Raw genomic sequence first — 350,823 nt, forward strand, 5'->3', positions numbered from 1 at the left:
AATGGCCATCTGCCATTCACCCGCAAACCGCCGGCCTCTGCGACGGCTGTTCCGGTGGGCTGTCCTCCCCCTGCGCAAAGGCGATCAGGACCATTTCGATAGGTTTCCTCGTAGGTCTCGCGCGGCAGGAGTGGCAGCAACAGGGCTGTTGCGTTGGTAATGGTGACGACCCACCCCGTCGAGCCGTCGATCTTGAAGAGCTTCCGAAGGATGCGAGCGACTGTAGGCAAATCAAATTCCAAGCCGCCGTGAATTTGGGGCGCGGTCATCCGGAAGACTCCGACCGACTTGAGCATCTGAATCATATCGGTCGGAATGCGCCGCGCCTCTTCAGCTTCGGCAGCTCGCGCCGCGATTATCGGAGCCAGACGATCGAGCTCCGAGAGAATGCGATCCGCCGCCTCATTGTTGGTGCTCTGCATGACCAATTGTTTCTGTTCACTCGTCTGCACGTACGTGCGCTCCGCGATGTTGAACTGTTGTTCCGGGATGACAGATGATTTGCTGTTGGCCGTTTCGCCAGCATCGACAATCGCGGCAAAGGCTAACGACCGGAGATGGCGGCGTATTGCAGAAATCGGACTCGCGCCCCACGGAGTGGTAACCGTCGCGTGACCAAGACAGCATCGGAGGCGGCGTCTTGCGCGCCTGGCAAGTGCAATCCGAGGCAGACGTCGCATAAGGGGAGGAATTTGTCGATTTGGTCCGCGCCAATCAAGCGAGGCTCGCGGCAACTCCCAAAGATGCGCCTCACCCCTCGCCCGACTTTCGGGGCGAGTGAATGCTGTCGCGCTGATCCTCAATACGGACGCCATCCCGTTCCCTTGCGAGAGACCGCATTGCGGCATCAAGGAAGCGATCGTTGCCGTTGTAACTGTGCCGCGCGCTTTTGAAATACAACCGAAAAACGGGAAATGCATCCTTGTCCCCGCAACTATCACGGATCGGCAGAAGATGCGTTTCCGTAAATCTGCGCTTTGCCTTCATCGATTTGGCGCACCCGGCCGGATGCGGCTGTCCGCGGCTCTGCTAGCGCTTGTGGTCGCTGTGACTTGTGCCGGCGCGCAGCCTGCCGAGCCCTGGATCACGACATGGGCTGCAACCCCTGGACCGCGCTGGGCGGACGAATTGCCGGTCCCCTTTGGCGTGCCGGAGGTGCTGAGCAACAGGACGGTGCGGCAGACCACGCGCATCAGCGTAGGCGGCGAGAAACTGCGGATCGTGATCTCGAACGAGTTCGGCGTCCGTCCCATCACCATCGGCGCGGCGACAGTTGCTCTGCCGGCCGGCGGCAGCGCTGTCGATCTGGCGACGATCAAGCCCGTGACCTTCAGCGGTCACATCGACGCCGTGATACCGCCGGGCGCACCGCTGATCAGCGACCCGGTCGACTTTCCGGTTAAGCCGCTATCGAGGGTGGCCGTCAGCTTCTATCTGCCCAACCCCACCAAACTCGCCTCGGTTCATTGGGAGGCCATGCAGACCGGCTACATATCGGGCTCGGGTGACATGACGAAGGCAGCCGACTTCAAGCCCGAAAGCACCACCAAATCGCGTCTGCTGCTCAGCCGCATCCTCACGACCGCCAAGCCCGATTCCAGCGCCATCGTGGTCCTTGGTGATTCCATCACCGACGGGACCTGCTCTACTCCCGACAGCAACCATCGCTGGACGGATGAACTCGCCAGCCGTCTGCAGGCGGAGGGCCATCCCGATATCGCGGTCGTGAATGAGGCATTTTATGGCAATCGCGTGCTGGCCGATGGCTTCGGGACCAGTGGCCTCGCGCGGTTCAATATGTCCGTGTTGAGCCATGCTCGGGTGTCGACCGTCGTCGTGATGCTGGGCGGCAACGACATTGGCTTGCCGGGCGCCACCATACCGAACGATCCGGAGCCGACAGCCGACGACGTCATCGCCGGCCTCAAGCAGATCATCGAGCGCGCCCACGCGGGTGGCATCCGCGTGGTGTTGTCGACCCTGACGCCGGCCGCTAACGCTTTCGCCGGCACGCGCTTTTCAAAGTATTACACACCGCAGAAGGGGAAGATCGCGGAGGCCGTGAATGCCTGGGTCAGAACCGGCAACGCCGCCGACGGCGTGATCGACTTCGGCAAGATCCTGGAGGATCCGGCAAAGCCCGGCCATCTGGCGCCGGCCTATGATTGCGGGGATCATGTCCATCCCAACGATGCTGGGTATCTGGTCATGGCCAAGGCCGTCGACCTGAAGCTTCTGCTCCGCCAATAAACCATCGCGCCGGGGCGGCAGCGGCGGTGGCCGCAGAAGTGAAAGAATTCTGACAGAGGTAGGGAAGGAAGGATGTCTATTTCGAGGAACTCGCCGAAGGAAAGCACGCCCCTGTCGCCGCCGATGCGGCAACGGTTGACGGCCGAGAATCACGTGCATCTCAACCAACATGGCGTGCGGACCATGATGCATCCGGCCCGGTATGCTGGTCCGGTACTTGGTAAATCTTCCCTGCTGGCATATCTCGTCGACGAAATGGCGGATTGGGATATCCCTTGTCCCGATCAGGCGCGAGCGCTCAGCCTTAAGATCATTCCGGGCACCAGCCCGGTTCTTGTGATCAACTATCGCAAACCGCCGGTCTTGACCCGGCGTTTCGGACCTCAGGCCTTTCGCCAACCGGATCGCCGCAACTGTGCGACCAAACTGCACAGCGGTCTCGTCATCGTGCAGCCCGGCGGAGCGCTCGGCGTGATCGTGATACGCCTCAAGGCCGAGGCGGCCGCCAACCTTCTCGGTGAGCGCATGCTGGATTTCCTCGATGCTCAGATCGGGCTTGACGAGCTGTTCCCTGCGAGCCGGATGTCTCGGCTGGAGGAGATTCTAGCGTATGCAAGGACGAGCGCCGAGCGGTTTGCCTGCGTGGAGAAATTCCTTCATGCAAATCAGCGCACACGCCGGACTGAACCCGTTACCTCCCGGGCCGCAGCTCTGCTGCGACGGAATCCCCAATTGCGGGTCGGCCAGCTCGCCGCCCGAATCGATGTCAGCGAACGTCAATTGTTGCGCAACTTCTACACGATGTTCGGCATGGGGACCAAGCAGTTCGCCCGAATTGCTCGCATCGAAAGGGTGATGGCGGCGCGAGCGCGGGGAGCAACGTGGCGGGACGTCGCCTATAAGCTCGGATTCTCCGACCAGGCACACATGATCAATGAATTTACCGAGATTGTGGGCGTGTCGCCGGCAGAACTGGTCCGTCCTGGGACAGGTTGCGGCAAAGACTCGGGCACACCTCAAAGCTCGGCCAAATCACGTTAGTGCCTACGTCCAATTGCCGCTTCGGCGTGTTCGCTGCTGGCTTCCGCTATCCTCCGCCACTGGACGAACAACGGTCCGCCCTAAGCGCGCCTGGCGCGATCGGGCTCTCCGTGCCAGTCCTCGATCCGGCGATAAATCTCTAAAACCGACGAGCAGCTCCATGCAGGGTCACCGCTTTCATTTGCGAAATGATCCCAGTCGGCCTTGTGGCCGCGCGACCAGATCATGGCGTTGACGCTGGACCCGCCACCGAGAACCTTGCCCATCGCCTCGTGAAATGTGCGACCGCCGACGTGCGCACAGGGATTCGTCACGAAGCGCCAGTCCCGTTCGCTCCCTATATTGCTCGCCCAGAGACCGGCATCAGCGACACTCTCGACCTCGTCGCTCGCGCCTGCTTCCAACAACAGCACGCTCGCAGCGCCAGCCTCGGAAAGCCGCCGCGCCACCACCGAGCCGGACGATCTCGAATCGCAGACGATAAAGTCGTAAGACGCCTTCAGATTCGTTGCGAGCCTCGCTTGATTAGCGCGGATCGTCTCGGCAAGCTCCTCCGCCCGCGCGACATCTGTCTCGGCAGTTGCACCTGTCGGTCGTGTCACACGATCCGCCGCCTCGTTGTTGGTGCTCTGCATTACCGATTGTTTCTGTTCACTCGTCTGCACGTACGTGCGCTCCGCGATGTTGCACTGTTGTTCCGGGATGCCGGATCATTTGCTGTCGGCCGTTTTGCCAGCATCGACAATCGCGGCAAAGACTAACGACCGGAGATGGCGGCGTATTGCAGAAATCGGACTCGCGCCCCACGGAGTGGTAACCGCCGCCTGACCAAGACAACATCGGAGGCGGCGTCTTGCGCGCTTAGCCGCACATGCAGGTTGCGGCGCTGTTGCGTGGGCCGATTGCGTTAGGAATGGCTGAAGGCGCGCTCGACGGCATCGTCGCCATAGCGCAGAGCAGCAGCGCTGCCGCCGTATCGATGCGAGATTTCGAGATCTTCCGCTACGAGCGCGACCGAGCTCAAGCCGAGTTCCGCTCCGCTCTTCGGCTCGCCGGATTCAGCTCGTCGGCGACGATGACCCGCTTTCCGAACTCGGAGGACGCATCGAGGAGTGCTATGCCAGCTATCATCGCATCTCGCTCGTTCGATATCAGCACAAAAAAGTTCTATGCCCTTAGAGTTAAGAGCGCAGAACATCAAAAAACTGAGCCTAGGACAGATATCCCAGCCTCCTCCCCTCGCGCTCGACTGGCAGGTCCAGCACGTAACCGACACCACGGACGGTCCGAATCATTCCCGCTGCTTTCAGTTCGATTTTCAGCTTCCGTCGCAGTCGAAGAACGCCGACATCGATGCTGCGGTCGAATTTGTCTTCGTGCATGCTGGTCGCGTTCATCAGCTGCTCGCGTGTCAGCGGCCGCTGGGGCGCGTTGAGGAACGCCGCGAGCAAGTCATGCTCGCTTCTGGTCAGGACGGTCTCACATCCGTTAGGGGCAGTGAGGCGGCGCGTATGATGGTCGAGGATCCAGCCACCGAACCGGCAGCGACTTGGATCCCGATGGCCTCCAGGCGCGACCAATTGAGGCTTGCGCCTCCGCAGGATTGCGCGAGTCCTCGCCAGCAGCTCTCGCATACCGATCTTCTCGGAGACACAATCGTCCGCGCCAAGCTCCAGCACCCTCACACGCTCCGCCTCACAGCAGCCCTCTTGTCCCCGGAAAAGGACGATGATTCCGCAATTTACCGAACGCGATCGGATTGCACGCAGAACGTCGGACGCGTTGAGCCAACCCGGTCCGAGTACAAGGATCACAAGGCACGGTTGCAGCGCATCGAATTTCGATAACGCGCGCTTTAGATCGGAAGCCGCGGTAACGTGCATGTGGCCGCTCTCGAGGTAGTCGACCAATCGGTCTCGGATCGCGAACCGGTTATCGATGAGGAGCACCCGTCTCTGCGCGCTGCTGGCCGCAAGGGGCCTGGTGCGGTTTGGTTGTGGGCTCATGGAGGGCCGATCCTCGCCGGATCGGGGCGCAATCATGTTCGCATCCACAAGGAGAGCTCTGACAGATTGTGTTAAGGGCCGGCCGTCGTTGGGGCGATGGCCCAGCCTCAATACACAATAGGCCCGCCGGCGGCTTGGAGAAATCAGACACGCGAACCGTTTGTGCGCGACTGCCAGACGAATTCAGCGTCCGAGCAAGGGCTACGCGCCGTTGTTGCGCGCCGAAATCTGCTTTGGCATTCGGCCCGCACGATGCACCAGTCTCACAAGGTGAGCATCCAGCACCCACGTCGGCGCTGCCGACGCCACGCATCTGGAGACTGAAAGCAACGTTTTCGGTGACGGTTATCCGCCCAAAGCGACCTGACCGGGGGCCGTCGCCGGATGCGTACTCATGAACCGCATCCCAGCAAAGCGTATCGATCACGCTGGAAGAGACGCCGTACAAGCGCGGTGGCTCGAGTTCGGCTGAACGGATCGGAACGAGCGCCGCTACCGCCGTATTGACCGCGCCACTCCCCGCCGTGCACTCACCACGCGATTGCAGATCCAAGTGAGTGGAACGGCTCCTAGTCTTGGGCAGTGAGTTGCAGACCAGCGAGCAGCAGGTCGACCATCCGAACTGCTTGTCGCTTCCAGTTTTTATTGGGCCTAACGTGTGCCACGCCAGAGAGCGCGCGAAGCAAATCGTGCGGCTCGATGTCATCCCGAAAGGCGCCCGTCGCGACCCCGCGGGCGACCAGCGCCTTGATCGGAACGTCGAGGCGTTGCGGGGTTTTGCTGTAGATGGGTTCGGGCCCGCCGATGAGCGTGTCCATCGCCGCCGCCATATCGTGCTTGGCGTCGAGAAACTCCACGAACGACATCAGCCATTCGCGAAGCGCAGCCACCGGCTCGCGCTCGGTCATCAGTTGATCGGCTTCCTCGATCAGCGCTGTGACTTCCTGCTGGTACACCGCCGAGATCAGTTCGTCGCGCGTCGGAAAGTGACGATACAGCGTGGCGATACTGACGTCCGCTTCGCGTGCGATGTGCTCGAGGCTGACGGTCGCGCCTTTTTCGGCAAAGGCGCGCTTAGCCGCCACGATCAAACGCGCCCGGTTGCGCTCGCCGTCGGAACGCGGTCGGCGCGTCGAGGTACGAGAGGATTCTTCGTGCACGTCGGTCGATGCCCCTTGCTAAACGTAGGGACCCTACGGTATATTAAACGTAGGCCCCCTTCAGTTTAGCACAAGATGGGACGGCTCTGGAACCACCTTCCTGCAAACGGGAGGCAGCACGATTGCCGGAGCGCTGACGGGAACGAGGCGGGCGTGTTTGAGACGCTGCTGCGAGTATCGCAACGTCTCAAGTCGCCGATGCACGAGCGAGGAGCGGATATGACTGACCAAGTACTCTCCACATTACCGCGCGAGTCCAAAGGTCGAATTGCCGCGCCGCCTGCGCTGATTGGGAACTTGAAGGCGGTGACCGACGCCGTAGCCGCATGGCCGGAGGTCGAGGCCACGACGCACTGGCGTTTCGACCAGCCAAATCGCGTCGATGGAATCGACTTCCATGTCGGCTCGGACGAACTCGGCCACATCCACCTCAACGGCTCGATCCACTTGGCGACCTCGCACCGCCTCTGCTCTGAGCTGGTGGCTGAGGGCTTAGGACACCCGTTGGAGTGGGGGCATGGCTGGACGGTCGCCAGTATAGATCGGCTGGGCGTGGACGGTTCTGTGACGCTGTTTCGGCGCAATTACGATCGGCTTCGGCCATCAAACCGGTAGATCGCCGCGGCGAAACCCAGGCGGCGGCATCTGGCCGCATGAATTTTCCATACGAAGGGCGGGAGCGCTGACCGATTGCGCGACCGATCAGCGCGTCGGAGCTGCCTCGATCGGCAAGTTCAGGAATGATTCGATGACAACGTCAGAAACAATCGTGGGGCGTCCAAGCGAGGCGCTCACGATGACAGCTCGGCAGCGGCTGATCCTCATACTTCTTCTCGGCACCAATTTTATGTTGTCGGCAGATTTCTCGATCCTGAACGTCGCCCTGCCCATGGTCGGAAAAGCTGTAGGCCTTGGGGTTGACGACCTTCCCTGGGTGACCACGACCTTCGCACTTCCGTCCGCCGGGCTTTCGCTCCTGTTCGGGCGGCTTGGCGATCTCTACGGACGTCGACGCATCTTTCTCGCTGGCCTGTCGCTTCTCGCGGTGGCGTCGCTTCTCGGCGGCATTTCGACTGGTTCGACTCTCCTTCTCATCGCTCGAACGCTCCAGGGCGTTGCTACTGCGATGACGGCTCCCGCGGCGTTGGCGCTACTGATCACAACCTTCGCTGACGAAGGCCAACGCGCCCGCGTATTGGGGTGGAGCGGCGCGTTGCTTTCGGGTGGCTTCACGTTCGGAGCGATTGTCGGCGGGATGCTCGTTGGCGTGCTGAGCTGGCGCTGGGCATTCCTGATTAACGTCCCCGTCGCTCTCATAATCCTGGTGCTGACGCCGTTCGTGATTCCTGCTGGCTATCCGCGCGAGAGCGTGCGACTTGACGTTCCAGGCGCAGCATGCGTGACGCTGGCTCTCTCTGCCACTGTCTTCGGTATCACCGATCAATCCCTGCCCGTACTGTCCGTTGGACTGATCCTGTTCGTGGTGTTCTTCCAGATCGAGCGCCGAACAGCAGCGCCACTGGTCACGATCGCTATGTTGAAGCGCCCGTCGGTTCGGTGGGGAAACCTGGCCGCTTTGACCATCTTCTCGATGGAGGCCGCACTCGTCTTCCTCACGACGCTCTACCTCCAGGACGTGCTTGATCTCGGGCCGATGACGACCGGCCTGATATTCGGCGTTCCTGGCCTCTCCTCGATGGCCGCAGGCGTCGTCGCCGGCCGAACCATCGAGCGTCGCGGCGCACACACTGTCCTCCTCGCGGCAATGCTGGTCCAGGGCGGCCTCACCGCGCCCCTGATGCTGCTCGGCACTCAGTCGAACTCGCTCTGGCTGCTCATCCCTGCGCTCTTCGTCGGCTTCTTTGGTCACATCACCGCTGTTGTCGCCGCAACGGTCACCGCCACCGCAGACGTTCCGGACACCCATAAAGGGCTCGCCTCTGGCCTTGTGACCACGAGCCAACGGGTGGCGGTCACGATCGGCATCCCAGTCCTCGGTGCCGTGATGGTGATCCGGGCTGATCTACTGGATGGGATCCGCCTCGCGCTTGCAGCTGACGTCGTCCTGACATCGACGGCCGTGGTCATCATCTGGGCCGGTCTGAACAGTCTGCGACCTGCGGCTGAGCCTGCAGACGCTCCCCCCGACAACCAAAGCCGTCGCGCGTGTGCAAAGCTTTGGCCGTTCTTTCGCGCGTCAATGAGTCGGTGTTTTGATGGTGCTTCAACCAATGAACGACGAACAAATCCGCTCATCCAATTCTCTGAGGTGGCTACTCGGAGCACTGGTCTACCGGAGTGAAACGGGGCTTCGTCGCTCTCTGAAGCTGCATGTCCCCTCGGTTTGCCGATGGAGGCTGCAGCGATGAACGATCAGCGCGCCTTCATGATTGACGTTCAAAACACGAACCAGGACCGTCGCCCTGACCGAAAACGGGTTCGCGTAATCGCGCTCTTGGTTCTGGTGGTGGCACTTCTTCTTGCATGGCTGGCTATCCGGTATCTTGGACGTGGACCCCAGAGCGGGCCCGCGGCAACTGACCCGACGGTTGAAGTCGCGCAGCCTCTTCAGAAAGATGCCGTCGAATGGGATGCGTACATCGGCAGGTTCGAGGCCAGCCGAACGGTTCAGGTTCGTCCGCGGGTTTCGGGGCAACTAATCGGCGTCCACTTCCGCGATGGGACCATCGTACAGCCGGGACAGCTCCTCTTCACCATAGATCCACGCCCGTACGAGACAGCGCTGGCACAGGCGCGCGCGGAGTTGGCAAGCGCGCGCAGCGATCTGGAACTTGCCCGCATCAATGCGGAGAGGGCTGCACGCCTTAGACCTTCCGACGCCATAGCTCAAAGCGAGGCCGACAATCGGAATGCGAGGGTTGGGGCGACGGCGGCAGCCGTTGAAGCGGCTGAAGCGGTCGTCCGTGCGCGCGAACTCGACGTCGAGTTCACGGAGGTCCGCGCGCCGATCGGGGGGCTGATATCCGATCGGCGAGTCGATGCGGGCAACCAAGTGACGGCAGCGACAGGGAACGCCGGCACGCTGCTGACTACGATCAACGCGCTCGATCCGATCTATTTCTCATTCAACAGCTCCGAAGCGCTATACCTCAAGACCAAGCGCGCGCGAGATACCGGTGCCCAGCCGTCGCCGGTGGAGATCCGCCTGCAGGACGAAGCTGCATACCAGTGGCGCGGCGCGCTCGACTTTACAGATAATGGTCTCGATCCTCGTTCGGGAACGATCCGAGGACGAGTCACAGTCGCCAACCCTGATCTTTTCCTCACACCCGGCATGTTCGGCGACATGCGACTGGCGATTGCCGACACGCGGCGGGCCTTGCTCGTCCCCGACACCGCTGTTTCAAGCGACCTGACCCGTAAAATCGTGCTCGTTGTCGGTCCGAACAATGTCGTCGCGGCGCGCACCGTCGAGCTCGGCGCACTAGTCGACGGCCTGCGGATAACTCGAGCGGGACTGAAGCCGGACGACCGGATCGTTGTAAGCGGCGTCCAGCTTGTTCAGCCTGGACAGCGGGTCCAGGTACGCCCCGGAAGCATCACGCCGCAGCCGCAGGCGACCGGCGAGGCCATCGCCACGCCCCAGGCGCGGACCGCCACCATGGGGGAACCATGAGCCGCCACGCCGAGCGCACAAGCGCGCGTCGGGATCGCGCCGCGCGCAGCCAGCCGGAGCGCTAGTGCCATGCGATTCTCGCGCTTCTTCATCGACCGGCCGATCTTTGCGTTCGTGATCTCAGTGGTCACCACGATCATCGGTACGATCTGCTACACCGTGCTGCCGGTCGCCCAATACCCCGAAGTCGTACCGCCGACGGTCCAGGTGACTGCGACCTATCCTGGCGCCTCGGCCGAGACCGTCGCCGAGACGGTCGCTGCCCCGATCGAGCAGGAGATCAACGGCGTTGACGGGATGCTCTACCAGTCGTCGCAGTCGACCGGCGATGGCCGCCTCGTCATCACGGTGACGTTCAGACAGGGGACCAACCTCGACACTGCACAGACGCTGGTCCAGAACCGGGTAGCGATCGCCGTTCCCCGTCTTCCAGAGGAGGTGCAGAGGCTCGGCGTTGTCACCAAGAAGACCGCTCCGGACATCCTTCTCGCGATCAACCTGATCTCGCCTGATCACTCGCTGGATGAGGCCTACATCTCCAACTACGCCCTGACCCGGGTGCGCGACGAACTGCTCCGCGTTGAGGGGGTCGGGGATGCGGAGCTATTCGGGTCGCGCGAGCTCAACATGCGCGTCTGGCTCGATCCGCGCCGTGCCGCCGCGCTCGGCTTGACCGCCGGCGACATCGTCTCGGCGCTCAGGTCCCAGAACGTCCAGGTCGCGGCCGGCACGCTCGGCCAGCCGCCATCCGACGGCGACGCCTTCCAGCTCAACATCCAGACGCAGGGGCGCTTCACCGATCCTGCCCAGTTCGCCAACGTCGTGATCCGCACCGACGCCGATGGGCGGCAGGTACGCGTTTCCGACATCGCGACCGTCAGGTTCGGCGCCGAGGACTACGGCCTCTCGGCCTATCTCGGCGCGCAGAAGTCGGTGGTCATCCGCGTCGTCCAGTTACCCGGCTCGAACGCGCTTGCCGCTGCCAAAGGCGCCAGAGCGGTCATGGAGCACCTGTCGCAGCGTTTCCCGCCGGGCCTCACCTATAGGATCGCCTACGATCCGACCGAGTTCATCCAGCGGTCCATCGACGAGGTTGTGAAGACCCTGTTCGAGGCCGTACTGCTCGTCACCCTGGTTGTCATAGTGTTTCTGCAGAAGTGGCGGGCAGCGATCATCCCGATCCTCGCGATCCCCGTTTCGCTCATCGGCACCGCGATTGTGCTTGCGGGGGTGGGCTACTCGCTGAACAACCTGTCACTGTTCGGACTGGTGCTGGCTATCGGCATCGTCGTCGATGATGCGATTGTGGTGGTCGAGAACGTCGAGCGGCACGTGGAAGAGGGCAAGTCCGCCCTCGAGGCCGCTCGACTGTCCATGGACGAGGTGTCGAGCGCTCTGATTGGCATTGTCCTCGTACTATGCGCCGTGTTCCTGCCGACGCTGTTCATGAGCGGCCTTTCGGGGGCGTTCTATCAGCAGTTCGCGGTGACGATCTCGACCGCCACCGTCATCTCGCTGCTCGTGTCGCTGACGCTCTCGCCGGCGCTCGCGGCGATCCTGCTCGAGCCGCCCCCGGCGGCGCGGGAACCCGGCCGCTGGCGTCGGATGGTCGAGGCCGCTGGCGACCGCTTTAACGCGGCATTCGCGTGGGTGAGCGACCGCTACGGGCGGCTGACGATGCGCCTCGTGCGCAGGCCGCGCGCGATGCTGGTCGCTTATGGCGGTCTCATCGCGGCGACCGGCATGCTGTTCTGGATGACGCCGGTCGGTTTTATTCCGGCGCAGGATCAAGGCTATTTCATCGCCGCCATCCAGTTGCCGCCGGGGTCTTCGACGGCGCGTACGGAAGCGTTGCTGGAGGAGGTGTCGGAGCGCGTGCTCCCAATCCCCGGTATCCGGACGAGCATCGGCTTCTCAGGCGTCGATGGCCCGTCCGAGACGCGGGCGGCGAGTTCGTCCGCCGCGTTTTTCATGTTGGACGACTACGGCGAGCGAGCTAGGCACGGACAGACACTCGACAGGCTGATCGAGGAGGCGCGTAGAGCGACAGCCGACATCATTGGCGCCAGAATCATGATCGTCAAGCCGCCTCTGATCCGTGGCATCGGGTCGGCCGGCGGCTATCGACTGATGGTTCAAGACCAAGATGGAGTGGGCTACCGGCAACTCGAAACGGCGGCCAATAGCCTGATCGCCAGGGCGAACGCGACCGAAGGGCTCACTGGGGTCTACACATTCTTCGAGACGGCCACTCCGCGCGTTACAGCCAACATCGATCGCGCTAAGGCACAGATGCTCGGTGTGCCGCCCGAACGCGTGTTCGAGGCGCTGCAGGTCTATCTCGGTTCGGCGTTCATCAACGATTTCAACCTGCTCGGCCGGACTTTCCGCGTCACTGCGCAGGCCGACGCGCCGTTCAGGCGCGCCAAGGCCGACATCGCCAACCTGCAGACGCGCTCCGACTCCGGCGCGATGGTCCCGATCGGATCGGTCGCGACCTTCGGCGACGACACAGGCCCCTATCGGGTTGTGCGTTACAATCTACGTCCCGCTGTGGCGGTGGATGGCGACACCGCGCCCGGGACCTCCTCCAGCACGGCGCTCGCCACGATGGAGCGCGTCGCGGACCAGGCTCTGCCCAGGGGGTTCTCGCACGAGTGGACGGCGATCGCCTTCCAGCAGAAGGCGGCGGGCAATACGGCATTAGTCGTGCTCGCGCTCGCCGTGATGTTCGTTTTCTTGGTGCTCGCGGCCCAATATGAAAGCCTGACGCTGCCGCTGGCGATCATCCTCATCGTGCCGATGTGCCTGTTTGCGGCGATGATCGGCGTGAACCTGCGCGGTCAGGACAACAATGTGCTGACGCAGATCGGGCTGGTGGTCCTTGTCGCGCTGGCGGCCAAGAACGCGATCCTCATCGTCGAGTTCGCGCGTCAGGCCGAGGATCGCGACGGAGCGTCGCCGGCCCAGGCGGCCGTCATCGCTGCGAAGGAGCGGTTGCGACCGATCCTGATGACAAGTTTCGCTTTCGTGTTCGGCGCGCTGCCGCTCCTGCTCGCTAAAGGTGCGGGGGCCGAGCTTCGGCAGGCGCTCGGAACGGCGGTGTTTGCGGGCATGCTCGGCGTGACCGCGTTTGGGCTACTGTTTACGCCCACCTTCTACGTCGTCTGTCGCACTCTTCGGAGCGGTCCGGCAAGCGCACAAAGACCCGTGGGCGCGCGCCCGCGCCTGCCGAGCAGGAAAGAAGGATGAGGCGATCCTAGCGAGGCGCGCTGTCCGGTTTTTGGCGCGCGCCAGCACCGGGTCCGCGATTGACCATACAAGCCCGGACTGGACCGTTGCCCTTCAATAGATGCCGTTCTGGAATTGAGGTTTCGCGATCGGCTTACGTGAATTCCTCGTCGACATGAAGTGCTGCAAGGATCATGGGATTGATCAAGGCAAGCCCTGGCAAGCCGCGCAGAGCGTAACCAGCGGTGGCAATGATGACTGTGAGAGCTACTCCCGGAACGACATCGCTCGTCCGACCCAACCTGCGGCCGCTTGATGGCCCGGTACGGCCGGCCGATCCGATACGTGACGACACCAACGTCGCTTCCTTTTCGATATTTGAGCATGCCGAACAGGTGGACGCGGGCAGTCCGCCGCCTCCGTGAGAGCCCTCCGGCCGCGACGGCTAGCCGCTAGCCGCTTCTACATCCGACTTTTTCTCGTCGGACTCCCACCACATATGATGTTCGCAATAGGAATCCCCGCGCAGGATGTGCTTTTCCGGGTGGAACTTGAGCTTGGGATCGTATCCGGCTGCAAGTGCATGATCCGTGCTTCCGTCAGCATGGCCCGTCGTGCTGCCCTCGCAATTCTCGCACCAGATCTTGCCGACGTCTGTGCCGAGCTCCGAATGCAGAGCGGCCATTTGTCTGCCGAAGGCGCAATGGTGAAAGCGGACGACGGAATGCTTGTCCGTCACTTCGATTTTCTCGCCTTCCCGCGAAAACCAGATCGGAAAAGCAACCTCGAACGCCTCGTAGAATGTCTTTATCGAGTCGAGAGGCCAGCCCAGTTGCTCCGCGCGCTTGCGTATGCCCTGGCCGCGCGCCAGCCCCTGCTCTCGGACCACCTTTCCGAGGAGTTCGCGTCCTTCATCGCCGTATTTGTCTACAACGGCCTTAGACACGCGTACCCACATATGGGCGGTCAACCGTTCGCACGTACGCACCATGGCAAGGGCCTCTTCATTGGTTACGTAGCCCGGTATTGCTTGCTTGGTCATCGCGATCATCCTTTCGTCGTTCCGTCGCCGTCTGCCCTACGGCTTCTCGGCGACCTGGAATTTGGTTTCCTTGATGGCCTGTTCGAGCAAGCGCTCGTCGATCAGCTTGGCAGTCCAGGCATCGATAGCTGCATCGTCGAGCACAAGGGTCGATGAGATCTTTCCTGAGTCCTTCGCAGCCTTGATCAGTACCTTCACGCTCGCCATGTCGGTGCGCGGATTTTCGACCCAGAACTGGTCGGGTTCGAGATAAAGCGCTCTGAGAACGTCAACGTCGACACCTTCGCGCTTCGCTGCCCATTCCACGAATGCGTTCTTGTCCTTCCGGAACGCCTCGATGCCGCGAAGGTTGGCGCGCAGAAAGCGCAGGATCACCTCTCGATTGCCTTCGAGGAACCGTCGAGGGAACACCATGCCGGTGATCTGCGCGCCGGGCAGAATGGATTTGGTCACGTAGGTCGCGCCCAATTTCTTGCGGGCGATCTCCATGGTCGGCTGCCAGCCTACGACCCCGTCAATTTCCCCTTTCTCAAGATAGCCGAGGAGATCGTTCATGCGGCCGTAAACGTGCGTGGTCTTGATGCTGTTATTGCGTTCGAACAACTGAAACAGGGTGTCCTGTATCGTGCCGACCCCTGGCGACCCGAAACGTTTGCCGTTCAGCTGGGCAGGTTCCGTAGAGGACCCCTTGACCATGATGGGCGAAGTGTTCTGCAGCGTCGATGCGATCCACACCAGGTCGAGGTTCGCAGCAACCGCCTGGAAGAACGGCAAGGTGCCGACCGACACGCCGCCCTCGATCTCGCCGGCGATCATGCGCTGGATCGTCTCGGGCCCGCTGGCGATGTTCACAAACGAAACATCGAGCCCCTCCGATTCATATTGGCCGCTCATCAACGCAGCGAAGGGGCTCATGATACCCACTGCCGGCCCCGTCGCCGTCACCCCGAGCTTGAGCTTGGTCTGCTGCGCATCGGCCGGCGCGATCATGGAAAGCATGCCAACGATGAGCAGGCATGCGATACTTGTCGACCGGCGCGTCAATTTCAACATATCGCCCTCACTGCAGGTTTTCGCGGAGCTTCCGCTTGATATCCACAAATTCCCTCGCGGAAGAATCCCGCGGGAAATCGAACGGGATTGGATAGTCGGCAACGATCGTCAATGGCGGCCGGCCCAGTACGACGACCCGCGTACCGAGTAAAAGGGCTTCTTCCAGGCTGTGCGTCACGAACAGCACCGTGCGCTTCGACTGTTGCCAGTGCTGCGAGAGCTCGCCTTGTAACTTCTCGCGAGTCTGGGCATCCAGTGCCGCGAACGGCTCGTCCATCAGCAGCAGCGTTGGATTGATGATGTAGGCGCGTGCGATCGCTGCGCGGGCCTTCATGCCGCCGGAAACCATGTGAGGGTAATAATGTTCGAAGCCACCAAGACCGAAGGTGCGAAGCAGGGTCACCGCTTTAGCGCTTCTTTCGGCCTTGGAAACACCTTTGGTTTCCAGGCCGATGGCAACGTTGTCGGTGAGCGTGCGCCAAGGCAGTAGCGCAGCTTCCTGAAACACGTAACCGAGCCGCCCGGTGCCGTTCCGTGCCAGAATTTGACCGCTGTCAGGATGATCAAGGCCGGCTGTCAAACGGATCAGAGTCGACTTTCCGCAGCCCGACGGTCCGGCGATCGCCACGAATTCACTCTCGCCTATCGAGAGGCTCAGATTGTTCAGAACCGAATGCGTCTTGCCATCCGTCGTGAAAGACTTTGACAGGTTCCTGAATTCAAGCATGCTATATGCTCACTTTTCGCGCATAGCTGAACAGGTATCGCTCCGCGAGGATGAACATCTCATTCAGCGCGAAGCCGAGCAACCCGATGGAGATCATCGCCACGAACACGATATCCATGCGGAACAGGCTGGAGTAATTGTAGAGAAGCTGACCCAGGCCGAGCAGCTCGGTTGCCAGCATTTCGGCGGCGACGATGCACATCCAGGCGGGTCCGATCACCGCGCGCATGCCGCCGAATACTGCGGGCAACGCGGCAGGAATGATAATCTTACGGACGTTGAACCAGCGAGATCCGCCGTACACTTTCCCCACTTCCACGAAGATCGGCTCGACGCGTGACACAGCGTTCATCGTGAGGATGAAAAGGGGAAAGAATGTTCCGATCCAGATCAGGAAGACGTAGCGGCCCGTGCCCGTGAACAACAGAATCGCGAGTGGTATCCACGCGAGCGGAGGAATAAACCTCAAGGGTTCGGAAACAAGGCGCGTTCTCAGATAGAGCGGCTGCCAGAGCCCGAATGCGACACCTAACGGGATAGCGGTCACGCAAGCGACACCGAAGCCCAGTCCCACTCTCACTAGGCTCGCGAATGCATGCTCGTGAAGCAGATGGCCCTGCAGATCGCCGTTGGTACACAATTCATAGAACGCGGATGCGATCAACCTCGGACCGGGAAAGAAGGTGGACTCGAACGCGATGCTGGAAAACTGCCAGATCAGAAGGAAGACGACGAGCGATCCGACGTTCCACGCCACCGTTGACAGCCCCTTTCCCCAGCTCGGAAGAAAGGAAGCTCGCTGCTTCGATCGTGACTCAGCTAGAGAGGAGATCGTGTCGACTTCGTTCGATATCGCCAAGGTCTTTGCTCGCTCATCGTCGTCCGGCGCCATCAAACATTCTTTCGCTGAGGGCAGCCCTGCGTCCTCGGACTACCCCCCTCGGTCCTTCGATAACCGGACTTGGCTCTCGAAAATAGGAGCCATCGCCCCGCAACCTCCAATGCTTATCCTGCATGACCGATGATAAATCGGCATTTGAGACCTCCCCAAAAGTCCGACTAAGCCCAAGCGCAAAGGCTGCGGAAAGCTCCCATCACCGCCGGCCCCAGCATGCACCTCGAGCACCATAGATGGCACAGAACGAAAACCTGATCGTTGAACGGCCGACCTTTAAAGCATTTGGAATGTACGCTCGACGGCGACATATATCGAGCGGATCGGCTTCACGGACTTTCTGTTAGAGGCAAACCGCTTCTTGTCCGATATGATCTGGACGGGATACGAAAGGAGTTCTCAAAGGAAGGGTCGGCTCGACGGCCAGCCGATCTCTGGCGCTATCGAGAGATGCGTCCTGCCCGCAAATGCGCCGACCGGCGGAGGGACCGGCCTCATCGGCATGTGGAAGGCCTTCGACGAACTGGAGGCCATAGGCTTTATTGGTCCGAAACGGCCAAAAATGGTCGCGGTCCAGGCGTCGGGTTGTGCACCGATCGTCCGCGCCTTCGACGGTGGGGCCGAGTCGGCCCAGCGTTGGGAAAATGCGCAAACGATCGCCGCTGGGATCCGAGTGCCGCAAGCGATAGGTGATTTCCTCATCTTGCGTGCGTTGCGCGAAAGCAACGGATACGCGATTGCCATTGAGGACCGAGAGATCGAGGCAGCGTTGCTCGAGGTGGCCACGGAGGAAGGCTTATTGCTATGTCCGGAAGGCGCCGCGACCTACGCGGCCTACAAGCGCAGCCTTGCCGAAGCTCGGGTGTCGACCCCGATCGGGTCGTCCTCTTCAATTGCGCATCAGGACACAAGTACGCGCTGCCGCCTGCGCTGCGCACCCTCGATCGGCACAAGCACATCGATTACGCTGGTTTTGCAGCCTGAGCCGCAGCCGACGGATCGCTGTTGACGCCGACCGCGATGATCACCGCGACCGAGACGATGCGCCCGTTCTGGCGCACCTTCACGTAGGTCGCATCAATCCACAGATAGGGCCAGTCGCCCTCGATCGGGCGATTGAGGAAGGCCTTCACCTTGTCGTCGATCTCGCCGCACAGCCGCAACACCTGGCTCTTGGATATCCCCGTCGTGCCCATCGCCTGCACCAGATCATCGACCGAGCGGGTGGAGACGCCCTGCACGTAGGCTTCCTGCACTACGGCGGTGAGCGCCTTCTCGGCCATCCGCCGTGGCTCGAGGAAGCCCGGGAAGTAGGAGCCCTTGCGCAGCTTGGGAATGCGCAGCTCGACCGTGCCGGCGCGGGTCTCCCAGCTCCGATCGCGGTAGCCGTTGCGCTGGGCCTGGCGCTCCTGGCTCTTCTCGCCGTAAGCGGCCCCGGTCAGGCCCTCGACCTCCAGCTCCATCAGCCGGTGGGCGGCAAAGCCGATCATCTCTCGCAATAGATCGGCATCAGGGCCTTCTCCACGAGCGCGCGCAGGTTCATCATGTCGTCGGTCATCGGTGGTTCCTCGAATCAGGTTGGTGTCGCAACCCAAACCTTACCGACGAATCATCGGTGACCACCCGCAAAGCCGCTCGCTCGCTACGGCGCTATGTCGGGCGCGCGTCGCGAGCGGCTTCGCTAACCAGCTACACCATCACCTGGGACACGACCCTACTACAATACCGGCCACGGGCACCTAGGCTGGACGCTCTCGGCCGCCACTGCAAAGGTAGTGGCGGAGCTCCTGGAGCAGGATCTTCGGGCTCGAACCGCATTTTCCTAAGCTCTGGGAGCAGTTATCCGCTGGCATACTTCGTGCGTAGGTCCCAGCTGGCACACTTCGTGCCTTGATCTAAATTGACCAGGCTCGATGCTCCTGCCACGATTTCACAAGCTACCTATAGGGCTTTCACATGAAGCTTGAATGGATCAAAGACCTCCAAGCTCTGTTTGAGACCGGCAATTTCTCTCGCGCCGCGGACCGGCGCCATGTCACGCAACCGGCTTTCAGCCGAAGAATCCAGGCGCTCGAAACGTGGGTGGGAACGGCGCTGGTCGATCGCGACTCTTCTCCACTCGGCTTGACGGCAGCTGGGAAGCTTTTCCTGTCGCGCTCGGCCGATCTAATACGCCAGGCCGAATTACTGCGCGAGGACTTTCTGGTTCTCCAGCCGCAGGCGTCTCGGGTGATCCATGTCACGACCGCCGACTCCCTTTGTCATCACTGGCTTCCTTATCTGCACATGCATGCGAACCGTGAGGTCTCCGAGGTTACCTTTGCGGTGGTCAACAACAGCCGTCAAGATAGTATCGCGACGCTTTCCGATGGAAACGCGGAGTTCATGCTCTGCTATTCGCACAAGGACGCGCCGATCTTACTGCCTTCGAAGCGATTTTCGAAATTCCGTCTTGGTTCGGAAACCTTGCTACCGGTTTCCGCAGCAAATACGGAAGGCGACCCGTTGTTTCGTTTGCCCGGGGTCGAGAGCGAGCCTATCCCGCTCGCCTTCTTTGGCGAGGAGATGTTCCTCGGTCACATGGTTCAGCGCATGATCGCTGCTCAACCTGTGAAGGCTAACCTGACGGTGCGTTACGTCAATGCGCGAAGCGAAGCGCTCAAGAGCATGATCCTGCGAGGTCTGGGCATGGGGTGGATCCCGCAATCACTCGCGCGCGATGACCTAAAGAGCGGTCGATTGGTTCTTGCCGGCGGGCCTAAGTGGTTTACCCCGGTTGACATCATGATCTACAGAGACACTCAGAAGTCGACGCCGCTGACCGATTCACTTTGGCGCACCATCACAGGAAAGGCACTGAGACAACTCAAAGCTGTTGCGGGGTCGCCGAATTCAACAGCCGCCCGATCGTTGTTGCCGACCGGTCCTTCGTAATCGTGCCTTGCCAACGCTCTCGTTCCTCTTTGCATCTGGAGGGTTGCTTATCTGCTCTCAGCGTAAGAAATGGTGCCGCGTACAGAACTGATGATAACTGAGTTTCCCACGGCGATGCAGTTGGTGCTACGCTGTGGGGCTCCGCCCCATCTAGTCGCCCTAGTCCACACACTCAGGACCAAGCAAGACGAAAGCGCGTGGTGTGTGGCGCGCTTTCACTCAGTTTATCGACCTAAAGTTTGTGGCGCTAGAATGGGCACCGTACAATTTCCGCGTCAGTGTGCTCAGGTAGGTAAATGATGGCTTCGAGCCGGAAGCACCCAAAGTGAAACTCTAAAGTCCAGGCCACATTTCCCCATCAAGCCTTAGGTTGCTCCGGTGATGTAACTGGCTCGTGGACTGACGAGGACCGAGATTGCATCGGCGATCTCTTCAAGCATTCCGACCCCTCCATGGAACCTTGGGCAAACATCGGCAGCGCAACTTATTCGATTTCCGCCCGTTGCTTGGCGGGACGTGAGGATCGCGCGTGTGAGGCAATAGAAGGTCGAGAGTCGTGCCGCGCCGGAAGCGGGACACTGCACTTTCCGCTGGCGCAGCGATCCCTTCGGAGGTTAGGACCGGGCGGGGATCGAATTGAATCGCCGGGGATTCCCGAGCGAAGCGTGATTCATCCTCATAGCTGGGAGGCCGCCGAGGATGGCGCACGGGGCGGCGCGTGGACGACTGTCCTAGCCGTCGAGCGACTGATGGGGCTGCAAAGTCTGCGGGCGCAGTCACGAGGCCGGCGCTTGCCGTAGGATAGCCGTGATCGGTACCCGACGCCCGCTTCAGGTCGAAGCGGTAACGACTTCCCCCGAATAGCCGTTCGATGCGCGCATGCCTCAGACCTTCGTCATGCAGCCGCTACGGCGTACGACCACCAACATCACCATGTCGAACACCATGAAAGCCAACATGCGGCCTCGCCGCGCGCTCTCCCGCTCACGCCCATTTGAGCCTACTTCTCTTCGGGCCGCCTGCTGTGCTGGCGTGGGAAGGGAACTGATGGCTCAAGTTCTTCAATGAACGAGCTTCTTGAGACTGTCCACGATGCGATCGGCTCCGGCCACATCCGAGAAATGCGTGACGTAGCGCCCGTCGGGGTCAATCAGGTAGGTCAGAGCCGAGTGCGGCACAGCATACCCGTCCGGGTCGTCGGGGTCCTCACGGCGTCCGGCGAAGACTCGGAATGCACTCCGGGCAACTTCCGACTCTTCCACACTCCCGGTGAGACCGAGGAATCTGGGATAGTTCTGCTCGAGGAACACGCGCATAATGTCAGGCGTGTCGCGCCTTGGATCAACCGAGATGTACAGCGGCTGGATTCGTTCGCCGAGCTCGCCGATGGCGTCAAGGACAGCGGTGAGCTTGCTCAGGGCGCGAGGGCACACCATTCGGCAGTGGGTGAAGCCGAAAAAAACCAACTGGTACCGGCCCCGGAAATCCGCGTCGGTGACGTGTCGGCCGTGGTGGTCAGTGAGCGCCCACCGAGGCTCAGTTGGCGCTCCGCCAGCAGTCATGCTCGCCCCCACGTCATCTCAATATCCCGGGCGCCATGATCCAGAGGCAGCGAAAGGTCCAGCATATTGCCCTTCCGGCGCGGCGCGAGGTGTCGCCCCTCATCGGTCGCAACGACAGTCCCGTTGCGCCCCCGAGCCGCCACGACCCCGTCCACGACGAGCGACCAGTTGTCGGACCAAACCGACGAGATCGTGAGCTCCGCAGTCGTCCTCGCAAGTCCGCGCATGGGACTGACGGTAAGCTGCAGTTTCTGCTCGTCCTCGTGGTACCAAGCGCGACGCACGTCGACCTGCTGGCTCAGCTCCGTGAGGGCTGGGCGCGATCGCTCGCGATCAGTCCAGGGATGCTGGAAAAGCGCTCGCAGGCCGTTGGCGACATTGAGGCGCGCGTAGGGAAGCATCGCGTTGCTGACAATGGGCGTCATGCTGATGAATCGACCGTGATCGTCGTGGCTATTGTCGCAGCGAGGGTAGTAGAGTCCCCCGTTCTCCCATCGCGGGCTCATGAATCTGTCGGCGTGGCGAAACAACCCGGCGAGGACGTCCTCTTCACCCATCTCCGAGGCCCACCCGGCGAACCATCCGAACTCGCCGAGCGTGCCGGGCTGAACCAGATCTTGACTACCAGGCAGGCGCCCTAAATTCTTGACGGCGATAGTGCCGTCGGGCGTCCGGTCCAGCCACTCCTCAACCTTTTCGTTGTAGGTCGTCCGGACCAGCTCCGGCCGCCACATATTCAACAGAAGCCCGAGCCAAGCGTCCGCGAACGCGGAGTCCGCGTCCATAGGCAGGTCCTTCGGAAGGAGTTCGTTGCGCTGGACGATGAACTTGATGAAGTGGCCGCGCTCGTTCACTCCACCGCCAAAGTCGGTCCAGGCCTTGATGTAGCCATCCATCGCTTCCTGCGCCATGTCACCACCGTAGATGTGGTCGTGGAGTCGGTATCCGAGGATCGGAACCTGATTGCAAATCTGGAAGACGCAGTACGGCTCGCAGGCGACCCCCAGGTACCCATTCTGAACCAGGTTCCAGTAGATGCGGTCGATCAGTGTACGCTGGTCGTACCGAAACTCCTCTTGACGATCACCGCCCCATAGGAACGGTTGGACGCGGAAGGTCAGCGAGCCAGGCTCCTCATATTTGCGGTCGTCGAACAACATTGTGTAGAGCAATGTCATGTCCATCAGATAGGCGCTGTACATGATATTGTCGTCCGCAACCGGATCAGTCCGGCTCGGCAACTTCGGCAGCGGGATGCCCCCGAAGCCACCGGCCGTGCTGGTGTCGCGCCAATACCACCACACGTCGGGCTCAAGCATCCGCTGGATCAAGCGGTCCAAAGTGCCGCGGAACACGGCCGGAGCAGCCGGCAGACGATGATAGTGAGCCAGTGCTAGCGCCAGGCTCATGTAGCCGAGCTGGTAGCGATAGGCGTTGAAGTCCTCTTGCAGCGGCAGGGGCCCCGTCATGTGGTGCCAGTCCCCGCGAGGGAGGCGGGACAGGTTGTCGATGTGGCGGATAGACCCGACCTGCTCGTCCGACAGGACGGGCACCGCAGGCGTCTCCAGCCGCGTCGGCTTGGTCATCAGCAGCGTGGTCATCGTTGCGCTCCAAAGGTACGCCATTGTGTCGTTAGTGTCGCACGAGCCTATCCACCGGCAAACTGCGGACAATCGATCAAGAACTTCGACCAATTGATGGAAGCACTGCGGGCGGCCACAACCTTGTTCAAGCGGCGTGGCAGCGTCCTACACTGAGCTTGGTCTAGCTGGTCGCGATCGCGCCCACAGCCGCATCGTTCATCGCCGCCAGCCCCCTGCAACCACGTTGAGCTTCGTCATGGATGACTGTGCATCGCAGACAAACTTCGTCTCCCTCAAGCAAAACTCTTGTTGGGAGCCAAGCTACAGGCGGAGGCCCATAAATGACAATATTTTTATCCTATCTTTCAAATAACCATCATTTATGATGGATGCTTGGAAATCATGTCAATTATTGGCGATGGCCGACCGACAACCCCATGCCTCTGAACGACTGAACGTTTCCCAACCAGCTTGATCGGTTTGAATATCGAAGCCGGCAGAATGGCTTCGGTGGCGCGTCTCCGGCGACCGGCTGGCGCGCCAAGTGCCCGGGCCCGCCAGGCCAGCTCGGGTTTAACGGCAGGACAGCCGCCGCGCGCTTGCCCGGCAAACATGTTGAACGGTCCGGCGTCAAAGACGCCGACGCTCCTACGCTCGCGATCGGAGCTTTGCTTGAAGGTCCGACGGCAGCTTTGCGAACCACGCGTCTTCCTCGCCTGGCGAAGGAAGAATATGACCAAGTTCCGCTACGCTCTGACCCGGAATATCCGAGATGTAGACCCAGACATCCTCCTTCGAGGAGCCCGAGATACCGCTCACTTCGTCTACGATCCGCGCAAGCAATTTCGCCTTCTGCTGTTGCGTGCGCCCGGATCGGATGTCGGCGCGTATCCAGATCTGTCCTGGGCCGGCCTCGTCACCGCCAATGTAGTGAGAGTGGGGAGCGAGGTCGTTGAAGATCACTTGCACGAAATAGCGAGGAGCGACCGCCACCTCATGGTGAATCTCGGTCAGGCATCGCGAAATGCGCGCGCGTTGGTCAGGTGAGAGTGTCCCCGAACGACTGGTACACACGTAGGTGGGCATTACATCTTCCTTTCTTTCCTCGCCTGCATCCAATTTGCGGAGATGCATCGATATCGCCGAGCACCATGTTCAATTCTCTGATCATTACGCTGTTTACGGCATTGAGCGCGGCGGGTCGGCTCAGCGTGATGAGCGCGATCTTTCCGCGCCGCTCAAACAGCAATGTCTGGAATCTTGTATCGCTTGTCATCGTGATCGAACTCCGCTCGGTTGAAACTCGAAGCTGCGGTCGAGCTCACTCGGACGCTGATTTTGCGCTGGCATCTCCGAGCGCTTGTGATCTTGGATTCGATCCGGCTCAAACCGGATTCTCTTTACGAGACGGTCCCTGACGTGACCTGCGATATTCAACTGCAGGGCCCACTCGCCGTACATTTCCAACTCGAGGCGCACGCGATATATCTCTCCTGCCGGGTCCTCGGTCGCCTTGACGGGAGCTCGATGATGCATCCCGGGCATCGAGGGCATCTCGGTGCCAATGCTTAGGTTCACACCAGAGAGCGGCCGGCTAGTGCTCGGATCCTGAATTCGTATCTCACAGTCATATTGAAGGGTCTCTGCCGTCGGGCGACAGTTTACCTCGGCCGTAAGCCTCGCTTGCGCATGACCTGTCTGGGAGGACAATGCTGACAGGACCAGCAACGCAACAGGGCTCCATTTTTTCAGCGCCTTCATGACGAGCATCCCCCTCGTCTGACGGTCCGTAGCCTAACTTCCGCAGCAAATATTCGACGAAGCACACGCAGACGGATTTGCCGGAGTTGGTACACGGCTCGCTCGTCAAGCAATCCGCGTGGTCGCACGATGAGCAGCAACGCGACCAGGCTGCCGAAGATGATCATCCTGTAGCCAGCCAACGCCCTGATCGATTCTAGAAAACCGATGTCGGCCACGACGCCAAGCAGCGGCCCCAGAGGGGTCCCGAGCCCGCCAATCAGGCCGTACGCGAGACTGTGGATCCCGAGCATCATGTCCGACAAACGCGGCTCAATGTACGTCGTGAGATGCGCGTAGAGCCCCCCGCCTATCCCGGCGAGCATTCCAGCAATCGCCGCAGCGAGAATTTTGCATCGCGCAACTGCGATACCGTGCAGTTCCGCCAACAGTGCATCCTCGCCAATCATACGGAAGACTAGGCCAAGGCGCGAACGCTCGAGCAGGACCAGAGCCGCCACTGCTGCTCCCAGAAGCAAATAGATTACCAGCAGAAACTGGAATGCATCGATGTTGTTTTCAAAGACGTAACGGATGTCACGAAAGCCATTGGTGCCTTTTGGGCCAACAAGTGCGCCATCGATCAGGATCTGGTAATCGACGAGCTCGAGCGAGATCCTGACCATCTCGGCAAAAGCGAGCGTTGCCATGGAGAAGTATAGCCCGTGCAACCGCAGTGTCGGGACACCGACCAGGAGGGCGGCAACACCGGCGACTGCGCCTCCCAGAGCCAAAGCGAGCGAGAGGGGCCACCCCCAAAGAGCCGTCCCAATGCCTGCCGCATAGGCGCCAATGGCAAAGAAGGCCTGCTGACCGAACGAAATCTCGCCCGTCAGCAGCAGGAGATATGCTGACAACGCAATGAAGCAGATCACGCCGATATTCGACATTACGGCGATAAGATGATCATCCATCGGTCACGTCCTTCGCGGCGTCAGCGCGTCAACCACCGGTGGCGGGCCGAGCAGCCCGCCCGGATGCAACACCAGAAAGCCGAACAGCACGAGATAGGCCGCCAGATCACGGGCCTGCGGCCCAAAAAGCCACTGACTGTGGATTTCTATGACGCCCAGCAGCAAGCCGCCAAGCAGCGCACCCGGCACGGAGCCAAGGCCACCGATCATCATGGCAATAAGGCCCTTGATCGTGACCCACATCCCAAACATCGGCGTCATCTGCTGATCTGCCGCCAGCACCACGAACCCAGCAATGCCGCCAATTGCCGAAGCGCCCGCAAAGGACGTCAGTGTGGTTTTGGACACATTGATACCAGCAAGATGCGCCGCAATCGGACTTTCGATGATGGCACGCACCCCCAATCCGAACCAGGTCCTGTACAGTACAATCTGTACAGCGCACGCCACGCCAAGCGCGCAGACCAACATCATGAGTTGGTCGATGCGCAACAGAAGCGGTCCGATCTCCCGCGGAGCGCCTGCCGCTAGAGCAGGAAAGGCGTAGGTGTGGCGCGGCATGACGAGCAAGGCAGCCTGCTCAAGCTGCATCCATACTGCAAAGCTCGACACCATTGAAGCAATGCCAGCGCCCGCCTTCATCGGAGCGAAGCAAAGCCGTTCGACATAGAGGCCCGCGATAACCGCCCCCGCAATCACGGCGGCCGCAACAGTCACTGCGCCGGCTCCGAAGTTGAGATGCAGCAGCGTCCCCAGATAGGCGCCCATCATGATCGACGAGCCATAGGATAGATTGAACTTGCGCATCACGCCGAAAATCAGCGTGAAGCCGAGCGCGAAGAGCCCGTAGGAGGAGCCGACCATCACACCGTCGATCGCATTCTGCACGAAATCGATCATTGTCGTCGCGCCTCGATTGCTCAATGCTTGCTGCGGCGACTTCCGAGATAAGCGCGCTGGATGACCTCATCCTCCGCCAGTTGGCCGGGCGATCCCTTGAACGTAATGCGGCCCTGTTCCATCAAGTAGAACTGGTGCGCGACCTGAAGCGCCATATGCGCGTTCTGCTCGACCAGGAAGATCGTGGTGCCGTCACGATTGAGCTCGGCTACGATCTTGAAGATTTCCGCGACGATGAGCGGTGCAAGTCCCACCGATGCTTCGTCCATCAGGAGGATGCGGGGTCGCGACATCAGTGCGCGCGCGACTGCGACCATTTGCTGTTCACCACCCGACAACGTTGCGGCAAGTTGATCGCGCCTCTCCCGGAGACGCGGGAACCGGTCATACATGCGCTCGATATCCTCTGCGATCGCAGCCTTGTCGGTCCGCTGATACGCCCCGGCGAGCAGGTTCTCCCGAACGCTCATGCGCGGAAAGACGAGCCGGTTCTCCGGCACGAGAGCGATGCCTTGGGATACGATTCGGGCTGGCGACTGGCCGCCAAGCTCCGTGTCGGCCAATTTGATGGAGCCGCGACGCGGTTGCAAAATCCCCGCGATCGTCATCATCAGGGTCGTCTTGCCGGCACCGTTGGGTCCGAGCAGACACGTGATCTTGCCGGCTTGGACTTGGAGCGAGACGCCCTTGAGCGCCTCAATCTTGCCATAGGCGGTGGCGAGGTCAGAAACAACAAGCATCATGTCACCTCACGCAGCTGCACCGAGATAAGCCTCAAGCACGGCCCTGTCCGTCTGGACAGCGGCCGGCGTTCCCTCTGAGATCTTTTGTCCGAAATTGAGCACTGCGATGCGGTCGGTCACCGCCATGACCAACTCCATATGATGCTCAATCAGGAGAATGGTCACTCCATTGTCGCGCACTTTGCGGATGCGGGCGTCGAGCTGCTCGATTTCCTCCGCATTCATTCCAGCAGCCGGTTCATCGAGCAGCAGCATCGTAGGCTTAGCTGAAAGTGCTCGCGCAAACTCCAGGCGCCTCTGCTCGCCGAACGACAGGTTGCCGGCCAGTTCATCCTGCTTGCGGGCAAGCTCGAAGAACTCAAGGAGCCCTTCGATCTCCTCGCGGACCTTGCGAGAGCCGCCGAACCACCGGCCAACTAGATTATGTTCGCGCTGAGACTTGGAGTTCTGCGCCACCCATAGGTTCTGCCAAACAGTCAGTTGATTGAACAACCGGATGTTCTGAAACGTCCGCGCAATGCCCGTCGAGACGCGTGCATGCATCGGCCATTTTGAGATATCGCGCCCCTCGAAGAGGACCCGCCCCCTCGTCAGCGGGAACAAGCCGCAAATCAGGTTCACGGTCGTACTTTTACCAGAACCGTTCGGCCCGATCAGGCCCAGGATCTCTCCGCGTTGCACGGTCAGATCGATGCCATCCACCGCTCGGATGCCGCCGAAATGCTTCGTTAATTGCTTAAGTTCAAGCACGGGCAGCAGCCTCCTCCTTCTTGGAGATCAGATGCTCCTTGTCGGAGAACAGGCGGCGCAGGGCGAACATTGTGCGGGTATCCAGCAATCCGCGCGGGCGCAGATTCATCGCGACCACGATGAGCCCGCCGAACAGAAGATTGCGCCAGTCGCCCATGAAGCGCAGACCTTCGATCAGAATCCCCTGAATGAAGATGACCGCCAGCAACGTGCTGAACACGTTGGAAAGTCCCCCGAGGATCGGATAGGCGATTGCGAAGGTGGCAAGTGCGACGCCAAATTGGGCATGCTCAATGTGGGTCGTATAGTGCGCAAACAGTGCTCCACCGAGACCAGCGATCACTCCGCCAGCGGTCATGGCCGAGACCTTTACGGCCGTAATGTTGATGCCGGCACTCTGGGCCGCAAGTTCATCCTCTCCGACGGCGCGCAGAACGGCGCCTGCGCGTGAGCGGTCCATCCACCACAGCGCCAGCATCACCACTGCGACTACGAACCAGATGAAGAGCACGACATCCAGGGTCGACCATCCGCGCTGGAGGAAATAGCGAATCTGGCGAAAGCCTTCGGCACCGTCCGGCCCAATGTGCAGATTTCCTGCCTGGATCTGATAACTGAAGTTGAAGAAGAACAGCCGCACGGCTTCACCGAAGGCGATGGTCGCCACCACGAGCATCAGCCCCTTGACTCGTAAAAGCGGGAAAACCGACCGCGCATGCCATGGCGCCGCTGACCAGACCGGCCACCACGAGCGCAATGGTGAGCGGCCACTGCGCGAGCACTGTGAGCATGCCGGCGACGTAGGCGCCGACGGCGAAGAAGCCGGCTTGCGCGAGACTCACCTGTCCCGTCAGCAGCACACAATAGGCCGACAAGCCGAGCAGCGTGTGCACTCCGATGATTTGCAAGAGACCAAGATAGAAATCCATCAGGACACCCGTTAGTCGCGGCCCGCGGGCGGCGCGAAGAGGCCGCCCGGCCGAAGCACCAGGAAAACAAAGAGCAGCAGCATGATGTAGAGATCGCGCTCGGAGACGCCACGGAAGAATTGGAAGGTATTCTCGAGCCCGCCGACCATTAAGCCTGCAATGATCGCGCCAGGAATACTTCCGAGTCCGCCGATGACCGTGACGATCAGCCCCTTGATTGTGAGCGGCAGCGATAGCAATGGAGACAACATTCCAATTGCGGCACCAGTCATCGCACCCGCTATGCCCCCAATCACACCGGTGATGACGAAAGTCAGCATGTTTACGCGCGTGACGCCGATGCCGCAGAGCTTCGACGCAACGGCCTGCTGCGAAACCGCTCGCGTGGCCAGGCCCAGCTTTGTGCGATAGAGCAGTAACAGCAGCAACGCCATGCAAACGAAACCGAGAGCGAAGACGAACATCAGATCGCCGCGCAAGTTGAATGGGCCCACGGGAATGATGACGTCGGAGAAAAGCGCCGGATAAGTCATCGGCACACCTGAGGTCGCATGCACGATGATCTCATCAAACAAGAGCAAGAGACCGACCGTCGCCATCAGGGTTGCGAGCGGATTTGTGAGGGGGATAAACTTGAACCCGCAGAGATAGACAAGTCCGCCGATCGCACCACCAGCAACGGCCGCCATTGCGAACGTAGCTACGGGTGGCGCATGGATTCCGGGCAGAATTAGTAAGCTCGCATAGGCGGCGCCGATCGAGGCGCCCGCATGGGCCAGATTGATCTTGTGCATGACGCCGAAGATCATCGTAAAGCCAATGCCCAGCAACGCATAGGTCGCGCCAAACAGGACGCCATCGACGATAGATTGGACAGCATCAATGAGATCAATCAGGTCCACGGACATTCAACATGGTGCAGGGTGGATAGGGCAAAGGGGGCGACGGGCACGCTGCTCCGCCCGAAATCTCCGCTTATGCGGACGGCTTATGCAAGACGACCCACACTCCGCTCTTCGCATTCACAAAGAGGAACGGCTTGATCGCCTCGCGCTCCGGCGTGCGCCCAATCTTGCCGAGAAGGCCGTCAACCTCTTTCAGCCCAGCAAGACCCCGGCGCATCTTCTCCCGATCAGCTTGCACAGTGCCGGGCTTTGCCATGATCTTCTGCTGCTCGATCACATCTTTGAGCATGAACATGATCTCGTAAGCCGCGGCGCTGTGCAGGTCAGCACTGCCACCGAACTTCGCAATCTCATCGGCCGCCTTCTTGGCTTCCGGCGTCACCGGCGCATAGCTGGTCGGAATGACGATACCCTCCGCCTGCTTGGCACAGCCCTGAAGGGTTTCAATGCTTGAGGAGCTCGTGAGGCCAATCAGGAGCTTGGGCTTCACCCGCTGGCGCTCCATCTCTTTCAGCACGCCGCAAGTGGTGAACGGGTGCGCCGAGATAGCGACGACGTCTGGAGTGGTGTGCTTCATTTCGCGCACCTGGGTCGAGAACGTCGTATCGGCGAGCAACCACTCGCTCTGGCCGACGATCTGAAGTCCGTTGGCTTCAGCTTGCGACTTCATCACGCCGTAAGTGGCGTTGGAATGAGCGAAGTCTTTTTCGACGCCACCATAAATGGTCTTCAGATCCGGATGCTGTTGCTTGATCCAGGCAAACAGCGACTTGTACATCTCGAGTTCGCTTGGGACGTTTCGGAACGACCATTCAGAGATCTTAGCAAGGCCGCCTTTCGCGGCCACGTCGGCGACAATCGGGAACTGCAGGCCGCTATCGGACGCATCGCCGACCTTCTTTTGCAGAATGCCAAAGAGGGATTCGGCGACATTCGAACACGTGGGTCCTATGGCTACGAAAGCATCGGTCGAAGCGACGCGGCGGAGCGCCGAGATGCCCTCTTCGGCGTTGCATCGATCGTCCAGAAACTCGACTTGAACCTTGGCCTTCGTGCCGTCACCTAGCGTGACGCCGCCGGCCTTGTTGATGTCTTCAGCACCGGCCTTCATAGCCGCCTCGCTGTTGACACCGAAGACACGAACGACACCCGATTTGGCTCCGATGCCCACGATCTTGACGGTCCGCTCCTGAGCCAGCGCCGGCATCCCAAAGCCGAGCGCTGTGACGGCAAAAGCAGCCGAGCAAAACAAAAGCAGTCTGTTCATAGGTCCCCTCCCTTGCCCCTCGAAACGGGCTTTGATCAAGGGAAGCTAACGGCGGGGTCGCATAAATAGAAATCGTTTGATTCTATCTTTACAATAACTATTGTTTATGCAGGAGCGCGCCCCCATGGAAATCTATCAATTTCGCCAACTGCTTGCGGTTGCGGAGACGAACAGCTTCACCCGCGCCGCCGAGCGGCTGAACGTTTCGCAACCCGCCCTGTCAGCCGGGATTTCGAAACTCGAGGAAGAGCTTGGCGTGGTTCTGGTTCACCGCGACCGGCGCGCGGTTCATCTCACGAAACACGGGCAGCGCCTGGCTGTGCGGGCGAGGCAGGTCCTGGAGGTTTGCTCTAATGCACGGGCGGAAATGCGTGAGAATGACCGGCTCGAGACCATTGCCCTTGGCGTCATGCCATCCCTCCCAATAGCGAAGATATCGGCCATCGCCAAAGCCTGCGTTTCCGCCTTTCCCGAGATATCTTTCGACTTTCGAGAGGGCCACAGTGCAGAGCTTCACGAAATGCTGGGCAAAGGGAAACTCGATCTAGCATTTGCGTCGTCTCTGACGGAAGAGGACGGCCCGCTGCAGGCGCGGCTCCTCGACGAGCCGTATATGCTCGCCTGCCATATCGATCACCCGCTGGCACGGTGCGGCGCGATCTCATTGAGCGACATCGACGGCGAAAACTTCGTTCTGAGGACGTCATGCGAGGCCCGTCGTGCAACGCAAGATATCATGACCGAACGGGGGATCCGCACTAAAGTCGTCGCACGAACCGCACAAGACGACCGCGCGTTCAATCTTGTTGCAGCAGGAATCGGGCTCGCCTTGATGCCGGCTCTATTTTCCGGCGCCGGTGTGGCGCGCGTACCGATTTCGGATTTCTCGGTATCTCGAACTTTGGTGGTACGCATGAATCCAAAGTCGAAGGGGGCGGCTGAAGCGGTTTTCAATTTCCTGAAGGAAAAAGACGTTCGCTATCTATAGTCAACGGAAGATCCGGTATCGGACGCCGAAGACGCTGCCAACGTCGCCTTCTCTGCTGTGGGCCGCACTTCCGCCGCATCCTCCTGGCTGAGAGATCTTTGGCCCCTTATCCTGGCCACACTCATTGCAGCCTTCAGCCTCAGATCGGCATCTTAACGGGCGCCAGTATAGTAGCCGGAATTTCAATCGTTGGCCAAAGTTTCTGCTGACCTCTATCCCGTTCCTGAGAGTGTTCGATACCTGCGTTCAGCGCTTCAGGCGGCGCCTTGCTCTTCTGCTCCGCAAGCTCTATGAGCGCACCAGCGTCTTCGCCACCAATCTCAGCTTCGCTAAATGGGCTAGCGTCTTCGGCGACGCCCAAGATGATCATGGCCTTGCTCGACCGATTTACGCACCACTGCCATACGGGACTAGGACGACAGCTTCCGCTTCAAGACAGCTCGGACAAGCCACCCAGACGTACAAGGAGAAGCCGCGAAACTTCATCCCCGACCACGATCAGCCTGGCTCACCTCTCAGTCGAAATCCAGGTCACCGCTCGCGGGAACCAAAAGCTTGACGTTGGCTCGAGGACCGAGACGGGGTGCCTCCGGCGCCCGAGGGGAAAATCAATTGGCATTTATGGGGAGCATAACTCCGACATTAGTACGCGAGCGTGACGACCGGTCTTCCAGGCCTGCGGCCCTTCGGCCTAATAGCGCTCGACCCCCGTCGTCACCGTCTTGGTGGTTGTTCCGGAGGCCGCCGCTACCGCGCTCCGGCGGCTCACCTCGCAGAACCCAACGGGCCATCTCACCTCGGCCCTTCGGAGTCAATCGGGTATTTTTGTGAACGTCCACTCGCCCTCCTGCGAAACTGACACTTCGCAATCTCAGCTTCCTCGGACCAGACCGAGTGGACAATCTATTGAAAGCTTTCATCTAGAGTTTGCCGTGCAGGCGGCGAAGCCCCCTACTGAAGGCAGCGCCCATGATCGATTCATGACTTTCCTCAGGATAGATGTGCGCCTCGACTGAAAATAGGGCACCTTGCCATTTCTGGAGTATTTGTTCCATCAAAAACATGTCGCCCGGCAAGTCCGCGGCGGTCATTGCAGTCTGCACCACTGATCTGATGCTTTCGGGCAGCGGCACACCAAACTGGCGGCCGAATCGCGCACGGTTCTCGAGTTCGCCAGCACACATGTAAACGCTTGCTGGTGGGGCATGGTTTGCTTCAACAAACCGTTTGGCCACACCAAGCAGAGCATGATCGTTCCACCATAGCGATGGGCTGACTGCAAGATAGCGACGAAACGCATCAGGGCGGTGCAGCAGTGCGTAGAGAACGAAAAGACCGCCGAAGGACTGGCCGGTCAGCGTCGCCTCGTCGAGATCGATAGGAAAGGCTTCAGCGAGCGATGGTTTGAGTTCATCCGCCAGGAAGGCGAGGAAAGCGTCCGCCCCTCCCGTCGGCGCGACACCGGAAAGTCCGGCAAGCACGGGCGCCACAGGCTCGAAGGCGGGCCATGCCGTAGTCAGATCACGGTTTCGTTTGAGGACGAACGGCGGATCGGCATCAAGTGGGTAACCGATGCTGACTCCGTAGAGCAATGGCAAGTCCAGTCCAATGGCGCAGCTCTTGATCGTGCTGATGAGAGAACCCGCGCTTAGTTCGGCGTCCGTCGCTATCACCAGCGCACCACGCTCGTCCGCGGGAGGCGCCCGATTCGGCGTGATACACACACGCAGAACGTCATCGATATTGTCAGGTCTAACCAGCCATACCTCCATACCTGACAATAAATTATCCCTATGTCGCTCGATAATCTTCATCCATAACTCCGACACTTGCACCGTGACGACGTTAGAGACCGGAGAGTCCGGCGGATTGCAGAAATCGGACTTCATACGACTAAGCCGGTAACAAGATGTTGATGTCGCGTGGGCACATCCGCGAAGTCGTCGAACACTCAAAGCAACAATCTCGCGCACATAGGCGCCGCCGGCAAACGCAATCTCACACATGCCCGAAAGAGGGGGCGTGCATCCGTATGGCTGGCATGTCTCCCGCCAGCCCAAGCCGCCTTGTGCCGCGATAAACCTCAGGTCAGTAACCGTCCCAAAAGAAAGATCGCTGATTGGAGCTTCGGTCCGGGTAACAGGCTTGCGCGAGCGCATCCGAAGCATACGGACGCTTCTTCTCGAGACCCGCCGGCTCTCCGCGGTCTCGCGCAAATCGGAGTGCTGGCAGGCCATCGGGAGGACGATATGTGGTGGTGGCGGATAGCGGAAGATCGTGTCCCGTGGCGTGGTGGAACTAATGGTAGGTCACCGCCGATACTGTGGCGGGTCGGAAGGCATCAGCCTGCCACAGCGGGCAGACCGACGATGGGATCATCGCTCAAGGGCGCGATGGTTTCCAGGGCTATGTAGCGGGCGCGCTGGACCGCCCATTCGTCGTTCTGTTCGAGCGGGATCGTTCAGGACTTCGATCACTCGGCATTCGCAGACCTGTCCTTGACCACAGTCATGGACGGTGCGCTGTAGCTCCGCGCGAAGCATGGTCAAATGCTCGATGCGGCGATCGATCTCGGCGATGTGTCGCCGTGCGATTTCGTCGACCTCAGTGCAGGATTGGTTCGGCCTAGCGTTCGCGAGCGTGACGGACAAAGTTAAGCCGGGCAGCAAATACGTCCTTCGGACCGTCATCGTCATCAACGGCGCGATGTTTCTCACGGAGATCATCGCTGGCGAACTCGCGGGCTCGCAGGCACTGAAAGCCGACGCGCTCGATTTCCTCGGCGATACGATCACCTACGGCCTGAGCCTAGCCGTGATTGGGGCAACGCTGCGGACACGGGCCACCGCCGCCCTGTTCAAGGGACTGTCGCTGAGCCTCATGGGCCTATGGGTGTTCGGGTCCACAGTCTACCAGACGCTCATTCTGGGTGTCCCAAGCGCAGAGGTCATGGGCGTGATCGGGTTTGTCGCCCTTGCCGCCAATCGCGCGTCGGTCGGACTGCTGATGCCTTACAAGGATGGCGACGCAAACGTGCGGTCGGTCTGGCTCTGCTCACGCAACGACGCCATCGGCAACACGGCGCTGATGTTGGCTGCCCTGGGTGTCTGGGGCACCGCGACAGCATGGCCGGACTTGATCGTGGCAGCGATCATGGCGGGCAGCTTCGTAACGTCTTCCGCGCAAACCCTACGGCAAGCGTGGGGGAGTATCGGGATGAAAGAGCCAATCTGCCAGCGCGGCTGATAAAATTATATACGACAAACAATGATAGATGAGTGCCAGTTCAATCCTTACGGGCTCGCAATTTGGGAATGTTCGCTCCAAGGACGCTGTGTCTCGGCACTCGAGCACAGCAGCGTCTTGCGCTCGACGCTCGTCCATTGTCCCGCGATCTTTCTGCAATATCTGCCGCAGGACAGGTCAGATCGAACACTTTGCCACGACCTTGCAGGCGTCAGCAATCGATTAGCGCACTGTCAAACAATCGTGCGGCCTGATTCAGTTTCCGCGGAGTTATATTAGTTCGCCCCAGGAAAGTTGGCGAGTCATGCTATTTCGCTGCGGAAAGGAGTTCATCGCGCGCGTTGAACGACGTTACCGAGGACATTCGCACCGAAGCAGTTCGGTCACCCGGATGGATTCGGCGCAGCCTCCGCTTTCCTGCGCTCGACGCAAGCCGGAGATATTACCGGCCAGAATGTGTTGATTGACGGCGGCGGCTATCCCGGGACATTTTGATCAGGCTGCACGAATTTCGCCGCTGAAGCATTAGCGAAGCAGGAATCGCAGAAAATTGTAGTCTGGCGTGGAAAATCGCGAGGTGACGGAGAGGTGTCAGTCAATGCCCCTTGATGTGATGCAAGGCTTTTTTTCGCCGACGGGCGGCAACCGGCGATCCGAGCTACTAGTCTAGCACGTGTTGAAAAACTCAAATCAATGTCGCTAAACCAATAGGCAAACCGGCTCCCTCTCGACTGGTGGCTGGTTCTAATGCAAACTTCGCCCTTAACTGGGGCGATCGAGCGCTACCATCAATCGCGGGAAATCGTAGAAAATCGTAGTTTGGCGTGCAAAATCGTAGCACGTCGTAGCGGGGGAGCGACTCGAACCCCCGACACAAACGATCCGTTCTGGCTCTGCAACACGCGGTACCCTGCGGCGACGGGCAGAATACATTGTCCGTTTTGCTCGCCGCAATATCCTATTCTACGACGAGCAAGTAATCGCCCTGTACCATCGGATCAGCGCTCTGTATCGAATGGGGTGAAGATACATAGGAAAGGAGAAGATGCGGAAACAAAGGAAGGTCGCGCGGCCATCCAGCCGTGCGACGCCCGATTACAAAAAAAGTCGCACGAAGCTCGTTTTTCCCTCAATAGACATCTGGCGAAGCTATTGGAAACCAAAGATTTTCCTTTGGTGGGCGCACCAGGGCTCGAACCTGGGACCCGCTGATTAAGAGATAGCGACGCGTTGAGAACAATCAATGACTTACTGGTCGCACCCCAGGGCTTATCCGGCAGAAGATGGGGATTCGTCGCACGATCAAAATCTTTCGTTGCACTGGCTGTTATCCGAGCGATCTGAATACCGATTCCGTAGGAGGAACCTTGCCATCTAATGCTGAAAGGATTGCGCCCCTTGGCGAGACTACCCAGTTCCCGACTGCTAAGGACCTAGATCCAGTCCGGCACACGCCCAGACATCAGTACGCGCGTCCCTAACGCTTCCTGCGGAACACGCTGTTTCGAAGCAAACAAGGTGGTGACGAGCCCTCGCATGTTAGGTGGAAGCCAAGCAAGATCCTCATCCGTCGCCCGCTCGCTTGCCTCAAGTGGCGTGCGCGTCCCATGCTCAAGAAGCCATGCATAGAGTGACGCTGCGGGCTGAAGTGGAGGAGCGAGACGCAAGGCGCGCCGCTGCGCCGCCTGGCTGGCAATCCGCAAGCCGGCCGGGTCGATGTCGCCAAAGTAGTATAAGGCCTCCGCCTGAAACCGCCCTATTAGCTCGTCGATGAATGTCTCGTCGTAGGCGAGGCTCTTGGCGTGGCCGCCACCCGCATACGCCACCGCCGACAGGCGGGCCGCTGACCGATTCCACATCGAAAACGAGACCCAACTGTCGTTGTTCTCAACGATCAGAAGGTGTTTGCCGACAGCCGATGATAGTCCTGCCTCGAAAGGAAGCGGAATGGGACAGACAACTGCCAATTCGCGAAGCGCGAAACGGCGTAGTCCCGTCCCGCGGGGCATTGGCCAGTCGCGACCAGGAATCGGAGGAACGCGCGTGTCGAGGTCGCAATTGTTTTGGCCCGACCACGGCTGTGCGGCGCGCTCCAGAACAAAGGCCCGCACCGGGTGGGGGCCAATACATGCGGAGCATCAGAACGAACTTGCCGGCCGGTGCTGGAAGCCAATTGGATTCCTTGCCAGGTCCGGGTGAATCCTTCTGGATGTAGAGGTCGGTGGACCCATCGGGATTAGTCTTGAGATTCTGCCGAGGGCTGATCGAATAGCGGTTGAACGGATTGTTCACGAAGAAATACTTGTCATCATACATTGGAAGCGACCAGAAGCCGCTTACCGGCGGTAGCGCCCTTCTTGAAAATGCATGACGTACTTGTCCGCGCCATCATACGACCTGTCTTCGTCGTCCTTCAGCGAAGTCGGATAGACCGCATCTTGGGGTCGATGGGCTCCGAGACCAATGGCCGTCACCAGGGCCCGCATGAGGTAGTCGGTGCCGTAGATGCCGGTTTTTGTTGTAAATCCCCGACCGTTAATGTCTTTGATCTCACTGTTGAGCTTGAACTGAGCCATGATCCGGTCGAAGGCGATCTCAGGGATTCGTTTGACAAAATCCGCATTGAGCTTGGCTCTTCCATAAAGTGCTACATCTCGCCGGCCGCTACTTCGATTTCGTCCTATACGGTGGCACGGAAAGCATGCGACGGTCGCTTTAAGATTGGCTCACCGACGTGGAACTGAATCTTCGAGCGCGGCTGCATGTTCCCGTCGGGCGGCCAGATTCGTATCCCCGTTGAGCTCTAGCTAATTCGTCTGCTCGTCTCGCGTCAGAGCCAGCGCAAGCAATCTGATCGCTGGCGCGGCCAACAAGACCACCGGCAACATTGTCACCCAAGCGATCACCCAGGATGACAGCCAGTTCTGTAAGAAATTACCGCCCGCGAGCGAAGGAAGACTGGCGATGCCAGCAGCGATCAGGCAAGTCAATCCGGACTGAATGACGCCAAAAACGAAATGGGTGTAGCGACGCGGAATGCCGAGCATCGGATAACCTCGACGGCACAGATGCAAGCGCTATGCCGAAACCAAAAAGCGGTCCCCTCGGCTTCTCCGGACGCCTGTAAATCGTGTCGATGACTTATTCGAACAAATCGCAGCGGATCTCGTTCTTTGTTCATGAAACTGTCCTGATCTCGGGAGCGGGCATAGCTGGGCCCATGTTAGCTCGGTCATGTGCTCCCGAGGTTCCACGGTGGCAGACCCTGTTCCCCTTCCTTTGAAAACCTGGAACAGATCGTTGCGTTCGCGGCGTTTTGGGATTGCTTGATCGGCCTCATCCGTGTGAAATAACAGTAGGGTGTCGGCTGCATGGCGCAGCGAGGCAGGTCAGTGCGTTGGTCGGGCCGCCGCGCGGAATGCGTGCGTCTATGGTTGAAACACCACGACATCCGCCGCGGAGCCAAGTCTTGGCTGAACGCGTGTTTGACACGCTTCAGCGGTTTCTGCACATCGAGGCAATTAGCGGTATCGTGCTGTTGTTCGCAGCCATGGCTGCGATGATTTGGGCGAACTCGCCCTTCGCGCAAAGTTACGACGTTTTTTGGCACATGCCCGTCTCGGTAGGATTCGGGCCTTTCGTATTCTCCCGAACGCTACATTTCTGGATTAACGATGTCTTGATGACCGTGTTCTTCTTGGTGGCCGGCATGGAGATTAGACGTGAAATCCATGAAGGCGCTCTAAGCAATCTCAGGCAGGCGATACTTCCGATTGCGGCGGCGTTGGGCGGCGTCCTTGTCCCCGCCTTGATCTACGTGGCTATCAACAGCGATCCCATAAGCCGCAATGGCTGGGCGGTACCGACCGCTACAGATATAGCTTTTGCTGTCGGTGTCCTGGCCCTCCTAGGCCGGTCTATCGCCGTCAACGTTCGTGTTTTCCTGTTGGCCCTGGCAATTATCGATGATGTCGTCGCCGTCCTAATTATTGCGTTTTTCTACTCGGAAGGTATTTCCTACGGGGGGTTTGCCGTCGCTGGCTTAGGCGGGCTGGTGGTACTGGGCCTTCAACGGATTGGTGTAGGTTCAGCCTACGCTTACGTGCCCGCCGGCGCGGTGATCTGGGCTGGTCTGCTGATGATTGGCTCTCACCCGACTCTCGCCGGTGTCATGCTTGGTTTGATGACGCCTGTGAAGCCTCTTCCGATGCGGGAGCATCCGATAGACGTGGTGACCCGCATCGCAGACGAATTGCGTGGGCTTCGCGAGCTTGCGAGAGGAACTCGTTGGATGGAGCGCCCGCTACATCAGCTTCAGCTTGCCAATCGAGAGATGCTGCCTCCAGTTGTCCGTGTGCAAACAGCGTTGCACCCATGGGTCGCTTACGGCGTGATGCCTCTATTCGCGTTAGCAAACGCAGGCGTCAGCTTGAGCGGCATCGACCTATCTGTCGGAGGATCGCAACTGGTGATGGCCGGTGTGGCCATTGCGCTAGTGGCAGGTAAGCCGATGGGCGTGATGGGCGCGACCTGGCTTGTGGTGAGGATCGGATGGGGCAGACTGCCACCCGGAGTTTCATGGCCGGGTGTCTGCTTGATCGGCCTGCTGGCCGGTATCGGCTTTACGATGTCGATCTTCATCGCACTGCTCGCCTTCGATGACGAAAGCCTATTGGCTGCTGCGAAGCTCGGCGTGCTCGTAGCTTCGGTAGTCGCGGCTTGCCTTGGTTTGAGTTGGGGCATGCTGCAGGTCAAAAAGCAATAGAGCTACGGAGCGAGACCTTTGACTATCGTTACCGTCGACATCATTGTGATCAGCATAGTCATCGCCTTTATCAGCGGGGTTGCAGTTCTTGCAAGAAACTCAAACAATCAAAACGATTAGGCGACAATTTTTGAAGTTTTTCTGCGAAGAAGGTTTGAACAACGGCGCATGTTGAGCGCGGCGGACTACCAAACTGCCCGCACCCTTCAGTGATTTAGAGCAGACAGTTGGACTCCAAGCAACAACCTGATGCTTACGAAAAGTTCAAACTTGGACCAATGCGCGGGACGTCCCAAGCGTTGATTGGCTACGGGATGAGCCATCGGTGATGCCAGAAGGCCCATCGAACAGTCCACCGACCGTGCTGATACCCACCAGGAAGCCACCGAGAACGAGTGAACCCCAATGGGCCACCATACGATGTCCCGGAAGGGCAATCAGGCTCAGGCACAATCCACAGTAAGTAGAGGATGCCGAAGAACCAAAGAGCGGCATGAGTCGAATGCGCATGCGAGCATCCTACGCGGAGCCGTCAGTTCCCCGCCGCCGATTCTCAGTCCTCGTAGCTCTCGATCACGGCGTCGGCGACCGCGCGCTTGGTGATGATGCCGACCACGTCGTTGATGCGGGGGCGCGCCGTGCCGCGAAAGACGACCGCGGCTCCGGCGCGATGACGCTTCAGCCGCGCAAAGGCCAGGCTCAAAAGATCCTGGTCGCGGCAAATCACGAGCCGACTTTCGACAAACTTCTCGACGCGCACCTCCGGATTGGTGCGAGCTTCCAGCCACAACCCGGAGCGCGGCGGAATGAGGCCGACGATGCGTCCCTCCCGCTCGACCACGATGGGGCGCACGTCGTCGATGTCGTCGGGCAACATCGCGTCCTTCAGCGTCGTACCAGCTCTGGCCACAATGAAACCTATCTCCATGACGTCCTGCGCCTGCTTCACGAGATAGAGGTTGATGTGCCGCTCCTTGGGGATGCGGTGACCGCGGTGGCGTAATTTGATCGTATAGATCGTCTCGCCAATCAGCGAGCGGCGGACGCCGGCGGCCAACGCGACCGCAACGATCACAGGCACGATGATCGCGTAATCGCGCGTCATCTCGAATACCATAACAATCGCGGTCATGACGCCGCCGGTACCCGCGCCAACCATGGCTGCCATGCCCATGATCGCTGCAGATGGCAGGGTCAGACCGGAGTCCGGAAGGATGATGCCGATGGCTGAGGCAAAGGCTGCACCGAGGGTCGCGCCAAGATAAAGCGACGGCGAAAAAATGCCGCCCGAAGCGCCGCAGCCGAGACTAACGGTGGTCGCGAGCATCTTGAGAAGAACAGCAAAGCGAGCAGGCCCACCGCCGTCATGTTCTGGTCGAAGATCGACTGGATGACCGAATATCCGACACCGTCAATATAGGGATGCCCAAACACGCGGATCAGAACCACCATGATCAACCCGATGATGGCCATACCGATGATGTTCTGCGTGTATTCGTTTCCGGGCAGCTTCGGGAAGCCGTCCTCCATGATCACGAGCAGGCGGATGAAGGCCCAGGCCGCGGCCCCGCAGAGCAGTCCAAGCAGCACCAGGCTCAGGATTTCACCCGGCGCGAGCGAGTTCGCCGGCGAAAACTGCACGTCGGGGACTGTAAAGGCTGGATCGGGTCCGATCAGGATCCGGCCGATCGTGGTCGCGGCTCCCGTTGCCACGGCCACGGGAAGGAACGTGCGGTTGGAGACTTCCGGCAACAGGATCTCAAGGGCAAACAGCACGCCGCCGAGCGGCGTATTGAAGGTCGCCGCAATGCCGGCACCGGCACCGGCCGAGAGCAGCGTGATCTTCTGCCAGGTCGACAGTCCGAGAGATTGGGAAAAGGCCGAGCCCAGCGCCGAACCGATCTGGATGATCGGACCCTCGCGCCCGACGGCCGCGCCGCTGCCGATCGAGAGCGCCGAGGCCAGCGCCTTGACTAGCGCAACCTTGCCGCGGATGTTGCCGCGCTTGTAGAAGACCGCGTCCATCACCTCGGGAACGCCGTGTCCCTTGGCCTCCGGCGCAAACGTCTTCACAATGTAAACAACGAGGAGGCCGCCGATGATCGGTGAGAAAAAGACAAGGTCGCCGAAACGGCTTGGGCCCTCGCTCAGATTGGCGTCGAAAACGTAGCTCAGTTTGCCATTGTAGAAGAGATTGTGCACGATTGCGATCAAGGCCCGAAACGCAACCGCGCCGAAGCCCGTCATCACCCCGATCACCAGAGCAAGTCCGCAAAGCGTCAGCAGGCTCACCCGCCGCTCGTCACCGGCAGTTTTGACGCCGGGGCCAATGAGCACGGGTCCGCCTTCGGACGCAATTTCGGCTGGCATTCGGACTCACCATTTGAAAAATCATGAGTTCAGGTAATATACCAACGTGCCGTGCACAAAAGTGTTTCTTGCCGATAGCGCATGCATTCGCCGCAGACCTTGGCAGTGGTTGCGAAATGGTCAATTAATACGGTCGGATCCTCATGTAGCAAGGGCCAGCAATAATCGGGGACCGCCAGCGGTCGGCGATATCTCCGCCGATGGCGAGGACGGAAAATGCAACGGCCTTGATGACCAGGTTGCGGAAAAGCAGCCCAGCGTGTGTTTTGGGCGCCTATGCGCCGCAAAGCGCTCGGCGCCTTTCTGCTTTATGCTGATATGGTCGCGCAACAGCGCTCCACGCACTTCGGCGGCACGCGCAACGGCATGGCCCTGGCTTGGCCCGCGTGTATCAAGGATAGAGGCGGCATCCGCCACCAGGTCCACCACGTCATCGACGTCGTGCCGACGATCCTCGAAGCAGCCAGGCTGCCGGAGCAGGTGATGGTCAACGGCGTGGCGCAGCGGCCCATCGAGGGCGTCAGCATGGCGTACACGTGGGACGATGCCAAGGCGTCCGGCCGCCGGGTGACTCAGTACTTCGAGATGTTCGGCTCCCGCGCGATCTATCACGACGGGTAGATCGCCTCGGCGCCTCCCATCCAGGGACCCTGGGATGTGACGATGACGAACCGCCCCTCGGACGTCATGAACGGTTCAAGTGGGAACTCTACAACGTCGCGAAAAACTGGGACGCAAGCCGACCGTTTGCCACGAAAAGCTTGAGCAGCGGCGATGCTCCACCGATGCCTCGCATCAATGCAAGAGCGAGTAGATACTCTCGGCCGCACCCAAAGCGAGCAGTGCAAGGACAAGCGGAGGATAGACAACCGGAGCTGCTCTGAAACGGAGGAAGCGGGGGCTGTTGCCAGCCTTGTCCGGCATTCCTAGCCAAATCAGACTTGCGGCGACGATGACCAGTACAAATCCTACAGCCGAATTCATGATGTCCTGCTACGGTCCCATCGGTTGCGATCTTCCGAAATTACTGCGCGAGCCGGGCTTTTAGTTTCCTGGTCAAACTATCGTCTTGTCTCCCTGCATCCGAAGGCAATGGCTTCGGTCGCAGAACAGAACCAGCGATCGCCATGTCTGGCTTCCATCGAAATGCGCTTGTACCAGCGGCCAGTCGGCCGGTGAAAGATGCACTTGCCCTCAGTGTTGACGTTGCCTTTGATCGCACACTCTGGAGATGGTGGATCGCTCCCGAACGCCGACATAAGCAATCGAGATGAGAGTTGACCTGCCATCGCCGGCCTGCCGAGGATTTTCGCGTGCCCATTGTGCTGTCGCCAATCCAGGGGCGCGACGAATGCTCCCGCCCACAGCCCGGAGGCTGTCAGCCGCGCCTCCTTCTCGTTCTCCAGATAGATCGGAAGCCCCGTGGTTGACGCAATAGCCCACCCGCTTCGAACCATCTGTCGAGCGATATCCTGTCCATTCACCTCGCATTTGGCGAGCAAGCGGCCGTAAAGGTTCTTGCTAACTGTCCTGCATTCCCAGCGTTTATCCTGGACTTGCATTCCAAGTTGCTCGCGTGCTTCGAGTCCACATCTGCGCTCCGCCCCCCTCTCATCGAAGCACAGCTGGTCTATCTGAGGCGCATCTATACCTTCGAGCTGGACACTGGTGGTTCCGAACGCCACCGTATCTCCATCGATGATTCTGGGAACACCGCTAAACTCGTTGACCGCTCCGGCACCGGTACCATTGAGAGCCGCAACGAGATAAAGTGCTGTCTTGATCAATTGATATCTTCGCACGATCCGCCACTGCCGCGATCGGCCGGATGATCAGCCAATCATAAGGACGTTGGCCACTTTGATCATCGGGGCGGGATGCCGGCAACGCACCACCTCTTCTTCTTGGCCCGCTACCGTACCAATTATCGTGTCTCGGCCCGACGTGGGGATGGCCGCGTCGATTGCGTTCAAATTGTGGAAAGGTGAAATTCGGTCCAAAAGGGGGCTATCATGTTTGGACCGAACAAGAATGAATATCGCTATCCGAAGGGATTCTGTATTTTCTGCTCAGCTACGACGCCACACGTCCACGAACGCTTGGCGATCGATCGCCGCTTGGTGACGCGTTCCGTGTGCCTTGCCTGCAACAGAGAGCAACCAAAAGAGGCGAAGCAGGAAGTGCCGCCTCCATGAAGGAACCTCCATCAAAACGCCTGTCCATCTTGCGCCGAAGTGATGCATCGAGGCGGACTACATCGCGCCTCCTGTTGGTCGCGGAGATGGCAGCCTGATGCTACCGGGATCAGGCTGCATCATAGACCTCGCGGGCTAGAGATGGCCGACTCATACGTTCCCGATGACATTCGGGATTTCATCCTGAAGCACATCGATTCAGTGGCGCAGATCGAGGCGCTGCTATTGATCCAGTCGCATCCTCAGGAACGATGGACCATTCCGCAGATTGCTGCCCGTCTCTACATGGGCGACAGCGACACGAAAGAGGCGCTCGATCGCCTTCGCACAACCGGGTTGCTTGACTGCGAAAAGGAAGTCTATCGACTTGAGGGGGTTTCGGCTGGAAACATGCTCCTGATCGAGCGACTTCTTGCTGTTTACACTCGTCATCTTATTCCGGTGACCAACATCATTCACGCAAAGCCACGCCGGATTCGCTCGTTTGCTGACGCGTTCAAGCTGCGAAAGGATCCCTGAAATTGGCCGTGGTCGTCTTCAGCCTTTGCGCGCTAACGTGCGCCGTCTGCGCGGCTATGTTGCTGGACGGATACCGAAGGCAAAAATACCGGCTGTTGCTTTGGAGTGGACTTTGCTTTGCCGGTCTCACACTGAACAACTCGCTGCTCGTCATCGACAAGGTCATTTTTCCCGATGTCGATCTCTCGCCTTGGCGGCTGTCCGTCGCCTTGGTTGCCATGACCATCCTCTTGTACGGCCTTATCTGGGACGTCGAATAATGAGCAATCTTTCATCCGTTCTCTCTGGAGCCGTCGCCATGGCATCTCTCGCAGTCACATTGTTCTTTCTGAAGTTCTGGCGTCAAACGTGGGACACCTTTTTCCTGTTATTCGCCCTCGCGTTTGGAATTGACGCTCTGGCGCGGGTTGTGCTAGGCCTGACGAGTCTCTCCGGCGAGTTCGAACCGTTTCCCTATTGTACGAGATTAATCACCTTCGCTTTGATCATCTCTGCGATCGTGATCAAGAATCGCGTGCGCGGGAAGTGAATACGGGGAAGGCGCCGAATGGCGAACACAGAACGCAATGCGCTAGTCCGAGCCCGGAGATTCGGTCGGGCAGGATCGCCGGGATGGCCTTCCGTCTACCCTGACGGAAGGCCATCCGCAGGTGGCCGTCGCTTGCACTACGAACTGGTGTCGCCGTTCATCACCGGTCCGAACAACTCCCAGGACGTTCCGTTGAAGCGCATCAGTTGCAACTGCTGAATCGGCGAAAAATCCGAAGCGCTCGTATTGATCTTGATCCCAGGCAGAAGCAGTCCCGGATCAAAATTCTTCAGGTTCGCCGCCTGCTTCATGACGTTCTCACGAATCAGGTTGTCGCCGCACATCTTGAGGACATGGACAAGTGTCCGCGCTACGGAATAGCCGACCGCAACGCCTGCGTCGGATTTGTCGGCATCCGGCATATATTTGTCGAGAAATGCCGCCCACTCCTTTGAATCCGGCTCGCTCGTCCACTTGGGATCCGTTTCATCTTTCATGTATGCCGCCGAGACAATTCCTTTCGCATTTTCGAATCCGGCGGGCTTCAGAACCGCGCCGATAGATGCACTCACGTTGTTGAGAATGAAGAGCGGGTCCCAACCTAGCTGACGCACCTCGCGGATTGCCTGCGCCGCAAACTTGGGCGTCGCCACGGTGAACAGGACATCGGCTCCGCTAGCCTGCAAATTAACAATGTGAGATGATATCGTCGGCTCTGATACGTCGTAGCTGTCCTTGGCCACGATCATGTTCGCCTTGTCACCTAGCCCATCCACCAGGCCTTTCAGGTAATCCTTGCCGTAATCGTCGTTCTGGTACAGTACCGCGATTTTCGCGTTCGGCTTGTGTTCGAGGATATAGCGAGCGTAAATCCGTGCTTCAGTCTGATAGTTCGGCTGCCAGCCCATGGTCCATGGAAAATCCTTTGGATCCGCCCATTTTGTGGCCCCGGTCGCGACGAACAATTGCGGTACCTTCTTTTGGTTCATGTAACGTTGGATGGCGCTGTTGGTCGGCGTGCCAAGCGAGTTGAAGATCAGCAAGACGCCGTCGCTCTCGACCAGCTTGCGCGCCTGCTCGACCGTCTTCGGCGGACTGTACGAATCATCGTAGGAGATGAAGTTGATCTTGCGGCCGTTGATGCCGCCTTCATCGTTGACCATGTGGAAATAGGCCGCTTCGGTCCGACCGATGACGCTGTAGGCAGAAGCCGGCCCGCTATAGGGCATGATGTTTCCGATCTTGATATCCGTATCGGTTGCGCCGGTGTCGTATTTGGTTCCGGCAGCCGCGGCTCCGGTCGACATGACCAGCGCGATCGACGCAATCAGGGCAGCCGCTCTTTGCATGTTGGCTTTCATGTCATGCTCCTTGGTCGTAGTTTCCGACTGAAGAAGCCCCCGCTTGATATGACGAACCGATCTGCCGCTATGAATGCGCGATCCGAATCGCCGGTGACAAGGCGAGCGAACGATCATGGGCGGAGCGAATCACGCGATAACAATCGCAAGAAGCTGTTTCCAGCCGGATTTCGTCGACGATGACGATTCGCCCGCGGCTTCGCCGGATCATGCCGGCATTCTCCATCTCACCAACCGCCGTCGTGATTCCAGCACGGCGCACCCCCAGTGCCTGCGCCATGCAACGATGCGTGAGCGCAATCTCGTTTGAGCCCAACCTGTCTCTGGCAACCAGCAGCCATCTGGCCAGGCGCTGTGGCAGGTTATGCCGCGAGTTGCACGCGACCAGCTGCGAACTGTGGATCAGCGTCGCCTGCACGTATCCCAAGAGCAGCTTTTCAATTTCGACGTTCGTTTTGATCAGCTCGATGAGGTCCTCGGCTTCCAGCCGCAGTGCTTGACCTGAAACCTGGACCGTGCAGCGATGTGGCGACACCCGCATTCCCAGAATGAGGGGAAGGCCGACGAAATCCCTTTGGCCCAATGTATGAATCTCGACCGCCGGGCAGTCTCCCGCCCGCGTGGTAAGCGAGGCGGCGCCCGATTCGATGAAATAGGCGTGCCGCAGTTGCAATCCTCGCTCATGCAATACCTGTCGCCGAAGCAGGCGGACCGACTCGCAACGATCAAGAAGTTGGCGACGCGATTGTGGCGACAGACGGCTGACGAGATCGTTGGCGATGGTGCAACTGGACTTCCCAGCCCAAATGTGAGGCGCCTCTGGCGCTGCAGTATCCGTCCCATCCGGATGTCTGGTCTTTGCTTCCGCCGTTTGATCGGGCCCGAGCATAACTACCTCCTGGATGAATGATTCGAAGAGTGAGACAGAACACCTTCATCTGCAGTCGGGCTGAGCGTCAGCACCCGTCAGGAAAAACCTGACCCCTGCCCCCCAACTCTGCGGCATTCTTTGGAGACAAAAAAACCTAGTTCTTTCAAAGACTAGGGGGCAAGGTCGAGGGAAATTGCATTTGAGGCATCCGGGGCAAAGAATGACGAAAAGTGCGGCGCAGCGTCCCTTGATCCTGCTGGTGATGGCTGCGGCGATCCCGCTGGTGCTGTTTGCCGGGTGGGTCGTGTTCTTGAACGCCCGTCAGGAGCGGACCGGTTCCCGGCTTGCCGCGCTGGAAACACTGGATCGGGTGGTCACCCGCCTCTCCTCCGAACTTGATTTGCAGGTCCAAATTGCAGAAACGCTGGCTGCTTCGGTAGCGCTGGATGAGCCGGATCTGGCCTCGTTCTATCTTGAAGCTCTGCGCGTGAAGGAGACGCGGCCACTGTGGGAGACGATCGAACTTGTCGATCCTCAGGGGAATCAGGTGCTTAATCTACTGCGCCCGATCGGCGCCGATCTCGGAGCAACGGCGGATCGAGAAAACTTCGAGCAAATATTAAGGACGCGCAAAGCGGCCCTCGGCGGAATAGGTCCACTCGGCCCGATCTCGGGAAAGCGTCTTGTTGCCCTTCGCGCACCAGTCGAGCGCAATGGCGAGCTCAAATTTGTGCTAACGGTCGCCCTTGTCCCAGATGCCGTGAGTCAGATTCTGAAGGGGGCCGGTGCTCCGGCAGGCTGGTTCGGTGCGGTAGTCGACAGAAAGGGCAACATAGTCGCTCGAACGATCGGAGAGCAGTTTGAATTGGGACATCCCGCGAGCCAGTCGGTCCGTGACGCCATCGCACAGGGCCCCGAGGGAAGCTACATCGGCACGACGCTTGAGGGCGATCAGGTCGACTCGATTTACAAGGAGCTACCAGGCACGAGCGGCTGGTCGGTCCACCTCGGCATCCCCACCGATCAGCTGGATGCACCGGTTCGGCGATCGGCCGTGTTCCTCGCGGGCGGGGGCGCGGTCAGTTTGGCGTTGGCTCTGGCGCTCGTGTGGTTTACCGCGCGCGATATATCGCAGCGCCGCAAGGATCAGGAAGCCCAGGCGGCACTCGCACTGAAGGCCAGCGAAGAACGGCGTAGACTAACGGTAGATGCGGCCGATCTCGGGGTATTCAGCTGGAACTTCACCACTGGCGAGGTGGTCGCTTCAGCCCGAACATTAGAAATGCTCCGCCTTCGAGACTCCGCCGAAGAGGCCGACGCCAGTTTGCCATTCGAGCGGTTGCTTGCAAGCGTTGATCCAGCCGATCGCGCATCCTTTGAGACGTCATTGCTACAGTGTCGCGAGGGGAAAGCCGTGGTCGCCGATTTCCGTACGGCTTCGCCCAACGGACGCTGGTTGCGAGCAAGCGGGCGCACCTCGCGTCTCGATCCCTCGGCATCGGACGTCGTCTTTGCTGTTCTTCTCGATATAGACGAGACGAAGCGCGCCGAACTGGAACGGCAGCAACTGCTTCGGCGCCTTGGTCAAGCCGAGGAGAACGAACGCAGACGAATTGCGCGCGAGCTGCACGATCAGATTGGGCAGACCGTAACCGGTCTGCTGCTTGGACTGAAGAACCTCGAGCAATCTCTTGGGGACGCGCCAGCACGGGCGGCGCGCCTCGATAAGCTGCATTGGCTCCAGGGTCTCGCAAGAGGCATCGGGCGCGACATCCACCAGATCGCGGCCGATCTGCGCCCTACCGCCTTGGACGATTTAGGACTTCACAAGGCACTCGAAGCGTTTTGCTCCGAATGGAGCCGACGCTTCGGCGTGAATACCGATATTCAGGTGCTGGGGAGCACCGAAAGACCTCCGCCCGACGTTGAAATCGCCGTATATCGGGCGGTTCAGGAAGCGCTGACCAATGTCGTGAAACACGCTAATGCGCGAAATGTCAGCGTCGTGCTGGATCGACGGGACCGCGAGCTCCGTATCATTGTCGAGGACGACGGCGGCGGGTTCGATACCCAGGAACTGAGCCGCCTCGAATTTCGAAGTTCAAAACTTGGTCTGTCTGTCATAGAAGAACGTTTGGCCCTGCTGGGAGGATCGCTTGTGGTGGAATCGGAGCCCTCTCATGGCACGACGCTCTTCATGATGGTGCCGTTGGGTGGAAAGGAAACGGGCTCGTGATCCGCATTACCCTTGCCGATGATCATCCGCTCGTGCTGGCCGGTATGAAGGCGCTGCTCGAACCCGTTGAGGACATCACCATCGTGGGCGAAGCAACCGACGGGCAAGGCGTGATCCAGATGATCAACCAGGAGAGACCCGATATCGCTGTGCTCGATATCTCGTTGCCGGGTGTCGGTGGAATCGAGTTGACCCGACGAATCTCCGCCGAGTTTCCGAGCGTCCGTGTGCTGGCGCTGACAGTTCATGAAGACCGCGCCTATGTGCAACCGATGATGCAGGCCGGAGCGCGAGGCTATCTTCTCAAGCGCTCAGCCGCAGACGAACTGGTTCGGGCAATCCATGCAGTTGCCGGAGGCGGCCTCTACCTCGATCCAGCGATTGCCGAAAAAGCGCTGCCGTCCGCCTCCAGCGATCATCTGGCACCCAGAAAAGCAGCTCAACTCGAACTTACGCCTCGTGAGACCGACGTTCTTCGGTTCATCGCTCAGGGGTTCAGCAACAAGGAGATCGCCGCGCGTTTGGATGTCAGCGTCAAGACGATCGAGACGCACAAATCCCGCGCAGTCGAGAAGTTGGGGCTATTTACCCGCGCCGACATCGTGCGATATGGCGTTGCTCAAGGCTGGCTTGAACGTCTGGCAAAGGGATGATCACCGCTGCCGACTGCGGTCGGTGCCCTCGATGAAGCCGCTACCGGTCCTGGACGAGTGGGCGGTGATGCCCACGCGAGTACTTTCTGTCGTTTGCGGCTTCGGATTGCATCAATAATCATCCTTCCCGCCCAGCGATAAACGTTGTTTTCCCTTATTTGCTGCCGCATCAGCATCATGCGCTCGGCCTGCTCTTCCACAGGCATGGACAGGGCACGAGCGATCGTATCGGCAGTCCCCATGGTGTGGTATGGATTTACGATCAACGCCTCCGACATTTCGCGAGATGCGCCGGCGAAACTGGACAAGACCAGCACGCCGGTGTTGTCCTCGCGGGAAGCGACAAATTCCTTGGCCACGAGGTTCATTCCGTCGTGGAGGCTGGAGACGATGCATATGTCGGCGGCGCGAAACAGCTTGAATACCTCGTCAGGCTCATGATGCCGCGCGATCAGTCGGACGGGCCGATAACCGGCACTTCCATGACGCTGGTTGATCTCGGCGGCCAGCGCCTCGGCCTCAGCCTGCAAACTGGCGTAGGAAGCAAGCTTGCTTCTCGTCGGTGCGGCAACCTGTACGAAAACGAATCGCTCCTTCAGTGAGGGATCGAGACTCAAGAGCATGTCGATCGCCCTCATCCGGTCAAGAATACCTTTCGTATAGTCAAACCGCTCGACGCCGAGGGCAATTTTCGTCGTGGCGGAGACTCCAAGCGATTCCCGGATTTCGCTGCGACACCTCGCGGACGCAGGCACCGCTGCGAGCGCGGCCGGTGGCCATTCGATCGAGATCGGATAGGCCTGCACCTTGGTCTCGTGTCCCGCCAGCACGACTGTCAACGTTTCGCGGTCGATGCGGCTTTCAAGGAACCGATCGACGGATTCAACGAAATTGTTGCAATGGAATTGGGTGTGAAATCCCACGATCGTGCTGCCGAGAAGTCCCTCGATGATTTCCTCCTTCCATGGGCAGATGCTGAATGTCTCCGCATTCGGCCATGGAATATGCCAGAATAGGATGATCGTCGCTTTCGGCAGCCGCTCGCGTATCATCTTTGGCGCCAACGCGAAATGGTAGTCGTGAACTAATACGATCGGGTCCTCCGATCTGGATTCTGCGACGACAGCCTCGGCAAACCGTCGATTGATAGCGCGATAGGCTTGCCAGTCGCTCGCACGAAACACTGGCTTCACGAATGCGATATGGCAAAGCGGCCATAGTCCTTCATTGGCGAAACCGTAATAGTAGCCATCCTGCTCTTCGTCGGTGATCCAGACCCGGCGAAGCGAATATGACGGCGATATCTCCGGCACCCGGATCCGATCGTGTTCATCCACCGTCTCGCGGTCGGCGGTGCCGCTGCCGTGTGCTATCCAGACCCCGCCGCACGCGCGCATGATCGGCTCCAGCGCCGATACCAGGCCGCTCGCTGGCGTTTGCACAACTATTCTATTGCCAGAATGGTTGTGGATATACGGCTCTCGATTCGAAACCACCAAGACTTCGGCGTCCGGCAGTGCCTTGTGCAGCAGATCCTGCAGCGTCCTCGGCGACCATTCCACTCGATCCGCCGAGGCCCAGAAATGATCCGTTTCGCGTAGAAGCTTGTGAATCTCCGCCTCGATCGGCGAACGCGCGCCGGGCAAGCCGTAGTCGAGGTCACCGCGACGCACCTGCGCTACCGCCCGCTGTAGCGACCGCATCCATTTCCGCGCTGCGAGGAACATCAGGAGAGCCGCCACTCCCGCAAGGACAATCGATGCGATCGCAATGAGTGCAACCAGGTAAGCAAGCGCTTGTCCGGACCTGGCGTCGACGAAACTCAAGTCCGTCAGCAGGACCAGATATTCTCTTCGGCCCTGCCCGCTCACCGGAAACGCTGCCGCGAGGAGCCGTCTCCCATCGCTGGAGATGCTCGAAAAGCTTTCCGGCTCCGACCTTGCCACCTTCTCGCAGGAAAAGCTTTTCGGCATCGATTTTGTTGAGGCGATCAACGCGCCCGCCTCATCGCAGAGCCCGACCGCAAGAATCCGTTCATCGAGCGCCACGTTTTCAAATATGCCTTCCAGGCTTTTCCAGCCATGCGCCTTGACGGCCTGATCGAGTGAGCTGTGAATCGCATTGAACACCAGCCGCGAACGCGCTTCCACGTCGCGTCGCGACCACTGCTCGATGACATTTCTGGAAAACGGCGCAATCGCGAGACCTGCGAGCAAAACTGCAATCAGCCCGGCACCGCCGTAGCGAGCGAGGCTAGCAAACCGAAAAAACATTGAGGTCCCTTGACGCACCAACATCTCAACCTAGCAGCATAGCCAGCCAACAGGTGTCAACCTCGCCTCGCGATCCGATCAGGCGATCGGTGGCATTCACTGATCCGCGAGAAAGCGGGCACAGGCTTCTCCACTTGCCCTACGGCTCGCCCTTTGTACGGTTTCGTACCATCATAGCAGAAACTCCTGCCTTTCGCAGAAACCGCTGCCCTTCCGATGGATTGGTGCAGCGTGCGCCAAACAGACGGAGAGCAACATGAAGTTCAGCGGCATCGCGTGCGTGGGTGTCGTGACGATCTCGGCATTCCTGCCCTCAGCAGTCAGGCTTCGGCGACCCCGCTCATGGTAACAACACCCTGACGGCCGAGCGTTTCGGACACCTGGCTCAAATCATGGATGTTGAGAGGTGCCACTATGCCTCATGAAACAGCGGCACTGCTGTTGGGCAGCGTCACCGTGCTTATTGGGGTGATCCTCGCAATTGGCGGCGGGTGGTTTGTGGACCTCGAAGGGTCGCCTTACTATCTGCCGACCGGCTTTGGGTTGATCGCGTCTGGTTATCTGGTGGCGAAACGACCCGAAAGTGCGTGGGGTTATGTCATCGTGCTTCTTATCGCGCTCTTGTGGGCTTGGTGGGAGTTCCGTCTAAATGGCTGGATCTTCGTTCCACGCACGGCTGGGCCAATCGTTCTCCTTATCTGGATTGTCGCGGTGACACCTTGGCTACACAACCGTTGGCCCCGCCTCGCTGACGGCTTGGCCGGAATCGTAGCGGTGATCGCCGGCTTGCTGATCATTGCTGGGAGCTTGGTTGTGCTGATGGGCCCCCCGGCACATACTGCAATCGACATGGCTTTCGGTATTGCCTTGCCTGTAAGCTTGCCGGAGGCTTGATCATCGCCGAGACCGAAGTACTGAAGAGGCCCCTCGAGCCTACAAGCGCAGCGCATCTGCCGTTTGACATGGAAGCCAAGACCGTACTGATTTCTGGCGCCGGCATAGCAGGACCGGCTCTCGCGTTCTGGCTGAGACGAGCCGGATTGACGCCAACCGTGATTGAGCGATCGCCGCGATTGCGTACCGGCGGCTATGTGATCGATTTCTGGGGGCTGGGTTACGACATCGCCGAAGCGATGGGTCTCAAAGACGAGATCGAGCGCATTGGCTATCATGTTCGTGAATTGCGGGTAGTGGATGATGGCGGTCGGCGGGTCGCGGATTTTGGTACTCGCGTGTTTGAACAGCTGACTGCAGGACGCTACGTAACCCTGCCGCGCAGCGCACTTTCGTGCCTGATCTTCAACAGAATCAAGAACCACACAGAATTCATCTTCGGAGATGATATCTCTGCCCTCAGTGAGGAGGCCGACGGCGTCCACGTGCGCTTTCGGGAGGGACCCGAACGGCGCTTTGACCTGTTGATCGGCGCCGACGGCCTGCATTCGATGGTTCGCAGGCTCGCATTCGGTGGACAGGATGAATTTGAGAAGCCTCTCGGATACTCGGTCGCAGCCTTTGAGAGCGACGCTTACCGGCCGCGCGACGAAGACGTTTACATCATGCATGGAAAACCGGGACGCATGCTCGGGCGCTTCACGTTGCGGGACAACAGAACGCTATTCCTGCTTGTTTTCCTTGACAAGGAAGGTCTCGTTCCGCTGTCGCTCGATGCGCAGAAGGCATTGCTGCGCAGGCGGTTCGGAGCAGACGGCTGGGAAACCAATCATATCTTGAGCAATCTCGATCGAACTCAGGAGCTGTACTTCGATCGTGTCAGTCAGATCCGGATGAGCCGTTGGTCGCGCGGGCACATTGCCCTTGTCGGAGATGCAGCATTCTGCCCCTCCCTTTTGGCCGGTCAGGGTTCTGCGCTCGCCATGATTTCCGCATACGTACTGGCGGGCGAATTGCTGAGTGCAGGCGGCCGTCACCAGGAGGCCTTCACCCGGTACGAGGCCATCTTGCGCGACTACATCACGAAAAAGCAGCAGGCCGCTGAGAGCTTCGCCACCGCTTTCGCACCAAGGACGCATTGGGGCCTATGGTTCCGTAACTTGGTGATCAACGGCTTCTCTGTTCCCGGTGTCTCAAGACTAGCATTGGGCAGCTCAATCGTCGATCGCCTGCGGCTACCGGCCTACAACTGGCCATCAGGCGACAGCTGCGCACTGAATTAGCTTGCCACCGGTACGCTCTACCCGCTGGCTTCACCGATGGTTTCGAAGATGGACTCGACGCGCGCAGGCGCGAACCCAGGCGCCATCTCGCGGAAGAAGGAAGGCCTCAGCTCGGGGGCGGAGCTGTGGCAAGACCGTGCGACCTGTGCTCCATTGCGAGTCACACGGCTTTTTCGCGTCATCCTGAGATTGGGCCGCGGCAGTCGAACTGCAGATGCCGAGGCACGATAGCGTGAGACGAAGTCGCATGGGCAATTCCGTAAGTATGCGGGATCCGGGCGGCTCTCTTTTTCCATCCTTCCAACAAATCCCCTTCAGCGATAGTTCCAATCTCGTCGATGGTTCAGCCTGTTACCGCGAGAGAGCCGATGATTGTCGGGAGCCGCCAAGCCAGCAGTGACACAAGGAGTCATCGGCAGCGCCTCACCGGCGGAAAGCCTAAGCTGACGGGCAGAGTCGAAAAAAACTGTGTTCGCCGAAAGAGAGCGTGATGAAATCGCCTCAACTCAGATCCCGCGCACGGCCGGAGCGCGGGATCTGAGAGGACCTCGATTAGGCTGCTTCGGCATTCACGGCCGTCTCGGCGAGCTTGGTCAGGCTTTCATCGGTTTTCTTCTCTTCCGCGAGCGTCTGATCGAGCAGCCTTTCGGCTTTCGTCATATTGAGTTTGGACGCCCAGGCTTTGAGGGTGCCATAGCGCGAAATCTCATAATGTTCGACAGCCTGTGCGGCTGCGAGAAGGCCGGCATCGAGCGCAGGCATCCCGTCGTACTCTTCCATGATTTCCTTGCCCTCCTCGATTATCCCCTCGATTGCGTCGCACTTCTTGCCGCGCGCCTGTTTCCCCAGCAGTTCAAAGATCTGCTCTAGACGTTCGACTTGGCCTTCCGTTTCGGTATGGTGTTTCTCGAACGCCGCCCGCAGCTCATCGGCTTGGGCTGCCTTTGCCATCTTCGGAAGAGCCTTCAAAATCTGCTTTTCCGCATAATAGATGTCCTTCAGCGTATCGAGAAAGAGGGCGTTCAGATCCTTTTCAGACATAGGTCTCTCCCACAGGTGCCATTGCTGGCCAAAGAAACACGTGGCCGTGATCAAGGTTCCTCGCCTTCTCGCGAAAGGATTCGGGCGGCGCTCGATAGCGTTGAGCATTCTGCTTTCCGTCTGGAACAACTTGCTGGGCCGCGGCTTAAGAAGGCCCACTCTGTCGCAATGGAGCAACTTGTGAAAATCCAGGCCGGCTACGACATCGCCTTCCAGTGCTACCAGGAAACGCCGATCCTGCTGATGCTGAGCGTGCGACCGGAGCGCCAAGCCGATCTGCTAACGGACCACCGGATCCAACTATCCGGCAACATTCGCTCGCGCGATTATCTCGACGCCTTCGGAAACGTCTGCACGCGGCTCGTGGCGCCGCCAGGTCTTCTGGAAGTCCGCAACGACTTTGTTATTGCCGATAATGGCCTGCCGGACGAAACCTGCCCCCAAGGCAGAGCAATGGCCGATCGACGAACTGCCGGATGATGTGCTCGTTTACCTGCTGGGCAGCCGTTACTGCGATACGGAAAAGCTCAGTCAGCTCGCGTGGCAGCGATTCGGCCACGTCGCCGGCGGCTGGCAGCGCGTTCAAGCCATTTGCGATTATGTGCATGGCCAGCTCGAGTTCGGCTATCACCACGCGCGGTCGGATCGGACTGCCTCAGAAGGTCATGAGGAGGGACGTGGCGTCTGTCGGGACTTCGCCCATCTCGCCGTTACTCTATGCCGCTGCCTGAATATCCCAGCTCGCTACTGCACGGGATACCTGGGCGACATCGGCGTGCCGCGTGATCCTGCACCGATGGACTTCAGCGCGTGGTTCGAGGTCTTCCTTGATGGCCGCTGGTTTACGTTCGACGCGCGGCACAATCATCCGCGCGTGGGGCGGATTGTTATGGGCCGGGGACGGGATGCCGCCGACGTCGCGATTTCGACCTCCTTCGGTCCCACCCAACTGGCAAGGTTTCATGTTGTGACTGAAGAGGTCGTCGAAGCCTCCAGCCAGCCGCTTGAACCTGCGATCTGACCGGTCCGGCATCTTGACTTAGATGATGGTCCGCTTGGTCGCCTGCTCACAATCCGCCCGTGTCGGCTGAAGTTGTCCTCTACGACTGGTGAAAACCCATGATTGACCTACAGAAGCAGGAAATCCGCGATCGCGCTTATCGGCTTTGGCAAGCGGCGGGCGAACCGGAAAACCAGGCGGATAGTTTCTGGTAAGAGGCCGAAAAAGAACTCCTTGCCGAGCGAGAAAAGCAGGGCGAACTGCCGCCCGGCATGACTGACAATCTGCCTATTTGACGCTCGAATGCAGCACAAGAAAAGCCCCGCCATCGCGGGGCTCTCCTCTGCACGTCACCACGTCTGACGGCTGTACCAATCGTCGATCTCCCTTTTCGCCTGATCCTTCGCATAACCATAGCGCTGCTGCAAACGGCCTTCGAGTTGGTCCTGCTTGCCGGCGATGACGTCGAGATCATCGTCCGTCAGCTTTCCCCACTGCTCCTTGACCTTGCCCTTCATCTCCTTCCAGTTGCCCTCAACGCGATTCCAGTCCATTGCTCTCTCCTGTGGTTCACGTTCGGCCAACCGGGGGCGCAATCCTTCGTTCCAAAGCCGCGCTGCGGCATGGCGAGGCAGGGGCGTCCTTAATTGCCACGAACACGAAGTGAAGCGTCGGGAGGAACTTCAGACAGCAACCGCTGTTACGGGGAAAAGAGGAGCCCCTTATGCGCCGCCGCCAAAAGCCGTCGCCTATCCGTAACAAACTAGACTTGTCTGATCGCGTCCAAGTCCGTCTGCTGAGGAAGAGGCTCCATCTGTCCGAGCCGGAGCTGACCCAGATAGTCGGCCGCATCGGCAACTCGATCGCGGCCATCAGCAAAGAAGCAAGTTTGCAACGGACCAATCGCCTTCCAGAGGGGATGGGTGTGCCCTCCCCTGAGGTCATCGCATCGGTGACAGCAACCGAGAAGACCACGGCTGAACCGTTATCGAGCGAGCCAAACCGCTGATGTGATTGTGGAGGTTTCGAGGAACCGGAGACGCTGAGCTACGTTTCGCTCCTGTCAGCATACGGAGATCGTTATGCGCTCTGTTGTTCTAATTCTAGTTATTCTGCTCACTGAGACGTCGCTCTCTTTTGCACAGGGGCACATGGGCACGCCACAAGAGCAGCAGGCCTGCAGGCGAGATGCGCAGCGATTTTGCCGCAAGCAGTTGGCCGATGATTCGGCGGTCCAACGATGCCTGCAGCAGAACAGGACCAGACTGAGCAAAAGCTGTCAAAAAGTATTTGCAAGCCATGGCATGTGAGATCTCTGTTTCTGGCGCTGGTGCTTTATCGCCACGCGCAGCAGCAATCCCCAACTAATGCCGGCCTTACTCCTTATCGACTGCCGATTTCAGCTTTGCGGCCCACCCCAGCACCGACGCCTCGGATCGAAGAAGTCGTTGGGCAATGACGCGCCAAGTCAGGCCGCTGGCACGAAAGGGAACGCCTCAGAGATCGCCAGAGTGGCGCGCCAATGGCCTCGACGCGGACCGGGTCATGACCGGCCGGCGGTTCTGGCGCATGGGCGGACGGCGGAAGCCCGGCGGCACACCATGCGGTCGCGGTCATCTTCGCGCGCGATCTAGACGAGCCTGCAGAGCCTTTAGGTTCTATGTGCACTGCGTTCTGGCTTACGAAGTTTGCGAGCCCTGGATGTTCTCTACGAACAGCGCTCGCCATTCGGTCGGGGCGATTGACAGGGTTGCGGGTTTGCCGGTCATGCTGGCTGCTCCTCACTTGGAATTGAGGTATTGGCCGCCACGCCTGACCAGAGGTCTTCCGGGGCCCCACCGTCACTACCTGCCAGCCGGTGGGTCCTACGCCCAGTTTGCACTCGGCCGACGTACGCAAAAATTTTTTTCAGCCCCCTTGAACTTTTTCTTCCGTTACAAATTTTCTTGGACGCCGCAGATAGCGGTGTCGGGGCGCCAATCGGGCCCCGAACGAAGGCGGGCACCGGCAGGTGTCCGGTGCCGGCTCGTATCCATCTTGCTCTCAGGAGGATTTGGCTATGAGGTATGATTGGACTCCGCTCTGGAGGTCGACCATCGGCTTCGACCGCCTTTTTGACGCTCTCGATGAGGTCCAGCGGACCGCTGAAGAGAGCTACCCCCCTTACAACATCGAACGGCTCGACGAAAATCGCTTCCAGATCTCGGTGGCGCTGGCCGGATTCGCGCCAGATGAAGTCGCGCTCACAGTCGAGCAGAACGTTTTGACGCTCGAAGGCGCCAGGGGCGAGAAGGAAGACAAGACGTTCCTGCATCGCGGCATCTCGGCGCGCTCTTTCAAGCGGCAGTTCACCTTGGCCGACCATGTCGAGGTCAAGGGGGCCCGCTTCGAAAACGGCCTTCTGATCATCGATTTTGAGCGGGAGATCCCCGAGGCCATGAAGCCGCGCCGGATCCCGATCAATAATGTTACACAGATCGAGGCCAAGGCGGCCTGATCCATCCGATCTTCGCAGATCAACCTCGGCCGCGCGGTGATCCGCGCGGCCACGTCCCAACTCGTTTCAAAAACTGGAGGTAACCATGCGGCCGACCGCGCGTGACGGCAATGTATTCGAATTTGAAGCGCTTCTTCATCCTGGCAGGATCTACGCTCATCCGCGCGATGTCGTCTCAGACCCAGCGCTGACCCTTGGCGAGAAGCGAGCGATTCTCGCTTCCTGGGCCTCGGACGCATCAGCCATCGCATCCTGCCCCGCCTTGCGCGTGCCTGAGGGTCTTGAAGCGCCCGTCCACATCGATGACATCCTTGAAGCCTTGGGCGCGCTAGACGGAGGCCCGCGCAATCCACCTGGCGGAAAGCCTATGCGCCTGCGTTCAACTGAGCGCCGGGCTGCGGCCTAAGGAGGATAATGATGAGGGAAAGTCAAGCAATCCGTTGCGAGGCTGAGCCGACCGAGGGAGACCTTGAGCGTAGTCTCAGCGCAGGGATAGCGGCTTGGCGGTCAGCTCGTTCGCGCTACGGGGTGACCGCGGCCGGTATCCCGGTTATTCGGCGAGGCCGGCGGTCTCGCGATGCGCTCGATGACGCTCGGAGCTGAAGATGCCTTACCATGTTTATGCGCGGCATGGTTCGGGCGCGTTCGGCGTCATCGTCGAGACCGCCCGCCAGGCGCTTGAGAAGGCCGCCCAATTCGCCGAAGAAGGACATCCTGATGTGGCCTTCAAGGACCTGCTCGGGAATATTCTCGACCGTGCGGCGCTAATCGCATTGGCGGGCGATGAAGAGCCTTAGGCCGCGTCTCAGACGCTCTGCGCCGCGCAGGAAAGTCGATGATAGTAGTTCTTACATAGGGTAATAAAAATGGGACCTCGACAACTAGTCTCCAACGTCATGCAAGGCAAGCGCAAGCGCAACCGGGCTAAGCCGACCACTTCGCTCCAGGAGCGACTGATCGGTTTAGCCCAATACGCTCGCGATCGCGCCAGAGATATGTCGCCGGGCGAGGAGCGTGAGAAGCTACTCCGGCAAGCGCGGCAAGCCGAACGGGCTGCCGAACTCAATGAGGCCCTTAGCCCAGAGCCGCCGAAATGAAGCTCACGAATTTGGATGCACGAGGTCTCAGGCCCGAGCCCGGTTAATCACTGCCGATCGCTGCACTTTCAAATACGCCATGTCGAATCGCGTTAGGAAATGGCTGAAAATCAGCGCTGGGTCGTGACCCTGGCAAACTGCCCCCGCCGCTTGTTCGATAATCTCGTCAATACGGCACTGAAGATCATCGATACTTTCGGCGTTCTGGTCTCGGACCATAAGTTGCTCCTGGCGTTTCGCGGGAGTGGAATTGGTCTCTCAGCCGTCAGCGCCCGCGGAAAGATTACCCAGGCCGGGGAGCGGGACGATAACGCCAGCCGCCGCCGCATTCTGTTCAGAAGTGAACTTTGTTCTCGGTCGGAATACTACGGGCACGATAGGAACAGACCTTTCGTCACGTATGCACGCACACGCGATCGCCAACCGGGTGTGCACTGCTCCGGCAGCTCGGTCGCACTCCGGCCGGGCCACTTTTTACGGTGCTCGCAGCGTCGGCGACCTGAACGCCTCTTCTTCAGTGCGGCGCCACTTGAGCTTACGCGGTGGCGGTGCGTACTGGGCCGTCCCTCGGCCACTTGCTGCGCTGGAGACGAAAGCGCGGTCGAATGCCCAGCAGGTGTGGTAGTGCTACTGCCATAAATGGAACCAACAGGCAGCTATATGCCTTTCTGCCATTAAGACGCTCGTCAAGGGCGCGGTTCGAAATTACGGGGAGATTGCAATGAGCAGGCTCGACGAGCGCACCGTCGCAAAAATGGATCTAGTCCTAGAACAAGTTTGCAAAGGACTGTCTGCCTATGGTGGCAACCACAAAAGCCGAAAATTCGTCGCTTTAAAGATGATCGAAGCCGCGAGGCAAGGAAATACAACGCTCGGCGAGCTTGAAATTACCGCACGACAAGCGTTGCAGGAGTTGATAGAGCGCAAATCGGCTTAGGGCGACCCGCCTCACAGGCCCGCTAAACGTCGGCCTCGTTGCGCGCTCGGTCTGCTCGTGACATTGCTCTGCTCTCAGTTTGGGCCTCTCCGAACCATACTTGCAAAACGCGCAAGGTCAGCTTCGGCCGAAGATATAGGTTCAATCGCTCGGATCTACCGAGGAAGCCGCTATTGCTTGCTCCAGATCCTTGACCAACGCTCGGTGGTGTTCAGCAAGCTTGGCAAACAGCGCCTTCTTGGTCGCATTGGTCGCAAGCTTACTGATTAACTCGCACTCCTCGGCTTCATTCCGAAGCTTTTCTAAGTGCGCCTGCATGTCCTTCATTGGTCATTCTCCGTGCTCCACGAAGACTAGGCAACAGGGGAACCCGAGGGCAATAACCTAAGAGACTTATCTAGACAGTGCCCTCTGCCGCGGCCGATGCATTATCCGCTCGGACAGCTCGGCAGGCACTTCGTGTTGTGGGCGATCAGCCCATGCTTGCGCATCCAGGTGATGGCCTGGGTCGTCGAGCCGACCAAGTCCTTCAACTTGGATTTCGAGAAGGTCTCCGGCTGGGCGACGACTTTCTCGGGCCCACTCAGTGTCCGGCTCGTAGATCAGACCGGCAGCGAACGACGGCTCAGCCGCGTGTGCTCGGCGACCTTTTCCTTGGTCGGGTTGGGCAGCTTGATCGTCCAATTCTCGTCCTTGTACAGCCGACGCAACTCCTGGGCGCGGGCATTGCCGGTGGGCTTAGCCTCGATCAACAGCTTGTCGACGCGGAAGCGACGGCCCGAATAGGCAATACACTCGACTAATCCCCAAATGGGGCCTGCAGCGCTTGAACGTCTCATGCTCCAGCGTTTGTGGCGCACCAAGCCCCTCACCATTTGCATCTACATTCACCGGATTCGGAAGCTAGCCCTCGAGGCTTCTGTGGACCACAACAATTCCCAGATCGGGCGGTTCCCACCAAAGAGGTTTTCGAGACTGCGAAGAACGAAATGACGACCAGCACCGTGAGCCAAGCCCAGTATCATCCAGCAATACCAGCTCACGCCCAGGCAACTAGGTGGCTCGAACTCGTCCGAGAAAGGCCTGGACCTCGCGTCGCATATCTTCGAACCTGCCGCGCATAGCGGCCGAATGTTGCTCCACTTCACGAGCCGAACGATCTGTACCATTCACTGAACGGGCCACCTCCGCGATCGTTCGCGTGATCGCGACTGTCTGCTCGGCGGTTACAGTGGTGTTTCGACTGATTTCGGAGGTGGCCGCATTTTGCTCTTCGACGGCGGCAGCTATTGTGCCCGCCGACTCATCCAGACCATTGATGGAAGTGGAAATTGCACGAACCGCGTCCACGGCGGCAGTCGTGGCGGCACGGACCATTTCGATATTCCGACTGATGTCTTCGGTCGCCTTCGTTGTCTGACTTGCCAGTGCTTTCACTTCGGAGGCAACTACCGAGAAGCCCCGGCCTGCTTCTCCCGCGCGGGCGGCCTCGATGGTCGCGTTAAGTGCGAGAAGGTTGGTTTGCTCCGCGATTGAGTTAATGATCTCGATAATCGTCCCTATTGTTTCCACGCTGTCCGACAATGCTGCTACTCGTCGTTCCGTCTCGGAAGATCGAACTCGTGTTTCCTGTGCAATGTCACGGGTCAGGTGAATCTGGCGCCCGATTTCATTAATCGATGCCGCAAGTTCTTGGGAGGCCGCCGCTACTGTTTGTATGTTTTCCGAAACCGATGAAGCGGCGCTGTCCATGCGCTCTGTTCCGGCAGCCGAATCCTTTGCGTTCTTCGAGAGCCGCATCACAGTCTGAGACGTTTGTTCGATTTCTGCAAACAGGGCTTCGACGAGCGAGCCCACAGCAGCGTCAAACTCGTCGGCAAAGCGGAGCATTGCGCTACGACGCTCGACCTCTGCCAGCTTTTCTGCTTTCGCCCGGCTGGCTCTCAGCGCCTCGGTCTCCTTCATCTTCTCACGAAACTGAATAAAAGCGCGGCTGAGCCGCCCAATTTCCGTCCTGCTCTCGTCCTTCGGTACTTCGGTGTCGAACTTTCCAGCGCCGAGTTCCTCAAGGGCCGTCACGGTCCGATTCAAGGGGCGCGTTATGGAGCGGCCCAGCAGGATCGTTATGAGCAGGCTCAGCGACAGACCTACGCAAAGAGAGCCGACAACCCAAAGGGCGCGGCTGAGAAATATAGCGTTGACATCGTCGATGAAGATGCCGGTGGTGACGACCCAATCCCAATGCTTATCGACCGCGCTCAAGAAGAGCTTCGGAGTATCGTTCACCGCGGAGCCCGGCCGCCTTCCTGGGAACTGGGAGAATCCCTCCAGCGGCACGGATTTGTTGGCTGCTTCCAGGTAGCCAATGTAGTTCGCCCGGGCCGGATCGTCGTTCAGCTCGAGCATGTTCTGGCCGATGTTATCCTTTCGCGAAGGATGCATCTTCATGATGCCTTTGCGGTCGAACACAAAAAAGTAGTTCTTGCCGTCGAAATTCATACCCGCCAGGACAGTCAACGCGGTTTTCTGTGCTTCTTCCAAGGGAATCTTACCGGCGGCGGCGAGATCCCCGTAGCGGTTCACGGTATTGACTGCTGTCTCGACCAGCGCGCGTAACTTTGCCTTGCGGTCTTCAAACATTCCCGACCGCATGTCCAAAAGCATATAACTGGTTGCGCACACCAGCACAGTCGTAAAGATCAGAACAATGAGAAGGAGCTTCTTCCCGACGGTTAGCTTCTGCAGCATGATCAAACAAGAATCTTCCGTTGCAATTGACCATGAGTCTGTATGTTTGGACTTTAAGAAGCGTTAAGCTTGGTACTTTCGATCTTCAGCGCGATAAGTTTCTGCCAATATTCGCGAATAAGCCGTTCTCACCGAGCTATCCTTGGGACCCCATCGGGTGGGCTATCGTATGAATATTGGGGCTCCCGACGCTCCGGTGCGCGCTCCGACAACTGCCGCTGGGTCCGAGCGAACGACCCGACGGAACCGCGGCATGGCTAGCTGGCCTGTGATTGCGACGCCGCAGGCGCCCTACCCCTTTATCATCCGCGTGGTAAGGACTCTCCGTCGGAGTGCCAGACGCTCTTGAGCTCGTCATTATCCTCGAGAGAGCAACGCAACGGTGGCCCGCGAATGACCCATCAGTTTGCTCGCCAGGCGTCGAACGCGTGTGCGATGAATATTCCTATACTCAACGCGATCAGAATGGCGACTGAAACACCGATCATCGGCTTCGTCTCTTGCTGCGTGATGGCTCGGGATGCTCTAGCAGTGGCACCCCCAAGCAACGCTGCTAGCTCGGCATCGAATTCAGCAGCGCCGCGATTCCAAACCCGAGACAGATCAGCACCACGCGTCCATGAAGCGACTGCGCAGAGTTGACGCGGCGCCCATGTGGATATTCGTCGCCGTAGGTCGGTCCTACAACATAGAGGAGCGCCACAAGAAACACCAAAAGTGCCAACCCCACTGTAGCGATCATGATATTCTCATTCAGATCCCGTAACACTCTTCACAGACCGTTTAAGAGGACGCCAACACGCCGTCTTGTCAGGAAAGCCCTTACATGTCAGCGAGCCGGGGTTGGAGGCTTGCGTTCAATTCCCTTGTAACGCATCAACTTTCCTCCCAATCAGATCGACTGCACCTGCAACGGCACCACAGAGCTCTGTAAACGCAGCTTTCTTGGTCTCATCGAGACCTTTCCCTGCGTGATCCATCCCTATGCGGTCGTCACGGCGGCCACCTCCATCTATCGACGCTATTTTGCCTGACCTGTAGTGATCTTCTTTGCTGAAAGATGACTACTCCATCTTGCCCGTTACAACGATTCTTTCGTGGCCTCTGACAGGCTTTTCCTGACATTCCCAAGGTCGCTACCTCTTTATTATGACTAGAGCCAACATCGAACGGAACGGTCGAAATGGAATAAGGATATGCCGACGATCTGGCAGCCGAACTTAGCTATTCTCTATCGGAGCAAAATAACCTCGTGTTGGACCATCTTCAGCAAAGGACTTTGCTAGATTCGGCTGACCGACGTGCCGGAATCAAGACTTCCTTGTCTGTTGGATACTTTGCGCTTCGGCTCATGTTCTGCCTTCCACGCGAATGCTGCGCATCTCTCTGCACCGAAACCATTCAGGGCTTTCTGAGGCAAGTTCGGCCCAGCGACAGATTGTCACGAAATCTGATCGGCGCATTGATCGCACCAGGTAAGAGCACGTGAAAAAGCTCGCCGATCTCGCACTTACATTTGTGTTCGCCTCGTGCAGTGCGGCATTCGTTGCCTATTCCGTGGCGCACATCGCCCATTACGAGTTGGGAATACCGAGCGCCGCACTTAGGAGCCAGGCTTTGACGTCGGCGATCCTTATTCTAGGGTTGGTGGCCATTGAACTGCTTGTGACTAGGAAACAGTAGCACCGTTCGACATACATCGAATCATCTCAGCTGATTGACCGACGTGGCACTTGCGGTCACGACCGCAAACAATCTAAAGACCCAAGTGGACGCTACCGACAGTGACCGGTCGCTTCGTCCTGACGTTAAGCTGGGGGACATGAAAAATGGTTAGGGGCAAAAGGAACGAGAGTCGACCTACTGCGAGCCCTGTGCTGAAAGGACGCTGCATCGTTACGAACGGGTAGGTGTAAACGGCCATCTGACGTCGAAAGCAATCTGCCTGATCTGCAATAACGACTCTCGAGCCGAGGCCATTCGGCAGAAGTTGAACAGTTCGTCCTGCTAGGATCGTTGCGTTCAACAAGTCCACACGGACCCCTCCTCTGCCTGCTCAAAACGACACCTGAGCCACGTGGATCGCATTCGCATGAAAGTCGGTCCGCAGATTAACATGCGTTACTCAGTTGGGCGCAATAAGCCAGCCGCGTCTAACGCCGAAGCGGACGATATCCGCGCGGCTGCGGAGCCCCTTCTTTTCAGACGCACGCGCCTTGTAGGTCTCAACGCTTTTGATGCTTACCCCCAGGCGCCCGGCGATCTGCTTGTTGCTCAGTCCCTGAGCCACGAGCCTCAGTACGTCCTCTTCGCGCCGGCTGAGTTCGCCACCATCATTGCCGGTTACAGAGAGCGAATGAAGCACGGCCATAGATGCTTTTTCGGCTATTGCAGGATCAAGATAAGTCTCGCCCTTCCTTACGGTTCGAATTGCGCGTAGCAATTCGTCCCCAGCCGATCGCTTCAAAAGATAGCCCCTCGCTCCCGCTTCAAAGACGGGATGAACGTACGCACGATCTTCATGAACTGTGAGCACAACAATTTTCACTTCCGGACAGTCCTTGCTCACCCTGCGCGCAAGTTCCATACCGCTCATGTCTGGCAACGAAAGATCGATGACGGCGATATCAGGGGAACATTCGCAGATGACCTTCAGGCCTGCTGCAGCGGTATTCGCTTCGCCGACAAGTTCGACCTCGGGCGCCGCCTGCAAGAGCGCTCTGATCCCGGCGATCACAACAGGATGATCATCAACAAGGCTGATGCGAATGGGAGTCATCTGTTTCACCGTCTGGCTCCTCCAACGGTATGTTCACAAAGATCGTGCTCCCTTTCCCTGGAGCAGATTCCACAGCGATAGTGCCGGCTAGAAGCGCCACCCGTTCTCTCATACCAGAGAGACCCAGACCTGAAATCTCGCCTCCATCCAGGCGCCCTTGGTCGTCTGGATCAAAACCGACTCCGTCGTCCTCAAGGACGAGCACGAATACCCCCAACTTCCGCTCGAGTATGATACTGACCTTGTTCGCGTGCGCGTGCTTGAGAACATTGGTCAATCCTTCCTGAACGATCCGGTATAGGACCACTGCAACGTCGAGCGGCAATTGATTGTCTCGTCCGAACGTCTGCATATCGACATCAATGTCATAGCGCTCCTGCCATTCCGCGACGTAGGCTCCAATAGCCCTGAAAAGTCCCAGATCGTCGATGGCAGTCGGTCGCAGGTCCGAAGCAGAACGATGAATGTCACGACCGATCTGGGCGGCAAGCTCTTTAAGCCAACGCACTTGTTCGGCTATTACGTTTAAATCTATTCCTGAGGCCAATCCTTGTTCAAGCGCTTTCAGTCCAAGCGATAGACCAGTTGCGGTCTGGCCCACCTGATCGTGCAGTTCACGGGAGATCCGACGCTGTTCCTCTTCCTGGGCTGACGCCAGACGCCGAAGCAAATGGGATCTCTCCGTTTCTGCGCGCTTGAGGATGTCGATATCGGCCAATACCCCATGAATTATGCGACGGTGATTGGGTTGGCCCTCGGCTCTTCCCGCAGCCCGTAACCAATACTCGCCGCGATCCTGCGTTTGGACGAGAAACTCAACACTGCTTGATTTGCCGCTTTCAAGGCAGGTAGTGGCGAATGACGACAGGGCGGACCTATAGGATGACTCTACGAGTGCAAGAACTTCCTCTGCAGACCACTTCATTACACCGGACGCGCCGCCGGGCAGCCCAAGCAGCATACAAAAGCGTTTACAACCGTTGAATTCATTTGCAACCAGATCCCAGCGCCACGTACCGAGCTCGGCGGCATCAATGGCCAACGCGCCGCGCTTTTCACTATCCAGCAGCGCGGCAGCCGACCGTAGAGCCTCCAGATGGCGTCGCTGGGCGATTTCCCGTGCGATCACCAATCCAAGTGCAAGTGCCAATGCCAAGCTCGCCGTCGTTCCTCCGATCAACAGGCGTAGGGAGCGCGATACGGGCGCGTTAAGCTCCGATACGGGTACTCCCACATGCACCGACCACCCGTCAGCGCCAGCCAACGCACGATGGACGGTTTCAACGTCAAGGCCTTCACTCGTTTTGGTTCGCAACGAATTGGGTCTGCCGCGAGCAATCGCCTCCTGTACGGTAGGCGTCTTGGCATCTCCGCTCGCCAGTTCCTTGTCTGGAGTGCGGGCTACAATTCTTTCCTTTGCGTCAACGACCGTCCCCGCCCACCCGGCGGGTAATCCAGCTTCCCCCAAGATCGTGCTGATCTGATCAGGCAGGAGGCCGACAGTCAGCACGTAGCGAAGCTCGCCATCTCGAATAACCGGGACACGCAATGCCACCAGCCTCTTGCCAATTGCAGGCTGGTAAGCGCCGAGTCCTCCCAGGACAGGTTTGCGGGCGCGGAGGACAGCATTGAAGCTGTCCATATCGGTTACTGGGCCGAGAGATTCCCCAAGCGGCCGCAACACGTTAAGGACCTGCTCCAGATCCGGCTTCGTTAGCGATGCTGTTTCCCACAAGGGACGGTCAGCGACGAGCCGCGTCGCCTCTTGGTAAAAGTCATTTAGGTTACCACGGTCAAGCGCAGTCGAATTCGCAAGCGTCTTGGCAACCAGCATCTCTCTGGATATCTCTCCTTCAATCCGGTGCGCCACTTGCGTGAGAGCTTCTGTAGCCGCCTGACGTGCGTAGCTGCGCTCCTGGTCAGCCGTAATATACGCCATCCATCCCCCGAGCAGCAGGACCGGGATGGCCGCACTCAGGGCAAGCGCGATGAACAGCCAAACAGCCTGCGTGCTACCGACTTTAGCAAACCTCTCGACAACATTCATACGTCCGCGTGCATCCTCTCTCGCATTAGATTCAACAACGATGAGCACTCTTCTGCAAGCTTTCTGCCTGGCTCAGTCCAGGGTCTGTCAAGGATCATATGCGCAGCTACGCTGTCAGGAAAATCCTGACGTTGGAACGGCGGTCTCGTCGACAGGAACTGCAGCCAACGCAATGAGAGGGGTCGAGAGGTTTCCTGTTCTGTCCGATCGCAAGCGCCAAACTAGAGCTTCACAATGTGAGGTTGATTCGATTCGCTGCTTAAGACAGTGTTCATAAAATGGGACTGAGGTCGCGCTACAGATTCGAACTCCGTCCAAACATCTAAATCGGGCCCCTTTTGTCGCATTTAACGTCATTTCCGAAGCATCGCCTCTTCTGGCGCTTGATCATCTCAGCCATCGTTCTGGGTTTGCACACGGCCCTCGCATCCGCATCGGATGTCGGACGGACGACCGGCCTTCCGCTACCGCGCTTCGTTTCTGTAAAGGCCACACCTGCGAACGTGCGCCAGGGACCCGGCATCAACTATCCCCTTAAATGGACATTCGTCGGCCAACAGGTTCCGGTCGAGATAACTGCGGAGTTCGAACATTGGCGGCGAATCCGCGATTGGGAGGGGCAAGAGGGATGGATGTTGGGCCCGTTGCTTTCCGGCAGAAGGAGGGCGCTGGTCGCTCCATGGCATGGAGCCAAGCCGGTCTCGCTGCGCGCCAACGCGGCGGCAGACACCCCGATTGTCGCAATCGTGCAGCAAAACGTGCTGGTTCACATCAAGCGGTGCGACGGACGCTGGTGCCGCGTGCAAGTCAGGGGAAGGCGGGGATACATCCGTCAAACCAGATTGTGGGGCGCATACCCAGGCGAAAAATTCTAGTCCCCTCCACCATCGCACGGCCTTTATCGCAGCAGGGACTTTGACGGCCAGATGATTCATATCCGCCTTGCGCAAATTTCGCTCGTCATGGGCGCAGTGCTGTTCGGCTCTCACGCGATCGGTGCGCCGCGTTCTCAAACGGACCAAACGGCCGCTCCAACAACCTCTGACGCGATCGGCCGGTTCCTTTCGTCGCCGGCGCCGACATCCGACGCGGACGTCCACGCGATCAAGGATGCAATAGGTTTGGCTCGTCGAGGCAAAGTGACCGCGGCGACGGGTCGACGCGACCAGATTCACGACGCCATAGGCAGGAGGCTCGTAGAGTGGGTGATGCTGCGCTCCGGTGATATCGGCGACGAGGCGATGAGTTCGGCCCGCTACGCCGCGTTCGTGCGCGCCCACCCGTCCTGGCCGAGCCTCAATGTATTGCGGCGACGTGCAGAGCTCCGGCTTTGGATCGAGCGAAGCGATCCCGGCGTCGTGCTCGCATTCTTCGCCGGACAGAAGCCGCTCAGCACGCATGGCAAGCTCGCAATGGCGGGCGCGCACCTGGCCCGTGGCAATCGAGGCGCAGCACGAAAATGCGCCCGCTCCGCCTGGCGCGAGGGCAATTTCTCGGCTCGGCTCGAAGCGCAGGTGCTCGCGGCATTTGGACCGCTCCTGACAACGACCGATCACGAGGCGCGCATGCGTTCTCGGCTCTATGCAAATGATCTCGATGGCGCGATGCGCGCGGCAAGTCACCTCGGAGCGGCCGAGATGGCCATCGTGAAGGCGCGTGCCGCCGTCAACCACAACGCAGCCAATGCGCATGCGCTGCTCAACGCCGTGCCGATGGCCGCCCGCGCCAATCCTGCCTATGTGTTCGCTCGTATTCAATGGCTTCGTCGCGGCGACCATGTTGGCGAGGCCGCTCGACTGATGTTGTCGGCGCCTCGCCATCCCGGCGCTATCCGCAATCCCGATGCGTGGTGGATCGAGCGCCGCATCCTGGTGCGCAAGCTGCTTGACGCCGGCCAGGTCCGCCTCGCCTACCGGATCGCCAGCGAGGCCGTTTCCCCGTCGAAGGAATCCTTGCGCGTCGACCAACTGTTCACCGCAGGATGGATTGCACTGCGGTTTCTCAACGACCCGCATACGGCAGCGCAACACTTCGCTCGCCTGCCGCAGATCACGACGCATCCGACCTCGCTTGCGCGCGCCGGTTACTGGCTTGGAAGAGCGGCCGAAGCGGTCGGCTGCAGTCGCGAGGCACGCCGCCGCTACGCGAGGGCGGCGCGACACTCTGCGGCCTATTACGGACAGCTTGCAAGCGCCCGTCTCGGTCACCGCAAGATCGCGGTACGCCGACCACCGGAATTGAAGCACATGCAGCGCCCGACCCTGCGCAACATCGATCTAGTCCGAGCCGTCGAGCTTCTTTACGCAACCGGCAACCGGGACCTAGTCATTCCATTCGTCGCCGACCTCGATCGCGTCGTCGACAACGGCATTCTGACGCTGATCGCTGAAACAACCGCGAGGCACGGCGATGCACGTGCCACACTGACGCTGGGAAGGGGCGCGCTGGTGCGCGGTTTTGCTTTTGATCCGTATGCCTTTCCCCGGTTCGGCCTGCCTAGATATGTTGCGGTCGGGCCGAAGGCCCCCCTAAGTCTTGTCTACGCCGTCGCACGGGCGGAAAGCGCCTTCGACGCGAAGGTGGTTTCGTCCGCCAACGCCCATGGATTGATGCAAGTGACGCCCGAGACAGGGCACACCATCGCTCGCCGGGTGGGTATCAAATTCGAGCCCAAGCGGCTTCTGAACGACCCCGCCTATAACGTGCAACTAGTGTTTTGTTGCTGACGCACGATTCACAAATCGGCGCGAAGCTGCGATTCTGCGCGGATGAGAAAGATCGAGCAGATTTCGATCGGCGCAGCCGATCGTGAACGATTGGAGCGGTTGGTTCGCGACCGCAACACGGCGCAGAAGGTGGTCTGGAGAGCGCGGATCGTGCTGCTGGCGAGCGATGGACTGACGGCGGAGGCGATTGCTGCGGCGGTTGGCAAGAGCCTGCTGACCGTCCGCCGTTGGCGCCATCGCTTTGTGGCGAAAGGCGTGGACGGGCTGCTGAAGGACGCGACCCGACCGTCGCGCGTCAAGCCGCTGCCGCCCGAAAAGATCAAGCAGGTGGTGCACATGACGCTGCACGCGAAACCGCCGAACGCGACCCATTGGAGCGTGCGCAGCATGGCGCAGGCGGCAGGTATCTCCTACAGCAGCGTCCAGCGGATTTGGCATGCGCACGGGCTCAAGCCGCATCTCGTCGACACTTTCAAAGTCTCCCGCGACAAAAACTTTGCCACCAAGGTGGAGGACGTGGTCGGGCTGTACCTCAATCCCCCCGACAAGGCACTGGTGCTCTGTGTCGATGAAAAGAGCCAAATCCAGGCTCTCGACCGAACCCAGCCCGGCCTGCCAATGAAAAAGGGCCGCGCCGGCACCATGACCCACGACTACAAGCGCAATGGTACCACGACCCTGTTCGCAGCTCTCAACATGCTGGACGGCAAGGTGATCGGGACCTGCATGCCGCGCCACCGGCATCGAGAGTTCCTGCGCTTTCTCAAGCTGATCGATCACCGGACGCCGCCCGGTCTCGACCTCCACCTGATCGTCGACAACTATGCCACCCATAAGACGTCCGCCGTGAAGCGCTGGCTCAAGGCGCATCCGCGCTTCCATCTCCACTTCACGCCGACCTCGGCGTCCTGGCTCAACATGGTTGAGCGCTTCTTTGCCGAGATCACCCGAAAACGCATTCGCCGCGGCGCCTTCAAAAGCCTCGCTGAGCTCAAGAACGCCATCATGCAATACCTGGACAACCACAATGCCGCCCCCAAGCCCTTCGTCTGGACCAAGTCTGCAGGCGAAATCCTTGAAAAAGTGGCCCGGGCGAAACAAACGTTAGAGTCACAACACTAGGTTCGGCGGAGATCGCGGATCTCGTCAACACATACGATGGCAACCATGTCCTCGCTTTTGTCGGCTATAATGCCGGGCGCGGGCGAGTCAGGGAGTGGATCGCGCGCTATGGCGATCCGCGCGATCCGAATGTGGACGCGGTCGACTGGGTCGAGCGCATCCCATTTGCGGAGACACGAACCTACGTACAACGAGTGATGGAGAACCTCCAAGTGTATCGGTCCCGTTTCGACGAGTCGGCGCGCCTGATCATCGAAGCCGATATGCATCGGCGTCAGGGATAGCCTCGATACCCACTGCGTCCCGAACGCAATGAATGTTTTCTAAGTGATTGATTTTTCTTGCTGTGGCGTGCGCTTCCGTCACGTTTTGTTCACGCTCGTTTCACCCAATTCGTTGCGTCGTTCCTGTCGGACTATCCGGTGTGGTCCGCTACATCGCGAAACCGCGTATCGCGAAAGCTCTGTTTTCTTATCGGCGAGCGGCCTTATCGAGGATCCAAGGTAATCGCTGGGAAAGCTGTCCGGGCGCGCCGCACAGAGCTGCCCATCCTTCTTCCATTCGTTTGGCTGGGCAGTGGGGGTTGCTCGCGCTAAATCCTGCCATCTCGCCAATCCGCACCGTATTTAGCCAATCGACACTCTCGAACACGGCGTTGCGTGCCTCGGCGTACATTGGAGGATCACGTTTCAACACGATATCCGGAAAAGCCGATTTTTCGTGAGTGCTCCGGCGTTTGCGGCTGAGGCGTCTAGCCTCTGATGGCCCGTTTCTCCGCCTCGGTCAAACCGACCGTTTCCGTGTCGCTGAACGTCGAACAACCAAGAACCTGCATTGCCATCGGGATTATAGGAGTGCTGGCCTTGTATTCTGCGCCGCTGGTTGAACCCGCGCGACGAATTCACCGTCATGCTGCCGCCGATGAAGATCCGGATGTCACCGCCGCGCACGATGGTGGTCTCATCGGCGGTGAAGTGCTGACCGACGAAGTTCAGGTCGAGGATGTCGAGTCCGGCTTGAATGGAACCGGGCTTGGGCGCGAAGAAAGCCGGATCGAACAGGATGCTGCCGTCGCGAGCGTCGATGCGCATCGGGTCGGTATCTTCAGCGCGATAGCGCCTTCTTGGGACCTCGTGGCGCATTCGCCAACTGCGCTTTAGGCGCTTCTCGGCTGCAAGCTAATCTCAAAGAAATGGGGTTGGGATCGGTGACATTGCTGCAGCAAAACCTCCAGCTTACGGGTCCTAACCGTAGGGTTCAGCAGGAAATACTGCGCAACGATATTTGTGCCGCCTCTTTAATCTGTCAACTTTGAGCGCCGTCCCTTCACCGTCCTAGACTAGTACAACGGGTTTTCCCTCGGCCGATGCATCATCTGTTCGCGCAGATCCGCCGCTGCAACGGGCTTTGCTATCGCAAGACGAAACGTACCGGACCCGTTTTGGGCCCCCGACGAACAAGGAGACGGATTGGCGTCTGCGAGCGCTGGAGCAGGCACAACAGTGGACTCCAGGCGCACGGGCTCAGCAGATTCGGGCGCAGGCTGGGCGCATGCCGGCAGCGCATCATGCCGCAGCGATGATCTTGAGACGATCCAGGTGTGGATAAAGCGCCTTCAGGCTTTCCGGCATCAGCACCGCGTTTGCGACACGACGTTGCCGAGACGCTGGAGGTTCTCGATGAGCAGCACTCGATCGATAAGGTCGCGGGTTTGTCGGTCATGCGGCTTCTTCTTCAGTTGAATCCAAGCCGTGGTTGATGGTGACAGGATTACTACTCGCAACGAAAAGGGGCCTCGAGGCCCCTTTCGCAGATTCCTGGACCGCTATGCGTCAATGGAGGCATTTCCGCACAAATTCGATCCGCCCGATCGGATCGAGCTTTTGCGCATTAGCCTGCTTTCGGCAATCCTCTAACTTATCGACGCGCTGTTCTATCCTCTGGACCAAACCAAGGTCCTCCGTCGGGGGTCCGTCGGCGGCGGTCCGCATCGCCCCCTCGAGCTTCGTGATGTCCTCAGGCGACAGCTGCGGCCGGTCGAGCTTGATCGTCAGCTTGTTGAGCTTGGCCGTCAGCGGGAACGGAGGCTTGTAGTCCGCATCGTTCACGCCGGTGAGCGTGTCGGAACCGATGTCAAAGCTCTCGTCCCATTGGAGGATCATGGGCAGGGTTTTTTCCATCGTCTTGGTGGCGACCACCTTGCCGTCTACCTTCAGCGTGCCGGTGCCGGGTCGACCCACGCCGGAGAAATTGTTGAACGCGAGCGTGCCCGGGCCCAGTCCGTCGTACTTGAAATCGAACTCGACGGTGTGTCTGCCGGGTGTGAGCGCATCCGGGCCTTCCCACTTGATGCGCTCGAGATCGACCAGATTCCACAGGAATGCGGGCTTGCCCTTCAGCAGGTAGAGGCCGAAGCCCGCGAAACGTCCACCCGAGGTCAGGATCATGCCTTCCGCACCACCCTCGGGGACCGTGATGTCCGCCGTGATGGTATACGAACTATTGAGCAGGAACGGCGAATCGCCCTGCGGCAACCCGACCATCGGCCGAGCATAGACGAACTCCGTGCGCCCTGCCGTGATGTTCGGTCGCGGCGCAACGATGCGCGCTGCCACGGACGCGTCGAGCGGGAGGACCTGGTACTTCCTCGCCTCCGCCAGGAACTTCTCCCGCATTTCCTTGACCTTATCCGGGTGCTTCGTCGCGACGTCATCGTCCTGGGTGAAGTTGGTGTTCAGGTTGTAGAGCTGGAAGACTTGGTTGTTCAGCGGGTCGGGATTGGCCGCTCCGAAGGCCTCCCACGGTGCGCGATTGACCTTGGTGCTCAGGAACCAGCCGTCGTCATACAGGGCCCACTGGCCCATCATCTCGAAATACTGGGTCTTGTGGCGCGACGGTGCCTTGGCATTCTGCCCTTCGAAGGTGTAGGCAAAGCTCGTGCCTTCGATCGGCTTCTGCTTGATTCCGTCGACGATATCGGGCGCGCGAATGCCGGCAGCCTCAAGTATGGTTGGCACGACGTCGATCACATGCACAAACTGTTCACGCAAGCCGCCCTTGTCCTTGATGCGCGCCGGCCAGGACACCACCATGTTCTGGTTGATGCCGCCGAGCCTTGATGCGTTCTGCTTGAACCAGTCGAACGGCGCGTCGAAAGCCCACGACCATCCCGCCGACATGTGGTTGTAGGTTTGCTCCGTTCCCCAGACGTCGTACCACTTCATCTGCACGTCGACCGGCACTTGGACGCCATTGAAAAACGCGACCTCGTTCGGCGTGCCGAGTGGCCCGCCCTCGGCGCTCGTGCCGTTGTCGCCGTTGATATAGATGATGAGCGTGTTGTCGAGCTTGCCGAGGTCCTCGAAGGCCTGGATCACACGCCCGATCTCGTGGTCGTTGTAAGCCGCATACGCGGCGAAGACCTCGACCTGGCGGATGTAGAGCTTCTTTTCCTCCGCGGTGAGCTTGTCCCACGGCTTCAGGACGTCATCGGGCCAGGGCGTGAGCTTCGCATCCTTGGGAATCACGCCAAGCCGCTTCTGGTTCTCGAAGATGCGCTCGCGCAGCTTGTTGTAGCCGTCGTCAAAGAGGTGCATCGCGCCAATCTTGTCCACCCACTCCTTGGTCGGGTGGTGCGGCGCGTGCGTGGCGCCAGGAGCGTACTTGATGAAGATCGGCCTGCTCGGGTCGGTCTGGTGCATCCGCGTCATCCAGTCGATGGCTTCGTCGGCCATCCCGGTGATCAGGTTCCAGCCCGGTTTGCCTTGGAAGGGATATATCTGCGTGGTGTTGCGGAACAGGTTTGGCTGCCACTGGTTGGCGTCACCGCCGACGAAGCCGTAGAAATACTCGAAGCCCATGCCGGTCGGCCATTGGTCGAAGGGCCCGACCTGGCTGGCTGTGAACGCCGGGGTGTGTGTGGTCCTTGCCGAACCACGACGTCGAGTAACCATTGTCCAGCAGGATGCGACCGATGGTTGCCTTGTCACGATCGATGATGCTGTTGTAGCCGGGAAAGCCGGTCGACTGCTCCGAGATCACGCCGAACCCGGCCGAGTGGTGGTTGCGTCCGGTGATCAGCGCAGCGCGTGTCGGCGAGCACAGCGCCGTGGAGAACATCCGGTTGTAGCGCAGGCCCTCGTTGGCGATCCGGTCCATGGTTGGTGTAGGGATCACTCCGCCGAAGGTGCTCGGCACGCCGAAGCCGGCGTCGTCGGTGATGATGAGCAGCACGTTCGGCGCGTCTTTCGGCGGCACGACGCGGGGCGCCCACCATGGCTTCGACTGCAGCGCGTCATCCTTGATCACGCCGCCGAACTTCGGATCGGGCGGCGGAAGTTGCTCTCCGTCGATTGTGGTCGTGGCGCTGGGCGAACCCGGCGTGCCGGTGGTCTGTTGCGCGTAAGCAGTGCCCACCGTCCATGCCAGAAGCGCGCAGCCGACGAGCAACTTACGTGGAGCGACGCGTACCATCTGCCTCGCCAAGTTCATCATGACTGGTCTCCGACAAATGCACGGACGTCAACAATTGGAACCCGAAAGGCGCGTGTCAACTTGAATTGCCACTGCGCACTGCGACGCTATGGCACAGGCGCCTCCAGGCGTTTTGGCTGGAAGACGCCTCCACGCTGGCCGACCGAAGTCCCTCTCCGCGGTCCCGCAAGACTCTCCGCAGACCCTGATGTGTCTTCGCCAGCGCCGACAGACCCATCCACGTCACGCCAGTGCCGCCAGTGATGCTCGCAAGCGCGCGGGCGGCCCAGGCGCGCCGGCCGCACGGGGCAAGATGACGAACCTTTCTGATTTGGCGGCCAAGATCGTCGCAGAATCGCGTCGTGCCAGCGCTGCGGACTGCGCCGGACCAATTGCGCGAGGAGTGGAGCGCCTTCGTGGCCAGATCAGGGATGCGCGCCTTAGAACTTCAAGTAGGGCGGATGGTCAGAGGGGCGCACTACTCCTCGCCGGTTCGGTTATTAGCCGCGAGCTGACAAGGTGCCACCTCTCCATCCAGCCAGGCCTGTTCTCGAGCCGACGCATTCCAGGCCTGTGCTATCCGATGAAAACGCCTCTGAGCCGGAAGGCTGGTTGCCTCATCCGACAACAGTTTGCAATTCTCAGCGTTAATGCGGAATCGCTCCGATTTATTCATACAGACGCCGCCAAAGGCAGATGAAATTCGTACACTGCTCGTAACTCCTTCGAGCACCGAACATCAGAGACGTCCTCAGCAGAACCGATCGCGTCAAGGCAGAGCCGAAAAAACGCACTCAGCACAACCGAATCCCAGCAAAGCGAGAATGACAACAGGGCAAGTAAGCCGCGCTATTGCAGAACGCAGAAGACGCGGAGCGTTGCCGTCACTATCCGGCATCCCGAGATAGAAGACACCTAACGCTACAAGAATCAGTCCCAGTCCGATAGCCATATTCATCATCCTGAACGAACTACGACTGTTGTCATCACTCGCTGTCGAGATCGCCGCTACTGGCGCCGATCTTCCGAACGATTTGCGTGCAGGTACCACCTCCCGGAGACCAATACCCTCAAGGGCTTTATTTTCCTGTTGAGAGGTTGTCGGTACCTCCTTGAGGACCGCCAACCTTCGCAAAGGTAACTGCCTCAACAGGGTTTTGGGAGAGAGTATCAACGGGACCTTCACGAATCCCGGCGCGCTATCGTACGGAATACGGACGCCATTTAATCTCCTATATCTCCACGACAATGCACGACGCATTTGGCTTGAGATTGGCATCGGATTGAAATCCGCCGCGCGCGAAAAGGGTAGAGCGACAATGTGAGCAGAAAATCTTTGAAGTGTCAGACGGCCCTCGAGGTTCACGTCATACAGCGTGGCGTCGTGGTTGGCGACGATGGACCCGCAGGCAGCGCCTCACGCAACGCCATCGCACAAATCATAGTCTCGCGCACAAAAGCGTAGCCTGGCGCCCAAGGAAGAATCATACGCGACCAGCGACACAACGAACCATGCTTGTCCTTAGTATAGTGGCATGAGTGCTTGGCACGGTAGCGGAGGAGCGAGTCGCCCCCCAAGCAGAACAGATTGTCCGTTTTGTTCTCCCGAATATCCTATTCTACGACGAGCACGTAATCGACCTGTACCATCGGATCTGCGCGTTCCTCATGCAAAAGTTCTGTTGGGAAATCTGTTTTGACCTTGGCATCGAACATGCGGCCAGGATCATGACCGCACATAATTCCCCACGGCTATGACTTTGAAGGGATGTTTGTTCGGCTGGCTAGCGACGCCGGTCTGCCGATCTACCAGCGATTGTAGCAGGCCCCCAAAGTCGAAAGGTGAGGACTAAACGCCCCCTCCGGAGTGGCGGCGAGGCCGATATCTATCAGGTCATGTTGCTGGCATTGGCCGAGACTGGGCCGAAGCCGTCCATCTCTTACGAGGAGTTGCGAACCGTCCTCGCTGCTCTGCTGACCGAGATGATGCCACAAAAGCAATTAGGCAATTATAGCGAGGAAGTCTGGATCGGAGGCCGCAATCGATTTGGGACGACGACAAGCGCGAAGTTAATCTCAGCGATCCGTACTTGCGTTCTACGTGCGCTGGCAGGTCCGGTCGCGCCGCAAGCGCGAAATTCCACTGCTCTGTTCTGCTCTGGATCGAAAATTAGCGCGCCTCCTCCGCCCGCACACACTTGTGGGCAGGGTCGCTATAGCCTTCCATGCGTATGAACCACGCTTCACCTCTGCACAGTCTCGCGGTGCCTAGTACTTGAATTCCGGCATCGACTTGAGCTGATCCTTCGTGACGTTGAGAACGACGCGGTCGGGATACCATTCGCGCTTGGTCTCGGAGGTCATACCTTCGGTTGTTTTTCCTGCCTTGTTCGCAAACTTAAGGCTGTTCATGGCGACCAGCACGTAGTGGGTGCCGATACCCAAAAACCCGCCGACCTCGACGACGGCACCCTTCACGCGGCCATCGGAGGTGATGAAAATGTCCGAAATCTCCCCGATCTTGTCGTTTGCTTCGTTGTAAACGTTCACGCCCTTCATCTTGTCCGCACTCCAATCTCCAGCGGCGGCGATTGGCGCGGCGGCTTCCGACTGCGTGTGCGCCGGAGTTTGGGCGAATGCCGCCGTCGAGATCATCAGAAGGGCCGCACTGGCGGCGAGTTTTTTCAAGGTAGCCTCCGTATTGTTGGAGACTAGCAAACAGCGGCGCTTGGTATTCGTTCCTGTGGACTGCGGTCCTTCCTTCCATACCCACGACGCGCAGTGGCTCGCCGTCGTTCCGTGACCCCAACGCCTGAATAGTTTGCATCAGGATTCCCGCTGCAATGGCTTGATGCCCTAGCGCCGCAAACCCAACTCTCGCCTCCGCTACTGGTTAACCGGGCGGCCGGCGGACGTGAACGCAGGAGGACTTCAAAACGGTCCTGGTCTACTGCGGCGGCGGGCCACCCGATCGGGATCCTGGCCCCCGCTGCTGGCACTTCGCCGAAGCGCCGCTCGATAGACGTCGGCGTGGGGCTTTACCTGACTTCTCCCTACCCACGTACGCCCTGTAGCTTGATCGCGTTCCGACCCTCAAGGGATCGATCATTTGCCAACGGGATTTTGCGCGCCCGTAGGTCATGCCTTGGGGTCGCAAATGGCGGAAGTTCATCCCAAAGTAGTAGCAGTGGTTTCCCGGATATCTGGCTAATCCAGCTCAGCGTAAAAGGTATCCGGAGAATGCTCGCGTGCGTATAGGAGCTGCGGCAGTGGGAATTTCCAGGAACCGACGATTGCAGGTGGAACAATATTCATCGGATCTGCTCGAAAAGCTTGTCGAGTTGGAGTGGTTGAAAGAGCAGGTTCGGCAAGCAGAAACGTTGGATGCTGAGCAGCTCTTGGCCCAATTCAAAGCTTACCGGCTACAGCGAACGACCAAGGCCCGACAGCGCCGATGGCTAGCATCCTGACCAAGGACGTGCGGCTGCTGCACTCTGGTCTTGGTGTTCGCCGCTCCTCGTCCGGGTGCACCCATTGTAGGGCGTGATCCTCCGCGTCTCGGTCAACTTGATCATGTGGACCGGCGGCGCCTAACGGCCCTTCCCGGCACGACCGGCATTTGAGCGAAGCCTCGAGCTTCCACAGCGGCGCGTCCTGCGGCCGGCGGATGGAGTCGAGGGGAAGGCTCGCGCGGGTCTTGCAGCGATTGCATTCGACTTCAAGCCAGCCTAGCCCGCCGTTGATGCATCGGCCGATCGTCCGAGACGGCTGAGCGGGGCCGCCGTCGCCCTCCATGCGTATAGACCAAGCTTCCGCCTCTGCACGGTCGGCTTCACGAGCGCCCTCTCGGCAGCCTTCCGGGCACCCGGAGCGCGAATCTCCGCGCCCATGATCCGGCCGCCCCAAATTACCTCGCGCGATTTCGTTCCCATAGCCGAGCGATTACAGCGCCGGCGGCACCGTTTCGCAATCCGCTAGGTCTGGACGCGCCGCGCCGGCCGGTTACCAGTGCTCGGTCAAGTAGGAACGAAATCGATCGGCGATCGTCGAACCCTTGCTTCCGGCCTAACCCTCACAGCCCAGGCCGGTGGAAAACCTGTGCCCAATCAGGTTGGCGGCCCCGGCGGTTCTGGGGCCGTTTTCCGGAACGGACTAGAACGCCGCGCGTTGGGTGATTCTGAGAAAGACAGACACCTTCGGCCCTGACATCTTCCCGCCGCCGGGGCCGTTTCTTTTCGGTCAACCCTTCCAGAAAAGCTTGTCCCTGATGTAGCGCGAGGTCGGCGTTAGTCGGACGCCGCGTGGCTTGTGCCAGATCGCTCGACTGATTTCCCTTTTGTCGCCGATCGTCAGTCTTCCCTTTGCGCTTTTGGCTACAAAGATTGCATCGCTCATCTTGCGGCCTGAACGCTTGTTCTTGGCTTTCACTTCCCTCCAGAGCCGCAATCGGCCGAGTTTCAACTTCGGCAGCTCCTCCTTGATCTCGCGCCGAAGGCAAGCGAGATCAGTCTCGCGCGGTCGTTTGCGTCCGCCAGGGAACATCCACCGCCCGTCGGACCGTCGTCGCACCAAAAGGACCTTGCCCCGCTTGACGACGACGAGCTTGGCCGACTTCGCCATTCCCAATGAACCTCATGAAAAGAATGAACTAACCAGGAGGAATTATAGACGAACCGGTATTTCGGGTGAACGCCCCCCGAGTGATGGCTGCTTGCTGTGTTGCGCCGCCGGCTCACCTCCGGTTGGACGTCCGGGACCAACGGCAGAGCGCAATGCAGGCTGGAGCCGCAAGTTTGACGACTCGATCACACTGCCGGATGGTCGACGCTTGGTCGTTCTCCGCGACGCGGCGAACTACATCACCAGCCTACCGAAGACGGAAGCCGACGTCCCCGAAAGGCAGGCGGCGATGGAGGCGCTTATCTTGGTGGTCGAATTGAACGGCCCCACTATGTTCGCGCGCATCGGCGTCGCGATGTCACGGACAAACCGCACGGCCTCCTCCCACGCGGCTTCCGACCCCGGCAACTTCATGCCTTCCGGATCGTGGAATGGTTGGTCGCGCCAATATGGAAGTGAGAGATGCTCATTTCGCGCCAACGCCAGCAATCTACGCTCGTTCCAATGCGGCTCTATTGCTGGTATAGGTAGACGTCGTTAAATCCCCCGATCTTCACGAGCTTCTCGATGTCCCGCATCTTCACCGTGTTTTTGTGAATATCGAGCACGCCCTCCGCGCGAAAGGTCTGGAGCACCCGGTTGACATGAACCGCGCTTAGCCCCAGCGCCTCAGCCAGCTTCGATTGGGTGATCGGAAACTCGAACTCGTCATCTGCCGCAATTCCAATTGCAGTCAAGCGCTGGCGGAGTTCGGCAATGAGATGGGCCATGCGTCCCGCGGCCGTTCTCGTGCCCAGACTTGCGATCCACTCCCTGAAGACAGCCGCGTCCACGAGGGTTTCGCGCCAAAGTGCCTCCACAATCGACGGCCGTGTTTCGAGCAACTGATGGATGGACCGATGCTCGATAAAGCCGATACGGGCGCGCGAAAGCGTCACCAGGTCATGATCCCTCCGATCCAGGAAAAGACCCTGCAAGTCCGGCATATCCCCTGCGGGGTGGAACGAGAGGATCTGCCGCTTGCCGTTCTCCGCGACCTTGGCGCGATAAGCAAAACCACTCATGATCACGCAACAGCGCGTCGCACGTTCGCCGTCGCCAACGACAACCGTCTCCTCCTCGAATTCCTTGACGTGAGCAGACAGGGAGCGGAGTGCTGCTGCGTCATCGTCGCTCAATTTGGAATGGACCCGCAGCTTTCGGATCATCATTTCGCTAGGCATTTTGCTCAACCTTTGGGATACGCTTGCCCGCCGCCTTGGGGCCACAGAGCCTGCGACTTGCCGGCACGGCCGGCGAGTTATTCTCCGATCGAATGTTGCTCAGGTCTCGGTACCCCGACCGTGTCCGATCACCGTCGACCACTTGCGGCTTTTCGCGCCTAGTTGAATTGTCTCCTTCTCCTCTCACAGGTAGCGAAATTCAATCGTTTGGGTCTATCGCGGAAGCTGCGATGGCTTGCTCTACTTCCTTAACCAAAGCTCGGTGGTGTTCAGCAAGCTTGGCAAATAGTGCTTTCTTGGTCGTGTTGGTCGCGAGCCTGCTAATTAACTCGCACTCCTCGGCCTCATTACGAAGCTTCTCCAGCTGTGCCTGCATGTCTTTCATTCGTCATCCCTTGGGTGCCGCGGGAGGATTAGGCAACACGGAATCCGACGGCAGTAATTTTGGATAATTTCGAACCGGTGCGAAAACCGGCGCTTTACGAGGCTAGAGCGTTTCACGTTTTGATGGAAGCATATCCTGCGTTGGCGAAGTAGTTGCTGCATTCGGTCGGCTGGATCGAGGTGACGAGGTCGCCGATGTGTCGCCAAATGTCTTCGAGGGTGCGCTTCTGCGCGATGCGCATCCAGTGCTTGATCTTGGCGAAGGTCTGTTCGATCGGATTGAGGTCGGGTGAGTAAGGCGGCAGATACCAGAGTCTGGCGCCGGCGCCTTTGATGATGCGGCGCAGAGCAGCCGACTTGTGGCTGCCGAGATTATCCATGATCACGATGTCGCCCGGCTTAAGAACTGGAACAAGCTGCTGTTCGACATAAGCTCGGAAGCATTCGCCGTTGATCGGCCCGTCGAAGACGCAGGGAGCGACGAGGCTGTCGGAGCGCAAGGCGCCGAGAAAGGTCAACGTCCGCCAATGGCCGTGGGGTGCAAAACCTCGCACCCGTTCGCCCTTCGGTCCCCACCCGCGCAAGGGGGCCATATTGGTCTTGATCCAGGTCTCATCGATGAAGACCAGGCGCTGAGGATCGAGGCCCGCCTGCCACGATTGCCACGGCGGCGCCGGCGCGCGACGTCCGAGCGGGCCTGCTCAAGGGCGAACAGCGTTTTTTTTGAACCGCAGGCCTTCGCGCCGCAGGAACGTCCAGACCGCATTGTGCGAGACCTCGACCCCACGGGCCGCAAGTTCATTCAGCCTGTGCAGCGTCAGATGCGGTGTTTGGCTGATCCGCTCCTTGATGAAGGCGCGATGCGGTTCCAGCACCGGCTTGCGGTATCCACCTATCTTGCCGGGCGCCACTGAACCAGTCGCACGATAGCGCTGTGACCACTTCACCACCGAGGACACCACCACGCCAAATCGCGTCGCAACCACCCGGCAGCTCTCGCCCCCACTCACAGCTGCAACGACACGTTCACGCAGATCATTGGAAAGAGGTCGGCTCATCAGATGCTGGCCCCCAGACCCAGCCAACATCTTGAATCACAAACCGGCCCGCAGGGGAATCCCTACCGATTCAGCCTAACCATGAAGCGCTCTAGGCATTCATCCGGCTGCACGAATTTCGCCGCTGAAGCATTAGCGAAGCAGAAAATCGCAGAAATCGTAGCCTGGCGTGGAAAATCGCGAGGTGGCGGAGAGAGTGTCAGTCAATGCCCCTTGATGTGATGTTAGGCTTATTTTTTCGCCGACGGGCGGCAACCGGCGGTCCGAGCTACTAGTCTAGCACGTGTTGAAAAACTCAAATCAATGTCGCTAAATAATAGGCAAACCGGCTCCCTCTCGACTGGTGGCTAGTTCTAATGCAAACTTCCCCCTTAACCGGGGCGACCGAGCGCTACCATCAAGCGCAGGAAATCGTAGAAAATCGTAGTTTGGCGTGCAAAATCGTAGCACGTGGTAGCGAGGGAGGGACTCGAACGGTCCCCCACCCAATTCGAGCCTTTGTTTTCAAAGACTTACCGGGCGGCCTAACGGTTGCAACGTTTGTTCACGGTCACGCGCGCATCAACGATTTGAGCTTGAATTTTAGTACGGAACTCTTCTCGGAAGCGTCTAATCATCAGAGCGGAATATTGGGCGACGTCATCGTCCGAATAGTTGCCCTGCAATCGTCGTTTTGTCTCGAAACCTGCCCTAACCCTCCTTTCCTCTGAATCGCATTTTCCGAATACCGCGTCGACTAGCTCCGCTGGCGGACTGCAAGTTTCTAATCCGTACCTGAAGCCCTGCAATTCGTAACAGTGCATCATCGCGTTGACATCTTCCTGCAATTGCTGCGCAAGCACACTAGATGGGTCAAATAGAGAGAGCGCGAATACTATCGCCAGTATCTTTTTCATTACTTCCAAGTACCTCTCGGCGCTCGGCCTATTTCAAGGCTTTTAGAGAACAGCGTGGCGAACGGCTTTGCTGCTGAGGCGAACTAATCACCGTCAGCTCGCTTGAGGACGTCCCGCTTAAAACGTTACTCGGGACATTAGGCCCATGCCTGCGACAGGAAAGCCCCTTTTGTAGATCGCTTGATAAAGCGCATCCAGCGTCGATATGATGGCTTGGAGCGATAGTTCCACATCGTCACCGGATATCGGCTGAGCATCTTTCGGGTGCGTAAGCTTATTGCGCAACGTTATAGCCCCGCGCAGTTGCCCCCACCAAGGAGCTTGGGTGTCCAACTGCTTTCCTGAAAACCTTCGGTGTAAAAAAGCCAGCCGGTCTTCGAGCCTCGACATTCGAAGGCCACCAAGAACGAACTCGCCGTTTTCTAGCTTCACGTCGCGTTCGAGGAGAAATCCGGTTTCGTGTTGAGACAACTCCGGGCGTCCTGCGAACTCATCTGCTATGGCATTTACGTGCGCTTCTAGTGAACAAAAGCCCAGCATGAGAGCGGCATGCAGGTAAGCTAAGTGGGCGACGGGATCAGAGGCCGCCTCCTGCGCCTTCTCTAGAAAACGCTTCGCTTCTTCCAACAGTGAAGTTGCGAAATCGTCTATGTCAGCCACCACTTGATCCTTTTGCTTCGGCCTTCTCAACTTCTAGCATTGCCTGCTTCGCGTGAAATTTCGCAATGGCGACTTCGATGTTTTTCTTTGTTATCCCGTCGCCCTTCTCTGCCTGTAAGAAGAAGAGTTCGGTAAGCCTCCCGCGTTCCTTCGCATCGGTTCGATACCCAAGACCCCGATAGTTGGCGGGATCGGTTTTGTGTCTTCCGTTCGCCAGAGCGGTTGCGTTCAGCGGATCATGCGATGTCGCATGAACGAGACCATAGTGCCTTTTCAAACGCGTTTCGTTCCCATGCAAGACTCCCGCGATGTAGGCCCAGGAAGCAATGATTGCCGGATTTAAGGCTTTCTCCGGGAAGTCCGGGCGAGGCTTACTGCCTTTCTTCGCCTTAGCGAAGGCCTCGCGCTGCGCTACGATCAGCGCCGCGAACGACTCTCCCGCTCGCTTCAGCCCTATCTGCTGCCATATCGAAGGATTCGTTTTCCTTAAGGCTTCCCATTCATCGTCTCGTGAGCCCGTGACGCAAAGATCGGGCGTCGTTTCTGCCTTGTCGAATTTCTTAGAATCGACCTTCGTCCCCTCGAAATAGTTCATGATAAAAGTACGCGCTTGCTGAACGGAAATAACACCGCCACGCATTCGACGGTCAGCAAAATCATGACCTTCTGGCAGTAGACCTACCGATTGACACCAGTTGCGCAACTCTGGCCCCATGACCGTCTCGTGCATCCGATCAAATAGATCGCCCGAGATTGCAATGTTTGTATTCGAAATAAGTTGAACGTCTAGTCGCGCATCCATATTCAAATCAAAATACACTTTCACACCGTGAAGTTCGTCCACGCCGTCATCCAACGCCATTTTAATCGCCTGAAACCGATGTTGACCCCCGATAATCTTCATCGGGTGATCTTGGTCGAAATCCTTCGTATATTCCGCTACGATGTTGCTGAAGCTTCTCTTTAGCTTTGCATCCTCTATCATGCGCTCGTAAGCGGGAGCGTTTTCGACAATTTCCCGATTTGCTCGGTAATCCGGCTCGTCGGGATCGAGCGGCACATCGGTAGTCCCGAGACTCACGAGTTTTGACCCCCTAACGTGGCATTCGCAAAACAACGCCCCGGTACGATTATCAGTCATTAGCAGTATCTCGCTTTCCTCGGGCTCGAAAAGCTTGAGGAACTCAGAGTAAGAGACATTGCTCACGCCATCTTTATTCAAGGGGATGCTCCGCGCGGGTCGGTACAAGAGGTCGCTTAAGCCTAAATACGATCATAGTGGCTACTAGTTCAAGCTTAGATTGTGCGAGGTTTTATCTAACTCTTCGCCTGCACCGGCAAAGAACGCGCATGCGGTTCTTGTCTGTCAGACTCTAAGGCTGACAGGCGAGCAGCCCGCCTGCTCTACGTGCGAGATTTGCCACGTCGAGAGATTTCACCGCGTAGAAACTCAGCGGCCTTCGTGACCGCGCCGATTAAATCGGATTCGCTTTCGTTCCAAACTTCGACGCCGCCTATGGAATCTCCGACGCGAGACAAGCCACACTGCGCAACACCGGCCCCAGCGGGCGGCCGTTCGAACACCGAAGTAACTTTCAACGGCTTCTGGCCGTCCGTGACCGTATGCTTGAAGGCATGTGCCACACGGTCGACCGTGCCGAAGTCGGGGCATTCGTCTCTGAATTGCTTCCGCAGATTTCCCGGTGGGCGCTTGATGTAATCGATGCAGTGGTAGGTTGCGACGCACGCCAGGAAGGCGTGTCGCCGCGACGTTGGGTGCGCGTGAAAATCGGCAATGGTGGGGTCGACGATTTCTCTCATGTAGGCTTCGGCATCGGCAGTAATGCTTGCCATCGCGTCGACCTCTCCGCTTGACCGAATCAACGCACGATGGGAACAATCTTCGGTTTAGTCAAGATAGGACTGGCCATGCTCGTATCTGTCGTTCCTGTCCCTCGATAGGCGCAATTGTGAATCATGACCGAAAATTTCCCCATTGACACTGGCAGAATGATCCGCGCGATTGACACGCCCGATGATATCGGCGCAGTGGTCCGCTTGCACTTCGAGATTGATCGCGCGTTAGAGCACATCGTGAACGCAATGGTGCCAGCGCCCCAACATCTCCAACACCGCTTTACGGGTCAGCGCATTAAATTTCTTCAAGCTCTCGGGCTACCGTACGTTCGGATTGAACCAGCGATAGTAATAAACACCATTCGAAACGACTTCGCGCATAGAGAAAAAGAGGCACTGACGGCAAGCGACGTGGCGATTCTGGAAGAGCCGGTTAGTAGGTTGTTAGCTCCTCAACAGATATCGCCTCATCTCACAATTCAGCACGAGAAGAAGGACGGAAGCCGACGCGAATGGGTTTACGGAACGATGTCGCCCAAGGAAAAGTTCTGCATGCTTGGGATTTTCGCGGTGTCGGGCATCGCGACGATAGAGAGTCACTTTAGGAAAGTCTCGTTCGTCTGAGCCTCAACTAGACTAAAACTTCGAGCATCATGAGCCCAGAGTGACACCCCATCTCCACAACGCGATCTCCGTCCTTCTCACGCACGCCGATGCCGCTGCCGCCAGCGCCCTTGCCAGTGACGACGCGCAGCCTTCCACCCGCGATGTCGCCACCCTCTTGAGAGCGGTTGGTCTGGTGTCGCGAAACGATGAATCCTTGAATTCGTCGCTGATGCTATTGGATCATTTGATTGACGGTTCGTTTGAGAAAGCTTGCCAGGACTATCCAGAACGAATCCGCGAACACCTAGAGACGGTTCGTCGATCGATACCGACAGCGCAGAGGTGTGCAGCGCTTGCCAGTGTCTAGCCGGCTGGCAACCGTGTGCCACTGCCATTCAATGATGGCAGGCGTGGACGATTCAATACCTATTCCCGGTTGAACGGTCTTATGCTCCCTCCGCAGCAGGCGGCTGATCGCCTTGCCTCTTCTATCTGAAGAAGCCTCGCTTCGGTGGCGGTTCGGGTGGCTCTCTCTTCAGGGTCCTACTTCGCGAGAAATACATGTCTGCGGCGTCGATGATGAGCTTGCCGTTATTCTTTACGTCCCAATGCCACTCTATTCCGTGAAACGGCACTGGTTTAACTGTAAGGCTCAGCGTGCACGATGAATACGTATTCGCGGCTACCTGCGCCCAGGCCTCCTCGTACAGTTCGGGATCGAGATAGAACCAGCCCATGATTGCCGCATCGATTCCCGGATAGTCTATTCCGCCCGGCCGCGCCTCGTTGAACACGAACATACCGATGCCTTCGGTGAATGGCTTACCGTCCCCCATCTTTGGCTCGCCGGAATGAAGGCTCATATGCGCCGTCAGATGTTCCAGCTTTTCGTTGCTGTTTACGAGCACGACATGTTTCGCTGCCATCACATGCGCGGACAATCCCAAGTTACGGCCGTTGTAACGGCGCGCGTGCTCACCTCGTAGCGATTGCGTCCACTCGTACGGTTCCAGTTTTACGAATATCGACTGTTTCATAATTGTCAGTGCTTTCCGCCCTCGATCACTGCGCGCTTAATCTGAGAAGGGCAGTCCCGCAACCATTCGAAATATTCTGGTAGACTTAAAGCCTGTTCGGTCGAAGGATCGCCCGGCAGTTCGCCCGCAATCATCAGAACCAACGAGTCATCCGGCTTGCGGTACACACGGTCTTGCAAATCGAACTCTTCGCCCGTGCTAGGAATCCAGTCGAAGTAATGACGTGTTGCGATTAGCTGCATTGTACCTCTCCTATTCGTCAGACGCGCGGGCGAGCTTCCGCGCAGGCGCTAGTTCTATTATGCGCGTCAGGTAAGCAGCGAGTCGACGTGCTTTTTCCGTCTCCGTCAAAACAAACTCTTCGATGCCAGTCACAGCTATTGCGTCGATTATCGTTTCCATTTCCGTATTTGTGCTTGCTTCCGCAAATAGGTCTTTCTTCGTTGCATCCTTGAGAGGTTTTCCGCTCAAGAGCGGGTAGTCCAACATAGACAACTTTCGTTTGGGCATCTCTCTTCCCCTCTTGGTCCGATCAGTCGCCATTAACCGACCTTCGCGCGAAATGCGCGCGCTAGCAACGCGGCTATTTGCTAACTTGACTGAACGCGAGTTAAAACGATAATACGCTCGAAAGTTGTAAGGCTTGTAAGGTGACACGCCTTACAAACTGAGCGCCGTTGCGACGCTCAGTCTTAGTCGCTCAGCCTCGCAGGCCACTCGGGTCCTGCCAGCCAGGATAGCGCGACTTCAACACCCGTAAACGATACAGTCCAAGGGCGCGCTCCAAGAACAACTCACCGCAGCACTTCATCAGTATGCGTACCACGCGAGCCGGAATGTCCTGCCTGCGAGACGCCGCCCATGTCAGATAGGGCAAGATGACATCCGGCAGTTCGTCTGTCAGGCGAAGCACGTCGATTGCATCTTTGCACTTTCGAAGCCGCGCGAGCGCATAGACCAAAACGTCAGGTGTGTCAGTCTCAATTGGTGCGCCCCGCGGTTTGCCGTGTATTCTGTCGACGACATTCATCATCGCGACCCCGACTGCCTGCCGAGCTGAACGACGTGCGCGCAAATGCGCGCAACACTGTCCGGCTTAACGTCGGTAACCTCGAACAGTTCGCCCGTGCGACAAAGCTTGATGCGATAGCCTTGCCTGAGGGGCCAGGGCAGCACGTTGTAGCCGAACTCGAAGACAGGCTTGCTGGTCGAAACCAGCGGCGAAAGCGTGATCCCGCCGCTAATCTTGCCCTCGGTGCTCGAAAGCGCGGTGTGTGCTTTCGACATAAAGACAGCAATCACAGTGACGGCCTTGTCAGGCTGCGGCGTACCTGGGAAGTTAGGCTTGCTGGGTTGAACCGGTGTCACTGTCACCGGCTCGCCCATCGTGTCGTCAATCGCGGCGCTCACGTCCTGCATGCCCAAGCGCCAATCGCTTGTGGATGGAAATAACGTCATCAGTTGGCCCCTACGGATGCGTGGGCAGCCGTGCTAGCCTTGGTGCCGTTATCACCTGGGCCTTGCATGCTCGTGCCGAGATTGCCATTAATCGCCATGTTCGCGATGCTTTGCGCTTGCTTAATCAAGCCTTGGAAGTAGGTTGAGGGTTGCACTTCTATTTGAACGTTGTTGTGCAACTCGGCACTACCGCTCACGGTGCCGTTGACTTCGACTTGTGTCGACGTCTTGCCGGGGTCGCCAAAACCCTGCGAAGGTTTGGTGTCGCCGGCAACGATTGAGTCCTTCCAGCCGCCCGACGTTGGCAGATCGGTGTCCGCAAGGTTCCTGCTTGTCTCGGCGCCGAGCGTCACGCGACGTGCCGATTTGTACAGTTCGGGGTTGCGTCCCCATGTCATCGGCCCCATAGCGAAGCGTCGACGCCGCTCAATGTCCGCATCGCTGCCCGCCGTTACGTCATCCTTCGTTGCCCAGTCCTCGACGTAGGGCCACGCGATCTCGCCGGCTTGCCAAGCCGCAAGCGCGCCAACCGGTCCCAACGTAGCACCAAGCGCGGCGGCTCCGGTTTTGAATACCATTCCCTTACCCGAGCTGCCCAGCGTGCCGGGCTTCGGCTTACCTCCGAGCGCACCGGGTACCCCGCCCGCGAGTGCCAAGGCCTCCAAGGCAACCGCCGCATGGCTTGCGGACGCTGCCAGCGAATTGACGTTGAGCAGAAACTTCCCGAAGATAACCGCCGCGGAGCCGCCCGCCGCCACCGTCGCAACACCCGCGAAGATGCCAACCGCCTTCTGTACTTCGGGGCTCAGATTTGTAAATGCCGACGCAACGGCCGTCGCCCCGTTCGCCAAAGGCGTAAGCCATCCTTCGTTCGCCTGCACCATCGTGTTGCGCAGCGCGTCGAACGAAGCGCTAAGCCTTTCGGTTGCCGCCGCAAGGCCCTTGCTCATCTCGTCGGCGACTTTCTGCGCATACCCGTCGGCGTTGCCTAAGTCTGCCTTCGCTTCGTAATACCTATCGCCCTCTTGCATCAATGCCATACCGCGGGCGCCTTGCTTGTCACCAAGAAAGGACCGCATCAGCATTGGGTTGCGCGAATTGATAATGGCTTCGACCAAATCACCGCCGCGAAAGCCTGACTTCGTAGTGTCGTAGTATTCGTTAGCCGATTTGACCAAATGTTTTCGGTCGGTCTCCGATAGCTTTTCGCCATCAGCCGTTCGCGCTTTAACGACAGCTTCGGCGAACTTGCCGCGGTTGCCCAATATCTCGCCGCCGTTCTCCTCCAAGTCTTTGTTGAGCGATTCGATTGCGCCCTTGCTGAGGCTCTTGCCGAACTGTCGGGCGAATTTTTCGCTCAGCCCTTCGCCCGATATGGTCCCGTGGGTTGCATATTGGTCGACGTTGATTCCGTTCTGCGCAAGCACTTCCCGGCCTAGTCGCGTCGGCGCCATAACACGGGCGTAGAGCTGGCGAGCAAACACGCCGCCTTCGGACCCCACGATGCCGGCGCGTCGCAGCGCCATACCCAAAGCCGTATTCTGTTCAGGTGAAACGTTTACCGCAGTGGCACCCGCCGCGCTGTACTTCGTGAACTCCTTGACGTCTTCGAACGTCATGTTCGATTTCTTGGTCGCTACGGTCGAGAGGTCGTTAAGGCGCGTGACTTTTCGGGCCGCGTCCTCCGGGCTATTGAAGTGAGCGCCATATTGGCTAATCATCGACTCCATTAGCTCAGCGTTCTCTTCGTTCGAAACGCCCTTAGCCCTAGCGCCCATGACGGTCGGCACTGTAATCGCGACGTTGGTGTCGGCGTCGTACTTGAGGCGCCCGAAGATTTCGTGCGTTTTCTGCGTTGCCTCGGGGCTGGCGCCATAGGTTTTCGCCAGCTCGTTTTGCTGTTTGCGCAGCTTCACCATGTCTTGGTCACTGTAGCCGGTACGGGCCTTGATGTTCGTGTCTTGGCGCAGGTACGGCAGAGCCTCTTTAATCTGCTCGATAGCACCGTGCGCTATCCTCAAACTTGAATAGCCGAGTACAGTTGCACCGATGGCTTTGTGCGCAGCGTGGATTTGGTGCAGCACGCCAACATGTTTCTGCGCGGCTGATGTAGCTTGGTTGAGGCCCGCAGCGTACTTGCCGCCTATGCCACCATTGAGCGCTTCGTTTGCAAGCCTCTCGGCTTGCTTGAGAGTCTGCATGAGTTCGCGAACCTTCGGGCTCGCGAGGTCGACAGCCGAAATAGTAGCTACGACAGAAGGATTAGACATAGTTTACTTCTTTCTGTGCTGCTCTCGATATGCGTCGAGGTCAGCAAAAATGTCAGCGTATCTGATTAATTTCGGCAGCCGCATGCGCTCAACGTCAAAGACGCTGAGCCCACGGTCGCTAATCAACGCTGCGATCAGACGCCGGCCGCTGCGGAAGGGTCCTTGTCAGGCACCGACAGCAAGATGATGTTCGCCGCAACGCCGCGCAGCCGCATGAAGTCGGATGCCGACATATCAGCCAGGAGCAAATCGTCGACGCCCGTCATGTCGGACAAGAATTGCATCATCGACTTGTTGTGAAAGATGAACTCGAAGCCATTGGGCTCGCCGTTCTCGTCCTTGATCGGCTTGAGCGTAAACGGATCGTTGTACTTAATCAGCGCGCTTGCACGCGGCTCTTTGAGCTTCAGTTCGATGACATCGCCATCGTGGGTCTTGAGCGGGCGCGACAGTTTGAAGGTCTCGGGCATGGTGGGTGTATTCTTTCTGAGGGGACGGGGTTAGACGTTGGAAGAAAGGAACTTGGACGTGTCGACGCCAAGCTGTGCGAAGAGACGGCTCAACGGGGTGCCGACTGTTTCGTGAGTGTTCAGGGCTAGCCGCAGTGATCGGGCTTCCTGAGAAGTGCCACGCCCGCTTGCGTCCATCGCGCCGAGCCTGATCTCTGCAAGCCGCTTGAGCTTACCGGGCTCAACGTCGCTTGCCGACACTTGCGGCGCTTTGACGTTGTACCCATTGTTGCGGTTGTACGCAGCCATGCTGTTGCTAATTTCGGCGAGGCGCACGGCGCGCGGGTCGTTGGTGTTCATGGTGTTCTCTTCCGTGGTGTCGGATTGTTCTGTCTCGACGGGCAAGCCGCGCAGGAAGGCGCGAGCCTGATCGATCGTAAGGTTTTGATGATTCCGGTTGGCGATCAGCTCGGCCGCCGCGGCCTGTCGCTCCCGTGCTTCGGGTAGGCATGTGATGGCGGTACGCCACGAGCCATAGGCGTCAACAGATACGTTAGCTGCTTCGGCGCTCTGCACCGCCGCGGCGTCAACGATCTTGTAACCGGCCGCGATCGCTTTATCGCGCTTCATGCGGTCGCCGTTATCGAGTAAGACAATGCTCGGCGTGCCATCCAATGGAATGGCGGTCTTAATTTTCGTCATGGGGTGGTGTCCTCAATAGCGGCGGAAAGGGCTATGCAAGCGCGGATAGCGCGGCCCGACGCGAACAGCGCGGCCCGCGTTGCCTGACTCGCATACGATTTCGAGACGTCGGATTTCACGCTCAAGCGTCTTGGTGTCCGGCCGATGGAATTCGAGCCATTGATCGCCGTTACGAACCTGGGCTCGCGCCTGCCCCGCCAGCAACTGATAGTAAGCTGCACGCAGTGCGTTGAGCATGGCGCAGGGGTTGTCGACGACGATGGGTGTAGCCCCGCCGTTCGGTTTGCAGTCTGACATAGTAACCTCTTACTTCGTGTCGTCTTCTGACTTCCACGAATCTCTGTTTTTTGGAACGGGAACGTGCAGCTTCGCAGCCTCAAGCTGTTCGCGCTCGGCCTGCCTCTGCGAGATTACCTCTTCGAGGTCCATGCCCCGCTCGCCGAGCTTCTGCTCCATTGTTGCCAAACCGTTTTCCAGCTCAACGATATCTGCTTGTGCTTGCTTCAACGGGTCGGCAACCGGCTTGCCTTCGCCGCGCCAAACGGCATTACTGTATGCGTCCGATGCTTCCCAGAATGCGGGGGCGCCCTTCGGAAGCTTGATGCGGCCAGTCTCGCAGGCCTCTTCGAGCCACGCGGTAAACGCCGCACGGTAGAAGGGCTCGACGATTGCCGCCCGCCTGCGCTTGTTGATGCGCCATGGCAACTCTTGAGCGAGGCGCGAAGCGCTGAACGAAGTCTGACTGTAGTCCCCGCTCACGTCTTCGGCGCTGCTACCGGCTGCCTTCGCGGCTTCGCGGCTCAGCGACTTGTCGAACGCGTCATATGTGCTGTTCGGCGATTGCGTGCGATGCATGACGAGCTTGTCGCCCTTCATCATATGCGTGACGACGCCCGGCTGAAGGTTGATCTTTACGGCCTCATAGTACGCTGCGCGCGCCGCTGCCCAATCGTCCGGCTTCACACCCTCGGGCGCTTGCCCGCCGAGCGGATCATCAGTCGCGAGCGCCCTGAGCGCTGAGTTCCGGTCCAGGTCCGATTCCACTGTCGTGGCGGTCATGCTCTGCACTAAGGCTTGAGCCAGGGCGAATTCCCTGAGCGTATTCTTCGAATGCGCGGGCGTGAGCGCTGCGGCCAGCGGTGACAACCCTCGGATTTGTCCGGGCAAGATCAGGTCGAAGAGATGCACCGCACGGTTACGGCCCCATGACGTGCGAGCCTTAACGAATACGGCCTGCGGCGCTGTGCTGATATTGCCAAGCACGAACGGCCGAATCCAAAAGCCTTCAAGCCGCCCGCTCTTATCGAACTGAACGCCCTGAAGGATGCTGCCCCCGTTAGCGCCATCAGCGACGCGAGAGATGGATTGATCGAGTTGCCGGGAGTCGATCACGTTGACTTTCGTTCGCGTAGCCGTTCCGGCGTTGCGTTTCCAATCGAGAAGGACTACCGATTCACCCGATACAAGATAGCTCTTATAAGCAGCCGTTGCGAGCTGATGCAGATTGTGCCGGCCCGACGCGTCGCATTCGGCGGGGTTCTTCACCCACGCGGCCCATGCCGTTTCGATTTGATGCGACAACTCCCGCGCTGCATCTTTCGAGATGCCGAGCGCGGCGTAGTTCGGACACGACGACAATGTGAGGCCGTTACCGATCGCGTACGTAGCGAAACCTTCGACTAGCGCCGCGACAATGGGATTGCTTGTCAGCAACTCCAAGCTGATTGACGAAACAAGCGCGCGCTCCCGGCTTATCTCCGAGCCGGGCGTGCCCCAAAATGGTTGATAACCTCCGGTGTAGCCCGCAGTAAACGGGCGCGCGTCATAGCGAGCCCAGACGAGCGACGGCTTGCCGTCCGTTCCGTCCATAACTCCCGCTTGCGGCGATGCTACGTCGACGGGCGTGAGCGCTGTCGGCTCGATGCGCTCTGTTGGGCCGGAAGACTTAACGCCCCCGCCCCACAGCCCTTTGACTCTATCCATAAACGACATGTGCGTTTAGTCCTTCTTCGGCGACAAGCCCTGCGCGCGGCGGTTCTCTGCCCTCATGATCGCGCCCAATTCTTTGATCTCTTGAAGGCGCGCTGCCCTCGGGTCGTTGCTGACGTCAAGCGTTGCGGCGCTCAGTCCGACAGGCCCTTCGCGATCCATGGCTTGCAGGTAGGGGTTGGCGGCCGGAGCTTCAGCCAGGATGCTTTTGGCCGTGTCGACATCGAGCGTGCTGTACAGGGCGAGCTTCTGAGCCATCGCCGGATTGCGCTTGCCTTCCGCGCTTTCGAGAATGGCGGAGATGCGAAGTCGTTCGCTGGCAATCGCGGCGTTCGTGTCACCGCCCACAGCGGCGGGGATTTTCGGGGTCTTCCGTGCAGTCATGCTAATTACCTCGATGTTTGTTGCGAGAGCGCGGCCAATCGCTTTGCGCTCTCTTCGAACGTGGGTTTGGGTGTGGTTGGTGCAGGCGGCTTGTTCACCGTCTGCGGGTTTACGGCCCGTGCGATTGCCATCGCGTAGACCAGCGCATCGAGTGGCTCATTACGTTTGAACGTGCGATGATACTCGTATCGTGGCGCGCCCTTGATGTAGCGCACGCGCAGCTCTTCTGAGGCGAGGCCTGCAAAGTAATCGTCGTCGAGATGATCGGGCAGGCGAATGAAGCCGGGTAACGTTGTATCGCTACGAGCTAGCATCTTTTGGACTGACAGCTTGACGGTATCGACGCCAACGATCAGCAATCCCATCTGCCCCTTGAGACGGCCGCCACGCACAAGTGGCAAGCGATCGAAGCCGCCTCGGCCCTTCACGGCGTATACGGCTCGCGAATTGCGCCGCTGCGCGTTCACGTACTTCAAGACCATGTCAGCATTGAAACCCGAGTCGACGGCTTGAATGTGCACGGGCAGCCTTCGGCCGTCTGCGGTGTCGAACGTTGCGGCCATCGCTGCGTCGAGTTGCAGCCACACCGCATCGCCGCTTGTGTCTCCCATCAGCTTCAGATGGTTTAGCACCGTGAACGTCTGGTCGGTGTGGTGCGCGAGGTACGTGCATTCGATGCGATCACCTTGCACGTCGACGCCCGCGCTCACGAAGGCGATGCTAGCCGCGTAGGGCGCGGCGATCTTCTCGGCGCGTTGTTGCAACTCCGATGCGGATAACTCGACTTCTGTCCCAGCGTCATACGTTTGCGCAAGCGTGGTATTGTACCAAACTTGTTTTTGCTCGGGTGTCGTCGCGCCCTCGAAGCTTTGCGCGACTGATGCCATCGTGCTGAACAGCGAAGATAGTTCGGTGATATGATAGGAGCGAATGCCCGGCTCGCCGGTTGCTGTCGCTTCCCATCTCCCGTTGTCGATCATGGCGCGCCGTTTAGGCTCGTCGATCACAACGCCGCATTCCTCACAGACGAGGCGCGCAGTTTCGGGCTTGCCAAGCTCCCATTGCAGATTCGCGAAGTCGATTGGCGCACAGTGCCCGCAGTCGGGACACGGCGCGACGAAACGTCGCTGGTCGCCGCGCAAAAACCACGCGTTGATGCGCGAGCCAAGGCGACTCGTTGGCGTCGAGACGATGATTATTTTTCGTCCCTTGCCTTCGAACGTCTTCGTTCGCTTCAGCGCGAGCGAGATTGGGTCGCCCTCCGGCCCTGCGGACAGTGCGAAGCGATCCACTTCATCGAGAAACAGATACTTGATTGCGCGAGCCGCAAGCTCATCGGCTTTGTATGACGACGCGAAGCTTAGCTGTCCGCCCGGGAATGTCTTCGCTGAGATTGAGTTAGAACCTCCGCTACTGCCCTTCCGCGCATCTTGGCCTTTACCGACTAGTTCGCGCAGCGCGGGCGAGCTTGCGACTAGCGGGTCGAGTCGCTCGCGCACAAATTCAGCGGAGCGCCCGCCCGTTGGGCTGACGTGAAGCATTGGCCCTGGATCGCTAGCGATGCAGTGGCTCATTATCGCATTGACGATGGTTGACTTGCCAACTTGCGATGCGAGCATGAGAACGACGACTTCGACGTCGTCATTGGAAACGGCGTCAACCGGTTCGCGCTGATAGGCGGCCAGTCGCAGCGGTCCCGGCAATGCGTTGGCACTGGCGGGCAGGATGATTTGGGTTTCGGCGAACTCAGTCGGTGCAATGCGCGGTGGCGACCGCAGCGCGGCAAGCCAACCGCGCGCTAGCGTGTGGTCGATCATTGCATGTGTACCGTTTAGCTCAGCGTCTCGGCGTCCAGCGCGGCAAAAAATCTCTCTTCGTCTGCGAGCGCGCCGAGTACTTCCCTCACTTCAGCTTCGACGATGCGGGCTATCTCGCGCGTGTCTGATTTGCCCGCTACCTTGTTCGCGATGCGGTGACCAACGGCCAGGAGCGCGGTGCGAACCTCGGCGATGATGCGCGCGCCCGTCTCGGTGACCGCGGCGCGGTCGATCAAACGGCCTTCGAGCTGCGCGTTTTGTAATTCTAGCTTGCGTGCGCGGTGCAGTTCCGCTTGCGCTTTAGCCTCGGCATATGCGTTATTGCTAACCCCACCTCTGCCGCTCGCGGCGTGGCCTATTACTCGGTCGCTGTCTGCGATTGCCTTGACAGCCTCAACAGCGTGCGCGAAGTCGGCTTCGCATTGCTCTTCCGTCAGCTCGGCCGCCGCGCACGCGCGGCGCACGGTAGCTTGATCCAAGCCCGTTTCGTCCGCGAGCTTGCGTATGATTCCCTTGGGCCTGCCCATGGCTGCTCTCTGCTATCGAAAAGTTGGTTCGGTTTTGTTCAAGAACTGCGGCCGTGGGCCGCAGCGTGTGCGCGCGGGGGCTGGCAGGGGACCCAAGGCGAGTCTAGACGTGACGCGAGCGGTGCATGGTATGGTGCTATGGCACCTACTCCCGCAGCGCCCCGCGTGTGCTGTGCGTGGCCGGGCGCGGCCAAGGCGCAGACGCGCGGGGCGTGCTGGGTATAGGCATACACGCGCGAGCCATCTCATTGCGTGCTCGGTGTGCCGCCCTCTTGTGCGGGTGATTTGTCGCGCCGCGCTCGCACGGGGTTGGCCTCGCCCGAGACATCATCCCGTGCTGAGCGCGGCGCGCGAGCCGTCGCGCTGCGTTCGGTTAGGCAAGCGTCATGCCGCTATCCCGACCCTCGCGCGCTCACGGCCCTATGCGTGTACCGTGTGCTGCGCCCTATGTGCCCATGGAGAAAGACACAAGGGCGCAGCACTACGCCGCTGCGGCTATGCGTTGTCGACGGCCGCCCGCAGTGGCGTGTTGGTGTTAGTCGCCTTCGTCGGCAGGCGCGGTGTAGGGCAGCCCTTCAGCAATGAGCTGCTTTTGGATTTCGGCCGGCAGAAGCTCCGACAGCTTAGCCTCGGCGGCTTTCTGCCAAGCCTGACGCGCTGCGCCGGCATCCTGGGCCATCATAGTGTTGGGCATGGCCGCATAGATTCCTTTGATCGGCAGCCGCTCTTTGCCCTTGCGTATCGCAACGAATCGGCCGCCGTTGGCGCTTATTAGGAATGCTCGACGTACATCCAGCGAAGCAGAGCCGCCGCCCGTCGCACGGAAAGTGCTGGCATGCAATCCGCCCGGACGGCTTACCTTCGCGCCGGACGTTTGCATAATGCCAATCCGCAACTTGCTTGCTGTAAAGCTCGCCGAGAGGCTAAACTGCGTGGTGCGCTTCACTTTGCTGACGCCCGGCTTGATACGAGCGGCGGGCGCGCCACTATCTTGCACCATAGTCTTCAACGCGGCTTTGCGCGCAGCCCCTGCGGACTTGTCGATAGCTCTGCGGATGGCGTTGCGAAGTCCTCGCGCCGAGAGCGTTTCAGCCCACTTCTCGAATGCGCTTGCGTCAACTTTGACGTTCAACAGCATCTCGGCCCCTATCCACCATCGTCGTCGCTCGCGCTCAGCTTGTCACAGCCAAAGCTCTTGGTGCCGTCTCCCGTGCGTAGGTAGAGCACATCCGAGATACCCCATTGCCCCATCGAGTCCGATGGCGGGCAAGACGAGACGCCACGTCCGATGCAGCTCTCAAACAGGAGCGTGATGTTTTCGAGCGCGAGCGCTTGACGCTCGGCGGCTTCAGCGAGGCGCAGTTGCGCGGCGAGGCTTCGTTCGATCAGCTTGGCTTGCCACTCGGTCGCTTTCACAATGCGAAGGCGCTCGGATGCGCGCAGCGCTTCAATGTCAACGGTGATGGTATCGGTCATGGGCGATTATCCTATGCGGCGCTCGAAGCGCTAGGGCGATGGCAGAGCTTTAGGGCGATCTCGTCGAGTGCCCGCGCGGGTGGCTGCTACCAAGCCAGCCGCGCGGACCCTTCGAAAGGGCGAAGGGGGCTGCCTGCCAAAACAGCCCCCTCACCCATGGGTTCGATCTCAGCGCCTAGTTTGCGAAAAACTGGAATCCACGCGAGTGCTAGTCTAGCCAGGGAGGTCCGCGCGGCAGCCTTCGGAGGGGACAGCCGCGCGGAACCGGAAAGGACCGTGCATCCCGCTCATACACGACCCCTCACCCATAGGGGCGGTCTCAGCGCCTAGTTTGCAATTTTCTGGAATCAGTCCTCGCATGCGGCGCTCTGCCTTGCCGCTCCCGAGCCGTAGCCCGCTCCCGTGCGTCCGTAGCTGGGGTCAGTCCGTCGTTTCCCTTAATAGGGAAAACGACGACTAACCCCATGCGGGGTTGGGGTTAGTTAGTGGGGTCAGTCGCACGACTAACCCCATCAATTATTTCAATAGGTTAAGCCTCGTTGGGGTTAGTTGTGGGGTCAGTCGTGCATGCTTGTTTTTGCCCTCGAAAAAGTGGGGTCAGTCGAACAACTAACCACATTAATGATTTCAATGGGTTAGCCGAAATAGGGCCAGTGAGCGCTGCGGACTAACCCCACTCTTTTTCGTCTGCCTGAATCCGCCGTCACGTCTGAACGCCCATCGCCGGACTGCCGGACTGAACGCCCGAACGCCTGCCAGGATCGTCAGCGCGCCCCATCCATACCGCTTGCAACGGCTACCCGGTCTCAACTGCCTCCAGCGCAAAACCGCTCAGTCCTGCAAGCTCGGCTGCGCCCAGCGCTCGCCGGTCAGCCCCGTTTGTCCCGCGTCTGCCCGAGCGGTCAGGCCTGAACGTCTGAGCGACGCCCGACTTTTGCCTGTAGCTTTTTCACCCCTGCGTTTGCTTTCGGTAGTACCTGCCGCGCCCAAACGAAAAGAGCGACTCGGTTTCCCGAGCCGCCCCTTCTGCTAGTCACCGTATTGGCTGTCAGTCCTCGTCTACAACCGCGCCGAACTGATAGGCGCGCCGCTCGGGCCGGACTTCACCGCGCTTGTATATCCCAACCGGCCTTCGTCTGTCCGAGCCTCTGCCGTTCGCTTCCATAACTGCCGAGACGATCCAACGCCTGCGCGTCCAATCGGCGATCAGCTCTTTGATGGTCGCTCGGGTCGCCTTTACATCAATGTCCCACCCGGCTTCCTCTGCAATGATCTTGCCGAGCCAGTTCGCATGCCTGCTGTCCGACCCGACCGGCTCTCCGCCATCGAGTCTTGCGAGCACGCGTTCCGTAGCGTCCTCGCCGATGCCGACAGTGCGCGTGAACTTGTGCTGCGAGATAGCGGGCAAATTGTCCGCAGCATACTCGTCGGTCGCGTTGTCGACTGCGACGCTGTTCAAATAGTAAACGAGCACGTTGCGGTCTTTCGCCGAGTGATTGGCCTTCGAGCCAAGCCGCGCAGAGAAATAGCGCTCCGGTTTGTCAACAATCTGAAACTCGTCAGCCCGCGCGGGGCTAATGGTGTTGAGGATGACAGACATTCTTGCGGCGTTGATGAGCGCGCTCGCACCGCGGGAGTCTTCCGAGTCCAGTTCGGTCGCGCCTTTGCCGTGCGATAGTTTTCGCGTGTGGTGCACGACTGCAACTGCAACGTTAGCTTCCTTGGCGATGCGATCGAACACGGTAGCAACGAACGCCATGCCTGTATTATCGTTTTCGTTGACGTTGTGCAGGCGATTCACTGGGTCAAAGATAGCGACTTCGATGCCGTTGACCTTGAGATAGTCGACGATGGCCTGTAGCAGCTCTTCGTTTACGGTGATGCCGTTGCGATCAGCTGTCACGAGATGCTGCGACGCCAGGTTCTTGTCCGGGCCGCCTTTGACGTGCAGATTTTGCTTAACTAGCGCCAGCTCTTCGTCGGTGAAGTTGTGAAACTTCGCGTAGGCGCTAAGCCGCTTCTGCAAGATCAATTGGGAGTCTTCGACGTTGCGAAGTAGTGTTGCACGCGGGCGCTTGATCTCAGCGCCGAGATGGTCGACACCGCAAGAGATGTCAGCAAGCATGCTGAGCGTCAAAACGGATTTGCCCGTCGCGCCCGGTGCTAGGAACACGGTTAGTTCGCCTTTCGCCAGCCATTGCCGGTATACGAACGGCATGGGAGGCAAGGTTTCCAGGTCGACAACTTCAAGCTGCTCGGCCGAGAACAGCGCGGGTTTAGCTGCCTGCGCTTCGAGCTTGGCAAGCTCTTTGGCCGTGCGCTTGCGCGCCCGCTCTAGTGCTTGAGTAGACTCGCCCGAAGCGGTGGCTACTTTCAGCGCGGCGATGGCGGAGTCGAGCGCGGCGATCTCGGCCTGAAGCTTCGAGCGCTTATCCGCTTTGGCCTCAGCCTCTTCGTCGACAGCTCCGAACGCGTTGCCTTCTGACTGCGACACGTTAGCGGGTGTTGCGGCTGTGAAATCCTTTGCCAGATTTCGGACGGTGTAAGTCCCGCTGCCTTCGTGCTTGTCGACAAGCTCGCCGAATGTCTCGGGATACTCGCCGCAGAACGTCGCAAAGTCCCGCACGGTCGCATGCGAGGATGCGCCTTTCAGCGCTGATGCTAGCGAAAGTCGATTAGCCGAACGATCCGGGCGCGGATTGTCGATCAGCTCACGAAACTTATCTGAGCCTTTCTTTATCCGCTCAACGTCGAGCTTTTTGCCAGGGCCGAACACGTCCGCATACTCGGGCCACTCTTCGCCGTTCAGCTCGGCGATACCCGCTTGAATGCGCGGGTCGCTGTCGCTGAGGGACTGACCGGACTGTTCGCCGATAAGGTCCGCGAGGCATTGCGGCAACTCCGGCAACGTGTCCAATGTGATCGCGTCGATAAACCGGTGCAAATCGTCCATCGTCCCATAGCGTTTGCCGTCCGCGCGCCACGAACCGGGTGCAACGATTTGCCCCGAGACGCCGCGCACGTTGCAGCCAAGCACGCGCTTGATTTGGCCCTCGGCGTTGCTGTACTTCCCATCCGGGTCGGCAAACACATAGTGCTTCGCACCCGACTGAGACGTTAGAATTAGAGTGCCTTCGGGCACGCCGCCGTGCTCGTCGAGATAGGCGGCCAGGAGCGCAGGCCCATCCACTTTGTCTTCGCCCTTGTCGGCATCGATCACAACGATTTTCGCCAGCCCGCAGCAAATGCTCGCGGTGCCATCGCGGTGAACCAACCGCTGCATTCGCTCCCATGTCTTTGCGTCGAGCGTCGAGCCGATAATGGTCGGCGCGGGTTTGCCTTCGCGTTTCCGTTTTTGCCGCGCCTCTTCCCGCTCGACCTCAGTCAGTTCGCTGTCGAGCCTATTCCATTTCGGAATCATAGACGTCTTATCGTATGAAACGAACACGGGAATCCCGGCCTCAATCAGGCGCATACCCAATTGGAGATTGTACGACCGCCTGATGTCGTCCGGGTGAGGCGGCGGCTTCTTAACGCTTGCCGTCATCTCAGCAATCCGATTCCGCAAACTCAAACTGAAGCTCTTCAACGCCCGTCGCGCGCATGGCGAGCATGACCATGTGTTGGGTATCGGCGTCGATAAAGAAGTGTCCCTTGTAGTAGATCGCGGGAACGATCAGGGTGCGTTCTTTGCCGTCGGCGCCCTTGTATGTCGCAACGGCTGTCCCGTGCTCGGGCATAGACTGTCCTTTTGTCTGAGCGTCAATCGACGCTTCAATGGGAGATATCTCGGCGTGTGAGTTAGTGGGCAGCATAGACACGGCTCTTCTGTTCGGCTTGTGTTGCCTCACGCCTGCGGCGTGCAACTTTGGTTTCGAGAGTTGTGCAGGGTCGTTGGCGGAAGGACCTGCGCTTGTTAGCTTCAAGAAAGTCCGCTACGGCCTCGCGGTGTTCCTGGGTTGTGTACGTCTTCGACGCTGCGCGTTGCGCGGTATCACCCGCTATCGCGGCGTGCGTGGCTTCGGTCAGCCAATCGGCTAGAAGCATCTTGCGCTCTGTTGCGCTGCGCTTTGCGAGCGTTCTGCGCGTCGTTGCGTCGTTACGGCCTGCGATCTCCAAAGCCTCGATTTCATAGTGCGAGAGCTTCGGCAGCCGTTGCTCGACCTTGTCCGCCGCATCCAACACGCTTTCTGTCGCCTGCCGTTGCAGCGACACGACGAAGTCATGTTGCGCCGTCATGGGTAATTCGAGCACGGCCTGTCTGAATGCGTCGCTGTCGAACTTCGTGCCCTCGGTCGCCCGCTCAAGGTTGAATGCGGGTCGTTTGTCGTATGTCGCGGGCGGCCCGAACCTGAGAGACGTTTCGTCCTCCGGCTGTTCGGTCGCTTTGGCGCGCGCCATTGCTGCGGCGAACCTTAGATGCGCGATGCCACTGCGCGAGTATGTGTCGACCGTCGTCACGCCACACGACAGCGCGAGCGCGAGCGTATCTCTGACAAGCCAACCGGACATGCCACCGCGGGCAAGGTCCGAGCGAACGGCAGCCACAGTCACGTCACGTTCGAACTTCCCGCGAATGCCTTTTTGCAGACGGCGAAGGCCTTTGCGCGCTCGGGCGATTAGTGCGTCACCCTCGCACGGCTTCGTCAGCTCGGCGAAGTAATTGAACGCCTCAACAAACTCGCTCCGCTTGAGCTGTTCGCGATACACGGCGCGTTCTTGCGCGGTGTCCAGGTCCGACACGTCGTCATCGTCGAGGCCGTCGACGTGATCGAAGGTCGAGACCAGCGGGTTAAAGATACCAGCGGCTTGCTGCGCGTCCGCGCAGTGGTCGAGCTTGCCGGGCGTATCCAGTAACCGCTCGGCGTCGGGCCGGGTCTTGTCATTGTAGGGCGCAATGCCCGTCAGGCGTGTCGCTTCGGCTTCCATCTGAGAGGGGCTGGCCTTGGCGCGGTGTGATGCGTGCTTCATGGTGGCAGTCCATGTGCCGCGCGGCGGCCCGTCGCTCTGAGAGCTACGGGCATTCCGGGCGGTAAGGGTTAAGACGATTGACGTTCGGCGAGGCGTGCGGCCAGGGTCGACGCGATCTCGCCGACTGTCGGGCGCTCGGCCGGATGGTCAAGCAGCATCGCTGTCACCATCGGGCAAGCTCGCTGATCGGAGCTTAGGCTCCCGAGCCACGCCGTTAGCCGGATCGATACGTCGCCGCGCGAAATGACGGGCGGGAGCGGAAGGCCATCGGCGTAGCGACGGACAAGGTGAGCGAGCACTTCGAGGTCGGTTGCCATCACGCGATTCCCGCGTCGCGAACGGCAGCCATCTCCGTTTCAGGCCAGCGATTCATGTGGCCCAGCTTTCGCGGATGGGGGACCTTTCCAGCGGCCAGCCAGCGATTGAAGGTCGCCACACTCGGGCCGCCGAGAATCGCAAGGAAGAGGTCACGCCCGGCGAGGCGCTCGGGGTGAGGGAAGTCAGAGGGAATGGCGACGCGCGTGCGTCCTTTGTGGTCGTGCATAGTCGTGGCTCCAAGTGGTTAGGATTCTCGGAGCCCGCCTGCGCATGCGGGTAGCAGTGCTTGTTAAGCGCGTTGTGGGGTCCGCCAAGGCGGACGGCCTGCCTCTCGACAATACCTGCGGGTGTTCGCCGCTACACAACCGGGGAAGACAATGAGAATCGTCGGGTCCCCCGCTCCGCGCCGTGTCCGTCTCCATTGCACGACGCTTGCAATCCTTAAGTGTTCAACACTCTATGCGCAGGTTTGTTCAACTTTGTCGATTAAATCGCTTAGCTGCGCCCTCTTGATATCTATAGCGCATCGCTCGGTCCTAAAGGCTTTTTCTCCAGGAACCGAAAATAATTTTCAGAAAGAGACCCCCGCTCCTATGTGAGGGAGATTTAATTGACGGGTTCGGGCGGTCGGTGCGATTGCTCCAATATCAAATTGGAATGCCTCCGGGCTCAAATGAAAAACCGGCCCCTATGGGAGCCCCATTAGTATTGCTTCCGCCGCGCGGCCCTACCGGCTCGCGGCAATAGGAAAATTCATGTCTGCTTCCTGTGGACAGACCGGCTTTTCGGCCTCTCGAAAGGGCTTACCCCGGCCGTCCGACCCGGCTACACTTGACTCCGATCTAGTCGCGTTTGTCGAAGCTCTCGCCCGCTACGCGGCTCGCAAAGATCATGAGGCCGCGACCGAGAGGCCCGGGGGGTTGAACTGACCATGCTTCGCGCCGCCATCTACGCCCGCTTCAGTTCCGAGAATCAGAACGAGAAGTCGACCGAAGATCAGATAGCTCTATGCCGAGAGCTGTGCGAGCGCGAGGGCTTCAAGGTCGTCGCGGTCTTCCAAGACCGCGCCATCTCCGGTTCGTCGGCCGTCAACCGTCCCGGCTTCCAAAAGATGATGCGGGCCGCCGAGAGCAAGGGCTTTGACGTTCTTGTGGCCGAAGACATTGACCGCATCTCGCGCGATCAGGGCGATTGGCATGCTGCCCGCAAGCGCTTCGAGTTTCTTGGCATCTCCGTCCACACCGCAACGGGCAAAGTCACCAAGCTCGACGGCGCACTACGCGCGCTGATGGGCGAAATGTTCATAGAGAATTTGGTGGTCCACACGCGCCGCGGCATGGAAGCCGTGCTTCGCGACGGCAGGCGTGCAGGCGGTAAGGCGTATGGCTACCAGACTGTGCCGGGCAAGCCGGGCGAACTTCAGATCGTTGCCGAGCAGGCGGATGTAATCCGTCGCATCTTCAAAGAGTACATCGAAGGCCGCACCGTTCGCGACATCGCGGGGCGCTTGAACAAAGACAAGATCGCGCCGCCGAGCGGATTGCGGTGGAATGCCTCAACTATCCAGGGCAGCGCACAGCGGGGTAACGGCATCCTGCAAAACGAAATCTACATCGGGCAAATCGTTTGGAACAAAGTCAGCATGGTCAAGGACCCGACCACTGGCAAACGACTGTCGCGTCCTAATCCGGCGTCGAAGCACAAGCGGGTTGCTGCGCCCAACCTTCGCATCGTCAGCGACGAAACATGGGCGGCCGTTCGCGCAAAGCGTCGGGCCATCGTCAAACCGACGATGCACCGCGTGCCGCGCTTGCTGAGCGGCCTGCTTCGCTGTCCGATGTGCGGTGGAGGGATGGGCTCTGTGGGCTTGCACCGTGGCGAGCCGCGCGTTCAGTGCTCGACGTATCGCGAGAGCGGGTCGTGTTCGAATAGCCGCATGGTCAATCGCAACAAGATCGAAGCGGCTGTGCTCGATGGATTGCGGGAAGTTCTGAAGGACCCGGGATACTGGAAGCACTATCTGAAAGTCTACAACGAGGAACGCCGCCTGCTCGCCAGCGGTGCGGCCAGGGACCGCGCCAAGCTTGAACGCCGTGCAGGCGAAATCAAGCGCGAGACTGAGCGGCTCGTGGATGCCATCGCCCGAGGTGCGCGGACCGACGCCCTCATTCCCCGGCTGAACGCCCTAGAGGCTGAAAGGCTGTCAGTCCAAGAGCAACTCGCCGCTGCGGACGACAAGGGCAAACCGGTAGCGGTCCACCCGGCCGCGATCAAGAACTATCTCGACGACGTTGCGGCTATGCGCAGTTCACTCGACGACACGGACGCAAGCGAGCGCCCCGAGCTGATCGCGCCGCTGCGGCGGCTGATCCATAGCGTCGTGGTTCACGCCGAGCCGGGCGTTAAAGGTACGTTCGACGTGGAGATTAAGGGGCGCTTGCAGGAACTCTTGGGCGCACCGTTCGTGAAGCGTTCTGTGGGTGGGGGACCGTTGGTAGCGGGGGAGGGACTCGAACCCCCGACCCCAGGATTATGATTCCCGAGTTCAAAGGGAGCCTCCGCGGAAGACAACTTCAGCCTTAGAACCTTAACTTCAACCTTAGAACCTTGAGTGTCGGCATCTTACAACGGGAAGTGTCGCTAGGTAGCCGGCAGCGCACGTTGCGCTGGAGCTTTGTCCCATCGCTCGCATAAGGAATTTCTGGCGCCGATGGTCAAAGCTTGGAGGGACGAACAGAAGGACATCACAAAGCTGCCTCCTGACGTCGTGGAGTTCGCTGAGACCTTCGCGAAGACCGTTTGGGAAATCGCATATGCCACGTCGATCGAGATGCAATTGCAGCACGGCGAGCCCGAACCGGTGCCGAGGAAGCACGGGTTGACCAAAGAAGAGATCGCCGAGAACCTCAAAATTCCTGAAGGCGGGCGGAAGAAATTTTTTGAGATGCGGCGCAATCACCTTCGCGCCGTGCCCGAGAACCGACTCTACGATTTCGTCGGCGGCAAATACCGCCTCACAACGAAAAGGGCTAGAACGGGGTTACAGGAGCATGCGCTCCGAGCCACTACTACTACATCGAAATTGCCGAAAGCGCTCGAAGCGGACGCCCTGGTTTCCTCTTTGGTGTTTCCGAGACGAAGTATCTCAGCTGACGCTCAATGGCCGCCCCGAAATTCTATACTTCGACTTGATGTAAAAAGCCCTACCGGAGGGCGGGTCTCTCCTTAGACCGATCCGCGACTATCTTGTTCTCGAGGAGTCTTCACGTGAGTGAGCCGATCTGACAATCTGCGGAGGCGACAATTTCCTCTCCGAGCAGGGCCATCGCCGACCCAAACGGGTTCAGGGTCAAAAGCTTCTGGGGCAACAGATCGCGACCATTCGATCTCCACGCTTATGCAGATGAGCGACGCGAATATGAGCGCGCTTGGAGATCTACGATTGGGCAGCTAAGTCGAATTGATTTCCTTACGCAGGGGTTTTCCCCGCCTTTCTCGATGATATTTTCGACCAGCTCTTGCCGTGCTGCGAAGGTGTTGTTTCCCTAGCTGTAGTCGTCGCGATGCACAGAGCTATCTCGGCAAAGTTGGTGAAAGCCAAAAAGAGTTTGATCCTTGCCGAGGCAGGTGCATCAATGGTGGCGGACGGTCTAGACGGTTGAGCACGGGCTGAGGCCTAGGCGCCAGCCAGAATCGAAGGAGTGAAAGGGTGTCCCGAAAGAAAACATCCGCCGAGTATAGCAAGGCTGACATGCAGGTTGCGGTGCAAAACCTCATCGCAAAGGGCTTAGTAGTTGCCAGGGAGGTCAACGGCAAGGTCAGGTATTTCGCTGCTGAGTATGCGCCGCCCCCGGGTCTTCCCGAGCTGGATTCTAGTCAAAGTAGGCCAGGAAAAGATAGTTATCTCGGAAGCTCCAGTATCATCCGGCGGTTCTGAGCTGACCTGCAATCGACATCGTCAGCAGAAGATTCAATGGCTGGTCCGGGCTCTACCTGTGGCGCAACGGGCTGCCCTCGGCATATCCTGTAGATCACCGGAGTGGCGTCCAACGGAGATCATAGCTATACTGCAGGAATCGTCGCAGTGGTCAGACGACGCGTGGCGAACGCCGGGTCCGGCAATGCGGGGGCAAACGCCATCCTCCAGAGAAGGTGCCGAGTAACGTCGACAACGCAGGCGCGACGAGGATATCGTACGGCTCAATCAGGCGATGATGGTGTTCCTGGGCATGGCCGTATCACCCAGGCGCGGAAGTAAATAGGCCGGGCGCACACCGGTCGTAGAAAGCTGCAGGCCGAGCTACAATAACAAACCACCAAAGGTGTGATCGAGTGGGCTCGAACGGTCCCTCACCACATCTGCGGAGAAATCGTCATGCCGAAGAAGATGGGCGCCATTTCGAAGAGGATGCCTTCGCCCGACGGGAGCGCGACGCTGACCCGTGGCGTGCGGCCGTTTAAGGTCGCTTATATGGGGCGAAGTATGACCGTAAGTTTGCCAAGGTGCTATCCGAAGGACTGAGGCGAGGGTGTGCATGTCGGAGACGACATAAGCGTCGTCGACCGCGCGATCCGGACGCTGAGGGGCCGTGGAATTCGGGAAAGCAAGTGTCGGCGGGTGAATCAACACGGCTAAAAACTGTAAAGTCGAAACGTCTGATACCGAAATCGAAGTTGACACAACGCATGCTGACCACAGTAGCGAGACTTCGGACTCACTCTGGCAAAAAATGGAGCTTTCCGGGTCCCCGATCAGCCCTATTGAGCGGTTTGTGGCAAACTTGCCTCCCAACATCACGCTCGTTGATGGCGCTTGTGCGCGGCCGTTGCTGGCCTCTGAACAGGTGACCACCGCCGAGGCCGGCTTGTACGCCTTGCCGGGGCTGTGCTCACGGGAGGCCGAGGGGTCGTCGGCGCAGGGAGAGAAGGACATCCAAATCGTTGGCCTCTCAGCCGACGGTTGGCCCGGAGAGATGCACTCCCTCGGAAGGCTTCCTACGGCTTCACCTGATCTGCCGTCCGTGGCAACCCTTCATTCAAAGTGTTGGGGGTAGATTGGGAAAACTCTTGATTACAGACGTCGGGCCTATGAAGCCTTTAGAACAGCCTTGGCCAGATAGCGACCAAAAGGTACCCACACCGTTTGCATACAGGCCGGACCAAGACCTCAACTCTGCGCCTCCGGCGTAACGACGATCCTTAGCTTGTCCCGCGGCCACCGCGGATCGGTGCTGATCAGTCCGGACACCCCCGACCGCCGCACCAAGGCATTCGCGTGAAAAGCGCCGCGCGGCTCGACTGCCCGGCAGCCTCACCCTCAGCCAGCGTAAACAAGTCCTTACGAATGCTGTTTCTCAGAACCACCCAACAATCCTCATCAGCGCAATGACGTACATCGGTGGATTCGGTGGTAACGGACATGCTCGTGAAGCGGTCGTCCGCGCCGAAGTCGGTGACACCCACCGCGCCGATCTGCTGCGGCTGCTCCGCCCATGCCGAAGGCGCGGATTGGAGGGAAGTCGCAAAAATCGTTTTGCACATGGATCCGGACGTCGCTCCCGATCGAGCCCGGCGGGCATGGGAAACCCATCTGGCGCCCGCGCCCAATGGATGACTAAGAAGGGCTACCGTTACCTTCTGCGCGGAGGTGCAGCAAACGCGTCGCAGTCGCGACAAGCCATGGCATGCCAGGAGATCGCAAAGGCCGCCATCTTGGCGCTGCTTGTGTCGATCCGACGCCGTATCCTCGTTTTATTCGGCGTAGGGCAGCGCAACCCCCAGACGCTATGGTGCGATGGCCGACGCCGCACAGACGGCTTATTCGGCGCCCTCATAAGCGCGAAGGCTAGCATCGACCATTGCGCAACCCGAAGTGATGCCCACCGAGCTACGGCACGAACAGTAGACGCCCAGGCTGAACAGACTCGGGCGACAGCTCGCGGAAATGAAAACCGAGCAACTTCCGGTCGATCAACCGGACGGTGGCGCGTCCCGTGCGGCCAATCCACGGCACATCTTCGACGGCGCCGTCCGGCGTGATCCAGCACGCGGTGAGGAGGCGGTAACGGCCTGGCCGCACTTCGTCGATGCGGCACAGCGCATCCAGCACGCCAGCCTGAACGACTCCATAATTAGCCGGGAATGGAAAACACGTAATCCGCTCGAAGGGCGGATTTCGTGCATGTTTCAGAAGGCAAGGGAGTGAGTGGCCTTCGATTTGATAAGTAGCGCTTAGCGAAAAATGATACTCTCAAACCTGCTTGAAATTATGCTATTTTACTAAGCATGACTATGCAAACGAGGGATAAATTAAACCAGCTCGAGCGGACCCTTCCTGAGGGCCTCCTTGTCGATTCCGCATGGATGACAAAGCACGGATACTCCACGGGCCTGCGTAGCCAATACGTCGCGTCAGGCTGGCTCGTTCAGCCGTCCCGCGGAACCTTCAAGCGCCCGCTCGGCACCTTGACCTGGCAGAAGGTCGTCATATCGCTCCAGACCCTGCTTCAGCGGCCCCTTATAGTTGGAGGACGGACCGCGCTCGAACTGCAAGGCTTCTCGCACTATCTCCAGGCCACAGGACCAGCCGTCGTTTACCTTTACGGTCATGATGCCCCGCCCGGCTGGTTATTCAAGCTGCCGCTCAAAGAGCGATTCATCTTTCGGAAAAGCCAGGTGCTCTTCAAGTCCGATCCCGTTACCAAGGGACTCAAGAACTATGCCTGGAATGTTCAGGACAACACTGGCGAAGCGGGATCATTCAAGCAAGTCTGGGACCAGGCCGAGTGGCCATTGACCGTTTCGTCACCCGAACGGGCGCTGCTCGAATTGCTCGACGAATTGCCAAACAACGAGAGCTTCCATCAGGTCGACATGCTCGTCGAAGGCTTGCGCAACCTCAGTCCGCGGCGACTGCAAAAGCTCCTGGAAGACTGCAAGAGCGTCAAAGTCAAACGCCTGTTCTTCTGGTTCGCCGAACGTCACAATCACTCCTGGCTCAAGCAAATAGACCGCAGCAAGGTCGACTTGGGGAAAGGGAAGCGCATGCTGGTAAAGGGCGGGAAGCTCGATCCGAAATACATGATTACCGTGCCGCAGGACCTGAGTGCCCCTGCCTGAGCGATTTCAGCGCCGGGTCGCGCTGCTGATCGAAAATCTGCCGTTTGTGGCGGAGGAGAAAGATTTCGCCCTCAGAGGCGGCACGGCCATCAATCTATTCGTACGGGATATGCCCCGCCTTTCGGTCGACATCGACCTGACGTATTTGCCCGTGGCCCCTCGGCCCGAATCATTGGCCGCGATTCATGCCGCCATGAAACGGATGGCGGCCGCGATACGTGATGGATTAGGCGAAGTGCACGTCAATGAAGTTGTGAACCGAGCCGAAGGCATTGTCACCAAGCTGACCGTTCAACGAGATGTGGCGCAGATCAAGATTGAGGTAACCTCGGTTCTTAGGGGGTGTGTATTTCATCCAGAGCTGAGGTCGGTCTCAACGAAAGTGGAAGAGCAATTTGGTTTCGCCGAGACCTAGGTTGTCAAGTGTGCTAGCAGGCGGTTGAAGAAGTCTTTGAACGGCGCGCGACGCATGGGATGTTATCGCCGTTGAGGAGGGCAGATCTCCCCTTCGAGTGAGCCGTCATCCTTTAGTTCGGCCCAACCGTCCCCCTCAGCTGGCTCCATTTCGTCGTTTCCCTGCCAGCCGAACGCGACGGCATCGCCGTGGCAGGCTCCATGAATGGAGCCTGTGAGGCAATCGAAGGCGAATTCGCCGCCGGCCTCGTCGAACCGGATGTAGGCGCTCGCCAAGGCCATGTCGTAGCCCGGTGTCTCGACGACCTGCCATCTGCCCCGAATGCTCATGCCGGTGCCGCCAGAAGCTTGGGAAGCCGTATCAAATTATAGGCCGCAGCGCCAAAACGAAGACGGCATCCACCCGCTCGCGGCCTCGCAGCTTGACCTTGGCCAAGCCAGCGGAACTCTTGATCCAGCCAAAGACTTCTTCGATGCGTTTGCGGCAACGTTGGCTGATGTCGTAGCCGCTGTGACGCGTGGTACGCGCGTCGATCGCCGTCTTGCGCCGCTTGCCGGTCTTCCTCAGATGTCCATCAATCGCGATATGCGGGGTAACCGATCTATCTCTCAGGTCGTGCACGAACCGCGTGACATCATAGGCCTTATCCGCCCCCAGAGTGATCCGCTTCGCGCACCCGCGCCTGGCGATCATGGCAAGCGCAATCTCCCGTTCAGCGGTGCCCGTCGCTTGGCTCACCTCGCCCAAAACCGCTAAACCATTGCGGTTCTCTATCAGAGCATGGCCCATATAGCTCAGCTTGGCTGGCTGGCCGTCCCCCTTCTTGTAGAGCCGTGCTTCAGGATCGGTCGTGCTCGCATGGGTCTCGTTGGATCGCTTCTCCTTGTGGAAGCTGCGCTCGGCGTTGCGTCCCGGACCATCCTCGTCTTTGTCGCTGCCATCCTTCTTCCGGAAGCTCTTGATCGAAGCCCAGGCTTCAATCAGCGTACCATCCACCGAGAAGTGATCGCTCGATAGCAGACGCTTGACCTTTGGCTGCGCCAAAAGCGCGTTCAGGAACTTGGCTGCAATCTCGCCCTCAAGCAGCCGGTCGCGGTTCTTCGAGAAGGTCGAATGGTCCCAAACCGCATCGTCCACCCCAAGCCCAACGAACCAGCGGAACAGAAGATCGAACTCTATCCGTTCCATCAGATGCCGTTCGGAGCGAACTCCATAAAACGCCTGGAGGAGCATCGCCCGAAGCAACTTCTCCGGTGCGATCGAGGGGCGACCGAAGTCCGTATAGAGCTTGCCGAACTCCCCAGAAAGGTCGCCCAGCGCCGCATTCGCCAAGTCTCGGATCACCCGTAACGGATGGTCGACGCGAACCCGAGCCTCCAGGTCCACATAACTGAACAGCGAGCCGGACCGTTCGTCTCTCCCCCGCATCGCGCCCCCCAGTTAAATCCTGGTCCTAGAGAATCACGATACAAAGCGCTTCGCTACCGACTTCTTCAACAGCCTGCTAGCCGTCTTTCGTGGACAGAAAGACGGCTGGGGCCTCGCTTATTGGTTCGCGTCCGTCAGCAGCTTCCTGGCGGTAAGCGACCGCAGAACTTGCTTCCCCGCCAACCAGCACGCGTCATTGCGGCGTCGGAAGACGAGGTGGCTGGCGTACTCCATGGCTAAGAAGGGCTGGGAGTTGGTCGCGCGGCAGCACATTCCTCTGCGGCAACCTATTCGCGGTCGGCGGAATTGATTTCGGATCGATTACGCGAAGGGGGCTGTTTGCTTGGCAATGATTCGCCAACCATTCACGCCTCCCTTCGGACAGCGCTAACGAATCAAAAAGCGTTTTGCCTCACGTTTGCGGTCACCAAGTCAGTTTGGGGAGCCGGATATGAACGGGACAGCGGTCCTAGAGAATGTTCGTCGATTCCGCACAATAGCTTCGCTGTGCCGCCAAACTGCGGCCTTTCGGCCGATTCAAAGTTGCTCTCTCCTGGCGCAAGCGGAAGAATGGGAGCATATGGCAGTAGCAGAGCTCGAAGACTACTTTGCTGCTCGCGCTCCCCTTCAGGTTATCAATTGACTCTTTTGCGCGCCGCAAGCTCGATCCTTCAGGGCTGGATCAAGGCGCCCTAACGGTGGCTTCGCTGGATGCAGCGCAGCACAGACGGCCGTGGGTCTGCAGGCGTACGCATCCGGTAAAGACCCTGACTAGATCTGTCGTCGTTTCCGTTTGGTCTGGGTTTGCCGCAAGATGGTTTTGATGTTCAGTCCGGGGTTAGTGGTTCCCTTGGAGTCCAGTTTGGGTCAATCCGAGCCGGATAGCTGTGATCGTGTCTCCATCAGCGTCCTTTGAGGTGATCCCGCAAGCTCGTCCTTGACCACGTGGGTTCGGCATTTTTCATCAGGCCGGGAAAGATTGACGTCTTTGGGGCCATAATGACGTTGAACCTGTTGGCCAAATCTCTATTTCCCAAGCAGGAGATCTATCATTTGAAGTCGACCCGCGACAGTCCAAACATACCGGTACAGCCGAACGTCAGGCGGCGTGCGGTCTTGGAAACGGCACGGAAACTTGGTCTGCTCGGTGGCGAAAACCGTCGGATCGGCGGCCGCGTTTGCCAAGATCTGGTGGCAGCTGCGAAGAAAAAGTCCGGCATATCGTCCGACACCGAGCTTATCGAGTACGCGCTGGCGGAGGTGGCGCTCGAAGACGACTTCGGCACGAGACTCATCCGTTGCAAAGGCCAGGTCGCGAAAGACGTCGACCTTGAGTTTTGATCTGCTCCGTGCGCTGCGGCGGATCAAGCGGCATCGCACTGCGACCGCGGTTCACCGCCGCCATGCGAGTCGTGGAGACGACGCATCTCTGAAAGCTTGCTTGAAAGTATGCATTTGTCATCTTTGCCGGGCAGTTGATTGGGCTCAAGCAGCGTGAGCGACGTTCTGCGAACGTCAGTTCCAGGGGAGGAGTTCGTGAATGCGCTTGGCAGAGTGATCCGGCAGGCCGGCTAGGACGTCGGCGAGCCAAGCTTGCGGATCGATGTTGTTGAGCTTGGCAGTAGCGATCAGACTGTAGATCGCAGCGGCGCGACGGCCGCCCTTATCGAAACCCGCGAAGGTTCAATTCTTTCTTCGTACGGCGACGGCCAGTAGCTCGCGTTCGGCAGCGTTGTTCGACATGCATAGGCGCCCGTCGTCGAGGAAGCGGGTGAAAGCGTCCCAGCGGCTGAGGCAATAATTGATGGCCTTGGTCGTGTTGTTGTTACTGGAGAGCTTGGCGCGCTGCTCGCGCAGCCAGCTTTACAGTTCGGTCATCAATCGGCGGCTACGCTCCTGGCGCACCCGCAAACGTTCCTGCGGCGCGAGACCGTCGATCTCGCGTTCGATGGCGAACAGGACATCGATGCGCTTGACCGCCTCGACCGCAATCGGCGCTTGGCTGAGCCGTGCGAGATCGAAGAACTTGCGCCTGCCGTGTGCCCAGCACGCGGCCTCGATGATCGGACCTCCTTTGCGGTTTGCTTGATAGACCCTGCCGAAACCGGCGTAGGCGTCGGCCTGCATCAGTCTGGCATATCCCGCCAGATGCTGCTCCGGATGCGCACCGCCACGATCGGGCGAGTAGAAGAACACGGCCGTCGGCGGATCGGGGCCGCCAAACGCTGTCGTCGCGCACATAGGTCCAGAGGCGACCGGTGCGGGTCTTGCCCTTGGCCAGGACCGGCACCGTAGTGTCGTCGGCGTGGATGCGTTCGGCCGCGAAGACATGGCTCCGGATCGCGTCAACCAGCGGCATCAGGGTTGCGACGGAGGCACCCACCCAGTCCGCGAGCGTCGATACGTCGAGATCGATGCCTTCACGCTGGTAGACGTCGCTCCGACGATGAAGCGGCAGGTGCAGGCCGCACTTGGCGAACAGGACATGGGCCAGCAGCTTGGGCCCTGCACGCCCGCGCGCAATCGGATGCGAGGGAGCCGGCGGCTGGGTGATCGCTTCGCAGGCCCGGCAGACGAGCTTCTCGGGCACGTGCTGGATCACCTTCCACTGGCGCGGAACGAGCTCCACCATCTCGGTCACGTCCTCGCCGATCTTGCGCAAGGGGCTGTCGCCGCAGCATGGGCAGGTGGCAGGCACCGGATAGACAAGGCGCTCCCGCGGCAAATGCTCCGGCAGCGGCCGGCGGGCTGGCTTGCGGCGCTCGAACGATGGCACCGCTATCTTCTCGGCTGCCATCTGCGCCGCGGTCTCGGCTTGCGCCGCGTTCTCCTCCAGGTCGGCGAGCTACAGCTCGAGCTGGTCCAGCAATGCGCCCCGCTCGGAGGACTGTCCGAACTGCTCGTGCCGGAGCTTCTTGATCGTGAGCTTGAGCTTCTCGATCAGCAAGGTCCCCGCCTGGGCCTCGGCTTCCGCGGCCAACCGGGCCGCTCGCTGGGCGCGCAGCATCGCCTGCAGCGTGGTCACATCGTCGGGAAGAGAATCATCGGCGCCCATCGCCGACCAGAGAATCACAAGGCGCGGTCTCTGTCCGGACCGCTGATCGTGCCACCGATTCAAATCCCAGCGATCAGCCGGCCGCCTGCGGTCGCCAGGTATGTTGCGGCATCCGCCAGTCGATGCCCTCCAGCAGGTAGCCGAGCTGGGCTGGGGTGATTGTCACCACGCCATCAGCCGACGACGCCACAGGAAGCGGCCGCGCTCCAGCCGTTTGGCATAAAGCGACATGCCCAGTCCATCGTGCCAAAGGATCTTGATCAGCTTGCCGCTTTTGCCACGGAACACATAGAGGTCGCCGCCGTGCGGGTCGCGCTTGAAGGCTTCCTGCACCAGCAAGGCCAGCGAGTTCATGCCGCGACCCATATCGGTGTGGCCGGTCGCAATCCACAGCCCCACGCCCGACGCAATGGGGATCACCGTAGGCGTCCATCTGCCAGCGCCGCCACGACGGCCTTCAGCGTCGCCGCGTCGACCGCACCCGTGATCCGCATCCGAGCCCCGGCCGCAAACTCGATCTCAATCGACCCGCCGCTGCTGGCCGGCGCGACCGGACAAGGCGTCGACCCTGATTCCGCGACCACCATCGCCGGTACGAAGCCAGGTTGATGGGCGGCATCCTTCGGCTCCGGCCGAAACGAGCGTCGCCATCGCAGCAGCAATGAGCGCGAAATACCGCCGCGCTGTTGCCGCGACTTGGCGCGGCGCCTGTAAGCTCTCCAGGACGATCTTGAGCTTCTCATCCTCGGACCAGCGCCGCCGCCGGCCCGTGTCCACCACCTCAACCCGTTCAACTTGGGCACTGCGTCTATCACCGTCCATAAGGACAGTTCTCAACAACATGCCTCATTCGGCAAGGCGGCCTTCACCGGACGGATACCTGCAGGCAGAGGTAACTATCCTCGATCATGATGTCGTCTCGTGAAACGATTGCCGACCAAATCGAACGCCTGCCCGCTATTTTAGGTGATCGACCGAGAGATGGCTCAGCCCGGATCTCGTCATCGGGTGCAGCACTGATCTCAGGGCCCGCTGCGCCTCAGCCAATCAGTCACTCAGCCGCAGCGGCGCTTGCCACGCGATCATCTTTCGTCGGTAAGGCTGCAATTGCCAAGCCCGAAGACGATTTGTTTCCGATTTACGAGCCTTAACTGAGTCTGACGTGCGCAAGTAACCCGTGAGCGCATGCGTGCACGGTTGCGGAGTGCAATGCTCCCACCGACCAAGATCTCACCGGGATGCGCCTACCGCCGGCATTTAAGACACCACGCTTCAGCCTAACGAGCGCTGATGCTGTCTTCTCCAACCACTATGCCGAGGCCCGTCCCCACGGCGCCGACAAACTGAAATTGAATTCCCGCATTTTCAAGTGTAGCTCTCAAGCGGGCAAGCGTGTCATCATGCGGCACCGAGCGTCCTAGCTCGTATTGCGCGATGGCGCGCTCGGACAGTCCTGATTTGAGACACAGCTTTCCCCGACTCCAGCCAAGCCAGGCGCGCGCAGCGCGCAATTGATTGGGGCTGATTGCGGTCATATTAACCATATTCACACCGAAAAGTGGAAGTTTCCGCGGTAATGTGGTAAATGATCGGTTAACGTGCTGCCGAAGACAGAACGTCTGCCAACAAGCGAGCCATCGAAAGCTAACATCGAATCCTTGAACATGGATTTAGATGAGCGGGCACGCGTGTCCTCAAGAGTCGGGTTGCCAGGACCCACTCACGCAAGGGAATCCTTGACTTCGGCCGCGACGCTTATTTTCGCGGGCATCTAACAGATCACGTCCAACCTGTTGCTACGGGAGTTTACATGCCCGCTTCAGCTACACGTGCGCCAATTGCTACGGCAATTCCCCGCTTCTCATCATGTTCACCCACGGGCTGGTGGCGATTGCGTCAACCGGACACCTTTTCGCTCGACGATGTAGCAAGGATACGTCGGGCCATGATCGGCACGGAAGTTCCGGGGGAGCCCGAATGGCGCAGCGCCGTGCTGGGGAATGCGCCGATCGCCGTGGGAGTTGCAGTTCGACAGCTCAAATCGAAGCGCATCGGTGCGGCTGAGGTCGATCTGGCCCTGTCGGCTGTGCTTTGCTGCGCAATCGAAGGGAACGCAGCATCTGCGATCGTTGTGTCTTCAGCCCTAAGGCGTCGCTCGAAGATCGACGTCCGGTGCAAGATGCTGAGTGAGCTTTGGCTCTTTGCAGACTTCTAGCGTGCTCGTCTCGCTGGACTCGATGGAGGGAGGGAGCATGACTGGGACAGCCTCTTGTGGCGACTTGGCCACGCTTCATGCGCAACTAACTCGGCTTCTGAACGACATTCGAGAGTTGCGCGTGAAGACAGCGCCGGCTCCGATTCATTTGGAGGAAGCTCCGCTAGTTGACCAATGGTCGATCGGTCTCATTCCGGTTCCTTGCATCGTTGGGACGATGGTCGGGTGCCCAATTTTCCGCAACCAGCCGCGCATCCACACGCAACAGGCTGTCCTGATCGACCCCAAAGCCGGTTGGGCTCGAACGTGGTCGGGATTCTATCGACTCGGCACCAGACAAGTCCTCGAGAGCGGCGATGAGTGATGAGCGACCTCATTCTCTCTGTTAGCAGTTCGACTGCTTAACTCCTGCTGACACAGCCGGCGTCGATAGGGTCCGGGCGAGCGGCACAGACCGACAACTCGACGAGAAAGCGCGGCTCTATGGTTGGGGTACTGTTTGCTTACGACGCAACACGCGCACTTCGAACGGCGGACCGGTACCAGCCCGGCAAGACAATCAGGCTCACATGGGACCTGCGAACCGTCGTTACCTGCGGTTGCGTTGCAAATTAAAGGCTCTGTCGAGATCTTCGCGGCTCCCAAGAAGGGATGGGGTAGCGGTATGGCGGCTAGTGATTGGCGAGTCGAGCTCGTAAAGACCTATCCGGACCTCTTTCACCCGGTCGGCGACCCGCCCGCGGCTGAGGGCTGGCCCGAGGTCGGCGAAGGCTGGCGCGACTTGCTGGAGCGCGCTTGCGTCCGGATCCGGGCGGAGGTCGACGGCGGGATCTTTCACGCGACGCAGATCAAGAAGAAGTACGCGACTCTCGGATTCTACTTTAATGGCACCTTGTCTCCAGAGGCTGAGGCGAAGGTCGAGGAAGCCATCGACCTGGCGGAAGCCCGCAGCGCCTGCACCTGCGATGTCTGCGGCGAGCCCGGCCGGCTCTACGACACAAGCAGGCTGATGACGCGCTGCGCGGAACATGCCGAGGCGCGGAGCCCTGTCGGGTTCCAGCCCGAGTTCGAGAATGTCCACGTCAAGGAACAATGGGTCGGAAACCAGCGGATTGTCCGGCGCCGCCGCTACGACCGCGAGACCGACTCGTTCGTCGACGTCGATCCAGGCTCCCTCGGAATCGAGGAGGAGTAGCGATGGCCAGATTTCGCTGCGCCGCCTGCGGCCGCGAAGGCGAGTTCGTCTACGACCCTCAGCGCCACGAATGCCCGCGCTGCAGCTCGAAGGATGTGGTCTTCGCCCTCGCCATCGACGAATTGTCCGACGAGATCATCGAAGCGATCGCTTCGGCCGAACCACTCGACGATCCCGAAACCGATGAGAACTGACGCATGGCTCTGGATTACGTCCGAATTGATCCGCGGCTGGCATCAGCCTGGAGGCGCACGTCCGGGTTTCGACGTCATGATCGTCGTCCGAGGACACTGACATCAAGAGCGAGGCTCCACGCATGAAGACCATCACGATCATCGAGGACGACGAACGTGCGCGCTCGATCTACGTGCGGCCCGACGGCGACGTGACGGTGTTCGACCGCGACCGCAAATTCCGGTTCAAGATTGACATCGCTGCGGCCAAAACGACATGGCAGATCCTCGCGCGCGTGGCGCCCCTGATAGCGAATGCTGAGTCCGTTCGGGTCAAGATCGACGACCTCGCCGATAGGTGTCGTACCGGTTGGCGTCCGGGGTATCCGGACGAGATCGATCCGGACATCCCGCAGCGGACACTGCGACGCGCGCGGTTCGGCATCGACCTGATCCGCTATCCGGACTACGACGATTTCTATAGCCCGGCCACCATTTTAATGGGAGATGACGAGAACGGCCAGTTCCAGGTGACCACTGAGATCCTGTGGATCGACGCCGGCTGCGAGTGGGCGGTCTGCGAAGATTGCTTCTGGTGGACGCCACCCGACGATCGTGAAAGCCATGGAGACTGACATGCGCCTCTGGATCATGTCTGACCTCCACGTCGAACTCACCCGCGGCTGGGACCTGCCGTCCCCGGCCGAGCGGCCGGACTTCGATGTCCTGATCGTCGCCGGCGACCTGATCCCGAAGATGGAGCGCGGCGTGAAGTGGCTGCGCGAGCGCGTGCCTGACCGGCCCGTCATCTACGTGCCCGGGAATCATGAATTCTACGGCACGGATGAGATCAGGACCGTGGAAAAGGCCAAGGAAGCCGCCGCTGGAAGCGACGTCCATGTGCTGCAGAACGAGGCCGTCCGCATCGGCGCCGTAAGGTTCGCCGGCGCCACGCTCTGGACCGACTTCGCCATCAACGGCGACGCGCATCGCGCGATGGCGGTCGCCGGCGACCGGATGAACGATTTTAAGAAGATCAGGACTGCGGCTTACAGGGAACGTTTTCTCCCGCATCACGCACTCACCCGACATCTGAAGTCCCGAGCGTTCCTGAAGGCCGAGCTGCGCAAGCCGCGGGCCGAGGGCAAGTTGGTCGTCGTCACGCATCATGCGCCCATCCCCGGGATGTCGCATGAAGCCGGCCGATCGGGCAACGATCCTAGTCTCGCCCCGGCCTACCGAAGCGATCTCAGGATGCTCATGTCAGCCTCCCCGGACGACGGGCGCGGCGCACTGCGGCCTGCAGATCTTTGGATCCACGGCCACACGCACGAATCCTTCGATGCTGTGATCGGCGCCACGCGCGTGGTGTCAAACGGGAAGGGCTACGGGCCCTGGCTGCCGCGCGAGCAGGCCTGGGACAATCCGCATTTCGATCCGAATTTCATTGTTGAAGTCTAATTGAGGGCTCATGGCCGACATCCACAACGGGAAGCACATCGAAGCTAACCCTTCCCTTCATCAGGTTTCGAGTGTTTCCGCATGTTCTCCAGAAAAGCGCGACAGGACCGCTCTGACCTGCTCGTTTCCGAAGACCACACCGCGATCCCAGCACGACGTCCGGCGCTTCGAGACGCGCTCAGGCTTCCGTCGATTCTCAAGTCCGGACGATCGGCTATCTTGCGTGAGCGATTGTTACATCCAAGCAGGCAGAGCTTGGCGCCGTCGTCATGCAGCGCCACGAGTGCCGCGTCCTCCGGGACGAGGTATCTGCCCGACGCGTCCTGGATGTCCAGGAGAAAGGCCTGGTGCTGGTCTCTCTCGCCTATCTAGAGCTCACGTGGCTGATCGTCACCGCCGAGGATATCCGGCGCGAGCCCGACACGCCAACGTGAGGACCGTCTGGGCATCTCAGTTGCATCCAGTCGGAAGCGAGATGCGCGTACACATTCTAACGATCCTACAGGAAGACGGGCCGCTGCAGTTCGGCTGGCGACTCAAGCGCCTCCGCGCCGTTCGGGACGCGGCGCTGACGGTGATGGTGCTTGCATGCAGCGATCTGCTTGAATTCGACTTCATCTCGCAGCCGCTCAGCCCCCCACCATCATCAGGAGCCGCTCGTGACCAGGAATGCGAAGAAATTGCAGCGCCGTTCGAAGGCCTTGGTAAGGACGAAGGTCGCGCCTAACCGTCCGAGAACGGCGAAGTCGCGCTCGCGAAAAGGCGCGCGCGACTTCGTGGCTGCCGCGGTCACCCCTTTGCTGGCCGATGTCGATGTACAAGCGGCCGCCACCAGCAAAGCGCCTCCGCAAGCGAGACCCGCTGCAAACAAGACGCACCCGTCGGCGCGCTGTGCAATTGTCGCAGCAGCGTTCCGTCAGGCGACCAGCGGCGCCGTCCGGCGGCAGTTGAAAGGCAGGACCGCACTCGCCCTGGCTGTCTTGGTGCCGGGGCCGAGCTGGATCAGGCCGGTCCGAGATCTGTTCATCTCGCGCTTCGGAGAACAATGGCAGGCGGTCGCGGTGGAAGCCCTGAAGACGCCGCAGCAGAAGTCCGACCTAAACAGCGAGATCGCGGCCGACCTCGCGCGCGGCCGACCGGTGATCGGCGTCGCGGTGGATCATGACGCGCTGCCCGGGGCGCTGACAACGGCCGCCGATCTGACGATCCGCATCAACGCGCCGACCGCGGCGACAATCGGACGCGCCATCCGCATTTTCACTGGACGGCCGGTCGCGACCGACATCGACGACGGCATCGCCGCCGGGCTCGAATTCCACGATCTGGTCGCCACGTTCCGGGCCGACTCTTCGCCTGCCGATATCATTGCGCGGCTGCGGAAGGCCGTCGCGAGCGCGGGCGGTGCCGGGACGACGGAACGCCTGCCGAAGCTGGAGGACGCGGTCGAATACGGCGATGCACGAACCTGGGGCCTGGCGCTGGCGCGGGATTTAGCCGACTACCGCGCCGGGCGTCTCGACTGGCAAAGCGTGGACCGGGGCGCGGTCTTGTTTTCGGAGCCCGGCCTCGGCAAGTCGCTGTACGCGCGCGTCCTGGCAAAGGCCTGCGGTCTGCCGCTGATCGCTTATTCGATCGCCGATCTTTTCGCGAACTCGCCGGGTTACCTGGACTCGGTGATCAAGGCTTCGCGCACAATGTTCGAGCGCGCCGCTGCCATGGCACCTTGTATCCTGTTCTTAGATGAAATCGACGCGCTTCCAAACCGCGCCACCATGTCGCCGCGCGGCGCGGACTGGTGGACCCCGGTGCTAACGGACTTCCTCCTCAGCCTTGATAACGCCGTTGCCGGGAAGCGCGCCGGAATCGTGGTCTGCGCCGCCACGAACAACATCCGGGGGGTCGATGCAGCCTTGTTGCGCCCCGGCCGCCTTGAGCGGGCGATCGAGATCAAGCGGCCCGACTGCGCTGGCGTCCTCAATATCCTGCGTTATCATCTGGACGGCCAGCTCGCAGATGCGGATTTGACCGACATCGCGCATCTGATGAACGGCTCAACAGGCGCCGAGATCATGATGGCCGTCCGTGGCGCACGCCGCTTTGCCCGCTACGGCGATCGCGCCCTACAGCTGGAAGACCTCATGCGGGCCATTACGCCAGTGGAGGAGATCGCGCCAGCGGCGCTCAGGCGGATATGTATCCATGAAGCCGCTCATGCGGTGGCTTCGCTCGTTGTCCCATCCGGAATCCTCAAGCGGTGCGTCATCGGATCCAGCGACATAACAGCAGCTGGCCGGACGCTGATCGAGGACGAAAGAAGCGATCTGATGACTCGCGATGCGGTCGAGCGGCGCGCTGTCGTTATCCTCGCCGGGCGTACAGCCGAGCGCATTTTGATCGGCGAAGCCAGCCTAGGAGCAGGCGGCGACGACGATTCCGATCTGGCACAGGTGACGCAATTCATAGCAACGCTGCATTTCTCGGCGGGTCTGGGCGATACGCTGGTGTACATCGTCGCACACCGCGATGCGCTATCCGCGATCCGCGGCGACCGGCAGCTTCGTTCCAAGGTCGAGCGGCACCTCCAGACCCTACAGGCTCGCGCGGATGAAATAGTTCGCCGGTACCGCGACGCCGTTCTAGCCGTCGCCGATCGCCTTCGCACGCACCGGCAGCTTTCGGGAGAGGAAATTCGCCGGATCGTCGACAGGACGCCGCCGCACGACCAGGCCGGGACCAGCGATCATTAAACCCAGGAAGGAGACCCAATGCTCGTCATCACAGTCGACCTCCTCCCCGGCGGATATGAATCCCACCGCCGCACCATGGGCACCATGCGGATCGCCAACGTCTCCGACCTAGCGGACGCGTCCGACTACGCAGTCGATGTCAGGGAAGGCGGAAACCCGCTGACCGGCTCGCCGGCTCGGAGGGCACGCTGCTGGGTCACCGGGCACGACCGCCGGCAGGCCGTTCGGGCTCTCTTGGCCAAGGCTGCGGAGGCGGCCGGAAAAGCCGAGTTCGATGAGCTTAGGAAGCGGTCAGCCCGGAGTTGTCCCCGCAATTCAGCTTTTCCACCTTGAATAACTCGTGCCTCGAATCTCGAGAATCCGGCCGGCAACTCGGTAGGAAATTCCGCCTTCATCGAAGTCGCGAATTTCATTTAGGCCCTGTGCGAGGCCTCGGAACGTGGTTAACGGCCGATACGCTGGGGCCACGCCGAGTTGGCGTTCTTGATGAAATTTCCGTCTGCGGTCCCACGGGATGCCGGTCGATCGATTTTTGTGGCGATCGCGCCAATTTCACGTTCAGTTAGTGGCAGTTCCAACGAGGACAACGAGAGACGCTGCCATCCGCCTGATGAGGCGGAAACAGGACAGGCGGGCCGTTCCAGCGACCCGCCTGGTCCTTCACCGGTCGAAAGCAACTCGACAGATGCTGCCGCGAGGCATCTGGAGCTTTGCTCATCACCCTGCGCCACGCAAGCGGGATTTTGCGCCAATTGCGGCGTTCGACCTCCCATTAACGACGTGCCCGACGCCGGCACCTTGCCGGCGAACGGCGAAGCTTTGGCCGATTGGCTGGGGGCGACGTGGCGAGCAAGAGCAAGATTCCGAGCGACCGGAAAGTGGTCGAGGTGAAGATAATGCGCGGCAAAGGCGGCGCGCCGATCCGCACCATCGTTGAACGCGCCCACGCAAAGCCTACGGACGCGTTCGTGTCGCTCAAAGCCGGATGCGCCCTACCGTGGGAATCTATCGACGAGCGGCACTTCATGTGGATTTCGGAGGTCGACTTCCGCGTCCGCAGCTTCGTCGCCCAACCGTTCCGGATGGAGTGCTGGTTCGAGGGCGGCGGGATGATGGCCTATTTCCCCGACATCGAGCGCACGCTCGACGGCGCCATCGAGATCATCGAGATTAAGAAGACGCAGTGCGAGGCCGCCCGGGACCCCTACTACGCTTTCAAGCTCTCGCTCGCGCGCAAGGCTTGCCAGGCCAAGGGCTGGAAATTCCGCGTCATCGCAGCGGACAAGCACATCCTCCCCGGGCACCTGCTCGATAACGTTCGCTTGGTGCGCCTCGACCGGCGGACCCGCGTCGCCTCCGAGGATCACTTGCAGTTCGGCCAGGCGATGGACGAGGGACGCGGCAAGCTGACCTACGGAGAGGCCGTCGCGACCCTCAGCGGCCGCAACGAGCCGTGGGACCGCGACGCCGTGGCGAAGCTCCATGCGCTGATCGTCAAGCGCCTCGTCTGCATCGACCTGACCCGACGCCTCACCCAGAACTCGGCGGTCGTTCTTTACCATCATCCCATCTGGCGCCCGTCAAAGGCCGCCTGATCTCTTTCCCCACGACCTGGAGTCATCAGCCAGCATGCCGATCACGCCCGACATCAAGCCGAACTGCCTGCTCGACCTGCCCACGATCGAGCTCGTCGGATCAAGAACAAGGAAAACGAGGTCAAGCGCGACCCCGACTGCGAACTCATGGAGAGCTTTTTGACCAAACGCGACGCTAGGCTGAGTCGGATCGCCGCCGGCTTGATGCAGGACCAACCCCGCATCGTCGAATCCGAAGACGGCGGACCGCTACGCCTCATCATCAACGGCCGGCACATCAAACCCACAGGCCGATATCCCGCCTTCAAGGCGGACGGCACGTCCTTCCCGTATGAGGCCGACCATGAGATGGGGCTGATGGAGATCAGCGACGCCGACAAAGCAGTCGTCAGGGTCCTCGCTCAACCGCATCGAGTCGAGATCCCGGTGCCGTGGCAGAACCGGCCGCTGATCTATTTCCCAGACCTGCGCAGAGACTTGGCCGACGGCACGGTTGAGATCATCGAAACCAAACAAGAGGACGATCGTCGGGCGAAGGAGCCCCACTACCAATTCAAACTCAGCGTCGTCCACGAGGTCTATCTCGGCGAAGGCTGGACGTTCCGGACGCTCCAGAAGAAGGAGATATTGGGCAGCCGCCTCTACAGGAACGCCCACGAAATCATCACCTGGGCCTACGCAAAGGTCCCGTCAGCCCGCCAGTTTGCCCTGGAAGCCGCCATCGACGCAGCCGGAGGAACGCTGCCTTTCGGCAAGGCGGCAGAGATCGCCGGCGGCGCGCCGCTGCTCTATGCGCTGGTGGTCCGGCGCTCGGTCTATTTCGACCTGAAGCTGCCGGTTTCCGACGACCTCCCGGTGATGCGCGTGGATCACGACGCACTGCGCCGTCACTCGCCGCCGTTGCTCTGAGGAGTCTACGTGACCGTTTCTCTCGCCATCAAGCAAAACGAAATCTTCGTCCGGAAGAACGCCCTGTACCGCTATGCGCTTGAATTGCCACTGGACCGGATGCTGTTCATGCCCGTGGAGCCCGACCATGGGGCCGAGTTCACCTGCACCGAGGTCGAGTTCGGGAAGCACTTGAAGGATGGCGAAATCCGCGCCCACACCGTCATCCGGGACCATAACGGCGAGATCATCGCCGACGGAGACAAAGATCTCGATCCTACCAAGGAAGACAGTCAGAAAGTCAAAGACGCCCGTTCGCTGTTCTTCTTTCTGAAGAAATGGCACCAAAACCCGACGAGCCTCCATCACGCTCGTCTGGACGAGTTCGTCGAAGACCATAAAGCGGAAGCGCACAGGCTCGGCCATACTTGGTTGCCGAGCTCCGGTACCCTTCATCGCCACATCAAGAAGTATCCCGACATCGAACAACTGACCGCTCGATTTCTCATTTCGAAGTCGGGCAAGGTCACGCGCCAGCGCTGGCATCCGGAAATTGCCAAACTTCTGGAAAAAATCATCGATTGGCATTGGGAAGAAGGTACCAGCGGCCGCAATCTGAGCGACTCCATTGCCGAATTCGATGGCTGGTTCCTCAAAGCCGCAGCGCGCATCGCCACGGATTCAGCGGTCATGGAGCCGCTGAAAAAGCCCAGCGATGAAACCGTGCGCGCCTACATCAACTCCGCGGAGTGCTACGAAACCGTCTGCCGGAAGTACGGTAAGAAACGAGCCGATGCGCAGTTCGCCGGCAACTATCATCCCATTCCCGCATCCAAGCTGCTCGAGGTCGTTCTGATCGACTCCACCATCCTGGACACTTGGTGCGTACTCGACGACGAATCCATGTTGCCGCTCGGCAGGCCCACGCTGACCCTCGCCATCGACCTTTTCACAAGGATGATCCTGGCGGTCATCATCACGTACGAACCACCAAGTCTTTATACCGCCATGTCGTGCTTGAAGCGCGTCAACATGTCCAAGGAAGACATCAACGAACGATGGCCGACCATCGTCCGCTCGTCTGACGGCTGGGGCAAGCCGGGCACGGTCGTGGTCGACAACGAGCTCGCCCAAGTGGGAAAATCATATCAATCGGCGTGCGAGGACGCCAAGGTCAACGTCAAGTGGGCTCCTGTCGCTCGGCCTCAGTACAAGGCCGTGGTCGAACGAGTCTTCCTGACGATCAAGAAGATGCTGCTCGATAAGCTTCCCGGCGGCCTCCCCTACAAACCCGACGTCATGCGAGCACTAGGTATCGACCCCAAAGAGGTCGCGACCATTACGCTCAGCAAGCTCACCGAGCTCGTCAACATGGCCATCAACGACCTCTACCACTACAACCCCCATTCGACGATCGGAGTGCCGCCGGCGCTGGCGTGGGAAAAATCCAAGCGCAAGCACAAGCGCCCGTACATCGGCGATATCGACTTCCTGGATAAGGCCTTCGGCGCACTGGAGACCGGCACGCTCACCACGTCCGGCATCAAGTTCGAGAACATGGAGTTTCACGACCCCAACATTACGGGGGCCTTGATGGATGATCTGGGTGCAATGGCGCCGCGGCGGAAACGCCGCAAGTCGCTTCTATCCTCCCTGAATCCCGAGGTGATGTTCAAGTACAATCCGGCGAACGTCGAAGCCATCAACGTCTGGAACCCGCGCCGGAAGGAATACATCCGACTGCCCAACATCGCCGGAGACGCCGCCGCCGGGCTGTCCATCTGGCACTGGAGGATCCTGCGGCTCTGGGCTGAGCAGGAGAGCATCGCGTTCTCGACGCCGGCCGAACAGTTGGCGGCCCGGCGCCGGCTTCGCGAATCGGTCGAGGAGCAGATACCGGCGGCGGCTTACAAGGCCATCAAGGAGAAGCGCCGCATTCTCCACGAACCCTCGGAGCTCATCGAAGGCAAGACCATCCTGAAGACCAAGGCCCCTCCGACGGTCGGCGGGATGGCCCAGGACGACGTCGAAATCGATGTTGCCGCTTTCGCTCCCGATGGCAACCACGTCCCGCCGCCGGGGCCAGTTCGTGGCAGGAAGGGCAAGGGAAAAGACGACGGCCGCGCCAAAGCGCGCGTCGCCGAAGCCCGGCAGGCGAAGCCCGAAGCTCGCGGACGGGCGAAGGACGCTGTGAGGGCTGCTTTCGCCGCCGACCTGGCCTCGCAAGAGCCACCTCCCTCGCCGTCGACGGCGCCGGAGATGCCCGCTTCACCGGATTCTCTCGCCGATTTTTTCCGCAAGCGGAAGCCTGATCAGACCGAGGCCTGACCTATATGACACCTGACAACCTCTCCGACGACGAAATCGCTCGGCGGATCAGCGAATTCGAGAAGATCCGACACCCGCACAAGCAATTGAGCCAGATCCATCGCGCGCTCAATCTTGCTCGCGCCGAAGTGCGGCAGTCGCGTGCCGACGCCATCGAACAGAGTCAGCGACATCCGGAAGTGCCGATCAAGACAAATCCGCTCCCGCTTATTTCGGTGTTCGGACCGTCTGGCACCGCGAAGTCGCATATCATCAAGACCTACTACGAAGAGTTTTGCGTGAAGGAGAACTGGGCGAAGAGCAAGCGCCCGGTCTTCGATTTCGAACTTTCAGTTGACGCGAACAAGCGGCAACTCCAGGTCGATGCTCTGACGGCTCTCCGAGATCCGGACCCCGAAAAGGGCAACGAGTCTGCTCTCCGCCGACGCGTCTCGAAGATTGCCGCGGAACAGGAGATCGAACTTGGTTTGGCCGACGAGATCCAACACGTGGTAGCCAGCGACACTGGCAAGTCGACGAAGAGCGTCGGCGACGCCGTGAAGAAGATCCTCAACACCGGCATTTTCGGCATGGCCTTGTTCGGGACGGAGAACGCGAGCCGGATCTTCGAATCGGGTGAGGAAGTTGCCCAACGCGCAGATTGGCGGTTCGAACTCAAGGGCCTCGATAGTCAATCGAGCGAGGATCGGACGCTTTTCGTCGAGTTCCTTCGTACGTTCCGGAGTGGCATCGAGGGGCGCGGCATTCTGCGAACCGCCAAAACGCTCGAGGCCACCGAAACGATCGGCAACTTGTTCCTTCAGACCGATGGCCGCATCGGACTGAGTCAAAGGATCATGAAAGCAAGCGTGCGCGTGGCTTTGGAGCGGGGCGCGAGCACGCTGTTGCCAGCTCACTTTGCCATCGCGATCACTCGCGGCAAGAAGTTGTTCGGTCTTAAGGAGAACGTCTTCGAGGACTACGCCGATAAGCTCGATGCGGAGCACGGGGGCTCGAAGTGAGCGGTTTCGTCATTCCTACCGAGCCGCTTGCCGGCGAAAGTCTGATGGGATTCGTCGCCAGGGCGTGCGACCGGAACGGACATCCGTCGGTCGTCCGTGTGCTGGAGCTCGCTGGCTTCGAGACGCACCGGGCGCGCTTTCTTCCGGTCAGCGAAACTGTCGATCTTGAAAGCCTCGCGCGATTCTTCGGCTGCAAGGAAGCAGAGCTACGCTCGCGAATGCAGTTGCCGATCGAGGTTCAGGGCTCGTTGCCAAACACTTTCATCTCTCATTTCGGTTCACCGGTTCGACGCTTCATGCGCGAACCGGCTCTTCGGCGCGTGTCTCCCGCGTCCCTTCGCGTTTCGCCGCACCATAGGGCTACCTCGACACTGCGACCGCTGCGGTATTGCCCCGAGAGCGGCGAATTGTTGACGTCCGACTGCCCGAACCCGGGATGCGGGAAGCCGCTCGGCTGGAATTTCGCGCAGGGCGTCCCTTTCTGCGAATACTGCCTCGACGACGACTGTTGTCCCACGACGGATCTGCGGGATTTGGAATTGCCGCGTCTCGTTGGTGACGAACTGGCTCTCTATCGCTCGGTAACGGGCTTGCTGGCCGGTCACCCCGACGCGATGCGCGCGCTGCCCCCCTCTTTCGCGTCATGGCATGGATGGGAAGTCTTCGACATGATCGCCATGCTGGGCAACAACCTATGCAGGCGCTTCCCCGATCGGTTCAAATTGAGGGGGTCCGCGTGTTTCGCTGGCCCCGAATGGCATCAAAACCTCATGTCAGCCGCTCGCGTGGTTATGAGCTGGCCCGACGGCGCCGGCGACCTCGTGAAGCTCCTGAAGGATGCGGCGGGCACGCGCAGCGGGTACTACGGTCGCTATAAAGAGCTCGGGCCCTTGGCCGACTTCGGTGACAGTTACGGCGCGCTCCCCAAGGTCAAAGCCGCGATTGAACGCGCGATCGCCGGACACTATGCGGCCGTCCGCGGGTCAGCGCCCGAACGGAGCTATCAGGCGCCGCCAGAGCGTGCACATGAGATGATCTCCTACCGCGAGGCGCTCAAGAAGTACGACGTGACCACGACCTTCTTGACGTCGGTCGCGAAGAACAAGGACATCGAGGTCATCCAGACCGGGGACGAGAAATTCGCCCCGACCTATTACAACGAGCGACAGCTCGTCGAATTGCTGGAATCCCGTCGGCAGCTTCTGTTGATCGATCGTCTGCTAGTGATCACGGGTCTGCCCATGTTCGCGATCGAGGCCTTGGTTGAGTCGGGGCACATCCGGCTCGCAGCAGGCGCTCTCGCGAGATTTCGCGATCCGTCCGTGCATAGGTCCGAAATCGAAAGGTTCCGGAGCAGAATCGAAGCCAATGCGAGCGCGGCCAGCTTCCCCGATGGAAAGCCTTTGACGAGAACGGTGTTGAATGCGGGCGGCGCCGGCGGTGGCCTGCTGGTGAGGCTGGTTCAACTTTGTCTCGATGGTCGAATTGAGTATTCGCTGTCGGCAAGCCGGGGCGGCATTATTTCGCACGTGGTCCTGTCCGCTAACGCCGTCGAGCTTGTCGAGACAATGGTCGACGAGGTTGCGCCGGCCCCTACCCCGACGAAGATGACGCGTAGGGACGTCAAGATGTATCTCGACATGCCGACCGAAGACGTCGTCGCGTTCGTCAACGCAGGGGTGCTGCAGGCGGAGTACAACATAGACGGGGAGAGCGTCCGGCGATTCAACGAAAGCTATGTCACCACCGCCACGATCGCGAGGCGGCTGAAGATCGGCGTCCTGGGCGTCAAGCGCATCATGGATGGCTACGGCGTGCTGCCCGCCCATTCGGTCAATCCCCTGAGCGATGCGACAGGTGTCGCTTGGAGGAAGGCGGACGTCATGCCGATCATCAAACAGAGCGTTCTCGCCCGTCGACATCGTGAAGGTGTTGGATCGACAGCGCAGCAGCTACTCGATGGGCTCACGGCTGGCGGCCACGATATCCCGTCGGATCGCCGATCGTCAGAGGCGTCAAAACCGAGAGGAGCCGCTTTGAATGGCTGACAGCAGCACCGCACCGACGGCACCGACCGATGAATCTCGCCGGCCGAAAACGGCAGCCGAACGACAACGGGCCTTCCGCCAGCGCCAGCGGGAGAAACGCGAGATCGCGATGGCTTCTGCCGGCACGGCTTCGCATGGCCAGATCGGCAGTCAAAACGCCACGGCCGCCCTCGAACCACCAGTCACGACGAACGTCACGGTCACGCCAGCAACGGTCGGGGCGTTACCCCTAACGCTCGTCACGAATGGCGTAACGTCACGCGTTACGGACGAAGTAACGGCGTCACGCCCTCACGTCACGGAGCGGCGTCCGATCGCTTCACACTGCCTGACGGCGGCGGCACTGGCCCTCGCCGGCGTTGGCCTCATCATGAATGGGTGGTTCGCCCGAACGCTCGGATCGACCGATCTGGCAGGCTGGACGTTCCTTGCGAGCGGCATTGCAAATGACGTCGTTGCCCTGACAGTGCCTGCGGCAGCCGCAAGGCTTTGGCTTGCACGGCAACGAGTGACTGCGGCAGTGGCGTGGCTGGTATGGTCCGCGTCCTTTGTTTTTGCTCTCATCTCGGGTCTGGGATTCGCCTCCGTCAACATAGCCGATACGACCCTGTCTCGCGCGTCACGCACCACACCTGCCGTGACGATTGCTCAGGACGCGTTACGTGACGCCATGACGTCGCGTGACAGGGAATGCGCGGGCGGCGTCGGCCGCTTTTGTCGCGAGCGCGAGCAAACCGTGATCGAGCGTCAGCGTGCGCTGGATGCTGCTGTCGGTTCGGTCGAACGGGCCGTCGATCCGCAAACCGAGGCCGCGAGTAAGATCGTCGCTTGGCTCAGTGCGGGGAATGCTAATCCCACAGCGACGGACTTCGCGATGCTGCGATTGTTGCTGCTGTCGTTGCTTCCGCAGGTCGGCGGCCTCCTGTTGATGATTGGCCGAGCACGCTGAGGGGTGCGCGCTCGGAAGATCCCGTTCGCGCCCACCGGTCCACTCCCATTTTGACCGCAATATGCACGCCTCAGCGAAGCATTCGCGTGGCTCGCCGGCGAAAACGCTATTCGACTCGCTAATATTGCGGAATCCGACTCACCCCGGATTCAAAAAGCCCGGTTTTATTGAGTCTAGACGACTCGCTCTTACCTGGGGCGGATACTGGTGAAGCTATGGTGGTACAGTTGGGTGGGCTCGAACCACCGACCTCCTGTTCCACAGACAGGCGCTCTAACCAACTGAGCTACAACTGCATCCCCGACCATGATCCGACGCGGATCATGGCCTCGTCTCTTTGCTTGAGCATGATCTTTCGGAAAAGCGGCTTCCACTTTTCCGGATCATGCTCCCGAGGCCGCAAAAAGGGGCCTCGCGAATGGGCCGGAAACTAGGTGCAACGCTCCGCTTTGGCAAGGCCGAACGCGGTACTTTCCTGCACCCGGGAAATCCAAAACTCCGTCCAAAACGAAAGGCCCGGGCTCGGGTGCCCGGGCCTTGTCAGTGATTTTGCCTCGATCAGGCAGCGGGCTTGTAATATTTCGAGGCGCTGGCCTTGATCGGCTCGGCGGTCTCGCTCGCGACCCTCTGGCTGAGCTCGGTCAGCTCCTTGGCCTGGGCGCCGAGGGTTTCGAAGGTCTTGCGGGTCTGCGCGGTCCACAGTTCCAGCGCCTCGGAGGGCGTCTTGGCCCCGAGCAGTTCCTGGGCGAAATCGAGCGCCGAGGTGGTGTTCGCCTTCACGAACTCCATCACCTTGGCGGTATATTCGCTCGCGCCCTTGCTGGCCGTGGTGAACACCGCCTCGATGGTGCCGTTATGAGCCTCGGCGGCGTCCTTGAACTTGGCGTAGTTGTCGCGCGCCTGCGAAACGCCCTTTTCGGCGAACGCGCGCATCTGCTCGGGAACTTCGAACGGGATGATCGAAGCAGAAAATGGATCAGTCGAACTGGTCATCGCATGCATCCTTCGCAACGGGGTAAAGTCCGGTGACCCCATCGCGAACGTCGCCGGCCCGCAAAGACCGAGAACGGTCGAATTGGATCACGCTGCCTAGTTCCTAGTTCACGGAATGCCCTGTCCCTGGGCAGGACAAGTAAACCTCTTTATCATGTCAATTTTGTGCAACGCAACGTTAAATCGATGCGATGCCATATCCGTCAGCTCAGGTTTCCGACCCGCGGTGAACCGCTGCGCCAAACCTCAGGATTTCGGCTTGATCGCATCCATCGCGGCGCGGCTGACGATCTGGCCCATTTCGCTCGCCTGCTGCGCCAGCGCCCGCATCTGGCCCTGCACATATTCGCTGTGCAGCCTCATCACTTCGCTGACGTCCTTGGCCTTCACGAGGGACTCCGCATAGTCCAGCGACGCCTTGACGTTGTTCTCGGCGTAGGTGAACGCTTTGCTCGAAATGTCCTTGGCGCCGGCGCGAACGGTGGCGCCGCGCTCCTCCAGCGACCCGGCGGTCTCCTGCGCGCTGGCCAGAAACTTCTCGAAGGTCCTGCGGGCCTGCTCGAAGCTCGCCTCCGCCATCGATCGCACGTCCTTCGGAATCTCGAAACGGTCCCGCGCATTGTTGCTCATGGTCCACTCCTTGTCCTTTGCCAAGGTCCTTTACCAAGGCCCTTTCCGGCCCCTTGTTCCTCCCGGTCGCATCAGCCTACCGTCAAAAGACCGCGCCCGGATGACGTAAGACTTCGTGCCATCGTGGACCTCTGACGGCGGCTTGCAAGGTACAACGCGAAAGCGGGCTTGATCGTTCGGCCAAGTTAACGTTATCGCGGCATTGGATCGTGGGTACTTTGGCGAGGCCGTGGACCTGCCGCGTCGCACTTGCGATACTAACGGTCTGTTAAGGCTGTCATCGTTTGGCCGCCGATTTCTTTCAGCCATCGGCGAGCGAGAAGCGAAACCGTGCGGTCAAGTGGTCGCGATGAATAGTGCGGAATTCCAGTTGCAGGGCCTCGGCGATCCCAGGCTGGCCGTGCATGCGACGAGCCCCCTGCCCACATGGCTGTGGTCGATCGACGGCAAGCGGGTGCTGTGGGCCAATCCGGTCGGCGCGCAATTGTTCGGTGCCGAGAATGGCGCTGCGCTGTCCAAAAAGGTTTTCGGACCGGCCGACCGGCATCGGCGGCAGATCGCGCAGCTCGCCGGCCGCCTGCCGCAAAACGGCGCGGTCCGGCTGGAGCGGCTGCGTGGCTTTGGCGCCGCACTGGGCGTGCTCGCAACCTGCGCCTGCTCGCGGCTCGAATTCCCCGACGGCCGGCACGCGGTCTTGATCGCCGCCGCCAGCGGCACGATCGGCCGCACGATGCCGCTGCTCGAGCGGCTCTCCCGCCTGGTCCGGGGCGCCGAGATGCCGATGGCGGCGTTCACGCGCGACGGCATGTTCGTCGGGGCCAGCGACGCCGCGCGGGCGCTGCTCGGCTTCCGCAATCTCACCGAGGCCGGCCTTGATGCGGCGCGCGATGACGCGCTCCGGCACGGCCGGGTCGAAACCTCCGTCATTATCGGCCACATGGTGCTGCAGCGCGTCGGCAGCGGCGCCGATGTCGGCCTCATCGCGCTGATCGTGCCCCCGGCCGCAGCGAATCAGGCCGCGCCTTCCCCGCCGGAATCCGCCACCGCCCTGGCCGCCAAGCAGCCGTTTTACGAGCAGCCCGCTCTGTCGGGGGAAGCGCCCGCCGAATTCGCGCTGTTCGACGCGCTGGATCCAGGACCTGAGGAAGCCGAGCCCTCGCCCTTCATCGAGCCGATCGCCGACGAACCGCCAGCGCCGGTCGCAACGCCTTTGTCCTACACGACGCCGGATGAACGCGCGCCGGCCGACGCGTCCGGGAAAACACCGTCATGGCATGACGAGCCGCTCCCGAATGTGCGCCGCTATCCGCTGCGTTTCATGTGGCAGATGGACCGCGAAGGCCGCTTCTCGCTCGGCTCGGATGAGTTCACCCGGCTGATCGGCGTGCAGGCGGCGGCCGGCTTCGGCCGGATGTGGAGCGACATCGCCGAGAAGTTCACCCTCGATCCCGAAGGCCGGGTGATGAAAGCCTTTGCCACCCAGGACACCTGGAGCGGCATCGTGCTGAACTGGCCGGTCGACGGCGGCGGCCGGCTGCCGGTCGAATTGTCAGGCCTGCCGATCTTCGACGGCGCGCGCAATTTCGTCGGCTATCGCGGCTTTGGCGTCTGCCGCGATTTCGACGCCCTGGCGCGGCTGGAGGCGCTGCGCCGCTACGAATTTTTCGGTGGACCGCCGGCGCAGCCCCTGTCCGCCGACACAATTCCGGCCGAGCCTGAGCGATTGGAAGTGCAGGAGGCGCCGCGCCCCGAGGTCTTCGGCGCAGCGCCGCCGACAGAGCCCGCCACGGCATCTGCAACCGAGGCGGAAGTGCCCGAGCCGAAAGCGTCCGAGACTTCACAACAGACCGATTTGGAAACGACTTTGGATACGCGCAAGGACATGTCAACGGAACCGCCGATCGAGGCGCCCGGCAACGTGCTGCCATTCCGTCCGCCTGGCGAGGCCAAGCCGCCGTCGCTGACGCCGGTCGAGAACAACGCCTTCAACGAACTGGCGCGGCAACTATCGGCACGGCTGGAAAGCCAGATCGCCGCAGCGCCGACGCCATCCGGCACTGGAGAAGAGGCGGTCGCAGAAGCGCCACCGCCGCCTGCGGATACGCACGACCCCGCCTTCGAGGCGCTGAGCGCGGAGCAGCCCGCGACTGCCGTACCGGCGACTGTCGCGCCGGCGACTGTCGCGCCGGAATGGCTGAGCGAGCCCGAGCCGCCGCCGCGCGGCGAAGCCAGGCGCGACCGCGCGCTGCTCGACCTGATGCCGGTCGGCGTCCTGATCTACCGGCTCGATCGCCTGCTCTATGCCAACCCCGCCTTCCTGCAGCGGTTGGGATATGGGAGCATCCGCGCGCTGGAGGATGCCGGCGGACTGGATGCGCTCTATGTCGAGCCCGGCGTCCCGTCCGCGAGCAGCACCTCCGACACGGGCACGCCGGTGAGGATCGCGGCAGCCCCGCCGGACAGTACGGTCAGCCACCCGAGCGCAGAGGCGCATCTCCACACGATCTCCTGGGACGGCGATTCCGCGCTCGCCTTGATCTTCTCCGAGCGGCGCGACGAGGGCGCGGCCGTCGCGGCGGCGATCGCGGAAGCGCTTCCACCTGACGTACCTGCGGGAGCCGGACTGGCCGATGCCGAAGAGCTCGGCGCCATCCTCGACACCGCGGCCGAGGGCATCGTGATGTTCGATGCCGAAGGCAACATCAATTCCTGCAACCGCAGCGCCGAAGCACTGTTCGGCTATGACGGCGACGAGCTCGTGCAGCGCAACCTCGCCGATCTCTTCGCGCCCGAAAGCCAGCGCGTCGTGCTCGACTATCTCGAGAGCATCAAGGGCGAAGGCGTCGCCAGCCTGCTCGATCACGGCCGCGAGGCGCTCGGGCGCGTGCGCCAGGGCGGCCTCGTGCCGCTGTCGATCACGATGGGCCGCACCCGCGCCGAAGGGCCGAACTTCTTTGCGGTGTTCCGCGATTTGTCGCAGGCCAAGAACAGCGAGGGCGAGTTGCGCGAGGCGAGGCGCCTCGCCGAGCGCGCGGCAACCGCGAAGGCCGACATGCTGGCGCGGATCAGCCACGAAGTGCGCACGCCGCTGAACGCCATCATCGGCTTTGCCGAAGTGATGATCGGCGAGCGTTTCGGCACGCTCGGCAACGAGCGCTATCTCGAATACATGAAGGACATCCGCGCCTCCGGCGAGCACGTGCTGGCGATCATCAACGATCTGCTCGACCTGTCGCGGATCGAGACCGGCAAGCTCGACCTCGCGCTCACCGACCAGAACCTGAACGAGATGGTCGAAAGCTGCGTCGCGGTGATGCAGCCGCAGGCCAACCGCGAGCGCATCATCATCCGCACCTCGCTTGCGCATATGCTGCCGCCGGTGCTGGCGGATGCGCGCGCGCTGCGCCAGATCACGCTCAATCTGATCGGCAACTCGATCCACCTCGCCAATGCCGGCGGCCAGGTCATCGTCTCGACCGCGTTGTCCGATTTCGGCGAGGTGATGCTGCGCGTCCGCGACACCGGGCAAAGCCTCAACGACAACGAGGTCGCCGCCGCGCTGCAGCCATTCCGCACGACGGCGCCATCGGACCAGACCTCCGAAAGCTCCGCCGTCAGCCTGTCGCTGACGAAGGCGCTGGTCGAGGCCAACCGCGCCAAATTCCACATCAAGACCGGCGGCCGCTCCGGCACGTTGATCGAGGTCGCCTTTCCCCACGCCGCCGCGCGGGCGTGAGTCTCTTCTCCCTCTCCTCTCCCTCTCCCGCTTGCGGGGGAGGGCCGGGGTGGGGGTGTCTCCGCGAATCCCACTGTTCTTGTGTGTGGAGAGAGCCCCCACCCGGCGCTGGCGCGCCGACCTCCCCCGCAAGCGGGAGAGGTTGAAACGAGCTTCGCTGCGGGCATGTGTCGCGTCCAGCCGCGGCGGCGCGGCACATATTTTGCTCGATTTTCCCGGACTTGAATGCATCGGCGCTCGATGCGCCCATTTCCTGAGCAATTTGATTTAACCTCATCGGATCGAGATCGAGGTCCCATGCGCTGCCTGGTCGTCGCCGATCTGCATTATTCATTGCCGCAATTCGACTGGCTGCTCGCGGCCGCGCCGCAATTCGACCTGGTGATCTTCGCCGGCGATGCGCTCGACATCGCATCGATCGTCGATTTCCGCGCCCAGATCGTGGTGGTGAAGAAATATCTTTCGCTGCTCGCAGCGCGCACCCGCGTCATCCTCTGCTCCGGCAATCACGATCTCGACGAACGCAATCCGGACGGCGAGAAGATCGCGCGCTGGGTCGGCGACGTCAGGGAGCTCGGCATCGCCAGCGACGGCGACAACCTCGCCATCGGCGACACACTGTTCACGGTGTGCCCATGGTGGGACGGCCCGCTCGTGAAGCAGCGGCTCGACGCACAGCTTCGCGACGCCGCCGTCAACCGGCCGGGGCGATGGATCTGGGTGCATCACGCTCCGCCCGCGAACTCGCCGACGAGCTGGGGCGGCAAGCGCTTCTTCGGCGACGTCGAGCTGGTGCAATGGATCGAGCGTCACCAGCCGTCGATGGTGATATCAGGCCACGTGCACCAGTCGCCGTTCATCCCTGATGGCTCGTGGTTCGACCGGCTGGGTGCGACCTGGGTGTTCAACACCGGCCGCATGCCCGGCCGGCCGCCGACTTACATCGTGCTCGATATCGACGAAGGCACCGCATTCTGGCTGGCGCCGGGCGCGGAGCAGACCATCGATCTCAAGGCGTCGCTGCAGCCGGCCGCGCGGATCGAGAAGCCGCCGGCCTGGCTCACATCCTTGGGTCTGATTGCCGATCCGATCCTGGCGCGACCTGCATCGGCGGCAAGTTGATCATGCTCTGCAGGATCTCGCCGACCATCGAGAGGTGCGTGCCATGGTCGGCATATTGGTACATGAGGTCGGCGAGATAGGTGGTGGCGACGTTGAGCCGTTGCGCCAAGAGCCGGGCCAGCAAGAGCGCCACCTCCGGCTGCTCACGCAGGAAGGCTGCCGCATCGTCGAATTCGTAGACCAGCGAGTCGGACGCGGCGCGCACGGTCGCCGTGTGCGACTGATCGAGCAGCACGCTCATCTCGCCAAGCACGGCGCCGGGCTCGGAGAGCACCGCGACCACGGCATCGCCCTTGATCACTTCCAGCCGCCCTTCGATCAGCACGAACAGATGCCCGGTCTTGCCGCCCTCATGGATGATGAGCGTGCCGGCCGGCACCTGCCGCTGAACGCCTCCACCGCAATAGTCCAGCATCGCGCGCATCCGAATGGCCACCTCCGCCGGAGACAAAGACTAGGCGCGGAGCGCGCGAAGGGGAATCGCATTAGCTGGGCGCGCTGCCCAAATTGGCGGCACGCGGTCTTTGCCTAGATCGCCGAACTGACGGCCGGCAGGAAATCGCCGATCGCATCGAGGAAGACCTTTGGCGCCTGCAGTTGCGGGACATGCGCGCAACCCGGGATGACCTTGAGCCGTGCGTCCGGCAGTCCAGCCGCCAGCTCATGCGACATTGGCGGCGGCGTCGCCTCGTCGTGTTCGCCGACCAGCACCAGCGCCGGCAGCTTCACGCCTTGAAGCTGCGGACGAAGATCGAGACTGGCCAGCGCCTCGCAGGCAGCGCGGAAGACGTCCGGATCGGTGCGCAGGAAGGCCTCGCGGCGATCCCGCATCAGCTCCGGATGCTGCGCCTGGAAATCCGGCGCAAACAATCGGCGCATCGCGACATCGGTGATGGCAGCTAACCCCTTTTCCCCTGAGACGGCGGCCATGGTGCGGAACGCCTCGCGCCCGGGCTCCGAAAACGCGGCACCACAATCGGCAAGGATGAGCCGGCTTGCGATCGCGGGATGGCGGATCGCCATCTGCAGCGCGACGAAGCCGCCATAGCCATTGCCGAGCACGATGGCTGCCTCACCGCCGGCGGCATCCCGCACCGCTTCCGCCATGCGGTCGGCCACTGCGGCGAGGCCGCCGGCAACCGCGTGCGAGCGGCCGAAGCCCGGCAATTCCGGCACGATCACGCGAAACGACTTCGACAAGTCAGGCACGATCGCATCGAAGCTCGCGCGGTCCGACAACAGCGAGTGGAACAGGAACAGCGGCGGCCCGTCGCCCGCCTGCGCTGCGTTGACGGTGCCGCCAGCAAGAAGCCGTTCCATTCCCGCTCTCTTTCTAAAGCCGCGTGTCGCGATGCCGGCGCCCTCCCCGGACGCCATTTTCGCCTCGATGGATAAATCAGATTTCATATATTTCAAGCCTTTTGGACTTGACGTGATATTTCACAATGGCAACATTATCCTCATGAGCGAGCCGAAATCTACCCTTCTACGCGACAATATCTACGAACGCCTGCGTTCTGATATTTTATCATGTCATCTGGCGCCTGGTCATGATATGCGCGAGCAGGATCTGGCCGAGCGCTATGCGGTCAGCCGCCAGCCGGTCCGGGAGGCGCTCTTGCGGCTCGAGCGCGAGCATCTGGTCACGGTGCAGCCGCGCCAGGGCTACCGGGTCAATCCGATCTCGTTGTCGGATGCGCGCGACCTCTTGCGCTTCCGCCTGGCGCTGGAGCCGGCCTGCGTGGCGGAGGCGATCGAAAGCGCGTCCGACGCCACGCTGAAGGCGCTGGACCAGTTCCGCGAATTCTCCGGCAGCCACGAAGACTTCATCGCCTACAACCGCGCCTTCCATTCCGCGCTGGCGCATGCCTCCGGCAACCGCCGGATGGCGGCCGCGCTGTGCGACCTGATCGGACAGGCCGATCGTCTGGTGCGCGTCAGCGTCGCCAATGTGAAGAACCATGATCCGACCCGGCTGGTCGCCGAGCATGCCGCCCTGATCGAGGCGATGCAGCGGCGCGAGGCGCGCACCGCCGCCCGCATCATCAAGGCCCACATCGTCCAGACCGAAAAGCGCGTGCTGCCGGCGCTCAAGCGCAACGCCGTCATCGTCGAAGAGAGGTAGCCATGAACATTTCATCCAAGCCGGCGTCGATCGACGTCGAGATTCACGGCAACTTCGTCGACGGCCGCGAGATCGAGGCCGGCAGCGGCGAGATGCTCGACGTCCGCAATCCCGCAACCGGCGACGTCATCGCCCGCATTCCGAACTCGACCGCTGAAGATATCGACCGCGCCATGAAGAGCGCCCGCGCCGCCTTCGAGGGCAAGGCATGGGGTGGCATGGACACGCGCTCGCGGGCGAAGCTGATCAACCGCCTGGCGGATGCCTTCGAGGCCAATCTCGACGCGCTGTATCGACTCGAAACCCTCAACAACGGCCGCCCGGTCAACGAGACCCGCGCACAGCTTTCACGGCTGCCGGACTTCTTCCGCTTCTTTGCAGGCCTTGCGCTGTCGCGCCGCGACTCCGTGATCCCGGTCGAGGGCTCGTACCTCAATTACACGCTGCGCACGCCGACCGGCGTCGTCGCCAACTGCACGCCGTTCAACCATCCGCTGATGATCCTGTGCAAGTCGCTGTCGGTGGTGCTGGCGACCGGATGCGTAACCGTGGTCAAGCCGTCGGAATACACGCCGCTGACGACGTTGAAGCTGGCGCAGATCTTCACCGAGGCCGGCCTGCCGCCCGGCGTCTTCAACATCGTGCTCGGTCTCGGCCAGAGCGCCGGCAAGATGCTGGCGGAGCATCCCGACATCAACAAATTGGTGCTGACCGGCGGCACCGAAGCCGGCCGCATCGCCGGCAGCGCCGCGGCAAGGGTGTTTGCGCACCAGACCATGGAGCTCGGCGGCAAGACGCCGGTGATGGTGTTCGACGATTTCGATGTCGACCGCGCCGTCAACTATGCCGCCTTCGGCGCCTTCATCGGCGCCGGCCAGACCTGCGTCTGCGCCTCGCGCCATCTGGTGCAGGCCTCCATCTATGACGAGTTCGTCGAGAAGCTGCAGGCCAAGACCCGTACGATCCGCATCGGCGATCCCTTCGATCCGGCAACCCAGCTCGGCCCCGTGATCTCGGCGCGGCAGCGCGACCGCGTGCTGACCTATTCGCGCTATGGCCATGAGGACGGCGCGCGGCTCGTCACCGGCGGCGTCGCGGCGAAGGTGCCCGGCCACGAGAACGGCTATTTCGTCGAGCCGACCGTGTTCGCCGACGTCAGGTCGGACATGCGCATCTTCCAGGAGGAGGTGTTCGGTCCCTTCACCTCGGTGACGCCGTTCAAGGACGAGGCGGACGCGCTGCGCCTCGCCAATGATTCCCCGTTTGGCCTCGCGGCCGCGATCCGCACCCGCGACGTCGCCCGCGCGCATCGCGTGGCCGCCGCCGTGAAGGCCGGCATCGTCTGGATCAACGACCATCACCGCCTCGACCCGGCCTCGCCCTGGGGCGGCGTCGATGATTCCGGCATCGGCCGCGAATGCGGCACCGAAAGTTTCGACGATCATTTCAACACCAAGAGCGTGATGGTCGCCACCCACGACCAGCCGTTCGACTGGTACCGCGACACGGCGAACCAGCGGCGACTGAACTAGTACGAGCATGATCCCGAAAAGTGGCTACCCGGTTTTCGGAAAAGATCATGCTCCAAAAATAGAGTCCGCGGCTCATCGCCCACAGAGAAGGCGGCCGCGTCAACAAAGATAACAGTAGGGGAGAGAGCGTATATGTCGTCATCGGTCAACGCAGGCAGCCGTCTCGATCGGCTGCCGATCGGCCCATTCCACCGCCGGATCATGCTGCTGATCGGCATCGGAATGTTCTTCGACGGATTTGATATCTACATCGCCGGCACCGTCCTCGGCGTCACCTTGAAGACCGGATTTTCCACGCTGGCGGAAAACGCCGCATTCATCTCGGCGACCTTCGTCGGCATGATGCTCGGATCGTTCGGCACCGGCTTTCTCGGTGACCGCTACGGCCGCCGCTTCACCTACCAGTTCAATTTGCTGCTTTTCGGTATCGCCTCGCTCGCGGCGGCGTTCGCGCCGAACATGACGTTCCTGATCGCCTGCCGCTTCTTCATGGGCGTCGGCCTCGGGGCCGAAAATGTCGTCGGCTATTCGACGATGACCGAATTCGTGCCGGCCCGCACGCGCGGCAAGTGGCTCGGCTTCACCGCGGTCTGCGTGGTGACGGGCCTGCCGGCCGCCCTGCTGGTCGCCTCCGTCGTGGTGCCGATTTTCGGCTGGCGCGCGATGTTCGTGCTCGGCGGCGTCGGCGCGCTGATCGTCTGGTATTTGCGCAAATCGCTGCCGGAATCGCCACGCTGGCTCGAAGCCGTCGGCCGCACCGCGGAGGCGGAAGCCCTGATGCAGGCGATCGAGAAGGAGGCCGCGCAGGGCCAGCCGCTGCCTCAGCCGGCGGCTGCCGCGACGGTGCCTGCCTCGCCCGACCTTGGCACGCTGTTCACGCCGCCGCTGTTGTCGCGCATGATCGTGGGCGCGGTCTGCCTGATCACCATCAACACCCTGCTCTACGGCTTCGTGACCTGGCTGCCGGTGTTCTTCATCAAGCAGGGGCTGTCGATCGCGACGTCCTTCGGCTACTCGCTGCTGATGGCGCTGGGCGCGCCGATCGGCTCGGCCATCGGCGCGTTGACCGCGGACCGCTGGGGCCGCAAGCCGACCATCATCGGCGCGTCGCTGATCTCGGTCGTGCTCGGGATCGTCTATCCGATGATCTCGGACCCCTTCCTGCTGCCCGCCGTGGGCTTTGCGCTCACCGTTCCGATCTACGTGCTGGTGGCCCTCCTGTTCGGCATCTACATCCCCGAACTGTTCCCCACCGAAGTGCGCCTGCGTGCCTCCGGCATTGTCAACACGCTTGGCCGCGGCGCCACCATCGTCACCCCCTTCCTGGTGGTGACGCTGTTCGAGGCCCGCGGCGTCGCCGGCGTGATGGCGCTGATGATCGGGCTGCTCGTGGTGCAGATCATCACGGTGTGGGGACTTGGCATCGAGCCGCGGCATCGCAGCCTCGAGGAGTTGAAGAAGGACGAGACGGCTCCGGCCCTGGTGAAACAGGTGACGTGAGAGAAGGCTGGAATCACTCTAAATCGTGGTGTTCGCGACATCGGGTCGCGGACATCCTGGCCCCTCCTGCGCTAGGCACTCTGGTACCGCGTGACATCCTGCCGGAGCAGCCTCATGATCAATTTTCGCGCCCTCACCGCGTCAGCGGCAATGCTGTGCGTCACCTTACCCGCCATCTCGACCGCATCGGCCGACAATGGCGAAGTCAACGTTTACACCTATCGCGAGACCAAGCTGATCCAGCCGCTGTTCGATGCCTTCACCAAGGACACCGGCATCAAGGTCAATGTCGTCTCGGCGAGTTCGGGATTGGAGCAGCGCATCAAGGCGGAGGGCGCCAACAGCCCGGCCGACGTGCTCTTGACGGTCGATATCGGCCGCATCGATGAAGCCGTGCAGGCCGGCGTGACCCAGCCGATCAAGTCTGATGTGATCGAGAAGATCGTCCCGGCGCAATATCGCGATCCGGACGGGCATTGGGCCGGCATCTCCATGCGCGCACGCGTGATCTATGCCTCCAAGGACCGCGTCAAGCAGGACAAGATCACCTACGAAGAACTCGCCGACCCCAAGTGGAAGGGCAAGATCTGCATCCGCTCCGGCCAGCACATCTACAACAACGCGCTGTTCGCGGCCTACACGGCCAAGTACGGCGAGGCCAAGGCCGAGGAATGGCTGCGCGGCGTCAAGGCCAATCTGGCGCAGAAGCCGTCGGGTGGCGACCGCGAAGCCGCGCGCGACGTCGCCGCTGGCAAATGCGACATCGGCATCGGCAACACCTATTACTGGGCGCTGATGATGAACAACGATCCCGACAAGAAGCCGTGGGCGGAGGCGACCCGCGTCATCCTGCCGACCTTCGAGGGCGGTGGCACCCACGTCAATCTTTCCGGCGTGCTCTTGGCCAAGCATGCGCCCAACAAGGCCAACGCCGTGAAGCTGATCGAATGGCTTGCCGGCGAACAGGCGCAGCAATTGTATGCCGACCAGAACTATGAATATCCGGTTCGTGCCGGCGTCGCCGTCAATCCCACCATCGCCGGCTACGGCAAGCTGAATGCGGACAGCCTGCCGATCTCGAAGATCGCCGCCAACCGCAAGGCGGCGGCAACGCTGGTCGACAAGGTCGGCTTTGACAACTGATCTCTCCGCTTCGCCCCCTCCTTCGCCTGCAAGCGGGAGAGGTGACTCTAAGGGCCGCTCCGCGGCGAGGTTGGCGAACGTGAAGTGCCGATTCTCCCTCTCCCGCTTGCGGGAGAGGGTTGGGGTGAGGGCTCTCTCCACGGCGGGACTCTTAGTGTGGAGAGGGCCCTCACCCGGCGCTGCGCGCCGACCTCTCCCGCAAGCGGGAGAGGTGAAGGTGAACAGCCGGTCAAGCCAATCGTCCCGACCAAGCACGAAGCGGCGCGTCTACGCCGGGCGGATCGCCGCGGCGATCGCGGTGATGACGGCTGCGCTCGTGGCCGCTCCCGTCATCTCGATCGTGTCGCTTGCGATGCAGCCGGCGCCGGACGTGTGGCACGACCTCATCAATTACGTGCTGCCGGCGGCGATGCTCGACACCGCGCTCCTGCTCGCCGGCGTCGGCGCACTGACGCTCCTGCTCGGGGCCGGCACCGCGTGGCTGATATCGCGCCATGATTTCCGCGGCCGCGGCATGCTGCTGTGGCTGATGCCGCTGCCGCTGGCGGTCCCGACCTATCTCGCTGCTTACGTCTATGCGGATCTGTTCGAGCCGCTCGGCCTCGTCCATCGCACGCTCGCGATCTGGCTGCCGCTCCGTGACGCCGTGGGCTGGCTGCCCAATCTCCGCTCGCTGCCCGGCGCGATCGTCGTGATCGGACTGGTGCTCTACCCCTACGTCTATCTGTCGGCGCGGGCGATGTTCCAGTTTCAGACCGCCGAATTCGCCGAAGCCGCGAAAACGCTGGGCGCCGGCAAATGGACCATCTTCTGGCGCGTGTCGCTGCCGATGGCCCGGCCGGCGCTGGCGGTCGGCGTGGCGCTGGTGTCGCTGGAGACGCTGAACGATATCGGCGCCAGCGAATATCTCGGCATCCGCACGCTGACGGTCTCGATCTTCACGACCTGGCTCAACCGCGGCAGCCTCGCCGGGGCTTCGCAGCTCGCCTGTCTGATGCTCGCGATCGTCGCCGGTCTGGTGGTCATGGAGCGCTACGGCCGCCGCAATACCAATGCCGAACTCGCCGCCGAAAGCCCGCGGCTGATGCCGCGAACACCGCTGGTCGGCGCAAGAGCCTGGTCGGTGTTCGCGGCATGCCTGCTGCCGGTGCTGATCGGCTTTGTCGTGCCCCTGCTCTATCTGCTGCACCAAAGTGTCAAGCGCGGGCTGCTCGCCAACTTCGATCCGTCTCTCTGGCGCCACGCGTTCCATTCGGTCACGTTTGCAAGCCTGGCCACGCTGCTGGCGCTGCTGCTCGGGCTCTCCACCATCATCGCCCATCGCTGGCGGCCAAGTCCGTTGCAGCATATCGCGATGAACATCTCGCAGGCCGGCTACGCGCTGCCCGGCCTCGTGATCGCGCTTGGCCTGCTCGCGCCGGTGCTCGCCGTCGACAACGGGCTGAACGCGCTCGCCACATGGACCGGACGATCACTGCCGGGGTTGATCCTGATGGGCTCGGGGTCAGCCGTGGTGATGGCCTACGCGATCCGCTTCCTCGCGGTGCCGACCGGCCTGATCAAGGCCGGCTTCGAACAGATCCCACGCGACTATGACGAGAGCGCCCGCGCCGTCGGCGCCGGCCAGGCAACGATCCTGCGCTGGATCCATCTGCCGCTCCTGAAGCCCGCACTGTTCGGCGCCGCCATCATCGTCTTCGTCGATTGCCTGAAGGAGCTTCCTGCAACGCTCCTGCTGCGGCCTTTGAACGTCGAGACTCTCTCGACCTCGATCTACCAGTTCGCCAGCCGCGGCAGTTTCGAGGAAGGGGCACTCGCAGCGCTGCTCATCATCGCCGCCAGCATCGGTCCCGTGGCGTGGCTGACGAGATTCTCCGACGTGCCGAACGGTCCGGCGTAACAGCCATTCTCGTCATTGCGAGGAGCGAAGCGACGAAGCAATCCATGCCTCCGCTTGCGGCGCTATGGATTGCTTCGCTCCGCTCGCAATGACGATGTAGCTAGTTTGGTTGCGACATAACGACCCGACGGGCAAATCAGCAAAAGTCTGTCCAGCCCTCGCGCGAAAAATATTCCGCTTCCGTCGTCGGGCAAATCAGCACTATGACTCCGCGCGTCTCACCCAAATGAGGGGCGGCTCGCGATCGTCACGAACGTTGCGGTGGGATGCGGTGGACGCGATGCGTGCGACTGACGAGAGCGCGCAGTGCGGACGGCGAAGTCGTGTGGTTCTGGCGCCCCGACGCTGGCGCTAAGTTTTTTGCGCGAACAGGTTCGCGTGAGAGATGACGGTGGCAAGAAAGCCCGGTCACCGGGAAGAGCACGAAGTAAGCCGTAAACCATCGCGCAGGGAAAGCCGGAGTTGCTTCGGTTGACCTGTGGTCCTACCCCCGTGCTTTTTGTTGCACGGGGCCCACGGGTGCAACCGGCACCCGGCTTTCCCTGCGCCCTCTGTTCAATGAGGGTGAGACGAGACGCAAACCTCGGACGCAACGCGCCGCGAGAATGCGAGCTCACATCCCCTCGCCATACTCCACCGTCATGCCCGCGAAGGCGGGCATCCAGTAACCCACAGCTTCTCAACTTAAACTGAGATGCCTCTGGAATGCTGGATCGTCCGGCGGACGATGACAGCAGAGAGTTGTTTGAAACTTAAATCAGAGACAATGACGTGGAGAGGACGGCAGACTCCGATCTATCCCCTCACCCTGAGGAGACCGCGCAGCGGTCGTCTCGAAGGGCGAGGCCACCGACGGGGCCTCATCCTTCGAGACGCGCGTTCCGCGCTCCTCAGGATGAGGGTCTAACAGCGAACGTGCATTGGACGGTGGGCACGGCGCTGCGCGCCCTTGCCCACCCCACAGGACCATCACGTGTTCTTCAGCGCGACCCGAAACTCGGCCTCGGTCTTGGACTTGACCTCGTCCAGCGTGACGCCGTCGGCGAGTTCGATCAGCGCCATGCCGTCCTTGCCGTGCTTGTCGATGGTGAACACGGCAAGGTCGGTGACGACCATGTCGACCACGCGCTCGCCGGTCAGCGGCAGCGAGCATGTCTTGAGCAGCTTCGGTCCGTCCTTGGCGGAATGCTCCATCACCACGACGACGCGCTTGACGCCGGCGACGAGGTCCATGGCGCCGCCCATGCCCTTCACCATCTTGCCGGGGATCATCCAGTTGGCGAGATCGCCGTTCTGCGCCACCTGCATCGCGCCGAGGATCGAGAGGTCGATATGACCGCCACGCACCATGCCGAAGGAATCGGCGCTGGAGAAATAGCTGGTCGATGGCAATTCGCTGACCGTCTGCTTGCCGGCATTGATGAGATCAGCGTCTTCCTCGCCCTCGTAGGGGAACGGCCCCATGCCGAGCATGCCGTTCTCGCTCTGCAGGCTGACGTCGATGCCATCAGGGATGTAGTTGGAAACCAGCGTCGGAATGCCGATGCCGAGGTTGACGTAATAGCCGTCGCGCAGCTCTTTCGCGGCACGCGCCGCCATTTGTTCACGGGTCCAGGCCATGGGACTCTCCTGCTAGATTTAGGCTGCGGGGCGCGGGCGAGTGTTGCGGAACTCGATGCGCTTCTTGCCGGTGCCGACCTCGACGATGCGCTTCACGAAGATGCCGGGCGTATGGATGTGGTCCGGATCGAGCTCGCCGGCCGGAACCAGGTGCTCGACCTCGGCCACCGTGATCTTCGCGGCAGTCGCCATCATCGGGTTAAAGTTGCGCGCGGTCTTGCGATAGATCAGGTTCCCGGCGGTGTCGCCCTTCCAGGCGTGGACGATGGCGAGATCGGCGAACAGGCCGCGCTCCATGATGTATTTCTCGCCGTCGAATTCCTTCACTTCCTTGCCCTCGGCGATCAACGTGCCGACACCGGTCTTGGTGTAGAAGGCCGGGATCCCGGCGCCGCCGGCGCGGATGCGCTCGGCCAGCGTGCCCTGCGGATTGAATTCGAGCTCGAGCTCGCCGGCGAGATATTGCTGGGCGAACAGCTTGTTCTCGCCGACATAGGAAGAAATCATCTTCTTGATCTGCCGCGTCTCCAGGAGACGGCTCAACCCGATACCGTCGACGCCGGCATTATTGGAGACCACCGTCAGGTCCTTGACCCCGGAATCCCTGATTGCATCGGAGAGGGTTTCGGCGATGCCGCAGAGGCCGAAGCCGCCCGACATGATCATCATGCCGTCCTTAAGGATGCCGTCGAGTGCCGATTTGGCGTCGGGATAGACCTTGTTCATGAAAGAGGACCTGATGGAGGAAAGGCGCGGCGGCCGGAATTGATTGGGATTATTAGGCGAAATCTTCGCAACGCGTCAATGACGCCCCGTTTGGCCATTCAACTGCCTACAACCGCGATGACGGCCTTGAAAGCGTCAAGAAAACCCTTCAAGTTGCGTGGGTTGGCAGGGGCGCCTGGTGCGCCGCCCAGTTTTATTCGACGATCCGATCACCTCAACCCGACCTGGATATGTCACTGACGATGGCCCAAGGAATGAAGCGCCTGGGGATGCCGATTGCGGCGTTTTTCGGCCTCGCGCTGCTTGGCCTGATCGGGCAGTCCTGGTTTCTCAACCGGGACGCCCTGCAGCGGGCGGTAGAGGCGCAGATCCGCGCTGTCACCGGGCTCGACCTGGTCGTCAACGGCCATATCGACGTATCGGTGTTCCCGGGCAGCTATGTCTCGTTCCACGATGTCGGGCTGAAGGGCGGCGGCACCATCGACCCCGCGCTGCAGGTCGACGTGCTCACTGCCAATCTCCGCCTGCTGCCGCTGTTGCTGCGGCGGTTCGAGATCGCCGACGTCATGATGCTGCGGCCGCATATCCATGTCGTCAGGGACGCCAAGGGCGACAGCAACTGGACGCCGTTCATCGATACGATCGCGCGCGCGATGAAGCCGGGCGCCGAGAACCAGATGTCGTTCTCGGAGATCCGCATCCAGGACGGCATCCTCAATTACCAGGATGAGACCAACCATGTCGCCGAACAGCTCGGCGACATCGACCTGTCGCTGGCCTGGCCGTCGATCTCGCGTTCCTTTGCCGCAACCGGGCAATTCGACTGGCGCGGCGAGCGCGTCGACGGCTCGATCAGCGCCGGCGACTTCATCGCGCTGTTGTCGGGTGACCGCTCGGGGCTGAAGGCGCGGCTCGCCAGCGCGCCGCTCAAGCTCGCCTTCGACGGCACAGTCGCCAACCGCACCAGCCTGATGATGGAGGGCACCGCCACCATCGACAGCGTGTCCTTGCGCAACGCGCTGCGCTGGATGGGACAGGCTCCGCCTGCCGGCGGCGGGTTCGGCCGCTTCACGTTGAAGGCGCGCACCAATCTTGTCGGCGGCTCGGTGGCGCTCACCAACGTCAATGTCGAGCTCGACGGCAATGTCGCGGAGGGCGTGATGACCTTCGCCAACAATGGCAGGCAGACGCTGCAGGCGACGCTCGCCGCAGGCAACCTCGATTTCACGCCCTATATCTCGACCTTCCGTCTGCTCGCGAGCGGCCAGCGCGACTGGAACCGGCAGTTGTTCGATCTGAATGCGCTCTCCGCCACCGACCTCGATATGCGCCTGTCGGCAGCGCGGGTGACAGTCGGCTCGACCAGGCTCGGGCGCACCGCGCTCGGCGCCAATTTGCGCAACGGTGCGCTGGCGCTCTCGGTCGCGGAAGCGCAGATGTACGGCGGCATCGCCAAGGGCTCGCTCGGGATCGCGCGCTCCGATGCCGTCGCCGATGTGAAGGCGCAGCTCGAGTTCACCGATGTCGACCTGCAGGCCTGCGCCGGCGAATTATTCGGCATCAGCAAGCTCACCGGCCGCGGCAATCTCAACCTCTCGCTGACCGCCTCCGGCTCCAGCCCGTTCGGACTCGCGCAGTCGCTCGATGGCACGGCGACGCTGAGCGGCCATGATGGTGCGATCGCGGGCTTCAATGTCGAGCAGCTCCTGAAGCGGCTGGAGCGACGGCCTCTGTCCGGCGGCGGCAATTTCCGCTCGGGCACGACGCCTTACGACAATCTGACGATCGCCGTGCGGTTCAATGACGGTGTCGCCACCGCCGAGAACATCCGCCTCGAAGGACCTGCCGCCAAGATCACGCTGACCGGCACCGCCTCGGTGCCGTCGCGCGAATACGATCTGAAAGGCGTTGCCAGCCTGAATTCAGCGCCGAGCGGCAGCAACGGTTTTGACCTTCCGTTCGTGGTACAGGGCCCGTGGGACGATCCGCTGGTGTTCCCGGATCCGGAAAGCCTGATCCGCCGCTCGCCGGCGTCGTCGCGGTTGCTCGATGCGGTGAAGGATCGCAAGACCCGCGACACCGTGCGCTCGGTGATCGAGCGATTCACCGGCGGCGCGCGGCAGCAGCCGGCCGATGCCGCGTCATCCGCGCCGAGCACGCCGACCGCGGCCGAGAACGCCAAGCCGAATTGAACCTTCAGACTTTCGTCGTGGTTCAAGGGCGAGCACGCGACCGGCGAAATGCCAAGATTCCGATGCACCATCTGGATCACGCTGCGGCCATGCGCTAGTCTTTTATCCAACCGGTTAAAAAAGCCGGCATCAAGACAGGGAGAAGAATGTGAGTTTCAAGGTGGGATCCAAGGCTATTGCTGCGCTTTCTTTTGCAGTCGCCGCCATCGGGCTGATCCACGCGACCGCGCCGGCAATGGCGCAGGAAAAGAAGATCACGGTCTGGTGGGGCAAGGGATTTTACAAGTCCGAGGACGACGCGCTCCTCGAGGCGATCAAGAAGTTCGAAGCCAAGACCGGCGTCAAGGTCGAGCTGTCGCAATACGCGATCCAGGACATGATCCCGAAGACGGTGGCCGCGCTCGATTCCGGCACCGTGCCCGACGTCGCCTACTCCGATACGTATGACGTGCAGGCCGGCGGCAAATGGGCGTTCGAAGGCAAGCTCGAGGACCTCTCCGACATCCTGCTGCCGATGAAATCGGCCTTCGCCCCGAACACGCTGGAGACCGCCTACCTCTACAACGACCAGACCAAGAAGAAGGGCTATTACGGCTTCCCGCTGAAGCAGCAGAGCATGCATGTGCAGATCTGGGGCGACATGCTGCAGCAGGCCGGCTTCAAGCCGGGCGACATCCCGACCAAATGGGCGGATTACTGGTCGTTCTGGTGCGACAAGGTGCAGCCGGCGATCCGCAAGGCGACCGGCAACCGCATCTACGGCGTCGGCCAGCCGATGGGCGTGGAATCGACCGACTCGTTCCAGTCGTTCTACACCTTCATGGACGCCTATGACGTCAAGCTCGTCGACGACGACGGCAAGCTGCTTGTCGACGATCCAAAGGTGCGCGACGGACTGATCCACGCGCTGAAGGACTACACCGACACCTACATCAAGGGCTGCACGCCGCCCTCCTCGACGACCTGGAAGGACCCTGACAACAACGTCGCCTTCCACAACAAGACCATCGTGATGACCCACAACTTCACGATCTCGATCGCGGCGAAATGGTTCGAGGATTCCAACAACCAGGCGCTGACACCGGAGCAGCGCGCGGCCGGCAAGAAGGCCTATGAGGACACCATCATCACGGCGTCCTTCCCCAACAAGCCGGACGGCACGCCGATCAAATATCGCTCCGACGTCAAGACCGGCGTGATCTTCGCCGCTGCCAAGAACAAGGCCGAAGGCAAGGAGTTCGTCAAATTCCTGCTGCAGGAGGAGAATCTCGGACCCTATGTCGAGGGTGCGCTCGGCCGCTGGTTCCCGGTCACGGTCGCCGGCCAGAAGAGCCCGTTCTGGCAGGCCGACCGGCATCGCAAGGCGGTCTACACCCAGTTCACCGGCGGCACCACGCCGTTCGATTTCACCAAGAACTACAAGTTCACGATCCTGAACAATGAGAACGTCTGGGCCAAGGCCATGAACCGCGTCGTCAGCGAGAAGGTGCCGGTGGACAAGGCGGTTGACGAACTGATCGCCCGCATCAAGCAGGTCGCGGGCTGATGTCAACAAGGCCGGCCACGGTCGCCGCGGCCGGCCTCCCTGTCACGGCGATGTAGGACGCGATGTAAGACATGGCGATCACGCTTTCCGATCACGCGATCCCGCGCGCACCCCTGTCGTCGCGGCTGTCAACGCCTCAAGTCTGGGGCATCGTGCTGCTTGCGCCCTACCTGCTCGTGTTCCTGGCGTTCGTGCTCTATCCCGTCGGTTACGGGCTATGGCTCGCGCGCCATCCGGAAAGCTATGTCGCGCTCTATAATGACCCGATCTTCGCGCGCGCCGCCGTCAACACGCTGATCTTCCTCGTCATCGGCATCAACGTCAAAATGCTGATCGCGCTGTTCCTGTCGGGCTTCTTCGCCCAGCAGCGCGCCTGGATCAGGTGGCTGTCAGTGCTGTTCATCCTGCCCTGGGCGGTGCCGTCGATCCCGACCATCCTGTCGGTGCGCTTCATGCTCAATCCCGAATGGGGCGTGGTGAACCACATCATCTTCAGCCTGACCGGCGATGACGGCCCGAACTGGCTCAACGATCCCACGGTAGCACTGACCATGGCGATCGGCGTGCACATCTGGAAGTCGCTGCCGTTCTGGACGCTGATCCTGATGACCGGGCGGCTCGCCATCTCCAACGACCTGTTCGAGGCCGCCGCCGTCGACGGCGCGAGCTTTTGGCAGAAATTCCGCTACATCACCTGGCCATCGATGCGGACGCTGTACGTCACCTGCACGCTGCTCTCGATGATCTGGACGCTCGGCGACTTCAACAGCGTCTATCTCTTGACCGGCGGCGGACCGGCCGACCTCACCCATGTGCTGTCGACGCTCGGCATCCGCTATCTCCGGCTCGACCAGCTCAATCTTGCAATGGCCTCGATCGTCTGCGCGCTGCCGCTGGTGCTGCCGCTGGTCTATTTCATGATGAAACGGTTGTCGCGATGAAGCTGCCTACCCTGCGCGAGATCGGCACCGAGGCCAAGCTGCTGCTGATCGGCATCCCCGTCCTGATCTGGACGCTGGTGCCGATCTATCACATGTTCCTGTTCGCGATCTCGCCGAAGGAGGACGCGTTCTCCGGCAAGCTCTGGCCGGATCATCCGACGTTGCACAATTTCGAGATCGTGTTCCGCCAGCAGCATTACTTCTTGCGCGACTTCTGGGTCCAATTCGGCAACTCGACCGTGATTGCGATCGCAACCGGCGCACTGACGCTGTTCATCGCCACTGCCGCGGCGTTCTCGATCTCGCGATTGCGCGCGCCCGGCGGCCGCGCGGTGATGAACCTGGCGCTGTTCACCTATTTCATCCCGGCCGCGTTCCTGGCCGTGCCGATGTACCGTACCATGGGCAATTACGGATTGCTCAACAGTCACTGGTCGCTGATCCTGGCGATGGTGACGATTGCCTCGCCTTACGCGATCTGGGTGCTGAAGCAGGCTTCAGACAAACTGCCGGTCGAACTCGACGAAGCCGCGACCATGGACGGCGCGACCACGCTGCAATTGTTCCGCCTGGTCTATGTGCCCTTGATGATGCCCTCGCTGGTCGCGGTCGGCACCTACGCGATCCTGCTCGCCTGGAACGAATATCTCTACGCGTTCCTGCTGCTGTCGAAGGACACCGATATCACGCTCCCGGTCGCGCTCGGCAACTTCCTTGCCGCCGACGACTCGCCGTGGGAGCTGTTGATGACCACCGGCTTCATCTACGCGCTGCCGCCGGCCGCCATCTACTACGCCTTCAAGCGCTACATGGTTGGCGGCCTCACCGCGGGCGCGGTGAAGTCGTGACTGCTCACAGCGGCGCGGCGCTCTCGCCCTGTGAGCTCGACAGTTTCGAGGCGAACGAGGCGGTCACGATCAGCACCGTGATCAATGCGATGAACAGCGTAGAGATCGCGTTGATCTCCGGCTTCACCCCGAGCCGCACCTCCGAATAGATCCGGATCGGCAGCGTCGCCGAGCCGGGACCGGTGGTGAAGCTTGCGATCACGACGTCGTCGAGCGACAGCGTGAAGGCGAGCATCCAGCCCGCGACAATGGCAGGAAGGATCAGGGGCAGCGTCACCATCAGGAATGCCTTCACCGGATTGCAGCCGAGGTCCATCGCGGCTTCCTCCAGGCTGCGGTCGAGCGAAGTAAGACGTGACTGCACCACCACGGTGACGAAGCACATGGTCAGCGTGGTGTGCGCGATGGCCACCGTCCAGAAGCCACGCTCGGCGTTCAGCGCCACGAACAAGAGGAGCAGCGACAGTCCGGAGATCACCTCCGGCATCACCAGCGGCGAATAGAGCATGCCGGAGAACAGCGCACGGCCCACGAAGCGTTCGCCGCGCGCCAGGCCTATGGCCGCGAGCGTGCCGAGCAGCGTCGCCAATGTCGCGGATACGGCGGCGACGCGCAGGCTCATCCAGGCGGCCTCGAGCATGGCGCGGTCGTTGAAGAACTCGACGTACCAGCGCAGCGACCAGCCGCCCCATACGTTCACCAGCCGCGACGCATTGAACGAAAAGATCACGAGGATCACGATCGGCAAATACAGGAACGCAAGCCCGAGCGCCAGTGCGGTCATGTTGAAGCGCGAAAGCCGGTTCACGGTGCGTGCCATCAGCGTCCGCCCTCGACCTGCCGGCGCTGCAGCCGGTCATAGAGCAGGAGCGGCGGCACCAGCAGGAGCAACAGCGCAATCGCAACTGCAGACGCCACCGGCCAGTCCTTGTTGGTGAAGAATTCGAGCCAGAGCGTCTGGCCGATCATCAGCGAATTGGAGCCGGCCAGAAGATCGGGGATCACGAACTCGCCGACGATCGGAATGAAGCACAGCAGGACCCCTGCCCCAACGCCCGGCAGCGACAGCGGAAAGGTCACGAGCCAGAAGGCCTTCCGCGGCGAGGCGCCGAGATCTTCGGCAGCCTCCAGCAGCGCGCGGTCCATCTTCGCGAGCGTGGCGTAGAGCGGCAGGATCATGAACGGCAGATAGGAATAGACGATGCCGATATACATCGCGGTGTCGGTCGAGAGCCAGACGACCGGCTCGGACAACAAATGCAACGCGACCAGGATCCGGTTGAGCAAGCCGTCATGCTGCAAGATGTTGATCCAGGCATAGATGCGGATCAGGAATGAGGTCCAGAACGGCACGATGACCAGGACCATCGCGACACCCTGCCAGCGCTGCGGCAACCGCGCCATGCCATAGGCGATGGGATAGCCGATCACGAGCAGGATCAGCGTCGAGGTCACGGCGACGACAAGGCTACGCAGATAGGACAGGATGTAGAGATTGTCCAAAACCAGCAGCCTGAAATTTTCCAGCGACAGTTGCTCGAACGCGCCCTTGAACGCTCCCCACCCTTCGCTCAGATCGAACACCGGCGTATAAGGCGGCTGTGCGATCGCGGTCTGCGACAGGCTGATCTTCAGCACGAAGCCGAACGGCACCAGGAAAAACACCGCCATCCAGAGATATGGCGCGATGGCGGCATAGCGCGCCGGACGGGCAAAGATACGGCGCGTGCTCATTGCTCGAGCACCACACCGTCGTCGGGCGCGAACCACGCCGCCACGCGCTCGCTCGAGCCGTAGCCGTCCACGTCATGCCGCGCGGTATTGACCATCACCGAGCGCACAATGGCACCATTGTCGAGCCTGATCCTGTAGGCGGTGAGGCCGCCGAGATAGTTGATCTCCGCGACCTCGCCCTCGAACCGATTGATCGCCCGCAACGCGTCGGCGCCCGACGCCAGTCCGCGCCGTGACAATTTGATCTTCTCGGGCCGGATCGCGACGGTGACGATTTCTTTCGTCACCGTCTGGCGCGGTTCGGCCACCGTGATGATCCCTGCTTCGCGCGTCGTGACCTTCAGCCTGCCCTGCTCGCGGGAGATGACCTGCCCCTCGAACAGATTGACGTCGCCGACGAACTCGGCGACCCAGCGCGAGGCCGGCGCCTCATAGAGGTCGCGCGGAGTCGCGACCTGCGCCAGGCGGCCGGCGTCCATCACCCCGATCCGGCTCGCCATCGTCATCGCCTCTTCCTGGTCATGGGTGACGATGATGAAGGTCATGCCAAGGCGGCGCTGCAGTTCCATCAATTCTGCCTGCGTGCTCTCGCGCAGTTTCTTGTCGAGCGCGGCCAAGGGCTCGTCGAGCAGCAGCACCTGCGGCCGACGTGCCAGCGAGCGCGCCAGGGCCACACGCTGCCGCTGTCCACCCGAAAGCTGGTCGGGCTTGCGCTTCTCCATCCCGTCGAGCTTGACGAGCGCCATCATCTCGGCGACGCGCGTGGCGATCTCGGCGCGCGCCATGCCGGCGCGCCTCAGGCCGAATGCGATGTTGTCATGCACCGAGAGGTGCGGAAACAACGCATAGTTCTGGAACATCATGTTGACGGGCCGCTCATGCGGCATCACCTGCGCGATGTCTTGGCCAGAAAGCAGGATGCGTCCCTCGTCCGGGGTCTCGAATCCAGCCAGCATGCGCAACAGCGTGGTTTTGCCGCAGCCGCTCGGGCCAAGCAGGGCGAAGAATTCGCCGGCGCGGATATCGAGCGAGAGCTGATTGACCGCGCTGAAGTTGCCGAACCTTTTCGTCACGCCCTCGATGCGCAGCAGCGGCATAGCGGTTACCCTCTGCGGCACAGTGTTTTCCGTCGTCGACCTGTTTTTAGCCTTCGCCAGTTCCTCAGCCATGATTCCCTTTAGCCCGGTCGTGACCGCAAGCTAGCGGCGGATCGCCACTGGCTCAACCGCCTCACGCGGCGTCATCAGCAATATTGTTGCCATACGCGCCTCTGCTAGACTTCGCCCTCACGTCAGGAGGACGACTGATGCACCGGGACCGCTACGACTTGCCGTTGACGACCGCTTCCGATCGCGCCGCGGCGCTCTATCGTGACGGCATCGACCGTATCCTTGCGGCCTGGCACGGAGCGGATGCGGCCCTCGACGCAGCCATCGCCGAGGATCCCGATTTCGCGCTGGCGCATGTGGCGCGCGCCCGCGTCCATCAGATCAACATGGAAGGCGCGGCGGCCCGGGCCAAGGCAGCAAAAGCCCGCCAACTGGCCGCGACCGCAAGCCGGCGCGAGCAGCGGCATGTCGAGATCGTGGCCGCGGTCGTCGAAAGCCAGACCAAGCAGGCATTGCAAGGTGCCGAACAGCACCTCACGGAATTTTCGCGCGATGCGCTGATCCTGTCGCTGCTGCTCGGCGCCTTCGGCCTCTACGCTTTCTCGGGGCGCCCCGATCATGACACGGCGCGGCTTTCGATCTGCGAGCGCTACGCAAGAGACTATGGCGAGGACTGGTGGTTCCTCACCTATCTCGGCTGGTCGCGAACCGAGGCGGGCGACGTCGTCACCGGCCGTGACACGACCGAGCGCGCTTATCGGATGAAGCCGGCAAATGCCAGCGCAGCCCACGCCCTGTCGCATGCGCTGTTCGAGCAGGGTGATGCCACAGAAGGCCGCGCCTTCCTGTCCGGCTGGCTGCCGGCCCACGACCGGGTGAGCTTCCTGCAGGGACACCTTGCCTGGCACCTGGCATTGATCGCGCTCGAGGATGGCGACACTGACGGCGCGCTCGACATTTATGAGCGGCACATCAGACCGCACGGACGGCCCTATCCGCCGCTGAACATCCTGACGGATACCGCCTCATTGCTATGGCGGCTCTCGCTGACAGGAAAGACCGGGCTTGAATCGCATTGGCAGGAAGTTGCCGCCTACGGTGACAAATTCTTCCCGAAAGCCGGCGCGCATTTTGCCGACGTCCACCAGGCATTGGCTGCCGCGGCGGCCAGCGGCGGCGCTCTGGAGGTAAGGCTTGCAGAAATGGAGGCGCGGCACGCCGAGGGCAAGCTGGCGCCCGGCGCTTCCGCGATCGGTCTCTGCCGCGGCACCCAGGCATTCGCGTCGGGCGACAACGACGGCGCCGTCCGCATACTCGAGCCGTTGATGCCGGAACTGGTACGGATCGGCGGCAGCCACGCCCAGCGCGAGCTTTGGGAGGATACGTTCATCGTGGCCTGTCTTCGCGCAGAACGCGGCGAGAAGGCGACAAGGTTGATCGCCGAACGGCTGCACCGGCGTCCATCCCATCGCGACGAAGCGTGGTCGCGGGAAGCAGGTCGAGACAGGGCCCTCAGCTAGGGCGTGAACTTCGCCAAGACACGGCGGGTCGTCCGGCCGCTCGCACATCAAGATGGAGTCGGAAGTCGATGCTCAGGGGGATTTCCTGCTGACGATTCCGTCGCTTTCGAGGGCCTGAGCGATCTGCTCGAGGATCGCCTCTGTCGAGTCCGCGCCTGATGCCGGACCCGGGTTTGCCAAACTGCTCTGCGCTGGAGCCGGCTGCTGGTCCAGGGACTTGTCCACCTTCGGTATCAGCTCGCCGAGTTCCTGCTCGACGCGGCTCCAATCTCGCTTGTCCACGGCAACCTCCGCACTGACCATTGCAAGGCTACAGCGGGAGGCCTTATGCGAAAAAGTAAAAGACGTCCGATGGTTAAAACCGGCCTAAGCCGCCACGAGGACAGTACGCCCACGATGGCAGGCTGAAGTTTGAAGAAGCCCGCGGACATCTCTCCCGCTTTATGAGTACGCGCCTGGATCATGATCCGATTAGACCGAATCGGATCATGATCTCAGCTCTTTGTTCGAGCATGATCTTTTCGGAAAACCGGTTTCCACTTTTCCGGATCATGCTCTAGCTCCAAAGTCTCGTTCGCCATCAACGCCGCGAGCGCCCAGGGGTCAGGCTCGGGTGAAGAAAATGCGTCTAGCGAGACGATCCGGTCTTGCGGACAAGCTCGACGACATTGCTGGGGTCACCGACAAACGCCGCGTACTGGCCGACCGGCGCCGGCTTGCCGATCAGATAGCCCTGCACCGCGTCGCAGCCCTCCTTTGCCAGGAAGCCGAGTTGCTCCTCGGTTTCCACGCCCTCGGCGACGATCAACATCTGCAGGCCGTGACCGAGATCGATGACGGCGCGGACGATCGCCGCCGATTGCGGATTACGGCCGAGATTGATGACAAAGGCGCGGTCAATCTTGATCTTGTCGAAAGGAAACGCCTGCAGATAGCTCAGCGAGGAGTAGCCGCTGCCAAAATCGTCCATCGAGATGCGCACGCCGAGCGCCTTCAGCCGCCTGAGCAGGGCAAGGCCGCGATCGAAATCCTCGATCAGCACGCCCTCGGTAATTTCGAGCTCGAGCCTGTCCGGCCGCAAGCCGGTTTCGAGCAGGATCGAATGCACGAGGCCGACCAGGTCGCCGTGCATGAACTGCGCCGGCGAGAGGTTGACCGCGATCTGCAGCGGCTGCTTCCAGGAGGCCGCTTCGCGGCAGGCCTCGCGCAGGATCCATTCGCCCATCTCGACGATCAGGCCGCCTTCTTCCGCAAGCGGAATGAAATCGGCGGGCGAGACGAAGCCGCGCGTCGGATGCTGCCAGCGCGCCAGGGCCTCGAAACCGATCACGCCGCTCTCGGCCACCGTTGCGCCTGCCGCAGCCAGCGGCTGGTAGTAGAGCGACAATTCGCCGTTCCTGATCGCGGCGGAGAGGTCCTGATGCAGCACGCGCCGGTCGCGGATCTGCTGGTCCATTTCCGGCTCGTAGATCGAGATCGTACCACGCGACTTCGCCTTCGCCCGGAACAGCGCCGCGCCGGCATTGGCGAGCAGCGAGGCAGCATCCGAGCCATTGTGCGGGAATACCGAGATGCCTGCGGTGACACCGGTGCGAACCGATTTGCCGTCGATCGAGAATTCCTTCGCGAGCGCTTCCGCTACCTGCTCGGCTAGGACGATACCGGCAGCCGGCTGCTTGCCGTCGATGATCAGGCCGAACTCGTCGCCGGAGAGGCGCGCCACCACGCCGCCGCGCGCCGAGGTCTGCAGGCGCTGGGCCACCTCGATCAGCAGTTTGTCGCCGACGGCGTGGCCAAACACGTCGTTGATCTCTTTCAGGCCGTCGAGGTCGACGCAAAGCACGGCGAATTCCTCGTCGGTGCCGCCACAGGCCTCGATCATCTGCGCCAGTGCCTGCAGGAAGGCGGCGCGGTTCGGCAGGTCGGTCAAACCATCGTGATAGGCCATATGGGCCATGCGCGATTCGGTCTGACGCCGATCGGTGACGTCTTCATGCGTCTTGATCAGGTATTGCGGCTCGCCATGCTCGTCGAGCACGGTCATGCGGCGGGTCAGGAACAGCCGCAAGCCATCCTTGGTCGAGATCGGATGTTCCTCGGTGAGCAGGCCGCGTTTCTTGATCGCGGCCTCGTCGCGCGCGATGATCAGCTTGGCCTCGCGCGGATTGAAGATGTCGGTTGCGGTCAGGCCGGTGGCATCCTCGCGCCGTCGGTTGAGGATGGTCTCGGCCGAACGGTTGGCGAGCAGGTATCGGCCGTCACTGACGCGCTCGACGATCAGCGAGACGGGAATATTGTCGACCACGAGTTCGAGGAACTTCTTGGCGTTCTCCAATTCCCGCGACAGCGAGCGGCGGTCGGTGACGTCATCGAACAGCGCGATCAGGAATTCCGGCTCACCGTGCTCGTTGCGCGCGATCACGCGGTTGGAGGCGAGAATGCGCCGCTCCGAGCCACGCTCGACCCAGAACTCGTTGCGGAAGAAGCCTTGCGGCGCCTCAAGCGCCGCCTTGTCGGCGGCGGCGATGCTGGCGGCGGTCTCGGCACGAAATATCTCGTCGGCGCGCTTGCCGACGATGCGATCGCGCGAGAAGCGCGAGAACCGCTCGAAGGCGCGGTTAGCGAAGATGTAGCGGCCATCCTCGATGTTTTTTGCAGCCACGCAGACCGGCACGTTGTCGAGCACCGATTCCAGGAACTGGGTCGTGGATGCGAGCTTGCGCGACAGTTGCCGCTGGTCGGTGCAATCCTCGTGCGTCGCGATCGATCCGCCATTGGGCAGCCCGAAATGCCGGACCACGACCGATTTGCCGTTGGGCAGTTCCGTCACCATCCCTTCGGGCTTGGCGGCCCGGATGTAGAACTCCGCAGGGGTTACATCCATCAAACCGCGCCTGTAGCGCATTTCCAGCAGTTCGGGCCCGGTCATATCGCGCGGTATGTCGGCGCGCGACAGGCCGTAGATCTCGAGATAGCGGTCGTTGCAGAACACGATCCGCTTTTGCGCATCGGTCATCACCACGCCCTGGTTCAGGTGGTTGAGGGCGGAGCTGACGAAGGCATTGCGCCGGAGCTGTACCCGCTGCGCCCTTCGCAGCGCCGACAGCACCGAGAGCGTGATCGCACCCAGGAAGGAGGCGACGACGGTGCCGCCGATCAGAAACTCCCACAGCAGGTCGGGCGCAAGCGAGCCGATATAGCTCGATGGTGCAAAGCCGGCTGACGCCGCGAGAGCCGGTCCAGCCGGCGCAATCGCAGCAACAAGACACACGACGGCCAGCGCCGGAATCAGTGTCCTCCCGCCTGCCTGCCCCTTCTTGCCAGCCATTCCGTCACCTTGCGGATTTCCGCATTACAGTGTCTGGCGTTGGCAGTTTGGATCGGGTAAACGCCGCGTGATGCAACCGGAAAATGTGACTTAATTTGGGGCAATTGCCCTGACATGATTAATGCCACACTAATGCCGGTACGCCACGAAGCCCATTTCGAGGCGATCCGGGGCGTTGCTACGAAGGCGCGGATGGACAACAACCAACAGAACCTTATTCGCGCCGATTCCCGGACTTGAAGGATCCATGGACAGAGTTGATTGCGTCGTCATCGGAGCGGGTGTGATCGGGCTTGCCGTCGCACGCCGCCTCGCACAGGCAGGGCGCGAAGTGATCGTGCTGGAAGCCGCCGAGGGAATCGGCACCGTGACCTCCTCGCGTAACAGCGAGGTGATCCACGCCGGCATCTACTACCGCGCCGGCAGCCTGATGGCGCGGATGTGCGTCAGCGGCAAGCATGCGCTTTACCGCTATTGCGAGGACCACGGCGTCCCCTATCGCAATTGCGGCAAGCTGATCGTCGCGACCACGCCGAAAGAGACCGAGAAGCTGCAATCGATCCGCGCCCATGCCGAGGCCAATGGCGTGCTCGACATGGAGCTGCTTTCCGGCGAGGCCGCTCGCGCGCTGGAGCCCACGCTGAACTGCGACGCGGCGCTGCTGTCGCCGTCCACCGGGATCATCGACAGCCACGCCTACATGCTCTCGCTCAGGGGCGATGCGGAGGCTGCCGGCGCAGCATTCGCGTTCCACACCCCGCTGCTCCGCGCCAAAGCCGCGACCGGCCGGATCGAGATCGAGGCCGGCGGCGAGGCGCCGATGACGCTGGAATGCGACCTGCTCGTCAATGCCGCAGGCCTCGGGGCGCCGGCGGTCGCGCGCGGGATCGAGGGCATGCCACTGGAATTGATCCCATGCGCCTATCTCGCCAAGGGAAACTATTTCAGTTGCAGCGCGCGGGCGCCGTTTTCGCGGCTGATCTACCCGGTCCCCGAGCCCGGCGGGCTCGGCGTGCACCTCACCCTCGACATGGCCGGGCAGGCCCGCTTCGGCCCGGATGTGGAATGGGTGGAGAGCATCGATTACGCCGTCGATCCGGCACGCGCGGACCGCTTCTATCCGGCGATCCGCAAATACTGGCCCGGACTGCCCGATGGCGCGCTGATGCCAAGCTATTCCGGGATCCGGCCGAAGATTGTTCCACCGGCGGTTGCAACGCAGGATTTCCTGATCCAGGGGCCGTGCGATCACGGCGTCACCGGATTGATCAATCTGTTTGGTATCGAATCGCCCGGGCTGACGTCGTCGCTCGCGATCGCCGATTACGTCGGCGAACTCGTGTGAGCAGCCGCAGCAATATCATCTCGCGCGGATGAGCGCTTCGGCGCCCATCCGGCATGAAGAGATGTGCGTTGCGATATGTTACTCGGGGGACTGGCTAGTGGAAGGTCTCGTCGGCGGATTGTTTCAACCGTTGGATCTCGTCCTTGACCATCAATTTGCGGCGCTTGAGTTCGGTGATTTGCAGGTCGTCTGTAGATAGGTGCAGGAGCGCTTCGTGCAGTTCGCTTTCGAGAATTTTGTGCTTGCGTTCCAGTTCGACCAGATGCGCCTGTATCGCCATTACGAAATCTCCTCGGCGGGTTAAACCTCAATTTCGATCAGGACAAACAAGTGTACACCAGTCAGATTATCTGTCGATGGGGATTGCGAATCAGCGCTGCGACTATTTCGGATTTATCTGTAACGGAACGTGCGTATGGAACCGTCTTAACTTGCGCGGCGAGCGTGGAGGGAGGATATTTCGGCACGCGGATACTAAGCGATCCGGCCACAACCTTACCGTGCCTATTTTTTAGTACACAGCCATGACCGAAGAAGAGCGCGAACTCCACGCAGAGCTTGCACGGCTGCAGCAGGAGCACCGCGATCTCGACGCGGCCATCGACGCGCTGCATCAGTCGCCGGCGCCGGATCTCTTGATGGTGCAGCGGCTCAAGAAGCGCAAGCTGCAATTGCGCGATCGCATCGCCTTCATCGAGGATCAGATCACGCCCGACATCATCGCGTGACGCGTTGGCTTTCTCCACTTCGTCATTCCGGGGCGCGCAAAGCGCGAGCCCGGGAATGACGAGACGAGAGAATTTGCCCCTGCTTTGCCGACAGCGCACGTTGGCTCGCTGTCCCCGACATCCACAGGCACCTGGCACGATCGATCACAAGCCGCCTTGAGGCGCTTCCGCCCCTCTTGACTCCACTAGAACAAAATAAGAACATTGTGCGGCCGCCCAGCCAGAACCGGAAGGAATATCGCCATGCCCGTGCCGTCATTATTCTCCGACAACAACCGCTACGAAGTGGCCTGCGACCAGGCGATCGCGATGTGCGACGGCAATCTGCGCAGCACCATCAAGGCGCTGATCATGGCCAACGAATTCCTCGAGACCGAGGTCGCGGAATTGCAGGACGCGCTCGCGACCTGTTTTGCGCAGGCGAAGAACGACGCCGCCTGAGGGGAGCCAACCTGAGGCAAGCCAGGGAGCACGCCTGTGGCCGATATCACCTATTACGTTGCGCTGCCTTTCGTGCAGGACGATCGCGGTGAATTGGTCGCGGGCAATGCCGAGGAGTGCCAGAGCGCCGCGACCGCGCTGCGGCGCGCCGAGATGATGTCGCGGATGCCGGGCAGCATCGGTGCGGTCGCTTTCAGCCGCACCGGCGATCCCATGATCGGCGAGTTCGGCGATGCGCGGCTGTTGCGGAAATTCGGCAACGTGCCGGACGATCTCAGCGGCCTGTGAAGCCGGTCGCTACCAGAGCGTTTTCGAGCGAAGTGGACACCGGTTCGCGTGAAGAACCGGTTCGCGTGAAGAAAACGCGTCAAAACTAGAATCTAGAGCTTCGGTTCTGATTCAATCAGAACCGAAAATGCTCTGGTCCACCACTTCGTGCCGCCGCTGCGCCTTGCGCACATACATCGCGCTGTCCGCCTCCTCCAGCGCGCGGCTCGCGTCGGAGTGCGGACCGAGGATCGCAACGCCGGCGGAGGCGCCCGCGCTGACGCTGCGGCCACCGAAATCGAAGGTGAGGCGATCGATCGATTGCTCGAGCGTCGCGGCCTTGGCCTTGGCGTCGGTCTCGCTCAGGTTCCAGAGCAATACCGCGAACTCGTCGCCGCCGAGCCGTCCGACCACGTCCGAGGCACGCACCTGGCCGGTAACCGTCTTCACGATCGCCTTCAGCACCGCGTCGCCGGCGGCATGGCCATAGGTGTCGTTGATCGGCTTCAGGCGGTCGACGTCGAGCATCACCAGCGCGCCGCTGGCGTGATAGCGCTTGATATAGGCGATCGAACGGTTCAGTTCGCGCTCGAAGCCGCGCCGGTTCAGGATATCCAGCAGGAAGTCGGTCTCCGCGGACGCTTGCAGTTCCGCAATCTGTGCCTGCGCTGTAGCCAGTTCCGCCTTGAGGCGGCGGATTGTCGCCTTGGCCTCGGCCAATGCCGTGGACGGCGCCGGGGCGGGCGCGGCTTGGGCCCGGCGTGGCGCAATCTTGCGCGCGGCCGCGCTTTTGCTTTTCGCGGCCCCGGATGCAGCCGCCCTCTTCTTCTTTTTCATAAGCATCCTTGTTGAGGCCCGCTGATGAGGCTTGCCCGCATTCACCAAGACAGGATAGTCCATTCCGGATTCCTTGCCACGCCTTGGATCAGTGACGGGCCGCTCCTATAATCCGGCCCATGCTTCTGGATTCCCGATCAGAATTGACGACATGCCCGCCGCAATAGCCATCATCATGGGAAGCCAGTCGGACTGGGAGACCATGGGCCACGCCGCCGAAACGCTCACCGCCCTCGGGCTCGCGTTTGAGGCGCGGATCATTTCCGCCCATCGCACCCCGGACCGGCTGTATGCGTTCGCCAAGGGCGCCAAGGCGGCCGGATTCAAGGTCATCATCGCCGGTGCCGGCGGCGCCGCGCATCTGCCGGGCATGACCGCGGCGCTGACGGAACTCCCGGTGTTCGGGGTTCCCGTCGAATCCAAGGCGCTGTCGGGCGTCGATTCGCTGTATTCGATCGTGCAGATGCCGGCCGGTATCCCGGTCGGCACGCTGGCGATCGGAAAATCGGGCGCCATCAACGCGGCGCTGTTGGCGGCGAGCGTGCTCGCGCTGAACGACCCGGCGCTGGCAACGCGCCTTGCCGCCTGGCGCAAGGAACAGACCGACGCGGTCAAGGAGCATCCGGAGGCATCGGCGTGACGGCTTCGACAGCAGTGAAGCTGAAGCCGGGTGACACCATCGGAATTCTCGGCGGCGGACAGTTAGGCCGGATGCTGGCGATGGCCGCGGCTCGGCTCGGCCTCAAATGCCAGGTATTCTCGCCCGATCCGGATTCGCCCGCCTTCGACGTGGTGCAGCACGCGACCTGCGCGGAATTCGCCGACGTCGAGGCGCTCGAACTGTTCGCCAATGACGTCGACGTGATCACCTACGAATTCGAGAACGTGCCGTCCGGGACCGCCCTGGTGCTGGCGGCGCGCCGCCCGGTCCTGCCATCGCAGAAGATCCTGGAGACCACGCAGGACCGGCTGATCGAGAAAGATTTCATCACCCGGCTCGGCATCGGCACCGCCGATTATGCCGACGTCTCCTCGCTCGAAACCCTGCGCGCCGCAATTGCGCGCATCGGCCTTCCCGCCGTGATCAAGACGCGCCGCTTCGGCTATGACGGCAAGGGCCAGGCGATGGTCCGCGAGGGCGATGACATCGACCAAGTCTGGGAAGAGCTCGGCACCAAATCCGCGATTCTCGAAGCCTTCGTGCCGTTCGAGCGTGAAATCTCCGTGATCGCCGCACGCTCCTCCGACGGTCAGGTCGAATGTTTCGACGTCACCGAGAACGAGCACCGCGATCACATCCTGAAGATCTCGCGCGCGCCGGCAGCGGTCCCGGGCGAGCTCGCCGCGCAGGCGCTATCGGTTGCGGAGAAGATCGCGCATGCGCTGAATTATGTCGGCGTACTCGGGGTCGAAATGTTCGTGGTGGCGGGCAAGGACGGTCCGACCGTGCTGGTCAACGAGATCGCGCCGCGGGTTCACAATTCCGGGCACTGGACGCTCGACGGCGCCTCGATCTCGCAGTTCGAGCAGCACATCCGCGCCATCGCCGGGTGGCCGCTCGGCAAGCCGATCCGCCATGGCGCGGTGACCATGACCAACCTGATCGGCGACGACATCCTGAGCTATGAGGAATGGCTGACAGTGCCCGGCGCAACCGTGCACCTCTACGGCAAGGGCCCACCGCGGCCTGGCCGCAAGATGGGCCATGTCACGGAAGTTGCGCCGGCAGACAGGACGTAACCGCCTGCCGGTGCCTTGAGTTCAGCCTGATATCAAGCCGTCCTTGCGCCTTCGACGATGCCGGTCGGCTCCTCGCTCAGCCAGCGATAGAGCACCCCGCCGAGCGCGCCGCCGATCAGGGGCGCCACCCAGAACAGCCAGAGCTGCGCCAGCGCCCAGCCGCCGACGAACAATGCGGGCCCGGTGCTGCGTGCCGGGTTCACCGAGGTGTTGGTGACGGGAATGCTGACCAGATGGATCAGCGTCAGCGCGAGCCCGATCGCGAGCGGCGCAAAGCCCGCAGGCGCCCTGCCATGGGTCGCGCCCATGATGATGAACAGGAACATCATCGTCATCACCACCTCGGTGATGAAGCAGACCAGCAGGTTATATTGCCCGGGCGAATGCGCGTCATAACCGTTGGACGCAAAGCCCTTGGCGACGTCGAAGCCGGGCGCGCCGCTCGCGATCAGATAGAGCACTCCCGCGGCGACGATCGCGCCAACCACCTGCGCGATCACATAGGGCAGGATCTGGCCGGCGGGAAAACGCCCGCCGGCGGCAAGCCCGACGGTGACGGCTGGATTGAGGTGGCAGCCGGAGATATGGCCGATCGCATAGGCCATGGTGACGACGCTCAATCCGAACGCCAGTGACACACCGACCAGGCCGATTCCGACTTGCGGAAAGCCAGCGGCGATCACGGCGCTGCCGCATCCCGTAAATGTGAGCCAGAAGGTGCCGATCGCCTCGGCGGCATATTTTTGTGTGTCCATACCAGTTCTCCCGTTATTTTGTTTCCCGGAGCCGGCAAAAGCTGCAGGAGCGGCCAAGCATTTGGCACCGAATCACCCAAATCAGGGCCGCCAAGTGGCAATTTCGCCCCATTTCGTGGCTTTACTTGGCCCTTCACCGTGCTTCACCGGTGGACATTTGCGATTTTGTCTGATACATGCGCGCGCCTAGGGTTAAGGGTCTGGCCTTTTGCCGACCTTGGCTTTGCCAGATTTCCGAACCGATCAATCGAAAAGAGGATGCCGCGTGCAGGTTCTCGTCCGCGATAACAATGTCGATCAAGCCCTGAAGGCGCTCAAGAAGAAGATGCAGCGCGAGGGCATTTTCCGCGAGATGAAGCTCCGCGGTCATTATGAGAAGCCTTCCGAGAAGAAGGCCCGCGAGAAGGCCGAAGCCGTGCGCCGCGCCCGCAAGCTGGCGCGCAAGAAGCTGCAGCGCGAAGGCCTGTTGCCGATGAAGCCGAAGCCGGTGTTCGGCGCCGGCGCAGGTGGTGACCGCGGCGCCGGTGGACGTGGTGGCCCGGGCGCCGGCCGCGGTCCGCGCTGATCGCACTTCTGTAAAGCTCGGAAAATGAAAACGCGGGCCCGGGCGGTCCGCGTTTTGCTTTTTGACCGGTGCATTTTGCGCCGCGCCCGGCTACGAATACGGAATTGCAGACGCGAGCATTTCCATTACGCGAGCAGTTCCGTTGATGGCGTTTCCGGCCTCCCGCCCCCGTTCTGGAGCTTCGCCCTTTCCGCGCCTGATGGCGCGGCCGGCGATCCTGCTTACTGTGTTGCTTGGCGTCGCCTTGGGCGGCTGCTCATTCGACCTCGGATCATGGGGATCGGGCAACGACAGGCCCAGGCAGGTCGCCGCCGAAAAGCCGACCGGCAGTGTCAGCCCCCAGAACATCAGCGACGCCAAGCAGCACGCGACGCGGGGCCAGGAGTTCGCGCGATCCTTCAAGACCGAACAGGCGCTCGCCGAATTCGAACAGGCGCTCGCGCTGGACCCCTACAACACGCAGGCGCTCTATGGCCGCGGCCTGATCTATCAGGGCCAGAACCAGCACCAGCAGGCGATCGAGGATTTCACCGCAGCCAGCGGTCTGGCGCCGCAGCGCGCAGAACCGTTGCTGGCGCGCGCCAGCAGCTATCTCGCCCTCAACAAGGCCAAGGAAGCGACCGCCGATCTTGACGAAGCGGTACAGGCCGATCCGAACAGCGCCGAGGCCTGGTCGGTGCGCGGCGAGGCCTATGAGAGGCTCGGCGACAAAAGCAAGGCGGCGGCTTCGTATAGCCGTGCGATCATATTGCGGCCCAGAGACGAAACCGCTCGCAGCGGCCTCGCGCGCACCGGCGGTTAGACCTTAAACGCGCGTGCTCTCTCCCGTGTCGTCCCGGGCAAGCGGAGCGCGACCCGGGACCCAAAACCACAGGGTTGCGTTTTGCGATGACTCGGACTGACAGCCTGCTAACCACAAAATCCTGTGGTTATGGGTCCCCGCTTTCCGCGGGGACCCATCGCGTTTGTGGAGGCAATGAGCAGCCTGCGCGATTCAAATCAGTTATTTCGGCAGGACGGCGTGGAACACCGATTTCATCGACGACAGCATGTCCTCGCCTATGTTGGGGCGATCCTTGGCCGGTTCGGCGGCCTCGGCGCGCAAATCCAGCGGCGGACGCGCCGGGATTTCGGCCGGCGGGGTCGGGCGATTCGGATCATCGGTCGCATCTGCCTGATAGGGAGGCCTGGGTTGCGAGGTCTGGCCCCACGCTTCGCTCGGCGGCGTCGATACCATGATTGGCGGCGGCAGTGGCCGCAACGAGGGCGCGGTTACGACCCGGGACGCTTCCGGCACGCGCGGCACCTCCGTCACGCGTGCCGTCTCTTGCACACGCGGGGCGCCATCACCGCCGCCGCGCAGCCGCTCGATCGCGGCGCGCGCGAGATCATTGGCGTCGCGGCGCTCTTCCGGCGCAGCCACGGCCTCAGTCTGTGTCGGCGGAGCGACCGCCTGACCCGGCGCAGCGGGCGCGGCGGCCGGCGCGGGAGCAGTCTGGCCCGGCGGCGGCGTGACTTTGGCCACCGTCTTTTCACGCGTCGCCGGCTGATGACGGCGCGGCTCGGCAGGGATGCTCGCGGTCTCCGCGGGCGCATCTGGGGACTTGCTGTCGGCCGATTTTTCCTGCGCTTTGTCTTGCGGCTTCTCGGTCACCGTGGCCTTCTCGGACGCCGTGCGCTCCATCAACGTGCGCTCGGACATGCCCCTGGCCTTCACGCCAGCTTCGGGGAGATTGGAGACCTCGGCAGGCTTTTCGACGGGCTTGCTCGCGGCGGCCGCCTTCGGCTGCGCGGTCGAAACAGCGGCGGCGGCCGGCGCCTCCGGTTTGGCTACGATGTAATGGTTAACGATGTAGGCCCCGATGACCGTCGCAGCCACCGAGGGAAAGATGTCGACGACGAATTTCGTCAGGTATTTCAGCATTGCCAACCACTCCCCGCCGGGCAGTTAGATGCGGGAACTTTGAGGCACATTGAGGGATCAACTGCGACGGATCAATGGCAATCGGCCTGTTCCGGCGATCACGGATGCTTACGGCTTGAGTTCAATCTCGAGGAAGACGATCTCCGTAGAGGTTTCGTTAAGCACATCGTGCTCCACCCCAGCTTTGCGGAAATACGACTTGCCGACGCCGAGCTGGGCCTTCGACCGCTCGCCACCGGGCGCCACGATGGTCATCTCGCCCGCGGTCACAGGCACGATCACATAGTCCATCTCATGGATATGACGCCCGGTCGCACTGCCCGGCGCCAGCCGCCATTCGGTGACGCGGACCTCGGGGGTATCGACCTGGACGTCGGATTTGGCGGCAAGCATCGTCATTGTCTCCTTAGAGCATGATCCGGAAAAGTGTGAAGCGGTTTTCCCTCGCGACAAACGCGAAGCGTTTGCGCGGAGATTATGCTCAAACAATAACCTAAAGCATGATGATGATTCATCCCCATCTCATCGCGCTTTAGGGCAGGAATTCCAGGAACAGGAATACGGCAAATACCACCAGATGCACCACGCCGAACAGGATGTTGGTGCGGCCGGTGCCGAAGGTCAGCATGCTCAGCAGGAAGGTGAGCAACAACAGCACCGTGCTCTGGGCGCTAAGCCCGAGCACAAGCTCTTTGTCCAGCATGTAGGTGGCGATGCCAACCGCCGGGATCGTCAATCCGATGGTCGCAAGCGATGAGCCGAGCGCAAGATTGATGCTCTTCTGTAAATCATTGTTGCGGGCGGCGGAAGTCGCTGCAACGCCCTCCGGCATGAGGATCAGAAGCGCGACCACCAGGCCTGCGAAGGCCGGCGGCGCGCCGATCATCGCCGCGGCGGCATCGATGACGAGCGAAAACTTCTTTGACAGCAGCACGACGGCAAGGAGGGAAATAAGGAGCAACGGAATGCTCAGCGCCAGCACCGCGCCCGATGACTTCTTCGGCGCCCCGGTATCGTTTGCGGACTCGGCAACGAAGTAATCGCGGTGCCGCGTGGTCTGGATGTAGAGAAAGACGCCGTACAAAGCGAGCGTGACCACGTCGACAAAGCCCAGTTGTGTGGCCGAATAGAACGGCCCAGGCGTGGTCAACGTATAATTCGGCATGATCAGCGTTATCGTCGCCAACACAAACAACACGCTAAGGTAAAGGTTGGCACCGGAAACCTGGAAATCCTGCTCTCGGTAGTGCAACCCACCAATGAAGATGCATAGCCCAACCAGACCGTTGCAAACGATCATCACAACTGCAAACACAGTGTCACGGGCGAGCGCCGGCTGCGGCTTGTCACCCAGCATGATCGTAGTGATCAGCGCGACTTCAATGACCGTCACCGCGAGCGTCAGTACCAATGTGCCGAAGGGCTCTCCGATCTCCTCGGCGATCACCTCTGCATGATGAACCGCCGCGAACACCGTGCCGAACAGGATGGCGAGCAGGATCGCCGCGAGCAGCCATCCGCCGAGAGACGGGGTAAACACCCAGCCCACGCCGGTCGCCGCGGCGAAAAGTGCCATCGCCAGCGCCGGGAAAATCCATGCCGAATGCGGCATCGGACCGTGTCCGCTCATGAACTCCCCTTCCGCTGCTCGAGGAGATCCAACATACGGCACTCAGTGAACGCTGAGAACAGGGGCGATCGGTAGAAGGGTGAGGAGCAGGAACAGGGGTATCAACACTCCACCAGCAAAGAAAAGATAGCCGAAGAAGCTCGGCATTTTGATGCCGCGCTCGTTCGCGATCGCAGCTACCATGAAGTTCGGAGCGTTTCCGATATAAGTGAGCGCCCCCATGTAGACGGCGCCCATGGAGATCGCTGCCAGCGTCCCCGACAATTCCCCCATCAATTGCTGCGCGTCACCGCCGGCGAGCTCGAAGAACAGGAGATAGGTCGGAGCATTGTCGAGGAACGCGGACATCAGCCCGGTGAACCAGAAATAGGCGACCTCCCGCGGAGCACCGTTCGGCTCAGTGACGGCGGACAACAGCCAGGCGAAGGACCCGTCACGCCCGGCATGCAGCATCGCCAGCACCGGGATGATGGCGGTGAAAATACCGGCGAACAGTTTTGCCACCTCCCGGATCGGCTCCCAGTTGAAGCCGTTGGCCTCGCGATGCTCGTCCGGGGTGAGCCATAGCGAAAGCAGCGCGATCATGACCAGAAGGCCGTCACGCACCAGGTTCTGCAGCTCCATCCTGGTGCCGAGAACGTCGAAGGCTACTCCCGGCCGCCAGGTCGCCGACATCAGGATGCTGGCAATGATGGCTGCGATCAGCGGCAGATTCATCAGGCCATGAATTCGGATCGGCGCGGCTCCCCCGGGCGGGGCCGCCGGTTCTCTGCGGAAAAGCCAGAGATCGAGCACGACGAAGACCAAGAGCAGGATGCCGGCCACGATCGTGGTCTGCAGCCAGATGTTCTTCGTGGTCCAGAAGAACTCGACGCCGTGCAGGAAGCCGACGAACAGCGGCGGATCGCCGAGCGGACTGAGCGCGCCGCCGACATTGGCAACCAGAATGATGAAGAACACGATGACATGTGCGTTATGGGGCCGCAGCAGATTGGCGCGGATCAGCGGGCGGATCAGGATCATGGCGGCCCCGGTGGTGCCGACGACGCTCGCCATCATCGTGCCCAGTGCGAGAACGGACGTATTGGTCCAGGGCGTGCCTCTCAGGTCACCGGTCACCAGGATCCCACCGGCAACCGTATAGAGCGCGAACAGCAGCACGATGAAGCTCAGATATTCGCCGAGCATCGCATGCACGAAGCTCTCCAGCATGGTTGCGCCTCCGGCGAACCAGGCGACCGAGGCAAGCGTCAGCGCCGACCAGGCGGCGGCGATCTTGCCGTAGTGGTGATGCCAGACTTTCGGAAACAGCAGCGGCCCGAGCGCGATCGACAGCAAGAGGCCGGCGAAAGGAAGCGCAAACGGCCAAGTCATCGCCGCGCCGTCGAGCGTCGCCGCGGCGCACGCCTGCTCCGGCAGCAGCACCAACACCGACAGGACAAGCACACCACCCCATGCCTTCATTCCACACCTACGAACCGCCAATGAACTGCCGCACTGTTTCGATCGCGCCATAATAATCGAGATTGTCGTGGCCGCCGCCAGCAAATCGAATGAGCCGCCTCGGCTCGTGTGCCAGCGCGAACAGGCGTTCACCGAAGATGATCGGGATCACGGGATCGTCAGTTCCGTGCATGACGAGCAGCGGCGCTTTGACGCGCGCAATGCGTTCGTCGGAGCGAAACTGGTCCCGCATCAGCCAGCGCACCGGCACGAGCGGGAAAGCCGCGCCAGCAATATCGACCGTCGAAGTATAGGGCGCCTCCAGGATCAATTTGCCGATCGGCTGTTCAGAGGCCAGCGCGACCGCAACGCCGGTGCCGAGCGAAAATCCCCAGACGACGATTCGTTCCGCGGCGTAGCGCGCCGTGGTGAAGGCGTAAGCTGCAGCGGCGTCCTGCAGAAGGCCGCGCTCACTCGGATATCCGCTCGAGCCGGCATAGCCACGGTAGGAGAGCGCGACCAGGCCGGTGCCATCCGAAATTATGGCGCGGAAACGGCTGACTAGCCCCGCGAGAAAGTCGCCATTGCCGGGAAAGTACAGGATCACGGGATGGCCGGGCTTTGCCGGCACGTGCCAGACGATGACCTTTTCACCATCGCCGGTGGTGAGCACATGTTCCTCGGCTTCAGGAAAGCCGGCCGCGTCCGGTGAGGTTCGCTCCCGCGTCGGAATCGGAAACAGCATCTGGCGCTGCTTGACGAACAGCAGCGCCAGCGCTCCGAGATAGCCGACTGCGGCGACGATCAGGAGCCATTTCAGGACGAGCATCGCTGCCCGCAACGGCCTCACATCGCCTTGACGATGCTCTCGGTCACCTTCTTGGCATCGCCGAGCAGCATCATGGTGTTATCGCGATAGAACAGCGGATTATCGATGCCCGCATAGCCCGAGGCCAGCGAGCGCTTGATGAACATCACCGTGCCGGCCTTCCAGACCTGCAGCACCGGCATGCCGTAGATCGGCGAGGACTTGTCCTCTTCCGCCGCCGGGTTGGTGACGTCGTTGGCGCCGATCACGAAGGCGACGTCGGCCTGGGCGAATTCGGAGTTGATGTCCTCCAGTTCGAACACCTCGTCGTAGGGCACGTTGGCTTCCGCCAGCAGCACGTTCATGTGGCCGGGCATGCGGCCCGCGACCGGGTGGATCGCGTACTTCACCTCGACGCCTTCCTTCTTCAGGATGTCAGCCATCTCGCGCAGAGCGTGCTGGGCCTGCGCCACCGCCATACCGTAGCCGGGCACGATGATGACCTTCGAGGCATTCTTCATGATGAAGGCGGCATCATCAGCAGAACCCAGCTTGGCCGGCTTCTGCTCGCCGGTCCCGCCGCCCGCCGCCGCGGTCTCGCCACCGAAGCCGCCAAGGATGACCGAGATGAAGGAACGGTTCATCGCGTGGCACATGATGTAGGACAGGATCGCGCCGGAGGAGCCGACCAGCGCGCCGGTGATGATCAGCGCCGAATTGCCCAGCGTGAAGCCGATGCCGGCCGCGGCCCAGCCCGAATAAGAGTTCAGCATCGAAATCACGACCGGCATGTCGGCGCCGCCGATCGGGATGATCATGAGCACGCCGAGCGCCAGCGCGATGATCGTGATCAGCCAGAAGTCGAGCGCGCTCCCCGACATCACGAGGCCGACAATGAAGAACACCAGCGCCAGGGCGAGCGCGATGTTGATGAGGTGACGGAACGGCAGGATGATCGGCGCGCCGCTCATCCGCGCCGACAGCTTCAGGAACGCGATCACCGAGCCGGTGAAGGTCAGCGCGCCGATCGCGACGCCGAGCGACATCTCGATCAGGCTCTGGGTGTGGATGTTGCCGGGCGTGCCGATGTCGAAGGCTTCGGGCGCATAGAACGCGCCGGCGGCGACCAGCACCGCGGCCATGCCGACCAGCGAGTGGAAGGCGGCGACCAGTTCGGGCATCGAGGTCATCGGCACCCGCCGCGCGATCACTGCGCCGATCGTGCCGCCGATGGCGACACCGAGCACGACCAGCAGCCAGGCGACGCCGTCCGCCGGCGGATGGCTCGCGAGCGTGGTCAGAATCGCGATCGCCATGCCGACCATGCCGAACAGGTTGCCCTGCCGCGAGGTGGCGGGGCTCGAGAGCCCCCTGAGCGACAGGATGAACAGCACACCCGCCACGAGATACAACAATGCAGAGAGATTGGCGTTCATCTCAGGTCCCCGTTTGCCTCTTCCCCGAGGTGGCCGCTTACTTGGACTTCTTCTTGTACATCGCCAGCATGCGCTGGGTGACAAGGAAGCCGCCGAAGATGTTCACGCAGGCGAAGATCAGCGCGACGAAACCGAAGCCGCGCGCCCAGCCCGAGCCGCTCGAGATCATGCCGACGCCGACCGCGAGCAGCGCGCCGACCACGATCACCGAGGAGATCGCGTTGGTGACGCTCATCAGCGGCGTATGCAGCGCGGGGGTCACCGACCACACCACGAAATAGCCGACGAACACCGCCAGCACGAAAATGGAAAGCCGAAATACGAAGGGATCGACGGCCTGCGCGATATGCTCCATGGCTTCTCTCCTTAAGCTTTCGGCTGGAAGTTCGGATGAATGACGGCGCCGTCCTTGGTGAGCGCAGTGGCTTTCACCAGTTCGTCGTCCCAATTGACGGCAAGCGCCTTGTTCGCCTTGTCGACCAGCGTCTCGATGAAGGCGAGCAGGTTGCGGGCATAGAGACCCGAGGCTGAGGCCGCGACGCGGCCGGCGACATTGGTGTAGCCGACGATCTTGATGCCATCGACATCGACGACCTCGCCCGCCTTCGCGCCCTCGACATTGCCGCCGCGTTCGACGGCGAGGTCAACCAGCACCGAACCAGGCCGCATCGACCTGACCATGTCCGAGGAGACAAGCCTCGGCGCCGGGCGGCCGGGGATCAGCGCGGTCGTGATCACGACGTCCTGCTTCTTGATGTGCTCGGCGGTGAGCGCGGCCTGCTTGGCCTGGTACTCCTTGGACATCTCCTTGGCGTAGCCGCCGGCGGTCTGCGCGTTCCTGAACTCCTCGTCCTCGACGGCGAGGAATTTGGCGCCAAGGCTCTCGACCTGCTCTTTGGTCGCCGGACGCACGTCGGTCGCGGTGACGATGGCCCCTAACCGGCGCGCGGTCGCGATCGCCTGCAGGCCGGCGACGCCGACGCCCATTATGAACACTTTCGCGGCAGGCACAGTGCCGGCCGCAGTCATCATCATCGGAAAGGCGCGGCCGAATGCTTCGGCACCCTCGATCACCGCGCGATAGCCGGCGAGGTTTGCCTGCGACGACAGCACGTCCATCACCTGCGCGCGGGTGATGCGCGGCATCAACTCCATGGCAAAGGCCGAAATGCCGGCGTCAGCCATCGCCTTGAGCGCAGCGTCGTTGCCGTAGGGGTCCATGATGGCAATGACGAGAGCGCCGCGCTTGTATTTCGAGAGTTCAGACGGCTCCGGCCGCTTCACCTTGATGACGATGTCGGCGTCCTTCACCGCATCCGCGCTCACCGTGGCGCCCGCGGCGGTGAATTCCGAATCCGGCAAGCCCGATTTGATCCCCGCGCCCGACTCGACCGCGACCTCGGCACCGAGCGCCTTGAGTTTCTTGATGGTGTCGGGGGATGCGGCGACCCGCGGCTCGGACGGGTCGATTTCCTTGGCAACGGCAATCTTCATAAGGCCTCCGGCGGCGCGGGACAGCGCACGCAAGCAAACTTAGCGTTACTCCCGCAACGTTGGATACCGGTTTTGGGACCGGCTTGGGTGCAATTTTTGTGAGCACCGCCGGCATTGGCGGCGCAGGCAGAGAGGGATCAGAGCAGGAAGAAGGCCATCAGGATGAGAATGAGGGCGACCGTCGCCGTGCCGTATTTAACCAGCGCGATGAACCCTTCATAGGTCCGCTCATGCTCGATGTAGTCGTTGCCGTCGGCGGTGGTGTAAGCCACTTCGCTATGGTCTGCCATCGGAGTCCCCAGTCGTCAAACGTCTGAATTTCAGGCGTGCCAATACCGCAAACCGGATGGCAGAGCAACGCCACCCTGCCTATCGCCTCATTCGGAAGGCCAATTATCCCGGATCCAGCGGGTGAGGCTTTCCTCGCTGACCTCGCCGGCCGCCAGCGACAGAATGATCGACGTCGCGTGCGCCGGATCAGGACCGAAATTGACGCCATTCTTGATGAGAAACGTCATCATCGCCATGAAGGCGATGCGCTTGTTCCCATCGACAAAGGCGTGGTTCTTGGCGAGGCCAAACGCATAGGCGGCCGCGAGTTCGGCCAGGGAGGCCTGCTCATAGCTCCATTTGTTGACCGGCCGCTCCAGCGCCGATCGCAGCATGCCTTCGTCGCGCAAGCCGGGAGCTCCGCCGAAGCGGCGGAGCTGGCGAGCATGGATAGCGATGGCTTGCTCATAGGCGATCCAAAGGGGCTCTTTCGACTCGCTCACCCGGAATTTCCACTACTTCGCAAGAGCCGCCAGCGTATCGCGATACTTGTCCATGACCTCGTCTGCGATTTCCATCGTCCGTTCAAAATCCGGATCGTAGGGAAGCGCCTGAAAACCGCCCCCCGGAAGTTCGGTGATATGGAGCTGTTGACCGCGCTTGAGGTCGAGCCGCTGCATCAGCTCGCGAGGGAGCAGCAGGCCATCGGAATTCCCGATCTTCTTGATCTCGATTTTCATGGTCAGGTTCCTTGAAGAGCAGGTCTCAGACTTGAGTTATACAGTTGTATAACGCATTTCCAACACCCGTTCAACAAATGTTTTACGGCTTGCCCTCAGCCCATCACCTCCAGCTCGTCGATCATGCTCGCGATCACCGACAGCCCGCCGTCCCAGAATTTCGGATCCTTGGCGTCGAGGCCGAACGGCTTGAGCAGTTCCGAATAATGCTTGGTTCCGCCGGCCGCGAGCATGTCGAGATAGCGGTCCGCAAAGCCCTCGGCGGCGTGCTCATAGACCGCATACAGCGAGTTCACCAGGCAGTCGCCGAACGCATAGGCGTAGACGTAGAACGGCGAATGGATGAAATGCGGGATGTACATCCAGAAATTCTCATAGCCGGGCTTGATTTCGATCGCCGGCCCTAAGCTTTCCGTCTGCACGGAAAGCCAGATCTGGCCGATCCGCTCGGCGGTCAATTCGCCGTTCTTGCGCTCGGTGTGCACCGCGCGCTCGAACGAATAGAACGCGATCTGCCGCACCACGGTGTTGATCATGTCCTCGACCTTGCCGGCGAGCAGCGCCTGGCGCTGCTTGGCGCTCTTGGTCTCGGACAACAGGCGCTTGAAGGTGAGCATCTCCCCGAACACGCTCGCGGTCTCCGCCAGCGTCAGCGGCGTCGGCGCCATCAGGGGGCCGTTCTTTGCCGCCAGCACCTGGTGCACACCATGGCCGAGCTCATGCGCGAGCGTCATCACGTCGCGCGGCTTGCCCTGGTAATTCATCAGCACGTAAGGGTGCGCCGACGGCGTGGTCGGATGCGAGAACGCGCCGGGCGCCTTGCCCGGCCTGACCGGCGCATCGATCCAGCGGTCGGTGAAGAAGCGCTCGGCGATCGCCGCCATGTCGGTGGAAAAGCCGCGATACGCGGTCAATACCATGTTGCGCGCCTCGGGCCAGGCGATCGTGCCGGTCGCGGCAAAGGGCAGCGGCGCGTTGCGGTCCCAATGCGGCAGCTTCTTCTTTTTGAACCAGCCCGCCTTCAGCCGGTAATAGCGGTGCGACAGTTTCGGATAGGCGGCGCGCACGGAAGCGACCAGCGCGTCCACCACCTCGCGCTCGACGCGGTTGTTGAGATGGCGGGAATCCGCGACATCCTGGAAGCCGCGCCAGCGGTCGGAAATCTCCTTGTCCTTGGCGAGCGTGTTGGTGATCAGTGCGAAAGTGCGCTCGTTGGCCTTGAAGGTTTTCGCCAGCGCCTCTGCCGCCGCCTTTCGCTTTGAGCCGTCGCGGTCCTGCAGGAGATTGAGCGTGGGCTCGATCGCGAGCTCCTTGGCGCCGACCTTGAAGCGCAGGCCGGCGATGGTCTGGTCGAACAGCCGGTTCCAGGCGGCATAGCCGCTCTGCGACTTCTCGTGGAAAAGCTGCTCGATGCGATCCTCGAGTTGATACGGCTTCTCCTTGCGCAGATCCTCGATCCAGGGCCGGTAATATGCGAGCTCTTCCGCCTGCATCGCGCGCTCGATCACATCATCGTCAATGCGGTTGAGCTCGAGCGCGAAGAACAGCAGGTGCGTCGAGGCCGCGGTCAGGCGCTCTGAAACATCGCCGTAAAATTTCGTGATCGCGGGATCGACGCTGTCGCCGGCATGCACCAGGCCGGCAAAGGAGCCGAGCCGGCCGGCGAGATCGTCGATCGCTTCATAGCGTCGCACGGCTTCTGCGAGCCACTTTCCGCCATCTTCCCGCGCCGCATGTTCCGCGAGCTTGCCCTTGCAGTCGGTCTCAAACGCGACGCAATCTGCATCCATCTTTGCCAGGTCACGCGCGACTTCCGGCGCGTCGATGCCGGAATAGAGATCAGCGAGATTCCATTCCGGCAGTTTGCCGGTTTTGCCCGCGGGCTTCTTGGCGGCGGACTTGTTTGCGGCGGATTTGGCGCCGGCGGGTTTGCGTTGCGTTGGTTTGCGGAGAGCGGAGGAGCGCGAGGTCATCTTGGTGGAAACCTGTGTTCAATCGGAGACGCGGCGGCGAAATGTGCGGGGGTCGGCAACGTTTAAGAGGGCGTTAATCGGCTTCGGCGAGAGTGCCCCGATTCGAGACAGATAAGCGTAACGCGCGGGGAAAACCATGGTTGCCACCATTTTGATTGCCGATGATGACGCAGTACAGCGCCGTCTGGTTGAAAACATGGTGCAAAAATGCGGCTACCAGCCCCTCGTAGTCGATAGCGGCGACGATGCCATCGCCGCACTCGCCGCACTCACCGCCCAGGAGAACCAGACCATCGATGCGGTCGTGCTCGACCTCGTGATGCCCGGCCTCGACGGCCTTGGCGTGCTCGCAAAGATTCGTGACGCTGGTTTGAACGTCCCCGTCATCGTGCAGACCGCGCATGGCGGCATCGACAACGTGGTCTCGGCGATGCGCGCCGGCGCCCAGGATTTCGTCGTCAAGCCGGTCGGCTTCGAGCGGCTGCAAGTATCCTTGCGCAATGCGCTGAACACTTCTGCACTCAAAGGTGAATTGCAGCGCATCCGCCACAGCCGCGAGGGGCGGCTCACGTTCACCGACATCATCACCCGCAGCGAAGCGATGACAAGCGTGCTGCGCACCGCGCAGAAGGCCGCTTCATCAGCCATTCCGGTGCTGATCGAAGGCGAATCCGGCGTCGGCAAGGAATTGTTCGCCCGCGCCATCCACGGCAGCAGCGAGCGCAAGTCGAAGCCGTTCGTCGCAGTGAACTGCGGCGCGATCCCCGACAATCTCGTGGAGTCGATCCTGTTCGGCCACGAGAAGGGCGCCTTCACCGGCGCCACCGAGCGCCACATGGGCAAGTTCGTGGAAGCCCATGGCGGCACGCTCTTCCTCGACGAGGTCGGCGAACTGCCGCTGACCGCGCAGGTCAAGCTGTTGCGCGCGCTGCAGGAGGGCACGGTGGAAGCCGTCGGCGGCCGCAAGCCGGTGAAGGTCGACGTCCGCATCATCTCCGCCACCAACCGCCAATTGCTCGAGCTGGTGAAGGCCGGTCAATTCCGCGAGGACCTGTTCTATCGCCTGCACGTCTTGCCGCTGACGATTCCTCCGCTGCGACAGCGGCGCGAGGACATCCCGCATCTGCTGCGGCATTTCCTCGCGCGCTTCAACGCCGAGGAAAACCGCAACATCACCGGCATCAGCGGCGAGGCGATGGCGCATCTTTCGCAGCTCGACTGGCCCGGCAATATCCGCCAGCTCGAGAACACGGTGTATCGCGCGGTGGTCATGAGCGACGGCGACCAGCTTGGCCTCGCCGACTTCCCGCAGGTCGCAGCGCACCCGCTCGCTGAGCCGAATCCGGCGCATGGCGAGCCCCTGATTATTGGCCCGTCGACGGCGCCCGCGATGGTATCGGGTAACGACATACCAATTGCGCCACTGCCGGCCGCCGGCAATCTCTCGATGCTGACCAGCAGCGGCGACGTGCGGCCACTGGAAGAGATGGAGAACGAGATCATCCGCTTCGCGATCTCGCACTATCGCGGGCAGATGTCGGAAGTCGCGCGGCGCCTGAAGATCGGCCGCTCGACGCTCTACCGCAAGATCGACGAGGCCGCAGCAAATGACTCTGCCGACGGCGCCAGCGGCACCAATTGAGCCAATGGGCGTTTATGCCACCGAGCGGGTATTGGAGGTCGTGGCTTCAGTCTTGGCTTCAGTTTTGGCTTGGCCCGCGTGGTCCGGAACCTATTGAACCGTGGCTTGGCGGTGACAGACAAACGGGGTGCCGCGTGGCAAAAATCGCGCAGGATCGAGTGCAAGTGGTTGATCAAGGTCAGTTTGTCGTGAGTTGCCCCGCATGGCGCTGGCTGCATGAAGGGGGCCTAGGTATCGTCTGCGTTGATTTGTTGCGTGCAGGCGCGACGGAGTTTTTGATCGAGTGAGGCCGGCGCTTTCGCGCAAGCTCAGGGCATGATCCGGGAAGATCATGCTCGAACAAATCGAGCGTGATGACGCTTTCCGCGAAGCGTCATCCTGCTCCAGGACCATGACGTGAGAACTGTTCCAATGCAGGGGCAGTTCGCCCCAGGGGGTGTGACGATGCGTGACTGTTCGAAAGGCCGTACCGGATTCGATCGCGTGCTGATGGCCGTCGCCGCGACGTTCCTGGCGGTCTCCGCGACCTCAGCGCTGGCCCAGTCGGACGCGCCACGCGCCAGTGCGGCAGAACTCGCGATCGATGCCGCGATCCCCCGTCCCGAGCCTGCCAACGTCCCGCCGCCGACCGCGGCCGATATCAGGATGGACACCACGGCCTCGGTGCCGGATGCGAGCAAGGACGTCATAAAGCCGAGCGACCCCGACGCCGCTACCAAGACCGCAGAGCCCAAGGTCGAGTCCAAGCCGGCTAATGTCGTCACCGCGCCCGCCGACGAGCCGAAGCCGAGCGACGTGGCAAAGGACGCGCCGAAGGAGCCGGAGCCGGTCAAGAACGACACCGCGACGGTGACGCCGCCCGCCGCGCCTGCGACCGCTACATCTCCTGCTCCGGCAACCGCCAACGCGCCCGCAGCCGAGCCCGCCAAGGAGCCGGTCAAGGCTGCGAGCAACGTGCCGGCGGAAGATCAGCCGGTTGCCGACAAGCTTCGCGAGACGCTGGCCAGCAAGACGCTGCGCACCTTTGACCGCAAGAACGAGCGCGCCGCAGTCGAGAAGTTCTACTCCGCGCGCGACTACGCGCCGGTGTTCACGCAGGCCGGCAAGCTGACCGCGACCGCCAAGGGCGTGATCGCGCGGCTGAAGGACGCCGCCTCCGACGGCCTCAATCCGGAAGACTATGCGGTGCCGGATTTTGCCGCTGCCGCCTCGCCCGACGCGCTGGCGGACGCCGAGTTGAAGCTCGCCGCCAGCATGCTGGATTATGCGCGTCAGGCGCAGAGCGGCCGGATGCATTGGTCGCAGGTCTCGGCCGACATCCTTTATCCCGAGCACCCGATCGATCCCCTCGGAAGTCCTCGCCAACGTGACCGGCGCGCAGGACGCCTCCGCCGCGCTCGACAGCTACAATCCGCCGCACAAGCTCTACCGCGAGCTCAAGGCCAAGCTCGCCGAGCTGCGCGGTCAGGGTGACGGCCCGGTGATCCAGATCATGGAAGGGCCCACGCTGGCCTACAAGCCCGGCACCAAGAAGCAGCCGGCGGTGGCGCCAGAAGATCCGCGCGTGCCGCAGCTCCGCGCCAAGCTCGGCGTCAGCGAGAATCCCGATGACACGCGTTACGACGCCAAGGTCGCCGAGGCCGTGCGCAAATTCCAGCAGAGCGTCGAGCTGAAGCCCACCGGCGTGCTCGACGACCGCACCGTGAAGGCGATCAACAGCCCGAAGCGCGACAGGCAGATCGACACCGTCATCGTCAACATGGAGCGCTGGCGCTGGCTGCCGCGCCAGCTTGGCGCGGCGTCCCTCGGCAACGCCTATGTCATCCTCAACATCCCCGATTACACGCTGCGGGTGATGCAGAACGGCGCGCCGGTCTGGACCACGCGCGTCGTGACCGGCAAGCCGGGGCAGCACGCCACCCCGCTTCTGACCGAGACGATGAAATACATCACGGTCAACCCGACCTGGAACGTGCCGCCGTCGATCATCTACAACGAATACCTGCCGGCCCTGCAGCAGGACCCGACCGTGCTGCAGCGGATGGGCCTGCGGCTCGAATATGGCCGCGACGGCTCGGTCCACATCTCGCAGCCTCCGGGTGAAGCCAACGCGCTCGGGCGCATCCGCTTCAACTTCCCGAACAAATTCCTGGTGTATCAGCACGACACGCCGGACAAGCAATTGTTCGCCAGGGAAGAGCGCGCCTTCAGCCATGGCTGCATGCGCGTGCAGAACCCGGACCAGTACGCTTCCGTGCTGCTCAACATGACGATGACGAACGAGCATTGGACGCCCGAGCGGATCCGCAACATGTATGGCTCGAGCGAGATCGACCTGAAATTCCCGACTCCGATCCCGGTCAACATCACCTACCAGACCGCGTTCGTCGACGATGCCGGCAAGCTGCAATTCCGCAAGGACATCTATGGCCGCGACGCCGCCATGCTGGCGATGTTGAAGAACAGCCGCGGCAAGGACCTCGAATCAGTTGTGGCGCATGCGCAGCCGAACTATTCACGCCCGAGCCGCAACACCCTGCCGCCCGGCGTCAGCATCGCCAGCGAGAACACCAATTCCGGCCTGAACTTCTTCGAGCGGCTGTTCGGCGGCGGCCCGCCGGTGCCACCTGCTCCGATTGGGCGCGGACAAGCGCAGCCGCGCGGGGTGTTCACCCGGTAATCCACCGTTCCCCAGACGCGCCAAATTTTAGAGCAAAATCAACGATCCCGCCCGCCCGGCGGGATCAATTACATTAACCAATATCCATGTAGCGCGGGTGGCGGCACTTTTTCGCCACAGTCAACAGTTTAGGTTAAACCCAACTTGGGAAACGGGATGGTAAATCTCGGTTAACCGTCCTGCTTTAAGAATGCGTTCACCGCCTTTCGCCGGGGTCTGCGAAAGAAAGGTCGAACGCTCGACGACTGGGTGGGCTCATCGGTGCTGGCTGTCCGCGCACGCCACAATAAACTGCTGTCGCTCCCGAAAGCCGGATGTCAGGTCGGGCTGACGTCGCTGTTGCTGCTCGCGGGCGCCGGATCAGTTCACGACGCCGCCGCCCTGAACGAGACCCGCACCCTCTCCTTCCACCACACCCATTCAAACGAAGACCTCACCGTCACCTTCAAGCGCGACGGCCGCTACGACGAAGACGCGCTGAAGAAGCTCAATCATTTCCTGCGCGACTGGCGCACCCAGGACGAGACCACGATGGATCGTCGGCTGTTCGACATCCTCTGGGAAGTCTATCGCGACGTCGATGGCAAGCAGCCGATCAACGTCATCTCCTCATACCGCTCTCCCGCGACTAACGCCATGCTCCGCCGCCGCTCCTCCGGGGTGGCGCGCTACAGCCAGCATATGCTGGGGCATGCGATGGATTTCTACATTCCCGGCGTGCCGCTCGAGCAGATCCGCTATGCCGGCCTGCGCCTACAGCGTGGCGGTGTCGGTTTCTATCCGACCTCCGGCTCGCCTTTTGTTCACCTCGACACCGGGTCGATCCGCCACTGGCCGCGCATGACGCATGACCAGTTGGCCAGGGTCTTCCCGGATGGTCGCACGGTGCACATCCCCACCGACGGCAACCCGTTGAGGGGCTATGAGCTTGCCCGCGCCGACATTGAGCGGCGCGGCAATGGCGATGGCTCTTCATCCGGCGGCGGCAAGCTCGGCGGCTTCCTGACCGCGCTGTTTACGGGCAAATCGTCTGCCGGCAGCGATGAGGACGACGAGGGCGCCGCTACGCCGGCTGCCGCCGAGAAGCCGGCGCCCGCGGTTGTCCTGGCTTCCGCCAAATCCGCCGATCCCGTGCCGATACCGCGTGCAAAACCGCAATTCGCCTCGACCATCCAGCTCGCCGCGGCCGACGCGCAGATCATCCCGGCCGCAAAGCCCAAGCAGGCCGCGCCGACGCCTGCCGAGAAGTCCGAGCCGAAGCCCGAGACGCCTGCCGACATCATCAATGCCCGCGGCTTCTGGGGTGACGATCTGCCCGCGCCGAAACAGGCAACGGCTGCGCAGATCGCCGCCCTCAAGGCGCGTGAGGCAGTCGGCGCCGCCGATCCGCAGGCCACTGCCAGCGTGTCGGAGAACTTCAACAAGGCGCTCGCCTATGCCCCGGCGGCGAACCCGCCGGTTGAGCGCAGCAACGTCGTCACCGCCTCCGCACCTGTCCCGCGCAACGTCCGCCCGGCCCGCAATGCCGGCGCCGTTGCGACCGAGATCAACACGGTGGTCGCGAAGGGCGCGCAAGGTCAGAGCAGCGTGATCGCGACCTCGACCCGCATCTCCGCCGCCAAGGGCAACGATCTCTGGATGCGCGTGGTGATGCTGGCGCCAAGCGCGAGCAACGCCATGCTGACCACCGTGCTCGGCGACACCGACATGACCCTGATGCGCACTCACTTCGTCAAGCCGCAGGCTGCGATCAACATCACCTTCTCGAATGATCCGATGATGGGCATGAGCTGCGACACCTTCACCGGCTCCGCCACCGCAACGCTGCCGACGACCTCCTTCGTCGTCCGCACCGCCGCGCTGCGCTGATTTTTTTCGCGGATAGAGCCGACCGAGCGCCGCAGCAACTCTCTTCTCCTTCCCCCTGAAAGGGGGAAGGTCGGGATGGGGGTCTGCCGCGAGTTACACTGCTCGTGTGGAGAGAGTTGATCCCCACCCGGTTTGCGCTAGCGCGCAAACCGACCTCCCCTTTTCAAGGGGAGGTTCGGACACGACGAGAGCCTATATCATCCCCAGCGCCTGCATGTAGGTCTCGATGATCGTCTCCTGCTCCTGACGCTCGTTCGGATCCTGCTTGCGCAGGCGCACGATCGTGCGCAGGGCCTTGACGTCGTAGCCGTTGCCCTTGCTCTCGGCATAGACGTCGCGGATGTCGTCCGAGATCGCCTTTTTCTCTTCTTCCAGCCGCTCGATGCGCTCGATGATGGCCTTGAGCTGGTCCTTTGCGAATCGGGTCGCGGGTTCTTCTTTGACGGCGGCGGAGGTGGCCATCGGGTACTCCTGAAATGGAACTGGTGATGAGGCGTCCTGTTGAGGCGTCTTGGCGTGCGCTCCTCACGGATCGCGTGTCGGAAATGACCCTCAAGTTTGCGACGCCTCCCGTCAAGGAAACGTCGCGCTCATCCACAGCGCGCCCACAGGAGATGCTGGTGTATCGGCAATTACCCTCATTCCGGGACAATGCGCAGCATTGAACTCCGATGCGCAATTGCGCATCGGAGAATCTCAAGATTCCGGGCTCGTCCTTCGGACGCCCCGGAATGACGGAGTGCGTATGAGTTAGTGCCCGGGGTGCGCCTTTTTCATCGCGGCCAGTTGCTCCGGCGTCGCCGAGCCCTGATATTTCGCCTTCCACTCCTCATAGGGCATGCCGTAGACGGCCTCGCGGCTCTCGTCCTTGCTGATCGCGACGCCCTTGGCGTCGGCCTCTTCCTTCATCCAGTTGGAGAGGCAGTTGCGGCAGAATCCGGCGAGGTTCATCAGGTCGATATTCTGGACGTCGGTGCGGTTCTGCAGATGCTGCACCAGGCGCCGGAAAACGGCGGCTTCCAGCTCGGTCCTGGTCTTGTCGTCAATGGTCATGGCTGTCATCCCGTTACCTGCATGACCCGGAAAGGTGGGTACCGGTTTTCCCTCGCGACAAATGCGAAGCGTTTGCGCGGGGGTCATGCTCGAATAAGTCATTCTCAGCATATTGATATCAGGTGGGATTCGTCACAGATTTTGCCATATCGCTGCGCAAAACAGCATGAAATCGGGTGGGATCGGCGGTTTTCGATGGCAGAAGTCCGCCTGCCTTCCGTTGACAGGCGCCGCCGGGCCACGCGAAATCGTCAATGATTCGGTGTAGCTTCGCCCCATGATCGTGCTGGATTCCCTTCCCCTCCCCCCTCGCCTGCTTGCCGGTCTTCTACCCGTGCTGGCGCTTGTGGCGGCGTGCCTGTGGACCAGCCCGGCGGCGGCGGATTTCCGGCTCTGCAACAACACCGCCAGCCGGGTCGGCATCGCGCTCGGCTACAAGGACGCCGAGGGCTGGACCACCGAGGGCTGGTGGAACATCTCCTCGCGCTCCTGCGAGACCCTGCTGCGGGGCAACCTTGTGGCGCGCTATTACTACATCTACGCCCTCGATTATGACCGCGGCGGCGAATGGTCGGGCCAGGCCTTCATGTGCTCGCGCGACAAGGAATTCACCATCCGCGGCACCGAGAATTGCCTGGCGCGCGGCTATGACCGCACCGGCTTCTTCGAAGTCGATACCGGGGAGCAACGGGCGTGGACCGTGCAACTGACGGAAGCGAACGAACAGCCGGCGCAGAAGGTGCCGGGAATGCCGGGCGGGGTCGCACCGGGGGCTCCCGCGGTGCCAGGCCTGCCAAATCCACCGGGCGGAACGCCTCCAGGCGCGTCTGGTCTACCTCCAGCGGCACCGCCCGGAAGCAAGCAATGAGAAGACTGCGTCGGATCAAGATCCTCGCGACCTTGGGTCCCGCCTCCTCCGACAGCGCGATGATCCGCAAGCTGTTCGAGGCCGGCGCCGACCTCTTTCGCATCAACATGAGCCACACCCCGCATGACAAGATGCGGGACCTCGTCAAGACCATCCGCAATGTCGAGTCCAGCTACGGCCGGCCGATCGGCATCCTGGTCGACCTGCAGGGCCCCAAGCTCCGGCTTGGCGCCTTTGCCGAAGGCGCAGTGCAGCTCAATAACGGCCAGAGCTTCGTGCTCGATTCCGACAAGACGCCGGGCGACACTACCCGCGTCAACCTCCCGCATCCGGAAATCCTGGCGGCGCTACGGCCCGGCCACACGCTGTTGCTCGATGACGGCAAGGTGCGGCTGATCGCGGAGCAGACCTGGCCCGACCACGCGGTGACGCGCGTGGTGATCGGCGGCAAGATGTCGGATCGCAAGGGCGTCAGCCTGCCCGACACGGACCTGCCGGTCTCGGCGATGACGCCGAAGGACCGCGCCGACCTCGAGGCCGCGCTGACGACGGGTGTCGACTGGATCGCGCTGTCCTTCGTGCAGCGCGCCGAGGATGTCCACGAGGCCAAAAGGATGATCCGCGGCCGCGCCGCCGTGATGGCGAAGATCGAGAAGCCGCAGGCGATCGACCGGCTGGCCGACATCATCGATGCGTCCGATGCGCTGATGGTCGCGCGCGGCGATCTCGGCGTCGAACTGCCGCTGGAGCGCGTGCCGAGCCTGCAGAAGCAGATGACGCGGATGGCGCGCCGTGCTGGCAAGCCGGTGGTGGTCGCAACCCAGATGCTGGAATCGATGATCCAGGCGCCGGTGCCGACCCGCGCCGAGGTCTCCGACGTCGCCACCGCCGTCTATGAAGGCGCGGATGCGATCATGCTGTCGGCGGAATCCGCCGCCGGCAAATATCCGGTGGAAGCGGTCACCACCATGAACCGCATCGGCGAGGAAGTGGAGCGCGACCCGACCTATCGCGGCGTGCTCACCGCGCAGCGCGCCGAGCCGGAGCAGACGGTCGGCGATGCGATCGCGGATGCCGCGCGCCAGATCGCCGAGACGCTCGACCTCTCGGCAATCATCTGCTGGACCTCGTCGGGCTCGACCGCGATCCGCGTCGCGCGCGAACGTCCCAAGGTACCGGTCGTTGCGATCACGCCGAATCTGGCGACAGGCCGCAAACTCTCGGTCGTGTGGGGCGTGCACTGCGTGGTCGCCGAGGACGCGCGCGACCAGGACGACATGGTCGACCGCGCCAACTCCATCGCCTTCAGGGATGGCTTTGCGCGCGCCGGCCAGCGCGTGATCGTCGTCGCCGGCGTCCCGCTCGGCATCCCCGGCACCACCAACATGGTCCGCATCGCCTCCGTCGCACCCCAAAGCGACTTGGAGAAGTGAGGCGGGTTCGTACGACGCAGAAGACCCGTAGGGTGGGCAAAGCGAAGCGTGCCCACCATTGCGAGCAGAATGTTGATGGTGGGCACGCTTCGCTTTGCCCACCCTACGCCTGTGTCGCCTACGCTCCCACCAGCGCCTTTGCGGGCGTGGTCGCTTGCACCACGAGGCCGCGGGCGCGGGCGTCCATGACGCCGACGGCGCGCAAGGCGAGCAGCGTCACCGTTTGCACGGCGTCGCGCAGCTTGGCGGGATCGTCGAGATTGTCGGGCGCGAGCGGGCCGACCAGCGACTCATGCAGCGCGCCGAGCAGCGCCGTGGCGGCGAGCGCGGTGTCTTGCGCCGGCAAGTGGCCGGCGCGCACCGCGGCATCGATTCGGGTGGCGATCTCGCCGGCAATCTCGCGCCGGCTGGCAAGCCGCGAGGCGGTGACGTCGACATCGACAGGCTCGGCCAGGATGCCCCAGGCGAGCTTGCGCTGCGACAGCACATGGACGGCAACCGTAGTGACCGCGGCGGCCAGCGCCGAGGACGGCCCCGGTGCGGCATCGGCCGCCCGGCGGATCGCAGCGAGCTCATCGCGCGAGACCTCGGCGATCAATTCGGAGATCAGGTCGGCCTTGGACGGGAAATAGCGGTAGACGGTGCCGGCCGCGACATGGGCGCGGACCGCGACCGGCGCGATCTGCACCGCCGCCATGCCGCCGTCCGCCGCCGCCTCCCGCGCCGCTGCCAGAATGGCGCTGCGCCGGGCGGCCAGCCGTTTCACCACTTGATGGGTTCGCCGATAGACCATGGCGCAGTTCCCGTCCCCAGGCCCTCGTCGGCTTGCCATCGGCCGAACGAGACTTCACTGTTTTGGGCGATCGAGCGCGGATCGCTGCAAAAGCTGAACACCTATTCAGGGCGTCTGGCAAGACGGATTTGCGACGGCTGGAATGCGCAAAAGGAAGGGGTCCCGGTTCAGCCGTGGCTGCCGGGACTGTGGTTACTCCCAGCTTAACGCACCGCCGTTCTGGTATTCGATCACGCGGGTCTCGAAGAAATTCTTCTCCTTCTTCAAGTCCATCGCCTCAGACATCCAGGGAAAGGGATTGTCGGTCTCATCGAAGACCGACGCGAGCCCGAGCTGGGCGCAACGACGGTTCGCGATGAAGTGCATGTAGGTCTCGCAAAGCGCCGCGTTCAATCCCAGGAATCCGCGCGGCATGGTGTCCCGCCCATAGGCTGCTTCGAGCTCGGCCGCCCTTCGCACCATCTCGCGAATCTCCTCCTGGAACGACTTCGTCCAAAGATGCGGATCCTCGATTCGGATCTGGTTAATGACGTCGATGCCGAAGTTCAGGTGGATGGATTCATCGCGCAGGATGTACTGATACTGCTCGGCGATCCCGACCATCTTGTTGCGGCGGCCGAGCGAGAGGATCTGCGCAAAACCAGTGTAGAACCACATGCCTTCGAAGATGACGTAGAAGGCGACGAGGTCGCGCAGGAACGCCTGGTCGGCTTCCGGCGTCCCGGTCCTGAAATCGGGATCGTCGAGATGCTGCGTATGCTTCAGCGCCCAGGCCGCCTTGTCTGATATCGAGGGCACCTCACGGTACATGTTGAACAGCTCTCCCTCATCAAGGCCCAAGCTCTCGACGATGTACTGGAAGGTGTGGGTGTGCACGGCCTCCTCGAATGCCTGACGCAGCAGATATTGCCGGCATTCCGGATTGGTCAGATGGCGGTAGATCGCGAGCACGATGTTGTTGGCGACCAGGCTTTCGGAAGCCGCGAAGAAGCCGAGATTGCGCTTGATCGCACGCCGCTCGTCCTCGGTCAGACCATCGCGCGATTTCCACAGCGCGATGTCGGCCTGCATCGACACCTCCGTCGGCATCCAATGATTGTTGCAGGCGGCGAGATATTTCTCCCAGGCCCATTTGTATTTCAGCGGCAGCAATTGATTGACGTCGGCGCGGCAGTTGATCATCCGCTTGTCGTCGACCGAGACACGGCCGCCGTGGCGATCGATCGCACCTAAGCCGGTCTGGTTGCTGGCTGTGGCGGGGTTCATGACGGGAATGGCCACGTGACGCGCGGGCTTTGTGGGCTCTGACCAGTCGAGCATGGCGTTACTCCTTATTCCGCTGCTCACTGGCAGGCTTCGCATTCGGGGTTGTCGATCGAGCACGCGATCGCGCCGGACAAATCCGGTGCGCTGGACATCGCGGGGGCTACGCTGACGGCGTTGAGCTTGCCGTCGGTGCCCTTCAGCGTCGACTTCTCGACATGGGTGGCGCTGCGCGAGCGCAGGTAATAGGTCGTCTTCAGGCCGCGCTGCCAGGCCAGGCGATACAGCGCATCGAGCTTCTTGCCGGAGGGGTTGGCGATATAGAGGTTGAGCGACTGCGACTGGTCGATCCATTTCTGCCGCCGCGCCGCCGCTTCGATCAGCCAGGCGCTGTCGATCTCGAACGCGGTCGCATAGAGCGCCTTTAGATCATCGGGGATACGGTCGATCGCACCTAGGCTGCCATCGAAATATTTGAGGTCGCTGACCATCACCTCGTCCCACAACCCGCGCGCCTTGAGGTCGCGCACCAGGAAGGCGTTCACGACGGTGAAGTCGCCGGACATGTTGGATTTGACATAGAGGTTCTGATAGGCGGGCTCGATCGACTGCGCCACGCCGCAGATGTTGGAGATGGTTGCCGTCGGCGCGATCGCCATCACGTTGGAATTGCGCATGCCGACCGTCTTGACGCGCTCGCGCAAGCCGTCCCAATCCAGCGTGCGCGAGCGGTCCATCGCGACTTCACCGCGTGCTTCTGCGAGCAGCTCGATCGAATCGATCGGCAGGATGCCCTGGCTCCACAGCGATCCCTCGAACGACGGGTAGCGCCCGCGCTCGGCGGCGAGATCGACGGAGGCCGAGATCGCGTGATAGGCGATCGCCTCCATGCCGGTGTCGGCGAAGGCAACGGCCGCATCCGAAGCGAGCGGGATCCGCAGCACATGCAGCGCATCCTGGAATCCCATCAGGCCGAGGCCGACCGGCCGATGCCGCAGGTTGGAGCGCCGCGCCTCGGGGATGGTGTAGAAGTTGATGTCGACGACATTGTCGAGCATCCGCATCGCGGTCGCGATCGTCCGACTCAGCCTGACAGAGTCGAGCCCGCGCTCACCGACATGGTTGAGCAGGTTGATCGAGCCGAGATTGCAGACAGCGGTTTCCTCATCCGAAGTGTTGAGCGTGATCTCGGTGCAGAGATTGGAGGAATGGATCACGCCGGCATGGCGCTGCGGTGAGCGCAAATTGCAGGGGTCCTTGAAGGTGATCCAGGGATGGCCGGTCTCGAACAGCATGGTCAGCATCTTGCGCCAGAGATCGACCGCGCGGATCTTCTTGGATACGCGGATCTCGCCGCGCGCGGCCTTCTCTTCATAGGACGCGTAACGCTCGGCAAAGGCCTTGCCGTAGAGATCGTGCAGATCGGGCGTCTCGTCCGGCGAGAACAGCGTCCATTCGCCGTCGGCCTCGACGCGCTGCATGAAGAGATCGGGCACCCAGTTCGCGGTGTTCATGTCATGGGTGCGGCGGCGATCGTCGCCGGTGTTCTTGCGCAGGTCCAAAAACTCCTCGATGTCGATGTGCCAGGTCTCGAGATAGGCGCAGACCGCGCCCTTGCGTTTTCCGCCCTGGTTGACCGCAATCGCGGTGTCGTTGGCCACTTTGAGGAACGGCACCACGCCCTGGCTCTCGCCATTGGTGCCCTTGATATGCGCGCCTAACCCCCGCACCCGCGTCCAGTCATTGCCGAGGCCGCCGGAATATTTGGCAAGCAGTGCATTGTCCTTGATCGACTTGAAGATGCCGTCGAGATCGTCAGGAACGGTGGTGAGGAAGCACGACGACAATTGCGGGCGCAGCGTGCCGGAATTGAACAGCGTCGGCGTCGACGCCATGAAGTCGAAGGAGGACAGGAGATTGTAGAACTCGATCGCGCGCGCCTCGCGGTCGATCTCGCGGAGTGCCAGCCCCATGGCGACACGCATGAAGAAGGCTTGCGGCAATTCGATCCGGTTGCCGCGGGCATGCAGGAAATAGCGATCATAGAGCGTCTGCAGCCCCAAGAACTGGAACGTCAGATCGCGCTCCGGCTTCAGCGCCGCGGCGAGCTTGTTGAGGTCGAAGCGGCCGAGCTCGGGATCGAGCAATTCGGCGCGGATGCCCACCTTGACATAGGCCGGGAAGTATTCGCCATAGCGGATCGCCATGTCCGCCTGCGACGCAGTGGTTGGTGCGCCCTGCACGACGGACAGCACTTCGGTGCGGAGCTTGTCGAGCAGCAGGCGCGCGCTGACATAGGCGTAGTTCGGCTCCTGCTCGACCAGCGTGCGCGCCGCCATCACGCTGGCGAGCGCCAGTTCATCCTGGCTGATGCCGTCATAGAGATTGCGCTGGATTTCAGCGACCACCGGCGCGGCCTCGACACCGTCGAGTCCGGCGCAGGCCTCGCCGACAATCATCGCCAGCCGCGCATGATCGAGCGGCACCTTGCTGCCGTCCGCGAGCGTCACATGGATGACGGGGCCGGCCGCGGCCTTTGCCGATTTCGCCGCCTGCTGCTCGGCGCGCTGCCGCGCGCGTTCCTCGCGATAGAGCACATAGGCGCGCGCGACCTTGTGATGGCCGCTGCGCATCAGCGCCAGTTCGACCTGGTCCTGGATGTCTTCGATATGAAAGGTGCGGCCTTCGCTCATCCGGCGCGACAGCGCGCCGACCACCTCGGCCGTCAACGCCTCGACCGCTTCGTGAACGCGCCGCGACGCAGCCGCCGTATGACCTTCGACCGCAAGGAAGGCCTTGGTCATTGCCACCGAGATCTTGCCGGCATCGAATTGCGACACCATGCCGTTGCGACGGATCACCTGCATCGGAAGTTGTGCTTCCGGCGCCGCGATCGATTCGGGCCGCAGGTTAATGAGAGGCGCGACTGTTGCTTCGCGATCGAGAGAGAGTGACATCTTGCGAACCCCGTGATGTTGCTGGGGCCGGATGCCAGGAGCGACGCTGCGTGATGATGCCGGCGGCGGACCGGCATGAGCCTGCAAGCGACCGCCGGGACACCCCGCCCGTGGACGTTATTTTGCTGTCACGGCAGGTCTCCTGGCTCGCAGGTCGGCGTTACTCCCCGTCTTCCCAATGCGATGCCGCATCAGTGACGTCTAAGCCGGAAGCAACTCACTGCTTACAGTTGCGGGGGCAGCGCCGGATTCTCGCGAGCGATACGCGATCACCGGATTCCCTCTTAGCCACCATTCCTTGCGTCATGATGGACCGTGACAGCTACATCTGGTGCGATTTGGACAATGGTGTCAATGGCGCGTATCGGCGAAGCGCAAAAATTTCGGCTCCCCCCGCTGGCGCTGTGAACAACGGGCTCCACGCGCACGTGATGTCAGCCGAGTTGACGTTCGCGCGATCTTGCCGGTAAGTGAACGCGTCGTGGTTCTTCGGAGAGATCTTTCCGGAGCTAAGAGGGAAGCCGGTGTGAAGCCGGAGCTGCCCCCGCAACTGTAAGCGGCGAGCCGCGGTCCACAACTGCCACTGAAGCCTGCAAGGCTTCGGGAAGGCCGGACCGCAGTGACGACCCGCGAGCCAGGAGACCTGCCTCGACAACGTACACGTCCTCGGGCGGGGTGTCCCGGTGGTGCGGTTGCGATTCCGTGCGCCCATCGCTCAGGGAATCCAGACGTGTCACTACGGCCTTTGCCCCCAACTCATGGGGTTAAGCCAATGTCTCCCACTTCACTTGCTGTTGCGTCCCTCGGCACGCCGCGGATCGGTCCGCGCCGTGAACTGAAATTCGCGCTGGAACGCTTCTGGTCCGGCGCGATAGACGAAAAGACGCTGATCGAAACCGGCGTCGGGCTGCGCGCAGCCAACTGGGCGCGGCAGAAGAAGCTCGGCATCACCGTGATCCCGTCGAACGATTTTTCGTTCTACGATCAGGTGCTCGACACCTGCGCAATGGTCGGCGCGATCCCAAAAAGTTACGGCTGGACCGGCGGTGCTGTGCCGCTTGCGACCTATTTCGCGATGGCGCGCGGCGTAGAGGGCGACGCTGGCGACTGCGGACATGCCCATCACGCACACGGCGTGGCCGCACTCGAGATGACGAAATGGTTCGACACCAACTATCACTACATGGTGCCGGAGCTTCGCAAGAACCAGTATTTTGCGCTCGCCTCGCGCAAGCCGATCGAAGAGTATGAGGAGGCGAAGGCGCTGGGTTATCAGACGCGTCCCGTGCTGGTCGGCCCGGTCACGTTCCTGAAACTGGCCAAGTCCAAGGATCCGCATTTCGACACGCTGTCGCTGCTCGACAGGCTCTTGCCGGTCTACATCGAAATATTGCGCGAACTCGCCGCCCGCGGTGCGGAATGGGTGCAGATCGACGAGCCCTGTCTCGTGCTTGATCTGGACGCCGCCGCTCAGCAGGCCCTACGTCGCGCCTATTCCGAAATCGCCAAAGCGGTGCCGAGCATCAGGATCATGCTGGCAACCTATTTTGGTGGGCTCGACGGCAATCGTGCGGTCGCGTTTGATCTTCCGGTCGCCGGCCTGCATCTCGATCTCGTGCGTGCGCCGGAGCAGCTCGGCGATCTCATGGACATTCCGAAAGAGCGCGTGCTGTCGCTCGGCGTGATCGACGGCCGTAACATATGGCGTGCGGATCTGACTCGAATCTTCGAGCGGCTCGAACCTGTCGTCGCGAAACTCGGCAAGGAGCGCATCCAGCTCGCGCCGTCCTGCTCGCTGCTTCATGTGCCGATCGATCTCGCGCTGGAAAGCAAGCTCGATCCCGAAGTGAAGACCTGGCTTTCATTCTCGGTGCAGAAGCTCGAAGAGCTTGCCGCGCTGGGAGCGGCGCTTGGAAGCGGCCGGGCGCATGCGTCAGAAGCGATACGCGCATCCGACGCCGCCGCTGCCGCGCGCAAGATCTCGCCCCGGATTCACAATGCGGCTGTCGCGCAGCGTCTCGCCGCCGTCGATGACGGCATGCGCCATCGCGCCAGCCCATTTGCCGAGCGCGCCGAGGTGCAGCACGAGCGGTTCAACCTGCCGCGCTTCCCGACCACGACCATCGGCTCCTTTCCGCAGACGACCGACGTCAGGAACACACGCGCCGCACATGCCAAGGGCGCGCTCAGTGATACCGCGTACAAGACCTATCTGCAGGATCAGACGGCGCGCGCAGTGCGCTGGCAGGAGGACATCGGGCTTGACGTCCTGGTCCATGGCGAGTTCGAGCGCAACGACATGGTGCAGTATTTTGGCGAGCAGCTTTCCGGCTTCGCCTTCACCGAGCTCGGTTGGGTGCAGTCCTATGGCTCGCGCTGCGTCCGGCCGCCGATCCTCTACGGCGACGTCTCGCGCCCGCACCCCATGACCGTCGAATGGTGGCAATTCGCGCAGTCGCTGACAGCGAAGCCGGTGAAGGCGATGCTGACGGGCCCCGTGACCATCCTGAACTGGTCGTTTGTTCGCGACGACCTGCCGCGCAGCGAAGTGTGCCGGCAGATCGCGCTCGCGATCCGCGATGAGGTGCTTGATCTCGAGGCGGCCGGCGCCGGCATGATCCAGATCGATGAGGCCGCGCTGCGCGAAGGCCTGCCGCTGCGCAGGTCGGAATGGAATAGCTATCTAGACTGGGCGGTCGACAGTTTTCGCATCTGCTCCTCCGGCGTGCAGGACGAGACCCAGATCCACACCCATATGTGCTACTCCGAATTCAACGACATCATCGACGCCATCGCAGCGATGGACGCGGACGTCATCTCGATCGAGACCTCGCGCTCGAAAATGGAATTGCTCGACGCCTTCCGGAACTATCGCTACCCGAACGAAATCGGCCCCGGCGTTTACGATATCCATTCGCCGCGCGTGCCTGATGTCGGCGAGATCACCGACCTTCTCAAGCTCGCAAGGCAACGGCTCTCCGATGCCCAACTCTGGATCAATCCCGACTGCGGCTTGAAGACCCGCAAGTGGGAGGAGGTGCGCCCGGCACTTGCCAACATGGTCGCCGCCGCGCGCGAATTGCGATCGCTTGCCTAGACGGTGAGGCCCCGTCTCGTATCCTGTGGCGATTTGAGGAGGAGAACGCCATGCGCTTCTGGATTCAATGCACGAGGTTCGAGACGGGGCAGCCCGTTCACATCAATATCGCGCTCGTCGGCAGCATGTGGCGCGACGGCGAGCGCACCGTGCTTTCTTTCGTCGGCGGTGATGGCGAGAAGATCGAGGTCGTCGAGACGCCGGAGCACATACTGGCCGTGCATCTCGGCGCGCCCGCGACGGCATGACGATCTGCAGTCGGCTGCCACGTCATTGCGAGCGCTAGCGAAACAATCCATTTCGCTGCTTGCGGAGAATGGATTGCTTCGTCGCTTGCGCTCCTCGCAATGACGGTGTCGTCCTGGCGAAGGCCAGGACCCATAACCACCGATGCCTGTTGTGGAGCAATCACAAAGTAAAGTAGAAGCCCGGCGCTAGGCCGGGCTTCTGCACGTCTTGCTCTCTGATTGCGCTTACGCCTGAGGCTGCGGCTCCAGGCCGGGGTCCGGATCTGGGCGCGGGCGCGACTTGCCGGCAGGCGGCACGGCGGAAGCACGCGGCGTGGTTGGCTCGAGCACGGACTCACGGTTCGGCTTCTTGCCCTTCAAGAGATCGATGATCTCGTCGCCGGTCAGCGTCTCGAACTCGAGCAGTCCCTTGGCCAGCGCTTCGAGATCGGCGCGCTTCTCGGTGAGGATGCGGGTCGCTTCGTGATAGCCTTCCTCGACCAGGCGCTTGATCTCGGAGTCGATCTTCTGGACCGTTGCCTCCGAGGCGTTCTGGGTGCGCGACACCGACATGCCCAGGAATACCTCGTCCTGGTTCTCGCCATAGGAGACAGTGCCAAGCTCTTCCGACAGGCCCCAACGCGTAACCATCATGCGCGCCAGACGTGTCGCCTGCTCGATGTCGGACGCCGCGCCCGAGGTGACCTTCTCGCGGCCGAACACCAGTTCTTCCGCGACGCGGCCGCCCATCATGATGGCGAGACGCGAGGTCATCTGCTCCAGCGACATCGACAGCTTGTCGCGCTCCGGCAACTGCATCACCATGCCGAGCGCACGACCGCGCGGGATGATGGTCGCCTTGTGGATCGGGTCGGTGGCGACGACGTTGAGGCCGACGATCGCGTGGCCGCCTTCATGGTAGGCGGTCAGGAGCTTCTCTTCCTCGGTCATGACAAGCGACTTGCGCTCGGCACCCATCATCACCTTGTCCTTGGCCTCTTCGAACTCGGCCTGCGTCACCATCCGCTTGTTGCGGCGGGCGGCGGTCAGCGCGGCCTCGTTGACGAGGTTCATCAGGTCGGCGCCCGAAAAGCCTGGGGTGCCGCGCGCAATGGTCTTCAGGTTGATATCGGGCGCCAGCGGCACCTTGCGGACGTGAACCTTGAGGATCTGCTCGCGGCCGACGACATCAGGATTCGGCACCACGACCTGACGGTCGAAGCGGCCGGGCCGCAGCAACGCGGGATCGAGCACGTCGGGCCGGTTGGTCGCAGCGATCAGGATCACGCCCTCATTGGCCTCGAAGCCGTCCATCTCGACCAGCAACTGGTTGAGGGTCTGCTCGCGCTCGTCATTGCCGCCGCCAAGGCCGGCGCCACGGTGACGGCCGACCGCATCGATTTCGTCGATGAAGATGATGCAAGGCGCATTCTTCTTCGCCTGCTCGAACATGTCGCGCACGCGCGATGCACCGACGCCGACGAACATCTCGACGAAGTCAGAACCGGAAATGGTGAAGAACGGCACGTTGGCTTCGCCCGCGACCGCGCGCGCGATCAGCGTCTTACCGGTACCGGGAGGGCCGACCAGCAACACGCCGCGCGGAATGCGGCCGCCCAGGCGCTGGAATTTGCCGGGGTCACGCAGGAATTCGACGATCTCCTGCAGGTCCTGCTTGGCCTCGTCGACGCCGGCGACGTCCTCGAACGTCACCCGGCCGTGCGCCTCGGTCAGCATCTTGGCGCGCGACTTGCCAAAGCCCATCGCCTTGCCGGCGCCGCCCTGCATCTGCCGCGACAGGAAGATCCACACGCCGATCAGCGCGATGAAGGGCAGCCAGGAGACCAGCAGCGAGACGAACCACGGCACGTTATCGCCCGGCGGCTTCGCGGTGATCTGGACCTTGCCGTCATAGAGGCGCTTCACCAGCGTCGGATCGTTCGGCGCGTAGGTCTGGAAGCTCGAGCCGTTGGTGAAGGTGCCATGGATCTCCGGCCCCTGGATCACGACGTCGCGGACATGGCCCTGGTCGACTTCGCTCAAGAGCTGCGAGAACGAGATATCCTGCGAGGACGCGCGCTGACCGGGATTCTGGAAGAGCGTAAACAACGCCAACAGCAGCAAGACGATAATGACCCAGAGGGCGAAATTCCGCAGATTGGCGTTCATTGATCTTCCTTCGTGGTCGCGCGGATCGCGGCCTCAAACTATCCTCGGGCGGCCTCAGGCAGGCACTTCAGGACATCCCTGGGAATCCCCCCTCAGCGGCTGCATACAATTTAGGTGCCACTGGAGTATATGCCAAGGGAACTGCACAGGACTATTTAGCGCATCCTAGCCCGATTCCCGGTCAAATAATGGCGCAAAAAGTCCGGGTCTTTGCGGGTGGTTAAGCGGAAATGATGGGAATTTTCCCGTTCACCCGAATATCAGCGGGCCCGGCTCCGGCGGGGCGGCGCCGGCTCGACCCGAATTCGCCCATTGGCGAGCCCAATGACCGCACCGGCGAGTGTTTGCTTCAGCTTGCCCGTCCCCTGCATCACCGCCTGATCGAGTGCGGCGAGCAGGGCCTCGATCTTTCCCAGTTCGGCCGGCCCCTCATGGCCGACGCGGTCGATCGCGCGCTTGAGCAGGCGCAGCCGGATCTCCTCTGGAAGGGCCACAAAGGCCTCGGCATCGAATCCGGGGCGTGCCCCACTGCCGTCGCGCAGCGCGAGGTAGCGCTCGGCACCGTCTGCCAGCACCTCCACCGCGGCATTGGCCCGGGCGAGCCGCGCCGCCAGCCGCGCGAGGTTCCGGGCATCGCCACCCTCTGCAGCCAGCGCCGGCATCAGTGCGCGCAGCCGCGGACGCGTGAATGCGGCATCACGATTGGTCGGATCAACAGCATAACCGATCCTGGCTTTCTCCAGGGTTGCGACCAGCCGCGCCTTGGGAATAGCGAGCATCGGCCGCGCCAGTCTCACGCCTTCGCGCTCGCTCTCGCGCGCCATCGCGGCGAGGCCGGCGATGCCGCTGCCGCGCAACAGCCGCATCAGAAGCGTTTCGGCCTGGTCGTCGCGGGTGTGCGCCGTGAGGATATGCGTCGCCCCGCTCGCGCGGGCCGCTTGGGCCAGCAGGCGATAGCGCGCCTCGCGCGCCGCCTCCGGCAGGCCGGTGTTCGGCTTGATCCCGGTCCAGCGCAATGTGCGATGAGGCAGATCGAGCGTGCCTGCAAGGCGCTTGACCTCACGCGCCTCGCGCGCGGCCTCCGGGCGCAGGCCATGGTCGACGGTGACTGCGATCAGCCGCGGCCCCTGCTTGAGTGCCCGGCGCCAGCGGGCGGCGAGCCACATCAACGCCACCGAGTCCGGCCCCCCGGACACGGCCAGAACGATCGCCGGCGCGCGCTTCCAGTCGTCTAACAGACGCTTGGCTTCGGTCGCAGAAATCGCGCTGCGGTCGTCGGACATGGCGGTGCCATCGCTCGCGGAGCCGTACGGCTCCATCAGCACCGCTTTAGCACTTGATCCGCTTCTGCTCACGGTCGACGGCAGCTTTGACGCCCGTGGAAGCCCGCGGATATTTCCGCGTCACTTCGCCGAGCGCGGCGCAGGCGGCTTCCTTCTCCTTCAGCGCCGCCAGTGACTGGCCAAGCCGCAGCAGCGCGTCCGGCGCCTTGGCCGACTTGTCGAATTTCGTGGTCACGCCAAGGAAGGCTTCGGCGGCGTCACGATACTGCTGACGCTGGAAATAGCTCTCGCCGAGCCAATATTGCGCATCCGGGATCAGCGGATCACTCGGATATTTCTGGGAGAAGTTGCGCATGGTTTCCTCGGCGAGCGCATAGTCCCTGCGCTGCATGTAGCCGATGCCGAGGTCGAACTCGTCCTTCGACGTCGCCGACGGCGGCAAGGTGGTCAGAGCGGCGGTGGTGCCGCCCGCTGCCGGTGCGCCGGCATTGCGCGGGCTGGTGTTGCCGAGGTCGAGCGGTTCGCCCGCATTACGTCCGCCGGGCGCGCCGACCGCGGCATCGGGCGACATCGGCATCTGGCCACCGCCTAGCGCGCGCGGCGCGCCCGGGGCGTTCGGGTTCTGGGTGGGATCGAAAGCGTCGCCGCGGCGGCGCCCTCCCGCCGCTGGCGCGGCCGGCTCCTGCACGATTGGAGCGGGAGCTGCGATCTGGGTCTGGTCGTAGCCCCCCTGCGATTGCCGGTAGCCCGGCTGCGGTTGCCCATACCCCTGCTGAGGCTGTCCATAGGCCGGCTGGCCGCCTTGCGGCGGGTAGGACGGTGCAGACTGCGCAGCCGGTGGCTGGGCGGCCTGAGGCTGGCCGCCGGGGCCGGGCGCGGCGCCAAGCTGACGCAGCCGCTCCTCCAACTGGCGGTTACGATATTGCAGTTCCTCATTCTGACCCGTGAGCTGTCGAAGCTGGTTCTCCAGGTGCTGGACCCGCATTTCGAGGTCGGCATCATCGGATTGCGCGAAGGCCGGTGCGGAAACGGCCAGCCCCGCGGCAATCGCCGCGGCGCTCGTAACTCTAAGAAATCTGGACGACATCTTGCCCTGACGACGAAAATCGACGCGGAACCACATTGAGGTACGGAGTACGCCGGAATTGTGACTGAAGTAAATGGCCGCGCAAACAAAACCGGCGCCTCACGGCGCCGGGGCAAATCGGGAATTTTCGACAGCTTACGAGCTCGCGTTCAGCACCGTGACGGCACGGCGGTTCTGCGACCAGCAGGAGATGTCGTTACAAACCGCCACCGGACGTTCCTTGCCGTAAGAGATGGTGCGCATCCGGCTCGGATCGATGCCGCGCGAGGCGAGATAGGCGCGAACCGCCTGGGCACGACGCGCACCGAGCGCGATGTTGTACTCGCGGGTGCCGCGCTCGTCAGCATGGCCTTCGATGGTGAAGCTGTAACGATTATAGGTCTGCAGCCACTGCGCCTGCTTGTCCAGCGTCGCGATCGCCTGCGGGGTCAGGTCGGTCTGGTCACTCTCGAAGAAGACGCGGTCGCCGACGTTCACAACGAAATCCTGCTGGCTGCCCGGGCTCGCTGCGCTCGCCATCGCGCCGTCGGCGCCGATATTCTTGTTGGCGCAAGCACCCATCGACAGCGCCACCGCGAGCACCGCGGCGAGCTTCAATCCCTGGAGGATTCGCATCTGATATTTCATTCCGGAGCCTCCACGCTCACGTTTTCGAACTCTTATCCGGTCTACAGGGCGATGGTTAAACGAACGTTCCGTCAACCTTGATGAGACCTTGCCGGACCCGATCAAATGCGGACAAACGGCGAAAAGCGCCCCCTATGGTTAATGGGTTGTAAATGTGGCGCGAGGGTGAAGGCAAGCGCGGAAGGAACCGGAAGCACCGATTTCCCGGGTGCAATATCGCTGCCGAAAGCCGATCCAAGCGGAACTGGCTCGTGGTCCGGCCCGGAGCGTTTTCGAGCGAAGTGGATACCGGAATCTGGAATTTCGGTTCTCAGTTCAATCAGAACCGAAGCTCTTGTGGCTTTTGGGAGATCAATCAACCGTTGGGGACGATCGAGGCCCTCGAAAAGGGTGGAACGATACCGTCCGTCAAGGTCTTTCGCGCACCGCGCTCAAACAGCATATCCGCCGCTCGAACGCGCTTGAACGCAGGAAGGGGTAACGGGCCAGCACCCGCTCCCGCACCGTGGGCAGGTGCGCGGCCATCAATCCGACGGGCTTCAACAGGCCCGGATGGAGACGTGGCTCCGACCAAGCCTCATGCAGGAACACCCGACGGTAGAACGCCATGTGCTCGGGACGCACCATGGCCAATCCATAGTCGGCATTGAAGTGAACGCCAGCGGTCGATCCGAGCCGAACCGTCACGTAGGGTAGTTCCGGAACTGTCCGCGCCTTGTCCGGATCGGCAACAAAGCGCGTCGAGTCGATGAAGACCAGCCCTTGATCAAGCTTGGGATGAAGCACGTCACCAAACACGTCCACGGAGGGCGAGATCCGGCATTCCGGCGTGACGACGTTGATGCGAATTGAGCTGTACAGTTCGCCGTGAAAGTACACGCCGAACGTCCAAACGTTCGGAGCGTCATCGTACTGATCCACCACGCGCTCGTCGGCCGACGGTTCGATCGCGCGTTCGCGCAGATAAGCGCGATAGCGGAGCCGGTAGATCTCTTCCTTTTCGGCTGGGGTCTGAGCTAGGCGATAATCGACTTGATCCAGCGGGTCTGAAAGCCGTCCGCTTGTCGGCCTGATGGCCTCCACCGCAGGCATTATGTTCAATCCTTGCACCTTCGAGCAACTTCTGCGCGTGTCAAAAAGATTAACAGCTTCTTAATTTATTGCAAAGAGATCGCGGCAACAGGGTTAATAGCTGCGCGGCTCGCTTGCGAGCCATGCGTCGATGGCGCCGCGGAGCCGTGAAACTACGGGTAGAGAGATCGCGTCAGGCGATCGACCGCGAGGATGCCAGCATCAGCAAGTCTTCCGGACGGCGACCATGAGAGGCGTTGAGGAGTTGCCGTATACGCACCGCAGGCACCGGGCGGCTGAACAGATAGCCTTGCGCCTCGGTCACCGCGCCGTCAGCGCTGACGAGATCAAGCTGCTCGTTGGTCTCGATGCCTTCGACCACGACGGACATGCCGAGGTCAGCCGAAAGCCGCGCCACGCCGCGTAACAGCGTCAGCGGACGGTCGGTGTCGATGCCTTCGAGGAACGAGCGGTCGATCTTGACCTTCTGCAACGGGAAGTTGTGCAGATAGCTCAGACTCGAATAGCCGGTGCCGAAATCGTCGAGCGAGATTCGCACGCCCAGCGAATGCAGTTGCGACAGCACGTCGTGCGTCACTTGGGTGTTGCGCAGCAGTGAGGACTCGGTGATCTCGATCTCGAGGCGCCGCGCCGGCAGGCCCGAGACCTCCAGCGCATAGCGGACCTCGCTCAGCACGTCGCGCTGGTGGAACTGCTGCGGCGACAGATTGACCGCGACGCTGACGGATTCAGGCCACGTCATGCATTCCATGCAGGCCTTGCGCAGGATCCAGCGGCCAAGATCGACGATCAACCCCATGTCCTCCGCCACCGGAATGATCTCGATCGGAGACACCGTGCCGCGCACCGGATGATTCCAGCGCAAGAGCGCCTCGCAGGTCGTGATCTTGCCGGTCTTGAGATTGACCAGTGGCTGGTAATAGAGCTCGAACTCCTCGTTCGCCAGCGCCTTGCGCAGGTCGAGCTCGAGGATGCGGCGCGCCTCGACGATTTGCGCCATCTCGTCGCGGAAGAAGCAGAAGGTGCCGCGGCCGTCCGCCTTGGCGCGATAGAGCGCCATGTCGGCGTTCTTCAGCAGCGTATCGGCGCTGATGCCCGGCGAGGTCATCGCAATGCCGACGCTGGCACCGATCTCGACGAGGTGATTGGCGATCTTGTAGCGCTCGCTCAGGCGATCGACGATGCGCCGCGCCAGGCTGGCCGCATCCTCATGCGACTTGATGTTCTGCTGGAACACCACGAACTCGTCGCCGCCGAAGCGGGCGACGAAATCCTCCGGCCGCAGCATTTCCCGGAGCCGGCCGGACACCGCGCAGAGAAGCTGGTCGCCGCAGGGATGGCCGAGCGTGTCGTTGACCTGCTTGAACTGGTCGAGGTCGATGAACAGCAAGGCCGACAGTTGCGCGCCTTGCGGCTTCGCCAGCAGACGACCGATCTCGTCGCGAAAATTGAGTCGGTTGGGCAGTTGCGTGAGTTCGTCGTACCGCGCCAGATGCGTGATGCGTTCTTCCGCATTGCGCCGCTCGGTGACGTCTTCCAGCAATACGACCGCGCCGTCGGCCATCGGCTGGAAGGTCCACGACAGCGCGCGGTTGCGCGTCGGGTCGGGATCGTTCGTGATCATATCCCGCGTCTGGGTGTGCTCGATCTCGGCGAGGATCATCTTGCCGCTCGCTTCGGTGATCGAGCCCGCGCTGACGCACGCGGCGATGATGTCGGGTGCACGGAGACCACGCTGGACGAGATCTTCCGGCAGGCCCATCATCTCGCTGAAGCGATGGTTCATCACCGCCAGTCGGCCATCTTCGAGGAACAGGCACAGGCCGTGCGGCATGTTGTTCAGCGCCGTATCGAACTGGCCGGCCAGCGCCGCCTCGCGCTCCTTCGCAATCCAGGCGTTGACGTAGATCCGCTGCAGGCTGGATGTCAGGTGGCGGATGGAAACGAAGAAGACGAAGCTCAGGAGGGCGAGCGCGATGTAGTAGGCGCCGCCGACATAGAACAACGCGAAGATCAGGGGTCCGATGGACAACAGCAGGTGCAGGTGGAAGATCCGCGGGCGGCCGAATGTCCGCCCAACCCCGGCCGACGTATAGGCCACCACCGTGGTCACGCAGAGCATGTGGGCGGCCGCATCGCTGGTTCGCAGGAGAACGGTTACCCCCCAGATGCCGAGCGCGACCCCATAGGCGACGGCGCCGAACCGGTAGCGCTTTTCCCAGCTCACGGACTCCGCGACGGTGAGCCGCGAATTGCGCTGCTGGTACCGGTACATCTGATGGGCGCGCCCAAGCCCCACCACGACGAACAGCGGCACGCACAGCCACATCAAGAGATCGCCGGTGACGGCGGCAATCACCGAGCCGGCGATGGCCGGGCCAAAGGCGCCGAAGATCATCGGCGCGGGATTCATGAACAGGGAATCGACCAGCGCAGCCGAAATCGTTGGCGACATCTGCCGGTCGGGCTCTCCCGTCTGATTGGCAAACTGCATGATCTGGGCGCGCGTCCTCTGGTCGGGTCGCAGTTTTACCCAGCGCTGATGAAGCCTTTCTGAGGGAATATCGTTACCAAGACCTTGTTTCGAGTTTTATGCAGCAGGAATTCTCTTTTAATTTCAATTAACTAGGAAAAATTTGCCGGTTAACGGGAATGGTTACCCGCGAACCCCCTAACAGTTTACGATAATAATGGCGACCACGCCGGATCGGACGCGAAGCCCGGGGTCGGCACGCGCAGTTCGTTGCGGCCGGAAACGTCGATGGTAAAGAGCGATGGTCCCTGGCCGAGATCGCGGAAGAACATCACGACCCGCCCGTTCGGCGCAAAGGTCGGCCCCTCGTTGTGGTAGCCCGACGTCAGGATCCGCTCGCCGGAGCCGTCGGTCTTCATGATGCCGATCGCGAACTGGCCGCCGCCCTGCTTGGTGAACGCAATGTAGTCGCCGCGCGGCGACCACACCGGCGTCGAGTAGCTGCCATCGCCGAACGAGATGCGCTGCGCCGGCCCGCCGGTCGCCGCCATCACATAGATCTGCGGTTTGCCGCCGCGATCAGACTCGAAGCAGAGGCGCGCTCCGTCAGGCGCATAGGACGGCGAAGTGTCGATCGCCGGCGTGTCGGTGAGCCGCGTCATCGATTTCGAACGCAGGTCCATCACGAACAGGTTGGAGTTGCCGCCCTGCTGCAGGCTCATGATGATGCGCTGGCCGTCCGGCGAGAACCGCGGCGAGAACGACATGCCCGGGAAGTTGCCGACGATCTCGCGCTGGCCGGTCTCGATGTTGAGCAGATAGACCCGCGGGTCGCCCTGGCCGAACTCCATATAGGTGATCTCCTGGGTCGACGGCGAAAAGCGCGGGGTGAGCACCAGGTCCGAGCCGCGGGTCAGGTAGCGCACATTGGCGCCGTCCTGATCCATCAGCGCGAGCCGCTTGACGCGGCGCTCCTTCGATCCGGTCTCGTCGACGAAGACGATGCGGGTGTCGAAATAACCCTTCTCGCCGGTCAGCCGCTCATAGATCTGGTCAGAGATGATATGCGCGATGCGCCGCCAATATTCGGCCGAGGTATCGTATTGCTGGCCGGCGAGCTGCTGGCCGGTATTGACGTCCCAGAGGCGGAATTCCGCCTTCACGCGCCCGTTGTTCTGCCGGGTCATGCGTCCCGTGACCAGCGCCTGCGCGTTGACCGATTTCCAGTTCTGGAAATTCGGCGCGGCGTCGATATTGATGTTCTTCTCCAGATAGGCGGCCTGGTCGATCGGCGCGAACAGGCCCGAGCGTTTGAGATTGTTGGTGATGACCTGGGTGACGCCGGCGCCGACTTCGGTATCTCCAGGAGTGCCGGGCGTGAAATTCGGGATCGCGATCGGCAGCGGCGCGAACTCGCCATCGGGAATCTGCACGCGCTTCGGCCCCTGCGCAAATGCGCCGCGCGGTGCGGCGGCAAGGGTACCGAGTGCGGCCATGCCCGAAATGATCTGGCGGCGGCTCGGGCGGAAAAACGTCTCAAACGATTTGTTCTGATTGGTCATCGTTGGCGAACTTTGCTTCATGGGACCTTAGGCGCACACTGCGCTCAGGTCTTTCGTTCGGTGAACACGGGCGAAAAATATTTCCATTCGTCGAAGTAGGCCGCCGGCAGATTGTACGGCTGGCATTCGATAATCGCGCGCAGCGCGCTCTCCTGATAGACGCGCAAATAAGGCGTTGCCGGCGTGCCTTCCGGCACCGGCATGCCCTCGAGCGTGCCGTCGCGCTTCAGGCGGATCACGAAGGCCGCCTCGGTCTGCTGCGCTTCGATGCCGCCATAGGGCTTCTTCCAGCAGCGCTCGACCTGGCTCTTGAACATCGCGCCCCAGGTCGCCGAATTGTCGGCGGCCTTGCCATGGGCAAGGCCGAGGGCTGCGTTCATGTTGAGCGTGTCGCCGGCCGCTGCCTGGCGCGTCGGATCGCGCTTGTCGAGGAGGGCTGCGATCTTCGACTGGTCGAACACGCGCTCCTTCAGCTTCTGCTCCGGCGGCGGCTTGGCAGCCTGCTGTTGCGGCTTCGGCGGCGGCTTCTTCTCTTCCTTCTTCAGCGCTTCCGCGATCGCATCCGGCTTGACGGGATCCGGCTTCTTCTCGATCGGCTTCGCCTCTTGCTTGGGTTCTTCTTTCTTCGGCTCTTCCTTGGGCTTGGTCTCGGTGACCTGCTTCGGCGGGTCGGGCTTCTTTTCGACCGGCTTCTCTTCCACCTTCGGGGTCGGCGGCGGCGCCGTGTCGGTGACCACCGGCGGCTTCTTTTCCTCGATCTTGCCGACGGTGTCGTCGACCGGCTTGGCCTCGGCGACCTTTTCGACGAGCGGCTTCGGATTTTCCTTCTTGCCGGTCCTCTGGCCGGCCATCACATGGGCAAGCTGGTCGGAAGATATGACGTCGACAGCGACAGTCTCCTCGTCCGGCAGGACGTAGGCCTTGGTCGAAAACGACACGAGGCCCCATCCCAGCACGAGCACGTGCAGGGCGATCGATGCCACCAGTGTCTTGTCGACCTTGACCTTCAACTTACCCTGCTCTGCCATATCACGGGTTTACGATCCCCCCTCCGGGATGATGACGATATTGGCCTTGAAGCCCGCGGTCCGAATCTGGCCGAGGAGCTTCATCATATCCGTGTAACAGACGTCCTTGTCCCCACGCAGATATACCACGGCATCATTATCCGATCGCGTCTCCCTGATAGCCTTGATTTTGGGCAAGAGGTCGGCAGCCGAAATCGGGGCGTCACCGAGGTACAGTTCCACGTTCGAATTGCAACTCCCGCCGGTGCGCTTGACCGAGAGTGTCAATGGCGGGGTGTTCTGGGCAATCGACTTGCCGCCGCTCGCGATCGGCAGGTCGATGTCGATATTCGACGTCATCAGCGGCGCTGCGACCATGAAGATGATCAACAGCACCAGCATCACGTCGACCATCGGCGTGACGTTGATTTCCGCCATCACAGCGGCGCGGCGCCGGCCACGGCGGCCACCGCCATCAGACGAACCCGCCATGCTCATCGCCATGATCTAAAACCCACCGCTTGCGTTCATCACTTCCCGCCTCATCAGGCCCGCTCGTCGATCTGGCGCGACAGGATCGCGGAAAACTCGTCGGCAAAGCCCTCCAGGCGCTGGGCCTGCCGGTTCACCTCGGAAATGAACTTATTGTAGAAAATAGTCGCCGGAATTGCGGCGATCAGGCCGATTGCGGTCGCAAACAGCGCCTCCGCGATTCCCGGTGCCACCACCGCCAGCGAGGTATTCTTTGACGCCGCGATCGACTGGAAGCTCGACATGATGCCCCAGACGGTGCCGAACAGGCCGACAAAGGGGCCGGCCGAGCCGACGGTCGCGAGCACCAGGAGCCGGCGTTCCAATCGCTCGACCTCGCGCGCGATCGAGACGTTCATGACCTTCTCGATCCGCATCTGAAGGCCGGCAAAGGAACGCGAATGGCTCTCGAAGGAGCGCTTCCATTCGCGCATCGCGGCCACGAAGCAGGCCGCCATCGACTGGGTCGGCTTGGCCGACAGCGTGCGATAGAGTTCCTCGATCGACTGCCCCGACCAGAACGCCTGCTCGAACCGGTCCATCGCGCGGCGGGTGCGCGAATACAGGAAGATCTTGTCGATCGCGATCGCCCAGACCCACACCGAGCAGGCGAGCAGCCCGAGCATGACCGCCTTCACGACCCAGTGGGCCTGCAGGAACAGCGCGATCAGCGAAACGTCGCTCGAGGCCATGGGCAGCGCTGCCTGCGCCACGTCGGCGGGATTCATCGGCAATATCCTTTCAACGCAAAGGTCTCCTGTCCTTCCCGGAGCAAATGGCCGCCGGTCCCGGATGTTCGTTTCGACGCGTTTTCCTCACGCGAACCGGTCTCCACCTCGCTTGAAACGCCCCTAGCAGCCCACGCCTGGCGCGGCGGTAAGCGCCAGCGCGAAAAGCTTTCATCTGTCGCATGGGAGGGCGGTCCAAGGCCGGGCCCTGCTTCCCCCGTCAACATGTCAAAACAAGGGCTTTTCGCGCGTCATTTCCACCCCTAACCAGACGCTAACCGTGGTTAATGCGAGGTTACCAAAGTCCGCTTTGGCGGCTGGAAATGCAGGAAATCCGGCCGGTTATGGGGATGGGCGGGGTTCCCTGCGGCCATCGGGCTGGCTGCGCTCCTTCCCCTGCAAGGGGGAAGGTCGGGATGGGGGTCAGCCCCGGGGCACCGGTGCGTGTGGAGAGAAGATCCCCACCCGGTTTGCGCGTGAGACGCGCAAACCGACCTCCCCTTTTCAAGGGGAGGTGAGATGCAGCCAGCTTCGGGCAGCAGGGAAGAGAACTTCCGATTCAATTGTCAAACAGCTCTCCGCTGTCATCGTCTCAATTGTCAAACAGCTCTGCTGTCATCGTCCGCGAAGGCGGACGATCCAGTATTCCAGAGACGTCTCGGCTTAAGTTGAGAGGCCGCCGGATACTGGATGCCCGCCTTCGCGGGCATGACGGTGGAGCGTGGGGAGAGGATGTGAGTCGGCATTCTCGCGGCATGGATTGCCCGAGCTTTGCGTCTCGTTTCACCCTCCTTGAGATCAGAGGGCGCAGGGAAAGCCGGGTGCCGGTTGCACCCGTGGGCCCCGTGCAACAAAAAGCACGGGGGTAGGACCACAGGTCAACCGGAGCAACACCGGCTTTCCCCTGCGCGATGGTTTACGGTTTCCTTCGCGCTCTCCCCGGTGACCGGGCTTTCTTGCCACCGTCGCCTCACGGATCATCTCCGCAAGACTTAGCGCCAGCGTCGGGGCGCCAGGACCACACGACTTCGCCGTCCGCACTGCGCGTGCTCGTCAGTCACACGCATCACGTCCACCGCATCTCACCGCAACGTTCGTGACGATCGCGAGCCGCCCCTCATCCGCCGTGAGACGCGCGGAGTTAAATCACTGATTTGCCCGACGACGGAAGCGGAATATTTTTCGCGGATGGGCTGGACGGGGCAAATCACTATGAAATTGCTGCAATAATTCGTTCCACCGCGCACGCGCTGTCAGCCCCTCATGGTGAGGAGGCGCGGAGCGCCGTCTCGAACCATGAGGCCCGCGGCCCATCCCTCGAGACGCCGCTTGCGCGGCTCCTCGGGATGAGGTCGATATGTGGCACCCTTCCTACCATCACGCCCCGGAGACTCTTCATGCGCACCCATTCCATCGCCGCCATTCCTGCCGACGGTATCGGCCCCGAGGTGATCTCATCGGGCATTCGTGTGCTGGAGGCGCTGGCGCAACGCTCCGGCGATGTCAGCTTCCAGTTCAAGACCTTCGACTGGGGCTCGGACTACTACAAGAAGCACGGCGTCATGATGCCGGCCGATGGCCTGAACGAACTGAAGAAGTTCGATGCGATCTATTTCGGCGCGGTCGGCGCGCCCGACGTGCCCGACCACATCACGCTGTGGGGGCTGCGGCTGCCGATCTGCCAGGGCTTTGACCAATACGCCAATGTGCGGCCGACCAAGATCCTGCCCGGCGTCGCATCGCCATTGCGCAATGTCGGCGTCGGCGATCTCGACTGGGTGATCGTGCGCGAGAATTCGGAAGGCGAATATGCCGGTGCCGGCGGACGCGCGCACAAGGGCCTGCCCGAGGAGGTCGGCACCGAAGTTGCGATCTTCACCCGTGTCGGCGTCACCCGCATCATGCGCTATGCCTTCCAGCTCGCGCAGTCGCGCCCGCGCAAGCTGCTGACCGTGGTGACAAAGTCGAACGCGCAGCGCCACGGCATGGTGATGTGGGACGAGATCGCCGCCGAAGTGGCGCAGCAATTCCCTGATGTCACCTGGGACAAGATGCTGGTCGACGCCATGACGGTGCGCATGACGCTGAACCCGAAAAGCCTCGACACCATCGTCGCGACCAATCTGCACGCGGACATCCTGTCCGATCTGGCAGGCGCGCTCGCCGGCAGCCTCGGCGTCGCTCCGACCGGCAATATCGATCCCGAGCGCCGCTTCCCCTCGATGTTCGAGCCGATCCACGGCTCGGCCTTCGACATCACCGGTAAAGGCATCGCCAACCCGGTCGCGACCTTCTGGACTGGCGCGCAGATGCTGGAGCATCTCGGCGAGAAGGACGCGGCCGCGCGACTGATGGCGGCGGTGGAGCGCGTCTGCGCCGCCGGCGTGCTGACACCCGACGTCGGCGGCAAAGCGACGACGAAAGAGGTGACCGACGCCGTGATCGACGCGATTCATGGGACGAATGTGTGAAGATCCCTCGCCCCGGTCTTGCGCAACTTCGGACGAATGACCGCCCAGCCGTCATTGCGAGCGAAGCGAAGCAATCCATCAAGCCGCATGCGCGGGAGCATGGATTGCTTCGTCGCTGTCGCTCCTCGCAATGACAGCGCTATTTCTGCCGCACCTGTCTCTACCGCGGCTTCGTCAGCCTGGCGACGATCGGCTTGAGCAGTTGCGGCGACAGGTAGATCGGGAATTGCGATAGCGCGAAGTAGAGCCAGGTCAGGCCCGGCAGCACGCCGTCGGTGGCGGCGACCATCAACCCCATGTTCCGCTGCGACACCATCAATGCCAGGGCCAGCGCCCTTTCCATGCCGAAGCGGCGAAACACCAGCATGGTGCCTGCGAGCAGCGCAAAGAACACCGCAAAGGCGAGCAGCGTCAGCCCGAGCGCCTGCAGCGGTTCGCGCCAGAAGCTCGGCGCAACGGGGCCCATGACCGCGCAAACGAACACCAACAGGATCAGGATGTTCAACCCGTCGATCGGCGCCTTGTGGCGCTCGATGGCGGCAAGCCCGAACAGCCAACGGATGATCGCAGCGACCGCGAGCGCACCGGCCAGGATCAGGAACAGTTTTGCGCCGAGCGCGACCGGCGACAATGTCAAGGCCGAGCCGAAGAAGAGATAGGCGAACAGCGGCGCGGTGAGCGGCACCAGCGCGGTGCCGGTCACGAGCGTGATCAGCACCAGCGTAGCGTCCAGCCCCATCAGCGCCGCGAGCGAGGGCGAAGCCATCATCGGCGAAGCCACCGCCTGCAGCATCAAGCCGAGGAACAGATCCGGCGACGCCGTGCGTAGACCTGTCGCAAGCCAGAACACGCCCGTCATCGCCGGGACCGCAAGCAGCGTCCATGCCGTCGCGGCCACGACGATCGCGGGGCGGCGCAGATAGAGCCGCAGCGCGGAGACGTCCACGCGCATGAAGGAGATGCAGAGGAGGAGGAAGACCGCTTCGGTGACGAAAGGTCTCAAGGCCTCTCCAAGCGGCGGGATCGCGATGCCGATGAACACCAGGGCAGCGACGGCGCGCGTGCCCTGGCGGCCGAGCCATGCGAGCGGCCGGACTAAAGCGGCGAAAGCATCAATCAATACAACAGGCATCGGCGTTCTCCTGAGCTTTGGTTCTGATTGCATCAGAACCAAAGCTCCAGATTCTTGTTTGACGCGTTTTCTTCACGCGAACCGGTGTCCACTTCGCTCGAAAACGCTTTAATGGAGCCGCAGCACGGAGAGACCTGTTGGGATAAGAACATGCGCCCGCCGGACTGCGGCGGCACTCGGTCATGTTTTTCAGATGAGACAAGACGACGTGCCGCTCCTTAAAGGGAGCGCCACCAGCGCGACGCGGTGAAGGTCAGGCAATCGTCCATGCGGCTTGATTGGCATTGCGCGACGCTGTTGGCAAGAGCCTCAGTGTCGTCCTGGAAAGCCAGGACCATAACCACCGAAATGCGTTGTGACACGAGCAAGCGGTTGCAGCCGAGCACACCACAAAGGCTTGTGGTTATGGGTCCCGGCTCAAGGCCGGGACGACACCGTTATTGCGGAGGCAATGTGCGGCAACATCAGCTTGCCTAGTCTAAAACCAAACCGCCCGTCTGCTTTCGCAAACGGGCGGCTCAGGGCCATCAGGTTTTATGGGGGCACATCGCCTGAAGGCTAGCTCGTGAAGTCTGGCCTCAGCTCTGCGACGGTTGCTGCGGCGGCTCGTTCGGCGGCGTCGGGCGCTGCCGATGCTGGGCCATGAAGGCGTCGAACTCTTCCTTGTCCTTGGCGTGGCGCAGCCGGCTCAGGAATTCCTTGAACTCCTTCTGCTCGTCTTCCAGGCGACGCAGCGTCTCTGCGCGATATTCGTCGAAGGCGCGGTTGCCGCTGGTGGGCGGACCAAAGCCCCAGCCGAAGCCGCGGCGCTCCATGCGGTCGCGCATGCGATCCATCTTGTACTGCATCCGCTCCATCTTGTTGTGCCAGCGATCGCTATCGTGGTGACTCCAGCAACTCATTCTTCTGCTCCCGAGTGTGAAAAAGAGGAGGGCGAGCCCGATCGGCCACCAGATGATGAAGCCGAGAATGGTCACGGCGATCCAGCCGGGGTGCCACGGGCTTTCGAACATGCGTGGGCGGTAGGGTTCTTCCACAGGGCCGCGCCATCGATTGACATCTGCGGTGTAGGCCATTTCCCTTCTCCATCACGGCATCACGCCGTTGTGAATGTAAATAACATTTACATACTTGGCCGATCCGCTCCGAAAGTCAAGCGGACCCCCGGGGGGTGCGACAAATTTATTTCGGCAATTTTATTTCGGCTTGCCCCAAGGACCGGCGGGCTTTTCGTCTGTCGGCTCGGGTTTGCGCTCGGTGGGGAAGCCGAGTCCGCGCAGATAGATCAGCACTTCGGCTTCGAGCAGTTCTTCCGGCGTCATCGGCAGTTTGCGACGCGCGGCATCGCCACGGCCGAACAGCGACGCGACACCGTGCGACATCGCCCAGATGTGCAGCGCCATCATCATCGCCGGCGGACGCGGCACGCCGGGCGGCGCCAGCGCCGCAAGCCGCTCCGCCGCCGCGCGAATGACCGCGAAGGCGCGCTCGCTTGCCGCCATCAGTGCAGGAGTTGTTTCGACCGGTACGCCGGATTCGAACATCGCGGAATAGAACGCAGGCTCCTCGCGCGCGAAGGCGAGATAGGCCTTGCCGACGCGCTCGAACGCCGTGATCGTATCCGGACGGCCGTCGTCCCACGCCTGCGTCAGGAGCTGTTCGAACTGCTCGAAGCCGCGCTGGGCGATGCTCGACAGCAGCTCGTCGCGGTCGCGGAAATGCCGATAGGGTGCCGCGGGGCTGACGCCGGCCATGCGCGCAGCATCGGCGAAGGTGAAGCCGGCCGGCCCCTTCTGCGAAATCAGGTCGAGCGCCGCCTGCAGCAACGCCTCTTTGAGATTGCCGTGATGATAGCCGCGCTCGCCGCGGCGCTGATCCTTGCGCCAGCTCATGTGAAAAGGTCTTACATGAGCCGGACGCAAAGGTCACTAGCGCCGGAGCGCGGCGTTCATCAAGATTAACGGCGCCGCTCGTGCCGATTGGCGCGGGTGCCGTCGCGATTCACGTTGTTCAACCGTGGGGAGAGAACCCTCACCCGGCGCGTGGCGCCGACCTCTCCCGCAAGCGGGAGAGGTGACTTCAAAGGCCGCTCCGCGGAATGGGAGGTGGGGGTTCTCCCTCTCCCGCTTGCGGGGGAGGGCTGGGGTGGGGGTGTCTCCGCATCGGGATTCCCCAAGAGGAAAGAGCCCTCACCCGGCGCTTCGCGCCGACCTCTCCCGCAAGCGGGAGAGGTGACTTCAAAGGCCGCTATGCGGCGATGCTAGCCGCCCGGAATCGGCAGAACCGGCATGATCTCCACCCGCTCGCCGGGGAAGATAGCGAAATGCGGGTGGTTCTCGAACAATTTCGCCGCGGCCTCATGCGAACTGGCGCGCAGCACCGTGAAGCCGCTGAGTTCGTTGCTGGTGTCGGCGATGCCGCCGGCATCGACTTTCTTGGTCTTGCCCAGCGGGCCGCCCATGCCGACGATCACGTCCTGATGCTTTTCGACCCAAGCCTTCCATGCCGCGATCCCCTGCTGCTCCTTGGCGCGCCGCTCGGCCTCGGGCAGCGCTTGCCAGGCCTTCATTTTTGGATTGTTCATGCTGCCGACGAAGACAGCGAGATAGGTATCGGTCGTGCTCATGGGCTTCTCCCTTGCGTTGAATTGATGATCGATGCGGCTTAACGATGTGCCGAGCTCCGCTGCAATTCTTCGAAGCCGGCGGCCGCCTTCTGCACCTCCTCGGAAAAATCGGACATTTCCTGCACCTGGCGGATCTCGATGATCTCGTTCTCGCTGGCCGGGCATTGCTTCGCCCACTCGATCGCCTCGGCACGCGATGCGACGTTGATCATCCAGTAGCCGCCGAGCACCTCCTTGGATTCGGTGAAGGGACCGTCGGTGACGACGGGCTTGCCGGTGGCGAAGGAGACGCGGGCGCCCGCCGACGGCGGATGCAGTCCGTCCAGCGCGATCAGGACGCCAGCGTCCTTCAGCGCCTGGTTGTATTTCATCATCGCCGCGACGCGTTCCGGGTCGAGGTCGATCTTCGGCGGCGCGGTCTCGTAGCCGAGCGGGATCATCAGCATCATGAATCGCATTGGGTGTTTCCTTGCGGTTGAGGGATGTCATTCCGGGGCATCGCAACGCGATGAGCCCGGAATCCATTTTGCAGCTTGCGAATGCGGCTCGATGGATTCCGGGCTCGCGCCAAGCGGCGCGCCCCGGAATGACAGCGGGGTTAGTCAGTTTCGCGCGACCTGCGCGCGCAGGCGCTCTTCCTGCTCGCGAAGTTCAGGGGTCAACGCCTCGCCGAAATCCTCGGTGGAGAACACCTGACGGATCTCGATCTCGCCGTCCTCGAACGGGGCACGCTTCATCCAGTCGATCGCTTCATCGAGCGACTTGGTTTCGATCAGCCAGAAGCCGCAGACGAGATCATTGCTCAGGCCGAACGGGCCGCGGCTGACGCTGGGCTGCCCGCCGCCATAGCGCACGCGCACACCCTTCGTGGTCGGATGCAGCCCCTCGCCGGCCTGCATGACGCCGGCCCTGACCATCTCCTCGTTGAACTTGCCCATCGCAGCCAAAAGTTCCGTCGAGGGCATCACGCCGGCTTCGCTGTCCCGGCTGGCCTTCACTATCACCATGAATCGCATCGTCTCGCGCTCCGTTAGGGTCACTTGGTCATTGGTAAACTGGGTCGATTGCACCAGGATTGCGCCGGCACTCGCAGATAAGACGAACGGGGTCTTGCCGCACCGACAGGTCCCGCAAAATTATTCCGGAGGTCATTGCGGCAATTGGGCGCGGGGGATGCCGTAGGGTGGGCAAAGGCGCAGCCGTGCCCACCATCCCGAGCGGAGCTTGAATGGTGGGCACGCTCCGCTTTGCCCACCCTACGCGTTCATCTTGACGAATTTGCCATCCTGGTAGGTCGCGCCGAAATAGACGTCGATGCGCTTCACCTTGTCGCCGTCGAACGCAAAGAACTCGGTATTGCGGAAGCTCTTTCCGTCCCTGGCCACGCAGCGATAGGTGACGAAGGCCTCGTTGCCTTCGGCAAAGATCCGTTCCAACTCGTGCCGCGCAATCCAGCCGCTGTCCCGCCAGCAGCGGGAGAAATAGGTCGGCTTGTCGATATCGTCATACGGGCTGGTGAAATGGAAGTCGTCGGTGAAGGCCGCTTCGACGCGGTGGCGGTCGTTCGCCAGATAGGCGGCGAAGATCGCGCGGATGATCTCGGCTTTGTCCGTGGATGACATTCAGCTCTCCTTCGGCACCATGCTGAAATAGGGCTCCGCCTCCTCCATCACCCGCGCGACGGAAGGGCGCGCCTTCAGGCGCTCGAAATAAGCGCGCAGGTTGCGGTGCTCGTCGCCGAACGGCTCCACCATGTTGCCGTAGAACAGAGGCGGTGCGGCGGAGCAATCGGCCAGGCTGAACGCTTCGCCCATCGCCCAGCCGCCCGAGGCCATCTGCCCGTCGATGATGCGATAGGAGCTGAGCAACTGTGCCCTCGCCTCCTCTACGCCATGAGGGTCTTTCCTGTCCGCGGGCCGCAGCCGGTCGCCAATGATCTTCTGCATCGGCAGGTGCATATAGAGATCATAGAAGCGGTCGCGCAGCCTGGTCTGCCGGGCGCTGTCGGTGTCATCAGGAATGAATTTGGTGCGGCCGGGATAGTGGCGGTCGAGATAGTCGATAATGACACTCGATTCCGGCACGACCTCGTTCCGCGCATGGTCCTGCAGCACCGGGAAGCGCCCGATCGGCGACAGTTTCAACAGCGCCGCGCGCTCGGCCGGATTGGAGAGGTCGACCTGATTCGGCGTGAACGAGGTGCCGTTCTCGTACAGCGCGATCAGCACCTTCCAGCAGAACGACGACAGCGGGTGATAGTGCAGCGTCAGCGACATCGGAACTCCTGTTAGCGGCGGCCGGATGTGCCGCTACAGGGAAGACGAAGCAGGGCCAGGGCGCCCGACATATTCCAGCGGATTTTTTCGCCACGGCGGAACTTGCATTCATCGCGGAGACGGCGCAACAGGAGCCGACAACGAAACCATCGGAACATTCATGACGACATCTTCGCAAAAGGTTGCGCTCGTCACCGGGGCGGCGCGCGGCATCGGGCTTGCCACCGCCAGGCGATTCCTCGCCGAGGGCTGGCGCGTGGCGCTCTTGGATATCGAGCGCGAACTGCTGAACGAGGCGGTCGCAGGCCTCAAGCAGGCCGAAAGCACGCTGGCGCTGCCTTGCGACGTCGCCGACGCCGCCAGCGTCGCTGCGGCAGTCGACGCGGTGAAAAAGCGCTTCGGCCGGCTCGATGCGCTCGTCAACAATGCCGGGGTTGCCGTGTTCGCGCCGCTGCTCGAGACCTCGGATGCGGACTGGAGCCGGATCCTGGCGGTGAACCTCACCGGACCGTTCCTCTGCGCCAAGGCGGCCGCGCCATTGATGCGCGAGCATGGCGGCGGCGCCATCGTCAACATCACCTCGATCTCGGCAGTGCGCGCCTCCACGCTGCGCTCGGCCTACGGCACCAGCAAGGCTGGGCTCGCGCATCTGACCAAGCAGCTTGCGGTCGAGCTCGCCTCGCTCGGCATCCGCGTCAATGCGGTGGCGCCGGGCCCGGTCGACACCGCGATGGCGAAAGCTGTGCATACGGCGGCAATCCGCGCCGATTATCACGACGCGATTCCGCTCAACCGCTACGGCCTCGAGGAGGAACTGGCGGAAGCGATCTTCTTCCTTTCCAGCGACCGCGCCAGCTACATCACCGGGCAGATCCTCGCCGTCGACGGCGGCTTCGATGCCGCCGGCATCGGTCTGCCGACGCTGCGCGGACAGGGCCGGAACGGCTAGGGTTGCTGGTTGACGGCAATGACGCGCCAGCCATTGGCCAGGCGATCGATCCGACTGAGCGAGAGCGGATCGATCACGAACCGCAAGGCGCTGTCAGGCTGCAGGTCGAGCGCGATCGCGAGCACCGCGCGGATCGTGCCGGAATGCGCGACCAGCACGGCATCGCCCGCCGGCAGCGATGCCAATCCTTGGTTTGCGCGCGCGATCTGATCGACAAAGCTTTCGCCGCCCGGCGGCCGATTGCTCGCCGGCGATCGCCAGAACGCGTGATAGGCGTCGCCGAGCTCAGTCACGAGATCGTTGTGACGCCGCCCGGTCCAGGCGCCGAAATCCTGCTCGCGAAAGGCGGCATTCTGGGCCGCTGCGAGCCCGAGCGCCGCAGCGGTCTCTCGCGTGCGGCGCGCCGGGCTGCAGACCGCAAACGCGCCTTGCGGCAGCCTTGCCTTTAGCGCGGCAAGGGCCGTTTTGTTACCTAGATCTGCCGGCGCGTCCGGGTCATGAATGACCCCGCGCGGCCCATCGACGGGGGCGTGCCGTATCAGCCACAGATTGATTTCGATGCTCATCTTGAAGCCTGGCCACGCGGCGAGCAGCATCATGCGAAGGAATCGCATGCAGCTCGATAGTCTAAACGACATCCGCGCCTGACAAAATCTTGCCGCATGCGACGCCGTTAAATATCCGAGGGGGCGAACGGATCAGGGAGCCCGCGGATGCCGACGGCGATGTCAAGGGCGGTGGTGAAGGCGGCTTTGGTCGCAGCGGCGCTGCTTGCGGCGAGTTCGCTGGCGCGCGCCGAGGTGCGCATCCTGGCAAGCCCGGGCGGACAGGTCGAGCCCTTCATCGAATTGTTCGCGCGCGTGCGCGAGGCCGGCGAGCGCGTGGTGATCGACGGGCCCTGCCTGTCGGCCTGCACGCTGGTGCTCTCGATGGTGCCGAACGATCGCATCTGCGTGACGCGGCGCGCGGTGCTCGGCTTCCATGCCGCGCGGTCGGTCGACAAGCGCGGGCGTTTTTATGCCGAGCCGGAGGCCTCCGAGGCGGTGCTCGAGGCCTATCCGGCGCCGGTGCGCGGCTGGATCCGGAGCCGCGGCGGATTGACGTCGCGGCTCCTGTTGTTGCGCGGGCGCGAACTCGCGGCGATCTATCCGAGGTGCCGCTAGCTCGTTCGTAGTTCGTAGGGGCAGAGCGAAGCGTGCCCACCTTCTCTCGCGCCGATCGTGAATGGTGGGCACGCTTCGCTTTGCCCACCCTACGCGGCGACCACGGCAGCTTCGATTACATCCCTTCGGCCGGGCAGTTCACCATCCAGGGGATGCCGAACTGATCGATGCACATGCCAAAACCCTTGGCCCAGAAGGTCGGCGTGAAGTCCATGGTCACGGTGCCGCCTTCCGCGAGCGCCTTGAACTTGCGTTCGCCGTCGGCGGGATCCTCCACCGTCAACGAGACCGAAAAGCCCTGCGGCTTGTGGAAATGTTCCGGCGGCGAATCGGAGGCCATGATGATCTCGCCGTCGATCGTGATCCTGGCGTGCATGATCTTCTTCTTCCAGTCGGGCGCGACCGGCATCGATTCCGGCGCCTGCTCGTGCGTCAGCATCGCCTCGATCTTCGCGCCGAGCACCTTCTCATAGTATTTCAGCGCCGCTTCACAATTGCCGTTGTAGAACAGATAGGGATTGACCTGCATCGTTCGCTCCTTGGGTTTGGTGGCAATAGAAAACTATTTCTTCGACGACTTGGCGCCGCGCGGCTGGCTGTCGCGGATCAGGCGGTCGAGATGCATGCGGATATGGGCGGCTTCCGCGGTGGTGTTGGCGAGCGCGATGGCGCGGTCGAAGGCGACGCGGGCTTCGTCATTGCGGCCGAGCTGCATCAGGAAGGCGCCGCGGACGCCATAGAAGTGGAAATAGTTCTGCAGCCGCTGGGCGAGCGGCTCGATCATGTCGAGCGCCGCGCCCGGCCCGCGCACCTTCGATACCGCCACCGCACGGTTCAGCGTCACCACCGGCGACGGCTGCATGATCTCGAGCGCGCCGTAGAGCAGGTCGATCTGCTTCCAATCGGTATCTTCAGGCTTTTCCGCGCGCGCATGCAGCGCGGAGATCGCGGCTTGCACCTGGTAGGGTCCGCTCCGGCGATGGCGCATCGCCTTGTCGATCAGCGCGAGCCCCTCGGCGATCAGGCTCTGGTTCCACAGGCGCCGATCCTGGTCCTCGAGCAGAATCACGGCACCATCCGAATCGAAACGCGCCGCGGTACGGGCGTACTGCAACAGCAACAGCGCGGTGAGCCCCATGATCTCGGGCTCGCTCTGGAACAGCCGCAGCAACAGCCGCGCCAGCCGGATCGCTTCTTCGCAGAGGGGGCTGCGGATCTCGGCGGTGTCACCGCTCGCCGAGTAGCCCTCGTTGAAGATCAGGTAGATCATCGCAGCAACCGAGGCGAGGCGCTCGCTGCGTTCGAGCGCGCCCGGCGTCTCGAACGGCACTTTCGCCTCGGCCACGCGCGCTTTCGCACGGGTGATGCGCTGCTCCATCGCGGCCTCGCTGACCAGGAAGGCGCGCGCGATCTGCTTCACCGAAAGGCCGGAGACGATGCGCAGCGCCAGCGCGATCTGCTGCGTCGGCGGCAAATCAGGATGGCAGCAGATGAACAACAGCCGCAGGATGTCGTCGCGGTAGTGCGAGCCGTCGAGCCGTTCGGCGAGCGCGTCCTCGGCGTCGTCGAGGTCGGAGATCGCCTGGTCGTCGTCCGGCAGCGCCTCCTGCTTGCGGGCGCGCCTGATATCGTCGATCCCGACATTGCGGCCGACCATGATCAGCCACGCCGCGGGATCGCGCGGCGGACCGTTCTGCGGCCAGCTCTTGAGCGCGCGCAGGCAGGCGTTCTGGTACGCCTCCTCCGCCCGATCGAGATCGCGGAAATAGCGGAGCAGCGCGCCGACCGCCTGGGGTCGCGCCGAGGTCAGCGCGGCATCGATCCAGGCGGTATCGGTCACGTCTGGACACTCCCGGGCTTGAACACCCCGACGGGCCGGATCTCATAGGCTCCGCCCGGATTGGCGGCGCCGAGGTCGCGCGCGACGTCGAGCGCCTCGTCGAGATTCTTGCAGTCGACGACGTAGAAGCCGAGCAGTTGCTCCTTGGTTTCGGCAAAGGGCCCGTCGAGCACCAGCGGCGGATCGTCCTTGCGCAGCGTGGTCGCCGCCGTCGTCGGCAGCAGCCGTGCCACCGGCCCAAGCCGGCCCTGCTTGGCGAGCTTGTCCTGCACGACGGAAAGTTTCTTCATGACGGCCGCGTCCTGTTCCTTGGTCCAGGAACCGACCATGTCCTCGTCGTGATAGCAAAGGATGGCGTACAGCATGCGTCAGGCATCTCCATTATGTTCAAGACGAACGATTATGCCCGCTGCCGACAGCGCTTAGAAGAAATTTTGAGAACAGGTGTTCCAGCCGCGCCGTCATTGCGAGCCAGAGCGTCACCGTGACAATGTGCGCATCTCGAAGTCTCCCCTTGATTGGTGGCAGGAGAGTATGCGACCGGTTCGATCCATTATGTGATCCGGGTCACGCTGACAACCAGGGGTTCAGGGAATGACGAAAGGCGCGCTGGCGCTCTTGGTGCATGGCGGCACCGAAAACTGGTCGTCCGCGCGGTGGAAAGCCCGGTTCGACGAGGTTTGCCGGGACAGGCGCGTACTGCTGTCGCCCGATGCAGGCGTCGATCCTGCCGAGGTGCGCTACGCCGCGGTCTGGAAGCCGCGGCCGGGCGAGCTTGCGGCGTTTCCGAATTTGCGCGTGATCTTCAATCTTGGCGCCGGGGTCGATGCGCTGATGGCGGATGCCTCCCTGCCCGACGTGCCGCTGGTCCGCGTCGCGGTTTCCGATCTCACCGGGCGGATGACGGAATATGTGACGCTGCATGTGCTGATGCATCACCGCCAGGAACTGTATTTGCGGGAGTCGCAGCGCGAGAAGCGTTGGGCGCCGCGCTATCAATGGGCAGCGGGCGCAATCACGGTCGGGATCATGGGACTGGGCACGTTAGGGGCCGATGCGGCGCAGGTGCTGCAGCGAATCGGCTTTCGCGTGGTCGGCTGGAGCCGCAGCGCGAAGCAGGTCGACGGAGTCGAATGCTTTGCCGCGAAAGAAAAGCTCAGTGCCTTCCTGCAGGAGACCAACATCCTGGTCTGCCTGCTGCCGCTGACGCCGGACACAAGGCACATCCTCAACCGCGACCTCTTTGCCAAACTGAACCGCAACAGCCCGATGGGCGCGCCGGTCCTGATCAATGCCGGCCGCGGCGGATTGCAGGATGAGGCCGATATTTTGCGCGCGCTCGACGACGGCACGTTAGGTGCCGCCTCGCTCGATGTCTTCGAGACCGAACCGCTGCCTTCGGACAGCCCGTTCTGGAGCCATCCGAAGGTGGTGCTGACGCCGCACAATGCGGCCGATACCGATCCGGACGAGATTTCGAAATATGTCGCGCAGCAGATCGAACGCTTCGAGTCCGGCGGCACGCTGGAGAACGTGGTCGACCGCAAGCGGGGATACTAAAGCGTGATGACTTTTCTTCGAATCGTCATCCCGCTTTAGCTCTTTGTTTGAGGATGATCTTTTTCGGAAAACCGGCTTCCACTTTTCCGGATCATGCTCTAGTGGCGATGCCAACGATCAGTAGCCAAATATAAGAAGCGGACTATCATTCGGATTTGAATCGCTTCTCAACAGCCGAACATCTATGCTGTGTTTATGTCGCGCCTCGCATGTCTGTCGATTGCCATCGCCCTGTCGCTGCTGCCGGTCGTAGCGCCGGCTGCGCCGGTTCATAAACGAGCCCCGCCACGTTGGCACGGCTACGGCTTCCTCCCGGGCTATCAACAGCCACCGAACAACAGCCTCCCACTCTACGCCCAGAAAGCTTCGGCTTCACGCATGGCGCGCCGCAACCGGCGCCATTGGTACATCGATCCAGTCCCTCGTTATTACGGGTATGATGGCGATTGGCACTATTTCGGCCGGCCGGGCTTTTACGGCGGTCGCTACAATGGCGGCAGCTTCGGCCCTTGCTGGACGCGGACGCCGATCGGGCCGATCTGGAATTGCGGCTGATCAGCCTATTGCTGAAAGACCGCGCGCGTGTGCATCCGCTTGCCAACAGCGGCGGCACATGGCCCAGAGCCGAATTGCCCTTACCGCTCTGAATCCGTTAAGAGTAGCGCGCATCAACAAGGACTTACCGGTTTGAGCGCTTTGGATCCTACTGACAGTTCTCAGCTCTCGGTTCTCGCCGAAGAGATTCGTCATTTCCGGAAGAAGAACAACTTCTCGCTCGAACAGCTCGCCGAGGCGTCCGGTGTCAGCCGCTCCATGATCTCCAAGATCGAGCGCTGCGAGACGGTTCCCTCGACGGTGATCCTGTCCAAGCTGGCGGAAGCGCTGGGCGTCACGTTCTCGCAACTGATGGCGCCGGCGGTCGAACGCGAGATCGTTCATATTCCGGCCGCCCGCCAGCCGATCCTGAGGGACGAGGAATCCGGATTCCTGCGTCGGTGTATTTCTCCCGTGCTTCCCGGGCGCGGGATCGACTGGGTGCTCAACACGCTGCCGCCGGAAGCGGAGACCGGAAACTTCGTGGCCCATCGCCGCGGCGTGGAGGAGTACATCTTCGTGCTGCGCGGACGGATGCGGGTCTCGATCGGCGATCAGCGCGTCAATCTCAATCAGGGGGATTCCCTGTATTTCCAGGCGGATGCCGACCATTCGTTCCTCAATCTCGGCAAGACGCCGTGCGAGTATTTCCTCGTGATCGACACCGCGAAGGTACGATCGTAATCCACTGAAGTGGAAATTTATCTTCTATCCGCGCATTGATCCGCTCTGGCGTTGCCGCGGCCGGAGCCGCTTTTTCAGTCACTCCGGTCAATTGATGGGCGTCGGCGCGCTGTTGCGGGCTTCTTGCCGCAATTGCATGCAGCGGCTGATTTTCAGGCTTTTGTGGGCACTCGCAGCTTCCAAATTCATCAAAGCATTCGTGCTCGCGAAAAAACCCAGCGTTTTCAGCGGGGATTTCCGGCACACCGCTTGCATCCACTTTTGTAGAAAAGCTTCTCATAAAGGGGAAATGTGTTCCTCGGAGCTTTCTATAAGGAGTTGGAAATGAGCATTGCTGCGACCATGTCTGACACCCGAACGGCTGGCTCCAAGATGCGATCGATCGTGATTGCGAGCAGCGTCGGCACCATCATCGAGTGGTATGATTTCCTGATCTATGCGACCGCCGCGGCGCTCGTTTTCAACAAGGCGTTCTTTCCGACCATTGATCCCTTGACGGGCACGCTTGCCGCGCTCGGCACTTACGCCGTCGGCTTTGTGGCCCGCCCGCTCGGCGGCGCGCTGTTCGGCCATTTCGGCGACCGGATGGGACGCAAGTCGATGCTGGTGCTGACGATGTTCATCATGGGCCTGAGCACGTTCTGCATCGGGTTGCTGCCGAACTACGCCTCCATCGGCGTACTCGCACCCATCCTCCTGATCCTGCTGCGCGTCATTCAAGGCATCGGCCTTGGCGGCGAGTGGGGCGGCGCCTCGCTGATGGTCATCGAGCACTCGCCCGCCGACAAGCGCGGCTTCTACGGCAGCTTCGTGCAGATCGGTTTTCCCATCGGCCTGGTGCTGGCGACGCTGGTGTTTGCGCTGGCGACGAAGCTTCCCGAGGCCGACTTCCAGGCATGGGGCTGGCGCATTCCGTTCCTGGCCAGTGTCGTTCTGCTCGCGCTCGGTACGTTCATCCGCTCGCGGGTTCCAGAGACGCCGGTCTTCGAGAAGATGAAGGCCACCGACGCGTTCTCGAAGAATCCGTTCGGCGAGGCTGTCGGGAAGAACTTCAAGACGTTCCTCATCGCCGTCGGCCTGAAGCTGTCCGAAGTGTCGTGGGTCTATATGCTCACGGTGTTTGTGGTGGTATACGCGACGGCGACGCTGGCGCTCCCCAAGCAGATGATGCTCGATGCGGTGATGTATGCCGCATTGTTCGAACTGATCACGCTGCCTCTGTTCGGCTGGCTGTCGGACAAGGTCGGTCGCCGCGTGTTCTTCATCCTGGGCGCGCTGTTCACCATCGCCTTCGCGTTTCCGCTGTTCTGGATGCTGGAAACCAAGAGTGTCGCCATGGTGACGCTGGCCATCATCATCGCCATGAATTTCGGGCACGGCATGATGTTCGGACTGGAATCCACCTACTTCCCCGAACTGTTCGGACCGCGGGTTCGCTACAGCGGCGCGTCGTTCGGGTTCCAGGCGGCAGCCGCCATCGGCGGCGGATTCTCGCCGATCATCGCCACGGCACTGGTCGGCTACTTCGGCGGCACCACGGGCGTCTCGGTGATGATGATCGGCATCGCCATCCTGACGCTGTGGGCAGCCTTTGCCGCGCGGGAAACCAAGGATGAAACATCGGCTGAAGCGGAGAGGCTCCATGCTGTTTGGAATCTTCATCTACGACGGTGTCGAGCCGATTGATCTCGCAACCTTCGGCGTGCTGTCCATGGCACGCCGGATCGCTCCTCAGATCCGCATCTGCACCATCGCGCCGAAGGCGGGGATCATCAGCCTGTCCAACGGTCTCGATGTCATCGCGCAGTTCGGTATCGATGATGCGCCGGCGTGCGACGTCGTCATCGTGACCGGCGGTCCGGGGTGGGAGCGGCAGGCCGCGTCGGAGGCAACCCTCGACTATGTCAGGCGCGTCCATGCCTCCACGCAGGTGGCGTCCGTGTGCACGGGCGGCATGATCCTCGCGGCGAGCGGCGTGCTCGACGGCATCGCCGCCACCACGAAACGCGCGGTCGCGCCGCCGGAAGTGTCGCCGCTTCTGCGGATGCGCAGCGCGTATCCGCAGATCGACGCGCAGGAGGCCCCCATCGTCGACAGCGGTGCGGTGGTGACGGGAGGCGGCGTGTCGCTCTGCATCGACACCACGCTGCACATCATCCAGCGCATGCTGGGTGAAGCCGTCGCCAGCGAAACCGCGCGCATCATCGAATATCAGCGTGCACGCAAAGCCAACATGAACCGCGAGGAATTTCTCGCGGGATAGACCTCTCCTCGAACGTCAGAAAAAGAAAGAAGACCACATGACCACCAAATTCCTCGTCAGCACCGACAAGGCCGCGCCCGCTGCGGGTCCGTACTCGCAGGCCGTGCGCACCGAGCAGTTCGTTTTTGCGTCCGGGCAGCTTCCGATCGATCCTGTCAGCGGGACGATTCCGGAAGGCATCGAACGGCAGACGCGCCAGTCGCTGGCCAATCTGTCCGCGGTGCTGCAAGCGGGCGGCGCTTCCTTCGAGAGCGTCGTCAAGACCACGGTGTTCCTGAAGAACATGGACGACTTCGCCGTGATGAACGGGATCTATGCCGAGTTCTTCAGCAATGCGCCGCCGGCGCGCTCGACCATCGAGGTCGCGCGGCTGCCGAAGGATGCGTTGGTGGAAGTCGAAGCCATTGCGCTACGCACGAAAGGATGAGCCATGAACATGCATTCGCCAGGGCGGCCGTCGCCGAAGATGATCGAGGCGTTCGCGCATCCGGCAGGTTCGGTCGCCGTCACCCAAGGCGGCGGCGCCACGCAGTGGCGCGGCGTCCTGCTGCACATCCACATCGCGCCAAGCGCCAGCTACGAGATGGAGGAGCTTGCCGAGGCGGAATGCGTGGCCGGGCGGGGAATCGTCGGCGACCGTTACTATAACGGTCTCGGCACCTATTCGCCCAAGCCCGATGTGCGCGAGGTCACGCTGATCGAGCAGGAAGCGCTGGATGCGCTCTCCCGCAACGATCCTCCCTTGCAGCAGGGGCCGATCACGCTGGAGCCGCGCGACCACCGCCGCAATCTGACGGTGCAGGGCGTGCCGCTGAACCATCTCGTCGGGCGGCGCTTTCGCGTCGGCGACGTGATCCTGCGCGGCGGGCGGCTGAACTTTCCGTGCAAGTACCTGGAAGAGCTCCTCGGTCTGCCGGTGTTCCTCCCGCTCTACAATCGCTCCGGACTGAACTGTGGCATCGAGCGCGGCGGCATCATCCGCCCCGGCGACGAGATCGAGTTGCTCCGCGCATGACGGCACGTTTGATCATGAAGCTGCGTGTCGAGAAGCTGGGCTTCTCGACAGCGGACGTTATTCATCTGACGCTCGTTCACCCCCTGCGGCCCGCTCTGCCTGAATGGAGGGCGGGTGCCCATGTCGACATGCGCCTGCCCGACGGGCGCGTGCGGCAATATTCGCTCTGCGGCGATCCCGCCGACACCGCACGCTACGAGATCGCCATCAAACGCGAGGCGAACGGCCGTGGCGGCTCGGTGTGGGCGCACCAGACGCTGAGGGAGGGCTGCGAGGTCCACATCTCCGCGCCGCGCAACAATCTTCCTCTGACGCCGGACGGCGAGCGCTATGTCCTGATCGCGGGCGGGATCGGCATCACGCCGTTGCTCGCGATGGCGCGCAGCCTGAGGCATTGGGGCAAGGCGTTTACGCTGCACTATTGTGCGAGGTCGCCGTCCGAGGCGCCGCTGCTTGCTGAACTGGCGCAGGTCTGCGGCGATGACCTGCGGTGCTGGTTCTCGAAGCACGGCGAACGGTTCGATCCGGCGGTGATCGGTCCGCACAGTCCCGGCACCCACATCTACATCTGTGGGCCGCAACGGCTGCTTGATGCTGTGCAGTCGTCGCTGTCGGACTGGTCCGAGGAGCAGATTCACTGCGAACATTTCCAGATGACGGTGGATGAGAACTTCAAGCCCGAGCCGTTCGAGGCCATGGTGGCATCCACCGGGCAGCGGATTCTTGTGCCTGCGGACAAGTCGTTGCTCGATGTGCTGCGCGAGCATGATTTCCCACTGCCATCGTCCTGCGAGATGGGCGTCTGCGGCTCCTGCGAATGTGGCTATCGCGACGGCATTGTCCTGCATCGCGACAAGGTGTTGCCGACGTCGAAGCGGCAGGACCGGCTGATGCTGTGCGTCTCGCGCGCGCGTAAGCGTAACATTGGAGCTATAGATAAGATCGACAAATCTCGGCCCGGGTCGGACCCAGGGCTATCGCATATGGCTGTTTGGTGGCCGTGAACGAGGCGGGCCTCATGGTTCGAGACGCGCCGCAAGCGGCGCTCCTCACCATGAGGGTCTAAGATCGATTCCGCCGCGAATCAGACCTCATCCTGAGGAGCCGCGCAGCGGCGTCTCGAAGGATGGGCCGCGAAGGGACCGCCCACCAAGTTCTATTTTCATATGCGATAGCCCTGCGATCGGACCGCGGAACTCTGTGGCACATTCTGTGCCTGGCAGGGACATCCATCCCGTGGCGGTCAACGGTTCTCGGTCCGAAGCTGCGCTGTCAAAAGCGCTTCTCGGAAAGGATACGCGCGGCGTGTTGAAGCCTGTCAACAGAGCGCTCGGTGTCGGTCAGGGCGCAGCAGCTCACCAAGGTGTCGATAATAGCGAGCTGAGCGACGCGGCTGCTCATGGCCTCGGGCCGATATCGGGTTTCATTTGCGACAGTATAGAGAAGAACGTCGCAATGCGCCGCGAGAGGCGACTTGCCGAGGCGCGTGATACCGATGGTCCGGGCACCGGCTTCCCGCGCCAATCGGGTCGCGAGCACGGTCTCGACCGTGCTGCCTGAGTGAGACACCGTGACGGTCGTGACGGCCGAGCCGGTCATGCCAGCGCTGACGGCCTGGACGTGAGAATCGACGACGGCGCTCGCTGCGAGCCCCAGTTGCAGCAAGCGATAGGAAAGGTCCTGCGCAATTGGCGCCGAGCTTCCTATGCCATAGATCTCAATCCGCTGCGCTTGCCTCAACAGGCTTGCCGCCTTCGCCAATGATTCCATTGAGAGCAGGCGGCGCGTCTCGTGGAGCGAAGCGGCGTGGGCGGCAAAGATGTGATCCGTGACCGTCGCAGGATCATCGCCCCGATGCAGATCCTCCTGAATCAGACGAACCGGCTCGATCAGATCCCGCGCCAGAAGAATCTTGAGCTCCTGAAAACCTCGAGCGCCCACCCGGGCGCAAAAGGAAACGATCGTGCCTTCGCTGACGCCACACGTCTCGGCAACTTCGGTGATCGACATGTGAATGAAAGACTCAGGCTGCGCGACAATCAGCTCGGCGATTTGCCTGGCTTTCGGCGGAAGATCAGACTGCAATTCACGAACGCGGGACAGGATACCGCTTACGGACGATCCTGCATTGAAGTTCGAGCGTGTCACGCGCGCCCTCGCGAACAATGTGGGAATTCATTTGACGGATCGCCCAACGTTACCGCGATTCCTCTTGCGCAGAGCTTCAATTCTCGTGGGCCGCCGGGACCAGCCGGCGACGATGATGGCGCATGTGTCATTCCCGCCTGGTTCCGTCTCTCGTGCTCTCTCACTCTATTCCTGCTCCCAGATCGCCCCGTAGCGCTGCCACCCTATACTGAGAAAAGCTCACAAAAAATTCCGCTGGAAATAAATTATTCACAGCGGCGTCAAGTCGCACTGCTATTGCCGACCGGCTTGCCCGCGCAGTGAGCCAAGCCTGCGCTGCAAACCGTCGTCCGTTTCTTCAACTGTTCAACCTAAGGTAGAATAAGAATGACAACACGTCGCGATTTTCTGGCGGGCGCCACGGCGGCGGCTGCCTTTGCCAGCATCGACCGCGCTCTGGCCATTCCTGCGAGGCGCCGGACCGGCACCATCAAGGACGTCAAGCACGTCGTGATCCTGATGCAGGAGAACCGCTCGTTCGACCACTATTTCGGTACGCTGCGCGGCGTGCGCGGCTTCGGCGATCGCTTCCCTATTCCGCTCGAAAGCGGCAAGCCGGTCTGGTTCCAGTCCGACGGTACGCGCGAGATCCCGCCCTATCATCGCGACTCCGCAACCAGCAACGCGCTGGTCGGTTACGGCACGCCGCACTCGTTTGGCGATAGCCAGGCAGCGTGGAACCAGGGCAAGATGGGCTTCTGGGCCAAGTACAAGACCCCGTATGCGATGGGCTATTTCGGCCGCGACGACATCCCCTTCCAGTTCGCGCTCGCCGAGGCCTTCACGCTGTGCGATGCCTACCACGCCTCCATCACCACCGGCACCGACCCCAACCGGATCGTGTTCTGGTCGGGCTCCAACTTCAATCCCGCGCTGCGCGCGCAGGGCATCAACTGTACGACGAACGATTCCGAGCCCAACAACAGCCGCTGCTGGCCCAACCCTTCCAAGTGGGTGGCCGGCGTGCCTCAGCCGCAGCCGACCTACCGCTATGTCGGCAGCGACTTCAACTGGGACACCCTTCCCGATCTGCTGCAGCGCGCCGGCGTAAGCTGGCACATCTACCAGGACATGAACGACAACTGGACCGGCGCGATGCACGGCTGTCTGGCGTTCGCCAGCTTCCGCCACGCACAGCCGAACGATCCCAACTATGTGCACGGCCTGACCGGCGGTCCGGACTATCTGGCCAGATTGAAGGCCGACGTGATGAGCGGCAACCTGCCGCAAGTCTCGTGGATTTTGCCGACGCAGGCCAACTCCGAGCATCCTGGCGGTGGAAGCCCGACCCGCGCCGGCAATTTCACCGACCAGGTGCTGGAAGCACTCACCGCCAACCCTGAGGTCTGGAGCCAGACCGTCTTCTTCCTGACTTTCGACGAGAACGACGGCTTCTTCGATCACCTGCCGGCACCGGCAGTGCCGTCTTATGACATCGACGGCAACGTGATGGGCAAGGCCACGATGCCGCTCGCGGGCGAATATTTCTCCAACACCGTCGGCAACGTGCTGAGCAGCGCCGACACGATCAGCGGCAACATCCGTCCCTGGGGCCTCAGTGCGCGCGTGCCGATGTACGTCGTCTCGCCGTGGAGCAAGGGCGGCTGGGTCAATTCGCAGGTCTTCGACCACACGTCGGTGGGCCGATTCCTCGAGAAGCGCTTCGGCATCAAGGTGGACGCGATCAGCCCCTGGCATCGCGCCATTTCGGGCGACCTCACCACGGCCTTCGACTTCGCGAGCCCCAACGACCCTCGCTTCCCGGAACTGCCCGACCAGAGCAACTGGCAAGCATCGGATGCGCGCCAGAAGACGCTGCCGGCACCCACCGCGCCGGCGACGCCCCAGCCGCTGTTTCAGGAAACCGGCGTCCGCTTCTCGCGCTCGCTTCCCTACATTCTGCACGCCAGCGCCCAGGTTGACGCCAGCAAGAACAAAGTCAGGCTCCTGTTCGCCAACACCGGCTTTGCAGGCGCCGTGTTCCACGTCTACGACAAAATGCACCTGGATCGCATTCCGCGGCGCTACACCGTCGAGGCCGGCCAGATGCTGGACGACGAATGGTCAGTCGGCGACGATGGCCTTTATGATCTGTGGGTGCTCGCCCCCAATGGCTTCCACCGCCACTTCAAGGGCGACATTTCTACGATGCGGCACAAGAATGAGCCCAACCCCGAGATCTTCGTCGGCTACAATGTCCACGACGGCGGTCTGCACCTGCAGCTCCGCAACGACGGCAACGGCCACCTGCGCTTCACGGTGAAATCCAACAAGATCTATGGACCGCTGCTCGCCGTCAGCGCCTCGGTAGCCGCCGCGATGCAGCCGGAGCCTCCGGGTTTCGGTCCGCGTCCCAACGTCCGTCCCGTGGGCTTCGGCCCGGTGCCTGGCTTCCGGCACGCTCCCGACGTCTGCGCGCCCGGCTTCGGCTTCAATCCGCCGGTCTTCTTCCCAGGACCCGACTTCGGCGGCGGTCCGCGCACGTCGTGGGACGTCAAGGTGTCCGCTTCCGGCCGCCCCAGCGAGCTATACTGGAATCTGCGCACCACCGGCCTGTGGTATGACTTCATCATCACCAGCGACTCGGGCAGCGGCTTCTATCGGCGCGTAGCCGGCCATGTGGAAACCGGCCGCCCTTCGGTGAGCGATCCCGGCATGGGCGTGGACGACCGGTTCTGAAGCGGGCGGCGCAATCACCACAGCGATTTGGAGGCGCCTTCGGGCGCCTTCATTTCATCCTCACCTTGTATCAGACTGCACTGGCCTACGACGAATCTCTCAGAGGCAGGAAAGTGTCGATGATTCGAGGGATACTTCGGATATGCCTGCAACGATGATCAGGCTTGCTTTGGCAGCAGCTATCTCGCTGGTTGCCTCTATTGGGCCAACATCGATCTGGGCGGCCGGTCCGACGTTGACGGTGTCAGCCGGTGGCCGCGTGCAGGTCTTCGATCGGGACGCCCTGCTTGCCCGTCCGGATGTCGTCGAAATCACCACGTCGCGTGACGTCGCATATCGCGCTCCTCGGAGATATCGAGCGGTGGCGCTCGCGAAGTTGTTTGAAGGCGTTGCCATTCCAGGCGATGCCGTGGTGGAAGCGGCAGCGCAAGACGGCTTCGTGACCCAACTCCCTCGCGATCTGGTCTATGCAAACGACGGCATCACCGGGTACTTGGCAATCGAAGTCGCCGACCAACCGTGGCCGCCAATTCCGGGGAAGACCAAGAGCGCAGGCCCCTTCTATATCGTATGGGTCGGCCATCAAGCGTCATCCGTCCCAATCATGAACTGGCCCTACCAGGTTGTAAGCTTATCGGTGCAGGACGCGCCGGCTGCGCGCTGGCCCTCACTCGCGGTAGATCCCAAGCTCCCCGCGCTCGATCCGGCGCGAGACGGCCAAATCGTTTTCGTCAACAAATGCTTCACCTGCCATCCGATGAACAAGGCAGGACCGGCGTCGGCTGGCCCCGATCTGAATTTGCCGATGAACCCGACGGAGTACTTCACCGAAGCCGGCTTGCGCGCTGATCCGAGATACGCGCTCAGTTCGGGTTTGGCCCGAGCAGCGGATGCCCAGCTTTGCCGAAGAGGACCTGAGCGATGAGGAAATCGGGCTGATATTGGCGTATCTGAAGCATATGGCGGACAGGAAGAGCCGAGCAACGGAGCGCGGAAGCAGCAAGCACTAGAACGCGATGAAGTTCGGAGGCCTCAGCGGTCGCCGGCGTTGGGCTCAGTTGTGTAGCGATCGGCTTTGATGGAACGAGGCCAAGGCACCAGCATTGCGACTCGCTGACGGTACTGCCGATACTGATCGCCAAACAGTGCAATCAGATCGCGCTCCTCCAGGCTGGCGCCAATGAAAATGTAGGCCGTTGTGACGGCGGCGAACAGAAGGTGCCCAGCCGTCATTGTTGGAGTCGACCAGAACGCGATGATGAAGCCGAGATAGAGCGGATGGCGTACCAATCTGTACAGAAATGGAGTCTTGAAACGAGCATCACCGACAGTGCTGACCGTGCGATTTGCGATTACCTGTTGCAGGCCGAACAGCTCAAAGTGATTTATCTGGAAGCTGGCGAAAAGCGCGATCAGCCAGCCGAACAGTGAGAGCGCCGTCAGGGCCGTGGCGGCGGTCGGATCCACAACGCTCCAGATCGTCGCGGGAATGGGACGCCATTGCCAAACCAGCAGGAGCAGCGCCAGACTGGAGAGAAAGACATACACGCTTCGCTCAATGGCCTTTGGAATGAACCGGGTCCACCACTGCTTGAATGTCCTTCGGGCCATCACGCTGTGCTGAAGAGCGAACAGCGACAATAGCAGAAGATTGACGATCACCGCCTCGAGGGTTGGCGCGGCGGGCCCTGAGTCGATGCTCTTCGGCACCACCGCGCCGAAGACGAAACCGATCATATAGAGGAGCGTGCCCAGGAAGATTGCATAGGCGACGAGGCCGAAACAGATTGAAGCAATTCGGGCCATTTTTGCACCTTTTCAGCGAGGGAGATGTTCGATCATCTCGCATCGCGTGGCAAAGGATGGAGGGATGAGGTGACGGCGCTATTTCATTCCCGATCTAAATTGTTGCAGACGTAATATTGGTCGTCGGACACCTTCTGTCTTTTTCAAAGAGGCATCGTCAGCGGCACATCACGTCGATGGCGCCGTTGACGAGGGCTTCCAATTCCTTGCGAGAGACGCGGGCGCGGGCGCGGAGCGCGATGGTGTGGAGGGTGGCGGAAGCGAGTTGCGCGAGCGCGGTGACGTCGGCCGTCGGCGATAGCTCGCCCTTTTCCTTGCCGCGGCGGAAGCACGCGGCAAAACCCTTGTCGAGCTCGACGAAGCCGTCGAGCGCCAAAGCGCGGATCTCGGGATCGGCGACCGCGTCGGAAGCGGCCGTCACCACCGTGAAGCAGCCGCGCGGGGAATCGCCTGCGAGATAGATGTCGAGCGCCACCGCATAGATGCGCGTCAGCCTCTCGCGGATCGGCAGCTCCTCGCGGAAGATGTCGATCATCGCGGCGCGCGCATCATCGCGATAGCGCTGGTAGCTCTTGATGTAGAGCTCGCGCTTGTCGCCGAACGCGCCGTAGAGGCTCGGCCTGTTCATGCCGGTGGCGGCGCTCAGATCGTCGAGCGAGGTCGCGGCAAAGCCGCGCTTGCGGAACAGGTCGAGCGCCTTGCCGAGCGCGACGTCGGGCTCATAGGCGCGCGGCCGGCCGCGCCGCTTTGGCGCGGCGGTATCAGTCTTCCTGGCAGCAGATGGCAGCTTCTTCTTTTTTTGTACCATTTCGCAGAAAATTCCTTGACCTCAATCATATTATGCTGAACAGTACAAAAATCAACTTAAAGGCCCGGCCGCCGGGCCGAACTGCCAAGGAGGCACCCATGGAGCTTTATTTCTCGCCGCTCGCCTGCTCGATGGCGACCCGCATCGCGCTGTATGAAGCGGAGGCCAGCGCCGGCTATCTGGAGGTCGATCCGAGGACCAAGGTGGTGCTGAACGACGGCTCGGATTTCACCAGGATCAATCCGCTCGGCCTGGTGCCGACGCTGCGCACCGATGACGGCGCGGTACTGACCGAGAACGCCGCGATCCTGCAATATGTCGCCGACCATTTCCCGCAGGCCAATATCGGCAGCGGCGCCGGCATGGAGCGCAGCCGGCTGCATCAATGGCTCTGCTTCATCGGCACCGAACTGCACAAGGGCCTGTTCGTGACGCTGCTGGACAGGAAGGCGCCGCAGGACGCGAAGACCTATGTGCTGGACAAGAATCTGTCGCGGCTCGACTATCTCGACAACTATCTGAAGGGGCGCGACTACCTGCTCGACCATTTCAGCGTGGCGGACGCCTACCTCGTCACCGTCATCAACTGGACCATGGCGACGCCGCCGGTCGAACTGGCAAAATGGCCGGCGCTGAAGGCCTACTACGAACGCCTGCGCGCGCGGCCCTCCGTGGCAAAGGCGATCGCGGAGGAGTTCGAGCTCTACAAGGCCGAGATCGCACGCCACAAGGCGGCGGCGTAGCAGTGGTCGTCCCGGCTCTGCGCTTCGCTGGCCGGGACGATAATGAGGGGCGCGCACTCTCTCCCACGTCGTCCCGGGCTTGACCCGGGACCCATAACCACAGGCGCTTGTGGTTAGAGGACATTGGGGCTACCTGCTCGCGTCACTACTCACATTTGTGGTTATGGGTCCCGGCTCAAGGCCGGGACGACAGTGAATTTGTGGCGCGAACGTCAAACCACGTCAGCCTTCAGCAGGAGGCGCAGCGCTTTCGGGATCGGCTGGGCCTTGCCGTCGCAAATGAAGGCGACGCGTACCTGCGCCTTCACCAGCACCTCATCGCCGCGCCGCACCTCCTGCGCCAGCGTGATCGAGGCGCCCTTCACGGCGACCGGCCAGGTCACGACGTCGAGCACGTCGTCCATCCGTGCCGGCCGCAGGAAGTCGATCTGCATCGAGCGCACGACGAACGCAAAGCCCGGCGTCTCCACCTCGGTCTCCGCGAACAGCGCATGCTGCTCGGCGCCCATCAACCGCAGATGATTGGTGCGGCCGCGCTCCATGAAGCGCAGATAATTGGCGTGATAGACGATGCCGGAAAAATCCGTGTCCTCGTAATAGACACGGACCTGCATGTGATGGCGGCCGTCGCGGACCTCGCCGTCGAGATGAGCTGTCACTTGCGAGCCTCGATCGTCTCGTTGGAAAAATCGAGCTTTTGCGCAAAATCCGCGCCACGCGCAAGCGTGTATTAAGCCACCGCCGCTGCTGCCTTGCCAAGGGTCACCAGCACGATCTCCGGGGGAACGCCGATGCGGAACGGCATGATGCTGCAGCCGAGGCCACCGGAGACGATGACGTCGCAGGCGGTGCGGAGATGGCCGTAGGCGAGCTCGACGCCCTGGCGCGGCGGCACCGCCGGCGACCAGCCGAGCAGGCGGACCTGGCCGCCATGGGTGTGGCCGGACAATTGCAGCGCCACGCGCGATGGGACGCGCAGCGCGACGTCAGGTTCATGCGCCAGCAGAATGACCGGTGCATCGTCGGTGACTTTCGCAAGCGTCGCGCCGAGATCGTCGATGCCGATGCGACGCACGGGGCGGAAACGTCGCGCCGGCATATAGGCGAGCTGATCGCCGAGGCCGGCGAGCCAGAATGGGCGGCCGTCCTTGGTCAGGCGCCTGGCGTCGTTCTCGTAGACCGGAATGCCGTTAGCTTCGAGCGCGCGATGGGCCACCGTCAGCCCCTGCCCCTCGCGCTGCACGGTCTTGTCGTCCCAGTAATCGTGGTTGCCGAGGATCGCATGCACGCCGAGCGGCGCCTTGAGGTTCGCCAGCACCGCGGCCCATTCGCTTGCCGGAATGAAGCGGGTGACATGGCGGTGGCCGGCGACGTAATCGCCGAGCATCACGATGACGTCAGGCTCAAGCGCATTGGTGCGTGCGACGATCGCCTCGATGCGCTCCAGCGACATCCAGGGATCGCAGGCGTGCAGGTCGGCGATCACGGCGATCTTCAGCGGGAAATCCGCCGGCCATCGCGCCGGCGTGAGATTGTAACGCGTGACGCGGAGCCGCAATACCGGCTCGACGCCGAAGCCATAGGCCGAAGTCGACGCCGTGAGGGCGGTCAAACCGCCGATGGACCTGAAGAACTGACGCCGTGAGAACATGGGGTTGATCGGTGATGCACCCCGTAGATGGGGTCCGATTGGAGCGGAATTACGGTGCGTTTGTGCAGATTGTCAGGGGTTGGCGTGCACGAGGATGTGAACGCGAAATGCATCGACGGTGGCACTGCGCCCCCTCTCCCGGGGTGAGGGTGTCTCCGCGATTCAGACTCTTCGTGGGGAGAGAGCCCTCACCCGGCGCTGCGCGCCGACCTCTCCCGCAAGCGGGAGAGGTGAAGAAAATCAGTCGTCGTCGCTGCCGAACAGGCCGAATTGCGAGGGATCGCGCGAGGGCTCGGCGAGGCCGAGGTGGCGGAAGGCGTGCGAGGTGAGCAGCCGGCCGCGTGGGGTGCGCTGCAGATAGCCGCACTGGATCAGATAGGGCTCGATGATGTCCTCGATCGCATCGCGCGGCTCGGACAACGCCGCCGCCATCGTCTCGACGCCGACCGGCCCGCCGCCATAGTTCATCGCGATGGTGGTGAGGTAGCGGCGGTCCATCGCATCGAGGCCTGCGGCATCGACCTCGAGCGCGGAAAGCGCGTGGTCGGCGATGGCGCGGTCGACCGAATTGGCGTCCGCTGCGGATGCAAAATCGCGCACCCGGCGCAGCAGGCGGCCGGCGATGCGCGGTGTGCCGCGGGCGCGGCGGGCGATCTCGTTGGCGCCGTCAGGGCTCATGCCGATGTTGAGCACGCGGGCGCCGCGGGTGACGATCTTTTCCAACTCCTCCTCGGTATAGAAATTCAGCCGGATCGGAATGCCGAAACGATCGCGCAAGGGATTGGTGAGCAGGCCGGCGCGCGTGGTGGCGCCGACGAGGGTGAATTTTGAAAGTTCGATCTTCACCGAGCGCGCCGCAGGCCCCTCGCCGATGATGAGGTCGAGCTGGAAATCCTCCATCGCGGGATAGAGCACCTCCTCCACCGCCGGGCTCAGGCGATGGATTTCATCGATGAAGAGGACATCGCGCTCCTCCAGATTGGTCAGGAGCGCGGCAAGATCGCCGGCCTTGGCGATCACCGGACCCGACGTCGCGCGAAAGCCGACGCCGAGCTCGCGCGCAACGATCTGCGCCAGCGTCGTCTTGCCGAGACCTGGGGGGCCAACGAACAGCACGTGATCCAGCGCCTCGCCGCGCTTGCGCGCCGCCTCGATGAAGATCGAGAGGTTCTTGCGCGCCTGCGCCTGACCGACGAACTCGGACAGCGATTGCGGACGCAGCGCCGTGTCGCCGACATCATCGGCGCGTCGCTCGGGGGTGACGATGCGGGAGGGCGGGTTCACTTCGCGAGCTCCCTCACGATTGTAGGGTGGGCAAAGCGCAGCGTGCCCACCACCAACACTTCCCTCGTCATGGTGGGCACGCTTCGCTTTGCCCACCCTACGGTCTGAGCATTCACTTCGCGAGCTCCTTCAGGCCCAGCCGGATGAGCTGCGCCGTTTCCGCCTGCTCGCCCGCGCTGCGCGAGGCGGCCGCGATGGCGGCGGCGGCCTGCGGCTGGCCGTAGCCAAGATTGATGAGGGCCGAGATCGCGTCCGCGACCGGACGCGGCGCGCGCTCATTGTCGATGGCGCCGGCGAGATGGACCACGGCGGGATCGACGTTGGCAAACTGAGGCGCCTTGTCTTTCAACTCGCTGACGATGCGCTCGGCGACCTTCGGCCCGACGCCCGGCGTGCGCGCCACCGCCGCCTTGTCGCGCAGCGCGATCGCGTTCGCGAGTTCGGAAGGCGGCAGCGTGCCGAGCACGGCGAGCGCGACCTTGGCGCCGACGCCCTGTACGGTCTGCAAGAGGCGGAACCATTCGCGCTCGTTGTCGGTGCGGAAGCCGAACAGTTTGATCTGGTCCTCGCGCACATAGGTCTCGATCGAGAGCACAGCGGCCTCGCCCGGCGACGGTAACGCCTGCAGCGTTCGCGCCGAGCAATGCACCTGATAGCCGACGCCGCCGACGTCGAGGATCACGTAGTCCTCGCCATAGGAGTCGATGAGGCCCTTGAGCTTGCCGATCATAGACTTGCGACCCTCAGCCGCAGCGCGGCGCTTTGGCGGTGATGGGCGTGCGTGATCGCGACTGCGAGTGCATCGGCGGCGTCGGGGGATTGCGGCTCGGCCTTGGGCAGCAGGATCTTCAGCATCATGGCGATCTGGTTCTTCTCGGCATGTCCGGCGCCGACCACGGTTTTCTTGACCTGGTTCGGCGCATATTCGGCGACCTCGATGCCGAACTTTGCGGGCGCCAGCATGGCGACGCCGCGGGCCTGGCCGAGTTTCAGCGTCGCGACGCCGTCCTTGTTGACAAACGTCTGCTCGACCGCAGCCTCCGCGGGATGAAAGTCGCCGAGCACCGCGGCGAGCCCCTCATGGATCGCGAGCAGCCGTCCCGCCAGCGGCAAGCGGTCCGACGGCTCGATCGAGCCGCAGCCGACAAAAACCAGCCGGTTGCCCTCGACCTCGATCACGCCCCAGCCGGTGCGGCGAAGGCCGGGGTCGATCCCGAGGATGCGGGTGGGTTTGCGAATCGGCTGCATTGTCATGGGATAGTGATAGCCGCTGTGTTTCGAGAACGAAACACAAACGGGGCGGTCATGCACGGGGAAAGCACTGCGCACTCGGTGTCGTCCCGGGGCCCCATAACCACAGGGCGTAGTTTTGCGGAAGGTGGCTGCCACCAACGCCTGTTGAGACATTACGCGGTATGGGCCCCGCCTTCGCGGGGACGACCGGTGGCCGATTCACTACACCTCGACGACGACGTAATTGTCCTCGACGTGTACCGGAAACGTCTCCGCCACATACGGCCCCTTCTGCAGTTCCTCGCCGCTTTCGACCGCGACGGCGATCTTGATGTCGCGTCCCGCAAGAGTGACGCCGATGACTGGCCCGCGCAAGGCCTTGGTCGCGGGGCCGGTCTGCTTGCAAAGCGCGGCCCGGCCCGCGTGGCTGTCTGCGTGTTGGGATTGAGCGTGGGTGAAAAGTCACCCTTCGGCAGGACTTGCCGTGCTAGCTAAGGTCAGGAGTCGATCACCGACCGGGAGACAGGAACGATGCGCGCGGGACCTCTGGCAGCTCTCACTCTCTTGCTTACGATCAGCGACGCGGGCGCCGCGACGGCAACCTCCGCGTCAGGCCCGGTGGCACTGGCACTCGCCGCCGTAGTCGCGCAATACGCGCCGATCGCCGCCGCGCCCAAGCGTGCCGTCGCTTCCTTCTTCAAGGGCGACACCATTTTTCCCTATGGCGGAAAGATCTCCGTCACTGCCGACAATATCGTCTGTCGTACCAGTAATGTCGACATCACGTCGCGCTCCTGCGACATCACCTTCAAGATCGCCAAGCGCGCACTGAAGGGCCGCGACGCCAACGAACTGTTTGCGACAATGCTGATGGCAGGCATCTCCGCCGAGGGCGCCGCCGGATCGAACATCGCAGGGCTATCAAAGCTGAACTGCACGCTCGATCCCAAGGTGATCAAGCAAAAGGCCGGCGGCGGCGCCGACTGCACCTTCGAGCCGGGCAATCAGCCTTAGAGCACGATCCGATTCCGTCTAATCGGATCATGGATCAGGGTCCGTAGAAGGTCCGCTGTGCCCCTGATAGCGGCGCGATAGCAGACCTCACCAGACGTCCGAGTTGGGCCAAATCCAGACGTTGCATCCGGCCTGTGCCGGAAACGAACAAGCAACCAAGTTCGATGAGCAACGATCTTCGGTATACTTCGCATGTTATAAAGCGATGCCCTGTGACGCGAGGCTCGCTATGACGGCATCCACAGTCAGAGAATGGATAGTAGAGTCGATCAATCGCATCATTTCTGGACAGCCGTTCACTCAAGCGGATTTCGACGCTCGACCCTCGAATGGTTGGGACGAGATAAAGCCAAGGCCAGGTGTTGTTATTCGGTCGGATAGAGAGCCCGCTTACTTTGCGTGGTTGGCTCTACAATGGTGGGTAAACGATGACGACATCAGAGCCAAAGACCCCGAATATGGTGAGATGAGAAAGCGAGAGCTCCAGAGCTTCCTCGAACAAATGGAACGCTGAACAGCCTCCAGATCGGCATATCGCACGTCCGCTTCGGGTCACGAGCCGCAATACTCGCGACTAGCAAATCACGTCGGCTCTGCCCTCGATCGGAGACCTAAGCGAGGCATCTCAAATCGGTCGCAATGGGCCCACAGGCAGACATTCTAGCATCGATTGGCCTGCGCTGGTTTTTCACGATAGGAGCAGCCGTTTGCCCCGTGCGCATCCAGTTGACGACTGCCCCGTCATTCAATTTCTTTTCAGTCTGACGCCGCGCGACTTCAATCGAAGAGGAAAAAGAGCCCCGCGGAAACGCGGGGCTTAACTCTCAGGGCTTGTAGGTACCGGGGTCGGCGCCGCCAACCAGGCCTCCACGGTCGTTTGAGCTACCGCCATATCGACCCATCGAACCCTTATTGGTCCGGGCGGAACTCATGCCGACCGTACCTTGGTGAGTCCTGGCGCCCGACTTGTACTTACCGTACTTATGATGACTTGTCCCCGCGAGTGCGAACGTGCTTGAGAGTGCGAACGCTGAAGCCAATGCTATTGTCGCAAGTTTCATGGTCGTTCTCCCTTGATTTTAGTGAAGGATGATGTTGCGCTTCTGTTGTCGCGCGGATGCCTGCGGTCCCAGCGCAACGACTGAGGCGAAAAGCGCGAGCAGGCCAAGTCATAATGTTCGACTGATCGTCTTTGTTTGATCCCCAGTCGATCAGTGGGATCGTCCAGCCATTCTGACAGTGCGGCTGTCCTTCTGCCTGGTGAGCAGAAGTCTAAGTCTGTCGGGATCACGCGCCTATGCAGTTTCGGAATCTGGCGAGCAAATGGGCCATTGTAATGCTCCGACTGATCGTAAGATTTCCGCTTCGCCGTCAGAATCGGACATCTACGCCTTTATGAGTACACCCCTATAGGTGGGTAACGGGGACTTGCTCAGGATGGATCGAAGGCGAGCTGAACCTGGACGTTGAGGCGTTCCGGAAGTTCGGCTGGGATGGATGGCAGGGGTTGCGCCCTCTTGATGGTCTCGATCGCTTCGGTATCGAGCAGTGTCTGACCGGAGCTTGTTTTCACCCAGACGCCCAGGAGACGCCCTTTCCGGTCGATCGAGAAGAACGTTTCGACCGTGCCTTGAAGCCTGTTGTGGGCCGCCGCGGGATATCGCTGAAATCTTGCGATGTGCTTGAGCAGGCTTTGTTGAAACTTCACCAGGGCATTGTTCGGCACCACGTTCGTCACGGTCGAAGGGCGCGAGATGCTGGGGATACTGGGGCTTGCTTCAACAGGCAGGGACGCCCGGTCGGGCGATTTGACCACAACCTCATCCTTGGCCTGGTCATCGAGCTGCTCGGCTTCGGGATTCGAGCGGGCGGCATTCGCCGTCGTCGCCTGCGAAGTCGCATCGATCGGGATCGGCGTCTGCTCGCGTTGAGGAAGCAGGCGCACCTGAATGGTAGATGTGGGTCCTTGGTCGACGGATGATGCGGTCGGCTGCTGAACCTTGATCCAATAGACCCCACCGGCAAACAACAGCACCGCCAGCGCCGGGATGATGACGAGACGCGCCAATTCCGCGTTGGACCACGCCATAGGATCTCCTGCAGTGAGCGCGGCCTTTATCCGGTCCGTATCCCTCGCGGGCAACGAACCATCCGAACCGTCCATCCTCATGTGGCGGGCGCTTTCGCCGCAATAACAATTCTGGTCGGTACGGACATGTCTGGAGAAGGCCGGTGAGATCGTTTGAGGCGTGCCGAGCTCCCTCAGCCCAGGCACGATGGCTATCTCTATATAGGATTTGTGACAGGTCTCTAAAAACGGAGTGGCGCTGGAAACCGAGACAGGCCGTCATGTGAGATGGAACTGCCGTGCAGACGTCCCTCGCGACAAACGCGACGCGTTTGCGCGGAGATCATGCTCAAACAAGGAGCTCAAGCGCCGACGTAAAGCGTCGCGATCCGGGCTATGCAAGATCGGCCGGACTGCCCCGGCGCGAACTGTCGGGATCACGCCGGGGCCGCCTTGGCTCTGCCGGCCGACCACGGGGGCTGTGGCGCTCGGGGTGCGATCGGGCGGGAAGTAGCGTCGCAAATAAGCACAACCGTTGCGCGTTCGTCAGTGCACTTTGTGCCAGGAGCGACGCCAGAAAGTGTCAGGTGTCGCGGGGATGTGCGGTTTGTGCCATCCGGCTCACGCTTTCTTCGCCTCGACCATTAACCATATGGACACGAGCGCACGCGTTAGGACAGCCGCACTGATGGAAAGTTGCAGCGCTTCGAGACTTCAATTGCGGATATTTTTTATCAATTGGAGCGGTGCGGTCATGATTGAACGTCGTGCGCTCGAACGTATTGAATTGAACCAGCTCGCATTGCTTTCCTTTAGCGGGATTTCGGGAGTCCATCCCTGCCTGGTGAGAAATCTCCATATGAGCGGTGCTGGTCTGTACTCGAATTCATTTCACTTCTTCGCCAACGACTTCCTGATGTCGTTCGACGGCTTCAAATCGAGCACGCATTGCCACGTCGTCTGGAGACGGGGCTACGAATGCGGTGTCGTGTTTCCTGCAGGATATCTCCACAGCGAGTTCGAGGTCTTGTCAGCACCAGCGTGACCGACCGCTCATCCCGAGAAGACGCGCGCCCGTCACGTGGAGCCGACATCGCGTGCGCCGTCACACTGATGATTGCAGCGCTTCCAGGCTACGCCGGACACGCTTCGCCCTCGCGTGCTCGGCATGGCTGCGCCACACGTAGCCGCTAAGGAACAAAGAAGTGGCTTGCCTAGCCGTAGCTCGCGGGTACAAGCCCGCCTGCGCCCCTTGGGCTTCGGCGCGGCAGCCTTCTCTCGCTTCGCGAGCGAAGATTCTGGCTCGCCTAGCCGTAGCTCGCGGACACGGGCCCGCCTGCGCCCTTTGGGCTTCGGCGCGGCAGCCTTCTCTCGCTTCGCGAGCGAAGGTTCTGGCTTGCCTAGCCGTAGCTCGCGGATACGAGCCCGCCTGCGCCCCTTGGGCTTCGGCGCGGCAGCCTTCTCTCGCTTCGCGAGCGAAGGCTGGTGGGCGCGACAGGGATCGAACCTGTGACCCCTACCATGTCAAGGTAGTGCTCTCCCGCTGAGCTACGCGCCCGAAAATCGGCTGGGTCGGGTCCCTATAACGGACCCCAGGCGGGCAGGCAAGGATACTTGCAAGGATACTCGGAGGCGAATCTTGGCCGCGGTCAGGCCGCCAGCATCTTGTTCACTTCGCTGACCAATTCGCGCAGATGGACCGGTTTTGCCAGCACCTTGGCATTCTTCGGCGCCTCCGAATCCGAGTTCAGGGCGACGGCGGCGAAGCCGGTGATGAACATGATCTTGATGTCGGGGTCGAGTTCCGAGGCACGGCGGGCGAGCTCGATGCCGTCCATCTCCGGCATCACGATGTCGGTGAGCAGCATCTCGAACGGCTCCTCGCGCAGCCGCTGATAGGCCGACATGCCGTTGTCGTGCGGTGAGACCTGGAATCCGGCGTTTTCGAGCGCCTTGACCAGGAAGCGGCGCATGTCGTTGTCGTCTTCGGCGAGGAGGATTTTGGGCATGGCGTTGATTTCGTCGAATCCCGGCTTGCGAGGAGTCCGCACACTAAGCCCGATAGACGGTAAATTTCGAGTGAAGGATGACCCGGCGCGGCTGACCGGATCCTTAACTTAACTCTGGACCGGAATGCCGCACGAATCAATCACGTCGGGCGTTCCCTGTTCTTAAGAGACATTCCAGCCCGGCTCACGATTTTTTTCGCTTGGCAGAAGGGGCGTGATTACCGACAATGCTTGCACACAAAACCTCCGTTTTTCCGGTAGAATCGCGCCGGAAGCCCAGCGGAATTGAAGGGACGGCGCCGGACGATGAGCACGCCTGAGGGTGAATTGTCGCCTCCGTTCGAGATCGTCGAACCCGTCAATTGGCGGGCGCCGATCATCTTCAACTCGCCGCATTCGGGTTCGGTCTATCCGGCCGAATTCCTCAATGCCTCCAGGATCGATCTGGTCTCGCTGAGGCGCTCGGAAGACTCGTTCATGGACGAGTTGATCGAAGGCTTGAGCGGGCGCGGCTTTCCGGTCGTGCGGGTGCATTTCCCGCGCTCCTATGTCGACGTGAACCGCGAGCCCTATGAGCTCGATCCGCGCATGTTCATGGGCCGGCTTCCAAGCTTTGCCAACACGCGCTCGATGCGGGTCGCCGGCGGGCTCGGCACGATCCCGCGCGTCGTCGGCGACGGTCAGGAGATCTATCGCGAGCGGCTCAATGTCGACGAGGCATTGTCGCGGATCGAGGCGCTCTACAAGCCCTATCACCGGGCGCTGCGCCGGCTCATCAACAAGGCGCACCAGGCGTTCGGAACCGTCGTTGTGGTCGACTGTCACTCGATGCCGTCGATCGGAGTGTCGCGGGACGAGCCGCGACGGCCCGACATCGTGATCGGCGACCGCTACGGCACAAGCTGCGCGCCGGTGCTGCCCGACGTCGTCGAAGACGTCATGAGCGGGCTCGGCTATTCGATCGGCCGCAACAAGCCCTATGCCGGCGGCTTCATCACAGAGCATTACGGCAACCCGGCGAGCGGGCTGCATACCGTTCAGCTCGAGCTCAACCGGGCGGTCTACATGGATGAGCGCCGGCGCGAGCGCGGGCCGCGCTTTGCGCAGGTGGTCGCCGATTTCGCGGCCTTGGCGGAGGCGCTGGCGGACGTCCCGCTCAACGACCTCGGTCCGTTCCAGGCAGCGGCGGAGTAGGCTCTCGTCGTCATTCCGGGGCGCGCCCAGCGCGGACCCCGAATGAGAGCGAACCCCCAAAAGAAAAAAGGGCCGCTTGAATGAACAAGCGGCCCAAGTCTAGGGAGGAAACGCCCAAGGAGGGCAGCGATAGCGCGAGGCGCTACCGCACCGCAACAATATGCGGCCGCGCCGCACAAAACGCAAGCGGTTTTAGATTCATTTCCCATGCATTATCCGCAGGGCTTGCAGACCTGCAACACAGAGCTAAAGTCGAATTTTGTCGTTTTCTTTCAATATCTTCATCAAGAAATGAACGATTAATACTACTCTTTGATCACAGCCTCCCGATTTCGTGATTGCACCTAGTCCCAAAATTCATAGCCGCACGCGGCACCCGTCCATCACTCAAAAATGCCAGCGACAACCCTCCTCAATGTCGGTGCGGATCGGCCCGGATTGAGCTAGGCAATAGCGCTGAACTGCCAGTTCGCATCGCGCCTTAAGGAACAGCCGTGCCGGTCATTGATTTCACTGCCTTCATCGGCCGCCTCGCGACCGCCGCCGGCGAAACCATCCTGCCGTTCTTCCGCACCTCGCTCTCCGTCGACAACAAGAGCGTCAATGATTTCGATCCGGTGACCGAAGCCGACCGCGCAGCGGAAGCGGTGATGCGGCGGTTGATCAAGGCCAATTTCCCCCAGCACGGCATCGTCGGCGAGGAATTCGGCAATGAGCGCGAGGACGCCGAATATGTCTGGGTGCTCGATCCGATCGACGGCACCAAGTCGTTCATCGGCGGCTTTCCGATCTGGGGCACGCTGATCGCGCTCCTGCACAAGGGCACGCCCGTGTTCGGGATGATGCATCAGCCCTTCATCGGCGAGCGGTTTTCCGGCGACAACGGCTCGGCCCATTATTCCGGCCCGTCCGGCGAGCGGCGGCTGTCGGTCAGGCGCTGCGCGTCGCTGACGGAGGCGACGGCCTACACCACGAGCCCGCTGTTGATGAACGCTACCGACCGGGCCTGCTTTGGACGTATCGAGAGCGCCGCCAAGCTCACGCGCTATGGCGGCGACTGCTACTCCTACTGCATGCTGGCTGCAGGCCATCTCGATCTCGTCGTCGAGACCGAGCTCAAGCCGTATGACATCGCCGGGCTGATCCCGATCGTCACCGGCGCGGGCGGCATCGTCACTACCTGGGAAGGCAAGCCGGCGCAAAGCGGCGGCCGCATCATCGCCGCCGGCGATCCGCGGGTGCACGAGGCGGCGATGAAGCTGCTCAACGGCTGAGCGGGCCGGCCGTTACGGTGCGGCCTTGCGCAGATGGTCGACGAGCAGCTTTGCCGGACGCGGCAGCGCCTTGAAGCTGCGGGCGCAGATGGTGAGCTTGCGGTCGGCCCAGGAGTCGCGGAGCCGGATCGACGCGATCGGCATCGACCGGGCGCAACGCCGGGCGGCGGTTTCCGGGATCACGGCGATGCCGACATCGGCCGCGACCATCTGGCAGATCGCGTCGAAATCGCGCAGGCGCGCCCGGAACCGCAGACGGGCGCCCAGCCGCGCGGCGTGCCTTGCGATGTGGGCCTGCAGCGCGGTTGAGGCAGTCAGCCCGACGAAGTCATAGCCGGTCACGTCCTGGAAATCGATCTGGCGGCGGCCTGCGAGATCGCTGCGGCGCGAGGCCACCAGCGTCAGGCGGTCCTCGCTGAACAGGAAGCGCTCGACGCTTTCGGGAAGCGCATGCTCGGCGGCGAAGCCAAGGTCGGCGGCGCCGGTCGCGATCGCGGCGGCGATGTCGGCGCTCTCGCGCTCCTCGACGTCGACATTGATGTCGGGATGCTCGCGCAGGAAGGCGGCGAGCGCCCGCGGCAGATGCTCCGACAGGCCCGAGGTGTTGGCGAGCAGCAGCACGCTCGCCCTGACGCCGCTGGCATAGGCGGCAAGGTCGCCGCGTAGCGCCTCGACATTGTGGATCACGATCCGCGCATGGTCGAGCAGGCTTTCGCCGGCGGCGGTCAACTCGACACCGCGGCGGCCGCGCTTGAGCAGCGACACGCCAAGCGCAGCCTCCAGCCCCTTGATCCGTTCGCTGGCGGACGCAAGCGCCAGATGAACGCGGGAGGCGCCGTTGGTGATGCTGCGCGTCTCCGCCACCGCGATGAAGAGCTGCAGATCGACCAGGTCGAAGCGCATATTGGGCTCCAGCTATCTTCGGAAAAGCCGAAGGCATTCTCCGTAATCTCCAGATTGTGCCGCTCCCGTCGATCGGTCAATGTGCCTGCATGTTCGACTCATTCCTGATCCTGATCGCCTTCGCCTTCCTGCTCGCCGGTTTCGTCAAGGGAACGCTGGGGCTCGGCCTGCCGACGGTTTCGATGGGACTGCTGGCCGTGACGATGCCGCCTGCGCAGGCGATCTCGATCGTGATCGTGCCGGCAATCATCACCAACATCTGGCAGACCTTTGTCGGGCCTTATCTGCGCGACATCCTCAAGCGGCTATGGCCGCTGATGATTGGCACCGTGGTGGGCATCTGGCTGAACCGCGGGCTGCTCACCGGGCCCTATGCGCCCTATGGCACCGTCGTGCTCGGTCTGCTGCTCATTATCTATGCGGTGGTGGGCCTCAGCCGCTTCAGCTTCAAGGTCGCCCGCCGCGACGAGAAATGGATCGGCGGCATCGTCGGCGTCGTGACCGGGGTGATCTCGGCGGCAACCGGCGTCCAGGTGATCCCGTCGATGCCGTTCATGCAGGCGATCGGCATGGAGAAGGATGAGCTGGTACAGGCGCTCGGCGTGTTCTTCACGACGGCCACTATCGCCCTCGCCTTCAATCTCACCGCCGCCGGCGTGTTGACCGCGGCGACCGCGCTGCCCGGCGCGGTGGCGATGGCGGCGTCCTTCATCGGCATGTTCATCGGGCAGGCGGTGCGGTCACGGCTGCAGCCGGAGGCATTCCGCCGCTGGTTCCTGATCGCGATGATCCTGCTCGGGCTGTATCTGGCCGGCAGCGCGCTGGTGAAGATCCATGGCTGAGATTCTTGTCTTGACGCGTTTTCTTCACGCGAACCGGTATCCACTTCGCTCGAAAACGCTCTAACGCGCCTCCAGCATCGCAACCCGGAAGCCGAGATAGACGAACAGCCCGCCGAGCGTGCGGTTGATCCAGGCGATCACCCCGCTGGAGCGGCGGATCCGCCTCGCCGCCCGCGCCGCAAACGCCGCCACGCCGAGACACCACAACGTGCCGTTGAAGACGAAGATCGCGCCGAGCAGCAGGAAGGCGATGGTCTTGTGCGGCGAATCAGCGGCCACGAACTGCGGCAGGAACGCGAGGAAGAACAACGCCACCTTCGGATTGAGCGCATTGGTCAGCGCGCCCTGCCAGAACACCCGGCGCAGCGTCGGCGCATCATCCTGAAGGGTGACATCCGCGATCGGGCGCTGGCGTGACAGCAGCATCTGGACGCCCGTGAACAGAAGATAGGCTGCGCCGACCCATTTGAGGACCGTAAAGGCCACGGAGGAGGTCATCAGCAGCGCGGAAAGCCCGATCGCCGCCCCGAAGACATGGAAAAGACAGCCACCGCTGATGCCGAGCGCGGCGGCCGCTCCGCCACGCCATCCGAGTTGCAGGCTCCTGCCGATGATATAGGCGGTGTCCGGCCCCGGCGTGACGTTAAGCAGCAGCCCCGAAAGGATGAAGAGCCATAGTTCGTGTATTCCGAGCATCGTCATAATCTCTCGCGTGGGCGCTGGCCAACTGACAGGGATAGCCGTCCCGCATTATTTTCCACGACATAAAAATCGTGCAGTTAACATTTCGGCGGCCGTCCGCTGCAATTCCGGAACGTTTGCATTACTATGATCTCCGGATCGGGCTTTCGCCAGGTACATCTTGTTTTATAAGAATTGGAACGGTCGGCCGCACCCTCGGCGGTCGTCGACCGATTCCGGAGCACAGATACGGCTATGGAGAGACGGCTAGCTGCCATAGTATGCGCTGACGTCGCCGGCTACTCGCGGATGATGGGGGCCGACGAGGCGGGCACGCATGCCGCCTTCAAAGCCCATCGGACCGCGATCCATCCGATCATCCTCAATCATGGCGGCCGTATCCTGAAGAACACCGGCGACGGCTTCCTGCTGGAGTTTCCGAGCATCGTCGGGGCGCTGGAGGCTGCCATCGAGATGCAGATGCTGATGGCGGAACGCAACAACCAGCTTCCCGCCGACCGTGTCATGCAGTTCCGGATGGGCATTCACATGGGCGATGTGATGGCCGACGAGGACGAACTGTTCGGGGACGATGTCAACATCGCCGTCCGGCTCGAGACGGTTTCCCCACCGGGCGGGCTGGCCGCTTCGGCCAAGGCGTATCAGGAGGCCGGCAAGCACCTCAAGGCGCCCCTGGTCAACACCGGCAGCCATCGTTTCAAGAATATCGCAGATCCGGTGGAGGTCTTCACCTGGGAGCCGGGCGGCTCGGAAGCGCGCGAGCGTCAGGTCCGGGATTCGTCGAGTCTGTCAGGACAGTCTCGGACCGCGATCGTCGGCGTGCTTCCCTTCGCCAACCTGAGTGACTCCAGCGACGAATATTTTTCCGACGGATTGACCGAAGACCTGATCCACGCGCTCTCGCTGCAGTCCTTCTACCGGGTGCTGAGCCGCAACTCGACATTCTCCTTCAAGGGCAAGAATACGAGCACCCGCCTGATCGCCCGCGAGATCGACGCCACCTACCTGATCCAGGGCTCGGTGCGGCGGGCCGGCAGCAAGATCCGGGTGACCGCCGAATTGATCGCGCCCGAGAACGGCGAGCAGCTCTGGACCGGCCGCTATGACCGCGACATGGGCGATCTGTTCGCGATGCAGGACGAGATCACGACCAGTCTCTCCGCGGCGATTGCCACCGAGATCTTCCGCGCGGAGGCGTCCGCGCCTGCCCGCCTTTCCAACGACGTCACGGCGTGGGATCGCTTCCTGAAAGGCCTTTCCTACTATTACCGGCACACCAAGGAAGACTACGAGGCTTCCATTGCGCTGTTCAAGGAAGCGATCGCGCTCGATCCGACGCTTTCGATCGCGCATGCCTATCTCGCCACGATCCAGGTACAGAGCATCCAGTTTGGCTGGATCAAGCGCACGCGCGAACTATGGACGTCGATCGTAGGTCTTGCCGAGGCCAGCGTTCGGCTCGACCCGCGCTCGTCCTTCGCCTTTCAGATCCTGTCCTATGTGCGTTCGGTGGAGGGGCACTACGAGGCGGCCATGGATGCCGCGAACCGCGCCGTGGCGCTCAACCCATACGATATGGGCGCCCGCGGCGTGCTTGGTTATGTTCACCTCGTGAGCGGCGAGCACCGCCAGGCCATCGAGCTGTTTTCGATGGGGGCGCAACGCGGCAACAGCGACCCGCGCTACCAATGGGCGGCCTTGAACGCGTTCAGCCACTACCTGCTGGGACAATACGACGCGACGCTGTCCTGGGCGCGCGAGCAACTGTACATCAATCCGAACCACATGCCGGCGCTGGCGATCCGCGCCGCCGCGCTGGCCCAGTTGGGGCGGACCAAGGAGGCGGCGGACGCGACCGGCGTTCTGATGTCCAACTATCCGACCTTCACCGTCGATCGGCATTTGAAGAACTTCCATTGGAAGCTGCCGGCCGATATCGAACACTATCGTGAGGGACTCCTGAAAGCCGGCGTACCGCTCGCCCGGCTGACCCTGGTCGAAACCCGGAAGCTTGCCGCCGAGTCGTGAACGAGGGCGCAATCCGTCAGCGCCCTCCGGTCGTTCACCGACTTGAGGGATTCAGTCAAATTTCGCCACACGCTGTAGTAGTGTAACATCCCGCTTGTATTCTGGATGTTAAGACTTCGTCCGCTTCTATCGGGCGATCGCTTTTCATGATTCGTTGCGTTCAGGATTCTGCGCCATGCACGACCCCCGCACCAAGAAGCCGGTCACGCGGCCGATCGACGTTTCTCCGAACAATCCCTGCCCGTTCCTGCGTGCGCTGGTCGCGGAAGGATTTGTCGACGGCCACGTCGGCCCCCTCTCGACGCTATCAAGGACGATCGGAGCGGCGAGCGGAGAGAAGGGGCTGAGCAAGATACGGGCTCGCATCGAGATCTATCTCGTCGCGCTCGTGGCGAACGGCCTCAGTCCCTGGCGCCTGCTCAAGAGCTGGTGGTCCGGCGCCGAGCTGGATGCGCTACGCGACGGCCCGCTCGACAAGCACGGCGTCGGCTCGCGTATCCTTGACGCCCACGCCCATGTCCGCGAGGACCAGATCGCGCGACTGGCTGAATTCGGCCAGGAATGCCATGATCCCGCTGGCGGGATCGAGCGCGGCCTGACGGCGTCCGAAATCACGACCTTCATGCACGCCAATTTCGAACGGGCGAAGGACAACAGGCGCTGGTACGACCCGCTGTTGATGAAGGGCGAATGGCCCGTCCTGCTTCGCATCATGGGCAAGGGCGAAGGCAAGGACCGCTACCTCAGCGTCGCGGAAGTCAGGACATTGTTCGTCGATCGCCGGCTGCCCGAGCGGATCGTCGAGCGAATCGAGGCTCTGTCGGAAGTCGCCCCCGGCAGGCGCGCGCTTCGCCTCGTCGGCGGGGCCGCGGCCGTGGTGATCGCGCTTCTCCTTGCGCTCACCCAGTTTCCGGATCGCGTCAGGGCCGTCCTGCCCGACAAGCTCGCGCAATTGCTGCCGCCCCCGCTGCCGGACGCGCCAGCGACCAAGACTGCCTACTGGCTCGACCAGAACTGGTCGATTGAGGATCGGTACTGGTTCCACCATGTCAGCCAGGGCACCGCGACATTCCCGGTGCCCTATGCCTGGTTCGTCGCGCTGGAGCAGCCGTACCTGCGTCTGTTCAGCGAGCCCGGACTGATGAAGGACAGCGGCTATCTCGAGCGCTTCGGCTTTATTCCAAGCCCCCAGACCATCCACACCGACGACACCACGCTGCGCCGCTTCGGCTATGCCAGCATCTTCGAGACGACACCTGCGCCGGCATCTTCGGGTCTGTGGAAGACGCCGGTTGAGAATGTCGACGGCCTGCCGGTCGGCTTCGCGCGGATGACCGGCGTTGTCGATCCCGCCACGGGCCGCCGCGAGGACGACAAGATCGGGCTGACCTGCGCCGCCTGTCACACCGGACAGCTTCACTACAAGGGCGTAGCCGTGCGCTTCGACGGCGGCCCGGCCATGACCGACCTGAAGAAGCTCGAACTCGCGACCGGCCTGTCCATCGCCTACACCTTGTACGTGCCGTTCCGTTTCAAGCGCTTCGCGGATCGCGTGCTCGGGCCCGACGCGAGCGATGCAGACCGCAGCGTCCTCAAGCAGAAGCTGGCGGCGATCGGCAAATTCCTGATCGACTGGCAAACCACTTACGACAAGACGATCGCCGGCAAGACGACCGAGGACGGCAAGCCGCAGAAGGACACCGAGGAAGGATTCGGCCGCCTCGACGCTCTCAACCGCATCGGCAACCAGGTCTTCTCGCAAGATCTGGCCATCAACGGCCTCAGCGGCTTCGAAAGGAATCTGCACGCCCAGGACGCGCCAGTCAGCTTCCCGCCGATCTGGACCGTGCCGTGGCTCAAATACGCCCAATACGACGCCTCGATCGAGCAGCCGCTGATCCGCAATGCCGGCGAGGCGTTAGGGGTGACCGCGCTGATCAACATGTCGCCCGAGTATCCGGCAGACACGCTGTTCCGCTCGTCGGTGGAGGTGCAGAATCTGTTGTGGATCGAATCGATGCTGCGCGGCCCCGATCCCTTCACCCAGACGCCACCGCGCTTTGGCGGTTTGACCGCGCCGAAATGGCCGTCGCAACTGTTCGACGATCAGGCCTGGCAGCTCAAGCCCGACCGCGTCGCCAAGGGCCGGGAGCTGTACGCCGAGATCTGCGTCGAATGCCATCTCGGTCCGGTCAATGACCCCGTGTTCGACGTTCAATTTCCCGACAAGAGCTTCTGGTCGTCGCCGCGCTGGGACCGCACCGGCGAGAGCCCGGTCCTCGACCCCGTCCAGAAAAAAGCGGATGACATGGGTACGGACCCAGCGCAGGCCAGGATCCTGACCACGCGAACCGTTCAGGTCCCGGGTTTCCTCGGTATCGATCCCGCGCGCGACCTCACGAAGTGGTGGGAATGTCCCGACCTTCAGCCGACCTCTTCCACCGAAATGTCCTACGCCCTCGCCTTGATGGTGACGGTGGACCTCGTCAGCCGCAAATGGATGGACGATCAGCACATCCCGTCGGCGCAGCAGAAGAAGCTGTGGGGCGAGCGAAAGAACTGCCCCAACCGTGAGCCGGCGCCGCGCTATCGCGCGCGACCGCTGAACGGCGCCTGGGCCACGGCGCCCTACCTGCATAACGGCTCCGTCCCCTCGCTCGATTGGCTGCTCCGGCCCGCCGCCGAGCGCCCATTGAAGTTCTGCATGGGCGCGCGTGATTTCGATCCGGAGCATGTCGGCTTCGACGTGAAGGGCGACGAGACGAGATGCCAGAACGGCCAGACCCTGTTCTCGGCCACCGACGGCAACGGAAAAGAGATCCATGGCAACAGCGTGAGCGGCCACTCGTTCGAGGGGGCAGCTCCGTATCCGAAGGGCATCGTCGGCCGCGCGCTCGATAAAAACGAGCGCGAGGCCCTGATCGAATATCTGAAGACGCTGTAACCGCGAGGCGTCAGCCGAACAGCGGCGTGCCCGGCACGAAGGCGTCGAACGCCGCCCAGAACTGCGCGCGGTAGCGGTCCTGCTCCTGCAGGAGCTCGTGCTTGGAGCCGGCGATCACGAGATGCGAGCCGGCTCGCAAGTGATAGGCGAACTCCTCGATCGCGGGCGTCGAGACCACGGTGTCGTTGCTCGCCGCCAGCATCAGGATCGGCTGGCGTATCTGCGACGGATAATAGTATTCCCGGAACGTGCGCATCGCCTTGAAGGCGGTGTCGGCCCAGGCGACCGTCGGCGCGGCGATGCCGACCGTGGGGTCTTCTTCCAGGACCGCCGCATTGCGCGAGTAGCGGACGGGATCGCTGGTGAGTGGATTGTTGATGAAGGGCGCCAGCCCGACCAGTTCGTCGCTGCCGCCCGGAACGTAGCGTCCGCCCTGGCCGGCGAGCCGCATGATCCGCAGCAGCGCGGTTGGGACGAACGACGTACGGCGTCCCGGCAGGTCGATCATCGGCGCGGACAGCACCATGCGATCGAACCAGCGTTTTCCGGCATGCGCGATGCGCAGCATCACGGCTCCACCCATCGAATGCGCCAGCGCGAAATAGGGCGGCGGACAATCCGGCAACACCACCTGCTGCACGAAGGTCTCGACGTCGATCTCGTAATCGGCAAAGTCGCGCACATAGCCTTTGCGCGGATCGCGCAACCTCCGCGACGAATGGCCCTGCCCGCGCCAATCGATCATCGCCACCGCAAAGCCGCGGTCGCGCAGATCGCGCACGGTCTCGAAATACTTCTCGATCATCTCGCCGCGACCGGTGAATACGCAGACCGTTCCCTTGCGCCCCGGCGGCGGCGCCCAGCGCGCAAAGCGCAATTCAGCGCCATCTGATGTCTTGATGGTGCCGCTGACGACGTCTTCCGGAACCGGATTGGCTGGAATGGAGACCAGCGTCATGAAGGGGAACCGCTAGGTGAGGGACGGCGGGAATCAAGAGGTGAGCGCCAAAAAGCGACGATATTTCCGCCTCTTGAACGCCTGACAGCCCCACCCATATCATTTTCGTGCAGGCCGCTACCAGTGTTTCGGAACCGGAACATCAGGCTGCACACAGACTAAAGCCCGGCCCGATGGCGGGCGGGTATCTCATCAGTCGCTCATTGGAGGACTACCATGCGTTCCTACGATCTGACCCCGTTCTATCGTTCCACCGTCGGCTTCGACCGTCTTTTCAACCTGCTTGACCAGGCAACGTCTGACGGCAGCCCCGGGTATCCCCCCTATAATATCGAGCGCACCGGCGAGAACGCCTACCGCATCAGCGTTGCGGTTTCCGGCTTCTCCGAGAGTGAGCTTTCCATCGTCGCGAAGGAGAACACGCTGACGATCAAGGGCGAGAAGACTGCCAACGAGAATGGCAAGGATAAATCCGACGTTCTCTATCGCGGCATCGCCTCTCGGGCCTTCGAGCGCGTGTTCCAGCTTGCCGACTTCGTACAGGTGAAGAGCGCTTCGCTTGAGAACGGCCTGCTCCACGTCGACCTCGTCCGTGAGATCCCCGAGGCCAAGAAGCCGCGTAGCATTCCGATCGCGACCAGCTCCGCCGCGCCGCAGGTCGCCGACAACTCCAAGGCCGCCGCCTGATCGCGGCAGCAGCTTCGGCAGATATTGGCCGAACGCAAAGCGCCCTGGGAAACCGGCCAGCCCCTAGCTTAACTGTGGAATCGCCATTCTGGCGATTCCACGCGGCCCTTCTCTCTGCAACCCTGTCGTTGACGCTCAATGCATCGGTAAGGAATGAGACTGGCTAGGGCGACCGTCCTTCGATCATCTCCAGTAAGTCTTGGAGCTGGCGCTTTCTCATCTCACCATAGCCAGGGTCCTTGGCTCTAATATCATCATCATTCACCCACATTTGGAGAACAAGCCAAGCGAAGTGCGCAGGGGCTCGCTCCGGCCTGATGATAAAGCGTGACCTCGATTCTATCTCTTCCCAGCCATTGAGCGGTTGGGCCTCGAAGTCTTCGTAGGTGAAGTTCTCTCCGGAGAGAATTCGTCCTATCGATTGAATGATCCACATCCGTATCGTGGTGTGAGCCAAATTGGAAATCCTCTCCCATATCCTCGGTAACGAAGAATAGCGAAGGACTTACTATCTTCAAGATTACAGAAGCCGAGACTTGCTCGTTCGAACGGGGAGGAAGACGACGCCGCCTCGCTCCCGAAGATATCGCCGGCATGGTCGGCACCCCCAGTTCCTTGTGGACTAAGGGATGCCGAAGAAGGGCGAGTTAGAATTCCACATTTTAGCTAAGGGCTGGGGGAAACCGGGGCGTTTTTGTTTCCCCTCCGTCATTCCGGGATGCGCCGTCAGGCGCAGGCCCGGAATCCATTCAGCCGCAGGGCAAGCGGCGAAATGGATTCCTGGTTCGCGCTTCGGGCGCCCCGGAATGACGAGGTCAATTACTCCAACCCCTGCACCTCTGGCATTTCCTGCGTCGGCAAAATGGTCGGCGCGGCGGGAGCAGCCGGCTTGGCCTGGGCGACGGTCGGGGCCGCAGCCGGCGGAATGGCCTGCTGCGTCTCCGCAGGCTTCTGCTGCACCGCGGCTGATTGCTGGGCCGGTTCCGGCGCAGGCTTTGCTGCCAGCGGGCTCGGCCTCGGCTTCGGCACGGTCCGGCTCGCCACATGCGGAATGGGAGCCGGCGGCCGTGGCACGCCGCTGCGAACAGGAGTCGCCGGCGGCAACGGTCCAGCAGCGCCATAGGCACCGCTCTGATCGCCTCGGTAATCGTCGTCCATCCCGTCGTCGGCCGGAATGAAGCGGATGATGCGCCCGGTGCGCGCGTCGATGACCAGCCTGCCATCGCTCCCGCCGGGCTGGATCACGGCGATCGTGTAGACCAGCCCGCGTTGCCGGGGAATGCCGAGCGGCAAGAACCCGTTTTCGCGCAGCACGGTATAGACTTCGATGGGCGGCAGCAGCCTGGGTTCGTAGGCGGGCCCGTAGCGCGGCGCCGGGACCTCCGGCGGCATCGCAGCATAGGGGCCGTCGAAATCGGACACGGTCACTACGGACGGATTTCCGACGTGATTGGGCGCCAGCAACTGCGCATTGGCGGTCGGGACCGAAAGAACAAGTCCCGCAGACAAGACCCATCCCGTAAACAGCTTCATCACCGGTAGCTCCTGTAAGACGCTGGGCGTGGAGCTTTTTTTGCTCTCTGGCGCCCGCAGGAAACTTCATCGGCAATTCCGGCGGTCCTTGGGCCGGATCACGGCGCGTTTGCTTCAAATCGGCGGCGGACCTCCCACAGCGAACCACCCAAAACTACATGCGGACGAGGACTCGCATGCGCTTGTGTGATAGAAAAAAATTTGGCAAGGTCGGAGTTAGGACAGTATAGCTGTCTTAATCGCGGGGCAATCCCGGCATAAGGATTGCAACGGAACCTCGGCCCTTCGGGCTCCGAGAATGCTGCGGGCAAGGCCGTTCCTCAGGGACGTTGAACGCTCCTCGCCTGATTTAGGACATTGCGGCTCGCGGAGGACGAGCGGTGGCCCGGTGGGTGCCGCAACGCCCAAGGTGCGCCAACGACCGTGAGGCCCTTTAGCCTTATTTTGAGAGGAAACATGAGCGGGTCGGAATTCGAGCGCGAAACCATCGTGACAGAAACGCTGTCGGCGACCGCAGCCTCGAAAGCGGACGAACCTTTGCTTGAAGATTCCCGGCGCGAACACGATTGGCGTCCCAAAGCCGAAGGCATGTACGACCCGAGCCTGGAGAAGGATGCCTGCGGCGTCGGCTTCATCGCCAACATCAAGGGCAAGCCCTCGCACCAGATCGTCTCCGACGCGCTGAACATCCTCTGCAACCTCGAGCACCGCGGCGCCGTCGGCGCCGATCCGCGCGCCGGCGACGGCGCCGGCATCCTGGTGCAGATCCCGCACGCCTTCTTCGCGCGCAAGGCCGCCGAACTTGGCTTCAAGCTGCCGAACCCGGGCGACTATGCGATCGCCGCTCTGTTCATGCCGCGCGACGCCTCCTGGCGCAACGTCATCAAGAGCATCATCGCCGACGAGATCAAGAACGAGGGCTTCAAGCTGCTCGGCTGGCGCGACGTGCCATCAGACAATTCCTCGCTCGGCGTCACCGTGAAGCCGACCGAGCCCTATCACCTGCAGCTCTTCATCGGCCGCAACGGCGTCGGCCAGACCGAGGACGAGTTCGAGCGCCGGCTCTACATTCTGCGCAAGTCGATCTCGCAGGCGATCTATCAGCGTCGCGATCGTGGCATGGCCGGCTATTACCCGGTATCGTTCTCGTGCCGCACCGTGATCTACAAGGGCATGTTCCTGGCCGACCAGCTCGGCAAGTATTATCCCGACCTGCACGAGGACGACTTCGCGAGCGCGCTGGCGCTGGTGCACCAGCGCTTCTCGACCAACACCTTCCCGACCTGGTCGCTGGCGCACCCCTATCGCATGATCGCGCATAACGGCGAGATCAACACGCTGCGCGGCAACGTCAACTGGATGGCGGCGCGGCAGGCCTCCGTGCATTCGGAGCTCTACGGCAAGGACATCAGCCGCCTCTGGCCGATTTCCTATGAGGGCCAAAGCGACACCGCCTGCTTCGACAACGCGCTCGAATTCCTGGTGCAGGGCGGCTACTCGCTGCCGCATGCGGTGATGATGATGATTCCGGAAGCGTGGGCCGGCAATCCGCTGATGGATGAAGAACGCCGCGCCTTCTACGAATATCATGCCGCGATGATGGAGCCGTGGGACGGCCCCGCCGCGATCGCGTTCACCGACGGCCGCAAGATCGGCGCCACGCTCGACCGCAACGGTCTGCGGCCGGCGCGCTATCTCGTGACCAAGGACGACCGCATCGTGATGGCGTCCGAGATGGGCGTGCTCAAGATCCCAGAGGACCAGATCGTCACCAAGTGGCGGCTGCAGCCGGGCAAGATGCTGCTCGTCGATCTCGAGCAGGGCCGGCTCATTCCCGACGACGAGATCAAGGCCGATCTGGCCAAGAGCCACCCCTATCGTGACTGGCTGGCCCGCACCCAGATGCAGCTCGAAGAACTGCCGGACGCCCCGAACAAGAGCGTGCGCTCCAACCTGCCGCTGCTCGACCGCCAGCAGGCATTCGGCTACTCGCAGGAAGACATCAACATCCTGATGACGCCGATGGCGGCAACCGGCGAGGAAGCCGCGGGCTCGATGGGCAACGACACGCCGATCTCGGCGCTGTCGGACAAGCCGAAGCCGCTGTTCACCTATTTCAAGCAGAACTTCGCGCAGGTGACCAACCCGCCGATCGACCCGATCCGCGAGGAGCTCGTGATGAGCCTCGTCTCGATCATCGGACCGCGGCCGAACCTGTTCGATCTGCAGGGGCTAGCCTCCACCAAGCGCCTCGAAGTGCGCCAGCCGATCCTCACCGACGCGGACCTGGAGAAGATCCGCTCGATCTCCGATGTCGCCGAGACGCATTTCAAGTCGCGCACGCTGGACACCACCTTCCACGCCGGCTTCGGCGCGGCAGGCATGGAGCAGGTGCTGGACGAGCTCTGCGCGCGCGCCGAAGGCGCGGTGCGCGAGGGCATCAACATCATCATCCTGTCCGATCGCATGACCGGCACCGACCGGATCCCGATCCCCGCGCTGCTCGCCTGCGCCGCCGTGCATCATCATTTGATCCGCACGGGCTTGCGCACCTCGGTCGGCATCGTGATCGAATCCGGCGAGCCGCGCGAGGTGCACCATTTCGCCTGCCTCGCCGGCTACGGCGCGGAGGCGATCAACCCCTATCTCGCGTTCGAGACCATCATCGCGATGAAGGACCGTCTGCCGGGCGGGCTCGACGACAAGGAGATCGTCAAGCGCTACATCAAGTCGATCGGCAAGGGCTTGCTCAAGGTGATGTCCAAGATGGGCATCTCGACCTACCAGTCCTATTGCGGCGCGCAGATCTTCGACGCCGTCGGGCTGAAGGCCGATTTCGTCGCCAAGTATTTTGCCGGCACGCACACCCGCATCGAGGGCGTGGGGCTGTCCGAGATCGCCGAGGAAACCGCGCGTCGGCATGCCGATGCGTTCGGCGACGCGCAGGTCTACAAGAACGCGCTCGATGTCGGCGGCGAGTACGCCTTCCGCACCCGTGGCGAGGATCACGCCTGGACCGCCGAGTCGGTCTCGACGCTGCAGCACGCCGTGCGCGGCAACTCGCTCGAGCGCTATCGCGCGTTCGCCAAGATCCTGAACGAGCAGCAGGAGCGGCTCTTGACGCTGCGCGGCCTGTTCCGGATCAAGACCGCTGCGGAAGAAAAGCGCAAGCCGGTGAAGCTCGAAGAGGTCGAGCCGGCCCAGGAGATCGTCAAGCGCTTCTCCACGGGCGCAATGTCGTTCGGCTCGATCTCGCGCGAGGCGCACACCACGCTCGCGATCGCGATGAACCGGATCGGCGGCAAGTCCAACACCGGCGAAGGCGGCGAGGAAGCCGATCGCTTCAAGCCGCTGCCGAACGGCGACAGCATGCGCTCGGCGATCAAGCAGGTCGCCTCGGGCCGCTTCGGCGTGACGACGGAATATCTCGTCAACTCCGACATGATGCAGATCAAGATGGCGCAGGGCGCCAAGCCCGGCGAAGGCGGCCAGTTGCCCGGCCACAAGGTCGATGCGACGATCGCCCGCGTCCGCCATTCGACGCCCGGCGTCGGCCTGATCTCGCCGCCCCCGCACCACGACATCTATTCGATCGAGGATCTGGCGCAACTCATCTACGACCTGAAGAACGTCAATCCGGACGGCCAGGTCTCGGTCAAGCTCGTCTCCGAGATCGGTGTCGGCACGGTGGCCGCCGGTGTCGCGAAGGCGCGCGCCGACCATGTGACGATCGCGGGCTTCGAGGGCGGCACCGGTGCCTCGCCGCTGACGTCGATCAAGCATGCGGGCAGTCCGTGGGAGATCGGGCTCGCCGAAACCCACCAGACGCTGGTGCGTGAGCGGCTGCGCAGCCGCATCGCGGTCCAGGTCGACGGCGGCTTCCGCACCGGGCGTGACGTCGTGATCGGCGCGCTGCTCGGGGCCGACGAGTTCGGCTTCGCGACGGCGCCGTTGATTGCGGCCGGCTGCATCATGATGCGCAAGTGCCACCTCAACACCTGCCCTGTCGGCGTCGCGACGCAGGACCCGGTCCTGCGCAAGCGCTTCACCGGCCAGCCCGAGCACGTGATCAACTACTTCTTCTTCGTCGCCGAGGAAGTGCGCGAGATCATGGCTTCGCTCGGCTACAGGAAGTTCGATGAGATGGTGGGCCAGACCCAGATGCTCGACCAGACCTCGCTGGTCGCGCATTGGAAGGCGAAGGGCCTCGACTTCTCGCGGCTGTTCGTGCGGCAGAAGGAGGAGAAGGGCCAGAAGATCTACCATTCGGAGGCCCAGAACCATCATCTGGAAGCCGTGCTCGACCGTCGCCTGATCGAGAAGGCCCGCGCCGCGCTCGACCGTGGCGCGCCTGTCACGATCGAGGAGGAGATCAACAACACCGACCGCTCCGCCGGCGCGATGCTGTCGGGCCAGGTGGCGAATATCTACGGCCATGAAGGGCTGCCGCTCGACACCATCCATGTCAGCCTCAAGGGCACCGCGGGCCAGGCGTTCGGCGCGTGGCTTGCCAAGGGCGTCACCTTCGAGCTCGAAGGCGAAGGCAACGACTATGTCGGCAAGGGCCTTTCCGGCGGACGCCTCATCGTCAAGCCGCCGAAGAATTCCGGCATCGTGCCGGAGGAGTCGATCATCGTCGGCAACACCGTGATGTACGGCGCGATCGAGGGCGAATGCTACTTCCGCGGCATTGCCGGCGAGCGCTTCGCGGTACGCAACTCGGGCGCCGTCGCGGTGGTCGAGGGCGCCGGCGACCATTGCTGCGAATACATGACCGGCGGCATCGTCGTAGTGCTCGGCAAGACCGGCCGGAACTTCGCAGCCGGCATGTCCGGCGGCATCGCCTATGTCCTGGACGAGTCCGGCGATTTCCCGAAACTGTGCAACCTCTCGATGGTCGAGCTGGAACCGGTGCTGTCGGAAGAGATGATCAACGCCGCCACCTACCACCATGCCGGCGATCTCGAGGCGCATGGCCGGGTCGATGTGTTCCAGAACCTGCTTGAATCCGATGTCGAACGGCTCCATGTGCTGATCACGCGGCACGCCAAGCTGACCGGCTCGAAGAAAGCCGTCGCGATCCTGGCGGACTGGAAGACGTGGCTGCCGAAGTTCCGCAAGGTGATGCCGGTCGAGTACCGTCGCGCGCTGAAGGAAATGAAGGCGAACGCCGACGCCGAGCCGAAAATCGCGATCGGAGCGTAATCTCAAGACCCTCACGATGAGGAGGCGCGAAGCGCCGTCTCGAACCGTGAGGCCACGATACCGGCCTTCATCCTTCGAGACGCGGCGCGAGCGCCGCTCCTCAGGATGAGGGTCTACCGGGGCGCGTAACGCCAACCCGGATGACGAAACAAGACGAACCAGGGTGCAGGGGCCTCAGGCTTAATGGGAAAGATCACAGGTTTTCTCGAGATCGATCGGAATGAGCGCAAGTACACGCCGGTCGCCGAGCGGCTGAAGCACTTCCACGAGTTCGTCATTCCGCTCAGCGAGAAGGACATCCGCGATCAGGCCGCGCGCTGCATGAACTGCGGTATTCCCTATTGCCACGGCACCGGGTCGGTCGCGCCGGGCACGCCCGGCTGTCCGGTCAACAACCAGATCCCCGACTGGAACGACCTCGTCTATCAGGGCAACTGGGAAGAAGCCTCGCGCAACCTGCATTCGACCAACAATTTCCCCGAATTCACCGGCCGCATCTGTCCGGCGCCGTGCGAGGCGTCCTGCACGCTCAACATCGACGACAACCCCGTCACCATCAAGACCATCGAATGCGCGATCGTCGATCGCGCCTGGGACAATGGCTGGCTCAAGCCGGAGGTCCCGGCCGAGAAGACGGGCAAGAAGGTCGCGGTGATCGGCGCCGGGCCGGCAGGCATGGCCTGCGCGCAGCAGCTCGCGCGGGCCGGCCACGATGTGCACGTCTATGAGAAGCACGCCAAGGCCGGCGGTCTCCTTCGCTACGGCATTCCCGACTTCAAGATGGAGAAGGGCATCATCGACCGCCGCGTCGCGCAGATGGAGGCCGAGGGCGTCACGTTCCATTACGGCAGCCAAGTCGGCGGCGCACCCGGCGCGATCGATCCGCGCGATCTGCAGAACCAGTATGACGCGATCGCGCTGACCGGCGGCGCGGAAGCCCCGCGCGATCTGCCGATCCCCGGCCGCGATCTCGACGGCATCCATTTCGCGATGGACTTCCTGCCGCAGCAGAACCGCCGCGTCTCCGGCGAGCCGCTGGGCGGCGTGGCCGACATCCTCGCCAAGGACAAGCATGTCGTGGTGATCGGCGGCGGCGACACCGGCTCCGACTGCATCGGCACCTCACTGCGCCAGGGCGCCAAGTCCGTGACCCAGCTCGAGATCATGCCGGCGCCGCCCGAGCGCGAGAACAAGGGCCTGAGCTGGCCGAACTGGCCGCTGAAGATGCGGACCTCGTCGAGCCAGGCCGAAGGCGCGATCCGCGAATACGCCGTGCTGACCCAGAAGTTCGAGGGCACTGATGGCAAGGTGAAGAAGCTGCACTGCATCAAGGTCGACGACAAGTTCAAGCCGCTGCCCGGCACCGAGTTCGAGCTCGACGCCGAGCTCGTGCTGCTGGCGATGGGCTTCGTACATCCCGTGCACGACGGCCTGTTGAAGCAGCTCGCGGTCGACCTCGACCAGCGCGGCAACGTCCGCGCCAACACGAACGACTACCAGACCTCGCTTGCGAACGTCTTCTCCGCCGGCGACATGCGCCGCGGCCAGTCGCTGGTGGTCTGGGCGATCCGCGAAGGCCGCCTCTGCGCCCGGGCGATCGACACGTTCCTGATGGGGAAGACGGATCTGCCGCGATAGGGCGCCGCGCTGGCACCACTCTCAACTGTCGTCACCCGCGAAGACGGGTGACCCAGTATTCCGTCAGCGTCGGAGGATAAGCCGAGAGAAGCTTCCGCGTACTGGATGCCCCGCCTGCGCGGGGCATGACGGGGAGTGAGGAACCCGTCTTCTCATTCAATTCTGCACCCGCACCCCCAGCAGCATGACCGTCGACTGCGAGCTCGATCCCGGCACGTTGGAGTCGAGGACGTCGTGGCGGACGGTGCCCTTGATCCAGAGGCTCCGGGTCATCTTGTAGATGAGATCGCCTGAGAGCGAGTAGATCTTGTCGAAGCGGTTGTCGCCCTGGTAGTCGAGCGTGCCGTAGGTGAACCTGCCGATCGCCGTCAGCCAGCGGCGGAAGTCGTGATCGACCTCGAAAGTGTAGGTGCGCGCCAGCACGCCCGAGGTGCCGGGCAGCGTGGTCTCGCCGAGCTGGGTGTCGGAGTAGAATTTGGCTGTTGTCAGCGGCGTTGCGGTCCAGGTCAGCGATGCCGTGGTGAGCAGACCCTCCAGGCGGTTCAGCCGCGGATCCTGATAGTTGCGCGCGGCGTAGCCGATCGAGACTTCGCCGAACAACAGCCGCGAGAACTCGAAGGACGTGCCGGCCTTCGCATAGCCGCCCGAGGAATCGCGCGCGAAGCCTGAGCGGTCGAGCCGCAAGTCATGGACGCGGCTGTCGCCCTCGACTTCCAGGAATGGCTTGACCGCGGGGTTGAGCTCGTAGCTGATGCGCGCGACGCCGCCATACTGGTTGAAGTTGCGGTCGTCGTTCGAGCTCGACGTGCCGTCGGTGAGCTTCGACCACTGGTAATCGGTGCGGTCGACGGTGGCGCCGGCGGAGACCTGCAGGCGATTGAAGTTCTGATCGACGCCGAAGGTGCCGCCGACCGTGGTGTAGATCGGATACCTGGCGAGGCCCGCCTGCACGTTCGGGCTGCCGGGATTGTCGGTGGACACGAGCAGCCGCGCCTGCCCCAACAGCCTTGTGTCACGGGTGACGTCGAGCCGCCCATCGATATGGCCGATGAAGTTGGGGCGATCGACATCGAGCGGCGCGGAGAGCGGCGTGCCGTCAGCGTTCGGCGTCAGATTTTGGGTATAGCCGGTAAAGGAGCCGCGCAAATCCGCGACCAGCGCATGACGCTCCCAGTCAGACACCGCCAGGAATTCCGGCGCGATCACGTATGTCGGCCTGCCCTGCGGCACCAAGAGTCGGCCGGGATTGGTTTCATAACCGGCGCTGAGTTCGACCGCGGACTTGATCAGGAAGCTGCCGGCATAGTCGCCGACCGCACCAAACGGATCGTCATCGATCCGGAGCCGCTTGCGCGGCGGCTGGCCCACTACGTTGCCGGCCATCGCCGGCGGTACCGGCGGCTTGTTGGCGGTCTCCGACGGCGGGATCGACAGGCGCAACTGTCCGGTCAGATTCCTCGGCGGCGGCGGGGGTGGCGGCGTGCCGGGGCCGGGCGGTGGTTTCGGCCTCGCCTGCCCCGGATAATATTTCGGCTGCTGACGTTTGCGGTTGAGCGAGTCATAGCCGGAGGTCGAGGCGCCGCTCGCAGCCGGCAAGCCGTAAGACGGCACCTGGCCGACACGCGACGGCGCGCGGCGGCTATCGGAATCCCGATCGCGCAATCGCGGATCATTGAGCGGATCGGCCAGCTCTGCCGCGGTCCTGCGCAAGGGCGAATCTGATGGCGCTACCTGGGTAGTGCGCGACGGGCTGAACAGGTCGGGCGTGACGGTCTGGGCCTGCGCGGAGGGACCGCTCAAGGCGAACGTGGCAAGGCACATGACAGGCGCGCGCAAATGGCGCGCGCGCCCCCACCGGCCCCTTGCTCGCCCTCGTCCCACGATAGAAATACCTCAACGAATTCCTTGACTTACACGGCAAACGCGGAACGGGGCCGAGAACGTCCTTAATGGAGTTAAAACAATTATGGTTAATGCCCCGTTGAGAGCGGCGAGCCGCGTCGCCTCCCGCACTCGGCCGTGCTAAGGGAGGCGCTCTGGGCGCAACGCCCTCCTCCCTGGAAAGAGACTCTCTGGTAAAGAGACATGGCCAAGCCCAAACCGCTGATGCCGAAATCGTCGGACACCGAGCCCGCTGACACCGCCGTTCAATCGGCGCTACGGACGCTGGAGGCGGAAGCCAGCGGCGTGGCCGCGATCGACGCTGCGCTCCGATCCGACCTCGGCGCGCCCTTTGCCGCGGCCGCGGAGATGATCCGCGACGCCAGGGGACGGCTGATCGTCACGGGGCTCGGCAAGTCCGGCCATATCGGCCGCAAGGTCGCGGCGACCTTTGCCTCCACCGGCACGCCGGCGTTCTTCGTCCACGCTGCCGAAGCCAGCCACGGCGACCTCGGCATGATCACCGCCGACGACGTCATCCTGGCGCTGTCATGGTCCGGCGAGCAGCCGGAGATGAAGAATTTGATCAGCTACGCCGCGCGCTTCGGCATCGACGTGATCGCGATCACGGCGGAAAAGGACTCGAGCCTGAGCAAGGCCGCCGATATCGCGCTGACCCTGCCGAAGGCGCGCGAGGCCTGCCCGCACAATCTGGCGCCGACCACCTCTTCGCTGATGATGCTCGCGCTCGGCGATGCGCTGGCGATCGCGCTCCTGGAGGGCCGCGGCTTCACCTCGACCGATTTCAGCGTGCTGCATCCCGGCGGCAAGCTCGGGGCGATGCTGAAATATACCCGCGACCTCATGCACGCTGGCGAGGCCGTGCCGCTGACGCCGCTGGGCACGAAGATGTCGGACGCGCTGGTCGAGATGACCTCGAAGGGGTTCGGCTGCGTCGGCATCGTCGATCGCCGCGGCCATCTGGTGGGCATCGTCACCGACGGCGACCTCCGCCGCCACATGCGCCCCGACCTTATGACCGCCGTCGTCGACGAGATCATGACCAAGAATCCGAAGACCATCGGCCGCGACACGCTGGCCGGCGAGGCGCTGGAATTGCTGAACGCGTCGAAGATCACCGCGCTGTTCGTCACCGACGCCGGCAAGCCGGTCGGCATCGTGCATTTCCACGACTTCCTGCGCGCGGGCGTGGCGTAGGCTCCCAGGCCGTCATGCGCTAGACCCTCATGGTGAGGAGCGCGGAACGCGCGTCTCCGGACGATGCCTCGCATCGCCTTGAGAACCATGAGGCCCCACAGCGGCCTCGCCCTTCGAGACGACCGCTACGCGGTCTCCTCAGGGTGAGGGGATAGGCCGGAATACGCTGCCCCTCCACATCATTGCCTGGTCGCGATCACGCCTCGCACAGATGCTGTCATCTATCGCGGAAGCCGCGCGGCCTTTTCTTCCAGCGGCAATGCCAGGCCGTTCGCGATGTAGGAGACCGTGTGATAGAAGCCGCACAGCAGCATGATCTCCAGGATCTTCGCTTCATCAAAATGCGCCGACAGCGCCGCGAATTCGGCGTCGCTGAGGGTTGCGTGGTGATGCAGCGCGTCGATGGCAGCGATCAGGGCCTGCTCGGCACCTGACCAGCAGGGATCATTGGGCTCGCCGCGCACGGTCGCGCGCACCTCCGCCTCGGTCAGTTGTGCCGCCTCGGCGAAGGTTGCGATATGGACGCCCCACTCATATTCGCATCCGGTCAGCGCGCAGGTGCGGTCGATGACGATCTCGCGCTCCCGCAAGGTCAGCGGACCGCGATCCAAGAGGCTGCCGGCGGTGAATTTGCGCCAGGCGCGGTCCTGGCTCGCGATCACGCGAAACAGCAGCAGCGGCGGCGCGCCGCGCATGATGCGGTCGAACTGCTGCTTCAGTTCGGGCGCATATGGCGGCTCGAGCGGGGCGATCCGAGACATGGCCGGCTCCTCTGCTACAATAATCGTAGCAATACGCTACAATATCTGTAGCAAGACGCAAGCAGGAAACAGCGATGCCGAAGTCCCCCTCAGCCGCCAGCAAGCGCTCCGTCCGCGGCTCCCGAACCGGCCGGCCGATCATGGCGCTGCTCGATCTGCTCGGCAGGCGCTGGACCTTGCGGATCATCTGGGAATTGCGTGGCGGCGCCCTCACTTCGCGCGCGCTGCGTACGGTCTGCGATCAGGCCTCCCCGACCATCCTGCAGACACGGTTGACCGAACTGCGCGAGGCGGGATTTGTCGAACTTGTTCAGGGCGAGGGTTACGGCCTCACCGCGCTCGGACGAGAGTTGTTCGAAACCTTCCTGCCGCTGCACCGCTTCGCCGAGCGGTGGACGAAGCGCCAGGAGTGAGTCGACCAGTCAGCGCCGCATACTCGGAAACACCTCTCCCATAGGGAGAGGTCGATTTGCTCCAGCAAATCGGGTGAGGGGTTACGGTCTATCGAGGGACCTGAACCCCTCACCCGCGCCGTTGGCGCGACCTCTCCCTTTGGGAGAGGTGAAGGAAAGATGCGCTGCCTTCTACGCCACCGCTACCGTCAGGCTGGCGCCGTCGGCGCGGATCACCCTGACGCGGCTGCCGGCCGGCGCGTCGGGGCCGGCGACGCGCCAGATGGTGTCGTCGATCCGCACCGTGCCTGACCCGTCGATGATCGGCTTTTCCAGCGTGAATTCGCGCCCGATCAGGGCTTCGGTGCGCCGGTTGAGAAACGGGCTGCTGGTGCTTGCCGAGCTCGCGCTCTTGGCAAAGTGCCGCCATGCCGGCACAGCGGCGACCGCGAACACGGCGAACATCAGGAACTGCGTCTGCCAGTGCGGATCGATGACGAACGACACCAATCCGACCAGGAGCGCTGACAGCCCGAGCCAGAACAGGAACACGCCCGGTGCCGCCAATTCCAGCGCCATCAGGATGAAGCCGAAGATCAGCCAGTTCCAGGTGCCCAATGTCGAAAACATCTCGGTCATGACACGACCTCTGATTCCAGGAGCGCTATGCTAGCACGCCCTCATCGCTCCGGCGCCAGCGGCGGCGGCGAAGTCGGGCCGGACGGCGGCACCGAAGATCGGCGGGCGGCTGATGTCGCGGAAGCCGCGCTTTCGCCGAAGGTGGCGCGCGCGATCTCGCCGATGCCGGCGAGCGAGCCGAGCACGCTTGACGCCTCGATCGGCAGCATCACGATCTTCTGGTTCGGCGATTCCGCCAATTGCCCGAACGCCTTGATGTATTTATCGGCGATGAAATAGTTGAGCGCGGCGACGTCGCCTCGGGCGATGGCTTCAGACACCATCTGGGTTGCCTTCGCCTCGGCCTCGGCCAGGCGCTCGCGCGCCTCGGCATCGCGGAAAGCGGCCTCGCGGCGACCCTCCGCCTGCAGGATCTGTCCCTGCTTGGCGCCCTCGGCGCGCAGGATTTCCGATTGCCGCTGGCCTTCCGCCTGCAGGATGTCAGCGCGCTTGACGCGCTCGGCCTTCATCTGCCGGCCCATCGCCTCCACGAGATCGGCCGGCGGCACGATGTCCTTGATCTCGATGCGGTTGACCTTGACGCCCCAGGGCGAGACGGCGGCGTCGACGACGCGCAGGAGGCGCTCGTTGATCTCATCGCGATGCGACAGCACCTGGTCGAGATCCATCGAACCCATCACCGAGCGGATGTTGGTCATGGTCAGCACCGTGATCGCCTGGTGCAAATTGGCGACCTCGTAGCTCGCCTTCGCGGCGTCGAACACCTGGAAGAAGGCGACGCCGTCCACGGTGACGGTGGCATTGTCCTTGCTGATCACCTCCTGCTCGGGTATGTCGATCACCTGCTCCATCATGTTGATCTTGCGCCCGATGCGATCGAAATAGGGCACGATCAGATTGAGGCCCGGGTACAACGTGCGAGTGTACTTGCCGAAGCGCTCGATGGTCCAGGCATAGCCCTGCGAGACGGTCTTTACGCCGGCGAAGAGCGTAACGATGACGAGCAGAACAAGGGCAATCGCGAAAATGTCGAAACCACTCATGAAGTCCTCCAAAACCGGCGATAGCCGGCGCGGCCCTGCATTTGGTCTGCAAAACCGCTACGCCGGTTCAGCCGGCTGTTGGTTGACACCATAGTTAAGGAGCGGTTTGCGAGGCTGCCAGATATAGCCTGTGAACGTAAATGATGTGTGGGTTGTCCCACCTGTGGGAGTTCGTGTCACCTCTCCCGCTTGCGGGAGAGGTCGGCGCGTCGCGCCGGGTGAGGGCTCTATCCACACGGAGAGTCCCATCGCGGAGACACCCTCACCCCAGCCCTCCCGGAGCGAGCTATGCTCGTCTCTCCCGCAAGCGCGAGAGGGAGCGCGCACCGTCGTCGCGTATGCGCTAGATCCACCCCTGCAGTTCGCGCAGCACGAGTTGGCGGATCACGTCCATGCCGGGCTCGCTGTCGTTCAGGCAGGGGATCGCGGCAAACTGCTCGCCGCCATTCTGCTTGAAGATGTGCGCGTTCTCCTGCGCGATCTCTTCCAGCGTCTCCAGGCAGTCGGCGGAGAAGCCGGGGGTGACGACGGCAATTCGCCGCACGCCGTCCTTGGCGAGCTTTTCGACCGTCTTGTCGGTATAGGGCTGCAGCCAGACGTCGTTGCCGAAACGCGACTGGAAGGTCAGCATCAGTTTGGAGGCATCCACGCCTAAGCGGCGGCGCAGGCTTTCCGTCGTTGCGACGCACTGGGAGAAATAGGGATCGCCCTGGTCGACATATTTCTGCGGCATGCCGTGGAAGGACGCCAGGATCAATTCCGGCTCGAACGGCAGCGTCGCCAGATGCGCGTTGATCGAAACCGCCAGCGCCTCGATATAGACAGGGTCGTCATAATAGGGCGATGACACCCGCAAGGTCGGCTGCGCGCGCAGGCCAGCCAGCACGCGGAACGCCTCGTCGCAGACGGTCGCCGACGTCGCGGCCGAATATTGCGGATAGAGCGGTACCACCAGGAGCCGGCTGCAGCCCTGCGCGGTCAGCGCCTCGATCCGCGTCCCGATCGAGGGATTGCCGTAGCGCATCGCCCAATCGATAATGACATGATCCTCGTCGATCGCCGCGAGCTTCTCGGCCTGCGAGCGCGTGATCGTCTTCAAAGGCGACTCGTTCTTCTCGACGTTCCAGATCTTTCGGTAGTCGAGTGCCTTGGTGCGCGGCCGCGTACGCAGGATGATGCCGTTGAGGATCAGCTTCCACAACAGCCCCTGATCCTCGATCACGCGGCGGTCGGACAGGAATTCCTTCAAATACACCCGCACGCCCTGGGCGTCAGCGGTGTCTGGCGTGCCGAGATTGACCAGCAGCACGCCGATCCGCTCCGGCTTCGCTTCCGCTGCCGGCGTCGTGTTTCCTGCTGGGGCGACCGCGGTCATGACGAGAACGGCTTCGCGCGTTGCCCCATCCTTGTCAAGACAACGGGGGGTTAGATAGGCTCCGCGCGCAGTGCGGGGAGGAACCATGACGGTTGCCGAATGGTGCGTGTTCGGAACGCTGATGCTGTACTTGCTGACGATCGCAGCCGCCAAATGGACCGCGATCGGCCGCTTCGATAATTCAAATCCGCGCGATCCCGCCTTCTACGACGATCCGATCCGCGCCCGTGCGCTCGGCGCGCACCAGAACGGGATCGAGGCTTTTCCGTTCTTTGCCTTTGCGGTGCTGCTCGCCGAATTCCGCGTGGGACCCTTGCGGCTGATCGACGAGCTCGCGGTGCTGTTCCTGATCGTGCGGATCGCTTACGTCTTCACCTATCTCGGCAACCGCCCGACCTTGCGCTCGATCCTGTGGACCATCGGCTTTGCGATCAATGTCGCGATCTTCTTCCTGCCGATGATCCGGGGCTATCTGAGGGCGTGAGTTTCTCCCTCTCCCGCTTGCGGGAGAGACGAGCAAAGCTCGCTCCGGGGGGTCGGGGTGAGGGTGTCTCCGCGATCGAGACTCTTCGTATGGTGAGAGCCCTCACCCGGCGCTACGCGCCGACCTCTCCCGCAAGCGGGAGAGGTGACTCTAAAGGTCGCTCCGCGGCGAGGTTGCCGAACGGGAAGTGCCGATTCTCCCTCTCCCGCTTGCGGGAGAGGGCCGGGGTGAGGGTGTCTCCGCGATCGAGACTCTTCATATGGTGAGAGCCCTCACCCGGCGCTACGCGCCGACCTCTCCCGCGCGCGGGAGAGGTGACTTTAGAGGCACGTCACGCGTTCGGCGGCGAGGTAGCCGAACAGGAGGCCTAGCCCGAACAGCAGCACCAGGCCGGCTGCGCCGAACTCGATGCCGCGCATGAACAGCATGCCGCCGCCGTCGCGGCCAGCGCTCACGCGTTGCGCCAGGCCGCGGGCAGAGACGGCGAGGATTGCGATGGTGGCGACCGTGATCGCGGTGCCCAGCCCCATCACGAAGGTCGCGGCGATCCCGGCCCAGAACAGGCCCTGGGCCAGCGCGAACACCAGCACCAGGATCGCGCCCGAGCAGGGCCGGATGCCGACGGTCACGATCGCGCTCAAGCCGCGCCGCCAGCCGCCGGGGCCGGCGAGCTCGCTCGGCTCCGGTCCGTGCGAATGGCCGCAATGCTCGTCATGGACGTGAGCGTGCTGGTGGCCGTGAGCATGATCGTGGTGATGATCATGCTCGTGCTCGTGGTGATGATGGCGGCGATGACCGTGGTCACGGTGCTGGTGCGGAACGCCGGCGAAGGCGGGCTGCGGCAGGCGCGCCTGCAGCGCGCGGAAGAATCCGCCGCCCTTGCTCCAGACCAGCCGCGCACCGAAGGCGGCGATCAGGGCGTAGCTCACGATCTCGATCGCTTTCTCCGCCCCGCACATGGTCTTGGCCGTGGCATTGAGCAGCCAGGCGAAGATGCCGACGATCACCACCGCGACCAGCGCCTGCATCAGGGCCGACGCAAACGACAGCGCGATGCCGCGCCAGGCAGTTTCCCGGTTGGCGACCAGATAAGAGGAGATCACCGCCTTGCCGTGACCAGGACCGGCGGCGTGGAAGATCCCGTAGGCGAAGGAGACGGCGAGCAGCGTCCAGACCGCATAGCCGTCGGTCTTGGCGGCACGGATGGTCGCGGAAATCTCGCGGTAGAATTCCGACTGCCTGGCAAGCAGCCAGCCGACGATGCCGCCGACCTGCGGCTCGGCCGCCGGCCGGGGGCCGCCGAACGGATTTTGCGCTGATAGCGCATGCAGCGCGGCATCGGCCAGCACGAAGGCAGCGAAGGCTGCGAACGCCACGGCGGCGACCGCCAGGCCGCGCGCGAAGGACGATTGCTGCTTCATGGGCACTCCACCACGACCTTGTTGGCGAACATCGCGCCAAAATTGGAGCTCTCGCCGTTCAGGAAGTTCTGCTCGCCGAGCTGTTGCGCGCTCGCGGTGCCGTCATTCGGCCGCTGAAACTGCATCTTGCAGTCGGCCGGCGCGCCGACCAGCTTGACCGGGTCCTTGTCGGCATATTTGAAGTCGATGAAGAAGGCGGGATCGAACACTTCGAGCGCGAGCTGCTTCGTCTTGAACGGCGTCTTCGCCGGCAGCGTGAAGTGCAGCGTCAGCTCCGTGTTCTTGTATTCGAGGAAATAGTCGACGGGCTCGGCGAATTTCTGCTTCTTGCCGTCGGCCTTGGCGAAGGTGAAATAGGCGAACTCCTTCAGCGACTCGACATTGGTCTGCGCGAGCGGCGCCAGCTCTTCGCGGGTATAGGCGCCCTTGATCTTGGCCTCGATGCCCTGCAGTGCATAGGTCGAGAACATGTCGTCAAAGGTCCAGGCGTGGCGGACGCCGGTGATGGTGCCGTCCGGCGCATAGATCAGCTCGCTCCGGGCGGTGATCCAGACATGCGGATGGGCCTGTGCAGCGGCCGCGCCGAGCATCACGGCTCCGGCGACCAGCAGCCCAAGCCAGTTGCGGGACATGCGCCTCACCTCAGGCGGCCTCGGCGGTTTCGAGCAGACCGCGCCGGCGGAGCAGCGCATCCGGCTCCGGCTCGCGGCCGCGGAAGGCGACGTAAGCCTCTTCCGGATCGCGCGAGCCGCCCGACGAATAGATGTCGTCGAGCAGGCGTTTTGCGGTCGCGGGATCGAAGATGTCGCCGGCCTCCTCGAAGGCGCCGAAGGCGTCCGCGTCCATCACCTCCGACCACATGTAGCTGTAATAGCCGGCGGCATAGTGATCGCCGGAGAAGATGTGGCCGAACTGCGTCGGCCGGTGCCGCAGCGCGATCTCGGCGGGCATGCCGATCTTCTCCAGCTCCTGTTTCTCGAAGGCCCGGACGTCGCGGCTGGCTTCAGCCGGCTGGGTGTGGAATTCGAGATCGATCAGCGCCGAGGAGACGAACTCCACGGTGGCAAAACCCTGGTTGAACTTTCGCGCGGCGAGGAAGCGCTGCAGCAGATCGTCCGGTAGCGGGTCGCCGGTCTGGTAATGCCTTGCGAAGCGCTGCAGCACCTCCGGCCGCTCCTGCCAGTGCTCATAGAGCTGCGACGGCAGCTCGACGAAATCGGTGAACACCGAGGTGCCCGACAGCGAGGGATAGGTCACATTCGACAGCATGCCGTGCAGGCCGTGGCCGAATTCGTGGAACAAAGTGCGGGCATCGTCCGGCGACAGCAGCGCGGGCTCGCCGTCCGCGCCCTTGGCGAAATTGCAGACATTGATGACGAGCGGGGCAACCGCGCCGTCGAGCTTCTGCTGGTCGCGCAGCGAGGTCATCCAGGCGCCGGAGCGCTTCGAGGGGCGGGCATAATAGTCGCCATAGAACAGCGCCTTGTGCTTGCCTTCGCGATCCCTGACCTCCCAGACCCGGACGTCGGGGTGCCAGACCGGGATATCCTTGCGCTCCTCGAAGGTGACGCCGAACAGGCGGGAGGCGCAGTCAAAGGCGGCCTCGATCATGTGGTCGAGCACGAGATACGGCTTGATCGCAGCGTCATCGAAATTGGCGCTGATCTGCCGGAGTTTTTCGGCGTAGTAGCGCCAGTCCCAGGGTGCCAAGGTAAAATTGCCGCCCTCCTCCGCGATCAGCCCCTGCAGCGCGTCGCGGTCGGCAAGCGCCCGCGCCCGTGCCGGCTTCCAGACCCGCTCCAGAAGGCTCCGCACGGCGTCCGGGGTCTTCGCCATGGAGTCCTCGAGCCGGTAGGTGGCGTAATTCGGAAAGCCCATGATGCCAGCGGCTTCCTCGCGCAGCGCCAGGATCTCGACGATGGTCTCGTTGTTGTCGTTGGCGTTGCCATTGTCGCCGCGCGCGGTGAAGGCCTTGAAGACCTTTTCACGCAGGTCCCGGCGATCAGAGCTTTTCAGGAACGGCTCGACCGAGGAGCGCGACAGCGTCACGATCGCCTTGCCGGCCATCCCGCGCTCTTCCGCCGCGGCCTTGGCGGCGGCGACAAAGCTGTCCGACAACCCGGCGCGATCGTCCTCGCCGAGCTCCATGAACCAGTCCTGCTCGTCGCCGAGCAGATGGTGGCTGAAGCTGGTGCCGAGATGGGCGAGACGCTCGTTGATCTCGGCCATCCGCGCTTTCGCGGCGTCGTCGAGGCCGGCGCCGGCGCGGCGGAAGCGGGTATAGGTGCGCTCCAGGAGCCGCTGCTGCTCGCCGCTCAGGCCGAGCGAGGCGCGGTTCTGGTGCAAGAGCGCGATGCGGCCGAACAGCACGGCGTTCATCATGATCGGGTTCCAGTGCCGCGCCATCCGCAAGGAGACTTCCTTGTCGATCTCCAGGATCGCCGGGTTCGAATGTGCCGACACCAGGTCGTAGAAGACCGCCGCGACCTTGGAGAGCAGCTTGCCGGAGCGCTCCAGCGCGGTGATGGTGTTGGCGAAGTCCGGCGCCGCCGGATCATGGACGATCGCGGCGATCTCGGCGGAGTGATCGGCAAAGGCCTGCTCGAAGGCGGGCAGGAAATGCTCGGGCTTGATCTCGTCGAAGGGCGGCGTCTCGAACGGCGTCTGCCAGCCCTGCAAGAGCGGGTTGGCCGAACCTTGCGAGGCGGCTGAAACTTGCGAGCTTGCCGACATGCGAAATCCCATTTTTGTCCAAGATATTGCGGCAATCTATACCATGCGATGCGGCAATTTTGGGCCTTTTGCGCTTGATCGCAGGGGCCATTTCGGGGACATTGCGCCCCTCAAAAAGGACCTTCTTCCATGAGCCTGCAGCCCTCCTCCACCGGCAACCGCCAGATTGCCTGGCCGAGCGTGATCACCGTGATCAGCGCGGCGATCCTGATCGGCGCGGAGGTGTTCGGCGCAGCCTTCGCCGGCGGCTGGGCGCTCGCGATCCTGCTCGGGCTCAACGACACCGGCGCGCACATCCTGCAGGCGGTGCTGTTCGCGCTCGGCGTCCTCGTGATGATCGCGTTCATCCGCGCGGCACAGCGCATCGAGCCGTTCACGCGGCGCGCGTGAGGGGCGCGAGTCGAGAAAACACTGTGGCAGAAGCTTGAAACGCGCAACCGACCGTTAGCTTCTCTTAACGCCCGTTCATGTTTGACGCCGCGGAGCGTGTTGCGAGTGACGTTCGCAAGCTCGCGTTAGGGAAATCTGCGCTCATCCCAAAAAAATTCTTGCGCAGCCAACTCAAAACACTTATTTCCAGCCTTGCCCAATTTCGCACGTGCCTGTGGTCGTGTGTCAGTCGGTAGGTATCCGGACAAGAGGCCGGACAGCCGCCAAGGGATGAAGAACCGAGGGTCGCCTCTGACGCGGCCAGCATCTCTCTCAAGGGATGCCGATGAAGGTCTCTCCATCTCTTGCAACCGTGACTGGCAGCCGGAGGCGAACCGGCGCACCCCGCTCTCAACGGGGGACGCGACTTAAAGCAACGACGGAGCGGGCTTTTTTGGTCTCTACCGGCATTCCAACGCCGGCGCGGGCTACTGAAAAGGCTTGTCCTTCATTGCCAGGTGAGCGGGCGGGAAATCTCCCAACCAATCCACGGCAGCACAGTCTGGTTTGAGTTTTTTGGCTTCGTTGCGCCTCCATCGCGCGATTCGGCCAAGGCACTCCTATCCGACGTCTTGTTCTTGAAATGCGGCCCCGTCGCTGGGGTCGTTGGGAGAGTGCCATGACCGAGCGCATCCAGGAATTCCTGCGTCACCGCCGCAGCGAGGGCCTCGACACCGAGCCGTGCCTCGTCGTCGACCTCGAAGTCGTGCGCGACAACTATCAGAGCTTCGCCAAGGCGTTGCCGGACAGCCGCGTGTTCTATGCGGTCAAGGCCAACCCGGCGCCGGAAGTGCTGTCGCTGCTCGCCTCACTCGGCTCCTGCTTCGACACCGCGACGGTTGCCGAGATCGAGATGGCGCTGGCCGCAGGCGCGACGGCGGACCGCATCTCCTATGGCAACACGATCAAGAAGGAGCGCGACATTGCGCGCGCCTTCGCGCTCGGGATTCGCCTGTTCGCGGTCGACTGCGCCGCCGAGGTCGAGAAGATCGCCCGTGCCGCCCCCGGCGCCAAGGTGTTCTGCCGCATCCTCTATGACTGCGCCGGCGCCGAGTGGCCGCTGTCGCGCAAGTTCGGCTGCGACCCGGAGATGGCGGTCGACGTGCTCGACCTCGCCAAGCGGCTGGGCCTGGAGCCCGTCGGCATCTCCTTCCATGTCGGCTCGCAGCAGCGCAAGGTGAAGGCGTGGGACCGGGCGCTGGCGATGGCCTCGACCGTATTCCGCGACTGCGCCGAGCGCGGCATCAACCTGTCCATGGTGAACATGGGCGGCGGCTTCCCGACCAAGTACCTGAAGGACGTGCCGCCGGTGGTGCAGTACGGCCGGTCGATCTTCCGCGCGCTGCGCAAGCATTTCGGCAACCAGATCCCGGAGACGATCATCGAGCCGGGCCGCGGCATGGTCGGCAACGCCGGCGTCATCGAGACCGAAGTCGTTCTGATCTCCAGGAAGAGCGACGAGGACGAGGTGCGCTGGGTCTATCTCGACATCGGCAAATTCGGCGGTCTCGCCGAGACGATGGACGAGTCGATCCGCTACGCGATCCGCACCCCGCATGACGGCGCGGATATGACGCCGTGCGTGCTCGCTGGCCCGACCTGCGACTCCGCCGACGTGCTGTACGAGAAGCTGCCGTATCCGCTGCCGGTGACGCTCGAGATCGGCGACAAGCTTTTGATCGAAGGCACCGGCGCCTATACGTCGACCTACTCGTCGGTGGCCTTCAACGGCATTCCGCCGCTGAAGACCTACCACATCTGACGTCTTCACCTCTCCCGCTTGCGGGAGAGGGAGAAGAAAACAGGGAGCCGGCCTGCCGGCTCCCTCTCCGACATTTTCGAGTTCTCTGAACGACGCTTCCCGCGGTGCGCCCCGCCGTTTGGAAGCGGGGACTGACGTGCCATGACTGCTTTGCGGAAGACCACCGTTGCCCTCACCCCGAGCGCCGCTCCGTTCGCGATCCGTGCGGAACGTTCCTCGGACGCCCGGGCGCGTGAAATGCTGCTGGATGCCTGCTTTGGCGAGAACCGCCATCAGCGCACATGCCAGCGCCTGCGCGACGGACGCGCGCCCGCCGAAGGCCTTGCCCTGTCGGCGGTCGCGAGCGGCCGGCTGGTCGGAACGTTGCGGTTGTGGCACGTCAGCGCCGGGGGCAGACCTGCGCTGATGCTGGGGCCGCTGGCGGCGGATTTCACCTGCCGCGGCCTCGGCGTCGGTGCCGCGCTGATGGACCGCGCGCTCGAGCTGGCGCAGCAGCACGGCCATGGCGCGGTGATCCTGCTCGGCGATGCGCCCTATTATGCCCGCTTCGGCTTCTCACTCGCGAAGATGAGCGAACTGGCGCTGCCCGGCCCGTTCGAGCGCGACCGGCTGCTCGGCCTCGAGCTCGCCGAGGGCGCGCTCGACGGCGCCTGCGGCATGGTCACCGCGACCGGCCCACTGCTGCTCAAACGCAACGCACGCGCGAAGGCATTGCGCGCCGTGCCGCAGGCCGCGTGACGGTTGCGATCATGGCCGAGAACCTCCCCACAATAGGCGATGCCGCGCGTCCACGTCTGCGCAGCGTCATCACCACCATCGTCCTGATCCTGATCTCGGTCATGATCGTCAGGGACATCTTCGTGCGCCGCTGGAGCTCGCCATCCGCTCCGGCTACAGACACGACCCAGCACTCCCGCTGACCCGCGAAACCAGAACCGAAGGTTGCGCGGGCGGGAAAATCCCGTAAACCCGCGCAGCCACCCTTATGTCGCGCAACGCTGAGAATAGGAGGTCTTGAATGTCCCGCCGCCTGATCTCGACCGGCTCGCCTTTTGAGAAGACCGCCGGCTACAGCCGCGCCGTGATCGACGGCGATTTCGCCTTCGTCGCCGGAACCACCGGCTATGACTACACGACGATGACAATGCCTGATGATGTCACGAGCCAGTCACGGAACTGTTTCAAGACCATCGAGGCCGCCCTCAAGGAAGGCGGCTTCGCGATGGCCGACATCGTCCGCGCGACCTACTACCTGACCGACGCCAAAGACGCGGACGCCCATTTCGCGGTCTGCGGCGAGTTTCTCGGCGATATTCGTCCGGCCGCCACACTCTTGATCGTCGCGGGACTCTTGAAGCCCGAGATGAAGGTCGAGATCGAAGTCACCGCGAAACGACGCACCGCCTGATCTTTTAACCAACCATCCACCCCGCTCGAGCCGTTCTCCTGGAGAAAATGATGAGCCCCTCCTCGCAGATCCACGCAAAAATTTCCGGCCCCATTGTCATGATCGGCTTCGGCTCGATCGGCAAAGGCACGCTGCCCCTGATCGAGCGGCATTTCGACTATGACAAGTCGCGCTTCGTCATCATCGATCCGCATGAGGATGGCGAACTCGCCAAGAAGCATGGCGTGCGCTTCATCAAGGGTGGCGTCACCCGCGACAATTATCGCGAACTGCTGGTGCCGCTCTTGACCGCCGGCGGCGGCCAGGGCTTTTGCGTCAACCTCTCGGTCGACACCTCCTCGGTCGACATCATGACGCTGTGCCGCGAGATCGGCGCGCTGTATATCGACACCGTGATCGAGCCGTGGACCGGCTTCTATTTCGACAAGAACATCGGCACCGAAGCGCGCTCGAACTACGCGCTGCGCGAGACGCTGCTCGCCGCCAAGCGCAAGAGCCCGGGCGGCACGACCGCGGTCTCCACCTGCGGCGCCAATCCCGGGATGGTGTCCTGGTTCGTCAAGCAGGCGCTGCTCGACATCGCCCGCGACACCGGCGTCGAGTTCAACGAGCCGAAGAGCCGCGAGGGCTGGGGTCAGCTTGCCCATAAGCTCGGCGTCAAGGGCATCCATATCGCCGAGCGCGACACCCAGCGCTCGAAGAAGCCGAAGCCGATGAACGTCTTCGTCAACACCTGGTCGGTGGAAGGCTTCGTCTCCGAGGGCCTGCAGCCGGCCGAGCTCGGCTGGGGCACGAATGAGAAGTGGATGCCGGACAACGGCAAAGAGCACGCGCATGGCTGCCAGGCCGCGATCTATCTGCAGCAGCCCGGCGCCAACACCCGCGTGCGCTCCTGGTGCCCGACGCCCGGCGCGCAATACGGCTTCCTCGTCACCCACAACGAGTCGATCTCGATCGCCGACTATTTCACCGTGCGCGACGGCGAGAAGGTGATCTATCGCCCGACCTGCCACTACGCCTATCACCCGGCGAACGACGCCGTGCTGTCCCTGCACGAGATGTTCGGCGCTGCGGGGCGGATGCAGCCGAAATGGCACATCCTGGACGAGAACGAGATCGAGGACGGCATCGACGAGCTCGGCGTGCTGCTCTATGGCCACGCCAAGAACGCCTATTGGTACGGCTCGCAGCTCTCGATCGAGGAGACCCGCCGCATCGCGCCCTACCAGAACGCGACCGGCATGCAGGTGTCATCAGCCGTGCTCGCTGGCATGGTCTGGGCGCTGGAAAATCCGGAAGCCGGCATCGTCGAAGCCGACGAGCTGGATTTTCACCGCTGCCTGGAAATCCAGCGTCCGTATCTCGGCCCGGTGAAGGGTTTCTACACCGACTGGACCCCGCTCACCGACCGGCCCGGCCTGTTCCCGGAGGATATCGACACCAGCGATCCCTGGCAGTTCCGGAACATCCTGGTGCGCTGACGCGCGCGCTCTCCTCTCGTCATTCCGGGATGACTCGAAGGGTCAGGCCCGGAATCCATGTCGCCGCGCGCGCCTGTGGCGCGATGGATTCCGGGCTCGCGCTTCCGCGCGCCCCGGAATGACGGCTCTCACTTCGCCATGTAATCGAACGCCACCGCACCGAGCCCCAGCGTCAGGTCCGCCTTGAAATGCAGGGCGGAGACGACCTCGCGCACCGGAAGCCGCGCGACGTCGCAGAGCGCGTGTGGAAACAAGCCGAGGGCGGCAGGGCCGGTCCAGGCTTCCTTCAGCGTGATGTCTTCGAGATGGAAACGAACGAGTTCGCAAATCCGCGGGCTGCCGTCGACATGCGGGATGATCTTCAGGATGAAGTTCGGCGCCTTCATGCTGTTCAGCACGGCGTCGTGATCGACCGGACGGTGCTTGTAGCCCATGGTGCCGGAGGCGCAGAGCACCGAGCCGTAATGCAGCGTGCCGACCAGCACGTCGCTCTCGACCTCGATCTTCGGCCTCGCCAGCTTCTTCGGAAATCCCCAGAGCTCGCGGCCGCCGGCGATCGGCCCTTCGTCGTCCAGATACATCGCGTGGGTATAGGCCCCCTCCTCGCCCTTGAGACGAACCGGGATCACCTGACCGGTCTCGGTGTAGTCGCCAAAGCCGGTGGAGTCGGGCATCCGGATGAATTCGTATTTCACCACGGGCTCGGCGACCTCGAGCGGCTCCGGCACCACGGCGGCGAGCGCTTCGGGATCGGTCCTGTAAGTGATGACGAAATATTCGCGGTTGAAGAAGCGATAGGGCCCCGGTGGAAACGCGGGGCTGGTGAGCGGCATCGAATAGGCACTTCGCCTGACGTCGTCGATCTTCATGCGCTGACCCCATGTGTCGTTGGCAACTGCGTCGTTGGCAACTGTGTCGTTGGCAACGAAGATTATGCGACGGCAGCGGGACGCAGGCGAGACCACAAATTCGGCAGGGTCCGTTCAGGCCAATGAGGAGATCACTTCTGCTGGACCGGCGGCGCGGTCTTTTCCGCCGGCGCCGGTGGCAGCGCGGGCTGCGCGCCGGCCTTCAGCGCGTCCGGGTCAGGACGCGCAGGTTGGGGCGCCGGCGTGGTCGGACGGTCGCCGCCGGGCTTTGACTCCGCAGGCTTCGTCTGCGGCTCGGGCGGGGAAGACTGCACCGGCGGCGTCGCCTGCGCCACCTTCTCCTGGGATTGTTGCGCGGCGATCTCAACCAGCGAAACGATGGAAATCACAAGTCCGCCCACAAACAGGGCCGATGCGATCAGAAGATCCTTCCGGAAAGCGCGCTGCTTGTCGGTCGCCATCTCGTTCTCTACCCGCGTCATTGTCCGCGGGATCAACGATCCCGGCGAGCCCTGGTTCCGCGCATATGCGCAAGGGGAACTGTACCGACCTGGGGCGTGTAGTCGTGGATCGGTATGCTGCGGGGATGCTGCGGGGATCAGGACGCGTTTGATGCCTGCTGATCCAGTAACCGCGGCACGAAAGCGGAAATCGCCGAAGGTCCAAGCCGGGTCAATCGGCGACATTCAAGAGCTGAACGGGGTACGATAGTTTTGAGAGGTCGCAGCCAATCGCGCTCGGCCGCAGCAACCGACAGACTGCCCTAACCCGCTATAACCGTCCTTCTCGAGTATCCAATGATCGGATTCACGCGGCCGCCCTGCGACGCTGGGGTCATCGAGGCAACACCGGCTTTTGACGCGGGCCTATCACAGAAACGCAAATGGCTTACGTTGGCGGCGACCGTAGTCGGGTCCAGCATGGCCCTCCTCGACGGCTCAGTCGTGAACATCGCGCTACCCGCAATCCAGGAGGCGCTGCATGCGGATGCGGCAGCGACACAGTGGATCGTCAACGCCTACCTGCTGCTGCTCGGTGCGCTCGTGCTGATCGGTGGCTCGGCTGCCGATCTTTACGGCCGGCGTCGGATGTTTGTTCTGGGCATCGCGATCTTCACCGTCGCCTCCATCGCTTGCGGGCTCTCACCGAACATTATGGCGCTTAACGCCAGCCGTGCGGTTCAAGGTTTTGGTGCCGCTCTGCTGACGCCAGCCAGTCTGGCAATGCTAGGGGCGACCTTCAGCGAGGACGAGCGGAGTCAGGCGATCGGGATATGGGCGGGCGCAGGCGCACTGATGATGGCGGCGGGTCCGTTGCTGGGCGGCTGGCTGGTCGATCAGGTATCGTGGCGGGCGATCTTCCTCCTCAATGTCCCGCTCGCCATTGCCGCGGCTGGACTTGCACTTCGCTTCGGCTGCGAAAGCAGCGATCCCCGCGCAAAGCAACTCGACTGGAGTGGCGGCGCCTCAGTCGCGATCGGCCTTGCTGCGATTACATGGTCTCTGAGCGCGATTCCGGCGTTGGGAGTTCGCGACAAGACAGTGCTGGCCGCCCTCGGCGTGGGAGCCGCTTTCCTGACGTCGTTCGTCGTGATCGAAGCCCGTCTCCATGAGCGGGCGACGATGCCGTTGTCGCTCTATCGATCACGCGATTTTTCGGCAACGAATGCATTGACGCTGCTGCTCTACTTCGCCCTCGGAGGTGCACTGTATTATCTGCCGTTCGGCCTGATCCGCCTCGGTGGGTACTCCGCGACGCAAGCCGGCGCGGCGCTGCTGCCTTTTGCCCTGATAATGGGATTCGGGGCATCATTCGCCGGGATCGTTGCCGATCGTCTTGGGCCGCGGCTGCTGCTCACCATCGGGCCGATCGTCGCGGCCTGTGGATTGGCGATGCTTGCTTATGTCGATCTCAGGCAGCCTTACCGGATTAGCGTGTTTCCGCCGATGGTCCTGCTGGGCGTGGGGATGGCAATCACGGTTCCGCCGCTGACGTCGACCGTGATGGGAGCCGCCGGCAAAGCCCATGCCGGCATTGCTTCGGGTATCAACAACGTGGTCGCTCGAGTGGGCGGCCTGCTCGCGGTTGCAGCGCTCGGGGCGGTGTTCTTTGCAAGCTTCTTGTATCACCTTACCGGAACGACGCCTGCGCAAGCCAACGAAGTCCTGAATGCCGTGATGTCCGGGGAGCCTGGCGCCAATGCGGCGGCGATAGCCGCATTCGAGCGCGCGCTACGCACGATCATGCTGGTGCCCGCAAGTTGCGCCGCACTTGCCGGCCTTGCCGGCTGGGTGTGGATCGAGCCGCGTCGAGCAGACAGCTAGAACCCATGCGATGCCAAAGGCTTTGGGCTGGCCGAGTTGCAGACCATTCTGGACGTCGGCTCGCCCTTGGGCTAATTCCAGGGCGCCAGGCTGCGGCGGACGCAGTCTGGAAGGCGCCTTGCCTTGACCAATCGACCTGCAATTCAAGTGAGTGAGAGCACATCATGAAACGCCGTACGTTCCTCAAAGGCGGCGCCGTGGCCGGCGCGACTACGCTGGTTGCGGCACCTGCGATCGCGCAGTCGATGCCCGAGATCAAATGGCGTTTGACGTCGAGCTTTCCGAAATCGCTCGATACCATCTACGGCACGGCGCAAACCTTTGCGAAATACGTGGCTGAAGCCACGGACAACAAGTTTCAGATCCAGACTTTTGCGGCTGGCGAGATCGTACCCGGCTTGCAGGCGCTCGATGCTGTGGGCGTCGCGTCCGTCGAGATCGCGCAGACGCCGCTCTATTTCTACATCGGCAAGGAGCCGGCGCTTGCCTATGCGACGGGCGCGCCCTTCGGCATGAACCATCGCCACCAACATTCCTGGTGGACGTTCGGCGGCGGCGCTGAACTCTGCAACGAAGCCCTGAAGCCTTTCAAGGCGCATGCGATCCTGTGCGGCAACTCCGGCACGCAAATGGGCGGCTGGTTTCGCAAGGAGATCAAGACGGTCGATGATCTCAAAGGCCTCAAGTTCCGCATCGCGGGCATGGGCGGCCATGTGCTCGCAAGGCTCGGCGTCGTGCCGCAGCAGATCGCTGGCGGTGATGTGTATCCAGCGCTCGAGAAGGGGACGATCGATGCTGCGGAGTTCGTCGGTCCCTACGATGATGAGAAGCTCGGCTTCTACAAGGTGGCGAAATACTACTACTTCCCCGGCTGGTGGGAAGGAGGCGCCATGTTGCACATGGTCGTGAACGACGAGAAGTGGAACGGCCTTCCCAAGCAATACCAGTCGATCCTCACCCAGGCCGGTTCGGCAGCGGGCGCCTGGATGATCGAGAAGTACGACAGCGTAAACCCCGCGGCCTTGAAACGGCTTGTCGCGAATGGAGCGGAGCTGCGCGCATTCCCGCAACCGGTGATGGACGCGAGCTACAAAGCCACCCAGGACCATCTGAACGAGATCGCCGAGAAGAGCCCGCTCTTCAAGAAGACGAAAGAGAGCCACGACGCGTACATGAAGGACGTGCTCTTCTACACGCAGATCGCGGAAAACTATTACGACAACTACCTGCTCAGCAAAATGCGCAAGGGCTGATTTTCGCGCGATCGGGAGGGTTGGAATAGCTTGTTGGTTCGAAGCTCAACCTGTACGAGCGAGTAATGACAGATACGCCAGAGTACATCTCTTGCTCCAAGGTTTTGGTGAAGGCTGAGAAGGCCCTGCTCGAGAAGCAAAACGGCGAACGTTGGAAGGATTGGGGCGGCAATAAGCCATCGCTAGTTCCCCCTGCAGACACCGAAGGCGCATCGAACCAATCGGAGAAATTGCCAGACAATCAGCCACTCTGGACAGGCATAGCGCTCTCTGGGGGCGGTATCAGATCCGCGGTATTCTGTCTTGGAGCGCTGCAGGCTCTCGCCGCCAAAGATCTGCTAAAGCGATTCGATTACATATCAAGCGTATCGGGCGGCGGATGTACCTCCGCAGCGCTCCAATGGTGGTGCAGCGAGCGACGATTCGCGGAGGAGAAGGCGCTACCGTCGGAGAAGGAGCCATACATTGCGGTGGCAGGCTTGAGAGCCGAAGACTTCCCCTTTGGCTCGGCACATCCAGATCCAAACGTGAGCGAGGGCGATGGCCCCTCCGCCGGCAAGCCTCCGTTGACCTTCTTGCGCAGGCACGCACGATACCTAACCCCCGGCAGAGGGATCGATCTCTGGGCTGGCATTGCGGTCGTGATGCGTACAATCCTTCTGAATGTCCTGATCTGGATTCCACTGGCCGCCGCCGTCTTCTGGCTTGTGTTGCGGGGAAGCGATGGCGCGATCGAGTACTTGACGGGCTGGCCTCCGCCGTTACCCGACTGGGTCATTCCGCCAAGATGGGCGACGGCATGCTCACACCTGAGTGCGCGACAATGCGAGCTTCGGCTACCGGCATTGTTTGGGGCATCCATCTTCGCCTCCTACTGTCTCTTCGCCCTCTTCATAGGCTGGACGTTCGTCCTGGCATTCATAGCCTCCGTGCGTTCGAATACGCGAAGAGCCGCGGCTCTCGGCATCTGTGTCAGCATCCTCGGACTCGCCGGAATTGCGCTTGCGGTGTGCATACTCGTCAGGGCCATCCTTTCTGTTTGGACGGACTATGCGGGCGTAGCGGTCCTCGTCATTCTATCGACCGCACTGGTTCTGTTGGGCTGGGCCAAGCTCCGAAAACCTGAGATCATTGACAGAACCTACAGAGTCGTGCGCCAATTCGATCAATATGCGGGCACCTATCTCAAGATCAATCTCAGCTTATTCTTTATCGGAATCGTACCTGTGGTCACGTTTCATGCGGCCGGACCATCGATATCTGCCCCAACCATCGCGGGCCTGCTCGCGTTTCTTTCTGGCATTGCATCGGCGATACAGGGTTACTCCATGCTGGTGGCAGGCCGAATGCGAGGCATGGTCAATGAAATAGTGGCGACCGTTTGCTCGATCGTGTTTCTCGTATCCGCGCTCTGTTGCGCGTATTTTCTTGCTGCTGCGAGCTACACGCCGAATGCAATCGTGTTCAACAAGGCCGACGATTCGGATCCTTACGCTGGCGTCGCCATCGCTATCTTCTGGGTTATCGTCCCTATTGCTGTCGGGTTGGTTTGGATCGTGAGGGTGAACGTCATCGGCCTTCATCGATTCTACAGAGACAGGTTGATGGAAGCCTTCATGCCGTCGAGCGCAAACGTCATGGGGCGCGGAAGCGGGCTGTCGCCGGTTGCAGATAGATTGTCGATCAGTGAACTCGTCGGCAGCCAAGCTCCCTATCCTCTGATCAACACAAACGTCATCCTAGTGAACGACGACGATCCGGACTTTTCCGAGCGAGGCGGCGACAGCTTCATCCTGACGCCTGAGTACGTCGGAAGCCGCGCAACCGGTTGGACGAAGACATCGACCTTCGAGAAGCTGAACGGACCGATAACCCTGGCTTCGGCGGTCGCGGCCTCCGCCGCGGCGGCGAACGCAAACGCCGGCTATGTCGGAGCGGGAATTACGCGGGGCCGCGTGGTCTCGCTCCTGATGACTCTGCTCAACGTGCGGCTTGGCCTTTGGATCGCGAACCCAGCAAAGAAGGCGGACAAGTTAGCCTGGAGGAACCCGAACAATCTCTATGCGGGGTTGATCTGCGGCATCTTCGGTCGGGGTTATAGAAGAAACAGCCAGTTGGTCGAACTTTCCGACGGCGGCCACTTCGACAATCTCGGCATCTATGAGCTTATCAGACGTCGTTGTGGCCTCATCATCGTGATCGATGGCGAGGAGGATGCGAAGGCGACCTTCCCGGCATTGACGTCGGTGCTGAGCCGCCTTGAGAAGGACTTCGAAGGCGTTCGCATCGAATTCGACAAGAACGAGGGCCTCGATCGGCTGGTGCCGAACACTGCAGGGAAGTTCCCGGCCGGCGCGCTTTGCGCGCGATCATCGTTTTTCGTGGCTCAAATTCATTATCCGACATGTAAGGAAGCCCCCACGCTTTCATGCGGGAAGAGCCCAGATGCTCTGCGGGACAAGTCTTCCGATGCTTCGAATGAAAGCGCCGCCTTCACCGGCGTGCTCATCTACTGCAAAGCATCCGTAATCGCCGACCTGAGCGTCTCCGTTGGCGGCTATCTGGCGAAATATCCTGAGTTTCCTCATCAATCCACGATCGATCAGTTCTTCGACCCAGATCAGTTTGAAGCCTATAGGGAGCTGGGCTACGAATCTATGCGACGGATGATCGGTGCGCTGAAGCTCGACACGACACTTTCGCGACCCGACGAGATACTGAAGACTTACAATCCCGTCGGCGTCTAGCCTCGTACTAGAGGTCCGACATCGTGGATGAGAAACACCAGCACGAAAAAAGTCGCGGCCACGAAAAAGAAGCTGGCGACGAACTCGCGAGGACTTGCGAGCGCCCAGGAGTCGCGACGCACCAGACTACCGATCGCAAACGCTGCGACGCATCCGAACGCCGAATAAATGAAGGAGAGCACGAGGTGTCCGGCAACCAGATTGTATCGGACGAATTCGTAAAGCGGAAACTCAAAGGTTTCGGAGCGGGAGCTCACTCGCAACGCAACGAACAGAAGCAGGCTCAACATCCAAGCCGAGACGAGGAAACCCTCGTCCAACATGAACCAGTCGTCGCGTCGTCCCCTGCTTGCCCTTGCCGACAAGATGATCAGCGCGAACGGAACCAAACCGAGGAACCAATAACCCAAGCTATCGAGCGTGACGTTGCCGTCGGAAGTAAGATTGCTGGCCGCGATGAAGGCGAGACAACCTATTCCGATCAGGAAAAGATCCAAAAGCCTTCGCCCAAGCGGACGCGCTCTTACGCCAGCAATGGATGCTTCGTCTCGGCGAGGCAACCCCAACTCCAACTGATAAGGATAGCTGCTCGGCATCCAGAACCACTCCACCCTATCTAGCCTTGGTGAATGATTATGGCTTCCAGATGGTTTCCGAAGCATGAATTTTGCTGGTTCCGGAACGCTCACCGCCACTCTTTCTCCGGTATTCTCAGAGCAAGGGGTCCCCGCCGAACATCTAAGTCATTGATCCTAAGGAAATTTCCTGGCCTAGCGACCGCAAATTGGAAGCGGACGCATGCCAGACCATCGGCGGGGATACGATAACGACGGATTTCCGTTCGTCGTTCCGACATTCCCGTATCGGCCAACGCCGTGCCGAAAAAGAAATCGCCCAGACCGGAGTACTGGCCTCCTGTGACCACTGCGGCCTGGTAGGAGAACTGCGAACGGTTACTCCTGATGCGATCGCCATTATAGGGATCGTCGGTCGAACGGCATCCGCCCGATGCTGCGTAGTTGACGTGATAAGCCCGTAGGATAGCGAGCTCGGGCGGTTGCCGACCCGAATAATCGTGATAATCATCGTAGGACTTCGCGGGTACCCGCCGTCCAGCCAGCGGGAACGGTTTATTGGCCCGTCCCTGATAGATCGAGCAGGTGTTCGTGAATCGGGCAGCGGCCTCGTTCCTCACCAAGTGAACTGTTTCCTGCGGTCCAGTCGTAGGGGCTCCGGCCGAAACGAGACGCCCGTACTTGATAACCAAGGCCCCGGCGCGCGGCGAAGTGGGATCCGTTCGCATTACGTAAAGGAAGGAGATCGGGCGTGCGGAAGGCATCGGATCCAATTGAGCGAACCCACTGAAGGTCTGCCATGACCGACCGTCCAACGAGTACAAGAGGTCGCGGTCAGAGGCACCGGCAAGGTCTACGCCGAGTCGGCAATCGGCATAAGAGGACGACGCAATGAACGAAGCAAGCAACAGCGCTCCCAGGGAAAAGGCAGCTCTTCGCGCCATATCTATACCCCTAAAATTGCAGCGGTCCACAGAAGCCTAGCGCAGATTGTACTAACCGTAAACATAACTGACACCGCTTGTTGGGCTCTGTGGCGATGCACCCTGACTTACGATGGCACATCCGCTTGGCCCGCACGCCCTAATCGGCTGTGTTGACTTCCCAGGTGGCGTGGCGGACGCCCACCTGGCGCTGCAGGTCGACGACCACGGCATTCAGCTCGTTGGGATTGACTGCCGTGCTGACCAGCGTCGCCACGATCTCCAGCAGATCGTCGCCGATCTCCTGGACCTCGACATCGGCCACGGGGTAGCTGGCGGCCTCGAGCTTCTCTACCAACTGATCGCGCATGTCGGGCAAGGCTTCGGTTGAGACCGCGAGCTTGAAATAATAGGTCGCCTCGGACGCCCGTTCGTCGAGCGGAATGCGGTTGATGGCATTCACCAGCGGCCGCAGCAGTGTGTTGCCGGCGAGGATAAACACGGTGAGCATCGCGGCCTGCGCCTCCATGTCGGCGCCGGCGCAGGAGCCGACCGCGGCGGACGTCCACAAGGTCGCTGCCGTGTTGAGCCCGCGCACGTCCATGCCCTGCTTCATGATGACGCCGGCGCCGAGGAAGCCGATGCCCGACACGACATAGGCGATCACGCGCACGGCCCCATCTGCTCCCGACAGGCGCATCGCGAGATCGACGAACGCGGCCGCCCCGACGGCGACCAGCACGTTGGTGCGCAGGCCCGCGGTGCGCTGGCGGTATTGTCGTTCGGCGCCGATCAGCGTGCCCAGCACAAACGCTGTGGTCAGGCTCATCAGCGTGTCGAAGAAATCGGCGAGCTGGAAGGTCGTCAGAAACCGCATGGCCCCTCAATACGGCTTGGACACGACAGAAGATTAAAACTCCAACAGACCCCCGTCGCCGTCTTCGTCCGCGAATGCCAATAGTGTGCCTTTGGCGTTCCAGGCCAGTGCGGAAATCGGCGCGCCCTTGTTCCGGCGGAGCAGGATCTCGGCCCCATCCTCCATCCGCACCATCAGCACGGTGCCGTCGCTATAGCCGGCGGCCAGGATGTCGTCCTTCGGATGGCAGGCGACGACCGAAACGCGCGCCTGCAGCGGCGCCAGCATCGCCGGCTGCTTGCCCATCGGTCCGTCCTTGGAGGTGAAGGGCCAGATGATGACGGTGTCCGCGCCCGACGTGGCAAGCCCCTTGCCGCCGGCGCTCCACGACATCGATCGCACCCGGCCGGGATAGCCGCTCATGCGCATGTGCCTGTTGTCGGCAAGCCGCCAGCCATGCAGCGCCGGCTCGTGCATCGCGGTAACCAGGAATTTGTTGTCCGGGCTGAAGGTGACGGCGTGATGCGAGCCGGCCCATTCCAAGAATTCCGGCTTGGCCGCCATGTTGGGAAACCACAGCGTCGCGCCGCCATAATGGGCGATCGCGAGCCGCAGGCCCTTTGGCGCAAAGGCAAGGCCGCCCACGGTGGACGGCGCGTCGAACGATTTCTCCTCGCCCTTGGCCGGGCGGACGAAGGCGGTCGTGCCCACAGACCACGCCACCGCGCCATCGGGATGCAGCGCCACGGTATCGATCCAGCGCCGCTTCGGGTCCGTCGCGAGCGTCGCGACCTCGCCCTTGGCGTTGAGCGCGACCAGTTTGCCGTCGTCGCCGCCCATGACGATCCGCTCGCCATCAGAGACAGAGCAGAGGATGGCGCCGCCATGCACCGGCGTCTGCGAGACTTCGCCGTCCCCGCCGACGACGGCGACATTCTCCTCGGCGCCGACGAAGTGGGCGGTGTCGCCAAGGAAATGCACTGATGTGACGGCCATGCCGAGCGGCACTGGCCGTACCTGGTCGGTCATCGAAGCGATGGAGGGCAACTCGCCCGGGTCGAACTCGCTCATCACGAGACGATGCAGCGCTCAAAGCCGTCGCGGATAGCCTGCTCCGGCAATTCGCGGCCGATGAAGATTAGCCGGCTCTCGCGTGGCTCGTCCTCCTTCCACTGCCGCTGATGGTCGCCTTCCAGCATCATGTGGACACCCTGGAACACGTAGCGGTCGTCATCGCCGGCGAAGGCGAGGATGCCTTTGGAGCGCAGGATCTTCTGGCCCTCGGTGGCAACGAGGTTCTGCAACCACGGCATGAACTTCGTGGGATCGAGCGGCTTGTCCGTGCGCAGCGACAGCGATTGCATGTCCTCATCGTGGTAATGCTTCAAGCCGTGGCTATGATCATGGTGGTGATGGTCGTGGCCATGGTGATGATGATCGTGATCATGGTCATGATCGTCGGCTTCCAAAAAGTCCGGCTCGATGTCGAGGATGCGGTCGAGGTCGAAGGCGCCGCGCTCCAGCACGTCCGCAAGTTCCACCTTGCAGCGCTCGGTCCGATGCAGCTTGGCGTAGGGGTTGATGCCGCGGATGCGGGCCTCAACCTCGGCGAGCTCCGGCTTGGACACGAGATCGGTCTTGTTCAGCACGATGACGTCGGCGAACGCGATCTGGTTCTTGGCCTCGGGCGCGTCCTTCAGGCGGTCGCTGAGCCATTTGGCGTCGGCCACCGTGACGACGGCATCGAGCCGGGCGTTCTTCTGCACATCCTCGTCGACGAAGAAGGTCTGCGCTACCGGCGCGGGATCGGCCAAGCCCGTGGTCTCGACGATGATGGCGTCGAACTTGCCCTTGCGCTTCATCAGCCCGTCCATGATGCGGACGAGGTCGCCGCGCACGGTGCAGCAGATGCAACCGTTGTTCATCTCGAACACTTCCTCGTCGGCGCCGATGATCAGGTCGTTGTCGATGCCGATCTCGCCGAATTCGTTGACGATGACGGCATATTTCTTGCCGTGGTTCTCGGACAGGATGCGGTTGAGCAGCGTGGTCTTGCCGGCGCCGAGATAGCCCGTCAGCACGGTCACAGGGATCTTTGACGAAGAAGGTTCTGGCATGGCAACTCCGGGGGCGGAACTAAAGAATGCGCTGCCCGGGCCGGCAGGGAGGGCCCCTGCCCTAGTGGCCGAGCGCGCTGGTCAGGGCCTTTATATTGTGCCTGACCATCGCAATGTAAGTGGGTGCCTCGCCGTTTTCGGCAGTGAGGCTGTCCGAATAGAGGGTCCCGCCGATCCTGGCCCCGGTCTCGTCCGCAATCCGCTGGATCAGGCGGGGATCGCTGATATTTTCGAGAAAAATCGCCGGAATTTTCGCCTTTTTGATCTGGGTGATGATGCCAGCGATATCGCGAGCGCTGGGCTCGGATTCGGTCGAGACCCCCACGGGGGCGATGAACTCGATGCCGTAGGCGGCCGCGAAATAGCCGAAGGCACGGTGGGTCGAGATCACCTTGCGGCGCGCTTCCGGGATGGCGGAAACCGCCTGCCGCACCTCGCTGTCCAGCGCGTCGAGCTCTGCCAGATACCTTTCCGCATCGGCGCGAAAGGCTGCGGCATCCGCGGGGGCCGCGGCCACGAGCGCGTCGCGGATATTGGCGACGTAGATCTTCGCATTGGCGACGGACTGCCAGGCATGCGGATCGACGTCCGAGCCCAGCTTGATCGGAGCAATCCCGCTTGTAGCAGTGATGACGGCCGCCTTGCCGCCAGCGGATTGGACCAGCCGCGGCAGCCAGCCCTCAAGGGCGAACCCGTTGATGAAGAGCAGCTTCGCTTCCGCGACCTTTTTTGCGTCGGCGGGCGTCGGCCTGTACACGTGAGCATCGCCCTCGGGGCCGACCAGCACCGTCACGTTGACGCCGTTGACGCCGACATTGCGCACGAAGTCGGCCAGGATCGAGAAGCTGGCGACCACGTTGAGGCGCTCTCGAGCGGAGCGGTCTTGCGCACGCGCCGGACCGGCAAGCGTGATGAGCGCGAGCAGCGCGAGCCAGAACCACCGTCGCATCGCTGCTATGCCTCCAGATGCCGGCCGGGGAACATCTGGCGGACCAGCCCGCCGACATTGCCGAACAGGAGCGAGGCCAGATAGAGGCCCGCCGCGACCAGGATGATCGCGGGGCCCGATGGAATCCGGGTCTGGAACGACAGCACCAGCCCGGCATAGCCCGAAAGCATCGCGCTTGCGACCGCGATGCAGATCATGCCGGTGATGTCGCGCGACCAGAATCGCGCGATGCCGGCCGGCAGGATCATCAGGCCGACTCCGAGCAGCGTGCCGAGCGCATGGAAGCCGTTGACGAGGTTGACCACGACCAGCGCCAGGAACGCCAGGTGCGCCGGCGCCCCGGCGCGGCTGACTGTGCGCAGGAACACCGGATCGACGCATTCGATCACCAGCGGCCGGTAGATCACCGCCAATACCAACAACGTGATGGTGGCGTTGAAGGTGATCACCAGAAGCGTCTGGTTGTCCATCGCGAGAATGTCGCCGAACAGCACGTGCAGGAGGTCGATATTGGTGCCCTTGATCGAGACAATGGTGACGCCGAGCGCCAGCGAGACCAGGTAGAAGGTGGCGAGCGAGGCGTCCTCCTTCAGCTCCGTGTTGCGGGCAACGAGGCCGGCCAGCAGTGCCACCGCAAAGCCCGCGACCAGGCCGCCAACCGTCATTGCGAACAGATTGAGCCCGGAGAGCAGGAAGCCGATCGCCGCGCCCGGCAGGATCGCATGCGCCATGGCGTCGCCGACCAGGCTCATCCGCCGCAGCATCAGGAACACGCCGATCGGCGCCGCGCCGAGCGACAGCGCGACCACGGCGGCGAGCGCGCGGCGCATGAACTCGAACTCGGTGAAGGGCGCGATCAGCGCGTCAGTGAGCAGCGAGTTCACTTCACCTCTCCCGCTCGCGGGAGAGGTCGCTGCGCTCTTGGCGCAGCGGGTGAGGGCTCTCTCCCCACGGATAGTCCCATCGCGGAGACACCCTCACCCCGACCCTCTCCCGCAGGCGGGAGAGGGAGCGCAGCGTCCATCGCGGATGTAATTCGAATTTCATCGGGCTTCAGGCAGCGCGTGAAGTGTCCACGGCGCAGGCGGCGGCGCGGTCGTCGAAGGCTTCGCACATCCGCATCGCCACCGTCAGATTGTCCGGCGTCAGCACCTCTGATGTCAGCCCCCACGCCACCGGTCCGCGCGCAAGCAGCAGCGTTTCCGGGAAATTGGCGCGCACCATGTCGAGATCGTGCAGCGCCGCCAGCACGGTGCGCCCCTCGCCGTGCCAGCGCTTGACCAGCGCCAGCAGGTCGGCGGTGGTCTTGGCATCGATGGCGTTGAAGGGCTCATCGAGCACGATCAATCGCGCATTCTGCAGCAGCACCCGCGCGAACAGCATGCGCTGCATCTGCCCGCCGGAGAGCGTGCCGATCGGCCGGTTCTCGAAGCCGTTGAGACCGACCGCGGCAATTGATGCGAGGACCTTGTCGCGCGCGTCCTTGCCGATGCCGCCGAACAGGCCGATGCCGCGCCACAGGCCGGTGCCGACGAAATCGAACACCGAGATCGGGAAGCTGCGGTCGATCTCGGCCGACTGCGGCAGATAGGCGATGTCCCTGTGGTCGAGGCCGCCGAGATGGATCAAGCCGGCCAGCGGCTTGAGGATGCCGGTGATGCCGCGCAGCAGCGTCGACTTGCCGGCCCCGTTCGGGCCGATCACCGCGAGCAGCGCGCCCGTGGCCACCTCGCCGTTGAGGTGGTGCACCGCCGGATGGCGGTCATAGCCGAGTGTGACATTGCGGAATTGCAGTTGCGCGGGCACGGCTCACCTCATCGCGAGCAGAACGAAGGCCCACAGGGCGGCGCAGACCGCGAGCGCTGCGGCAAGCCGTGCGGCGACCGTCATGCGCAGGATCGACCAGGACGCCGCCTGCGCCGGATGCGGTGTCTCCGCACCGTGGCCATGGACATGATCGTGGGCACGTCCGTGGACGTGGTCGTGGGTATGGGTATGCGCGTGAGCCATTTGCCCCGAACGTTACATTATAACATTACGCGAGTCCACCGTGGCCGCCGCTCACGGTTTGCCGATCGCCATGGCGATGGCGGCGGCCAGGAACGGAAACGGTACCGAGACCGCGGCGCGGAACCAGACGAAACGGGCCGGCATGAACGGGATTTCCCACAAGATCACCCGCTGGAAGGCGAACAGCGCCCAGGCGACGACGTAGGCGATCACCTGGGGCGGGCCGCCGCCGGCCTTCAGCGCCACCGCGCCGATGGAAAAGCCGACCACCGGCCCGCCCGGCGTCGCCGCGCCCGCGACGACGGCGGTCAAGACGCCAAGCCAGCCGCTATCCGGGCCGAGCCAGCCGGTGATGATCTCCTGCGGGATCACGGCGGCGATATAGCCGGACCCGACCACGCCGATCGCGATCCGCGGCATGATGCCCGCAAATTCGAGCGAGCCTTCGCGCAAGGACGACACCAGCACCGTGCCGCCGCGCCGCCAGGCGATGTAGCCGACGCCTGCGACCGAGCCCCACAGCAGGATGTCGATCAGAAGTGCCGCGCTCATTCCGGCGCGCCGTTCGGATAGACGCGGGCATAGACGAAGCGGCCGAAGGCGCCGGCGAGCACCGGCAGCGGCAGCGAGATCACGATCCGCCACAGCGTGAACTCGGTGCCCATGATCGGCAATTCCCAGGCGACCGCGCGGCCGTAACCGATCAGGGTCCAGCTCACCACCATCGCGATCGTCGCGCCGAAATCGGCGCCGACGGTGAGCAGCGCCGCCGCCACCGGATAGGCGGTGAAGGGACCGCCCGGCAGGATCGCGCCGAAGGCGGTGCCGATCAGCAGACCCTTCAATCCGGACTTTGGTCCGAGCGAGCGTGAGACCTTTTCGTGCGGCAGAATTTCCGCGATGAACGCGCCCAACAGACAGCCCGCGAGCACACGCGGCAGGATGCCGCCGAACAGCGAGAGGTCGTGGGTGAGAATCTCGAGCACACCATCGACGCCATCGCGCCGATACACCAGGCCGGCGCTGACCAGGACCAGCGCGAGGATTGAGATCATCGACCAGCCGAGCGGCTTGCGTACGCGGCCGGGAGGCGCGGCCTCCGCGGCGTCATCGGCCGGCGGCGGGTCTTTCAGCGGTGCATCTGACAAGGCAATGGGGCCGGGGCGGGTAGAGAATTTCCATCCTGCTTAGTCCCGTCACAAAGGCGACGCAAACGGAAGCTGGCCATGCATCCATGCACGCGCAGGCTATGGCCATGCGCGGGTGCGGCGCTCTCTCCAGTCGTCATTTCGGGGCGATGCGACAGCATCGAGCCCGGAATGACGGAGAGGATCACGTGAGATGACGCACCAGCGCCAGTCCGGCGAACAGGCCGGCGATCGAGAGGGCGACCGAGCCGAGTACGTAGAGAACTGCCAGCCCGAGTTCACCACGTTCGTAGAGCAGCGCGGTGTCGAGCGAGAAGGCGGAGAAGGTGGTGTAGCCACCGAGGATGCCGGTCATCAGGAACAGGCGCCACGGCTGCGATGCCTCGCCCTTGAAGGCGAGATAGCCCGCGATCAGGCCCATCACGGTCGAGCCTGTGATGTTGATGATGAAGGTGCTGTACGGAAAGTCCGCGCCGAACCGGGCGCAGGCGATATTGACGAAATGGCGCAGCATCGCGCCCAAGCCGCCACCAAAGAAGACCAGAAAATAGCTTGCTGCCGTTCCCACCACTGCCCCCGCTGGTGTGTCGCCGAGAGGAACTACACCCGCCCCTGAAAAGGGAGAGTCGACACGAATGAAATGAGCGGTGGGGAGGGGTCAGGTCTCTCTGCAGAGAGGGTGCCCGAGTGGAGAGAGCTGACCCCTCCCCGGTTCGCATTACGCTTCGCTGCCATGCGAACCGACCCTCCCCTTTCAGGGGAGGGTCGGGATGCTGTGGCATGATTGACGCTGCTGGAAAATCACGCCTTGCCGAAGAGTTCGTCGACGTAGTCCCAGTTGATGAGGTTGTCGACGAACGCCTTCAGATAATCGGGACGGCGGTTGCGGTAGTCGATGTAGTAGGAGTGCTCCCAGACGTCGACGCCCAGGATCGGGACCGCGCCATGGACCAGCGGGTTCTCGCCGTTCGGCGTCTTGGAGATCTCGAGCTTGCCGCCCTTGACCTGCAGCCAGGCCCAGCCGGAGCCGAACTGGCCGACGCCGGCGGCGGCGAAATCGGCCTTGAACTTCTCGAAGCCGCCGAGATCCTCATTGATCTTCTTCTCGAGCCGGCCCGGCAACTTGCCGCCGCCGCCATTCGGCTTCATCCACTTCCAGAAGTGAATGTGGTTGTAGTGCTGGCCGGCATTGTTGAAGACGGCCGCGTTCTTGTTGTACGAGCCCTTCACGATCTCCTCGAGGGATTTGCCCTCGAATTCAGTCCCTTTGATCGCGTTGTTGCCGTTGGTCACGTAAGCCTGATGATGCTTGTCGTGATGGTACTCCAGCGTTTCCTTCGACATGTAGGGCGCGAGGGCGTCGTGGGCGTAGGGGAGGTCGGGTAGCGTGAAAGTCATGGTGCGATGTCCAACATGATGGGAGACGACACTAACGGAGACCTCTTATAGAAGGTTCCATCACAGTTAAACACCGCATTTTCGGCGCAGGCATGCAGGCCGTGCAGGCGATCTGCAAAACGTCAGCGCAACGAACCAACTCCAAAATATTGTTGGGAATGAAATGCTTAAGATCAGCTCCCAGCGGCAGGACGCGGGCTCAGGTGCCTTTTCCCGTTCGTGCGAGTAAGATCGCGCGAACGGAATGCAAGGGCCACTCAAGTGAGCATCGAGATCGAAGTCCTCAACGGGGATGCTTCCTGGAAGACGGTGGAGCCGCTGCTTCAGGCGGTCTGGCCGCCCGAAGCAGTCGCGAAATTGCCGTGGGGCCATATCGAGTGGGCGAACGCCGACCTGCGCGTGTTGATCGAGGCGCCCGAGGGGGGTGTCGGTTGCCATGTCGGCATCCACTTCCGCACCATCATCTGGAACGGACACCAGATCCATATCGGCGGCATCGGCGGGGTTGCGACCCGCGGTGACTGCCGGCGCCGCGGCTACGCTTCGATCGCGCTCAACGCCGCGGTCGAGACCGTGCGCGCCAATGAAGCGGCCCGCTTCGTGCTGTTATTCTGCGAGCCGCACAATTTCGCGTTCTACCAGGCGCGTGGCTGGCGGCCGTTCACCGGCGAGGTCTATTGCGAGCAGCCGAACGGGCGCATCCGCTTCGAGGCGATGGCGCCGTTTGTGTTCGACATCAAGCGCGCGCCTGATACGGGCACCATCGACCTATGCGGCCTGCCATGGTGACCTCTGCATGAGGCGCCGGTAAGCCCGCCCATAACATGTCGAACGTCATCCATCGATCCTCGCGCCGGCCGTGCAGTGACGCCTGGTGCGCATCACGAACTGGGGCAAATGATCGCGCGCGAACGCGCGGAAGTGAGATTGCACAAAGCTGAATTGTTGCTATGCAGGCCTGCTTTTTTTGGGGAACGAATCATGGCTTGCAGATCAGTGCTTGTCGCCGCGATGCTGGCGGTATTACTGGCCGCACCGATGGCGCACGCGCAGGGCGCGGCCGATCCATCCGGCGTCTGGCAGACGCAGGCGGGGGACGCCCGCGTCAAGATCAGCAAATGCGGCGGCGGGATTTGCGGTGTAATCGTCTCCCTGCGCGAGCCGATCGATCCCGCGACCGGCAGGCCGCAGGTCGACAACAAGAATCCGAATCCGGCGCTCACCACCCGCCCCATTCTCGGGCTGCCGCTGTTCTCGGGCATGCGGCCGGCCGACGGCGGCAAGTGGGCCGGCCAGATCTACAACGCCGATGACGGCGGCACCTATGCGAGCAGCATTTCGCTCGCCGGCCCCGAGACGCTACGGGTCGAAGGCTGCGTCGGCGCGCTCTGCGGCGGCGAAACCTGGACGCGCGTGGGACGCTGACTCAGCGCGAGAAGCACGCATCTTCACCTCTCCCATAGGGAGAGGTCGGATCGCATGCAGCGCAGCGGAATGCGATCCGGGTGAGGGGATGTGCTCTAACGAGGGACCGTAACCCCTCACCCGACGCTTCGCGTCGACCTCTCCCTATGGGAGAGGTGAAACCCGCGGCGGCATTGGCGCTCGATCTTCAAATCAAGCCATCGTCTTCATGGCTGTCGCGGCGCTAGCGTAGCCGCCGCGGGCGCCATCGATGAAATGCACGTGGTCGCTGCGCATCGCCGACGGCGTGAAGCAGGTCATCATCGCGGCATCCTGCCGGTGCAGACCGTAACGCACGACGCCGTTGGCCGAAGCCTGCGCCAGGTGTTGGGCGAGCGCCTGCGCAAGTTCCTCGCTGCAGTCGAGGATCATCCGCAAGCCGTCGTCATATTTGCGAAAGTCGGAATTCTCGACCACCTGCCGCAGATAATCCTTCGGCACGAACTTGCCTATCGTGATGCCGAAGCGCATGACGGTGTAGGCCCACAGCGTGACGGCGAGCACCAGGACGCGCCGTGCGAACAGCGGGCCGCCGCGCTTGGTGCGCGCCTCGAACTCGAGGCCCTGCGGCGGCCAGCGCAGCGCCGGCCCGTTCGATGGCACCGGACGGCCAGCATCGGGATTCTGTTCGGCGAGCGCTATGACCTCCTCGATCGCCTTGCGGAAGGCATAGGGATCGACGCCCTTCGCCGGGACCACCAGCACCGACAGGATGACGCCGCGCGCGGAGGGGATTTCCTCGAATCGGCAGGAGAGCCCACTGAGATCGGGCTGCGTGCCCGGCGGCGCCGGCGCGACAGCAAACTCACCCCGCTTCATCGCGGCTTCCGCGAAGCCAAGCCCACCGCCGGAGAACATCGCATAAGAGAGATTGGCCGACGGCCCGAAGCGGGCGACGCGGACGTCAAAGCCTTGCGCCCGGATTTCCTTCACCGGCACCAGCGCCACGCGCATGATGAGATCGAGATCGTTCCTCACCCAGGTCGCAGTCGCTGCCAGCGCCGCGCGCGCGGCATCGAGATCGGCGGGCGCGACCGCAAAGCTTGCGCCGTCGCCGCCGAACACGAAGGGGAATTCGCGGCCCTGGAGTGCATTGGTGACGGCAGCGATCACCGCCGCTCCCGCCATGTTGACCGCTTTGTAGCGCTGTGCGGCAATCGCCTTGGTCGATTCGACGATGTCGGCGACGCCGACCGTCCAGTCGTCCGGCAATGGCGAATACAGCGACGGCTCCATCAGACGCGCAAAGCCGCGGAACACCGGGATGCCGCCGTAGAAGATCTCGCTGCCGCCTGCCGCCACCATGGACCGCTCCGCTTTCGGAGTCTGTCTAGCAGATACGCCGGGCCTTGAAATTGGTTGCGTAGCCCGGATGGAGCGAACCGCAATCCGGGCTACGAAGGGAGCGCCCGTTACGCCTTCGCCAGCCCGCGCAGCACGAACTGATTGAGACGGCCGGCGAATGCCGCAGGGTCCTCCGGCAGTTCGCCCTCGAGGATCTGGGCCTGTTCGAGCAGGAGCAGCGACAGATCCCTCGCCGCGTCCTTTTCGCGAGGGATCGCGGCGACCAGGGGATGGCGCAGATTGACCTCGAGGATCGGCTTGGTCACCGCGCCGCGGTTCTGCTGGGCGAGGAGGCGTTCCAGCATGCGGTCGCGGCCGCCGCCGACAAGGCACGACGCGCTCGAGGTCAGCCGCTGCGAGGCCCGCACATCGGCAACGCGCTCGCCGAGCGCCTCCTTGATCGCAGCGATCGTCGTGGCCTCGTCCGCCGGCGGCTTGTCCTTCTCGTCCGCTTTGTCATCGACGAGCGGGATCAGGCCGAAATCGATGTCGCCCTGGCTCAGCGACTTCAGCGGCTTGCCGCCGAAATCGATCGGCGCCGAGGTCCAGAACGCATCCACCGGATCGGTGAGCAGGAGCACCTCGACGCCACGCGCTTGCGCGGCCTCCAGCTTCGGGTTCGACTTCAGCCGCTCGACGCTGTCGCCGGTGAGATAATAGATATCGGTCTGGTTCGGCCTGATAGCCTCGACATATTGCTTGAGCGAACGGTTCTCGCCCGCGGTGGTCGTGAAGCGCGCCAGGCCCAACAGCTTCTCCCGCCGCTCGTAATCCTCCCACAGGCCTTCCTTGAGGACCGGGCCGAAGGCGTCCCAGATCTTGGCGAACGCGTCCTGCTCCTTATCCGCCAATCGTTCGAACTCGCCGATGACGCGGCCGGTCACGGCGTTACGGATCTGCGTGAGCTGCGGATTGTTCTGCAGCATCTCGCGCGAGATGTTGAGCGGCAGATCCTCGCTGTCGATCACGCCGCGGATGAAACGCAGATAGGCGGGCAGAAGATCGGCATCGTCGGCGATGAAGACGCGACGGACATAGAGCTTCACCCTGCCCTTGCGCGCCGGCTCGAACAGGTCGAACGGTTTTGTCGACGGCGCGAACAACAGCACGGCATAGGATTGCCGGCCCTCGGCGCGATAATGCAAGGTCATCGCCGGCTCGTCGAAGGCGCCGGCGATCGATTTATAGGCTTCCTTGTAATCCTCCTCCGACAGCTCCGATTTCGACCGCTGCCACAGCGCGCTGGCGGAATTGATCTGGCTTGGCTCACCCTCCTCCGGCACCAGTTCGATCGGGAACTGGATGTTGTCCGAATAGGCACGGACGATGCGTTCGATCTCATAGGTCTCGAGATATTTCGCGGCATCCTTCTTCAGATGCAGCACGATCTCGGTGCCGCGGGTGACGCGCTTGGCATCCTCCTCGCCTGCTGGCGCGATCTCGAAGCCGCTGCCGCCGGACGAGGTCCAGGTCCAGGCCTGATCGCTTCCGGCGCGGCGGCTGATCACGACGATCTTCTCGGCGACCATGAAAGCGGCATAAAAGCCAACGCCGAACTGGCCGATCAGGTTGGTGCCGTCCTTGGCCTCAGTGAGCCGCGCGAGGAACGACTTGGTGCCGGAGCGCGCGATGGTGCCGAGATTGTCGATCAGCTCCTGCCGGTCCATGCCGATGCCGCTGTCGATCACCGACAGCGTATCGGCCTTCTTGTCCGGCCTGATCCAGATTTTCGGCGGCGCCCCGTCGGCGATCAGGTCCGGCGCGGCGATCGCCTCATAACGCAGCTTGTCGCAGGCGTCGGAGGCGTTCGAGATCAGTTCGCGCAGGAAGATATCGGTCTCCGAATAGACCGAGTGCACCATCAGGTGGAGGAGCTCGGCAACCTCGGCCTGGAATGGCTGGGATTCGGGGGTGGTGGTGGTCATGGCAAATCGCTTGGCTGACAGGTCGACGAAACGGTGGGAAAGCCCTGATATAGCAATGTCGCTTCGGGCGGCAAGGGACCTCTGCGCTGGAATGGTGAAGATTAAGATTTGTGCTTTATAGCCACGTCATCCGGCGATGGCAGCGAGATAGCGCGCGACGGACGCATCGAACGCCGCCTTCGCGTCGTGCTCGACGTTGCGCCCCCACCAGGCGCCATAGATGCGGTCGAACGCAAGCGGCGCGATCGCTCCCGCGATCCGGCGCACCGCTACTGCGTTCAGCGGCGTGTAGTTCGGATAGGAGTACATGAAGCTGACGTGACGGCGATCCATCGCCACGGTGGCGATATCACCGGTCAGAAGCACACCGCGCCCGCCCGAGCCGGCGCGCCAATGCAGCACCGTTGCGCCGGCAAAATGTCCGCCGGTTCGGATCATCAAGAGGTCGTCGGAGATCGCAAGCGTGTCCCCTTGCCACGGCACGATCGACGGATGTGGCCGCGTGATCCATCGCGCATCGTCCTCATGCAGATAGACCGGCGCATTGCCGAAGGCTTCGCTCCAGTCGGCGAGCGCGCCGTAATAGTGCGGATGCGACACTGCAATCGCCTTCAGCCCGCCGCGTGACCTGACATGATCGATCGCCTCGCGCGTCGCGAGCGGGATGCAGTCCCACATCACAAGCGCGTCGCCATCCGGCACCAGCAGCGCACGCTGACCGATCGCAAAGCCGGGCTCGAGCGCGATGCCCGTGAGCTCAAGATCGTCGCGCCAAACGACACGGTGGCGCTTCGCCAGCTCCTCGCGGCTGAGCCAAACCTGCCCGTTCCAGTTCACGAATTGCCGCTCGTCCTCGCAGGTCGGGCAGGACGCAGGCGGCCTGTCGCTGTCGGGAAACTGCGCACCGCATTGTTCGCACGTCCAGAAGGGCATGGTTGTTACTCCATTTGCAGACGCAACGCAGCATGCAATGGAAGCCGACCAGTTTCTAGACCGTGCGTATATCCACTTCCCCGCTGCGTCCATCCTACAGGATCTGAAGCACCCTTAGAGCGCACCAAAACAAAAGCCCGCCGGAGGCGGGCTTTCACGATGATCAATCGAGAACCGTCAGTGCTTGGAGCCGAGGCTGACGATGACGCCGGTCGGCTCGGGCTCGTGAGGCATCAAATTCGTCAGGGTGTCGTCGCTCCAATGGGCGAGGTTCACGATCTTGCCGATCTGTGTGTCCGTCTCCGTGGATTCGCTGGGCTCGAGGACGTTGAGCCCGTTGGTGTCGAGGAAGTAGGTGTGATCACCGAACAAGCGGTTCAATTGGGCGACCGCCGGATGATCGTCGGGTAGGCAGTGGGCATCGAATTGGCTCAAGGCCCGCTCGACCTGCGCTGAGTTCAGTTTCATGTTCCTCGCTCCTCTGGATTGGAGGGTTGCACCGCGCAACGGCCTAAGCCGCACGCGGCCGCCTGCATTCGCGGGACAGCGATCCCGCCAACACGACGACGCGCTGGAGCTTCGCTTGTGCCGCCGCTGGATGATTTTCTTAGAATTGCCATCCTGTCGCCGGCTCTTCGTCAAAGACGCCCCTGATCGAGCCGCGCTTCAACGAACGTGAAGTGCGGGACATTGGGTCCGAGTTCACCTATTCAAGCCCCTCGCACACATTAAATTCGCGAGTTCCTTAAGGTTCAGTCCTCGGGAACAGGATGCAACCTTGCCAATTCGTCGAGCGGAAGCTCCGCTTCGCGTTCCGTCAGCGCGAATCGCACGATTACGTCCTGGCGGCTGACCTGCCCCCAAAGCCCTTCCGAAGACCACTTTTGGGGCACGGGTCCGCGCGGACCTTCGATCCAGACGAAGTACCACTGCTGCGGCATGACAAGCGTCTCGCCTGAAGCGATGCGCAATTATAGCGCGTTCCGTTGCAGGATCGAACCCAGCGCTTGATCGGGGCGGCTACCGGATTGTGGCGTGGTCCGCCTCACATGAGCAGCCGCGCGAGGTAAGCCAGACCGCCGACGAGCCCGATCAGCCCAATGGTGATGCAGATCACGATCAGTCCGGCCTGCTCAAACACACGGTCGCGCATGGTCGCAAAGCTCCTGCTCAATGCGAAACCCGCAACACGGTCAGCGCTCGCGTTCGGCTATCCGGCGTTTGGAATTCGATGGTCTGGCCGACTGACAGGCCGATCAGCGCGGCACCGACCGGAGTCAGCACCGAAATGCGCTTGCGTGAGATGTCAGCTTCGTGCGGATAGACCAGCACCACCTCCCTCGCCTCGCCGGTGCTATCGTCACGATAGCCGACCTCTGAGCCCATCCGGACCACGTCTTTCAAATCGGCGTCGTCAGGAGCGATGCTCGCACGCTCCATCTCGCGCGCAAGGAAGTGTGCCACGCGCGGAAAACGCTCCATGCTGGAGTTCGCAAGTCCGCTCAACCGACGCTTCTCCTCCGTCGTCACCAGGATCGGCGGCAGATCGGATTCGGTCTTCTCGCTCATTGCTGTCACCTTGGGGTTCAGGCCGCGGTCGAACCAGCGGCACGCTGCTTCTGTTCAACGCAAATCAGGCTCCTGCGCGGAAGCCGTAAATTCAGATTGTAGATGAGAACAGACTCCGGACGGCTCGATGGCCGGCCGGCTAAGTGCCTGCGTGCAGGCGGCCAGCGTGCAGACAGAACCGCGCAATGCGTGGATCGATGTCGAAGGCATAAGTCATAATGACTCAGAATAGCCCCGCATGACGCCGCCGCCATTGCGGCGAAAGCGCGCACTGGAACAACGATCCCGGCGCAAACGCTTCGGGTTTGTCGCGAGCGAAAACTGGATCGCTAGTTGGTGCTGAAGCGCACCGGCGCCGTGATGGTCCGCTGCGCGCCGGGGGGCGGGGCCGGAACGGGTGATGCACGGCGCACGAGCGAAAGCACTTCCTGGTCGAGCTCAGAAAAGCCGGATGAGCGTGCGAGGCTTGCCGATTGCACATTGCCGGCATCGTCGATGGCGAACCGTACATAAACGGTGCCGCGCTCCCCGCGCGAGCGCGCGCCGGAGGGATAGCGCTTGTTTCGTTCCAGATGCGCCATGAGGCGCGACTGCCAATTCGCCGGCGACAAGGAAGACACGCCGGATGCGGTCTGCGCGGCGGCCGTACGCTCCGATTGGCGAACCTGTGCCTGCGCCTGGAGTGCGGCCTTGGCTTCGGCGGAAGCCTGCTGCTTACGCGGCCTGGGCTTCTCTTTCGGTTTTTGCTTCTCGGGTTGAACAGCCGGAAGCTGCACTTCGACCTTTTCCAGCGGCGCGATCTTCTCCTCGATCACCTTCTCCTCGATCGGCTTGGTCACGTCCGGTTCGGCGACCTGTTCGGGTACTTTATCGTCTGCTTTCTGTTCCAGTTGGGCGACCGATTGTTCGACCGAGAATTGATCTGGTGCAATCTCGCTCATTTCCGTCATGACCGCTTCCGGCGCATCGGCGATCTCGATCATGATGGCGGCTGGAGGCGCGTTGTCGGCGGCAATGACTGGCTCGGAACGAAGGATCCAGGCAGCCGCGCCGACATGAATTCCGATTGTGACCAGGGCCGCGATGATCCAAAGAGCGGTCTCGGCGATCTTCGTCCGGCGGGTGACAAAGCTGTTCATGTCGATCACCGCGCCTCCGGCGCAGGTGACGGCCTCTCACCCATGCGGGCATCACCGGGGGGCATCGTCTCAAGCCCCACCAGTGCGATCTTGAGATAGCCGGCCGTGCGCAGGAGATTCATCAGTTCCATGAGATGCTGGTAGTCGACCGTCTTGTCGGCGCGCAGAAATATCCGCGTCTCCTTGTCGCCTTTCGCGAAGGCATCGAGCGCCGCGTTCAGCCCGTCCCGCGTCACCGGATCGTTGCCGAGGCTGAGGGTGAGATCGTCCTTCAGCGTCAGAAAGATCGGCTTGTCGGGACGCGGCGCCGGTTGCGCCGTCGACGCCGGCAGGTCGACATTGATGTCCACTGTCGCCAGCGGTGCCGCGACCATGAAGATGATGAGCAGCACCAGCATGACGTCGATGAAGGGCGTGACGTTGATCTCGTGGTTGTCCTCGAGATCGTCACCGAAGCGCTCGCGGATGCCGCCGGCCATGGCGCATCACTCCGCCGCAACCGCGCGCGTCGCAGCCTTGACGTTCGCGGGCACCTTGCGGAAGTCGAGATCGCGGCTGACGAGGCGTTCGACGCCCGCCGCCGCATCGGCGAGCAGTTGCCGATAGCCGGTGATCGCGCGGGCAAACACGTTGTAGATGATGACGGCCGGGATGGCCGCGACCAGCCCGATTGCGGTTGCCAGCAGGGCCTCGGCAATGCCGGGGGCGACCACGGCAAGATTGGTGGTCTGCGACTGCGAGATGCCGATGAAGGCATTCATGATTCCCCACACCGTCCCGAACAGACCGACAAACGGCGCCGTCGCGCCGATGGTCGCGAGCAGTCCCGTGCCCCTCGTCAAGCGCCGCCCGGCCTGCGCCTCGATGCGGGTCAGACGGGACACGACACGCTCCTTGACGCCGCCATCCCCGGCAAAAGCGAGTGCCGCAGCCGATTGATGCAATTCCTCGCCGGCGGATCGCACCATGAAGGCGGCAGGCCCACCGCGATTGGCAAGGACCCGGTCCGCCTGATCCAGGGTTGGAGCCGACACGATGGCATCAAGCGCCTGCTTGGCCCTGGCCCGCGCGCAGGCGATCTCCACGGTCTTGCCGAGCCATACCGTCCACGTCACCAGCGACGCAAGGGCAAGGCCGATCATCACCGCCTTGACCACCCAGTCGGCCGCCGTGAACATGCCCCAGGGAGACAGGTTATACGGCAGGTCCACGCGTCGTTGGCCGTCGGATCGCGGCGACGTTGCAGCGGCATCACCGGCGGATGTCATCTCAGGAGTGGATGGTCTAGCACCGTCGGCGGAATCGCCCGCCGGAGCAACAACATCGACGCTCGAGCCAGGCGCAGGCTCTTGAGCGAGACCGGGCAACGTTCCGACGAACAATACAACCGCAAGCAGAAGCGCGACAATCATCCAGAACTGTCTCGAGGACCGCATCATTTTCCGTCCTCTAGAACTTGACATTGAACGAAACCGTCGCGGTCCGGCCCGGCATTGCGTAATAGTCGGCACCGAGCGCCGAGATGTAGGCGACATCAGTCAGGTTGGTGATGTTGAAGCGCAGCTTGGTTGTATCGTTGACGGCAAATGACCCGTAAAGATCATAAAGCGTATAGGCGGCCAGCTTGTAATTGTTCTGCAGCGTACCGACGGTCGGAGCGGTGTCCCCGACATGCGTCATGCGACCGCCGATGGTCAGCTTCTCGTCGAACAGGCGCACGCCGCCGTCGACCGCCACCCGGATCTCGGGCTGCACGAACAGGACAGTTGTCTCAGGACCAAGGGATGCATTCGCGCCATTGAAGATGTAAGTCTTGGCCCAATCGGCATGATTGTAGGTGAAGGTACCGCCGATATACCAGGACCGTGCGTCGTAATTGGCCTCGACTTCGACGCCCCGCATGCGCGTCGTGCCGTTCAGATTCACGAAGGATGTATAGACCCTGTTTGCCTCCTCGTTCTGCGTTCGCCCAATGGCGATGTAGTCTTCGATCTCACGATAGAATCCGACAACCTTGAAGCGGATGCTGTCTCTTTCCGAGAAAATGTGGTCGGCGGATATGTTCGCGCCAAGTTCGTAAGTGTCGCCGCGCTCGGGCATCAGGTTCGGGTTCGGCGCATAGCCGTTGATGATGCCGGAGTGACCGCTGTTGAGGAAGGATTCCATGATCGTCGGGGGCCGGAAGCTCTTCGAGTATTTGACGAAGGGCTGAAGCCACTCCACAGGCTTCACAGCGACCGTGAAGGTCGGCAGGAAAGCCCCCTCCGACCGGTTCACGTCGACATCGTAGCGCTGGTAGTACCATGGGCCGTAGATAGTTTCCGTCCAGCCCGGTGTTCCAGGGACGCAAAAGGTGGGAGGAAACGGCGGCGGCAAGCACCGAGGAGGGGTCCCGGGATGGTTGATGACATCAACGATGTCCCTCGTCCTGTTGCCATAGATCGAGGTGCTTCCCGAGATCCTGTACCAGTCGTATCTCATCCCACCGGCGACCGTCAGCCAGTTATCATGCTCCAGCTTTCCATTGAGGAAGCCGCCTGCGACATCGCGCTTGCCGCTCGGATTGCCGCCTGAAAACGCGTTGGTGAATTCCTGTCCATCAACGACCTGGGACGGCACAATCGTCTTTCCGTCGTCACGGAACGCCTCGGCGCCATAGTTCACGGATACCAGGCCAAGCGATGTGTCGAAGCGGCTGGTATTTTCGAGGCTTCCGCCAATAGTGGCCAGCTTGAAATTTTGCGGAGTTCCGAAGCCGCTGCCGATGATGACGTTATCGGGCACGTCGTGAAGGACGTCGAGCGCCGTATTCTTGGTATGGTTGTAGTAGAAGCGCGACTTCATATCGATCAGTTCACCATCGGGCTTCCAGTCGAAGGAAGCCGTCACGGTGTTGTTCACGACCGATTGTTGCGTTTCGCTCAGTCCGCCCTTCAAGACCAGGTTGTCGTAGTTTCCAGTGCTGAAATCGGAATTGTTGCGCACCCAGCCGAGCGTGAGCTTCGCGTCATCGGTGACGTTGGCCTCCGCCTTCAGGATCGTGGAAAGAACCTCCTGTCCGGAAAACAGCATCGTATTTCCGGTGTAGGTGGTGCCGAGATCGATGGTGCCGTTCTTTCCGACCTGGTAGGGACCGATGTCCTTGTGGCTGATGCCGGCGAGAATGGAGAAGTTGTCGGAGATCCGTGCGGCCGCCGATGCAGAGCCGTCGAACCTGAAGCCATTCGTTCCCGTTGCAGCATTGATCTCGCCGCCCCATTTCTGACCCGGCTTGATCAGGTCATCGGCAACGATGGTGCGGAAATTGACGAAGCCGCCCAGCGTGCCGAGACTGCCGACGCCGGACGTGCTGCTCTTCTCGACCTCGACCGCTCGCACGAAAGCCGTATCGACATAGGTGCGCTGTGTCGTGCCATGACCATTGCGCTGAAAATTCTGCCGGGCGCCGTCGATCATCATGCCGATGCGATCCTGGTCCTGAAGACCGCGAATGTTGACGGCAATGCCGGGGTTCTGCGCCTCCGAGCGATTGGCATAGACACCCGCCACGTTGTCGAGCAGGTCGCGCGCATTGCGGCTTGGATTGCCCTCGATCGCCTCGCGCGAGATCACGCTGACCGCGGCGGGCGTCTCGTAGACCCAATCGGGCGTGCCCTGATAACCGGACCCGGAAGCCGCGCTGCGATCGCCCTTGCCGCTCACCTCAATCGTGTCGAGAACGAGCGAGCCGTCGTTCACGGGAGGCTGATCGGCACTCGCCGCAGCAGGATCAATCAGTGCAGCACTCGCCGGCCCCGTCATGCGGATGCTGACGCCGGTGCCCGCCAGCATGGTCTGCAACGCCTGCCCCGGCGACATGACGCCGGCAACCGCGCGCGTCGTGGTGGATCGCGCAAGCTGCGACGAATAGCCGACCTGCCAACCCGTCGCCCGGCTGAAGGCGTCGATTGCCGACGACAGATTCTGCGCGGGAATGGAGAAGCGAACGTCTTGAGCGGCGACGGAACGCGACACGTCCTGCGCGACCGCAGCGGGAGGCGCGACAACGATACCGCAGCCTAGAATCGTTGAACCCAGAAGCCAGGAATAAAGCCGCCAGCCCGGCATCAGCCTGTCGACACGCAAGCTGTCGCGGCCTGCCGTTTCCTTCTTTCTCTCCATCCACCCGCCCCGTCCCCGATCTCGGAGGGAGGCGTCTTGCACCATGCAGAAGACCGTCCCTCACTGGCTTGACGTGGAGCGAACGGCGCCGTCACAAAAAAAGAGAGTCAGCGAAGGATTAGAATGCCTCCAGGAAGACGCGTCACGCTTGCTCCTGCCGATTCTGCAAGCGTGCGGATCGCGGCCTGCGGATCGCCGGTGCGATAGTTGCCGCTGACGCTGGTTTCGGAGAAACGACTGGTCGCGACAATGACAGAACCGCTGTAGTAACGACGCAGCTCGCCAAGCGCCTTGTTGAACGGCTGATCGGAAATCACGATACGCCCGTCCCGCCAGGCAAGCGAGTTGTTCGGATCGACTGATGTCACCGTAGAAATCGCTGTCGCGCTTGCGGTAACCATTTCGTTGGGCTTGAGCCCGACATGATCGGCAGGAGCCGAAAGGCGCCGTACGTCGACGAGACCGCGTTCGAGAACCACGACGTCACGGTCGCTGTCCTCACGTACCGCAAACGCGGTCCCCTTGACCTCGACCTCGCTGAACGAACCCACGACGGTAAAGGGTTTGGCGGCATCCGCCCTGACATCGAAGAACGCTTCGCCGGCCAGCAATCTGACGCGACGATGCCCCTGCTCGAAATCCAGCGCGACGGCGGAGGCCGTGTTCAGGATCATGTCCGATCCGTCGGGCAACCGCACACGCCGCAATTCGCCGGCCGCGGTGAGAAAGTCAGCCTGCCAGCGCAGCATCAGCGCCGGATATTGCTGAACGCCGATCAGCAACACAGCGGCCGCGGCGATTGCCGCGATGCGGACAGACCAGGCGCGGGATCGAGCCCGGATCGGGATGATCTGCCCTGCCCGATTGCGTGTAGTCATGCCGAGACGCGCGGCGTCCCGCTCAGTTGCCCGGCGCAACGACGGCATCGACCGCATCCGCTGCAACCTGGCAAACGCTTCCCGATGGCGCGGGTCACTGGCGAGCCAGCGGTCGAACTCGGCGCTCACTGCGGGATCGTCGCGTTCGTCCTGCAGGCGCAGAAACCAGTCCAGCGCCTCGTCCGTCACGATGTCCGGATGGCTGTACCGTTCGTCCGGCTTTGGACCGTCGCGCATTCTCTGTCCCACTCACGCCATCCGGGCCTGCAGATTCCGTGCCCCCTCACAGAGGAGACGTTTCACCGGTCTGACCTTCACAAAAAAGCTTGCACCCGGACCATGCTTATGCCGGCGAGCCGCACATTGGAATGATTTTCGGAGATGACACAGGCGCCCCTGCGTCGCAACGTGAAGTGGGAGCTTATCCGCGCTCCAGGCGGGCAAGTGCGTCATGGCAATGGCCCATGACGGCTTTCACATCATTGTAGACCGTGTTCCGGGAAACACCGAGATGCTCCGCGATCCGTGCGTAGGACCAGCCCTCAAGCTGCGACAGCACCCAGGCGCGGCGCTGCCTTTCGGGAAGCTTCTGCAGCGCCTGTTCGAAGCGGGCCATTCGCTCACGTTCGATCAGCGACGCCTCGACGCTCGGAAAGTCGGCGGGGACATTCTCGACAAGTTGCTCGCTTGCCTGAGTGTCCTCATATCGGGCACGGGTTTTGCGCCGCCGTTCGTGATCGAGTGCGAGATTGCGCGCCGTCTGATGCAGGAAAGCCTCGATATGTTCAATCGGCCCGGCCTCGATGGCCCTGCGCGCACGAAGATAGGCCTCCTGCGCCAGATCTTCCGCCGTCTGCCGATCACGCACGATCCGGAGCGCGGCGCCCATGAGAGACCGCCGGTGCAGTAGAAAAACGCTATTCAACAATGCGGACATCGTACGGCATTAGCGCGTGATGACTTTTCTTCGAGCCGCCATCCCGCTCTACTCTTGTTGGAGCATGATCTCCGCGCGCAAGCCGCGGCACTCTTCCCACTGTTAGGAGAGGAGAGAAACACCGGCAACATCAATGATTTAGAGACGCTCCAGAATCGTCTGAGCGGCGCATGTGCCAGCTTTGAACGACGAGGCGATGCAATACCTGGAGCGGCCTCGCGTCGCCTGCGACTTATTTGCAAGCACCTGGCCCAGGGACTGCAGTCGTGCATCGCCATTTCGGGACATCACCGCCAGATGAGTAGCCCGCTGTTTCGCGACCGCGCCCGTCGAAGGCGCCGCGGATATCGTCGACATTGATGAGCGCAAAGCCGTGCAGCTTGACAATCGAAAACGGCTCCGCTTATGTAATGTTATAACATTACATAAGGAAGCCCCAATGCCCTCTGCCGGGCGGAAATTCCTCAAGCTGAAAAGGCTGTTCGACCTCCATGCAAAAACTGCCCGTCACCGTCTTGTCCGGCTTCCTCGGGGCTGGAAAGACCACTTTGCTGAACCACGTGCTCAACAACCGCCACGGCCTGAAGGTGGCCGTGATTGTGAACGACATGAGCGAGGTGAACATCGATGCGGACCTCGTTCGCGATGGCGGTGCGAATCTTTCCCGTACGAACGAGAAGCTGGTTGAAATGACCAACGGGTGCATCTGCTGCACCCTGCGCGACGACCTGCTGAGAGAAGTGCGAGCGCTGGCTGAAGGCGGAAGGTTCGATTACCTGCTGATCGAATCGACCGGCATCTCCGAGCCGCTGCCGATTGCGGCCACATTTGATTTCCGGACCGAGCAGGGCGAGAGCCTGTCCGATGTTGCGCGGCTCGACACGATGGTCACGGTCGTCGATGCAGTGAACCTGTTGAAGGATTATTCCTCCACCGATTTCCTTAGCGATCGCGGCGAAGCCCTCGACAACGACCGGCGCACGCTGGTCGATCTGCTTGTCGAGCAGATCGAATTTGCCGATGTCGTCGTGCTGAACAAGGTGGATGACGCAACGCCCGCGCAGCGTGACGCCGCCCGCAAGATCATCCGTGCGCTCAATCCCGAAGCCGAGATTCTGGAAGCCAATCACAGCAAGGTGCCGTTCGATCGCGTCCTCGATACCGGACGCTTCGATTTTCAGAAGGCACAACAGCATCCGCTGTGGTTCAAGGAATTGTACGGCTTTGCCGACCACGTGCCCGAGAGCGAGGAATACGGCATCAAGAGCTTCGTCTATCGTGCGCGGCGCCCGTTCGAGCCCACGAAATTTCATCACTTCCTTCATGACGCCTGGCCGGGGGTCATTCGCGCCAAGGGGCATTTCTGGATTGCCACCCGTCCGCAGTGGGTTGGCGAAATGAGCCAGGCCGGCGCCATCACCAAGACCGAGGCCATGGGATTCTGGTGGGCGGCTATACCGCGCGCACGATGGCCACAGGACCCCGAGTGGCAGCGGATCCTGAAGAAGAGTTGGAACGATCTCTATGGCGACCGCCGGCAAGAACTGGTCTTCATCGGCACGGACATGGATGAAGCCGCCATCCGTGCGCGCCTCGATGCCTGCCTCGTCAAAGGAAAGCCTGGCATGAACACGCAGGCCTGGGCCAGCCTGCCCGATCCGTTTCCGGTGTGGAAGCGCGCCAACGAAGCAGCCTGAGGCGTCGCGCGGTCAGACAGATCGAGCGGCGCCGAACCGTCGTTCGCGTGCCAATAGCTCGCGCTTGCGCTTGACGCCCCAGCGGTAGCCGGAGATCGAGCCGTCCTTCTTGACGACGCGGTGGCACGGCACGAGGACCGCGATTGGATTGCGGGCGATCGCCTCGGTCACCTCGCGTGCATCGCGGGTACCGAGTTTAGCCGCCAGGGCGCCGTAGTTCGTCGTTTCGCCGACGGGTATTGCACCCAGCATCGACCAGACTTCGATTTCATACGGCCTCCCGCGCAAGTCGAGTGGAATGGCGGGATCGAAACCTGGCGCTTCATTTGGCGCTTCGATCGCGCGATGCGCCTTTTCGAGGACATCGGTCAATTCCTGCTCGCCGTCGATGATGTCGGCCTCCGGAAAGCGGACGCGCAATGCGTCCTCCGTCGCGGAACGGTTCGAACTGAATTCGAGAGCTACGAGGCCCTTGCCGGACATGGCCGCCATGAAATCGCCGAGGGAACTGCTCCCCCATGCAAGACGGATGATTTCGCGCATCCTTGCGCTCCTTTGAATTTGTTGGTGGCGAGAAGATAGGAGCCGGCGATGGCGCAGCCGATCCGGTCCTTGCTTTCAAATCGAAAAACGGCAGCGACATTCGCCTGATGACTCGATCAGGCAGCGCTCTTCCGAGCCTATGTCGTGTCTGCCGCGCCGCTAGGTCGCGTCGTGAAAAATAATCCCGACGGTGTGCCGCATGCCGGAACGCACGCGGCTCACACCGTGGCGAAGGTTCACGCGGTAATTGCCCTTCGATCCCTGCACTGGCCGGTTATGGACCGCGAAGGCCACGGCGTCGCCCTGCCGGAGCGGCACGACCTCGGCGCGGCTCTGCATGCGCGGACGCTGCTCGGTCAGAACGAATTCGCCACCTGTGAAATCCACGCCCGGCTGTGAGAGCAGAATCGCGACCTGGATCGGGAATGCGAGATCGCCATAGAGATCCTGGTGGAGGCAGTTGAAGTCACCCGGCACGTATTGCAGCAGAAGCGGCGTCGGGCGCGCCTGGCCGGCGTCGTGGCATTGCTTGAGGAACGACGCGTGGTCGCCTGGATAGCGCTGGTCGATTCCCATCCGCGCGTTCCACGCGTCGGCAACGCCTGCAAGGCGCGGGTAGAGCGCCGTTCGCAAGCCGCCGATGAGGTCGGGCAGCGGATATTTGAAGTAGCGATACTCGCCCTTACCGAAGCCGTGCCGCGCCATGTGGACGTGGCTTCGGAAGTGGCTCTCGTCGGGATAAAGGCCTGCGATGGCGCGGCACTCCTCAGGCGAAAGCAGCTTCGGCAGAACGGCGCAGCCATAATCGTCGAGCTCGCCGGCGAGCACCTGCCAGTCGTAAGCGGCAACCCGTGACTCTGCGGACCTAACCGCAGAGGGGCGGGAGATGGTGGACGAACGGGCTGTCATGCCATGGCCTCCTTTCTGATCAATTCGATCGAAAAGTAATCTGCGACGCGCTCGCCGGAACTCCGATGCTTGCTCTCAAATCGAGAAAGCTTTCATCAGAACTTCAGCCGGCTCACGCGATGCGGATGATCGTCGTCTTCGCGAGAAGATAGGTCTCGCCAGTGCGAAAGCGGAGCTGAATATCTCCGTTCTCGAGCATCTGCCATTCAGCATAGCCGTCGGCGACCAGTCGGCGGAAGCAGGCCATCACGCGAGCCTTCGCCGGGTCGGCGTGCACGCGGCCTGCGTGTTTGGCATCCGCGATGTTCATGTGTCCTGCGAGCATTCCCGATCGAGCAGAGCCCGCTTGCGTTCGACGCCCCAGGCATAGCCGGAGAGCGAGCCATCTTTGCGAACGACGCGATGGCAGGGAATGGCGACGGCAATCTTGTTCGCCGCGCACGCTCCGGCCACCGCGCGAACGGCCTTCGGGGATCCGATACGCTCTGCGATTTCGGCATACGAAACGGCTTCGCCGACAGGAATCTCCTGCAGAGCCTGCCACACGCGCTGCTGGAACGCGGTGCCGCGGACGTCGAGAGGAAGGTCCAGGCCGATGCCCGGCGCTTCGACAAAGCCGACGACCCGGGCAACCAGTGCCTCATAGTCGCGGTCGGCGCCAATGAGATGCGCTTTCGGGAAGCGATCCTGGAGATTGCGGACAAGTTCGTCCGGATCGTCGCCCAGCAGGATCGCGGCCACGCCCTTCGTGCTCGAGGCGACGAGAATGGCGCCGAGAGAGGTCTGCCCGACAGCGAATTTGATCTCCTCGTTCGCACCTCCGGCGCGGTATTGCGACGGAGTCATGCCGAGCATGTCCGTCGACTTCTCATAGAAACGTCCGCTGGAATTGAAACCGGCGTCGTAGATCGCCTCGGTGACGGAGTTGCCGGAGGCCAGCCCCTGACGAACCTTCCTGGCACGGTGCGCGGCGGCGTATTCCTTCGGTGTCAGCCCGGTCGTGGCCTTGAACACGCGATGGAAATAGCTCGGGCTGCGGCCGATCGCGGCTGCCAATTCTTCCAATGAAGGCTCTTCTTCGCTCTCCTCGATGATCCGGCACACCTTCGCTACCAGGGCCCCGTTCTCGGCTTCGGTCGAAAGGCCGTCCGGATTGCAACGCCTGCAGGGCCGAAAGCCTGTCGCCCTGGCGCTCTCCAGGCTGTCGTGAATCTGCACGTTCCTGGGGTTGGGGATGCGCGAGGGGCAGGACGGCCGGCAATAGACGCCTGTCGTTGCAACCGAGTACCAGAGACGGCCGTCGGCCGTCTTGTCACGCGCGACAATGCGTGCCCATCGAGGATCATCCGCCACTGACGGGGGCGTCGACTTCAGGTTCCTGGCGGGCGTCGCAGTCATCTTCTTTCCCATATGGTGCCGAATCGATCGTGCCGCCAATTCCCGTCGGATTCACTCCGATCCTTGCTTTCGAATTCGATTGCGTATGCCACCAGCCGGATCACCGGGAACACCGGCTTCACGAGTTCCAGGGGCGTGTACGAATGCTGAATTGAAGCTTGGATCGCTTAAAGCAAATAAGGCCCACACAGGCGTGCGGACCTTATCCGATGGCAGGCGTTAGCTGCCTAGGCGGCCCTGAGCAGCCCAAGCTGGGTCAGCGCGGTCACGCCGTCGTCGAGACCGATCTCCTCGACGATCTTGCCGTCGATCACCTTCAGCACCGTGGTGCCGGTGAAGTGCATCTTGCGGCCAGTTGCAGCCGGCAGACCGCCGATCAGGAAGTCGTTGAAGGCGGGACCCGTGTGGGTGCCACCCCCTTCCCATTGGCCGACGACGTAATCGCCCTCCGCTATCAGATCCGCAGCGCCCCAGAAATTGAGATCGGGGAACGCAGCACGGAAATCCGTCATGAACGCCTTGATGTCGGCGCGGCCGCGGCGGGGCTCATGCAGCGAATATCTGAGCAGCATGTCCGGCGCGGCGATCTCGTCGACGACCGCAAGATTGACGTCATTGCCCCAGAACTCCGTGAACCAGCGACCGACAACGGCCTTGTTATCCTCTTCCTTGCTCATTGGAATGACTCCTTGTGTCTCGTGACGATCACCGACATCGACCGGTGATCTCAACGAAGAGCTACGCTTGACCGAGGGAAGCCAAACTCCGGTTCTTGCCTTGAAATCGAAAGCGGAGGCGACGCGACCGGCGCCGGCGTGCATACAGTTTGCGCAATGACGTTTCGCATGCGAGAGCTGCTTGCTCGCTACACGGCGCGTCGTCGCAGCATGAATGACGGAATCTTAACGAGCTATCGCTAAAGCAGTCGAGGAGCATCCGATACGGCCATTCCGCCAAGGCTTTCATGTCCGCTTTGTCTATCGATCCAGACGACGCCACAATGTTTGACCTCGCGCCGGTCTCGCTCTGGATAGAGGATTTCAGCGCGGTCAAGGCGCTGTTCGAACAGTGGCGAGCGGACGGCGTCAGCGATATCAAGGCAACTTTTGCCGCTGATCCCGACCGCGTGCGGCAGTGCTCGCAGCGCATCCGCATCCTCAAGGTCAACCGCAAGACCCTGTCGTTGTTCGGCGCCCGAGATCTTGCCCATCTGACGGCCAATCTCGACCGGGTCCTGCGCGACGACACCTTCAAAAGCCATGTCGAGGAACTTGCCCAACTCTGGAATGGGCAGACCAGCTTCTCCAGCCATACGGTCAACTACACGCTGGCCGGCGAACGCCTCGATGTCCAGCTCCACGGCACCATCCTTCCCGGCCACGAACAAAGCTGGGACCGCATCATGATCTCGATCGAGGATGTGACCGAGCGGGAGAGCGCCCGGCGCCGCCTCGTGGAAAGCGAGAACTACGCATTCGGCCTGTTCGCCCATTCGCCGGTCTCGCTGTGGGTGGAGGATTTCAGCGGGGTGAAACGTCTGATCGACGACGTGCGCGCCCGGGGCGTCGAAGATTTTCGCGTCTTCACCGACGTGCACGAGGAGTTCGTCCCGCGCTGCATGAGCGAAATCCGCGTGCTCGACGTCAACAGCCGGACGCTCGAGCTGTTCGCCGCGCCCGACAAGGAGACGTTGCTGAGCAATCTCGGCGCCGCGTTTCGCGACGAGATGGAGCCGCATTTCCGCGAGCAGCTCATCGATCTCTGGGACGGCAAGCTGTTCCAGCAGCGCGAGGTGGTGAACTACGCGCTCGACGGCACCAAGCTCCATCTGCTGCTGCAGTTCTCGGTCTTGCCCGGCCACGAACGGGACTGGTCGCTAGTGCAGGTCGCGCTGACCGACATCACCGCACGCAAGAAAGCGGAAGCCTATCTCGAATATCTCGGCACTCATGACGTGCTGACGCGCACCTTGAATCGCTCGTTCTATGTCGACGAGCTCAACCGACTTGAACGCAAGGGACCGCACCCGGTCACGATCATCATCGCAGACCTCAACGGGTTGAAGACCGCAAACGACGAACTCGGCCATGGCGTCGGTGACGCGCTGTTGCGACGGGCCGGCGAGGTGTTCGGCTCGCTGGTCCAGAAGCCGGCGTCAGTCTCGCGTATCGGCGGCGACGAGTTCGCGATTCTGTTGCCCGGCACCAACGCCGCCGGCGGAGAAGCCGTTCTCGGTTCGCTCGCGGAACTCATCGAGCTCAACAACCAGTATTATCCCGACTTCGAGCTGAGCATCTCGACCGGGATGGCGACCAGCCGGCCCGGCGACAGGCTGGAGCAGGTGGTCAAACGCGCCGACATGAAGATGCTGTACGCTAAGCGGCTATATTACACGCAGGCGAATCGGGACCGGCGCGGCGCGTATACGGCGTGAACATCAGAACGCCGGCTGCACGCTCAGACGGATCGGCCGCCTTCAGTCCGGCACGGATCAACCATTACGCTTTCGCAGTCCGGCAAGCTGAGACGGAAGGAGACCGTAGGTCTTGCGATATGTCTCCGCAAAGCGTCCCATATGCGTGAAGCCCCATTTCAGCGCGACTTCATGGACGGGCAGGATGTTATCCGGAGATGTGAGCTCCAGATGTGCAGCCTCCAGCCTGATACGTCGCAAGTAGGCAAGCGGTGTTGCACCGTAGTGCGCCTGGAAGGCGGACTGCAACGTCCGCACGCTGATACCGGCTGCGGCCGCGGCATCGCTCATGGTAAAGGGCCGATGAATGTTGGAATGCATATAATCGACCGCCCGCCCAAGGTGGCGCATGGTTGGTTCAGATGGCTCCCGCAATTTGCCGGATGTCAGTCTCCCGAGCACCAGCAAGAGCAGGGATTCGCTCAGCAGTGCCATTGCGATGGGGGAACGCCCCTGAAGATCTTCATCAAGAACGGCGGACACGACAGCCTGCGCGACGTAATAAAGTGATTGCGTTGTGGTCTCCGTCAGATGATGGAGCATCAGGGGAGTGAGGTCCTGAATGGAGAGCTTTTCATCGAATGTGGAAAGGGCCTGCATCAACTCCGCCCGTTCGAATCGTAGCGCTCTCATTGCATGAGTCCCCTTGGTGGAGATTCGGCTTGGAGCGTCCGTCAGATGTGTAAATAGAGATCCCGGAAACGCGCGGCAGGCACCATACCTGCCGACTACGGCAACAGCGCCAATGACAGGCTGCGAGACGTGCAAGGTCTCTGCGGAGTAATTGAGTGTTATTGAGTAGCCATGGCTACCCTGCACTCGCCAGCAGGTCAGGCCGTTGACTGCAGCGAAGCTGGCTCGCCACGAGAATTGCCGCCCGGCCTGCTCCGGCTCCGCCGAAATGTCCGGCAAGAATATCGAGAGACAATCTAGATAAGTATCGAAGCCAATCCCACGCTTGTCCTGGGAAGCAACACGCGAAAACGAACTCATAATTCCAAGCAGGCCACACCGTAATTGTTTCGCGATTAATTGAAATTCTCCGGTTAAGCAACGCGGTGCCACGACGCGTCAATTTTAACAGTGGCTATCCAATTAGCGCGAGATCTGGCCAAAAGGCGAATCGCCCGCGCGTCAGTAACGTCGCATTCAGTAACGCTGCATACGCATGCTCTGAAGTACGCGGCGGCCGCTGTGAATAGCGGCTCCTGCTTACGTCCGCCGACAACCCGGGAAATGTTGGCATCTTCACGATTACACGCGAGCGGATGCAGCTTGGACAGGAACGCGACTCTCTCTGTTCATCTCGAGTCGACGGGCCATCAAACGAATGATGGCGGCAGCGGGAGAAATGAGGTGGATGTTCGCCACATTGTGAAAGCGGTTGCCCCCTGTCGCTCGCGCAGGTAACGGCGTACCAAAAGGCAGCCGGGATAGTTTACGGACAGGCGAGACCGCCAGGAAAGTGAATCGCATGATCGAGGCAGCCACAACGGACCGACAACTTCATATCGCCCTCATAACCGAGACGCCGGAACGAACGAGACCGCTGGCATCCATACTCAGTGAAACCTGCGACGTCCATTTGCTGCCGCCAGCGATCGACCCTCTTGTCATCGACAATTTCGCTTCTTGCGTCGTGCTTGACGTTGATCTTTCGTCAACGCAGGTGATCCGAGCGCTTCAACCCACTCGCCAGGCAATTCTTGCACGTTCGCTGCCCAGCCTCCTTGTTATCGACAAGAACATCGGAGAACGCGCGCTTGCCGAAAAGATACATCGCGCAAAGACGTTCGGCGTACGCAACTACATCTACCATCCGTTCGATACAGATGAAGTTCTGCGGATATTTTCTCCAATGCATGATGCGCGCGCCAAGTCGGAGGCGCCATTGCACAACAGGATCGTGTTACGAGGCGTTTCTGCTGCTCGTCGCGCGCTGGCGCAGATAATCGACGCGCCGCACAACGAGAGCTCACTTCCATTCGAAACTCTCGAAGCCAACACTCCGCTTATCCTGGAGGCGCTCGATGTCTGGGGAATTGGTCCATGGATGGAAACTGTGAGGAGGCATCACGGCGGCACCTACAGGCACAGCCTGCTCGTGACCGGCTTCGCGGTTGCGTTCGCGCAGAAGCTTAAGATGCGCCCAAAGGACCAACAACGTATCGCGCACGCTGCGCTGCTGCACGATGTTGGAAAATCGTTCATTCCAATTGATATTCTCGACAAGCCGGGAAAACTGACTGACCATGAGATGGAGCAGATAAGGCAGCACCCCCGATACGGATATGACCTGCTCACACAACAAGGCGGCTTTCCGGTCGAGATCCTTGATTGCGTGCTTCATCACCATGAACTGCTCGACGGGTCGGGCTATCCGGATCGGCTTCGCGCCGGGCAGATTGCAGATCTCGTGCGCGTCGTCACAATTGCCGATATTTTTTCTGCACTGGTGGAAGATCGACCCTACCGCCAGTCGCTGCCGCCGATGAACGCCTTCGCCATCATGCAGGACATGGGAAACAAACTCGACGGTGATCTACTCAACGCGTTCCGCTCCGTCGTCGAGGATGCGGCGTGACATGCGAATCCGCCGGTCTCTCATCGATGAACGTCTTCGGCGAGCGCATGTGACGGATGCCGTGTGTCGCCACGCCGGTTTTGTGGACGCACGTACATGATGACTGCTTCCGGAAGCTCAGTCTTCACCCTCAGCGCGGCGACGAGCGCGTCTTGTTCGTCCAAGACGACATGGTCTGTTTTTCCTTTTAGCTTGAACCCAACGGTAAATTGCATTTCACAAATCTCCATCCTTGCGCCGCTACGGCGTCCCTGGTCGTAGCCGCCCACCTTCGGTGCGAGGCGATCGTCGCCTACACCGTTGGAGCGAAAAATACGACCCGGAGCAGATGCGTGTAGTCGGATTCGAACACCATGATCCCCACGAATACCAACACCAGCACCGGCGGAAGCAGGATGGCATAGGCCAGGGCCAACCGCTCCCAGGCCATGTGCATGAAGACGGCGACGATCAGACCGGCCTTCAAGATCATGAACAGCAGAATCAACGACCATCTGAGATGGCCATGGATGCCAAAATAGTCGACGAGATAGGAGCAGGTGCTGAGGACGAACAGCCATCCCCAGACCACGAGATAGATCCTGATCGGGTGCTGCTGGCCCTTTACGTGCGTGGCTCCTGGCGCATGGGCCTCATGGGCGTGAATGTGCAGCGAAGGTTGTTGGCCTTCCACCTGTATCGCGGCTTCTGTCATGCACCGACCTCACCAAAGATAGAAAAACGCAAAGATGAACACCCACACAAGATCGACGAAGTGCCAGTACAGGCCGGTGATTTCGACGATCTCGTAGTACCCTTTCCGGCTTGTGAAGAAGCCGCGCCGTTCGACATCGAAGTCTCCCCGCCAAACCTTTCGTGCGATGGCGATCAGGAAGATCACGCCGATGGTCACGTGGGTGCCGTGGAAGCCGGTTATCATGAAGAAGCTGGCACCGAACTGCGGCGCGCCCCACGGGTTGCCCCAGGGCCGGACGCCCTCCATGATCAGCTTGGTCCATTCGAAGGCCTGCATTCCGACGAACGTTGCGCCAAATGCCGCGGTGACCAGCATCAAGGCTGCCGTTTTGACGCGATCCCGGCGGTAGCCGAAATTGACGGCCATCGCCATCGTCCCGCTGCTGCTGATCAGGATGAAGGTCATGATGGCGATCAGGATGAGCGGGATGTGGTGGCCGGCGATGTTGAGCGCGAAGACTTCACTGGGGTTGGGCCACGGCACGGTCGTCGACATTCGCGCCGTCATGTACGACAGCAGGAAACAGCTAAAGATGAAGGTGTCGCTCAGGAGGAAGATCCACATCATGGCCTTCCCCCAGGAGACATTCTTGAACGCCCGCTGATCCGAGGACCAATCGGCGGCGATCCCTTGCCAGCCTGGGAGCAGCGCAGGCGACGCTCCGATGTTTGTCAGTGTAGTCTCTGCCATCGGTCCCTGCCCTCCCTAGCTGAGCAACTGGCGACAGATGTCGACGAAATTGTCCGTCCAGCCCGTCAGCAGGCCGAGCAGGACCAGCCAGACCAGCAGCAGGAAATGCCAATAGATGGCGCAGAGCTCCACGCTCGCGCGCACCTGCGCGACCTCGGCGCCGCGCCACACTTTGGCAGTCGTTCTGCCGAGCGCCACGAGACCGCCCATCAGATGCAGCCCGTGCACCGCGGTCATCAGGTAGAAGAAAGAATTGGCCGGGTTGGACGCCAAGAAATACCCAGCGACATTGAGCTGCCACCACGCCAGAAGCTGTCCAACCAGGAATGTAACGGCGGATGCTCCCCCAGCGAGCAGGCCGAGAATTACGCCGTCCATGTCGTCGCGACGCGCGGCTATGTGCGCCCATTGCAGCGCGACACTGCTCAACACCAGCACGCCGGTATTGAACCACAGCAGCGCTGGCACTGGCAGCGTCCGCCAGTCCACCATGGTCATGCGCATGGAGTAGGCGCTGATGAAGAGCGCGAACAGCGAGCCGACGACCGCGAGAAACACCCCCAATCCGATCTTCGCGGCCTGCGGCGATGATCCGCTCTCCTCGCGAAGATCGACGGTCACTCCCTCCTCCAGCCAGGGTTTGGCGGTCAGCCGTTGCTGCGAGAGCCACCATCCCACGATTGCCGCTATTCCAGCCATGAACAGGATAATGGCGCTCACGGATGGGCCCCCTGCGCCGACAGCCTGGCCGGCGGTTCATTTTGCGGCACGAAGTCCCTCGCGGCGCCGGGTACGCTGTAATCGTAGGCCCAGCGATAGACGATCGGGAGCTCCTTGCCCCAGTTGCCGTGCCCCGGCGGCGTCTCCGGTGTCTGCCATTCCAGCGACGTGGCTCGCCAGGGATTGCCGCCCGCCTCTTTCCCTTTGAACAGGCTCCAGATCAGATTGAATACGAAGACAAGCTGGGCAAAGCCGACAATCAGGGCTGCCACGCTCATGAACGCATTGAGATCATGGGCAGATGCCGGGATGAAGGCTGTTTCGCCAATGTCGTGGTAGCGGCGGGGCATGCCCAAAAGGCCGAGATAGTGCATCGGGAAGAAAACGGCGTACGCGCCGAGGAACGTGACCCAGAAGTGGAATTGTCCGAGCGCCTCGTTGAGCATCCGTCCCGTGACTTTCGGATACCAATGGTAGATCCCGCCAAACACGGCCAAGATCGGTGCAATGCCCATCACCATGTGAAAGTGGGCGACAACAAACATCGTGTCGGACAGCGGAACGTCCACGACCACGTTGCCGAGAAACAGCCCAGTCAGTCCGCCGTTCACGAACGTGATGATGAACGCAAGCGCGAACAGCATCGGGATGGTGAGATGAATATCGCCGCGCCAGAGGGTCAGCACCCAGTTGTAGACCTTGATCGCGGTCGGGATGGCGATGATGAGCGTCGTGGTGGCGAAGAAGAACCCGAAATACGGGTGCATGCCGCTCACATACATATGGTGCGCCCATACGATGAAGCTGAGGGCGCCGATTGCGACGATGGCCCAGACCATCATGCGATAGCCGAAGATGTTCTTCCGCGCGTGGGTGCTGATCAGATCGGAAATGATGCCGAAGGCCGGCAAGGCGACGATATAGACTTCAGGATGGCCGAAGAACCAGAAGAGATGCTGGAACAGGATTGGGCTGCCGCCGCCATACTTCGTCAGTTCGCCCATCTCGACGAGTGTCGGCATGAAGAAGCTGGTCCCCAGGAGGCGGTCGAACAGCAGCATCACAGAGGCGACGAACAGCGCGGGGAAGGCCAGCAGCGCCATGACGGTGGCCGTGAAAATGCCCCACACCGTCAACGGCATCCGCATCAACGTCATGCCGCGCGTGCGCCCCTGCAGCACCGTCACCACATAGTTGAGCCCGCCCATGGTGAAGCCGATGATGAACAGGATCAGAGAGGCCAGCATGAGAATGATGCCCCAATCCTGCCCGGGCGTGCCGGAGAGAATCGCCTGCGGCGGGTACAGCGTCCAGCCGGCGCCGGTGGGCCCGCCAGGCACGAAGAAGGTCGAGGCCAGCACCAGGACCGCGAGCAGGTAGACCCAATAGCTCAGCATGTTCACATAGGGGAACACCATGTCCCGGGCGCCGACCATGAGCGGGATGAGATAGTTGCCGAAGCCCCCAAGGAACAACGCGGTGAGCAGGTAGATCACCATGATCATGCCGTGCATGGTGATGAACTGGAGATATTGGTTGGCATCGATGAAGGAGAATGTGCCGGGAAATCCGAGTTGCAGTCGCATCAGCCACGACAGCACCAGTGCAACCATCCCGATCGCCATCGCCGTGATCGAGTACTGGACGGCGATCACCTTGGCGTCCTGCGAAAAGACGTACCTCGTCCACCAACTCTTCGGGTGATAGAGTTCGACCTCGCCCACTTCAGCGGGCGGGACGCGTGTGATTGTGTCAAACGGGACATCGACCATCGGAATACCCTCTTGGTCTCTCTCTCTTCAGCGAAGAGCTGGCCCTCTGCTATGCGGCGCTCCTCGCCGATATTTTCACTTCATTCGCTCTCTGTCCTATAAGCCGCTTTCGCGACGTTGCGCTGCTCCGTCAACTCGGCGAACGTCCGCTGCTTCTCCAGCCACGCGCGATGTTCTTTCTCTTCCTCGACGACGACCTTGCTGCGCATTTGCGCGTGCGCGGCACCGCAGAGTTCTGCGCAGAGCACCTCGAAGGTTCCGGTACGGGTGGGCGTGAACCAGTAATAGGTCACCGAGCCCGGGATCATGTCCATCTTCGCCCGGAACTCGGGTACATAGAAATCATGCAGCACGTCAATCGAGCGGAGCAGCACCTTTACCGGCTTCCCGATCGGCAGGTGCAGATCGTCGTTTTGAATGACGATGTCGTCCTTTCCGTTCGGATCGTCGGGATTGAGCCCCATCGGATTGTCGGCACTGACAAGGCGGGCGTCGGAGGTCCCAAGCCTGCCGTCCTTTCCAGGAAGCCGGTAGCTCCATTGCCACTGCTGTCCCATGACCTCGACCTCGGTCGCACCGGCCGGAACGGTAACGAACTGGTGCCAGACGACCAGTCCGGGTGCCAACATCGCCGCCACGCCGATTGCAGTCCCGACGCTGAGCCACCATTCGAGCCGCTTGTTTTCGGGATTGTAGTGTGCCTGCCTTCCCTCCTTGTGGCGAAAGCGGAAGACGCAATAGGCCATGAACGCGACGACCGCGACGAAGACCGCCCCGGTGATCCAGAATGTCAGGGTGATGGTGTGGTCGATGTAGCCCCAGTTGGAGGCAAGCGGCGTCCACCACCACGGGCTGAAGAGGTGAAACACCACCGAGGCGATTGCGACCAAAAGCAGTATGATTGCTACAGCCATCCCTCATGCATCCTTGCCGCTAAAGGCCGCGGATACAAACCAGAGGGCGGAGCTCACGTATGTCGCGATCGCGGACTTCACATCCGCTGTCGTCGTGCCTCTTGCCTCGCCCATTCAACCGGTCGCGACGCAGCGTGCACGCCGCGACCACACGTCTCATCGGAGCTGGGGGCGTTTTGATCAAGATGGTACGCGTCGAGCCGGGCGTCAATAGTGGAGTAGGCCGCCCCTTGGTCTCGCGCACTACCGGCGTCGCGCAAGCCGGCGATTGCCGGCCGGCATCACCGTCCGATGATGCAATGCAACAGACAAAATGTGCAGGCGCACAATCGACCCGCCGGTGAGCACTATCTTGCTTCTATCGCGTATCGCGCTAACCTCTCCGAACCGGTCGCGACAGGTGCCGTCCGGCAAAGCTTGTTCTTGCTGAATTTGGTTTGCCGGGCTCGATCGCGATTTCGCGCATGAGGCGAATGTGCGCGAGTTGAAGGCCGCGCCGTTCCCCTGCGATCACGAGCAAGGAGAGCGGAGCCATGGCCACTCAGTATTTTGCAAGACCTCACCTGCAATTCTTCGGCGTCTCCACCGCATATGTCGTTCGCAAGATCAGCCTTTCGGACTTGCGCGACGCGTTGCGCCTGGGCTGGGAAGACTTCCAGGCCATACCAACTCACGCTGTCGTCCTGTGCGGAATCTATCCCGTTCTCGGTCTTGTCCTGTTCAGACTGGTGCTTGGCTATTCGGTGCTGCCGCTGCTGTTTCCGCTGGCCGCCGGATTCGCGTTGATCGGTCCTTTTGCCGCGCTCGGCCTCTACGAGCTCAGCCGCCGCCGCGAGCGCGGCGAGGAAGCCGCCGCATGGCACGCGATGCACGTGCTGAGCGCACCGTCGTTCGGCGCCATTCTCGGGCTCGGCGTGCTGCTGCTCGTTCTGTTCGGGGTCTGGATTGCCGCCGCGGACGCTATCTACGTTGCCACCTTCGGCCATGCCGCGGCCGCAAGCATCCCTGATTTCGCAACACGTGTGCTAACGACGCCGGAAGGTTGGTCGCTCATCATCGTCGGCTGCGGCGTCGGCTTCCTGTTCGCCGTCGTGTCGCTGTGCGTCAGTGTTGTATCGTTTCCGTTGATGCTCGACAGACATGCCACTGCGATAGACGCCATCCGGACGTCGCTGCGGGCCGTGAAGGAGAATCCATTCGTGATGGCCGCATGGGGGCTGATTGTTGCGGCACTGCTGGTGATCGGTTCGCTGCCGATCTTCCTCGGTCTCGCTGTCGTGCTGCCGGTGCTCGGTCACGCCACCTGGCATCTTTATCGGAAGGTAGTGGAGCCCGACCCCAATCCCCCACAAGAGGAGCCGCGCACGCCGATAGGTCATCGCTATGCGGCGGATTTCCCGGCGTCCCTCTTCCCGTGGAGTCATGAACGCTAGCGGAGCAGCAACGAACGGTCGCGACATCACTGTGTTCGGCGGAACCGGCTTCCTCGGCAGCCGCATCGTTCGCCATCTGCACGACCACGACTTTCCGGTCCGGATCGCATCAAGGCATCCGGACCGAGCACACGGGCAGCCTGATCCTGCGAAGCCGCAACTTCAATTCGTAGAGGCCAACATTCACGACGAGCGATCGGTCGCGGGTGCGCTGGTCGGCGCGTACGGCGTCGTAAACGCGGTCAGCCTTTATCGCGAGCGCGGAGCAGAGACGTTTCACTCCGTTCACGTTGAGGCGGCTCAACGGGTAGCAGCCCAGGCCCACCGGGCTGGAGTCAAACGGCTCGTTCACGTCTCGGGGATCGGTGCCGATCCAGCCTCGCCGTCCCGCTATGTCCGAAAGCGCGGCGAAGGCGAACGTGCGGTCCGCGCAGAATTCCCCGATGCATGTCTCGTCCGCCCGGCCGTGATGTTCGGACCGGACGACGTGTTCCTCAGCACCATCCTCAAGCTCCTTCATCTACTTCCAATCTATCCGATGTTCGGCCGCGGCCGGACCAGATTGCAACCCGTCTATGTGGAGGATGTTGCGGAAGCGGCTGCCCGGCTCATGGAGCGCGCCGAGACCCACCCGACGGTCTTTGAGTTCGGCGGCCCGACCTCCTACTCTTACGAGCAACTGCTTAGAGCGATCGCCCATCAAGCCGGCCTCGCGCCTCTCCTGATTCCAATCCCATTTATCGTTTGGCACGCGCTGGCGCGGGCCTCGGAAATATTCCCTGACTCACCCCTTACTCGCAATCAGGTGGAGCTGATGCAGATCGACACCGTGTCGTCACCGGAGATGCCTGGATTTGCCGAACTTGGCATTTCCCCACATTCGATCGAGGAAACCCTTCAGAGGATGTTATCGAATCGATGATGAAAGCGGCCCCCCGGTTGATCCGCTCTAACGGCTGACCATTCACGCGCGACGTCTGCCTGTGCGTCGAAGTAGCCTCCGACTGTGTGCAGTGTAGTGCGAGGCGATTTGAACCTGCCGGCCGGGCATTGACGCCATTCGGTTCGAGTTGGTCACCAAAAAAAGGCCCCAGCAATCCACTGAGATTGCTGGGGCTTTCTACCAACTTGGTTGCGGGGATAGGATTTGAACCTATGACCTTCAGGTTATGAGCCTGACGAGCTACCGGGCTGCTCCACCCCGCGTTAAACTGAATGTCCGCCTTGCATGGAGAGAGGCCGAACGTGAGGCGGACAACGCTTGAAAGGGCGCCGCTCGATCCGTTCGAAAACTTCCTGAGAAGGCGACCCGGGGCCGAGGGCAACCGGGCGCGAGGGGTATGTATCAATGCTGATCCGCTTTGGAAAGCCCTTCGACACAGGTTTTTTGAGGTTTTGTGACGGCCAAATTGACAGGATTCGTGCGCGAAACCGGCGTTTGGAACCGGGCTTGCCAGAAACGCCGCAAAGTGGGACCTGGGACCCAAGAAAATCAGGGGCCACTACGGGAGCAGACCCCGGATTGCGCTCGACTTCTACATCCAGGCTAGGGCTCCTCGCGGAAGGGCCAACGCACCAAGACCTCATCCTGAGGAGCGCGCTCGCGCGCGTCTCGAAGGATGGGCCGCGGGCAACACCGGGGCCTCATGGTTCGAGACGCCGCTTCGCGGCTCCTCACCATGAGGGGCAGCACAGTAGCCCAGCTCAATTCAGCAAAAAGCCGCCGTCGACCGTCACCACGGTGCCGGTCATGTAGCGCGAGGCTTTTGAGGCCAGCAGCAGGATCGCGCCGTCGAGGTCGGACTCGGCGCCGACCCGGCGCTGCGGAATCCGCTTTGTCAGTTTCTCGCCGGCGGGCGTCGCCCAGAAATCGTGGTTCATCTCGGTGTCGATATAGCCGGGCGCCAGCGCGTTGACGCGGATGTTGTTGCCGGCGAGCTCCAGCGCCATCACCTTGGTGGCCTGGATGATGCCGGCTTTCGAGACCGTGTAGGGCGAAAGGAATTTCATCACGCCGAGGCCGAGCACGGAAGCGATGTTGACGATGTTGCCCTCCTGCTTGCGCGCGATCATGCGCCGCGCCAGTTCGGTCGCGAGGAAATAGGCGCCCTTGAGATTGGCGTTGATCACGGCGTCCCAATCCGCTTCCGTCTGCTCGGTTGACAGTTTCTCGATGGCGATGCCGGCATTGTTGATCAGCACGCTGACCGGACCGAACGCGGCCTCCGCAGCGTCGAGCGCCTTGCCGATGCCGGCGATGTCGGCGACGTCCATCTGCACCGCGGCGGCGCGGCCACCCCTGCCCCTGATCTCCTCCTCCAGGCTCTTCAGCTTGCCGGTCTGGCGCGCCGCCAGGACGACAGCGGCCCCATGCGCGGAAAGGACGCGGGCGAATTGTCGCCCCAGCCCCTGGCTCGCGCCGGTGATCAAGATGGTTTCCTGGCTGACGTCGAACGGATCGGACATGGGTACGTTTCCTAGAACTTTGATATGCGCGCATTGATACCTACGATTTCGGCCGGCGCAACGCCGCGGGTCTTATCAGGCCGCGCGACCTTGGCTAAAATGACCACATCGAACCTTTCAGAAACTCACCTGACATCACGGGAGTGAAACAGTGGATCTTGGGATCAAAGGCCGCCGCGCCATCGTCTGCGCCTCGAGCAAGGGTCTGGGCCGCGCCTGCGCCATCGCGCTCGCAAATGAGGGCGTCCATGTCACGTTGACGGCGCGTGGCGCCGAAGCGCTGAAGAAGACTGCGGATGAGATCCGCAAGGCGCATCCCGACGTCACCGTCACCGAGATCGTCGGCGACATCACGACGCCGGCAGGCCGCGAGGCGGTGCTGAAGGCCTGCCCGGAGCCGGACATCCTGATCAACAATGCCGGCGGCCCGCCACCCGGCGATTTCCGCAACTGGACCCGTGACGACTGGATCAAGGCGATCGACGCCAACATGCTGACCCCGATCGAGCTGATCAAGGCGACCGTCGACGGCATGATGGCGCGGAAATTCGGCCGCATCGTCAACATCACCTCCGCCGCGGTGAAGGCTCCGATCGAAATCCTCGGGCTTTCCAACGGCGCGCGCGCCGGCCTCACCGGCTTCATCGCCGGCCTCTCGCGCAAGACTGTTGTCAACAACGTCACCATCAATGCGCTGCTGCCGGGGCCGTTCGAGACCGACCGCCTGCTTGGCACCGCGAAGGCTGAAGCCGAAAAGCGCGGCATCACGCCCCAGCAACTGCTGGCCGAGCGCGCGAAGCTCAATCCCGCCGGCCGCTTCGGCGATCCCGAGGAGTTCGGCTACGCCTGCGCATTCCTGTGCGGCACCAAGGCCGGGTTCATCACCGGCCAGAACATCCTGCTCGACGGCGGCGCATTCCCGGGAACGCTGTGAGGGCGGTCTGATATGAGGGACCGAGCCGGCGCCACAAAATGGCCGGCTCGTCCGCGCTTCCATCATGTCACGAGCACAGAGAGCGGCCGGAAGCTCGGCGCCGTTATTGTTGATCGCGTTCGCTCTCGCTGGATGAGTCCGCCGAGGTTCGCTCGCCCGACCAGGGACGATCGAACTGCTCGAGCCCCTCGGCCAACAGATCGCCCAGCATCGGCTCGCCAAGCAGATAGCGCGCGGTGCGATCGTTGAATTGATCGCCGGCCTCTCGCCGCAGGTCGTCCCATTCCTCGATCGGACGATCGCCGCGCCCTAGCCGCATCAGGGCAACGAGATCGATCTGCTCGTCTTCGGACAGAGCGCGGATGAAGCCCCTGATTTCCCGCTCGACCGGGTCGCGGCCATTATCTTCCAGCACATCAACCATCTCGTCGTCAGTGGCATTCGAGCCGGAATCCGGGTCGGATGCCGCTTCCTTGACATCGAATTCCCGCGCTTTCTCGATCAAAAAGCCGACTTTATCGGTCGATATCGACAGTTCCGGCATTGCCGCGCGCTCCTGTTTTCGCGATCCGATAACGCCGGATCAGGCGGGATGATCCATTGCGCGGGCAAGCGGAAACCAGCATCTTCGCGGCAACAAGCGTCACAAGAAGGAAGCGGCGGATGGAGTGGAAGGTAGGCAGGGTCAAGATCACGAAGGTCGTCGAATTGGAGACGGTCGGGCATACCCGCTTCATCCTGCCGCTCGCGACCAACGAGGAAATCCAGAAGCTGCCCTGGCTCATTCCCCATTTCGCCACCGGCGAAGGACGGCTGAAAATGTCGATCCATTCGCTGCTGGTGGAGACGCCGACACGGCGGATCATCGTCGACACCGGGCTCGGCAATGACAAACAGGGCCGCAACGTGCCGAACTGGAACAACCGCAAGCATCCCTTCCTGGAGACCCTGACCGCAGCCGGCTTTCCCCCTGACAGCATCGATACCGTGCTGTGCACGCACCTGCATGTCGACCATGTCGGCTGGAACACGAAGCTCGTCGATGGAAAGTGGGTGCCGACCTTCCCCAAGGCCCGCTACGTGTTCGGCCGGACCGAATTCGAGCATTGGCGCGACCACGGCAAATCGCCAGACCACGTCGCGGTGTTCACCGATTCCGTGAAGCCGATCGCGGATGCAGACAAGGCCGACCTCGTGCCTTCCGACCACCGCCTGACGGACGAGATCACCCTGATCCCGACGCCTGGCCACAGCCCCGGCCATATGAGCATCCGCATCCGCTCCGATGGCGAGGAAGGGCTGCTCACCGGTGACGTCGCCCACCATCCCTGCCAGATGGCTCATCTGGACTGGTCCTCAACGGCGGATTCGGACCCCAGGCAGTCGGTGGCGACGCGGCGCGAATTGTTCTCCCGCTTTGCCGACACGCCGACGCTGGTGATCGGCGGCCATTTCAACGCCGGCCACATCAAGCGCGAGGGCGAGGCCTTCAAGTTCATCGCGCTTGACAATTCGTAGGCCGTAGGGTGGGCAAAGCGAAGCGTGCCCACCATTGCGAGCGGTGCGCTTGATGGTGGGCACGCTTCGCTTTGCCTACCCTACCTACCTTTGCCCGCCCTCCCCTGCACTTTCGGCAGTTGAATTTCGCCCCGCGCTGTTCCATGAAGCGTCCGAGGTCCGTAAAGCCCCAAGAACCCCTCTCAAGAAACCCTGTAGGGAGTGATCAAAAATGAAGCTTGTTCGTTACGGCGCGAAGGGTGAGGAAAAGCCCGGCCTGATCGATAAATCCGGCCAACTGCGCGACCTGTCGGCACATGTGAAGGACCTCACCGGCGAGGCCTATTCGCCGCAATCCCTCGCCAAGCTTGCCGCGCTCGATCCGTCCAAGCTGCCTGCTGTTCCCGGCAACCCGCGCCTCGGCGCACCCGTCACCGGCATCTCAAAATTCGTCGCCATCGGGCTGAACTACACCGACCATGCCAAGGAAACCGGCAATCCCATTCCGTCCGAGCCGATCTTCTTCCTGAAGGCCAACACCGCCCTCTCCGGCCCGAACGACGCCGTGGAGAAGCCGCGCGGCTCGACCAAGCTCGATTGGGAAGTGGAGATCGCCGCCATCATCGGCACCCGCGCCAAATATGTCTCCGAGGCCGACGCGCTTAACCATATCGCCGGCTATTGCGTCTGCAACGATGTCTCCGAGCGCAATTTCCAGATCGAGCGCCTGGGCCAGTGGACCAAGGGCAAGTCGCACGACACCTTCGGCCCGCTCGGCCCCTGGCTCGTCACCAAGGACGAGATCCCGAACGTGCAGAGCCTGTCGATGTGGCTCGACGTCAACGGCCAGCGCCGCCAGACCGGCTCGACCTCGACCATGATCTTCTCGATGGCGAAGTGCATCTCCTACGTTTCGCAGTTCATGACGCTGTTGCCCGGCGACATCGTCACGACAGGCACGCCACCCGGCGTCGGCACCGGCATGAAGCCGCCGCAATACCTCAATGTCGGCGACGTCGTGACGCTCGGCATCGAGGGCCTGGGCGAGCAGCGCCAGGAGATCGTCGAGGCGTGACGACCGTCGCCTCATCCTGAGGAGCCGCGCAGGGTGGGCAAAGCGAAGCGTGCCCACCATCAGAGCGGAGTTGCTAATGGTGGGCACGCTTCGCTTTGCCCACGCTACGACTCTAAGGGGCATTCCCATGAAGCTTACCTTCTCGCCCGCCTCGCCGTTTGCCCGCAAGGTACGCATTGCTGCGATCGAGACCGGGCTGATCGACAAGATCGAGCTGGTCCCCACCACGGTCGCGCCAGGCACCGCGAACGATACCTATACGCGCGATGTCAATCCGCTGAAGAAACTGCCGGTGTTGATCCTCGATGACGGCGACGTCATCCTCGATTCCTACGTCATCGTCGAATATCTCGACGATCTCGCTGGTGGCGGCAAATTGATTCCGGCGTCCGGACCGGCGCGCTGGAAGGCGAAGACCGATCACTCGCTGCTGCAGGGCATGCTCGATTCCATGCTGTTGTGCCGCTACGAGAAGATGGCACGGCCGCAGGGCTCGCAGTGGCAAGCCTGGTACGACGACCACTGGAATCGAGCCTGGGCCGGCATGGCGCGGTTCGAGCAGCGGGAGGACGTGCTGTCCGGGCCGTTCAACATCGCGCAGATCGGACTTGTCTGCGTGCTCGGCTACGCCGATTTCCGCTTCCCCGATTGCGGTTGGCGCAAGACCTATCCGAAACTTGATGCGTTCAACCAGAAGATGCTGGAACGGCCGTCGGTCAAGATCTCGGTGCCGCCGCCGGCGTGAAGCGGAGCCTGCCATGAGCCTCACCTTCTCGATCGCAGACCTCACCATCCACCGCATCATCGAGCAGGAGACGACCTTCCTGCCGGCGCTGGACATGCTGCCCAGCCTGACGCCGGAAGTGCTGGCCGAGAACCGGGCCTGGATGCGCGAGGCCAAGGCGCTCGACGATAGCGATGTACTGCTGCTGTGCTTCCAGTCCTATGTCGTGAAGACGCCGCACCACACCATCCTGATCGATAGCTGCATCGGCAACGACAAGCCGCGCCCGCAGCGCCCGAAATGGAACATGAAGACCGACGACACCTACATGCGCGGCCTCGCCGCGGCCGGGTTGTCGATCGAAGACATCGACTACGTCTTGTGCACGCATCTGCATGTCGACCATGTCGGCTGGAACACGCGATTGGAAAGCGGACGCTGGGTGCCGACCTTCCCGAAAGCGCGCTACGTCTTTGCCAAGGGCGAGTTCGATTACTGGACGGCGCAGAACGAAAAGAACGCCGTGCCGCCGTTCATCGACAGCGTGCTGCCGATCGTGGAGGCGAAGCGTGCGGCAGTCGTGACCGATGATTTCGCGATCGGTGACCACGCGCGCATTTTGCCGACGCCCGGGCACACGCCGGGCCATGTCGCCTTCACCCTCGGGCGCGGCAAGGACGACGCCGTGTTCTCCGGCGATCTCATGCACTCGCCACTGCAGACGCGCTATCCGGAATTGTCGGCGAAATTCGACGTCGACCAGGCGCAGGCGGCGCAGACGCGGCGCAATTTCCTGGAGCGCTATTGCGACACCGACACGCTCTGCTGCACCGCGCATTTTCCCTCGCCCTCGGCCGGCAAGATAAGGCGCAGTGGTGACGGGTTTACGTGCGAGGCGCTGTAGGTGCCGCAAGTGAACTGCGGCTCGGCCGCGTTCTCTTCACCTCTCCCTTAGGGAGAGGTCGGCGCGTAGCGCCCGGGTGAGGGGTTACGCTCTATCGAGGGACCTAAACCCCTCACCCGGATCGCTGACGCGATCCGACCTCTCCCTACGGGAGAGGTGTTCGAGCCCGCGGCACCGTCAGAGCTCAATCGAACAAGCTCGGCGTGTGGTTGACTATCGCGCCCTCGATCTCGAGCATCTTCAGTTTCGTGACCACGCCGCCGTTCGCCGAGAAACCGCCGGGCTTGTTGCCGGCCGCAAGCACGCGGTGGCAGGGCACGACGATCGGACACGGGTTGCGGCCGAGCGCCTGGCCGACGTCGCGCGACAGCTCGACGCCGCCGAGCTGCTTGGCGATCTCGCCATAGGTCATGGTCTTGCCCGGCGGTATCTTGCGCGCAATGTCATAGACGCCGCGGTTGAACTCCGGCACGCCGTCGAGATCGAGCACGACCTCGGCAAGGTCGTTCGGCTTGCCCTCGAGCAATGCAGTCATGCGCTCGATCGCGCTTCTCACGTCCGCGGGCGGTGTGGCTTCCGTCGCCTCGCCGCTCCGCTGCCGAATGCGCTTGCGGGTGCTTTCCTCGCTCCCCATCGGCAGTTGCACGCCGGTGATGCCGTGCTCGCCCCACAGCACGCCGCAAGCACCGATCGCGGTGTCGAAGATCGCAAAATGCTGGTCGGTCATGGCTTGCTCCATATCTCAGGCCCGGCATTTCGAGCTTTGTCCTTGCAATGGAATCTAGGCTTGGAGAATGTTGCTATCCACCCGAATCCTGCGGGAACTTGAGAACATCCCCATGCAAACTCTTCGCATCAACGGACACGACATGGCCTACCTCGAGGTGGGCGACGGCCCGCCATTGGTGTGCGTGCACGGCTCGCTCTGCGATTTCCGGATCTGGTCGGCCACGCTGGGACCTCTGTCGCGCAGGCATCGCGTGATCGCGGTCAGCCTGCGGCATTTCTTCCCCGACCGCTGGGACGGCGTCGGCGACACCTATTCGATCGCCCAGCACGTCGAAGACGTCATCGCCTTCATCGAGCAGGTCGAGCCGAAGCCAGTCGACCTGATGGGGCATTCGCGCGGCGGACACGTCTCCTTCCGCGTCGCGCAACGGCGGCCGGATCTGTTGCGCAAATTGATCCTGGCCGAGCCGGGCGGCGAACTGGATGAGACGCTCGATCCCGACTTCAAGCCAGGCCTCTCGCCGCTGGCGGCGCGGATCGCCGCCTCGGCAGACGTCATCGCCAAGGGCGATATCGATGGTGGGCTGCAAATCTTCATCGATGCGCTGGAAGGGCCCGGCGCCTGGAAGCGTTTGCCGGCGGCCGCGAAGGAGCCGTTGCGCGACAATGCGACGACGCTGATCGGCCAGACGCGCGACAAGCGTCCGCCGTTCTCGAAGGCGGACGCGGAAGCGATCCGGACGCCAACGCTGTTCATCGGCGGCGCCAATACCAAAGGCGCGCTGCCGAAGGTGCTGCACACGCTGGCGGCCCATGTGAAGGGGTCGCGCACCGAGATCATCCCGGGCACGACGCATCCGATGTTCGAGCAGGCCCCGCAGCGCTATTGCGAGATCGTGCTGGATTTTCTGGCGGGATGACGGTCGGTCATCTCGGCATCACTTGTGATCCGGATACCATGAGCCATCCCAGGCATCGGGGGGCGGATTTGCCTTGAAGCCATCGATGCGTTTGACAAAGGCCATTGATGGCCCGTCAGCGGGAACAGCTTCAATTGCTTCCTTGAACGCCTGAAGCGCATCGTCCCAGTGGCGGGCGCGATAGGCGGCAAGTCCCTCGGAATATCGCTTTAGCAATGCCAATTGTGCCGGGCTGAGTTCGCCCTTGCGGCCGATAATCTCGAACACGGTGACCGGCCGCGTCTGACCAACGACGACCAGCCGATCGACTTCGCGAAATTCGATCGCATCGGCTGCCGCTTTCACGGTCGCTTCGGAAACCAGGGCATGGCTGCCGTATATCTTGTTCGCCCCTTCCAGGCGCGACGCAAGGTTCACCGCGTCGCCCATGACGGTGTAGCTCATCATGAATTCCGAGCCGATGCTTCCGACCAGAACCTCGCCGGTCGCAACGCCGATGCGCACGTCACATTCACTCGGCACCGACCGCACGCCGAGCAGTTCGGGCAATTCCGTCCGCAATGTCGTACCGCGATCGGCCATGTCGATGGCGGCAAGGCAGGCCAGCCGCGCTTGGTCGCCATCGTCGTTGAATGGCGGGCCCCAATAGGCCATGATCGCATCACCGATATATTTGTCGATGATCCCCTGATGGCTGCGGATCGGGCCGGACATGGTCGAGAGATAGTGGTTCATAACCTTGACCAGCCCCTGTGGCGTCATTCCTTCGCTGAGGCTGGTAAAGCCCTTCATGTCGCAGAACAGCACGGTCATGACACGACGCTGGCCGTCGGTCGCGGTCAGTGATTGTCGCTCAATCAGCCCCTCCACGACCCGCGGATCGATGTACCTGCCGAACGTCTCGCGCATCCGCTCCTTATGGCGCAATTGCTCGACCATCTTGTTGAACGCTGCGGTGAGCTGGCCGATCTCGTCCCGGGTCGTGACGTCGATCGAGCCGTCGAGCCGGCCGGCTTCGACCGCGCGGGTCCCCTCCAGCAGGCGCCTGACCGGCCGCGTAATGCCGGTGCTTACGAAGAATGAAAAGAGCAGCCCCAGGATCGCGGCGAGTGCCGTGAGGATGACGGAGATCAAAATAGCCCGTTGCTGGTCCTTCGCCGTCACCGCGGCGTCCGCACGCACCTGCGCCAGCATATCCCCTCGGACTTCGTCCACCTTCTGGTTGAACTCGTCGCGCAGTGCTTCGGCCCTGGCAAGGCTCGCCTTGACCTCGGAGAGATTGCCGGATTCAAGCAACGACAACAGCCGTTTGTGCTCCTCACCCAGATAGCGGCGGAGGTCATTGTTCAGGGTCTCAATTCGATCGTCGATCCGACCGAGCCTCGCGTTGTCGGATTCGGTGGCGACATCCGCAATGATCGCGTTGACGAGACCACGCGCGGCGTTCGCTTCCTGATCGACTTCCAGACCCTTCGCCTCGTATACTTTTTGCTGCTCATCCACAGCAGCATCGTCAGGCGGTGATTCCATCTTGGCGATCACCATCCGGCGAACAGCGAGTGCCTGCTCAAGCGAGCGGATATTCATTCGCGCCAGATGGCCGTAAGCCTCAACATATTTCGTCGTCAGTTCGTCGAGCTGATGGGCGATCCGCCTCGCCATCACCGTCGACAACACCGACGTGATGGCCATCAGCACGATGAGGCCCATGGCGATGCCAAGGATCTGGTTTCTGATTGTCGGTCGCAGCATGAAAGAACGCTCTGGCGTGACAGGCCGAATTTTTGAAGTAAGATCGGGATGATACGAAAATGAGAAGCGCGGCCAATCGCGACTTGGCCAAGTCAAGTTCTGATCGGCGGCTGCGAATTTAGCACAGTTCCGGAGACCGGATTGGGTGTCGTTTGCAGCGCCACCGAGACCGGCTGCACAGTGTCGCAGCCGGCCTCTAGGCGGAAACAGGGAGCGATCACACCTTCCATGCGCCGACCGGCTGGCGGACGGCGACGTTGAGGCGATTCCAGACGTTGATGACGGCGATTGCGAGGATCAGGGACGCCAGTTCCTTTTCGTTGAAATGCTTGTCGGCTTCGCGCCAGACCGCATCCGGCACGCCCTCCTCGCGGTCGCTGAGCCGGGTCAGCGATTCCGTCAGCGCGAGCGCGGCGCGCTCGGCGTCGGTGAAATAGGGGGCGTCGCGCCAGGCGGCGACGCAGAACAGGCGCTCGTCGGTTTCCCCTGCCCTCTTCGCGAGTTTCGGATGCATGTCGACGCAGACGCTGCAGCCGTTGATCTGGCTGGCACGCAGGTGCACGAGTTCGAGCAGTTTCTCCGGCAGATTACCGTGCGGCAGGTTGCTGAGCGCCTGCAGCGTCTTCATGGCGTCGGGAATGACCATCACCGGGTGATTCATGCGGGCTTGCATCATCTGTTCTCCATAGCATTGGCTTTGACGCGGTCCGGCCGATCTGCTGTCACACCGACCGGACTTGCTTCGTCATGTCCATGACGGGCCGCAGATGGAGAGTGTGACCGATGGACGAGAAAAATTTTCTGGCCGCGCAATTCGAGTCCAACCGGGCTCATCTGCGCGCGGTGGCCTACCGCATGCTCGGTTCGGCAAGCGAGGTCGACGACGCCGTGCAGGAAACCTGGCTGCGACTGAGCCGCACCGACGCCTCCGCGGTCGAAAATCTCGCGGGCTGGCTCACCACCGTGATCGCCCGCGTCTGCCTCGACATGCTGCGCGCGCGCAAGGCGCGCCGGGAGGAACCGATGGGGCCGGCCGTGCCCGAGCCGGCCGCGCACGATATGCATGAGCGCGACGCCGAGATGGCCGATTCCGTCGGCGCGGCGTTGCTGGTGGTGCTCAATACGCTCGCGCCGGCCGAACGGCTGGCTTTCGTGCTGCACGACATGTTCGCCGTTCCCTTCGAGGAGATCGCGCCGATCGTCGGCCGCACGCCGGCGGCGGCGCGCCAGCTTGCCAGCCGTGCCCGGCGCCGCGTGCAGGGCTCCCGTGAAGCCGATGGCGACGCCCCGCGGCAACGCAGGATCGTCGAGGCATTCCTGGCCGCCTCGCGGGACGGCGATTTCGAGGGTCTGCTCGCGGTGCTCGATCCCGATGTCGTGTTCCGCGCCGATGCGGCGGCGCAGCGACTGGGATCGCTGGCGGAAATCCGCGGCGCGACGGCGGTCGCCGAAACCTTCAAGGGACGGGCGCAGACCGCAAAGCCGGCGCTGGTCGATGGCGGGCCGGCGCTCGCGGTCATCCTCGGCGGGCAACTGCGGATCGTGCTGCAGTTCACCATCGCTGGCGACAGGATCACGGCGTTCGAGGCCATTGCCGATGCGGAGCGGATCGCGACGTTCAACATCGAAGTGCTTTCGAGCGATTAAAGCGAGGGTGGCCGGATTTCGCCTTGACCGCGTCGTGGGGTGGGGGTAGCTTTTTTCGAATACGGAATTCCGTATTCCGAATGGAACCCGGCATGCTACCGCTCGAGCCGCTACCCAACCTGATCGACCAGGTCTATGCGCGGATCCTGGAAGCGATCATCGACCGCACGCTGCCACCGGGGCAGCGGATCACCCAGAACGAGCTTGCCGAGAAGCTTGGCGTGTCGCGCCAGCCTGTGTCGCATGCGCTGCATCTGTTGCACCGCCAGGGGCTGGTCGCCGAAAGCGGCCGCCGCGGCTTCGAGGTGACCCAGCTCGATCCGCAGCGCATCCGCCAGCTCTACGAAGTCCGCGGCGCGATCGACGCGCTGGCGGCGCGGCTTGCTGCCGGGCGCAGCAGGACCGATGCGTCCTGCCGCGGGCGGCTCGAAGCCGCGCTCACGGCCGGGCGCGCGATCGACGCGCACACGCCGCTTTCCGAGCTGATCGCGCGCGACGTCGACTTCCACAGCGCGATCTATGCGCTGTCTGGCAATCCCGCGATCGAGGAGATGATCGCGCCGCAATGGGCGCATATGCGCCGCTCGATGGCGACCGTGCTCGCCGAGCTCGACTATCGTGAGAGTGCCTGGGCCGAGCATGAGCAGATCGCCGCGCATGTCCTTGCCGGCGATGCGAAGGCGGCCGAGGCCGCCGCACTTGCGCATGCGCAGACGGCAGGACGGATGACGGAGGAAAGATTGAGAGCGACCGACGTGGCGGCATGATCGACACGCCGTCCTCATCCTGAGGAGCGGCGAAGCCGCGTCTCGAAGGATGAGCCACAGCAAAGAAAACCAAAAGGAGGAAGCACCATGAAACTGACGCCAGAGCAGATCGAATTCTTCAACCGCGAGGGCTGGCTGTTCCTGCCCGAATTGTTCAGCCAGGAAGAGGTGGACTTCCTCGCCCGCGAGGCGGTGAGCATCTACGACGCTAACCGTCCCGAGGTGTGGCGCGAGAAGAGCGGCGCGCCGCGCACCGCCTTTGCCGCACATCTCTACAACGAGGCCTTCGGGACCCTCGGGGCGCATCCGCGCATGATCGAGCCGATCGAGCAGATCTTCGGCGAGAAGGTCTACATGCACCAGTTCAAGATCAATGCGAAGGCGGCCTTCACCGGCGACGTCTGGCAATGGCACCAGGATTACGGCACCTGGAAGCGCGACGACGGCATGCCGGAGCCGCGCGCGATGAACATCGCGATCTTCCTCGACGAGGTGATGCCGATCAACGGCCCCTTGATGCTGGTGCCGAAGAGCCACAATGCCGGCGACCTCAAGGCCGCCCACGACCTCGAGACCACGTCCTATCCGCTGTGGACGCTGGACGAGGAGACCGTGACGCGCCTGGTCAAGGACGGCGGCATCGTCGCGCCGACCGGCAAGGCCGGCGGCATGCTGATGTTCCACGGCAATCTGGTGCACGGATCGAGCGGCAACATCACGCCCTATCCGCGCAAGATCGTCTACCTGACGCTGAACGCGGTCTCGAACTACATCCGTACCCCGACGCGGCCGGAATACATCGCCCATCGCGATTTCACGCCGATCCATACCGTCGAGGACGACGCGCTGGTGCGGTTGGCGCGTGCACCGCGGCAGGCGGCGGAGTAGTCTCTCACCTGTCATTCCGGGGCGACGCGCAAGCGTCGAGCCCGGAATCCATTTCTCCGCTTGCGCATGCGGCCCGATGGAGTCCGGGCTCACGCTTCGCGCGCCCCGGAATGACGAAGCCAATCATCATCGGATTCCTCGCCATGAACCTCCACCACCTCCTCAAAGCCCGCGCCGCCGCCGGCAAGCCGGTTCGCGTGGCGCTGATCGGTGCCGGAAAATTCGGCTCGATGTTCCTCTCGCAGGTGCCGCACACGCCGGGACTGGAGGTGCCTGTTATCGTCGATCTCGACCGCGACCGCGCGCGCGAGGCGTGCCGCACCGTCGGCTGGGACGATGATCGCATCAAGGCCACCACTTTCACCGATGATGGCGCACGGGCGATTACAGGCGGCGCGATGGATGTGGTGGTGGAGGCGACCGGCAATCCCGCGGTCGGCATCAAACATGCGCGCGCGGCGATCGCGGCCGGCAAGCACGTCGTCATGGTCAATGTCGAGGCCGACGTGCTGGCGGGCCCGCTGCTTGCGGAAGAGGCGCGGAAAGCCGGCGTGGTCTATTCGCTCGCCTATGGCGACCAGCCGGCATTGACGGCGGAAATGGTCGATTGGGCACGCGCCACCGGCTTTCGCGTCGTCGCCGCCGGCAAGGGCACGAAGTATCTGCCGGCCTATCACGACGTGACGCCGGAAGGCGTCTGGAGCCACTACGGCCTCACGGCCGGCGAGGCACAATCCGCCGGCATGAATCCGCAGATGTTCAACTCCTTCCTCGACGGCACCAAGTCCGCGATCGAGATGGCGGCGATTGCCAACGCCACCGGCCTCGACGTGCCCTCCGATGGCCTGCTGTTTCCGCCCTGCGGCGTCGACGATCTTCCGCATATCTTGCGGCCGCGCGAGAAAGGCGGCGTGCTGGAGAGGTCGGGTGTGGTGGAAGTGGTATCGTCGATCGAGCGCGACGGCCGTCCCGTCTTCCGCGACCTGCGCTGGGGCGTCTATGTCGTGCTGGAGGCGCCGAACGATTACGCGACCGACTGTTTCAAGCAGTATGGGCTGAAGACCGACGCCTCCGGCCGCTATGCGGCGATGTACAAGCCCTATCATCTGATCGGACTGGAGTTGAATATCTCGGTGCTGTCCGCGGCATTGCGCAATGAGCCGACCGGCCAGCCGCACGGTTTTCGCGGCGATGTCGCCGCGGTCGCCAAGCGCGATCTGCGCGCAGGCGAAGAGCTCGACGGCGAAGGCGGTTACACAGTGTGGGGCAAACTGATGCCGGCACAAGCGAGCCTCGCCGCCGGCGCGCTGCCGATCGGGCTCGCCCATCGCGTGAAGCTGAAGAACGACATCGCACATGGCGCCGTGGTGCGCTGGAGCGATGTCGAGATCGACGCTGGCAACGAGACGGTCAAGACGCGCAAGGCGATGGAAGCGGCGTTCGGCGGCACGAAGGCGGCAGGTGCCGACCGCGTCCCTGCCTGAAGATTCAGCGCTCGCTTCGCAACTGCAGTAGGGCATTGCGCTTGATTATCGGTGCCCGAACGGTCATGCTCCCTGACGGAACCGGAAATTTCGGACTTCCAATAAGAAGAGCCTTTGAAGGCCCGCCAACCTAATCGCCACAATCCAGCGTCGGTCACCGACGAAGCCAAAAACGACACTCAAGATCGTTGTCCCTCGTCGAGGTATCGACATTCAGCTAGAGGGGAAACGCATGAAACGTCGTGAGTTCTTGAAGGCAGGCGGCATCTCGCTCGCCG

Annotated in this window: 318 protein-coding genes, 3 tRNA genes, 15 pseudogenes and 2 riboswitches (2 of these 338 running past the window's edge); of the genes and pseudogenes, 137 read left to right on the forward strand and 199 right to left on the reverse strand. The window is 61.9% G+C overall.

What is annotated here, in order from left to right:
- A protein-coding gene (locus ACVJGD_RS22115; RefSeq protein ID WP_456636305.1) for an acyl-CoA dehydrogenase family protein crosses the window boundary here: on the reverse strand, window positions 1-452 show its 5' portion. The gene continues 802 nt to the left of window position 1, outside the view; 452 of the gene's 1,254 nt are visible here — the first part of the coding sequence; its start codon is at window positions 450-452; its stop codon lies off the left edge, out of view.
- A 586-nt stretch (window positions 453-1,038) separates the two neighbouring features.
- On the opposite strand from ACVJGD_RS22115, the gene ACVJGD_RS22120 reads away from it, so the two are divergent.
- On the forward strand, window positions 1,039-2,250 hold the full coding sequence (locus ACVJGD_RS22120; RefSeq protein WP_456636306.1) for an SGNH/GDSL hydrolase family protein: 1,212 nt from the start codon (window positions 1,039-1,041) through the stop codon (window positions 2,248-2,250).
- 72 nt (window positions 2,251-2,322) lie between these two features.
- A complete protein-coding gene (locus ACVJGD_RS22125; RefSeq protein ID WP_456636307.1) occupies window positions 2,323-3,291 on the forward strand; it encodes a helix-turn-helix domain-containing protein in 969 nt (322 codons plus the stop codon).
- A gap of 80 nt (window positions 3,292-3,371) precedes the next feature.
- Here ACVJGD_RS22125 and ACVJGD_RS22130 read toward each other — a convergent pair whose 3' ends face one another.
- From ACVJGD_RS22130 to ACVJGD_RS22140, 3 genes are all read right to left on the reverse strand, one after another.
- A complete protein-coding gene (locus ACVJGD_RS22130; protein WP_456636308.1) occupies window positions 3,372-3,956 on the reverse strand; it encodes a GMC family oxidoreductase N-terminal domain-containing protein in 585 nt (194 codons plus the stop codon).
- Between the two features lie 546 nt (window positions 3,957-4,502).
- Complete coding sequence (locus tag ACVJGD_RS22135) at window positions 4,503-5,333, reverse strand: winged helix-turn-helix domain-containing protein (RefSeq protein ID WP_456640332.1); 831 nt, start codon at window positions 5,331-5,333, stop codon at window positions 4,503-4,505.
- Between the two features lie 533 nt (window positions 5,334-5,866).
- Window positions 5,867-6,457 carry a TetR/AcrR family transcriptional regulator gene (locus ACVJGD_RS22140; RefSeq protein WP_456636309.1) on the reverse strand — a complete coding sequence of 197 codons (591 nt, stop codon included), beginning with the start codon at window positions 6,455-6,457 and terminating at the stop codon, window positions 5,867-5,869.
- 153 nt (window positions 6,458-6,610) lie between these two features.
- Between ACVJGD_RS22140 and ACVJGD_RS22145 the strand changes: the two genes are divergently transcribed.
- The 4 genes from ACVJGD_RS22145 (at window position 6,611) to ACVJGD_RS22160 (ending at window position 13,346) form a co-directional block, all read left to right on the forward strand.
- Complete coding sequence (locus ACVJGD_RS22145) at window positions 6,611-7,072, forward strand: luciferase domain-containing protein (protein WP_456636310.1); 462 nt, start codon at window positions 6,611-6,613, stop codon at window positions 7,070-7,072.
- Window positions 7,073-7,205: 133 nt separating this feature from the next.
- A complete protein-coding gene (locus tag ACVJGD_RS22150; RefSeq protein ID WP_456636311.1) occupies window positions 7,206-8,759 on the forward strand; it encodes an MFS transporter in 1,554 nt (517 codons plus the stop codon).
- A gap of 63 nt (window positions 8,760-8,822) precedes the next feature.
- A complete protein-coding gene (locus tag ACVJGD_RS22155; RefSeq protein WP_456636312.1) occupies window positions 8,823-10,094 on the forward strand; it encodes an efflux RND transporter periplasmic adaptor subunit in 1,272 nt (423 codons plus the stop codon).
- A gap of 69 nt (window positions 10,095-10,163) precedes the next feature.
- Window positions 10,164-13,346, forward strand: coding sequence for an efflux RND transporter permease subunit (locus ACVJGD_RS22160; protein WP_456636313.1), 3,183 nt, complete (start codon window positions 10,164-10,166; stop codon window positions 13,344-13,346).
- Window positions 13,347-13,770: 424 nt separating this feature from the next.
- Here the strand turns inward: ACVJGD_RS22160 and ACVJGD_RS22165 are convergent, their stop codons facing one another.
- Genes ACVJGD_RS22165 through ACVJGD_RS22180 form a run of 4 tightly spaced genes read right to left on the reverse strand, consistent with a single transcriptional unit; the run spans window position 13,771 to window position 17,039 of the window.
- The gene (locus tag ACVJGD_RS22165) at window positions 13,771-14,367 is read right to left on the reverse strand and encodes an L-2-amino-thiazoline-4-carboxylic acid hydrolase (protein WP_456636314.1); all 597 of its coding nucleotides are present in this window, start codon (window positions 14,365-14,367) and stop codon (window positions 13,771-13,773) included.
- A gap of 36 nt (window positions 14,368-14,403) precedes the next feature.
- Window positions 14,404-15,420: an ABC transporter substrate-binding protein gene (locus ACVJGD_RS22170; RefSeq protein ID WP_456636315.1), complete on the reverse strand. Its 1,017-nt coding sequence runs from the start codon at window positions 15,418-15,420 to the stop codon at window positions 14,404-14,406.
- 7 nt (window positions 15,421-15,427) lie between these two features.
- Window positions 15,428-16,147 carry an ABC transporter ATP-binding protein gene (locus tag ACVJGD_RS22175; RefSeq protein WP_456636316.1) on the reverse strand — a complete coding sequence of 240 codons (720 nt, stop codon included), beginning with the start codon at window positions 16,145-16,147 and terminating at the stop codon, window positions 15,428-15,430.
- Window position 16,148: 1 nt separating this feature from the next.
- Complete coding sequence (locus ACVJGD_RS22180) at window positions 16,149-17,039, reverse strand: ABC transporter permease (protein ID WP_456636317.1); 891 nt, start codon at window positions 17,037-17,039, stop codon at window positions 16,149-16,151.
- Between the two features lie 239 nt (window positions 17,040-17,278).
- Here ACVJGD_RS22180 and ACVJGD_RS22185 point away from each other — a divergent pair.
- Window positions 17,279-18,026, forward strand: a pseudogene (locus ACVJGD_RS22185) (pyridoxal-phosphate dependent enzyme).
- Window positions 18,027-18,040: 14 nt separating this feature from the next.
- Here ACVJGD_RS22185 and ACVJGD_RS22190 read toward each other — a convergent pair.
- Window positions 18,041-18,600 (reverse strand): annotated as a pseudogene (locus ACVJGD_RS22190) (transposase); the annotation flags it as partial.
- 398 nt (window positions 18,601-18,998) lie between these two features.
- Here ACVJGD_RS22190 and ACVJGD_RS22195 point away from each other — a divergent pair.
- Window positions 18,999-19,976 carry a LysR family transcriptional regulator gene (locus ACVJGD_RS22195; protein ID WP_456636318.1) on the forward strand — a complete coding sequence of 326 codons (978 nt, stop codon included), beginning with the start codon at window positions 18,999-19,001 and terminating at the stop codon, window positions 19,974-19,976.
- Between the two features lie 333 nt (window positions 19,977-20,309).
- On the opposite strand, the pseudogene ACVJGD_RS22200 reads toward ACVJGD_RS22195, so the two are convergent.
- The 13 genes and pseudogenes from ACVJGD_RS22200 to ACVJGD_RS22260 form a co-directional block, all read right to left on the reverse strand.
- Window positions 20,310-20,428 (reverse strand): annotated as a pseudogene (locus tag ACVJGD_RS22200) (SDR family NAD(P)-dependent oxidoreductase); the annotation flags it as partial.
- Window positions 20,429-21,037: 609 nt separating this feature from the next.
- On the reverse strand, window positions 21,038-21,538 hold the full coding sequence (locus ACVJGD_RS22205) for an SCO family protein (RefSeq protein WP_456636319.1): 501 nt from the start codon (window positions 21,536-21,538) through the stop codon (window positions 21,038-21,040).
- Entirely contained in the window at window positions 21,535-23,139 is a 1,605-nt protein-coding gene (locus tag ACVJGD_RS22210; protein ID WP_456636320.1) for a linalool dehydratase/isomerase domain-containing protein, read from the reverse strand. The genes ACVJGD_RS22205 and ACVJGD_RS22210 overlap by 4 nt, the downstream gene beginning before the upstream one ends.
- A 630-nt stretch (window positions 23,140-23,769) precedes the next feature.
- Window positions 23,770-24,255 (reverse strand): tautomerase family protein, encoded by a 486-nt coding sequence (locus tag ACVJGD_RS22215; protein ID WP_456636321.1) that lies wholly within the window; start codon window positions 24,253-24,255, stop codon window positions 23,770-23,772.
- A gap of 138 nt (window positions 24,256-24,393) precedes the next feature.
- Entirely contained in the window at window positions 24,394-24,882 is a 489-nt protein-coding gene (locus ACVJGD_RS22220; RefSeq protein WP_456636322.1) for a FixH family protein, read from the reverse strand.
- Window positions 24,879-25,835, reverse strand: coding sequence for a branched-chain amino acid ABC transporter permease (locus ACVJGD_RS22225; protein ID WP_456636323.1), 957 nt, complete (start codon window positions 25,833-25,835; stop codon window positions 24,879-24,881). The genes ACVJGD_RS22220 and ACVJGD_RS22225 overlap by 4 nt, the downstream gene beginning before the upstream one ends.
- Before the next feature lie 3 nt (window positions 25,836-25,838).
- Window positions 25,839-26,735 carry a branched-chain amino acid ABC transporter permease gene (locus ACVJGD_RS22230; RefSeq protein ID WP_456636324.1) on the reverse strand — a complete coding sequence of 299 codons (897 nt, stop codon included), beginning with the start codon at window positions 26,733-26,735 and terminating at the stop codon, window positions 25,839-25,841.
- Window positions 26,736-26,755: 20 nt separating this feature from the next.
- Window positions 26,756-27,478, reverse strand: a complete 723-nt coding sequence (locus ACVJGD_RS22235; protein WP_456636325.1) for an ABC transporter ATP-binding protein — start codon at window positions 27,476-27,478, stop codon at window positions 26,756-26,758.
- A 6-nt stretch (window positions 27,479-27,484) separates the two neighbouring features.
- Entirely contained in the window at window positions 27,485-28,228 is a 744-nt protein-coding gene (locus ACVJGD_RS22240; protein ID WP_456636326.1) for an ABC transporter ATP-binding protein, read from the reverse strand.
- Entirely contained in the window at window positions 28,221-28,904 is a 684-nt protein-coding gene (locus ACVJGD_RS22245; RefSeq protein ID WP_456636327.1) for a branched-chain amino acid ABC transporter permease, read from the reverse strand. The genes ACVJGD_RS22240 and ACVJGD_RS22245 overlap by 8 nt, the downstream gene beginning before the upstream one ends.
- On the reverse strand, window positions 28,873-29,157 hold the full coding sequence (locus tag ACVJGD_RS22250) for an ABC transporter permease subunit (protein WP_456636328.1): 285 nt from the start codon (window positions 29,155-29,157) through the stop codon (window positions 28,873-28,875). Before ACVJGD_RS22250 ends, ACVJGD_RS22245 begins: the two co-directional genes overlap by 32 nt.
- Window positions 29,158-29,168: 11 nt before the next feature.
- Entirely contained in the window at window positions 29,169-30,059 is an 891-nt protein-coding gene (locus tag ACVJGD_RS22255) for a branched-chain amino acid ABC transporter permease (protein ID WP_456636329.1), read from the reverse strand.
- Window positions 30,060-30,132: 73 nt separating this feature from the next.
- A complete protein-coding gene (locus tag ACVJGD_RS22260) occupies window positions 30,133-31,368 on the reverse strand; it encodes an ABC transporter substrate-binding protein (RefSeq protein ID WP_456636330.1) in 1,236 nt (411 codons plus the stop codon).
- Window positions 31,369-31,453: 85 nt separating this feature from the next.
- Between ACVJGD_RS22260 and ACVJGD_RS22265 the strand changes: the two genes are divergently transcribed.
- Together ACVJGD_RS22265 and ACVJGD_RS22270 are read left to right on the forward strand one after the other, a co-directional pair.
- The gene (locus ACVJGD_RS22265) at window positions 31,454-32,317 is read left to right on the forward strand and encodes a LysR family transcriptional regulator (protein ID WP_456636331.1); all 864 of its coding nucleotides are present in this window, start codon (window positions 31,454-31,456) and stop codon (window positions 32,315-32,317) included.
- Between the two features lie 274 nt (window positions 32,318-32,591).
- Window positions 32,592-32,727, forward strand: a pseudogene (locus ACVJGD_RS22270) (ATP-binding protein); the annotation flags it as partial.
- A 510-nt stretch (window positions 32,728-33,237) separates the two neighbouring features.
- On the opposite strand, the gene ACVJGD_RS22275 reads toward ACVJGD_RS22270, so the two are convergent.
- Both ACVJGD_RS22275 and ACVJGD_RS22280 read right to left on the reverse strand, forming a co-directional pair.
- Window positions 33,238-34,131, reverse strand: a complete 894-nt coding sequence (locus ACVJGD_RS22275; protein ID WP_456636332.1) for an alpha/beta hydrolase — start codon at window positions 34,129-34,131, stop codon at window positions 33,238-33,240.
- 759 nt (window positions 34,132-34,890) lie between these two features.
- A pseudogene (locus tag ACVJGD_RS22280) lies at window positions 34,891-35,013 on the reverse strand (hypothetical protein); the annotation flags it as partial.
- Here ACVJGD_RS22280 and ACVJGD_RS22285 point away from each other — a divergent pair.
- Window positions 34,958-35,563: a cation transporter gene (locus ACVJGD_RS22285; RefSeq protein WP_456636333.1), complete on the forward strand. Its 606-nt coding sequence runs from the start codon at window positions 34,958-34,960 to the stop codon at window positions 35,561-35,563. The pseudogene ACVJGD_RS22280 and the gene ACVJGD_RS22285 sit on opposite strands and share 56 nt — an antisense overlap.
- A gap of 1,433 nt (window positions 35,564-36,996) precedes the next feature.
- Here ACVJGD_RS22285 and ACVJGD_RS22290 read toward each other — a convergent pair.
- The 3 genes and pseudogenes from ACVJGD_RS22290 to ACVJGD_RS22300 all read right to left on the reverse strand — a co-directional run bounded on the left by ACVJGD_RS22290 (window position 36,997) and on the right by ACVJGD_RS22300 (window position 38,610).
- Window positions 36,997-37,572, reverse strand: a complete 576-nt coding sequence (locus tag ACVJGD_RS22290; protein ID WP_456636334.1) for a Wadjet anti-phage system protein JetD domain-containing protein — start codon at window positions 37,570-37,572, stop codon at window positions 36,997-36,999.
- Between the two features lie 109 nt (window positions 37,573-37,681).
- Window positions 37,682-38,193: pseudogene (locus ACVJGD_RS22295) on the reverse strand (DUF1214 domain-containing protein); the annotation flags it as partial.
- Window positions 38,194-38,370: 177 nt separating this feature from the next.
- Window positions 38,371-38,610 (reverse strand): DUF2798 domain-containing protein, encoded by a 240-nt coding sequence (locus ACVJGD_RS22300; protein WP_456636335.1) that lies wholly within the window; start codon window positions 38,608-38,610, stop codon window positions 38,371-38,373.
- Between the two features lie 383 nt (window positions 38,611-38,993).
- On the opposite strand from ACVJGD_RS22300, the gene nhaA reads away from it, so the two are divergent.
- Window positions 38,994-40,328 carry a Na+/H+ antiporter NhaA gene (nhaA, locus tag ACVJGD_RS22305; RefSeq protein ID WP_456636336.1) on the forward strand — a complete coding sequence of 445 codons (1,335 nt, stop codon included), beginning with the start codon at window positions 38,994-38,996 and terminating at the stop codon, window positions 40,326-40,328.
- 553 nt (window positions 40,329-40,881) lie between these two features.
- On the opposite strand, the pseudogene ACVJGD_RS22310 reads toward nhaA, so the two are convergent.
- Window positions 40,882-42,698 (reverse strand): annotated as a pseudogene (locus ACVJGD_RS22310) (chloride channel protein).
- Between the two features lie 276 nt (window positions 42,699-42,974).
- Here ACVJGD_RS22310 and ACVJGD_RS22315 point away from each other — a divergent pair.
- Window positions 42,975-43,319 carry a hypothetical protein gene (locus tag ACVJGD_RS22315; RefSeq protein ID WP_456636337.1) on the forward strand — a complete coding sequence of 115 codons (345 nt, stop codon included), beginning with the start codon at window positions 42,975-42,977 and terminating at the stop codon, window positions 43,317-43,319.
- Between the two features lie 440 nt (window positions 43,320-43,759).
- On the opposite strand, the gene ACVJGD_RS22320 is transcribed toward ACVJGD_RS22315, so the two are convergent.
- Window positions 43,760-44,485 carry a thermonuclease family protein gene (locus tag ACVJGD_RS22320; RefSeq protein WP_456636338.1) on the reverse strand — a complete coding sequence of 242 codons (726 nt, stop codon included), beginning with the start codon at window positions 44,483-44,485 and terminating at the stop codon, window positions 43,760-43,762.
- 549 nt (window positions 44,486-45,034) lie between these two features.
- Between ACVJGD_RS22320 and ACVJGD_RS22325 the strand changes: the two genes are divergently transcribed.
- From ACVJGD_RS22325 to ACVJGD_RS22335, 3 genes are read left to right on the forward strand one after another with little or no spacing between them, the layout of a single operon-like run.
- Window positions 45,035-45,412, forward strand: a complete 378-nt coding sequence (locus tag ACVJGD_RS22325; protein ID WP_456636339.1) for a hypothetical protein — start codon at window positions 45,035-45,037, stop codon at window positions 45,410-45,412.
- Window positions 45,413-45,420: 8 nt separating this feature from the next.
- Entirely contained in the window at window positions 45,421-45,672 is a 252-nt protein-coding gene (locus ACVJGD_RS22330) for a DUF5985 family protein (RefSeq protein WP_456640333.1), read from the forward strand.
- The gene (locus ACVJGD_RS22335; protein ID WP_456636340.1) at window positions 45,672-45,941 is read left to right on the forward strand and encodes a DUF5985 family protein; all 270 of its coding nucleotides are present in this window, start codon (window positions 45,672-45,674) and stop codon (window positions 45,939-45,941) included. Before ACVJGD_RS22330 ends, ACVJGD_RS22335 begins: the two co-directional genes overlap by 1 nt.
- Before the next feature lie 137 nt (window positions 45,942-46,078).
- Here ACVJGD_RS22335 and ACVJGD_RS22340 read toward each other — a convergent pair whose 3' ends face one another.
- Both ACVJGD_RS22340 and ACVJGD_RS22345 read right to left on the reverse strand, forming a co-directional pair.
- On the reverse strand, window positions 46,079-47,302 hold the full coding sequence (locus ACVJGD_RS22340; protein ID WP_456636341.1) for an ABC transporter substrate-binding protein: 1,224 nt from the start codon (window positions 47,300-47,302) through the stop codon (window positions 46,079-46,081).
- Window positions 47,303-47,369: 67 nt separating this feature from the next.
- Window positions 47,370-48,191 carry a Crp/Fnr family transcriptional regulator gene (locus tag ACVJGD_RS22345; protein ID WP_456636342.1) on the reverse strand — a complete coding sequence of 274 codons (822 nt, stop codon included), beginning with the start codon at window positions 48,189-48,191 and terminating at the stop codon, window positions 47,370-47,372.
- A gap of 202 nt (window positions 48,192-48,393) precedes the next feature.
- Here ACVJGD_RS22345 and ACVJGD_RS22350 point away from each other — a divergent pair, with 202 nt between their 5' ends.
- Both ACVJGD_RS22350 and ACVJGD_RS22355 read left to right on the forward strand, forming a co-directional pair.
- Window positions 48,394-50,409 carry an ATP-binding protein gene (locus ACVJGD_RS22350; protein WP_456636343.1) on the forward strand — a complete coding sequence of 672 codons (2,016 nt, stop codon included), beginning with the start codon at window positions 48,394-48,396 and terminating at the stop codon, window positions 50,407-50,409.
- Window positions 50,406-51,062, forward strand: a complete 657-nt coding sequence (locus ACVJGD_RS22355; RefSeq protein WP_456636344.1) for a response regulator transcription factor — start codon at window positions 50,406-50,408, stop codon at window positions 51,060-51,062. Before ACVJGD_RS22350 ends, ACVJGD_RS22355 begins: the two co-directional genes overlap by 4 nt.
- Here the strand turns inward: ACVJGD_RS22355 and ACVJGD_RS22360 are convergent.
- Window positions 51,029-53,335, reverse strand: coding sequence for an alpha,alpha-trehalose-phosphate synthase (UDP-forming) (locus ACVJGD_RS22360; protein ID WP_456640334.1), 2,307 nt, complete (start codon window positions 53,333-53,335; stop codon window positions 51,029-51,031). The genes ACVJGD_RS22355 and ACVJGD_RS22360 overlap by 34 nt on opposite strands.
- 414 nt (window positions 53,336-53,749) lie before the next feature.
- Here ACVJGD_RS22360 and ACVJGD_RS22365 point away from each other — a divergent pair, with 414 nt between their 5' ends.
- Entirely contained in the window at window positions 53,750-54,229 is a 480-nt protein-coding gene (locus ACVJGD_RS22365) for a hypothetical protein (RefSeq protein ID WP_456636345.1), read from the forward strand.
- Entirely contained in the window at window positions 54,226-55,512 is a 1,287-nt protein-coding gene (locus ACVJGD_RS22370; RefSeq protein ID WP_456636346.1) for an FAD-binding domain, read from the forward strand. Before ACVJGD_RS22365 ends, ACVJGD_RS22370 begins: the two co-directional genes overlap by 4 nt.
- A gap of 552 nt (window positions 55,513-56,064) precedes the next feature.
- Here the strand turns inward: ACVJGD_RS22370 and ACVJGD_RS22375 are convergent.
- Entirely contained in the window at window positions 56,065-56,553 is a 489-nt protein-coding gene (locus tag ACVJGD_RS22375) for a YciE/YciF ferroxidase family protein (RefSeq protein ID WP_456636347.1), read from the reverse strand.
- A gap of 180 nt (window positions 56,554-56,733) precedes the next feature.
- Here ACVJGD_RS22375 and ACVJGD_RS22380 point away from each other — a divergent pair.
- Both ACVJGD_RS22380 and ACVJGD_RS22385 read left to right on the forward strand, forming a co-directional pair.
- Window positions 56,734-57,574 (forward strand): annotated as a pseudogene (locus tag ACVJGD_RS22380) (transglutaminase-like domain-containing protein).
- 98 nt (window positions 57,575-57,672) lie between these two features.
- Entirely contained in the window at window positions 57,673-57,768 is a 96-nt protein-coding gene (locus ACVJGD_RS22385; RefSeq protein WP_456636348.1) for a DUF2934 domain-containing protein, read from the forward strand.
- A gap of 135 nt (window positions 57,769-57,903) precedes the next feature.
- Here ACVJGD_RS22385 and ACVJGD_RS22390 read toward each other — a convergent pair whose 3' ends face one another.
- Window positions 57,904-58,107 carry a CsbD family protein gene (locus ACVJGD_RS22390; protein ID WP_456636349.1) on the reverse strand — a complete coding sequence of 68 codons (204 nt, stop codon included), beginning with the start codon at window positions 58,105-58,107 and terminating at the stop codon, window positions 57,904-57,906.
- Between the two features lie 170 nt (window positions 58,108-58,277).
- Here ACVJGD_RS22390 and ACVJGD_RS22395 point away from each other — a divergent pair, with 170 nt between their 5' ends.
- The 6 genes from ACVJGD_RS22395 to ACVJGD_RS22420 all read left to right on the forward strand — a co-directional run bounded on the left by ACVJGD_RS22395 (window position 58,278) and on the right by ACVJGD_RS22420 (window position 62,084).
- Complete coding sequence (locus tag ACVJGD_RS22395; RefSeq protein WP_456636350.1) at window positions 58,278-58,562, forward strand: DUF3606 domain-containing protein; 285 nt, start codon at window positions 58,278-58,280, stop codon at window positions 58,560-58,562.
- A gap of 73 nt (window positions 58,563-58,635) precedes the next feature.
- The gene (locus tag ACVJGD_RS22400) at window positions 58,636-58,863 is read left to right on the forward strand and encodes a hypothetical protein (protein ID WP_456636351.1); all 228 of its coding nucleotides are present in this window, start codon (window positions 58,636-58,638) and stop codon (window positions 58,861-58,863) included.
- A gap of 749 nt (window positions 58,864-59,612) precedes the next feature.
- Window positions 59,613-60,050, forward strand: a complete 438-nt coding sequence (locus ACVJGD_RS22405; protein WP_456636352.1) for an Hsp20 family protein — start codon at window positions 59,613-59,615, stop codon at window positions 60,048-60,050.
- 85 nt (window positions 60,051-60,135) lie between these two features.
- Window positions 60,136-60,456 (forward strand): hypothetical protein, encoded by a 321-nt coding sequence (locus tag ACVJGD_RS22410; RefSeq protein ID WP_456636353.1) that lies wholly within the window; start codon window positions 60,136-60,138, stop codon window positions 60,454-60,456.
- A 199-nt stretch (window positions 60,457-60,655) separates the two neighbouring features.
- Window positions 60,656-60,847: a hypothetical protein gene (locus tag ACVJGD_RS22415; RefSeq protein WP_456636354.1), complete on the forward strand. Its 192-nt coding sequence runs from the start codon at window positions 60,656-60,658 to the stop codon at window positions 60,845-60,847.
- Window positions 60,848-61,868: 1,021 nt separating this feature from the next.
- Window positions 61,869-62,084, forward strand: a complete 216-nt coding sequence (locus ACVJGD_RS22420; RefSeq protein WP_456636355.1) for a hypothetical protein — start codon at window positions 61,869-61,871, stop codon at window positions 62,082-62,084.
- Window positions 62,085-62,225: 141 nt separating this feature from the next.
- On the opposite strand, the gene ACVJGD_RS22425 is transcribed toward ACVJGD_RS22420, so the two are convergent.
- The 6 genes from ACVJGD_RS22425 to ACVJGD_RS22450 all read right to left on the reverse strand — a co-directional run bounded on the left by ACVJGD_RS22425 (window position 62,226) and on the right by ACVJGD_RS22450 (window position 69,658).
- Window positions 62,226-62,411: a hypothetical protein gene (locus ACVJGD_RS22425; protein WP_456636356.1), complete on the reverse strand. Its 186-nt coding sequence runs from the start codon at window positions 62,409-62,411 to the stop codon at window positions 62,226-62,228.
- 275 nt (window positions 62,412-62,686) lie between these two features.
- The gene (locus tag ACVJGD_RS22430) at window positions 62,687-62,923 is read right to left on the reverse strand and encodes a hypothetical protein (protein ID WP_456636357.1); all 237 of its coding nucleotides are present in this window, start codon (window positions 62,921-62,923) and stop codon (window positions 62,687-62,689) included.
- A gap of 214 nt (window positions 62,924-63,137) precedes the next feature.
- The gene (locus ACVJGD_RS22435; protein ID WP_456640335.1) at window positions 63,138-64,832 is read right to left on the reverse strand and encodes a methyl-accepting chemotaxis protein; all 1,695 of its coding nucleotides are present in this window, start codon (window positions 64,830-64,832) and stop codon (window positions 63,138-63,140) included.
- A gap of 553 nt (window positions 64,833-65,385) precedes the next feature.
- On the reverse strand, window positions 65,386-65,574 hold the full coding sequence (locus ACVJGD_RS22440) for a hypothetical protein (protein WP_456636358.1): 189 nt from the start codon (window positions 65,572-65,574) through the stop codon (window positions 65,386-65,388).
- 1,383 nt (window positions 65,575-66,957) lie between these two features.
- Window positions 66,958-67,611 (reverse strand): response regulator, encoded by a 654-nt coding sequence (locus tag ACVJGD_RS22445; protein WP_456640336.1) that lies wholly within the window; start codon window positions 67,609-67,611, stop codon window positions 66,958-66,960.
- Window positions 67,583-69,658 (reverse strand): ATP-binding protein, encoded by a 2,076-nt coding sequence (locus ACVJGD_RS22450; RefSeq protein ID WP_456636359.1) that lies wholly within the window; start codon window positions 69,656-69,658, stop codon window positions 67,583-67,585. The genes ACVJGD_RS22445 and ACVJGD_RS22450 overlap by 29 nt, the downstream gene beginning before the upstream one ends.
- A 410-nt stretch (window positions 69,659-70,068) precedes the next feature.
- On the opposite strand from ACVJGD_RS22450, the gene ACVJGD_RS22455 reads away from it, so the two are divergent.
- The 5 genes and pseudogenes from ACVJGD_RS22455 to ACVJGD_RS22475 all read left to right on the forward strand — a co-directional run bounded on the left by ACVJGD_RS22455 (window position 70,069) and on the right by ACVJGD_RS22475 (window position 74,666).
- Window positions 70,069-70,533 (forward strand): SH3 domain-containing protein, encoded by a 465-nt coding sequence (locus ACVJGD_RS22455; protein WP_456640337.1) that lies wholly within the window; start codon window positions 70,069-70,071, stop codon window positions 70,531-70,533.
- Between the two features lie 333 nt (window positions 70,534-70,866).
- Window positions 70,867-72,384 carry a transglycosylase SLT domain-containing protein gene (locus ACVJGD_RS22460; RefSeq protein ID WP_456636360.1) on the forward strand — a complete coding sequence of 506 codons (1,518 nt, stop codon included), beginning with the start codon at window positions 70,867-70,869 and terminating at the stop codon, window positions 72,382-72,384.
- 42 nt (window positions 72,385-72,426) lie between these two features.
- The gene (locus tag ACVJGD_RS22465; protein WP_456636361.1) at window positions 72,427-73,506 is read left to right on the forward strand and encodes an IS630 family transposase; all 1,080 of its coding nucleotides are present in this window, start codon (window positions 72,427-72,429) and stop codon (window positions 73,504-73,506) included.
- A pseudogene (locus ACVJGD_RS22470) lies at window positions 73,503-73,790 on the forward strand (transglycosylase SLT domain-containing protein); the annotation flags it as partial. The gene ACVJGD_RS22465 and the pseudogene ACVJGD_RS22470, both read left to right, overlap by 4 nt.
- Before the next feature lie 477 nt (window positions 73,791-74,267).
- Complete coding sequence (locus ACVJGD_RS22475; protein WP_456636362.1) at window positions 74,268-74,666, forward strand: hypothetical protein; 399 nt, start codon at window positions 74,268-74,270, stop codon at window positions 74,664-74,666.
- A gap of 672 nt (window positions 74,667-75,338) precedes the next feature.
- On the opposite strand, the pseudogene ACVJGD_RS22480 reads toward ACVJGD_RS22475, so the two are convergent.
- The 11 genes and pseudogenes from ACVJGD_RS22480 to ACVJGD_RS22530 form a co-directional block, all read right to left on the reverse strand.
- A pseudogene (locus tag ACVJGD_RS22480) lies at window positions 75,339-78,000 on the reverse strand (arylsulfatase).
- A 2,247-nt stretch (window positions 78,001-80,247) separates the two neighbouring features.
- On the reverse strand, window positions 80,248-80,667 hold the full coding sequence (locus ACVJGD_RS22485; protein ID WP_456636363.1) for a PRC-barrel domain-containing protein: 420 nt from the start codon (window positions 80,665-80,667) through the stop codon (window positions 80,248-80,250).
- Between the two features lie 1,551 nt (window positions 80,668-82,218).
- Window positions 82,219-82,599: an NUDIX hydrolase gene (locus ACVJGD_RS22490; protein WP_456636364.1), complete on the reverse strand. Its 381-nt coding sequence runs from the start codon at window positions 82,597-82,599 to the stop codon at window positions 82,219-82,221.
- Window positions 82,600-82,833: 234 nt separating this feature from the next.
- Window positions 82,834-83,088 (reverse strand): DUF6894 family protein, encoded by a 255-nt coding sequence (locus ACVJGD_RS22495; protein ID WP_456636365.1) that lies wholly within the window; start codon window positions 83,086-83,088, stop codon window positions 82,834-82,836.
- A gap of 23 nt (window positions 83,089-83,111) precedes the next feature.
- Complete coding sequence (locus tag ACVJGD_RS22500) at window positions 83,112-83,822, reverse strand: Crp/Fnr family transcriptional regulator (protein ID WP_456636366.1); 711 nt, start codon at window positions 83,820-83,822, stop codon at window positions 83,112-83,114.
- A 199-nt stretch (window positions 83,823-84,021) separates the two neighbouring features.
- Entirely contained in the window at window positions 84,022-84,207 is a 186-nt protein-coding gene (locus ACVJGD_RS22505; RefSeq protein WP_456636367.1) for a hypothetical protein, read from the reverse strand.
- Window positions 84,208-84,319: 112 nt separating this feature from the next.
- A pseudogene (locus ACVJGD_RS22510) lies at window positions 84,320-85,294 on the reverse strand (IS630 family transposase).
- 494 nt (window positions 85,295-85,788) lie between these two features.
- Window positions 85,789-86,160 (reverse strand): hypothetical protein, encoded by a 372-nt coding sequence (locus ACVJGD_RS22515; protein WP_456636368.1) that lies wholly within the window; start codon window positions 86,158-86,160, stop codon window positions 85,789-85,791.
- Window positions 86,161-86,277: 117 nt separating this feature from the next.
- The gene (locus tag ACVJGD_RS22520) at window positions 86,278-86,820 is read right to left on the reverse strand and encodes a hypothetical protein (RefSeq protein ID WP_456636369.1); all 543 of its coding nucleotides are present in this window, start codon (window positions 86,818-86,820) and stop codon (window positions 86,278-86,280) included.
- A complete protein-coding gene (locus ACVJGD_RS22525; RefSeq protein ID WP_456636370.1) occupies window positions 86,813-88,042 on the reverse strand; it encodes a hypothetical protein in 1,230 nt (409 codons plus the stop codon). The genes ACVJGD_RS22520 and ACVJGD_RS22525 overlap by 8 nt, the downstream gene beginning before the upstream one ends.
- A gap of 182 nt (window positions 88,043-88,224) precedes the next feature.
- The gene (locus ACVJGD_RS22530; protein ID WP_456636371.1) at window positions 88,225-88,674 is read right to left on the reverse strand and encodes a hypothetical protein; all 450 of its coding nucleotides are present in this window, start codon (window positions 88,672-88,674) and stop codon (window positions 88,225-88,227) included.
- 123 nt (window positions 88,675-88,797) lie between these two features.
- Here ACVJGD_RS22530 and ACVJGD_RS22535 point away from each other — a divergent pair, with 123 nt between their 5' ends.
- Window positions 88,798-89,301, forward strand: coding sequence for a hypothetical protein (locus tag ACVJGD_RS22535; RefSeq protein WP_456636372.1), 504 nt, complete (start codon window positions 88,798-88,800; stop codon window positions 89,299-89,301).
- A gap of 40 nt (window positions 89,302-89,341) precedes the next feature.
- Window positions 89,342-89,650 (forward strand): hypothetical protein, encoded by a 309-nt coding sequence (locus ACVJGD_RS22540; RefSeq protein ID WP_456636373.1) that lies wholly within the window; start codon window positions 89,342-89,344, stop codon window positions 89,648-89,650.
- Window positions 89,651-89,771: 121 nt separating this feature from the next.
- On the opposite strand, the gene ACVJGD_RS22545 is transcribed toward ACVJGD_RS22540, so the two are convergent.
- The 19 genes from ACVJGD_RS22545 to ACVJGD_RS22635 form a co-directional block, all read right to left on the reverse strand.
- Window positions 89,772-90,320, reverse strand: coding sequence for a hypothetical protein (locus tag ACVJGD_RS22545; RefSeq protein WP_456636374.1), 549 nt, complete (start codon window positions 90,318-90,320; stop codon window positions 89,772-89,774).
- A gap of 5 nt (window positions 90,321-90,325) precedes the next feature.
- Entirely contained in the window at window positions 90,326-90,562 is a 237-nt protein-coding gene (locus ACVJGD_RS22550) for a hypothetical protein (protein WP_456636375.1), read from the reverse strand.
- 10 nt (window positions 90,563-90,572) lie between these two features.
- The gene (locus ACVJGD_RS22555) at window positions 90,573-90,830 is read right to left on the reverse strand and encodes a hypothetical protein (RefSeq protein ID WP_456636376.1); all 258 of its coding nucleotides are present in this window, start codon (window positions 90,828-90,830) and stop codon (window positions 90,573-90,575) included.
- 519 nt (window positions 90,831-91,349) lie between these two features.
- Window positions 91,350-91,739 carry a hypothetical protein gene (locus ACVJGD_RS22560; protein WP_456636377.1) on the reverse strand — a complete coding sequence of 130 codons (390 nt, stop codon included), beginning with the start codon at window positions 91,737-91,739 and terminating at the stop codon, window positions 91,350-91,352.
- A 38-nt stretch (window positions 91,740-91,777) separates the two neighbouring features.
- The gene (locus ACVJGD_RS22565) at window positions 91,778-93,979 is read right to left on the reverse strand and encodes a phage tail tape measure protein (protein WP_456636378.1); all 2,202 of its coding nucleotides are present in this window, start codon (window positions 93,977-93,979) and stop codon (window positions 91,778-91,780) included.
- A 203-nt stretch (window positions 93,980-94,182) separates the two neighbouring features.
- Complete coding sequence (locus ACVJGD_RS22570) at window positions 94,183-94,518, reverse strand: hypothetical protein (protein WP_456636379.1); 336 nt, start codon at window positions 94,516-94,518, stop codon at window positions 94,183-94,185.
- Between the two features lie 30 nt (window positions 94,519-94,548).
- Window positions 94,549-95,199 (reverse strand): hypothetical protein, encoded by a 651-nt coding sequence (locus tag ACVJGD_RS22575; RefSeq protein ID WP_456636380.1) that lies wholly within the window; start codon window positions 95,197-95,199, stop codon window positions 94,549-94,551.
- A gap of 12 nt (window positions 95,200-95,211) precedes the next feature.
- Entirely contained in the window at window positions 95,212-95,496 is a 285-nt protein-coding gene (locus tag ACVJGD_RS22580) for a hypothetical protein (protein WP_456636381.1), read from the reverse strand.
- Between the two features lie 9 nt (window positions 95,497-95,505).
- Window positions 95,506-97,191, reverse strand: a complete 1,686-nt coding sequence (locus ACVJGD_RS22585; RefSeq protein WP_456636382.1) for a phage portal protein — start codon at window positions 97,189-97,191, stop codon at window positions 95,506-95,508.
- A 6-nt stretch (window positions 97,192-97,197) separates the two neighbouring features.
- Window positions 97,198-97,572 (reverse strand): hypothetical protein, encoded by a 375-nt coding sequence (locus tag ACVJGD_RS22590; RefSeq protein WP_456636383.1) that lies wholly within the window; start codon window positions 97,570-97,572, stop codon window positions 97,198-97,200.
- Between the two features lie 5 nt (window positions 97,573-97,577).
- Window positions 97,578-99,389, reverse strand: a complete 1,812-nt coding sequence (locus tag ACVJGD_RS22595; RefSeq protein ID WP_456636384.1) for a phage terminase large subunit family protein — start codon at window positions 99,387-99,389, stop codon at window positions 97,578-97,580.
- Between the two features lie 14 nt (window positions 99,390-99,403).
- The gene (locus ACVJGD_RS22600; protein ID WP_456636385.1) at window positions 99,404-99,916 is read right to left on the reverse strand and encodes a hypothetical protein; all 513 of its coding nucleotides are present in this window, start codon (window positions 99,914-99,916) and stop codon (window positions 99,404-99,406) included.
- 535 nt (window positions 99,917-100,451) lie between these two features.
- The gene (locus ACVJGD_RS22605; protein WP_456636386.1) at window positions 100,452-101,054 is read right to left on the reverse strand and encodes a hypothetical protein; all 603 of its coding nucleotides are present in this window, start codon (window positions 101,052-101,054) and stop codon (window positions 100,452-100,454) included.
- An 8-nt stretch (window positions 101,055-101,062) separates the two neighbouring features.
- Entirely contained in the window at window positions 101,063-101,392 is a 330-nt protein-coding gene (locus ACVJGD_RS22610) for a hypothetical protein (RefSeq protein WP_456636387.1), read from the reverse strand.
- A gap of 1,048 nt (window positions 101,393-102,440) precedes the next feature.
- Window positions 102,441-104,939 (reverse strand): AAA family ATPase, encoded by a 2,499-nt coding sequence (locus ACVJGD_RS22615; RefSeq protein WP_456636388.1) that lies wholly within the window; start codon window positions 104,937-104,939, stop codon window positions 102,441-102,443.
- Between the two features lies 1 nt (window position 104,940).
- Window positions 104,941-105,132 carry a hypothetical protein gene (locus ACVJGD_RS22620; protein WP_456636389.1) on the reverse strand — a complete coding sequence of 64 codons (192 nt, stop codon included), beginning with the start codon at window positions 105,130-105,132 and terminating at the stop codon, window positions 104,941-104,943.
- A gap of 61 nt (window positions 105,133-105,193) precedes the next feature.
- Complete coding sequence (locus tag ACVJGD_RS22625) at window positions 105,194-106,363, reverse strand: hypothetical protein (RefSeq protein WP_456636390.1); 1,170 nt, start codon at window positions 106,361-106,363, stop codon at window positions 105,194-105,196.
- 68 nt (window positions 106,364-106,431) lie between these two features.
- Window positions 106,432-106,680: a hypothetical protein gene (locus ACVJGD_RS22630; protein WP_456636391.1), complete on the reverse strand. Its 249-nt coding sequence runs from the start codon at window positions 106,678-106,680 to the stop codon at window positions 106,432-106,434.
- Entirely contained in the window at window positions 106,680-106,907 is a 228-nt protein-coding gene (locus tag ACVJGD_RS22635) for a hypothetical protein (protein WP_456636392.1), read from the reverse strand. The genes ACVJGD_RS22630 and ACVJGD_RS22635 overlap by 1 nt, the downstream gene beginning before the upstream one ends.
- 705 nt (window positions 106,908-107,612) lie before the next feature.
- On the opposite strand from ACVJGD_RS22635, the gene ACVJGD_RS22640 reads away from it, so the two are divergent.
- Both ACVJGD_RS22640 and ACVJGD_RS22645 read left to right on the forward strand, forming a co-directional pair.
- On the forward strand, window positions 107,613-109,217 hold the full coding sequence (locus tag ACVJGD_RS22640) for a recombinase family protein (RefSeq protein WP_456636393.1): 1,605 nt from the start codon (window positions 107,613-107,615) through the stop codon (window positions 109,215-109,217).
- A gap of 174 nt (window positions 109,218-109,391) precedes the next feature.
- Entirely contained in the window at window positions 109,392-109,910 is a 519-nt protein-coding gene (locus tag ACVJGD_RS22645) for a hypothetical protein (protein ID WP_456636394.1), read from the forward strand.
- Window positions 109,911-111,916: 2,006 nt separating this feature from the next.
- Here the strand turns inward: ACVJGD_RS22645 and ACVJGD_RS22650 are convergent.
- Both ACVJGD_RS22650 and ACVJGD_RS22655 read right to left on the reverse strand, forming a co-directional pair.
- Complete coding sequence (locus ACVJGD_RS22650; protein WP_456636395.1) at window positions 111,917-112,222, reverse strand: hypothetical protein; 306 nt, start codon at window positions 112,220-112,222, stop codon at window positions 111,917-111,919.
- Between the two features lie 346 nt (window positions 112,223-112,568).
- Window positions 112,569-112,790: a hypothetical protein gene (locus ACVJGD_RS22655; RefSeq protein ID WP_456636396.1), complete on the reverse strand. Its 222-nt coding sequence runs from the start codon at window positions 112,788-112,790 to the stop codon at window positions 112,569-112,571.
- A gap of 176 nt (window positions 112,791-112,966) precedes the next feature.
- Here ACVJGD_RS22655 and ACVJGD_RS22660 point away from each other — a divergent pair, with 176 nt between their 5' ends.
- Window positions 112,967-113,800, forward strand: a complete 834-nt coding sequence (locus tag ACVJGD_RS22660; protein ID WP_456636397.1) for a type IV toxin-antitoxin system AbiEi family antitoxin domain-containing protein — start codon at window positions 112,967-112,969, stop codon at window positions 113,798-113,800.
- Entirely contained in the window at window positions 113,787-114,215 is a 429-nt protein-coding gene (locus tag ACVJGD_RS22665; protein WP_456636398.1) for a nucleotidyl transferase AbiEii/AbiGii toxin family protein, read from the forward strand. The genes ACVJGD_RS22660 and ACVJGD_RS22665 overlap by 14 nt, the downstream gene beginning before the upstream one ends.
- 62 nt (window positions 114,216-114,277) lie before the next feature.
- Here the strand turns inward: ACVJGD_RS22665 and ACVJGD_RS22670 are convergent, their stop codons facing one another.
- Window positions 114,278-114,544 (reverse strand): hypothetical protein, encoded by a 267-nt coding sequence (locus tag ACVJGD_RS22670; protein WP_456636399.1) that lies wholly within the window; start codon window positions 114,542-114,544, stop codon window positions 114,278-114,280.
- A pseudogene (locus tag ACVJGD_RS22675) lies at window positions 114,541-115,643 on the reverse strand (IS5 family transposase). The gene ACVJGD_RS22670 and the pseudogene ACVJGD_RS22675 overlap by 4 nt, the downstream one beginning before the upstream one ends.
- A 451-nt stretch (window positions 115,644-116,094) precedes the next feature.
- Between ACVJGD_RS22675 and ACVJGD_RS22680 the strand changes: the two are divergent.
- The gene (locus ACVJGD_RS22680) at window positions 116,095-116,286 is read left to right on the forward strand and encodes a hypothetical protein (RefSeq protein ID WP_456636400.1); all 192 of its coding nucleotides are present in this window, start codon (window positions 116,095-116,097) and stop codon (window positions 116,284-116,286) included.
- A gap of 356 nt (window positions 116,287-116,642) precedes the next feature.
- Window positions 116,643-116,984: a hypothetical protein gene (locus ACVJGD_RS22685; protein ID WP_456636401.1), complete on the forward strand. Its 342-nt coding sequence runs from the start codon at window positions 116,643-116,645 to the stop codon at window positions 116,982-116,984.
- A 174-nt stretch (window positions 116,985-117,158) separates the two neighbouring features.
- Here the strand turns inward: ACVJGD_RS22685 and tnpC are convergent.
- The 3 genes and pseudogenes from tnpC to ACVJGD_RS22700 form a co-directional block, all read right to left on the reverse strand.
- Window positions 117,159-118,698: pseudogene (gene tnpC, locus ACVJGD_RS22690) on the reverse strand (IS66 family transposase).
- Between the two features lie 162 nt (window positions 118,699-118,860).
- On the reverse strand, window positions 118,861-119,118 hold the full coding sequence (tnpB, locus tag ACVJGD_RS22695) for an IS66 family insertion sequence element accessory protein TnpB (protein ID WP_456636402.1): 258 nt from the start codon (window positions 119,116-119,118) through the stop codon (window positions 118,861-118,863).
- 857 nt (window positions 119,119-119,975) lie between these two features.
- Complete coding sequence (locus tag ACVJGD_RS22700; protein ID WP_456636403.1) at window positions 119,976-120,233, reverse strand: helix-turn-helix domain-containing protein; 258 nt, start codon at window positions 120,231-120,233, stop codon at window positions 119,976-119,978.
- A gap of 410 nt (window positions 120,234-120,643) precedes the next feature.
- Here ACVJGD_RS22700 and ACVJGD_RS22705 point away from each other — a divergent pair, with 410 nt between their 5' ends.
- From ACVJGD_RS22705 to ACVJGD_RS22775, 15 genes are all read left to right on the forward strand, one after another.
- Entirely contained in the window at window positions 120,644-120,913 is a 270-nt protein-coding gene (locus ACVJGD_RS22705; protein ID WP_456636404.1) for a hypothetical protein, read from the forward strand.
- Window positions 120,914-120,950: 37 nt separating this feature from the next.
- The gene (locus ACVJGD_RS22710; RefSeq protein ID WP_456636405.1) at window positions 120,951-121,277 is read left to right on the forward strand and encodes a DUF6634 family protein; all 327 of its coding nucleotides are present in this window, start codon (window positions 120,951-120,953) and stop codon (window positions 121,275-121,277) included.
- A gap of 300 nt (window positions 121,278-121,577) precedes the next feature.
- Complete coding sequence (locus ACVJGD_RS22715) at window positions 121,578-122,108, forward strand: hypothetical protein (RefSeq protein WP_456636406.1); 531 nt, start codon at window positions 121,578-121,580, stop codon at window positions 122,106-122,108.
- Between the two features lie 2 nt (window positions 122,109-122,110).
- Window positions 122,111-122,302: a hypothetical protein gene (locus tag ACVJGD_RS22720; protein ID WP_456636407.1), complete on the forward strand. Its 192-nt coding sequence runs from the start codon at window positions 122,111-122,113 to the stop codon at window positions 122,300-122,302.
- A 122-nt stretch (window positions 122,303-122,424) separates the two neighbouring features.
- Window positions 122,425-122,916: a hypothetical protein gene (locus ACVJGD_RS22725; protein WP_456636408.1), complete on the forward strand. Its 492-nt coding sequence runs from the start codon at window positions 122,425-122,427 to the stop codon at window positions 122,914-122,916.
- A 1-nt stretch (window position 122,917) separates the two neighbouring features.
- Entirely contained in the window at window positions 122,918-123,742 is an 825-nt protein-coding gene (locus ACVJGD_RS22730) for a metallophosphoesterase (protein WP_456636409.1), read from the forward strand.
- Between the two features lie 269 nt (window positions 123,743-124,011).
- Window positions 124,012-124,176, forward strand: coding sequence for a hypothetical protein (locus ACVJGD_RS22735; protein WP_456636410.1), 165 nt, complete (start codon window positions 124,012-124,014; stop codon window positions 124,174-124,176).
- Window positions 124,177-124,401: 225 nt separating this feature from the next.
- Window positions 124,402-126,489 (forward strand): AAA family ATPase, encoded by a 2,088-nt coding sequence (locus ACVJGD_RS22740; RefSeq protein WP_456636411.1) that lies wholly within the window; start codon window positions 124,402-124,404, stop codon window positions 126,487-126,489.
- Window positions 126,490-126,507: 18 nt separating this feature from the next.
- Window positions 126,508-126,822: a hypothetical protein gene (locus tag ACVJGD_RS22745; RefSeq protein WP_456636412.1), complete on the forward strand. Its 315-nt coding sequence runs from the start codon at window positions 126,508-126,510 to the stop codon at window positions 126,820-126,822.
- Between the two features lie 563 nt (window positions 126,823-127,385).
- Window positions 127,386-128,084, forward strand: a complete 699-nt coding sequence (locus ACVJGD_RS22750) for a hypothetical protein (protein WP_456636413.1) — start codon at window positions 127,386-127,388, stop codon at window positions 128,082-128,084.
- A 357-nt stretch (window positions 128,085-128,441) separates the two neighbouring features.
- Complete coding sequence (locus ACVJGD_RS22755; RefSeq protein ID WP_456636414.1) at window positions 128,442-128,993, forward strand: hypothetical protein; 552 nt, start codon at window positions 128,442-128,444, stop codon at window positions 128,991-128,993.
- Window positions 128,994-129,002: 9 nt separating this feature from the next.
- The gene (locus ACVJGD_RS22760; protein ID WP_456636415.1) at window positions 129,003-131,300 is read left to right on the forward strand and encodes a hypothetical protein; all 2,298 of its coding nucleotides are present in this window, start codon (window positions 129,003-129,005) and stop codon (window positions 131,298-131,300) included.
- Window positions 131,301-131,305: 5 nt separating this feature from the next.
- A complete protein-coding gene (locus tag ACVJGD_RS22765; protein ID WP_456636416.1) occupies window positions 131,306-132,301 on the forward strand; it encodes a TniB family NTP-binding protein in 996 nt (331 codons plus the stop codon).
- A gap of 218 nt (window positions 132,302-132,519) precedes the next feature.
- Complete coding sequence (locus tag ACVJGD_RS22770) at window positions 132,520-134,349, forward strand: hypothetical protein (protein WP_456636417.1); 1,830 nt, start codon at window positions 132,520-132,522, stop codon at window positions 134,347-134,349.
- Complete coding sequence (locus ACVJGD_RS22775; protein ID WP_456636418.1) at window positions 134,342-135,298, forward strand: hypothetical protein; 957 nt, start codon at window positions 134,342-134,344, stop codon at window positions 135,296-135,298. Before ACVJGD_RS22770 ends, ACVJGD_RS22775 begins: the two co-directional genes overlap by 8 nt.
- 219 nt (window positions 135,299-135,517) lie before the next feature.
- Here ACVJGD_RS22775 and ACVJGD_RS22780 read toward each other — a convergent pair.
- The 3 genes from ACVJGD_RS22780 to ACVJGD_RS22790 form a co-directional block, all read right to left on the reverse strand.
- Window positions 135,518-135,594 (reverse strand) — tRNA-His (locus ACVJGD_RS22780).
- Window positions 135,595-135,856: 262 nt separating this feature from the next.
- Window positions 135,857-136,291 carry a phasin gene (locus ACVJGD_RS22785; protein ID WP_456636419.1) on the reverse strand — a complete coding sequence of 145 codons (435 nt, stop codon included), beginning with the start codon at window positions 136,289-136,291 and terminating at the stop codon, window positions 135,857-135,859.
- A 246-nt stretch (window positions 136,292-136,537) separates the two neighbouring features.
- Window positions 136,538-136,921, reverse strand: a complete 384-nt coding sequence (locus tag ACVJGD_RS22790) for a phasin family protein (RefSeq protein WP_456636420.1) — start codon at window positions 136,919-136,921, stop codon at window positions 136,538-136,540.
- A 349-nt stretch (window positions 136,922-137,270) separates the two neighbouring features.
- Between ACVJGD_RS22790 and ACVJGD_RS22795 the strand changes: the two genes are divergently transcribed.
- Together ACVJGD_RS22795 and ACVJGD_RS22800 are read left to right on the forward strand one after the other, a co-directional pair.
- Window positions 137,271-140,657: a PAS domain-containing protein gene (locus tag ACVJGD_RS22795; RefSeq protein WP_456636421.1), complete on the forward strand. Its 3,387-nt coding sequence runs from the start codon at window positions 137,271-137,273 to the stop codon at window positions 140,655-140,657.
- 297 nt (window positions 140,658-140,954) lie between these two features.
- Window positions 140,955-141,779, forward strand: coding sequence for a metallophosphoesterase family protein (locus tag ACVJGD_RS22800; protein WP_456636422.1), 825 nt, complete (start codon window positions 140,955-140,957; stop codon window positions 141,777-141,779).
- Here ACVJGD_RS22800 and ACVJGD_RS22805 read toward each other — a convergent pair.
- Both ACVJGD_RS22805 and ACVJGD_RS22810 read right to left on the reverse strand, forming a co-directional pair.
- Window positions 141,718-142,203 carry a cyclic nucleotide-binding domain-containing protein gene (locus ACVJGD_RS22805; RefSeq protein ID WP_456636423.1) on the reverse strand — a complete coding sequence of 162 codons (486 nt, stop codon included), beginning with the start codon at window positions 142,201-142,203 and terminating at the stop codon, window positions 141,718-141,720. The two genes, ACVJGD_RS22800 and ACVJGD_RS22805, sit on opposite strands and share 62 nt — an antisense overlap.
- Window positions 142,204-142,307: 104 nt before the next feature.
- The gene (locus ACVJGD_RS22810; protein WP_456636424.1) at window positions 142,308-143,099 is read right to left on the reverse strand and encodes an alpha/beta fold hydrolase; all 792 of its coding nucleotides are present in this window, start codon (window positions 143,097-143,099) and stop codon (window positions 142,308-142,310) included.
- A gap of 142 nt (window positions 143,100-143,241) precedes the next feature.
- On the opposite strand from ACVJGD_RS22810, the gene ACVJGD_RS22815 reads away from it, so the two are divergent.
- From ACVJGD_RS22815 to ACVJGD_RS22835, 5 genes are all read left to right on the forward strand, one after another.
- Window positions 143,242-143,904, forward strand: a complete 663-nt coding sequence (locus ACVJGD_RS22815) for a GntR family transcriptional regulator (protein WP_456640338.1) — start codon at window positions 143,242-143,244, stop codon at window positions 143,902-143,904.
- A gap of 2 nt (window positions 143,905-143,906) precedes the next feature.
- Window positions 143,907-145,436 carry an aldehyde dehydrogenase gene (locus ACVJGD_RS22820; protein WP_456636425.1) on the forward strand — a complete coding sequence of 510 codons (1,530 nt, stop codon included), beginning with the start codon at window positions 143,907-143,909 and terminating at the stop codon, window positions 145,434-145,436.
- Between the two features lie 132 nt (window positions 145,437-145,568).
- Complete coding sequence (locus ACVJGD_RS22825; protein ID WP_456636426.1) at window positions 145,569-146,936, forward strand: MFS transporter; 1,368 nt, start codon at window positions 145,569-145,571, stop codon at window positions 146,934-146,936.
- 114 nt (window positions 146,937-147,050) lie between these two features.
- Window positions 147,051-148,079 (forward strand): Fe(3+) ABC transporter substrate-binding protein, encoded by a 1,029-nt coding sequence (locus tag ACVJGD_RS22830; protein WP_456636427.1) that lies wholly within the window; start codon window positions 147,051-147,053, stop codon window positions 148,077-148,079.
- A gap of 301 nt (window positions 148,080-148,380) precedes the next feature.
- A complete protein-coding gene (locus tag ACVJGD_RS22835) occupies window positions 148,381-149,979 on the forward strand; it encodes an ABC transporter permease (RefSeq protein ID WP_456640339.1) in 1,599 nt (532 codons plus the stop codon).
- A gap of 969 nt (window positions 149,980-150,948) precedes the next feature.
- Here the strand turns inward: ACVJGD_RS22835 and ACVJGD_RS22840 are convergent.
- Together ACVJGD_RS22840 and ACVJGD_RS22845 are read right to left on the reverse strand one after the other, a co-directional pair.
- Window positions 150,949-151,599 (reverse strand): CoA transferase subunit B, encoded by a 651-nt coding sequence (locus tag ACVJGD_RS22840; RefSeq protein WP_456636428.1) that lies wholly within the window; start codon window positions 151,597-151,599, stop codon window positions 150,949-150,951.
- 18 nt (window positions 151,600-151,617) lie between these two features.
- Window positions 151,618-152,325: a CoA transferase subunit A gene (locus tag ACVJGD_RS22845; RefSeq protein WP_456636429.1), complete on the reverse strand. Its 708-nt coding sequence runs from the start codon at window positions 152,323-152,325 to the stop codon at window positions 151,618-151,620.
- Window positions 152,326-152,567: 242 nt separating this feature from the next.
- Here ACVJGD_RS22845 and ACVJGD_RS22850 point away from each other — a divergent pair, with 242 nt between their 5' ends.
- The 4 genes from ACVJGD_RS22850 to ACVJGD_RS22865 all read left to right on the forward strand — a co-directional run bounded on the left by ACVJGD_RS22850 (window position 152,568) and on the right by ACVJGD_RS22865 (window position 157,852).
- Window positions 152,568-154,517: an AsmA family protein gene (locus tag ACVJGD_RS22850; protein WP_456636430.1), complete on the forward strand. Its 1,950-nt coding sequence runs from the start codon at window positions 152,568-152,570 to the stop codon at window positions 154,515-154,517.
- Between the two features lie 160 nt (window positions 154,518-154,677).
- Entirely contained in the window at window positions 154,678-156,063 is a 1,386-nt protein-coding gene (locus ACVJGD_RS22855; protein WP_456640340.1) for an ABC transporter substrate-binding protein, read from the forward strand.
- Window positions 156,064-156,134: 71 nt separating this feature from the next.
- Entirely contained in the window at window positions 156,135-157,004 is an 870-nt protein-coding gene (locus ACVJGD_RS22860) for a carbohydrate ABC transporter permease (RefSeq protein ID WP_456636431.1), read from the forward strand.
- Entirely contained in the window at window positions 157,001-157,852 is an 852-nt protein-coding gene (locus ACVJGD_RS22865) for a carbohydrate ABC transporter permease (protein WP_454621328.1), read from the forward strand. Before ACVJGD_RS22860 ends, ACVJGD_RS22865 begins: the two co-directional genes overlap by 4 nt.
- A 4-nt stretch (window positions 157,853-157,856) precedes the next feature.
- Here ACVJGD_RS22865 and ACVJGD_RS22870 read toward each other — a convergent pair whose 3' ends face one another.
- Genes ACVJGD_RS22870 through ACVJGD_RS22880 form a run of 3 tightly spaced genes read right to left on the reverse strand, consistent with a single transcriptional unit; the run spans window position 157,857 to window position 160,683 of the window.
- Window positions 157,857-158,672 carry an ABC transporter permease gene (locus ACVJGD_RS22870; protein WP_456636432.1) on the reverse strand — a complete coding sequence of 272 codons (816 nt, stop codon included), beginning with the start codon at window positions 158,670-158,672 and terminating at the stop codon, window positions 157,857-157,859.
- Window positions 158,672-159,586, reverse strand: coding sequence for an ABC transporter permease (locus ACVJGD_RS22875; protein ID WP_456636433.1), 915 nt, complete (start codon window positions 159,584-159,586; stop codon window positions 158,672-158,674). The genes ACVJGD_RS22870 and ACVJGD_RS22875 overlap by 1 nt, the downstream gene beginning before the upstream one ends.
- Window positions 159,583-160,683, reverse strand: coding sequence for an ABC transporter ATP-binding protein (locus tag ACVJGD_RS22880; protein ID WP_456636434.1), 1,101 nt, complete (start codon window positions 160,681-160,683; stop codon window positions 159,583-159,585). Before ACVJGD_RS22880 ends, ACVJGD_RS22875 begins: the two co-directional genes overlap by 4 nt.
- A 209-nt stretch (window positions 160,684-160,892) precedes the next feature.
- On the opposite strand from ACVJGD_RS22880, the gene ACVJGD_RS22885 reads away from it, so the two are divergent.
- Window positions 160,893-162,215, forward strand: a complete 1,323-nt coding sequence (locus ACVJGD_RS22885; protein ID WP_456636435.1) for a tetratricopeptide repeat protein — start codon at window positions 160,893-160,895, stop codon at window positions 162,213-162,215.
- A gap of 72 nt (window positions 162,216-162,287) precedes the next feature.
- Here the strand turns inward: ACVJGD_RS22885 and ACVJGD_RS22890 are convergent, their stop codons facing one another.
- Both ACVJGD_RS22890 and ACVJGD_RS22895 read right to left on the reverse strand, forming a co-directional pair.
- Window positions 162,288-162,497 carry a hypothetical protein gene (locus ACVJGD_RS22890; protein ID WP_456636436.1) on the reverse strand — a complete coding sequence of 70 codons (210 nt, stop codon included), beginning with the start codon at window positions 162,495-162,497 and terminating at the stop codon, window positions 162,288-162,290.
- A 346-nt stretch (window positions 162,498-162,843) separates the two neighbouring features.
- The gene (locus ACVJGD_RS22895; protein WP_456636437.1) at window positions 162,844-165,543 is read right to left on the reverse strand and encodes a sensor domain-containing protein; all 2,700 of its coding nucleotides are present in this window, start codon (window positions 165,541-165,543) and stop codon (window positions 162,844-162,846) included.
- 247 nt (window positions 165,544-165,790) lie between these two features.
- On the opposite strand from ACVJGD_RS22895, the gene ACVJGD_RS22900 reads away from it, so the two are divergent.
- Window positions 165,791-166,888 (forward strand): NAD(P)/FAD-dependent oxidoreductase, encoded by a 1,098-nt coding sequence (locus ACVJGD_RS22900; protein ID WP_456636438.1) that lies wholly within the window; start codon window positions 165,791-165,793, stop codon window positions 166,886-166,888.
- Between the two features lie 94 nt (window positions 166,889-166,982).
- On the opposite strand, the gene ACVJGD_RS22905 is transcribed toward ACVJGD_RS22900, so the two are convergent.
- Window positions 166,983-167,168: a YdcH family protein gene (locus ACVJGD_RS22905; RefSeq protein ID WP_456636439.1), complete on the reverse strand. Its 186-nt coding sequence runs from the start codon at window positions 167,166-167,168 to the stop codon at window positions 166,983-166,985.
- Window positions 167,169-167,412: 244 nt separating this feature from the next.
- Here ACVJGD_RS22905 and ACVJGD_RS22910 point away from each other — a divergent pair, with 244 nt between their 5' ends.
- The 3 genes from ACVJGD_RS22910 to ACVJGD_RS22920 all read left to right on the forward strand — a co-directional run bounded on the left by ACVJGD_RS22910 (window position 167,413) and on the right by ACVJGD_RS22920 (window position 168,345).
- A complete protein-coding gene (locus tag ACVJGD_RS22910; RefSeq protein ID WP_456636440.1) occupies window positions 167,413-167,616 on the forward strand; it encodes a YdcH family protein in 204 nt (67 codons plus the stop codon).
- A gap of 243 nt (window positions 167,617-167,859) precedes the next feature.
- Window positions 167,860-168,057, forward strand: a complete 198-nt coding sequence (locus ACVJGD_RS22915) for a hypothetical protein (RefSeq protein WP_456636441.1) — start codon at window positions 167,860-167,862, stop codon at window positions 168,055-168,057.
- A 36-nt stretch (window positions 168,058-168,093) separates the two neighbouring features.
- Window positions 168,094-168,345, forward strand: a complete 252-nt coding sequence (locus ACVJGD_RS22920; protein WP_456636442.1) for a hypothetical protein — start codon at window positions 168,094-168,096, stop codon at window positions 168,343-168,345.
- Window positions 168,346-168,456: 111 nt separating this feature from the next.
- Here the strand turns inward: ACVJGD_RS22920 and ACVJGD_RS22925 are convergent, their stop codons facing one another.
- Window positions 168,457-169,161, reverse strand: a complete 705-nt coding sequence (locus ACVJGD_RS22925; RefSeq protein ID WP_456636443.1) for a GGDEF domain-containing protein — start codon at window positions 169,159-169,161, stop codon at window positions 168,457-168,459.
- Between the two features lie 151 nt (window positions 169,162-169,312).
- Here ACVJGD_RS22925 and purE point away from each other — a divergent pair, with 151 nt between their 5' ends.
- Window positions 169,313-169,801: a 5-(carboxyamino)imidazole ribonucleotide mutase gene (gene purE, locus ACVJGD_RS22930; protein ID WP_456636444.1), complete on the forward strand. Its 489-nt coding sequence runs from the start codon at window positions 169,313-169,315 to the stop codon at window positions 169,799-169,801.
- On the forward strand, window positions 169,798-170,901 hold the full coding sequence (locus ACVJGD_RS22935; RefSeq protein ID WP_456636445.1) for a 5-(carboxyamino)imidazole ribonucleotide synthase: 1,104 nt from the start codon (window positions 169,798-169,800) through the stop codon (window positions 170,899-170,901). The genes purE and ACVJGD_RS22935 overlap by 4 nt, the downstream gene beginning before the upstream one ends.
- Window positions 170,902-170,933: 32 nt before the next feature.
- On the opposite strand, the gene aqpZ is transcribed toward ACVJGD_RS22935, so the two are convergent.
- Entirely contained in the window at window positions 170,934-171,656 is a 723-nt protein-coding gene (aqpZ, locus tag ACVJGD_RS22940) for an aquaporin Z (protein WP_456636446.1), read from the reverse strand.
- A gap of 265 nt (window positions 171,657-171,921) precedes the next feature.
- On the opposite strand from aqpZ, the gene rpsU reads away from it, so the two are divergent.
- Both rpsU and ACVJGD_RS22950 read left to right on the forward strand, forming a co-directional pair.
- Window positions 171,922-172,221, forward strand: coding sequence for a 30S ribosomal protein S21 (gene rpsU / locus ACVJGD_RS22945; protein WP_027579707.1), 300 nt, complete (start codon window positions 171,922-171,924; stop codon window positions 172,219-172,221).
- Between the two features lie 145 nt (window positions 172,222-172,366).
- The gene (locus ACVJGD_RS22950) at window positions 172,367-173,023 is read left to right on the forward strand and encodes a tetratricopeptide repeat protein (RefSeq protein ID WP_456636447.1); all 657 of its coding nucleotides are present in this window, start codon (window positions 172,367-172,369) and stop codon (window positions 173,021-173,023) included.
- Window positions 173,024-173,224: 201 nt separating this feature from the next.
- Here ACVJGD_RS22950 and ACVJGD_RS22955 read toward each other — a convergent pair whose 3' ends face one another.
- The 12 genes from ACVJGD_RS22955 to ACVJGD_RS23010 form a co-directional block, all read right to left on the reverse strand.
- Window positions 173,225-174,145, reverse strand: a complete 921-nt coding sequence (locus tag ACVJGD_RS22955; protein WP_456636448.1) for a hypothetical protein — start codon at window positions 174,143-174,145, stop codon at window positions 173,225-173,227.
- Window positions 174,146-174,253: 108 nt separating this feature from the next.
- A complete protein-coding gene (locus ACVJGD_RS22960; protein ID WP_456636449.1) occupies window positions 174,254-174,538 on the reverse strand; it encodes a cupin domain-containing protein in 285 nt (94 codons plus the stop codon).
- Window positions 174,539-174,677: 139 nt separating this feature from the next.
- Window positions 174,678-175,775, reverse strand: a complete 1,098-nt coding sequence (locus tag ACVJGD_RS22965; RefSeq protein WP_456636450.1) for a calcium:proton antiporter — start codon at window positions 175,773-175,775, stop codon at window positions 174,678-174,680.
- A gap of 42 nt (window positions 175,776-175,817) precedes the next feature.
- Window positions 175,818-177,239, reverse strand: a complete 1,422-nt coding sequence (locus tag ACVJGD_RS22970) for a sodium:proton antiporter (protein ID WP_456636451.1) — start codon at window positions 177,237-177,239, stop codon at window positions 175,818-175,820.
- A 7-nt stretch (window positions 177,240-177,246) separates the two neighbouring features.
- Complete coding sequence (locus ACVJGD_RS22975; protein WP_456636452.1) at window positions 177,247-178,047, reverse strand: alpha/beta hydrolase; 801 nt, start codon at window positions 178,045-178,047, stop codon at window positions 177,247-177,249.
- A gap of 17 nt (window positions 178,048-178,064) precedes the next feature.
- Window positions 178,065-179,462 (reverse strand): NAD(P)(+) transhydrogenase (Re/Si-specific) subunit beta, encoded by a 1,398-nt coding sequence (locus ACVJGD_RS22980; RefSeq protein ID WP_456636453.1) that lies wholly within the window; start codon window positions 179,460-179,462, stop codon window positions 178,065-178,067.
- Window positions 179,463-179,499: 37 nt separating this feature from the next.
- The gene (locus ACVJGD_RS22985; RefSeq protein ID WP_028166994.1) at window positions 179,500-179,817 is read right to left on the reverse strand and encodes a proton-translocating transhydrogenase family protein; all 318 of its coding nucleotides are present in this window, start codon (window positions 179,815-179,817) and stop codon (window positions 179,500-179,502) included.
- An 11-nt stretch (window positions 179,818-179,828) separates the two neighbouring features.
- Entirely contained in the window at window positions 179,829-180,956 is a 1,128-nt protein-coding gene (locus ACVJGD_RS22990) for a Re/Si-specific NAD(P)(+) transhydrogenase subunit alpha (RefSeq protein ID WP_456636454.1), read from the reverse strand.
- 137 nt (window positions 180,957-181,093) lie between these two features.
- Window positions 181,094-181,246: an aa3-type cytochrome c oxidase subunit IV gene (locus ACVJGD_RS22995; RefSeq protein ID WP_456636455.1), complete on the reverse strand. Its 153-nt coding sequence runs from the start codon at window positions 181,244-181,246 to the stop codon at window positions 181,094-181,096.
- An 87-nt stretch (window positions 181,247-181,333) separates the two neighbouring features.
- Window positions 181,334-181,729: a type II toxin-antitoxin system death-on-curing family toxin gene (locus ACVJGD_RS23000; RefSeq protein WP_456636456.1), complete on the reverse strand. Its 396-nt coding sequence runs from the start codon at window positions 181,727-181,729 to the stop codon at window positions 181,334-181,336.
- A 12-nt stretch (window positions 181,730-181,741) separates the two neighbouring features.
- Complete coding sequence (locus tag ACVJGD_RS23005; protein ID WP_456636457.1) at window positions 181,742-181,966, reverse strand: AbrB/MazE/SpoVT family DNA-binding domain-containing protein; 225 nt, start codon at window positions 181,964-181,966, stop codon at window positions 181,742-181,744.
- 95 nt (window positions 181,967-182,061) lie between these two features.
- Complete coding sequence (locus tag ACVJGD_RS23010; protein ID WP_456636458.1) at window positions 182,062-183,939, reverse strand: M3 family oligoendopeptidase; 1,878 nt, start codon at window positions 183,937-183,939, stop codon at window positions 182,062-182,064.
- Window positions 183,940-184,075: 136 nt separating this feature from the next.
- Between ACVJGD_RS23010 and ACVJGD_RS23015 the strand changes: the two genes are divergently transcribed.
- From ACVJGD_RS23015 to ACVJGD_RS23025, 3 genes and pseudogenes are all read left to right on the forward strand, one after another.
- On the forward strand, window positions 184,076-185,581 hold the full coding sequence (locus tag ACVJGD_RS23015) for a sigma-54-dependent transcriptional regulator (RefSeq protein WP_456636459.1): 1,506 nt from the start codon (window positions 184,076-184,078) through the stop codon (window positions 185,579-185,581).
- 444 nt (window positions 185,582-186,025) lie between these two features.
- Window positions 186,026-188,261: pseudogene (locus ACVJGD_RS23020) on the forward strand (L,D-transpeptidase scaffold domain-containing protein).
- A 261-nt stretch (window positions 188,262-188,522) separates the two neighbouring features.
- Window positions 188,523-190,130, forward strand: coding sequence for a DUF882 domain-containing protein (locus tag ACVJGD_RS23025; protein WP_456636460.1), 1,608 nt, complete (start codon window positions 188,523-188,525; stop codon window positions 190,128-190,130).
- A gap of 192 nt (window positions 190,131-190,322) precedes the next feature.
- Here the strand turns inward: ACVJGD_RS23025 and ACVJGD_RS23030 are convergent, their stop codons facing one another.
- Entirely contained in the window at window positions 190,323-190,592 is a 270-nt protein-coding gene (locus tag ACVJGD_RS23030; protein WP_028163653.1) for a DUF2312 domain-containing protein, read from the reverse strand.
- Window positions 190,593-190,880: 288 nt separating this feature from the next.
- Window positions 190,881-191,183: a DUF1244 domain-containing protein gene (locus ACVJGD_RS23035; protein WP_456636461.1), complete on the reverse strand. Its 303-nt coding sequence runs from the start codon at window positions 191,181-191,183 to the stop codon at window positions 190,881-190,883.
- A gap of 277 nt (window positions 191,184-191,460) precedes the next feature.
- On the opposite strand from ACVJGD_RS23035, the gene ACVJGD_RS23040 reads away from it, so the two are divergent.
- Both ACVJGD_RS23040 and pyk read left to right on the forward strand, forming a co-directional pair.
- Window positions 191,461-192,051, forward strand: a complete 591-nt coding sequence (locus ACVJGD_RS23040; RefSeq protein ID WP_456636462.1) for a DUF1036 domain-containing protein — start codon at window positions 191,461-191,463, stop codon at window positions 192,049-192,051.
- A complete protein-coding gene (pyk, locus tag ACVJGD_RS23045; RefSeq protein ID WP_456636463.1) occupies window positions 192,048-193,484 on the forward strand; it encodes a pyruvate kinase in 1,437 nt (478 codons plus the stop codon). Before ACVJGD_RS23040 ends, pyk begins: the two co-directional genes overlap by 4 nt.
- Window positions 193,485-193,602: 118 nt before the next feature.
- On the opposite strand, the gene ACVJGD_RS23050 is transcribed toward pyk, so the two are convergent.
- The 3 genes from ACVJGD_RS23050 to ACVJGD_RS23060 all read right to left on the reverse strand — a co-directional run bounded on the left by ACVJGD_RS23050 (window position 193,603) and on the right by ACVJGD_RS23060 (window position 198,497).
- Complete coding sequence (locus tag ACVJGD_RS23050) at window positions 193,603-194,277, reverse strand: TetR/AcrR family transcriptional regulator (protein ID WP_130579699.1); 675 nt, start codon at window positions 194,275-194,277, stop codon at window positions 193,603-193,605.
- A gap of 192 nt (window positions 194,278-194,469) precedes the next feature.
- A complete protein-coding gene (locus ACVJGD_RS23055; RefSeq protein ID WP_456636464.1) occupies window positions 194,470-195,597 on the reverse strand; it encodes a ribonucleotide-diphosphate reductase subunit beta in 1,128 nt (375 codons plus the stop codon).
- A gap of 23 nt (window positions 195,598-195,620) precedes the next feature.
- Window positions 195,621-198,497 (reverse strand): ribonucleoside-diphosphate reductase subunit alpha, encoded by a 2,877-nt coding sequence (locus tag ACVJGD_RS23060; protein WP_456636465.1) that lies wholly within the window; start codon window positions 198,495-198,497, stop codon window positions 195,621-195,623.
- Window positions 198,498-198,612: 115 nt separating this feature from the next.
- Window positions 198,613-198,830, reverse strand: a riboswitch (cobalamin riboswitch).
- Window positions 198,831-198,962: 132 nt separating this feature from the next.
- A riboswitch (cobalamin riboswitch) is annotated at window positions 198,963-199,162 on the forward strand.
- Between the two features lie 107 nt (window positions 199,163-199,269).
- Here ACVJGD_RS23060 and metE point away from each other — a divergent pair.
- Both metE and ACVJGD_RS23070 read left to right on the forward strand, forming a co-directional pair.
- Window positions 199,270-201,594 carry a 5-methyltetrahydropteroyltriglutamate--homocysteine S-methyltransferase gene (gene metE, locus ACVJGD_RS23065; RefSeq protein WP_456636466.1) on the forward strand — a complete coding sequence of 775 codons (2,325 nt, stop codon included), beginning with the start codon at window positions 199,270-199,272 and terminating at the stop codon, window positions 201,592-201,594.
- Between the two features lie 50 nt (window positions 201,595-201,644).
- A complete protein-coding gene (locus tag ACVJGD_RS23070; RefSeq protein ID WP_456636467.1) occupies window positions 201,645-201,842 on the forward strand; it encodes a hypothetical protein in 198 nt (65 codons plus the stop codon).
- A gap of 225 nt (window positions 201,843-202,067) precedes the next feature.
- On the opposite strand, the gene ftsH is transcribed toward ACVJGD_RS23070, so the two are convergent.
- From ftsH to tolQ, 10 genes and pseudogenes are all read right to left on the reverse strand, one after another.
- Window positions 202,068-203,990 (reverse strand): ATP-dependent zinc metalloprotease FtsH, encoded by a 1,923-nt coding sequence (gene ftsH, locus ACVJGD_RS23075; RefSeq protein ID WP_456636468.1) that lies wholly within the window; start codon window positions 203,988-203,990, stop codon window positions 202,068-202,070.
- Between the two features lie 260 nt (window positions 203,991-204,250).
- On the reverse strand, window positions 204,251-205,273 hold the full coding sequence (tilS, locus tag ACVJGD_RS23080) for a tRNA lysidine(34) synthetase TilS (RefSeq protein ID WP_456636469.1): 1,023 nt from the start codon (window positions 205,271-205,273) through the stop codon (window positions 204,251-204,253).
- A 46-nt stretch (window positions 205,274-205,319) separates the two neighbouring features.
- Window positions 205,320-206,360: a tol-pal system protein YbgF gene (gene ybgF, locus ACVJGD_RS23085; RefSeq protein ID WP_456636470.1), complete on the reverse strand. Its 1,041-nt coding sequence runs from the start codon at window positions 206,358-206,360 to the stop codon at window positions 205,320-205,322.
- Between the two features lie 135 nt (window positions 206,361-206,495).
- Complete coding sequence (pal, locus tag ACVJGD_RS23090) at window positions 206,496-206,987, reverse strand: peptidoglycan-associated lipoprotein Pal (RefSeq protein WP_456636471.1); 492 nt, start codon at window positions 206,985-206,987, stop codon at window positions 206,496-206,498.
- Window positions 206,988-207,342: 355 nt separating this feature from the next.
- Window positions 207,343-208,079, reverse strand: a pseudogene (locus tag ACVJGD_RS23095) (N-acyl amino acid synthase FeeM domain-containing protein).
- 172 nt (window positions 208,080-208,251) lie between these two features.
- Window positions 208,252-210,573 carry a putative bifunctional diguanylate cyclase/phosphodiesterase gene (locus ACVJGD_RS23100; protein WP_456636472.1) on the reverse strand — a complete coding sequence of 774 codons (2,322 nt, stop codon included), beginning with the start codon at window positions 210,571-210,573 and terminating at the stop codon, window positions 208,252-208,254.
- Between the two features lie 185 nt (window positions 210,574-210,758).
- Window positions 210,759-212,048, reverse strand: coding sequence for a Tol-Pal system beta propeller repeat protein TolB (tolB, locus tag ACVJGD_RS23105; RefSeq protein ID WP_456640341.1), 1,290 nt, complete (start codon window positions 212,046-212,048; stop codon window positions 210,759-210,761).
- Between the two features lie 110 nt (window positions 212,049-212,158).
- Window positions 212,159-213,142: a cell envelope integrity protein TolA gene (locus ACVJGD_RS23110; RefSeq protein WP_456636473.1), complete on the reverse strand. Its 984-nt coding sequence runs from the start codon at window positions 213,140-213,142 to the stop codon at window positions 212,159-212,161.
- A 9-nt stretch (window positions 213,143-213,151) separates the two neighbouring features.
- Window positions 213,152-213,625, reverse strand: coding sequence for a biopolymer transporter ExbD (locus ACVJGD_RS23115; protein WP_456636474.1), 474 nt, complete (start codon window positions 213,623-213,625; stop codon window positions 213,152-213,154).
- A 41-nt stretch (window positions 213,626-213,666) separates the two neighbouring features.
- Entirely contained in the window at window positions 213,667-214,380 is a 714-nt protein-coding gene (tolQ, locus tag ACVJGD_RS23120) for a protein TolQ (RefSeq protein ID WP_454621368.1), read from the reverse strand.
- 1,397 nt (window positions 214,381-215,777) lie between these two features.
- On the opposite strand from tolQ, the gene ACVJGD_RS23125 reads away from it, so the two are divergent.
- Entirely contained in the window at window positions 215,778-216,851 is a 1,074-nt protein-coding gene (locus ACVJGD_RS23125) for a tartrate dehydrogenase (RefSeq protein WP_456636475.1), read from the forward strand.
- Between the two features lie 160 nt (window positions 216,852-217,011).
- On the opposite strand, the gene ACVJGD_RS23130 is transcribed toward ACVJGD_RS23125, so the two are convergent.
- The 8 genes from ACVJGD_RS23130 to ACVJGD_RS23165 form a co-directional block, all read right to left on the reverse strand.
- Window positions 217,012-217,983, reverse strand: coding sequence for a Na+-dependent transporter (locus tag ACVJGD_RS23130; RefSeq protein ID WP_456636476.1), 972 nt, complete (start codon window positions 217,981-217,983; stop codon window positions 217,012-217,014).
- 578 nt (window positions 217,984-218,561) lie between these two features.
- The gene (locus tag ACVJGD_RS23135) at window positions 218,562-219,059 is read right to left on the reverse strand and encodes a DUF2852 domain-containing protein (RefSeq protein ID WP_456636477.1); all 498 of its coding nucleotides are present in this window, start codon (window positions 219,057-219,059) and stop codon (window positions 218,562-218,564) included.
- Window positions 219,060-219,179: 120 nt separating this feature from the next.
- Window positions 219,180-219,875 (reverse strand): TetR/AcrR family transcriptional regulator, encoded by a 696-nt coding sequence (locus tag ACVJGD_RS23140; protein WP_456636478.1) that lies wholly within the window; start codon window positions 219,873-219,875, stop codon window positions 219,180-219,182.
- 368 nt (window positions 219,876-220,243) lie between these two features.
- Window positions 220,244-220,609, reverse strand: a complete 366-nt coding sequence (locus tag ACVJGD_RS23145) for a hypothetical protein (RefSeq protein WP_456636479.1) — start codon at window positions 220,607-220,609, stop codon at window positions 220,244-220,246.
- A gap of 38 nt (window positions 220,610-220,647) precedes the next feature.
- A complete protein-coding gene (locus ACVJGD_RS23150; protein WP_456636480.1) occupies window positions 220,648-221,067 on the reverse strand; it encodes a YciI family protein in 420 nt (139 codons plus the stop codon).
- 144 nt (window positions 221,068-221,211) lie between these two features.
- Window positions 221,212-221,625, reverse strand: a complete 414-nt coding sequence (locus tag ACVJGD_RS23155) for a YciI family protein (protein WP_456636481.1) — start codon at window positions 221,623-221,625, stop codon at window positions 221,212-221,214.
- 240 nt (window positions 221,626-221,865) lie between these two features.
- A complete protein-coding gene (locus tag ACVJGD_RS23160; RefSeq protein WP_456636482.1) occupies window positions 221,866-222,231 on the reverse strand; it encodes a nuclear transport factor 2 family protein in 366 nt (121 codons plus the stop codon).
- Window positions 222,232-222,885: a glutathione S-transferase family protein gene (locus ACVJGD_RS23165; RefSeq protein WP_456636483.1), complete on the reverse strand. Its 654-nt coding sequence runs from the start codon at window positions 222,883-222,885 to the stop codon at window positions 222,232-222,234.
- Window positions 222,886-223,045: 160 nt separating this feature from the next.
- Between ACVJGD_RS23165 and ACVJGD_RS23170 the strand changes: the two genes are divergently transcribed.
- Window positions 223,046-223,834 (forward strand): SDR family NAD(P)-dependent oxidoreductase, encoded by a 789-nt coding sequence (locus ACVJGD_RS23170; RefSeq protein ID WP_456636484.1) that lies wholly within the window; start codon window positions 223,046-223,048, stop codon window positions 223,832-223,834.
- Here the strand turns inward: ACVJGD_RS23170 and ACVJGD_RS23175 are convergent.
- Window positions 223,831-224,400, reverse strand: a complete 570-nt coding sequence (locus tag ACVJGD_RS23175) for a histidine phosphatase family protein (protein ID WP_456640342.1) — start codon at window positions 224,398-224,400, stop codon at window positions 223,831-223,833. The genes ACVJGD_RS23170 and ACVJGD_RS23175 overlap by 4 nt on opposite strands.
- Before the next feature lie 159 nt (window positions 224,401-224,559).
- Here ACVJGD_RS23175 and ACVJGD_RS23180 point away from each other — a divergent pair, with 159 nt between their 5' ends.
- Window positions 224,560-224,997 carry a hypothetical protein gene (locus tag ACVJGD_RS23180; protein WP_456640343.1) on the forward strand — a complete coding sequence of 146 codons (438 nt, stop codon included), beginning with the start codon at window positions 224,560-224,562 and terminating at the stop codon, window positions 224,995-224,997.
- A gap of 115 nt (window positions 224,998-225,112) precedes the next feature.
- Here the strand turns inward: ACVJGD_RS23180 and ACVJGD_RS23185 are convergent, their stop codons facing one another.
- The 3 genes from ACVJGD_RS23185 to ACVJGD_RS23195 are packed head-to-tail and all read right to left on the reverse strand — an operon-like array spanning window position 225,113 to window position 227,202.
- A complete protein-coding gene (locus tag ACVJGD_RS23185) occupies window positions 225,113-225,526 on the reverse strand; it encodes a VOC family protein (protein ID WP_456636485.1) in 414 nt (137 codons plus the stop codon).
- Window positions 225,527-225,559: 33 nt separating this feature from the next.
- Window positions 225,560-226,837: an RNA polymerase sigma factor gene (locus ACVJGD_RS23190; RefSeq protein WP_456636486.1), complete on the reverse strand. Its 1,278-nt coding sequence runs from the start codon at window positions 226,835-226,837 to the stop codon at window positions 225,560-225,562.
- Window positions 226,834-227,202: a YciI family protein gene (locus ACVJGD_RS23195; protein ID WP_456636487.1), complete on the reverse strand. Its 369-nt coding sequence runs from the start codon at window positions 227,200-227,202 to the stop codon at window positions 226,834-226,836. Before ACVJGD_RS23195 ends, ACVJGD_RS23190 begins: the two co-directional genes overlap by 4 nt.
- Window positions 227,203-227,431: 229 nt before the next feature.
- On the opposite strand from ACVJGD_RS23195, the gene ACVJGD_RS23200 reads away from it, so the two are divergent.
- The 8 genes from ACVJGD_RS23200 to ACVJGD_RS23235 all read left to right on the forward strand — a co-directional run bounded on the left by ACVJGD_RS23200 (window position 227,432) and on the right by ACVJGD_RS23235 (window position 233,957).
- Entirely contained in the window at window positions 227,432-228,397 is a 966-nt protein-coding gene (locus ACVJGD_RS23200; RefSeq protein WP_456636488.1) for a 2-hydroxyacid dehydrogenase, read from the forward strand.
- Between the two features lie 195 nt (window positions 228,398-228,592).
- Window positions 228,593-228,952 carry a hypothetical protein gene (locus ACVJGD_RS23205; RefSeq protein WP_456636489.1) on the forward strand — a complete coding sequence of 120 codons (360 nt, stop codon included), beginning with the start codon at window positions 228,593-228,595 and terminating at the stop codon, window positions 228,950-228,952.
- Between the two features lie 132 nt (window positions 228,953-229,084).
- Window positions 229,085-229,675 carry a helix-turn-helix domain-containing protein gene (locus ACVJGD_RS23210; protein ID WP_454629967.1) on the forward strand — a complete coding sequence of 197 codons (591 nt, stop codon included), beginning with the start codon at window positions 229,085-229,087 and terminating at the stop codon, window positions 229,673-229,675.
- Window positions 229,676-229,999: 324 nt separating this feature from the next.
- Window positions 230,000-231,361 carry an MFS transporter gene (locus tag ACVJGD_RS23215; protein ID WP_456636490.1) on the forward strand — a complete coding sequence of 454 codons (1,362 nt, stop codon included), beginning with the start codon at window positions 230,000-230,002 and terminating at the stop codon, window positions 231,359-231,361.
- On the forward strand, window positions 231,318-231,938 hold the full coding sequence (locus tag ACVJGD_RS23220; RefSeq protein ID WP_456636491.1) for a DJ-1/PfpI family protein: 621 nt from the start codon (window positions 231,318-231,320) through the stop codon (window positions 231,936-231,938). Before ACVJGD_RS23215 ends, ACVJGD_RS23220 begins: the two co-directional genes overlap by 44 nt.
- Window positions 231,939-231,975: 37 nt before the next feature.
- Entirely contained in the window at window positions 231,976-232,365 is a 390-nt protein-coding gene (locus tag ACVJGD_RS23225; protein ID WP_456636492.1) for a RidA family protein, read from the forward strand.
- Window positions 232,366-232,374: 9 nt separating this feature from the next.
- Window positions 232,375-232,953, forward strand: a complete 579-nt coding sequence (locus ACVJGD_RS23230) for an MOSC domain-containing protein (RefSeq protein ID WP_456640344.1) — start codon at window positions 232,375-232,377, stop codon at window positions 232,951-232,953.
- Window positions 232,950-233,957, forward strand: coding sequence for a PDR/VanB family oxidoreductase (locus ACVJGD_RS23235; protein WP_456636493.1), 1,008 nt, complete (start codon window positions 232,950-232,952; stop codon window positions 233,955-233,957). The genes ACVJGD_RS23230 and ACVJGD_RS23235 overlap by 4 nt, the downstream gene beginning before the upstream one ends.
- Before the next feature lie 268 nt (window positions 233,958-234,225).
- On the opposite strand, the gene ACVJGD_RS23240 is transcribed toward ACVJGD_RS23235, so the two are convergent.
- Window positions 234,226-235,101: a MurR/RpiR family transcriptional regulator gene (locus tag ACVJGD_RS23240; protein WP_456636494.1), complete on the reverse strand. Its 876-nt coding sequence runs from the start codon at window positions 235,099-235,101 to the stop codon at window positions 234,226-234,228.
- A gap of 366 nt (window positions 235,102-235,467) precedes the next feature.
- On the opposite strand from ACVJGD_RS23240, the gene ACVJGD_RS23245 reads away from it, so the two are divergent.
- Both ACVJGD_RS23245 and ACVJGD_RS23250 read left to right on the forward strand, forming a co-directional pair.
- Window positions 235,468-237,819 (forward strand): phosphocholine-specific phospholipase C, encoded by a 2,352-nt coding sequence (locus ACVJGD_RS23245; RefSeq protein ID WP_456636495.1) that lies wholly within the window; start codon window positions 235,468-235,470, stop codon window positions 237,817-237,819.
- 142 nt (window positions 237,820-237,961) lie between these two features.
- The gene (locus ACVJGD_RS23250; RefSeq protein WP_456636496.1) at window positions 237,962-238,744 is read left to right on the forward strand and encodes a cytochrome c; all 783 of its coding nucleotides are present in this window, start codon (window positions 237,962-237,964) and stop codon (window positions 238,742-238,744) included.
- Between the two features lie 107 nt (window positions 238,745-238,851).
- Here ACVJGD_RS23250 and mddA read toward each other — a convergent pair whose 3' ends face one another.
- Both mddA and ACVJGD_RS23260 read right to left on the reverse strand, forming a co-directional pair.
- Window positions 238,852-239,625: a methanethiol S-methyltransferase gene (gene mddA / locus ACVJGD_RS23255; protein WP_456636497.1), complete on the reverse strand. Its 774-nt coding sequence runs from the start codon at window positions 239,623-239,625 to the stop codon at window positions 238,852-238,854.
- A gap of 157 nt (window positions 239,626-239,782) precedes the next feature.
- A complete protein-coding gene (locus ACVJGD_RS23260) occupies window positions 239,783-240,433 on the reverse strand; it encodes a TetR/AcrR family transcriptional regulator (RefSeq protein WP_456636498.1) in 651 nt (216 codons plus the stop codon).
- 98 nt (window positions 240,434-240,531) lie between these two features.
- Here ACVJGD_RS23260 and ACVJGD_RS23265 point away from each other — a divergent pair, with 98 nt between their 5' ends.
- Window positions 240,532-241,176 carry a glutathione binding-like protein gene (locus tag ACVJGD_RS23265; RefSeq protein ID WP_456636499.1) on the forward strand — a complete coding sequence of 215 codons (645 nt, stop codon included), beginning with the start codon at window positions 240,532-240,534 and terminating at the stop codon, window positions 241,174-241,176.
- Window positions 241,177-241,388: 212 nt separating this feature from the next.
- Here ACVJGD_RS23265 and ybgC read toward each other — a convergent pair whose 3' ends face one another.
- The 6 genes from ybgC to ACVJGD_RS23295 all read right to left on the reverse strand — a co-directional run bounded on the left by ybgC (window position 241,389) and on the right by ACVJGD_RS23295 (window position 245,719).
- Window positions 241,389-241,790 carry a tol-pal system-associated acyl-CoA thioesterase gene (gene ybgC, locus ACVJGD_RS23270; protein ID WP_456640345.1) on the reverse strand — a complete coding sequence of 134 codons (402 nt, stop codon included), beginning with the start codon at window positions 241,788-241,790 and terminating at the stop codon, window positions 241,389-241,391.
- A gap of 116 nt (window positions 241,791-241,906) precedes the next feature.
- Window positions 241,907-242,827: a metallophosphoesterase gene (locus tag ACVJGD_RS23275; protein WP_456636500.1), complete on the reverse strand. Its 921-nt coding sequence runs from the start codon at window positions 242,825-242,827 to the stop codon at window positions 241,907-241,909.
- A 240-nt stretch (window positions 242,828-243,067) separates the two neighbouring features.
- Window positions 243,068-244,111, reverse strand: a complete 1,044-nt coding sequence (gene ruvB, locus ACVJGD_RS23280; protein ID WP_456636501.1) for a Holliday junction branch migration DNA helicase RuvB — start codon at window positions 244,109-244,111, stop codon at window positions 243,068-243,070.
- A 112-nt stretch (window positions 244,112-244,223) separates the two neighbouring features.
- Entirely contained in the window at window positions 244,224-244,841 is a 618-nt protein-coding gene (ruvA, locus tag ACVJGD_RS23285; RefSeq protein WP_456636502.1) for a Holliday junction branch migration protein RuvA, read from the reverse strand.
- Window positions 244,838-245,365: a crossover junction endodeoxyribonuclease RuvC gene (ruvC, locus tag ACVJGD_RS23290; RefSeq protein WP_456636503.1), complete on the reverse strand. Its 528-nt coding sequence runs from the start codon at window positions 245,363-245,365 to the stop codon at window positions 244,838-244,840. Before ruvC ends, ruvA begins: the two co-directional genes overlap by 4 nt.
- Before the next feature lie 201 nt (window positions 245,366-245,566).
- Window positions 245,567-245,719, reverse strand: a complete 153-nt coding sequence (locus tag ACVJGD_RS23295; RefSeq protein WP_456636504.1) for a hypothetical protein — start codon at window positions 245,717-245,719, stop codon at window positions 245,567-245,569.
- 156 nt (window positions 245,720-245,875) lie between these two features.
- Here ACVJGD_RS23295 and ACVJGD_RS23300 point away from each other — a divergent pair, with 156 nt between their 5' ends.
- On the forward strand, window positions 245,876-246,358 hold the full coding sequence (locus tag ACVJGD_RS23300; RefSeq protein ID WP_456636505.1) for a hypothetical protein: 483 nt from the start codon (window positions 245,876-245,878) through the stop codon (window positions 246,356-246,358).
- A gap of 1,432 nt (window positions 246,359-247,790) precedes the next feature.
- On the opposite strand, the gene ACVJGD_RS23305 is transcribed toward ACVJGD_RS23300, so the two are convergent.
- Window positions 247,791-248,447: an energy transducer TonB family protein gene (locus ACVJGD_RS23305; protein WP_456636506.1), complete on the reverse strand. Its 657-nt coding sequence runs from the start codon at window positions 248,445-248,447 to the stop codon at window positions 247,791-247,793.
- 733 nt (window positions 248,448-249,180) lie between these two features.
- On the opposite strand from ACVJGD_RS23305, the gene ACVJGD_RS23310 reads away from it, so the two are divergent.
- Window positions 249,181-249,471 carry a PilZ domain-containing protein gene (locus tag ACVJGD_RS23310; protein WP_456636507.1) on the forward strand — a complete coding sequence of 97 codons (291 nt, stop codon included), beginning with the start codon at window positions 249,181-249,183 and terminating at the stop codon, window positions 249,469-249,471.
- A 438-nt stretch (window positions 249,472-249,909) separates the two neighbouring features.
- On the opposite strand, the gene ACVJGD_RS23315 is transcribed toward ACVJGD_RS23310, so the two are convergent.
- Window positions 249,910-249,984: transfer RNA gene (locus tag ACVJGD_RS23315), tRNA-Val, on the reverse strand.
- Window positions 249,985-250,075: 91 nt separating this feature from the next.
- A complete protein-coding gene (gene cpdR / locus ACVJGD_RS23320; RefSeq protein WP_027583737.1) occupies window positions 250,076-250,435 on the reverse strand; it encodes a cell cycle two-component system response regulator CpdR in 360 nt (119 codons plus the stop codon).
- Window positions 250,436-250,741: 306 nt separating this feature from the next.
- On the opposite strand from cpdR, the gene ACVJGD_RS23325 reads away from it, so the two are divergent.
- Window positions 250,742-251,629: an N-formylglutamate amidohydrolase gene (locus ACVJGD_RS23325; protein WP_456636508.1), complete on the forward strand. Its 888-nt coding sequence runs from the start codon at window positions 250,742-250,744 to the stop codon at window positions 251,627-251,629.
- A gap of 494 nt (window positions 251,630-252,123) precedes the next feature.
- The gene (gene hisN / locus ACVJGD_RS23330) at window positions 252,124-252,903 is read left to right on the forward strand and encodes a histidinol-phosphatase (protein WP_456636509.1); all 780 of its coding nucleotides are present in this window, start codon (window positions 252,124-252,126) and stop codon (window positions 252,901-252,903) included.
- A 12-nt stretch (window positions 252,904-252,915) separates the two neighbouring features.
- Here hisN and ACVJGD_RS23335 read toward each other — a convergent pair whose 3' ends face one another.
- The gene (locus ACVJGD_RS23335; protein ID WP_456636510.1) at window positions 252,916-253,806 is read right to left on the reverse strand and encodes a LysR substrate-binding domain-containing protein; all 891 of its coding nucleotides are present in this window, start codon (window positions 253,804-253,806) and stop codon (window positions 252,916-252,918) included.
- 89 nt (window positions 253,807-253,895) lie between these two features.
- On the opposite strand from ACVJGD_RS23335, the gene ACVJGD_RS23340 reads away from it, so the two are divergent.
- On the forward strand, window positions 253,896-254,648 hold the full coding sequence (locus ACVJGD_RS23340) for a sulfite exporter TauE/SafE family protein (protein ID WP_456636511.1): 753 nt from the start codon (window positions 253,896-253,898) through the stop codon (window positions 254,646-254,648).
- Window positions 254,649-254,708: 60 nt separating this feature from the next.
- Here ACVJGD_RS23340 and ACVJGD_RS23345 read toward each other — a convergent pair whose 3' ends face one another.
- Window positions 254,709-255,344, reverse strand: a complete 636-nt coding sequence (locus tag ACVJGD_RS23345; protein WP_456636512.1) for a LysE family translocator — start codon at window positions 255,342-255,344, stop codon at window positions 254,709-254,711.
- A gap of 240 nt (window positions 255,345-255,584) precedes the next feature.
- Here ACVJGD_RS23345 and ACVJGD_RS23350 point away from each other — a divergent pair, with 240 nt between their 5' ends.
- Both ACVJGD_RS23350 and ACVJGD_RS23355 read left to right on the forward strand, forming a co-directional pair.
- On the forward strand, window positions 255,585-257,378 hold the full coding sequence (locus tag ACVJGD_RS23350) for an adenylate/guanylate cyclase domain-containing protein (RefSeq protein WP_456636513.1): 1,794 nt from the start codon (window positions 255,585-255,587) through the stop codon (window positions 257,376-257,378).
- Between the two features lie 175 nt (window positions 257,379-257,553).
- Window positions 257,554-260,322 carry a di-heme-cytochrome C peroxidase gene (locus ACVJGD_RS23355; protein ID WP_456636514.1) on the forward strand — a complete coding sequence of 923 codons (2,769 nt, stop codon included), beginning with the start codon at window positions 257,554-257,556 and terminating at the stop codon, window positions 260,320-260,322.
- 10 nt (window positions 260,323-260,332) lie between these two features.
- Here ACVJGD_RS23355 and ACVJGD_RS23360 read toward each other — a convergent pair whose 3' ends face one another.
- The gene (locus ACVJGD_RS23360; RefSeq protein WP_456636515.1) at window positions 260,333-261,280 is read right to left on the reverse strand and encodes an alpha/beta fold hydrolase; all 948 of its coding nucleotides are present in this window, start codon (window positions 261,278-261,280) and stop codon (window positions 260,333-260,335) included.
- A 216-nt stretch (window positions 261,281-261,496) separates the two neighbouring features.
- On the opposite strand from ACVJGD_RS23360, the gene ACVJGD_RS23365 reads away from it, so the two are divergent.
- Window positions 261,497-261,967, forward strand: a complete 471-nt coding sequence (locus ACVJGD_RS23365) for an Hsp20 family protein (RefSeq protein ID WP_456636516.1) — start codon at window positions 261,497-261,499, stop codon at window positions 261,965-261,967.
- An 819-nt stretch (window positions 261,968-262,786) separates the two neighbouring features.
- On the opposite strand, the gene ACVJGD_RS23370 is transcribed toward ACVJGD_RS23365, so the two are convergent.
- Window positions 262,787-263,500, reverse strand: coding sequence for a hypothetical protein (locus tag ACVJGD_RS23370; RefSeq protein ID WP_456636517.1), 714 nt, complete (start codon window positions 263,498-263,500; stop codon window positions 262,787-262,789).
- 456 nt (window positions 263,501-263,956) lie between these two features.
- Here ACVJGD_RS23370 and gltB point away from each other — a divergent pair, with 456 nt between their 5' ends.
- Complete coding sequence (gene gltB / locus ACVJGD_RS23375) at window positions 263,957-268,705, forward strand: glutamate synthase large subunit (RefSeq protein WP_456636518.1); 4,749 nt, start codon at window positions 263,957-263,959, stop codon at window positions 268,703-268,705.
- A gap of 183 nt (window positions 268,706-268,888) precedes the next feature.
- On the forward strand, window positions 268,889-270,343 hold the full coding sequence (locus ACVJGD_RS23380) for a glutamate synthase subunit beta (protein ID WP_456636519.1): 1,455 nt from the start codon (window positions 268,889-268,891) through the stop codon (window positions 270,341-270,343).
- A gap of 156 nt (window positions 270,344-270,499) precedes the next feature.
- Here the strand turns inward: ACVJGD_RS23380 and ACVJGD_RS23385 are convergent, their stop codons facing one another.
- Window positions 270,500-272,164, reverse strand: a complete 1,665-nt coding sequence (locus ACVJGD_RS23385) for an outer membrane beta-barrel protein (RefSeq protein WP_456636520.1) — start codon at window positions 272,162-272,164, stop codon at window positions 270,500-270,502.
- A 264-nt stretch (window positions 272,165-272,428) separates the two neighbouring features.
- Here ACVJGD_RS23385 and ACVJGD_RS23390 point away from each other — a divergent pair, with 264 nt between their 5' ends.
- The gene (locus tag ACVJGD_RS23390) at window positions 272,429-273,442 is read left to right on the forward strand and encodes a KpsF/GutQ family sugar-phosphate isomerase (protein WP_456636521.1); all 1,014 of its coding nucleotides are present in this window, start codon (window positions 272,429-272,431) and stop codon (window positions 273,440-273,442) included.
- A gap of 221 nt (window positions 273,443-273,663) precedes the next feature.
- On the opposite strand, the gene ACVJGD_RS23395 is transcribed toward ACVJGD_RS23390, so the two are convergent.
- Window positions 273,664-274,203 carry a carboxymuconolactone decarboxylase family protein gene (locus ACVJGD_RS23395; protein WP_456636522.1) on the reverse strand — a complete coding sequence of 180 codons (540 nt, stop codon included), beginning with the start codon at window positions 274,201-274,203 and terminating at the stop codon, window positions 273,664-273,666.
- A 74-nt stretch (window positions 274,204-274,277) separates the two neighbouring features.
- On the opposite strand from ACVJGD_RS23395, the gene ACVJGD_RS23400 reads away from it, so the two are divergent.
- Window positions 274,278-274,616 (forward strand): winged helix-turn-helix transcriptional regulator, encoded by a 339-nt coding sequence (locus ACVJGD_RS23400; RefSeq protein ID WP_456636523.1) that lies wholly within the window; start codon window positions 274,278-274,280, stop codon window positions 274,614-274,616.
- A 171-nt stretch (window positions 274,617-274,787) separates the two neighbouring features.
- On the opposite strand, the gene ACVJGD_RS23405 is transcribed toward ACVJGD_RS23400, so the two are convergent.
- The 3 genes from ACVJGD_RS23405 to hemH all read right to left on the reverse strand — a co-directional run bounded on the left by ACVJGD_RS23405 (window position 274,788) and on the right by hemH (window position 277,652).
- The gene (locus ACVJGD_RS23405; protein WP_456636524.1) at window positions 274,788-275,234 is read right to left on the reverse strand and encodes an NfeD family protein; all 447 of its coding nucleotides are present in this window, start codon (window positions 275,232-275,234) and stop codon (window positions 274,788-274,790) included.
- Between the two features lie 41 nt (window positions 275,235-275,275).
- On the reverse strand, window positions 275,276-276,277 hold the full coding sequence (locus ACVJGD_RS23410; protein ID WP_456636525.1) for an SPFH domain-containing protein: 1,002 nt from the start codon (window positions 276,275-276,277) through the stop codon (window positions 275,276-275,278).
- A 343-nt stretch (window positions 276,278-276,620) separates the two neighbouring features.
- Entirely contained in the window at window positions 276,621-277,652 is a 1,032-nt protein-coding gene (gene hemH, locus ACVJGD_RS23415) for a ferrochelatase (RefSeq protein WP_456636526.1), read from the reverse strand.
- A gap of 85 nt (window positions 277,653-277,737) precedes the next feature.
- Between hemH and ACVJGD_RS23420 the strand changes: the two genes are divergently transcribed.
- Window positions 277,738-278,136, forward strand: coding sequence for an MAPEG family protein (locus ACVJGD_RS23420; protein WP_456636527.1), 399 nt, complete (start codon window positions 277,738-277,740; stop codon window positions 278,134-278,136).
- Between the two features lie 320 nt (window positions 278,137-278,456).
- Here the strand turns inward: ACVJGD_RS23420 and ACVJGD_RS23425 are convergent, their stop codons facing one another.
- The 3 genes from ACVJGD_RS23425 to ACVJGD_RS23435 are packed head-to-tail and all read right to left on the reverse strand — an operon-like array spanning window position 278,457 to window position 282,290.
- Window positions 278,457-279,557, reverse strand: a complete 1,101-nt coding sequence (locus ACVJGD_RS23425; RefSeq protein ID WP_456636528.1) for a nickel/cobalt transporter — start codon at window positions 279,555-279,557, stop codon at window positions 278,457-278,459.
- Window positions 279,554-280,189 carry a DUF1007 family protein gene (locus ACVJGD_RS23430; protein ID WP_456636529.1) on the reverse strand — a complete coding sequence of 212 codons (636 nt, stop codon included), beginning with the start codon at window positions 280,187-280,189 and terminating at the stop codon, window positions 279,554-279,556. Before ACVJGD_RS23430 ends, ACVJGD_RS23425 begins: the two co-directional genes overlap by 4 nt.
- Before the next feature lie 10 nt (window positions 280,190-280,199).
- Complete coding sequence (locus tag ACVJGD_RS23435) at window positions 280,200-282,290, reverse strand: M3 family metallopeptidase (RefSeq protein ID WP_456636530.1); 2,091 nt, start codon at window positions 282,288-282,290, stop codon at window positions 280,200-280,202.
- 129 nt (window positions 282,291-282,419) lie between these two features.
- On the opposite strand from ACVJGD_RS23435, the gene ACVJGD_RS23440 reads away from it, so the two are divergent.
- The 6 genes from ACVJGD_RS23440 to ACVJGD_RS23465 all read left to right on the forward strand — a co-directional run bounded on the left by ACVJGD_RS23440 (window position 282,420) and on the right by ACVJGD_RS23465 (window position 287,370).
- The gene (locus tag ACVJGD_RS23440) at window positions 282,420-282,680 is read left to right on the forward strand and encodes a hypothetical protein (protein ID WP_456636531.1); all 261 of its coding nucleotides are present in this window, start codon (window positions 282,420-282,422) and stop codon (window positions 282,678-282,680) included.
- A 658-nt stretch (window positions 282,681-283,338) separates the two neighbouring features.
- Window positions 283,339-284,481 (forward strand): type III PLP-dependent enzyme, encoded by a 1,143-nt coding sequence (locus ACVJGD_RS23445; protein WP_456636532.1) that lies wholly within the window; start codon window positions 283,339-283,341, stop codon window positions 284,479-284,481.
- 141 nt (window positions 284,482-284,622) lie between these two features.
- Window positions 284,623-285,219, forward strand: a complete 597-nt coding sequence (locus ACVJGD_RS23450) for a GNAT family N-acetyltransferase (protein ID WP_456636533.1) — start codon at window positions 284,623-284,625, stop codon at window positions 285,217-285,219.
- 11 nt (window positions 285,220-285,230) lie between these two features.
- On the forward strand, window positions 285,231-285,401 hold the full coding sequence (locus tag ACVJGD_RS23455; protein ID WP_456636534.1) for a hypothetical protein: 171 nt from the start codon (window positions 285,231-285,233) through the stop codon (window positions 285,399-285,401).
- A gap of 98 nt (window positions 285,402-285,499) precedes the next feature.
- Complete coding sequence (locus tag ACVJGD_RS23460; protein WP_456636535.1) at window positions 285,500-285,889, forward strand: RidA family protein; 390 nt, start codon at window positions 285,500-285,502, stop codon at window positions 285,887-285,889.
- 50 nt (window positions 285,890-285,939) lie between these two features.
- A complete protein-coding gene (locus tag ACVJGD_RS23465; protein WP_456640346.1) occupies window positions 285,940-287,370 on the forward strand; it encodes a homospermidine synthase in 1,431 nt (476 codons plus the stop codon).
- 128 nt (window positions 287,371-287,498) lie between these two features.
- Here the strand turns inward: ACVJGD_RS23465 and ACVJGD_RS23470 are convergent, their stop codons facing one another.
- Both ACVJGD_RS23470 and ACVJGD_RS23475 read right to left on the reverse strand, forming a co-directional pair.
- The gene (locus tag ACVJGD_RS23470; protein WP_456636536.1) at window positions 287,499-288,239 is read right to left on the reverse strand and encodes an acetoacetate decarboxylase; all 741 of its coding nucleotides are present in this window, start codon (window positions 288,237-288,239) and stop codon (window positions 287,499-287,501) included.
- Between the two features lie 131 nt (window positions 288,240-288,370).
- Window positions 288,371-288,700 carry a hypothetical protein gene (locus ACVJGD_RS23475; protein ID WP_456636537.1) on the reverse strand — a complete coding sequence of 110 codons (330 nt, stop codon included), beginning with the start codon at window positions 288,698-288,700 and terminating at the stop codon, window positions 288,371-288,373.
- Between the two features lie 336 nt (window positions 288,701-289,036).
- Between ACVJGD_RS23475 and ACVJGD_RS23480 the strand changes: the two genes are divergently transcribed.
- From ACVJGD_RS23480 to ACVJGD_RS23490, 3 genes are all read left to right on the forward strand, one after another.
- Window positions 289,037-290,563 (forward strand): MFS transporter, encoded by a 1,527-nt coding sequence (locus ACVJGD_RS23480; protein ID WP_456636538.1) that lies wholly within the window; start codon window positions 289,037-289,039, stop codon window positions 290,561-290,563.
- Window positions 290,564-290,727: 164 nt separating this feature from the next.
- On the forward strand, window positions 290,728-291,816 hold the full coding sequence (locus ACVJGD_RS23485) for a TRAP transporter substrate-binding protein (protein WP_456636539.1): 1,089 nt from the start codon (window positions 290,728-290,730) through the stop codon (window positions 291,814-291,816).
- Window positions 291,817-291,881: 65 nt separating this feature from the next.
- Window positions 291,882-294,563, forward strand: coding sequence for a patatin-like phospholipase family protein (locus tag ACVJGD_RS23490; protein WP_456636540.1), 2,682 nt, complete (start codon window positions 291,882-291,884; stop codon window positions 294,561-294,563).
- On the opposite strand, the gene ACVJGD_RS23495 is transcribed toward ACVJGD_RS23490, so the two are convergent.
- From ACVJGD_RS23495 to ACVJGD_RS23550, 12 genes are all read right to left on the reverse strand, one after another.
- Window positions 294,560-295,159, reverse strand: coding sequence for a hypothetical protein (locus ACVJGD_RS23495; protein WP_456636541.1), 600 nt, complete (start codon window positions 295,157-295,159; stop codon window positions 294,560-294,562). The genes ACVJGD_RS23490 and ACVJGD_RS23495 overlap by 4 nt on opposite strands.
- A 1,062-nt stretch (window positions 295,160-296,221) precedes the next feature.
- A complete protein-coding gene (locus tag ACVJGD_RS23500) occupies window positions 296,222-296,938 on the reverse strand; it encodes an MgtC/SapB family protein (RefSeq protein WP_456636542.1) in 717 nt (238 codons plus the stop codon).
- Window positions 296,939-296,971: 33 nt separating this feature from the next.
- Window positions 296,972-297,988, reverse strand: a complete 1,017-nt coding sequence (locus ACVJGD_RS23505) for a WD40 repeat domain-containing protein (protein ID WP_456636543.1) — start codon at window positions 297,986-297,988, stop codon at window positions 296,972-296,974.
- A complete protein-coding gene (locus tag ACVJGD_RS23510) occupies window positions 297,988-299,034 on the reverse strand; it encodes a CobW family GTP-binding protein (RefSeq protein ID WP_456636544.1) in 1,047 nt (348 codons plus the stop codon). The genes ACVJGD_RS23505 and ACVJGD_RS23510 overlap by 1 nt, the downstream gene beginning before the upstream one ends.
- 61 nt (window positions 299,035-299,095) lie before the next feature.
- Window positions 299,096-299,983, reverse strand: a complete 888-nt coding sequence (locus ACVJGD_RS23515) for a metal ABC transporter solute-binding protein, Zn/Mn family (RefSeq protein WP_456636545.1) — start codon at window positions 299,981-299,983, stop codon at window positions 299,096-299,098.
- Between the two features lie 5 nt (window positions 299,984-299,988).
- Window positions 299,989-300,858 (reverse strand): metal ABC transporter permease, encoded by an 870-nt coding sequence (locus ACVJGD_RS23520; RefSeq protein WP_282529426.1) that lies wholly within the window; start codon window positions 300,856-300,858, stop codon window positions 299,989-299,991.
- 178 nt (window positions 300,859-301,036) lie between these two features.
- Window positions 301,037-301,789: a metal ABC transporter ATP-binding protein gene (locus ACVJGD_RS23525; protein ID WP_456636546.1), complete on the reverse strand. Its 753-nt coding sequence runs from the start codon at window positions 301,787-301,789 to the stop codon at window positions 301,037-301,039.
- A 3-nt stretch (window positions 301,790-301,792) separates the two neighbouring features.
- Window positions 301,793-301,993, reverse strand: coding sequence for a hypothetical protein (locus ACVJGD_RS23530; protein ID WP_456636547.1), 201 nt, complete (start codon window positions 301,991-301,993; stop codon window positions 301,793-301,795).
- Between the two features lie 51 nt (window positions 301,994-302,044).
- Window positions 302,045-302,545: a hypothetical protein gene (locus ACVJGD_RS23535; protein WP_456636548.1), complete on the reverse strand. Its 501-nt coding sequence runs from the start codon at window positions 302,543-302,545 to the stop codon at window positions 302,045-302,047.
- On the reverse strand, window positions 302,542-303,141 hold the full coding sequence (locus tag ACVJGD_RS23540; protein ID WP_456636549.1) for a permease: 600 nt from the start codon (window positions 303,139-303,141) through the stop codon (window positions 302,542-302,544). Before ACVJGD_RS23540 ends, ACVJGD_RS23535 begins: the two co-directional genes overlap by 4 nt.
- Window positions 303,142-303,325: 184 nt before the next feature.
- Window positions 303,326-303,709, reverse strand: a complete 384-nt coding sequence (crcB, locus tag ACVJGD_RS23545) for a fluoride efflux transporter CrcB (protein WP_456636550.1) — start codon at window positions 303,707-303,709, stop codon at window positions 303,326-303,328.
- A gap of 233 nt (window positions 303,710-303,942) precedes the next feature.
- Complete coding sequence (locus tag ACVJGD_RS23550) at window positions 303,943-304,539, reverse strand: superoxide dismutase (RefSeq protein WP_456636551.1); 597 nt, start codon at window positions 304,537-304,539, stop codon at window positions 303,943-303,945.
- 261 nt (window positions 304,540-304,800) lie between these two features.
- On the opposite strand from ACVJGD_RS23550, the gene ACVJGD_RS23555 reads away from it, so the two are divergent.
- Both ACVJGD_RS23555 and ACVJGD_RS23560 read left to right on the forward strand, forming a co-directional pair.
- The gene (locus ACVJGD_RS23555) at window positions 304,801-305,328 is read left to right on the forward strand and encodes a GNAT family N-acetyltransferase (RefSeq protein WP_456636552.1); all 528 of its coding nucleotides are present in this window, start codon (window positions 304,801-304,803) and stop codon (window positions 305,326-305,328) included.
- Window positions 305,329-305,520: 192 nt separating this feature from the next.
- Entirely contained in the window at window positions 305,521-305,964 is a 444-nt protein-coding gene (locus ACVJGD_RS23560; RefSeq protein ID WP_456636553.1) for a DUF2147 domain-containing protein, read from the forward strand.
- Window positions 305,965-306,156: 192 nt separating this feature from the next.
- Here ACVJGD_RS23560 and ACVJGD_RS23565 read toward each other — a convergent pair whose 3' ends face one another.
- The 12 genes from ACVJGD_RS23565 to ACVJGD_RS23620 all read right to left on the reverse strand — a co-directional run bounded on the left by ACVJGD_RS23565 (window position 306,157) and on the right by ACVJGD_RS23620 (window position 318,889).
- A complete protein-coding gene (locus ACVJGD_RS23565; protein WP_456636554.1) occupies window positions 306,157-307,308 on the reverse strand; it encodes a DUF3095 domain-containing protein in 1,152 nt (383 codons plus the stop codon).
- A 107-nt stretch (window positions 307,309-307,415) separates the two neighbouring features.
- Window positions 307,416-309,272 (reverse strand): molecular chaperone HtpG, encoded by a 1,857-nt coding sequence (htpG, locus tag ACVJGD_RS23570; RefSeq protein ID WP_456636555.1) that lies wholly within the window; start codon window positions 309,270-309,272, stop codon window positions 307,416-307,418.
- Window positions 309,273-309,398: 126 nt separating this feature from the next.
- The gene (locus ACVJGD_RS23575; protein WP_456636556.1) at window positions 309,399-310,205 is read right to left on the reverse strand and encodes an MBL fold metallo-hydrolase; all 807 of its coding nucleotides are present in this window, start codon (window positions 310,203-310,205) and stop codon (window positions 309,399-309,401) included.
- 177 nt (window positions 310,206-310,382) lie between these two features.
- Entirely contained in the window at window positions 310,383-310,673 is a 291-nt protein-coding gene (locus ACVJGD_RS23580) for a hypothetical protein (protein WP_454616755.1), read from the reverse strand.
- A 284-nt stretch (window positions 310,674-310,957) separates the two neighbouring features.
- Window positions 310,958-311,146: a hypothetical protein gene (locus tag ACVJGD_RS23585; RefSeq protein WP_456636557.1), complete on the reverse strand. Its 189-nt coding sequence runs from the start codon at window positions 311,144-311,146 to the stop codon at window positions 310,958-310,960.
- A gap of 229 nt (window positions 311,147-311,375) precedes the next feature.
- Entirely contained in the window at window positions 311,376-311,774 is a 399-nt protein-coding gene (gene rnk, locus ACVJGD_RS23590) for a nucleoside diphosphate kinase regulator (RefSeq protein WP_456636558.1), read from the reverse strand.
- Window positions 311,775-312,103: 329 nt separating this feature from the next.
- Entirely contained in the window at window positions 312,104-312,757 is a 654-nt protein-coding gene (locus ACVJGD_RS23595) for a TonB family protein (RefSeq protein ID WP_456636559.1), read from the reverse strand.
- Window positions 312,758-312,918: 161 nt separating this feature from the next.
- Window positions 312,919-313,392 carry a TonB system transport protein ExbD gene (gene exbD, locus ACVJGD_RS23600; protein WP_456636560.1) on the reverse strand — a complete coding sequence of 158 codons (474 nt, stop codon included), beginning with the start codon at window positions 313,390-313,392 and terminating at the stop codon, window positions 312,919-312,921.
- Between the two features lie 6 nt (window positions 313,393-313,398).
- Complete coding sequence (gene exbB, locus ACVJGD_RS23605) at window positions 313,399-314,376, reverse strand: tonB-system energizer ExbB (protein WP_456636561.1); 978 nt, start codon at window positions 314,374-314,376, stop codon at window positions 313,399-313,401.
- Complete coding sequence (locus ACVJGD_RS23610; RefSeq protein ID WP_456636562.1) at window positions 314,363-317,074, reverse strand: TonB-dependent hemoglobin/transferrin/lactoferrin family receptor; 2,712 nt, start codon at window positions 317,072-317,074, stop codon at window positions 314,363-314,365. The genes exbB and ACVJGD_RS23610 overlap by 14 nt, the downstream gene beginning before the upstream one ends.
- Window positions 317,075-317,181: 107 nt before the next feature.
- Entirely contained in the window at window positions 317,182-318,189 is a 1,008-nt protein-coding gene (locus tag ACVJGD_RS23615) for a FecR family protein (RefSeq protein WP_456636563.1), read from the reverse strand.
- Window positions 318,190-318,373: 184 nt separating this feature from the next.
- Window positions 318,374-318,889 (reverse strand): RNA polymerase sigma factor, encoded by a 516-nt coding sequence (locus ACVJGD_RS23620; protein ID WP_456636564.1) that lies wholly within the window; start codon window positions 318,887-318,889, stop codon window positions 318,374-318,376.
- A 491-nt stretch (window positions 318,890-319,380) separates the two neighbouring features.
- Here ACVJGD_RS23620 and zigA point away from each other — a divergent pair, with 491 nt between their 5' ends.
- Window positions 319,381-320,586, forward strand: coding sequence for a zinc metallochaperone GTPase ZigA (gene zigA, locus ACVJGD_RS23625; RefSeq protein WP_456636565.1), 1,206 nt, complete (start codon window positions 319,381-319,383; stop codon window positions 320,584-320,586).
- A gap of 12 nt (window positions 320,587-320,598) precedes the next feature.
- Here the strand turns inward: zigA and ACVJGD_RS23630 are convergent, their stop codons facing one another.
- From ACVJGD_RS23630 to ACVJGD_RS23650, 5 genes are all read right to left on the reverse strand, one after another.
- Window positions 320,599-321,129, reverse strand: coding sequence for a methylated-DNA--[protein]-cysteine S-methyltransferase (locus ACVJGD_RS23630; protein ID WP_456636566.1), 531 nt, complete (start codon window positions 321,127-321,129; stop codon window positions 320,599-320,601).
- Between the two features lie 159 nt (window positions 321,130-321,288).
- The gene (locus tag ACVJGD_RS23635; RefSeq protein WP_456636567.1) at window positions 321,289-322,038 is read right to left on the reverse strand and encodes a 2OG-Fe(II) oxygenase; all 750 of its coding nucleotides are present in this window, start codon (window positions 322,036-322,038) and stop codon (window positions 321,289-321,291) included.
- Window positions 322,039-322,150: 112 nt separating this feature from the next.
- Complete coding sequence (locus ACVJGD_RS23640; RefSeq protein WP_456636568.1) at window positions 322,151-322,348, reverse strand: hypothetical protein; 198 nt, start codon at window positions 322,346-322,348, stop codon at window positions 322,151-322,153.
- Complete coding sequence (gene ada / locus ACVJGD_RS23645) at window positions 322,345-323,436, reverse strand: bifunctional DNA-binding transcriptional regulator/O6-methylguanine-DNA methyltransferase Ada (protein WP_456636569.1); 1,092 nt, start codon at window positions 323,434-323,436, stop codon at window positions 322,345-322,347. The genes ACVJGD_RS23640 and ada overlap by 4 nt, the downstream gene beginning before the upstream one ends.
- Window positions 323,437-323,663: 227 nt before the next feature.
- A complete protein-coding gene (locus ACVJGD_RS23650) occupies window positions 323,664-324,113 on the reverse strand; it encodes an ester cyclase (protein ID WP_456636570.1) in 450 nt (149 codons plus the stop codon).
- A gap of 287 nt (window positions 324,114-324,400) precedes the next feature.
- On the opposite strand from ACVJGD_RS23650, the gene ACVJGD_RS23655 reads away from it, so the two are divergent.
- The gene (locus ACVJGD_RS23655; protein ID WP_456636571.1) at window positions 324,401-325,870 is read left to right on the forward strand and encodes a diguanylate cyclase domain-containing protein; all 1,470 of its coding nucleotides are present in this window, start codon (window positions 324,401-324,403) and stop codon (window positions 325,868-325,870) included.
- Between the two features lie 57 nt (window positions 325,871-325,927).
- Here the strand turns inward: ACVJGD_RS23655 and ACVJGD_RS23660 are convergent, their stop codons facing one another.
- Window positions 325,928-326,509 (reverse strand): helix-turn-helix transcriptional regulator, encoded by a 582-nt coding sequence (locus ACVJGD_RS23660; protein ID WP_456636572.1) that lies wholly within the window; start codon window positions 326,507-326,509, stop codon window positions 325,928-325,930.
- 874 nt (window positions 326,510-327,383) lie between these two features.
- On the opposite strand from ACVJGD_RS23660, the gene ACVJGD_RS23665 reads away from it, so the two are divergent.
- Window positions 327,384-328,493 (forward strand): HD-GYP domain-containing protein, encoded by a 1,110-nt coding sequence (locus tag ACVJGD_RS23665; protein ID WP_456636573.1) that lies wholly within the window; start codon window positions 327,384-327,386, stop codon window positions 328,491-328,493.
- Between the two features lie 20 nt (window positions 328,494-328,513).
- Here ACVJGD_RS23665 and ACVJGD_RS23670 read toward each other — a convergent pair whose 3' ends face one another.
- From ACVJGD_RS23670 to coxB, 6 genes are all read right to left on the reverse strand, one after another.
- A complete protein-coding gene (locus ACVJGD_RS23670) occupies window positions 328,514-328,708 on the reverse strand; it encodes a hypothetical protein (protein WP_456636574.1) in 195 nt (64 codons plus the stop codon).
- A 77-nt stretch (window positions 328,709-328,785) separates the two neighbouring features.
- Window positions 328,786-329,187, reverse strand: coding sequence for a cytochrome C oxidase subunit IV family protein (locus ACVJGD_RS23675; protein ID WP_456636575.1), 402 nt, complete (start codon window positions 329,185-329,187; stop codon window positions 328,786-328,788).
- A gap of 9 nt (window positions 329,188-329,196) precedes the next feature.
- A complete protein-coding gene (locus ACVJGD_RS23680) occupies window positions 329,197-329,919 on the reverse strand; it encodes a heme-copper oxidase subunit III family protein (RefSeq protein ID WP_456636576.1) in 723 nt (240 codons plus the stop codon).
- A gap of 15 nt (window positions 329,920-329,934) precedes the next feature.
- Window positions 329,935-330,639: a cytochrome c oxidase subunit 3 gene (locus ACVJGD_RS23685; protein WP_456636577.1), complete on the reverse strand. Its 705-nt coding sequence runs from the start codon at window positions 330,637-330,639 to the stop codon at window positions 329,935-329,937.
- A complete protein-coding gene (ctaD, locus tag ACVJGD_RS23690; protein ID WP_456636578.1) occupies window positions 330,636-332,411 on the reverse strand; it encodes a cytochrome c oxidase subunit I in 1,776 nt (591 codons plus the stop codon). Before ctaD ends, ACVJGD_RS23685 begins: the two co-directional genes overlap by 4 nt.
- An 80-nt stretch (window positions 332,412-332,491) precedes the next feature.
- A complete protein-coding gene (gene coxB / locus ACVJGD_RS23695; protein ID WP_456636579.1) occupies window positions 332,492-333,325 on the reverse strand; it encodes a cytochrome c oxidase subunit II in 834 nt (277 codons plus the stop codon).
- Window positions 333,326-333,858: 533 nt separating this feature from the next.
- Here coxB and ACVJGD_RS23700 point away from each other — a divergent pair.
- On the forward strand, window positions 333,859-334,758 hold the full coding sequence (locus tag ACVJGD_RS23700; protein ID WP_456636580.1) for a DUF2189 domain-containing protein: 900 nt from the start codon (window positions 333,859-333,861) through the stop codon (window positions 334,756-334,758).
- Window positions 334,748-335,680 (forward strand): complex I NDUFA9 subunit family protein, encoded by a 933-nt coding sequence (locus ACVJGD_RS23705; protein WP_456636581.1) that lies wholly within the window; start codon window positions 334,748-334,750, stop codon window positions 335,678-335,680. The genes ACVJGD_RS23700 and ACVJGD_RS23705 overlap by 11 nt, the downstream gene beginning before the upstream one ends.
- A gap of 207 nt (window positions 335,681-335,887) precedes the next feature.
- On the opposite strand, the gene ACVJGD_RS23710 is transcribed toward ACVJGD_RS23705, so the two are convergent.
- Both ACVJGD_RS23710 and ACVJGD_RS23715 read right to left on the reverse strand, forming a co-directional pair.
- A tRNA-Met gene (locus tag ACVJGD_RS23710) sits at window positions 335,888-335,964 on the reverse strand.
- Between the two features lie 498 nt (window positions 335,965-336,462).
- Window positions 336,463-337,224 (reverse strand): SDR family NAD(P)-dependent oxidoreductase, encoded by a 762-nt coding sequence (locus tag ACVJGD_RS23715; RefSeq protein WP_456636582.1) that lies wholly within the window; start codon window positions 337,222-337,224, stop codon window positions 336,463-336,465.
- A gap of 151 nt (window positions 337,225-337,375) precedes the next feature.
- Between ACVJGD_RS23715 and ACVJGD_RS23720 the strand changes: the two genes are divergently transcribed.
- Complete coding sequence (locus tag ACVJGD_RS23720) at window positions 337,376-338,158, forward strand: SDR family oxidoreductase (RefSeq protein WP_456636583.1); 783 nt, start codon at window positions 337,376-337,378, stop codon at window positions 338,156-338,158.
- Window positions 338,159-338,261: 103 nt separating this feature from the next.
- Here the strand turns inward: ACVJGD_RS23720 and ACVJGD_RS23725 are convergent, their stop codons facing one another.
- Window positions 338,262-338,702: a DUF3775 domain-containing protein gene (locus ACVJGD_RS23725; RefSeq protein WP_456636584.1), complete on the reverse strand. Its 441-nt coding sequence runs from the start codon at window positions 338,700-338,702 to the stop codon at window positions 338,262-338,264.
- Between the two features lie 119 nt (window positions 338,703-338,821).
- Between ACVJGD_RS23725 and ACVJGD_RS23730 the strand changes: the two genes are divergently transcribed.
- From ACVJGD_RS23730 to ACVJGD_RS23745, 4 genes are all read left to right on the forward strand, one after another.
- A complete protein-coding gene (locus ACVJGD_RS23730; protein WP_456636585.1) occupies window positions 338,822-339,676 on the forward strand; it encodes an MBL fold metallo-hydrolase in 855 nt (284 codons plus the stop codon).
- A gap of 211 nt (window positions 339,677-339,887) precedes the next feature.
- A complete protein-coding gene (locus tag ACVJGD_RS23735) occupies window positions 339,888-340,730 on the forward strand; it encodes a fumarylacetoacetate hydrolase family protein (protein WP_456636586.1) in 843 nt (280 codons plus the stop codon).
- 127 nt (window positions 340,731-340,857) lie between these two features.
- Window positions 340,858-341,475 (forward strand): glutathione S-transferase family protein, encoded by a 618-nt coding sequence (locus ACVJGD_RS23740; protein ID WP_456636587.1) that lies wholly within the window; start codon window positions 340,858-340,860, stop codon window positions 341,473-341,475.
- A 13-nt stretch (window positions 341,476-341,488) separates the two neighbouring features.
- Window positions 341,489-342,358, forward strand: coding sequence for an MBL fold metallo-hydrolase (locus ACVJGD_RS23745; protein ID WP_456636588.1), 870 nt, complete (start codon window positions 341,489-341,491; stop codon window positions 342,356-342,358).
- Window positions 342,359-342,542: 184 nt separating this feature from the next.
- On the opposite strand, the gene ACVJGD_RS23750 is transcribed toward ACVJGD_RS23745, so the two are convergent.
- Complete coding sequence (locus tag ACVJGD_RS23750) at window positions 342,543-343,085, reverse strand: methylated-DNA--[protein]-cysteine S-methyltransferase (RefSeq protein WP_456636589.1); 543 nt, start codon at window positions 343,083-343,085, stop codon at window positions 342,543-342,545.
- A gap of 112 nt (window positions 343,086-343,197) precedes the next feature.
- Here ACVJGD_RS23750 and ACVJGD_RS23755 point away from each other — a divergent pair, with 112 nt between their 5' ends.
- Entirely contained in the window at window positions 343,198-344,007 is an 810-nt protein-coding gene (locus ACVJGD_RS23755) for an alpha/beta fold hydrolase (protein WP_456636590.1), read from the forward strand.
- Between the two features lie 18 nt (window positions 344,008-344,025).
- On the opposite strand, the gene ACVJGD_RS23760 is transcribed toward ACVJGD_RS23755, so the two are convergent.
- A complete protein-coding gene (locus ACVJGD_RS23760) occupies window positions 344,026-345,759 on the reverse strand; it encodes an adenylate/guanylate cyclase domain-containing protein (protein ID WP_456636591.1) in 1,734 nt (577 codons plus the stop codon).
- 217 nt (window positions 345,760-345,976) lie between these two features.
- Entirely contained in the window at window positions 345,977-346,432 is a 456-nt protein-coding gene (locus ACVJGD_RS23765; protein ID WP_456640347.1) for a carboxymuconolactone decarboxylase family protein, read from the reverse strand.
- A gap of 110 nt (window positions 346,433-346,542) precedes the next feature.
- On the opposite strand from ACVJGD_RS23765, the gene ACVJGD_RS23770 reads away from it, so the two are divergent.
- The 5 genes from ACVJGD_RS23770 to ACVJGD_RS23790 form a co-directional block, all read left to right on the forward strand.
- Complete coding sequence (locus ACVJGD_RS23770; RefSeq protein ID WP_456636592.1) at window positions 346,543-347,406, forward strand: sigma-70 family RNA polymerase sigma factor; 864 nt, start codon at window positions 346,543-346,545, stop codon at window positions 347,404-347,406.
- Between the two features lie 92 nt (window positions 347,407-347,498).
- Window positions 347,499-348,173 (forward strand): GntR family transcriptional regulator, encoded by a 675-nt coding sequence (locus ACVJGD_RS23775; protein ID WP_456636593.1) that lies wholly within the window; start codon window positions 347,499-347,501, stop codon window positions 348,171-348,173.
- Between the two features lie 87 nt (window positions 348,174-348,260).
- Window positions 348,261-349,061 carry a phytanoyl-CoA dioxygenase family protein gene (locus ACVJGD_RS23780; protein WP_456636594.1) on the forward strand — a complete coding sequence of 267 codons (801 nt, stop codon included), beginning with the start codon at window positions 348,261-348,263 and terminating at the stop codon, window positions 349,059-349,061.
- A 143-nt stretch (window positions 349,062-349,204) separates the two neighbouring features.
- Complete coding sequence (locus ACVJGD_RS23785) at window positions 349,205-350,545, forward strand: NAD(P)H-dependent oxidoreductase (RefSeq protein WP_456640348.1); 1,341 nt, start codon at window positions 349,205-349,207, stop codon at window positions 350,543-350,545.
- 232 nt (window positions 350,546-350,777) lie between these two features.
- Window positions 350,778-350,823 carry the 5' end (the start) of a TRAP transporter substrate-binding protein gene (locus ACVJGD_RS23790; RefSeq protein WP_456636595.1) on the forward strand. Its footprint extends 1,043 nt past the window's final position, so the window shows 46 of its 1,089 coding nt (coding positions 1-46); it begins with the start codon at window positions 350,778-350,780; its stop codon lies off the right edge, out of view.

The sequence above is a fragment of the Bradyrhizobium sp. USDA 10063 genome (assembly GCF_054063735.1).

Excerpts from the sequence above, each read along its gene's own strand:
- ACVJGD_RS22125 (WP_456636307.1), top strand. The coding sequence starts at position 2,323 with ATGTCTATTTCGAGGAACTCGCCGAAGGAAAGCACGCCCCTGTCGCCG.
- ACVJGD_RS22135 (WP_456640332.1), bottom strand. The coding sequence starts at position 5,333 with ATGATTGCGCCCCGATCCGGCGAGGATCGGCCCTCCATGAGCCCACAA.
- ACVJGD_RS22150 (WP_456636311.1), top strand. The coding sequence starts at position 7,206 with ATGACAACGTCAGAAACAATCGTGGGGCGTCCAAGCGAGGCGCTCACG.
- ACVJGD_RS22155 (WP_456636312.1), top strand. The coding sequence starts at position 8,823 with ATGAACGATCAGCGCGCCTTCATGATTGACGTTCAAAACACGAACCAG.
- ACVJGD_RS22160 (WP_456636313.1), top strand. The coding sequence starts at position 10,164 with ATGCGATTCTCGCGCTTCTTCATCGACCGGCCGATCTTTGCGTTCGTG.
- ACVJGD_RS22165 (WP_456636314.1), bottom strand. The coding sequence starts at position 14,367 with ATGACCAAGCAAGCAATACCGGGCTACGTAACCAATGAAGAGGCCCTT.
- ACVJGD_RS22170 (WP_456636315.1), bottom strand. The coding sequence starts at position 15,420 with ATGTTGAAATTGACGCGCCGGTCGACAAGTATCGCATGCCTGCTCATC.
- ACVJGD_RS22175 (WP_456636316.1), bottom strand. The coding sequence starts at position 16,147 with ATGCTTGAATTCAGGAACCTGTCAAAGTCTTTCACGACGGATGGCAAG.
- ACVJGD_RS22180 (WP_456636317.1), bottom strand. The coding sequence starts at position 17,039 with ATGGCGCCGGACGACGATGAGCGAGCAAAGACCTTGGCGATATCGAAC.
- ACVJGD_RS22195 (WP_456636318.1), top strand. The coding sequence starts at position 18,999 with ATGAAGCTTGAATGGATCAAAGACCTCCAAGCTCTGTTTGAGACCGGC.
- ACVJGD_RS22205 (WP_456636319.1), bottom strand. The coding sequence starts at position 21,538 with ATGACTGCTGGCGGAGCGCCAACTGAGCCTCGGTGGGCGCTCACTGAC.
- ACVJGD_RS22210 (WP_456636320.1), bottom strand. The coding sequence starts at position 23,139 with ATGACCACGCTGCTGATGACCAAGCCGACGCGGCTGGAGACGCCTGCG.
- ACVJGD_RS22215 (WP_456636321.1), bottom strand. The coding sequence starts at position 24,255 with ATGCATCTCCGCAAATTGGATGCAGGCGAGGAAAGAAAGGAAGATGTA.
- ACVJGD_RS22220 (WP_456636322.1), bottom strand. The coding sequence starts at position 24,882 with ATGAAGGCGCTGAAAAAATGGAGCCCTGTTGCGTTGCTGGTCCTGTCA.
- ACVJGD_RS22225 (WP_456636323.1), bottom strand. The coding sequence starts at position 25,835 with ATGGATGATCATCTTATCGCCGTAATGTCGAATATCGGCGTGATCTGC.
- ACVJGD_RS22230 (WP_456636324.1), bottom strand. The coding sequence starts at position 26,735 with ATGATCGATTTCGTGCAGAATGCGATCGACGGTGTGATGGTCGGCTCC.
- ACVJGD_RS22235 (WP_456636325.1), bottom strand. The coding sequence starts at position 27,478 with ATGATGCTTGTTGTTTCTGACCTCGCCACCGCCTATGGCAAGATTGAG.
- ACVJGD_RS22245 (WP_456636327.1), bottom strand. The coding sequence starts at position 28,904 with ATGCTCGTGGTGGCGACCATCGCCTTCGGTGAAGCCGTGCGGCTGTTC.
- ACVJGD_RS22250 (WP_456636328.1), bottom strand. The coding sequence starts at position 29,157 with ATGGATTTCTATCTTGGTCTCTTGCAAATCATCGGAGTGCACACGCTG.
- ACVJGD_RS22265 (WP_456636331.1), top strand. The coding sequence starts at position 31,454 with ATGGAAATCTATCAATTTCGCCAACTGCTTGCGGTTGCGGAGACGAAC.
- ACVJGD_RS22275 (WP_456636332.1), bottom strand. The coding sequence starts at position 34,131 with ATGAAGATTATCGAGCGACATAGGGATAATTTATTGTCAGGTATGGAG.
- ACVJGD_RS22290 (WP_456636334.1), bottom strand. The coding sequence starts at position 37,572 with ATGCCCCGCGGGACGGGACTACGCCGTTTCGCGCTTCGCGAATTGGCA.
- ACVJGD_RS22300 (WP_456636335.1), bottom strand. The coding sequence starts at position 38,610 with ATGCTCGGCATTCCGCGTCGCTACACCCATTTCGTTTTTGGCGTCATT.
- nhaA (WP_456636336.1), top strand. The coding sequence starts at position 38,994 with ATGGTTGAAACACCACGACATCCGCCGCGGAGCCAAGTCTTGGCTGAA.
- ACVJGD_RS22315 (WP_456636337.1), top strand. The coding sequence starts at position 42,975 with ATGCGCCGCAAAGCGCTCGGCGCCTTTCTGCTTTATGCTGATATGGTC.
- ACVJGD_RS22325 (WP_456636339.1), top strand. The coding sequence starts at position 45,035 with ATGGCCGACTCATACGTTCCCGATGACATTCGGGATTTCATCCTGAAG.
- ACVJGD_RS22335 (WP_456636340.1), top strand. The coding sequence starts at position 45,672 with ATGAGCAATCTTTCATCCGTTCTCTCTGGAGCCGTCGCCATGGCATCT.
- ACVJGD_RS22340 (WP_456636341.1), bottom strand. The coding sequence starts at position 47,302 with ATGAAAGCCAACATGCAAAGAGCGGCTGCCCTGATTGCGTCGATCGCG.
- ACVJGD_RS22345 (WP_456636342.1), bottom strand. The coding sequence starts at position 48,191 with ATGCTCGGGCCCGATCAAACGGCGGAAGCAAAGACCAGACATCCGGAT.
- ACVJGD_RS22350 (WP_456636343.1), top strand. The coding sequence starts at position 48,394 with ATGACGAAAAGTGCGGCGCAGCGTCCCTTGATCCTGCTGGTGATGGCT.
- ACVJGD_RS22360 (WP_456640334.1), bottom strand. The coding sequence starts at position 53,335 with ATGTTTTTTCGGTTTGCTAGCCTCGCTCGCTACGGCGGTGCCGGGCTG.
- ACVJGD_RS22365 (WP_456636345.1), top strand. The coding sequence starts at position 53,750 with ATGCCTCATGAAACAGCGGCACTGCTGTTGGGCAGCGTCACCGTGCTT.
- ACVJGD_RS22375 (WP_456636347.1), bottom strand. The coding sequence starts at position 56,553 with ATGTCTGAAAAGGATCTGAACGCCCTCTTTCTCGATACGCTGAAGGAC.
- ACVJGD_RS22385 (WP_456636348.1), top strand. The coding sequence starts at position 57,673 with ATGATTGACCTACAGAAGCAGGAAATCCGCGATCGCGCTTATCGGCTT.
- ACVJGD_RS22390 (WP_456636349.1), bottom strand. The coding sequence starts at position 58,107 with ATGGACTGGAATCGCGTTGAGGGCAACTGGAAGGAGATGAAGGGCAAG.
- ACVJGD_RS22395 (WP_456636350.1), top strand. The coding sequence starts at position 58,278 with ATGCGCCGCCGCCAAAAGCCGTCGCCTATCCGTAACAAACTAGACTTG.
- ACVJGD_RS22400 (WP_456636351.1), top strand. The coding sequence starts at position 58,636 with ATGCGCTCTGTTGTTCTAATTCTAGTTATTCTGCTCACTGAGACGTCG.
- ACVJGD_RS22405 (WP_456636352.1), top strand. The coding sequence starts at position 59,613 with ATGAGGTATGATTGGACTCCGCTCTGGAGGTCGACCATCGGCTTCGAC.
- ACVJGD_RS22410 (WP_456636353.1), top strand. The coding sequence starts at position 60,136 with ATGCGGCCGACCGCGCGTGACGGCAATGTATTCGAATTTGAAGCGCTT.
- ACVJGD_RS22415 (WP_456636354.1), top strand. The coding sequence starts at position 60,656 with ATGCCTTACCATGTTTATGCGCGGCATGGTTCGGGCGCGTTCGGCGTC.
- ACVJGD_RS22420 (WP_456636355.1), top strand. The coding sequence starts at position 61,869 with ATGAGCAGGCTCGACGAGCGCACCGTCGCAAAAATGGATCTAGTCCTA.
- ACVJGD_RS22425 (WP_456636356.1), bottom strand. The coding sequence starts at position 62,411 with ATGAAGGACATGCAGGCGCACTTAGAAAAGCTTCGGAATGAAGCCGAG.
- ACVJGD_RS22430 (WP_456636357.1), bottom strand. The coding sequence starts at position 62,923 with ATGAGACGTTCAAGCGCTGCAGGCCCCATTTGGGGATTAGTCGAGTGT.
- ACVJGD_RS22435 (WP_456640335.1), bottom strand. The coding sequence starts at position 64,832 with ATGCTGCAGAAGCTAACCGTCGGGAAGAAGCTCCTTCTCATTGTTCTG.
- ACVJGD_RS22440 (WP_456636358.1), bottom strand. The coding sequence starts at position 65,574 with ATGATCGCTACAGTGGGGTTGGCACTTTTGGTGTTTCTTGTGGCGCTC.
- ACVJGD_RS22445 (WP_456640336.1), bottom strand. The coding sequence starts at position 67,611 with ATGACTCCCATTCGCATCAGCCTTGTTGATGATCATCCTGTTGTGATC.
- ACVJGD_RS22450 (WP_456636359.1), bottom strand. The coding sequence starts at position 69,658 with ATGAATGTTGTCGAGAGGTTTGCTAAAGTCGGTAGCACGCAGGCTGTT.
- ACVJGD_RS22460 (WP_456636360.1), top strand. The coding sequence starts at position 70,867 with ATGCTGCGCTCCGGTGATATCGGCGACGAGGCGATGAGTTCGGCCCGC.
- ACVJGD_RS22465 (WP_456636361.1), top strand. The coding sequence starts at position 72,427 with ATGAGAAAGATCGAGCAGATTTCGATCGGCGCAGCCGATCGTGAACGA.
- ACVJGD_RS22475 (WP_456636362.1), top strand. The coding sequence starts at position 74,268 with ATGGCCCGTTTCTCCGCCTCGGTCAAACCGACCGTTTCCGTGTCGCTG.
- ACVJGD_RS22490 (WP_456636364.1), bottom strand. The coding sequence starts at position 82,599 with ATGGCGAAGTCGGCCAAGCTCGTCGTCGTCAAGCGGGGCAAGGTCCTT.
- ACVJGD_RS22500 (WP_456636366.1), bottom strand. The coding sequence starts at position 83,822 with ATGCCTAGCGAAATGATGATCCGAAAGCTGCGGGTCCATTCCAAATTG.
- ACVJGD_RS22505 (WP_456636367.1), bottom strand. The coding sequence starts at position 84,207 with ATGAAAGACATGCAGGCACAGCTGGAGAAGCTTCGTAATGAGGCCGAG.
- ACVJGD_RS22515 (WP_456636368.1), bottom strand. The coding sequence starts at position 86,160 with ATGAAAAAGATACTGGCGATAGTATTCGCGCTCTCTCTATTTGACCCA.
- ACVJGD_RS22530 (WP_456636371.1), bottom strand. The coding sequence starts at position 88,674 with ATGGCAAGCATTACTGCCGATGCCGAAGCCTACATGAGAGAAATCGTC.
- ACVJGD_RS22535 (WP_456636372.1), top strand. The coding sequence starts at position 88,798 with ATGACCGAAAATTTCCCCATTGACACTGGCAGAATGATCCGCGCGATT.
- ACVJGD_RS22545 (WP_456636374.1), bottom strand. The coding sequence starts at position 90,320 with ATGAAACAGTCGATATTCGTAAAACTGGAACCGTACGAGTGGACGCAA.
- ACVJGD_RS22550 (WP_456636375.1), bottom strand. The coding sequence starts at position 90,562 with ATGCAGCTAATCGCAACACGTCATTACTTCGACTGGATTCCTAGCACG.
- ACVJGD_RS22555 (WP_456636376.1), bottom strand. The coding sequence starts at position 90,830 with ATGCCCAAACGAAAGTTGTCTATGTTGGACTACCCGCTCTTGAGCGGA.
- ACVJGD_RS22560 (WP_456636377.1), bottom strand. The coding sequence starts at position 91,739 with ATGCAGGACGTGAGCGCCGCGATTGACGACACGATGGGCGAGCCGGTG.
- ACVJGD_RS22565 (WP_456636378.1), bottom strand. The coding sequence starts at position 93,979 with ATGCAGACTCTCAAGCAAGCCGAGAGGCTTGCAAACGAAGCGCTCAAT.
- ACVJGD_RS22570 (WP_456636379.1), bottom strand. The coding sequence starts at position 94,518 with ATGCCCGAGACCTTCAAACTGTCGCGCCCGCTCAAGACCCACGATGGC.
- ACVJGD_RS22575 (WP_456636380.1), bottom strand. The coding sequence starts at position 95,199 with ATGACGAAAATTAAGACCGCCATTCCATTGGATGGCACGCCGAGCATT.
- ACVJGD_RS22580 (WP_456636381.1), bottom strand. The coding sequence starts at position 95,496 with ATGTCAGACTGCAAACCGAACGGCGGGGCTACACCCATCGTCGTCGAC.
- ACVJGD_RS22585 (WP_456636382.1), bottom strand. The coding sequence starts at position 97,191 with ATGTCGTTTATGGATAGAGTCAAAGGGCTGTGGGGCGGGGGCGTTAAG.
- ACVJGD_RS22590 (WP_456636383.1), bottom strand. The coding sequence starts at position 97,572 with ATGACTGCACGGAAGACCCCGAAAATCCCCGCCGCTGTGGGCGGTGAC.
- ACVJGD_RS22595 (WP_456636384.1), bottom strand. The coding sequence starts at position 99,389 with ATGATCGACCACACGCTAGCGCGCGGTTGGCTTGCCGCGCTGCGGTCG.
- ACVJGD_RS22600 (WP_456636385.1), bottom strand. The coding sequence starts at position 99,916 with ATGGGCAGGCCCAAGGGAATCATACGCAAGCTCGCGGACGAAACGGGC.
- ACVJGD_RS22605 (WP_456636386.1), bottom strand. The coding sequence starts at position 101,054 with ATGCTGTTGAACGTCAAAGTTGACGCAAGCGCATTCGAGAAGTGGGCT.
- ACVJGD_RS22610 (WP_456636387.1), bottom strand. The coding sequence starts at position 101,392 with ATGACCGATACCATCACCGTTGACATTGAAGCGCTGCGCGCATCCGAG.
- ACVJGD_RS22615 (WP_456636388.1), bottom strand. The coding sequence starts at position 104,939 with ATGACGGCAAGCGTTAAGAAGCCGCCGCCTCACCCGGACGACATCAGG.
- ACVJGD_RS22620 (WP_456636389.1), bottom strand. The coding sequence starts at position 105,132 with ATGCCCGAGCACGGGACAGCCGTTGCGACATACAAGGGCGCCGACGGC.
- ACVJGD_RS22625 (WP_456636390.1), bottom strand. The coding sequence starts at position 106,363 with ATGAAGCACGCATCACACCGCGCCAAGGCCAGCCCCTCTCAGATGGAA.
- ACVJGD_RS22630 (WP_456636391.1), bottom strand. The coding sequence starts at position 106,680 with ATGGCAACCGACCTCGAAGTGCTCGCTCACCTTGTCCGTCGCTACGCC.
- ACVJGD_RS22635 (WP_456636392.1), bottom strand. The coding sequence starts at position 106,907 with ATGCACGACCACAAAGGACGCACGCGCGTCGCCATTCCCTCTGACTTC.
- ACVJGD_RS22640 (WP_456636393.1), top strand. The coding sequence starts at position 107,613 with ATGCTTCGCGCCGCCATCTACGCCCGCTTCAGTTCCGAGAATCAGAAC.
- ACVJGD_RS22645 (WP_456636394.1), top strand. The coding sequence starts at position 109,392 with ATGGTCAAAGCTTGGAGGGACGAACAGAAGGACATCACAAAGCTGCCT.
- ACVJGD_RS22650 (WP_456636395.1), bottom strand. The coding sequence starts at position 112,222 with ATGTGCAAAACGATTTTTGCGACTTCCCTCCAATCCGCGCCTTCGGCA.
- ACVJGD_RS22660 (WP_456636397.1), top strand. The coding sequence starts at position 112,967 with ATGACTATGCAAACGAGGGATAAATTAAACCAGCTCGAGCGGACCCTT.
- ACVJGD_RS22670 (WP_456636399.1), bottom strand. The coding sequence starts at position 114,544 with ATGAGCATTCGGGGCAGATGGCAGGTCGTCGAGACACCGGGCTACGAC.
- ACVJGD_RS22680 (WP_456636400.1), top strand. The coding sequence starts at position 116,095 with ATGAACGGGACAGCGGTCCTAGAGAATGTTCGTCGATTCCGCACAATA.
- ACVJGD_RS22685 (WP_456636401.1), top strand. The coding sequence starts at position 116,643 with ATGACGTTGAACCTGTTGGCCAAATCTCTATTTCCCAAGCAGGAGATC.
- ACVJGD_RS22700 (WP_456636403.1), bottom strand. The coding sequence starts at position 120,233 with ATGACCGCAATCAGCCCCAATCAATTGCGCGCTGCGCGCGCCTGGCTT.
- ACVJGD_RS22705 (WP_456636404.1), top strand. The coding sequence starts at position 120,644 with ATGATCGGCACGGAAGTTCCGGGGGAGCCCGAATGGCGCAGCGCCGTG.
- ACVJGD_RS22710 (WP_456636405.1), top strand. The coding sequence starts at position 120,951 with ATGACTGGGACAGCCTCTTGTGGCGACTTGGCCACGCTTCATGCGCAA.
- ACVJGD_RS22715 (WP_456636406.1), top strand. The coding sequence starts at position 121,578 with ATGGCGGCTAGTGATTGGCGAGTCGAGCTCGTAAAGACCTATCCGGAC.
- ACVJGD_RS22720 (WP_456636407.1), top strand. The coding sequence starts at position 122,111 with ATGGCCAGATTTCGCTGCGCCGCCTGCGGCCGCGAAGGCGAGTTCGTC.
- ACVJGD_RS22725 (WP_456636408.1), top strand. The coding sequence starts at position 122,425 with ATGAAGACCATCACGATCATCGAGGACGACGAACGTGCGCGCTCGATC.
- ACVJGD_RS22730 (WP_456636409.1), top strand. The coding sequence starts at position 122,918 with ATGCGCCTCTGGATCATGTCTGACCTCCACGTCGAACTCACCCGCGGC.
- ACVJGD_RS22735 (WP_456636410.1), top strand. The coding sequence starts at position 124,012 with ATGCAGCGCCACGAGTGCCGCGTCCTCCGGGACGAGGTATCTGCCCGA.
- ACVJGD_RS22745 (WP_456636412.1), top strand. The coding sequence starts at position 126,508 with ATGCTCGTCATCACAGTCGACCTCCTCCCCGGCGGATATGAATCCCAC.
- ACVJGD_RS22750 (WP_456636413.1), top strand. The coding sequence starts at position 127,386 with ATGCGCGGCAAAGGCGGCGCGCCGATCCGCACCATCGTTGAACGCGCC.
- ACVJGD_RS22755 (WP_456636414.1), top strand. The coding sequence starts at position 128,442 with ATGGAGATCAGCGACGCCGACAAAGCAGTCGTCAGGGTCCTCGCTCAA.
- ACVJGD_RS22765 (WP_456636416.1), top strand. The coding sequence starts at position 131,306 with ATGACACCTGACAACCTCTCCGACGACGAAATCGCTCGGCGGATCAGC.
- ACVJGD_RS22770 (WP_456636417.1), top strand. The coding sequence starts at position 132,520 with ATGCAGTTGCCGATCGAGGTTCAGGGCTCGTTGCCAAACACTTTCATC.
- ACVJGD_RS22775 (WP_456636418.1), top strand. The coding sequence starts at position 134,342 with ATGGCTGACAGCAGCACCGCACCGACGGCACCGACCGATGAATCTCGC.
- ACVJGD_RS22785 (WP_456636419.1), bottom strand. The coding sequence starts at position 136,291 with ATGACCAGTTCGACTGATCCATTTTCTGCTTCGATCATCCCGTTCGAA.
- ACVJGD_RS22790 (WP_456636420.1), bottom strand. The coding sequence starts at position 136,921 with ATGAGCAACAATGCGCGGGACCGTTTCGAGATTCCGAAGGACGTGCGA.
- ACVJGD_RS22795 (WP_456636421.1), top strand. The coding sequence starts at position 137,271 with ATGAATAGTGCGGAATTCCAGTTGCAGGGCCTCGGCGATCCCAGGCTG.
- ACVJGD_RS22800 (WP_456636422.1), top strand. The coding sequence starts at position 140,955 with ATGCGCTGCCTGGTCGTCGCCGATCTGCATTATTCATTGCCGCAATTC.
- ACVJGD_RS22805 (WP_456636423.1), bottom strand. The coding sequence starts at position 142,203 with ATGCGCGCGATGCTGGACTATTGCGGTGGAGGCGTTCAGCGGCAGGTG.
- ACVJGD_RS22810 (WP_456636424.1), bottom strand. The coding sequence starts at position 143,099 with ATGGAACGGCTTCTTGCTGGCGGCACCGTCAACGCAGCGCAGGCGGGC.
- ACVJGD_RS22815 (WP_456640338.1), top strand. The coding sequence starts at position 143,242 with ATGAGCGAGCCGAAATCTACCCTTCTACGCGACAATATCTACGAACGC.
- ACVJGD_RS22820 (WP_456636425.1), top strand. The coding sequence starts at position 143,907 with ATGAACATTTCATCCAAGCCGGCGTCGATCGACGTCGAGATTCACGGC.
- ACVJGD_RS22825 (WP_456636426.1), top strand. The coding sequence starts at position 145,569 with ATGTCGTCATCGGTCAACGCAGGCAGCCGTCTCGATCGGCTGCCGATC.
- ACVJGD_RS22830 (WP_456636427.1), top strand. The coding sequence starts at position 147,051 with ATGATCAATTTTCGCGCCCTCACCGCGTCAGCGGCAATGCTGTGCGTC.
- ACVJGD_RS22835 (WP_456640339.1), top strand. The coding sequence starts at position 148,381 with ATGACGGCTGCGCTCGTGGCCGCTCCCGTCATCTCGATCGTGTCGCTT.
- ACVJGD_RS22840 (WP_456636428.1), bottom strand. The coding sequence starts at position 151,599 with ATGGCCTGGACCCGTGAACAAATGGCGGCGCGTGCCGCGAAAGAGCTG.
- ACVJGD_RS22845 (WP_456636429.1), bottom strand. The coding sequence starts at position 152,325 with ATGAACAAGGTCTATCCCGACGCCAAATCGGCACTCGACGGCATCCTT.
- ACVJGD_RS22850 (WP_456636430.1), top strand. The coding sequence starts at position 152,568 with ATGGCCCAAGGAATGAAGCGCCTGGGGATGCCGATTGCGGCGTTTTTC.
- ACVJGD_RS22860 (WP_456636431.1), top strand. The coding sequence starts at position 156,135 with ATGGCGATCACGCTTTCCGATCACGCGATCCCGCGCGCACCCCTGTCG.
- ACVJGD_RS22865 (WP_454621328.1), top strand. The coding sequence starts at position 157,001 with ATGAAGCTGCCTACCCTGCGCGAGATCGGCACCGAGGCCAAGCTGCTG.
- ACVJGD_RS22870 (WP_456636432.1), bottom strand. The coding sequence starts at position 158,672 with ATGGCACGCACCGTGAACCGGCTTTCGCGCTTCAACATGACCGCACTG.
- ACVJGD_RS22875 (WP_456636433.1), bottom strand. The coding sequence starts at position 159,586 with ATGAGCACGCGCCGTATCTTTGCCCGTCCGGCGCGCTATGCCGCCATC.
- ACVJGD_RS22880 (WP_456636434.1), bottom strand. The coding sequence starts at position 160,683 with ATGCCGCTGCTGCGCATCGAGGGCGTGACGAAAAGGTTCGGCAACTTC.
- ACVJGD_RS22885 (WP_456636435.1), top strand. The coding sequence starts at position 160,893 with ATGCACCGGGACCGCTACGACTTGCCGTTGACGACCGCTTCCGATCGC.
- ACVJGD_RS22895 (WP_456636437.1), bottom strand. The coding sequence starts at position 165,543 with ATGGCTGGCAAGAAGGGGCAGGCAGGCGGGAGGACACTGATTCCGGCG.
- ACVJGD_RS22900 (WP_456636438.1), top strand. The coding sequence starts at position 165,791 with ATGGACAGAGTTGATTGCGTCGTCATCGGAGCGGGTGTGATCGGGCTT.
- ACVJGD_RS22905 (WP_456636439.1), bottom strand. The coding sequence starts at position 167,168 with ATGGCGATACAGGCGCATCTGGTCGAACTGGAACGCAAGCACAAAATT.
- ACVJGD_RS22910 (WP_456636440.1), top strand. The coding sequence starts at position 167,413 with ATGACCGAAGAAGAGCGCGAACTCCACGCAGAGCTTGCACGGCTGCAG.
- ACVJGD_RS22915 (WP_456636441.1), top strand. The coding sequence starts at position 167,860 with ATGCCCGTGCCGTCATTATTCTCCGACAACAACCGCTACGAAGTGGCC.
- ACVJGD_RS22925 (WP_456636443.1), bottom strand. The coding sequence starts at position 169,161 with ATGAAAAAGAAGAAGAGGGCGGCTGCATCCGGGGCCGCGAAAAGCAAA.
- purE (WP_456636444.1), top strand. The coding sequence starts at position 169,313 with ATGCCCGCCGCAATAGCCATCATCATGGGAAGCCAGTCGGACTGGGAG.
- aqpZ (WP_456636446.1), bottom strand. The coding sequence starts at position 171,656 with ATGGACACACAAAAATATGCCGCCGAGGCGATCGGCACCTTCTGGCTC.
- ACVJGD_RS22950 (WP_456636447.1), top strand. The coding sequence starts at position 172,367 with ATGGCGTTTCCGGCCTCCCGCCCCCGTTCTGGAGCTTCGCCCTTTCCG.
- ACVJGD_RS22955 (WP_456636448.1), bottom strand. The coding sequence starts at position 174,145 with ATGCTGAAATACCTGACGAAATTCGTCGTCGACATCTTTCCCTCGGTG.
- ACVJGD_RS22960 (WP_456636449.1), bottom strand. The coding sequence starts at position 174,538 with ATGCTTGCCGCCAAATCCGACGTCCAGGTCGATACCCCCGAGGTCCGC.
- ACVJGD_RS22965 (WP_456636450.1), bottom strand. The coding sequence starts at position 175,775 with ATGAGCGGACACGGTCCGATGCCGCATTCGGCATGGATTTTCCCGGCG.
- ACVJGD_RS22970 (WP_456636451.1), bottom strand. The coding sequence starts at position 177,239 with ATGAAGGCATGGGGTGGTGTGCTTGTCCTGTCGGTGTTGGTGCTGCTG.
- ACVJGD_RS22975 (WP_456636452.1), bottom strand. The coding sequence starts at position 178,047 with ATGCTCGTCCTGAAATGGCTCCTGATCGTCGCCGCAGTCGGCTATCTC.
- ACVJGD_RS22980 (WP_456636453.1), bottom strand. The coding sequence starts at position 179,462 with ATGAACGCCAATCTCTCTGCATTGTTGTATCTCGTGGCGGGTGTGCTG.
- ACVJGD_RS22985 (WP_028166994.1), bottom strand. The coding sequence starts at position 179,817 with ATGGAGCATATCGCGCAGGCCGTCGATCCCTTCGTATTTCGGCTTTCC.
- ACVJGD_RS22990 (WP_456636454.1), bottom strand. The coding sequence starts at position 180,956 with ATGAAGATTGCCGTTGCCAAGGAAATCGACCCGTCCGAGCCGCGGGTC.
- ACVJGD_RS22995 (WP_456636455.1), bottom strand. The coding sequence starts at position 181,246 with ATGGCAGACCATAGCGAAGTGGCTTACACCACCGCCGACGGCAACGAC.
- ACVJGD_RS23005 (WP_456636457.1), bottom strand. The coding sequence starts at position 181,966 with ATGAAAATCGAGATCAAGAAGATCGGGAATTCCGATGGCCTGCTGCTC.
- ACVJGD_RS23010 (WP_456636458.1), bottom strand. The coding sequence starts at position 183,939 with ATGACCTCGCGCTCCTCCGCTCTCCGCAAACCAACGCAACGCAAACCC.
- ACVJGD_RS23015 (WP_456636459.1), top strand. The coding sequence starts at position 184,076 with ATGGTTGCCACCATTTTGATTGCCGATGATGACGCAGTACAGCGCCGT.
- ACVJGD_RS23030 (WP_028163653.1), bottom strand. The coding sequence starts at position 190,592 with ATGGCCACCTCCGCCGCCGTCAAAGAAGAACCCGCGACCCGATTCGCA.
- ACVJGD_RS23035 (WP_456636461.1), bottom strand. The coding sequence starts at position 191,183 with ATGACCATTGACGACAAGACCAGGACCGAGCTGGAAGCCGCCGTTTTC.
- ACVJGD_RS23040 (WP_456636462.1), top strand. The coding sequence starts at position 191,461 with ATGATCGTGCTGGATTCCCTTCCCCTCCCCCCTCGCCTGCTTGCCGGT.
- pyk (WP_456636463.1), top strand. The coding sequence starts at position 192,048 with ATGAGAAGACTGCGTCGGATCAAGATCCTCGCGACCTTGGGTCCCGCC.
- ACVJGD_RS23050 (WP_130579699.1), bottom strand. The coding sequence starts at position 194,277 with ATGGTCTATCGGCGAACCCATCAAGTGGTGAAACGGCTGGCCGCCCGG.
- ACVJGD_RS23055 (WP_456636464.1), bottom strand. The coding sequence starts at position 195,597 with ATGCTCGACTGGTCAGAGCCCACAAAGCCCGCGCGTCACGTGGCCATT.
- ACVJGD_RS23060 (WP_456636465.1), bottom strand. The coding sequence starts at position 198,497 with ATGTCACTCTCTCTCGATCGCGAAGCAACAGTCGCGCCTCTCATTAAC.
- metE (WP_456636466.1), top strand. The coding sequence starts at position 199,270 with ATGTCTCCCACTTCACTTGCTGTTGCGTCCCTCGGCACGCCGCGGATC.
- ACVJGD_RS23070 (WP_456636467.1), top strand. The coding sequence starts at position 201,645 with ATGCGCTTCTGGATTCAATGCACGAGGTTCGAGACGGGGCAGCCCGTT.
- ftsH (WP_456636468.1), bottom strand. The coding sequence starts at position 203,990 with ATGAACGCCAATCTGCGGAATTTCGCCCTCTGGGTCATTATCGTCTTG.
- tilS (WP_456636469.1), bottom strand. The coding sequence starts at position 205,273 with ATGTCCGACGACCGCAGCGCGATTTCTGCGACCGAAGCCAAGCGTCTG.
- ybgF (WP_456636470.1), bottom strand. The coding sequence starts at position 206,360 with ATGTCGTCCAGATTTCTTAGAGTTACGAGCGCCGCGGCGATTGCCGCG.
- pal (WP_456636471.1), bottom strand. The coding sequence starts at position 206,987 with ATGAAATATCAGATGCGAATCCTCCAGGGATTGAAGCTCGCCGCGGTG.
- ACVJGD_RS23100 (WP_456636472.1), bottom strand. The coding sequence starts at position 210,573 with ATGCAGTTTGCCAATCAGACGGGAGAGCCCGACCGGCAGATGTCGCCA.
- tolB (WP_456640341.1), bottom strand. The coding sequence starts at position 212,048 with ATGGCCGCACTCGGTACCCTTGCCGCCGCACCGCGCGGCGCATTTGCG.
- ACVJGD_RS23110 (WP_456636473.1), bottom strand. The coding sequence starts at position 213,142 with ATGGCAGAGCAGGGTAAGTTGAAGGTCAAGGTCGACAAGACACTGGTG.
- ACVJGD_RS23115 (WP_456636474.1), bottom strand. The coding sequence starts at position 213,625 with ATGGCGATGAGCATGGCGGGTTCGTCTGATGGCGGTGGCCGCCGTGGC.
- tolQ (WP_454621368.1), bottom strand. The coding sequence starts at position 214,380 with ATGAATCCCGCCGACGTGGCGCAGGCAGCGCTGCCCATGGCCTCGAGC.
- ACVJGD_RS23125 (WP_456636475.1), top strand. The coding sequence starts at position 215,778 with ATGCGCACCCATTCCATCGCCGCCATTCCTGCCGACGGTATCGGCCCC.
- ACVJGD_RS23130 (WP_456636476.1), bottom strand. The coding sequence starts at position 217,983 with ATGCCTGTTGTATTGATTGATGCTTTCGCCGCTTTAGTCCGGCCGCTC.
- ACVJGD_RS23135 (WP_456636477.1), bottom strand. The coding sequence starts at position 219,059 with ATGGCCTACACCGCAGATGTCAATCGATGGCGCGGCCCTGTGGAAGAA.
- ACVJGD_RS23140 (WP_456636478.1), bottom strand. The coding sequence starts at position 219,875 with ATGAGCTGGCGCAAGGATCAGCGCCGCGGCGAGCGCGGCTATCATCAC.
- ACVJGD_RS23145 (WP_456636479.1), bottom strand. The coding sequence starts at position 220,609 with ATGAGCACGACCGATACCTATCTCGCTGTCTTCGTCGGCAGCATGAAC.
- ACVJGD_RS23150 (WP_456636480.1), bottom strand. The coding sequence starts at position 221,067 with ATGCGATTCATGATGCTGATGATCCCGCTCGGCTACGAGACCGCGCCG.
- ACVJGD_RS23155 (WP_456636481.1), bottom strand. The coding sequence starts at position 221,625 with ATGCGATTCATGGTGATAGTGAAGGCCAGCCGGGACAGCGAAGCCGGC.
- ACVJGD_RS23160 (WP_456636482.1), bottom strand. The coding sequence starts at position 222,231 with ATGTCATCCACGGACAAAGCCGAGATCATCCGCGCGATCTTCGCCGCC.
- ACVJGD_RS23165 (WP_456636483.1), bottom strand. The coding sequence starts at position 222,885 with ATGTCGCTGACGCTGCACTATCACCCGCTGTCGTCGTTCTGCTGGAAG.
- ACVJGD_RS23170 (WP_456636484.1), top strand. The coding sequence starts at position 223,046 with ATGACGACATCTTCGCAAAAGGTTGCGCTCGTCACCGGGGCGGCGCGC.
- ACVJGD_RS23175 (WP_456640342.1), bottom strand. The coding sequence starts at position 224,400 with ATGAGCATCGAAATCAATCTGTGGCTGATACGGCACGCCCCCGTCGAT.
- ACVJGD_RS23180 (WP_456640343.1), top strand. The coding sequence starts at position 224,560 with ATGTCAAGGGCGGTGGTGAAGGCGGCTTTGGTCGCAGCGGCGCTGCTT.
- ACVJGD_RS23185 (WP_456636485.1), bottom strand. The coding sequence starts at position 225,526 with ATGCAGGTCAATCCCTATCTGTTCTACAACGGCAATTGTGAAGCGGCG.
- ACVJGD_RS23195 (WP_456636487.1), bottom strand. The coding sequence starts at position 227,202 with ATGCTGTACGCCATCCTTTGCTATCACGACGAGGACATGGTCGGTTCC.
- ACVJGD_RS23200 (WP_456636488.1), top strand. The coding sequence starts at position 227,432 with ATGACGAAAGGCGCGCTGGCGCTCTTGGTGCATGGCGGCACCGAAAAC.
- ACVJGD_RS23205 (WP_456636489.1), top strand. The coding sequence starts at position 228,593 with ATGTCGCGCCTCGCATGTCTGTCGATTGCCATCGCCCTGTCGCTGCTG.
- ACVJGD_RS23215 (WP_456636490.1), top strand. The coding sequence starts at position 230,000 with ATGAGCATTGCTGCGACCATGTCTGACACCCGAACGGCTGGCTCCAAG.
- ACVJGD_RS23220 (WP_456636491.1), top strand. The coding sequence starts at position 231,318 with ATGCTGTTTGGAATCTTCATCTACGACGGTGTCGAGCCGATTGATCTC.
- ACVJGD_RS23225 (WP_456636492.1), top strand. The coding sequence starts at position 231,976 with ATGACCACCAAATTCCTCGTCAGCACCGACAAGGCCGCGCCCGCTGCG.
- ACVJGD_RS23230 (WP_456640344.1), top strand. The coding sequence starts at position 232,375 with ATGCATTCGCCAGGGCGGCCGTCGCCGAAGATGATCGAGGCGTTCGCG.
- ACVJGD_RS23235 (WP_456636493.1), top strand. The coding sequence starts at position 232,950 with ATGACGGCACGTTTGATCATGAAGCTGCGTGTCGAGAAGCTGGGCTTC.
- ACVJGD_RS23245 (WP_456636495.1), top strand. The coding sequence starts at position 235,468 with ATGACAACACGTCGCGATTTTCTGGCGGGCGCCACGGCGGCGGCTGCC.
- ACVJGD_RS23250 (WP_456636496.1), top strand. The coding sequence starts at position 237,962 with ATGCCTGCAACGATGATCAGGCTTGCTTTGGCAGCAGCTATCTCGCTG.
- mddA (WP_456636497.1), bottom strand. The coding sequence starts at position 239,625 with ATGGCCCGAATTGCTTCAATCTGTTTCGGCCTCGTCGCCTATGCAATC.
- ACVJGD_RS23260 (WP_456636498.1), bottom strand. The coding sequence starts at position 240,433 with ATGGTACAAAAAAAGAAGAAGCTGCCATCTGCTGCCAGGAAGACTGAT.
- ACVJGD_RS23265 (WP_456636499.1), top strand. The coding sequence starts at position 240,532 with ATGGAGCTTTATTTCTCGCCGCTCGCCTGCTCGATGGCGACCCGCATC.
- ybgC (WP_456640345.1), bottom strand. The coding sequence starts at position 241,790 with ATGCAGGTCCGTGTCTATTACGAGGACACGGATTTTTCCGGCATCGTC.
- ACVJGD_RS23275 (WP_456636500.1), bottom strand. The coding sequence starts at position 242,827 with ATGTTCTCACGGCGTCAGTTCTTCAGGTCCATCGGCGGTTTGACCGCC.
- ruvA (WP_456636502.1), bottom strand. The coding sequence starts at position 244,841 with ATGATCGGCAAGCTCAAGGGCCTCATCGACTCCTATGGCGAGGACTAC.
- ruvC (WP_456636503.1), bottom strand. The coding sequence starts at position 245,365 with ATGACAATGCAGCCGATTCGCAAACCCACCCGCATCCTCGGGATCGAC.
- ACVJGD_RS23300 (WP_456636505.1), top strand. The coding sequence starts at position 245,876 with ATGCGCGCGGGACCTCTGGCAGCTCTCACTCTCTTGCTTACGATCAGC.
- ACVJGD_RS23305 (WP_456636506.1), bottom strand. The coding sequence starts at position 248,447 with ATGGCGTGGTCCAACGCGGAATTGGCGCGTCTCGTCATCATCCCGGCG.
- ACVJGD_RS23310 (WP_456636507.1), top strand. The coding sequence starts at position 249,181 with ATGATTGAACGTCGTGCGCTCGAACGTATTGAATTGAACCAGCTCGCA.
- cpdR (WP_027583737.1), bottom strand. The coding sequence starts at position 250,435 with ATGCCCAAAATCCTCCTCGCCGAAGACGACAACGACATGCGCCGCTTC.
- ACVJGD_RS23325 (WP_456636508.1), top strand. The coding sequence starts at position 250,742 with ATGAGCACGCCTGAGGGTGAATTGTCGCCTCCGTTCGAGATCGTCGAA.
- ACVJGD_RS23335 (WP_456636510.1), bottom strand. The coding sequence starts at position 253,806 with ATGCGCTTCGACCTGGTCGATCTGCAGCTCTTCATCGCGGTGGCGGAG.
- ACVJGD_RS23340 (WP_456636511.1), top strand. The coding sequence starts at position 253,896 with ATGTTCGACTCATTCCTGATCCTGATCGCCTTCGCCTTCCTGCTCGCC.
- ACVJGD_RS23345 (WP_456636512.1), bottom strand. The coding sequence starts at position 255,344 with ATGCTCGGAATACACGAACTATGGCTCTTCATCCTTTCGGGGCTGCTG.
- ACVJGD_RS23350 (WP_456636513.1), top strand. The coding sequence starts at position 255,585 with ATGGAGAGACGGCTAGCTGCCATAGTATGCGCTGACGTCGCCGGCTAC.
- ACVJGD_RS23355 (WP_456636514.1), top strand. The coding sequence starts at position 257,554 with ATGCACGACCCCCGCACCAAGAAGCCGGTCACGCGGCCGATCGACGTT.
- ACVJGD_RS23360 (WP_456636515.1), bottom strand. The coding sequence starts at position 261,280 with ATGACGCTGGTCTCCATTCCAGCCAATCCGGTTCCGGAAGACGTCGTC.
- ACVJGD_RS23365 (WP_456636516.1), top strand. The coding sequence starts at position 261,497 with ATGCGTTCCTACGATCTGACCCCGTTCTATCGTTCCACCGTCGGCTTC.
- ACVJGD_RS23370 (WP_456636517.1), bottom strand. The coding sequence starts at position 263,500 with ATGAAGCTGTTTACGGGATGGGTCTTGTCTGCGGGACTTGTTCTTTCG.
- gltB (WP_456636518.1), top strand. The coding sequence starts at position 263,957 with ATGAGCGGGTCGGAATTCGAGCGCGAAACCATCGTGACAGAAACGCTG.
- ACVJGD_RS23380 (WP_456636519.1), top strand. The coding sequence starts at position 268,889 with ATGGGAAAGATCACAGGTTTTCTCGAGATCGATCGGAATGAGCGCAAG.
- ACVJGD_RS23385 (WP_456636520.1), bottom strand. The coding sequence starts at position 272,164 with ATGTGCCTTGCCACGTTCGCCTTGAGCGGTCCCTCCGCGCAGGCCCAG.
- ACVJGD_RS23390 (WP_456636521.1), top strand. The coding sequence starts at position 272,429 with ATGGCCAAGCCCAAACCGCTGATGCCGAAATCGTCGGACACCGAGCCC.
- ACVJGD_RS23395 (WP_456636522.1), bottom strand. The coding sequence starts at position 274,203 with ATGTCTCGGATCGCCCCGCTCGAGCCGCCATATGCGCCCGAACTGAAG.
- ACVJGD_RS23400 (WP_456636523.1), top strand. The coding sequence starts at position 274,278 with ATGCCGAAGTCCCCCTCAGCCGCCAGCAAGCGCTCCGTCCGCGGCTCC.
- ACVJGD_RS23405 (WP_456636524.1), bottom strand. The coding sequence starts at position 275,234 with ATGACCGAGATGTTTTCGACATTGGGCACCTGGAACTGGCTGATCTTC.
- ACVJGD_RS23410 (WP_456636525.1), bottom strand. The coding sequence starts at position 276,277 with ATGAGTGGTTTCGACATTTTCGCGATTGCCCTTGTTCTGCTCGTCATC.
- hemH (WP_456636526.1), bottom strand. The coding sequence starts at position 277,652 with ATGACCGCGGTCGCCCCAGCAGGAAACACGACGCCGGCAGCGGAAGCG.
- ACVJGD_RS23420 (WP_456636527.1), top strand. The coding sequence starts at position 277,738 with ATGACGGTTGCCGAATGGTGCGTGTTCGGAACGCTGATGCTGTACTTG.
- ACVJGD_RS23425 (WP_456636528.1), bottom strand. The coding sequence starts at position 279,557 with ATGAAGCAGCAATCGTCCTTCGCGCGCGGCCTGGCGGTCGCCGCCGTG.
- ACVJGD_RS23430 (WP_456636529.1), bottom strand. The coding sequence starts at position 280,189 with ATGTCCCGCAACTGGCTTGGGCTGCTGGTCGCCGGAGCCGTGATGCTC.
- ACVJGD_RS23435 (WP_456636530.1), bottom strand. The coding sequence starts at position 282,290 with ATGTCGGCAAGCTCGCAAGTTTCAGCCGCCTCGCAAGGTTCGGCCAAC.
- ACVJGD_RS23440 (WP_456636531.1), top strand. The coding sequence starts at position 282,420 with ATGAGCCTGCAGCCCTCCTCCACCGGCAACCGCCAGATTGCCTGGCCG.
- ACVJGD_RS23445 (WP_456636532.1), top strand. The coding sequence starts at position 283,339 with ATGACCGAGCGCATCCAGGAATTCCTGCGTCACCGCCGCAGCGAGGGC.
- ACVJGD_RS23450 (WP_456636533.1), top strand. The coding sequence starts at position 284,623 with ATGACTGCTTTGCGGAAGACCACCGTTGCCCTCACCCCGAGCGCCGCT.
- ACVJGD_RS23455 (WP_456636534.1), top strand. The coding sequence starts at position 285,231 with ATGGCCGAGAACCTCCCCACAATAGGCGATGCCGCGCGTCCACGTCTG.
- ACVJGD_RS23460 (WP_456636535.1), top strand. The coding sequence starts at position 285,500 with ATGTCCCGCCGCCTGATCTCGACCGGCTCGCCTTTTGAGAAGACCGCC.
- ACVJGD_RS23465 (WP_456640346.1), top strand. The coding sequence starts at position 285,940 with ATGAGCCCCTCCTCGCAGATCCACGCAAAAATTTCCGGCCCCATTGTC.
- ACVJGD_RS23470 (WP_456636536.1), bottom strand. The coding sequence starts at position 288,239 with ATGAAGATCGACGACGTCAGGCGAAGTGCCTATTCGATGCCGCTCACC.
- ACVJGD_RS23475 (WP_456636537.1), bottom strand. The coding sequence starts at position 288,700 with ATGGCGACCGACAAGCAGCGCGCTTTCCGGAAGGATCTTCTGATCGCA.
- ACVJGD_RS23480 (WP_456636538.1), top strand. The coding sequence starts at position 289,037 with ATGATCGGATTCACGCGGCCGCCCTGCGACGCTGGGGTCATCGAGGCA.
- ACVJGD_RS23485 (WP_456636539.1), top strand. The coding sequence starts at position 290,728 with ATGAAACGCCGTACGTTCCTCAAAGGCGGCGCCGTGGCCGGCGCGACT.
- ACVJGD_RS23490 (WP_456636540.1), top strand. The coding sequence starts at position 291,882 with ATGACAGATACGCCAGAGTACATCTCTTGCTCCAAGGTTTTGGTGAAG.
- ACVJGD_RS23495 (WP_456636541.1), bottom strand. The coding sequence starts at position 295,159 with ATGCCGAGCAGCTATCCTTATCAGTTGGAGTTGGGGTTGCCTCGCCGA.
- ACVJGD_RS23500 (WP_456636542.1), bottom strand. The coding sequence starts at position 296,938 with ATGCGGTTTCTGACGACCTTCCAGCTCGCCGATTTCTTCGACACGCTG.
- ACVJGD_RS23505 (WP_456636543.1), bottom strand. The coding sequence starts at position 297,988 with ATGAGCGAGTTCGACCCGGGCGAGTTGCCCTCCATCGCTTCGATGACC.
- ACVJGD_RS23510 (WP_456636544.1), bottom strand. The coding sequence starts at position 299,034 with ATGCCAGAACCTTCTTCGTCAAAGATCCCTGTGACCGTGCTGACGGGC.
- ACVJGD_RS23515 (WP_456636545.1), bottom strand. The coding sequence starts at position 299,983 with ATGCGACGGTGGTTCTGGCTCGCGCTGCTCGCGCTCATCACGCTTGCC.
- ACVJGD_RS23530 (WP_456636547.1), bottom strand. The coding sequence starts at position 301,993 with ATGGCTCACGCGCATACCCATACCCACGACCACGTCCACGGACGTGCC.
- ACVJGD_RS23535 (WP_456636548.1), bottom strand. The coding sequence starts at position 302,545 with ATGAGCGCGGCACTTCTGATCGACATCCTGCTGTGGGGCTCGGTCGCA.
- ACVJGD_RS23550 (WP_456636551.1), bottom strand. The coding sequence starts at position 304,539 with ATGACTTTCACGCTACCCGACCTCCCCTACGCCCACGACGCCCTCGCG.
- ACVJGD_RS23560 (WP_456636553.1), top strand. The coding sequence starts at position 305,521 with ATGGCTTGCAGATCAGTGCTTGTCGCCGCGATGCTGGCGGTATTACTG.
- ACVJGD_RS23565 (WP_456636554.1), bottom strand. The coding sequence starts at position 307,308 with ATGGTGGCGGCAGGCGGCAGCGAGATCTTCTACGGCGGCATCCCGGTG.
- htpG (WP_456636555.1), bottom strand. The coding sequence starts at position 309,272 with ATGACCACCACCACCCCCGAATCCCAGCCATTCCAGGCCGAGGTTGCC.
- ACVJGD_RS23575 (WP_456636556.1), bottom strand. The coding sequence starts at position 310,205 with ATGCCCTTCTGGACGTGCGAACAATGCGGTGCGCAGTTTCCCGACAGC.
- ACVJGD_RS23580 (WP_454616755.1), bottom strand. The coding sequence starts at position 310,673 with ATGAAACTGAACTCAGCGCAGGTCGAGCGGGCCTTGAGCCAATTCGAT.
- ACVJGD_RS23585 (WP_456636557.1), bottom strand. The coding sequence starts at position 311,146 with ATGCCGCAGCAGTGGTACTTCGTCTGGATCGAAGGTCCGCGCGGACCC.
- rnk (WP_456636558.1), bottom strand. The coding sequence starts at position 311,774 with ATGAGCGAGAAGACCGAATCCGATCTGCCGCCGATCCTGGTGACGACG.
- ACVJGD_RS23595 (WP_456636559.1), bottom strand. The coding sequence starts at position 312,757 with ATGATCGAGATCGCCGATGCGCCGGAAGCGGTCATGACGGAAATGAGC.
- exbD (WP_456636560.1), bottom strand. The coding sequence starts at position 313,392 with ATGGCCGGCGGCATCCGCGAGCGCTTCGGTGACGATCTCGAGGACAAC.
- exbB (WP_456636561.1), bottom strand. The coding sequence starts at position 314,376 with ATGTCAAGTTCTAGAGGACGGAAAATGATGCGGTCCTCGAGACAGTTC.
- ACVJGD_RS23610 (WP_456636562.1), bottom strand. The coding sequence starts at position 317,074 with ATGGAGAGAAAGAAGGAAACGGCAGGCCGCGACAGCTTGCGTGTCGAC.
- ACVJGD_RS23615 (WP_456636563.1), bottom strand. The coding sequence starts at position 318,189 with ATGCGCGACGGTCCAAAGCCGGACGAACGGTACAGCCATCCGGACATC.
- ACVJGD_RS23620 (WP_456636564.1), bottom strand. The coding sequence starts at position 318,889 with ATGTCCGCATTGTTGAATAGCGTTTTTCTACTGCACCGGCGGTCTCTC.
- zigA (WP_456636565.1), top strand. The coding sequence starts at position 319,381 with ATGCAAAAACTGCCCGTCACCGTCTTGTCCGGCTTCCTCGGGGCTGGA.
- ACVJGD_RS23630 (WP_456636566.1), bottom strand. The coding sequence starts at position 321,129 with ATGCGCGAAATCATCCGTCTTGCATGGGGGAGCAGTTCCCTCGGCGAT.
- ACVJGD_RS23635 (WP_456636567.1), bottom strand. The coding sequence starts at position 322,038 with ATGACAGCCCGTTCGTCCACCATCTCCCGCCCCTCTGCGGTTAGGTCC.
- ACVJGD_RS23640 (WP_456636568.1), bottom strand. The coding sequence starts at position 322,348 with ATGAACATCGCGGATGCCAAACACGCAGGCCGCGTGCACGCCGACCCG.
- ada (WP_456636569.1), bottom strand. The coding sequence starts at position 323,436 with ATGACTGCGACGCCCGCCAGGAACCTGAAGTCGACGCCCCCGTCAGTG.
- ACVJGD_RS23650 (WP_456636570.1), bottom strand. The coding sequence starts at position 324,113 with ATGAGCAAGGAAGAGGATAACAAGGCCGTTGTCGGTCGCTGGTTCACG.
- ACVJGD_RS23655 (WP_456636571.1), top strand. The coding sequence starts at position 324,401 with ATGTCCGCTTTGTCTATCGATCCAGACGACGCCACAATGTTTGACCTC.
- ACVJGD_RS23660 (WP_456636572.1), bottom strand. The coding sequence starts at position 326,509 with ATGCAGGCCCTTTCCACATTCGATGAAAAGCTCTCCATTCAGGACCTC.
- ACVJGD_RS23665 (WP_456636573.1), top strand. The coding sequence starts at position 327,384 with ATGATCGAGGCAGCCACAACGGACCGACAACTTCATATCGCCCTCATA.
- ACVJGD_RS23670 (WP_456636574.1), bottom strand. The coding sequence starts at position 328,708 with ATGCAATTTACCGTTGGGTTCAAGCTAAAAGGAAAAACAGACCATGTC.
- ACVJGD_RS23675 (WP_456636575.1), bottom strand. The coding sequence starts at position 329,187 with ATGACAGAAGCCGCGATACAGGTGGAAGGCCAACAACCTTCGCTGCAC.
- ACVJGD_RS23680 (WP_456636576.1), bottom strand. The coding sequence starts at position 329,919 with ATGGCAGAGACTACACTGACAAACATCGGAGCGTCGCCTGCGCTGCTC.
- ctaD (WP_456636578.1), bottom strand. The coding sequence starts at position 332,411 with ATGGTCGATGTCCCGTTTGACACAATCACACGCGTCCCGCCCGCTGAA.
- coxB (WP_456636579.1), bottom strand. The coding sequence starts at position 333,325 with ATGGCTGTAGCAATCATACTGCTTTTGGTCGCAATCGCCTCGGTGGTG.
- ACVJGD_RS23700 (WP_456636580.1), top strand. The coding sequence starts at position 333,859 with ATGGCCACTCAGTATTTTGCAAGACCTCACCTGCAATTCTTCGGCGTC.
- ACVJGD_RS23705 (WP_456636581.1), top strand. The coding sequence starts at position 334,748 with ATGAACGCTAGCGGAGCAGCAACGAACGGTCGCGACATCACTGTGTTC.
- ACVJGD_RS23715 (WP_456636582.1), bottom strand. The coding sequence starts at position 337,224 with ATGTCCGATCCGTTCGACGTCAGCCAGGAAACCATCTTGATCACCGGC.
- ACVJGD_RS23725 (WP_456636584.1), bottom strand. The coding sequence starts at position 338,702 with ATGCCGGAACTGTCGATATCGACCGATAAAGTCGGCTTTTTGATCGAG.
- ACVJGD_RS23730 (WP_456636585.1), top strand. The coding sequence starts at position 338,822 with ATGGAGTGGAAGGTAGGCAGGGTCAAGATCACGAAGGTCGTCGAATTG.
- ACVJGD_RS23735 (WP_456636586.1), top strand. The coding sequence starts at position 339,888 with ATGAAGCTTGTTCGTTACGGCGCGAAGGGTGAGGAAAAGCCCGGCCTG.
- ACVJGD_RS23740 (WP_456636587.1), top strand. The coding sequence starts at position 340,858 with ATGAAGCTTACCTTCTCGCCCGCCTCGCCGTTTGCCCGCAAGGTACGC.
- ACVJGD_RS23745 (WP_456636588.1), top strand. The coding sequence starts at position 341,489 with ATGAGCCTCACCTTCTCGATCGCAGACCTCACCATCCACCGCATCATC.
- ACVJGD_RS23750 (WP_456636589.1), bottom strand. The coding sequence starts at position 343,085 with ATGACCGACCAGCATTTTGCGATCTTCGACACCGCGATCGGTGCTTGC.
- ACVJGD_RS23755 (WP_456636590.1), top strand. The coding sequence starts at position 343,198 with ATGCAAACTCTTCGCATCAACGGACACGACATGGCCTACCTCGAGGTG.
- ACVJGD_RS23760 (WP_456636591.1), bottom strand. The coding sequence starts at position 345,759 with ATGCTGCGACCGACAATCAGAAACCAGATCCTTGGCATCGCCATGGGC.
- ACVJGD_RS23765 (WP_456640347.1), bottom strand. The coding sequence starts at position 346,432 with ATGCAAGCCCGCATGAATCACCCGGTGATGGTCATTCCCGACGCCATG.
- ACVJGD_RS23770 (WP_456636592.1), top strand. The coding sequence starts at position 346,543 with ATGGACGAGAAAAATTTTCTGGCCGCGCAATTCGAGTCCAACCGGGCT.
- ACVJGD_RS23775 (WP_456636593.1), top strand. The coding sequence starts at position 347,499 with ATGCTACCGCTCGAGCCGCTACCCAACCTGATCGACCAGGTCTATGCG.
- ACVJGD_RS23780 (WP_456636594.1), top strand. The coding sequence starts at position 348,261 with ATGAAACTGACGCCAGAGCAGATCGAATTCTTCAACCGCGAGGGCTGG.
- ACVJGD_RS23785 (WP_456640348.1), top strand. The coding sequence starts at position 349,205 with ATGAACCTCCACCACCTCCTCAAAGCCCGCGCCGCCGCCGGCAAGCCG.